Here is a 461,373-nt window from a genome sequence, read left to right as displayed (position 1 = left end):
ATAGATTTCACTGCAACTGCACGGGCTTCAGATAGACGTTGGTTATAACGTGCTGAAGGACCTGTTTTAGAAGCGTGACCTTCAACGCGAGCGGTAGAGTTAGGATACTCACGCATCTTCTCTGCTACTTTAGCGATTTCAGGTTTGTATTGGTTTTTGATAGTTGATTTGTCGTTATCAAAGAATACACGTAGCTCCATTTTTAGCTCATCAGTAATATCTACTGGTACTGGGCAACCGCGCTCATCAACTACTACGTTCATTGGAGTGCCTGGGCATGCATCGATGCTATCAGGTACACCATCACCGTCAGAGTCAAGATCAGACTCAACGACTACTACTGGAGCAGTATCAACTAGTGGCTCTTGCATTGGCGGTACAGCAACAGTAGGTGCTAAGTGGCCACCTAATACAACTTCTAGGCCAGCCAAAGCCATGCCTTCCCACCAGTTGTTATCAAAGTTATGAATCGCACGAGCTTCACCACGTAGGCTTAGTGCGTCATTGATACGATACATAGCACCTAGGCCTAGGTTACCAATAGTGTCTTTTGAACCAGTAATGAAATCACCTGATGCATCTTCAACTTCAATCTTAGAACGACCAGCACCAATCAAGGCATATGGTTTGAAGGCATTATCAGTGTAACCGCTAAATTCTTCAAAGCCGATCAAGAAGTTACCAGAAATCATTTCTTGTTCAGCATCTCTAGTAACAGTGCCAGCAGCATTAACGGCATCAGTATTTGATACACCGTACTCTACTTGAAATTGTGTAGAAGGCGTTAGCTCGATACCTAGCGCTGCACCCGTGTATAGACCATTTTCTTTATAGTAACTGTTCCCATCTGTAGCACCCATGACTTCTAGCTGCTCATCATCAGCGCCTTCGCTGTAGTGATAACCAAGTAATAACGGGCTAATAGTAACACCAGCGTTTGCTGCTAGTGGAGCCGCTGTAATGGCAAATAATGCCAAAGCAATTTTATTTAATTTCATGAACTTCCTCCAAAGGATAATTTTAGTAATGCGTCAAGCAAAACCGCATCTTAAGATGCCCAAAAGCAGACATCATTTACGAATTTGAAATTACAAAGCAAAACCAATTGAGAAGTAGCTTAGCGATTATCAATTCAATTTACAACTTTTTTCGTTAACCAGCTACACATTATTACACGATAATGTCATAACTAAAACACATTAGCCAGCTTAACTTACTGACGACTAACACACTTTACACTCTTTATCTTTTGTGTGTGAGCTCGCAATAGATGATGAAACGAATCCTATCTATTGTTTCAAGATATTTTAATACAAATCGTTAATTTTCTCTATCCTTAAAACTCCTTATTCACGAATTGAAACATTCTTTGATAGTAGACATATATTTGGTTTATATTCACACAACCGAACATTTTTCTGCTAATATCCAATGTATATATAACTTACGCAAATTTAATAGATACTTAAAGTTTTGGCGCAATATTCAGGTTAGTCGATTATTAATGTATAGCCGTACCTCTTGTATAGGTAGCAGTCTCTCATGATTGAATTATATAAAGTATCGTCAAGAAAGCAGACGCATTTTCAAGCACATAATAAATATGGCTTTACCTTGATAGAGCTGATTGTTACTGTTGCTGTGTTAGCTATTATAGTAATGATTGCGACGCCCTATATTCTAGAGCAATTAGCAAGCATGGAAGCAAAACGTATCGAGAGCCAAATTAAAAATACACTAAAGTTAGCGAAAGCTGAAAGCCACATTAGAAGACAAAACTTGTTGCTTTGTCTTTCTAATGACGGCGCCACATGTCATAGAGACAGCTATAAGAGGCTATTATTATTTTTAGATAAAAATGACAATAAACACTTCGACTTAGGAGTTGATGACCTGCTAGAAAAACAGGCTTTAGAACCTAAATATAGCACCTTGTATTTACGGGTAGGAAATAATCGCCATTACACTAAATTCTGGGGCGATAGCGGTAAACCTCGCGGCCATTTCGGACATATTAAGTACTGTCCAACCTCAACCTATAATCATGCCATGTATCAAATCTCATTCAACCAAGGCGGAGGCATTACTTATAAGCCTAATGTAAGCCACCCTACTGATTGTGGACAATAGAAATTACGACATTAAGTGTTTAAACATTTTGACGCATAGCAGACTTCATCATAACAACCGCTTGCTCTAACCCCACAAAAACAGCATCAGCAATAAGAGCGTGTCCGATATTTAGCTCATATATACCATCAATTTGCGCAATAGCGTGGACATTATCACGCGTCAAACCATGACCCGCATTAACCAAAAGCTTGGGATCAGCATGTTGCGCGGTTTGCACAGCTTGCTTAATTCGAGTAAGCTCATCATTCTTTTTAGCGATATTACCTGCTAAACCCGCTTCCGCATAGGCACCAGTATGCAATTCAATTGCATCTGCCCCACAGCTTACCGCTGCCGCAATCTGCTTGTCTTCTGGATCAATAAATAAAGAAACCTTGACACCTACTGCTTGTAATTTACTAACATAATCTGTTAGCCAAGCTACCTGCCCTGCAACGTCAAGTCCGCCTTCGGTAGTCAATTCGGCACGTTTTTCAGGTACTAGACATACCCAATACGGCTTAACTTGACGAGCAATCTCTAGCATCTCAGCCGTTGCTGCTATCTCCAAGTTCATTCTGGTGGTTAGCTGCTCAGCTATCTCATAAACGTCAGCGTCTTGAATGTGTCGGCGGTCTTCACGCAAATGAATGGTGATACCATCAGCTCCAGCTTGCTCACATAGCAGAGCAGCCGCCAAGGGGCTAGGGTAACTGACACCGCGAGCCTGACGTAAGGTCGCTACATGGTCAATATTTACCCCTAACAGAGGCTTTTTTAAGGCATTTTCTGAAGTTTGTGCTAAGTTGGAAGTCTTTACTGTTGCATTAATCATAAAAAAAATCCTTTTATACATATTGAAGTAATTTACTAAAAAATAGTTTATAGAATATTGGATTTTACGCTTAAGTTAAGATTGATAGCGCTGTTGCTGCTGCCAGAGTAAGCGACTTTGTAAAGGCTGATAATCGAGCAAATGGTCAATCAATCGCCGATGCAAACGTGACCATGCATTGAGATTTGAGCTAGATAAACCTTGCTCTGCCATCGATAAAATCTCATTACCTTTAAAAATGTTTTGTGTAACAGCTATATCATCATTATGCACAATTGGCACTAAGCCCACATCAGGTAAAAAACGGTACCAGGTTTCGAGCTCGATAGCTTGATCTAAACTGTCATGTTTTAAGGTTAAAGCAAAGCCCAATTCGTTAAACAAATACGCTTCAAACTGACGCAAACACAAACGCAGCTCATCGGCAGTTAAGGGCTGCTTAAGCTGCTGTAGGCTATTTTGGTAGTGTTGCCATAATATTGGCATGGGATCTTCGGTGGGTAATAGCCGCCACAGTATTTCATTTAAATACAAGGCTGCATACTGATGTTGGCCGCTGATATTTTCATGATGCAGCGTCTGGGCTAGATTAACATTACTGTCTTTTAGTGCTAAAGAATTTTGGGCTATTTGTGCTACTGAATCTTGAATCAAGCTTAATGGCGCGATATTAATCTGCGTGAATGTTTTTAAATCGCGTTTACCGCTGGCAAAAAGTTGCAGGGGCATAAAAAGTGGCGCACCTTTTTTGCCAACACCATGGATGACACCATGTTGCTGAGAAAACAGATAGTATAAGGCGCGCTTTTCTTGGTAGGGGCGCTGATGTAATAAATAACCGACTAACGCTTCATTACGCATGGATTATTACCTCAGCCGTGGTGATATAGAGACATGGCGGTAAACATCTACCCACCATGCTTTTTTAATCGTGCTTAATATCCTAAACTGGTCAAAGCGCGCTCATCATCAGACCAACCGCGTTTCACTTTCACCCACAGTGTTAACATGATTTTTTTATCAAACAGCTGTTCCATATCTTTACGTGCATCCATGCCGACCTGTTTGATACGCTGACCTTTATCACCAATGACAATCGCTTTTTGCCCGCTACGCTCAACATAAATGGTCGCATCGATAAAAGTGACCGCTTTACGCGGACGACCAGTTTTTGGGTCAATATGCGCCGCTTCGTCTTTAAAACCATCAATCTGTACCGTCAAATCGTATGGTACTTCATCGCCGGCACTACGCATGATTTTTTCGCGAATAATTTCACTGGCTAAGAAGCGCTCTGAGCGATCGGTAATCTGCTCGCTATCATAGATAGGGTCGGCGATTGGCAAATGCGAGGCTATCACTTCTTGCAAGCGGTCTAGGTTTTGATTTTTTAAAGCAGAAACAGGAACGATATCAGCGAAATCAAAACTTTCATTAAACGTTTCGATCAGTGGTAACACGCTACCTTTATCTTTTAGCGTATCGGCTTTATTAATCACCAATACTACGGTCAGATTGGTATCGCCAAGCTTTTGTAGGGTCAATAAATCGTCATCACGCCACTGATCTGAATCAACCACAAATAAGACCAAATCAACATCAACCAATGCAGAGACGGCAGCCTTATTCATACGCTCGTTGATAGCGCGTACCTCATTGCGATGAATACCTGGGGTATCAACAAACACCGCTTGCATCTCGTCATTAGATAAAATGCCGTGAATACGGTGACGGGTGGTTTGCGGTTTACGCGAGGTGATAGACAGCTTTTGACCCAATAAATGGTTCATCAAGGTTGATTTACCCACATTCGGGCGACCAACAATCGCCACATAACCGGCTTTAAAACCTTCAGCGACATGGGCATTGTTATTTGATGAAAAAAACTCTTCTATCGTCGTATCATTATCTAACGTCGTATCTTCGGTGTTATCAACCGTTAGCTTAGCATCGTTTAATCTGGCGTTGTTTTTCTGCACGTCATCTTGTACAACGCCATTTTCTTCAGCCATATTTTGGCTTGAACTCATATCTGGGTTTTCGGTCATATTTTTGGCACTATCTTCATTATTTAATGGCAAGTCATGCTGATTGCTCATGGATTAATCCTTGGAGGTTGTCATCAGTTATGCCACTTGTTGGTTTTTTAAAGAAAGGCGACATAAAACTGATCATGTTAAAGGTATGAGTTATTTCAAAAAACGACTCATTGAAATCATTTATTAAAACCATCGAATTTAGCATTAGAGAAAATGGTTTTTAAAAAAATGAGCTTTAAAAAACTAGGCACGTCTTTTTGGCTGTCCTGGCAGTTTATGTAGCTGATTAATCATTAATTCTGCTGCTTTTTGCTCAGCGATACGGCGGCTTTCACCAGACTCGGTAATATCAGGGCAATTATTTATATTAACCTGACAGCGCACCACAAAGATTTGGTGCGGAGCGTTACCACGGGTTTCCATCAGCTCATAATGTGGCAAGTCAAACTGCTTAGATTGCAGCCATTCTTGTAATCGGCTTTTAGCGTCTTTTAGCGCTTTTTGGTCACTGACATTGTCTATGAGATCACCATACCACGATAGCACGCACGCTCGGGTAATATCCATATCTTGACTGTCTAAATAAATAGCGCCTATCAATGACTCTACCGCATCTGCCAAGATGGAAGCACGATTGCGCCCGCCGCCTTTTCGCTCACCAACGCCCAATATCAAATGATTAGACAGCTCTAGGTTTTGCGCAATAATCACAAGCGATTCCTGCCGTACCAATGTTGCCCGCATGCGCGTCAGACGGCCTTCATTTTGCGTCGGATAGCGGTGATACAATGCTTCACCGACGATCATCCCTAATAAAGCGTCGCCCAAAAACTCCAAGCGCTCATAGTTTTTCTTACTATCAAAGGAACGATGGGTAAGCGCCAGTTTAGGCAAGCTTAAATCATTAAACACATAGCCCAACTTGCGCGACAAGATCGCTAACCGTTGAATAAATTCTGCGCTAATAATAAGCGTGTCATCAGACACGCTATTTTTATGGGGATTGGGAACCGCCTGAGGAGACTGCGAAGTTGGTTTCATGCGTGGTCTGTGTGTATCCCTTTTTTTCAGTGGTAAATATAATGAAATACCAGTGTTTTAGAAATTGGTTAGAAAATTAAAAATAACAAAGTACTTTATTACTTTGATTTTAACGCTTTAAGTTTTGATATATAAGCTTTAATAGTTAAGTTATTCAGCAGTAGTAGAGTCAATGTCGCCTTCAAAGCGATTAACGATATCGATATTACCAAAAAAATTATTGGTGGTTTCATACTTTTTATGAATAGCCAATTGACCTGGTTTCTTATCAGTAAAAGTAAACACTTCTTCTGCTTTGGTATCATAATCGGCGTTAATAGACAGCTGCTTATTCACGCGCTCTACAAACTGCTTGGCCGTTTCTTTATTGGCATTGGACTCTTTAAGCTGCGCACTTAAGGTTTTTGTTAATTGATAATCGCCAATTTGCGCCGGTGCAATAGCGACGAGCAATTTAGCAGCCACGCCCAAAACGATAATGATAAAAACGACACTCGTTACACTAGCGCCGCGCTGCGAAGACAAACCAGATAACTGCTGCACCATAAGACCTCTCAAGGGGTAAGTTGCTATAGGTAAACTGCCATATTTAGAAAACTGTCTTGTTAACCACCTTTAATATGATGGTTTTTATTAAACAACCATCATATTAGCACAAACTATTATCGGTACATTATTCTTTAGCACAGCATTATTCTTTAGCGAGCGTTACTCTTTAATGCAGCAATAATATTAATCAATACTACCATTACGCTTAAAGGTTGGTAAGTTAAGACCGGGCGGTTTATGCATCCAAATATAGACCGCTTTACCCGCTAAATTATCATCGGGAACAAAACCCCAAAAACGTCCATCAGCACTACGGTCGCGGTTGTCACCCATTACAAAGTAATGACCTTCTGGCACTTTGATACGCCATTCTGTGCCTTCAGAGCTGACCACTTCTGGCGATTCTTGCTGTAAAAACGGCGCGTACTGCGAGCTATTCATATCCGCTAAATAGCGAACCAAGTGTTTGTTGTCGCCTTGAATCTCTTCAAAGTACTTTGCCTCACTTTCTTCTTGCTGCCCCATTCGTATGGCATTGTCTTCACTCAAGACCTGTCCGGGTGCCACTTGGCCGGCTGGATATAGCTGTGAGGTCAGCTCAGCATCGGCGTCAAAATTGACCGCCTTAGTAGGAACGGGCGTGTCATTAATTGCCAGCGTCCCTTGATTATAACTGACGGTATCACCCGGCAAGCCAATCACGCGCTTAATATAGTAAATACTTGGGTTTTCTGGGTAGCGGAAAACGGCCACATCGCCATGCTCAGGCGCGCCTGTATCAAGCACTTTATTATAAGTCAGCGGCAGACGTACGCCATACGCGTATTTATTGACCGCGATAAAATCACCCGTATACAAGGTTGGCACCATCGACGATGAAGGAATATTAAACGGCTCAATCAAGAACGAGCGCACTATTAACACCACCGCCAACACTGGGAAAAAATCATATGCCCAACGTACCAGTAAGCTTTCTTTACCGCGACCGCGGGTTTTACGCTGTTTGAGCGTCAGCTTCTCTAATAGCCAAATAATACCTAGGCCAATGGTTAATGGCACTAAAATTAAATTAAAATCAAAATCCATACGAATTTGCCTATTAACGAGCTGAAAATCAAACTACGGTTGCAGTAAAGCTGTCTATGCCGAATATTGCTGTGTTTTTATCTTTTAAAAGATAATGAACGTTTAATTATCGACCTGCAAGACGGCCAAGAAGGCTTCTTGTGGAATCTCGACGTTACCCACTTGCTTCATACGTTTTTTACCCGCTTTTTGCTTAGACAGTAGTTTTTTCTTACGCGAGACGTCACCGCCATAACACTTCGCTAGGACATCTTTACGCATGGCTTTAACCGTACTACGACCGATAATTTGACTGCCAATCGCCGCTTGAATCGCCACATCAAACATCTGACGTGGAATCAGCTCTTTCATCTTAGTGACCAGCTGATTACCACGGAAACGTGCTTGATCTTGGTGTACAATCATCGCTAAGGCATCGACTTTATCGCCATTGATGAGGACGTCAACTTTGACCAATTTATCAGCTTGATAGCGCTCGAAATTATAATCGAGCGACGCAAATCCGCGTGACACTGATTTTAGGCGGTCAAAGAAGTCCATGACCACCTCGCCCATCGGAATATCAAAAATCAACTGCACTTGACGACCCATAAAACGCATATCGACTTGGACGCCGCGGCGCTCAATACATAGTGTCATAACGTTACCCAAGTAATCTTGCGGCACTAAAATCTGACAGCGGGCAATTGGCTCACGGAACTCTTCGATATTATTTGGTTCAGGCAATCTTGACGGGTTATCTACGTAAATGACTTCGCCGTTCTTCTTTTCAATCTCATAAATAACCGACGGCGCGGTGGTGATTAAATCCAAGTCATATTCACGCTCTAAACGCTCTTGGATAATCTCCATGTGCAGCATACCTAAGAAGCCACAGCGAAAACCAAAGCCGAGCGCGTCGGAGGTATCAGGCTCAAAGTATAGCGACGCATCATTAATCTGTAGTTTTTGCAGCGCTTCACGGAATTTTTCAAAATCACTAGAATCTACTGGGAACATACCAGAATAAACTTGCGGCGTGATTTGCTTAAATCCAGGAATGCGCTCAACATCAGGCGTACTGGCATGGGTAATCGTATCACCAACAGGCGCACCAGCAATATCCTTGATTCCTGCGATAACAAAGCCTACTTCGCCCGCTTGTAAAATACCTGTGTCTACAGGTTTCGGGGTAAAGACACCAATTGAGCCCACTAAGTGCGCCTCTTTGGTCGACTTAATATACAGCTTATCGCCTTTTTTAATCGTTCCTTCACGCACACGTACTAAAGACACCACGCCCAGATAGTTATCAAACCATGAGTCGATAATCAATGCCTGTAGCGGTGCATCACGGTCGCCCGTTGGCGCAGGAATAAATTCAACCAAGGCTTCTAGCAGTTTATCGACACCAAGACCGGATTTTGCTGAGACGCGCGGCGCATCAACAGCATCAATACCGATAATGTCTTCAATCTCTTGAATCACGCGCTCAGGCTCAACTTGCGGCAAGTCAATTTTATTTAAAACCGCCATCACCTCTAAGCCCTGATCAACGGCGGTATAACAGTTGGCGACCGACTGTGCTTCAACGCCTTGTGCGGCATCAACGACCAATAGCGCGCCTTCGCAAGCCGCTAATGAGCGTGAGACCTCATAAGAGAAATCGACGTGACCGGGGGTATCAATGAAGTTTAGCTGATAACGCTCACCATTAGGATGATCATAAAACAAGGTCACAGACTGAGCTTTAATAGTGATGCCGCGCTCACGCTCAATGTCCATAGAATCAAGAACTTGCGCCTGCATTTCACGATCTTGCAAGGCACCACACATTTGAATAAAACGGTCAGCAAGGGTCGACTTGCCGTGATCAATGTGGGCAATAATAGAAAAGTTACGAATATTGGCTAATGCAGTCACAAAGCGCCTACTAAATAATGGAGGATTGAATAACGGATATACATAGTGTCAGATGGCAACCGTCGAATACATACTTATAGCTCATACTGGCCAATACGCCAAAAGAGACAGATTAAGTACCTACTGTATTGCCGCAATTGAAATGCCCACAGCGCAAATGACTAACTTTTATGACGCGCAGGCATACGAAGGTATTCTAGCAGTTTTCCGCTATAAAGTAAGTTGATTTTGTCAGCAAGCAAAAATCAGGCAAAAAAAAACCAATCATAAGATGATTGGCATTTTATTACTGCTGGTCTTACTAAATATGGTGGCGATGAAGAGACTTGAACTCTTGACCTCACGATTATGAGTCGTGCGCTCTAACCAGCTGAGCTACATCGCCATTTAAGGCTCGGTATAATACCGATAGAGAGGACTGGCGTCAACCCCTAATTAGCATTTTTTGCGAAAAAGACGCATTTCATCCAAATTAACGGTAAATATGCATAATACTAACGATAAAAACGAAAAAGTTGGTAGACCGATAAGCCGGGTTCTGTCGTGGACGATCATTCCTCTAGGCGTATCATCGCTGATACGCTCAAGCAACCTACCCGCATCGAACGCGGGCCGCGCCATATCGATGCCTATTTGGTCTTGCTACGCGTGGAGTTTACCCTGCCGTGAGATGTTGCCATTCACGCGGTGCGCTCTTACCGCACCCTTTCACCCTTACCGATAATGTCTTGCGACACCAAAGGCGGTCTGCTCTCTGCTGCACTTGTCGTCAAGTTACCCTGCCCAGCCGTTAGCTGGCACGCTGCCCTATGTAGCCCGGACTTTCCTCCCCTGCGCATCTGTTGCCAGTGTGCAGCGGCGATCGCCTAGTCTACCAAGCGCGCTAGTATAGCAAAATTAGTATCAGGTGTGGAAAGTGTTTTGCGCTTATTTATTTGTTGCTATAAAACTATTTAAATAAAAGCGTTTAAATAAAATCTGGCGGTAAAGCTAAACTATCATTACCTATAGTGCTATTTGTTTGTTGCGCCATTTGTAACCAATAGCTGTTTGGATAATGGCGCGCTAAGTAGTTTTTTAAATAATCAATCGTACTATTGGCAATCTCATCATCTGTCTGAGCAGCATTATCATGAATATGGTTATAAATCACGCTATGCAGCGTTAAGCCGCGCGCTTTAATCGCCTCTAAACTCAGTAAAGTATGATTTATACTACCAAGCCGCCCTGAGGTTACCAAAATAAGTGGATAGCCTTGCTCAGCAATATAATCTAAGGTTAATAGTTGTTCAGTGATTGGTACCAGTAACCCGCCAGCGCCTTCTAATAGTACCGCGTCGTAGCTTTGTTGCAATTGCTGCGTAGATTTAGTGATGATTTTAAAATCTAAAACAGCATTGGCAAGCTTGACAGATAAATGCGGCGACGCGGGTTTTTCATAACGATACAGACAAGTGGTAAAGTCTAAATCACAAGGCTGCAATGGAATTCCCATTAATTGACGATGAGTGACAATATCATCTGCAATATTCATTTTACCACTAGCTGAATCGATACTAACGCCTGTTTGTACCAGCTTTTGAGTGATGACGCTAATGCCTTGCTGCATCAGCGCTTTCGCCATCATACCTGTGGCATAAGTCTTGCCAATATCGGTATCAATGCCGGATATAAATAGCACACTCATAGCGAAACTCTGTTGGTCGTAGACATTTGACCCAAATAAATAGTGACGACAGTTAGGAGCGCTTGGCACAACGTCACCAGTTCGTCATCGCTAATGACATAAGGCGGCATAATATAGACCAATTTGCCAAAGGGTCTGACCCAAATGCCATTGTCAATCAGCAAAGATTGAAAAACTGGCATATCAACCGCCTCATCTAGCTCAATCACAGCGACCGCGCCCAAACAACGAACATCCGCAACGCCATTTAAATTTGCCGCTGTGGCTAGCTGCTCATCCATGATAGTTTGCATATTTGCCGTACGCGCTTCGATATCATAAGACAAGATTAAATCAATTGATGCACAAGCGACTGCGCAGGCCAACGGATTGCCCATAAAGGTCGGACCATGCATCAGGGTTGGATAGTCGCTTTGGCTAATGGTTTCGGCAACCTCACGGGTACAGAGGGTCGCCGCAAAGGTCATATAGCCGCCTGTTAGCGCCTTGCCAATGGTCATAATATCAGGGCTGATACCCGCATGCTTGCAAGCAAACAGCTTGCCACTACGCCCAAACCCAGTGGCGATTTCATCCGCAATCAGCAGTACGTTATGCTCATCACACAATTGGCGTAGCAACTGCAAATACTCGGGATTATAAAAGCGCATCCCGCCTGCACCTTGAATAACAGGCTCAATGATAAATCCAGCAAGTTGATGGCTGTGTTTAGCAAAAAATGCGGTTAATTCATCACGCTCATTTTGAGCCAGCTCACGCTCAAATCCTAATGGCGGCGCAGTGACGAAATACTGCGTCGGCAATTGTTTACCATACAGGCTATGCATGCCGCCGACTGGGTCACAGACACTCATCGCGTGCCAGGTATCGCCATAATAGCCAGAATGGGTCGAGGCAAATTGGTTTTTATTGGGACATCCGGCTGCAATTTGGTATTGCAGCGCAATTTTTAGCGCTACTTCGACGGCAATGCTGCCGCTATCGGCATAAAATATCGCATCAAGACCATCCGGGACAATGGATAATAATTTTTTGCCTAAATCTATGGCTGGCTGATGGGTTAAGCCGCCAAACATCACATGCGCCATTTTGCCCAATTGTGCAATCATCGCCGTATTGAGCGTTGGGTGATTATAGCCATGAACGCTTGCCCACCATGACGACATGCCGTCAATCAGGCGCATGCCATCGTTAGTAACGATATAAATACCTTCAGCATGGTCGATGACGATATTAGGATAGGTGGGTGGCAAGCTGGCATAAGGATGCCAAAGGTGCTGTTGGTCGAAATCGTTGGTTGAAAGGCTACTCGTTGAGCGGTCAGATCTCTTCATTTTTTATTTGCCAGTAATGCGTTTGTATTTTGCCAATAAATCGCTTTGGGTTTCGACGTGGTTTGGGTCATGCGGGATACAGTCGACAGGACAGATGACCACGCATTGCGGCTCATCAAAATGACCGACACACTCTGTACATAAATCAGGGTCGATGACATAAATATCATCGCCCTCTGAGATGGCTTCATTTGGGCAAGCAGGCTCGCAGACATCACAATTGATGCATTCATCGGTAATTAATAACGCCATAAACTGCTCCTTATTTGCTAGCAGTTGATAATAAATGAGTACGTCCGTGGTTTACGATTACACTTAATATTAAACCACCAGCCCATCATTAAAGATTAACTTAGTAAATATTTCACTAAATGTTAGCTGCTGAGTTTTTTTATAAAAGCTTCTGAGACGCAAGGTGGCACAAATTTCGTCACATCGCCGCCAAGTTTGGCAATTTCACGAATCATAGTCGATGAGATAAACGAGTAATTTTGCGACGGCGTTAAAAATACCGCTTCAAAATTCTCATCAAGCTCGCGATTCATATTGGCTAGCTGAAACTCATATTCAAAGTCTGACATCGCGCGCAGACCACGCAAGACCGCCGTGGCGTTTTTTTCGCGCATAAAATCGACCAGCAAGCCTTCAAAACCAATCACCGACACTTGCGGCAAATCCGTAAATACCGTCTCGACCAAATGTACGCGCTCCTCAAAATCGAACAATGGTTTTTTATGATGACCAGAGGCCACCGCGATGACGACCTCATCGAACAATTTAGCCGCGCGTTTAACCAAGTCGACATGACCGTTGGTAATCGGGTCAAAGGTACCAGGGTATAAAATTTTGGTATGCAATTTTGAAGAAGTAGCAGAAGGGCTCATAACAGGGCTAATATGGTTAATGATAATGACCCATATGCTAGCAAATTTTGCTCAAACTTCCTACTTATCTGCTACATTTGTCCTAACAGCCGATTTACCTTTTAGCCGTGCGCTTTGCTACAATAGTCAGTTCGACTCATCGCTCTTAATAGGTAAAAAAATATCTACATTTAAGGGTTAGAATGAGGAACAGTTAGACCGGGACAATTTATACAAACCATATATAAAAGTCCTTATGGAGAAATTATGTCAAAAAAATCAAAAAAACCTGACAATCAAATCTGTGCTAATAAAAAGGCTCGTCACGAGTATTTTATTGAAGAAACCTTTGAGGCAGGTCTATCGTTACAAGGCTGGGAAGTGAAGGCCATTCGTGCCGGCAAAATGACCATTACCGAAGCATATATTATCTTTCGTAATAATGAGGCATTTTTATTTGGCGCCCATATTCAGCCGCTGCTTTCAAGCTCAACGCACGTCAGCCCTGATAGCATCCGTACCCGTAAGCTGCTGCTCAATCGCCGCGAAATTGAAAAACTCATGGGCGCGGTCAATCAAAAAGGCTATGCGTGCGTACCATTATCTTGCTATTGGAAAAACTCCTTAGTGAAATGCCAAATTGCGCTTGCCGTTGGTAAAAAGCAGCACGACAAACGTAAAACACTCAAAGACCGCGACTGGGAACGTGATAAGCAGCGCGGCTTTAAGCAGCATTTGGATTAAAATTTTCGTAAGATAAATTTTAATCTAACGCAAAAAGGACGATTCAGCATATTGTTGATTCGTCCTTTTTTATGACATTGTTAAGGTAAACTTGTTAATTTAACGAAGCAAATTTTAGACCGTTTGGGCTATTTTGCTCACTTTTGACTCTTTATGAGCGCGGCGTAATTGACAGATACCGTGCGCGATTAGGCAAGCAATTCCGAGCCAAATTAAGCCATAACTATAAATCATCGCTGATTCAAAAGGATTGCCCAAGACAGTGATTGCTAAGATAAATAATAATGCCGGCTCGATATAGCTCATCATACCGTAAACATTGACAGGGAGCATTTGACTGGCATCCACATTGGTTTTCATCGCCAGCACGCTAAGCATGCCAAGTCCTGCCAACATTATGATAAAAAAGCTAGAGCTGCCAACCAATCCTAAACTGCTCGGCGCAACAAATAATAAATAGGCGACGGCAAACGGGGCAAAGATGGTCAAATCCACCAGCAAACCTGTAATCGCGCCGATACCTTGTAGGCGGCGTAAAATATAATAAACAGGATAGCTGCCGCAGACCCAAAGCGTCGCCCAAGAAACACTTTGGGTACGTACAATCTCACTACCGACGCCGACAGCGGCAAAGCCAACCGCCAACCATTGCAGACGGCTCAATTTTTCGCCAAATAGGACGCAACCAAACACCACCATCATCAGTGGAAAGAGAAAATAACCCATCGCGGTTTGCACGCCCTGCCCATTAACTGGTGCCCACATAAACAGCCAAAACTGGCTAAGAAATATCGGCGTTGGCAATAATAACCAAGCCCAATGCTTTACCGTGCGCAGCGCCTTTAATTTATCAACATGCAAACCTAAACGCCCACTAATCAGCAAATACCCTATTAGCGCTGCCCACATCGCTAGCATGCGCCAGATAAAAACTTGCGTACCTGACAATGGCGCCAAAAAACTGCTATAGGCATAAAGCACACCAAATAACAGGTTTGATAATATCGCCAGCGCCACGCCCATTATCAATGTACGCTGCTGCGCACTACCTGCTGTCCAAACAGCAGGCAACGGCAAGCGTGAAACGGTAGCTGTGAGCATATTAATAGAGACATTAGAGGGCGTTAGGTTCGACATAATAAGCACCGTAAATATAGATAGACGTTAGAAGGCTTAGCGATTGTTTTTATTTTGCTTACTCAATTATTCACAAGCTTTGATTGCTAAGCTTTGATTAATAACGTCTATTTTACCAAGGTGCTATGAGATATTATTTCTATATAATAAATTATATGAATAAATTTATCTAATATATTGTTAATAACTGACTATTTTATTAAATTTACATTATTATCGATAATATTTATAATAAAAATCTTAATATTTGTGATTTTCTAGGGAAAAGAGACTGTGAGCCATATTTTAGACGATACCGATAAAGCTATTTTAAATTTGCTACAGAATGATGCGACTTTGCCGTTAAAAACGGTGGCAGAACGTGTACACGTTTCTATCGCTACCGCCCAGCGCCGTATTCAAGCATTAATAGATAGCGGTGTGATTACCAAACAAGTCGCTATCGTTGATCCAAATAAGGTCGGTTACGGACTGACGGCGGTGGTCATGATAGAGATGTCGCGCTCCAATACCTCGATGCAACATCGATTTGAGCGCTTAATGCATGACCAACCGCGAGTAATGAGCTGCTATGAAGTTTCAGGAGATGCGGATTTTATGTTGATGGTCAATGCCAAAAACATGAACGATTATCATGAATTTACCCGTAATTTGCTGACTTACGAGAACAATGTGCGCAGCTTTAAAAGTCAGTTTGTGATGAATTTCACGAAGAGTGGGACAAAGATTTTACTCGATTAATAACAGCTACAAAGCCCATGCAATTTTTATCATCAATAAGAGTGGATAAGCCATCGCTAAAAAAGGTACGATAGCAACGAATGTTTGGCATTAAATGCTAGATAAATTATCAACCGTATAGCAGACAAGGAAGCCTGATGATGAGTAAAAAGATACCGCCTATCGATCCCAATAATAATGCTCAGACCCTATCGAAGTTATTAAACCCAAAAACCTTATTAACAGGCGCATCACTTGCGGCATTGCTTGCTAGCTCAGGCTGCGCCACCAGCTCTTTATTAGAAAGTGACAATCACGTCAGCAGCAAAACTAGCAAGCAAATCTTGTCTGAAGACCAAATTGTCGCTTTTGGTCGTCCTGCAAAGGCATTACCAAAAACGCCCAACGCCACCATGGTCATCGTCGGTGAAAAAAATAGCTATGTGCTGACCCAAGGCGGGACGGAAATGATTGGCTTATTAAGCAATCTGACGCCAAAAAATATCCACGTCGATAACGACATGAGTTTTTATGTGCCCAACAATGATGGCTATTTTCAGGGTGAAATGAAGCTGTCGTATGCCAAGTTAAAAGATGAATTCCAGCGCTCAGACTATCAATTCTTTTTGCAAAATAATGGCCGCGACTGTACTTCAGCCAGCGACCAACGCATCAATGCTCAGCGCTTTTGCTTTAGCGTGCCTGTCAAAGGTGCTATCTATCCGCAAGTGAGTAATTTAAGCTTGATTCAATCTAATTACCGCGCTTTAAGTAAACCTTATACGGTCAGTTTTTATACTCAAAATCATCAACAACAAGTGTCTCGTAGCGGTGCCAATACCGCGCAAAAGCTGGTGTTATTGCCATTTGCCTTAGCCTTTGATGTAGTCACCTTTCCCTTTCAACTATTAGATCAATAAATTTTTTAGTTTAATTCATACATAAACAAAGAAGGGTTGTTAACGTTTATTAATCCTTCTTAGTAAGAGATTATCCCAAACTATCAATAACTTACCTCGCTATTATAAAATCTCTTTTTTACATAATGAAAGCAATTCATGTTAAAATGAGCGCTTTTAAATGAGCCGTTGTTTATAAATAACGATAACGGCTTTTTTAGTGCCACTTTTTTAATTAACAGGTCCGCTCATGTCTGCCGATACCATCGCCCGCACCGCCTTTAAACAAGGCACCAAACCACTTTACGACTACGACAAACATTGGGCGAGCTGCTACGAGCCTGCGCCTTATTTGCCAATGAGCCGCAAAGAAATGGACGATTTGGGCTGGGATGCCTGTGATGTCATCATCATCTCAGGCGATGCCTATGTCGACCACCCAAGCTTTGGCATGGCGATTATCGGCCGTTTATTAGAAGCGCAAGGCTTTCGCGTCGGTATCATTGCCCAGCCAGATTGGAAAAGCAAAGATGCCTTTATGGAGCTTGGTAAACCGGTTTACGCGTATGGCGTGACCGCTGGCAACATGGATAGCATGATTAACCGCTATACCGCCGATCGTAAAATCCGAAGTGATGACGCTTACTCGCCCGGTAACGTGGCTGACAAACGTCCTGACCGCGCCGCGATCGTCTATAGTCAGCGCTGCCGCGAAGCTTATCCTGATGTGCCGATTATTTTGGGCGGTATCGAGGGCAGCTTACGCCGTATCGCCCATTATGATTATTGGTCAGACAAAGTCCGCCGCAGTATCTTGATGGATGCGCGCGCTGATGTCTTGTTATATGGCAATGCTGAGCGTGCCATCGTCGATGTGGTGCATGGTTTATCAAAAGGTTACACCTTTGAACAAATGAGCAGTTTGCGCGGTACGGCGTACTTATTGACCCCGACCCGTCGCCATTGGCAAGCGGGCATGACCGAGGTTGCTAGCAATGATGTCGATACCGTTGGCCGCGTTGATCCCATTATTAATCCGTATGTAATGACTGAAGACGTTGATCAATGCTCAATCGAGCAAGATAAGACTAGCGCCTCACCCGTTGGACAAGCTACGTCAGCAATGACAGGAATCTCAGCCCAATATGCGAAGCAGTATCAAGGCTTTGTCGCCGAACCTGTGACCAATAAAGTCTTAAATGCTGAGCAAGTCGATGAAGACACGCAAGTGGTGCAAATGCGCGGCTTTGATAAACCACAAACCGCACGTAAACATAAACTTAAAATGCCGCCGCGTGAGCAAACGGTCATTCGCCTACCTGATTATGAGCACGTCAAAGCTGACCCAGTGTTGTACGCGCATGCCAACCGTATCTTACACCTTGAAACCAATCCGGGTAACGCGCGTGCCTTGGTGCAGCGTCATAGTAGCGGCGCTGGTAACTCGCATACCTCGATTGACGTTTGGCTCAATCCGCCACCGATTCCGCTCTCAACCGAAGAGATGGATTACGTCTTTGATTTGCCGTACGCGCGTTTGCCGCATCCAAGCTATGGTGATGCACGCATCCCTGCTTATGACATGATTAAATTCTCGGTCAATATTATGCGCGGCTGTTTTGGCGGTTGTACGTTTTGTTCAATCACTGAGCACGAAGGCCGTATTATCCAAAATCGTTCAGAAGAGTCTATCTTGCGTGAAGTCGAAGCGATTCGTGATACGGCGCCAAACTTTACCGGCGTTATCTCTGACCTTGGTGGGCCGACCGCCAATATGTATCGACTCAACTGTAAAGACGAGACGATAGAGAAGAACTGCCGTAAGCCGTCTTGTGTCTATCCTGACGTCTGCGATAACTTGATTACCGATCACAGTAATTTAACCCAGCTATACCGTAAAGCGCGTGATATCAAAGGCGTGAAAAAGATTCTTATCGCCTCAGGTTTGCGTTATGACTTGGCGATTAAAGACCCTGAATACGTCAAAGAATTGGTCAGCCATCATGTTGGCGGTTATCTAAAGATTGCTCCTGAGCACTCTGAAGAAGCGGTGCTGTCAAAAATGATGAAACCTGGCATGGGCAATTACGATAAATTCAAAGCCATGTTTGAGCAGTACAGCCAAGAGGCCGGCAAAGAGCAATATCTGATTCCGTACTTTATCGCCGCTCACCCCGGTACTAGAGACGAGGATATGATGAACCTTGCGCTGTGGCTAAAAAGTCATGGCTACCGTGCTGACCAAGTACAGGCGTTTTATCCTAGCCCGATGGCGACCGCAACCACCATGTATCATACGCATAAAGACCCGCTGCATAAGGTGAGCCGCAGTGAGGGCGATATGGATATCGTCAAGTCTGGCAAGCAGCGTAAACTGCATAAAGCTTTCTTGCGCTATCACGATCCAAAAAACTGGGTCATGCTGCGTAAAGCGCTGCAAGATATGGGACGTGGGGATTTGATTGGTAAAGGTCGCGGCTGCTTAATCCCGCCATTTAACGCCAGTTTAGAAGGTCGCGATGCCGCGCAAGACAGCTATCAATCGGCGCGTAAAAAGAACAGCCGCTTGGGCAATGACTCAGTGAAACGCAGCAATAATAGTCCTAACGCTGCAAAAAACACCTCGGGTAAAAACAGCAAGCGAGTCAGCAAAGGCAACTTCCAAACTCAGCATACTGGCTTACCACCGCGCAAGACTAAGTAATTCCAATAGCGATTAATCATTGCTACTAAATCCGTTAAATATTTTAGTTAAGCTCAAACTAAAGCGCCTATCGGCTCAGCAGTCGATAGGCGCTTTTTTATGTTTTTCACATTAAATATATTAGAATTACTCTAAAATCGATACAGTGCGACTGGGATGAATTTTTCGTAGCCTCTGTGATAACAGCAAGCAAGGAAAATTTATACCAGTCGCAAAAAGCTATAACGTATCGCTTTTATCTTGAACTGACTATACATTGGCTTTTTTGAATAACTGTTTAAGCTTATAGTCAAAATATCCTAAAAACGCGGCGGTATTGCTGATATCAATTTTTTGTAGCCTCTGTCTGCGTAGGCACAGCAAGCAAGAAAAATTTATATCAGCAGTGCTTGATGTATTGATATCATTTTTCATTCACTATAGTTATTTTACAGAAGCTATTAAGGTCAGCGTTACATTAACCAGTGTTTAAGTAACTTAACGAACATGTAACAAACAATTTCTAACATTATCTAGAAAGGCTTTTCGTTAACATAGGCGCTATATGCATAAGGCGCCGTTAAAAAGCGCACGATTAGAAAAAGAATAGTCAAAAAATACCTGCTAGTTTTTACATTTTTGGAGAATGCCATGAATACCCTAACCAAAGTTGCTGTTGCCCTACCTGCTCTAGCGCTACTTAGTGCCTGTGCGACCACCGCACCTACTACGCCAAACAAGACCCCTGCGTCAGAAAGCGTGACCGATGTCGCCTATGACCGTATGGCGCCCGCCCCTTATACCTGTACCGATGACAGCAAAATCTTGGCAAAACAGTCTATCAATAAAAAACAAGTTATGCTAAATGCGACTTTACCTAAAGTAAACTGGGCCGACCAACCTATCATTCTAAATGGCGGCGTCCAAGGTGATACGGCAAGCTATGTCAATGAGTCAAACCCAGAAGTAGTCTATGCTTGGCACATGAAAGAAGACAAAGGTATCCTTGCAATGAAATGGGCAAACGGTAAAGAATATCAAGTAAACTGCCAAGTAGGCAGATAATGATTTTGGTTTAATTGTTCATTGATAATAATAAACCTATCATTGTTAAACCCATAACTATTAAACCTAGCACTATAAAAACAGCCATCGAATGATGGCTGTTTTTTTATGGCTGGAAATTTAAAAGCGTACTCGCTAATGCTTTATTTTATTATGCTAGAGAAGCAACGCGAAAACTGGCAAAATAGCGCTGATAATAACTGTATGATAATCAATAACAAAAGGATACTTCGATGGTTAAGCCCCTCATAAGTATGATGATAATGGCTAGCATAGGCTTGGCGGCACTAACGAGCTGCGATAATAGCGCCAACGATTCTAATGGCACTGCTACATCTTCTGCTGCGCAAACACCTGACGCAGCAGACGTGCATACTATTGACTGGTCACTGGTCGCAAGCGGCGAAAAAGCTGTTGACCCTGCCAATTATGAGTATCCGTTTGCGCTCGATAGCCAAAATGTGCGCGATTATGCGGAGTATTTCGGTGTGGATAATGCCACCGCGCAGCACAATCTGACCGTGAGTATGGCAAGCAATGAAGCGCTCTCAAAAGTACTCGATCAGCTTAGCGAAACCTATACTTCGCACGAGCTAACCGATGATAAAGAGATGAAACTTATTATTCATACCACGTCTGATGTTGCTGCCAGTAGCTATGATTACGTGCTGTCCGATGACTTTGCTAAGGGACTAGTATTACCTATCGTGATTCAGCCGGATAGTAAGAAAGATGAGGTTAAGGGGCATGGAGAGGTGGCGGAGTAGAAAACTTACGCATCGTAAAAGGTGACAACCCATGGAATGAAAAATACTTATAGGACATAGGTTGCCACTGATGCTCGAATGCATTTTTATATTTAAATATCTAGCTTAACTATCGAAATACATTACCTGATACCTCAACTGGTACGTCAACATCTTTTAGAATATGTTCAAAATATCTTTTGTGTTGAAGTGCAGCAGGAGCTATATAAATTTTATCGAGATGGTTTCTTATATTAGGCTCATACTCAACATATAGAAAACTACCGTACTCCATTGTCACCTCAGGCCTATCAATTGAAGTAATATAAATCATCCGACACTCTTGCTCTTCACGAAATGCTGAATGTTTAATGAGATATTTCAAAGGTAGGAGTATCTCGTCTACTAAGACGTTTAACTCTTTCTGCTTCAAGCTACCAATAGCAAACCTTACGTTGTTAATTTCTGCCTCTACTTCTTTATAAGTAGTTTTGAGACTATTATAAGCAATTTCAAATTTATCAGTAACTCCTGCCATATAATCCTGATAAAGACTCCATTCATATTTAGCTTGAGAATACTTTTTACCATTCTTTATTATTGTATTATCACCAAATTCGCGGAAAAATGTTAATCGATTTCGCTGTGCTAAATGAAAATAGTCTGAGGTTGGATCTAAATAAACGCATCTCATCACAGGCTGCTTATTTATTTTTCTACTATTACTTTCATCTTTAGAAGATTCGCTTTTTATGATAGAAAGTTTTTTATGATTTACATCAGAAAGATTCTTAATTACTTTTGGAGCACTATCAACTGATAAATAAGGAAGTCCTTTTATAAGGTTTTCAGACTGAAAAAACTCTTTTTTAAAGACTAAGCTCATTCCAGAAGCTTCTTTGTTATCTTGCTTACCATAAAGTCTGAACTGATTTAAACTATCATGGTTAAAAGTGAAACAGCTTATAAAAGCGTGGAATTCTTCATTGAAATCTAATGCAGTAAAATTATTATCTTTTACACCTTTTAACTTCCTAATAAGTAGTTGACCTTCACTAGGATCATTAACATTATTAATTGTATTTAGTCTGAACAAGCTCGTAGGTGTTTCCTTTCGCTCGTTACCTAATAGCAAGTTGCAAGTATATGTCGATGTGTAATGAGCAAGCTTTCTCTCAAAAGGCTTTTCTTCATCAGCGTACTTATCGAAGTCTAAAGTTAAAATATTAACTATATTTAATAATATGTTTAATAAATTTAGTGAGCTTAGACCAACGCTTTCTGTTTCTGGAAACTTTAGAAGTTCGCAAATTCTTATATAACATTGAGCTTCGTAAGGAAACATCTCTCTTGCTAATTCAAAAGAGTCTTTAGCAGATGTATAATCCATCAAATATTTATCACTGATTAATATTTTCCCTATAGCATATTGTGCTTTACCATATGCTTCTGAATCATATTTATATTCAATGTTACGAAATGCTTTTAAAGCACCATCTACATCACTATTTTTACCTAAAAGGACACCAATGTTAAACTGGGCTTTAGCATAAGCTTCAGCATCATCCATGAGTTCAATAAGTTGTAATTCTACAACTGCAGCTTTATGATACTTAAATTCTATCAAAAAATTTGCAATTTTAAATTGTGCCTTGGCATATGCTTCTAAATCGTCTGGACGTTCAACGTTGCACCATGCTAGTAGCCCACCTTCATAATCCTCATCTTCCATCAAAGCGCTTCCAATTCTTAGTTGAGCTTTGGCATATGCTTCTGGACTATCACGTTTATCAATATTACACCAAGCCAATAACGCATCATCAACTTTATTAATTTTGAATAAATTGCTTCCAATATTGAACTGTGCTCGACAATATAGCTCCGGATCATCTAGGCGACTTATATTTTCCCACGCGGATAAGGCTTCTTTAATATATCCAGCTTCTGCCAAATAAAAACCGATATCGAATTGAGCTTCAATATAAGCATTTATATTGTCGGAACGATTAATGACACTCCATGCGGATATAGCACCCTCGATGTCACTGATTTCAGATAAGACAAAACCAATATAATATTGGGCAGCGGCGTATATTTTTGGATCGTCCGAATGTTTTATACTTTTAAAATAGGTTAACGCTCCCTCTCTATTTCCTTCAGTTTCTATTATTTCACCTATAGTATATTGAGCAGCTGCATATAAAGATGGATCATCTGAACGCTGAATTTCAGAATATATTTTAATAGCATCTTCGTTAAGACTATTATCTAGCAACAACTTTCCAAGTTTGACTTGAGCTACTAAAAACAACTTGAATCCATCTTTCTCACGCGTCACTTGTAGCAGCTCTTCAACCTCTTTCCGAGTCTTATCATCCAAGCCTGTGAGGTCATCAATATTCATACCCTACTCCCCAATCAACGCCAAAAACTCTTCCTCACCCACTATCTTAATGCCCAATTTTTCCGCTTTGGTGAGCTTCGAGCCAGCTTTATCACCTGCCAATAGCGCGGTGGTTTTTGCCGAGATGCTACCGGAGACTTTGGCACCGAGCGCTTGCAGTTTAGCTTTGGCTTCATCGCGTGCCATGCTATCAAGCGCGCCCGTAATGACCCATGTTTGCCCATCGAGCGGCAATCCCTCTGACAGCACTTGCTCAACCTTATCCCAATGCACGCCAGCTTCGCGCAGTGCGGTGATGACTTCGATATTGTGCGGCGCACGGAAAAACTCATGAATAAGCTCGGCGGTAATCGCCCCAACATCAGGCGTTTGTAAGAGCTTATCAATATCTGCTGCCATCAGGGCATCAAGGTCGCCAAATTGCTGCGCCAAATTCTGTGCTGTTGTCTCACCGACGCCGCGAATACCGAGCGCATAAATAAAACGTGCCAGCGTCGTCTGTTTACTGGCTTCGATAGCATTAACGATGTTTTGCACCGACTTTTCGCCTAATTTTTCAAAATTAATCAGCTCGTCCGTATGTTTATGCAACTGATAGATATCGGCGACGGTCTTGACCAAACCGTGCTCAAAAAAGCTAATCAACCAACTTGCGCCTAAGCCATCGATATCCATCGCCCGACGTGAGACAAAGTGAATGAGCGCTTCTTGCTGCTGCGCGGGACAAAACAATCCGCCCGTACAACGTGCCAACGCTTCACCTTCGGGCAATACCACAGGCGAGTCGCAGACAGGACAGGTCGCTGGCAATTTAACCGGTTCTGAATCTGCTGGACGCTGATCTGTCCAAACGCGGGTGACTTTGGGGATGACATCGCCTGCACGGTGCACGCTGACCATATCGCCTGCGCGCACATCCAAGCGCTGAATTTCACCAAAGTTATGCAAGGTGACATTGCTGACAGTGACGCCGCCGACTTTGACTGGCTCTAACTTACCAACAGGGGTGATTTGTCCGGTGCGTCCGACTTGCCATTCGATATCATTTAGACGCGTCATCACCGTTTCGGCAGGGAATTTATACGCCGTTGCCCAGCGCGGCTCACGCGATAAAAAACCAAGCTGCTGCTGCAATGCCAAGTTATTAACCTTGATAACCATGCCATCAATCTCAAACGGCAGCTGACTACGGGTTTCAATCATCGACTCATAATAGGCTTGTACTTCGCGTGGGTTTTTTACCACTCTCACCGCGCTGACGCTAAAACCTATGTCACCAAGCCAAGCCAAGGCGGCTGATTGGGTGTCGATGCTCTCAGGTAGACCTTGATTGACTGAATAACAATAAAAAGCCAGCGGACGACTGGCAGCGATAGCGGGGTCAAGCTGACGTAAACTACCAGCGGCGGCATTACGTGGATTGGCAAAGGTTTTATCGCCCTTTTCTTCTGCTAAGCGATTGAGACGCTCAAAACCAGCTTTTGGCATCAGCACTTCGCCGCGTACTTCTAATAATGGAATCTCGCTTGCAGCAGTAAGCCAAAGTGGTAGATTGCGAATGGTTTTGGCATTTTGAGTAATATCCTCGCCCGTTTGCCCATCACCGCGCGTCACCGCTTGCACAAATTGACCATATTCGTATTTGAGCGATACCGCCAAGCCATCAAGCTTCAGCTCCATCTCATATTCAGGATTTTTCTGCGCGTCATTAAGCCGATCATTGACGCGGCGCATAAAGCCATGCAGCTCGTCATAATCAAAGACATTGCCAAGCGATAGCATGGGTACGTCGTGTTTGACTTGGGTAAAGGCGGACAGCGGCGTATCGCCAACTTGATTGATTGGACTGTCAGGCTGTATTAAATCAGGATACGCTTCTTCAAGCTCCAATAAAGAGCGCCGCAGCTGATCGTATTCACTGTCTTCTAAAATCGGGTTATCAAGCACATAATAAGCATAATTATGCGTTTTTAAAGTATCAATGAGCGTGCGCATTTGAGCAACGATGGCAGCTACATTGTCTGCAGATTGGGTATCAGCAGTATTTTTAGAAACAGCATTTTTAGAAGCAGTCGGTACAATAGAATCAGTCATAGTCGGCGTCTTTTTTTTGCAATTCAAGATGCCGATATGATAACAAGTTTACAGGTTAGTCGGATATGATTTTGTTGAAAACCGATTCTGTAGAGAGCCGCTTCTGTAGAGAACTAGGTTTATAGAAAACTAAATTTATAGACAACTAAATTTATAGAGAATCAGGCGAATGCAATGCTTTGCAATCAAAAATTAAAATTAAAAAAGGCAAATAACGTTAAGCGCTATTTGCCTTTACAATACTTTAGGAATAATTTTAACCGTTTATCTATTCAGATTTTACCCTTCATAATCGCGAACTTGGTTACGCAATTGCTGTTTATATTCTGGGGTAATGGGGTCGTTTTCTTCGTCGAGCATCACGGCGTCCAAATCGCTTGCCATCATATAGGCAATACTCATCATACTATCAAAGCTGCGTAGCGCTTGAGGATGTGGCAGCGATAAAAATAGCACCACGCCATTGTAAGTATTGGTCGCCACGCTATGCGGGTCAAAAGGCGCGATGCCACTATCGGTAATGCCCATCATGCTAAACCACAGCATGCCGGTGCCGTCTTTTTGCTCATAGCGATGGAACATATTCATCGCCCCATAACGCAAACCATATTTATCCACTAACGCCAGCAAATCACGCCCACGAATTACGGCTGCTGGGCGGTCGCGATACTGATGCGGCAAGATGGTGATATTGATATTGTCTTTGGCATTGATTAACGGACCGTTTTGCGCTTCATCAACTGGCTCTGAGAGATGCTGATCGAGTATCGGGCTATTATTATCAAAGCTTGGCTCATCAGCGGTATCAATAACTGGCATCAAACTGTCCGTCGCTGACATAAGACTTGAAAACGCGTCCGGCTCTTGCTCGATATGCATCTGCTCAGCCGCTTCGGTAAACTCGCTGTTGTCTTCTCGCTGCTGCTCTTCTTGCCAGCGGGCAAAATCAACCTCATCTACCACGCCATTATCCTCATTACTATCATGGCGGGCAGCAGTTAGTTGGGCATCGCCATTGCTATGAGATTGGGTCAATGGCGCATCTTCGACCACGGCATTGAGATAACTGCGATCAGGGGTGATGCTGGTTTCGCCTGCGACCGTATCGTCCAAGTCTGGCTGCTCGACGATATTGCGCTCATGACGCGGAATAATGGGTATACCGTTTTTATCATAATTGACCGCGGCAGCCTCAGCAGTTTTGCGCCGTTTAAAGCTGCGAATGACCATAAATAGCCCTGCAAGCACGATAAATGCGGCAATGGCGATCAAGATAAACTGGATAGCGGTCATGAGAAATACATCCTAATATATGACAAAAGGGAGAGTACAAGTGCGAAGAAATGGCAATAGTCTAGCATGGCTAATGCATATCGTCACCATATAGTCAGCGTTTATCATTGGCCTTGAAGCCTTCACTGACTAATTTTCCGACTACTCGCCTGACGTTAAATGCTAGCCCTAACTATACCACCGACAAGCGCTTGCCGTTATTAATTATTTTGCTACTCAGCTGCTCTTAATCAGAAAGGTAGCTTGCTGCCTCATCAAGCGACACACTGACCAAGGTAGAAATCCCCGCGCTCGGCATAGTAACGCCTTTTAACTCATCAGCAATTTGCATCGTCAGCTTATTATGACTGATAAAAATAAACTGCAAATCATCTGCCAACTCATTTATCAAGCTGGTAAAACGGGCGACGTTGGCATCATCAAGCGGTGCATCGACTTCATCGAGCACACAAAATGGTGCCGGATGCTGCTTAAATATCGCAAAAATTAAGCTCAGCGCGGTCAAGGTTTTCTCGCCGCCGGACAGTACCGCAAGGCGACTATTGCGTTTGCCCTTTGGCTGTGCCATTAAGGTCAACCCTGCCCGCCACTGTTCTGACTTTGGCGCATTGGTAGGCATCTCGTCCGTATTAAGCGTTAAGCTCGCTTGCCCGCCACCAAAGACTTTAGCAAATAAATTGACAAGCTCGTTATTGACCGCATCGAGTGTCTGCATAAACAGGGTTTTGGTGGTTTCATCAATCGAGGCAATCGCTTCCGTCAGCGTTTGCATACTGGCAGCAATATCTGCTGTTTGCTGCGCGAGTGGCTCTAAGCGCTCATTAACTTCTGCAAGCTCTGCTACTGCGGCGAGATTGACCGCGCCAATTTTACTTAATTGCTGCTCAAGCTTCGCACGCTCAGACTCTAATTCTGCGATTTTATCTGGGCGGACGCGGCGATCATGAGCGATAAAATCCGCCAATAAATTTGAGACGCTCATTACTTGTTGCTGATGCTGCTGAACTGTGTCCGATTGCGCTTGATATTTATGGCTGACCTTGTAATAAGCCTCTAGCGCTTCTTGGGTATGGCTACTGGCATCATCCAAACGCGCGGCGCTGAGTGCCAATTCTGTCGCGAGATTGGCAAGCTCGCCTTGCTGAATTTGCAAAGTATTTTGTAGTGTATCTAGTTCGGTCTGCTGCTGACTGTATTCCTCTTTAAGCGCTGTTAATGCCGTTTCGCGTGTGGTTAATACTGCCTGCTGCTCATCGCGCGCTTTCTGTGCGCTCTGCAATACTGATTGCAAGGTTGGCAGTTTATTTTGCTGCTGTTCATGACACGTTTTTAGACTCTGCTCGCTTTGTAGCGATTTTTCATGTTGCGTAGTTGCCCGAGCAAGACTACTCGCGCTATGCTCTAAGCGCATCTTGCTCTGCTGAATACGCAGCTGCATTGCTTGCCAAGCGTCATCATCCGCCTGCCGCGCGCGATTTAGCTCACTGCGCTCGGACTGTAATTGCTGACTTAATAAACGCGCATCGGCTATTTGCGGCGTTAGCGCTGCTATCTCACTTTGGATATGCTGCTGCTCATGAGTTAGGGTCTGCTTTTCTTGCTCAAGCTCTTGCTGTTCCTGCTCAAGGGCAACTTTATCAGCATTGAGGCGCTGACTGTCTGCTTGTAGTCGTTCCGCATTGGCGCGCTTGGTGGTCAGCTTTTGCTGGTGTTGGTGTTGATCGCGGATTAATTGCTCAGCTTGCGCGCGCGTTTCTTCTAAGCTGACCGTTAGGGCATCATAGTTGCGTTGATTATTAGCAATCGCCTTTTGCTGCTCTTGTATTTTAGTCTCGAACTCATCAAGTAAATCTTCTAGCGCTTGTAAACGGCTACGCTGCTGTAAACGCTGGCTTAAAAATTGACTATTGCTCTCATTTTGACCATTTTGCGCGCCAGCAAATTTGCTCAAATTAATCGTACCCTGACGACTGATAATCCAGCCATCAGTCGTGAGTAGAATAGCGGATGCTGGCAATGCTTTTAAAGTAACAGCCAAATCTTCTAACGTTTGCTGAGCGTTCGTTTTAGATGGCGCGATATATAGATAACAGTGCTGCCACAACGCTAAATTTGGTGCAGTAATCAGCTCTGATAATGACAAGACTTTATCCGTTAAGTGATTTGGCAAAGCACTGATAAATGATTTTGCGCCTTTATCATTTGTCTGAGCAGGTAGCCATAGACTATGACCATTTTCTAGCTGCGATTTATTCTTTGAATTGTCGTTCTCGTTTTGCGTGGTTTGATAAGTAAATAAATCTGTTAAATCCTGCTCGAGCGCTTGCCATAAGCTATTAGATTTTTGAGAGTCATCATTAATTTTCTCATCATTCAACTGGCTAGCAACCAACACATGACTATCTAACCATAACGCTAACACGCTATCGAGTAGCTCTGCGTGCTGCTGCCCTTTGGCGCTTAACTCAATCTGCGCACGTAAGGTGGTAATGGCCAATTCGTTATAATCCTTGGCTATATCACTTTCTAAAGCAGTTTTTACGTTAGCAAGCTGTTGGGGTTTTGCTGTCGGTTTCGGATGCAATATTTGATGCAGGGTATCGTACTCGCCTGCCAATACCGCATGACGTTTTTCATCCTCACTCAAATCACGCCGTTGAGTGTTTAAGCGTTGCTGTAATTCATGCGCTTGCGGTTGTAGCTCAGATAGGCGCTCATCGATACTGTCTTGTTGGCGCTCAATCTGTTGCAGCTGTTTATTGAGCTCAGTCACTTGCGCATTTAACATCTGCTGTAAATTGCTCGAATTACCTTTCTCACTTACATCAACAATATCAATAGGTGCTAACGACTGTTGTAGCTGCTGCCAGAGATTTTGCCAGTTCTGCTGGCGGCGTTGCCATTTATCATGGTTTTGCTGCTGGCGTTTTTGCGCTTGATTATTAATCGCTTGCTGCTGCTCAAGCGCTCGATTATTATCTTGCAGGCGTGATAGCTGATTTTGCGCGTCATGATAGGCGCGCTGCAACGGTTGTTCATTGCGTTTATGCGTGTCACGTTTCTTTGTTAGATCGCTAAGCTGTGGGCGCAACTCTTCTAGTACATTTTGCTGCTCAGCTTGCTCAGTTTTTAAGCGTTCAATCTCGCTTACCGCTTGCTGACGCTGCTGCTCTAAACTGGTAAGCTGCTGTGCAATTACATTTAATTGTGATTTTGCGTCACTAAGCTCATGCTCTGCTTGTTGATAGCTTAGCTGCTGCTGATAGTGGTTGCTTTGCGCATCGTCTTTTAGCCACTGCTCTTGATTGATATGAGCCGCAAGCTTATCTTGCTTCGCTTTTAGAGTCTCATAACTGGCTTGTAAAACGGCAACTTTATTAGCACTGCGCTCATGGGCGATTTTTTGCTGCTGCTGATGATGCTTTGCTTGATAAAGCTGTTGAATGGCAAGTTGCTGCTTGATATCGGCAAGCGCTAACGCTAACTCTTCGTAACGCTCAGCACTGGCCGCTTGTTTAGATAAGCGTTTTTGTTGGCTGACCAGCTCGCTTTGCATATCGTGCAGACGGGCTAAATTATCCTGCGTCTTCTCAAGTTTCTTTTGCGTCTCTTCACGGCGAGCTTGATAGCGCGAAACCCCAGCGGCCTCTTCGATAAATTCGCGTAGCTGCAGCGGGCTTGATTCAACAATACGCCCAATCATGCCCTGCTCGATGACCGCATAACTACGCGCGCCAAGCCCTGTGCCCAAGAACACATCGACCACATCACGGCGACGGCAGCGCGTACCATTGATAAAGTAGTCTGAGCGTCCCTCTAAATTTACCTGACGGCGGACAGACAGCTCGTGATAGAGATTAAACTCATGGCGAATCCCCGTCTGTTCATCTTGCGTATGCTCAAAGGTCAGCTCGACGCTGGCAACACTTTTGGCCGCTTTATCTTGCGTGCCGGCAAAGATGACATCACTCATCGCCCCGCCGCGTAATTGCTTGGCGGAAGTTTCGCCCAGCACCCAGCGTATGGCATCAATGACGTTGGATTTGCCGCAGCCGTTTGGCCCGACGATGGCGGTGATACCATGACGGAAGGTAAAAGTGGTTGGATTGGCAAAAGATTTAAAGCCTGCCAGCTTGAGAGATTTTAGGCGCATGAAATATCGATAAACTTAGCAAAAACAGGCGGCTATTCTACCGCAAATTGTGACGAGTTTTTAGAGTTTATGAGGGATGCTATAATAGGGCTGAGAATCTACATAATTCATCTAAAAAATAAAAATTAGGGCCATGACAATAACTGAAGACAATGTTGAAAAATATAATCCGCAAGAATTACAACAAAAATATGAAGAATGGTGTGAGCTGCATCGTCAGCAGCTTGAAGCGCAGCAGCAGTTTTTGCGCGCTGAAGCCTTGCAAAACGAGTTGAAAAAGTACTATCTCAACCCGCAATGGATGACAGACCGTGAAGCGGATCTGCCGATTGAGCACTCGGGTCAAGCGCACTCAATCTTTAGTGAAGATGCGCTATGGAGTATGCTCAGCGACCATGATGAGCTAGCCAGAAAGTGGATGCGTTTGGGGCTTGATGCGATTGATAGGAGATAAAGTCTAAATCACCCCAATCCCACTTAACAACAACTGACCGCCTGCGAATAACAGCAGCACGCCGAAAGCGCGTTTCAGCATCAGCGCGGGCAATACATGGGCAAGCTTGGCGCCGACCTTTGCCATCGCAAAGCTAGCGACAGATATGCATAAAAAGCCCGTGATATGCACAAATCCTATCGTACCCTCAGGCAGGTTGACCACGTCTTTACCAAACCAGGCAAAGCCTATCGCACCAGCGACGGCAATGGGCAAACCGCAAGCAGCAGACGTACCGACCGATTGTTTCATCGGCAATCCTGCCCAGTTTAAAAACGGTACGGTCAAACTACCACCGCCAATCCCAAAAATAGACGACGCCAAACCAATCCCTGTCCCTGCCCCAAACTGAATGCCAGTTGACGGTAACGGCTTACCCAATTGTTCTTTATTGGACAAAAACAACATTTTTAAAGCGACCAATAGCGCCCCGACACCGATGATGGCTTGCAAGACTTTTCCATCAATCATATCGGCGATACCGGCACCAACCAAACTGCCAATGACCAAGCCCAGCGCCATTTTGCGCCACACTTCCCAGCGTACGCCGCCGCGCTTATTATGGGCAGTCAGTGAGCTGATAGAGGTCACCACAATTGTCGCCAGTGAGGTGCCAATCGCCAAATGGGTGACCACTTCGGGTGAAAAATGATAGGCGGTAAAAATCCAAACCAATGCGGGTACGATAATCATGCCGCCACCAACGCCAAATAATCCGGCGCTGACACCCGCAAACGCCCCTGCAATCACAAACCACACATATAACATCATCGAATCGGCCTTTTATCCTGCGTCTTTTTTATTAAAATCGTATAATCATCTAATTGTATAGTCACTCGAACATTACCTGCTCAATCGCATTTGCTAAATCATAATCCGACCTTTATGCTGTTTGCTTTGTATTGTTAATGAGCAACAATCGCTCAGTATATCAAAGTTTATCCACGCCAATTTATCCCATCGACGAAACTTATTATGCCGCCATTTAACCCATCATCTGACACTTTGTCTGCCCAACCTTTTGAGTCATTGGAGTCATTGGAGTCATTAGAGCTTGAGCATTTACCTAAGCTTAACCATCGCCACCTTATTAATAGCCCCTCGACCAATAGTGAGCTGATAACAGCGCTGCAACATGGCAGCCTAAATGCAGCCGAGATGCACCTACTAACAGCGGAAACCCAAAGCGCTGGTCGCGGACAACATGGGCGCTCTTGGCAGTCGCCACGCGGCAATGTTTACCTGTCGTTATATCATCCCGTGCACATGCCGATTAGCGGTTTATTGTCGCTGATTATCGGCGTTGAACTGGCAAAAATGCCTGTAATTCAAGTGCTAAACGAACAATTGCGCGCGCAAGGCTTGGCAACAATCGGGGTAAAATGGGCCAATGATTTGGGCTTTTATTCAAAGCAATATCCGCAGCAGCATTCATTTCAAAAACAATCTGAACCTAAATCGAATGACGCTGCTTTAAAGCCGCTTGAATCTACCAAACAAACCCTACCCTTTCATAAGCTTGCTGGCATTTTAATAGAACCCGTAACAAAAGCAGGAAAATTGGTGGGCGTGGTGATGGGCGTGGGTCTAAACGTGCAAGCTACGCCTAAGCTTACGGCGCAAACTTGCGAGGGCATGAGTTATCAAGCGATTAGCTTACGAGATATTTGTGCCATACTTGAGCCAAAAGCGCCGCCTATGCCACTTCCAGACCTAAAAACGCTTTATCAGCAAATGAGTGAAGCTTTAATAGCAGCGATGACCCGCTTTGAGTATTTAGGATTGGAGAAGCCAACCGGGCAGCGTTATTATTTGGACAGTTTTTTGGCGCAGTTTGACGCGATGGATGCATTGGCAGGGCTGCGCTTGCGCGTCACCCAAGACTACAACGGCAATGTCGAGACACTAACTGGTTATGCGTGCGGTCTTGATACACATGGATGTTTGCAATTACGTGAATATAACGGTAAGATTTCTGCGCTTTTTACCGGTCGTATTGATGTAATTGGTGATGCTTAAACCTTTCAGCCTCACCCTTAAAAAACCATACTGAACGAGCACCATATAAAGGGATTTTTATGCTCTGGTTAGATCTTGGCAATACCCGTCTTAAATACTGGCTCACCGATGATATCGGGCAGATAGTTGCGCACGATGCCAAGCAGCATTTGCAAGCGCCTGCCGAACTGCTCATGGGTCTGACCGATCGTTTTGCACGTTATGCGCCGGATTTTATTGGAATTTCCTCGGTATTGGGCGATGACTTAAATGTAAAAGTATCTGAAACCTTGAGCCGCCTAAATATTCCGTTTGAATTTGTCCACGTCGATGCTGAGCATGCCTTGATGAAAAGCGCCTATGATGACGAACAGCTCGGCTGCGATCGCTGGCTACAGATGCTAGGCGCGGTGGATAAGAAAAAACGCCAGTGTGTGATTGGTTGCGGTACAGCGGTGACGATTGATTTGATTGATCACGCTGAGCATTTAGGCGGTTATATTTTCCCCAGCATCTATCTGCAACGTGAGTCGTTATTTTCTGGTACCAAGCAAATTACGATTTCTAATGGCACTTTTGATAGCGTGAGCCCTGGTATCAACACAAAAGACGCCGTCCATCGCGGCATTATGTTGTCCATCGTTGGCGCGATTAATGAAATCAGTAACCGTTATCCAAACTTTGAGCTCATCATGACCGGCGGTGATGCGCATATCATTGCCCAACATATTAATCGTTCGGTGCGTATGCGCGATGATTTATTATTAAATGGTCTGGCCCGTTATTTTGACCATAGTAAACAGACATAGTGTTTTGAGCGTTTGTATAAATAAAAAAAGCAGGCCGTTTTAAGCGACCTGCTTTTTTATTTTTAGTTTATTCGATTTAAAAGCGATGCTAGGTGCTTATGGGATGATTTTTTTGCAGCGTCTGTCACGCCTGCAAACAGCAAGCAAGAAAAAATCAGCCCATGAGCAAGAGTTTAGTATATAAAGAACACTCTATAATTTCTACTTAGTCTCGTTAAATAGCTCACGGCCGATTAGCATCCGACGAATCTCACTGGTACCTGCGCCGATTTCATACAACTTGGCATCACGCCAGTAGCGACCAAGTGGATATTCATTGGTATAGCCGTTACCGCCAAAGATTTGAATGCCCTCACCTGCCATCCACGTGGCTTTTTCGGCACACCATAAAATTACGCTGGCGCAATCTTTACGTACTTCGCGGCTATGACCGGCGCCGCGTTGATCGAGCATATCGAGATTTTTACCGACCGTATATAAGAAGCTGCGTCCCGCTTGCAGGATGGTATACATATCGGCGACTTTACCTTGGATAAGCTGAAATTCACCAATTGCTTGCCCAAACTGTTTGCGATCGTGAATATAAGGAACGACGTTATCCATCACTGCCTGCATGATTCCGATAGGACCTGCGGCGAGTACCGCGCGCTCATAATCTAGACCACTCATCAGCACCTTAACGCCTTCGTTTAAGCCGCCTAAAATATTCTCTTTAGGGACTTCAACATTGTTAAAGGTCATCTCACCAGTATGACTACCGCGCATGCCAAGCTTATCGAGCTTTTGCGCTGTACCAAAACCTTCCATACCTTTTTCAACAATAAATGCGGTCATACCTTTTGCGCCAAGCTCTGGATTGGTCTTGGCATAAACCACCATGACGTCAGCATCTGGGCCATTGGTAATCCACATTTTGCTACCGTTTAACACATAATGTCCGTCCTTTTCTTCGGCTTTAAGCTTCATACTCACTACGTCTGAACCAGCGCCCGGCTCACTCATCGCTAATGCGCCAATGAATTCACCACTAATCAGCTTGGGCAGATATTTTTGCTTTTGTTCCTCTGAGCCATTACGTTTAATTTGGTTGATACACAGGTTAGAATGCGCCCCATAACTTAACGCCACAGAAGCAGAAGCCCGACTAATCTCTTCCATCGCCACCATATGCGCGACGTAGCCCATGTCAGATCCGCTGTACTCTTCAGGAACGGTAATGCCATGCAGACCGAGCTCGCCCATTTTTTGCCATAAATCCATTGGGAACTCATCGCTGCTGTCGATTTCGCTTGCACGCGGGGCAATTTCTTTCGCTGCAAACTGCTGCACCACATCACGTAAGGCGTCGATATCTTCGCCAAGCTGAAAATTTAATCCAGGTAAACTCATAACCGTTCCTTGTATTTTGATGTTTAATTTCTTAAAAATTTAGATCTATTTAAAAAGAGACCATATAGCTGGTACAAATTTATATCGCTTGCTGTGCGACTGCATCACTCCAGAGGCTTCAAAAATGTATACCAGCTATCTATTCATTTATTTCTATTCATTTAGCTTATGACTGGCTTTATTTTTATAGTTAAGACTGACGTTTATTAATCAATGCTCGCGCCACGCTTGAACCATTGCGGCGACCCAAGAATTCACTGATACGCTCGCCAGCCACGACCAATTTATCCAAATCAATGCCCGTACTGATGCCCATACCGTGCAGCATATAGACGACATCTTCGGTGGCGACATTGCCCGTTGCGCCTTTGGCATACGGACAGCCGCCAAGCCCCGCCACTGAGGTATCAAATTCGCTAACGCCCATCTGTAAGGCAGCTAAGGTATTACTAACGGCTTGACCATAAGTATCATGAAAATGTCCTGATAGCATGCTGATATCAGCGTATTCTAAAGCGGCTTGCAGGGCGCGCTGTACTTTTAATGGCGTACCAACCCCAATCGTATCGGCAATACCAATCTGCTCAGCACCAATCTCAACCAAACGCTTGGTCACATAAGCCACTTCGCTAGGAGCAATCTCGCCTTCATAAGGGCAACCGACTGTGCAAGAGATGACGCCGCGTACTTTGATACCCTGCGCTTTTGCCGCAGCGGCAACGGGCGCAAAACGCTCAATGCTTTCGTCAATACTACAATTGATGTTTTTTTGGCTAAAGGTTTCACTGGCTGAGCCAAAAATAACGATTTCATCGGGGCGATGCACAATAGCATTTTCAAAACCGCGCATATTTGGCACCAGTACCGAGTAACAAACATCGGCATGGCGCGCGGGCGCTAATGCTTCGAGTAGCGCGCTATTATCACCCATTTGCGGCACCCATTTTGGCGAAACAAAACTGGTCGCCTCGAGCTTTTTGACACCAGCTGCAATTAAATCGTCGATCAGCGTTTGCTTAACTGCAGTCGGTACCGTCATGGACTCATTTTGCAGGCCATCACGTGGACTAACATCAACGATTCTGACGTGGTCTGGGTACGAATGGCTCATGGTTATTATCCTTTCATTGTTCTTATACTTCAGTTCTTAAGCTTCGCTAGCTTCACTATCGATACGTAGTAGCTCGTCGCCATCGGCAACCAAATCACCCGCGGCAAATAATAACTCTGCTACCACACCATCAGTCGGTGCGGTAATGGTATGTTCGATTTTCATCGCTTCGATAACGGCAAGTGGCTCGCCTTTTTTCACACTATCGCCAACAGCGACTTTAAAGGCAACGACTTGTCCTGGCATTGGAGATTTTAAGCTACCGACCGCCGCAGATTCTTCGCCGACGTGCGCCATGATATCAATAAGCGTAATCTCATCACGACCGCTATCGGTGAATACATAAACCGTTTCATTATTTGTCCAGCTCTGCGCGTTAATACGTACGCCATCTAGCCATAACGTATGATTGTGCGCGTCAGTACTGTCATAGCTAATTTCACTTTCATAGACTTTTTCTGTCTGCGCGGCGACATTAGCATTGCTCTTCTCTTCGGTATTTGCGATTTCTTTTACAATCACTAGGGTAAAGCTGCTGCTATTTTCAGCCCCTTTTTTACTTTCCGCACTATTTGCATTGTGCCAGTTGCTAATACGTGCTTGGTACGCCTGCTCATCATAAACCAAGCTAAACGAGCGCGTATAATCACTATAAGCACGGAAACCAGTCGGCTTACTGAATGGATCGATGTCTGACCCTTGTGCTGCGCCTTCACTAGCAAGCTGCTGCGTAATGGCAGTCACGACCAGCGTCGATAAATCAAGCGGATGCTGATTAAACAGCTCGTCCGCCTCACGCTCGATAAGCGCCGTATCAAGATTGGCTTGGCTAAACGACTCAGTATTAAGGATATAGCGCAAAAATGCCACGTTATTTGGCAAACCAACGATACGCGTTTGAGCGAGTGCGCGGTCGAGTTTCGCCAACGCTTGCTCGCGAGTCGGCGCATGGACGATAAGCTTCGCAATCATCGAATCGTAAAACGGGCTAATCACATCGCCTTCGCGCACGCCATCGTCGATACGTACATCGGTAATGTTAAAGGTACTGTGCTCAGGCTTTTGATAGGTAAATAAAGTACCCGTCGCTGGTAAAAAGCCATTGTCAGGATTTTCAGCGCAGATACGCGCTTCGATAGCATGACCATTTATGGTTAACTCGTCTTGCTTTTTCGGTAACGGCTTACCTGCTGCGACCAACAATTGCCATTCGACCAAATCGACACCCGAAATCGCTTCACTAACTGGATGCTCCACTTGCAGGCGGGTATTCATCTCCATAAAATAGAAATTCATCGCCCCTTCGCGCTGCTCAACGATAAATTCAACCGTACCTGCACCAAAATAATTGACCGCACGCGCCGCTTCGATTGCCGCTGTTCCCATCGCTTCACGCATGGCAGCGTCAACACCGGGTGCTGGAGCTTCCTCTAATACCTTTTGGTGGCGGCGCTGTACCGAGCAATCTCGCTCAAACAAATGCACATAATTGCCATGCATATCGCCAAATACTTGAATTTCGATATGGCGAGGTTTTAGGGCATATTTTTCAATGAGTACTTGGTCGTCACCAAAACTGGTAATCGCTTCACGGCGACAGGAATCTAGTAAGTCAATAAAATCGCTGCTATTTTCTACAATACGCATGCCTTTACCGCCGCCGCCAGCGCTGGCTTTAATTAAGACGGGATAACCGATACTGTCTGCTTGCTGTTGTAAGAATCCTGCATCTTGATTGTCGCCATGGTAACCCGGTATCAAGGGCACGCCAGCCGCTTCCATTAAACGCTTGGACTCAGACTTGCCGCCCATCGCCCGAATCGCGTCGGCAGATGGGCCAATAAACATCAAACCTGCATCCTGACAAGCCTGAGCAAAGTCCGCATTTTCACTTAAAAAACCATAGCCTGGATGGATTGCTTGGGCGCCAACATTGAGGGCAATCGCAATAATCGCATCGCCTTTCAGATAGCTGTCTTTTGGTGCAGAACCACCTAAATAAACCGCTTCATCACAGACAGCAACGTGCTTGGCGCCGCGGTCGGCATCAGAATAAACAGCGACGGTACGAACACCCATACGCTTGGCAGTCGCAGCAACACGGCAAGCAATTTCACCACGGTTGGCGATTAGAATTTTAGAAAACATAACTATCCCTGTAACTTATCGTTTTTATTTATCGGTTTGACTATCGTTTTTTGCTACTAGTCTGTCGTTAACCAATCAGGTTTACGCTTTTGCAAAAAGGCTTGCACGCCTTCTTTTCCTTGCGCTGAGGAGCGAATATCAGCGATACCTTTAACGGTATCAGCAACAAGCTCATCGGTAATCGGTGCACCTGCGACTTCGTGCAATAAACGCTTGCAAGTCTTGACCGCATTGGGGCTATTATTAACCATCTTGGCGCATAAGGCTGCGACTGTGTCGTTAAGCGATTCTTCACTAACGCGCTCATGGATAAAGCCAAGCTGCCGTGCCTTTTTGGCATCAAACACTTCCGCACTTAAGAAATAACGCTGCGATGCTCTAGCACCCAGTGCTTTGGTGACATAAGGGCTAATGGTGGCAGGGGCTAATCCCAGACGTACTTCGCTGAGGCAAAAATTGGCGATCTTAACCGCAATCGCTATATCACAAACCGCAACTAAGCCCATACCACCTGCATAGACATCGCCTTGAATCGCAGCCACCGTTGGCTTTGGACATTCATAAATGGTCTTTAGCATTTGCGCCAGTTTATCGGCATCGGCAAGATTTTCTTCATAGCTATAATCTGCCATCGCCCGCATCCAGTTCAAATCTGCACCAGCGCAAAACGCTTTACCCGCCGCCGCTAGCACAATCACACGGACATTATCATCAGCGCCAAGCGTGGTAAAAACCTCAGTCAGCTCGGCGATCATTTCGTCGTTAAAGGCATTGCGTATCTCAGGACGATTTAACGTCACCGTCGCGACGTGCTGCTCAATATCGACCAATAGGCTTTTATAATTATTCAGATTTTTTTGCATAACCTTCTCTATTTTTATATACGTGAAATGCTTGCCCATATTCCATTTAATGCTACATTCTAAACACACCAAACGTCGTCTCTTCAATCGGTGCGTTATAGGCAGCACTTAGCCCTAATGCTAATACATGACGCGTATCGGCAGGATCAATCACCCCATCATCCCAAAGACGTGCTGTCGCATAATAAGGGTGACCTTGCTCTTCGTACATTTCAAGAATCGGCGCTTTAAATGCTGCTTCGTCCTCGCTACTCCACTCTTCACCTTTACGATCAAAATTATCACGCTTGACGGTTGCCAGTACCGAGGCCGCTTGCTCTCCGCCCATCACCGAGATACGCGCATTTGGCCACATCCATAAAAAACGCGGACTATAAGCGCGGCCACACATGCCGTAGTTACCTGCACCGAATGAGCCGCCGACGATGACGGTGAATTTTGGTACTTTCGCGTTAGCCACTGCCATCACCATCTTGGCACCATGACGCGCAATACCTTCGTTTTCGTATTTACGCCCAACCATAAAGCCGGTGATATTTTGCAAAAACACCAACGGGATTTTACGCTTACAGCACAGCTCGATAAAGTGCGTGCCTTTTTGTGCTGATTCACTAAATAAGATGCCGTTGTTGGCGATAATACCTACTGGTATACCTTCGATATGGGCAAAACCGCAAACCAACGTCGTGCCAAAGCGCGCTTTAAATTCATCAAACTCGCTATCATCGACGATACGAGCGATGATTTCTTTAATATCAAAAGGTTTGCGCTTATCGGTTGGAATGATGCCGTATAACTCTTTGGCATCATAGCGCGGTGGTCGCGGTTTGATTTGATTTGGGATTTGCTTAGCAGGACGGTTTAAGTGGCTAACGATATTACGCGCTATCGATAGCGCATGGGTATCGTTTTGCGCCAGATGATCGACCACGCCTGACAGACGCGTATGCACATCGCCGCCGCCTAAGTCTTCAGCGGTGACCTCTTCACCCGTCGCTGCTTTAACGAGTGGCGGACCACCCAAAAAGATAGTGCCTTGGTCTTTGACAATGATAGACTCATCGCTCATCGCGGGCACATAAGCGCCGCCTGCGGTACAGCTGCCCATAACCACGGCGATTTGCGGAATACCGGCCGCGCTCAGGTTTGCTTGATTAAAAAAGATACGGCCAAAGTCATCTTTATCAGGGAATACTTCATCTTGGTTGGGTAAGTTTGCGCCGCCTGAATCGACCAAATACACGCAAGGTAAGTTGTTTTCTTGGGCGATTTCTTGTGCACGTAAATGCTTTTTGACCGTCATCGGATAGTAAGTGCCGCCTTTTACCGTGGCATCATTACAGACGATCATACACTCAGTGCCGTTGATACGGCCGATACCGGCAATCACGCCCGCCGCTGGAATCTCTTCGCCATACATATCATGCGCTGCCATTGGTGCGACTTCTAAAAATGGCGTACCGACATCGAGCAGGCGCTCAACACGCTCACGAGGTAGCAGCTTGCCACGCGCTAAATGCTTGGCACGCGCGCGCTCTGAACCACCTTGAGCGACTTTACGCAGGTGCACATATAAGTCATCGACTATTTCTTGCATGGCGGCACGGTTTTGCTGAAAATCGGCAGCGTTCGGACTCAATTTACTGGTTATGATAGCGCTCATGATATCCCTTTTTATACTTGTGTTTATTATTCAATAACTTCTTAAAATCTTGACCGATTTTTTGACTACTCTAAACCCAGCTCTGCCTTCATCTGCTCGATAATTTTATACTTTTGGATTTTACCGGTGATGGTCATCGGGTACTCTTCAACAAAGCGATAATAAGTCGGCACTTTATAATGGGCGATATGCTCGCTACAGAATTGGCGCACTTCATCTTCGGTTAAGCAGCCCGGCTCTTTTGATATGATCAAAGCGGCAAGCACTTCTCCATAACGCTTATCTGGGATACCGACAACTTGGACGTCACGAATTTTCGGATGGCGATACAGATAGTTTTCGATCTCAACTGGGTAAATATTTTCACCGCCGCGAATGACCATATCTTTACTACGCCCAACGATTTTGACATAGCCGTCTTCATCCATCGTCGCCAAATCACCGGTATGCATCCAGCCGTCTTGTATCGCTTCACGGGTTTTAAAGCGGCTGCCCCAATAGCCTTTCATCACCGAATAACCACGCGTTAGCAGCTCTCCTGTCTCCCCTAAAGGTACAATCTCGCCCGTTTCGGTATCGACGACTTTGACTTCAAGGGCAGGCTGCACAAGCCCGACCGTTGATACTTGTTTCTCTAATGGCGTATGCTCATTGGTCTGGCAAGAAACCGGACTGGTCTCAGTCATGCCGTAAGCAATGGTCACCTCTTTCATATGCATCTTATCAATGACGCGGCGCATGACCTCAATCGGGCAGCTAGAGCCGGCCATAATGCCAGTCCGCAAGGTCGACAAATCAAATTTATCAAATTCAGGATGGTCAAGCTCGGCGATAAACATCGTCGGTACGCCATGCAAAGCCGTACATTTCTCTTCTTCAACCGCTTGCAAGACGCTTAAAGGCTCAAAACCATCGTTCGGATAAATGATACAACCGCCATGGGTCAAAATCGCTAAGTTGCCAAGCACCATACCAAAGCAATGATATAAAGGCACGGGAATACACAGTCTGTCTTCCTCAGTGAGATTCATGGCCTCACCGATAAAATAGCCGTTATTTAAAATATTGCGGTGGCTTAGGGTCGCACCTTTTGGTGTACCTGTTGTGCCGCTGGTAAATTGCACATTAATCGCGTCGGTGTTTTTAAGCTGGGCTTGGCGCTCGGCGACGCGTGGATCATTGGCATCGCCTTCCGCCATCCAAGCAGAGAACTTCTGCATAAATTTAAACTCTTCATCAGAGTCTGGCTCATCAATCCAAATGATGCGCTCAATGGTTGGAATCTCAACCAAATCCAATTGGGTGTAATCTTTATGATAAATTTCAGGACAAAGCTCACGAATCAGCTGCGCATAATCACTGCTTTTAAAGTGGCGCATCAATACCAAGGCTGAGCAGCCAAGTTTATTTAACGCATATTGCAGCTCAAAGGTACGGTAGGCAGGGTTAATATTGACCAAGATAACGCCGACTTTTGCGGTCGCTAATTGCATCAGCAGCCACTCAGCATTGTTGTGCGACCAGATACCGATGCGATCGCCAATCTCAAGCCCCATTTCAATCATGCTGCTGGCTAATTGATTGACCTGCTGTTGCAGCTCACGATATGTCCAGCGAATATTTTGATGACGGACGACCAGCGCTTCACGCTCAGGATATTTGGAGACAATAGCATCAAAAAAATCGCCGATGGTCGCCTCAATCAGCGGTACATCGGGGCCTTTATCATAGCTTTGAGTAAGCGGCGCATTTGCCGAGCGCGCGCCCATATTTACGGTGGGAATATTATTTAGAATGCTATCGAAGTCAGAAACTTGAGTCATAACGAGTCCTTTCGTTTTACTTTTTACAGCACGCCTGAATGGTGCTAATTTTTCGCTTGTTCCTATTCTTTTTTCCTTGAACAGGTCTTAACAAGCATGAGCTACTATACCGCCTTAAATCGAAGGCTGTCAATCATAGTAATACATTATGTATCATTTAAATTAATTAATAAAAAGCATTACCCAGTAAAAGATAGCATAAAATCACGCGGTTATTATATGCAAAAAAGCCAGTTATGTATTGCTACACAGCTGGCTTTTAATAAGCATTAAGACTAGAATTTAAAGCTAAAAGTTAAATCTGCAATGGTTAAGCATTGATTAAGATTTCACCATTGGCGGTGCTTTAATCGTTACCGTCGCAGTGACGGCATTGCTATTATCAAGCAAATCAATAACCAGCTCGTCATCCGTTTCAGTAGTCACTTGCCAATTACCAGCAGCCTGCGGTACGCCAGTGACCATCACCGAAATGGCTTTATTTTTTAAGCGAATCATCGGCGGCTTATGATCATAACCGCTGTGCTCGTGACCCAAGATATCGTCAGCAATCGTCGCTGCCTGCGCACGTAGTGGCGCGACATAGCGGCAGGCGACGCCGTTGATGGACATACAATCGCCAATCGCATACACATTGGACGCATGGGTACGTAACGTGGTGGCATCGACCACGATACCAGTGCGACGATTGAACTCAACTCCAGCAGCGGTTGGTAACTTATCATCGACCGTCAGACCCGTACTAGCAATCACATGATCAACGATTAATGGCTCTGGCTGCTGCGCCGTATCGCTGTCGGTAGCGGCAACTGGTGTATAGCTGACTTGCAATTTACCATCATCATGACGCGTGACATTGGATACTTGATAACCGCCTAAAAAGTGAATCCCTTGCGATTTTATTGCTTTAGCAATACGCGCGGTCGCTTGTGCCGGTAGCATTTGCGAGAGCGGCGCGTCATTTAAGTCAATCAACGTCACTTCATGACCCGCTTTTAATAAATCCTCAGCAATCTCCGTCCCGACCATACCAGCGCCAACGATAGCAACACGCTGACTGCCCGCTGCCAGCTTTTCTTGCAGCTGCCCAAAACGCTCGATATGATTGACATGCCAAACCAAATCTTCAGGCAGACTTTTTGGAAAAATAGGATGGGCGCCCATTGCCAGCACCAGTTTGTCATAGCTAATAGTGGCGTAATTGGTATACACGGGGTCCGAGCGCAGTGCTGAGATAAGCTGTACCGTTTGGCTAGCAGGGTCGATATCGGTCACTTGCGTATTGGCAAGCAAATTGATATTTGCCGCCTTTGCCGCATCGCTACCGGTCGCCCGTACCAAATCCGCGGCGTTTTTCTGCTGGCTAATTGCCATGGTTAGCATGGGTTTATGATAACGGTCGCCATTATCAGCTGTGATTAAGGTGATGGGAATGTTTTTATCTTTTGCGCGAATGGCATCAATCACGTGCCAGCCTGCCAAGCCTGCACCAATAATAACAATACCTGCCGATTGATTTTCTACACTCATAATGACTCCGAAACACTATTTATTATTTGTTATGAATTTGGAATAGGATTAAAAACTGATGGCGTCTATTGTAGCAGCAAATAGGGAACACTTGTAAGCTGAGAGTAATGAGCAAAAAGTAAAAGACATAAAAAAGCGCCTTTATTAAAGACGCTTTGATAGATACTTAAAACACAGTACTTAGTTTCAATGATTGAGAATTTTTGATAAAAACAGCTGCGCGCGCTCACTTTTTGCGCCTTCAAAAAACTCATCCTTACTACAGTTTTCGACAATATGCCCTTCATCCATAAAAATAATCCGATTGGCCACCTGACTGGCAAAGCCCATTTCATGGGTCACGCACATCATGGTCATGCCATCGCGGGTCAACTCGACCATCACATCGAGCACTTCTTGAATCATCTCTGGGTCAAGTGCGGAAGTTGGCTCGTCAAATAGCATCGCTACCGGATCCATCGCCAAAGCACGCGCAATCGCTACGCGCTGCTGCTGTCCGCCTGATAGCTCGGCGGGGTATTTTGGCGCTTGCGCACTTAAGCCCACACGGTCGAGATAGGCCATGCCTTTTTTCTTAGCCTCATCTTCTTTACGGCCCAACACTTTGATTTGTGCGACCGTTAAGTTATCGATAATAGTCAGATGCGGAAACAACTCAAAATGTTGAAATACCATGCCGACGCTACTACGCAGCTTAGGCAAATTGGTTTTTGCCGCGCCAACTGAGATACCATTGACCATGATCTCGCCCTTTTGAAATGGCTCAAGCCCATTAACGGTTTTAATAAGCGTCGATTTGCCACTGCCCGATGGCCCACAAACCACCACCACATCGCCTTTATGCACGTGAGCAGTACAGTCAGTTAGCACCTGAAAGTCACCGTACCATTTGCTAACGTCAGTCATTTTGATGACTATCTCAGCGCTCGCATGACCATTGTCGGTGACCAGTCCGCCAAATTCATTTATATAGGTGTCAGCATTGTTTATCACTGGCTCATTTATCACTGGCTCATTCATCACTGGCTCCTAACCACTTTTTTCATCATTATTAAATGAAAATCTTAATAGTAAAATACTGCGCCAAATTTAAATTAAAACCTTAAGCGTTTTTGCAATTGCTGTACGCCGATAGAGGCACTTAAGCTGATAATAAAATAAACAGCTCCCGCGCCTAAAATATAAGGCGTCAGTAAGCCCATCAGCTCACCCCGAACGTAAGCGGCGCGGAAAAAATCCGTCAACCCAATAGCAAAAACCAGCGTCGTATCTTGGAATAAAATAATACATTGCTGTAAAATCAGCGGTAGCATTTTGCGAAAAGCTTGCGGCAATATCACCAAACGCATGGTTTGCCCATAAGTCATGCCAAGAGCCTTTGCGGCATTCACTTGCCCGCTACCGATAGATTGGATACCTGCGCGCACCACCTCTGAGAAGTACGCCGCTTCAAACATCATAAAAGCGACCACACACGAGGTAAACGCGGTATCGAGCTGTAAATATTTACCGGCTATCCAAAAATACATCATCGGTACGGCAAAATAAAACCACAGCAATACCAATAGCAACGGCACAGAACGAAAGTAATTGACGTATAATTTGGCAGGAATTTCTAGCGCTTTGATGCCGGACAAACGCATTAGAGCCAATACCGTGCCTAAGCTAATACCGCCTAAGATAGCGAGAAACAATACTTTTAAGGTGGTCAGCATACCGCCCATCAAGCCCGGATACGCCGTTGCAAGTTCGGTCATCATATTCATTTTTGACTCCCTGCAATCAGCCCAGGTACTCGTAATTTACGCTCAATCAGTCCCATAATGGCAATTAACGACAGATTAAAAACCAGATAAATAATGGTCGCATAAGTGTAAATCTCGAGGCTGTTTTGGGTATATTCACTGATGGTTTTGGTTTGGCTAATCAGCTCCATCACCCCGACCAGCGACGCTACCGACGCGTTTTTAAAGCAGTTGGTGAGCTCCGAGCTTAGTGGTGGCAAAATAACACGAAATGCCTGCGGTAGTAGCACTTCTTTATACGCCTGCGGAATCGTAAAGCCGAGCGCGTAAGCAGCATTGATTTGCCCTTCAGGTAAGGATTCGATACCGGTACGCACCTGCTCAACGATACGCGCGGCGGTAAATAATCCTAAGCCAATACTGGCGGACAGCATGGCTGAGGTATTAGGCGATAAGTCTTTATACCACCACTCTTGTAGTGCAGGCGTCAGCCAACCGGGGGCGATATAAAACCAAAAGAATAATTGTACAAGAAGAGGAATATTACGAAAAAATGTCACATAAGCGGTACCAATACTACGCGCCGCTTTATTTGGCAAGGTGCGCATGATGCCCAAAATAGTACCAATCACCATGGCAATCGCCCAAGCGATACTGCCAATCAATAGCAGCCAGCCAAGACCGGTCACCATCCAATGCAGGTAAAGCTCGTTACCGATACCGGTCTGCTCAAAGAGCACACCCCAGTTCCAGCTATAATTCATGATTGTCTCTCCAAGCAGCGATTGAAAAGCTAACGCGCCCGATTGACATTGCTGTCAATCTGAGCGCGTAAGCAAGCTATGTTGAGGGACAATAATTACTGTGCTGTCGCGACTTTTGGCTGAGCGCTATCATGTGGATTGGCAATCAAGGCTTTTAGATTGTCTGACATCTCAAAGTTTAGATTGACGTTTTTTGGCGGAATTGGGTTGGTGAACCACTTATCATAAATGCTATTAATCTCGCCTGAGCTAAAGACATTGGCAAGCGCTTCATCGACCACCGCTTTAAATTCAGGATCGTCTTTACGCATCATACAACCATAAATCTCAAACGATTGCGGCGTACCAACAATCACCCATTCATCTGGATTTTTGGCTTTGGCTTTTTCACCGGCAAGTAGTACATCATCCATCATAAAGGCATCGGCACGGCCGTTTTCTAGCATAAGGAAAGCTTCGCCATGGTCTTTTGCCGAGATGACATTGATGTCCATTTCATTTTTATCATTGTATTCACGAATATAACGCTCTGAGGTCGTACCAGCAGTGGTGACCAAAGTTTTACCTTTTAGGTCTTCAAAATCTTGAATACCTGAGTCTTTTTTGGTCAATAAACGCGTGCCAATTTCAAAGAAACCATTTGAGAAAGCCACTTGTTTTTGGCGCTCTTCGTTATTGGTGGTTGAGCCACATTCAAAATCGACCGTGCCGTTTTGCACCAGTGGAATACGCGTTTGCGAAGTAATCAAGTTATAACGAATTTTTAAATCCGGCATATTAAGCTTTTCTTTTACCGCATCGACCACTTTCATTTCTAAATCGTGCGCATAGCCAATCGGCTGATTTGGGTCATCAGCGATGTAAGAAAAGGGGATAGAAGAGTCTCGGTGACCGACCACGATAGTGCCCGATTCTTTGATTTTTTGTAGCGTACCGTTGGTATTTGCTGCCGCTTCTGTCGTCGCCGTGCCATCTGCTGGCGGCGCTTCGGTGTTGGTTTGATTGCTATTATTACAGCCCGCTAGGCCAAGTGCCATAAAGGCAACCAACGTTAGCGGTTTTGAGATTAAGTAGGTCATGAGATACATCCTTTTATCACATTTATACAAACTAGGAGGGGACTTTGACGGTATTTATGCCATTATTTGACTTTATATAAGCCCTTGGCTGACTTTTCCGTCATGCATCCATGCTGTTGCTTTAGGTTATAACTATGCAACTTAATGTTACTGTACAACAATTTGCGTGATTGGGGTAAACTTTTTTTAATGAGACTGATATTTTGCAGATTTCGTTTAACAATCATTTAAATTACGCCAATAACCAAGCCGCTATGATTGATAAATAATCATTAATCCCCATAAAGCTAACAACTTCTTAATACTAGTTATGACCTATGACCCAAGATACTCAAGTCCCAAATGTCGATCAACAAGCGAGCAGCCACCGCGATAATGACGTACGCCAACGCTTTTTTATCGAAGACTCACCGGTGCGCGGCGATGTGGTGCGCCTATCGCGCAGCTATGCGACGACCATTGCCCAAAAAGCTTATCCTGAAGCCATTAAGCGCTTATTAGGTGAGATGCTGACGGCGGCAAGCTTGTTGATCAGTACCGTTAAAATTAATGGTCGCTTATCGATTCAATTACAATCATCAGATAGTGACAGCTTGCTCAATTGGGCAATGGCAGAATGCGACCAAGACGGTATCATTCGCGCCCTTGCCAGCTGGAAAAATGACACCGACGAGCAAGTGCAAGCGTGGGAAAATATGATCCATGCCAAAGACGCCTTTGCTGAGCTCGGCGCTGCTGGTCAAGGCGTGTTATTTATCAACATCCAGCCTGATGGCGGCGAGCCGTATCAAGGTATCGTTGAGCGTAGCCATGACAACTTAGCTGATTGCTTAGCGCATTATCAAAAACAATCGGCGCAGATTCCAACGCTGATCAATCTGGCATCCGATGGTTTGCAAGCCGGTGGTATCTTGGTGCAAATGCTACCTCGTACCGCAGCCGAGACCTATGAAGTCGAGCAAAACCAAGATGCTGGTATCGATGATGACTTGTGGACACGCTTAAGTGTGCTCACGCGCACGCTAAAAGCAGAAGAGCTGACCACGCTTGATGCCAATGAAATCCTGTACCGTTTGTATAATGAAGAAAAAGTCGTTGCCCCTGAGCCTGTAGCGTTATCGTTTGGCTGCACCTGCTCACGCGAGAAGTGTGAGATGGCCATCGAGCAAATCGGTGAAACCGAAGCGTTAGATATCGTGGACGAACAAGGCGGTACGTTTGAGATGGACTGCGGATTTTGCGGTGAGGTCTACAAATTTGATAAAGACGATGTAGCGGCTATTTTTGCTGAATAGCTTCTTATCTGTTTTCTACCGTCCCTAAAATTTAAAACCCTCAAGTGTCATGCTTGAGGGTTTTTCGTTTTTATAATTTTATTGATAATAACATTCATAGTGTTAACACCTTAAATCTCGACCTCGTAATCTATCGGATAAGAATAGATACGGCTATCAAGCCCATATTTGGCGTCATGCGCGTCGCCTAATCTATTGGCTGATAACCAAGAAATCACTTGCGCAAGCACCCGATCGTTATAAGTTAAATTCATATGATTGACGCCATAAAATATCGCCTTATGACCCTCGGGCACATTCAATGTATGCTCTTCGGTATATTCGCCAAGTGCCGATTCTACCGAAACCAGCCCATCACCGAGTAAGCTTGTGGTCTTAGATTTATAATGCACCTCAACCATAGCTGCCGCGACCAGATAGGTATTTACATGTAAAGGTAAGCGCGTCGGATGGCGAAATTCTGCGGGCAGCACACTGCGCCCTTCAGCTGATTTCCAGTCCGCATCGCGAATACTGCCGTAACGTAAATCAATAATTCCCGCACTACGCAAGTCGCCTAACTTGGCTAATGAGCCTGCAAAAGGCAATTTAGCGATTTTATCTTGAACAAAATGACCAATCTGCTCTAAGCTTGCGCCATGATGTGGCGAGCCTAAAGTAATAAGATTGCCCACGCGTTCGACCCAGCTAAAACCTTGTTCTTTACCATAAAATAGCGCGCTACGACTCAGCAAACCGCCCATGCTATGGCCGATTAAGTCAAGCTGGGTGATATCTGGATTATTCTCCACCAAATCTTGCAAGACTTTAGCAAAGCTACGCCCATTACTGGAGATACGCCGACCGGTATTATAGTTCAAATATAAAACTGTACTGTCTGGCAACTTGTGGGTCAGCATAGCACCGAGATTATTTTCGCCCGCAACTTGCCAGCTTAAATGACTCAAACAAAGCCCATGGCATAGAATAATCACCCGCCCCGATAGTGCGCCACTTTGCACATAATTGTCTTTATCGTATAGCATCATCGACACGGCCAACGGATTGTCATGGGTGACAAGGTGGTCGCCCATCACGCCATTTAGGATATTGACCATACGCCGTAAGTTTAAAGGCAGTGGTTGTATTTTTTTGGGTTTTAAAACCGTGTTATACAAACGTAGCCCTATGGCAATATTGTTGCCGACCAATTGCATCGCTTGACGCACCGTACCATAAATGCGCCCGGTGATACCGCGCTGCCAGTGCTCAAGATTACCATTATTAAACCGCCCCAAAGGACGCAGCAAAATCTCACGGTGGATAGCTTCGACAATATCCGTTACTTCCACGACACCCATAGTAGCAAGCTGCGCCAAGCCTTCAAAAAAATCCACCAAAGAGATTGGTTGATGCGGTTTTATCACACTGTTATCGACATTTTTGGCGATCAGCTCATCGACATAAATATAGTCAAGTTCTGCTAGCGCTTCATAGACATCGTCTTGAAAGTCTGCTTTTGCGCTCAATTCACCATCAGAGGGACGCCGAGTGGTCGCAAATAAATCGTGTATGGTTTCTATAGGTCTTGGATTGGGCATAGTGTTGCTACAGCAAGCGATTAAGGGTAATTGCCATACTAGCCTGTAAATGCCATAAACAGAAGAAAATGATTTAACTATCAGGTATTTTTATGGTTAAAAAAACAGGGAACTATAAAATATCGAAACTTACCCATTAGTAGCTATCGCCTACAACACAAAAACCCTAAAGCCATGACTTAGGATTTTTATGTTTGTTCAGACGTATCATTACTAATGCAAATAGTTAACTAGACAAAGGATTCTGCCAGTATGACGTCACCATCTTCGCGTGTAATCATAACTGTCGCTGAGCGCGGGGTACTACCGCCAGCCACTGCTCCCCATGTATTACCCGGATGCTGAATATTAATAAACAAGGTTTTAAAGTCTGGCGTCATCGTGATACCTGTGACTTCACAGCCCTCCGGACCGACAAAAAATCGTTTGATGTTATCATTGCTAGCAGGCATACCGACTCGGGTTTGTTGCCCTGCTGACGTGGTTTGAATGGCGCCATCGCTTACATTACCTGGTAGCGCTGCCAGTAACATACAGCTGCTGGTATCGGTATAAGCGCCGTCGTCTGTTTGAATCCATAGAACGCCGCGTGGATCGAAGTATAAGCCATCGGGAGAAGAAAAATCATTACTGTCATTTAATTGCGATAAATTTTCTGCTACTAAATCATTCGGTGCAGCAAATAAATAAATGTCCCAGTCAAAACTGGTTGCCGCATGATCACCGCCCGCTTCTGCCCAGCGAATGATATGGCCGTTGTCATTGCCACGCGCTTTGCCGCCAGTATTATAGCTGCGCGGATTGGACGCCGACACTGGCTGATCATCTCGTACACCACGATATTTATTATTGGTCAAAGTCACATACACTTCACCCGTTATCGGGCTGACCGATACCCATTCTGGTCGATCCATTTTGGTTGCACCGACTGCATCTGCTGCCGCGCGAGCAAAGACCAATACCTCATCTTGTCCATGAAAAGGCAACTCGCTGTTCAAAGCATCCAGTCCATTTTGACCATGAATTAACGCTTTCCATTCACCGTGACCATTTTCATTAAAGATAGCAACATAGAGCATGCCCTCATTCAAATACTTGTCACCCGCTTTTAATCCACCACCGATATCAGCATTTGACCAGGTGGCTTTGGAGACGAATTTATAAATATATTCACCGCGAGCATCATCGCCCATATAAAACACCACCGGTTTGCCTTGTTCAACGGGAGCATAAGCACAGTTTTCATGAGCAAAACGTCCCAGTGCCGTGCGCTTTTGGGGCATGGAGTTTTGATCAAAAGGATCAATTTCGGTGATATAACCAAAGGTATTAAAACCATTTCGATAATCGTCAGTAGCGCTAGCACTAGTGGCGGTCATATCCCAGCGTGAAAACTCGTCTACGATCTTGGCATCTTTGGCATCAGGGGTGTGCCAAAGATATTCAAAGCCAGAGAAATTTTCCGTTGCGCCATAGCGCTCGCGACCATAATTTTGTCCTGCGCTCAGCTGACTGGCATCTTGCCCACGGGCAAACACCCCTAAAAAATTCTCTTCGGTGGTTAGATAGGTGCCCCATGGTGATAAGCCTGCGCCGCAATTGTTGTTGATACCACGAGTTTGAAAGCCTGTTGGGTCAAACTTGGTCTTGACCAAATCAGAGCCCGCAACAGGACCTGCTAATTGCGTGGTTGTACTGCTGGTGATACGGCGATTGTATTTTGAATTGGGGACCATTTCATAGCCCATGCCATCGGCGCGGCGCTTCATCTCGACCACCGCTACCCCATGACAATTCACCTCACGGCGTACGTCGCTTGCAAGTCGACGATTTTGAAAGATTGGCGCAGCATTTTTATCTTGGATCACATGGTAACCAAATGGGCTCAGCTCGCTGCTATTGACGTATTCATGATTCATGACCAGTAGTCCATTCTCTGATGCTTTGGCATCATAGGCAGTGCCCTTTTTGCCAAAGAACCACATGCCATCATGGTTATCACCCATACGCCATTCGAATGACTCAGCTGACTGCTCGCGATTGTCTTTCCAATCATCAATGCCAGATATCAGCGGCGTGCCTAAAGGCAGTATTATCTCAGCCTTATAGCCTGCCGCCACGCTCATGGTTTCGGCAGTCGAATGCGCCACTGCGGTAAACTTCAAAGTTTCGGGACGCTTGAGATCACCTTGTGCAGGGATAGCAGCATCATTGCCATTATTTTTGGTAGGAATACTATCGTCATCGTCGCTACAGCCAACTAAAGGTAGCGCTCCAAAAAACGCCGCCGCCGTCAATCCTGTGCCACCTTTTAGGATACTACGCCGATTTAAACGGCGACTAATAATGGTTTGAAAATCAATATTGTTGCTCGGATTAGAATCTTCAACGACTTCATGGGCAAGCGGTTGTTTGTTATTCAATAATGTCATTATCAGTCACCTTGCTGTTAGGCTTGATTGGCATGAGAGAGTTGATTGCAGTCTCGTAATTGCAATCACCAAAATACGAATTATGCCTAATTCTACTGAGTGTTTATGACAGTACGTTGAAAACCAAATGCCGATTTGATAGTTATTTAATGATAAGCTTAGGATAAATGACTATCACCACTGATAAACCAAAAAAATCCCAAGCGTTCACTTGGGATTTTTTTGATAGCGTTAAGCATTAATGCCTTTACAGATTAATAGGTGATAGCTGCGATAAAAACTTATTTAACCTCTGTCTGCCACTGATGAGCGCCTAGTTTTAAAGTCAACACATCGCCCGCATGTAAAGCGCCAACGCCGCTTGGTGTCCCGGTCATAATGACGTCGCCTGCTTGCAAACTAAAAGCGTGACTGATATTAACCAATAACTCATAAACGGGAAATAGCATCAAGGCGCTATCGCCATCTTGCTTGAGTTCGTTATTAATATTCAGCTGGTAATGGACGTTTTTGAAGTCACCAAAGGCATTTGCATCGAGCCAGTCAGCAAGCACACAAGCGCCATCAAAGCACTTGGCGCGCTCCCAAGGATGACCTTTTTCTTTCAGCTCAGTTTGTAGCTCACGCAAGGTCAAATCAAGCCCTAATGTCACGCCACCAATAGCTTGTTTCGCCTCTGCAAGCGTGGCTTTTGATAAGTCTGTTGCCAGCTGAATACAAAGCTCAGCTTCATAGTGGGTTTCGCCAAAGATGGCAGGGTTTGGTCGCTCAACACCCTGATGGATAGATACCACCGAAGAGGCAGGTTTCATAAATAGCATCGGCGCGCTAGGCACTTCATTGCCCAACTCCTCTGCATGCGCCGCATAGTTGCGCCCGACACAGACGACTTTACCGATAGAAGTACGCAGACGTTCGCTATTATCAATGCTGGTATCACTATTGGTATCAGTGGTGCCAGCAGTATCTTTCACATTACCAATAATAGCGTTGGCGATGGACATATGGGGCGATGAGCTCATACTATTTCCTTAAGGCCGATTTTTTAATTTATGACCACTATAGCTTTTTTATTTTGCCGTGCCTACTTTTAAGGAATGGTATTGGTAACCACGTCTGGCGGCACATAGCTGGCGTGACGATTCATACGTTTTTCAAACAATCTAAAGCTAAATAAAATCACCCACGACAGCAGCAGATAAACGACACCGGCCGCAAAGAACAATTCCATCAAGGTATAAGTACGCGCACTAATCGTACGCGCAACGCCGGTGATATCCATCAACGCAATGGTGGATGCCAGCGCGCTTCCCTTTAGCATAAAGATAACTTCGTTACTGTAGGCAGGAATCACAATGCCAAAAGCGCGCGGTAAGGTAATACGCGTCAGCTTCTGCCATTTTGACATGCCAATGGCATCGGCGGCTTCAAGCTCGCCCACAGGAATATTTTGGATTGCACCGCGAATAATCTCTGCCAAATAGGCGCTGGTATTAAGGGTAAAGGCGATGATGGCACACCAATAAGCTTGGCTAAGTACCGGCTCCCATAAGAACGAGTTACGTACCGCTTCGAACTGCCCAAGCCCATAATAAATCAAAAATATCTGTACCAGTAGCGGCGTGCCACGGAAAAAGAAGATATATAAAAATGGTAAAACTTGCACCAGCCAATTTTTGGACAGGCGCAATAATGCCAAAATCAAACCAAAAAACAACCCAATAATACCCGAGAATACAACGAGCTGGACGGTCAATACCGCGCCACCCATTAAATCAGGAATATGGTCAAAAATGACCTGCCAATTCCAATCCATAGTATCTCTCCTCTACCCTATGGTCGATTGACTTTGAGTGGTTTGATGGTGGGTTTGACGGCTGAGCTTTTTAGCATAACGCGCCGCCGGATTGGCACGCCACTCAAGCCACATCATAAAACCGGTAATCAACATGGTCAGACCCAAATAAATAATCGCCGCGGCCATATAAAAGGTAAACGGCTGCTGTGTCGACTGCGCCGCACGCGAGGACTGATACATGATATCTTTTAGACCGACGACCGACACCAAGGCGGTATCTTTGAGCAATACCAAAAACAAATTGCCGAGACCTGGCAGTGCAATCTGCCAGACTTGCGGCAAGGTAATACGATAAAAAGTCTGAAAAGGTCGCATGCCAATCGCTTGCGCCGCTTCTCTTTGCCCTACCGGAATCTCTTGAATGGACATACGAAAAATTTCGGTCGCGTACGCACCAAAGGCAATTGATAACGCCATGACCCCGCCCCAAAACGCGCTAATCTCGATATAGTCGTTATAGCCGAACTTTTTGAGGATACTCATGAGCAATATCGAGCCGCCGTAATAAATAAACAGCACCAATAACAGCTCAGGGATGCCGCGCATCGTGGCAGTATAGACCGTCGCAAGCTTACGCAGCAGCCAGACATTGGACATCTTGGCGGTCGCGCCAAGCAAGCCTAACGCCATACCGATGACCAAACTGGTCAGCGCCAGCTTTATAGTGACGGTAGCGCCGCTTAGTAATAGCGCGCCAAATCCTTGTAAATCAAACACAATTATCCACTCAGTCTCTTTATATTAGCAAGTTGCAAAATATGAGTTAAAAGAATCAGCATCAATAGCTGAGCGCTGCGAATAGTCGTATGACAAACCGCATAGATGGCGGTTTTTTGCGTCATAGAATGACGTGATATCCATACGATTACGGCGGCGGAAATTGACACAGTAGAAATGAGCGCTGATTTTATCATATTCGCTGCCAGCTATGTTAATACTCACGCATAAAAGCGCTGCCTAAATAGATACTTATCAGGATAAATAGCCTATAAATCAGTGATATCTGATAAAAGTTGACCCTTCATAATGCATAAAATTGTGGTGATTCTTTGAGTAAGGAATCATGATAATCATTTTTAAAAAAAATCGATAGAATAATAACCAGATGCGAGTAGGATAAATTTTTCTTGCTTGCCGTGCGCTTTGCACTCCAGAGGCTTCGAAAAATTTATCCCCCTCGCCCTGTATTGGTTGTAAAGTAACCCTATTATTAAAGCAAAAAAGACATCACCCTGATGGTAATGTCTTTTTGCTTTTATGACTTCACGTTTACCGCTAAATAGGGAAAACCGTGATTAATATAACAATGATAATAAGCGCTTATTGCGCTGCATTTTCTACCGTTGGTTCGGTTGATACTGTCTCAGTGTTTGCCACCTTCGCTGGTACGGCAAAATATTTTTGATTGATTTTATCGTACGTACCATTGGATTTTAGATTGGCCAAAGATTTATTGATTTTGGTTTGCAAGGCTTCATCGTTAGGACGCACGGCAATTGCAAAATTATCATTGATATCTATCTCATCGCCTTTTATTGCATAATTGCTGCCTGATGCTGAGCCAAGCCACTCTAGCGCTGGGAGTTTGTCAGATATCATGGCATCAACGCGACCAGAACCCAAATCCAAAAAGGCATTACTCAAGGTATCATAAAGCTTCATATCAGCTTTTGGATAGGCATTTTCTAACCACTGCGAAGAGATGGTCGAGCGCTGGGCGGCAATAGAATGGGCATTGATATCGCTGCTATTGGCAGGATCAAAGCTGCTGTCTTTTTTGGCTAAAAATACCAAGGCATTGCTAAAGTACGGATCGGTAAAAGCCACTTGCTTTGCGCGCTCTGGCGTGACCGACATTGCCGCGACGATGGCATCATATTTACCCGCTTTAAGCCCAGGAATAATACCGTCCCAATCTTGCGCTATGATTTCACAGGTCATCTGCAAATCGTCACAAATAGCATTGGCGATTTCAACATCGAAGCCTCCAAGCGTGCCATCGGCATTGGTATAATTAAAAGGGGCATAAGCGCCTTCGGTGCCGATACGTAGTATATTATCATCGTCGGTCGCCGCGCTATTATTATCAGCCGCTTCTGACGTTTTAGTCGTCTCTGCGCTTGCGCTTTCGTTAGTCTCATTTTGACCATTACTACAGCCCGCTAAAGCCAACAATGCCGCTAGGGCTAGCATCGATTTTGTCTTTAACAAGTGCTTACTGGCGGATGAGGTGGCAGAGGGCGTACTAGGAATAGGGGCTAAAAGAAGATGGTTGCTCATAATCATCCTTGATGTTGTTATTTGACATTATTAATTGGCATTGGTACTTTGGAAAGTATTGTAGATGGCATAAAGCACGCTTTAATTAAAACGTGCTTTATTAAAATCAGCGCTTATCTAATAGATTATGAGAGACAGCTCTATTAATTAGTCGCCGTTTCTGCTTGCTCTTCTTTGGCTATTACTGCATTGGCATCGACATTACCATCATCAACGACCACCACTTCTTTGACACCATCAGTCGCTACTGCTTTTTGCGCCGCCGCTGTTGAGCTGGTACCAAAATAACTGCCTGTGATTTGGTCGTAAGTGCCGTTGTCTTTTAGTTCAGCCAACGCTTTATTAAACTTGGCAACCAATGGATCGCCTTTACGAAAGGCAATACCCATCGCATCATCGCTGGTGCTGATTTCTTGACCTTTGACTTCGTAGTCTTTACCGGCGTCGGTTTTTAGCCAGTCAATACCAGTGACTTTATCAGACATCATGGCGCGCACGCGACCTGAGGTTAGGTCTAGATAAGCGTTGTCTTGAGTGTCATAAAGCTTGATGTCAGAGTCGGCATGTTTTTCTTGTAGATATTGTGACGCAACCGTCGAGCGCTGTGAGGCAACTGGCTGACCTTTTAGGCCATCGACGGTAATATCATCGCCTTTTTTACCAATGAGGATAATGCCAGTATGAAAGTACGGGTCGCTAAATTCTACGACTTCTTTACGCTCAGGGGTGATTGACATACCAGCAATGGCGGCATCAAATTTCTGCGCATTTAGCCCTGGAATGAGGCCGTCCCAATCTTGCGAGATAACTTCACATTCAGCTTTCATTTGCGCACATAAGGCGTCTACCAGCTCAATCTCGTAGCCGATTAATTTGCCATCGGCGTCGGTATAGCTAAAAGGCTTATAGCTTGATTCTGTAGCGATTTTTATATGTAACGGTGCGTCGCTTGTAGCAGCGGCGTCCGTATTTTCTGTAGGCGTTGAGCTATTGTTACAAGCAGCAAGCATCAGCATCGCTGCACTAAGCGGCGCAAGCCATAGCGCTTTTTTGCTCATTGATGAGGTCATTGAAGTGATCATAGAGGTTATTCCTTAATATATTTACCAGCCGTTATTCATCCGCAATGGGTCAGACATTGGTTAATCGGCGCTTATTGAAACCGTCTGTTGACTAATAGCTATCAGTTAAAGACTTCTCGCAAAGCGCATCAAGCAAATTACTGACCGAAGTTTTCTTGCTCAAGACGGGCAAGCTCACCGTTGCTACGGATTTCACTCAGCGCTTTATTAAAGTCGTCTTTGATTGAGTCACCTTTACGGACAGCAATGGCAATATTATCGTCGTTATCAATCTCATCACCCACGATACCAAAACCTTCTGGATTGTCCGCTAACCATGATTTGGCAGAGACTTTTTCAGCAAGTACCGCATCGCTACGACCAGATTTTAGGTCTAAGTAGGCATTGTCATAATTATCATAAAGCTTGACGGTGTTGCCGTCTTTACCTTCATAATTATCTTGTAAATACGCGCCAGGTGTCGTTGAACGCTGGCCACCAAGGGTTAGGTTTTTAATGGATTTGGGGTCAAAGCCGCCTTTGGTATCGGTAAGCCAAACCATGGTATTGGCGAAATACGGCTCGCTGAAATCAACCTTTTCTTGACGCTCTTCAGTGATTGACATACCAGCGATGACGGCGTCGTATTTTTGCGCCAATAGACCTGGAATAATACCGTCCCAATCTTGAGCAACGATTTCACATTTGGCTTGCATTTGCGCACATAAGGCATTGGCGACGTCGATATCGAATCCTGCCAAGCTGCCATCGGCATTGGTATAGTTAAAAGGAGGGTATGCGCCCTCAGTGGCAATACGAATGGTCTTGCCGGCCGTTTCTGCGGCAGGGGCATCAGCGCTGCTATCAGTGGCGTCATTAGCAGACTGACTACAAGCGCCAAGCATAAGCGCGGCGGTGACGGTCATCGATGACCACAAAAGGCGAGAATTCGACATCATACATTCCTTAAATTCTGATGAGGTTTTTGATATAGGGTTCTGATATTTTGTTCTCTGACGTCCCTGCCAGATAAGCAAGTCAATGAACATAAAGACATAGGCAGACGCCAGTTGCGACTGCCTATAAACCCTTTGATAATACCTGACTCAAATATCAAAAACAAACGTTTTGCATACCAACTGTGATTATTCGGTAATAAAAAGACTAAGAAAATTTAGGCCAAGAAAATTACTGAGGGCAACTTTTGTATCACAAGCGTTTTAGGTTTTTTGACATTCAACCAAACACCTGTAAAACATTCGCTTCTAGTTTTGACGATGCGATGCCATAAAGTCTTTAACGCGCTCAGATTTTGGATGGTCGAAAACTTGCTCAGGTGTACCAATCTCTTCGATGATACCTTGATGCAAGAACACCACTTTGCTTGATACCTCACGGGCAAAGCGCATCTCGTGGGTAACAATCAGCATGGTACGCCCCTCTTCGGCAAGCTCACGCATGACCGCAAGTACTTCATTGACCAGTTCGGGGTCAAGGGCCGAGGTTGGCTCATCGAACAATAGCACCTGAGGTTGCATGGCAAGGGCGCGTGCTATCGCCACACGCTGACGCTGACCGCCCGATAAATTCGCAGGATAAGCGTCTTTTTTATCGAGTAAACCCACTTTATCGAGCAGTTTCTCTGCATCGCTAATCGCTTGGTCTTTTTTAATTTTTAAGACCTGCGTTGGTCCTTCGATGATATTTTGCAAAATGGTTTTGTGTGGCCACAAGTTAAAGTTTTGAAACACAAAGCCCACGCGCGCGCGTAAGCTCTCTAATTGCTTGATATCTGCCGCTTGTAATTCGCCTGATTTGGCAGGCTTTAGCATCAGCTCATCATTGCCGATGATGATACGCCCCTGATTGGGTTTTTCGAGCAAGTTAATACAGCGCAGCAAGGTTGACTTACCGGAGCCAGACGAGCCTAAAATAGAGATAACGTCGCCATCATAAGCAGTTAGAGACACCCCTTTTAGCACCGCCAACGAGCCGTAGCTTTTATGGACATCTTGTAAATCTAAGGCGATAGGCCGAGTCGGATTCTTTGCAGTATCAAGCATGGTTTAGCAGACTTCCAATAAATATGAGTGAAAACATGAATAAAAAAATGCGCCATTGTCGCCTATAATGCGATAAAAAGGCAAACCCTGCCCCTTCAGTTAGTAAAGGTCATTAAAAATCATTAGAGTTTGACAGGATAATTCATTGCCGATAAAAAAATACTCAAAACGGCGCTCAGCTTAGATAACTCTAGCTAAGTAGCGCGGTATTCTTTTTAAACAGAATCAACGACAAAATAAGGCCCATAACGCATAGTCAGTTATGGGCCTTATTTTATCATCTTAACGCCGCTAGCGCTGTTTTATCTGCTAAATAGTCAGTCGACGCTTGCAAGCGGCATTTAACAAGCTCAACTAGTAAGTCGAAATGTGCTCTTCGCTTTCAGTTCCATCCAGGACTTCTGCATCATCAGCAGTTGCTACCGCAACATCATCATTCTCGCTAACGGCCATACCATCATTAGCATCGGCACTTGCAACGGCGACATCATCCGTGCTGTTTGCTGCTGCCACGCCGGTAGCGTTATTTTCTACTGGCGTCTGCGCGTCCGCAGTTGGTTCAACATCCATTGGCGCTTCTTCTTTTTTGCCGCAGGCGCTGACGCTTAATGCTGCTGCTACCAAGCCTACTGTGAGCCAGTTTTTATAGGCTTTATTTTTAATAGCCATTTTTTTCTCCATAATGAGTCTTTAGTTTATTAATCTTTATAAAATTCATCACTTTATTGCATCAGCCAATTGCTATATCTCTCATTGATAACGTATGAGATAGCGTGTGAATTGACCGTCTTAGCACCCACTATACTTACGATTGACCACGACTACCTTAGCAGTTGCAGCGCAGTTCTGTTAAAAATACGTAACAGACAGCATACTTTTTTATCTCCCATTGCTTATAGACGCTATAAAAAGTTAAAACCTTAAAATACAACATAAGAAAACTCCGCAGTGCTTGCTAAACGGTCGTTGTTCACAAAATCGACTTTACTATCGTCCTCATCTCCTCTATGTTAAATAGCAGAGCGCCATTAGAGCGCTAAACGATATTTTTTAGATTATTGATGATAAAAGGACGTTAATTTATGACGCAATCGAATACCACAGATGTAACCGCCTATATGCAGACGGTCGGTAAGCAAGCGCGCGCGGCATCACGAGCATTAGCTGCGGCCAATACTGGCGATAAGAATTCGGCGCTGATGGCAATCTATGATGCGTTAAAAAGCGCCAAAGCTGATATTTTAGCAGCCAATAAAATCGATATGGATAAGGGGCAAAAAAACGACTTGGACGCTGCCTTACTCGATCGCCTTGAGCTAAACGATACGCGCTTCGATGGTATGCTACAAGGTTTAAAAGACGTGGCGGCATTGCCCGACCCTATCGGTGAAGTGACCGACATGACTTATCGTCCATCAGGTATTCATTTAGGCAAAATGCGTGTGCCACTCGGGGTAGTCGGGATGATTTATGAGTCGCGTCCCAACGTTACCTTGGAAGCGGCTTCGCTGGCGCTAAAATCTGGTAACGCTATTATCTTGCGCGGTGGTTCTGAAGCCTTTGAGTCCAATCAAGCGATTGCCAAATGTATCTTACAGGGTTTAAAAAAGGTCGGTCTTTCTGAGCATAGCGTACAAGTGTTAGAAACCACTGACCGCGCTGCTGTTGGCGAGCTGATTACCATGACGAACTATGTCGATGTGATCGTACCACGCGGCGGTAAAGGTTTGATTGAACGTATCAGCCGCGATGCCCGCGTCCCTGTGATTAAGCATTTAGATGGTAATTGTCATACCTTTATCGATAGCGATGCCGATGCAGACACGGCGATTAAAGTCAGCGTTAATGCCAAGACCCACCGCTACGGTACCTGTAATACCATGGAGACGCTATTGGTCGATGAATCAATCGCAGCCGAACTATTACCAAAAATTGCTGAAGCCATCGTAACAGCCGATGACGCCATGCAACTGCGCCTCGATGAGAAGTCACAGGCGATTTTAAATGACAATGTTACCCTGCAAGGTCATTTATCGGCAGCCACCAGCGAGGACTGGGACACCGAATATCTTGCGCCTATCTTGGCAGTCAAGGTGGTAACGGGTATCGATGAAGCGATTGAACATATCAACACTCACGGCAGCCACCATACCGACGTCATCATTACCGACAATTACACCAAGTCACAGCGCTTTATCCGCGAAGTCGATTCGGCAAGCGTGATGATTAACGCCTCGAGCCGTTTTGCCGATGGCTTTGAGTACGGACTTGGAGCAGAAATCGGTATCTCAACCGATAAAATCCATGCCCGTGGACCGGTTGGGCTTGAGGGTTTAACCTCGCAAAAATGGATTGTTTACGGTCACGGCGAAACACGCGCCTAGGGCATCATTGCTGCACTATAATTTATTGGCCAATTCGAGTATAATCTTAAATAACGTCAGCTTAATTGCTGGCGTTTTTTTATTATTGATAAATATGCTATATATGGCATATAAAAATTATTTTGCTGAATAGAACCACGCTATAGGAAGCCGTGCCCATGCAAAGTGGCAAAATTAAACACTGGAATGCTGACAAAGGCTATGGCTTTATTGATGTAGACAATCAAAGTGAAGATGTCTTCTTTCATATCAGCAGCGTGCGCTTATCGCGGCCGATAAGCGAGGGTCAACGTGTCTATTTTAACAGTCAGCGTAATGATAAAAACCAATTACGCGCAACCGAAGTCACCTCTAACGAATTAAGTATTTTAGAAACGGCAGACGCAAAAAAACCACTAGCAAATGCAATCAATCATCATGCAAAAAATACGCATAAAAATAACGCTAGCTATCATCGAAAAAACCAGTCAAAAAACAATCAAAGCAAGCCACATAAAAAAAGCGGTTTTTCTACCCTATTGAGTTTTATCGCGCTGTTTGCCATGGCGGTCTACTTCTTTGGCGATTTAACCTCCAGTTTTTTTGCAGACAGCACGCCAGCAACGTCTATAACGCAGACAGCGCCTAAGACCTCTAGCCGTGATACAGCAGCCACAGCAGCTATCACGGGTGACGCGCAAATTGACCAAACACTGGCGCTGATTCAGCAAGGTGGCCCGTTTCCTTATCCAAATAAAGATGGCACCACCTTTTATAATCGCGAAGGCAAATTGCCTGCCCAGTCGCAAGGCTATTATCGCGAATATACCGTGCCGACGCCGGGCGTTACGCATCGCGGCGCACGGCGTATTGTCACCGGCGGTCATCCGCCAACCGTCTATTATTTGACCGTCGACCATTACGATAGCTTTCAGCAATTGCAGGTGAGATGATATGAGCCAAGCGATTTATTATATTAAAAAAAATGACGTTAACCAAAACGCCATTGCCCAAAAAAACGAAGCGCTTATTCATCGCATTCCTAAGCATGCGATTAACATTCCCATTGGCGATGTTTTGAATAAAGAAACGCTGCTAAATAGCTTAGCGACAGCCGCCAATTTTCCCAGCTATTTTGCCCATAATTGGGACAGCGCTTGGGACTGTTTGACCGATAGTGATATCACCGATTTCACGCTTTACTTAAATGCGGTAGAAAAAATCAACAGCGAGGACTTTAATGCCTTTAAGCGCCTGATCGAAGACGCCTATAAAGATTTTGGCAAACCGCAATTATGGATTATTGAGGCGTCAGACGATACCTACGCATAGCAAAACGAGCAGAACCTAAATTCGAGATAAAGCCAGTTTTATTCCGAATTTAGGTGAATTCATATTTACAGAAAGGATGAACTTATGGAAGTAACATTAAACGGATATTACACCCTAATTTTTGCCACATTGGTGCTGTTATTAGGGCGCTTTTTGGTTAAAAAAATTAAGTTTTTGGAAGACTTTAATATCCCAGAACCCGTGGCTGGTGGCTTGATTGCTGCTGTGATTGTTTATGCCCTTAATTTGATTTGGGGTTATAGCTTTAACTTTCACCAAGGACTACAAACAGCGACCATGCTGATGTTCTTTGCCTCTATCGGACTTAGCGCCGACTTTGGACGGCTGAAAGCAGGTGGTACGCCTTTATTAATTTTCACTATCGTCGTTTCGGTCTTTATTATTTTACAAGACGTGGTTGGGGTCGCGATGGCCAGCGTATTGGGACTTGATCCGCTGCTCGGCTTGGTGACTGGCTCTATCGCTCTAACAGGCGGCCATGGTACCGCAGGCGCGTGGGGCGTTGTGTTAGAAGAACAATACAATGTCGTTGGTGCCACCACTCTTGGTATTGCCGTTGCTACCTATGGTTTGGTTGCAGGTGGTCTGGTTGGTGGTCCTGTTGCACGCCGATTGATCAATAAAATGGGACTTAAACCGACCCCTGTTAATCCCAATCAAAGCGACGTTGAAAAGCTTGCTGGCAAGCAGTCGTTATATAGTACCAAACATAGCGAAGATGGCGATCATCGCCATGAAGAGATGTTTGAAAAACCTGATAACATTCGCATAATTACCGCCTCTTCTACGATTGAATCATTGGCTTTGTTTGCAGGGGCGTTGGCGTTTGCAGATATCATGACGCTGGTTGCAGCAGATACCGCGTTTGAGTTGCCTACCTTCGTTTGGGCATTAGCAGGCGGCGTTATCATTCGTAATGCCTTAACCATGGTGTTTAATTTTGATATGTTCGACCGTGCTATCGATGTGATTGGTAATGCGTCATTAAGTCTATTTTTAGCCATGGCGCTGCTATCGCTAAAACTATGGGAGTTAACAGATTTGGCAGGCCCTGTATTGATTATCTTGGTCGTGCAGACTTTAGTCATGATTGGTTATGCTTATTTTGTTACCTTTAGAGTCATGGGTAAAGACTATGATGCCGCTGTTTTGGCAGCTGGACACTCTGGTTTTGGTATGGGCGCCACGCCGACGGCGATTGCCAATATGCAGGCAGTGACTGATCGCTACCTGCCATCACCTAAGGCGTTTTTGATTGTACCAATGGTTGGTGCCTTCTTTGTCGATATCGTTAACGCAACTATCTTGCAGATATTTACCAAGTTACCGTTTTAGTCTTCTATATTATTGTCTTATTAATAAAAAATCGCCTAGCAAAAGTGAACTGACCCCCAAAAGTTGTGTCCAACTTATGGGGGTCAGTTCAAGTTCTAAGAGGTTTTTTTATATCTACTTATAAAACCAATTATTAATCAGAAATTACTGATTTTTAGCATAAACAGGTAGCTCTTTACAGATCGCTTCTACTTTGCCGCGTACTTCAGCAGCAACTTTTTCATCACCGCGGCTATCTAGGACGTCACAAATCCAACCAGCCAATTCGCCCGCTTGTGCTTCATTAAAGCCGCGCGTAGTAATCGCTGGCGTACCGATACGGATACCTGAAGTAACAAATGGCGATTTTGGATCGTTTGGTACGGCGTTTTTATTCACGGTAATGTGCGCATCACCAAGCCATTTATCGGCTTCTTTACCCGTCATTTCTTGCTTGACTAGGCTGATAAGCATCAAGTGATTTTCAGTACCGCCAGAGATGATTTCATAGCCGCGGTCTTGAATCACTTTTGCCATTGCTTTGGCGTTTTTGACCACTTGCTGCTGATAGGTTTTGAAATTATCTTCTAAGGCTTCTTTAAAGCAAACCGCTTTTGCCGCGATGACGTGCATGAGCGGGCCGCCTTGATTGCCTGGGAAGACAGCAGAGTTTAGCTTTTTCGCCAATTCTTCATCACGTGCTAAAATCATACCTGAACGTGGGCCACGCAAGGTTTTGTGCGTGGTAGTCGTGACCACATCGGCAAATGGTACTGGGTTTGGATAAACACCACCTGCGACCAAACCAGCAACGTGTGCCATATCTACTAAAAGGTACGCGCCAACTTCATCAGCGATATCACGGAAACGCTGCCAATCGACCACTTGCGAATAGGCTGAGAAACCAGCAATAATCATCTTAGGCTTGTGCTCTTTTGCCAAACGCTCAACTTCGTCATAATCGATCAGACCAGTTTCTTCAACCAAACCATACTGTACGGCGTTGTAGTTTAGACCTGAGAAGTTAATGTGCGCACCGTGCGTCAAGTGACCACCAGCGTCTAAGCTCATGCCAAGCACGGTGTCATTGGCGTCTAATAATGCTAAGAAAACAGCCGAGTTTGCTTGGCTACCAGAATGCGGCTGAACGTTGACGTATTCTGCGCCAAACAATTCTTTTGCACGGTCGATGGCCAATTGTTCGACCACATCAACGTGCTCACAACCACCATAATAACGCTTACCAGGATAGCCTTCAGCGTATTTATTGGTCAGGTCAGTGCCTTGGGCTTCCATCACTGCTTGTGAGCAGTAGTTTTCTGAAGCGATAAGCTCGATGTGGTTTTCTTGACGCACGCTTTCAGCGGCCATGGCTTCAGCAAGTACTGGATCAAACTCTTTGATAGAAATATCTTTAAACATAGTGATGTCCTAGGTAGTGGCTATCGTTAATGGTGATGCTCATTGAAAAGAGGCGAGTAATAAAAGAAGGTAAAATTGGCAAGCGCAGGCAATTGGCCTGTTAAAAACTTGTCCAAATCAGCAATAAAATCGGTGCGCAGAAGGGCATCGACATCATCGCTATAGCTTAAGTGTAGCATGAAACTTTGTGCGATGAGCGCAAAAAAACCTCACGGAAAGCTGAGAGATTTAAATGGCGTTATTAGAGAAATAAATGCGCAATAAAATAAATGACTTACTGATTTTGTATATCAGCTTTTATTGTAATTATTTAATCACTCTTGGACAAAAAAGCCGCTAAAAAAGTCTCACTAATCAGGATTTTACGCCCGTACCAATCATATAGCGTCTGCCGTTGCCAGCCGTCTGCCGTCTTTTCGATAGAACGTTGATTGGGTAAAGTACGGCGGCGCTTAAACAACACATAGCCAATCGGCGTACTTTTTAGCTGTTGTAAACGGCGAGCGCGCCCCTTCAAACTTACTAGCGGGAAAACGCTTTGGGCTTGTACCCATGGCTGCTCATTATCGCCATATAGCTGCGACTCGCGTACCCACGCCAATAACGGACGGTTTAACGCCGCGCCTTGCAAACCCAATTGCTTTTTTTGCGCTAAGGATAATAACCGATAACCTTCAAAGCTGCGCTCGACGCGTAACGGCTGCCCTGCTTTTACTTCGAGCATGGCCGTCAGCGACCCTTCGGTATTGAGAAAATTGACTAGCTCAGTGGGAGCGGATGATGGAGCAGAACAAGAAAAATGAGGAGTCATAGTTTACAGCTGATAGGAAGTTATTAAATGAGAAGTTGCTAAGCAGGAAGTGATAAATCACATATTAATAAGTGATACCATTAATCAGTACTATCAAACGTCGGCATATTATCAATATTAAAGGGCAATGCTGCAAAGGCTTGCTTGCGATATTGCGCCATATGCATGCGGTCTTTTACACAGAAATTACTAATCGCTGGGATAAAACGCCCATCGTAAATACGGTGCAACGAGTGAGTTTTGGTCGGAACAAAACCACGAATTAATTTGTGCTCACCTTGGGTGCCGGGGTCAAAATACGTCAAACCTTGCTCAATCGCAAACTCGATACCTTGATAATAACACAGCTCAAAGTGCAGGCTATCATACTCAGCGAGCGCGCCCCAATAACGACCATACAGCGTGGCGTTTTGGCTATTGGGTTTATCATAAAAAAACAAACTGCTAGCGATAATTTCACCATTGGCATCAAGCGCTTGCGCCAGCATCAAATGTTCAGGCAGGCTAACCGCTAGTCTTTTAAAAAAATCTAGCGTTAAATAAGGCTGTTGCCCGCGTACCGCGTAGGTCATCACATAACAATGATAAAACGTCTGCCAATCCTCTGCAGTGATAGCAACCCCGCATTTACGCTGGCAAGTGATGCCTTGCTCAGCAACTTTACGCCGCTCAGCACGCACGGTTTTGCGTTTTTTGGCTCTAAAGGTTGCCAAAAATGCCTCGAAGTTGGCAAATTGTTTATTGTTTTGACTGACATTTTTATTTTGCCATAAAAACTGGCAGCCCTGCCGCTCAAGTATCGGTAGCTCAATCGGTTCTGCTGTACCGCTATTTTTTTGATTATTAAGCGCCATTTCTATATCGGTATCAGTCGGCATTGACGCGTTAGCAATAGCCGCCATCTTAGACGTCACAAACAAACCATGCCAGCTAGAGGCCTCTACTTGCTGCGCGATATCATCAACGCCTGCGATAGCTGTCTTTAAAATATCCGTATTTAGCGCCTCACCTTCTGCTAGCCACAGACGCTGTCCCGTTACTGGTGTATAAGGCGCACTGGTCACCAAGCGTGGATAATAATCAAGACCATACTGCGCATAAGCTTGTGCCCACGCATGGTCAAAGACGAACTCGCCTTGATGATGCCCTTTAATAAAAACAGGCATAACGGCAATAGGCTGCCCTATTGGTTCTGAAGTAAGCGCTGACTGCGCAGCATTACTTTTATCATCATTCGCATTATTATCAATAACGCCATCTGTCTCATTTGGCCGATGGATTAAGACATAAATCGGCAACCAACCTGCTTGCTCACCAATTGCGCCTGTATCACTAAGTGCTTGCCAAAACTCAAATGTCATAAAAGGCGTATCTGGCGTTTGCCAACGCGCCATATCCTGCCAGCTATTATCACTGAGTAACGCATATTGTAAATTCATCATCACCACACTATTTTTAGAATTTATTATTAAGCTCATTGGTTTTATCGTTTAGCCTAGCAAATATCAGCGCTTTTGCTGTCACAATTTGCAAAAAACCAGAAGTTATCTAGCGCTAAAATACTTTTATGAAGAAGGGTTATCAACAAAGGCGCATAAAAATGCCCTACGGACAGATTACTAAGTCTTTTATTGATGGAGCGCAGGATTGGGTTTTGCTAGCGTTAGTGTGTTAAAAACAGATAATTTGAAGTATGTAGACTATCTCAACGTCGATAAGCCGATCATTTCAAAAACAAGCTTACAAAAGTAAAAATAGCACTAAAAGCGCGCTAATTACACGCAAAAGATGATATTGAGGGCGAGGACTGGTAGAATAAGGCTATTATTAGCTTAATATAATTCAGATACATAGGGTATGAGCGAAAATAGTATACTTAGTTCAATATACAACATTGACATCATATCAGATTTATAGTGGATCAACTATAATATAGCGTCAGCCATTCGCGCTCAGATCATTGTAAATCATGAGTATTGAGTCGCTGGTTTGCATAACTTTTTAACTACGGTCTTTTGAGTGTGACCTTTTATAATGTTTTATAATCACTCTTTAATAAAGCTAGTGCTTGATCGAGTGCCTGCTTTATAAAGACGAATAAACATAAATGGCTGGCGACGAAACTTTTCTCGCCGTCATACTCGCTCAAGAATGGCGATAAAAGACGACTGATGTATTTGAACCTCGAACCAACCCCGTAGACCATTATGGTATAAGGGCTGTATAAAGCTATTAAATGATACCGCAGCCTTATTAACCTCATTAATGACAACAAGGAATAATCTACTAACATGTCAAAAATTATTTATACAAAAACTGACGAAGCCCCAGCGCTTGCCACCTTATCATTTTTGCCGATTGTAAAAGCATTTGCCCAGACAGCAGGCGTCGATGTTGAAACCAGTGATATCTCGGTCGCGGCGCGTGTGTTGGCTGAATTTCCAGAATACTTAACCGAAGAGCAGCGCGTTCCAAATAACTTAGAAGCGCTTGGCAAATTGACTCAAGATCCAAACGCCAATATCATTAAACTACCAAATATCAGTGCTTCTGTACAGCAGCTAAAAGCGGCTATCAAAGAGCTACAAGGTAAAGGCTACGCGATTCCTGATTTTCCAGACGAGCCAAAAAACGCAGAAGAAGAAGAAATCCGTCGCCGTTATGGCAAAAGTCTAGGCAGCTCGGTCAACCCTGTATTACGTGAAGGTAACTCAGACCGCCGCGCGCCAAAAGCAGTCAAAAACTACGCGCGTAAACATCCGCACTCGATGGGCGAATGGAAACAGTGGTCACAGACTCACGTTTCGCACATGCACAGCGGCGACTTTTATGACGGCGAGCAGTCGATGACCTTGGATAAAGCGCGTACCGTGCGTATGGAGCTTTTGCTCGAAGACGGTACGACTAAGGTATTAAAACCAAAGATTGCCTTACTTGATAAAGAAGTCATCGACTTGATGTTTATGAGCAAAAAAGCGCTGCTTGAGTTCTATGAGCGTGAAATGGAAGATTGCCGCGAAGCCGGTATTTTATTCTCATTACACGTAAAAGCCACGATGATGAAGGTGTCACATCCTATTGTCTTCGGTCACGCGGTGCGCATTTATTATAAAGACGCCTTCCAAAAACATGGCGCGTTATTTGATGAGCTAGGTATCAACGTCAATAACGGTATGGCAAGCTTGTACGAAAAAATCACCGAATTGCCAGCCAGCTTACGTGAAGAGATTGAGCGCGATCTCCATGCCTGCCAAGTACATCGTCCGCGTCTAGCGATGGTTGATTCTTCAAAAGGTATCACCAACTTCCATTCTCCAAGTGACGTGATTGTCGATGCGTCAATGCCCGCGATGATTCGTAACGGCGGTAAAATGTGGGGCGCTGATGGTAAATTATATGACTGTAAAGCGGTCATGCCTGAATCGACTTTTGCGCGTATTTACCAAGAGATGATTAACTTCTGTAAGTGGCATGGTAACTTTGACCCAACCACTATGGGTACGGTGCCAAACGTTGGTTTGATGGCACAAAAAGCAGAAGAATACGGCTCACACGACAAAACCTTTGAATCTAGTGATAACGGTATCGCACGTATCGTCGATATCGACTCAGGCGAAGTCTTACTTGAGCAGCGTGTTGAAAAAGGCGACATCTGGCGCATGTGTCAGACCAAAGATGACCCTATCCAAGACTGGGTTAAGCTTGCAGTACGCCGTGCGCGCGAATCAGATACGCCAGTTATTTTCTGGCTCGACCCATACCGTCCACACGAAAACGAGCTGATTAAAAAGGTTAAAACCTACCTAAAAGATCATGACACCAACGGTCTGCACATCGAAATCATGTCACAAGTTCGCGCCATGCGTTATACCCTAGAGCGCGTTGCCCGTGGTTTAGATACGATTTCTGCGACTGGTAATATTTTGCGTGATTATCTGACTGATTTGTTCCCGATTTTAGAATTGGGCACCAGTGCGAAAATGCTGTCAGTTGTGCCACTAATGAAAGGCGGCGGTTTGTTCGAAACAGGTGCAGGCGGTTCAGCACCGAAGCACGTACAGCAGCTCCTCGAAGAAAACCATCTACGTTGGGATTCTCTCGGTGAGTTCCTAGCCTTGACCGAATCTTTAGAGCATTTGGCGAAAAATGATGATAATGCCAAAGCGAAAGTATTGGCAGACGCCCTTGATAGAGCCACCGAAACACTACTGTTAAATGACAAATCGCCATCACGTAAAACTGGCGAGCTTGATAACCGTGGTAGTCATTTCTATCTGGCAAAATACTGGGCAGAAGAACTGGCTGCTCAAGATGAAAATAGCGAGCTAAAAGCACAGTTTGCGCCGCTGGCCCAAAAACTTGAAGACAATGAAGCCGCTATCGTTGAGCAGCTGAATGAAGTTCAAGGTAAGTCGATGGATCTAAAAGGCTACTACTTAGCTGATGAAGCATTGGCTGAAAAAGCCATGCGCCCAAGTCCGTTATTCAACGAAGCTATTGCTTCATTGTCATAAATGCTTGGTTGCAAATAAAACCAAGCTGGCTGAACAAGTCTTGTTAACGTCAGTTTAAAACAAACGCCCCAATAGTCCTAGGCTATTGGGGCGTTTTTATAGGTTCTGTGCTGCTTAAAGCGTTCAAAGCAAACACCTACACCAATGTCTTATATAAAGCGCCCTACTGCTACGGTTAGATGACGCTAATGTTAAAATTATTTTTGAGCATTTACTGGGCCTAAGACTCAGCATAATACTGAGCGTATGGATGACATCTTATGATACTAGAAAAAATAACAACCGCCAGAGGAACTCTTTTTATTTATATCCTCACTGGCAGTTTATGGTATTTACTGACGCATTTTTTACCAGCCAATAGGTGGCGCGATATATTTACTATCGGCCTTGCCTTCTTATTTTGCGGTATTTTTATGTGGTCGCTTTTTAGCACCTTGCAGCGTATCTATGGCGATGATGGCAATTTATGGAAAGAGCTTGCAATGACAACGCTCAACGTCTTTTTATTTTTACTGACCTTCTCCGCCCTTTATTACGAAGTCGGCATCGTCGACACCACACTCGATGGCAATCCTATTTCGCAAGATTTTTGGGCGTGCTGCTATTATGCCGTCGTCACTTTTACCTCAACAGGCTATGGCGATTTTCGGCCACAAGGCATCACTCGGGTGTTTGCAAGCTTACAGGCGTTAATTGGCTACTTAGTGCTCGGTTTAATGGCTTCAACCAGCTTATCGGTGGTTAAATGGACAGCGAATGGTAGCGGTAAAAGTCGTGGTAAAAATGACAGCTAAACTTATTCTTCAATAATCAGTATAAAAACCATAAGCACAAAAAAACCATCTATAAAAATATAGATGGTTTATTGTTTGCGCTATAAATTATAAAATCACATGCTATAAAGCCCTTACACATCCATATGCTTAATAATGGCTTTGCCAAACTCCGAGCTACTGAGCAAAATGGCATCTGGCATCAAGCGCTCAAAGTCATAAGTGACAGTTTTATTTTTAATCGCGCCTTTGATACCTGCGATAACAAGGTCAGCCGCTTCTATCCAGCCCATATCACGCAGCATCATCTCTGCCGATAGAATCAACGAACCTGGATTGACCTTATCTTGACCAGCATATTTAGGCGCTGTGCCGTGGGTAGCTTCATAAACAGCGATTGAGCCGCCCTTATTGGCACCCGGCGCGATACCGATACCGCCAACTTCAGCAGCAAGCGCATCAGAGATATAATCACCGTTTAAGTTCAAGGTTGCAACGACTGAATACTCAGCAGGGCGCATCAGGATTTGCTGCAGAAAAGCATCAGCTATGACGTCTTTGATAATAATATCATTACCAGTTTTTGGATTTTTCATCGTCATCCAAGGTCCACCATCGAGCAGCTCCGCACCAAAACGTTCAGCGGCAAGCTCATAGCCCCATTCTTTAAACGCGCCTTCGGTAAACTTCATGATATTACCTTTGTGCACGAGAGTGACGCTCGGTAAGTCATTATCGATGGCATGCTGGATAGCTTTACGTACCAAACGCTGCGAGCCTTCTTTTGATACAGGCTTGATGCCGATACCGCAGTCATCTGAGAAGCGGATTTTGGTCACCCCCATCTCTTCCTTTAGGAATTTAATAACTTTTTTGGCGTCATCACTGCCCGCTTTCCACTCGATACCAGCATAAATATCTTCTGAGTTTTCGCGAAAAATCACCATATCAGTCAGCTCTGGGCTATGTACAGGGCTTGGTACACCTTCAAACCAACGTACGGGACGCTGACAGACGTACAGGTCAAGCTCTTGCCGTAGCGCGACGTTTAATGAGCGCATACCGCCGCCAACTGGCGTGGTCAGAGGCCCTTTAATGCTTATGACATACTCGCGCAAAATCTCTAGCGTTTCGGTCGGCATGTATTCGCCATCATAGATTTTAGATGCCTTTTCGCCGCAATAAACTTCCATCCAAACGATCGATTTTTTACCTTTGTAGGCTTTTGCTACGGCGGCATCGACCACTTTAATCATCACCGGCGTGATATCAACACCAATGCCATCACCTTCGATAAAGGGGATAATCGGATGATTAGGGACGTTTAGGGACAAATCAGCGTTGACGGTTATTTTTGCGCCGTCTCTTGGGACGATAACTTTATCATAGGGCATGGGGTCAAACTCCTTTTATACTTATATATTGGTTGCGCCAGTTTCCTTGGCGTTCTGTTATGCTAGCTCAGATATTTTGGCTTTAAAATGGCAGTATGGTAGCGAGTTAAATACCAACCATTTGCGTAAAATGCCGCTAAGCCAATAGGTTTAAAAATATGTTAGATAATCATTTTAAAAATCATATTTTTTGCCATTATTTCTATGACTAAAGCGCCAAAGTTGCGTAAAGCAAAAATGTTGATTTTTATAATCTCTATCAGATTAATGACATTAAAATATCACCATTTACCTTAAATAGTGTACTAACATAAAAGCATGACTGATAATTTTTCTTTTGCATACGTCAGTTTTACCAATCAATATTATAAATACCACAATGCTAACAAGGTTATCTTATAACTTGTTTATGGTTATTAGTAGGCACGCTTAGCCGGGTTATTTTTTAGCAAAAACCCGTTTTTTTACTTTTGCGTAAAATCGTCTTAGACTGCCATGCGCAACATCAATTAGCCATGTTGTAGCAATCAATTTATTTTTGGGAAATGCCATTTTATGTCGACCTCTAGCCTAGTTTTATTCAACAAACCTTACGGCGTCCAAAGCCAATTTCGTGATGACAGCAATAATGACCATACCACTCTATCGCAATATTTCACTGACAAATCGCTGCGCGTTGCCGGCCGACTTGATGCCACCTCAGAAGGCTTGCTGATTTTGACCAGTGACGGACGGGTAAATAAAGCCATTACTCAGCCGCCGTCAGCCAAGAACTTCGCCCAAAACAAGCAAAAACAAGGGAAGACTTATTTGGTACAAGTCGAAGGTTTGGTAAGCGCGGCTCAACTAGAGCAATTGGCGGCGGGAGTACATTTAAAAGACGGCAAAACCTTGCCAGCAGTTGCACGACTGGTCGAGGAAGGCGATTTGCCGATTGACTTATGGCAACGTAATCCGCCCATTCGCGAGCGTAAAAACGTGCCAACGTCATGGCTAATGCTAACTATTTATGAGGGCAAAAATCGCCAAGTCAGACGCATGACCGCCCATGTTGGACTGCCTTGCTTGCGTCTGATTCGTTGGTCGGTGGCAGGATTTGAGCTTGGTTCGCTTGGTGTTGGTGAGTTTGTGCGTATTTACCTAAATAGTGAGCGCTGTCGGCAGTTAGGAATTGTCGATTAGATTAGCGTGGCAAATTAAACCTTATCCGCTTATATGAGCCAATTTTGCTCTGATTTAAATATTACGACTTTTTAAACGGCGTGTCTCGAACGCGTAAGGTTTATTTGTTAAGATGCAAAACTGCGCTGACTTGCCAACCTTGCCGTATTTTCGCGTTTTATATCGGTTTAAATTTGGCCATTATTTATCTTGCTTTCTGTCTTATTCTTCGTTGAGCCTGTTTTCTGTTTTTTTGATAGTAAGGATATATCATGATTGCCTCTCGTCATTTTGCTTTGTTTGCTACCAGTGTGGCTACTACCCTGCTGCTAATCGCCTGCCAGCCAGCAACTGAGGATAATGAGGTAATGCCAATAGAAAAGGCCACTCAAGCCACTAATGAACCATCTGAAACAGCTCCCGAGGTTGCCCATGCTGAGCACGACATGGCTGCCAATGATGAGGCGGTAAACGCTGAAAAAATGTCAGATACGCTGAAAGACTACACTAAAGCTATGACCAGTATGCATAATGAAATGATGGTTGGCATGGGTTATAACGATCCTGATACCGCCTTCGCCAAAGGCATGCTCGGGCATCATCGCGGTGCGGTAGATATGGCAAAAATCGAGCTAAAGTACGGCACTGATGAAACCATGCGTAAACTTGCACAAGACATCATCGACTCGCAGCAGCTTGAGATTGATATTCTTAATAAATGGCTCGCAAGCCATCCTGATGCGCCCAAACCAAAACCCAATACCGAAGCCATGCAAGAAGCGTATGTAAAGGGAACGAATACCATGCATAGCGATATGATGCTCGGTATTGCTGAGCCTGTCGCTGATATGGCATTTGCGCGCGGTATGCTGCCGCATCATATTGGCGCAGTAGACATGGCAAAAGTGCAACTCCAATACGGTACCGATGAAGAAATGCGCAAATTGGCACAAGACATTATCGATGCTCAGCAGCCTGAGATTGAGTTGATACAAAACTGGATTGCGGCAAATAAAGCGCCTGATACCGCGACTATCAATAGTGATGACACCGTTATCAATGATGAAGCAAATGATAAAGAAGCAATCAAAGAAACCACTAAAGCGACAAGTTAAACAGCTATAACGTCTTAACTGTTATTTATAGTACTTTGAATATTAAAAATATAAACCCTTGCTAAGTACGCAGCTTAGCAAGGGTTTTTAATGTCTTCACGCTTTATTATTTATCTATTCACTTTGATGGCGTGCTAGCGCATTTAGCCATGTATTTTCAGTATTGGCGTACACGACAGAGTCCCCATCGCCTTCGCAATCGGTACTAGCCCTTGCTAGACGTAAGCTGACGCTATGTGGAAATGCTTTTTCATTATCGTCATGCGCGTCTTTATCAGCGAAATCAGATTTAGGTAAAACTTTCACCGTCATCAGCTCATCACGGCGGAATAAATGGCATTCCACAGCGCGCGTGGCCTTACTAAGCGTTGCTAATTGCTTGGTGTCTGCTTTAATCCCATCGATTGCAACAATGACGTCATGCGCTGAAATACCCGCCTTAGCGGCAGCGCTGTCACGGTTGACGCGATTAACCTTAAGTCCAAGCGGCGTCTCACTACAACGCATGCCCCACGGTATATTTTTATCGGCAGTCTCTTTAGTGTTGGTATGAATCTTAATACCATTTTCCGCAAGCAGCGTCTCTAGTGGTAGCTCCTCAACGCCATTAACATAACGGCGCTCAAACTCTTCCCAATCTGCTAACGGCATAAACTGCCCGATAACTGCACCCATATCGGCACTACTGATGCCAATACGTTTATTATCCTTTTGCTTTGCTTGGCTATAAAATTCTTTAACCACATCAAACAAACGATAACGCCCAGCACTTTTTGTAAGCAGGGTTAAATCCAAGCATAACGCCACCAACGCGCCTTTGTTGTAATAACTGATACCTGCATTGCCGGTATTTTCATCGTTGCGATACAGCTTAATCCAAGCATCAAAGCTCGACTCGGCGACACTCTGATGCGTGCGCCCCGGTGTTTGATAGTAGCGATTGATTTGCTCAGCCAGTAATTTAAGGTAACTTGCTTTATCAATGACACCTGACGCCTGCAACATAAAATCATCGATATAAGAGGTAAAACCTTCAAACACCCAAAGCAGCGGCGTAAAAGCTTCGCGGCGTAAATCCACCTCTAGCATCACATCTGGACGGACAGTTTTGACCCACCACGCATGAAAATACTCGTGACTGCATAAGCCCAAAAAGCGTTGATAGTCGCTACTTGGTACTTTTGGCTCATCAGCATTGGGCAAATCGCGGCGCGGGGTAATCAAACTTGTCGAGTTGATATGCTCAAGCCCGCCATAATCCTGCCCACTGGTAAAGGTCATAAAGGTGTAATCGTTAAAGGGCGCATCACCAAGCCAATCTAGATAAGTCTGACAGATTTGGGTGACGTCTTGCTGCAAGCGTCCCATGTTAGCGCTATGCTTACCTGAAAGATAAAAATGATGGCTAAGCGTCTGATGGCTATTATCTTGAATGATAAAAACAAAGCTATCTTGTTCGGCTATCTCAAACGGATGATCGATAAGTTCGTGATAGCTGTCTGCTTGTAGAGTATATATTTGCGGTTTATCAATTTGCGCCTGTACTGCCTCAAGTCCACATGCCAAGCGCACAAGACTAGCGTCTTTATCAGCTAAAAATGCAGCTGGCACGATTAAATCAACTTCTACCTCTTGTTGTTCTTGCCCACCAATCGCTAATGCAAGCGAGGTAAAATTGCCATACAAACGCTGCTGATCGACATACGCCGTACGCACCGATAAATCATAACAATACACTTCATAAAGGACGCATATGCGTTGCCCTGCCTGCGCCTCTGGCAACTGCCATGTATTTTTATCGGTTTTTTGCGCGCGGTACGTGTTGATTTGTTTATCGTTAGAAACGACTTGACTGTCTAAAATTTCATAATGTACCGCAGTGATATTACGGGCAAATTCACGCATTAAATAGCTACCCGGAATCCATGTTGGCAACCATAGACTTGGCGCGTCGGTATCAGCGGTAAAGGTCAGCGCGACATCGACCAAATGCTCTAAAAACCGGGCAAAGTCAAATTGATAAGAGATACCTGCACTCTGCTGATTCGAATTATTAATCGGTGAGGCTTGAGAAGATAAATTCATAATCGTTATTATCCTTATGTTTATGACTATGGTATGAGCCATCCTGTAAAAACGCAACTGGCAAACTTTAGCCTCTTACCTTTACCAACCACCAAAACTGAAAAATCATATTTATTTACATTAATTCGCCCAATAATTGCTATTTTTTCGGATTTTAACCTTGAAACCAATGGCAGGCATCGCAATTAAAGATGCTAACTGCTAAAGTTACCCTAATAAACTGATGATAATTAACTAATGACGTGGCTATTTGGCTGGCTGATTGGCTTTTTTAGGTTTATTGCAACCGTATTTAAATTTCAATAACGACATATTTAGGATAATTTATGACTACTATCGCAAAAGACACTGCCGTCAAGTTTAACTACACGCTAAAAGACGACGAAGGCAATATCCTTGACCAGTCTCCAGAAGGTCAACCGCTTGCGTATTTACATGGCCATAGCAACATCATCCCAGGTCTTGAGCAACAACTAGAAGGCAAATCTGCTGGCGAAAGAGTCAATGCCGTTGTAGAGCCTGCTGATGGTTACGGTGAATACCAAGAACAAGCGGTACAACATGTACCACGCGAAAACTTCCAAGGCGTTGATGATATCCAGCCTGGTATGCAGTTTCAGTCAGAAGCTGGCGGTCAAGTGATGCTAGTAACTGTGACTGACGTCAACGATAAAGAAGTGACGGTTGATGCAAACCATCCGTTAGCTGGTAAGCGTTTGACCTTTGATGTAGAAATTCAAGAAGTACGCGCAGCCACTGAAGACGAGCTAAACCACGGCCATATCCATGGCGCTGGTGGCGTTGAGCACTAATTTCTTCTTGAGTTTGGCGTAATATTTTCAGACGATAAGATGCTTAGACGAATAGTTAATTATTAATGAATAGTTATTGGTAATGCTAGGGTCGTCTAGCTATAAAGGTCAGTAGAGCAATCTACTGACCTTTTTTTTGAATAAATTTTAAAGATTACAGACGTAACAAAGCCGCATAACAACAAGTATTATGCGGCTTTTATCACCAACCATCCATGTTAATGTTATCAGATACTTAATCCCGGAGCATCTTATAACGTTCAGGCATCCAGCCTTATCTTCCCTAATCAGCAAACCACCTATCCCTGATGCGACCTTTGCGATACCAATCCCTAGTATCTATGAACCTTTTCGTTCAATCGTGCCGTACAGTTATAATCGCAGATTGGCATGAGGTTAGTAAGAGGTCTAAACGTCAATGCGTGTAAGCATATGCTTACACGCATTGACGTTGCCGATAATGACTGTTCAAGAGTTGCTTTTTTATAGCTTCTCTTCTGGGCTAGCCTGCATCTTTGGATCAGCGCTAAGCATGATATAAGCCGCTTCCTTAATGAAGGCTTCATCCTCAGGTAGCTCAGGACGCTCACTTTCTTTCATCTGACTGCGCTCTTCAAACTTTGCATCCATTGCTGCTTGGTAAGTATTCCAGTTGGCATAAGGACGCTCGCCCGTTGCAATCAGACGTTTATTTTCCGCTTCCAATGAGCGTTTTTCTATCAACTGCATTTTGGCGCGGCGGCTATTGATATCAAGAGGAATCGGTTTTTTCTCATCTTCCATATTACGAATATCATTTAGCGTCGATAGATACACAAAGTGCGGGTTTTGCTGCTGACGGATTTTTGATTGCTGATTTAGCGTTGCTAAGGTATTGGCAGAGAATTTACCTTCAGGCTTATAAGGGGCAGTTTTAATCGTATCCCATGGTAAGGCTTTTTTCTGCGCGCGCTCGCCAAAAGTCGCATCATCGTAGATATTAACCAATTCAATATCAGGGACCACGCCTTTATTTTGCGTACTACCGCCAGTGACGCGGTAGAACTTACGCTGCGTGAGCGTCGCTGTACCCAAAGCCAAGCTGTCTAGCTGGATTTGTGCTGAACCTTTACCAGTTGTGGTGCTACCGACCACCAGCCCGCGACCGTAATCCTGAATCGCAGCAGCAAAGATTTCACTGGCAGAGGCAGACGCTAAATTGGTCAAAACAACCACTTTGCCGTCATAAAGCTGCTCGCCGCCATCGTCATCGCGGTAGACTTGAATATTGCCGCGATTGTCACGAATTTGCACCAATGGGCCGCTTTTAATAAAGAAGCCGAGCATTTTCGCAACTTCATCGAGCGAGCCGCCTGGGTTATTACGTAAATCAACCACTAGACCGTCGATATTTTCTTTATTCAGCGCTTTAAGGGCTTTTTCGGTATCGTCACTGACACTACGGTACTCTTCACCATTGCGGCGCGCGCGATAGTTGAGATAAAAACTTGGTATCTCAAGCACACCGATACGTTTTGGCGTTTTATCGATATTGGGACGCTGTACTTCAACGACGCGCTGTTTTACGCCCGACTCTTCTTGCTGAATAATATCGCGTACTACCGTCACATTACGGGCGCTGGTATCGGGCGTATTTGGTTGACGCACCTTAATGGTCACCGAGGTGCCACGTTTACCGCGAATCAGACCGACGATTTCACGTGTTGACCAGCCAACCACATCAACCATGTTCTCGCCGTCTTTGGCAATACCAATAATCAAATCATTGGGCTTAATCTGCCCCGATTTGGCTGCTGGGCCCCCATCTACCAAAGTGACAATGCGAGTATAATCTGGGTTTTTACGGTCAGGACGGATAGAAACCCCGATGCCTTCTAATTGCAGACTCGATTGAATTTGTAGCTCATTGGCTTGGATTGGCGCATAATAATTACTGTGCGGGTCATAAGTGAGCATTGCCGTATTTAAGATGGTTTCCATGATTTCATCATCTTTTAGACGGGCAAGCTGCTCTTGCTGACGTGATAAACGATTGAGCAAAATCTCACTTGGCGTGCGCTCATCATTACGCAGCAAGTCTTGGCCGCGCGTGATGTCAGGATTGCTTAAAAAGACTTTCTCTTTCGCCTTTTCGTCTTCTTGACCTAGGGTAATGCTCATCAACTGAAACTTCAGCTGGCGTGTCCAATAGTCGCGCTGTTCTTTTTTGGTTTTAAAATGACTGAGCTTTTCGCGGTCAAGGACAATGCTATCTTTACTGGTCAAATCTATCTTTGTTTTCAGCAGTTGTTTTGATAGGGTAAAATATTCATTAGAGCGCTGACGGTAACGCTCAAAAATCGCCACTCCAGCCGATAGGTCGCCACGTTTTAGGCGTGCAGCAAATTCGTCGGCATATTTTTTCTTAAATTCATCGACATCAGATTGCAAAAACAAGGTATGGTTTGGATCGAGACTGTCAATATACATAGACAAAATCTCGCTACCCATGGCGCTATCGAGCGGCTGATTGAGATAATGGCTACGATCCAGCAAAGCGGCTACTTGGCGGGTGGTAACCTGTTGCTCAGGGGTGGCTTTAAAGCCTGCCGTATTGCTATCAGCCACTGCGGTACTGTAGCTTTGAGTAAGGATAAGACCAGCGACGCCCACTGACGCTGCACTAAGTAACCACTGTGCTGGTTGTTTTTTCATCGTATATACCTAATTATTTTAAGTTAAAAGTATGCTGAGTTGTTATTACCAATAAAGGTTATTTAATAGACTATGAGCCAAAAAATGTCGTGATTTTTTACCCTATTATATTTACCATTAAACCATAGGTTACGCTAGCATTAAAAGCAGGCAAATATAGGATAGTTATCTTAGGATAAGGCATTATTTTTATGGTTAAAAATCAATCAATACTAGCACAGCTATAAATACACCACTGTCTCAATCTGTATAAACAATCTTACACGCGGTCTGGCTATTTTTTAGCGCATCCATTGGTGCATTTGGTTATAAGCGTGAATCATCTTGTTTAAACTTATCATTTAAACCTAACTTATTTAAGCCAAGCAAACCGCTATTATGCGTCCCTTGCAATCACTGGCTTAATATAAGGTAAAAGTGAGTAGCGACAAACCATCCGTAACAGAAAGATTATCTATAAGAAAAAACCCTCTCATCTCTAAGCTCTGTCTCGATTTGACTTATAATATAGTGCAAATGAGAAAACAACCTTCTAGCCTGATAAGGATTACGCAATGTACGGCGTTTTAATGATTGATATCGATAGTACCGCACTGACTGCTGAAGATGTCAGTTTAATCAAACAAGCACAAGTAGGCGGGGTGATATTATTTGCCCGCAATGTGGCAGATGCGGCGCAAGTGCGCGCTTTGTGTGACGATATCCGCCAACACAATGCCGATTTATTGATTGGCGTCGACCAAGAAGGCGGTCGCGTTGCCAGATTACGTCAGGGTTTTACGCCATTACCGGCGATGGGCAGGCTCGGCGAATTATTTGACCAAGACCCTAGTCGCGCCTTGAGCCTTGCTTACGATTGTGGTTATTTGATGGCAGCAGAAGTATTGGCGGTCGGCATTGATTTGAGCTTTGCGCCGGTGCTCGATAGAGGCGGTATCAGCCAAGTGATCGGCGATCGCAGTTTTCATCAAAACCCACAAGCCATCATCGCTTTAGCAAGCCAGTTTATGCGCGGTATGAAAGCGGCGGGAATGGCAACCACGGGTAAGCACTTTCCCGGTCATGGAGCCGTCGCGCCTGACTCGCATTTGGCAGAAGCAATCGATACACGTAGTTTAGATGAGATTATCAATTGCGACATGCAGCCGTTTACGCAGACGCTGCCTTGGCTTGATGCTTTAATGCCGGCGCATGTGATTTTCTCACAAGTCGATAATAAACCCGCTGGATTTTCAAAAATTTGGCTCAAAGACATCATTCGCAAACATCTGAATTTTGATGGGGTTTTATTTTCTGACGATTTATCAATGGCTGGTGCGCAAGCTGCCGGTGATGTCAGCGCCCGCGTCAAAGCAGCAATTGAAGCAGGCTGTGATATTGCTCTGGTTTGTAATGACCGCGTTGCTGCTCACGAAGCAGCCAAAGCAGCCCAAGAGCTGCCCTATCCAGACCAAAAGCGTATCAAAGCCATGCGCGGACAAATACCTGTTTGGCAGGGCGACCTTGAATCGACATGTCAGCAGTTTGACTATTGGCACCAAGCAAAGGAAAATATCTTACAGACCTTTTTTGCCAGTCAAACGAAAGCACCTACTGAGTCAAAAGATCCAACTGCTTATAAGTAATTTATTTAACCAAATTGTTTTTATTTCAGTTTTTTTGATGTAATAAAAAACCGCACCTTAAACATAAGATGCGGTCTTTTTAATATTAATACTAGCTATCGATAAACAACTATAAGTCAGTAGAACATTTATTAATTACTGGCTTTTGGGTCTAATGCCGTACCACGACTGGCATCATCAGCATCAGGCATTAGATCATCATTATCACTGTCTAATGGATTTAAGTCTGGGTCAAGGGCACTGTTACTAATCGCCATGCCATCGTTTGCATTTGCTGTCTCATCATAGACCACAAACTCAATACGGCGGTTACGGAAACGACCTTGCTCAGTGGCGTTTTCAGCAATAGGATCGGTCTCACCCATACCTTTAGTCATCAGCTTAGTTGGATCAACGCCTTGCGCGACCAAATAATCCTTCATAGATTGGGCACGCTCTTCTGACAGCTTCATATTGTAAGCAGCATCAGCAGTTTTATCAGTATGACCAATAATCATCAGCTTCATATCTGGTACTTGTTCCATCAGTTTTACAGCGCGGTCTAATAGCGCTTTATTGGCATCAGGAATAACGGCTTTATCTACTTCAAAATTCACCACTTGTAGGCTGAGCGCACGAGCCACATCTTGAGGGTCAGGATTTTGGCCAAGGTTATCCATCGCTGCTTGAGAAGCTGTTAAGCTATTATCAATCTCAGCTTGGGCATCTAATGGCGCTTCTGGCTTGACGGTCATCGCTGGCGTCGCTGCTTGTAAATCTGTAACCAATTTATCTAATGCCGCAGCGTCAGGCGCATTAACGGTAATCGTATCGCCTTTGATTAACATGCTCGCATTCGGTACGTTTTTGACGATAGGTAATATAGACGCAAGCTGAGCGGCAGCAGGCATGTCAATTGAGAAGTTATCATCGACATCCGCACGGCAATTATTGGCTTCATCACCAAATGTCGCTGTCAACGCGTCCATCACGTTGCCTTGTAGCGTCTCGTTACCAACGTTCATACGGCAGGCATATAGTCCACTATTTTCACCAGTCGCAATACGTAGTGAAGCCGGTTCTATATCGGCTGCAACCACTGTTTGTCCGTCATTAGCCGCTTGCTGCTCAGTGGCAACTGGCGTACCGACTGGCTCAGGATTGTCTTGACAACCTCTGAGTAGCGCCCACGCTAATGCGCCTAAGATAATCAAACCGATAATCGGTAGCAGCGCTTTCATAAAGCTGCCTTTTTCTTCTTCTTCACGGCGAATAGGTGCAGTGCTGACCGTATCAGACACATGAGCACCAGCTGGTGCGGCAATCATACCTGCAGGCAGAACGGCGCTTGCCCATGCCGGAATATGGTGCTGATAACTGGCAAGATTGTCATTTAAAAACTGTGGCACGGGCGTGGTTCCGGCCAAGCTTTTGATTTCGTGATACGCTAACGGTGCGGCCATCGCAATCAAACCACGGGCTGCAGTTGCATCAACGTTATGTTTACCCGCAAGCTCACGGGCAATTTGGTCGCGGTGGGCGCCATCGGTCCATACGCGGTCATAAAACCCTTGGTCATCACGGGCGATATTTTCATTAGCAAAACGTGTATAAGTCGTATTGTCTGCTAGACGTGCGGCAAAAATAGCATAAAATTGTTCAAGTAAGTTCTGTTTAGCGGGATTGCGATCATCGCCTAATACTGCAGGGCTAACCGTCCGCGTTAAGTGACTGATAATGTCCATAATGTCATTCCTCAATAATTGTTATTTTGAATAATTCTTTTGTACCAAACTGCATTCTCAAAAAACTGAAAAGTTAATAGTACTGATATTTCTTAATAACGATATTTTTTAATATTAATATTTATATCAGCATTTAATAAACATTAGGTATTAAAAAGCGGCTTAATAAATATCAGCACTATCTACATTCAACTTTTGTCATTATAAAAGTATTAAGGTTGTATTCACAATCGATGGGCTGTTGTGCAATTGCTACGTTAAGTAATGTTTCAGTTGTGACACGTAACTGCGAAGTCTTTACAGTACAAATTACTAACATATCCATTATATCTGGAAATGACTGTCTATCTTTTTAGGCAAAAATAAAAAGGAGGATAGTCAATGATTGATCCTACCCTCCTTTAGCTCATTGTTTGTTAGACGTTTTAAACTATCATCTTGCTTGCGCAGGCTCCGCCACGATAACGCTATTGGCCATATCGTCTACTTCTGATTCTGAAAAAGGTCCCGGTGGTCGCGTTGATGCGGGACGGTCATTGCTTCTAGGTTCATTGCTTCTAGGTTCATTGCTTCTAGGTTCATTGTTTCTAGGCTCGTTAGCTCTAGGCGGATTATTAAAATCATTATTGCGTGCCGGTGCAGGCGTCACGCTATCACCGGTGACGTCATCAGAAGCTTGATAGTCGTTATTGCTATTTGCATTACTGTTATTCATATTATTAGTGCCAACGTACTGGTTATTTATGCTGCTTCCATCTTGGGCAAACTGATTGCTTGCACCGTTCATCGCCATATTATCGGTGTCTATGCCGCTTTCTGCATTATTAGGCAATGGTAGCGGCGCGGTACTATCTACCATTATCGCTGGTGCCAAAGTACGGATATCAGTGGACAATCTTTGTAGCTGCATACCATCCGGCGCTTCTATTGTCATACGGTCATTTTGCAACTGTAGACGGGCGAACGGTGTCGCTCTTAATAATGTCAGGATATTGGGTAGTGCTTCGATAGGCATATTGGCAATATTGTTAGCCACGCCTTCTTGTACCGTAAACTGACACATCCCTGCCTGCTCGCCAAAACTGCTATTGAGCGCTTGTTGGAGGGTGCTTTGTAGCGCGGCGTCACCGACGGAGGCGCTACAGGTATAAAGACTGCCGCTATTATCCACACCAACGATAAGCGTAGCGGGCGTCAACACCTGCGCGGTTGGCTCAGCGACAGGCGCTACCACAGCGGGTGCAGTCACCACTGGCTCTACAGGCGGGACTTCATTAGGCTTAATTAAAAATGCCCATACCAATCCAATCGCTGCGATGGCGGCCAATAATAAAAACACCCGTATTAATAAGTCATTACGTTGGTTGCGGGTTCGTACTTTTTCGCGCTTTAAACTGCTGTTTTCTGCTAAGTGATGCTCAGCAGGATTGGCATGAATGGCACTCACAGCTAGGCTGTTATCGAAGCTTTCACTAGCAAGTTCTGTTGCCACGCTTGGTTGTTTTATCAAGTTCGCAGAAGGGCTTACCACGCTTGCTTCAGTAGCATCTTTATTTAATAAAACAGTTTCTGTCGCCGCATTGACTATGGCGTTTTGATAATCAAACAATTCATCAGGGTTATCTTGTGCGACGGTAATGAGCGGTGCTGCCCATATCGGCAGGTAATGGCGCAGTGAAGGTTGCTCATTTTGTAAAAATGCTGGTAAAAACTGCCCGTTAGCCATGACCTTAAGTTCACGGTAAGCCAGTGGCGCAGCATTCATAATAAGCTTTGTGGTAGTCAGCTTATCAATATGATGGGTCACTGCCAGCTCTTCGATAATGGTTTGACGCGCGCTTGGGGCTTGCCATAATTGCTCAAATAATGGCGTCTCTACTATATTTTCATTGGCAATTGGCTCATCATCACGCAATAACTGCGAGTAAATTTGCGGCAATGCCAAACGCGCCGCCAAAATGGCATAAAACTGCTCTAATAAGCTGACATAAGACACGCTGCCGTGATCAATACGATGGCCATCAATAACCTGTTCATTATTAATTTGGCTACCTAAGACGGCTGGGGTTACTATCTGCTCTAATTGGTCGATGATATTCATAAGTTCCAGCCTTTATCGGCGTTAATTTAAGATATGAGACAGCGATTCTTTTTTGACTTCGGTTTTATACGCTGTAGACTGTAGCACGCCCATAAAAATGCGCGCTTAACAGGTCAGCACTTAGTCGATACTTAGTCAGTACTTAACAAGCTAATATTGGCATATAAATTGCCTATTATTTTTAATCTTTTTTTAAAATTTCAACAAGCGTAAAACTGGATAAATATCACCGATCTATTATTTATTTTTAGTAAATATTTATTCTGTCGTTAAACGTTACGGTCAGTATACGAAGCATTACTTAGTTGCCTGTTACGCTGTTATATTATTCAATATAAACGATTATTAAAGCATAATTTTGTCGTCTATTGGTTTTTTGCCTTAGCATCACTGTTATTACTGTTGGTGTAAGCTTTAGCTATTTTCAGCATCCATATTTAGTTATTTTTTATCCAACTTATTTGGTCTTTAAGCACTACGCTCTATAACACTGCCCCCTATCAGGCTCGGCCTAAGGACTCTCCTTTGTTCAACCACACGACGCTTATTATCATTATTACGGTTATTGTCAGTTTATTGGCGTGGCAAAACAAAACCCTGTTTAATCGACTGATTTTTTATCCGCCGGCGGTGAATAACGGTCAATGGGATCGTTTTGTGACCCACGGCTTTATTCATGCCGATGCGATGCACTTGCTGTTCAATATGTTCACCCTGTATTTTTTTGGCCGGGCTATCGAAGGCTTGTATCAGTCATTTTTATTCGGTTATGGTTTTGTGGTTTTTTATGTGTTGGCTATCGTAATCGCCATGGTGCCAAGCTATCTTAAAAACAAAAAAAGCGCCAGCTATTTAAGCCTTGGTGCTTCAGGTGGGGTTTCAGCGGTGCTATTTGCATTTATTTTACTGGCACCGTGGGAAAAAATTTATCTATTCGCCATTATTCCTATTCCAGCGATAGTGTTTGCCGTCGCTTACGTTGCTTATAGTATTTACGCCGATAAACGCGGTGGCTCCAATATCAATCATATGGCGCATATGTGGGGCGGCGCGTTTGGAGTGATTGCGACCATTATTTTAGAACCTCGCGTCTTGCCGCACTTTTTAAATGCGCTATTGTCTCCTGGGCTGTAGAACATTTAATAAAATCAAGTGGTGAAAGTCGAAGCTTGGTTTATAAATGAATTTTTAGTAGTTAAGCAGTTAGCGATGTTTTTTAGTAATTTTATTTTGAACAAAATATTTAAGAATTTAATAAATAATTATGATTATAGATATTATTGGTGATATTCACGGTTATGCAGACAAATTGATTGGGCTGCTAAAACAGTTAGGCTACGTGCATAATGGCAGTCACTTTGTACCGCCAGTAGGTCATCGGGCGCTATTTATTGGTGACCTGATTGACCGTGGTTCGCAGCAGGTAGCTACTCTTGAAATTGTTTTTGCGATGCTAGATGCAGGCGTGGCCGATGCGGTGATGGGCAATCATGAATACAACGCCTTGGCTTTTGCGATGCTTGACCCAAAGCAGCCCGAGCGCTATTTACGCTCGCATAGCGATGTTCATGTACGCCAACATGAAGCGTTTTTAGCCGAAGTGTCCTTTGGCTCAGAAGCGCATCAATACTGGTTGCAGCGCTTTTATGAGATACCGCTTTGGCTTGAGACCGATTATGCCTGTTTTGTCCACGCTTGCTGGGATGTCGATAGCATGGCGGTATTAAAACCTTTATTAACTACTGATAATTGCCTAACCCCCGAAGCGGTCATTGCCAGCTCACAAAAACATAGCCCCGCCTATGAGGCGCTTGAGCGTGTGTTAAAAGGTGTGGAAACTGCGTTACCTGAAGGTTTGGTTATGGTCGATAAAGACGGTGCAGCGCGCTCACAAGTACGCGTGCGCTGGTGGCTTGATGAGCTAAATAAGCGGCCTATACATGAAATCGCCCGTGCGCCAAAATCGGGCTTGGCGCAGATTCCAAACGATGCCATGGCAGAGAACATTGAATTTGCCCTTAAAACGCACAAACCCGTGTTTGTTGGGCATTATTGGCTCACTGGCAATCCTGAACCATTGAGCAACCAAGTGGTTTGCACCGATTATTCAGCAGCCATAGATAGCGGTTATATGACCTGTTATCAGCTGGATACTGAGCTGCCATTACCATTGAAAGCCAGTAACTTTGTGCAATATCGCCATGATGAAGGCCCATTATAAATCGATAAAACCGCGACATAAAAAACTGCTATTTAGTCAGCTTTGACATTAAACGACAAACTTGGCTTTACGAAGGCAGCAAAACTTTTGTATGATGGTCTTTTTGAGGATATCAAAGCATGAGCACCACCTCCGCTACTGTGAACCCTACTACACAAAACGCTGCTATTGAGCAAAACGGCCCTATTACCTCCCCTGCCGGTCAACCAAAAGTTGGCATTATCATGGGCTCGCAGTCGGATTGGGCGACCATGAGTGCAGCGGCGCAGTTGCTTGCTGACTTTGATATTGCCTTTGAATGTGAAGTGGTGTCAGCCCATCGTACGCCAGATAGATTGTTTGATTATGCCAAAAGCGCGAAAAATAATGGCTTGCAGGTAATTATCGCTGGAGCGGGCGGCGCGGCGCATCTGCCCGGCATGTGTGCCAGTCAAACGCCGCTGCCTGTGTTTGGGGTGCCTGTTAAATCATCCATGCTTAGCGGTTGGGACAGTCTGCTTTCTATCGTACAAATGCCAAAAGGTGTGGCTGTTGGCACCTTAGCCATTGGTACTGCTGGTGCCTATAACGCGGCCCTCCTTGCCATTCAGGTGCTGGCATTGCATGATGAATCGCTTGCCACTAAGCTTGATAACATGCGTCAAGCGCAAACAGAGACCATTCTTGCAAGTCCAACGCCCGGTATTATTAATCAGTAAAGTAAGCAAGATGAGTTAACCTTTTAGCAAAAACCGCTGTTATCAATACTCTTGCTAGTAATATTTTATACTTACCATGCGCTAAACTTGATATTTATAGCCAAATGAGTTTTACTAAAGATAAGGTGCATACGGTGCACCTTTTCCTATTTCTAACCTTAATTTTTAGCTATTCATCCACTAAAAACCCTTATTCACTTTAAATGTAAAGAGCCTGCCATGACTACCGCCAATGCTTATCCTGTTACCCAGACCATCCGTACCATCGGTATTTTAGGCGGCGGTCAGCTTGGTATGATGCTCGCCCAAGCTGCCCTGCCGCTCGGTTATCAGTGCGTGTTTTTAGAAGACAATGCCGACTGCCCTGCCAGCCTTTACGGAAAAGTTTTTTCTAGCGAGCAATTAGATGAGTTTATTGCCGCAGCTGACGTCTTTACTTTAGAGTTTGAAAATACGCCAACGGCGACTGTTGAACAGTTAGCGCATCTATCGAAATCAGGCAGCAAACAAGGTATGTTCCCGCCACCGCTTGCCCTTGATATCGCTCAAGATCGCTTAAAAGAAAAAGGCATGTTTAATGAGCTTGATATCGCCACCGTGCCATTTATGGCGGTCAATTCTGAAGCTGAATTAAAACAAGCTTGCGACGAGCTAGGATTGCCTATTGTGCTCAAGACCAGCCGCGGCGGTTATGATGGTAAGGGTCAATTCGTTATTAAAGAAGACAGCGATATCAAAGCCGCTTGGCATGAGCTAAAAGACGCGGTTAGCGGTAAAGGCTCATTGACACCAACACCTGCGCCCCTAATCGCAGAAGGCTTTATTAACTTTAGCCGTGAAGTGTCTATCATTGCTGTACGCGCGCAAAATGGTCAGGTGCGCTGCTATGATTTGGTCGAAAATCACCATCATCATGGTATCTTAGCCAAAACTCGCGCCCCTGCCGTTGGTACCAGCCATTTATTTCAGCAAGCAACCGATGCCATTAGCACGGTGATGAATCACTTGGGTTATGTCGGTGTGATGGCGCTTGAGCTATTTGTGAGTAAAGATGCTCGCGGTAACGATTATCTGCTAGCCAACGAGATTGCTCCGCGCGTCCATAACTCTGGACACTGGAGTATCGAAGGTGCGATTACCAGTCAATTTGAAAACCATATCCGCGCGGTGGTCAATCTGCCCTTGGGCGATACCGACAACGTCCATCCAGCAATTATGCTCAACGTCTTAGGTCAATATCCTGATATCAGCGCGGTGCTCAATATCGATGGCGCTCATTATCATAGCTACCATAAGGCTGAGCGCGAAGACCGTAAAATTGCCCATATCACATTGATGCCAAATGACGTGGCGGATTTAGAACCTGCGCTAGCAAAACTGGTTGCGGTCTTGCCAAATAAAGTGGGGCTTGATAAAAAACTGGCCCCTACTATTACCGAGAAGCAAACAAGTACGCTAGAGGAAGCAAGCAATACGAAACCTAACAGTATTTCAGAAGATAATGAAAATGAAGTCAAAGGTAGCCAAACAGAGGCATTATTAAAGACCGATAAGGCTGAGAAATAATGCAGATTTGGGTAGATGCCGATTCGGTGCCACTGATTGCCAAAGACTTAATCATCAAAACGGCTGAACGTACCCAAACGATGGCGATATTTGTCGCCAATCAGCCGATTAAATTGCGCAAATCACCACTGCTCGTCATGACCGTGGTACCGTCAGGGTTTGATAAAGCCGATGATTATATCGTCGAGCAAATCCAGCCAGGTGATTTGGCCATTACCAGCGACATTCCTTTGGCCAATGATATTTTAGATAAAGGCGGTATGGTTTTGACCACCCGCGGTGTGGTTTACGATAAAAACAACATCAAGCAAAAGCTTAATATGCGCGATTTTATGGATACCATGCGCGGTACGGGTGTGCTTGAGTTGCAAGAAATGAGCGGGCAGAAACCTTACGGCGACCGCGACAAAAAAGCCTTTGCCGACGGGCTTAATCGCTTGGTGCGTTAATTGGTGCGGTCATTTCTTTTACTTATCAATTTGAAAACCCTACCTTTTAAAACTTCTTAAAAAGTTTCTTATCTCTATAAATATCAACCGTCACAAAGTTCAGTCTTGCAAACCCTATACACTCCATAACCAAACACTATGCAATCAGCACGCTTCATAACGAAGTGTGCTCGTCATTATTGTTACCCTATAGGCAACTTTTAAAACGATCAGTTTTAAACAACTGCTTTTAAATAACAAGTTTTAAAGTAGAGATAACGCATATAAAACTCATATAATAATAGGAATGATAATGAAAATATTAGTGATTGGGGCAAGTGGTCGAGTAGGTTCTGATTTGGTTAAGCAGTTATTAGCGGCTGACCATCAAGTGATTGGCACAACCCGTCAAGATGAAAAATTATTTAGCGATGACAATTATAGTCAGTTAGATTTAGATATTACTGCTGAGAAAGACGTGATTCAACAGCAGATTGAGCAAGATATCGATGCGGTTTATTTTGTTGCTGGTTCCGGTGGGAAAGATGTCTTAGAAGTCGATTTGCATGGTGCGGTCAAGACGATGCAAGCAGTTCAAGATAAAGGTATCAAACGTTATATCATACTAAGTACGGTATTTTCCTTAGATACCAGCAAATGGGATCAGCCTGGTATTGCCGATTTAAAAGAATACTATATCTGTAAGCATTACGCCGATCAGTGGTTGGTTGGAAATAGCACGCTTGATTACACCATTGTACAAGCAGGTGCGCTAAAAGAGCGCGCTGGTACTGGTAAAATCATTGTTAACGATGATAATGCGGGCGAAAACGCTATTGAAGATGTGGCTACAACATTAGCAGCGGTACTTAATGCTGATAATACGATCAAAAAAGTCTTTAGTATGCATAATGGTGAGACCGCCATCGATGCAGCGCTGGCTAAACTTTAGCAAATAAAAGCTATAATAAATAATATGTAGCTTTGAAGCATTGTTAAAAACACAGAAATAAAAAGGCGCATAAACTATCTGGTTTATGCGTTTTTTATTATGAATTATTTAAAAATTAACGGTTACGTTAAATGATATTAAAAAACAACTAAGCTAGGTTACTTGGAAATGGAATGACGTCTTCTAAGCTGCTGGCACCTGTGATGACCATCAGCAACCTATCAATACCGACGGCGATACCGCTACAAGGTATCAAATCATCAGATGCTGCTAATAAATGCTCATCGATTGGCATTTGTGGCAGATTATGCCGCTTGCGCAATTGATTATCACGCTCAAAGCGCGCTCTTAACGCCTGCCCATCTGCTAGCTCATCGTAAGCGTTGGCAATCTCAGTGCCATTAATATACAGCTCAAAACGCTTAGCAACCGTATTACCGTCTTTATCGATAGCCGTTTTCGCCAATGCTGCCGTCGCCGGCGGATATTCTATAATCAACGTCGGCAAATCGTGCCCCAAATTTGGCTCGACGGCATGACTAAACAATAAATCTAGCCAACTTTGGCGAATATCTTCTTCACTATTGCTGGCACCATTTTCTGCACTATTAAAATCAAACCCTGTTAAACCTTTGTCTTCTGCCACCGCTTGTAGCGCGGCAAGACTCGCCGTTAAGGGATGAATACCCACAAAATCCATAAAAGCATCGACGTAACGATAATGACTCAGCACAATCGGATAACCGTAAATCGCCTCCAATAGCTCGCCCAATTCAGTACCCATATCTTCTAGGCTATAGTTCGGCTGATACCACTCAAGCATGGTAAATTCAATATTGTGGCGCACGCCTATCTCATTGTCACGAAATACCGGACAAATCTGGTAAATGGGCATCTGCCAGCTGGCAAGTAGGCGCTTCATGGCAAACTCAGGCGACGTATGCAGATAATAGGTACAAGGTTTGTCTTGATACGTGACCTGCGTGGCGACCGATTGCAAAAAGGTATCGGTATTACCCGCTTGTGAGAGCAACGGCGTCTGCACTTCAAGCACGTGACGACTGGCAAAAAACTGCCGAATAGCATTGATAAATTGCGCCCGCTTTTGTGCCATTGATAGCGTCATGGTTGGCGCATAACTGGGTTTAGAGGAAAGGTTATTTGCTTGGGTCATTACTCTCTACTGTAGTTTTCGAATAAAAAATCAAATAATTAAAATAGGCTTTGAAATGGAGTTTTAATCTTTAAAGCTGGTTGTCTTTTAAAACTGCCATTCGCGGCGTAAATGATAATCTCGGCGCAATTGATCAAAATCAGTGCCACTTATTTGTCCGTTTATTAATTTATCTCGTAGGGCGGCATCATCTGCCATGATGTCATAAAACTTCACCAATCTATCTGGATGCGCCTTTAGCTCAGACCATAAAAATATATTGAGTGGCAGCAATTTATGCATGGTTTGCACAGGGGCCACTGTTAATTTTTCACACAGCGCATCATAAATCATTTGTGTACCGCGGAGCTTACCCTCCAAGGTATAGCCTGCAATATGTGCTGTGGCAATCGCAAGTTTAGATAATAAATTTGCTGCTATCTCAGGCTCATGTTCAAATACATCGAGTACCACTTGGCGTCCAGTACGGGCAATATCTGCCTGCAAATCATCGGCATTAATGACCGGCCCACGCGCGCTATTAATCAACAAAGTATCTGCTGGCATCGCAGCTAATGCTTCTTTATCAATTAAATGACGAGTTGGATAGTCGCTACCAGTAGGATTAGTGGCATGTTTTTTATCGGTCAACGGCACGTGCAAGCTAATCACATGACTTTGGCTCAATACTTGCTCAAAGCTGGCGTTATTAATGGTCGATGCAGGCAGTAGCGGATCGTAACCCAATACTTGCCAGCCTAAATCATGAGCGTACTCCACAAGAGTACTACCAATATTACCCAGTCCGATAATGCCCAAGGTCGCGGGCGGCGTCGATTTCTGCCAATATTGTGGACGTAAATTTAAGATAGCGGTCAATACGTACTGCGCAACCGAATGCTTACTGCAGCCTGCGGCATTGGCAAAGGTAATATTGCGCGCTGCCAAATAGGTTTGATCGACATGGTCAGTACCAATCGTCGCCGAACCAACAAATTGAACGGTATTATTGTTTGCCAATAGCGGCTCGCCAACTGGCGTAACCGAGCGTATCAACAGTACGTCAGGCTGATACTCTGCGAGCAACTGGGCATTGATAGCGCGCCCAGCAACGCTAATAATATTTACTGGTCGTTTATTATTTTGCCCAAGCGTCGACGCATTAAAAAACTCATCAAGGCTAGCGATATTGCTATCAGCAATGATAGTTAGAGGACGCATATGTTCATTATTTGCAGCGCTCGCATGTGGCATTTTTAATTATCCCTATCTCTAAAGGTTTATTATCAATGATTGCTGGATTAGCAAGGTGTATTTTTTATAGGTTGGTTTTAATAGTTTTTAAATTGCTGTTTAAATTAAGCACACGCCCTAATCCGTAGAAACGATATTTTCGTCTTTATTTTGTGCCGTAACTTTAGGGTGCATCTGGGCGTCAACAAGCATATCTTCGTGCTGCGCAAATAAATCATTCTTATGCTGCGATATCCACTCACGCCATACTGCAAGGCCAATTGCCAATACTACAGGACCGATAAACAAGCCGACAAAACCAAACGCCGTCAGACCACCCAACACCCCGATAAAAATAATAATAAAAGGAATTTTGGTCGCGCCGCTGATGACGATAGGACGAATAAGATTATCAACCCAGCTGATAACCAATATGCCCCAAAGCGCCAAGCCAATCCCTTCTACAGTATGACCTTGGCTTAATAACCAAATAGACACCCCGCCCCAAACAAATGGCGTACCAAAGGGAATTAAAGCGATAATAAAAGTAACAATGGTCAGTAGAATAGGACTTGGTGCACCAGCGAAATAATAACCAATACCAGCGAGCAAAGCCTGAGCCAATGCGGTCAAACCAATGCCATACACTACCGCGCGCGTGGTCGTACCGACCGAATCAATATAACCATCGATGCGATTACCAATGATATTGCGTAAGGCTTGGCGGATTTGACGTACCAAACTGGTGCCATCGCGATAAAAGAAAAACAGCGTCATCAGCGCCATCCCCATTTTGGCAAGACCACTGAAAACGACATCGAACGCGACTTTGCCATAATACAGATGCGACTGTACCCACAGGCGAAAAGCCTCTAGCGTGCCTTCTGGGTTTTTATTAATTCTCCACAACACATCTTTGACTTGCTGTCCGATGACGGGTAAGTCCTTGATAGAGTCTGGCACATCCAAATAGCCAACCTTGATGCGATAAATTAAGTTGCTAATTAGGCTTAAAGCTTCTTGCTGCAAGATAAAGACACCAGCAACGAGCGGCAGACCAATCATCAATGTGATGCTGACCGTCATAATAGTGGCGCTAAAGTTTGAGCTAAAGCGAACGCGCTGATGAAAAAAATTATAAATAGGAAAGGTGACGTACGCCAAAATCGCTGCCCACAGTGCCGGTACAATAAAAAACTGTACGACTTGAAAACACAATACAATCAGCACTACCAGCAAAGTAATAGCCAATAAGCGCTGAATAATAAATTCTTTTGTCCAGTTTTCGATCATAGCGTATAAACCAAGAGCGGGCAGCAGACAGTCAATTTGGCGCTGCTGTAACGTTTATAAATAGGTGGATAAAAATTACAGACCGCGTCCATCATTTATATCCCTTAGCGAGTGTGTTGCGTTATAAATTTTACGTTGTAAGCTTTGCGAGATATTCGCTTCATGAATTAGGCGAAATCATTGCGAAAAATAAGTCTAATAATAGCGCTACCGTACCATAGCGCGCTTTTATAAACATGTTATTTGGTTATAAAAAACAGTATTCATCTATAAAAATAATTGTGATTCATAAAATCGCTCTTAACTTGCCATTTCTCTATATTTAGAAGAGTAAGCCCAAACATAATAACGGCTTATTATGCCTCAAAGCCTACCAAATAAATAAGGCTATGTTGTAATCTTTACTTACAATTACCTGCACGCTATCGGCACCAATATTATTAAGTATTAATAGGTACTTTCAAAAATACCTTATTAGAATCATTGCTTTAAAACAATAGTTATTTATTTGCTTTTTAATGACTTCTACGCTGACAACTTGCGCGCTAAATCACTGTGCAGTTCTATTTGTGCAGACAATTGATGTTATACTAAAGGGATTAATTTGCAAATTTAAACGCTGTTAAGCAGGTTTGCTGTTATTGGTTTATAGCAAAATCAGCCCTAGCGTTTTTAACACTATTTCTGAAAACCTTTATTGATTGCCCTATTCTAAGCGGTTTTAAGCACTACCATTTAGAGCAGCGCCGCATATTTTAGTAATACCGATATTCATTGTATTAATGGCTATCCAAGTGCCGCGCTCAGCATAGGCTCACGATTTATGAGCCTTGATATGGGGGCATAAGTGCATACTCATATTTTGCATTACTTTCATAACCTATTTTGCTTTGGTTTTATTTAAAACCCAGCTAGATTCAATACATTTACACAACCTATTGATAGGAACAATAACAATGTCAAAAGACACCACCAAAGATACTGACAATCCCAACTTTAATTCGTCAAACGAGGCCAATACAGGCTCTAAATCGCAAGACAGCGTTACTTTTGCGTTAGCACAATCGCATTTTTTGGTCGGCGATATCACCGCCAATGCTGAAAAAATGCGCGCCCTTGCCCTACAAGCCCGTGAGCAAGGCGCTGATGTCATCATTTTCCCAGAGCTTGCTTTATTAGGCTATCCTCCGCAAGATTTGCTGCTACGTCCTAGCCTATCTGGCCGTGTCAAAAGCGCACTGTCTAGCCTGAGTGATATCGATGATATCGTGATGATCGTGGGCTATCCGCATGTCGATCATCATGGTACCTTTAACTCGGCGGCGATTTTGCATAACGGTCATCAAAAAGGCTTTTATCATAAGCAAATCTTACCAAATTATGGCGTTTTTGATGAGCGTCGTTATTTTGATAAAGGTCGCAATCAAGTCTTATTTGACTATAAAGGCATTACCATTGGTCTGCTAATCTGCGAAGATTTGTGGGAAAAAGGTCCGATTGCTGAGCTTAAAAAACAAGGTGCTGACCTTGTGGCCTGCTTAAATGCCTCACCGTTTGAGATTGAAAAACAAGACAATCGTAAAACCATGCTCGCCAAACGTAGCCGCGAAAATAATCTGCCAATTATTTATCTTAATGCCGTTGGCGGGCAGGATGATTTGGTATTTGACGGCGGCTCTATGGCCATCCAATCTGATGGCAGCGTTGCTCATGAAGCGTCGCGCTTTATGAATCAGCTCATGCTGACGACGTTTGACGTAAAAACCGCAAAATTCGATATGCAAACAAAAGCGCCATTGTCATTAAGCCGCGAGTCGGAGATGTACCAAGCGTTGGTCGTCGGTTTGCGTGATTATGTCAACCTATCCGGCTTTACTGGTATTATTGTTGGCTTGTCAGGCGGTATCGACTCAGCGTTAACCTTATGTATCGCTGTCGATGCGCTGGGTGCTGATAAAGTCTATGCGGTGATGATGCCGTACGAATATACTTCTCAAATCAGTTTAGAGGACGCGCAAGCGCAAGCCCGCCGCTTAAACGTTTCTTATACGGTTTGCCCGATTTTTGACGCCGTTGAAGGCATACGTCATACTTTAGCGCCATTATTTAACAAATCGCCTGCTGATACCACCGAAGAAAATATCCAAGCGCGCGCTCGCGGTGTGGTACTAATGGCCTTGTCTAATAAATTTGGGCATTTAGTCATCACTACGGGTAACAAATCAGAGCTAGCAGTTGGTTATTCGACTTTATACGGCGATATGGCAGGCGGTTTTGACGTACTAAAAGACGTTTATAAAACGCAAGTTTATAAGCTTGCCAGCTATCGCAACCGTTTAGAAGACACGCCAGTTATTCCTGAGCGCGTTATCATACGTCCGCCATCGGCCGAACTACGTCCTGATCAAGAAGACCAAGATAGCTTGCCAGACTATGATGTGCTAGATGGTATTTTGATGTCGTATATCGACGAAGATATGGGCTATCAAGATATTGTCGATAAAGGATTTGATGCCGATTTGGTCGCTAAGGTGATTAAAATGGTTGATAATAGCGAATTCAAACGTGCTCAAGCGCCGATTGGGACTAAAATCAGCCATAAAGCCTTTGGCCGTGAACGCCGTTTTCCTTTAGTCAATAAATGGGCGGTAAAAGGCTAAGCGTCAACGACTAAAGTTGCTATTTCAACCTTTTAGATGTCTCTGTAGTCTGAATATACTACCCTTTAGATAAAGGCTAAAAGGTTGAATAACTTTACGTTTCTATATAATTTGATATAATATAATTAGAATGTTTCATAATAAGCTGGGTACTTACCCAGCTTTTTTAGTTTTTATTGATAAATTTTTCTTTATATAAGACTCTTTGAATAAATAATTAAACCCAGTTCTCTACTTTTCTTTATTTCAACTATTACTTTCAATTTAACTACCCTACCTATCGTTATCCGAGTCCGTCATGAGTTTGCTAACCGCTAGTATCTTTCTTTTATTATTACTGGCTTTAAGTGCCTTTGTTTCTGGGGCAGAAATTGCTATCGCTGCTGGTCGCAAGATTAAGCTGCAAATCATGGCAAAAGAAGGCGAAGTCCGCGCCCTTGATGTGCTGCATATGCAAGAGAATCCTGGTGGATTTATTACGGTAGTGCAAGTCGTGCTTAATGCCGTCGCCATTTCAGCAGGTGCGGTTGGTGAGTCGGCGATTAGCCCGTATTTACAGCTGTTGGTTAAGAATGAAGCGGTGTCATCGGTTATCTCTTTCGTCGTGATTACCAGCTTGTTTTCCCTACTTGCCGATTTGATGCCCAGACGTTTGGCGATGTCTAATGCAGAAGTTTTTGCGGTGCGGCTGGTACGCCCTATGATGGCGCTGACATTTATTTTTAAGCCCGTTATTTGGATCTTTGATGGCGCAGCAAACCTCATTTTTGAGTTTTTTGGTATCTCAACCACGCGCCAAGATGACATGACACCAGAAGACATCTATGCAGTGATGGATGCGGGCGCCGAAGCTGGGGTAATTAAAAAACAAGAACACCATCTGATCGAAAATATTTTTGAGATGCAAGAGCGTACCGTCACCTCAGTCATGAATCCGCGTGAGCATATCGTCTATTTTGATAGTGAAACCAGCACCGAAGAAGTGGTTGAGGTCATGATTGCCCAGCCACATAATAAGTTTTTGGTCTGCGAGGAAGACGATTTAGAGCAAATTATCGGCTATGTAGAGTCGCGCAGCTTTCTAGCTTTGGTACTCAATCAACAAGAAGTCAGCCTAACCGATAAAGCCCTATTAAAACCGGCATTATTTGTACCTGATACCTTGTCTTTGTTTGAAGTCTTGGAGATGTTTAAATCGACCGGCGCCGACTTTGCCGTGATCGTCAATGAATATGGCTTGGTGGTTGGTGTCATTACCCTGCGTGATGTAATGAGTATTGTCATGGGAGAGCTGGTCACAGTTGAGGAGCAGCCTATCGTACAGCGCACCGATAACTCTTGGCTTATCGATGGCATGACGCCCATTGAAGATGTGGTTCGCGCGCTCGATATCGTTAATTTACCGCGCAGTCAAAATTATGAAACCATTAGCGGCTTTATGATGTATATGCTGCGCAAAATTCCTAAGAAAACCGATACCATCGAATACGCCAACTATCGCTTTGAGATTATCGCGACTGACAATCTGAAAATCACCCAGCTACTCGTCACTAAACTGGAAGAAAAAGTTTTGTAAAAGTGGCATTTCGAAGTGCACTTTACGATAAATAACCGTATAAATTTAGAGAGTTTGACCCTCAATTAATGGGTTTAATAAGAATACAGAAATCAGGTACGCGCCCCAAATATCGCCGTGCCGACACGTACCATCGTAGAACCATTGGCAATCGCGGCGCTCATATCATCACTCATGCCCATACTCAGCGTATCCCACTGCTTTAATTCCGGATATTCTCGCTCGATACTATCAAATAACTGCTTAGTACGAGCAAAGGCATCGGTATTGGCTTTTGCGGGAATAATCATCAGCCCGCGCAATTGCAAGCGCTCGTAATCTTTAATCGCGCTTATCAAGTCTGGCAGCTCAGCTGGCAGACATCCTGACTTACTGTCCTCGTTATCAATATTGACTTGTATCAACACATTAAGCGCTGGCAGCTCGGCTGGGCGCTGCTCATGTAAACGTTTGGCGATAATCTCACGCTCAAGCGTTTGCACCCAATCAAAATGCTCAGCAATATCGCGGGTTTTATTACGCTGAATACTGCCAATATAATGCCAAACGATGTGTTCACAGTCTGCCTGTTGTCGTAAAGCTTGTATTTTCTCAATAGCCTCTTGCAAGTAGTTCTCACCAAAATTATACTGCCCTTGCCGCGCTAACGTCGCAATCATCTTAGCAGGTTTGGTTTTAGACACTGCTAATAAAGTAATGTCTTCTTTCTGCCTTTGCCCTTGTACAGACGCTTGCGCCATCTGCTCGCTTACTTGCTGCCAATTTTCAATCAATTTTGCCGCATCAAAATCATCTCCATTATTTTTTTTACTAGCTAAACTCGTAGCGTTAGTTTGTGGTGTAGAGGTAGTGTTCATAAAAAACTCACAGAAATATTAGGGGATTATTTTATTAATTATAAATAGAAGGAGCTATGAAATTAAGCAGTTAAAATTTTGATAAAAAACAGACATAAACTTATATTAACAAAACAAAGTATATTTGAATTATTTTTACATTTTATTCATATAGTAGATGGTTAAATAGCAGCAGGCTTGTTATCATATTGTTACATAGTCTAACTCATGCTACTGAAAAATATATTAATAGTAACAGCAAAGACTACAACTCTTTTAAATAAGCTAAGTTAAATAGTGGCATAGAATCGTAAAGTATCATAATTTTTAAGCGTTTCTTTGTCCATTCTTGTTTGGCTCATTTTTGTCTATCAATAGGGATATTTCACTATGGCTGAAAAGCATCATTTAAACATCGAAGACTTGTTGCGCTTTACCGTTAAGCACAAAGCGTCGGATTTACATATTTCAGCCGGTATGCCAGCGATGATTCGTGTCGATGGTGAGATGACCCGTATTAACATGCCTGAAATGACGCATCAAGTGGTGCATCAGCTTATTTATGACATCATGAATGATAAGCAACGCGCTGACTTTGAAGAGTTTTTTGAGACCGACTTCTCTTTTGAGATTCCAAATCTAGCACGTTTTCGTGTCAACGCCTTTAATCAAAACCGCGGCGCTGGCGCTGTTTTTCGGACCATTCCTTCTAAAGTTCTTACTATGGAAGACTTAGGTATGGGTGACGTCTTTAAACGAGTATCTGACTTTAAACGCGGTGTGGTACTGGTCACAGGTCCAACGGGTTCAGGGAAATCTACCACGCTTGCTGCCATGATCGATTATATCAATGAAACCCGTAAAGAGCATATTTTAACCATTGAAGACCCGATTGAATTTGTCCACGAGTCTAAAAAGAGCTTGATTAACCAACGCGAAGTCCACCGCGATACCTTAGGTTTCGAGCCAGCATTGCGCTCTGCCCTACGTGAAGATCCAGACGTTATCCTCGTTGGTGAGTTACGTGACCTTGAGACCATTCGCTTGGCATTGACCGCCGCTGAAACAGGGCATTTGGTCTTTGGCACCTTGCACACCAGCTCTGCTGCCAAAACCATTGACCGCGTCATTGACGTCTTCCCTGCAGCCGAAAAAGACATGATACGGGCGATGCTCTCAGAGTCGCTACAAGCGGTCATCTCACAAACGCTACTACGTCGGCAAACCGGCGGACGTATTGCTGCTCATGAAATCATGCTGGGCACGCCTGCGATTCGTAACTTGATACGTGAGAATAAAATCGCGCAGATGTACTCTGCTATCCAAACTGGTGCAGGTGAAGGCATGATTACTCTTGATCAAACGCTTAAAAACTTGGTTTCAAAAGGCACAATCAGTAAAGATGTCGCTCGCCCTTATGCCAAACAACCTGAAGCCTTTATTTAGTATGGGTTTACATAGTATTAAAAGTTTTAACATAAATTTTTGTTAAAGTTATAGATAAACGATCATAAGTTTTTACTTAGCTTTATTTATTTTCAACGGTTGTTATTGCCCGCTTTAAAAGTTTATTGCAGCAGTTTTAAACTATATATTCCAAATGTAGGTACGTTATGGACATTGATAAGCTTTTACAATTAATGATTAATAAAAACGGCTCTGACCTTTTTATTACTGCTGATGTCGCGCCGTCCATGAAAATCAATGGCAAAATTTTGCCCGTTGGTAAAACGCCGTTAACCGCTGACCAAACCATGAGATTGGTCAAAGGGGTGATGACCCCAAGCCAGCAAAAAGAGTTTGATGAAACCAACGAGTGTCAATTTGCGATTTCAGATCAAGCGCAGCAAGCGCGCTTTCGGGTCAGTGCCTTTATTCAGCGCGACATGGCGGGGATGATTTTACGGAAAATCGAAAATAAAATCCCCACCGTCGAAGAGCTGCGCCTACCCCCAGCGCTAAAAGAGCTGGCCATGAAAAAGCGCGGTATTATCTTACTCGTTGGCGCGACAGGTACAGGTAAATCAACTACCCTTGCGGCGATGATTGGACATCGTAATCAGAATTCACACGGTCATATTATTACCATCGAAGATCCGATTGAGTTTGTACATAAGCACCGCGGTTGTATCATTACCCAGCGCGAAGTCGGTATCGATACCCATTCTTTTGAGGCAGGTCTTAAAAATACCTTGCGCCAAGCGCCTGATGTGATTTTGATTGGTGAGATTCGTAACCGCGAGGTTATGAGCTACGCGATTCAATACGCTGAAACGGGGCATTTGGTCTTTGCAACTTTACACGCCAATAACGCCAACCAAGCGATTGACCGTATCATTCACTTTTTTGAAACCAGTCGCCATAATCAGTTGTTTATGGATTTGTCCTTGAACTTGCAAGCTATTATTGCTCAGCAATTGATTCCAACGCCTGATGGTAAAGGACGCCGCGCTGCTATTGAGATTTTATTAAACTCACAGCTGGTCAGCGACTATATCCGTAAAGGCGAGGTGCACGAAATCAAAGATGTCATGACGCGCTCACGTGATAGCGGCATGCAAACCTTTGACCAAGCGCTGTTTGATTTATATGAAAATGGTGAAATCACTTATAAAGAAGCCATTCTGCACGCAGACTCCCCTAACGATTTACGCTTAAAGATTAAGTTAAGTGGTAAAAATGGCAACGTCAACCTAGATGAAGGTGCCGATAGTTTATCGTTAGATATCACTTAGTATGGCATGACTTACTCACCTAGAATTTTCCAAAAAAGAGCCCTCATCACATATGAGGGCTTTTTTTGGCGTTTCAGTTAATATTTAGACAGTAATAGACTATAAATTATCAATATCAGATAATCGTTTTCTCAAACGCTTATTTAGCGTTGTCTCTACAGGCTTGATTATCACAAATACCGTACAGCACCAAAGAATGACCAGATAGCTTAAAGCCATGCTCTGCCGCTACTTTGGTCTGCTCTTCTTCAATGGTTTTGTTATGGAACTCGACGATTTTGCCGCAGACATCACAAACCAAATGGTCATGATGCTCTTCTTGAGTAATCTCAAACACTGATAAATTGTTTTCAAAGTTATGGCGCTCAACGATACCGGCTTGCTCAAACTGGGTTAATACGCGGTAAACGGTTGCCAGCCCCACATCTTCGCCTTGATCAATCAGCGCCTTATACACTTCTTCAGCACTCATATGATGCAGCTCTGCACTTTCAAGCAGCTCTAAAATTTTGATACGTGGTAACGTTACCTTTAAACCCGCTTTACGTAAATCTTGATTGGTAAAAGAAGCCATAATATCCCTTCTGACTATGAAAGTCTTAGCAAATGAATTCAAAAAACAGGAGTTAAATAAACATCAATAGTTAATAATAAGTGCTGATAAAATATAAAAATAATAAAAAATGAACGATTATGCAGAGCATTTTTTGCGAAAAATCGCTGCCAAGTGTTTGAATTTAAAATATAAATAATAAAGGCGGTAAAATAGCACTTGGTAAATAATGTCGTAAGTGGTAGGCAATTGCAAGTAAATGACGTATCATTTGTGCAAGATTGCCTGCAAGACCCACATTATCGGTTTTTAGCGGCGCCTAACCCATTTTTTATGAGTCATTTTACCATGATAAAGACCTTTAATTTTCGTTCGTTAAGCTCTGCAAACGCATTACGTAAGATTGCCATGACGACTATGCTCGGTGCTACTGTGGCTATGTCTGGCTGCTCGTTACTGAGTGTCTATAAGATTGACTTGCCCCAAGGCACTGCCATTACCCAAGCGCAAGCGCAAAAAGTGCAAGTGGGTATGAATCAAAATCAGGTGCTTTATATTCTTGGTAGCCCAGCAATCAGAGACACGCTCACGCCAAAACGCTGGGACTACATTTACGACTATAAAGCCGGAACAGAAGGTCGCCGTAAAGGTATCGCCGATGTCAAAAATGCCAGCCAGCATTTGATTGTTTATTTCGATGATAACGGTATAGTGACCCGCATTGAAGGTATCGATAGCCTGCCTGCATCATAAGTCTGATAGAAATTTCTAAAAACTAACCGCGAGATTTATTTTTGCGCTGAGACATGGGATCAGCGCTTAAGCTGCGATATACCTCTACCCGATCAGACGGCTGCAATATATAATTGAGTGGCTGCTTTTGCGCGTATACCCCAACATGCCAGCGCTTAGCCGTTGGCGTCATCGTATTGGCAACCTGCTCGCACCAGCTTGCTAGCTCTTCAAACTGTTTTAGCCAACCTGCCTGAGCCAAGGCCTCATACAAAGTTGTGCCCTGCCTAACTTGAACAGTTTGATAATGCTGACGCGTCGCCTCTTCTGCATACGCCAGAAATACTGTTATCAAATCACTCTGCTCAGCCTGAGTTAGGTTAACGTTAACCTCATCTTTATCAGCTGTACTATGGTTAGCAGCAGTCCTCAGCTTAACCACTGCATCACCCAACCGATTAACGCTAACAGTAATGCCAGCGGCACAATAAGGCGTATCGCCACCCGCCACAAGTTATAAAAAGCTTCATTGCCAAAGTTTAAAGACTTACGCAAGTGGCTAATTTTCATCTGCCAACCAGCAAAGACGGACAATAACAGCACGGCGATACTACTGATAATCACCAAAATACCGACTAGCCAATTGGTCGGTATGGCGACAACTAACAATAGCGCTAGCACAAACGTTAACACCACACTGACTAGCAAACCAAATTTATGCGCCAATTGCTGCGTACTATAATGGAGCAAATAGCTGACCACAAACAGCACCCCAACCCAATAAAGTAACTGCCCAATCGGTGGTAGCGCCATGCCACTGATAAATAAAGCGACCACACCAACCACTAGCTGTAATATCCAAATCGGTAATACCAGCTTGGTTGCGCGATATGCTTGCGCGGCACTATTACGAGTGGTTTGCGCATTGTGATTATCAGCCCTTACCGCCGTGACCGTTTGCTTGCTCACTAGGTGTTGACCAAACCAGTATAAACCTGTACCCGCACCGACGCTCACTAATGCCAAAGCGACGGCGCGCGCCCACTCGCTCAAGCTGACATCGGTCATGGCAAAAGCGATATTTGGCAGACCGTTGGCCACACCCAATAATAAACCGACCAGCATTAAACCTAAGCCAATTGGTAACGGCGCCACGCCTAGTAAGCTTAATAAGACGGCGATAACCATCAATCCTGCAGCAATGGCGAAGCTTGGTATATTAGGTACGCTATTGAGCTCCGTCAAGGCGGCTAAAATGCCGGTGCTTGCTCCCGATATGACAAGCGCAGCAATGAGGATAGAAACCAATGCCGCAAGCCAGCCAAAACTGCGCCAAAAGGTGCTGGCATCGGCTTCGCGTGTAAGCTTTTGCATACCTGCTAACGGTGCTTCAGCACTACGATAAGCCAACGCAATTTCCGCATAAACGACGGGCAGCGAAACCAATACCATCGCCAACAGCCACAGCAACCAAAAGTCAATCTCGCCTATGGATGCAGGCGCAAACCAGCGAAATAACAATAACGGTAGCAGCGCGGCGATAAAGTAAGAAGCATAGCGAATCATCATAATCTAAATCCAAGCGATTCAAAGTGAATAATAGTTAAGGCTATAAAGTACTGATAGACATCTATATTTTCTATGATAGCGTCATATGAAAGCCGCTTAATTCTTATAAGGGTTATCAAAGCTTATGCAAATTATATAAGGACTAATAGTTATAAAAAAACCCCGAAATCGGGGTTTAAGAGCTAAATTATAGCGGCGGCAGCAAATTGTTTCACTTATTATATAATCTCACTAAGCGCGTCAAAGTGCGAGCCGCTACATAGGGAGCAGATTAGTGAATCGCGCTCACATAATCTGACAAGATACGAATATCGCGATCAGATAGTTTGGCCGCAACCATCTGCATCATACCCATCTCGCCTTCTTTTTCCGCATCGTTAACACGTTTTTGCTCGTCGCTATCGATATCATCAACACGACCAGCAGCACGGAAAAGCTTTAGCTGAGTGGCAATATATTCAGCGTGCTGTCCGCCTAAACGCGGAAATGCAGCCCAAACGTTACCCGCCGCATCTGGACCATGACAGCCTGCACAACCGATAACGCCACGGGATTTGTCACCACCTAAAAATAGCTTAGTCGCTTCTTGCGTCGTCGCAGGATTACCAAATGCGACGCCCCAAGGTTTTTGGCTGGCATAATAACCTGCAACGTTGGCTAAATCTTGCTGAGACAAATTGGCAACTTGCGACTGCATGATACCGTTTTTACGGTAGCCTGATTTATAATCGACCAACTGCTTATATAAGTACTTTACGTTTTGACCGCCAAGATTTGGCTGTGCTGGCACAGGACTGACACCATCAACACCATGACAAGCCGCACAAACGGTTTCGGCAATTTGCTTACCTGCATTGACGTCATGTTCAGGAACAATAATAGCAGCTTGTACGCTGAAACTTGCAACACATAAGCTGGCGGCAGCGATTAACTTTTTCATTGATACAAATCCTACTAACTCGACGTAAGCATTATTTAGAGTGATTGCATTATCAAAAGCCGCACCCACTACAAAGATAGCATCTGATCAGCTACGCTATGTATTACGCGGTCTTTATCACAAGCAGCCCGAAAGTACTTACTAATATCAGGGTTTATTTTGGATTATTATAGCAAGACTTTTTACTATTTGCCTACTTAATCGTAGCATTGGTTATTTTTTCTGGCGGTTCGACATTTATTCACTTAATAAAAAAAACAAAAAGCGCGATAGGTTTGTTAACCTAGCGCCCCATATCGTTTATCTCGACAGTTATTTGAGCTTTAAACGCTTGCTTATTACTTGCTCATATACTCGATAAGCTTGCGATAATCCTCATCACTACAGTTTTGGCATAAGCCACCCGCTGGCATTTGAATCATGCCATTTTTGACAGACTTAACCAACGCTGGCATACCTTTTTGTTTGATAAGCTGTTGCCATTTGGCACTATCGCCTTTTTTAATCGCATTGAGTGCGCCACTATCGTGACAGGCGGCACATGAGTTATTATAGGATGTTGCAATATCGGCGGCGCCTGCACTACTGATCGTCGCCATACCAATGATTAAAGCAGCACTACTGGCAGCTAAGAAACGATAGCTTTTGGCAAAAATGTCGGTGATTGAAAACATAAGACACCTCGTATCTTTTTCGTTTGCTTAATCCATGATTTTATTAAGCGTTTATTGTGCAATTGTCATTCACTTTATCTGACTAAATATTGTAACAATATATGTCATATTAATATATATAAATATGGTTTAGCTTTGTTAACAACGTTTATTTAAATAAAAATCGGGGCTCAAACACGATTTTATTTACGGTTATGTTGTCATTAATATGAGGGTAATTGCCTTTATTTCAATAACTAAGCGCTATAATAGTATAGAATAGGCGTTATCCTAAAATGCTCATGTTATTAACGGCCTACTTTTGCCGCTCACCTATTTTTGGCTTTGCTTACTGCCCTATTTTATTCACAAACTTTTCACTACTGTATCTAATTTTTTAAGATTAATGAGTCATTTATGAGTACCCCGTTTAAAGATGTCGCCGCCGAACATGCGGATTTTAATACCAAAGCCCGTCAGCGCATTCAGCAAACTGAATTTATGACGTCCGCGCCGACTTTTCGTCTTTGTCCGCCCGATGTTGGGCTTGAAGTCGCTTTTGCTGGTCGCTCGAACGCGGGAAAGTCGTCCGCTATCAACGCCCTAACCAATCAGCGCCAACTGGCACGTTCGTCTAAAACGCCTGGGCGTACGCAAATGATTAACTTTTTTAGTATCGGCGATACCGATACGCGTTTGGTTGATTTGCCGGGTTATGGTTACGCGGCGGTGCCACTTGAGATGAAAAAAGAATGGCAGGTTGAGCTTGAAGAATATCTGGTATCGCGCTCAAGTCTAGCAGGTTTGGTACTGATGACCGATATCCGTCATCCGCTTAAGTTCTTTGATGAGCAAATGCTACATTGGGCAAAAGATGGCGAGTTACCCGTGCATATTTTGCTCACCAAAGCCGATAAGCTTAAATATGGCGCATCTAAAACTGCCCTGCTTAATACCCGTAAAAGACTTAAGCAGTTGGGTTTAGACTGCACGATACAGTTGTTTTCCGCATTAAGAAAAGAAGGTCTTGATGAGCTGGCAGGCGTCATGGGTAATTGGTATCAATATCAGGCCAAGGAGGATAAAAATGCTGAAGCGTCTGTTATTGAAAACCAAGAAAATAGAATAGAAACTAGCGACCAAAGCGCTGATAAGCAAAAACGTACTGAATAAATTATCGTATTTGATGATTTAGAGGCTTATTTAAAGGCTAACCTGATTTAAAGACCGCCGCTTTTGCAAACGCTAAGCAGAAATTAAGAAGGGTTTATCATTTATAACGATAAACCCTTCTTTTATGGGTATTTTTTGAAAAATCTATTTGTTAAGATTAAATGAGGTTTTGGTTAAGCACTTAATTTATGCACATAACAATGCCACTAATTCTTGCGGCGTGTCCACTTGATAAGTTGGCTGCTCGGCAGCAAGCTCGCTGCTTGACGCTGTGCCATAATTGACCGCAATACTGGTCATGCCCAAACGATTGGCCATTTGTATATCGTAGATACTGTCACCGATAAATACTGCCTGCGAGATTGACTGCTTGGTGTAGTCTAAGATATCGCTCAGCATTTGCGGATCAGGTTTGGAGCCGGATTCATCAGCACAGCGCGTGATGGTAAAATAGTGATGGCTAGCAGAAGCCTCTAATACTCGATCTAGCCCCTTTCTTTTCTTACCAGTAGCGACCGCAAGCTGCTTATCTTGCTGCTTTAACGTCAGGAGCATATTTTCAATAGGCGCAAAAAATGGCGTACGATGGCTATTCGGAATATAGTATTCTGCATAGCTTTGCTGAATGGCGAGCTTTTGCGTATTGCTTGCTTGCGGATATAAAATCTCAATGCCGTGCATTAAACTTAACCCGATAATGTCTTTGACGGCCTGGTCTGTAGTCCTAAAGCCATGCGCCTCGCCCGCTATATGCATCGACTCAACGATTAGGCCAATCGAATCCATCAAGGTGCCATCCCAATCAAAAATGATCAGCGTTTTACCCGCTAAATGATGCTCGGCTGCTAATTCAGAAATATTGGTTGGCGCTGGTTTACTAGCGATAGATGCTGTCATGGGCTAACCCTTTAAAAATAACAAATGGCAAATATGAAAACGTCACAGGTACTTATTTGGCGAATGTATACGCAAATAAGCAACTGTGACGATTGTGTTAAATAGTCATTTCAAAACTGCATTGACTATCAGTCTTTAAACAGCCTTTAAAAAGAAATTTTTAAAACTTATTCAGGCAGCTGCATATCTGCTGGTAACCAATCTTTCATCTCATCTGGTAATGGCGCGGTAATGGTTTCATAGCCAGGAATATCTAAACGCCACGCATGTAAACACAAACGATGTACGCCCGATTTGTCATGCACATTGTATTTATCATCACCTAAAATAGCATGACCGATATGCGCCAAATGTACGCGAATTTGATGGGTGCGACCGGTCAAAGGTTTTGCTTCAAGCAGGCTCACTGGCTGATCGTTCAGCGTAAAGCGGCCATGCACAATGATATCGGTCTGGCTTTCTTTGGCTTGTGGGTCTTGCGCATCTACTTTTACGCGGCGCTCACCGCTAGCCAGCGTATAGCGCAGTAATGGCGCGTCGATACGCTGCTCATTGAGCGCAGGTTGACCTTTCGCTAGGCAAAGATAATGCTTTTGAATGGTTCTATCGACAAGATGCTGCTGGAGCACTTTTAACGCCGAGCGCTTTTTAGAAATCATCAGCAGACCTGAAGTATCTTTATCGATACGATGAATCAGCTCGAGATATTTTTTACCTGTCACTTCGCGCATGGCTTCAATAACGCCAAAATCTAAACCACTACCGCCATGCACAGCAATACCAGCAGGCTTATTAAGTACGATTAGACCCTCATCTTCGTAGACCACTCGCGCCAATAAGCTATTGGCAAATTCAGCGCTGATAATCGGTTTATCACGGGTCGCCAGCTGTACAGGCGCTATACGTACCACGTCTTCACGTTGCAATCTGTCATGCGCTTTACAGCGTTTATTATTAACGCGCACTTCGTCTGAGCGAATCATCTTGTAGATGTGGGATTTTGGCAAACCCTTTAGGCGATTGAGCAAAAAGTTGTCTAAGCGCTGGTCGTGCTGATGGCGCGTGACTTCAAGGTAATTGACCTTTTCAAAGTTACTGATTTCGTCGTCGGCACTTTGCGGGCGCGTTTTACTATTAAAGATAGCGGGCGCTTCGTGGATAGGCTGTTCGGTTGGCATTTTTGAGTTTGTCATTTTTTAGTTAGGTATTTACACAAAGATTTGCTATAGTTTAGCATGTTGAGCGCCAATTAAGCAGAGGCTGCGACAATAATTCCTTGTTGTTACAGACAATATTGCGCCGTTGCTACTACTGGTTAGTCAGGCAATGGCAGTTATAAAGGTTGCCAAACTTGTGCGTTTCATCTGATTTTAAGGGTGTTATATCCCTTGATATACCCTATAATGCCCCATAAATTGTAAGAACAACGCTGATAATTATCTATATATAGGATGTATCAGTACCCAAAATTTTTAGTACAACGTTTTTTAGTAATATAGTTTTTTATCAAGACAAAACACGCTGATATTAAACGACATCGCTTTGATGAATTGGCTAATAACCATTTTATCGCGCGATAACAACATAACATTTACTCACTACCGCCTAACCACGACTTATTTTGATAATTATTTATCACGCATAACTAATTATCAGCCAGTCCTTTAGCGCACAGTTGAGCAAGTATGGGTCGCTTAGAGCCAGAATCGAGCATCATTGATTGATTATCGATAGCTGCCTAAGTATTGGTGGTCAAACAGAGCACGCGAAGTAGGATAGACAAGAGACACCGCGCCGATAAGCCGGTCATTTATTCTGTTTGCCAAGTACGCCCCGCTGATGATTAGAGCAGCGCCACCTAGCTTTGAGTTACCCCAGATATTTTTGACGTGATAGCCAAAAGAACGATAAATAAAGAATGACCAATTGCTTTACCTAAAAGGATAACCGCTGCACGGTACTGTTTTATGCACTAGCACTTACCGATAAAACAGTTCTTTATTAACAGCGCTATGATTGCTAGACCTTGATTGATTAATTGTGACAACACGATGCTTTTTTGGTAATTGTGACCTCTTAAATCTCAGTCCTTATCCATCGCCGCCCTTACAAGGTGTGCGGATTAAACTTGGATAAATGACTGTCAAAAAGACCACAAACCCGCACGTGCCTTAATCGTTAGACCAAGCCTACTCATAATATGATATAGATAGTAGCTTTACACCCTACCTTATCTATACGAACGTTACCGACATTAGCAGGATAAATGGCTAATACATTTTAGGTTAACAGCAGTGACGAAAAGCTCATGTGCTTGCCGATATTTCTGCTTTACGTTCTCCCGCTCATTAACATCTACTCAGGTTAATTTACCCTTAACCGCACTTGCTCCCCTGCCCGAAAGCCTGCCCCGTCGTTGTTATGCGTACTCATAGGATTCAAACATGAAACGCATTTTAATCAACGCTACTCAAAACGAAGAAATTCGCGTTGCCCTTTGTAAAGGTAATCATCTTTACGATTTCGATTTAGAAAACCGTACCCGCGAGCAAAAAAAATCCAACATTTATAAAGGTCACGTTACCCGTGTCGAGCCATCGCTTGAAGCGGTATTTGTCGAATATGGCTCACAGCGTCAAGGCTTTTTGCCGATTCGTGAAATCTCTGCTGAATATCTAAGCGGCAATCCACGCGATGAAAACATCAAAAAATTGATCAAAGAAGGCGATGAGCTTATCGTCCAAGTCGAAAAAGAAGAGCGCGGCAATAAAGGCGCAGCGCTTTCGACTTATGTCTCTTTGGCAGGGCGTTATTTGGTGTTGATGCCAAACAACCCTCGTGGCGGCGGTATTTCGCGTCAAATCTCGGGCAAATTACGCGAAGATATGAAGCGCATGCTCAGCAATCTTGATTTGCCAAAAGGCATGAGTGTCATCATTCGTACTGCTGGTATTGGCAAGACCCAAGAAGACTTGCAACACGATTTAAATCACTTGCTTAATATCTGGCAAGCCATCCAAGAGCAAAATCAAAAATATCCGTCTCCGCGTTTGGTACACCAAGAAGCGGGCGTTGTCACCCGTGCTGTACGTGATTATCTACGCGATGATATTAGCGAGATTTGGATTGATAACGAAAACGCCTACATTGAAGCGGCCGGTTTTATCGATGCCGTGATGCCAAAACAAGCAGAAAAATTGCGCAAATATACCGATTATGAGCCGATGTTTTCGCGCTTTAATATCGAAAAGCAGATTGAAACGGCTTATCAACGTGAAGTTCGCTTGCCATCAGGGGGCTCAATCGTTATTGACCAAACGGAAGCACTAGTTTCTATTGATATCAACTCAGCAAAATCGACCAAAGGCTCAGATGTTGCTGAAACTGCCTATCATACCAATTTAGAAGCAGCCGATGAGATTGCGCGTCAATTGCGCCTGCGTGATATGGGCGGTTTGATTGTCATTGACTTCATTGATATGAATGACAATAAGCACCAAAAAGAAGTGGAAAAACGTCTGGTTGATGCGACCAAATATGACCGCGCGCGTGTACAGTTTGGTGATATTTCTAAATTTGGTTTGATGGAAATGAGCCGTCAGCGTCTGCGTCCATCACTCGAGGAATCAACTGGCTATATCTGCCCGCGCTGTCACGGTAATGGCATGATTCGTGATTTGCGCTCGTTATCACTGTCAATTATGCGTCAAATTGAACAAATCGCCTTAAAAGAACGTCAAGGCGAAGTACAGGCCGAAGTGCCAACCGATATCGCGGCTTTCTTGCTAAATGAGAAACGCGATAGCTTGGTTTATTTGGAGCAAGACAGCGGTACGCGTATCACGATTTTGCCACACGCGCATTTAGAATCGCCAAACTTTAAGCTGCACTTTAATCGTGATGGTTTTGCCCCATCGAGCTATGAGCGTATTACCGATACCCAGCAACAAGAGCACAGCGACCTAGGTTATAACGTCGATTGGCAGACCGCTGATTCAGTGCGCCCTGAGCAGCAGCCGACGCGTCAGCCACGTCAAGCAGCTGATAATAGCAGCAATAAAAACAGTCAAACGACTCCTCGTGCCAACAGTCAGCAGAAAAACACGACCAGTCATAGCAATGACCATCGTAGCAATGCTAATGCTAATGCTAATGCTAATGCTAATGCTAATGCTAATGCTAATGCTAATGCTAATGCTGCTGCACCAGCACGTGCGCCGCAACCACAAACTCAATCACAAACGCAGTCAAAAAACGCGCCAACTGTTGCGACTACCGCGCCGCCAGTCGCTTCGAAAAACAACAACGCGACTGCTGCCCAACCGCAAGCAGTCGCTTGGTTATCGAATTTATTTGCCCAAGCGCCGCAAGCATCGACGACGCCTAAGGTCAGTAGTCGTGATGCTGCCGAAGCCATTGAAGCACTGGTAAATACGGGCGCTCAAAGTCTTGGTTCGTTTGGACAAATAGATAGCAGCGCTTTAGATGCTAACGCTCAAGCCACAGTAGCACCGCAAACGGCAAGCAATCAGCAGAACACTGAGCAACAGCTGAATACTAATCGTCAGCAAGCTGCTAATAGCAATACCGATGATAACAACGACGCTGAAGACAGAAGAAGACGTAAACCGCGTAAATCAAGACCTTCTAAAACGCGTCAAAGAAAAGAGCAGTCAGATGAGTCCAATGGTAATGCTGCTAGCAACAACGTAGACGACAGCCGCTCAACCGGCACTGACGACAAGCAGGCTGATAGTCAAGATAAACGTCAGCATGATAATCGACGCACCAACGACCGTAATCGCAACAACCGTCAAGACAGTGGTCGTAATGGACATGACAATAGCAATAGCGAGCACAATGACGCTGCTAGGAAAGACGCTAATACCACAGATGAGCAAACGCGTGCCAAGCGTAAATCAAATAGCCAGCGCTCCTCACGCGGAAAAATTGAGCGCGGTGAGACGTTAAGTGCGAATAACGAGCACAGCAATAAAGAGACCAGTCATAGCAATGACAAAAATCAGACCAGTACCCGCCGCAACCAAGACCCTAATGAAGTGGTGTTACAGGTCAATGAAGCGGCTACGGAGCTCAAGTCACCCGAAGTTGTGCATTTGTCTTTAGATGACAGCAAATCGGTAACAGCAACGCGCCAAGCGCCTGAAAAGCAAAGCGCTGAGAAAGCTAGCAATGAAGCTGATAAGCAGAAAGCAAGTAAGGAAGACAGCACTCCGGAAAATGCGGATAAGCAGGAAGCCGTTGAGCAAATGACTGACAGTCAAGCTGCTAAAAACAGCCGTGACTCGGTTGATAGTAGTCCAAAAACCAGTACGCAAACTGTGACTGCCGACGCTGCTAAAAGTGACAATCCTGCAAGTGCCGATGCGGTGGTAGCGGCAGCAAAAATGGACGACGCTAAGACAAGCACCACTGAAGACAAAGTACAAAAGTCTGACGCTAACTCTGTAGACGAGCGTAATGTCGAGGCTACACAACCAGCAGCGGATGAGCAATCGACCTCTAAAAGTCGTAGTGCTGTCAAAACTAGCGACAAAGCTGATGATGTAGCACCTACCGAAGCGCAGAAAACTGCTGCTGATGTTGATGCTAATACAGATAATACTGATAGTAGCAATCAAGCAGCGTTTGAGCTTGACCATCAAGCTTTATTTGCCAAGCGTTATGTAACGGCTGAAAAGTTCGGTCAAGCCAGCAATGATCCTCGCGTGGTTCGTCGTCAGCAGGCTCAAGCCTCGACAACTACAGCATCGGATAATCAATCGCCTGTGGTAAATGAGCAACGCGCTGTGAACGTTCCAGCTATCCGCGGCACAGTTGGCGAGTTTATCCGCGCAACCCTACCAGAGGCGCAAGCGCGTTTAGCCGCTGAAGGTGTGATCAATTGCTTTAATGCGGCTATCGCTTTGCACCTAGAGCAAGCTAACGCTGTTAACGAGAAGGTAGATAGTAACAACGAGTCTAAAGTCGAGACTGGCAAAACTGCCAAGCAAGATTTTGACTTCAGTAACTATGGTTATGAGCCTTTAGCAGCGGATTATCTCGCAAGCTTTGAGGCGATGACGCAAGCCGCCAGTCAGTTTGCCGCAGCACAGGGTAAAACAGCCGTTGAGCCGCGCCCTATTAGCAAGCGGGCGAGCAACGACCCACGTGGTCAGCATCCTGACTATCAGGAGCCAGCTGCAACCACAGTCGCCGAAGCGCCTAAAAATAATGCTTTAGCAGCCAACAGCAATGCTGACGTTGACGTTAACATTGACGCTCAGAATATAGATGCGACTGCGCTGGCCAATCAAAGTCAGACAGAAGATGTCAGCGCTGATAGTGAAGAGCTGCTAAAAGTAGAGCAAGCACTAGAAGCAGAGAACGCTGAGCAACCTGAGGTTAATGCTGTAGCAGCGGACAACGTTGAAGTAGCAGATACTGAAGCTAAAGCTGCTGATGCTGAGTCTGATGTCGAGCAAAGCGAAAACGAGCAAGCGTCTGAGTCAACTGAACAGCTATCTGAGCAAGCGACAAAAGAGGAAATTCAGGCGGCGAAGTCAAAAACGACCATCGCCAGTTATAAAAACATGATCGAAAACGTGGCCGAGCAATTACTGCCACAAAAAGGCATGTTTAATTTAACGACGCCAAAAGTGCCAAAAGCGCGGACGCGTAAGCCGAAAGCGGAGCATAAAAAGCCGACGCAAGCGGAAAAATCAGAAACTGATGGCTCAGGTGCTGATGACTCCGATAGCGAAAGCTAATAGCCGTTATAAATGCTCTTTTATAAAATATCAAAGCCCCAAAGTTGTTAGCAACTTTGGGGCTTTTCTATGAATATAGCTTTATAACGATCTTTTAAAGTAGAAATATCCTAAAAAACGCGACGGTATTGCTGATATCAATATTACTTTTCACTCACTATATATCAATGCCACGTTTTGATAATCCTAATCTTCGAAAAACAAACTTAATGGGTAGAAGGCTCGTCTTTATGACGTATCTTATTGATAACCGTAAATAGCGCAACGATAGCAGCGCCAATAATAAAACCGATAACGCCATTTAATAAGGCAGTGGTAAAGCTTTCAAACACCCCAGTCAAATGGGCAATGTCTTCAACTTCATGATGCAAAAAGTTAATACCGTGTACCAAAATACCGCCACCGACTAAAAACATCGCCAAAGTACCAGCGATAGATAAAAACTTCATCAGTTTGGGTGCTGCCGCAAATAAAATCTTACCGACTTTTTGAGTAAAATCGCCATCTTTCTCCATCATATGTAGACCTAAGTCATCAATTTTGACGATGCCCGCGACCAAACCATAAATACCAACAGTAATACCGATGGCTAAAATAGACAGCACCAAACTACGCTGTAGCAAAGTAGCTGTAGCCGTCGCACCAAGCGCAATAACAATAATTTCTGCCGATAAGATAAAATCAGTACGCACCGCCCCTTTGATTTTTTCTTTTTCAAAGGCGACCAAATCAACGTTTTGATCTGCGTTGGCTTGCCGACGGGCATTTTGCTCTTCATCATCTGGCAGGGCATGCGGCCAAAAGCGATGAATGACTTTTTCAGCGCCTTCATAAACCAAAAACAAGCCGCCACACATCAGCAAAAAGGTGATTAAAGGCGGATAAATGGCGCTGATAAGGATGGCTGCTGGTACCAAAATAAGCTTATTAATGAACGAGCCTTTAGCAACCGCCCAAACGACTGGCAGCTCACGATTTGCTGTGACGCCGGTGACCTGCTCGGCATTCAACGCCAAATCATCACCCAATACCCCCGCGGTTTTTTTGGCGGCGACCTTAGTCATGACCGAAACGTCATCGAGTATCACACTGATATCATCAAGTAGGGTTAATAAACTGGCACCAGCCATAGGGTCTCCTTAGAAAGTTAGAAAGAAAAATAATAATAGAAAAATTATTTTAATGAATAATTTAATGTTGATGACAGTAGCCTGCCTACACATAAACCTAGATGAAATAGTGCAAATGTATTTTATATCGGCTTTTTAATGGCTATTTGTAAATAATACATTTGCCGATAATATTTACCGTTAATAAAGTTGACAATGTCAACAAATAGCCTTTGGTGGTTATTTCTAAAAATATGTTAATATAACCAGTATTGCTACTTATCTTTTATTATCAATAAATTGCCCCCTTGTCCTTGAAATATATCGCTCTGACAACAAAATCTAGCGTATACGGGATAAGCGTTCATACACCATCTATGTCCCTGTTTTTATATCTATATCTTGCTTAGGCATCACCGCCTAAAGGAAATATCTATGTTTTTACCTTCTTTCTCTAAAGCCACCCCTGCTCGCGCTATGTTTTCACGCAAGCCTTTATCACGGATGGTGATGGGCGCATTGCTGGTCGTGGTGGCAGCAGGCTGCTCGAATAATGCGGCAGATGCGACCAGCAATACAGGTATCGTCAATAGCGCTAATGCCAAAGTCAGCACCGCACAAGTCGCCGATAATGATGCAGCAGTGGTCAAAGCCTTACAAACAAATCTAAAAGCCTCAGGGATTGAAGAAGAAATCATTTCAGCCGTACCAACGGATATGGACGATATTTACTGGGTAACGGCATCGGGCTTACCATCGTTTTTTACCGATAAATCTGGCAAACATATTATCCAAGGACAAATCATCGCCGTTGGGCAAGAAGCGCCAGTTGATATCAGTGGTGCTTTGGTTGCCAAAACCGCGCAAGAGGCGCTAAAAGCAGTCGACAAAAAAGACATGATTATTTATCCTGCTAAAGGCGAAACCAAGTCTGTCGTGTATTCCTTTACCGATGCCGATTGTCCTTATTGCACCAAGCTCCATGAAGAGATAGATGACATCAATGCGCGTGGTATTGAAGTGCGTTATTTGGCATGGCCGCGCAGCGAAGGCAGTATTCCAAAAATGGAAGCCATCTGGTGTAGCGAAGATCGTATTGCCGCCATGAATCAGGCAAAAATGGGCGCTAACGTCCAAGCTCCTAGCTGTAATAGTCCGGTAAAATCGCAAATCGAGCTTGGTATGGCACTGGGCGTCCGTGGTACCCCCGCTATCTTTACCGAGTCTGGACAACAAATCGGTGGTTATTTACCGGCTGCACAATTGGCACAAACAGCGATTGATGCCAGCTAGTCGTTTGCCCTGATATTATTGACTTTGGCGACAGTGAGTTTGGGTAGACGCCACAAGCGCTTGTCGGTATGATACGATAAAGCGCTTGGCGATATTAGTCGTATATTTTTACACCGTTCTTCCTTATATCAGCACTCTTTATATCAACCCTTTTATATCAGCGTTTTTATGTAAGAGCCTGTATAGAAGCATTCTTATCCAACTCTATAATCTCTTGAGGATACTGTGAGCAAATCCATCAAACTAGCGATACTTGGTCTCGGCACCGTCGGAACGGGCGTGATCAACCTAATCAATGATAATTTAGATGAGTTAAAACGCCGTAGCGGACGCGATATTGTGATTACCGAAGTCGGTACCCGTCGTCAGCGCGATGATATCGACCCTAACATTATTCAAAACAGTGACTTGATGGCAGCCGCTGCCAGTGACAATGTCGATATTGTCATCGAAGTGATTGGCGGTACGACGTTGGCTAAAGACGTGATTATGCATGCCATCAAAAACGGCAAACATGTGGTCACCGCCAATAAAGCGCTGCTCGCTGAACATGGCAATGAGATTTTTGCCTTTGCGGAAGCCCACAACGTACATGTTGCTTATGAAGCAGCAGTGGCAGGCGGTATTCCAATTATTAAAGTCATGCGCGAAGGCCTTGCTGCCAATAAGATTGAGTGGTTAGCGGGTATCATTAATGGTACTGGCAACTTTATCATGACCGAAATGCGTGATAAAGGTCGCCCGTTTGCCGATGTATTGAAAGAGGCGCAAGAGCTTGGCTATGCCGAAGCCGATCCGACTTTTGATGTTGAAGGCATTGATGCTGCTCATAAGCTCGCCCTTCTTGCCTCTATTGCCTTTGGGATTCCGCTACAGTTTGACAAAGTTTACTGTGAAGGTATTACTGGTATTACTTTACAGGACGTCAACTACGCTGAAGAGCTTGGCTATCGCATCAAGCATCTAGGCTTTGCTGTACGCCGTGAAGGCGATGGCTCAGGTGACAATAGTACGGCGGGTATTGAGCTGCGCGTCCATCCGACGCTTATTCCACAAAATGCCCTACTTGCCAACGTTAATGGCGTCAAAAATGCGGTACTGGTCAATTCTCACCCGCTTGGACAAACGCTCTATTGCGGCGATGGCGCCGGTGCCGGTGCAACCGCTTCTGCGGTGATGGCCGATGTGATGGATTTGGTTCGTGTTCTTGGTAGTAAAGATAGCAACAATGAAAGCACGAATGGTCACCATGTGCCACATTTAGCCTTTATTCCAGAACAATTATCAGACACGCCTATCTTACGCGCTGAGCAAATGATTACCGGTTATTATCTGCGTGTACATGCGCATGACAATCCTGGGGTATTGGCTGATATCACGCGCATCTTAAGCGATGCGGGTATCAATATCGATGCCATTTTACAAAAACCCGCCCATAAACTTGGTCAAGTACCGGTAATTATCTTGACGCTGCCTGTGGTTGAAAGTCAGATGAATATTGCCATTGAAAAAATCGAAAAGCTCGATACTATTACTGATAAAGTAGTGCGTATCCGCTTAGATGAGCTGGCGTAATTTATCCAGCGCTTAAGCTGTATGACTCATTAAGCCAGACCGCTATTAGTACCTAAGCGGATGGCTTTAGCTTAACTGTTTTATTTTAATGATTAAAAATAGCACTTTCGTTTCAAAACCTAAAAGGGAAGAAGAATAATGTCAAATGATGCAATTGTAATTTTAAACGGCGCACGTACTCCAATGGGCGGCTTTCAAGGCGCACTTAAAGACATGAGCGCCACAGAATTGGGCGCTGCTGCTATTAAAGCCGCTGTTGAGCGTTCAGGCGTAAGCGTTGATAATATTGATGAAGTCATCATGGGCTGTATCTTGACCGCCGGTCTTGGCCAAGGCCCTGCCCGTCAAGCCATGCGTAAAGCAGGTCTAAATGATGCTACTGGTGCCGTTACCATTAATAAACTTTGTGGTTCAGGTCTAAAAGCGGTCATGCAAGCGCACGACGGTATTAAAGCGGGCAGCTTTAACGTGGCAGTTGCAGGCGGCATGGAATCGATGACCAATGCTCCTTATATTATGCCAGGGTCGCGCGGCGGCTATCGCATGGGACATAAAGAAGTCAAAGACCATATGTTCTTAGACGGTCTAGAAGACGCTGAAACTGGTAAGCTGATGGGTCAATTTGCCCAAGAAATGGCCAATGAAAAAGGCTATACGCGTGAGCAAATGGATGATTTTGCCATTGAGTCGCTTAACCGTGCGTTGACAGCCATTAAAGATGGTCATTTTAAAGATGAAGTTACGCCAGTTACTTTCAAAACTCGTAAAGGCGAGCAAAGCGTCGATACTGATGAGCAGCCAGCCCTTGCCAATGCGGAGCGTATCCCTACCCTACGCCCAGCTTTCGCTAAAGACGGTACGATTACCGCGGCAAACGCCAGCTCAATCTCAGACGGCGCGGCAGCTGTCGTAATGATGAAAGAGTCACAAGCAAAAGAGGAAGGCTTAGATTATCAAGCACGTATCGTAGCCGCTGCTTCTCATTCACGTCATCCAAGCGAATTTACCATTGCTCCAGTTGGCGCGATTGAGAAAGTATTGGACAAAGCAGGCTGGTCAGTTGCTGATGTCGACCTATGGGAAATCAACGAAGCATTTGCCATGGTAACGATGGCTGCGATGGATGAGCTCAACATCGAGCACGCTAAAGTCAACGTCGAAGGCGGCGCTTGTGCCCTTGGCCATCCTGTAGGCTGTTCAGGTGCGCGTATCTTAGTGACGCTTATCAACTCGCTAAAACGTACGGGCGGCAAAAAAGGCGTCGCAACCTTGTGTATCGGTGGTGGTGAAGCGGTTGCCGTGGCGATTGAACTGGCTTAATTTTAAACCGTTTAACCTTTTAACTTCTTAAATTTTAGCGCCTTAAAAAATTTTAAGACTTTAATATTGAGTTAATAGTTCTAAGCGTTAACTGATTTTCTTACTATTTAAAAGCCGCATGGCATTTGGCTATGCGGTTTTTTTACGCTTAAAACTTACAAATCACAGAAATTTGTTTATTGCTGTAAGAAAGCCTTAACTTAAATTTATATAGTGATAGTGAGTTTTACAGCCTATTACACGCAATTACCTCAAGTGCACACTTTGCTACCTTGCTCATATATCTCATTGAAAACTGCACTGTTACGATATGAACAAGTTACTGGAAAGGCTATTTACTAAAGCTATTAATTAGATTGATAACTTAGCTATCCACTAGAGCCGTCTTGGCTTAAGACAACAACTTACCAGTTTCTCAGTAATGCGATTTTTAACGCATTTTACTTTAAAACAATAATTACTAATTTAATTAAATAACATTTACTCATATAAAAGGAAGATAATAATGAGCCAACTAATTCGTTTAAGAGATATCCAAGCGACTCACCGTGACCTTATTGGTGATGACTATTATGACCCAACAGGTAAAACGGCCTATGGCGTCAATGAAGAAAAAATCGGTAAAATTGAAGGCGCTTTAGTAGAAGATACTACCGGTCGCATTCGTTATTTAATCGTTGATGCAGGCGGTTGGTTTAGCTCAAAAGAAGTATTGGTACCAGCAGGTTTAGCACGTATCGTTGGTGATGACGTATTTTTCGATAGCCTAACGCAAGCGCAAGTCGAAGCGATGGAAGTATACGATCACGACTATCAATACAGCTATAAAGAACAGTATGAAAAAGATCGTCAATCATTTGTGGCTGATAGCATTCCAGAAGCTGAGCGTATGGAAATTGCAGACCATGCCTACAATGCCCCAAATACGCTAGAGCTATTAGAAGAGCGCTTGACAGTTAATAAAGATCGTATCGTAGCAGGCTTGGTAAAAGTCGGTAAGCATGTGGTGACTGAAGAGCGTAATATCGACGTCGAGCTAGAAGAGGAGCACGCTAATATCCAGCGTACCAATGTAGACCGCCCAACAGACCGCCGTATCGGTGATATTGATGGCAACCAAACTGTGGAAGTTGAGCTAGAAGCGGAACGTGCCCGCGTTAATAAAGAAACTTATGTCTCTGAAGAAGTAAATGTCGGTAAGACAACTGAGCGTCATACTGAAACCATCGCTGAAACCATCCAACGTGAAGAATTAGATATCGATGGTGATGGTAATGTGGTTGACCGCGAAGGTAACCTTTTTGACCGCGATGATATCACAGCCGAAGATGTCCGGCGCGCTCGTGGTATGTAATACGCCATACTTGCGCACCTTGCATAATTCTTAAGGAAGATTTCTTAGCAATTGATAATAAGAAATAATAATTAGAAAAATAACAGTTAGCTATGCATCGCGCGATAGTAATGAGCAGCTGAGTGACAAGCTCAGTAACTAAGACCAGAGCTTGCCTCTGGTCTTTTTTTATACCTCTTTTTAAGCTGCCTCACCATTTAAGGAGCACTACCATGATTAACGACGACAATAAAGTTAAACCGCAACAAACCAATCAGCAAGCATCTTTGGCAACTGACTCTACTTCGCACTTAGAGCAAATTGCTAATCATAGCGGTGAGAACAAATTGCCTGCGCCAGATTTGTTCGCTACTGATTTATCCGATACTCATCAGCAGCAAACTGTGTCGAGTCGTTCACAAGAAGGCTTAGAAAATAATTTATCTACTAATTTAGCAAACCATCAAACCGATACAGGCAATGGTGGCTATTTAGAATTATTAGAAGAGCGTCCTGTCATTAATAAAGAACGCTTGGATGTTGGCAAAGTGACGGTAACCAAGCACAGACGCACCAAAATCATTGAGGTGCCTATTGAGCTGGTAGAAGAATATATTACCGTGCGTACCGACTATCAAGACGCAGAGAGTCAGGATTTACTATCAGGTGATTATGATGATAAGGACATATTGCGTCATGTTGAGCCGTCGCTAGATAGTAAAGCAGTCGTGACCATCAATGGCAAGCAGGTTGAGATTGGTGACGCGCCGATTGAGATTGTCTTATCGCGTCAGGTAGCGACGATTACCAAAGACACTCATGTGATTCAAGAAATAGAGATTAATAAAACCACGCATACCCATACCGATAGCATTCAAGTAGCGCTCCAACACGAAGAACTAGACGTTAAAGAAGAAGGTTATCTAGCCCATGAGCAACAAAGCAATGCCGCTGATAAAAAATAGCGTTTATAAAAAATAGGCTGATAAAGCATAAAGCGTTTTTGTAAGCAGTCGTAAGACCAAACCAAAAAAAAGCAACGTTAACGTTGCTTTTTTTATGCGAGGTATTTGTTGTTAGACGGCTGTTTCTGCCGTTTTAGTGTCAGACGCTGGTGATGTTTTACATTCATAAGTACTGACGTTTTCTGAATCGGCGCCAGCGGTACGCATCACGCCAGTTTCACGATCTTCATGCGCCACGCGCCACTGGATAAAGCCTTCACCACCGTCAAACGCTGTATCTAGATTGAAAACTTCAGGGTTGGTCGCATCATTGGTTTTGGTCAGAGTTACTGTACCTTGAGCAGTCTCAAGAATCACTTGTTTGTCAGCGTCTTTGTAAGTGGCTTCGACGGCTAGTGCCGGTGAACATGAGTAGCTCATTTGCTTGACGCCAGAATTAACAGACGCTACGGTATCCTCTTCCACATCGCTGACTGGGGCATCTACCACCACATCACTTGGCTCGGCAGGCTCTGCGGACATAGGCACCGATTGCTCTTCACTGATACTGTCTTCTAGACTTGGTTCTGGCTCTTGCTTTTGCTGACAAGCACTGACTGTCATCGCGCCAGCGAGTAGACCAGTAAGAACGACAGAGGTACGTAGTTGTTTTAATAATTCTATATTCATGACACTCTCCAAAAAAATATGTTAAATACTATAGCCTGTCTGTAAATTTACGCCTATGCTGAATTTGTAATTAATCACCACAAAATTGCTGTTACTTTTATATTCTTAATAGTTAGACCATTTGTTAACACAGTCAAAATATTAACAGAGCCAAACTAACTTAAAAACGCTAAAGATTAAAAGGAAAAGATACTGCTAGAATAATTTTTCCTATCGAAATTCTTATGGCTATAAATCTTATAGATATAAAAAAGTCCCTATCTAAATAAGACAGGGACTTTTTATCATAGCTTAACAATGGTTGATTATCAATATTTAGATTTTACCGTGACACTGCTTATACTTTAGGCCTGAACCACAAGGACAGGGTGCGTTACGGCTTATATTCAACCCAGCGTATGGGTCAGGCTCACTGGCATTTTTGCTGCCACTGCCCGCAATAGACCCTGCTGTTACGCCAGCAGCAACGCTACGGTTTTGCGCCGCTGGTCGCTCTACGCCGCCATCCATATTGTCGATATCACTGTGTTCAAACTGCATTTGCATATGCGCGGCATTTTCACGCTGCTGAGCTTCTAACGCTTCTAATTCTTCTTTGGTTGGGATATGGACGCGCGATAAGTCTTGTACGGTTTCAGATTTAATCGCGCCAAGCATCATTTGGAACAACTCAAACGATTCACGCTTATATTCTTGCTCAGGATTTTTTTGCGCATAGCCGCGCAGATGGATACCTTTACGTAGTTGATCCATTTGGGTTAAATGCTCTTTCCAATGCTTATCCAAACTTTGTAGCATAAAATGACGCTCGAGCTGGGCGGCATCTTTTTCGCCCATTTGCTCACGGCGGGCATGATAACGATCCAGTGCCGTTTGGATAATTTTGGCACGTAAACCTTCTTCATCTAGGCGGCGGTCTTCATCAAGCCAATCGTTAATCGGCATTGAAATTTTAAACTCATCTTCAAGCTCGTCTTCTAAGCCGTCGATATTCCACTGATCATCGATAGAGCCTGGCGGGATAAACTGATCAATCATGGCGTTATAAACTTCATGATGCATAACTTCGATGGCCTCCAATAAATCCATCTCTGCCAGCAAATCATCGCGCTGACCATAGATTACTTTACGCTGCTCATTGGCGACGTCATCGTATTTCAATAGGTTTTTACGGGCATCAAAGTCACGACTTTCGACTTTACCTTGCGCATTTTCAATCGATTTTGAAACCATTTTATGCTCGATGGCTTCGTCTTCTTTTAGACCCATCGCCCGCATCATATTGACGACGCGATCACCGGCGAATATACGCATCAAGTCATCTTCAAGCGATAAGAAAAAGCGCGACATCCCAGGGTCACCTTGACGACCGGCTCGACCACGGAGCTGGTTATCGATACGGCGTGATTCATGACGCTCAGAACCAATGATATGTAGGCCGCCAGCCGCAACGACTTGGTCATGCTTGACCTGCCATTCTGCTTTTAGGCGCGCCATCTCTTCCGGACTGACCGCCTCAATGTCTTCTATAAACGACTGCCAGTTACCGCCCAAGATAATATCGGTACCACGACCTGCCATGTTGGTGGCGATGGTCACCGCTTTGGGACTACCTGCCTGAGCGATAATTTCTGCCTCACGCTCATGCTGCTTGGCGTTTAGGACGTTATGCTTGATGCCTTCTTGATCAAGCAGATAAGACAACTCTTCACTGGCTTCAATCGTCGCCGTACCAACCAAGACTGGCGCACCTTTGGCTTGAATCTCTTTAATCTCGCGGATGATACCCTTATATTTCCCTAACTTGGTTAAGAAAATTTGGTCATCCATGTCGATACGGGCAATCGGCTCGTGCGTTGGAATCACGATGACGTCTAAATCATACGTTGATTTAAACTCTGCTGCTTCGGTATCAGCGGTACCGGTCATACCGGATAGTTTGTCATACAGACGGAAGTAGTTCTGGAAAGTCGTCGTCGCAAGGGTTTGGTTCTCTGCTTGAATCTCGACGTTTTCTTTGGCTTCTACCGCTTGGTGCAGACCTTCTGACCAACGGCGACCGGGCATGGTACGACCGGTGTTTTCATCAACGATAATCACTTCGCCGTCGTCAACGATATAATGGACGTTTTTGACAAACACATGATGAGCGCGGATTGCCGCTTGGACGTGAGCAAGTAGCGGCAAACGGCTCGGGCTATAAAGACTTTCGTTTTCGCCAAGCTCGCCCACTTCGATTAAGAAGCGCTCAATTTTCTCGTAGCCTTTTTCGCTGATTTCAATTTGACGATTTTTTTCATCAATCCAAAAATCTTCGTCTTCGTTATTCTTATTGGCTTCTTCATCTTTTGAGCGTTTAAGCCGTGGAATAATGGTATTAATCAGCGCATACATACGTGATGAATCTTCCGCTTGCCCTGAGATAATCAGCGGCGTACGTGCTTCATCGATTAAGATAGAGTCGATTTCATCAATAATACAATAGTTTAGCGGACGCTGTTTTTTCTCAGCGAGGCTAAAGACCATGTTATCGCGCAGATAATCAAAGCCATATTCGTTATTGGTACCGTAGGTGATATCCGCTTGATAAGCGTCGATTTTTTCTTGTGGTGGCTGCTGCGAATAAATAACGCCAACCGTCATACCCAAAAAGCCAAATAATGGGCGGTTTAATTCCGCATCACGCGCCGCCAAATAATCGTTGACCGTCACCAGATGCACGCCTTTGCCACTAATGGCATTGAGATACATCGCCAAGGTACCCATTAAGGTTTTACCCTCACCGGTTTTCATCTCAGCGATTTTGCCTTCGTGCAAGGTGATACCGCCGATGAGCTGCACGTCGTAGTGGCGCATGCCATTGACGCGTAACGAGGCTTCGCGGCAGACGGCAAACGCTTCTGGTAATAAGGCGTCTAAGCTTTCACCGTTTTGGTGTCTTTCTTTAAATTCTGCGGTTTTTTGTTGTAATTGCTCATCAGACAGGGCTTGAATGTCAGCCTCATATGCGTTGATTTTGCTGACCACGCGGCGCATGCGCTTGAGTTCGCGGTCATTTTTGGTGCCAACGACACTGCCTATAATCTTTGATAACATAATTTTTGACCTATGGAAATATTCGATAATTAGTGCGCATTCGCCAAGGCTTTATATAGTGCCGCTTGGTCATTACAATGCTGACAATCATCACTGACTAAATACCTCTAAATAACTTACTGATTAATAACGCACTGATTGTCAAAATACGGATTAACAAAGCACGCAATAATAAGGTACTGACTAATGATGAGTCGCTTAATGAAGTATCGCCCAATTAAGTGTGCCGTCATTATATATGGTTATGACGCCGATGGATACAAGGGCAGCGAGTAGATATTTGCCGACGTAAAAAGGTCGCTGAACGTGTTAAAATAGCGCCTATATCCTTAATTTAACAGCTGTTTCGCGATATCAATAAACGCAAATAACTGCCAACCTGCATCCCTGATTTATTCTAAAAAACAGCCATTGTTTCTAAGCAAACCCATTTAAGCATCATAAGAGATTCTGCATGACCGTAAAACCTTCCGCGAAAAACCCTAACGCTCTAACATTTGATACATCTAAAACCTTAAAATCAGAGCACGTAAAAACTGAGCATTTAAATAACGATCAGTTGCTAATCGGCGACGCTATTTACAATTTGGCCGACCATACGCCAATGATGGTGCAATATCTGACCATGAAAGCCAACTATCCACAAGCGTTATTGCTGTACCGGATGGGTGATTTTTATGAGTTATTTTTTGACGATGCTAAGCGAGCGGCGCAGATACTCGATATCACCCTAACCCGCCGCGGTACCGATAAAGCCGGTAATACTATTGCGATGGCTGGCGTGCCGTTTCATGCAGCTGATAGCTATATGGCGCGCCTGATTGCCGCGGGGCAAACCGTGGTTGTTTGTGAGCAAATTGACGATTCAGTTACTAGCAGCTCGTCCAATACGCCGACGATGGGCGAGAAGCAAAAGAAGGATAAAAGTAAATCGGCGGCTGGTAGCATCATGCGCCGTGAAGTAGTTAAAACCTTGACCGCTGGAACCATTACCGATGATGCCCTAATCGCGCCCAACCACACCCCGACTGTCGTTGCCATTGATATCGAAATTCCTAAATCGAACAGCAAACAACCTTTACAAGCAGCTATTAGCCAAATGGATTTAGCCGCTGGAACCCTAACGACGCAAACACTCAGCGCAAACCATGATGATATTGAAGCTTTACAAGCCCAAATGCTGACGGTGCTGGCACGCTTTGCCCCAAGCGAATGTATTATTAGCGAAGCGCTAAATGATAGTAATGGTAGTAGCGGCGAAGATTGGCTGCTATGGCTACGGCAAAATCTTGACTGCCCTATCATCGAAGTCGCCGCCAATGACTTTCATCGTCAGCATGCCAGCGCAACCCTTTGTCAACAATTTGACGTTCAGCGTCTCGATGGGCTTGGTATTAACGATGCTACGCTTAGCCAGTCTAGCTGTGCGGCATTAATACACTATGCACGGCAGACCCAGCAGCGCCATATACCACAGCTGAATCAACTTATCGTCGAATATAGCGACGATTATTTAATTATTGATGCTAATAGTCAGCAAAACCTTGAGCTCTTTACCCCCGTTAGCAGTAAAGGAACGTCATTAATATCCGTACTCAATCACTGCCAAACTCCGATGGGGCGGCGCTTACTCGTGCAACAAATGAAGCGCCCGCTACGTCAACATGCGCGTATTAATCTGCGTTTAGATGCGATAGCCAGCCTTTTACAGACAGACAATCAAGCTGATGAAAATAAGCAGGTTAATGAAAACTTAGAAAATAATTCATTAGTCAGCAGTTTACGTGAAACCTTAAATACCATTGGTGATATTGAACGTATCAGTAGCCGTATCGGGCTGATGAGTGCCAAGCCGCGTGACTTGCGTAAATTGGCTGATGGTATTGCTAGTAGCACGCAGCTTAATACTCTACTGATAAATGCAGGTATTAGCCATGAGCAGGGAGGACTGTTGCCCATGCTGATGCAGCAATTGCCTGCACAGCTACCTGCCGTACAGTCCGTTGCTGAGCTAATCGAGCGCGCTATTATCGTAGAGCCACCGGCGCATATTCGTGATGGTGGTATGCTTGCAGCAGGCTATGATGCAGAGTTTGATCGCCTTACCCATCTGCATGACAATATCCAAGTAACGTTAGACAAGATGGTAGAGCGTGCGCGTCAAGAGAGTCAATTACCCAGTCTAAAAGTCGGCTTTAATAAAGTTAGCGGCTTTTATTTTGAATTACCCAAAATGCAGGCAAAAAATGCACCGGCGCATTTTATCCGGCGGCAAACCCTGAAAAGCAGTGAGCGCTTTATCACTGACGAGCTAAAAGAAGTTGAAACCGAATATCTAAGTGCGCAAAGCTTAGCATTGACTCGTGAAAAGCAACTGTATAACGAGCTATTGACTATATTAAGTAGCCATTTAGCCGAACTGCAACAGCTTAGTGGGGCTATCGCGCAAATAGATGTGCTTAGTAATTGGGCGCAGCTTGCAATGACTTATAACTGGCAGCGTCCAGTCATGAGTAATGACTCAAAAGAGAATAGTAGCTTAGAAAACAGTAGGTCAAAGAATGACAGCCAAACTAGTATCAATATTAAACAAGGTCGTCATGTGGTTGTTGAAGCAGCGCTAAATCCAGTCAATGCTGACAAAGCCTTTACTGTCTCTAATAAAGGCAGCAATGCGAAACATAGCAGTCATTTCGTTGCTAATGATTGCGCATTAGGCAGTCATACCAATCCTGAAAGACTGTTAATGATTACCGGTCCTAATATGGGCGGTAAATCGACCTATATGCGCCAAACCGCGCTAATTGTTCTACTCGCCCATTGCGGTAGTTTTGTGCCAGCAGCCAGCGCTCATATCGGTGATATCGACCGTATCTTTACTCGTATCGGCTCAGCTGATGACTTAGCCGGTGGCAAATCAACCTTTATGGTAGAAATGATTGAAACCGCTAATATTCTCAATCAAGCAACCAATAAATCGCTGGTGCTGATGGATGAAGTCGGACGCGGAACGGCGACCACTGATGGTTTAGCAATCGCCCATGCTTGCGTCAACCGGCTGGTAGAGATTGGCTGCCTGACATTATTTGCCACTCATTACTTTGAGTTGACAAAATTGGCGCAAAATAACACAGAAAAAAATATAGAAAATAATGCAAGCAATCATGCCGATATTCGCAACGTCCATGTCGCTGCTAGCGAAGTCGATGGTCAGTTATTACTACTGCACCAAATCAAAGATGGCGCGGCAAGCTCTAGCTTTGGATTGCATGTAGCAAAAATGGCGGGAATTCCTACTCAAGTGCTTAATGATGCTAAACGTTATTTAATAGACAATTTAAAACATAAGAATGCGGAAACCATTGATGATAAAAATGAATTAACTAAGTCGTTAAACGATAAACAGCAGCAAAATCATGAGAGTAAAGTAGAAGGTGTAAGTAGCAGTAATACTACTCAAACTCAAAAATCAGGTCATAATCCACAACAAAGTCATTTGTTTAGCTTACAAGACGAGCTAAGCGCGATCAACCCTGATAACCTAACGCCAAAGCAGGCGCATGATTTACTTTATCATCTAAAGGAAATCATTAGTCATTAAAGGGAATTGTCAATTAGTGCTAAAAGCGCTAAAATGTGCCTTATTTTTAATCTATTCTATTTCGCCCAATCCAATAACAGGTAGACAGTACTATGACCTTTGTCGTTACAGAGAACTGCATTCTTTGCAAATACACCGACTGTGTGGAAGTCTGTCCTGTCGACTGCTTTTATGAAGGACCGAACTTCCTCGTCATCGACCCTGATGAGTGCATCGACTGCGCACTATGCGAGCCTGAATGTCCCGCCAATGCCATCTTCTCAGAAGATGAAGTGCCAAAAGGGCAAGAGGTGTTTACCCAACTAAATGAAGAGCTGGCACAAAAATGGCCAAACATCACAGAGATGAAGGGTCAATTGCCAGAAGCTGAAAAGTGGGATGGTGTGGAAGGTAAGATTCAGTATTTAGAGAAGTAGTTAGATATTTAGAATAACTCGATATAATTTTGAGTAAAAAACCACCTAGTAGTGAGATACTGCTAGGTGGTTTTTTGTTGAGATTAAAGTAATGCCAATTACTGACGCAAAATCTTAGAATATATTAGCCCTCTAATGCTGCTAGGAATAAGCCTAATAGGCATTCTTAAAGTTAAATTCTTTACCAGTTGCAAGCAAGAAAAAAAGCCTAATCTATAGAAACTATGCTGCATTTTTATCTCTTGCTTTGCATACTCTAGTCCTCCACGTCTTCGGTACATATCGTTACCAGTGCGTACATAGACTAGTGCTTCATCAATATTTACAAATTTAAAGCCCTTGATCAGCATACGTACCCATAGATCATAATCTTCGTATAAGAGGGCATGTTGGTAATTGCCCGCGTCTAGCACTGCAGACTTTTTAAACATAACCGTCATGTGGTTGATTGGATTACGTGATTTAGCATATTTATCAATTTGACTATGGCTGGTAGGAACTACTTTTTTACGAGTACCTTCCTCATTAGGAAGGTTAGCAAATTCGATAATTTGTCCGCCCATTACATCGACATCAGGATGCTCTTTTATATAAGCAATTTGTTTTTCGAATCTATCTGAGACGCAAATATCATCCGCATCAAAACGAGCGACCCACTCGTATTGGCAATGGTTAATACCCGTCTGTAGCGCTCTCCCTAATCCTACGTTATGTGGCAATCTAACGACATTGATAAGTAACTTACTAGTATAATCTTCTATAATCTCGTTAAGCTCAGCCGTCAATACTCCATCACAGACCAACACAAAATCTGTAGATTTTACTGAATTTGCTTCAATACTTTGTAGCGCATGCTCAAAAAATTTAGCATTGTCATATTGATAGACCGACATGAGTAAGGAAAAATTAATGATAAATCATGCTCCCCGTAACATTCCTAGTTTGATATTTCGTACATTCAACCAATCCTATATCTTTCGATTATATTTTTAGCCATGTCAGCAAAGTAATCTTCGCTATAATTTTCTTTATCAAAGTCTAGGACCCCACTATAGGTGTATTTATAGTAAGCAATGATGTCTTTTAACACTTCTTTACTGTCTAATTCGCCCATAGTTTTTATGGTCTCATATATTTCTGAGAAATTATTTACCTTATATACATTCTTAAATGACTCATAAAATACCCTACCTAGTAGTATGACTGGCTTACCTAATACTTGAGCTTCATAGCCAGCCGTGCTATTTACTGTTATCACACCTTTTGATTTGATTATCAAATTTTTAATATTATTGTCATAATGTATTAGTTTGACTGCTGGGAGTAGCTGTATTTTTTTATAAAAATCAGTAGATTGTACACCTACAGCATTTGCATGGTCTTTGACATAGAGATAAATACCAAATGGTAAATTATTCGATATATTTAAAATATTATTAAACTCGTTAGTATAAGAAGGGGCTAATATTGATGTAGAAGATTCTGGATGATAATGCATCGGATAAATATAAAACTCATCTACCTCTATAGATTTTCTTAACGCCTCAGAAGTTAGATAATACTGTTCCAATGCCTTAACATTGATGTTTCTTTTCATAGAATATCGCAAGCCGTGTAGCATGCTAAATAGAGGACTACTATTCATGTAATCGTATTGATGATTATAACTTCCATGTGCATTGATGGCCTTAGCAAACTTCTTTAAGTTATTAAGGTTAAAGATATCTTTGTAACTGGTTTTGGAAGTTGCATTATCGACCATATAGTCAGGTTGTACAGTTAATATATTTTCTCGATAACGCTCATACCAATCTAGTTCTTCACTATTGATAGGGGTATTATTTCTTAGATTATTTATTAGTTCGACTTCTCTATCAATAATAGAGGTATGTAGCTCGTATCTACCTGGGATTCTAGAGCTTGATAAAGCTATATATTTTCTATCATACTTATTCGCAACTCTGTATGCAGAATACTCAAAACTGTTAGATACGTTTTCATAAAGAACAAAATCAATATTTTTTTCTACAATTATTTGTTCGAAGAACTTGTCCAAACTGTTTTTAGCTTTAATCCAATACTCACTGGTATGCTTAATATTACTATTTTTGGTTATCACTCTATCTATATCAGAAAACAGTGACTCTCCCCAAGTACTCTCGTACAGGCTATCATCGCAGCTATAGTAAGTGTTTTTAAAAAACTCATCGAAATAAAAAGTATCAGAACTTCTATCTATAGCAGCTAATGCATTCATATATATAGTACGCTTTGAGTCAGCCGCGTAATATATATTATGTCCCATGTCCTCAAAAGCTTTAGATAGCTGATAGAAAAATCTTTTATAATTGGTAGCAGGGTTTATTAGTATTAGTATATTCATAATAGGATCTTTTGAAGGTAATAAGCTGTACTATCAAGCATATTTTATAGTGATTAATTAAGTTTAAAATAACGATGAAAATTAAAATTCTATACTGATTGTAAGTTTAGCCAATTTACCAGAGTACTCTAGGGCTACTTAATATTGCTTTAATACTTTCGGATACCACCTTTGCGTTGTTCAATGCGGTATAGCCTTCTACCAGCTCACTATATTCTTCATCTACTACCCCATCCATACACCGACCAATGAGCAGTTCGTATGCGCCTTTCACTTCTACGATATTAGGGTTGGGCACCCTCAGGCACTCTTTTAATGAGATATCACTATATCGATAGCAGCCTGGCAAGGTTTGATACCATGCCTGACCAAAAACCATACATTTTTTCCCAAGTTGCAAGGCTTCCCATCCCGCAGTGCCCGATATCGTAGCAGTCAAATTAGAATGTTCAATTAATGTTGTAGAATTTACATCATAATTAGCTATCTCAACATTATCAAGGACGGCCAAACGTCTAAAAAACAAAGGCTTCCTCTGAAAGCTGTTTTGCTTAGGGTTTTCCTTTGCGACGATAGTGTAGTCGCTAGTCTCAGAGGATAAAATCTCGATCATATTCAATTGATCCTCGTATATACCCCCTAGAGCTGAAGTCGTTAGCTCAGGTTGAAGATGCAAGGGTACATATATGAGCTTCTCACTTGTCAAAAGCTGATTGAGATCATCTTGCTTTAGATGAGTGTCGCTAATTTTTTTGTTGTAAATGATATCATTGAGTCTTAGGTTCGCCTGTCTATAGAAACTTTTAGAGTAAATTCTATCGTTTCCATGCTCCTTAATGCCTTCAACTAACTTATTCAATTTTGTATGATAGCTTCCCAACTTATACATAAGCTGGTGTCGCAGATTACTTTTCTCTGCATCAAGCTTATTATTAACGTCTTTCATATAAAATAAGTTTGGCTTGATATAAGGCACAATGTTGTTAGTTTTACTTACATTAACCGTTTGAAAATCACCAAAATCCTTTATATTCGTCATAGCAAAAAATTTATTAGGATGTAAGCTCTGATAGAAAAGCAAGGTGTTAATCTCTCTCAGCTTGGCGAGACTATAAAGTATATGATCGGCACCTTCGTGAGGTAAATTGGCAAAAAGGATTAAATTTGGATCATGCTTATCTAATAAGTCGTTAAATCGATAATACAGTATAGAAAACTCGTTTCTGACCTCGAAGTAATCTCGCCAGTGCTCTCCGCGTCTTTGTACTAGAAGCAGATACTGTTGAAAATTCTTGTCATAAAAATGTTCATAATTTTGAAGGGCTTTTATACTTTTATGTTTGGTGGTTAATCTACTATCCACTCTCACATAAGACCAATAATTATCAGCTCCCTCGCTAGTACTTATCCAATGACATACCTCATAGTCTTGTTTGAGGTTATCGTAAAGATGCTGACCAAACTCACCAGTGAAACCATATAAAAAAACCCTACGCTTTTCGTTTGTATCCATACCAGTTTCGATCCCTGCTAGATTTTTGGAGTATCAGTGATAGCTTTATTACTTTTAAAGATATTTTTTAGGATACTTTTCTCATCTGTATCTAAATAAAAAATAAAGTTTGCCAAGTATTGAATGGCTACGAGTATAAAGGCTAAGGCTATACTCAAGTAGATACTTGTGGCTATAGCAAGATTGAGGAGTAAGAGCATTATCAATGGCAGGTGAAATAAAGCTATTTTTGTAGAGTCGGTATGTATCTTAGATTGAATGAGTAATTTTGTGTCCAGTATCTTTGGATAGACGATTAGTAAATAGAGCGTAGCGACAAAGGTCGCCCAAAGTAGTCCTATTAGTCCAAATGACTGTATTAATAACAGGCTCAAGATAGCATTAATCATCATACTGATAACCGTATATTTAAACGTTGCTTTGACCTCTTTAATACCAGCTATAACTAAGCTACAAGTACTTAAGATAGGTAACATAAGATAAGTGAGAATGGCGACACGGCTAATATTTGCATACTCAATATACTCTTTACCCACCCATAAGTTTAATAACTCCTCTATATAAAGAGCAAGAAAACAAGAAATAGGTAATATGAGCAGATAGTTATACCTTACTATGTTTTTATAAAGCTTTTTGATACCAGCTATATCTTTTATGGCGTGTTTTTCGACTATTTTAGGAAGTAAAGCGGCATTACTAATCTGTACTACGTGGCTCAAAGGCGCTATCGGTTTAGTGACTACTTCATATACTGTCATCCATAGTGGTGACAGTATTTTTATAATTAATAGTCTATCTATTTGATTATTCACTAAGCCAATAAGGCGATTGATAAATATCAAAAAGCTATAGCTTGCAATTTCTTTTATATTCTCAAAGGTTACCAAATTACCTGCTTTTCTATTTGGTAAATAAAGATATAAATGGATAAATTTTATAATGCTAACGATAGCAATGGTTTCAAACACCATACTCAAATCACCATTTATATATATTAATGCTAATACAAGTATGTTTTGTATAATGTTATAAACGATATTAGCTTGGTAGATAATATCAAACCTAGATAACCCTTGTAAAATGGCCGTACAAGCTGTCATGATAAACTGAAGCCAAAGTATAAAACTGATAAGGGTTAGATAGCGGCTTAGCTCTGTGACAGATACGATATCGGTAGATACGAAGCTGATAACGTACGGTAAAAAATAGTAGAAAATTAAGGTACTAAAGGTGCCTAGCAAGAAAAACAGCAATAAAGAGGTATTAATTATTTTTGCCAGCTCTAGATGATCTTGACTGTTTAAACTAACAAAATATTCGACACCAGTGGCAAAGCCAATATCCAAAAAGCTCAATGCACCTGTCAGAGTGAACATCATTAGAATGATATATAAGCCGAATAAATCTGCACCTAAAAACCGAATACCCAAAGGAATAAAAATAAGACCTATGCTTATAGTGCTTATTTTATCGATAGCCGCATACGAGGTGTTTTTTAATAAGCTAGCGGATAGCATCAAGCTGTACTGCGCTATTTTTAACTATATTTTTAATCACATTTTTCCCCAGAATACTATCGAAATACTTAGGTGCTAGTCCGTAGCCAGGACGTACGCTTCGTATGCAAGTTTTATCTATGATATCACCTGCCTCCATATCTTTTACAAAGTATAGAGAACGGCGGAATTTGACATTGCCTGGCTCGCTTGACTTGAGACCGTAATCGACCTGACCGAGCGTTTGCCATGCGGTCTTGGTGTCTCTACATAGCGATTTTAGCTCGCTCGGCTTTAAAGAGAATCTCTTATTAACATAAAGGCTTCAGCAGCATGAACACCAACGCTATAGCCTCGGTGTTTAGCTAATAGCTCTATGTGATGTAGGCTGCGCGTATGAGGTATCTCTCGCATCTCTTCAAAATAAGCCTCTGAAGCACGAATTTTTGTAGCCAAATAATCAGTAATATCTATAAACACATTAGGTAAAAAAGGCGCTACACTAAGCGACTGCCATTCTGTACTCGAAAGCACTTCAAAAGCATAGATAGTTTTTACACAAAAGCTTGGCTGCGGACGACAAGCTGTCATAACAGCTTTGTGAGTAATTTGATGATCGACATTCAAGTCACCTATATGATGGGTATATATAATCTCTGGCGCTATATTTGAGATAATCAGCTCAACTTCTTTAACAATATCTAGAAGTGCTACGCTATCCATACGATTATCAGGGAATTTCAAATTAGTGAAAGAACTAACACCTAAAATGTCAGCCGCTTGCTGAGCAGCACCTAAGCGTTCATTGGCTTCTTCAGCCACTATTTCACGTGAACCAACACCATCAGTCATAAATAATAAATGTACTTCGTCACCTTCTGCTACGTGCCGAGCGATAGTACCACCACAACCCATCGCTTCATCGTCAGTATGAGCAGCTACTACGAGAATCCTCCTATTCATCCTACATAATCCCACTTCATAGCTGATCCAGCTGCAATATCTTGATTCACTTTCATTCCAAGTAGAATATCTATTTGTTTGGGTGCTAAACCATAGCCTGGCCTTACTATTCTAAGATTGTCTACTGTTAAAATATCTCCCTGCTTCATATCTTTGGCTATATAAAGAGAGCGTCTAAACTTTAAAGATTTTTGCTCTACAGCTGTACCGCCGTAAACAATGTCACCCATACTCAACCATGCACGTTCAGTTTCAGTCACGAGTAGTTTAAACTCGCTAGGTTCTAACGAAAAAGAAGAATCAACACCACCATCACTACGATCTAATGTAAAGTGCTTTTCGATCACTGTTGCGCCAAGTGTAGCGGCGGCACATGCAACACCAATACCTAATGTATGGTCAGAGAGACCAACTTGTAATCCAAACATATCTCTTAAGTGTGGAATAGTAGCTAAGTTCGCATCAGCAGCAGTAGCTGGATAGCTAGAAGTACATTTCAATAGGATTATGTTGTCATTCCCAACTGATTTTGCTGCACTTATCGCGTCTTGAATATCTGTGACACTTGCCATACCTGTAGACATTATTAGCGGTTTGCCTGTTGTAGCAACTTTACGAATTAAAGGAATATCTACCAGCTCAAACGATGCAATTTTATAGCAAGGAGCGTTTAACTCCTCAAGAAGGTCGACAGCTGCAAGCTCAAACGGTGAGCTAAATACTACTAAACCAAGCTCAGCACAACGATTAAATATCGGTTTATGCCATTCCCAAGGAGTAACCGCTTTTTGATATAGTTTATATAGATTTTCACCATGCCATGGGCTAGTTGGATCATCTATAGTAAAGTCTGGAGAGTCTATATTGAGAGTAATACCATCTGGACTTGCTGTCTGAAGTTTTAGTGCATGAGCTCCAGATTTAGCAGCTGCATCTACTAAAGCCATAGCTCGATCTAAGGACTGGTTATGATTACCAGACATCTCAGCGATTATAAATGGAGGAGACTCTGGTCCAACCTCATATCCTGCAATATTTATCATATTTTATTATCAGTAAACATCATTATCAGAAAGTGTAATATTAATATCATCCAAAGTACCTGTAAACTCCATAGTAGCAGGATTGATTAATATCAAGTTATCAGTTACATCTTCATTTTGGAAACCGCATTCTAAAAAGCTATTTTTATGTACTGAGGAATCCCAAATATCCAATCTAGAAAAGTCCTCAGGAACACTGTGAGCTCTTGTAATTAGTTTCTTTATAGCAACTGAGTCAATACCATCTATATCTATAAAGTGTAAATTTCTTTTATCTTTAAAGTACTTGCAAACACAATATGCATTAAGATCACCAGAGTCATCGTATTCAAAGCCATACCAGTAGTCTACATTCGGTTTTTGCTCAAAACGCCAATTAACAAATTGTTTGGTTTTCAAAATAGAAAAATTTCTATTCCTAGAAGACTTTATAGAGCATAGTTCTATAGCTTGTTTTTCTGCACCTGTTAAACTACCTCTTTTAAAAATTGACTCATATTCAGTGTTTTTTTTACGGTTAGCGCTAATGAAATTAATCCTTGGTCTTACATCCCAACCAGTTCTCTTATGACCGGGTAAAGCTAGTCGATTAGGAATTCCATATGCAATAACACCTAGTCCTTTTGATGCAACATCATTGAGAGCCAGCTTTCCTATTTTCACAAATAAATTTTTACCTTGATAATCTGGATGAACAAAAACATTGTTACATAAGAGAGCAATTTCTCTCTTTTTATTATAGATACAATCGAAAGGATACAAACAATATCCTGCAGTTATTTTATCATCATCTGATAGGGCATAAATTATATTTTTATCATTGAATATCCAGTCATATATAGCTCTATCTAACTTTCTATCAAATGCTTTTTCCCATGTGCTTATGAATTTATCTCTTGATAAACTATCTACTCTTATAAGTTTGTATTCACTCATTTATCAAATCTCTTTTTTTCTTACACAGTATTTATTATAAATTTTACGGCATTATAGAATATGAATTTCTATAACTCAGTTAGTATTTATCCAAATTTGAAAATACAACCTGCTTGCTACTATTAATAGTATAGAAAACATATACTATCAGACTGATATCTAATTCGTTTGTGATAAAATTATGATATTACTCATAAAGTAGTCGAGATAAATAATTTGCAATATTTCTGTATTCGCAGTTCTTATTGCATTAGTTATAGGTCATCCTTAGTCAATTGCATAGTAATTAATTTTTCACTACCTTTATCAAAAGACTTGTCCAAAGAGAAACCAAATTTTATATATAGATTTTTTGCTATAGTATTTGACTCAAAAACCTCTAAATTTATCGTTTTGAGTTTAGTGCTTTTCTTAAAGAATGCCAAAGCTGACTCCATTAATATAGAACCAGCTCTATCCACTTTTTTGTAGAGGTTAGCATAGACACCGAATACCGCATTCTGCGTATTATGATCAATATCCGTAAAATAGATAACTCCAACAATGCTCTTTTGATGTTTGACCATAAAGTACTGCTTTTCAGCACTTTCTTGTAGCGATTCAATAAACTTTAAATGACCTTGCTCATCTATAATATCTTGCCCATGCATCTGCGACCTTACTTTTAAATGATTGCGCATCTCAAGAACTTTAAGCTTTTCTTCATAGGACAAACTAGTAAGAGTTAATAACTCTACTTCGCCAAAACTAGGAGTATCTACTATCATAACTAACACCTTCTAATATATTACTAACCACTCTCTCAGCTCCTAACCCATCAGTGATAGATTGAGCACGAATAACTATAGGTAATAGCCAATGCTCTATAGTTGTTATTAGCTGAGTAATTTCACTAATATTTTCAATCAGTTTAATAACATAATCTGCTGCCAAATCTTCTGTGATTTGACGCTGGTTTTCCGCAGTTATCAATTGAATAGTAGGCAATCCTAAGCAACAACGCTCCCAAGTGGTAGCTCCTGCAGCGCCTATAGCTAAATCAGCATTACTCATCAGCTCTGCCATATTACTAACATTGACTTCTACTGTAGTCTTGACTGGCATAATAGCGGCTTGCTGTTGCACAGCTTGTAAATGCGGAGCAGTTGCACCCATAACCACCGTAATAACTACTTGCGAGCTCAGCTTTGTCTTCGCAAGTTGCTCAAGTATTTTACTCGTGTAGTTATCAGGATCAACACCGCCTAGCGTAATTATAATGTGTTTGACTTCCATATCATCTTTACGACGTTTGAGGCTAAAGTCACGCCACATAGCAAACTCAGGTCTCAACAATGCGACCTTACATCCTGCTAAAACTTCACAATTCTCAGGGACTAGATCTTGATATTTCTCAAAAGTTGAACCGTAATTTTGATCTAATAACAAATCAGCTAGGTGCTCTCTATCCCCTAAATCATCGATAACCATAAGTTTTTTATAATAAGGTTTTAATAGCTGTTGCCAAGTTTTATCTAATGCATAGTGATCAACTATTAACCAATCTACCTGTAGTTGCCCTAAAATAGCTAAACAATCTTGCGCATCTTGCTGTTGTGTAGCGCCTAACCAATCAGCATGAAAAAGGGTGTTATCTTCATTAAATAATGCTTTCTCCTTAATGTGATTATTCTCATTAATACCAATCACATAAGCTTGAAAACCTGATTGCTGTATTTTGTCTATTAGATTACCCGTATGGTTACGACATATAAAATAACATTCATTGCCCTGATTTTTGAGCATTTCAGCTAGGGTTAAGCAGCGCATGACATGACCCGTACCGATTTGGAGTGAGGCATCACAACGAAAGACTATGTTCATAGGATTCATCGTACTAATTCAGTCGCTTAAAGCCACTGTGACAGATAGGACCCTTTAATAATCCATCAAGCGGGCGACCTTCTTCACATTCTTTAATCAAAGCAAAAATAGGCTCCAGCTCATCTAGATAGTCATCTACTACGGACTTACTATGCTCGGTACAGACATAAACCATATTGCTTGCCAAGTAGCCTTTAGCGAGCATCTCCTGAGTCATCAAGGTCTTGTAAAATAAGTGGTTTTCACTATCGAACACAAATCCAGTTAATGATGGCAAACCGAAATGATCTATTGCAAGCTCATATTGATTTGCCAAGTCTTGCCAGCGCTTACGTATATTCAATCCTGTCTGAGTGATAATCTCCCAAGACTTCATAGTATTCATGACCTCTAGGGTCTTAAGTGCTGCCACAGATCCGATACGTTCAGTCCAAAAAGTACTGCTTATAAATGTAGATTGTGCTGCCTCCATCACCTCTCTTTTACCTATAGTCGCAGTCACAGCGTAACCATTGCCTAGTGCTTTCCCAAACATTGCCATATCTGGCTCTACACCATACTTCTTATGCAAGCCACCGTTAGTCTCTCTAAAACCGGAGGTACACTCATCGAAAATTAGGACGATACCTTTATCAGTAGCTAGTTCTCTAACTTTATGCAGAAAGTTATCTTCAGGGCCCATGTTACGAACGACTTCCATTTTTATCACCCCGATATCATGCTTGTTGACTAAGTCCTCGAGCTCATCATAATGATTATAATTAAATGGAAATACTGTTCCTGCTAAATTTTTTGGGACTCCTCCGGGACTAAGACCTGGTAATAAATGACCAGCAAGACTTTCATCGCTACTTAAATTAGCTGATAAGTACCAATCGTGCCAACCGTGATAGCCACAGATAGCAACTTTATCTTTACCCGATGCTGCTCGTGCAATTCGAATAGCTACAGCGTTTGCCTCGCCGCCCGTACGAGCGAAACGCACCATATCTGCCCAAGGGTGTAATTCAATCAATTTTTCGGCTAAATAAACTTCTTCTGGCGCATTAAGTGTAGACATATTGCCATTGTCGATGACTGAGCGCACCGCATCATCTACTTCTTCGTTACCATATCCGAGTATATTGGTGCCTATACCCATGATGCACATATCGGTAAACTTATTACCATCCATGTCCCAGACCTGACAGCCCTTAGATTTGCTAAAGTAAGCGGGCCACTGTTCAGGCAAGAACATCTCGGCGCGTTTAGATAGCAACATATTGCCACCTGGTATTACTGTCTTCGCACGTTTCCAAAGCTTTTGACCACTATTCATACTAGTCTACTTATAGTAAATAATTGCTATCTTGGTTGACTGACTTCACTAAACCTTCATTTCTACTAATATGAGCATTCACATTGAATTTATCTTTATCAGTATTTAATAGTGCCAATATATCTTGGTAATGAAAGTTAGGATTTGAAGGATATAACTTATCATATATATAAGTGATTAGCTCAAAGTCCTCTTGTTCATCTACGGTCCAACGCAGATTAGATAAGTCTTCAGCACCTAACAAATTCTCTAACTTAAAATGTCCACTATCGCGTATAAAGGGCGTGACATGTTCTCGTTGTGACGGTAACTTTGCTTTACGCCATGCTTCGCTCAAAGCTTCTTTTTTTATCACTTCAACATCTAAGCCGTCTGGATAGCTAGGTGGATTGGTATTAGAAGTATAATCTGCTCCAGACTCTAAATGATGGGCAATGACTTGATCAATGACTCCAGAATCTATTACTGGGCAATCGCCAGTCAGTCTAACGATATGCTCTCCTTCATAAATCCTAGAACAGTGATAAAACCTATCTAACACATCATCAAGAGACCCACGGAAGCAATGAATGCCACTGTCCAAGCAAAGTTTCTCAATAGCATCATCTTCTGGCTCTATAGATGTCGCTACCACCAGAATGCCAATGAGCTTGGAAGTTTGAATTCTGTTTATTTGCTGAAGCAGCATAGGCTTGCCTTGCAAAGGTAATAAGACTTTGTGAGGTAGTCTACTAGAAGACATTCTCGCCTGTAAAACAGCTATGACTTTCATACTATTACCATGTATTAGGATTGATTAAGCTTGTATCGGTAGATGAAAGGCTCTTTATGTTTAATTGCCCTATCTTCGACTTCATACTATGATAAGCTGTGATAACTTCTCGTATCTGTTCAGTACTGACACACCCTATCACTCCTTTAGCTACTTCTTCATGTTGAAATAAATGACTAAGTGCCAATTCAACTGGAGATAAATGCAAATCATCAGCTTCTTTGTCAAAGAGACATAGTGCTTGATAAGTATGAAAAGAGTGAGGTCTTTGCTCTATTGACACAGCCAACAACCCTTGTAAAAAAATAGATCTGATATGTACTTCTATCTTTTTTTGTACCGCGAGCTCTAAGATACCAGCTTCGATAAACCTATTATCTATAAGATTAGAAGGAATTTGAATAATATCTAGAGGATAGTTAGTAATGACTTCTCTTGCAACATCAGGACTATAAAAAGAGACCCCGACTTTTTTGGTGATTTTCTCACTTTTTAAGCAGTCAAGCTGAGCAAAAATTTCAGCTGCTTGTGGACCTACAGCATCTTGTTCTGTATGTAGCAGTAATCCATAAAAACTATCAATATTTAACTTTTTTAGCGATTCTATAGCCTGCATATGCAGTGATTTAGTTTTCCCTTCTTTATGTAAAATGCCAAATTTACTAATGACATCGAAGCGAGTTAAGTCATATCTCCCTAGCACAGTTTCACTGTTGCCATATCCTACAGCAGTATCTAACACTGAGATCCCTTGCTCAGTCGCAAACTTTAAGATCTCACCCACTTCATTACTATTTACTTGACCCGTCGTGTTAGTAACCCCATAACTCATTCCAAACTGAGCTGTACCTAATGCTAACTTCATGATTTTTTCTCGATATCTCCTTCAAGTTTCGGAAATGCAAACGATACCTCTACTTTTTTTATTACACTTAGGGCACAGTCCTCTTTTGGATTACCTAGGTTTGAGGCACCATTATGAGTTTCTATTTCTTGATAAATAAGTTTGAATTGAGGGTGCCAAGTAAATATTTTATCGAATTGCATCTTATATGATTGGATACCTTGTTTATGATGATAGCCTTGGCTTTGAGGCTGAGAGTAAAAATCATAAATACATATAACCCCATTTGGGTTAAGTGCTTTCATTGCCCCGTGAATCACTTCAACATAGTCTTCAGGGTCGATCAAATATAGAGAATGTCCAAAGATAATACAGTCAAATTTGCTTTCATTATCAACAAAAAAACTTCGGGCGGTATCCACTCTAATTTCATTTTCACTAAACTTGTATCTATCTCTACTATCTAGCACAGCTAAACCACTTGGCTCAACACCCACAATGCTCGCACCTAAGTCAGTCTTAAGCCAAGAGAGGCGATAGCCATTAGCACAGCCTATCTCTAATACTTTTTTACCCTGCATTTCTAGAGGGTAATGCTTTTTTATCGCTAGATAAATTCGATCCTCAGATTTGCTTTTACTAACTAGATTGGATGCGTTTCTCTTATACCACTCATCAGCTTCCGATGATAAAAAGACATCTTCTTGTTTCATAGTGAACCTTTAAGTATTGTTCTCAAATTCTGAATAACATAATCCTGATCTTGGTGTGTCAGAGTCGGATACATAGGTAAACTAATAGCTTCTCTATAGTACTGCTCTGTATGAGGAAAGTCCCCTTCTTTAAATCCAAATTTATCTTTGTAATAGGGCTGGGTATGGACAGGAATATAATGGACATTGACACCAATGCCAGATTTTTTAAGTAGATTAAAGACGTCTAGTCGAGATAACGTAATTTCTAATAGATTTAAGCGGATGACATAGAGGTGCATGCCTGAATAGCTGTCTGCACGTTGCCAAGGTAAAGTGATCGGCAAATCTTGCAGTAGCTTGTGATAACGCTTGGCTAACTCATGACGCCGAGCGACGAAGCTACTTAATCGCTGCATTTGCGAGACGCCAAGAGCCGCTTGTATATCGGTCATGCGGTAGTTCAAGCCTACCGCCACTTGCTCATAATACCAAGGGCCATCTAAAGGTCGCGTCATTAAATGCTCATCACGGGTGATACCATGGCTTCTAAGTAACAACATCTTGTCAGATAGTTCTTTGTCATTTGTAAGAGCCATACCGCCTTCACCTGTCGTAATAATCTTCACAGGATGAAAGCTGAATACGGTGATATCACTGTAGCGACTATTGCCGATAGGCTCGCCTTGATAGCGTGCACCTATCGCATGAGAGGCATCTTCGATAATCTTAAAATTATAGCGCTGAGATAGCGCATGAATAGCTTGCATATCGCATGGCTGACCGCTGAAATGTACAGGTATAACTACTTTAGGTAGCTTACCTGCTTTTTTTGCGGCGACAAGCTTTTTCTCTAGCGCTACGGTACATAGGTTATAAGTGCGCGGGTCAATATCGACAAAATCCACTTGAGCGCCGCAATATAGCCCACAGTTTGCAGAAGCAACGAAGGTATTTGGGGTCGTCCATATCCAATCGCCCTCTTTGAGTCCTAAAGCTAGACAAGCGATATGAAGAGCAGAGGTTGCGCTATTCACAGCGACCGCATAGTTTGCGTTACAAGCCTCCCTAACTGACTGCTCAAATGCAGGTACTTGAGACCCTTGAGTTAAGAAATCAGAACGTAATACATCGATGACCGCATCAATATCACTCTGGTTTATATCTTGGCGTCCATAAGGAATCATAGCTTTCTCACTATCTAAAATTTACCTATCTTCTGCTCGTTTTCTCTTAACCATATGTTTAGCTCTGATGTAGTCATCCATTCTGGATTAGTATCACTAGCATAAGTGAAATTATCGGGCACTTTTTTACCATTTTTGATACGTTCTGGCGTGCGCCACCAGTCATTGATAGCTGGTAAAATCTTAAAATACTTATTATACTCATAGGTATAATAAGCATCCTCACTACCTATCATTTGTTCGTGTAGCTTCTCTCCTGGGCGAATACCAACTATATCGAGCTCAGCGTTGGGTGCTATCGTTTTAGCCAAATCTACAAGCTTAATAGAAGGAATCTTTTTGACATAGATTTCTCCGCCAACCATATCCTCAAAAGCATGCCATACTAGCTCAACACCTTGCTCTAATGAGATCAAGAATCGTGTCATGCGCTCATCCGTTATGGGTAGCACTCCTGAGTCTTTAATACTATTAAAAAATGGTATCACGGAACCGCGAGAACCCATCACATTACCGTATCTAACTACCGCAAACTGAGTACCATGTTCACCAGCGTAAGAGTTCGCTGCTACAAACAACTTATCTGAAGCAAGCTTAGTAGCACCATATAGATTGATAGGGCTACTAGCCTTATCTGTAGATAACGCTACTACGCGCTTAACGCCCTTATCAATACAAGCATCGATTAGATTCATTGCGCCATTAATATTAGTTTTGATACATTCAAAGGGATTGTATTCAGCCGTCGGTACAATTTTGGTTGCAGCAGCATGAATAACATAATCTACGCCATCTAAGGCTCGATATAGTCTGTCCTTATCACGAACATCGCCAATAAAAAAGCGAATACGAGACTCATCAGTAAAGTCCTTCGCCATCTCCCACTGCTTCATCTCATCACGTGAGAATATTATAACTTTTTTCGGATTGTACTGCTCTAGTAGCATAGGTGTCACTGTTTTGCCAAAAGAACCTGTACCACCTGTGATTAGTATTACTTTATCGTCAAACATCCTACCGCGCCCCAAATCCCGTCATCATCGTCTGAATCGTCTTTATGACAATCAATAAATCCAGTGTCATAGAAAAATTCTTAATATAAAAAAAATCATGCTCAAGTTTAATCTTAGTCTCATCTTCATCACTGGCATAGCCATGCATCACTTGCGCCCACCCTGAAATACCGGGTTTTACGATATGGCGATAGCGATAGAAGGGAATGGTTTCATTAAAGCGTTCAACAAAGTCGAGCTGCTCAGGACGAGGACCAATCAAACTCATCTCACCTTTTAGTACATTGATGAACTGCGGTAGCTCATCAAGACGAGTCTGCCTGATAAAGCTACCAAATTTTGTCACTCTCATGTCATCAGTGGTCGCCATTTGAGCACCATTTTGCTCAGCACATGGCAGCATACTACGGAACTTATACATGGTGAACAGTTTACCACCTTGTCCAATGCGCTGCTGCGTAAATAGTACAGTGCTACTGCTATGACGACCTTGCCACTTTAGAGCTATTGCAACCAATAAAGCCAAAGGTATTACGATAGGAGCAGTAATTAATATAGCTAACGTATCCAACAGACGCTTTATAAGCAGATAGCTCTGTGAAGGGAGCAGCGAGCCGAGGTTATTCTCATACAGATGTTTGATAGGGAGACGACCCGTCAGCGACTCGCGCACCTGCAAGACATTATAGACTGGCGTGCCCTGTAGAGCCGTTTCAGCTAATAGCTGCTCCCACTCTGCTGACAACTCCTTGTCTGCGAGGTCTGCTACTACCGCATGAAAAGGCAAACGCTTATGACTAGCAAGCTCAAAACAGGGCGTCAGCTCAACCCAACGCACATCTGTTATATCTAATAAGCTTTGGCAACGACCGATAGGAATATATCCTATAGTCACTTGCGTCACTGCGCGGAGATAGACTTGCGAGATAAAGCAAAAGAGTAGTCCTAGAACGCCACTAAGTACTAGATAATAAACGGAATAAGGCAAACGAAAGATAAAAAGTACTAATCCTACTACTAAACTAACGCCTAATAGAGTTGGCAAAACAGTTACCATGGATTTCTGTCCCGGAAACTGGGTCAGGCGCTCCAACCCTATTAAGCTCAAAATAAGCGCGATACTACTGGCAACGACACTATTGACCTGGGTAATCAGTATATTATCGTCTACGATATAGCTCAAAAACAATAATACCGCTGGTAATAAACAGACAAGCAACCAACCTACTAGGATTCGTATACTTAAGTATTGCCAAATATGTTGCTGCATATCACTTAGATAGCCTTATGAAATAACGGTCATTTATACAGGTCTTTGCTTTAACAAAGTTATGCAGGAGTCATAATATCATTGAAATAACATAATTATTAAATACTAAACATTTTTATCCAAATATATCAAAAGTAAGTATTTATAACTTATTATGCAACATAATTTATTTCTTACGACTAAAGAAAACAGCATATCTAACGGGCGGTATACTATTAAATGGGTTTGCTATACTTGATGGTCGTTCGATATTAAGGCAATAATCGACAAGGTGTACCATTTGGAATATCACACTGTATACGAGCATTCGAAGAAGGCTTGGCAGTAGCTTCAACTACTTGTTGTGTTGCCAACGTCCAGCCCGTCGCATCGGTAATGTACTGACAAGCATTCAAAACTGGGGCTACAGGCAAGGTAGCATCATCTTGATCATTAATCAAAACAAAAACTTGGGTACTATAGGCTCTCGCTTCTAACAGACATGCGTTCGCTTGTGATTTGCTAATAAAAGACTGATAAGTAGGTATGGCAATAGATGCTAAAATTCCTATGATAGCAATTACAATCATTAATTCTAATAGCGTAAAACCCGTTTGAGAGTTATAGCAATGCTTTAATGGTGATGCCATAGTAATCACAGTTTTAGTAGATATTGACTTATCCTATTGCATATCTTATGCCATTGGTGCTGATGAGGATCGAATATAGTGCTTAATAGCAGTTATAGACTGCCATTAAGCCTCAATTAACTACAGATATTAGAGTTTATATCACAATCGGTAGCCATATACCCAAAAACGTGGCGGGGTAAAAGGAACCTCCGATAAAAACACTTCGGTAGTTATCAACAAATCAATGAACCAAAGGCTTACCACAACATAAAATAGCGATGGTAACAAAGTTATTATAAGATTTTTTGGTGTTGAAGGTACTAGACCATCAGAAGTAAACTCGGGGTTTTTCAGTAAAAATACAAATAACCATAGTAGTACCATTTGAGTCACAGGATAGATATGTACGCCCGAAAAAAACATATCCAAGCCAACTGCGGATAAGGCTGCTATAACAAAATAACGACTCCTAGACTGCCAGTTGATACGTTTTAAAATATTTATCCCTATATAAAATAGAAAACAAAACCCTAACAACCCAGTTTCACTTAACACTTGAATGAATAAATTATGAGGATGTGCTGCCAAGTGCTTATAACTATCTAACTGATAAAAACCGCAACCCCATAGCGGTTGTTTTGACCAGCACTGATAGGCATTCATCCATAAATCGTCGCGTAAACTGGTCGTGACTCTCAATATTTGTGAATCCATATCTGAGGATCTGACAGCGTTAAGATTAGCGATATAATTGACTGATAAGTAGACTAGCCAAGACGATATATAGACTAGGATAAGTGGATAACGAACATGACGATAGAACATACTAACTGTGACGATAAATAGAGTATAGGCCAAGATAGCTGAGCGTCCAGCATCGAGTAAAATAGCTAGAAATGCCAAAAATAAAAAAAGCAGATATAAGTAACGATAGCGTTGATTTGTCAAATAGAGCCAAACAGCAAAAATTGAAACCAGTAAAAAATAACTGTCATAGACCCGAATATTCCATGTCAATGGATACCAAATCGCGGCATACTTACCTGTCTGAATATAATCCCATAACGCAAGTGGCAATTGAATAAACATCGTCAAGCTACTGAGTACTAACAGTTTGCTAGCCAACTGACGATATTGCAAAAGACCAAAGCTCTTGTACATTAAATACGCTAGTAACAGCTCAGAAATGACAAAAGCAGGCTGCGTCCAAAATGTACTACCAACTGCGACAAGAGCAAAAAAGAAGAGCTCACCTTTAGCGATCTTATCGCGTTGAAAAAAGCAAGCAATCAAACCAAAGAATAATAATAGGACTATTTGAATAACTCTATATTCATTATAAAACAAATAACCATCCTGCGTCGTAAAACCAAAGATGAAAAGTAAGCTATAAAATATCAGTAATAGCTCTATATTCAACAGAGGTTTGATATAACGGTTAAATGCCAGTTGGTTACTTGATACATCTAATAGCGAGCGAGGACTAGTCATAAGTAGGAAACAACAAAAATATAAGTAATAATGGAGTGGCTTGTTCAATCCGTTGAATAAGACACTGGGTGATTATTATTCTAGTCAAAGCTTTACATGCTTTTCACGTGATAGCTAAGTTAAGCCATTATCTTAACTACTATATTGTCACCACGTTGACGGAGGCGTGGGGCAAGACTTTAAATTGTTATAAAAATTCGTAATTTGATAGCGTAAGCAAGCGTTGTAAACTTTATTCTCTAAACCTTTAAGAGTTGGGTGAGCATTGTAAATAAAGACTAGCGATTGACCCAATTGGCTCGGGTAAAAATGCCATGAGCGCTGCAACCAGTCAAGACCCGCTTCCTTGTGACCAACTTTATATTCATACAATCCTCTGTACTGAGATGATTGCGGCGTTGGCTTATATTCGCTATATCTGAGTAAGGCGGCGACCTGATCGTCGCTGAGACTATCTGCCATGATATCTATATTCTGTACAATTAACTTATCTTCATCTTCTCTAAACAAAGGTAATTTCAAAAACACCGAATAAAAAGCATTCGCTCTAGCGTTATACTGTTCTTCTTCACTAGTAGCGTTTACAGCATATAGACGATAGTTGTTTTGATATATAAACATAAAAAAGCACACCACTGCCAAACTGGCCAAGGATATGATTAGGATGGGTAACTGATATAAAGAGCCCGCATAACGCTTAGGACTCTCAAAGCGCTGATTTGGTATGGTGGTCAAAAACAATACAACTGCCATCAAAAAGAAAGTGTTCCATAACGGATATTCAACCATACTATGTATAGCCGTAATAGTCAGTAAGGCTAGTATAAATACATTTTCAAGTTTCAACGACGTCTTGATAGCAGGTATGAGTGCCCATATCGTGCCTACGACGACGATAAGAGTACCGACAACTCCCATTTCAACTAGCAGCTCACTAATAATATTGTGTGAATGTTCTGGTAGCTTTTCTTGCTGATGTAAGTCTAGAGGCATTATGTCTAGAGCTCTAGAAAATGCCTGAAAAGTAGACTCATTCCATCCTTGGCCAAATATAGGCGCTTGCATAAACCCTAATAGCGCTTTTTTTAATTCATACCCACGCGCAGTATCAGTACCACTTGATAAAACACGCTGAAGCCCTGTCTGAGTAGCAGTATCAAAACTAGAGAGTATAGCAGGCAATAACACTTGCGGAATCAGTATCAGAGCACTAGTAGCGATTAGCCATTTGGACGTCACAGTAAGCTGGCGGTAGCATAGTATCTGCAATAGCGCCATAACTGTCATCGCGATACCAAATAGAACAATGCTTCTAGATCCGACTAATCCCAATACTACAGCCAGTAAAATAGTAAATACTGCGCTTAGGTAATAAAACTTATTGTCTCTAATGCCTCGTATCGACAGATAGCTACCTGCTACGATACCCCAACATAGATAATGTGCCAATAAGTTACGCTGACCCAGCTGACCTTGCATACCATTGTCTGCACTCACGTTAAAGACACCTAATATAGTCACTTCTAAGCCGATCGCCTGCATCACAACCACCACTGCTTGTATGCTAGCACCAATCAGTAAAGACCATGCTATAACACTGATTAACTGTGACCTATCGATGATAGCGTGGATACTCCAAGCCATAGCTGCAAACAGCACAAACAGAATCGCCGCTTTGATATTGCTTTCGTTATAGATGACATCGGCCAATAATGGCTGTAAGAGCCAGTAACCTGCCATCGCAAGTAACACATAGCTAACACGAGGAGCACTAGTACGCAGCGACTTAGTGATGGTCGCCAGTAGTACAACCATTATACATAGTGCGACCACCACAAAGTCTTGGTACAGACTACTATAGACAGCATAGTGCCCCGAGATAGCAAAGGGCACGATTAATAATAGCGTTATACACGCTAGCATAGCGCTAACTGACCAGTGTCTGTTATGATCTATTGGCTTCATGGATAACACCTGAGATGAAATGGACTAATATACAAAGGCAGCTGATAAGTGTAAGGCTTTATCATAGTCAACTAAATAATGCTGCAATGAACAATAAAGCTCGATAAAAAACCCCTCAAATTTGAGGGGTTCTTATATGTTAAACACTACTATCGATCAACTATTTAAAGACAAATTAGGTGCTAACTGAACAAGTCCCTGTAGGCATATCACAAGATATCTCATTAGATGCACCTGGATCTTTAGGCGTGAAGGTAACAGGCGTATTAGATAAAGACTGAGGACTAACATAAGTACCCGGAAAGTCAGTTTCACTAGATGCTGTGCAAGCTGACAATGCTGGGGCAACAACAGCTTCACTAATTGTTGCATTTGTGGTTACAGTACGAACATAACTCGATGCTTCATCTAAACAAGCATTGGTAGCAGACTTGATGGTATAGTTCTGATACGCAGGGATAGCGATCGCAGCCAAGATACCGATAATAGCAACAACGATCATTAGTTCGATTAAGGTAAAACCTTTTTGAGCGTTCATAAGAACTCCTTTAGAGAGGATAAAGATAACGGATATTCGCTCGCGCTATCTCTCGTTATATAATGTATTGGATATAGTGTATTGGTCTTTCGTGCTCTATTAGATGCATATATCATGATTAGATGCATATATCATGCCAATATCATTAACCGCAGTAGGTATATATGCTAAGTGCTCAATACTTATCGTTATTTATTGATACTTTGATGTAAATACTTAACATACTGCTATCTACTGACACTAATTGTTACGCTAAGCATACCTAAAAGTGTCAGTTTATGTCAATGGTGGCTACTCTGGCTCACGATAACTGACAATAATTGTCAGTTGCCAGACTATTTTTTAGTCATTCCACTGACCACCGTTACCGCACATATTGACACTATCTATCATTCGGCATTTAACTCCTAAATGGTTAAGAGTCAGACTGCCATCTTCCATCTGGCCGCCTGATATTGGTTCAGCTGTCAGTGTCCAATTTCTGCCATTTAATGTCGTACCACTAACAGGTTCGACAGTTATATTATACAGCGCTGTCCCATTATTAGGAAAGGTAGTACCTGCACCACTCACCGTATTGCTAAATATCTCACTGAGCGGGATACGATCATAGCGTCTATATGTGATTTTATTGGCTTCTATTCTTGATGCTATCTGCTGCATTTCCGTCATCATATCGACGCGCTTGGTCTTTATGACATAAGACTGATAACTAGGATAGGCAATAGCAGCGATGATACCTAAGATAGCGACAACTATCATAAGTTCAATGAGTGTAAAGCCCTGCATACTATGCTTTACCATGGTTTACTCCCTGCGCCGCAGTTCTGTGCTGTTACCGCCAGTAGCATAATATTGCTGACTGTTGAGGCGCATTTAATACCTTGGCTAGTGAATGCCAGCATAGGACTGTTTGCGACCAAGCTCCCCGCACGTGGCGTGGCAACCATAACCCAACTATTCGCCGGCTGCGCTGTGGACAATGACGTTGCGCTAGGCGTACCGACTGAGTTGACATTCATGATCTGTATCGCATAGTTGTGATTAGCAACAGTGCTACCTCTAGGGACATAGATCGTATTAGCAGTGGTAGACCAACCTTGACGCGGCGTAAAGCCACCATAGGTCAGGGTTTTTGCTCGCCACTGCTCAAGCTCTACGCTCATACCTAACATACTTGACTCGGCCTCACTACGTGCGTTTTTTTGTACGTATTGCCTATATGAAGGTATGGCGATAGCAGAAAGGATACCCAGTATCATTACCACTACCATTAATTCGATCAGGGTAAAACCGTGCTCAGTATGGCGGCTCACTTACCTCTCCTTCCACTGCATCGGATCTATCTGAGAGTCTGTGACAACTTTACAGTTGGTACCAGAACAGTTGACCCCTTCTGTGAGCGGATTGACCTTAAGCTCTACTTTACCAGTACTACAATCCCCACCTGGACAGAAGTTCTCAAGAACCACGACGCTGTTTTTGGTATCCCCCGCGAAGTTACCATCTGAGATAACATTATCTACGATACCGATACCAGCGTTAGATAAATAACGCGTTTTTCGTACTGTCCAATCTCCAGTAAGCGCACCACTTGCATTGACTGCCTTACTTAGACATACCCCATAAGGTAAGCATAACTGCTCTCTTTGAGTACGACCCGTCACCCCAGCAGAACATCTACCCGATGTATCACCAACATTAGGATTGTAAACAGTCGTGAACAGCAGCCCTGCTATAGCATCAGGCTGATTGAACATTTTGAGACCTCTATTATTAGTTGTGATGGTTTGTGTACCTGTGCCACTGGTTTCTGACCACACTGTCAATGGCATATACCAGCCCAATTTAGTATAGGCATCCATTTGCGTTTTGATCGTAGCATCATTACTGAACTGACCAGAGGCATCAGTAGTTAGTGGGACCAAGTTCGCAGGTGTAACGGCGGTTGCTTGTTTCAAAGTCGTGGTCACATCAGCACACTCATTATCTGGCGTATCTTGAACGTCATAACAGAATAAATCTGATCTTGCGATATCGCGATCGATAAAGGTATAGATTCGATCAGCCACTTCACGCTGTGCTCTCACAGGAGAGCTTCTATCACCTGTACCTACAGTCAATAACCCGACGATTCCAGGGTTTTCACCAATTCTAGTGAATGTAACTAATGGTTTCTCATATATTCTCGGTAGTGCGTCAGTGCCAGCAGAGGCAGCGTTGGTACCGCTAGCCGATAAGTCAAGTATCTTAGCGACTCGCTCGACCTTGAAGTTACTAGCATCTTCAGCGCTGTTAATATCTACGCGCCATACACGACCACCTAGGTCAGCAAACACCACCTGATCCGTCAGACCATCATAATTACGATCAAGTACTCGTACTTCGGTCACGATACTGTGATTCATATCGGTTACTTGAGTGAAGTTGGCATTGCCAGCGCCATTGTTATCGCTACTGGTCCACCACAGTAGATCACCATTGCCGATAGTCGTATCAAAGCTGCTCTCATTACTTGCATCAGGATTAGTCGCTGAGGTGCTATCGACTTGTTCTTGACCGACTTGTACCATATACAGACCGTTACCTTGCGCTTTGGTTTTACCATTACAATCTGGAACAGTGTTGGTAGTAATAGCTGTGCCTAACTGGAACTTAGGATCTTCATAGCAGCGATCATAACCACCTGCTAGGAAGTTAACCATGACTCGTTTGCCGCCTTTCATTACATAGCCGACTCCTGGCTTTGCAAAGCTAAGCCCCATTCTCGCATAGGCTTTTTGATCATTGGTATTAGTCGTCGCATCAGCAACAGTATCATTTTTGACACCTTTGGCATTGGCACTACCTTCTATCGCGTAAGTCGAGCCGACTGAATAAATCATCTTCGGGCTACTGATATCTGTCAGATTGAGTCCATAATACATCGACCCACCCATTCGTAATCCACCAAATGCGAGAGACTGTAGCGCCGTGATTTCGGTATCGGTATATTTATAGTTATTAAATACGGTCCAGGGTCCATCGACACCGAATATAGGATGGGTTGTTGAGACTCTATCAGGATCCACGAAGCTTGCGCCTTGTTGCTCTAGGACATGCTTGGGTATAAAGGTAAAGACTTCTTCGCCTGCAGTATTGTTTCCATAATTGGAATCTTTTATTAGATGAAGAGCGCCGTCAAGCGAGCCGTACAGTACATAATCCTCGCGTTTGGTATTGTCAATCGAACCATCCGCTTCTAGCTCTGCTTTTTTGGAAAGAAGTTGTGGCAATGAATGCAATACACCGCCCAATTGCTTCTTATTGCGATCAAAAGCGACGCCAACTGCAGTAGAATCATTCACATTCAGTGCATTGGCAACTGGAAACCCTAAGAAGTTTAAAAGCTGCTGCTTCTGAGGATTGGTGTAGCTAGTCAGTGCATTGAAGCCTACTGGCTTTGCAGTTGCTGTTATCGCGTTTGTGCTGATGTTTTTGAGCGTCCCGCCTTGATTAACGTAGAGCTTGCGGCTATTACTGTTTTCAAAGATATGCTGATAGGTACCGCCAACTTGGGGCTTACCCATATCAGGTCGCCTAGTATCTGCACGACTGGTATTGATAATCGTGTTATACAAGTCAGAAGTATTTAGGGCAAATACGCCATCCTTGCCAGTGAATACTGCTTTATTATCTTTATCTACCAAGGTGCCGTTCTTTACATTATATTTTTTCAGATTACCACGCCATAGTTTTTTTGGCGATAATGGGTCTGGATCAAGTATCGGCAGATAAGCAAACTTACGCGAGGTTGAGACGTTAAGGTCATCTAGAGGCACTGCCATACTACCAGTAGAGATAGGAGGGATAACTGTTGTTAGCCTACCTGTTAAGGACTTGACACTATTTACGATATCTTGTGCACTCTCTGCATAATAAAAACCACCTTGACCTTTAATCCCTAGATTACATAAGTTCTTAGCATTGGTACTGGTTCCCGCATTACAGTCAACAGAGGTTGTTGCATTCTGAATACTGTTATAGACAGAACCAAAGCCAACCGTAGCCGTCTTAATCGATATGCCACTAGGGTTGGCAGTATTCAACAGCTTATCTGAAAAATCAGACATACAGTCCCATCCAGAAACACCACCAGCACTACAGGTTACTGACAGTGCTCCAGTACTTGAACCTACTGGTTTTAAAGCATTATCCATCACTGTTTTGGCAATCTCTTTGCTGGAAGCGTTTGGCTCGCCATCCGTCAGGAAATAAATACCATTGCCAGCACAAGTTTCATTACTCGCAGGTAGGGGTTTATCGTAGAATCTACCATTAGCAGTTTTCGATGTGACTACAGAATATGGGAAGCCACTATATGCATTGTCCGTGATGGTAGTATCGAAAAGTGGATATGGACTAATATTATTACTAGTTATCAGTGGATCATTGGCTGCTACTTCTTTTTTATAAAAGTCAATTTTATTGGAAAAAATCCCAATACCAGTTGATCTATACATAACATGACCATTCAGGTCTAGCTCATTACTATCGAGTCGAGACGACATATCTTGCCAATCGTTGCATCTAATAAAATTATTAGATGGACTTAGCGAGTTTATATCTATACTTTCCCAACCTACACAGATACTATCAGTACGATTGGTATCAGAACTAAAAATACTTCCCTTATCATCTCGATAAGTCTCTTTTTCTAGCTTAAAAGCATTATAAGTAGCTTTATTAGTCGTTGTGCCCATCATGTAGGCGCCGGCTTCCGCGTAGGCCTGAGCTGCAGGCGTACCGCCGCTAGCCCTCAAATTAAGAACAAAGCTATCGATAGTAGACTTATGGGCTGCGTCAAGTTTTTTTGCGGGTACATCGATATGACCATTATCTGTATTACCACTAGACTGTCGAGGATAAGTGCCGATACCTATCTTCACGATACCTTGCAGCTCAGGATCTCTAACCAAATCAGAGACGCCCATCTTGAGGTTATCAATACGGCGATAATACCTTCTACCCCCGCTATTACAATACTTACGTTCATATGGATAATCAGTAGTCGAGCTTTGAGTCTGAATATTATTACTACAAGTATTATTGTTAGCTAAATCAATTATATCCATACTACCGGAAATATCGAGCATCAAGGTAATGACAGGCAGTGCTGCTTGTGGGCCTTTGTATATCTCAAGATCACCATGGCGCTCAAGACTAGCGTAAGCGGCACTACCCAGCATACCTGTTACCACGGCAACCGTTATTGCTTTAAACTGCCATGAAGGGAATTTATTACTCATGTTTGTTTTCATATTGTTTTTCATAATATTCACCTGTATATATGTCAGCTTAAACAACGCACACCGATAGGTTTAGACTTATAAGCTTGCATTTGGGTATTGAAAGGTACATTAAGACTCTCAAGGCAAGCATCAATACTACACTTCACAAATAACTCAGGACGCGTAGCATAATCTGAATTTTCAGACTTCACCTTTTCTTCACACTGATCTTTTAGAGTATCTGTATTTACAGTTTTCAAGCACGCGTTTATTTTTGAAGTAGAAGCGTTTGAAAAGGCTGGAAGTAATGAAGTGGCATATACTTCAAAATCAGCACATTCAAAAGGCGACTGCCCTGTAGCTGATATCTGATCATCAGTCCAAGTCAGATCCCCTTCTTGGCTGTATGGCTCGGCTTCTTTGACATCGCTCTTTGCAAACGTGATCTGCGTAACCGTACGGCTTTCACCTACATAGTCTGCTGAGTCACCAACATTGCAAAATCCATCGTCTTTACCAGAGATATATCCTGTGCCATCTATGGTTTTTTCAGTGAGCTTGGTTGCATTGAAGAACCTATTGGTCTTAGGACGTACACAGAAGACAACCTCTCTGCCAACATACTGTTTGCCTGGTCTGGTGACGTAGCCTCGGACATTATCGACACTTCTGCCTTGACCTATAGAACGGTCTTCTTTTTCTAGCTTATTGAATGCCGCGTCAGTAGATTGAAACGTCAATTTATTGACTTGAGAAGCCGTAGCAAGTTTTAAGTCTGTCGTACTGCGTTGTATCGCTATAGTGCCGATTAAGGTTATTAAGATGAGCACTAGTAAGACAACAATCAATACTGCGCCCGATTCTGAACCTCTGATAAATGTGCTGTTAGAAGTATTAATCATGGCTTACCTCGTGCATTGCGAAGGAGAGTAGTGGTTTCATATACGTTTCTGAGGTACTTGCTACCCCTATTAGCAGCTGGATTAAGCTGCTGATTACGTCTGTCTAATATATTAAAACGCAAACTACTATTTTCCTGCTTAGACACCGTTGGCGTATCCGAACGAATCAGCAATCCAACTTGGACACTCACTATGCGTCGACCTGCTAACGTCGTTGGGTCACTAGGCAAAGGCTGATAGACGAGAGCTAAATTCGTAGGATCAGAAGTAAATTCGTCTTGAGCTGTAGTCCCTAAAAGTACTCTAAAATAATCCACATTTGGTATGACAATAGTGCCATTACCGGTCACATCCGCTAAATCAGATGAGACATCGATACCCGATGTTGTCGCAAGTACCTCATCATAAGTGTAAGTCAATGAAGCACAGGCAAGACCAAGACTGTTTGGCGTTACCGTAGTATCATTGCGGACGAAATAGCGCTCTATAACGTAATCATCTTTATCGATTTCTTCGCCATCACAAGTGAACATACCGTCTTGATATGCTTGATATTGAATAGTAAGTTGATCGCTTTTAGTATTTGTCGTTAAATTACTAGCGCTGTTAGTTGGAGCATTGGCAGATAGTATAGTCGTCGGTAGAGCATTACTACCGTTTTTAAGACCATTTAGATTAGACCCCGTCCATGTTGTTACAGTAGTAGCATTAGGTGGCGTACCCGTCGTTTCCGTTGTACTAACTGGCCTAGTTAAAACGACTCCACCCTGCGGTGTTAGATGATTGAGATAGTAGGCACTCGTTGTATTTGAGTTTGCACCATAGTTGGCTCTACGTAGATGTTGACTGAAATCATCTATTCCAAATATCGTATTATTTTGAATCTCAGAGCCTGCTTTCTGACGATTATTATTTACACTACTCGTATAAAAAATTTGTAATGCAGCAGCAGAGATCAAGAGCCCTAGTACTAAGGCTATCATCAACTCAATGAGGGTGAAGCCATTTTGTGACTTATTAATACAGGAGGAGTAATTTGAGTTATTCATTAAGTCACCTCCATAAACATACAAGTGGCTTTTGGATGATAAGCCCCACCTAATGTAATTGTAGTATCTGCATTAGTAACCTGAGGAGTCAAGCAATCAACATCACCATCACTACCTATAGTTGGTGTAGTACTGCCCCAAGCACTGATAAGACACCATGAATACATAACGTTTGTAGCGTCCTGACCACCAGTACTAGGACAGGCGTGTAGATTTACCGTGAATCCATGATTGCTCATATCTTGCGTATAAATATACGCTTCTGCTGCTGCTAGCTGAGCTGGGGTACATACTGTGGTATCAGAACCATAAAGGCCACAGCTTATAGCGGGCGCACTCGCTGTAGGCGTATTGATAGCTGTCTGATAAGCAGTAATTGCAGTTGGGTTTAATCTAATCTTCTCACCCATGTTACGCATCATGACAAGAGATTGCGTACGTTCAAGGGATTCATCAGTAGCTTTTATGGCTTGACCTTGCATTGCCGTAAAGCCAAGCATAGCAACTGCTAGGATAAGTAGCGACACCATTACCTCTATTAAACCAAAACCTTTTTGCTGTATATTCATTAGCAATTCGTCCCTGAACATTCAAACGCTCTCTTTGTATTCACTCGAACTCTTTGGGTTGTAGCACCTGCTCTTGTATCTCCTATATCGATCACTAGATTAACAGCGGCACCAGTTGGCGTTGTTATGTTGCCTTCTTTACTGATAGTAAAGGTAGTGAGTGTAGCAGGGTTAAATGTTAGTGAGCTATTACTACTTAACGTATAGCTGGTAAGTGTAGTACTATTATCTACTAGAGAAATTGAATTAGTAGTGTCATCGTATCTCCAAATAATAGTGTTTCGATTTACAGCACTTTCCGACTTTGCTCTTGCAATGGAAGTCTGGACGATAGTGGAAGTAGATTTCACTTGATTTTGGGCTAATTGAGCAATTATATTAGGCGCAGCAATACTAATAATAATAGCAAGCACGGCAATCGTTACCATCAGCTCTATCAGGGTAAATCCTGAGCTGCTCATTCGTAATTTTCGTGCTACTTTATTTGCAGATGCTTTCACTCAAATCCCTATTTATAAGAAATACTATCTATCATTAATATAATATTTAGAGTGGTCACGAGTACTCATAAACTATGCTAACTTACTTACAAATTAATCAATATATTCATCTATAGCTATGCAATTTCTATTCCACAAAATTATCTAATTGCTTAGTAACATGTTTAAACTAGCTTTCGTTCTAGCTTTATCTATGTGTAAAACTTTACTTAAATTTTATATTTATAAATATTTGATAAATATAAGAAAGTAGCCAAACCATACTAATAATATAAAGTTAAGATAATATATTAGCAACACAAGAGTAATTTTAATTGAACACGATAAATCTCTACGACTGACTACCATGTGCTAACGCATAGGCAGATAATTGATAACGGCTCGTGCTTTGAGGAGTATGATCTGTTGGTCTAAAAGATTGACCGTATAAGGTACGACCTAACGCTTGCAAGCTAGCACCTGTGGTTGCGACATCATCAAACAGCAGCAAGCGCTTAACGGGCGGCAATTCTCTTAAAGCAAAGGCATTGTCTAAATTAACTAACCGTTCAGCACGACTGAGCCCTTGCTGGCTGACAGTGTTATCGATACGTTCTACGCCTTGCCATAGTGGGATTTGCCAATGCTTAGAAAGCTGCGCGGCTAAAATACTCACCGGATCAAAACCGCGTTTTGTAAGGCGTTGATTGGTCGTCGGCATGGCAACAATGACGCTATTATCGCGATGGCAGCCCTGCGGTCTAGGTAACTGACGCAGGATATGGATCAATAATGGCAGCTTAGTCATATCTTCATGATGTTTAAAAGACCGAATCGCTTGCCGTATTGGGTAATCATAATACGTCGCTGCTTGAATAGAGAGAACAGTACCGGCTGCGATATCAACCTCGAAGGGTTTGGGTAGCCAAGTGGTACTGTTATGACAATGTGAGCAAAGCAAGCCGCTATCAAAACGGTTATTAATGTGCTGGCGTAATTTCGTAAAAAAGGAGTGATTATTAGGCGGAATTGCTGAGGAATGGTTTTGTGGCAGTTGAGATTGCGGTGTACTGCGATAAATACGACATAACTGACAGCGTACGTCTCCATACTCTGCCAGCCATAGTCCGCTTTGATAAGGCGCTAAACGGCGCATCTATCGATACCTATCGGCGCGTTTATCCTAAAAACCTTTCCAGTCATTTAGCACGATACCAAAACCAATCGAAGTATTTTCATGGTTATAATCAATAATAGATTCGCCATAACCTTGGAATAATTGAATATAGCCGTTAACGTTTTTAGATAATGGATAGACATAGTCGATTTGGGCAGCACCCTTGTTGGTACTCGGATTATAACGCAAGGTACCGCTTAGGCTTTGCTGCTCAGGCAAGTCATATAAGAACTTGATATCGCCATAGCCCATGTAATCTTCGATATCTGGATTGTCCTCACTGCTAGAGCTCTCGTTATTGACGCGCGCCCATAGACGCGGTATAACCGACAACTTGCCCCACTCTGCCCCTGCCATGAGATACGCACGATTCCACGAGCGTGATAATGGCTCATCTTGCCCGTTAGAGTGGTGGATTGCACCCGCACCCAACATGCGTAGACGACCACCAAAAGGCAAGTCGGCTGACACTGGCTGAGTCAAAAATATCTCTGGCTGATAGTCGGTCGCGCGAAATGGTCGCGAGTTGTCTTCGTTATACACTTGCCAGTGCGACTCTTGGGTATAACCAAACCATAAATCCGCACTGGTATCGAACAAATCTTCCATGACTTTAGTCTTTAAAGACAGCTGGAACTTTAGCTCAGTGTTGCGCGTGTCATTGGACGTTAACGGCTCGTCTGGTCTAGGTAGAGACGGTGTATTTGGGCCTAAATTGGGATCAAAGGTATAAAATAGCGGTAGTATATAGGTCGGACGGTACGGTCTAGCCGTCCACTTCCCGCGCTCACTGTTTTTATCCAAATCATAAGATAAACTTAGTGGGGTGAATTTTTCGATATCCGTTTGGGTGACACCCACGCTTTCTAATACCTCCGCTTCCCTTTGCGTCAATCCAACCGTATCCAAACTTTCGCCAACACCAGCTTCGTTATTTGCCGCAGTATTACTGTTTGCAGAAATAGTGGTGTTTTCTTCTACTAGGACAACTTGCGGATTACCAGCAAGGGTACTTTGTAGGGTTTTTGCCAAATCAACGGGTTGTTTAGTCGTGGTGTAGCTCGGCGTTTTACCTTGCTCAGCGACTTTATCAAAACAAGCCAAACGCGCACCACTGGTTTGCACTTGTGTACATTCATAAAACAGTCTTGCTTGCTCGGCGACAAACTCCTTACTAATCACCATGTCGCTTTGAGCCGCTGCATTTGGATTGACCACGCGCTTATTAACAACTTTTGCCGCCTCATCAGTATCATACTCAAATGCGATACTCTCTACCGGTAGCTCTTCATAGCTTTGAGTGCCATTAGCGGCGTTGGCTTGTAAGGTAAAACAAGCAAGCGCCGTCCCAACCGCCATGGTTAAATAGCATTTGGACCGCTGACTGTTATTATTTTTGCCTGCTGTGTTAAGCACTAAAGAGGGACGCTGCGGCGTAATAGGAGAAAACATAAGTGTCCTTTATCTAACTGGCATGCGTGCCAGCAGAGTCTATGAGATAATTGATATAACCATTAGCATGATTGCTAAAATAGAGTAAAAACCAAAGAAAACCAATAAATATGGACGTGTCAGGTAGCTATTACTTGTGGTAATGCGCCTTTCGCAATGTTGCTTTATTGTAATGAAAATAAGGGCACTATACTAGCGTTATTGCGAGCAAATACTGATGTAAATAATAAGGTAAGTAGCAAAGTAAGTAGTAATAAATAATGCTAAACCAAGGATTTAGCGTCTATGTTAAAAAGGCTATTTAGTAAGATTGAAAAAGCCAACGTCCTACTATCACAGGAAGTTGGCTTTTTAATGAGTAGAAATGACGTGGAATTTATCTACATTTAAACGATTAGTTTAGCGCGGTTAAGGTTTGCTCAAACGCTGCGCGCCCGATTTCACCCACTTGCTGATTGACCAATTGCCCGTCTTGATAATACAGCAATGCTGGCGGACCAAATAGTTTATAACGCGCTAAGATTGCTTTTGAATCCGCTGTAGTCTCTGTGATATCAAGTCTGACCAATTGCCAATCTTGCATTTGCGCAGGGCGATTATGAAATAAGTTTTTATCCATAATCCGGCACTCAATACACCATTCGGCGGTGACATCGACCAGCACTTTAGGATTGGCGGCGACAATAGCATCTAATTCAGCGAGCGTCGTGACCGTCTTATCGGTTGCATTACTGCTGGCTGGTTGACCAGCAGTCGTCTGCATCACTGGCGCGGCGCTTAATGACGCGAGCGGATGTAAGCTGTCGTCATTACCCAATGCGGCGCCGACGATTAAACACGTCGCCCAAATACCGGCGATTAAGCTTAGCGCTTGGGTCAACATTCGACCTTTACCTAGCCAGCTCCACGCCCACATCGCCACGACCATAAACCATAACGCCCACACTATCAGCATCACAGGCGAGATAAAGACGCGCTCAATTAATAACAACGCCACGGCAAACAGCAGTAAAGCAAAGCCTTGCTTGACCCAATTCATCCACTCGCCTGCTTTGGGCATGATTTTACCTTGGGTCGCGCCGATTAAAATAAGCGGCGCCGATAAACCAAAACCGAGCATAAATAAAGCGGCAAAGCCAAGTAATGGACTTCCAATCGTTGATACAGCAAGCAGCGCCCCAAATAAGGGTGCCGAAACACAAGGCGATACCACGAGTGCTGATAAGAATCCCGCAATTAAACTGCCGCCCGTACTACCAAGTTTGCTATCCCCTGCTTGGCTTAAACCCTGCATTTTACTACTGATGAATCTTGGCAGACGAATGCTAAATACGCCTAACATATAAAGGGCTAATAAGACAAAAACGATGGCAAAGGCAATTAAAATAATCGGATTTTGTAGCCAACCGATAATACCTAATGACTCACCAAATATAGCAATGACCGCACCCAAAATACCATAAGCGATAGCAACACCAATCGCATAACTGGTGGTCAAAATAACACCGCGTTTTACCGTTGGATTGTCTTCACGCGCGACGATATTGGCAACAATCGGTAGCATCGGTAATACGCATGGCGTCAATGCCAAGCCCAATCCTGCCAAAAATAATAACACCAATGCCAACCACGGATGCGAGGCTAAGCCAAAAGGGTCGCTATCAATCGCACTATCGCCAACAACGGTATTGTTTGTTGCAGCAGCATTATTTATGACGGCGTCATTGTTCGCTGCTTCACTTGTAACATTATCGCCTACAGCTTCTTCATCGGCACCAGAGATGGTATTGGTCGCACCAAGCTCTGTATCTAACGCTTCGTCATCTAACAATGCATAATCAATCACCTCGTCATCTGGCGTAGTTTGCTCTGTAGCAATATTATTGGTAACTGTCGCCTCTGTAGAGGCTTGCGCAGTTTCTGCATTGCTATTATTGCTCGCAGAATCTGTAGCAGTGCTACTTGAACTATTGGCTGCCGATTGTGAAGCAGCAGCGATATTGACTGTGGTTTTTATTTTCTCCGGTGGATAACATAGACCCGCTTTGGCACAGCCTTGCCAACCTATTGTCACGGCGGCATTATTTATCACCTTACCATTACTACTCAATATAGTGCTAGCAACCATATTGGCTTGGTCAAAGACCAATACTTGCCCAAAAGTTGGATCGTCGATGGAGACTGGCTTTTGGCTAAAGGTAAAAGGTGCAGCGCTCACGCCAGCAGGCAGCGTTAGCTTAATTTGGTCTCTATAAACATAGTGCTCAGGCGTAATGTCAAAGTTAATGGCTAAGCGCGTGCCATTATTGGTCGGTTTGCTGCTGCTGCTAACTTGAAACGCTTCGTTAACGGGTAAAAATTTCGGTTGGGTCGCGCTTTTATCACTGCTAAATAAATCACCCAATCCTGCCGCTTGCGATGCCACTGGCACGGCCGTCAGCCCAGTCGCTGCTAGCCCTGTCAATAATGAACCAGCGCTTAAAGCGAACGCCAACAGATAAGATTTTTTTGACGGTTTATTTTGCGTTAATGACAGAGACTTTTCTGCGCTCTTAAGGGACATGAAGGGCTACCTATTATTACCAAAATTCGAATTGACCAATTCACTGTCTGTATGGACTTTTCTATTTACATCATTATTTATTTACGAGCTGTGCCAATATTGACCGTGGTTTTAATTTTCTCGGGCGGATAGCATAAACCCGCTTTAGCACAGCCCTGCCAGCCGATGACAACGGGTACATTTTTGGCACCTTTACCATTATTGGTACTCAGGGTGGTGGTAGCGATGATATTTTTTTGCGTAAAAACAGGCACTTTCCCAAAGGTAGGATCATTAATAGAAATTGGCGACTGGCTAAAGCGAAATGGCGTCGCACTGATGCCCTTTGGAAAGCTTAGCGTCAGCTTGTCTTTATAAACGTAATGGCCGGGCGTAATATCAAAGGTAATCGATAACTGCGTGCCTTTAGACGTCGCTTTGGTAATATTATCTACTTTAAAAGCTTTATCGACCGGCAAGAACTTCGATTGTGCTGCATTGTTATTGCCAAACAATTCACCTAGCCCTGCTGCCTGCGCGCTCATTGAAATTGTTGATAAACCTGTCATCAACGAAGTGCTTATAAGCGCCATTGCCAATAGATGAGGTTTTTTAGCAAGGCGTTTATTGATAACTGGGGTGGCTGTTTTGATAAACATAAATAACTACCTTTGATAGCGGGTTTTAAAGGTTACTTTTAACAACTGTTTGTAATGACTTTTAATTAAAAAGGCTAAACGTATATGGTGGCCGTCTGTTTAGCATGGTACTTACTAACATAGTACTTATTTTATGCTTTCATAAAAAATATCAACCAATAAAGCCTTATTGGTTGATATATAGAAATTTTAACGCCGCTTTAATCAGTAAAGTGTTAGAAAACGCTATGTTGCTCAGCGCTAATCACTTTAATCTAATCACTTTAAATCGCAGCTTACAACTGAGCATAAATATCAGCATCTTGCCCTTCGCCGCCTTGCTGCCCATCAGCGCCTAATGAAAATAAATCATAAGGACGACCTTCGCTACCTGGCGCAACATATTGCAACTCGTTTTCCCAACCATCGGTCGGATAGCCACCTTTGATATAACCGCCATCGGGATAGTTTTTGGCGTCAGCAGGCGGTGTGGTTAGGGCTTCTAAACCTTGCACCGTCGTCGGATAACGTGAATTATCAACCTTATACATATCAAGCGCATTGGATACCGTTGCCAGCGCCGTTTCTGTGGTTTTGACGCGCGCTTTATCACTTTGTCCGACCACTTTTGGTACGACTAGACCTGCGAGAATGGCCAAAATCACAATCACTACCATAATCTCAATAAGGGTAAATCCAGACTGGCTATGAGACATTGACGGACGACCTTTCAGAGCAGCAGGCATATTTTTATTCATGTTTTCTGCCTGCAACTTATCGTCATTCCTAGCGTTTTTTGGCATGGTATCTACTTGCATCGTGTCAATTATAGTCATCGCTTTGGTCATCGCTTTTGGTATCAGGTGATATAACTAATGAATATGCTGTTCAGAGCGTTTTAGTGGGTTGGCTTTAGATTAATGAACCCTCAACCGTTTATCACTATAAACCATGCTTTTATTTTTATCCAGCGCTGCAATGGATTGTTATGAATATCTACTTTTATGGATACATGCCGTGAAATGTTGGATAACCGCTATCCTTTATACTAAGCAGTTTATAAGCAAAGCTTTTGACTGGCGCTTACTATAGCCTGATGATTGGCTGCGCTCTAGTAAAAACATACCGTTGTCAACAATCTACAACACTAAGCAAGGCTTAAGAAATTTAGCGGAAGCTTTAGCAAGATAAAGGTAATGGATTTTGAGCCAGCTACAGAGAAATTAACAAAGCTTAAGCGTTTACTAACCTGCCAAATCATTCATATTCACTATCGGTAGCATCACTGCCATGACAATAATCATGACCACCACGCCCATCAATACCAACATGAGCGGCTCAAGTAACGACAGCAAGGTGCTGATAAAGTTGGTCGCTTCGGCTTCTTGCATATTGGCGGCGCGGCTGAGCATATTTTCAAGCTCGCCTGAGTTTTCCCCACTTTTAATCATTTGCACCATCATTGGCGGAAAGTAGGTAGATTTTCCTAACTGACTCGATAAGCTTGAGCCTTCGGTGACTCTATCGGCTGCGGTGATAATGGTTTTTTGAATGTGTAAATTGGTCGTCACCGCCGCCCCTATATGCAGCGCTTCAATCAGCGGTACCCCTGAGCGCACCAATATCGCAAGCGTACTGGCAAAACGCGCCGCATTAAGCCCTTTTGATAAGCGCGCCAGTATTGGTAGTCTAAGTATCATACTGTCTATGGCTAATTTGCCTGTTTGGGTTTGGGCAAAGCGATAAAACAAAAACGCCGCGCCTGCCAATACCAGAAGCATCAACCACCACCACTGGGTAATGATGTTTGATAAGTTCAGGACGATTTGGGTAATCAGCGGTAGCGCTTGCTCCGATTGCTCAAAGACTTTGACAATTTTGGGCACCACAAAGCTCATTAGCCCCATAATGACCCCGACTGCCATCACCATCAGCACAATCGGATAGACCATCGCCCCTTGAATTTTCTTCTGTAGCGCAAAACGGTTTTCGGTGTAATCTGCCAATTGATTAAGGATTAAATCTAAATGACCAGACTTTTCGCCTGCCGCAATGGTGGCAATATAAAGCGGCGGAAAACTGGCGGCTTGTTGCAACGCCCGTGCTAAGCTTAAACCTTCTAGCACATGCGAGCGCACGGCCAGCATTAATGATTTAATATGGGTTTTTGGTGATTGTTTGGCGACGGCAGCCAGCGTTTCCTCTAAAGGAATACCGGCGGCAAGTAAGACCGATAATTGACGAGTCAGTAGGGCTAGTTCATAGGCGGATGGTTTTTTATAGCGGTTTTTACTTTGGCTTCGACGGTCGTTGACGGCGGTGACTTCAACCGGCGTCCATTGTTTGTCACGCAATTGTTGGCGAACTTGCCGCGCAGAATCGCCTTCAAGTAAGCCTTTTTGGACACTGCCATGGTCGTCTAACGCTTTATAATGATAAGCGGGCATAGCAGCAAATATCCTAAGGTGAGCAATTTAACATGCTGATAAACAGAAATCTTATAATAGATTTTAAAGAATAAATGTCTTAAAAAAGCGGCGTAGAATCACTGCTATCTGGCATTAAGCCTTGTAATAATAAAATATCTAGATGCTGTTGTTGCAATTTTTTATCAAAATCATTGACCTCAGCAATCAGCATGCGCTCGATACGCTTGTCACTGGCAAAGACGCTAAGGCGCGCGCAAATAACGGCCAATTGATAAATACGTTTTTTGCAATAACCATCCAAGCCTTGTAGCAACCTCACCATATGCGGCGTCTCAAGACTGGCGTATTCGTAGTCGCTCACGATCTGCGGAGCAAGGGCGGTAACCCCATAACTGATAGACAGATGGGCGCAAAAATAGCAGCTAAATAAGTAACCAACCACGTGTCCAATATAATAAGCGCGGTCATAGGTAAAACTGCTGACGCCAAAGTGCCCAAGCACATAACTGTTTAAGCTGCCTTGATCTACGATAGGTTTATCGTGTTTGAGCTTACCAACGGTAGGGAAACGCAGTGGATTATGACCATCTTGCGTCGTCAGCTGCCAACCAGCGGGCTGCTGCGCCGGCATATGACGGACGATATCTTCGATAATATCATCGACCACGTGCAACTGTTGCCATAAACGCTCTAGCCCATCGGTATCCATCAAACCACGTTTATCAAGCTGCTGCGCCAGTAAATATTGCTGATATTCTGCAAACTGCGTTTTTAGCGTTTGCACCAGATACGTAGGACGAGTAGCGGCGGAGGCCATATATAGCTGGCGTGTGCGCTCATGCTGACGACGATAAAGCGCTAACCGCTGCGTGGCGACATTGGTTTCGCTGCTGTTCGACTCACTGCTGCTAAGAGTATTTAGACTTGCTTGCTCAAAACCTGATTCAACATTTGACTCAGTATTTGATAACGTAAATAACGCGAGCAGCGCCGCTTTATCAAGCGCAGGCGTAATATTGGTTTTTTGCTTATTTTTTGCCGTATGCGGTTTGTTTCTCACTTTACCTTTTACGTCTTTTTTATCAGCGTTGGCTGTCGAAGTAGCGGACGCAGTAGTATGCTGGCTATTTGAAGTCACGGTTGGCTTAGCGGTCGGTTCAGTCATAAAATACCATTAGCTGTAAAAATAAACTTTGCCCAAGTTATCCTAAATGAATAGTCTATTAGCTTTTAAAACCAACTACTTACCGATAGCAGCCAGTAGACAGTGCCATAATATGCGCTAGAATCTCACTATGAAGCTTGGGCAAAACATGACTCTATAGTACCTTAACCTAAGTGCATTGTCAGCTAGCCATCGCCGAAATACTCAGTATCGAAATCAGTGATAAAGGTGGTGATAAGCAATAGCTATGGTAAAAAGCGGGAGTTTTAATTAATAATGAGCATCGAGCAAAAAAGCGCTAAAGCCGATAAATAGCCTGAGCGCTTTTAAAAAGGTATAGCAATTAACAGCTAATTAAGAGAGCGTTTGTTGTTGATACTGCTGCCGATAAGCTTTAGGTGAGATGCCGTAAACACGCTTAAACGCTTGGCTAAAGGTTGAATCCGAGGCATAACCAACCAAACCGCTAATACGGCTAATACTGTTTTGCTGCAAACGCAAATAACGCGCGGCCAAGCGTAAGCGATAATCCATCAAATAGGTCAACGGCGGTATACCAACGACCTCTTTAAAGCGCTGAGCAAAGCTTGAGCGCGACATCCCTGCTACCTCAGCGAGCTTATTAATCGTCCAATTTTCGCTTGGCATCTCATGCATTGCAACCAGCGCTTTGGTCAAAAACGGATCCTTCATCGCTTTTAGCCAATTTTCAGTGGCTTCAGGCAGACTTTCAATATATACCCGCAAGCATTCAATCATCATAATACTTGCCCAATGATTGATCACCGCGGTTTTACCCATGCGCTCGTGCTCAGCCTCTAGCGTCAGTAGCCTAATCTCGACATCAATCACCTCAAACCGGCCATCATCTTCATCATTAACTTCTGGCAGAATCGATGGCAGTACGGACAATAAAGGCCGAATCATCGCCTTATCATACTTACACTCGATTAATATCAATGACGCTTCAGAATCTCCGTCACCCTTCAAATCCAGCGTATGCTCTTTACAGCTCATCAATAACTCATCTAACGGCTGCGCCTCATCACTATGATAATTTAGCGCATAACTCACATGCTGATGCGCGCTTGGAATCATAATCATGTCACCGGCGCGCGTTTCTCGTGGGCCATTGCCGACGTCGATACAAAAACCACCCGACATCACCAAATAAAATAAAATCGTATCTTGCCTAGTGAGTGAATAAGACCAATTGCCCGTCACATTCAATCGATAATACTTCGTTTCGAATAAATGTACATTTTGTAGCAACACGCTTAGTGCGTCCATCCATCACTTCCTCAATCATTGGTAATTAATATAGAAAAATTTAAAAATAGAAACAAAGCACTGATGACTGCAAAATCTTTTAAAATAATGGGGCAAAAAATTTTATTTTTATTTGATAGGCATTTTATTTTGAATAAAATCAAAGCAAAAATATGAATAAGAATATCAAGTAAATGATTTAATGTGATAGCTTAATTGAACAAGGCTTAACAAATGATAGAACATTCGCGAGCCTATCTATCATAAGAAAAGAAGTGAAAAAAGGCTAGCAGATGCTTAGATAATTAAATGCCTAGGAAGTTTATAACTTATTAGAATTAAAACAGCAGGCTAGTTCGCATATCATCATAACTTAAAAAGTATGCATTGATATAAAACAAACAGGCACAAAAAAATGCCAGTAAAGGCAAGCAGTGTTATTTTGATATTTTTGAATTTAATGAGGAAGGAGATGCAGAATAAAATATGGGGCGACTGATGGGACTCGAACCCACGACAACCGAGATCACAACCCGGGGCTCTACCAACTGAGCTACAACCGCCATAACTATTGCCTGATAAGGCAAGATTGACAGGCTAAATGGTGCGCCTGGCAGGATTCGAACCTGCGGCCACCTCCTTAGAAGGGAGATGCTCTATCCAGCTGAGCTACAGGCGCTCTTAGAGGACTTTTATATATTTTGATTGGTTTATCATATCAGAAATAACTAACATAAAAAACTATATCATCATACATAAAAAAAAGCCTGTAAGGCTCTTTAAATAGATGGTCGGAGTGATAGGATTCGAACCTACGACCCTCTGGTCCCAAACCAGATGCGCTACCAAACTGCGCCACACTCCGAAATTCTCTATTATCTCGATAATTCGTTACTTAACTCGTTGTTGGTAATACCGCTAACTTGTTAATGTTCCTCGCTATCGAGGTGCACATATTAAGGGGTAAAGCCGATTGTGTCAACACCTATTTTTGATTATTTTAAAGAATCGTTAAATTCTTTCAAAAATACGCCTTTTTTATAAAAATGACGGTGTCGCAACGTTGGTTTTTTACTAACCTTAATACTAGATTGCCAACAGCGCTTATTATACTACATTCAAATCTGGAAGCAAGCCGCCGTTTATTTTTCCGGTCAGCACATTAAAGGGTATCATCCATAATTTGGCATGATTGGATGGCTTTTTGTAGCTTTTATCATTGTCTGCGTCATTATAAGCTTGTTGCTGGAGCAGGATTGGTTGTCTGCTATCGTCCTGTACCGGATAAACCAGCCAGCCCTGCTCGGCGTGATAAGCCTGCGCGTAACTGCTCAACTGATAGGCGTCGCCCGCACTAATCGCCCCTGCATGCGGTAAATGCTTCCATTTAATATCAATCACATGGCTATAATTGCCTGATTGGGGTGAGCAAGCAGAGGTATGCGTTTCTGATTTTACGTCATCCTCACCCAGCGCTTTAATGTTAGGTCCAGTCTGCAAATGAGCACTTTTATAAATCAATAAATCAGGACGAATGGACAAACACGCCTGCCCTTTTACATCATGTAGCCACACTCGCTGTGCTTGAAACAAAGGCTTATAAGCCAAATCAATTTGCTGAAACTGGGCCGCTATGCGCAGGCTTGTCCATTGCTCGAACGCTTGATTCATATCAATCAATAAACATAGGCGCGGTTGTGCGGCGTTTTGCTTGGCTAATGTTTGCGGCTTAATGCCATTGCCAGTATGAGCGTCACATTGCTGCAAGAGCCAATAAGCCAAGTCTAATAACTGCTGCGCCGCTTGTAATTGCTGCCGAGATAAAGGCTGCAGTGCCAATTGCCTCTTTGCTTGCTGATAAAAAGACTCAAGCCGCTGTAGCTCATAACGACTTAACACTGCTACTTGTCGCCACTGCTGTAATGCGGGCAGTGACATTGATGGCGGAGATAACGGAGTAAGTAAATTCAGCGCGCTTTTAATCAAGCGATTACACAGCATCTCTTGGCTCAGTACACTGCTTTCACAGACAAACTTATGCGGCTGCATGCTGTTATGGCGCAACTGTTCTTTAATCAGCAAGCGACCTTGTAACGCTGCTTGGTTATGGATTTGCGCCTGATAGTGCTTCGTCGGCTGATAATGCGTCAAACGCTGTAAAAACTGCTCAATCAGCCAATCAGATAATGGCATTGCTTTAGTCGTCGGTAGCGCTGCTAACTGATTGCTAAATTGGCCAAAGTTTTTTGTATTAGGAAGCTTATTTTTATCATGACTGCTGCTTAAATCCGCCAGCATATCCTGCACCCATTGCCGCGTTTGATTGATGTCATTGGATTTAGCTAAACCGTATGGCTGTTGCTGATTATGTTTGCTAGACGTTTTTGCTATTAACTTAGGCAATATCTCAAGCGTCATGCCACTAGGCAATAAAATAATACCAATATAATGGCCGACTTTTAGCTGCCATTGTCCTTGCTGACGTTTAATGCTAAAAACGGCAAGCTCTTGCGTTATTAACCAGTGAAAGTCCGCTACGTGGGCAAAATCATAGGCCGTTAAACGTTGATGCTCAAACACCGTAATAACATTAGCATTAAGTGCAGCCGTATTGACGTTATTAGCAATACTCGCACTATTACTATTGCCACTATTAACGTTGTGATTAATATGACTGCCTATCGCTTTGTCATCAGACTGTAATACTCTACTCATCACAAGCTAGCAACCTTGTTAATATAAACGCTGATAGACAAACGGCTTGGCAAACTCAGCTGTATGATTGATTAAATCGGCATTAATTTTATAACTGCTACTACTCATAGACTGCCCGAAAAAAGACTGCTGGTCGGCAAACATTGGGGTTGAATTATTAGGACTGGCTAAGTTATTGGCATTATCAATCAGCGCTTGGCTATCTTGTATAAACTGCGCGCTCAGCGGCTGCTGCTCATCTTGAAAGATATATTGCAGAACAGTGACTTGCCCACCCGCTGCTTGCGCCAATTGCGGAATGATTTGTTCAATAAGTGCCGTTTGCAAGTGCTCAAGACTGTTTACTGACCATAAGAATGCATGACCTAATTGTGCCTCTGCACCAAGGGTTTGCGTAATACGATGATTTAAACCGGTTAAGATTTTCGCCAAATCTATTGTTTCTTCTGACTTAAACGCTTCTGAATTATCAGCTTTTAAGTCTTGATTGAGATAAATAACAGGTAATAATTCCGACTGCGGCGGACAATCAATAAAGCGAAAACGCCGTCGTAATGCCATATCAAGCGGCGCTAATGAGTGGTCTTGGATATTCATGGTGGCATAAATATCAACGTTGGCAGGGACGTTAAAGGTTCGCCCTGAATAGGCCAAATTAACCGTCATCGTATTTGCCATGCCAGCGCGTTTATCGGGTTCAATCAAACTTAATAGCTCGCCAAAGACCCGTGATACGTTAGCACGATTGACCTCATCAATCAGCATCGCATAACGCTGCTCGGGATCATTAGCAGCGCGTTGGCATAATTTCAAAAACGCGCCATCTTGCACGCTATAACTCATTTGAGATGAGCTGTTTTTTGTATGATCGGACGACGCCATCACCGGGCGGATACCTTCGACAAACTCTTCATAACCATAGGCCTGATGAAAGCTGACCATACTAAAGCGCTGCTGACGGAACTCTTGATTTTGGCTGTTATTCTCACGCTGCGCCTGCTGAAATTCCGTTAATTGCTGCGCTAAGTTACTTAACAAATCCATGCTTTCTGGTAGCAGATACCATGCGCCGCTATGGTCTTTATCAAAATAGGCTTGGCTGGCTCGATTTTTATAACTTACCGTTTGTGAGCTCGTAGGCGTATGCATTTTTAGCACAGACCAAGCAGTATTGCTTAAATTTTTATCGCGCGCATTTTGCGCTGCTTTATTGACAAAAAACTCATGATTGACAATTTCTGGTACCTTAACCAAGTCCTGTTTTCTAGACTTAAAATCTAAAAATACTAAACAAACAACGTCACGCCAGCTTAACGGCTGCAAAAGTTGTCTCAATAATTCTTTGTCATTTATCTTTGGTAAGTAGTCAGTATATTGCTGTGCGATTTGGAGCAAGCGATAGGTTTTACCTGTACCAGCAACGCCCGTATAGATAATATTGGTCGGTTTGGAAAAAGACATATTTGGCATGGCCTTATCTAGCGTGGCATTGTCGAACATGAGAAAAACACGGCAAAATAGTTTAGCTGTGCTAAAACCTGACGATTATAACGTGGCTCGCTAAAATTAAGCGACCTAGCAGGCAATAAGCGACAATACAGCCAGCGTCGATATTTCTGCCCTCTAAGATATCGTTACGTTAGTCATATTTTATAAGCGCGGCAGTTCATGTTAATAATAGTAGCGATACGGCACTTAATGTACCATAACTAACATCGTTGCTAAGATAAAAGAATTCGCTAACTTATCAATCATCTCAATATTTTTTATCGCACTGGTAAAACACTGTAAATCCCACTTTAACTTGAGGAATGTTGTATGTCAGGATTATTAAAAAAACTCCCTAGCAAACTAAGTAGCAAACTACCAGTCAAAGTTTCTGACAACACCAAAGTGCCAGCTGCACAACCACACACTACGCTAAAACCCATCAGCAACCAATTTACCAAACTGCTATCTGTCACCAAGTTTCTGCCTGCGGCCGCGCGCGCCAGCATTTTATCAAAAGCCTTTGGTAAAGTGGTGCCGTACGTGGGCACAACAGGTATTTATTATGAAAACGTCGATCCCAATCAAGTGGTGGTCAGCTTAAATAATACCAAAGCGGTGCAAAACCATATTGGCTCGGTTCATGCGGTTGCTATCACCTTACTTGCGGAAACCGCAACAGGGTTTATTTTGGGTTTAAACCTACCCTCTGACCGCGTATTATTGATTAAATCTTACTCGGTGAATTTTTATCGCCCGATTAAAAAAGGTCAAATCGCCGCGGTGGCATCATTATCTGACGAGCAACGCTTGGATATTTTAAATACGCCAAAGGGTGAGATGGTCATACCGTGCGTGATTCATGACCGCGAGTCAGATAGCGACCGTGACCCTATCGTCGTTGAGATGACGTGGGCTTGGATACCCAAATCTGAGCTAGAAGCACGCCGTCAAGGTAAAGCCGCTAAAGCGCTAGAAAACAAGCAAAATGACAATGAAAAAACCAAAGATGAGCAATCTAAGTCTGAGCAAGACGAGAGTGAAGCAAGCAGCAAACACTCAACGCTAGAATTAGAAAGCAATTAATTTTAATTTGTTAAAGAAGCAAACAGCTACCAAAAAATGGATTTAAGAAATATCACAATAACAAGGAGACAAGTATGTCTAGATATATCAATAAACTGACGACTCATTTATCTAAAGTAGTGCTGATTAGCGCCTGTTCATTAGGTTTAGGTTTTGCGGTTACGGCCAATGCCGCGCCAACAACTAATAATGCAACCGTCACCAAATCTAGCCCAGTATTTCTCGGTGATGGCGGCAATTATCCATTTTCAGAAGCGGTACGTGTCGGCGATACGTTATATATGTCAGGACAGATTGGTTTTAAAGACGGTAAATTGGTCAAAGGCGGCGTAAAAGAGGAAGCCAAACAAGCGCTCGATAATATCCATGAAACCTTGTTAAAGTACGGCTATCAAAAATCAGACATCGTCAAATGTATGGCGATGCTGACTGATATGGACGACTTTGATGACTTTAATAAAGTCTATAAAGCAGAGTTGGCTAAGCCTTATCCTGTACGCTCAGCCTTTGGCGTTTCAGAGCTTGCAGCGGGCGCAAGCGTTGAAGTTGAATGTATCGCCGCGAAATAGCAGTACTATTACAAATAAACCAAACTGACTTTTTGATTAGCGGTTACTGAGCCAATTGCACCGACTTTTGACTCAATGACTGTTTTGCTTTATACAATCTTTTTTCTTATACCATCGTTTTTTCATACAATCATAGCGTCATCAGTTAGGGCGCTTTCTTTGGTTACCCGCAGCACTTCTTCTAACGTCGTCCGACCCTCTATGACTTTGCGTAGTCCATCAGCACGTATCGATGGCGTCTGCTGACGGGCGTATTCTTCTAGCTCGTACTCGGCAGTATTACTATGAATCATCCGGCGCAAGGTATCGTCAATCGGTACCACTTCATAAATTGCCGTCCGCCCTTTAAAGCCTGAATTATTACATTTATCACAGCCCACTGGTTTCGGCAAATTAATAATATTCTCTGTTAATTTTTCAGTAGCCGTATTTGTAGCATTTGCCGCAATACCAATTTCAGTAAATAATTTGGCCTGTTCATTATCGGCAGCCTGCCAGCTATGACAATGTGTGCATAACGTCCGTACCAAACGCTGAGCGACGACACCAATCAGCGATGACGATAATAAAAATGGCTCTACGCCCATGTCCTGCAAACGTGTGACCGCACCGATGGCGGTATTGGTATGCAGTGTCGATAATACCAAATGTCCTGTTAAAGACGCTTGCACGGCGATTTCGGCGGTTTGTAAATCGCGAATCTCACCTACCATCACCACGTCTGGATCTTGTCGCAACATGGCACGCAGGCTCTTAGCAAAAGTCATATCAACTTTATTATTCACCTGCGTTTGCCCAATACCATCGAGCTGAAATTCAATCGGATCTTCGGCGGTCAAAATATTGCGGGTTTGGTCATTTAAATCGGTCAATGCCGAATATAGCGTGGTGGTTTTACCTGAACCGGTCGGTCCAGTCACCAAGATAATGCCATGTGGACGATGGATTAAGCGCTTAAGCTCGCTATAGTCATTATCAGATAGACCAAGATACGTCATATTGAGACGACCCGCTTGCTTGTCTAATAAACGCATGACCACGCGCTCACCAAAGCTTGACGGCAGCGTCGATACCCGTACATCGACCTCACGGCCTGCCAGTCTTAAACTGATGCGACCGTCTTGTGGTACACGCTTTTCGGCGATATCCAGTTTGGCCATGACCTTGATACGCGAGACCAGTAACGGCGCCAATTGGCGTTTTGGCGTGATAATTTCTTTTAGCTCTCCATCGACACGAAAGCGTACCACTAGCCGTTTCTCAAAAGTTTCAATATGAATATCTGAGGCATTTAAACGTATCGCTTCAGACAACAGCGCATTAATCAGACGAATAATCGGCGCATCGTCTTGTTGATCCATCAAATCTTCTGTTTCAGGAACGCTATCGGCCAGGCTATCGAGGTCAGGATGGTCTTCAAGCCCAGCGGCAATATGCTGCGACTCGCCCGTATTACCGGCATAGGCGGCATTCATACGTTTTTCGAAATCTTCAATGCTGATATTTTCATAATTTGGTACACCGCGTACGCCTTGCTGCTGTAAAAAACGCACCGCCTCATTAATGGCGGACAATGGCGTAGTTTTGGTCAACACCAAGGTCGGCGGCAACTCCGGATCAATAGCAAGAATGGCCAAAATTTGATGGCGTTTTGCAAAACTGTACGGCAGCTGCAGCATAAAGACGACCTAGTGAGTGGTTAATTTAAAAAAAGAACTTAAAAAACAGCTTATAAAATAACTTTGAAAACAGTCTTGAAAACACAATCTAATACATGCCAAAAAACACTACAATCGTTAAACTGGGTAAAGATTGTCAGTAGGCGCGTATGAGTTTGTTATAATAACATTTTGTTTTAGGCAATTAGCAAGGCTTTGCTTGAATTTATGACTTTGCTTTTAAAGCAGTTATATTATTAGCATTTAACATCGCAAGCCTTTGGCCACATAACGCCTATTTACGTTTTGCCTCTACTACTATTTAATAAAAACTCTCATTAAACACAGTAACAAACTTAATAACCTCGTTAGTCACTTTTGTCAGCCCGCTATTAGGATTATCCTTATGTCACAAGCCGCAAATACTCCTGCCAATGTTCAATCATTTTCACAAAATGCCTTATCGAATGATACCTTTACGGTTGGTAGTCGTACATTCTCTTCTCGATTGTTGGTCGGTACTGGTAAATATAAAGACATGGCTGAGACGGGTGCGGCGATTGGCGCGTCAGAAGCTGAGATTGTCACCGTTGCTATTCGCCGTACCAATATTGGTCAAAATAGCAATGAGCCAAATTTATTAGATGTGATTTCACCGGATAAATATACCATCTTACCCAATACCGCAGGCTGTTTTGATGCCGAAACCGCGATTCGGACGTGTAAGCTTGCTCGCGAGCTATTAGGCGGGCATAATCTGGTGAAGCTAGAAGTATTAGGCGATGAAAAAACCCTTTATCCAAACGTGATGGAAACTCTAAAAGCCGCCAAGGTGCTAATCGATGATGGTTTTGAAGTCATGGTTTATACCTCTGACGACCCCATCGTCGCTCAAGAATTAGAGAGCATGGGCTGTGTGGCGATCATGCCGCTTGGTAGCTTGATTGGTTCTGGTCTTGGTTTGCTTAATCGCCATACCTTAAGCCTTATTATTGAAAATGCTAAAGTACCCGTATTGGTTGATGCTGGCGTCGGTACCGCTTCTGATGCCGCGATTGCGATGGAGCTTGGTTGTGATGGCGTGCTGATGAACTCAGCGATTGCCAATGCACAAAATCCCGTGTTGATGGCGCAGGCCATGAAACATGCTATATGGGCAGGGCGTCAGGCGTTCTTAGCAGGTCGTATGCCGATGCGCAAAATGGCCGCTGCCAGTTCGCCGCAGACCGGCTACTTCTTTCAGTAGTTTTTAGCTTAGATTTTTCAAGTTGAGTCCTGCAGGGCAAACTTTCTAGCTTAAACCTTTAAAAGCACGGCTTAACACATAATGAAATAATAAAAATCCCGTGCGCCATGCTTTTTTATATTAAGATATTTTTGTGACTACTTTTAGGTTTTTAATCGTTTTTGCTATATTTTTTAGTTTTACTATGCTTTACCTTTGCCTAACTGAATACTTATATAATTTATTGCCGTTTTTTATTCATCGTCATAAAAGGATTTATTATGCGACTTCTCACAGCAGTCGACCAGTTGTTCTTACTTCTTGAGTCGCGTAAACAACCCATGCATGTTGGGGGTCTATTTTTATTCGAATTGCCCGAAAATGCGGACAGCAGTTTTGTTTGTCAATTGGTCAAACAAATGCAGCACTCTGAGGTGCCGCCGACCTTTCCTTTTAACCAAGTGCTTGAGCATTTGATATTTTGGAAAAAAGACAAACACTTTGATGTTGAGCATCACTTGCACCATGTAGCGCTACCACAGCCCGCGCGTGTACGCGAGCTTTTGATGTACGTATCAAGAGAGCATGGTCGCCTGTTAGATCGGGCAATGCCGCTATGGGAATGTCATGTTATTGAAGGAATTGAGCCAGAAAGCGAAGGCGCGCCTGAACGTTTTGCCTTATATTTTAAAATCCATCATTCGATCGTTGATGGCATCGCTGCCATGCGCTTGGTCAAAAAATCCTTATCGCAATCGCCAACCGAACCGGTGACGCTACCGATTTGGTCACTGATGGCACGTCATCGTAACCAAGTCGATGCGATTTTGCCGAAAGAGCGTTCGGCGCGGCGCATTATCAAAGAGCAAATATCAACCATTAAACCGGTATTTACAGAATTGCTCGATAACTTAAAAAATTTCGGTGATGACAGTTATGTCAGTACCTTTGCAGCGCCGATGAGTGTGCTTAATAAACGCATTTCAGCCTCGCGGCGCATCGCCGCGCAGTCCTATGAGATACAGCGCTTTAATGATATCGCTGAGCGCTTAAATATCAGTAAAAACGATGTGGTGCTTGCCGTTTGTGCTGGCGCTATTCGCCGTTATCTCCTGTCGATAGATTCGCTACCAAGCAAGCCTTTGATTGCTTTTGTACCCATGTCATTACGTACCGATAATAGTGTGGCGGGCAACCAGTTGTCATTTGTTCTTGCCAATTTGGGCACGCATTTAGACGATCCACTCAGCCGCATCGAGCTGATTCATCGCAGTATGAATAACGGCAAACGCCGCTTCCGCCGTATGAATCAAGCGCAGGTTATCAATTACAGTGTGATTTCTTATGCGTGGGAAGGTATCAATTTGGCAACTGGGCTGTTTCCGAAAAAACAGGCCTTTAACCTGATTATCTCCAACGTCCCTGGGTCAGAAAAGCCGCTATATTGGAACGGCGCGCGTCTGCAATCTTTGTATCCGGCATCGATTGTATTCAATGGACAAGCGATGAATATCACTCTCGCCAGCTATTTGGATAAGATTGAATTTGGCATTACCGCTTGCAGTAAAGCTTTACCGCATGTACAAGATATGCTCGTCCTCATAGAAGAAGAGTTGCAACTATTAGAGCGCACCAGCAAAGAGCTTGAATTTCAAGGCATTACGGTGACAGATAAAAGTAATGACAAGAAAAGCGGCAAAACAAAAAAGCTGGCGCCATAATGGAACCAGCTTTTTCAATGTTAATTTTCTAAATCTTTAATAAGTTAAAACTACAAAATATCGCCCCACGTTGGGACAACGACTTGCATTAACGGTTTTAGTAATTTGACGTTACAAGCAAAGATAGAGCCTGAGGTCATTGAGTTGTGTGCGCCTGTATGGTCAACGACCACGCCGCGTGCTTCGGTCACAATAAGCTCACCAGCAGCAATATCCCACGGCTTAATAGACATCTCAAAATAACCGTCAAAACGACCAGCTGCTACATAGCATAAATCTAGCGCGGCTGAGCCTAAACGGCGAATTTGACCGCCCGCTTCAGAGATTTTTTGTAAGCTTTCAAAGTGCTGCTTGGCATAAGAGATGACTTCACCATTACGTTTACGCTCAAGCGGATGACCAGTGGTAAATAAGCCGCCGTCGATGGTTTTACGCTCGCTCACTTGCATACGGCGATTGTTCAAGCGTGCGCCTTTACCACGGCTAGCCGAGAACATCTCATCACGTACAGGGTCATAGATGACGCCGTGCTGGGTCACGCCTTTATGTTGCACCGCGATAGAAACACAAAACTGCGGTACGCCATGGACGAAGTTTTTAGTACCGTCTAGCGGATCAATAATCCAGCACCAGTCAGCATCTTCGCCGCGACCTTCTTGCATACCAAACTCTTCACCCAAAAACGAGTGATTTGGATAGCTGGCTTTTAGGGTCTCAATCGTCAACTCTTCGCTAAAACGATCAATGCGCGTCACTAAACCATCAAGCCCTTTTGACTCAATATCTAGCTCGATTTTGTGGCGGTTTTGATGCGCATATAAAATCTCTTTACCAACTTTTTCAGCAGCACGCGCTGCGATAACGACCATGGGTTCCATAAATAACCTATTTGCTTGATGAATGAATACTACTTAAAAGATAGGACTGATAAAATGTACGAAAAATAAAAGCCGCTTAAAATCAAATCGGATTAATAACTCATGAAAACCATCGCCGCCTAGCGAACCAAATAAATGATTGCCAGCAGTAGTGCCGCCCAAGTTGTCAAATAATTCACACCTACGGCAAGTAGGCGAGGTTTAAACAAAAATGCTTTATTTTTCAATCCGCTATTTTAGCAATTTTTTTTGAGCGATAGGGTTTTATTTTAGCAATTGCTGCAGCTGGCTCACGACCCCTGCAACATCCAGACCACAATCAGCCATTTGCTCTGCTGGTGAACCATGAGCAATAAAGCGATCAGGAATACCGATATTACAGATTACTGGACGGCTATTTTTAAACGCTATTGATTCGTTAAGTAAATATTCATTTACTGCACTGCCCGCGCCGCCCATAACTGTATGCTCTTCCAAAGTGGCGATATGGGTAACGCCTTGCTTGATTAAGCTGTCAAGCAAGTGCGTATCTAAAGGTTTTACCCAGCGCATATTCACCACATGTACTTGGCAGTTTGAGTTTATATTATCGTTAATCAAGCTTTCTGCCGCTTGCTGAGCCGTCGCCACCATGGTACCAAAGGCTAATAATGCCAACTTATTAGGTGCGTTATCTTGACCTAAAACTGACTCTACTACCGCTTTACCAATGGAAAAAACCTGTGCGGGCTGGGTAATCGTCGCGCCAACGCCAGCCCCGCGCGGATAGCGCACAGCCGTACAGCCTTGATATTCATAGCAAGTATTGAGCAAGTGATAACATTCGTTTTCATCTTTTGGCGCGGCTATCAGCATATTCGGCACGCAGCGTAAAAAGGCAAAGTCGAACACGCCGGCATGAGTAGCACCATCTTCACCGACTAGACCGGCGCGGTCAACAGCAAACATCACATCAAGGTTTTGCAATGCCACGTCATGAATCAGCTGATCGTAGCCACGCTGCAAAAAGGTTGAATAGATGGCGACGATTGGCTTGACACCTTGGGTTGCCATGCCGCCTGCTAACGTTACCGCATGCTGTTCAGCGATGGCTACATCAAAAAAACGATTGGGAAATTGACGGGCAAACTCAATCATGCCCGAGCCTTCTTCCATGGCTGGGGTAATCGCAAGCAATTTCTCGTCAGTAGCAGCTTTATCACATAAGAACTGACCAAAGACTTGCGAGTATTTCAATAGCGGTGTACTCGGTGCTAAGTTAGCGGTTAGCGCTTTCTTCTCGCTATCTTCAGCAGGCAATCTACTGATAGCATGATAGCCAACTGGATCCAATTCAGCAGGCGCAAACCCTTTACCTTTGGTGGTATAGATATGCACCAACACTGGGCCTTTTAATTGCTTGGCAAGCGATAGTACGCGCAGTAGCTCAGGGATATTGTGGCCATCAAACGGACCGAAATAAGTAAAACCAATGGCTTTAAATAGATTGTCTTCTAATTGCGGCACATCGCGCAGCTCGTTATGACGTTTACGGCGGTCGTAGGCTTGCATGTCAGGACGCTGGCATAATATCGGCTCGCCAGCATCAGAGATATCAACCTGATAGCCTGACTCCCACAATGTCGCTAAATGCCGTGAAAAACCACCAATCGAGCAAGATATCGACATGTCGTTGTCGTTTAAAATGACCAGCAAATCCGCATCTTGTTGGACGGCGTCATTCATCGCTTCAAACGCCATGCCGCCGGTCATTGCGCCATCACCTATAATACATGCAACCGTTTGCGCGCGGCCTTGATAGCGTAGCGCCAGGCTCATGCCAAGACCCGCCGAAATAGACGTCGATGAATGCCCAACGCCAAAAGTGTCATAAACCGACTCGACGCGTTCTGGAAAAGCGGTCAAACCATCTTTTGCGCGAATAGTACCAAGCTTTTCACGGCGACCCGTCAACACTTTATGGGCATAGGCCTGATGACCGACGTCCCAAACAATCTGATCTTGGGGCGCATCTAACAGATAATGCAGGGCAATGGTCAACTCAATGACGCCTAAATTGGCCCCGAAATGACCGCCACTTTGACCAGCTGAATAAAGCAGAAAAAGCCGTAGCTCATCCGCCAAGGTAATGAGCTGACTTTCGCTAAACGCTTTTAAATCAATCGGGGCGTCTACCGTATCAAGTAGCGGCGTATGCGGACGCTCACGTGGAATGACTGCATAAGTTTTTTGCAGGTGCGATAGCGATGCAGCAGAATCAATGGCTGACGCAGATGATGACTTAGACTGTGGGGAATGAGGTGACTGCTGCATAAAACGTACGATACCTACCAATCTGCTAACAAGATGCTACCTTAGATACGGGCTATAACTAGCTAGCATCTAGGTGGCGTTAATAATAGTGCGGACATTATAAATCAACAAATGTCATCGACTATAAGTTTATTAATACAGCGCTTAAAATAGCTGTGAATAACGATTTAAAATAAAACAAACTTTCAAAATTTAGAACTTTCAATTTTATAGACATTTTAAAATGAGACTATGTCCTCATATAAAACACTATAGCGCCTGCTAATTTTGCTTTCATATTGAGCGCATATCGGGCGACAGTGACGACATAGTAATGCAAGGGCTAAGACTTGTCACTGTATCCGTCAAAATAGTATGGCATAATAGCATTTATTTTTAATTGTCGCTTTAATCATCGTGCGCCGTCTGTGAACTTTGTGTGTATTTCCACCAAACAGCTTTCGTATGCTATTTTAGTTAGCAGCGCTTATGTCACACCTTTATTATTATAAAACTTTAACCGACCGCTAGCGTCACGATGATCGGCTTATGCAGGACATTAATGTCATATCAATTTATCACCAATGCCAAACTACCGACTCGTCACGGCGAGTTTGATATTCATATCTTTGAAAATGCAGACGGTCAAGAGCATGTGATGCTTACTGTCGGTTTACCTGTGGCCAATCAAACTGAGGTTTTAAATCAGCAGGACACGGCATCAATCGAAGACAGTCAGACGTCAAAAGAAGCGCTCATTCCGCTCATTCGCATTCATTCGGAATGCTTGACGGGTGATGCTTTTAGCTCATTAAAATGTGACTGCGGTCCCCAGCTTAATACCGCGATGCAGGCGATACAAGAAACCGGCTGCGGGGCGATATTATACTTGCGTCAAGAAGGACGCGGCATTGGCTTGACCAATAAAATCCGTGCTTATGCCTTGCAAGATCAAGGGCATGATACGTTAGATGCCAATCTTATGTTGGGATTACCAGCAGATGCGCGCGTTTATGATATGTGCGGGCCAATGCTTGCTCATGTCGGCGTCAATAGCGTGCGCCTGATTACCAATAATCCCGATAAAGTGGCTTACTTAACCGAGCATGGTATTAATGTCGTCGAGCGCGTGCCGTTATTGGTTGGAGTGAACGATATGAATGCTGAGTATCTCGCGACCAAACGCGACCGCATGGGGCATCTGCTCGATAAAGATTTCAATACCGCCTTACACCTTAATAAATAGTAAATAATTAGATATTTTATGACCATACCAAATATAGATAATCATGACAATTTGCCAGAGACGAATTCTGCCGTGACGCCAACCCACAATGACATCACGCGCGTGCGTGAGTTTTTGGTGGATTTGCAAGCGCATATCTGCCAAGCGTTAGAAGCGCAAGAACGCGACGGCAGCAGCAATGATAAGCCGGCAACCTTTGTGCCTGACGATTGGGAACGTCCTGAGGGCGGCGGCGGCCGTTCTTGCGTGCTCGCAGGTGGTGAAGTGATTGAAAAAGCGGGCGTGATGTTTAGCCATATTCATGTGCATAACCTGCCCGCTTCCGCAACTGCGCGGCATCCTGATATCGCTGGCCGTAAAGCGCAAGCGATGGGTGTTTCATTGGTTGTGCATCCTAAAAACCCCAATGTACCAACCAGCCATGCCAACGTGCGTTTGTTCGTTGCTGAAGCCGAGGGCGAAGAGCCTATTTGGTGGTTTGGTGGCGGTTTTGATTTGACGCCGTTTTATCCGGTGCTTGCCGACTGCGTACATTGGCATCAGGTTTGTCACGACCTGTGCGCGCCGTTTGGCGACAGCGTCTATCCTGACTTTAAGCAGTGGTGTGACGAGTACTTCCATCTGCGCCATCGCGATGAGCAGCGCGGTATCGGCGGCCTATTTTATGACGACGTCAATACCGAGAGCCGTGGTTGGGATTTTGAGACTTGCTTTAAATTTATGCAAGCGGTCGGTAATGGTTATCTTGAAGGTATATTGCCAATTTTTGAGCAGCGTAAAAACACCCCTTATACCGAAGCACAACGTGAATTTCAGCTTTATCGCCGCGGACGCTACGTCGAATATAACCTTGTTTATGACCGTGGCACCCTATTTGGGCTACAAAGTAATGGACGCATTGAGTCCATCTTAGTCAGTATGCCGCCGCTTGCCAGTTGGCATTATCGCTTTGAACCTGCCCCCGGGACGCCTGAGTTTGAATTGACCAATTTTTATCTAAAACCGCGTGATTGGTTGACTTTATAGTCGTCATTGGCATAATAAGCCGCAGACAGCGTTTTGGTTCTTGGATAAACAGCCCTATTTGCTCTCTTTAAAATTTCAGAAAAACACTATCAAGGTCAGCGTTACTGCTGACCTTTGTTATTTACTGTTTTTATTTAAGAGTAGCTAAACTGTTAAACAGGGCATTTTGACTTTTAGCTTATAAAACGCGCTTTGGCGAACATTCATAGCTGATTAAAATGCCATTACAAAATGACATTACAAAAAGGTACTTTATTATCCTACTTTATTTTAGCCTGTTGAGGTTTAATTAATAGCAATATGGGTTTAAAGCGTTATAGATTTAAAGTCATGTTGGTTTAACAGGCTATATGGTAAAAGACCAGAACTTAGCTGTCTTTAACATTTAGAACAACCACATAATATTCAATTCATAGTAGCAATATAACAGGTGGCGAGCACGCAAGTGCTTCGGCACCTTTTTATTAGCCACGTATAAAGGAGCAATACAGATGGCACAGGTTTCTAATAATAAATCATTCAAGTCTATCGTCGGCGTAACGTTGATAGCAGCCGCCTTAGGTCTAACAGCTTGTAGTACGCCAGTTGACCCTGACGTCAAAGCGCGTCAAGACACCATGAAAAGCTGGGGCGATGCGATGGGTATCATGGGTGATATGGCTGAAGCGCCAGATACGTTTGATGCCGAAGTCTTTAAAGAACAAGCGGCATTTTTAGCAAAAGACTCTGCCAATCCTTGGAGCCACTTTGAAAACCAAGAAGCCGCAGGTAATGCTACTGAAGCGGTTTGGAGCAATGTTGACGATTTTCGCGCTGAAGCTGATGACTTCCAAAAAGCCACTGCTAACTTAAATGCAGCGGCACAAACGGCAACCAGTGTCGATCAAGTCTTACCTGCGCTTGGACAAGTCGGTGACAGCTGTAAATCATGCCATACCGATTTTAAAGTGAAAAAAGACTAATGAGTATTCGCTTTCAGATACAAAAAAGCCGCTACTGTTAATATAGCGGCTTTTTTATTGGTTAAAGAGTGACTTATTTAACCCATTAAGTCGGCTTGGACGATTTCAATCCAGTAACCGTCAACGTCTTTGATAAAGGCGATATTCTTCATACTGCCGTCTTCTGGACGTTTTTTAAACTCGACGTTGTTTTGATCAAACCAAGCAACCGCTTCGTCAAGACTTGGCACACTAAAGCAGATATGACCAAAGCCTTGTGGTTCACCATTACCATCATGATAACTAAAGTCCGCTTGGGTTTCGGTACCATAGTTATGAGTCAGCTCTAAAATACCGCGCTGACGGAAGGCGAAAATTTCTAAATCGTCACCCGCTGGCAGATTTTCCCGCTCGCTGTCAGTCAACTTGGCTAAAAAATATAAATCAAAACCCATCGCAGGGAATTTTTTTACCGCCAGTAACGTCATGCCTAAAATCCCCGTATAAAAGGCCAACGATTTGGCAGGGTCTTTGACGCGTAGCATGGTGTGGTTAAAAGTATAACCTGCTGTCTGTGCTGAAATCGGCTGCACACCTTCTGCTTTTACGCTGCTCTCAGGCTGAGCGATACCGTCTTTATTAGCCTCTAAATCTGTTGAATCCATCATAATTTTTCCCATATATAAGTGTTTTTAATCTTCAGCTAGCAATCGCGTTAATAGTGGGTACCTTCACAATTCATTCGTCGCCACTATTTTAGTCGTTAAATGATAAGAAATTTAATAGTAAACAACGATTAAGTATCTAAAAAGCGTACTTTTCCAGTCTCTAAATTATACTCAGCGCCAACGACGAGTAGCTGGCCGCTACTGGTTAAGTCTTCTAGGGCGCGCGAACCGTGCTTTAATTGGCTAACCGACATGCGTACATTGGCACGAATAGAACGATCGACCAATTCATCCGCATCGACATCTTGTCCGTTGGCCGTTGCCAGCTCATGTAAGTTATAGACACTTGGGCGAATACGATCGACGATTGATTGTAAATTTGGCGAATAGTTTTGCTCAGGATTGATCAGCGCATCGACGCAAGCGGTCACCGCTCCGCAATGCGAATGCCCAAGCACTACCACCAGTTTGGTGCCAAATTTTTCTGCCGCAAATTCAATCGAACCGATTTGAGATGGCGCAACCACATTACCCGCCACGCGTATGACAAACAAATCGCCCAAACCTTGGTCAAACACAATCTCAACTGGGACACGGGCGTCCGAGCAACCCAAAATAATCGCTAATGGATCTTGATCACTGATCAGCTCAGGACGTTTTTGCATGCAAGGGTCAGTGCTGGTCAGACTTTCTACGTAGCGTACATTACCTTCTTTGAGTAGTGCTAGTGCTTCTTGTCCAGTTTTTGGGCGGTTACTGTTAGGCATAAGGGGTCCTTGTTTATCAAAATGGTTTAAATTATAAATTGCGCTAGCATTCTGTTTTCTACTTTAAGATACAGCTTTCAGCTATGCTTATCTTTTAAGCTTATCTCTTAAACTTAGCCGTTTGCTATTGCAAATATCCTTGTATGTGGCACACATAAAATTATTGTAGCGCAAGCAAGGCAAAAAAATGGTAAAAATTCTTTATTGTAAGATGGCAGCATTGCAAGCCAAAGCATTTCAAGACAAGAAATTTGCAGCCAAGCATTTAGCTCATTATTTTTTTAACAACCTAAACCAACCAATAACGAACTTGCACTGACTTATAACAAGGGTTTGTTATAATACCCAGCAACCAGATTGTATATATAGCCAACGCTTATCGCCAGACTTAACAACATGCAAATTGCTGCCAGTATCTACTATTTTAGTGCTGCTGCGCATTTGGTGTTTTAGGAATCAACCTTATGACCGAAACGAATGTAAACCTGCAAACCGCGCCTTTGTCGCCTAATAGTGACAAGGCGCTGCTGCAACTGACTGGTCTCCAAAAAATTTATGATCAAACCGAAGTGTTAAAGGATATTAACCTTGATATTGAACATGGCGAATTTATCACCTTGCTTGGGCCATCAGGCTGCGGTAAGACGACTTTGCTGCGCTTAATTGCGGGTTTTGAGCAGCCAAATGCAGGGGCGATTTATCTTGATGGCATACAAATGGCAGGCTTGCCAGCGGATAAGCGTCCGGTCAATACTGTGTTTCAGCAATATGCGTTATTTCCACATATGACGGTGGCGCAAAACGTCGCTTATGGGCTTAAACTCAAAAAAGTGCCAAAAGATGAGATACAAACGCGGGTACGTGAGATGCTGGCGATGGTACAACTTGAACACCTTGCCAATCGCCGACCGCAAGATTTATCTGGTGGTCAGCAGCAACGCGTGGCGATTGCGCGCGCGGTGATTAATCGTCCTAAGCTATTATTGCTCGACGAGCCCTTATCGGCGCTCGACCATAAATTGCGTTTGCAAATGCAATCTGAGCTTAAACGTCTACAACGTGAGCTTGGTATTACCTTTGTCTTTGTCACCCACGATCAAGAAGAAGCGCTGTCGATGTCGGATCGCATTGCGGTAATGAAAGACGGCAGATTTCAGCAAATTGGTACGCCCATCGAGATTTATGAAACCCCTGCCAATCTCTTTACCGCCAAATTTATCGGTGAAACCAACTTGTTTAAAGCGGAAGTCAAAGGCGTCTACCCTGAGCAGCCCGATCGTGATGGGCGCGTGACCAATGGCCGTATTGAGGTCGAGGTCTGCGAAGCACAAGCGCAAGAGGGGCCGACGACCTTACGCAATCTGCGCCGCCCTGACTTTGCCAATGACGTGCAAGTTGGTGATATCGTTAACTTACTATTGCGCCCTGAAGATTTACGCATCTATGACCCCAATGATAAAGAACATGGCGGCTTACTGGGGCGGGTGATTGAAAGTAATTATAAAGGCAGTACCTTAGACTCGATTATTGAGCTAACCAACGGCCATATTATTAAAGCCTCGGAATTCTTTGATGAAGATGACCCAAGTTTTGATTATAAGCTTAATGAAGGCGTTAAAGTGTCATGGGTAGATGGCTGGGAATGGGTGTTGCCAGAAGAAGATACGCTTGCTAGCGGCATTGATAACGGGATAAACAATAGCCCTAGTAAATTAGTTGCCCAAAAGGATATCAGCTAATGGCACGTCCTAACGTAGGTAATAAAAAATCAAGTCATAAAAACTTGAGTAATAAAAGCCCTTTTCGTACGGCCACGCTATGGCTAATTTGGGGTTGGCTGCTCATTTTTGCGCTATTGCCAAATATACTGGTGATTGCCGTCAGCTTTTTGACCCGTGATAGCACCGCTTTTATTAGTTTACCGGTCACTCTCGACAGCTACGTGCGCATGATTGACCCGCTTTATTTTGACGTCTTTGTGCATTCATTATGGATGGCGGGTATCACCACAGTCATTTGCTTATTACTTGGCTATCCCTTTGCTTGGTTTGTTTCTCGAGTGGATAAACGCTGGCAGCCACTATTGATGCTTATGCTGATATTGCCATTTTGGACCAACTCTTTGGTGCGCACCTATGCGCTAAAACTATTATTTGCCAGCAATGGTTTGATTAATAAATCCTTATTAACACTTGGTATTATCGATGCGCCCATTGATATTCTATATACCCAAGGCGCGGTTATTGCCGGTTTAACCTATTTGTTATTTCCCTTTATGGTGCTGCCACTGTATGCGGTATTCAGTGATTTGCGTAATGATATGCTGCTTGCCTCGCAAGATTTGGGTGCTTCAAAGCGCCAAACCTTTTGGCACGTGGTATTACCCTTAACCACACCGGGGATTATCTCCGGGGTGCTGTTGGTACTACTACCAGCGATGGGGATGTTTTATGTCGCCGATATCTTGGGCGGCTCACGTAACTTACTCGTTGGTAATATTATCAAAAACCAGTTTTTAGATGCGCGTGATTGGCCGTTTGGTGCCGCCGCTAGTGTGCTATTGACCCTTGCGATGGCGGTATTATTACTCGCTTATCGTGCCAGTAGCCGCCGTATTGGCAAGACTGACTTTAACGAGGTGGCCTAATGTCTGATAGTTCACTGAATAGTACTCCAATTAAAAATAAACGCTCTATCAAATTAGGTAATATTGCCGCCAAAGGCTATCTCAGTCTAATTTATATTTTATTATACCTGCCCATCATTGTTTTGGTAGTGATGTCATTTAATAAATCAAAAATTGGTTATAACTGGGGCGGCTTTAGTTTAAAGTGGTACGAGTCGCTACTGAATAATCAGGCGATGCTTGATGCCTTTTGGCACTCTATTGTTTTAGGCTTGGTTGCGGCTACGGTTTCGACCGTTATCGGTACATTAACGGCGCTTGCGCTACATCGTTATGACTTTCGCGGTAAAGGGCTGCTCAATGGCCTGTTATTTGTGCTGATGATGTCACCTGAAATTGTCCTAGCGATATCGCTATTGGCGCTGTTTTTATTAATCGGCCTGCAGCTTGGTTTTGTCTCGCTATTACTAGCGCACATTACTTTCTGCCTACCGTTTGTCGTTATCACTGTGTTTGCGCGTTTAAGCAGTTTAGACGAGCGTTTGATGGAAGCGGCGCGAGATTTAGGTGCTAGCGAATCAACAATGGTACGTACGGTGTTGATTCCAGTAATTTTTCCTGCGGTGATGGCTGGCTGGTTACTTGCCTTTACCTTATCGCTTGATGATGTGGTGGTATCGACCTTTGTGACCGGTCCTAGCTATGAGATTTTACCGCTCCGTATTTATTCTATGGTGCGCGTGGGACTTAAACCTGAGGTCAACGCGATTGGGACCATTTTATTGGTCGCTTCATTAGTTTTGGTGGTAATCTCGCAATTGCTGCTGCGTCGGCGCTAGTTTTAATTTTTACGGTAAAATAATGGCAATGTAATTTTAGGCAAAAAGTGCCTATGATTTTTCAAAATTATAAACACCTATTTTCCTATTTCTTTAACGTCAGTGGTTAGGTTATTTTATGCTAGAGCTTCGTCATCTTAATACGCTAACTGCGCTGCGAGCCCATGGATCATTGGCCGCTGCTGCCGATGAGCTGCATGTCACCGCCTCTGCGGTCTCGCATCAGTTAAAAGAGTTAGAGAATTACTACGATATTAGCTTGGTCAATCGGCGCACGCGTCCGCTGACCTTTACGCCAGCGGGCAAAACGGTACTGGCGCTGGCAGACAGTATCATGCCGCAGGTCACACGCACCAAAGCCAATTTAAAACGCTTAGCTCATGGTCAAGCGGGTCGATTGCGCTTAGCGTCAGAATGTCATAGCTGCTTTGATTGGCTGATGCCCATTCTCAATCATTATCGCCGCGAATGGTCAGATGTTGAGCTGGATTTTGCCACCGGTTTTGAGCCTGAGCCGCATCATTTACTGCAAGAAGGTGATATCGATTTATTGATTACCACCAGTAATTTACCGATAGAAGGTATCAGTTATCAGCCATTGTTTGAGTACGAGAGCCGTTTGGTGCTGTCGCCGACTCACGACTTGGCTGAGCAACCATTTATTCATGCCCAAGACTTGGTTGCTGAAACCTTGATTGCCTATCCGGTGGAAGCTAAGCGCCTCGATATCATTGCCAATTTTATGACCCCAGAAGCGGTCAGTTTTAAAGCGATTCGTACCACCGAGCTCACGGCGATGCTAATTCAATTGGTGGCAAGTGAACGCGGGGTGGCGGCACTGCCTGATTGGGTGGTAAGCGAGTATGAAAAAAAAGGCTGGGTGGTTTCGCGGCCGCTCGGTAAAGGCGTTTACTGCCAACTTTATGCGGCAACCCGCACCGCAAGCCAAGATATTGCTTATATGCAAGGGTTTGCCAGTTTATTAGAAGGAATTGTAAAACCGGTATAGCTAGTGCTTTTTTAAAAAGTCGTTTAAAAAAAGAGCCGTATTAAACATTAATACAGCTCTTTTTTATTGCTGAGTTTTTATTCTTACAAAACCAACTTAAACAAATAAAAGCCAATTGCGGTTGCTAATAACGTCAGCCCCACATGTAGCCCAATCAACCCTAAGCCCGCCAGTAGTTTGCCATTATGAATAAAGGTAAATACTTCGACGCTAAAGGTGCTAAAAGTCGTCAGTCCGCCCAAAAAACCAGTTATCACAAACAGTCTAATATTGGGAGACAAGCCGCTGCCTACACGTTCAAACCACACCAAGGCAAGCCCTATCAATAGCCCACCTAAGACATTAGCGCCAAGCGTACCAAGCGGTATCCAGTGATGCAGCGGATTAAAACGCGCCAGCCAGCCTCGCAGGCAAGCACCAATAGCAGCACCTAATCCAATTGCAAGCCACTGCATAAGCTATCCTTAAGTAAGATAAAGTTTAATAGGTTAAGTATAAGATAGCATTTATAATAGCGCAGGCAGCTCGGTCATCGGCCAACGTGGGACACAGCTAACAGCCAAATCATCTGCTTGACCGGCTTGCAAACGCTCGTAACCCGCATAAGCAATCATTGCTCCATTATCGGTACATAACGCTGGCGGTGCGTAATGGACGGTCGCATTGATTTTAGCAAGCTCGCGCTCTAACGTCTCACGCAAATGGCTATTGGCACTGACGCCGCCAGCTATCACCAAGCGACTCATCTCGACTTGTTTCAGTGCCTTGACGCATTTTTTCACTAGCGTATCAACTACTGCATGTTGAAAGCTTGCCGCAATATCGGCGCGCACTTTTGGATCGCTGTCGGAGCCATCAGTGTCCTTGATAAGATTATGCACCGCCGTTTTCATACCGCTGAAGGAAAAATCTAAACCGCGATGTAGCATCGGGCGCGGTAAGTCATAGGCATTTTGATTGCCATTTTCTGCCAATTTGGCAATATTTGGTCCACCAGGGTATGGCAGACCAAGCATTTTAGCCGCTTTATCAAAACATTCACCCGCCGCGTCATCGATAGACTCACCAAGGATTTCATATTGCCCGATACCATATGCGGCAATCAGCAAAGTATGACCACCAGAAACCAGTAAGGAGACAAATGGAAACGCTGGCGGATTCGCTCCCATCAAAGGCGCTAACAGGTGTCCTTCCATATGGTGAACGCCAATCGCTGGCACATCCAAGCCATAAGCCAAGCTACGTCCAAATAATGCGCCCGTCATCAGCGCCCCTATAAGTCCCGGCCCTTTGGTATAAGCAATCGCATCAATCTCATTTTTAGTGATATCGCACTGCTCTAGCAATTCGTTAAATAAAGGCACTAGCTTACGAATATGGTCGCGGCTGGCAAGCTCAGGCACTACTCCGCCATAAAGTGCGTGCAGCTCTATCTGTGAATACAGCACTTGCCCAAGCAAGCCTTTATTATTGCTATCTATCTGCTCGCTATCAAAAATCGCCAGACCTGTTTCATCACAGGAGGTCTCTAAACCCAATACTTTCATCTATGTGCCTTTATATTTGCTTTGTAGCATTAATAAAAAACCGCCACTGTTAGCTTACAATGGCGGTCATTCTAGCAAATTTCAATACGTAATATTAGCGAGCGGCAGCAACCATATAATCAACTGCGGCATGAACTTGTGCTTCAGTGACGTCTCCAACCGCTTGCGCAGGCATTTTATTAAAGCCTTTAGCAGAATGCATGTGTAACGTTTCTATGTCTTTGGCAAGGTGCGGTGCCCAAGCTTCTTTATCACCAAATTTCGGTGCGTCAAGCAAACCATTCTCATGGCAAACTTTACACTGCTTTTCGTACAGCTGAGCACCAGCATCAGCCGCCAACACTTCTGGTTCAGCAGCAGCTTCAGGTTCAGCCTCTACGACAGGTACTTCCGTAGGCTCTGCTTCAACCGCAGGCTCAGGGGTGACCACTTCGGTTTCTGTTACAGGCGCTTCAGGTTCTATAGCCACCGTTTCAGTTTCATTGGTAGTAGCTGGCTCTTCAGCCGCTGTATTGTCGCCGCCACTACAAGCGCTCAATGCCAAAAGTGCACTCAAGCTTAGGCTTGTGAGCGCCAATTTAGCAACGGATTTTTTCTTCATTGTATTTTGCTGCATAGTCATAGTTAATCCTTCATCTATAGTTTGTTAATATAAACTTAAATATCTTAGCTGGCATATTAATAGTCATCGCTGGCAATGATGAATCGCTATTATGAAATGAGCATGCGGCTTACTTACTTAATTACTCATAGCTACTAAATACTATTAGTTCGTTGCAGGCTCAGTCGTATCAGTAGTCGTAGCGGCTGCATCGGTATTTGTCGTCGTGGCACTATCAGTAGTAGCCGCTTCTGTATCAGTACTTGTAGTAGCCATATCTCCTGCCGCATCTGTCGCTGCGCCATCTTCTGCTACTGCAGTGTCAGTACCCGTAGCACCCTCTTCTGTCCCTTCTGCCGTGTCAGCAGCAGGCATCGGCGCTGTTTCTGGGAAGTCCATATCTTCTGCTTCAGGTGCGTTTGCACGTGCAAGTTCTGAAGCTTCATCGACTTTATCTTTTGCTAAGACTTCACCTGATTCAGTGCCCGCTTCTTCCTTGTCACTGCTACAAGCACTTAGACTGACGCCCATCGTCAGAAACAATGTCGCCCACAATGCAGTACCAATCGTTGTTTTCTTCATGCCATTTTTCATTCAAAGATCCTCAAAATAATAGCTATAAAAGCCTTGTAACGTCTATCTAGGCATATTTTTAAGCGTCTAGTTTCAATAGCTAAATCTTGAAATTTAAAGCAGCTTAAATATGAGCGACAGACTGAGTATAGGATAGGATACCATAGACTCCATATAAGCCGTTATTGCTAAACAGCTGTTTTGTCCACAATTTATTGATTATTTGTTAAAAGATTATTAAAAATATTAACACTCACGCCTTCAGTTAAATCTTATTATATTTGTACGGTGCAATTAAATTTTATTGTCTATTATTTGACCTCTATTTAAGCCCTTATCTTACATAAATACGCTAAAGCCTTTGACTTTACTGCAGTTTTTGATTAAAATAAGCGCCCTTGTGCTAGTGCGCAAGACTATCCTAGTTTGAGCTGATGCCGATAATCTTGAGATATTACGGCTAAATACTAATACACAGCCAAACTAATGCCCTTATATCTCATCCTAATCAAGGAGATTTCATGCCTGCAGTTAAGGTTAAAGAAAACGAACCAGTTGACATCGCTATCCGTCGTTTCAAACGTGCTTGTGAAAAAGCCGGCGTTCTATCAGACGTACGTAAGCGTGAATTTTATGAAAAACCAACGCAAGTACGCAAGCGCAAAAAAGCCGCTGCTGTAAAGCGTTATAAGAAAAAATTACAACGCGAAACTATTCGTACCACTCGTATGTACTAATCACCAATACGATTAGCTACCTACCAGCGCTACACTAACGCCACTGTTATCGATGAATAACAGTGGCGTTTTTTATGCTACAATTTTTGTTATTGCTGCTGATAAATGCTCAGCAGATTTTTATTTAACACTTACCAAAAACTATTTTACCCATACTTATAAGGAATAATAACAATGAGCCAGCTTAAACAAACGTTATCAGATACCATCAAAACCTCGATGAAAGCGCGTGAGCTTGAGCGCGTCAAAGTACTGCGCAACGTCCAATCGGTGGTCAAGCAGATTGAGATTGATCGCCAAACCGAACTTGACGATGCGCAAGTATTAGAAGTGCTACAAAAGCAGCTCAAGCAGCGTCATGAGTCATTGTCTATCTTTACCGAAAACGGCCGCGATGATTTGGCCAGCAAAGAGCAGTTCGAGATTGATATCATCAATGAGTTTATGCCAAAACAAATGGATGATGCCGAGCTTGCCGCTTTGGTGAATGCTGAAATCAAAGAGCAAGGCGCCACCTCAATGCGCGATATGGGTAGCGTGATGGGCGTGTTAAAAAATAAAACCGCAGGCCGTGCTGACCCTGCATTAATCTCTAAATTGGTAAAAGATGCTCTGCAAGGTTAAGTGAAGTTAAAAAAAGTTATATATTCTTAATCTGCGTATCGACCCAAGCTAGCAAACAACCGCCTAAGGCTTAAAGTCTTTGGCGGTTTTTACCGCTTTGATTTCCGCATTAATACTGGCAAGTAACGGTCGGGCGCTGCTCGCTTGCGCGGTTTTTTGCATTTGCTCGGTCAATTGCTTGGCTTGCGTTAAGGAAGTCAGCGCGCGCTCATAATGTCCGCTCCACAGCTGGTCATGACTGCGATAACGCAGCGCATTGATGGTGGCAATTTTTGCCAGTTGCGGCGACTCGGTAGTTTTGGCGATTTTTTCATTGGCCAATTGCAAGCTTTGCCACGCATAGCGGTCGCTTGGCTGCTGCTCGGTCAGTGGCTTAAGCAGTGCTTGCGCCTTGGCTGGCTGATTGCTATTGGTCAGTGCTTCCGCTAAATAAAGACGCAAGTCGCGGCGTTCAGGATATAAGCGCTGCTGACTCTCAAGCAGTTCAGCCGCTTGTTGCCATTTGTTTTGTTCCGTGAGAATTTGACTTTGGGTTATGGACAATAAGGGTTCCAATACTTGCCGCTGGGCTGCGGGTAGCGCTGACAGCTCGGTATATATCTCATTGGCCTCGCCAAAACGCTGCTGCTCGCCATACCAATACATCAGCGCCAATTTTGCGCCAACGCTATTTTTAGCAGCGGTCGTCAACGCGGTTTCAGAGACATGCTCGCCGGTGCTTTGCGTGCGCCAATAGAGCAAATCAAACAACGCTTGATGGCGCTGCTGCTTGGATAAAGGCAGAGCATCATAACGCTGGGCGCGGCTTTGCGATTCGCTTAAACGCTCATTACTCAAAGGATGCGAGCGCACAAAACTGGGCAGGAATTGATTGGCGGTTTGGTTCAATTGGCTTTTTTGATTCATGGTTGCAAAAAAGCGCGGCATGGCGCGTGGATCGTAACCCGCTTGGTTCATGATTTGCATGCCCACACGGTCGGCATCACGCTCATTACTACGGCTAAAAGCCATGCTGCTATTCATGGTAGCGGTTTGGCTGCCCATCATGACTGCCGCCGCCGCATCGCCATCGACCGCTGAGGCTGCAATCGCTGCCAGCATGCCGCCTATTTGCATCAGCAAGGCTTTTTTGCGCTCATCCGCGCCGCTCTCATAATGGTGCTGGCTAATATGAGCCACCTCGTGAGCAACGACGCTGGCAAGCTCATCCATGCTGCTTGCCGCCAGTATCGTTCCAGTATTGAGCCCGATTACCCCACCGGGCGCTGCAAAAGCATTGATACTAGGATTGTCGATAATAACCAAACCTAGCGGCGCTTGCTGGCGAGCTTGCGCGTTTAGCCGCCACGTCATCTCTTTTATGGTTTCATAAATCCAAGGGTCGTGCTCCATCTTCGCGCGACTATTGATGTTTCTTAATGACCATTCACCAAGCAGTTTATTTTCATATTGCTCAGCAAAGCTTAGCCCCTGCCCGCGCAAATTGGGTAAGTCTAATTCTTCAGCACTTGACGTCTGCCATGAACCGTAAGTAAATGGCGCGACTTGCGTGCCAGCACTATTGGCAGTAGTTGCCAGTGCCAGCAAGGTAGCCGATATACCCACCTTTAGTACAAAAACGCCTGTTAACGTTTTTAGCGTTCTTTTAAACAGCGATTTTTTAAGCAATGCTGGTCTATGAAAATAATACAAGTGCGTATCCTATCCGAGTAATCCTAACGTCTTTTTGACTATACGAGCTTGTTTAGTTAAGGTCAATTGCCGTCTGCATCTGGCTACCAATAACGCTGCCACGCGTCACGCTTGTGCAACATGCTTGTGTAAACTTAAGCGTTATAAAGCGAAGTATTAAATGTAAAGTTTATCCTATCGCCCGGTTGTTATTAGATATGCTGATTGACCAATGATTATGATAACTATATTCAACTGCAATTGAGTAGTGGCAATTTGCTATAATAGTAGGTCGTGGTAAGCGCTTGTTGTCCATGGACTACAAGTGATACTTTCTCAAACATTGATATTTTAAAGGTTTATTTTATGTCTACTGATAACCAATCTGTCATTGTACGAGACTCATATCCTATTTGTTTTGTCGAAACCGTATCTGACGCGCAGCAGCAATCGATAACGCAGCTGCTCGATTTATTGCCAGCAGATACTCTTAACTTAGTAGAAAATCTTAACTCGACGGATAGCGCAGAGCAAAGACAGCCAATCATAATTAAAAATATGGTCGATGGGCGCGGTCTTGCCTGCCCTATGCCGCTATTAAAAACTAAAGTGGCGCTACGAGAAGTAGCGGTTGGTGAATCGCTATATGTCGTTGCCACGGACCCAAACTCACAAGCTGATATCAGCGCTTTTTGTCAGCAGAGCCAGCAAACAGGCACAGCAAATCCCTTATTATTGCTTATCAATCAAGCAACAGCGGCAAGTAGCGACAAAATGCTAGGAACAAAAACCAGTACTGCTGTTGATACAATATATCACTTCATCATTACCAAAACTGATAGCAACTAAGCGGCGCTATCCTTTACAATTATAACTATAAGATTTTTATCTGACTCATTGCTTATCTATTTAACCAAGGTCAAGAATATGGCTAATACTTCTAATAACGCTGCAAATACCCGTAAAAAAGACAGCGCAGCACCTGAAAAAAACGAAGCACGCGATGCGGCCTTGAAAGCCGCTGCGGCGCGTCCGCCTTACGATGCGAGCGCACTTGGCGACACACGTACCCGTGACTTAGTGCCTGCTATGCCAACACATTTATCGGCGCCTGGCGTAAACTTGGGCGCTTATATTAATACCGTGCATCAAATTCCGATTTTGACACCGACTCAAGAGCAAGAACTTGCTCACCGCTATTATGATGAGGGCGATGTTGAAGCGGCGCGTCTGCTGGTTATGTCGCATTTACGCTTTGTGATTCATATTGCCCGTAGCTACTCAGGCTATGGTCTGCCGCAAGCCGATTTAATCCAAGAAGGCAACTTGGGCTTGATGAAAGCGGTTAAACGCTTTGATCCTAATAAAGGCGTGCGTTTGGTATCCTTTGCCGTGCATTGGATTAAGGCTGAGATTCACGAATTCGTCATTCGTAACTGGCGTATTGTCAAAGTTGCTACTACTAAAGCGCACCGTAAATTATTCTTTAACTTACGCAGCCTGAAAAAGACCAACAACCAATTAACGCTCGAAGAAGCCGATGCCATTGCCAACGATTTAAATGTAACACGTAAACAAGTGCTAGAAATGGAGTCACGCTTGACCTCGTATGATGCGTCGTTTGAAGCGCAATCGAGCGATGATGACGATGGTCGCTACGCGCCGCAGCTGTTTTTAGAAGATGGTATCGACCCTGCAGAGATGGTTGAAGAGGATGACTGGGAAGAGAACAACTCATCGGCTCTACTAGCAGCGATGGATACGCTAGATGATCGTTCACGCGATATCGTTGAGCAGCGCTGGCTTTCTGAGCAAAAATCAACCTTACATGAACTAGCAGCGGTTTACTCTATCTCAGCAGAGCGCGTACGCCAAATCGAAAAAAACGCCATGGATAAAATCCGTGAAGCCATGACCATCGATAGCGTTATTTTGCCCGATGATATCCAATAAGCTTTAGTTTGTTAGTTAAAACTTACCTATGATAACAATCCTATTTATAACACGAGTTTTACCATGCTAAATTGGATAAGTATCGCCGCTATTAATATGGCTATCGCCGTCGCCTTGGGCGCGTTTGGCGCTCATGGGCTTAAAAATTCGGTCAGTATCCAGCAGCTTGAATGGTGGCAGACGGCAACTCTATATTGGTTTGTACACGGGTTAGGCTTATTGCTCGTTGGTATTCTTATTCGCCTTAATTATACGACCCAAACCACAGCATGGCTGCTACAAATCGGCGCACTTATTTTTGCGGGCAGTTTATATGCCATGACGCTTGGGGCACCGCGCTGGCTTGGAGCGATTACCCCTATCGGCGGTATGCTGATGATTGCCGGTTGGCTATGGCTTGCGGTCTCGACATTTCGCTTAGGCCATACTGCTTAAGTTGAATAACAAAATGGGTCAATGGATGAGTAACAAAGGATTATTAGCTTTTAGGGAGCACATATTATGAGTAATATTAGTGTTAATGGTAAAAAATTGCAGACCACGCATCAAACCGTCCAAATGGTCGTCAATGAGCTTGGACTTAGTAAAGGCCGCTATGCGGTTGAAATCGATGGTGAACTTATTCCAAAAAGTGAGCTTGATAAAATGCGTATTGTTGAAGGTATGAATATAGAAGTGGTACAAGCAGTTGGTGGTGGTTAAGCGAATATTAGCCCGCTAATTTTTTCATGGATAAAAATTAAGCAATAAAAAAGACCTCTTACGTTGATACGTTGAGGTCTTTTTTATTTGTCGTGCTCTTAACAAATAAAGCAACTTTACGAGCTATCATTCCAATATGATTACTTAGTAAATACGCCAATTATAATAATTATCTTATAGGCTATATTTATCAAACAGTCATAATAATAAAGTCAGCTACTATGTAGATCGGTTGCTGTAGTGAATACTACTTAGAGCAGTGACGAACCCATTACATGGCAGGTGCTGCATCATCAACTGTCAGCTCTTCGTAGCGTTCATCGCGCCCTGGGCCTTGAGTTTTCTTACGATCCTGACGGGTTTTATATTTACGTACTTGTCTATCAAGCTTGTCTGCCATCTCATTAATGGCTTTATACATATCGTCTTCGCAGGCTTGGACGAACATTTCTTGACCTGCAACTCGCATAATCGCTTCGGCTTTATGGGTCTTTTTCCCACCTTCACTTGAGCCGCTATTATCTAGCGATAATTTTACCTGAATACTTTGAATCTGATCGAAATGACGTTCTACTTTTACAAGCTTTTCGCGAACGGCGTTGTCCATGGCTTCGGTAACACTGATATGGTGACCACTGATAGAAACATTCATATTATCGTCCTTTTATTATTGCTTATATTATTACGTACAATCAGCAGTGAGTTAGCTTTATAGCTTTTGTCATGCTGCCTTACCAATAATTCATCCAGTACCTTTCTTATCATAAAGTTTGGCTTGTCATTTTCTATTCGCTAACTGCTTTATTCTTCTACTCCTTTATTAAAATAAAAAATTAAAATACATTTTTATCATTTGTTAAATTAACTAAATCGGCCAAACCAATACTGGGTTTTCGTTGTTGGTATGACTCTAATTTGTCATGAAAACCAAAGAGTAGCAAGCCATCAAATTGTAAGTAAATGTAATAAAAAATGATGTTTCATAAATGTTTCTATATAATCAAAAAATTTTATTTTTTATTTACGTTTGAATTGGCTTAATTCTGGTGGTATGACATTTATAAGTCGTTGAATGACAACATTTAATATTTTCGTTTGCGCTGAGTGGATGATCCGATATTCATTGCTTCACGATATTTGGCTACCGTTCGTCTGGCGATATCGATGCCTTCTGCGAATAAAAAATCTTTTATACGGCTATCAGATAATGGCTTTTTCGGGTCTTCATCTGCGATAAGCTGTTTAATCATGGCGCTGATGGCGGTTGAGGAGATGTCTCCGTCACTACTGCTGACGTGAGATGAGAAAAAATGCTTAAGGGAAAACAACCCTTGGGGCGTCAAAATGGTTTTGCTTGTAGTCAGGCGCGAAACGGTGGATTCGTGCAAATCAACTTCTTCGGCAATCGCTTTTAAAATCAAGGGCTGCATGGCAGTTGCGCCATGTTGCAAAAACTCTTGCTGGTAGCGTACGATACTGGTTGCTACTTTTAAAAGGTTTTGATTGCGCTCTTCGATACTGCGAATAAACAGGCGCGCATCGGTGAGATTTTCGCGCAGATATTGATTGTCAGGACTGTCATCGCCACGTTTGACCAAATTGGCATATTCTTGATTGACCTGCAATTTAGGCAAGGTTTCAGGATTGAGGCGCACTTGCCAGCCATCTATTTGCGCAGTCGTGTCGTTTCCATTTTTGTTATCAGTGGTGTGATTGCTATTGTGGCGGCGAATCGGCGTGACTAATACATCAGGAATATCGTAGCTTTCTGACGGCTGCATATAATCGGGCTGACTGCTTTGAAATAGTAGGCCAGGTGATGGATTTAACGTACGTAACAGGTTAAGCGCGGGGGTAATCTGTTCAGGCGCGAGGCCGGTGAGTTCAGTCAAGGCTTTGATATTATTGCTGACCAAATGCTCACTGGCTGAGAGAAGCGCTTGGGCTTCTTTAAGATATTTTGTATTCGTATCAAGCTTGGACAATTGCAGCGCTAGGCACTCATTGAGGTTGCGTGCGCCAACGCCAAGCGGGTCGCACGATTGGATCATGCGCAGTACCGCCATGACCTCATCGTGCTCGACGCGCTCGTCCCATTGATAAAAGCTGGCGATGGTATCAAAGCTTTGTAACAACTCATCGATATCAAGGCGTATAAAACCCATCTCATCCATAGAATCCATGAGATATTCGGCGATAAGCGTATCTGTTTCGGAGAGGCGCTTAAAGTTCAGCTGCCAGCGTACATGGTCTTGAATGGTGGCGCTGGTACTGCCCTGATAACTATTAAAGTCCTCATTGTTGCCGTTAGCCGAATGAGATGAAAGACTCTCTGAACCTATCGCGGCAGAGGCATAATTACCGCTGTCAAAACCGCTATAATCGTCGCCCTCTACGGTATGGTTGTCGATTGCTTCATCATCAAAACTGGCTTGCTGTAATTTATCTAAGCTATCACTACTATTGTCAGAATAGTCGAAACCATCATCCAAAGAGTGGGTAGATTTAGCAAACGAATCAACGCTAGCATTTCGGTTCCAACTATCTAGCGTTAATGGCTCGCCAAACTCATTGAGCGGCTCACCCTTATGACTGTCGTAACTGTCGAAATTATCATAGTCATCTTCATCCTCTTCCACACGCTCTAGCAAAGGATTGCTATCAAGCTTCGCCTGTACCTCCTGCGCAAGCTCAAGACTAGAGAGCTGCAGCAATTTGATGGCTTGCTGCATTTGCGGGGTTAGCTTTTGCGAGGTATTTAGCGTGGTCGCCAATCCAAACGACATACTCATGGGTGACTGTTTACCTTTCGATCGTGGTGAGATTCTATATGTTATGCTGGTTAAAGCCTGCGCTTATTAACGCTTATCATCACTAATAAGCGCTTTAGCCTATCAGGTCATGAAGATAGCATTTTTTGCTACAATGTTGCTATGATAATTTATATTCTGTTCAGGTAAGCCATTTTTAGCTTTTGTTCACCTTATAAAACTGCAATAGCTTTGCAGGGATGCCGAGCTTTTAAATATAACAGAATAAAAATAACTAAGAGTAAAGCCCTATAAAGCTTAAAAATCGAGAATAATACTATGAATGAGATAAGAAATAACGGACAACTCACCGTTGCTGCTGTACAAATGAACAGTCAGCAAGACATCGAAGCCAATTTAGCCGATATAAGATCTGCTATTAGTGAGGCAAGCAAGCAAGGTGCGCAGTTAGTCGTTTTACCAGAAAACTGCTGTAGCATGGGTCGACAGTTTGCCACTGCCGAGCGTTTTGATGAACTATCCGACGCAATGGCCGAGTATGCACGTGCTTTTGGTATTTATCTATTAGCAGGCTCGCTGCCCTGCCCTTATCGCCCTGATGGCGTCATCGTGCCCGATGGAAGGCTACGTCAAGTCAGTCAGCTATTTGCGCCCGATGGTACGCGTGTGGCACGCTACGACAAAATTCATTTATTTACTGCAACCGTTGCCGATAAAAAAGGCAGCTATAATGAAGCGGCGACTTTTGAGCCTGGCACGCAAACGGTTGTGGTTCCACTCGAAGCAAATGATGCCGTTTATCAGCTCGGTATGATGGTCTGTTTTGATTTACGCTTTCCAGCCTTAGCGCAGCGATTACGGCAGGCGGGCGCAGAGGTGTTAAGTGCGCCATCGGCGTTTACTTATTTAACGGGACAGGCACATTGGTCGCTATTGCTACGCGCGCGGGCATTAGACAGTCAGTGTATGGTGATTGGTGCCGCACAAGGTGGTGAGCATCTTTATAAGAATGGCGATAGTCGGCAAACATGGGGACATAGCACGATTACTGCTTATGACGGCACGATTATCAATAGCTATGAGGATAGTGACTTAAAAAACTCTGCTAATAAAAATTATGCCTTGGTATTAGCAAACTTAGATAAAGCAGGACAAGCGCAAGGACGGCAAAAGATGCCAATCTTTGACTGTCACCGTTTGGCATAAATGTAGGATTAAATGCTTAAGAAATAATCGGAGCTTAATTAATTTCAACGTCATTTTGCGCGTGAGACGCACGCGGATGAGCGCGATCATAAACTTGGGTCAATTTAGCAAAATCAACATGAGTATAAATCTGCGTGGTACTAATGTCGCTATGACCGAGCATTTCTTGTACCGCGCGCAAATCGCCACTGCCAGATAGCATATGCGATGCAAAGCAGTGGCGCAATAAATGTGGATACATATTTTGCGCAATCCCAGCCCGCGTAGCCGCAACTTTGAGTCGCTGCTGCACCGCCCGCGTGGATAAACGTGTACCTAACTTTTCACTGATAAACAACGCATTGTCCATCTGCTCTACCCAAAGATTGCGGTGCGGTAGATAACGTTTAATCGCCTCGGCGGCTTTGACGCCTAAAGGTACTAAGCGCGTTTTGTTGCCCTTACCCGTCACGCGCACGCGCAAATCAGCCAAGTCTATATCGGCCATATCGAGCGCCACCAACTCGCCAACACGCAGACCGCTACTATAAAGCAGTTCGAACATTGCCTTATCACGCAACCACAAGCGCGCCTGCTCTGGCGTATCAGGGATTTCTTGGTCAAGCAATTGCGTCAATAAATCCACATCGGCGATAGACGGCAGCGGTCTAGGGCTGCGCTTAAGCTGATAGCCCGTAGTCGGGTTAATACGCGCTAAACCCTCTTCTATCAACCAGCCATAAAAATGACGGATAGCCGATAGCTCCTGCTGAACGCTCGCCAGTGCCAGCTTATCTTCATCTAGGCGTTGGCTGATATGCTGGGCTAACTGCCGCTTATCACAACGCGTCCATGTCAGACGTTTGCCGCGTAAAAACAGCGCCAATTGATTTAGACCTGCAAAATAAGCCACCAATGTGTGCTCGGAGTGATTGCGTACCGACAGCGTATTTAGCCAACGATGCACTGGCGCTAGCAGTTCACGTAGCGTACTATCTGCTTCGATGGTTGTTGCCAATTCTGCCGATAGCCATGTGTTTGATTTAGTGTTTGATGTAATGTTTGACTGAATATTCGAGCTAGGCGTTGTCGTCATTATCTATTAGCCTTCTGGAGTAGGCTTAATGCCTGCTTGCGCCATTAAGCCATCTGGGCTAAACACCCCTTCATAGACAAACGCCGTTGGCCCAGTCATCATCACAGAATAACCCGGCTGCCATTTGATAATCATGCTGCCGCCATAAAGCTGCGCGCGTATGTCTTCGCCTTCATCAAGCCAACCTTCACGGATACCAACCGCCACGGCTGCACAAGCGCCCGTGCCACACGCTTGGGTTTCACCGACCCCGCGCTCATAAACACGCAGACGGATATGACGCTGATTCATGACCTGCATGAAGCCGACATTGACGCGCTCTGGAAAGGCCGGATGTGATTCGATGGCTTTACCCAAGGTCTCAACATCAGCTTCTAGGACATTATCAACCCTGATGACCGCATGCGGATTGCCCATATTGGCGACATAAAGCTGCACCGGCGTACCATTAACGTTTAGATGATAGGCATTTTGGATTTTGGTCGTCGCTCTTGGGGTAAAGGGAATCTCACTTGGCTCAAATTTGGGCTTACCCATATCAACCTCGACCCAGCCATAACGGTCGGTCGTTAAGGAGATTATCCCGCTTGCCGTCTCAACGCGCAGGCGCTGCTTAAATGACAGTTTACGCGCTTGCACAAAACGGGCAAAACAGCGCGCGCCATTACCGCATTGCTCAACCTCTGTGCCATCGGTATTAAAAATGCGATAACTAAAATCAACATCGGGGCGCATCGGCGGCTCGACGACGAGCAATTGATCAAAGCCGATGCCTAAATGACGATCACCCAACAGCTGTACCAATTCCTTGGTCAACTCTAAGCGTTGGGTCACCAAATCGATGACCATAAAATCATTGCCCAGCCCATGCATTTTTGTAAATTCTATTAGCATATCCTTGTTATCCTATCCTATTTTTATGTATGCCTTATATTAGCACGCTGTCAGATACAATCATAATTATCACCGCTATCAAACGCTAAGTTAAAGCTCTATCACCGAACAAATATTTCTTATCCAAACCTTCATTAAAGCAGGCAATAAAAAACCCATTGTCGTTACCACAATGGGTTTTTTTTAATTAAAAAACTTGTAAGCACTAAATTGGTTAAAAGAGTTATTTATCCTGCCACAACACTTCATTAGCATATAAAGATTCAAGCGTTTCGCGTTTGCGAATCAGTTGATGCTTATCATCGGCTACCATCACTTCGCTAGCACGACCGCGTGAATTGTAATTGCTACTCATGGTAAAGCCATAGGCGCCAGCCCCAGTAATGGCTAAAATATCACCTGTTGCTAATGACAATAAGCGGTCTTTTGCTAAAAAGTCACCGGTTTCACAAATCGCGCCAACGATATCCCACGGCTGTGTGCCATCGCTATCAATGCCTTCTTTAGGTAAAACACTTGGAATCACCGCCATTTCTGCTTGATATAACGCTGGACGTATCAAGTCATTCATTGCCGCATCGACAATGGCAAAATTCTTGTGCTCGGTTGGTTTTAACACATCAACCTTAGTTAAGAGCACACCGGCGTTGGCCACGATACTACGACCCGGCTCGAAGAATACCGTTAAACCAAGCTCGCTTAGTTTGGGTAGTAACGCTTGCGCAAACTCCTCGATAGACACTGGCGTTTCATCGATATAACGCACGCCAAGCCCGCCGCCCAAATCGATATGACGCAGCTTAATGCCTTTAGCTCGCAAGCTATATATCAGCTCAATCACTTTGTCAAGCGCTGCAACAAATGGCGCAACCTCTGTCAACTGCGAGCCGATATGACAGTCGATACCGACGATATCAATATGCGACAACTGTGCCGCTTGTTCATAAACCGCAACGGCATTTTCATGGCTGATGCCAAATTTATTATCTTTTAAACCGGTTGAAATATACGGATGGGTTTTGGCATCGACGTCTGGATTGACCCGCAATGAAATCGGCGCTGTTTTATCAAGCGCTTTTGCCACTTCGTTAATCAGCGCCAATTCACTAATCGACTCAACGTTAAAGCAGCCAATACCTTGGTTAAGGGCATATTCGATTTCGCTATAGGTTTTGCCAACACCTGAAAATACCACGCGCTCAGCTTTCCCGCCCGCTGCCAATACGCGCATCAACTCACCGCGTGAGACAATATCAAATCCTGCCCCTGCTTGCGCCAAGATGCCAAGTACGGCAAGGTTAGAGTTTGCTTTCACCGCATAGCAAATTTGATGCTTTAGGTTAGCAAAGCTTGTGGTATAAGCCTGATAAACGTCTAAAATTGCTTGTTTTGAATAGACATAACACGGCGTACCATAGTGCTTGACCACCTCATCAATACTTACCTGCTCCATGTATAACGCGCCATCGCGATAATCGAGCGCGGGCAAATGGGCGGTTAAGGCTTCAGGATGCACATACAATCCTTGCTCAGTTTTGGTCGTGACTGACTGACTCATAAAGTTGTCTCTAATATAATCAATGTATTAAGGGATTAACGGATTAATGGGTTTAGCAGCTTGAATAGGCTAAGAATCGTTTGAATATTTGGCTTTTAATAAACCAATACTAATAGACAAGCATTAATAATCGTTAGGATCCGTACTTGGCGCCGGCAACTGAAAATCTTCGGCGTTTTGCGCGTTATTTGCATTGTCATTAAGCTTAGTAAAGGCGGCATCTTGCGGATGACTGGTGCTCTCAAGCACAGCCGTATTATCTTTTACCGTTTGGCTACTTGGTTCTGCTAAATACAAATCGCCTTTTTGCCCACAACCTGCCAAGGCAGTTGCCCCGATGACCAGCGTCGCTATGGTTACCTGATAAACAGCAGGTTTGACGTCAACGCTTAAATTAGCGCTGTTAAAATTTGAGGTACGGCGTATAGTAAACATAGAATGGCTAACCTTTCATCTTGCAATGGTTTGCAGGCGATAACAATCACTATCAGCGAAAATAAGGCTGCAGTAGAAAAATAGGACAATTTTTTAATCATAGCATTATTCGATAAAGTTGTGCGCCCCCTGCTGCTGATTGGCGCATAAATTTATAAGAATTAACGACTAACGCTAGGCAAAATGGGATTTTATAAACGCTATCAATAGCTACAGACAGAGAACCACAGACAAACTTACTTACAATTTTATAAAAACAGCTTTTATCCTATTATCTCTGGCAGCGGTTGATGGTATTCGGTGTACACTTGTATAAAACGGCATAATTAAAGCCTTATAGTTATCGTGGTATAAACCTCAAAATATGGTACATTATAGTGAACCCTTGCAGCGGCAATGAAGCGCTAATATGGGTTTTAATAGCCATTAACTGCTGCGAGAATTTTGGGCAATTATGCGCTTTTAAGGTATTTTAAAAACACTGCAAGCCTGAAATGCGAAAAACAATATTAAGAAAAATATTAAAAACAATGCGAAAAGTAAGACTAAAAGCAATGATAAAAATCAGCGATAGGATTGTTGCGTATGGCAGCTGTCTGGCTTACGGCGACAAGAATATGGCTGGTTTTTTTATGTAATCGGTGACTATCGATGTCGAATCACCACCCAAAAAATAACTTCTAAGGATAGAGTATGAGCGCTGGCGTAACCACCAATTTTAATGATAAAGACTCTGAAACATCGAATCTAACCAACCCCACTTTAGTACTAAATTGCGGCTCCTCTTCAATCAAGTACGCGCTGATCAGCGAAGACAATGCTACGCGTATCACAGGTCTGGCAGAAAACTTAGGCCTCGACACTGCTCGTATCAAACACACCACGCTAAATGGCGAAAAGCTAGAAATCGCCATCGCTGGCGGTCGTCATGAACTGGCCTTGAAAAAAATTCTTGAGTTACTTGAGCAATATCACTTTATTGCTGTCGGCCACCGCGTGGTGCATGGCGGCCGCGAGTATTCAGAAGCGGTGCGTGTCGATCAGCATGTGTTAGAAGAAGTCAAACGCTTAAAAGTATTAGCACCGCTCCATAACCCTGCCAATGCGCTCGGTATCGAAGCAGTACAAGCAATTTATCCCGAGATTCCGCAAGTGGTGGTATTTGATACCGCCTTCCACCAAACCATGCCACCTGTTGCCTTTCGTTATCCACTGCCAAAAGTCCTTTATGATGAATATAAAATCCGTCGTTACGGCTTTCATGGTACCTCGCACGCTTATGTATCAGAACGCGCTAGCGAAATCACCAGTGCTAAAGCGCCACATGGTTGGTTGACCGCGCATCTAGGTAATGGCTGCTCGGCAACGGCTGTCTACAATGGTGAAAGTCTCGATACCAGTATGGGTTTGACGCCGCTTGAAGGGCTGATGATGGGCACGCGCAGCGGCGATGTTGACCCAAGCTTGCATATTCACCTCAAGCGCCAACTAGGCATGAGCTTAGAAGAAACCGATAAGATGCTCAATAACGAAAGTGGGCTGCTGGGTATTTCAGGCTTATCCAATGATTTACGTACTATCGAGCAAGCAGCAAATGAAGGTCATCAAGATGCTAAGCTTGCGATTGAGATGTTCTGCTACCGCGTCGCTAAGTACCTTGCCAGCTTAAGCTGTGCGCTACCTGACTTTACCGGCATTGTCTTTACCGGCGGGATTGGGGAAAACTCAGTGACCACACGGACGCGTATTTTAGAGATGATGCCGCATTTTGGTATCAAGGTAGATAGCACTAAAAACGCCAGCTTGGTCGGTGGCAAAGAAGGCAGTTTCCATGCCGACGATAGCAGCATTGAGCTGTGGGTGGTCCCAACCGATGAAGAATGCCGCATTGCCCAAGAAACGCGCGAAGCCTTAGGTTTGTAAGCATCAGATTGCTAAACAAACCATTACTTGTGCCATAAGAAAACAGGGAGCGTTTGTATGGCACAAGGATAAAACGCGCTTAAAAAATAAAATAAATAGTAGGATACATTATGCAAACTTTTTTACTTGTGCCCATCAGTCGCGGTATCGGTGTGACGTCAGCGGCGTTAGGCTTGATTCGCGCCTTTGACTATAACGGTATCAAAGCTGGCTTTATGAAGCCGTTTTTACAAGACGATACCTTAGATAAGCAAAACAGTTTAGACAGCTCAAGCGCGCTGGCAATGCACGCTTTTGGTCTTAATCCACCCAAATCTATCAGCCGTCAGCGCCTTGAGCGTATGCTTGGCGACGACAATCTTGATGATTTGATGGAAGAAGTAGTCGTCAATTATCATACCTTAGGCGACGACTACGATGTGGTGATTTGTGAAGGCTTAGTATCGACGACTGAGACCTCTTATGCGTCGCAAATCAACCGCGCCATTGCCCATGCCTTAGATGCTAAAATCATTTTTGTCAGCACCGCCGATACCAGTAAACCTGCCTATCTGGCTGACAAGCTTGACGTCCACGCTCGTGAATTTGGCGGTATCGCCAGTGAGCGCACGCTTGGTTGTATCTTAATGCGGATGCACGATTTACCAAACGCCCAAAGCACCCTCGAAAATCAGATGGTCGCCCCAGGCGAAGCCATCGTCAATTTAGACGAGGGCTTTATGCAAGAAGTGCAGCGCCTGTCACCGCACTTTAATACCGAAGAGTTTCGCTTAATCGGCGTGGTGCCCTTTAGTGATTCGCTCTCTGTACCGCGTACGTGGGATATCGCCGCTGAGCTCGACGCCACTTGGTTAAACGTCGGTGAGGCAAAATCGCGCCGTATCAACCGCATCAGTTTGACCGCGCGCTCGGTCGCTCGCGTTGATGAAGTCTTTAAACGTGGTACGCTTATCGTTGTGCCGGGTGACCGCGACGACTTACTGTTGGCCGCGGGACTTGCTTGTATCAACGGCATCCCTTTAGCAGGACTGGTATTAACGGGCGGTGTGGTACCAAGCGCAACCGTCGCTGAGCTTTGGCAATCGGCGCTCAAAACCGGCATCCCTATCATGAGTGTCGAAAGCGACAGTTATGAGACCGTACAAAGCCTGATGCATTTGAGCTCTGAGATTCCAAGCGATGATACCGAGCGCGCCGAAGAAGTGGCACGTTATGTCGCCGCGCATTTAGACCTCAACTGGATTAAAGAGTACTTTAGCCAAGAGTATGAGATGCGCCTGTCTCCTTCGGCATTTCGTCATCAAGTGGTCAAAAAAGCGCAAAATGCCAAAAAACGTATCGTGCTCCCAGAAGGCTCAGAGCCACGTACGGTCGAAGCGGCGTGCATTTGCCAAAGTCGCGGTATCGCCAACTGCGTGTTGATTGCCAAGCGTAGTGAGGTCGAGCAAGTAGCGAAAAATCGCGATTTGGTGTTGCCTGAGGGCCTTGAGATTATCGACCCTGATACCCTTGATATGGATAAATATATCAATGCCGTGGTCGAGCGCCGTAAGGGTAAAACCAACGCCGAAGTCGCTGCTGAATACCTCAAAGACACGGTTTATTTAGGTACGACCATGCTCGAAATGGACGAGGTTGACGGTTTGGTTTCTGGGGCGATACACACAACCGCGAATACCGTGCGCCCTGCGTTTCAGCTGATTAAAACCGCGCCGCAGTATTCGCTGGTATCGTCAGTATTCTTTATGCTGCTACCTGAGCAAGTGGTGGTCTATGGTGACTGTGCCATTAATCCTGACCCGAACGCCGAAGAGCTCGCTGAAATCGCCATTCAATCGGCGCAGTCTGCCGCCGCCTTTGGTATCAATCCAAAAGTGGCGATGATTAGCTACTCAACGGGTTCATCTGGTACGGGCGCTGATGTTGAAAAGGTCATTCGTGCAACCGAAATCGTCCGTCAGCGTGCGCCGCACCTCGCCGTCGATGGCCCATTGCAATATGATGCCGCTTCGGTCATGAGCGTCGGTAAACAAAAAGCCCCTGACTCACCGGTTGCCGGACAAGCAAACGTCTTTATCTTCCCTGACCTAAATACCGGTAACACCACCTATAAAGCGGTACAACGTAGCGCCAATGTGGTCAGTGTCGGACCGATGTTGCAAGGCTTGAATAAGCCCGTTAATGACTTATCGCGTGGTGCGTTGGTCGATGATATTATTTATACCATCGCCCTGACCGCCATCCAAGCACATAGCGACGAGATTTAATAGCGGTACCGTTTATAATTTACAGTCATCTTTAATCGCTATACATTTAACCGACTATCATCATGATGGTCGGTTTTTTATGGACTATTCTTGTTAAATCTTTAGGGCTTTAAAACATACGACCTTACTGAGCGCTCTCCAATAATGCTATAGTTCACTTAACGACACTGTCCATTCATAGCGCTTTTTGCTCATTTATTTATGCCTTATTCTAAAGACTATCACCTAACGAAAAACGCCAAACCCGCCATTCGTGCCTATTTGGGCGGCTCATTTGATCCTGTGCATAATGGTCATCTACAAATGGCGCTGTATGTTTATCAAAGTTTATTACCAATAGCAAAGCAACAACAGCGTGAGCTACAGGTGTCATTATTGCCCAATGCGCGGTCGCCTTTTAAAGCAGACAGCACCGACCCTAAGCACCGTCTGGCCATGCTAAAGCTGGCTATAAAAAATACCCCGCTACAAATCAATGAGCTTGAGCTGTGGCAAACGCCGCCGGTCTATACCATTGATAGTGTAAAAACCTTACGCGCGCGCTACCCGCACGATGACCTGATATTTATCATGGGCATGGACAGCGCGCAGAGTTTGGATAAATGGAAAGACGGTTTGACGCTGACCGATCATGTCAATTTATGGGTATTTAATCGGCTTAGCATTGCTGAAAATGACCCTATTATTAATAATAATGATGAAAATACTATTGCACAAGAAAAGCTTATTAATCAAGACTTAGTAACGTCAAACCTTACTGCACTGCAATCTCAGCTTCCCATAGCATTGCAACACTTCATCACTGACTCGGCTACTGACCTTGTCGCGCCAGCTTTAAAATCTTTAACAGCCAGCAGTAACTTGAAAAATGCCGCTCAAGGACGCATTTATATAGACCCGCGCCCTGTGGCAGCGATATCAAGCACCCAAGTACGTCAACAGCTGCGCAAGCAAGGTTCGCAAAACGCAACTTTACAGCCAATAAATGCTATCATTAACCCGACTGTACCCAATTCGTTCGCTAAATGGCTAAATCCTGCCGTTTATCAATATATTATCGACCATCAGCTATATTCTGCTGCTCAATTCCGTTAAAATCGCCTTATACGTTTAACTTTACCTATTTTATCCATGTTGCCGCAAAAACACCTGCCTATTTACCTATTTTTCAAGGGCTCGTGAGCACAAGCAATGTGATGATTTACTATTTTATTTTTAATATTTATGATTGAAGAGAAGACCATTTATGACCAATACCATGACTGAAGAACGCTTAAAAGAATGCTTAGCGGTAGTCGAAAACACGCTTGACGATATGAAAGCAAAAAATATCACTGTTTTAAACGTAGAAAATCTAACGGACGTGATGGAGCGCATCGTCATCGCTGACGGTACTTCAAAACGCCACGTCCGTGCGATGGCAGACAGCGTCGGCGCTGAAGTTAAGCAAGCGGGCTTTATGCCACTTGGCCGTGAAGGCGGTACCGATTCTGACTGGACGCTGATTGATTTGGGCTCTGTTGTCGTGCATATGATGACGCCAGCTGCGCGTGAGTTCTATGACTTAGAAGGCCTATGGTCGTCACCTGATCAATTGGCTGAGCTGGTCGCTGTACCGCGTGAGAAGAAAACCGCAGGTCGCCGTAATAAAAATAAATAATCTTGTTTGTTAACAGCACTGTTTAAAAAAAGACCAGAGTCAACTCTGGTCTTTTTTTGTTTAAAATTTGGTACAGATAAAGGTTAAATCGCTAAAGCCATATAATCACATGCCCGATTAGGCTAAGATAATAGCCATCTTTAACATCTCTAATGAATTAACCACTCGCCTAATAAATCCCTATCGATTAGGATATTCCATGAGCATAGAGCATATAACATCTTCTAGCCAAAAAAATAGTGCTGATTTCAATCAAACCCTGCCGCTACATATCGCCAATTTAACCTGCGTGCGCGCGGGTAAAGCCATGCCGTTTGCCCGTGAGCAGATGAGCGCCATTGATAAAGCGCCGATCGAAGCGCCTGTCGCGGTCAACTTTATGGGATTAACTACCGATGAACAAGCCGACCGGCGTCATCATGGCGGCCCCTTAAAAGCGGTGCATCAATTAGCAACGGCAACTTACGATAAGATTAACGCTGAGTTTGGCTTAAAGGTACGCGTTGGCACGCTTGGTGAAAACCTAACGACTGAAGCGGTAAACGGTCTGCCTGCAATGGATGAGTCGACGGTGTGTATTGGGGATATTTTTCAATACGGTGGGCAATATGGCAATACTGATAATAACAACAGCGTCCAACTTCGCATCGTGCAACCTCGCCGCCCCTGCTACAAAATCAATGACCAAATCGGACAGTTTAAACTGAACAAAGTGCCAAATATCGCCTCTTGGGTGACCAAACAAGGTATCGCTGGCTGGTATTTTCAGGTTGTACGTGATGGTATGATTCACGCTGATTTGCCGGTTTATCTCATCGAACGCCCCTATCCTTTTGCGACGCTAGAAAAGCTATGGCAACTGGCCAATTCAAAAGAGAAATTTGATGCTGAGGTTATCGAGCCGTGGCTGGCGATTGAATGTTTAGAAGAAAGCTGGAAAAAGGTTTTAGCAAAGAAAATTAGGAAGGGTTAGCATTTCATGGCAAAAAATATCTTTTTAGCATGTGCCTTAACGCTGCCTTTAATTGGCTGCGTGACCACTCATAACGCCCAAATAGCGACCAGCGAGCCTTTCGTCATCGATAGCGAAACCTATCAAGCCACGGGCAAAAGCAAGCGTATCAAAACCATTATTTTGCATTATACGGTGAGTAATAATGCCCGCGCTATTAGGCTTTTGACTACTGGTGACGTCAGCGCTCACTATCTGATTTTGGATAATAACGATAATAAAATTTATAACTTAGTGCCCGAGGGCGAACGCGCGTGGCATGCTGGCACGGGCGGTTTTGCTGGTAGAACGATACTCAACGATACCTCTATCGGTATCGAGATTGTCAACCCAGGCATCAAACCTGAATATCGAGACGCCTTAAAAAGCGGTGCGCTCGACTATCATCCTTATGAGCACTATGTCGAATTTAATGAGGTTCAGATTCAAAAAGTAGCGCAGCTGGTACAAGACTTGGCGAAAAGATATAATATCTCAGCAAAGAATATCATCGGTCATGCGGATATGGCACCGTCGCGTAAAATCGATCCTGGTGCTAAATTCCCTTGGGAGCGACTGCATAAGGAGTACGGCATTGGGGCTTGGTATGATGAGTTTGATAAGCAATTCTTTATGAATCAAGACGCGTTTGCCGCGGCAACGATACCTGAGATTAAGCAAGCGTTTCGCGATTATGGTTATCAAATCAATGACACAGACGCGTGGGATAAAGCCAGTCGCGATGTCGTGTATGCCTTTCAATTGCATTTCCGTCCGCAGCAGCCAACGGGCGAGCTGGATTTAGAAACGTATGCGATACTACGTGCACTCAATAAGAAGTATGCTGGTCGTGATGACTTTTATTAATGGATAAAAAAATAGTAGGAGACATAAGCCATGAGCAACTCACAATACAACGAGAAAAATGAGCAAGACGAGCTACAGAAATATCTGGAAGAAAAAGCAAGGCAGGAGCAAGAACAGGAAATAAAAAAAGAACAAGAACATGAGCAGCTGTCGGCTTATGAGGCTTGTGTGTTAAGAGAAAGCGCAAAGATTCATGAGTTGATTGATGAGGCGCAGAAAGGGAAAGCTGATTAGGAAAAAATATGGATAAAGAAATCATCTTTTATGATCTTCGTATGCTAGCGAAAGCAGAAAATGGAGCTTACACTTTAAGTATTTCTGTTGAAAGTGGTTTCGCAGAATATAACGTGATCATAGATATAAATGCTCAAGACTTCAAAATAATCGAGAACGATAAATATAGAGTGGCATTGCTTCAAGCTGCGCTACATAGACCCTTTCAACTTCAAGAAACTACATTAGACAAGAGTGAACAACGATATTACTTAGATAAGATACTTCATGCGAATGAATCTGAGGTCAATACTTTTCTTACAAAGCTAGACCATGGACAAGCTAACGGTGCAATATCTAACATGGTGCGTAAATCAAGTGACAGAGATATAGAAAATCTTCGTAATGGCGACTGGTTTTATTGAAAAGCTCGTAGTGTGCACCTAGCGCACCGATTAAAATTAAAGTTCAGACTAATTTATCATAAAATGGTCATTCAGAGGCGCGTTTTAGCCCCGACTGTAGCGGTATCCTGCTGGGTTGGGCAAGTTGCGGTGGCTAGAGTTTGAGGTGGTGCCGAGGCAACAGCAACATCTCAACTCGTGTCACCGCCTCGCCCATACTGGCAGATACAAGCGGAAGGCGGGATTAGCTCCCACATAAAACCAAATTCCAAACACAAAAAAGGTGAGCCTAAGCCCACCTTTTTTTATGTTTAAAATTAACTCAAACTATCTTAACGCAACCAAGCACGGGCGTTACGGAACATACGCATCCACGCGCCGTCCTCATCCCATGCTTCTGGTTTCCAGCTGTGATTATAGGCACGTAGCGTACGCTCAGGGTGCGGCATCATGATGGTGACGCGACCGTCGGTACTACACAGACCAGTGACACCGCCGACCGAACCGTTTGGATTGAGCGGATAGGTCTCGGTTGGATGACCTTGGCTATCGACGAAGCGCATGGCAAGCTGACCGTGTTTTGCCATACCGTCGATTTCGGTAGTGTTCAGCGTGGCATAGCCTTCACCGTGGGCAACAGCGATTGGTAAAATACTGTCTTGCATACCTTTGAACAGGATAGACTTAGTGCGCTCGACTTTGACGTTAACGGTACGCGCTTCAAAGCGGGCTGATTTATTAGCAATAAATCTTGGAAAGTTTTCAGCACCTGGGATTAAATCTTTTAACTGAGCCATCATCTGACAACCATTACAGACACCTAAGCTAAAGGTATCAGGACGGGCAAAGAAGCGCACAAACTGCATGCGCAATTCATCATGGAACAAGATAGAATTTGCCCAGCCCGAGCCTGCGCCGAGTACGTCACCATAGCTAAAGCCACCACAAGCGACTAAACCGTCGAAGTCGCGTAGATTGATACGACCTTCAAGCAAGTCACTCATATGCACGTCGACCGCTTCAAAACCTGCTTGGGTAAAGCCTGCTGCCATTTCGGTCTGACCGTTGACGCCTTGCTCACGCAGGATAGCGACTCTTGGCTTGCTTTCACGGCTAGCTAAATATGGCTCTTCCACTTTTTGATTGAGGTCAAAGTTTGGTGCAGCGATAAGACCTTGATGGCTAGCATCGCTAATCAAGTCATATTCTTGCTGTACGCACGCTGGGTTATCACGGCGTCGGGCAATTTGATAGCTGACCTGAGTCCACTCTTGTTGCAGCTCAGAACGGCTAAAGCGTAAAGTATCATCGCCCATATGTAGCGGCGTTTGAATGATAAGGCTGTCTTCCTCACAGCTTTGACCGACGAGGCTCAGCATATCGCTGACGTTAAATTCTTCTGCCAATTGCATGAGAGCGGCGACGTTTTCTGGTAAGACTTGAATGACCGCGCCCAGCTCTTCACTGAATAATTGACCGAGTAAATTTTTATCGTCCAATGACAGCTTGATACCTTGGCGACTGGTGAATTGCATCTCTGCAATCGTCGCCAGCAAACCACCATCACCTATATCGTGATAAGCGCTAATAACGCCTTGCGCGTTACCCGCTTGGATAAAGTTAAAGAAATCGATTAAATCGCTTGGCTTTTCAAGGTCAGGACACTCATTGCCCAATTGGCTTGCCGTTTGCGCAAGGATTGAACCGCCAAGGCGCAGTTTACCTTTGGATAAATCAATACGGTAGAAGGCGCTATCACCATTGATTAGCTCAGGTGTTAAGGTTTTTGCCACATCAATAACAGGCGCAAAAGCCGTAATCACAAGACTCATTGGCGAAACCACTGATTTATCTGTGCTGCCGTCTTTATTGCTATCCGTCCAATTAGCACGCATCGATAGCGAGTCTTTACCAACAGGAATCACTATACCGAGTGCTGGGCATAGCTCTTCACCGATCGCATGTACGGCGTCAAACAATGCAGCGTCCTCATTGTCATCGCCGCAGGCTGCCATCCAGTTCGCTGACATAGTGATGTCTGATAACTGGTTAATTCGGGCACCGGCAATATTGGTAATCGCCTCACCGACTGCTAAGCGCGCAGAGGCTTTTGGATTAATCAGCGCAATAGGCGTTCGTTCACCAACGCTCATTGCCTCACCGCTCATTGGCTGACCATCTAGCGCTAATAAACCAGACGCGGTAACGGCGCAATCGGCAACCGGCACTTGATAACGACCGACATATTGATCACGGACTACCATACCCGTGATAGAGCGGTCACCGATGCTAATCAAGAAAGACTTACTGGCAACGGTTGGATGACGTAGCACATCTTTGATAGATTCAGCTAAATTAAAGTCATTGAGCTCAAGCGGTGGCAATTCTTTCTCTTGACGGCTAAAGCTACGCTGCATCTGCGGCGTTCCACCGAGCAGTACTTGCATCGGCATATCGACTGGCTGCTCATCGAGCATCTCATCATCAACGATAAGCTGACGAACTTCCGTCGCTACGCCTAAGATAGCATACGGACAGCGCTCACGGGCACAGATGGCATCAAACTGATCTTTACTCTCTGGGCGAATCGCTAACACATAACGCTCTTGCGCTTCGTTCGACCAGATAGCCATCGGTGACATTCCCGCTTCCAGCGACGGGATTTTACGCAGGTTTAAATGGGCGCCCATATCATGGTCATCGACCAGCTCAGGCATAGCGTTTGACAGACCGCCTGCGCCGACGTCATGAATAGAGACGATGGGGTTACCGTCTTTACTAGCATTGCTGGTATTACTGGCATCAGCGTCATTTCCCGACGCTTCATTTCCAGCTAAGGCCCAGCAGCGATCGATCACTTCCTGACAGCGACGCTCCATCTCGGCGTTATCGCGCTGAACCGATGCAAAGTCCAAGCCTTCATCTAGCTCGCCGCTATCGACAGACGATGCTGCGCCGCCGCCCAAACCGATTTGCATCGCAGGGCCGCCAAGAACGATCAAGAGATCACCTTGTTGAATGGCATTTTTTTCTATTAGGTTACGTTTGATGTTACCGTAACCACCTGCCAGCATGATGGGCTTATGATAGCCGCGCATTTGGCTGCCATCTTTTGCTGCTGAAGTGTCTAATTGGAAACTACGGAAATACCCGCATAGGTTTGGACGACCAAACTCGTTCGAGAAATTGGCTGAGCCAAGTGGTGCTTCGGTCATAATCTCAAGGCTGGTGGCCATACGATCGGGCGTTCCATAGTCCTTTGTGCTTACTTGACCCGACTGCTCCCATTTTTCCGCAAGCTCTGGAATATGCAGATGTGATACATGGAAACCCGTCAGACCGGCTTTTGGCTTACCGCCACGTCCCGTTGCGCCTTCATCACGAATCTCACCGCCCGCACCTGTCGCTGCACCCGCATAAGGCGCAATCGCCGTTGGATGGTTATGGGTTTCAACTTTCATTAAGATATCGATTTCTTCTTTATGAAAGCCATAAGGATGGGCAGAATTTACATCCGTGGCATCAGTCGGCACTGGGTAGTAACGCAGCCCCTTAGCACCAGCCATCACCGCGGCGTTGTCTTTATAAGCCGACAAGATACCTTGTGGATTGGCTTTATAAGTATTTTTAATCATCTGAAACAGGGATTTTGGCTGTACTTCGCCATCGACCGTCCACTGGGCATTAAAGATTTTATGACGGCAATGCTCTGAGTTGGCCTGTGCAAACATCATCAGCTCAACGTCAGTTGGATTACGCTTTAGCTCATTAACGTAGGCATTCATTAGATAGTCGATATCTTCGCTCGACAAGGCAAAACCAAATTCTTTATTGGCATTCTGTAGTGCTGATTGACCTTGACCGATGACGTCGATGCGATTAAGCGACGCTGGCTGTTCATCATCAAACAGCTTATTTACGTCATTTAAATCATAAACTAGGCTTTGGGTCATACGGTCAAATAATAATTGCTCAGCGGCTTTAGATAACTTGTTATTGGTCGCGCTCAATTCACCGTCTGCTTTTGCGTCAATCGTTAGGGTATAAACGATAACGCGCTCGACGCGTTTAATCTCAATTTCACAGTTATTAAAAATATCGGTCGCTTTACTGGCCCACGGCGAAATCGTCCCAAAACGCGGACCGACGATCACTTGTATTTGATTGTCTTCAGGGGCGGCAAGTTGAATATCGGCATGCACCCCAAACAAATCCAGTGCTTTTTTCTGCTCATTACCTACGAGGTCGCGCGATAGCACATAAACCTGCTGAGTATGAATCTGGCTGACATTTAGCTCGGTTTTTTGCTGAAACTGACTGATGAGTTGCTGCGTCTGAAAATCGGTAAGAAACGGTTGTCCGGCGATGGTCATCATAAAGGCATAATCCGTAAGATCAAGGCATCTCTGCCATGCAAAGTAAATGGTCTGCATATTATAACAAGAAGCCCTGTAATAAGCAGGTCAAAACCGATATAAAAAGCTTTTCAAAACAGAAATATTGCTCAGCTGGCGTCACAATTTTTACCTAATTATTGTAAACCTTACAAACACTCACATCGCATTACTGGCAACCTATATAAATAAGAGAGTAATAATCGCTATTCTAGTTGGCAGTTGTGATGAGTTAAGCGCCTCATAACAAGCTAATAAATATAAAGAGCTTTAAAGCTATATCTATAACCTGCTCATAAAAATTATTATAAACGGCGCTGGCTTGTCTAAACTGAATGCTTAATAAGCAACCATGATTTAAACAAAGAACCACTCACTATAATGATAAAAGGACAAACCCAATGAGTAACCAAGAGCATATCGCGAAAATTCAAGAAGTCATCAAAGACGTAAAATTTGCCATGATGAGTACTACCAATAAAAAAGGTGACATTCATGCTTGGCCGATGACCACCAATAAAGCGGATGTCGCTGCCAAAGAGATTTGGTTTATCGGTGACAAAACCTCAGACGTCGTCAAAGACATTCAAGATGATGCCCGAGTTGGTTTGACGTACGCTACCCAAGACGAGAAAAACTATGTTTCTATCAGTGGCAATGCTGAATTATCGACCGACAAAGACAAATTAGATGAGCTATGGTCACCTGTTTATAACGCCTTTTTTGCCGAAGGTAAAGAAGATGAAAATGTCCAATTGATTAAAGTCGTGCCACACGGTGCCGAGTGCTGGATTAGCGGTAGCTCAGTGGTCAATATGTTTAAGATGGCAGCGGCAGCAGTTCAAGAAGGTAAAACCGCTGAAGATATGGGTGAAACCTTTTCGGTAACTTTATAAATTAGTAACTTTATAAAGATGATATAAATTTATCAGTACAAAATACTGATAAATAGTATATAAACGAAAATGCCAGTGGCTGATGCGACTGGCGTTTTTTTATTGCCTAGCTTTAATATTACTTTAAAAACTGATTTTCATTAATGATTATTGATCATTATTTTGGCGGCTTGGCATAACCATTATCTGCTGGAAAAGCTTGTGGTTGTAATGGTCTAGGTTTAGAAGGATCGTAAAGCTCATAAATAACGGTACCAATCACTCCAGTATTAGTGATAGAGCCAGATTCGGTATTGGCAGCATAAGCGTCATCAGGTTTACTAAAAATAAAGCTTGCTACAGCATCTTGGCTCTTGCGAAACCCTTCAATGACCAAGTCATCATTTGGATTCAAAACATAACCGCTATCGTAGCGACTGGCAGTACTGCCATTTAACACGTTCAAACCATCGACACTAGCCACGATTTCATAAGTATTGGCGCTATTATTACGATAAACCAAACGATAAGCTTCACCAGACTGACCTTGCAAATAATAGTTACCAGCATCACGATATAAAGGCAAAGCACCCATATCCGTTGCCACTGAAAAATCAATTTTTCCCGCTACTAGAGAGCGGCTGTTTAGGGCGCGACCTTGATAGCTTTTATCGGCATAATTGACTTGCATCTGCTCGATGGGCTCTTCAGTTACTCGGCGCAAATCCACAGTGGTCACCTGCGAGTTGACGTCATCACCCCATTTGGTACCCAAGCGTTCCGATTCTGCAGTATCTTGAACGGATGGTGCCTGCATGTCTGTCCCTGAGGAACAGCCTGCTAGTAACGTTAGTAATAAAACAGCAGCGCCTGACTGTTTGATATGTAATGCCATGCCTATTTCCTTATTTGAATGACGTCTAGTAATGCTTTTATAAATTCTCTTATGTTTTGTTTACTAATTTGAGTATATCTTAACAGCATAATCAATCACAGTATAAATAATCAAAAACCAAAGCATAAAAAACGCCAGTCGCTTAATGCAACTGGCGTTTTTTATTCAGACTAAACTGACAGTTAAATCAAAAAGAGCTAACCGCTTTGTTTTAAATACGGCCAAGCCGCTCTTAAGTAAATCATCATCGACCATAAGGTCAAAATCACCGCCGCCACCATCAATATATAGCCTATCATTTCAAGCGATTGCCAATTTAACAATAACACAGTGATAGCGATCATCTGAAAAGTGGTTTTGAGTTTGCCGACATACGAGACAGCAACACTGGTGCGATTGCCAAGCTCCGCCATCCACTCACGTAGCGCCGAGACGGCAATTTCACGCGAGATAATCACAATCGCCGCAATCGCCATAATGATATTGGGATGCCATTGCACCAAAATAATCAGTGCGGCTGCGACCATGAGCTTATCAGCGACTGGGTCTAAGAAGCGCCCAAAAGCAGAGACCACGTTAAGCTTACGAGCAAAATAACCATCGAGCCAATCGGTCACCGCGGCGATAATAAACACACCGGTCAACAGCAAATGACGCAGCAAACTGTCGCTAAATTCGCTCATACCTACCCGCGCGATGACATTGTCCGAAATCGCTGGCATGCCAATTCCCATGGCGGGTGGCCAATAAGCAATCGCCACAAACAGCGGAATCATTAAAATACGCGCAATCGTAAGATTGTTGGGTAGGTTAAAGATACTTCTGTCGTTTGGCGTTGGTAGCGGTTTTTGTTCTGGCGTGTGCAGCGGTGTACTCTCGGTCATGACAAACCCAGTTTATAGTGAGCGATAAGAATGTGGCTAGCTTAGCATTTTTCCGCCATGTCGTCATGCTTCTGTGCAGGTCGGTTTTGGCTTTGCTCAATTGCGAGTGTTACTGAGCAAAAAATCCTTAGCAAAATGTTTGTTATGAATATTTTTAGCCAATAATCGGCGGATAATAAACCAAAACGTAATGACATGTAAGCAAGCTAGGTAAATCGGCCAATTTCAGTTATGATGACTGTGTAATAAATACAGTTGTACACTGGAAATTGTAAGCAGATGTGAGAATTTCTTGAAATCATAGATTTCGTCATCATCTTTATATTAACAATAATAAACCTTGATCAATTTACTTGTGGCTCGTTAATCAGTAGTAGCTCGGTCACATGATAAGTTTTCCTCAGCCCACGACACCTCCTTCGTGGGCTCTTTTTTGCCTATAAGTTAATGATTTATATAAATTCAAATTTATTATGATGTAATACGTCTAAGTTTAATTCCTTAAAGCCTTTATTATCTGTCAATTAAACCATCGCTGCCACCGTCTGCGCCGCCATTTGATAGCAGCTTTCGATATTACCTTGTCCGCACCAATCGCCACTAACAATCCATTGCCGCTCATCATCAACCAATACTCCTAACTGCTCTTTATGAGAAGCGGTTACGGTTGCAGCAAAACGCCAACGGTGACAATCAACTTGGCTTGGCGCGCTCTCTGTATTCCAGTTTAGTGCTTGCTTGGCGGCTGCTAGTAACTGCGCTTTTATGGTATTGATATCGTCATCGACGTGCTGCTCTGACCAGTCGTTGCGCGCATGAATGGTCATGCTGGGTAATAGCGCATGATGCTCAGGCTTATGATGTTCAATAAATATTCTATCAATGATAGAATTCTGTACATAAGCCACATCCCACGCCGTGTCCAAACAGCTTAGCGCCTCAGGTACTGGTTGGTTCTCATTCCAACCAAGCATTAAGCTATAGCACGCCTGCATTGTTGGCTCAGTGATTTTTGCGCATTCACTAAAACCGCTATCTGCCATCAGCTCGACGGCTTGACCATTTGGCGCCGTACAAATTACCCAATCAAAATGACCAAGACTGTTGCTATTTTCATCGAATAGCTCAGTTTTATTACTGGTTTTTTCACTGGTTTTGTCGTTAGTTTTATTATTGATGTTGCTATTTGGCGTTTGCTTATATTGAGATAATGGCGCGACGCGGGTGTTAAACTTAATGGTGCTATGCTGCAATTCTTCAGCCAATGCTCGTCCCCAACTGGTCATCTTTGGCGTGCTGATGTAACGCGCTTGCGTACTGCCCCATTGCTCTTTGAGATGAATATCAGCTGTGGGATTATTTTCAGCCATTGCCGTTAAGCTCACTACTTGCGCGCACCATGGCTGTAGCAAACCTGTCTGCAACCACGGCTCAATAAATTGTTGAAAGCTTGCGCTCTTGGCGGTAAAAAACTGCGCTCCAAACGCCCATTGCCAGTTTTTATCAGTAAGGCTATCGCTGCGGTAACGTGTTGCTAGACGCCCGACGCTGCGTGATTTCTCAAAAATAGTGATTTCTGGTATTAAGGATTTGTCATTCATTTGGCTAAAAGCGCGTTCTAATAAGGTGGCTGTAAATAGTCCCGTTAAGCCAGCACCGATAATGGCAATTTTTGGCGCTGATATCGGCGTAGGCTGCAAAGAAGAGTTCGGCATAATGACGGTAAACCTTGTAAATATGGAGAAATACAAAAGTCATTGAAACTTTAAAGCGCGCTAATAGCAATAACCTCTAGGTAAAAAAGCCATACTATTTACGATAGTATGGCTTTTAAAGAAGGGAAAAATTATTTTAATACATATCCAACTATACTCTTTACTCTCCGCGTTCCGCTTTGACCACGTCAATCAGCTCATTGATGACAGCGCTATCGGCAAGGGTCGATAAATCGCCCAATCCAACATACTGCCCTGCGGCAAGATTTCGCAGGATACGGCGCATGATTTTACCAGAGCGCGTTTTGGGTAAGACGTCCACCATATAAATAGCATCCAAGTTAGCAATCGGGCCAATTTCCGCGCGCACATGGCGATTGAGCTCAGATTTTAAAGCATCCGTTGCGGTTTCGCCCGATTTTAGAATAATAAAGGCACAAACCCCCATCCCGCGAATGTCATGCGGCATACCGACAATTGCCGCTTCAGCCGTTGCTGGGTGTGCAACCACCGCACTTTCAATCTCTGCCGTACCCAAGCGATGCCCGGCAACATTGAGCACATCATCCACGCGTCCGGTAATCCAGTAGTGACCGTCTTCGTCACGCTGCGCACCATCACCAGTAAAGTAATAGCCCGGATATTCTGTAAAATAGGTTTTTAAAAAGCGCTCGTGATCGTTATAAATGGTACGCATCTGCCCCGGCCAGCCGCCACTAATCGCAAGGTTACCTTCTGCCGCACCTTCTAAGACATGGCCATCAGCATCGACGACGACCGGCTCGATGCCATATAGCGGATTCATCGCCGCGCCTGGTTTCATATCGACAGTACCCGGTATTGGTGCCAACAAGATACCGCCGGTTTCCGTCTGCCACCACGTATCGACAATCGGACATTTACCGCCGCCAACGACATGATAGTACCAGTCCCACGCTTCTGGATTGATCGGCTCACCAACCGTCCCGAGCAAACGCAAACTTGAGCGATCCGACTCACGGACAAAGGTATCGCCCTCTTTCATCATCGCGCGGATGGCCGTCGGTGCCGTGTATAATATCGTGATTTGGTGTTTATCAATAATATGTCCAATACGCGCCCACGTCGGGTACTCTGGCACACCTTCGAACATGACCGTCGTCGTACCATTGGCGAGCGGCGCATAAGTGGCATAAGTGTGACCGGTCACCCAGCCGACATCGGCGGTACACCAGTAGACATCGTCTTCTTTGACATCGAACACATCGCGAAACGTAGAAAGCGCATAAGTGATATAACCGCCAGTGGTATGCAGCACGCCTTTTGGCTTACCGGTAGAGCCTGAGGTATATAATAAAAACAGCGGATCCTCGGCATTCATGACTTCAGGCTCGCAATGCTTCGATTCGCCATCGACCAAACTGTGATACCAAACATCGCGCCGACCGCTCATCGGCACAGAATTACCCGTACGATGGACGACCACGACATTGGTCACGCTATCGGTGCCATCCATGTCTAACGCACGGTCGACATTGGCTTTGAGCGGCGTGCGTTTATTACCGCGAATACCTTCGTCGGCGGTAATGACCAATTTTGATTGGCTGTCGATAATGCGATTGCCCAAACTCTCGGCAGAAAAACCGCCAAATACCACCGAATGTACCGCCCCGATGCGCGTACACGCCAGCATGGCAACCATCGCTTCTGGTATCATTGGCATATATAAAGTGACGCGATCGCCTTTTTTGACCCCAAGTTTGCGCATGGCATTCCCGAGACGACACACCGCTTCGTGCAGCTCTTTAAATGAGATGATTTTGTGTAGCGATGGATGGTCACCTTCCCAAATAATAGCAGGCTTATAAGGGTGATTTTTGACATGGCGATCAAGGCAGTTGACTGAAATATTAAGCTCACCGTCCTCATACCATTTGATATGAAAATCTTCTAAGTCATAACTGACATCGCTGATTTTGGTGGGTTTTTTTATCCAATCAATCAGCTCGGCACGCTTGGCCCAAAAGGCATCGTTCGCCTCAGGTGACGCGATAGATTGTTGGTATTCTTTTTTGTACTGCTCAGCGCTAGTATTGGCAGCGGCGACAAACTCAGCCGCGATAGGAAATGATTTTTGAGTCATCGTAGTCATCCTTTTTTAATTATTCTGACTTGTAGCGGCTGTCGTTGCGACTATCATTAAACGGCTTGCGTTAAATATGAACGGCAAACGGTGGCCTATACAAGTGATAAGAGTCATCTTCCATAATGTCTGACACTTAAGTTAGTTTGACAAATAAGCCGCGTCGTTGCAAGACGTCGAGCGCAAAACACAACAATTTCGCTGCACAGCTGTATACTTAATCATGGGTAGCGATTTTTATAAGTTGACTGAGCAAAATTATTTAATCCTTGTAACCTGCTATAAAACATGGACAATAGCTACCCTTTATGATTAAGACGCCGCATTCGGCTACTTTTTAGTTTTACGATTTTTTATTTCTATTTTTTTTAAAGCTTAGCGCTTTTTGGAACCTATCATCATGGAAAACCCGCGCAATGCAGCAGCACACAATCACTACGATGTCATCGTCATCGGCGCTGGGGCGTCGGGGTTATATTGTGCGCTGACTGCGGGTCGCCGTGGTCGCCGCGTATTGGTGCTCGACCATGCCAATAAAGCCGGTAAAAAAATCCTGATGTCAGGTGGCGGGCGCTGCAACTTTACCAATTACTTCGTCGAGCCCGAGCACTTTATCGGTAGTAATGCCCATTTTTGTAAATCCGCGCTCAGCCGTTATCCGAGCTGGGAATTCATTACTATGGTTGAGCAGCATAAAATTCCTTACCATGAGCGCGAGCACGGGCAGCTATTTTGTGATGATTCGGCGCAAGATATTTTAACCATGCTCCTTGATGAATGCGCTGCTGTGGGCGTGCAAGTCAAGCTCAATACCCACATCGAACAAGTAAAGACTGATGAGAATAATAAGAGATCTCGCTTTGAATTAATTACCAGTAAAATCCTGAGTAAAAAAGAAAAACAAGAGAGAAAAAATAACGGCAATCAAAGTAAGCTGCCGCAAATAAGCTATCGCTGCGAATCGCTCGTGGTAGCGACGGGCGGCTTATCGATTCCAACGCTAGGCGCGAGCGGTTTTGGTTACGAGCTTGCGCAGCAGTTTGGACATACGCTGGTAGCAACCGATGCCAGCCTTGTACCTTTTACCTTTACCGATAAAACCGGTGAGCTGATTCGCACGCTTGCCGGTATCAGTCTGCCGGTGATTGCCAGTAATGAGCGCATCTCCTTTAAGCTGCCGCTGCTCTTTACCCATCGCGGACTGTCTGGTCCGGCCATGCTGCAACTGTCCAACTATTGGCATCTTGGCGAAACCATCAGCATCAATTTGCTGCCTGATATAGATATGACGGCGCTTTTTCTTGCCCATAAAAAATCACATCCACGCCAGCTTATCCGGACGGTTTTGGCGGACAATACCGACAATGCTTTGCCGAAAAAACTGCTGGCAGCGCTACAAACGCATTTGTGGGATGATATCAAAGACACTGAGCTTGCCAATATTAAAGATGAGCGCTTGATAGAGCTTGGCGCAACGCTGAACGGCTGGCAGCTAAAACCGTCTGGCACTGAAGGCTATCGAACCGCTGAAGTCACACGCGGCGGCATCACAACCGATGAAGTCTCGTCAAAGACCATGCAAAGCAAATATCAAGACGGGCTATATTTCATCGGTGAAGTGCTTGACGTCACCGGTTGGCTTGGCGGCTACAACTTTCAATGGGCGTGGGCCAGTGGTTTTGCTTGCGGCGAAGTGGTTTGATGTTAAGTCATACATACTCTTTAATTTAAAAGCCAGTGATACAAATTTAAAAACACTAAATATTTGACTATTTTGAATATAACCACCATATAAACCCATACATATTTAGAATTACTTAAGAGTAGGTATTTCATTCCTGTTAAAAAATGACGGTGAAATAAATAAGTATTCTTTAATACAGTTAGGTTGACGAGGTATGCAATGCGCGCCATCAAACATATTCATAATAATAAAGCACCGCATTGGGTCGGTGATGGTTTTTATGTCAAAACTTTGTTTAATCATTTAGATAACGAAGCTGATTTTAATTATCAGCATACCGATCCATTTTTATTATTGGACTATGGTCAGCCGACCACCTTTGCGCCAAATCCAAACCATGAGAAGGAGTCGCACGGTATCGGGCAGCATCCGCATAAGGGTTTTGAAACGGTGACGATTGCCTACTCGGGAGAGATTAGCCATGCCGATTCGGCTGGCGGTTGTGGCATCATCAAAGAAGGTGATGTGCAATGGATGACCGCCGGGCGCGGCATTATGCACGAAGAATTCCACTCGCCCGACTTTAGCCGCCGTGGTGGACTTTTTAGCATGGTGCAATTATGGGTCAATTTGCCAAGCGCCCATAAACTGACTGCGCCTAAATATCAAACGCTAAAACGCGCTGATTTGCCTATCGTTGACTTAAGCAATATTGAAAATGGACATGCTATTGGTCAAGCGAGGATTATTGCAGGTAAGTGGCAAAATACGACAGGCGCGGCAAGTACCTTTACGCCAATCAATATGTGGGATATTGCCTTGCATAGCACTGGCTCAACGATGCTGCAAGTGCCAAACAATCATAACATCATGATATTGGTACAAGAAGGCACGCTACTGGTTAATGATAAGTCAGTAAGCGCAGGCAGTCTGATTCAGTTTACAGCGCCGACTGATACTGATATCGCTATTATTGATTCCGCCAATGAACAATCAGCAACGCAGATAAGCGATAGCATTAAGCTAACGTACCCCAAGCTAGCTGATGATAAGCTTTCTGGTGATAAGCCATCGTCAAGCATAGTTAAACTGCTACTATTAAGCGGTGAGCCTATCGGTGAGCCAGTGGTGGGCTATGGTCCGTTTGTCATGAATACCCAAGCGGAATTAAAACAAACGTTTCGTGATTATCAAACGGGTAACTTTGTTAAATAGCTAAACTTCATCTATTAAAAAAGCCACCTTACTGTTATTAGCAAGGTGGCTTTTTATTCATTATCGCTTTATTTTAATCGATAAAGCCAATTTAAAATGGCTATCCGATAATATTTAAGCTTGTTTTAAAAAAGGATAATCGGTATAGCCTTCTGTACCGCCGCCATAAAAGCTTTGCGGATGTTGCTCATTAAGCGGCGCACCTTGGCGGATACGCTCAGCTAAGTCCGGATTGGCAATATAATCACGACCAAAAGCCACCGCATCGATATAGCCATCCTTAATATTCTGCTCGGCTTTTTCAGGGGTATAACCACCCGCAGCAATAATCATTTGCCCAAACGCATCACGAACGCGCTGACGGAATTCGGTGCTATAAGGCGTACCACCTGCCCAATCAGGCTCAGATAGGTGCAAATACATCAACCCACGCTTATTAATTTGCTCAATAAGCCAGATATTTTCGTCTTCATGGTAGCCTGCTTCGACATTATTAAAGGTACCAAGCGGTGAGATGCGAATACCAACATGGTCAGCGTCCCATGCAGCGACACAAGCATCGATAACATCAAGGGTCAAACGCGCACGGTTTTCGCGGCCACCGCCATATTCATCATCACGTTGGTTGGTTTGCTCAACCCAAAACTGATGCAACAGATAACCATGCGCGCCATGAATTTCTACGCCATCAAATCCTGCTTCTTTAGCGTTTTTAGTCGCAAGCCCAAAGTCAGCGATAACTTGCTTTACTTCCTCAAGCGTGGCTGGACGCGGGGTTGTAGATTCAACGCGTATCGGTTGATTATTACTGTCACGCAATGTCGTGCGCACGCCCACATGAACATCAGACGCTGAAATAGGCGCTTTGCCATCAGGCTGGACGCTTTCATGTGAGACCAAACCGGTGTGCCATAGCTGGACGACAATCTTGCCGCCTTTAGCATGGACATTATCGACGATGGTTTTCCACGCCGTCGTCTGATCTTCGGTATGAATACCGGGCGCGCCAGCATAGCCTTTTGCCTGAAAAGACACTTGCGTTGCTTCGGTAATGACCAATCCTGCACCACTACGCTGTGCGTAATATTCACTGGCTAGTGCCGTAGGAACATCGCCCGGCTCGACCGCGCGTAAGCGGGTTAAGGGAGCCATAAAGATGCGATTTTTTAGAGTTTGGGTACCCATTTTTACGGGTTCGAATAAGGTATCGTGTGCCATGAGGAGCCTTGTTTGTTGTTATAAAATAGATTTATAAGAGTTATTGAGCTTTGATAAATAGCCATGCTAGTTGTTAAGACAGCCATTTATCAGCCGAGTTCTTTATAAGGGTAGATACCGCGATTCCAAGTAATACTTACAAACAAAAACACCTACGCAAGTGTATTTCCAACCTTTTAAACGCTATTATTTATGTGACCTTATAAGGGTGTTAAGCTAATAGAGTCATTAATTTTTGCTAAAATTTAGTAATAAAAAAAGCACCTACTTTTAAGTTAGTGATTTTTTCTATTTTCTATCAGCACTAATATGAGTTATTTTTAACAAACAATCTCAGTCAATTTTTAAAAATGATAACCCAATTTCATGCCAAGTGCGTAGCCAGTTCCATCGTCAATATTGGCTACCCGACCATCAACCTTAGTATCGACTGGACCGCCTTCAAACCACATATATTGACCGCCCGCAGAGACACTAAGCTGCTCGGTCAGTTTGTATTGCGCGCTTAACCCCAAGCTTTTGATAGAGTCATAAGGCCCCAATAGACTGAGCGGCGCACCAGTACCGTGGTCATATCCGACACGTACTTCGCCTGAAGCTTTTGGATTAAACTGCTTACCCAATACCACCTCAACCGCGTAACCATCTTTTTTATAGGCGGCCAAAGGCTCTTGTGTCGATAATGTCGCTAAAGGCGGGGCAACATTAAAGTTACTCCAATCTACCCAGCGGGCGTTAACCATACCTAGCAACTTATACTTTTCACTCAGACCGGTTTGGAAATCGAAATTGACCGACTGCGGCATCTTCACTTCAGTCTTGCCTGCTAGGGGTAAGGCAACTTCATCAGTAGCTGGTCCCGGTGTTATCCCGTCACCACCAGCGATAGGCGGCAAAATAACTTGCAGGTTTTCTACCCCAGATACCTGATATTTGGCAGGTGCGCGATAGGTTAATGCGGCACGCAAAGCAATCTCCGGCTTTTCATACGCCATACCGATAACCGGCACTAGCGTATTTTGGTTTTCAAAATCTAACGTATAATAGGTCGGCGCTGTCGCAATAGGTCGGCGCTGTCGCCACAGGATTGATAGCTGCTTCATTGATAGCGCCAAAAGTTGCCGCTTCAGTTGGCGTAATCGTGCCGTTATTTTGTTTATTGACCAAATCATAATAAGCGGTAGTCGTTGGTATACCAAAAAGCGCGCCCGCTTCATCGATTACTTGCGAAACAGCGGTAGTCAAACCGACTGGCTGCGCGCCCTTGATATTGCCTTTTAACGTTTGGTACTCAAGACCACCATATAGCCAGACATTATTGCTAATCTTACCGCCGCCCAAAAGCGTGATGCCAGTTGTCTCTACTCGCGCTTCAGTGGTGCCCATGCGATTGTTAAAATACTCCCTGCTGGGTACTCGGTATCGACGCCAAAGGGTTGTTCGTAAATCACTGCCAAGGCCGTATTGGCTGTCGGGGCGATTTTAATGGCGGCGCTGGGCAAATCAAAGTCATCCATCATGTCACCGATTTTATTACCAGCGGCATCGGTGCCTTCTATTTTTGGATCAACATACGCATAAGATAGCTCAGCATAGTTACTCGGCTCAAAAAAAGGCGCGACCGATTGTTTGCTGTATTCGATGCCAGCGGCATGCGCTGAGCTAATAGCGAGACTTAGCGCCGTCAAAGTACCAGCAGTGAGCAAATAGCGCAAAGAACGAGAAAGGGAAGCAGAATTCGTAAATCCTAAAAAAGGCGTTGAGCATGTGATTGTATTTGCGGAAGAAAAGCGCAGCTATTTGGTGCAGAGCGCCAAGAGAGATCGTGAGTTTATTGATATTTTAGAGCAAGTGGATTTGGCTTATTTTTCCTTTAAGCCCATGCCTGCATTCAATGCGCCATATTTTAGAATAAGAATAGGCGAGCTAGGCTGCACCTCAGCGCAAGGATGCATTGCCACCATATTATGGTTTGAAAAACCGACCCATCTACTAGTCGCAGGTGAAACTGCTAAACTTGAAGGGTTTGATTTTACTTGTCATGACAGCTTTGCAGGTGGTATGACACGCTGTACAAAAAATCTCTGGCGCCTTCCTGTGACAGTGGCACCGGCGGTGAAAAATATCGAGACGTTATCATATCGCTTGCGCCAACCGACCACGCTGAAGTTTTATCATTATCAGCCAGACAAAGCATTAGCAGAAGAAAAAAGGCTGAAAGCGCTGATGCCATTTGCCAAGGCGTTTGACATCATTCCCATTCCCATTCCCATTCCCATTCCCATTCCCATTCCCATTCAACTTATCATGGCAGAAGGTGCTAAATAAGTGGCATTGATTAAAAGGCTATTTATCAATTAGAAAAAAGCAATATCTCAGGATTTCAGCATCTTTTTGATAGACAACTCTAAAGACAAATACGTACCAAATAATATCACCACCGAGCCGATAATCGCTGGCGTGTCCAAAGCTTCACCAAGCAGCAGATAGCCTAAAATAATGGCAAAAATCGGTATGACTAAAGTAATGCTGGTCGCGCGCATCGGACCGATACTTTTAATGAGTTGATTCATAAAAATCAGCGCGATGGCGGTAGAAAAGACGCCGATACAAATCACTGACGTCCAAGCAGTGAGGCTAATGGTTTTGCCATAGGGAAACTCATACACCGCTATCGGCAGCATAATTATACTGGCAATGATGAGCGAGCCTGCGGTAATCGCCACCGGCGAGACATCGTATAAATAGTTTCTGGTGATATTGGCGCCGACCGCATAACCGACACAGGCCAATAATGCATAGCCCATCGGTAATAATGAAGAATCAGAAGCAGCGCTTTGGCTACCAAATAAGCTTTCACTCATTAAAATAATCACGCCCACTACGCCAATAATTAAGCCAAGTATCTGCTTTTTTGACAGCCTGTCTTTAAAAAAGGTGCTGGCGATAAAACCGCTCATCATTGGTACGGAGGCATTGAGCACTGCTAACACGCCAGCATTTACTGAGCGCGCCGAAAAAGCAAATAAGATAAAGGGGATAGCGGCAGAAAACAGTCCGACTAGGGTCAAAACTTTCCAGTTATCACGGATGCCTGCTCTGTTTTTTGGGCTGATTAAGACAAAAACCAGCATCACCAAACCGGCAAATACCACCCGCAAACTGGCAAATGCTAGCGAGCCAAATTCTGGCACGCCGACACGGTAAAAAATAAAGGACAGCGACCACATAAAGGACAATGTCATAAAAATAATGAGGTCGCGGTTGGACATGGGTGGATCCTATCAAGCGTTAGACTAAAAAAACCACGATGATAACTTTTTAAACGCTTGAGAGCTGTTGTCTTTTTATACTGTTTGCAGATTTTTTATAGCTTTACCTTATCCAAAATAAAATCAATATCCTTATCGCCGCGCCCTGATAGATTAACCAAAATCGTCTCATCCGCTGACATATCTTTGGCGATTTTCATCGCATAGGCAATGGCATGTGCTGACTCTAAAGCAGGAATGATACCCTCAAGGCGTGATAGCGCCATAAAGGCTTGTAAACATTCTGCATCAGTCGCCGACTCATAGAATGAGCGACTCAGATTAGAAGTTCATGTCCTCAATACCACGGGCGGCATCGATAAAGTTGAGCATTACACTTGCGATAAGCTCTTCCTTAATGCTGGCAGTACGGGCACCTCAGAGCTATTATTAAAAAGCCAAGCGGAAGGCAAGCTTACTAAGCTAAACGAGCATATTGGCCAGCATTGGGGCCCAAACGGTAACATCATGACGGGGCGCAATTTTGTCCACGCCGCGGGCACCACCCAATCGACCATTCCGGTTAAAGGCATCAATATGTGGGACGGCGATAGAGATGGCTCAAAGTACAAAATCTTTGCCGAACTCGCGCCATTACCGCTAGGGCTTGAGACGTGGACGACGCTATATCTCGCCATCACTGACAATCCAGAACGCGGCAATTATTATTATGATAAGACCACCAAAACCATCAAACTGAATTGGAAACGCGAGCAAAACGAGTACTCGATCAATGCTGCTAAAGAGCTGTTAGATAAGCTCGCCAAAGTAAATGGTGGCTCTACTTCAAGCTTATTATTTACCAAAGGCTTCGGCGATAACTTCTGCTATCACCCGCTTGGCGGTTGTGTGTTAGGCTTGGCGACTGATGAAGTTGGTCGCGTTAAAGGGCACGAAAATATCTACGTGCAAGATGGCGCATTAATCCCCGGTAGCGCTGGGGTCAATCCCTATGTGTTTATCACGGGACTTGCCGAACGTAATATGGATAAGATTTTAAGGGAAGATTTTGGGTAGGTTATTAGTAGTGTAGAATTTGCTAACATAATATACACGTTTCTACTAATAGGAATAAGGCTAATGGTAACTTGTGTGTAGGGTCTGTGCTTGTGAGCAAATTCTAGCTTTCCCCTGAACCTAATTTTTTAATTGCTTTATCAATATTTTGTAATTGCTCATTAGTTTTTATTAAACTTTCTGAAATCTTCTTATCCCAGTTTGAATCAGAAATATCTGTTCCGTGAAATGCTTCAACGAAAAGCTGAGACGAACTCGATGATCTATTAAACCAAGTCATAGAATTAGCTCTTCTGTACTTAGCTTTAACTATAATATTATTACCTCCAATATATTTTTTTAACCCTCCATATTGCCCCCAAGAAATAATAATTTTTTGGTTAGGGGCTAAGAAAGGAATTCCATCTACGATAGGCCCAGATATCATTGTTTTTGGCATGCTCTGAGGTTCTTCTATAGTGAAAGCTTTTTCAGGTAAATCTCTAGACGTTTCAAAACTTATATTTTCTGCTGGCCCTTTACCTATGTTCTCAATAATTAAAATAATAAGTGATGGTCGCTTTTTATCTGTATCTACATAAACAATAACTTCTGGATCGGTTGACGAACGGTAGACCGCATAAGTTATGGCAGCTGAGGCCGTTGCTATTAAAGCTATAAACACAGATATCCAATTTGCCAAATCTATTTGCATGCATAACTCTCCAACTAAGTTAAAACTGTGTTTATTCTAAACATTTTCTTTCCACTCGCTCATTCGTCGTTGAGATATTTCTACAGCACTGTCGGAAAACAGTTCAGGATAGCGAAGTATTACTGCTTCGAAAGCATAGGCTTCCAAGCCCATCTCTAATAATGCGGTATAACCTTTTGTCTCAGATTTACGATCAACGGCGCGCTCGACAGCATTAATTATTCCGTATTTTTGAATCATTGGCCAAGTTCTAGATGCGCGTGTTTTCTTACCATTTTTGGCACTTAGCACCTCTTCATAAGCATAGACTGCTTTTATAGCTTCTTTCTCTGCCGACGTTTCAGCACCATAGTTTTCAGCTTTTAAGTGAATAGCTCGTTCTTTTGCTTGTTTTACCAAATCTTCTCTGCCTGCATTCAAAGCATTTTTAGCAAAAATCTCACATTTCTTAGGAGTGTCTAAGTTTTTTATCCTTTCATCCATAACCAAGTCTCTTCTTATGCATCAGTTAGCTGGTTTGAACCAATGCTATTTGTTACTTAATATCAGTCGTAATCATAACAGAAAGACTAAAAATAAGTTAACTTCTTAAAACCTCAGACTTAAACCGCTCCCATACCACACACCCATTGAATTCCAACCACGCATCGGCAACAATGACAGTATCTATTGATAACATTCAATCTAGAATAATTATTCAAGAAAAAGGATAAGTAATGAAACTGCGCATCTTAAAATCTGCCGTGACCAACCCTTGGTTTAACCTCGCGACCGAGGATTGGATATTTAATACGCTCAATCCCGACTCGCACACGCTATTTTTATGGCGCAATAGCGAGACCGTGGTCATTGGGCGCTCGCAAAACCCATGGGTAGAATGCAAAATCGATAAGATGGAAGCCGATGATGTATTTTTGGCGCGGCGGCAGAGTGGCGGTGGCGCGGTGTTTCATGATTTGGGCAATACCAACTTTACCTTTTTATCACCCAAAGTTGACTACGATCAAGAAGCGAACTTTACCATCATTATTAATGCACTAAAAAAGTTGGGCATAGACGCAGATTTATCGGGGCGTAACGACATGCAAGTCGGTGATAAGAAAATATCAGGCAGCGCCTTTAAACATGCCGCCGATCGCAGCTTTCATCACGGCACGTTACTGGTCAATGCCAATATGCAAAAGCTCGGCGATTATCTCAACCCGCATCCGCTAAAACTAAAAGCCAAAGGTATCAAATCTGTCCGTGCTCGCGTCGCCAACTTGGTTGAGTTTAATGAGTCTATTAACCACGAAACTTTATCCGCTGCGATTATCGAGGCGTTTTGTGAATATTATCGTGACAAAGATTATGGCGACACTACGCCAGTAGAAGAATTGGATGAAGCCAGCCTCGCCAAGCAGCCTAACCTGAACAAATACTATCAGCAAATGGCAGATTGGGACTGGCGTTTTGGTAAGACGCCTGAATTTAGCCATCATATCGAGACGCGATTTGATTGGGGCATTATTGATTTGCACCTTGATGTGAAACAAGCAGTGATACGCGATGTTGTCATTTTCTCTGATGCGCTAAACGTTGAGTTGATTGATTTGTTAAAAGAGACATTGACTGACATTAAATATAATAGACATGAAGTAAAAGCCACGCTTGCTGAATTAAGCAAAGCGCATCCTGATTTGGCAGCGCAAATTGATGATGTCTCTAATTGGTTAATTGGCGAGATGGAAGGTTAGATTTTTGCTTGTTATTTATAGTGAGTAAAGAGTTTCTATTTCTTATTACCGTCAGCATTTTAATCGCCTTTATACTTTGCATGGATTAAGCTTGCTGCCTAAATCACACCCTTAGATAAACTTAAGTTTGATATTTAACGCTCTAGCCATCTATAATGTCAGGCAAATAATAGACTCGAGTTAAGAGTTTACACTTTGGGCATTTAAGCAAGGTAGCACTATGGCAGCCTATATCACCGTCGGCGCAAAGACCTCTCACGGTGGGACGGTCATCTCCGGCTCACCGCGCACCACTCATAACGGCATCCCTGTTGCCCGTAAAGGCGATAAAGTCATCTGTAAAAAGTGTAAAAAGGTCACCACTATTGTTAGTGGTGATGCTTCCTTTATCGTCGATGGTGCGCCTATCGCACGTGGTGGCGATGTCACCAGCTGCGGCGCGAAGCTGATTGCGACTCAGCAAGCGTTTGCAGAGTCTGACTTTGATGTTGGCAGTATTGCGCAGGCAGAACCTTTGGTGTTTCCTAAAACTGATCCAGAAACTGTACTTTCTAACTTTGCAGCTTCTGACAACAAAGATTCTGAAGATGAAATGTCTGATGAGGAGTTAGGGATTTGGGTTGACGTATCTACTGAACAAGCATTGAAAGACGGTGGGCTTTGGGCAGGAGCAGGTACTCCTGAAGAACTAATTTATCAAGAACGTCTTAATTCTCTATGGGTAGATGTCAATGGTGATCGTGCGAAATACCATGAAGGTGTGCAAAAAATTGGAGATGAAGCGGGATTGGTTTTTGATATTATGTCATTTCCGCTAGGTTGGGGTGCTCTATCTGCTAAGACTAGCGTTAAAGCTGGACAGTACGTGATTCGAAAACGAGCGTTAAGTAATAACAATATCTACAGAGACTCTGAAAAAGGTTTCGACTGGACTTCTACTAAGAAAAGATCTCCTAATACAAACCTAGCAGAGCATTGGAGTAAACATAGCAAAGAATTTCCTGAGCTAAAATCTCAAAATGACTACTATCGTCATGCTCAAGAGTTTGTGAGTGACCCTCCGCGTGGAACTTTAAATAAAACAAGAAAGAATGGTGATACGGTTTTATATAATCCGAAAACAAACACATTTGCCGTCAAAACGAAAGATGGTGCACCTCGAACAATTTTTAAGCCTGATGCTTCCACACATCCCCACTCAACTAATTTGGAATATTTTCATGCTCAATAGAGAGTTACACAGTTGTAAAATATGCGGTTACTATGATGAGGATTTCTTGCCATGGGGTCTAGACGGTGAATTCCCATTATATGAAATATGTCCTTGTTGTGAAGCGGAGTCTGGTTATGAGGACTTTACCTTAGAATCCATTATTCATAATCGTAACAAGTGGGTTGAATCTCCAAAATTTAGATCGAATGAGAAATATAGAGAACAATTAGTTAACTACTTGGAATATTTAAAACAGATTAAATAACCTAGTTTTGAAAAATATAATTAAGTATGTAGGAAAATAATCAGTGAAAATAAGAGGTAAAGAGTATAAGTTATCTGATATTTCACTTATTGCTTTCGTTATTATTTTATTTATATGGACTGTAGACTTAGAACCAAATAAAGAGCTTGAAATATACCAACAAGAATTGGTTGAGAAAGAAAGCTGGCTTATATCCGAACTTGATAATATTGCTAAGTTTATGAACTTCAAAGTAAGCGATAATATTCATTCTAATAGGGATGTATGGTACACATCCAGATATGCAAGCCCCGAGTTTGAAAAGAATAGACTATTACATTTACATGGCTTTCTTCTTAAAGAAGGCTGGGTAGATATGACTTATAAAATTGACAGAAATGATTATATAGCTAATACCTCAAGTAGATCTGATAAAACAGCCAAACGTGTCCGTATTCTATGTAAGGATAAAGCTACCATTTTTATGTATATGACTGACATGCAAAATGATTACATTATTGATTTATTTAAAGCTCGTACTTTGGTGGAGCTTAAGTATGATTATAACCTTCCTTGCTACAATTTAGGTCAATAATAGCTTTTGAATTATACATCGTAAAATTAAACTCTTTGAGCTAATACTTAATCAGTTTTCTACTACAAGACTTTGTAACAAACTACCTAGGAGAGCATTAATGCATCTAAAAAAACATAACGTCCTAGCTCAGTCTTTATTACTGACCACGTTATTCTCTGTATTTGATGGCTGCTGCTTGCTCAGCAGAGCCATCAAATACAGAGATACTTTCCAACCAAAATGCACCTGCTGAAATATACGAACTCGTGCTAGCCTACTACGAGGGCGACTCAGTTACTGTAGGTAATGACAAAGCTTTTGAACTGTTTCAAAAAGCTGCTTGATCAAGGGTTACGCTCGTTTAAGTCAATTTACGGATACTTGAATTCTGCCATTTTCGAAAAAAAGATAAAAATATAGCTGAACCAATCAACGCCATAAACATATCAGACTGCGTATCCCAGACATAACCTTGCGTGCCCAAAAAAGCTTCTGCATCGCTGCCAATGGCTAACGCTACCCACCATTCTATCAGCTCATAAAAAGCACTAAACGCCAAACAAACGGACATCACAAAGACCAATAACCAACGCTCATTTTTCACCACATTTAAGCGCAGTAAAATTTCTCTCACAATCCCTGCCGGTACAAACCCCTGAACGAAATGCCCCAATTTATCATAGTGATTGCGCTCCCAACCAAACCAGTTGGCGATAGTATCAAACAGAGGTACTTCAGCATAAGTATAATGACCGCCTATCATTAATACGATGCAGTGCAGCAATATTAAGGAATACGTGAGCCTTGATAGGGTAAATCTTTGATAAGTCGCGGCTAGTATGCTCAAACCAATCAGCGCGGGCGCAACTTCCAAAACCCAAGTGAAATAATCTTTAGGTGCAATACCCGACCAAATCAGCACCGCAAAAAATACCACTAACCAAATGATCTTAAGCGAGCCATCATGCTCTCTATTTTTATTTGAATGATTCATGAAGGTTTTAATATTCCTTGTTAAAAATAGAAACTTTTATCACTATGCTTATTTTTCTGATTATTAATGATGTGTGATGGACTTAGCAAGTTATGCTATTGCTCACTTGCCTTATAAATAAACTCAAATTACTGCTTTAGTGGTAGATTATCCAACATCGTCTTCACCTCAGTCACATATTGACCCAAATCTGGCTCTAAATGAAAACCTTCTACTGGAGTGGGTAAGCCTTTTTGTTTACCTAGCCTGACGATAATCACGTTCTCTTCTGGCAAAACTAATACGCGCTGCCCTAAATGACCAAGCATGGCATAAAACGGAATCGGACTATCCATATCCGTCCATACCGAATGGCCGTAAACTTGCGCTTGCCCGTCTGCGAATGCATCCACGTTTGGCGTAATCATAAAATCAACGTGCGCTTTACTAAGTAATTGCTCGCCTTGCCACTCACCACCATTTAATAATAGCTGTCCAAATTTGGCAAAATCTAATGCGCTGGCATTGAGACAGCAATATACTTTTTCGATGCTCGAAGCACCATCAAGCGACCAATAAGCATCGCCTCGCATGCCGAGAGGTTGCCAAAATTTCTCTTCTAAATAGCTAGAAATAGTATAGCCATGCGGCGCAAGCGCTCGCGATAAAGCTATGCCAAGCATTTGCGTATCGCCTGATGAGTATTCAAACTGGCCGCCACATTCTTCTACAAACTTACGATTGACCATTTGCTTGACCAAGTCATGACCATAATAGGATTCAGCCGTCGGGTTGATGGGAAAGTAATAATCTTCCGTCCAATCATAGCCCGAGGTCATCGCCGAGAAATCTGCTAAGGTACAGTTCTGCGCATATTGATTGTCCGCATATTCAGGTAGCCACTTGGTAATTGGTTCATCAATGCTTGATATATAACCATCTTCTACCGCTTTGAGATACAGCATGGTAGTGACAGTTTTTGCCATAGAAAAGCTATTGGTGTGCGAATCAGCACCATAACCTTGCCAGTAGTTTTCGTACAGCAGTTTGCCGTCTTTGATAATGGCAAAGGCAACGGTTTCATCGGTATCTAAAGCATTTTGCAAAGTCGGCGTGAGTTTGACCTGCTCAAAGTTGGCAACTTTTTCCCATTCGATAGTATCTTTAGCGCGGATAGTGCGATTAACAAAATCGACATAATCGTCAATATTGGCAGTGTTTTCACCTTTAAGATAAGTAAGCTGTAGCCCTCGAAAGATATAAGCGTTACCCGTCACTACTAAGCTCAAGCTGGTAATAATGAGTAGCGCTACAATAGGCAAAACGATCCATTTAAACAGGGTCTTTAACACTACCATTATAAAATCCTTTTTTGATGGCGTGAGTAATGAGTACGATTGAGTATCGCTGATGGGTTAGCGTAGCATTTATAGGTTATTTACGAGTGACAATGCTATATTCATATTCAGCTTTAGAACAATGGTAACAATTTTCGAAATTAAGCATTAAACGATGAGAGTAACATGAAAAAATCAACCGTAATTATTATTACTACTTTAGGTGTTTGTCTACTATCTAATCATGCAAACTCAGCAAGTTTTGATTGTAAAAAAGCCAGCACTTGGGTAGAAAAAACTATTTGCCAAAGTCCTGAGCTTTCTAAGCTCGATGACGCAATGGCGAAGAAATATAGAGCTAATCTCAATGATGGAGCTAACGAAGAAGACAGCGAAAGCTATAAAAACAATGTGATTATAGATCAAAAATTATGGTTAAATTTTCAACGAAATACCTGTAAAGATACTAAGTGCCTTAAACGTGAGTATGAAGAACATATCGGAGAAAAGACAGATTCTAACTGGAACGATGATTTAGATTCTTCTGATTTGCCTAATAAAAATGCGTTTGGAGAATTTTCTAAAAACTTCCAGATTTCAATCTATAATTTAGATGGTCAGCGCAAAAATACTTTGCAAGACGCAACGAATACTTTATCTATTAATAAGGTTGATAATAAACCTCATCTTTCTGTAATTGAAAGTGACTTAGTTTTTAATAACTTACACACCTGTGGAATTGAAGAAAGTATTGCAACATGGTCACGGAACCACTGGGCGATTCATGATAATAGTCAAGATAAAGAAGTTAGGTTAAGGTTGTATCCTGCACTCTATCAAGGTAAAAGTCAGTTACTCTTAAAAGACGTTGATTATCAATTTAGTTCAGGGCGTTGTGGGGTGCGCGGCTATTTTGACGGAATTATATTAGAGCGAGAGTAAATAACTTTGGACTAGAAATATACTCTAAAAGCTTAAAACCTAGAAACAAAAAAACGGCAGGAAATTGCTCCCCTGCCGTCTGCGAATCTTACACTACGACTTTAAATCATCAATTATATCGCTGCCGCAACCTCAGCACCATCACGAATTGCACGTTTAGCATCCAGCTCAGCCGCTAGCTTTGCACCGCCGATTAGATGGTATTGTGCATCTGGTGCATCACCGACATTTGGCATCAGCTCAACCACTGATTCTTGACCGGCACAGACCACGATGCTATCGACACGTAACAGCTGGCTTTGACCTTGATTGTTAGTAATCCAAATACCTTCGTTGGTAATTTTGTCGTACTGCGCACCTGATACTTGGATGACGCCATGCGACTTAACATGAGCACGATGCACCCAGCCCGAGGTTTTATTGAGCCCACTGCCCAAGCGACCTTTAGTACGCTGCATTAAGTACACTTGGCGTACAGGTTTGATGCCTTCAGGTTTAATCAAGCCGCCATCTGCCTGATAGTTAGTATCAGACGTCACGCCCCACTCTTCGCGCCAATCGCTGATTGACTGCGGTTTTGGACGATAGCTTGGGTCTTTTAGCAATTCAGGACCAAGCTCATCTAATGGCTGCCCATGATTGGCGGTTAGATATTCACTAACATCAAAGCCGATACCGCCCGCACCGATGACCGCGACGGTTTCACCAACGGATTTTTCACCAGAGAGCAATTCAGCATAGCTAATGACTTGTGGTAAATCTGCACCTTCTAACTTGCCTTTTAGGCTTCTAGGAACAACGCCAGTTGCGACGATGACATGATGGAACTTGGCCTTCTCGAGCATATCTTTATCGACTTTGGTATTAAGTTTAATCTCAACGCCTAAGTGCTCAAGCTCATTGATATAGTAGCGAATGGTTTCAAAGAACTCTTCTTTACCAGGTATGACTTTGGCATAATTAAACTGCCCGCCCAAGATATCTTTTGCTTCAAATAAAGTGACGTCATGACCACGCAAAGCTGCAACATGAGCGGCTGACATGCCCGCGACACCGCCACCGATGACCGCTACTTTTTTAGGCTTTTTGGTTTTCTTATAAACCAATTCTGTCTCATAGCAGGCTTGTGGGTTGACCAAACAGGTTGAGCGTTTATTTTCAAAAGTATGGTCAAGACAGGCTTGGTTACAGGCGATACAGGTATTGATACGATCGGCTTGACCTTCTTTAGCTTTGTTGACCCAATGCGGATCGGCTAAGAACGGACGCGCCATCTGAATCATATCCGCTTGCCCACTGGCAACGATTTCTTCCGCTGTTTCTGGCATATTGATACGGTTGGCTGCCATCATTGGAATATTAATATGCTTTTTAATTTCAGCAGTGAAATCAACAAACGCCGCGCGTGGTACGCTAGTGACAATGGTCGGTACGCGCGCTTCATGCCAGCCAATTCCAGTATTCATAATGGTCACGCCCGCTTCTTCTAGCGCTTTAGCAACGGTAATGACTTCATCCATGACGTTACCGTCTTTGACCAAATCAATCACTGACAAACGGAATAGGATAATAAAATCTTCACCCGTTGCTTCGCGAACTGCTTTGACCACATCGACCGCAAACTTCATGCGATTTTGGATATCACCGCCGTATTCGTCGGTACGTTTATTGACATGACGCGATAAAAACTGATTGAGCAAGTAACCTTCAGAGCCCATGATTTCAACGCCATCATAACCCGCTTGTTTGGCAAGTTTGGCACAGCGCGCATAGTCTTTAACGGTTTGTTCGATATTTTTGATGCTCATCTTACGCGGTTTAAACGGCGAGATTGGCGATTTAATCGGGCTTGCTGACACGGCAAACGGATGATAACCATAGCGACCACTGTGCAAGATTTGCATGATGATTTTGCTGTCATATTTATGCGCCGCACGGGTGACGCGTTGATGATTAATGACGTCAGCGCGGGTGTTCATGGTGCCGCCAGCAGGGAGCAACCAGCCTTCGCGATTGGGCGATATGCCCCCGGTAATCATCATCGCCACGCCGCCTTTGGCACGTTCGGCAAAATACGCCGCCAGCTTGCCGTAATTATAAAAACGGTCTTCAAGCCCCGTATGCATCGAGCCCATCACCATGCGGTTTTTAAGTGTAGTAAAGCCCAAATCCAGCGGCTCAAATAAATGCGGGTAGTACTCGTTGGTGCTGGCGGTCTCAATGGTATTGGCAGTGCGGCTGGCGGTCATATCATTTTCCTTATGAATGAATTAACAAACTACGTTCTGAAAACAGAAAAGTCACGGGATTTAGCGTTGCTGCTATCGTAACACACCGCTATTATCATCAGCTATGCGGACAAGCGACTGATGAGTGAGCACTATCTTGATACCAATCCTAGACAGTCAGATGTTTACCTCGACTTTATGGCTTTTATTAAGCAAACCTCATAAAACCCGCCCAATTTTTGGGGCGATTGGCTATAATAGCGTGAGCGTTGTCAATATTTAACGTGTTTTATAACGACCGTTTTTATGACAATTGTTTTTATGACAACGGCTTCTATAATAGCCGCTTCGCTAAATCCCTGCACCATCGAATACCCGCAATACGATAAAGGACTATCCCCATGACAGACTTTCACACCGGTCTTGGCAAAAACGCTGCCAATCACCAACCGCTGACCCCTATCGATTTTATTATCCGCAGCGCGCAGGTTTATCCTGACAAGACTGCAATTATCTACGACGACCTAGAGCACAATGAGCTCACGCAGACATGGCAACAGACTTATGATCGCTGTCGTCAATTGGCCGATGGTCTGCGTAAATTGGGTATCGATAAAAATGACACGGTGGCGGTGATGATGCCGAACACGCCAGCGATGGTCGAATGCGCCTTTGGCGTGCCAATGTCAGGCGGCGTGCTTTGTACCCTTAATACCCGACTTGATATCAATGCCCTAACCTTTTGCCTGCAACACTCTGAAGCCAAAGTATTGATTTTAGACAGCGAGTTTGCTGAGCATGCTGAGATTATTGATGAAGCTTTTCCCAACCTCAACGTGATTCATGCGACCGATAAAGCGCTTGATATCGAGCGTTTTGGCAGTATGAGTTATGAAGAGTTAATCGCCAGCTCAGACAATTTGGATAATTGGGAAAAACCGCTCGATGAATGGGATGCCATTGCGCTCAACTATACCTCTGGCACCACTGGTAAGCCCAAGGGCGTGGTCTATCATCATCGCGGTGCCATGCTCAATGCCGTGTCTAATATTTTAGATTGGGATATGCCCAAGCATCCCATGTATCTATGGACGCTGCCACTATTCCATTGTAATGGTTGGTGTTTCCCATGGACCATCGCTGAGCGCGCGGGCGTCAACGTCTGCTTACGTAAAATTGACGCTGATTTGATTTTGCAGCTGATTGCCAAGTATAAAGTCAGCCATTATTGCTCAGCGCCCGTGGTGCACAATATGATTGCCGGCGGTAAGCCTGAGTATAAAGAAGCCATTAACCATGAAGTCAAAGGCTGGGTCGCTGGTGCACCGCCGTCTGAAACTATGCTCGCTGCTATGGAAGCCATGGGCTTTCATATCTCACATGTTTATGGCCTCACCGAAGTTTATGGTCCGGTCACTGTTTGTGCTGAGCAAGAAGAATGGGATGCGCTTGATGTCGCTGCTCGTGCGCAGAAAAAATCTCGTCAAGGAGTGACCTCGCATTTGATGACAGGCTTTGAGCTGTTTAAACAAGGGACCACTGAACCCGTTGCTGCTGATGGCGAAGAGATGGGCGAGCTGGCACTGCGCGGTAACATGGTGATGAAAGGCTATCTTAAAAGCCGAAAAGCCACTGAAGAAGCCTTTGCCGATGGTTGGTTCCGTACCGGTGATTTGGGCGTCAAATACCCTGACGGCTATATCAAAATCATGGATAGGCTTAAAGACATCATCATCTCAGGTGGCGAAAATATCTCTAGTATCGAAGTCGAAAACGTCTTATATAAAATGCCGGAAATCCAAAGCTGTGCGGTCGTTGCCGCGCCGCATGATAAATGGGGCGAAGTGCCCATCGCCTTTATCGAAATTCATGCTGGTAGCACTTTGCAACGCGATCATGTCATGGAGCATTGCAAGCAATATTTGGCTGGATTTAAAGTGCCGAAATATATTATCTTTGCTGAAATTCCGAAAACTAGTACCGGTAAAGTACAGAAGTTTGAGCTACGCCAAGCCGCCAAATCATTGGCGCACGAAACGCCAAAAGTTACGGCTAGCGCTAAATAATAGCTTTTGAAAAACTTGCACTTTGAGCAATTTGCATAAAACAGGGTCAGTCTTATGATTAGGCTGACCCTTTTTTCTTGAACTAAGAACGTAAAACTTATTCTTGTAGACAGTCTGCTATAAAATAAACACAGAGCTACTGGTATTCATTTTGCGCAGCCTCTGTCTGGGTAGGCACAGCAAGCAAGGAAAATGAATACCAGTAGCGCGTTATCATACTTGTACTAATTTTATTTAGGACTGACTATAGCCAAACAACTAATTCAGCTTTGGTTCAAGCCATTGATAAACCAACATACCCATTATCATTGCTGGAATAAAGACATACGCTTGCCATTGTCCTGTCCCAAGTAGCACGATACCCGGTCCTGGGCAGATACCCACAAGTCCCCAACCGATACCAAACATCATCGCGCCGATTAGCAACTTTTTATCAATCACCGTCTTACTTGGCAATAAGATAAAAGTGCCCACCCAGCTGGTCTTTTGCCATTTGGCTAATTGCACACCGATTATCGCTACTATTAAACCGCCGCCCATCACCAGTGCCAAGGAGATATCCCACGCGCCAAAGACGTCCAAAAAGCCTTGTACTTTAGCAGGGTCGGTCATCCCTGATATCAGCAGTCCAAAACCGAATAATAATCCTGCTACTAATCCAATTATATTTTTTAGCATTTTTTCTCACACCTAATGTATTAATCCAAGCGGTTATAAATAACGTGCTGTCTATGCGATTTTTAAATCAAACCCAAAACATGGCGACCGATATAAACGGTTAAGATACCAAACAACATAAAGGTCACTGTCGCCGCCATCGAACGTGGTGACAGTCGCGCATTACCGCAAATACCATGTCCGCTGGTACAGCCTGAACCGAGACGCGTGCCAAAACCAACGAGCAGCCCTGCCGCAATTAATAACGGTATAGAAGCACTTACTTCTATCGCTGGTAACGGCTTGACCAAACGATATAATAACGGCGAGACGATAAGACCGGCGATAAATAAAACCTGCCACATCTCAACGCGCTTGGGTTTTAAGAGGCTTGAGAAAATACCACTAATCCCCGCAATACGGCCAACACCTAACAGCAAAATGGCAGTCGCCACCCCTAGCATCAGTCCGCCTACTAAGGAGATTGGCGTAAATGCCTGCCAGTCTATTTGTATACTCATAATGTTTACCTAAGCCAATTTTATCAAACACAGTTTTAAATTCGTTTTATATAAATACATTATATAATAAAATATAATAAATAGGTAAAAAAATACTGAGATCTGTTTAACAGAACTCAGTATTGTTACCTAACTTATAGTAAAAATTATGCAGGCTGCTCTGCCAATACTTCATCAAGCGCTTTTTCAAAACGTTGTACCGCTCCGTCGACATCGGTCAATTTATCAAGACCAAATAGACCTAAACGGAAAGTTTTAAAGTTCTCAGGCTCGCCTACTTGTAGCGGGACACCAGCGGCGATTTGCATGCCAGCTTCAGCAAAGGCGCTACCTTTATGCATGTCATCACGGTCAGTATAAGCAACGACAACACCCGGTGCTTCAAAACCTTCTGCCGCCACGCTTTCAATGCCTTTGTCCGCCAATACTTTACGAATACGCTTACCAAGCTCCCACTGCGCCTCGCAAAGTTTATCAAAGCCGACTTCCTTAGCTTCATGAACGGTATCGCGGAACTGGCGTAAGCTATCGGTTGGCATGGTTGCATGATAAGCGTGACCGCCATTTTCATAGGCGCGCATGATATTTAACCACTGTTTTAAATCTAAGCTAAAGCTATCAGATTCAGTGCTCTCTACTTTTTGCACAGCCGCGTCGCTGAGCATCACCAGACCTGCGCCCGGCGTGCTGCTCCAGCCTTTTTGCGGCGCGCTAATCAGCACGTCAATACCCAAGTCTTTCATATCAAGCCAGACGCAACCCGAGGCAATACAGTCAATGACCAATAGACCGCCAACGCTATGAACAGCCTCGGCCAATGCTTTGATATAGTCTTCTGACAAAATTATGCCTGATGAGGTTTCAACATGAGGGGCAAAAACGATGGCTGGTTTTGTGTCTTTAATTTTAGCAACCGCTTCATCGATAGCAACTGGAGAAAACGGCTTTGGCGTCTCACCCTCTTCACGATTGGCAGTCAATACTGTAGACGACTTGGCAATTTTGCCCTTGTCTAAAATTTGCGTCCAACGATAGCTAAACCAACCGTTACGGATAATCAGGCAGTCTGCATCATTGGCCAATTGACGCGCCACCGCTTCCATGCCGTAAGTACCAGAACCAGGTACAATCGCCACCGCATCAGCGTTATAGACTGACTTTAGGTTGCTAGACAAGTCATTCATTACTTGCTGAAAGACTTTTGACATGTGGTTTAAGGCGCGGTCAGTATAGACCACCGAATATTCTAATAAGCCGTTTGGATCAATATCTTGACGTAATGCAGTCATAGGACGCTCCTAGTTTATAGTTAGGCAATATAGGTATTGGCAAATTTTAGTGATAACGAGCCAAATACTATGATAGATAGTATTTATCGGGCACTCATATCGAGTAACCATCGAGAGTATGACGCAGAGTTGACGATATAGCGCTTTATCCTAGCGCTATTGCCGTTGACGAGTATGTCGTGTGCGCTTTATTTTTATTTTAAACAGTACTACTATTCTAAACAGTACTACAGACGATAGGCGCGCCATTATCAGACCGTGAATGACAGCCTATTGAAACATCAATACTGAGAATTAATGAAATGAGAAGATATTAAGAGGCAATTGATAAAATTAGACTTTGAAAAAAAAGCCAAAATCAATTAGTTAAAGGATTATTAGAAATAACCGCTGCCACATAACCAAAAATTATCGCCACTTAATACACTCATAACAACTTGATATTAGCACTGATAATGCAGGTTGACAACGCTCAGCTTGCATAAGTTGAAAGCTTAGCTAATTTATGATTTTTGAAGAGAAACCGTTTCAAAAGGAAGAGTTTTAAAAGAAACGGTTTTAAGAGAAATAGTAAGAAAAACAATTAGTGAATTAAAAGGAGTAATGATTACTGACGACGACCACGATGCGCGTCTTGTAATCCCGAGACCACAAAATCTAGCAATTCATTGTCACCTTCGCGTGCCGCTTTGCGCATCAACTTCGAGGGCGCATGGGTCAGCGTCTGGGTTAAACGCCGCGATAGCTCAGTGATAATAGCTTCAGGGCTGGCGTTATCTTGTTGCAGCTTAGCAATGGATTCATGCAGCAGCTTATCGACTTGGTCATGGGTGCGCGCGCGATATTGTTGAATCTCTTTACCAACTTGGCGCACTTGAAAGCGCCGATCCATCTCGACCACCAACTGACTGACCAGCAGCTCAGCATCGACCGCTGCTTGCCGGCGCTGCTCAATATTACCAGCAATCACGTGTTGCAAGTCATCAACAGAATACAAATACACATCGTCGATACGGCTAATGGTAGAGTCGATATCGCGCGGCACCGCCAAGTCAATCATCAGCATCGGCTGATAACGCCGGCTTTTAAGCGCGCGCAAGGTCATGGTCTTATCAATTAATATATCCATACTGCCGCTACAACTACTGACGATATCAGCTTCTGCCAATACTTGCGGCAACTCTTGCAGCGATTTCACTTCTACCATACGCTCGGGTCGACGCAATTCGGCGGCCAACGCTTCGGCGCGCTCAGGATTGCGGTTACAAATAATGACCCGCCCGACCCCAAGCCCAGCGATATGGGTTGCCACCAAGCGATTCATCTCGCCTGCCGCAACAACCAATAACGTGCGATTGGGCAAATCGTCAAATATCTGCGTCACCAATTTGGCTGCAGCATAGCTCAGCGATACTGCTTGAGCGCCGACTTTGGTTTCGTTACGCACGCGTTTGGCAGCAGCAAATACTTGGTCAACAATCCAGCCGAGCTGATTGCTGAGCGCCTTTTGGTCTTGCGCCAAATGCACAGAACGTTTGATTTGACCGAGTATCTGCGGCTCACCCAATATCATCGAGTCAAGACCAGCGGCGACTCGCAGCCAATGAGTCAGCGCATGAGTATCACGGTGCACATACAGGTAAGGATCAATCTCGTCCAAAGGTAACTGTTTAAAATCCGCCAGCCACGCTTTAATTTTTAAGATATGTGCGCTGATTGCCGCGGCAGAAGGCTGAGTACTGACAGCATTATGGCTGGTGATGGCAGTTTGCTGCGCTGCTAAAGCCGCGCCTGATTCTGGCGATGCTAAGACTTGCGGAACCAGCGCATAAATCTCAGTACGGTTGCACGTCGAGACAATCACGCTACCATCGGTGAAGCGCTCTAGCTGCTGAAGGGCAATATTCACATCGTCACCGACAAGCGCCAAGCGCTCTCGCAGAGCGACTGGTGCGGTTTTGTGATTGACCCCAATGACCACTAATCTCATTATTGATAGACCATAAATATAACGTTTACCTGCTAGCCAAACGCTTTTAGAATGTGAAAAAACCTATTCAATCAGCAGTGCTAAAAAACAGTTTTTCACAGACAGCGCTTGCTAAACTGGCTGTGAAAAAACGTCTTTAATTAATACTTGCCAATATAAACGTCTAAAAAGCGCCTATTATATCATTATTGCTGGCTTTATTTAACAAGCAGCGTTGGGCGATGGTATTTGTCTGTATCTGGGCATGGCGACGATAAATCAACTGCTCCAAGGCTTTAAAATAAATGCCAGTGTTATTTGTCTAACTTAAAAACGCTGGTTTACTAGCAGATGTTTAAGCTATCAGATTTTATTGAACGCTACTTAAAGTCATTTATCGTCATTAATTAATCGCCTAAATATTGTTAGTATTTGAGTAACATAGGCGCTATTGTTTATCGCTTTCATCTGCTCTTATAATGGTAATGACGAATACTTATTTAAAATAATGACAATAAAATCCTCCTGTTAGAATGCAAGTGGACTAATGGGGAAATATTGCTCGCTAGATTTTTTGGGTCATCCTTTAGACTGCAACCTATGTATAATGATCAATCTCGCCTCCGCGCCTTATTGCAAGCCACCATAGAGCGCCTATGCCAGCGTTATAAGCTAACCTTGTCGTTGGCCATTTGTCTATGCCTAGGATTACCCGCCCACGCCAAGTATGTCAGCCCGGCGTTGACCGCTCCCATATTAAACACTGATTTGGCCAATTCGCCTACAACTTCACCAGCCAAGAAAAGCGATATCATTGGTCATACTGCTCATGAAATACCTTCTCAACTACCGTCTACTGAGCAGTCTCAGCTAGCAGAAACCGATACTTCTGTAAGCAATCTAGTAGCATTTAGCCCAGCACAATCTGAGCTTGGTGAGCCAAGTTTATACGCGCTGTTGGATGCCGAGTTTGCCGCAGATCGCGATAATAATAAGCGCGCGCTAACTATTTATAAGCAGCAATCTTTTAAACAAGATGCAACTGCGGTATTTGAGCGCGCCCTAAGCTTGTCTTTACGTAATGAAAGCGTTGAGGATTCATTGCGCTTTGCCAAAACTTGGCAAGACCAAAACCCCGACCACGTGCCCGCTTGGTTCTATGTGGCGCATTTGGCCCTGCGTGCGCACGACTATGAATTGGCGGGCGCCACTCTAAACCGCATTTTAAACTATGACCCGCGAGCCGATCTGAGCGAAATACTGATTGGCATTTATCCCAATACCGATGAAGACAAACGCGAGTTGCTTGCCGCTTTGCAACCTATCGATAGCGAGCAAAACGCTTCGCTTTCGGTATTAAAGGCTGGTTTACTGTATCAATTTGATGAGCCTGAGGTCGCTATTGTCCATATCGATCGTGCCCTCGCGCGTCAGCCAGATTATGTGCCTTTTATCACTTTAAAAGCCGACATCTTACGCAAGACCAAGCCATCAGCAGCCGTGCTTGATTATATTAACCAAGCGCGCCTACGTAACCCTGATAGCAAGAGCTTATACTTATATGAGATTCGTTATTTACTCGATTTGCGGCAAAGTGAGCAGGCTTGGCAGCTATTATTTGATGCACACGGGCGCTTTGCTGATGATGACGAAATCACTTTGCTCGCCGCGCTGGTGAGCTTGGACGTTGAAGAATACGCCAGCGCCGACCAGCTGCTTAATATCTTGGCTAAAAATCCGGGTTATCTTGACCAAGCCTATTACTACCTTGGCATCAGTGCCGAGCGCCAGCAACGCTTTGAGCAAGCAAAACACTATCTCAATGGTGTGATGCAAGAGGACTTGGTGTTAGAAGCGCGGCGAAAAGTGGTGTCGTTTGAGCTGCTAAATGACGACGTCGATGCAGCCATTGCTACTTTAGAGAAGCTGCGTAAAAACTTTAGCATCTTCGCGCCTGACAGCTTTGTCATGCAAGCGGATATCTTATGGCAGCAAAATGAGCCCGAGGAAGCGCTACGGTTATTAACGCGCGCCAGCCGCAAATATCCTAATAATGAGATGCTGCTATTTGCCCGCGCCCAGCTGCTTGACGACAAAGACGATTATATCGTCAAACGTACCTTATTGAACCATTTGCAAACGCTCGACCCAACCAACCTTGCTTATCAGCTTAGCTATGCGCAGTTATTGCTCGCCAATGAACGCAGCTCCAAGCAAGGTTTGGCGCTAGCAACGGCTATCATTCAAATCCGTTATGATGACCCGCGCTATGACAATGAGCTGCATTTGCAAGCGTTAAACGTACTCGCCGCCAATGCTTTAGCGAACGAAGATTATCAACAAGTCATCGATTATCTACAAACCCCGTACGACGTCTTTCCAACCCTGCGTTCAGGCACGCTACTGCTGCGCGCTTATCAAGGGCTAGGCGATAATGAAAAAGTTGAGGCGTTGCTTGCTGAGTTACAAGAGCGTTTTTCATTTGGGCAGCGCAACGTCAATGACCGTATACAGCTTTATTAAGCAGCTTTTTGCTCAAAGCTTATTGAATACTCATCATAAAATACGATTAAAAATAAAAACGTTTGCGATAAAAACTACAAGCCAGTTATAAGAAATGAACAGCCATGCATCAGCGCGTAACAAATCATGCTTAAGCTAAGCGTTTATTGTTTTATTTAATCTTTTAAAAAATCTATTACTTTTAAAACTTGTTACTTTTAAAACTTGTCTATTTTTGAGGATATATCATGTCAGTATTAAAAAAAAATCAGCCGAATAAACTGGCGCTATTTAGCGCTTTAACCGCCGCGCTCGTTATCACATCTGGTTGCCAATCATTAAAAACCGCTAATGCTACCAACCAGCCTATCGGCACGGTACAAGGTCAGAAACCTGAACAACCTAAAAAGCTTGAGAACTTTAATATCACGGGCAAAATCGGCGTTACCACACCTAGTAAGGACAATTCAGGAAACCAAGGCGGCAGTGCGTTTTATGCATGGGGACAACAAAATGACCGTTTTGCTATCGAATTGATTGGTGCGCTTGGCATTGGCAAAACCAATATCGAATATAATGGTCAGTCGGCGACTTTAGTCAGTGAAAAAACCGGTACTTTAACCGCTGCTGACCCTGAAACCTTGCTCAAAAAAGCCACAGGCTGGCAGGCGCCGATTTCACAAATGCCGTATTGGATATCGGGTCGCCCCGCGCCTTCAGACAGCGCCCCACAGCTTGATGACCAAAACCGTTTAATTAGCTCGGTCAATGGTGAATGGCAAGCGAACTTTAGTTATAAAGGTAACGATAAATTGCCAAATAAAATCAGTGCCGTGCAGTCACAAGGCAATAAAGTAGTGATGACCATCGACCATCAAAAATAATGGCCTTATGTAGACAGTAGAAAACACTATCTTTACTTACAACTCATAAAGACATTTATTTATGACTGAACGCACCACCGCAACATCAGTTATCACGCGCTTGTCACCGGCCAAGATTAATTTATTTTTGCATATCACTGGTAAGCGCGCTGATGGCTATCATAATCTGCAAACCGTCTTTCGCCTGCTTGACTGGGGCGATTATCTGCATTTTACGTTTGTAGACGATACAGTATTTTCTATTATAGATAAAACCTTCGACGCTACTAAGCTTTGTCATCAGCTGCTAACGCTTGCTGGTGCCGACACCATAACCAGTAGTATCGATGACAATCTGATTTTTAAAGCCGCCCAAGCGTTACTAGCATTTGCTCTTCAAGCTGACAGACTACCTAAGCAGCTGCAATCAGTGCAAATCACCTTGGATAAGCATTTACCAATGGGTGCAGGCTTGGGCGGTGGCTCATCCAATGCCGCAACGACCTTATTAGTCTTAAATGAGATTTGGCAGCTTAACATTACTAAAAATGAGCTGATAAAAATCGCTGCTACTATCGGCGCCGATGTGCCGATATTTATCTTTGGGCAAGATGCCATTGCTATGGGTATTGGCGAGGAGCTGACCGCCATTGATTTGCCCGAGCAAGAGTACTTAGTCTTAACCCCAAACGCCCATGTGAACACGGCCAAGCTGTTCGCCCATCCAAAGCTACAACGAGATATCGCCCCGCTATCGATTGCAACCATTCAAAACCATTCCAATGACTACGTACAACATTTAAATACGCCTTATCAAAACGTCTTTACGCCAGTAGTGACAAGCCTTGCTCCTGCCGTCGATGCAGCGTTACGGTATTTGCAAGGCTTAGAGTTGCAAGCACTCAGCACAGCTCGTATGACCGGCTCTGGTAGCGCCGTGTTCTTGCCATTGGATGCGAGTATTATTGATGATAAAACGCTGTTGGTAAAATGGATTGCGGCTGCGCCTTGTGCGGCGTACGTAGTGGGGAATCTATAAGTTTGGATGCAATCGATAAAATAACTTCCTTGGCTTAAAGGCTATTCATCATGAAAGGCAATTCTTTTACGTTATCAATAAGTATTTTGGCCCTTTCAATAGCCATGACAGCCTGCACCAACAATTCTGATACTCAAAACGTCACGTTACCTGCGCCAAAAGTATCTATCGATAATATGGCCAGTGATAGCAGTATTAACGATTTTAAGAATAAGCCCTATGCCCAGTTTTTTACTTATCCATATAAACATGGTGCGGAAATAGAACCAGCTATGGGCGGCATTTTGGTTATGAAAGACGGCTGTTTTCTTATCCAAAACGATGATAGGCTTAACGTTCCTGTGTTTCCTCATGGCATAACCACTTGGAATGAGGAGACCCAGACTCTGACCGCCAATGGCGTTGATATACCTTTGAACACTGAGCTATTTACTAACGGACCCTTAAGCGGCGGGAAATACGACCCTAGTTACGATTATAATTTCGAGCAACAAGCCAACCCTAAATGCTTGGAAAATAGATATATCGTATTTTTGGGTTCACAGTTTATGGACGCTACAGATTTACCAAATAATTAGCCTATACAAGCTAAAACTGAGGCCAAACCCTACTTATAGCGTATAAATAAAATGAGTATAAAGACCATATATAAATTTTCATTAACTCAACATCGGTTTTATTTTCGACCTATTTATAATAAAAGCCATAAAAAGGCGCAAATGACTTGCAAAATCTAAATATTTATTTATAATAGGTCGCCTCAATAGGGGTATAGCCAAGTTGGTAAGGCATCAGGTTTTGATCCTGACATCCGTTGGTTCGAGTCCAGCTACCCCTGCCATTTTTAAGTGTAAAGCGTTCGATATGTCGTCATTATAAGCCGTTTTTAAATAAACGCTTATTTTATTGACATTGACAACGTTATCCCAGTTTCGGTATAGTTCGCAATGAACACCGTTAGGGAAAAGTTATATTGTAGACGGTTTATCTGTTTATAATATAACGAACAGGTCGTGACGCTATTTTAAGCGTAATTTACTATAAATTACGACTAGATATCGACGTACACAGCCTAGACATTACAGGGGTATAGCCAAGTTGGTAAGGCATCAGGTTTTGATCCTGACATCCGTTGGTTCGAGTCCAGCTACCCCTGCCATTTTTTACTGTAATAGTAGTCATCAATAGTTTTCCATACTCTTTTCTAAATTTGAGCAGTTTGATACTGCTTAGCGGTCGCTGCTTGAGTTAATCAATAGGACTTCTGTCATGCCTTATTTGGCGATTTTTACGGGTAATGCCCACCCAGAATTAGCAAAAACCGTAGCCGATCATCTCCATATACCTCTTGGTAAAGCTGACATCACGCGTTTTTCTGATGGCGAAATTGCCGTGGAAATCAAAGAACACGTACGTGGCAAAGACGTGTTTATCATGCAGCCTACTTGTGCACCGACTAACGACAATTTGATGGAAATCATGATGATGGCCGATGCCTTGCGTCGTTCTAGTGCTGGCCGGATCACTGCTGTCATGCCTTACTTCGGTTATGCCCGTCAAGACCGTCGTCCGCGTTCAGCTCGTGTACCTATCTCGGCCAAAGTCGTCGCTGACATGCTGAACATCGTTAGTATCGATCGCGTCATGACCGTTGATTTGCACTCAGATCAGATTCAGGGCTTCTTTGATATCCCAGTCGATAACATCTACGGTACCCCTGTATTATTGAACGATCTTAAAAAACAAGATTATGACAACATCATGGTGGTTTCACCTGACGTTGGCGGTGTGGTGCGTGCGCGTGCCATGGCTAAGCAATTGGGCGATACAGACATGGCGATTATTGATAAACGCCGTGCCCGTGCCAATGAGTCACAAGTGATGCATATCATCGGTGATGTCCGTGACCGTGATTGCGTCATCGTTGATGATATGGTCGATACCGCAGGTACGTTATGCAAAGCCGCTGAAGCACTAAAAGCAAACGGCGCGCGCCGCGTACTTGCTTATATTACTCACCCTGTCCTATCGGGTAATGCGCTAAAGAACATCAGCGAATCGGAATTGGATGAGATTGTGGTAACTGATACCATTCCATTGTCTGACGCGGCTAAAGCCTGTAGCAAAATCCGTCAAGTAAGTATCGCACCGATGCTGGCTGAAAGCTTACGCCGTATCAATAACGAAGAATCTATCAGCGCCATGTTTGATGCCTAATTAATGCTTAAGATTTTCTTTCGCTAAAAAATATTTTACTAAAAACGCTAAGTTTAATGACTTGGCGTTTTTTTATGTAAGACTGGCGTGCGCTATTTTAGCTAGGTCTTTATTATTGTTAAAGAATCACGTATAATGCGCGCCTGTATTCATCATTCGTTAACCCCTATTATTTTTGGGTATTTTATACTTAGCGACATGATTGATACTTTCTAAAGTATTGATTATCCGGTGATAGACTGGTCGCAAGTCTGTTATTGCTGGTAGATACTTCACATACTCTCTATAGGATTATATCCATGGCTATTGATCATTTTGCAATCAACGCAGTTGACCGCTCTGCTGAACAACAAGGTAAAGGTGCGAGCCGCCGCCTACGTAAGCAGAACCTAGTTCCTGCTATCATTTATGGTGGTGGTGAAGAACCAACTGCTATCTCTATCAAAATCAACGAGCTCGTAAAATCGCTTGAATATGAAGCGTTTTTCTCACAAATTTTGACCATCACTACCGATAAAGGTGATGAGCAACAAGTCGTTATCAAAGACTTGCAGCGCCATCCTGCTAAAGGTTTCCCAATGCATGCAGATTTTCAGCGCATTGTGAAAGGTCAAAAAATCAACATGCACGTGCCACTACATTTTGCAGGCCGTGAAGAAGCGCCAGGTACGAAAGCGGGTGGTATCTTATCTACGCTAGTATCTGATGTTGAAATCGTTTGCCTACCATCACAATTACCTGAATACTTAGAAATCGACGTATCAGGCATGGAAATTGGTGATCTATTCCGTCTATCAGACATCAAATTGCCTGAAGGCGTAATTATCTTTGATCTTGACATGGAAGATGCGCACGACCGTACCGTTGTGAACATGCAGCCACCAACAGTTGAAGAAGTTGACGAAGACGCTGACGAAGTTGATGCAGCTGACGTACCTGCTACTGAGCAAGGTGCTGAGCCTGAAGACAAAGACGCTGAATAATAATCTTTATAACGCTTATATAGCAGCCTTATGGTTGCTCGGTTATAAAAGATTGGTTTAGTCAAAAAATAGCAGGTGATGAATGTCTCCTGCTGTTTTTGTAACTGAGGTTTGAAAAGAAGGTTTGAAAAGTAGGATAAGCACGATCAGTTCATCTTACTTTTCAAACCTTATCTCTTATTTATTAAATTTAAGCAGGGTGTTTTTATGGCCATAAAGCTTATTGTCGGTCTTGGTAATCCTGGTCAGCAGTATATGTTTACGCGTCATAATGCAGGGTTTTGGTTCGTCCATCATTTGGCGCAGCAGTTTAATATTGACCTCGCCCCTGACAAAAAATTCCACGGGGTGACGGGACGCGGGCAAATTCATGGTCACGATGTGCGCCTGCTCATGCCTCTAACCTTTATGAATAAATCTGGTCAATCGGTGGTGCCGATGGTCAATTTTTATGGCATTAACAATAATGAGCTGTTGATTGCCCATGATGAGCTCGATATTCCCGCTGGCAGTATCAAGCTTAAAACCGACGGTGGTCACGGCGGGCATAACGGTCTGCGTGATATCACCCCGCACATTGGCAACGACTTTCATCGCCTGCGTATCGGTATCGGTCATCCGGGTCACAAGTCTAAAGTCAGCGGTCACGTATTATCGAAAGCGGCGCCTGATGAGCAAATGGCTATCGATAGCGCGTTAAGTGCTGCTTTTGACGCCTTACCGTTATTATTAGATGGTGATATTGAAAAAGCGCGCTCGCAGATTAATGGCTTTAAATTACCAGAATAATCTGCCGTTGATGGCAAACATTTAAGTCATTTAAATCGCCAAAGCGTAAATTTAGCCGTGACTTTTAGGCAAATAACTTTTATTCTACTTACCCTGTCCCCATTAAGCTTTTGATTTGGTTCATTTATATCAGTTACCCTAAGGAAGCAACCTATGCTACTTAATATGCTCAAGTGCAAATTACATCGCGCCCGTGTTACCCATGCTGAACTGCACTACGAAGGCTCATGCGGTATCGATGGTGACCTACTAGACCTCGCTGGTCTGCGTGAAAACGAATCTATCGATATCTACAATGTCACCAATGGCAAGCGTTTTCGCACCTATGCGATTCGCGCTGAAGCGGGCTCTGGCATTATCTCGTTAAACGGTGCCGCCGCGCATATGGCAGACCTGGGCGATATCGTCATCATTTGTGCTTATGCCCATTTTGATGAAGTAGAAGCCGCTACCTATCAGCCAAAACTGGTGTATTGCAACGAAGACAATACCGTGAAAGACACTGCCAATATCATTCCGGTACAAGTGGCTTAATTATCCATGACTGCTATTTAAGTGATCAATAAAAAAGCTGAATCTAATTAAGATTCAGCTTTTTTTATGCTATTTATTTATCCTACTTACGGTTTCTAATCACCCGCCATAGCCCTTCATTTTCTGTTTTCGGCATTTTTAAAGTGATGGTATTTGATAGCATGTCTTGTATTGCCAAACCGCGACGATTAAACAGACAAAAGGCATAGTTGAAAACAAAGCCCAAAAAAGCACTGGTCAATAAGATAGCGCGTGAACCACCGATGACACTACCGATGAGTCCAAATATCAGCGGCATCAGGCTCGCCGCCAAGATACGTTTGAACGACTGCCCCCACGTAAGCAGGTGACCATCATTATTGACCGTTTTTAAGCGCCACGTTTGCATACCTAGTGTTTGCCCACCGCGGCGCCAAAATAGCCCGTAGAAGCCCACCAGCGTCAGGATAAACGAAGGGGTCATAATAAAGTTTTGATACCATGTCGGTAGCGATCTGGCTTGCTGTGACTGCGTGCCCGTCTCCATCGTCAATAGCGTACCAATTACTGTCAGCACCGTACCAACCAAAAACAGTAGTGCCAAAATCAACATACCATCATAAAGGATGGCCGCCATACGCGTGCCTGGCTTGGCAATCACTGCCTCTTCGGCAACGGAGTCTTGATGCGCTGAGTTGTTGCGTGGCGATTTTGCTTTAGTAGCAGCTTTTGGTGATGATTTTGACATGATACCAGCCCATAACAAGCGAAAAATAGAGCGCTCATTGTACCGTAATTCAGGCGCTTAGCGTACCTTATGATAAGACAAGACTTTTGGTACAAGGGCAGGAGAATTTGAGTTTAGGAAAAAACATCAATACCAGATTGTACTGCTATAAAAATGACAGACATAAAAAAATCGCCAAATTGTCATAAGACAGGCGATTAATTTAGTTTAGCTTAATGGTTACATGAACAAATAAGCTAGTATGCAAATGGTGCGCTTGGAGAGATTCGAACTCCCGACCCCTTAGTTCGTAGCCAAGTGCTCTATCCAACTGAGCTACAAGCGCGTACTTTGCACATTATCTACTGAATTATTCAAAAACAATTGCAGTAAATTAGGTTGGTTATTATATAGATAATCTCGCTTGTGTCAACTTATTTTTTAATTAAATTCAAATTATTTTTGAATGTTAATCTAAAAAATTATTAACGCTATTTTTGCGTCATTACTCTTTATAACAACTGAATAAATGGCGGTGAAGGAGGGATTCGAACCCTCGATACGCTTACACGTATGGTTCCTTAGCAGGGAACTGGTTTCAGCCACTCACCCACTTCACCGGACGATTTAAGACGCTTATCAAAATATTTTTATAAAAACTATTTCTCTAAACACAGTATCGATGCTAATGATACGTCTTATGCCGTGGGCGAGTATTATAACAAAGCCGAAACGAATTGCAAGCCTTGTCTACAGATTTAATGCCGCTTTTGTCATAATTGTTAATTTAAATGGTTTTATTATTCTCTAGGCATAAGGAATATCTTATTTAGCGGTGAGTTTCAGAATTTTTAGGTTTTATTACTTATAGTCAAAATATTCTAAAAACGCTACGGGATTGCTGATATCAATTGTTTGTAGCCTCTGTCTGCACAGACACAGCAAGCAAGAAAAATTGATATCAGCAGATATATTGATATTACTTTCCACTGATTATATTTAACAAAATCTGCTGGCTATGGCTTTTTGGTCAATGGATAGCTATAGTATTTATCATTCATTATAGGATAAATAAAAGGAAGGGTTATGCGACCGGTAGTACTGTGTTTTTCAGGATTGGATCCGTCAGGTGGTGCTGGGTTACAAGCGGATATTGAGGCAGTCGGTCAAGCAGGTGCCCATGCCGCTATCGCTTGTACGGCGATCACCATTCAAAACTCGCAGCAAGTATTTGGTTTTGAGGCTTGTGCTGCTGATTTGGTAGCAGCGCAGGCGACTACCGTGCTCGATGATTTGCCTGTGCGCGTGGTTAAGTCAGGTATGCTTGGCACCACTGACAATATCGCCATGCTGACGCGTTTATTTGCCGAGCAGGTTATCGCAGCTGAGACGCCATTTGTCCTCGACCCGGTATTGGTTGCCAATAGTGGCGGCAACTTGGGCGATGAGCAAACCTTGGTAACGGCGTTTAGAAAACTACTGCCCTATGCGACGTTAATCACCCCAAATACGCATGAGCTACGGGCTTTAAGCGGCGAGCAAGATTTACATATCGGTGCGCAAAAACTATGCGCCCAAGGCTGTCATGCGGTATTGGTCAAAACTTCACACGACTTTGATAGCGGTGATATCGAGCAATATTTATATATCAAAGGCGAGATGGTGCATAAAAGCGTTTTACCGCGCCTAAAAGGTGAATTTCATGGTTCTGGCTGCTCGTTAGCGAGCTTTATCGCTGGACGTTTGGCGATGGGTGACGCGCTTATCGATGCGGTAAAAGCGGCGGATCATTGGATTACTCAAACCCTGCGCGCTGCTGATGCGCCGCATCCTAATGATGCTAATGCCCAATTGATACCCAATCGTTTTGTAGAATTTTAGAATAACCTATAGATGGTAAATAAAAAAAGGCGCTCTATAAAATATAGAGCGCCTTTTGTATCTTTTATAGAATCGCTAGTTTTTTAAATCTAAGAATTTTATTAAGCCAGCCTAACCCAACATCGACATAAAGCTTGATGCTAAGCCACCGATAAAGATTTCAAGCAGATAAAAGGCAAAAAAGGCAATCATTGGCGATAAATCAATCATGCCCAAATTTGGCGTAATACGACGAAACGGCGCTAAAATTGGCTCAGCCAACATAATAATAATACCAATAATCGGATGCTGAGACTGGGTAAACACCACAATCCAGCTGACAATGATAGAACCGATGACCAGATAGCGGCACATGCGTAAAAAGTCTAATATCAAGCTGATAGTACCAGTAAAAAATAGCGGCACAGGCGCGATACCTTTATGGGTCAATGCCGCCTTGCCAGAGATATCAATCAGGCGAATTAAAAACATCAAGACAATGGCAGCAATACTGATACGACCTTGGCCGACGGTGGGGAAAATACGCCCAAATACATCAACGATATGGGTGGCTTTATAAGCAGGGGCAACCATAGGATTGCTGGCATCCATTCCAGCAAACTGCAGCATAAAACGGATAAACACCAACATCATGGCGAAGGTAGTGACCAAATCAAAAATTTGCAATAACATGTTGTTCATGAAGTGCTACTCAATGTGACATTATTAACGGGTTTTAGGATGACGAATGTCATTATCAGGCATTTTTATGACTTTAAGTTTTTTATGACTTTAAGTTCTTATAATTTTAAATAGGGTATTTCATAAATCATGATACACCCTATTTATAAAGGGTTAATGACAAGTAGCGACTGGCTATTTACTCATCTCTTCACTCAGCGCTTGGCTACGATCGGCGCAAGCTTGCATGGCCTCAACGATTTGACGGCTGATGTCATTGGCCTGCATGGAGTCAATGGCTGCTTGGGTCGTGCCGTTTGGTGAAGTGACTTTACGGCGTAGCTCGCTTGGTGCATCTTCACTACCCAGCGCCATTTTCGCCGCGCCAAGCATGGTTTGCATCGCTAGCGCTGAAGCTTGCTCTTTATCCAATCCTAACGCGACTCCGCCATCGACCATCGCTTCGATAAAGTAAAACATATAAGCGGGCGCTGAGCCTGATACGGCGGTGACCGCATGCATGTGCTCTTCATTATCGACCCACATGACCAGACCTGACGCTTCCATTACCGCAGTTGCCAATTGCTTTTGTTCGGCAGAAATATTATCCGTACCGTACAGACCAGTCGCACCCATTTGAATCATCGCTGGCGTATTTGGCATCGCACGAACAATATTGCTATAGCCGCCTAGCATATTTGATAACAGCGCAGTCGATAATCCTGCTGCCACTGAAATCACCAGCTGCGTGTCTAAAACGTCAGCAAAACCACTGACCACCACTTTCATGACTTGCGGCTTGACTGCCAATACCACGATGTCAGCACCGATAACCGCCGCTTTTGCATCGGCCGTTGGATCGACCGTATTCAATCCTTTAGCAGCCAATTGCTCGCGCGCATCACTGCTCGGATCAGCAACGGTAATCAGACTCGGTTTGACGCCGCAGCTGATAAGTCCACTAATCAAAGCCTGCGCCATATTACCGCCACCGATAAAGCTGATTTTTTTATTATCTAATACTGACATACGTGTCTCCTATTCAAAAAATGCAAAGGCACTCAAACTAACATAATGATAGGTAAAATGACACTCAGTTTACCATACTGCTACTGGCGTCGTTTGATAAATTGAAAGACTCAGTAATGGCGTTGCTGTTTAAGTAATTATCACTATAGAACGCACCATATTTATTATTTAACAGGTTTTATGCAGAGTTAAATGGCTGTTGATAAATGCGACAAGCTGTTTTACATCTACACTAATATTCGCCTGCGCAGCATTCAACGCCCAACTTGCAAAAGGCGATATTAACAAAATAGGCAATTCTATTAGGTACTCACTTTCTAAAAGCCCATTTTCACTACTTTCTTTATTTATCAAAGTCACACTCACCACGATCAAATTCTCACGCAGCCATGATGGAATACCTAAAGTTTGATAGAGCTTTTTACCAGATTGCGGGCGCGATGCCAGTGCGGTTTGTATACGCTGTTGCCTGTCTAATGGTGCCAAGGTTACCTTCACCTTATATTCATAGCTTTTTAATAGCTGCGTTACTTCATTTGGCAAAACTTTTAATTGCCAAGCAAATTTATCCTCATTACGTAAATTAATTGCAACAGGTTGTCTGCCAGTTGCCTGAACATCAGCCTTAATAAGATTAGACTCAGTAAAATTAGATAAGGTTTGAGTCTGCTTGGCAAGCGGCAACTCTAACCACTTGAGCCAATCACTACTTAAACGATAAAGCTGCTGACGATAGCGGCGAATGCTATAGGAATGCTTGCGACCTTGCCAAAAAAGCGCCGTTTGATGGTCATTATCATCACGTTGGCTTAGGCTTAACACATCATCAACGAGCTGTTTGGCTGTCGGTAATGGCTCATCTTGACCAAGCCAATGATGCAATAATTGTCGCTGACGATAAATCGGTAGTTTTTGCAATTTATCTATATTTAGCACGCGCTGGGCAGGCGGCAGCTGTAATGAGGCAACCTCTGTGTGCTGCAAATCCTCGCTTGCTTGGGCATTGATTATTAATTGCGCGTCACTTAATAACTGCGCGCTACGGGCAATATTATCAATAACGTTGGAGTTATAGCTCGCCAATATCGGCATGATGTCTCGACGTAGGCCGCTACGCACATTATCACCAGCATCGTTGGTTGGATCGTCGATATATGGCAGCTTTAAACGCTGAGTATAGGCGCTGATAGTGGCGCGTTTGATAGTCAGCCACGGTCGCCATAATACTATGCGATGTGTGCCCTGCGTTTGAATGCGCCACGGCTGCATACCAGACAAACCATTCACCCCAGCGCCTTGAATCAGACGCATTAAAACCGTTTCCGCTTGGTCATCGGCATGATGAGCTAATAATAAAACGTCATCTTGATTAAGCTGCGCGCGCATCGCATCATAACGAGCTTGCCGTGCGGCTTGTTCATCTCGACCATTGACCTGCGCCTGTAAAATTCGACAGGGTATATTTTGCGCCTTCGCCCAATTAGCAACGTGCTGCGCCCAAGCGCCACTAGCCGCTTGCAGATGATGATTGACATGCAGTAATTGCGGCAAAAATGGCAGTTTACCGTGGCGATAAAGCTGCACACATAGCGCTGCTAATGCCAACGAATCACGCCCCCCGCTACACGCCAGCCAAACTCGCCGACCATGTAGTTGCTCGCCATATTCAGCCAAACTGCTTAACAATGCCTCTGCTAGAACAGTATCAACAGGCAGTTCTGCAATTGTTTCAATGGCGTGTGGAAGAATGGCGCTACTGGTCATAATCGTTCTTATTTACTGAGTGGTTTTATTTACGTATCAATCAATTAAAACATAAACAAGTCGGCACAAAAAAACGCGCCATAAAATGACACGTTTTTATTTTAACATTAAGCGCAAAGCGATGTCGTTAAAAGCTAAGTCTAAGTAACTTAGCAATATACTTTCATATAAATGCTTAGCAAGGCAACATCACTTCTGAGTTAAAGGACTTCAATTTCTCATAACGCAGCTCGCAGCGCTCATCCGCATCCATATCTTTAAGCTCATCTAATTGCTCAACAATTAATGCTTTTAGCGCCGTCATGACTGGCTGCGGCTGAAGATGAGCACCCTCGCCTTCATCGATAACTGCGTCAATTAGGCCCATTTGATAAAGGTTAATGGCATTCAGTTTTAATGCTTCACTGGCATCTTGGGCTTTTTCAGCCGTTTTCCACAGAATAGACGCACAGCCTTCAGGAGAAATGACTGAATAAATACTGTTTTGCAGCATATTTACTTTGTCGCCAACGCCAATTGCCAATGCGCCACCTGAGCCGCCTTCACCAATAATAGTGACGATAACAGGTACTTTAAGGCTAGAGAACACAGCGATACTTTCGGCGATGGCTTGCGCTTGCCCGCGCTCTTCAGCACCAATGCCGGGGTAGGCACCTTGGGTATCGACAAAGGTCATCACCGGAATGTTAAAACGCTCAGCCATTTTGACCAAACGAATGACTTTGCGATAGCCTTCAGGGTTTGCCATGCCAAAATTATGAGCGATACGCTCACGCGTGCTACGACCACGATGCTGACCAACCACCATCACAGGCTGACCATCTAGACGCGCAAGACCACCAAGAATAGCCTTGTCATCTGCATAAGCACGGTCGCCATGTAATTGATCAAATTCGGTAAACAGCTGATTGACATAGTCCATAAATAATGGACGTTTGGCATGCCGTGCAAGCTGAACGCTATCCCAGACGGTACTCATAGACGCTTCCCTTTCGTAATTCTATATAATATGGTGATGGTTAATAATGGCTGTGTTAGGTAATACTGTTATCGACTCTCAAATAATGAAAGTACAGTTGTAAACTCAATAGAAGCTATAGTAGCACATCTTAAATCGCATGGCATTACTGACAACGCCGCTTTTGTTACGTTAATCCGTAGCACCATTATTATAATAGTAACGGCTTCGCATTAAGAATCAGTATTAAGAATCAGTACTAAGAGTCGGCATTAAGAAACAGTATGAGCAATCAGCCCTTATGCCTCAACCATACTTCCATCAACAACACTCAGCTTTACGCCCCATTTAGCAAACTGCTCAATCTCCGTATGCAAGTCTGACAATAAGAAAGTATAGTGCTCACTACTTTCACCAACGGTAATTTGCCAGCGGTTATTGTCAATCACTTTTAAACCCAGTTTTGGTAATTCATGCTCGCTACGGCTATGATGCGCAAGCACCGCCAAACGTAGCAGCAAACACAGATAAACCAGCGAATCGCCACCGATTATACAAGCCTGCTCTAACATATCCGCTTTGAGCTTACGGCGATGATTGAGCATCAGCTGCGCCATGCGTTTTTGATCGACCTGCGAAAAACCTGGAATATCAGAGTATTCAACCAAATAAGCACTGTGCTTATGATAGCCGCTATGCGCAATCGCTAAACCGATTTCATGTAATGACGCCGCGCGTCTAAGTAAATCACCATCTTCTGTACTAAGTCCAAGCTTTTCTTTGACTTGCTCAAATAAACTGCGGCTGGTTTTGACCACTTGTTTGGCTTGTTTTTTATCGCCAGAGTAGCGTTTAATCAGCGCAAGCACACTGCGGTCACGCACATCTTCGCTAGCAAAACGTCCAAGCATATCGTACATGACGCCTTCACGCAGCGCGCCATCTGAATACACCATGGTCTCAATGCCGAGCACTTTCATCACCGCTCGCAATACCGCAACGCCCGCTGGGAAAACCGCTTTACGGTGTTCTTTGACGCCTTCTAATTCAATGTCATCGACGTTGCCAATTTTAAGCAATAATTTTTCTAACTTTTTCACGCCTTTATAGGTGATGCGTTCTTGTTCATCTGCCCAGCCTTTTGACACAAGGACGTTGCGCACCGCTTTAATCGTCCCACTTGAGCCAACCACACTACTCCAGCCGACTTTTTGGTAACGGCCATTAATCGCCAGCACTTCCTTGCGCGCCGCTGAGATGGCATTATTAAAGGCTTCTTTGGTAATCAGGCCGTCCGCAAAATACTTTTGGGTAAAGGCAACACAGCCCATCTGCAAGCTTTCGGTCAATAACGGATCGAACTCTTGACCAATGATAAACTCTGTCGAACCGCCGCCGATATCAATAACCAAACGCTTATCGCTACTGGCATTGGTATGCGAGACGCCCAAATAAATCAAACGTGCCTCTTCACGTCCAGCGATAATCTCAATCGGTTTCGGTAAAATTTTATTGGCCCGAGTAATAAAGTCATTGGCGTTTTTTGCTTGGCGTAAGGCGTTGGTTGCTACCACGCGAATACGCTCGGGCGGCACCGAATCCAAACGCGCCACAAAGCGGCTTAAGCATTCAAGCCCGCGCTTTTCAGCCGCCGCGCCCAAGATATTATTCTCATCGAGTCCGGCAGCGAGCTGCACCTTTTCAGACATAGACACCACTTTTCGCACTTCACCGTGGTCGAGACGCGCAATCGCCAGATGAAAACTGTTGGAGCCGATATCAATAGCGGCCATCATTTCATCTTCAGCAAGTGGTGGATTTTTTAGGTAGTCTTTGGGCATAAGCGAGATTGTTACCGTATTAGATAAAGTGGTATTTAAAAGCTTTCAAGCTTTTAAAATAAAAAATATGAGCAAGTTTTGCCATTAAAGCATTTATGCCAAACGCTGGCAAGTCAGCGGCTACCATCGCTAAACACAGCTTGCAAAAACATTCAAAAATCTAAGAAAACTCGATTAAATACTGGCTAAACAGTGATTAAACCAGAACCTTAAAGTCAGTCTCTAACGCTTGTTTTAATGCAATCGGTTTGCTACATTGAAAATGCGTTAGAATCTCATAATTAGCCGGTATATTGTAATAGATAACAAGCACTTACTTATATTATAAACATTGGTTATATAAGCTCATTACATAAAACAGCCCTCAATTTTGCGATTGAGCATTCATAACTCATTGATGATTTAAAATAACTAATTTGCAAGGAAGCAAAGTCATGAATCAAGCCACTACCCAAACCTCTCAAAACAAAGCTGCCCAAACTAAAAATGCCGATACTCATATTGATAAACAAAGTAATGGCAAGCTTACCAATGTAGCAGACCCAGCCAAGCATCAATTTTATGACTTTTATCTAAATGAGCATCAAAATATGGCTTGCCGCCGTTTGCATTTCGCGGGTAGTAGCTTTGGCTTATTAGGCTTAGCAAAGTCTGTCAAAAATCGCTCAGCCAAACCGCTGCTTAAAGGCATCGCTGCGGGATATGCTTGCGCGTGGGTCGGGCATTTTTTCTTTGAGAAAAACAAACCTGCTACTTTTAAATACCCATTACAAAGTTTTGCTGGTGATATTCGTATGTTCACCGACGTGCTCCGCGGTAATTTGAGCTTAAAAGACCGTAAGTTCGATAAAGTGCGTTAAATTTATTGATAATAAACAGAAACTGGGCCAGTTTAAGACGCTAGCCCAGTTTTTTATGTTGTTATCAAAAATCTATTATTTAGCAGCTATTTAGCGTAAAGACTTACGAAGTATTTTACCTACAGCGGTTTTTGGTAACTCATCGATAAAATCGTAAGCTTGCGGACGCTTATAACCGGTCAAACGCTCTTTGGCAAACGCCGCCAATTCCTCAGCCGTTAAGCTGGAATCTCTTTTAACCACAAACGCTTTTGGCACTTCGCCACTGTGCGCATCTTCAATGCCAACGACAGCCACCTCGAGCACTTTAGGATGTTCCGTCAGCGCCGCTTCCACTTCATTTGGATATACATTGAAACCCGAAACCAAAATCATATCCTTTTTACGATCAATCAATGTCAAAAAGCCATTTTCATCTAACATGCCGATGTCACCGGACTTAAAGTACCCATCATCGGTAAAGGTCTCTGTATTATCCAAACCCCAATAACCCTGCATCACTTGTGGCCCTTTAATACCCACTTCGCCGGGCACGCCAACAGCGCAGGCGGCTCCTTGCTCATCAATGATTTTGATATCCATCATGGCTAAAGGTAATCCGACGCTGCCATTAAAGCTATCTATGCCCGGTGGATTAAAAGAGATAACCGGCGACGTTTCTGACATGCCATAACCCTCATTAATAATCATGCCTGTAGCGCGCTGCCATCGGTCAGATACCGCTTTGATAATCGCGGTGCCGCCACCGATAGATAGTGCCAGCCGACTAAAATCAAGCTCGGTAAACTTTGGATGATGGAGCATGCCGTTAAATAACGTATTGACCGAAGGAATCACATGCGGCTGATGTTGTTCAATGCTATTTACTAAGCCATCGATATCGCGCGGATTGGTGATCAATATATCTTCCCAGCCGCCATAAATACCCAATAAACCACAAACCGTGAAGGAGAAAATATGATAGAGCGGTAAAGGGTTAAGTATCTTGATTTGCTCGCTGCGACCTGCTTCGACAACGCTGCCAAACATTGCATAACACTGGCAAATATTAGCCATCAAATTATAATGAGTAAGCATCGCACCTTTTGGCTTACCCGTTGTGCCGCCCGTATACTGGAGTAACGCCAAGTCTTCGCGCGTGATGGTCGGTGGCTGAAACTGATCTGCATGGTACGCTTGCATAATATGAGCAAAGCTCACATAACGTTCTTGATGAGATTTTGCAACTGTAAGCTCATTTTCACCGTCATTTTCGGTTGAACAATGAATACTGTTAAGGATAGCAATATCATTATCGATAAGCTCAGCACTCGGATTGATAGAACAATGTACGACTAAAGACAGTTGCGCTTTAACCTCATCATCCAATTTATCGAAAGCTGCCGACATACCATCGAGAATCACCAATCCACACGCTTGAGAGTCTGTCAGCTGATGGGCCAACTCATACTGGGTATACATCGGATTGACATTTACCAATACTACCCCTGCGCGCAGACAACCAAGCAGCACCACCGCATATTGCAATATATTTGGCAATTGCACCGCAACACGGTCGCCCTTTTGAATGTTTTGTGCTTGTAAAAAAGCAGCAAAGCGGCGACTTGCAACATCTAACTGAGCAAAATTTAAGGTGGCAGCGCCCATGCTAAAAGCAATAGCGCTACTGTGCTGATCAATTTTTGGTTGTAATAAATCAAGCAGGTTGTCCTTACCGTTTAACACATCCAAATTATTTTCCAAGCCATATTGCTCGTAAGCTCGCTGCCATAATGGCGGAACACGGCTACTTGGCGCATTATTTTCAAAGCTATTATCCATCAAATTGCATCCTTGCTAAAACGTGATTGGTGCTCTCAGAATAGCACAACTTAGTCGTTGTATTATAGGTTCTAGAACAAGGATACTTTTAGGTTATAGATTATTTTCAAGCCTAAAAAACTTCCACCATTTATTAAAAATTCGTTTTATTAATACGCAGGCACAAAAAAACCAGCACGATAATCCTGCTGGTTTTTATGTTGCAGATATAAATTCTAAAGAACATTAAACTTTAAATTTTAGACAAGTAATTTTAACCAAATGAATTACGCTTTTGCCATTTCTGCAAAAATCTCATCAGCGGCTTTAATAGACGCTTCAATGTCATCATCACTATGCTTGATCGACATAAAGCCCGCTTCATAGGCAGATGGCGCAAGATAAATACCGCGCTCTAACATGCCATGGAAGAAAGTATTAAACACATCCATATCGCATTCTGTCACGTCATCAAAGTTTTGCGGTACATTCGTTGCGTCGTCTTTGACAAAGAACATACCAAACATGCCGCCCAATTTATTGGTGCGCATATTGATACCATGCTTGTCCGCCGCCGCTTGGATACCATCAATAAGCTGGTCTACTTTCGCAGATAATTGATCATAAAAACCATCAACGGTTAAGTCTTCAAACATCGCGATACCGGCGCGCATGGCCAGCGGGTTACCTGATAACGTACCCGCTTGATAAACGCCGCCAAGTGGCGCGATACAAGACATCACTTCTTTTTTACCACCGAAAGCACCAACGGGTAAGCCAGCACCGATAATTTTACCAAAGCAGGTCAAATCAGGGTCAATGCCAAAATGCGCTTGCGCGCCGCCAAGTCCGACGCGAAAACCGGTCATGACTTCATCAAAAATCAACACCGCACCATTGGCGGTACATTCTGCACGCAAAGTATCATGGAATTCTTGGGTCGGAATGACCATATTCATGTTGCCGGCGATTGGTTCGACAATCACGCAAGCAATCTCACTACCCCATTTTGCAAAGCATTCTTTAATCGCTTGTGGGTCATTATAAGGAATAGTAATCGTATGCTTGGCAAAGTCCGCTGGCACGCCTTTTGAGGTCGGCTCGCCAATATCTAGCATCCCTGAGCCCGCTTTTACCAGTAAGCTGTCGGAATGACCATGGTAGCAGCCTTCAAATTTGACGATTTTGTCACGCTCAGTAAAGCCACGCGCCAAACGAATCGCGCTCATGGTCGCTTCTGTACCTGAGCTTGTCATGCGAATCATCTCAACACTTGGGACGATGTCGCAAATCTTATCGGCCACGGTGGTTTCAAATGGCGTTGGTGTACCAAAGCTCAAACCATCATCAGCGGCTTTTTTAACCGCATCAATGACTTTTGGATGCGCATGACCCAAAATCATCGGCCCCCAAGAGCCGACATAATCGATATAAGCATTGTCTTCGGTGTCATAAATTTTGCTGCCGTTAGCACGGTGCATAAAAATAGGCGTACCACCAACGCCAGCAAAGGCGCGAACCGGTGAGTTTACGCCGCCAGGAATATGTTTGCGGGCTTGCGCAAAAAGTTGTTCATTTTTAGTGCTCATAATTAGTCTCTACTTATTCTTTTGATGTTATTTTATTAACAATAGCTTAATTAACAATCACTTAATTAACAAAAACTTAAGCTTTTTTAACCACTGACGATTTGAGCTTCATCGGTCCAAAACCATCGAGTTTACAGTCGATATCATGACCATCAGAGGCATCTGGCAACAGACGAATCCCTTTTGCTTTGGTGCCGACTTTGATAATGGTTGATGATCCTTTGACCTTTAAGTCTTTAATCACGGTGACGGTATCGCCATCTTGCAGCTCGTTACCGACCGCATCACGAATGACCGCATCTTGCGCTTCAGCCTGCGCCGCATCGGTTTCAGCCGCGGTCCACTCATGAGCACACATCGGACATACCAGTAACGCACCATCTTCGTACGTATATTCAGCATCGCATTTTGGGCAATTGGGTAAGCTCATAATTTCCTCGTCAGCCGTGATAAATTGGGTGTATTCTAACGCTAACATTGTACCGTAACTCGCCAGCTTTCACCAATCGCTTCGCTTGTAAACACAGAACTGTGACTAATTGATACATTCGCTTATCCCTTAACGCGGACGTTTTTTATCACGTGGTTTTTTGTGGTACTCTGCTGTAACCAAATTTGATTTGATCACCATTTGTCTTTAGGTACTAAAAAGATGGTAAAAACTTAAATAACGACTTTTTCGCATTATTTTAACAGTAAGTTTTATAACGACTTTAATCACTCAGTATTAACCCTAATATCTGAGGCTATAGCGACTCATAAATAGGACAATAATAATGACTCAATCAACATTGCCACAATTTGTTCAACTAACCATTCAAGGTGAAGATGCCGCAAAGTTCTTACAAGGGCAGCTGACCTCTGATGTCACTAAGCTTGGGCTTAGCTATCAAGCAACGGCGCTTAGCAATTTAAAAGGTCGTATCGATTTTGGCCTTTGGATTAAAAAACAAGACGAAAAGCATTTTGATGTAGTCATCAGTGCCGATTGTGCTGAGGCGTTGCAAGCGCACCTTAAAAAGTTTGGCGCCTTTTCAAAATTTGATACCAGTGTACCAACGCCGATTTATCCTTGCGTACTCGATGGAATGCCAACCTTTAGTCATAAAGACGAGCATAATACTATCGATGACACTCAAGCGTGGATGCAGGCGAGTCTTGCAGCGGGTAATTATTGGATAGTCGCGGACACACGAGGCGAGTTTCAGCCGCAAGAGCTGCGCCTACATCAGCGCGGCGGTATGGACTACGATAAAGGCTGCTACCTCGGTCAAGAAGTCATTGCCCGTATTTACTTTAAAGCGGCACCAAAAGCGTTTTTACATTATGTCAGCGGCACAGGCGAGGTGCCAGCCGCAGGTGATAAACTAGAGAAAATTCAGGTGGTCAATGCCATTGCTGATGATGATATAAATGCCAATAGCTTTAAGGCATTGGTTGTTGCCCGCCCAGAGCATTTAGCCTATAGCGAGCTTACGATATTAGATTTACCACCAGCACTACAAGCAGATGTCGCCCGTCAAAAATAACGGGAAAGGTTTGATAGTCTATTTCGCAGTCCAACTCGTATTATAAAAAGTACTTTTACTAAAATGCAGCAGAGCAATTTATGACCCATATTGCGGTACTCGGAGCAGGTGTGGTGGGCGTGACCAGCGCTTGGTATCTTCGGCAAGCAGGCTACGATGTGACCGTCATTGAGCGCGAAACTGCTGCTGGCATGCAAACCTCATTTGCCAATGGTGGGCAGATATCCGTCTCGCACGCAACCCCGTGGGCGAATCCGAGCACGCCGATGAAAGCGCTTAAATGGTTGTTTCGTGAAGATGCACCGCTGCTCTACCGCTTGCGAGCTGATAAAGCGCAGTTGAAATGGGCAATGCAGTTTTTACAAGAATGCCGCGCAGAACAAGCCGATGCCAATTTGGTACAGATGGTGCGTTTGGGCTTGTACTCACGCGAAGCATTGCAGCAGCTGCGTGCTGATATTGGTATTGATTATGAGCAGCAAACGCGCGGTATCATGCATTTTTATACCAACCAAGCGGAATTTGATGCTGCCATCGCGCCAACCGAGCGTATGCAAGAGCTCGGCTGTGAGCGCTATGTGATTGATATTAATAATGCTATTAGCCTTGAGCCTGCGCTTTACCCTATTGCTCATAAGCTCAAAGGCGCCACTTACACCAGCCGTGACGAATCGGGTAATGCGCATTTATTTACCCAGCGTTTGGCGCAGCGCTGCATCGATGCTGGCGTGAAATTTTTATACGATACCGACATTTTGGCGTTAAATACTGACGCCCATTCTGCTCACCCGCACGTGCATAGTATGACCATTCGTCCCAAGGGCGAAAACGCACAGACTTTTAGCGCTGACGATTATGTACTGGCACTTGGCAGCTATAGCGTATCGCTGATGAAGCCACTTAATATTCACCTGCCAATTTTCCCTGCCAAAGGTTACTCGGCTACTTATCAAATCAATCCGCGTGCGCCGCATTTAGCACCTTTCGTTAGTCTCATTGATGATGAGTTTAAGCTGGTAACCTCACGCCTTGGCGATAAATTACGCGTCGCAGGAACGGCAGAGTTTAACGGCTATAATATGGACTTAAATAGCACCCGCTGTGCAGCCATTACCCGTCGCGTACAGCAGTTATTTCCCAAAGGTATCATTGCCAATTCTGTGCAATATTGGACAGGACTGCGCCCAATGACACCATCAAATGTGCCGTTAATAGGACGCGCGCATCATGGTCAAGTCCGTCATGGTAGTGTCAATACAAACGCCAGCTTTGATAATTTATGGCTAAATACCGGTCATGGCACGCTTGGCTGGACCCATGCTTGTGGTTCGGCAAAGGCGATCTGTTTATTGATACAAGGCGAGACACCGCAAGTAGACTTTGATTTTATAGGTTTAGGAACTTAAAATTAAAAACGTAAAGAAGGCACTTTTTTAAGTGCCTTTTTAAATTAAAGACTTTTATTTTAGAGCTATTTTATGCAGCGCTTCCTGATTTAATATCAGCATTAACCTCAGTATCAACAGTTTCCAAATCAACCTCTTCTGGCTCGATTGCTTCTAATTGTACAGGTACGCCATTGACCGCGGCATTACCACTTAGCTGATCGATTAAGGTATCGTCGGTCAAGTCATTAACACTGACACCGGCATGCGCTTGCGCAATCTTTTGCCGCACGCCTTTACGACCATGACCCCAACCATGAGGAATACTGACTACGCCAGGCATTAGCTCATCGGTGACTTCTGCTACGATCGTCACACTACCAACACGCGAGGTCACTTTTACTTCCTGTCCATCCTTAATACCATATTCTTTCGCTGTTTCAGGATGCAGCATCAGCGTACAGCGTGGCTTGCCTTTGACCAAGCGATAGCTATTATGCAGCCATGAATTGTTACTGCGTACATGACGACGACCGATAAGTAAAATCTGTTTGTCATCATAATCCTGCATCATCGTTTGCACGCGCGCTAAATCGGCTTGATAAAAATCGATATTAAGATGAATTTGCTTATCTTTATGCTTTATTGCTTGCGGTAGCATTCTTTTGAGCGTGCCTAAATCCAGTCCATGTGGCTTTTTCTTGAGTTTATTTAGATTCATGCCAGCATAAGGTCCACGTCTCAAGCCTTGATCAAGCAAAAATTTTGGTCCTAAAGTCTTAACCAATCGGCGCTCAATTTTGGTCGTAAGCGGCGCTTTTTTATCGAGGCGTTTTGCTAATTCCAAATAGATTTGCCAATCATGTTTGGCACTTTTTTTCTTAGCAAACAATGCTGGAGAGTATTTAGCGACGTTATGTACGGCAAAATTATTAAAGGTAACGTCATAATGGTCACGCTCTAGCGGCGAGACGGGTGGCAAGATAATATTGGCATGCCGGCTGGTTTCTGTGACAAAGTAATCAATTGCGACCATAAAGTCCAAATTGGCAAAGGCTTTATCTAACTTTTCACCATTTGGCGTACTGAGGACAGGGTTGCCTGCAACGGTCATAAAGCCTTTTAATTGACCCTCGCCTGTTACCAGCATCTCGTCACCCATCGCTACGACAGGATAATCACCATTGAAATCAGGCAAATTACTCACGCGGCTATGACGTTTGCCTAAATAACCTGGGCCGGAGTTATTGACCACATCAAGCGCAGGATTGGGGAACATGAGGCCGCCTACTTCATCCAAACGTCCGGTGACGATATTAATCACCATAATCAAATACTGGCTTAATAAGCCAAATTCCTGCACCGATACGCCCATGCGCCCATAGCAGACGGCGCTTTCGGCTTCGCAAAACTCTTTAACCAGTCGTTTAATCTCATCTGCCGCAATACCGGTAATATCAGCAACTAACTCTGCGCTATAGTCTTTAGCGAAATCTGCCAAGCGCGCAATCTCTGGCGCAAGCGCCGCCGCTCTATTATTAGTCCGTGCTTTGTCCGCGTAACCTTGGTCATAGATTTCATTGAGCATAGCAAGCAAAAATAAAACATCGGTTGCTGGACGGATAAAATGATGCTCGCTTGCAATGTCAGCAGTTTCGGTACGGCGTGGATCAATCACTACTACTTTGCCATTGCGGGCTTTGATGTCTTTGAGCTTTTGGCGCATATTTGGCGCGGTCATAATACTGCCGTTAGATGCCAGCGGATTGCCACCAATGATGAGCATATATTGGGTGCGATTGACGTCAGGCACGGGGATACGCAGCATATGCCCAAACAGGTGCATGCTGACGATATGGTGCGGTAATTGATCGACCGAGGTTGCAGAAAAACGACTGCGGGTCTTGATACTGCTTAATAGATGCTTAATGGTCAGCATGCCGCCCAAATTATGCACGTTAGGATTGCCTAAATAAACACCGAAAGCATTTTGGCCGTGTTTCTCTTGTACTGACTGTATGCCAGCAGCTACTTTATCAAGCGCCTCATCCCAGCTGACTGTTTTCCAACCGTTAGCCGTCCTCTCGATGGGATGACGCAGGCGATCTGGGTCTTCATGTAAATCTTGTAAGGCAGTTGCTTTTGGGCAAATATAACCTTTAGAAAATGGGTCATTTTTATCACCTTTAATCGATAATACCTTTGCTCCATCGTGCTTTATTTCAATACCGCACATCGCCTCGCACAGATTGCAGGTTCTAAAATGTGTTTGCTCATTCGTCTTGGTTTGTTTACTGCTCATGGCCACGCTCCCTGTGATGTTTTACTATCGCTTTCGCTAACTAAATTCCGTTTTATGGTTTGATGGTTTTATGGTATCAATCGATTCGTAAGTCTTAAAAATTTTGCGAGCTCAGCACTAATTTGCTCACTAGCTACTTATTACTTGCTCATTATTGATAAAAAATCCGCCAAAAAGCCCATCAAAGTTTTTGCACAGTATGGCAATGGCTTGCTGCTGTGAATAACGTCCTTGATGACAGCCTAATATCAACTCATGAACTTGCGCGCTCGCACTATCAACGCAGAGATAAACTTCAAACGTCTCAAAAGAACACTTGGCTGACTGCAATCCTTGGATAAATATTTTTGTCCATTCCTCGCGTATGTCGGTAAACAAACTTCCCAAACCTTTATCTTCTACTCGCAAATCAAAGCGCAGACTGTCTTCGAGTAACCGTTGGAACAACCTAATATTTTGAAAGGCGGCTGTAAAAATCAGTGTCAAGCAATGCTGACAGCGCTGATTGAACGCCGCTCTAGACAGCGTTGGATAATCTCCAAGCATATCTGCCCACGCCTTACGCATCGGTGATAAATAATTGTCTTTTAATTGCCTACTCAATTCACTTTGTAGCGTTTCTACGCTGTCAAAATGATTATAAAAACTTGGCTGAGCGATTCCCGCCCCTTTAGCGATTTTGTTCATACTCATGCCGCAAGCGCCTTCCAAGCTATAAAGCTGCAACGCACTTTTTAATAAGGCACGATGGGTTTTGGCTTTTGCCAGCTCACGCTTCGTATCTAATCTTGTCGCGTTTACGGTATTAAGTGGACTCACTGTTATTCTGTCCTAATTGTCTAAGGCTTATGATTTCAGCTATAAGCTTATAGTTATTTAAATAACAAGTCTATAATCAGGGGCGTAAAAGATTAGATTTTCCATTAATAGTTTTAGAATTAGGATTGATAAAGACATAAAAAAGGACAAAGCACTATATAGGTAGAGATTTGGCTGCTGGTTTTCTTTACGTATCGCTCTGACAAAGTACCCTGTCTATTACACAACTATGCCCTCCATAACATAGCAAGAGCAATGACCATAATTAAGCAACACTACAAACATTGCTCATACAGACACGGCGGTCTAACATTTATATATTGGTATCACAAGTTGGCCACGGGCTAGCTGTAAAGTACTTAAAACAGTACGAGATAAATAAGAACAATCATAAATCATAAATAATAACTTGCTCCTAAAGCACTTTACGGTTTATAGCGTTAGAATTTTTAAACTATTTACCGTAAAGTTTTGATAACTAAAATAAGGATTATAATAATGAACGAACATACGCTAAAAGGTGATTGGAAACAGATGAAGGGTACGGTCAAGCAGAAGTGGGCTGACCTAACTGATGATGATTTACTACATATCGAAGGTAGCCGTGATAAGCTCGTGGGTAAAGTCCAAGAGCGTTATGGTCACAGTAAAGATGACGCTGAGCGCGAAGTAGATGCATGGCGCGTTGAAAACAAATACTAATTTGTCTTATAAGAATTTTCTTACATATAGATTTTTATAAGCTATTTATTGAGAAAGGTCACATTGATTTAATGTGGCCTTTTTTATCGTCTATGCTTTTTTATTGTCTATAAGTAACTACTCATCATATTGGCTTATAGATTTTAACGATAAAAATATGAGGTCGTTATCATTTGGGATAACGGGTATGATAAAAGTTTTCTAAGGAATACACGTTCTGAGAAAATCTGAATGGAGAATTCTTAACACCCAGACACGATAAAACCGCATAGCAATTAATTGTTATGCGGTTTTATTGTTAACCATCCTTGTTACCCATCACCACTCTAATCGCTGCATCCTTGCAAGATATTGAGTATATTGTGATAGCCGGGCATCCTGCCCATTTGTTCTGACTACTACTGGCATTAGATGCCTGCAGCACGGGTCATGTGTCCTTATTCCAATTGCCTTTATCATCCTGATGCTAGCGATTGAACTATTATCCTTAATACGGTTAACTCAATCCTTGAGTCACATTCCCTTATGCCGTGTGTGTATAGTGTCAAATTATGCATCACGTGTTAAGTCGCGTAAGCGTCATTGCATGTAAGCATATGCTTACGTCGATTTTAAGATAGCCAATATCTCAATCTAAGTTATTGATAAATTTGAAATAATCTTTACGTATATCTTTAATTGTTTCGTACTCCCTATATTAGTCATTAAAAGTGTTAGCGATATTGAACAAATTTAGAAACGCCCTAGTCACCTAAAGTGTCGAATGTTTACGCAACTATTTGCAAAATTTACAACTTATTAACATCAAAGACATGGAAAGATGATTTTTAAGTCTTACTATGTGTATGTAAGAAAATATTTCAATATTGAGAAACAAATATTGGCTTTGCAGGCTTATAAGCTACCAATCACCTATTGTTAAAAGTATCCCTGTTAAATAATCGTTCCTTATTCACATCATCAGTACTCCAAAGGAGATTTTATTGTGAAAACTCTATCCGCTTTCTCATTTAGGACCGCAATATCTGCTGGTTTAGCGCTGACTTTGTTAGGAACGGTGGCTGGTTGTGCCGTTGTTGATCCAGGTTATGGAAATTACCCAATATATGGTGGTAACAGCGATTACGGCAATGCTGACTATAAACGCGTTAGCCAGACTCTAAGCAATAATCTACGCCGTCAAGGCTATCAAGTCATGGACATCCGCTCTGATAACTATCGTGGCAACCATGCTATTACTGCCATCGCTAGAAAGAACAATCAAACCTACGAGCTTAAATATAGCTATCCAGACTTAAGACTCATCAGCTCAAACAAAAGAGGTTCTTCTAATGTTTGGCAAGATGATAGAAACGATAAAGACCGTTACGACAAAGATGATTATAAAAAAGACAAGTATAAAAATCATGGCAAATATAAAAACAATAAGCGCTATAAAGACGATGATATCGAAAACAGTATCAAACGAGATTCTCGTTACCCAGCGATTAAGCAGCGGGCTGTCAATAAAGTAAAGTCAATGGGCTATAGCGTTAAAGATGTAGAACTCGATGAAAAGAACGGCCGCGGTGTGTTCGAGATTGAAGCCAAACGCGGCTCACAAGAATATGAGATTTTTCTTGACTATCCAAACTTGAATGTGATTAAGATTAAAAAAGACTAATCTTTAAACAGTCCATTTTTATACGTTAGCTTTTCTTATGCAACGTTATTGTGGTAGTGCAACATTAAGATCAGTAATTAAATACCAGTAATCGCCACATTACTGATAAGTAATAGGAATTAATAAGATAATAGGAATATTTATTATGAAGATATTAAGCTTCTCAACTTTAAAAACCGCTTTTTCTGCTGGTATTGTGCTTGCTTTATTGGGCACTACCTTTGGTTGTACCGTCACGCCAAGACATGATGGTCAAAGAGTTTATTACCCAAACGGTCCGTATCAGGGTAACGGCAAGTATAACAATAATGGTCGTTATAATAATGGCGGCCATAAAGTCAATCATGCTCACCACGATAGCAAAAAAGGCAAACATAAGAATAAAAACGGTCATCACAAAAATAAAAACGGTAAGCATAAAAAAGATAATAGCCGCTACAACAATAATGGTCGCTATAATAATAACCATTATCGCTACAAGTAACTTAACCTCTCAACAATTTATAGAAATAGCGCATAGCGCCTAATGGCTAGGCGTTTGGGTTTTTGGGTCTGTGCTCTCGTTATTTGACGACGTTTGACAAAATTTAGCTATTTTAGATGAGTACGATTCAATTAAGAACACGCCTTGTACGTACAGATAAGATTTTGGCATCGTTGATGACTTGATGCCCTTGGTCAAATAAGCCAGCCCTTGGTTTAGTTGACCATTTTTTTATTGTGTCGTTTTTAGCATAGAACCTTGCTTATATAGACGAGCTACCAATACCTTTAATAGCATAGCATGAGAGAATATTATGAAAAAATATACGTTATTAAAAACCACGGCGGCGAGCAGTATGATTGCCGCGTTACTGTCCTTAACGACTGGCTGCGTCACCGCGCCCGGCTACAATGCTTATGGTGACCTTTATGAAGACATTTACAAAGATACTAAAATCTATAAGAAACACAAGAAAACCATCAAGTCTATTGATAAAGAGCTTTATCAGCCTGCTATCGAGCAGCGCGTGGCCAATCAGGTCAGCAATATGGGTTATCGGGTCAAAGACGTCAAATACAAAAAAGGCGACAGTAAAATAAAAGTAAAAGCCCGACGCGGCAGTGAAGACTATAAAATCGAGCTTGGCTATCCGAGCTATAACGTGATTAAAATCAAAAAAGATTGACAACAGGTGTTAAAAGTCTAACACCTCAATCACATCATAAGCAGGCGTCTCATAAGGATGCTCCTGCTTTAATGCCTCGATAACTGCTTTAATACGAGCAGTAGCAACGACCATCTCTACTCGCCACTCATCAACGGTTTCAAGTTTATCTTGCGCCCCAATATTTGGCTGACTGCCTGCCAGTGGCATAAACTGTCCGCTCCCCTGCACTTGCCAGCAGCATTGTTCATAATTGCCAATCTTGCCAGCACCCGCTACAAACAAGGCAGACTTTACTGGTTCTAACGCCGAATCTGGAATAAAAACGGTTAATTTATACATAGATTACTTCCTTTGAGCCTATTTAGAAAAATTACTATCAGCTATAAACTTACTATTTTTTAGACAATGAAGGATGGTCAGTCCAGATATAGCGCAATAACCAATCTTTTGCCTCGCCTGCATAATCAATCCCAATCCGTGGACGCAGTGATATTGGCGGCTGACAGCCATCGTCTTCAATCCAAACCCCTGATGCCGGCGTAATAATTTTGCCATATAATTCACGGTCGATTCGCAAATGTTTGGTCAACTTGCCGGGACCGGCCAATTGTTTCATTTCTTTTAGAGGACTTAATGGCTTATCTGCACTCAGTAATTGCTCGTCAAACAAGCGCTCACTATCCTCTGTGAAAAAGCCTGCCCGTATCAACACCGCTTCTGGTGACTCTGCCGGCCCACTGACCAAATTGAGCATATGATGGATACCATAAGTCAGATAAACGTAAAACACGCCGCCTTGGCTATACATAATCTCAGTACGCACAGTACGAGTACCGGCGTGCGCATGACAGGCGGCATCACCCTCTCCAATGTAGGCTTCAGTTTCTGAGATACGCATACGCAGGATTTTTTGCTTGCCTTCACTATCGGTTAGCTGTCGACATAAAACTTTGCCAATTAAATCTGCCGCTACCACGCAGGTCGGGCGTACAAACCAGCTAGGTTCTAAAACGGAGGGTTGTATATAAGGCAATTTGTATAATGACATCAAAGATAACCTTTTTTATAGCGGCGTTTATATTGACGATATAAATTTAGCATAAAAAACCACTCAAAGCGGCTAAACGTTAGACCTTATTACCTATTGCAACTGTTGCTATACAGACAGTTAACTCATTCTAATAGTAAGCTTAAAACTCGCCAATCAATTTTACAGTTAAAAAACTAAAAACATCCAACACTAAAAAATACAATCAAAAGGATATAACAATGACTAACTCTAATACTAACAATGATAAGCAGCACCATAACGATAGCAATAAAAATGCTAGCGAAAAAGATACGAATAAAAACGCAGCGATGAAAGATAACAGCGACAATAGTGCTTCTCAAAACGACGTAAATCAGGATTCAAAGGACAACGCCTCAAAAGATAACGCCTCAAAAGATAGTCAGTCTAAGACAGACGATAACAGTAAGAACGACAAGCAAAATAGTCAGTCACAGAGTAAAGACAGCAAAGACGATAAGTCATCTAATCAAGACAATACTAATGACAAAAAAGATGATAAAACGTCGGACAAGAACGATAGTAAAGATAGCGATAATGATAAATCGTCTGATAAAAACAATAGCGGTGCCAAAAAAGACGATCAATCAGACGCTAAAAACGACAGTAAAAATGGTGACGATTCTGACAAGAAGGATAAAGATAGTAAAGATGATGACTCTAAATCTAGCGAAGACAAAGAATCTTCTTTAAAGGACACTGCTACCACTAAAGCTAAAGAAGTCGTTGGCACATTAGCAGACAAAGCTGCCGATGCGATGGAAATGGCTGCTAAAAAAATTAAAGAAGCGCGTAAAGACAAATAACATAGCAATCTTTAACATAACGGTTTTTAAAATGCTTATCCCCATAAAAAAACTGAGCGCATGGCTCAGTTTTTTATTTTTTAAATATTTTATATTTCTAGTTTAACGGCACACCGATACGTTTTGCTACTTCTTCATAGCCTTCAATCACATCACCCAATGATTGACGGAAACGGTCTTTATCGAGCTTTTTCTTGGTCGCTTTATCCCAGATACGGCAGCCATCAGGCGAGAACTCATCACCTAGAACGATACGATCATGGAATACGCCAAATTCAAGTTTAAAATCTACCAGTATTAAATCGCCAGCATCAAACAGCTCTTTTAGCACTTCGTTTACTTGGTGACTGAGCTCTTTCATTTTCGCCAATTGAGCCTCGTTCGCCCAACCAAGCGAGATAGAGATGGACTCATTGACCATCGGATCGCCAAGCGCATCGTCTTTATAAAACAGCTCATAAGTAGGCGGCGTTAATGCTTGACCTTCCTCTAAACCTAGGCGACGTACCAAACTGCCCGCAGCAAAATTACGCACCACGCATTCAACCGGAATCATGTCTAAACGCTTGACCAGCACTTCATCGTCTGACAACTGCTTTTCAAAATGGGTTTCGATACCAGCGTCAGCCAGTTTTTGCATGATAAAGGCGTTAAAGCGGTTATTCACCACGCCTTTACGAGCAAGCTGTTCGATACGCTTACCATCGAGTGCGGAGGTATCGTCGCGGAAGTGTAAAATCAGCAGATCATGGTCTTCTGTTTCATAAACAGACTTGGCTTTGCCTTTATAGAGCAGTTGTTGCTTTTGCATGAGGGAGTTCCTGTTCGTTCAAGCTTATGTGGTAAAAACGCGCAGTGACCGCCAAGCGCTTTGTATTAAGGTATAAAATGCTTAACCATAATAAAAGACCAGCGGTATAGATAAGGATGAAAAAGGGGTTTATTCTGCTGCTTGGGTCACGGCAACCGTACGCTGAGGTCTTGGCAGCTGATATTGTTTACCTGACTCATTTTCTAGTTTCAAGGTATTAGCACCGGCATTAGGCGTTGGGTATAACGGCACAAATGGCGCTGTTTCTTGCGCCGCTGGCAATTCTAATGGTGCCAGTTTTTTGCTTTGCTGATACTCAAGGCTACCATTATCGCGCTTACCAAACAGACCTTTGGTCGCTTGGCAGCCGCTCAACACTAACGTACTACCCAAAACCACGGTCATTAGCATCGGGAATATTTTTGCAGGGTTTGATGATACTGTCATCATATTATCTCTCTGAGTTAGCAGTTATTGCTTATTTGGTGCGTATGTAGGCAAAGCGTTTATAGTTTTACTATGTCTAACTTTTTTACTTAATAGTCGAAACCTATAGAGCCACTATAAGCGGTATGTTTATTAAATTTATAAAAACCTAAAGTAAATTTGCACGGATTAGAGCTTCATCAATGGTCGCATGGTGCTTTTCAGCCAACCATACCAACGGCAAACGAATACCGGTATCTATCATGCCCATTTTATGCAGCGCATATTTAACAGGAATAGGGCTTGATTCGATAAATAAGTCACGGTGTAAGTGCTTGACCACGTCATGAACTTTATGAGCGGCATCAAAATCTCCACGCAGGCCAGCGCTAAAAGTCTCACTCATAGCTTTTGGTGCCACGTTAGCCGTCACCGAAATATTGCCTTTACCGCCAAACTGCATCAGCTCAAGAGCAGTACTATCATCACCAGATAGCACCACCATTCTGTCGCCAACGGATCTGATCAGTTGCTCACCGCGTACGGCCGAACCTGTGGCGTCTTTAATAGCAACGATATTGTCAATATCAGCGAGGCGTTCAACGGTCTCTTGGGCGATATCTACAACGGTACGTCCCGGTACGTTATAAAGCATTTGCGGGATTTTTACCGCTTCAGCGATGGCCTTATAATGCTGAAACAAGCCCTCTTGTGGCGGTTTATTATAATAAGGGGCGACCAATAACGCACAATCAGCACCTGCTTCGGCGGCATCTTGGGTTAGCTTAATGGCTTCCATCGTATTGTTGGCGCCAGTGCCTGCAATCACAGGTACGCGACCTTTGACATGCTGAACAAAGTAGCGAATCACATCGCTGTGCTCTTGCATGGACAAAGTCGCTGACTCGCCAGTGGTACCGACAGCGACCAAGCAATGCGTACCTTGCTCAATCTGCCAATCTATGAGGTCTGCCAGACGTTTATAATCGACCGTGCCGTCAGGATGCATGGGCGTTACCAAGGCTACCATTGAGCCTTGTAGTCGGGTTTTAATATCGTCGTATGCTGTGCTCATAACCGTGCCTGTATATCCTAGCTTTTATTAAAGCTATCACATGATAAGTCGTTTGCAAGTGTGCCTATCCGCTCTACAGAGCTGAACGTTTGGTTTGGTAAAATAACGTCAGGGCAAGACCTTGCGTGATGTTCATACTGTGTATTCATTTTACTAACGTGATTAACGCTATTTAGCTGCTGCCACTTGATTGACTGCAAGCCATAAAAACGCCTGCTAGTGTAGCATATTTTGCCTTCATCGCTATCAAACAATTCATGCTTAACACTTCTATAAAGCGAAAAATTAGCAATCTATTATAATGCTAAGCGCGACTCTATTTAGCCTAAAAAATAAGCCTGAAAACTAAATAGTTAGTGTAGTGCAATTGCTTAGTGTAGCGTAACTAGTTAGCAGCGATGAAACCTTTTTAGGTATTTTAACGAATCGTCAACATAGCAATGGTCGGACGATATGTATTACTGTCAATAAAGACAGCCGATTCATAACGCTGCTAATCACGCACGCTATCCTTTGCTATTCAATGCGCAAACCAATGATACCTGGGATGCCCTGACGCACTATCTCAATCGTCACCACGCCTTTTTCGGGCAATGATGCCACGGCGCTAGAAAAATCATTGACCGTTTTAATCGGTTTTTGGTGCAAATTGGTGATAACGTCGCCTGCCAGTATACCCGAGCGCGCCGCGAGTCCCGTCGGCTCAATAGCGGTGACCAGCACGCCGGTCTTATTATCAGCAGCCAGCTCTATTTGCTCCTCTGGCGTTAAATTGCGCAGCGCCAGTCCCAAGCTGATGCCGTTGGCTTGCTGTGCGCCGGTTTGCGATTGCATAGCATTGGAAGCATTACTAAGCTTGCCGGTTATGATAGCTTGTTTACCGTCACGCTGAATCTGAACGCGAAAGATATCGTCAGGCCGCGCTCGATTAATCAGGTTTAATAAATCGGAGGCTTCCATAATTAAGACATCATTGTATTTTAAAATAATATCGCCTGGCTTTAGCCCCGCTTTTTGCGCCGGTGAGTCTGGTGAAACGCGCGTCAATAATGCCCCTTGCGGACGCGCTAAATTATAAGCTTCGGCTAAATTCCGGTCGATATCTTGCGGAAAAATACCCAGATAGGCGCGCGCAACTTCACCGTTATCTTTTAACTGCTCATAAATATCCATCGCCGCATCAATCGGGATAGAGAATGACAGACCCATATAGCCGCCCGTGCCACTAAAAATACGCGAGTTAATACCAATTACTTCACCGCGCTGATTAAATAATGGGCCGCCAGAGTTACCCGGGTTTAATGCCACATCAGTTTGGATAAAGGGTACGCTGGTTTCACGGGAAAAATTGCGCGATTTGGCACTTACAATACCTGCCGATGCTGAATAATCGAAACCAAAGGGCGAGCCAATTGCTAATACCGGCTCCCCTACTTTTAGCGCATTAGAATCACCGATTGGCAAGGCAGGGAATTGGCGCCCCGTGACCTTGAGCACCGCCACGTCTGAGCGCTCATCACTGCCAACCAATTTGGCATCAAGCTCGCTTCTGTCATTGAGCGTCACAGTAATTTTGTCCGCGCCTGCCACCACATGATGATTGGTCAGCATATAACCATCACGGGTGACAAAAAATGCAGTGCCATATGCATGTTCAATCGCAGGCGTCGCTGCTTGGTCAGGAATATGTAAGCGATCACCAAAGAACTTCCGCAATAGCTCCGCCGTTTGGGCTTTAGCAAGCTCTGCCTCGCTGACAGTTTTGGTGACGTTTACTCGCGCGACCGCTGGCGTGACTTGCTGTACCAAGCCCGAAAAATCTGCGGTGGTAACGGCCGCTTGTGCAGTTGGCACGGTCGCGATGTTGATACCTGCCGCCATAGTAGTGGCTACCGCTATGGCCAACGCGCTCTGCTGTAACCAACGGCTCAAATTGGCTGTATTCGCTGTATTCGACGTTTTAGACATATTGTTAGGCATGTTACCCTCCATATAATGGGTCTTTATAATTGTTATAAACGGTTTGAATAGGACCGTTATGAATAATAATTTAGGCGTTTTATTTATATATTATGCTGATAATAGCTCAGTTTACTCATTCGCTAACCTCTAAAGCTAACATTTAAAAATTGATTTTTATATTGGTCTTTGCATTGCTGGCTGAGAGATTTTACCGCTTGCTTTTGTTATCTGCGTTCAGCATAAACTTTGGGAAATGCAAACTTACAAAGAAGAATGCTTGTTAGTTTACCGTCCATTTTCGACTTATGGTATAAAACTTTATCTTTTCTATCATAAAGATAGCCTTATTGCTAACATACCAGCACTACTCCCCTTTAATAAGCGTTCTTAGCTGAGAATCAAGTGGCGCAAAGATTGCTCTAGAATACGTCAAATAAAACCATGTTATGATAACAAGCCAAATAATCTATATGGCAAACAAAAGTTAATTTTCTTAGGTCGTTATTTTAGCAAATTGGCGATCATCAGCTTATTTTTTCATCTTTTGCTTTTTAGATTCTGCTTAGGGATCTAAAAAGCTTTTTTCTTTACGGCGATATCGTACTGATAGCCAACCTCACTTGTGCTTTGATTACTTGTGCTTTGATTACTTGTGCTTTGATTACTTGTGCTTTGATTATAGTGTGGTTGATGCTTTTATTAACAAGCGCTAGATTTAGCGCTCAGCGGTGACAGATATTGCAACACTATATTTAGACGACTTTTGCTGCAGCTTACGCTAGCAGCGCTGGTAGTGCGCCTGAATAGATATAAAATATGACAAGATTATAAAAGGATTAATTTATGGATACCGCCCTATTGTTATCCGGCGTGGTTGGGCTTGGTATTGCCGCCCAATGGTTGGCTTGGTATTTAAAGCAACCGTCCATTTTGTTTTTATTACTGATTGGTATTATTGTTGGCCCGATATTGGGTGCTTTTGACCCAGACTTGGTGCTCGGCGAGCTGATGTTCCCGTTTATCTCATTGGGCGTGGCGATTATTTTATTTGAAGGCTCGCTGACTTTAGAGTTCGATGAGATTAAGCAGCACGGCTCTGTGGTACAGATGCTGGTGTCAGTCGGTGTCCTTATTACCATTGTCATTGTGGCGCTATCGACTTACCTGTTGTTTGATGTCGACCCTTTGATTGCTTTGCTATTTGGTGCGCTGGTTTGTGTGACTGGCCCTACGGTCATTATGCCGTTACTGCGCAGCGTGCGTCCGAATAAAACCATTTCTAACATTTTGAAATGGGAAGGTATCATCATTGACCCTATCGGCGCGATTGCAGTGGTTTTGGTCTATGAATATATCATTTCAGGCGGCGAAGCCAGTAGTATCTTACTGTTTGCCAAAATTGTAGTATTGGCAGTGGCGATGGGCTTAGCGGGCGCGTGGTTATTGGCGTTTTTAATGCGCCGCCATATGATTCCTGAGTTTTTACGTAATGTCTTTACCTTAGCTTTTGTACTGCTCCTGTTTTCTATCTCCAACCATTTAGAGCACGAGTCCGGCTTATTAACGGTCACCGTCCTTGGCGTGGCGCTGGCTAACTGGCCAAAATTCCCGCGGGAGACGATTTTAGAGTTTAATGAATCGCTGACCATTTTATTGGTATCGGTATTATTTATCATTCTTGCGGCTCGCGTTGAGCTTGCAAGCTTATTAAGCGTTGGCTTTGCAGGTTTGGTGCTACTCGCGATTGTGATGTTTGTCGCGCGTCCGTTATCGGTATGGGCATCGTCTATCGGCTCCAATCTAAAAACCAATGAAAAGCTAATGATTAGCTGGATTGGGCCGCGCGGTATCGTTGCCGCCGCTATCTCGTCGCTTTTTGCCATTCGCTTGCAAGAGTATGATATTCAAGGCGTTGAGCTGCTTGTACCTTTGGTTTTCCTCGTTATTATCGGCACAGTAATGATTCAAGGTTTGGGCGCCAAAATGGTTGGTAATTTCTTGGGCGTACGCGAGCCTGAAACCAATGGTATCTTGGTCGTTGGCTCCAACCCTATCGCCTTATTGGTCGCAACATCTTTAAAAGACCAAGGATTTGATGTCATCGTCGCCCACAACAACTACACCAATATTGCCCGCGCGCGTATGAGTGGTCTGCGTACTTACTTTGGCAACCCCATCTCTGACCATGCCGACCATCATTTAGACCTTATCGGTATTGGGCGGCTGTTTGCCATGAGTACTGACAGGGAAATGAATACCTTGTCTGAAATTCATTACCGTCATGAGTTTGGCGAGCGTAAAATCTATCGCCTTAAATTCAGTGATGAAAAAGTCAAAAGCGAGCGCGATGATAAGCAAGGCAACTTCCATTCGCAGTGGTTGTTTGGTAAAGATGTGACTTATGCCAAGCTTGCCAGTATGCTGTCGAAAAAAGCGCGTATCAAAATCACCAACATCACCGACAGCTATAGCTTTGAGCAATATAAGGCCGATAATAAGCAATTCGTGCCGCTTTATACCGTCGATAAAGAAGGTAAGCTACACGTGATTACCGATAATTTCGATGGGGTGGTGCCGCGTGATCGTAAGCTGATTTCATTGGTCGTCGATGATGAAGTGCAGCCAAAAGCGGTCGATGTAACGGCAAAACAAGAGCAGGCACGCGCGGCGGCAGATGCCAGCTTTGAATCCAGCTCGAAAGCGCCTGAAAAGCGTAAAGAAATAGAGCTTACCGATGACAGTAATGACACAACTACGTCAGAGACTGCAGCAACCACTGCTAAAGAAGCCAATGTAGCAGAAGCCTCCGAGTCAGAAAAGGCACAAGACAAACAGGCCAATAGCGTTATTGATACGCCTAATAAAACTCAGGTATCAAGCACGACTGTTAAGAAAGATAACGTGCAAACAACAGAGCCTGATGCTACTGCTGCTAATTCTACTAACGTTACCAATGCTCATAAAACTAAAGGTATCATGTCGGATAATTCGACAGCAACTTCGAAAACCAAAACCTCTAGCAATACCAATGGTAATGGCAGCCCACCAAAAACCAAAAAAGGCGCGCTTGACCCCAATCGTTTACCCGACTCCAGTGGTGACAACCTTGATAGCCTTGATATAAATAAAGACTAGCGCAGTTTTGAAAAACCTTCCCATAAACTATAAAAGCCCCAACTGCTGAGTTGGGGCTTTTTTTGGATAATATAAAGTAGAAATGACAACGTTAAAAAACCTTAGCTTAGCGCAAATTTTTCCTGCACCGCTTGCCAAATACGCTCGCTAACTTCTTCAGCGCTACCTTGAGCATCAATACGCTGGATACGCTCAGGCTGCTCGCTGGCAAGGACGCTAAAACCTTGATGAACTCGAGTAAAAAACTCCGTCGCTTGCTGCTCAAAACGGTCAGCAGCGCTACGTTTATTGGCGCGCGCCATGCCTTCTAATACTGGCAAATCTAGCCACAAGGTCAGCCCTGGTAACTGTTCAACAAATTGCTCAATCAGCATAGCAATTTTAGCGCGTACCGTACTATCGCCATGCGCGCGTCCAAAACCTTGATAGGCAACGGTCGAATCAGTAAAGCGGTCACATATTACCCACGTTCCGCGTTGCAGTGCAGGTAAAATCACTTGCTGTAGATGGTCGCAGCGCGCCGCAAACATGAGTAGCAGCTCGGTATCATCGTTAATTGTGGTATCAGGGTCTAGCAAAATAGCACGTAATTGCTCAGCAAACGGACTACCGCCCGGCTCGCGGGTACGCAGATAGTCGATGCCCTTTACTTGCAAATGGTTGCAAAGTTGCTCGATAGCGGTGGTCTTGCCAACGCCTTCAGTACCTTCAAAGCTAATAAAGCGCCCTTGAATGGACGCTGTATTAGTAGACGCTGTATTAATAGAATGGTTAGACGCGTTTATTTGCGATGATTTTTCTTCTGGCAATGCTGACATGATATGACCTTATGTCATTGATGAGCGTTATGCAGTTATATAAATAGCTATATAACGACATAACGCTCAGTACACGATAGGTTTTTGGAAATATAGACGATTAAATTACGGTGGCGGCGTTTGTGCTTTCTTTTGACGCATGACGCTCAGATACTCTCTGACCGCTTGGTTATGCTCATTTAAGCTATTGGTAAATTTGTGCCCGCCGTTACCGGTCGCCACAAAATATAACGCTTCGCTATCGGCAGGATGCAAGGTTGCTTCAATAGAGGCAGCAGATGGCAGCGCAATTGGCGTAGGCGGTAAACCATCGATTTGATAGGTATTATAAGCCGTCTTTTCATCGATGTCTTTGCGGCGAATATTGCCTTCATAACGGCTACCCATACCATAGATAATGGTCGGATCGGTCTGCAAGCGCATACTTTTATTCAAACGATTATTAAATACCGCCGATACCAAAGGACGCTCTTCTGCCACACTGGTTTCTTTTTCGATAATCGAAGCCATTACCAGCGCTTCATATGGACTGTCATAAGGCAGATCAGGGTCGCGATTTTCCCACGCTTTGGTCAATGCTTGCTGCTGACGCTTATACAAATCGGTCAATACCTGCTTATCGGTGCTGCCTTCGCCATAATAATACGTATCAGGCGCAAACCAGCCTTCAAGATTGTGATTGACGATAGCATCATTACTATTGACCACCGAATCTGGCAAAATGCCAACCAAATCCAACGCCTGCGCGATGCTGGCATTCGTGCTATCCGCCGTCAGTACTTCTTTTTTGATGCCTTTATTATCTCGTAGCGCCTGATATAAATCTTTTGAGGTTTTGCCTTCGATAATCTGTACCTTGACCATCGCCGCTTTTACCCCTTGCCCCAATACTTCTAAGGCTTCAGCAAAAGTAGGGTTTTCTGGTAATTGATAAATACCAGCGTGCAATGGGCCATCGATTTGCGTTTTCATATAAAGCTTGGCAATCGTGGCAGAAAACAGCGGTATTTGCTGCTGCCACTGCGGTAATAGCCCATAATACGTCTGACCCGACTCAATCGTCACCATCTGCTGCGGCTGCTCAATACGGCCAAACAGCGTCTGATACACCATCACCAAAAAGAACGCGGCAATCAGCCCAAGCACCAATAACACCTGATAACCACGCTGCATAAAAAACGAGGGATTATCAGCTTTATAGTGGCGCGGTTTAGTGCCACCGCTAATGAGTGAGATATCTGTCGCCGGTACTTCCTCTGCGCTAACGTCGTCAATGATAGGTTTTTTGTCTGGCGCTGTCGTCTCAACAGGCTGCTCCAGCGCGGCGTCATATTCATTTTTTGGCGATTCATCAGGGCGTTTAGGGGGTATTTCAGGTGTTGGCTTGCTCATGGCAACTCGCGAGGCAGAAGTTTGCTAGAATTTAGCACTGAACTGGACGATTTTCAATGGTATTTGCTTAGCTTATGAATTAACTTGGTGTTTATGCCAAGTTATATGGCTTAATACTCATAACCCATCTGAGAACGAAAATTGATTATGAATCTAAATTTTAATTAAAGTCTTGCTGCAAACTACAAATCTGAACCTTCAAGAATTCGTGTATTAAGTGAGGATTGGGTTGCCAAACACGGTTATTGTCCTAATTGTAGTGCTCAGCCATTGAATGAATTTGCTAATAACCAACCTGTCGCTGATTTTTATTGTTCAAACTGCGATGAAGAATATGAATTAAAAAGTAAGAAAGCAAAATTAAGCAACATTATTAATGATGGCGCTTATGACACTATGATTCATCGAATCAATAGCAAGAACAATCCAAGCTTTTTCTTTTTAACCTATTCACCAGAATACAAAGTTAATAACTTTTTAATCATCCCTAAGCATTTTTTAAACCCGATATGATTGTTAAACGCAAGCCTTTATCCATCACTGCCAAACGTGCCGGTTGGGTTGGCTGCAATATAGACTTGCGCAAAGTGCCCGAATCAGGAAAGGTGTTTTTGGTTAAAAACGAGCAAGTTATACCACGCAATAATGTCACCGAGCACTTTCAAAAAACCTTGTTTTTACGTAAGCAAACTATCGCTTCACGTGGTTGGACACTAGACGTTTGGCAGTGCATCGACAGACTCGACGCCAACTTCTCTCTCAATCAGGTTTATGCGTTTGCCGACCTATTAAAACTTAAACATCCTGAAAACAACCACATTAAAGATAAAATCCGTCAGCAATTACAAGTATTACGTGATAGAGGTATTATTGAATTTATCGGTCGTGGGCATTATTACAAATTATATTAAGCGCTTTTATTATCTTTTACTCACTTCACAAAGGACGATCACTTCTTTTTAAGCACCTTTGCTAAGCTAGCGTATATAAATCCTAAAGAAATTTTGATAAGCAAGTATTGGGAATAGTGATGATAAAAAGTGATAAGACAGTAGAGGAAATCTTTCAGATAGAGATTGTCGAGACGCTAAGTAACCTCGTAAAAATTAGCGCAGAGAACGAGCAAGAAGCACTATTAAAAGCGCAAGATATGTATAAAAAAGAGGAAGTTATTTTATACGCAGATGATTGTATTGATACCAAATTTAATATTCTTTAAATACAGTTAAATCGCTTCAAAACTCACCACTTCACCCGCCAATAACCTCAGACTACTCATGGGCATGATACCGCGTAGCGCATTACAAAAGAATAGCTGGCTTAAATAAGGCAAATCCTCATCTTGTAACGACCTGATGATGACGGGGCTATTGCTAGTCGATAATGTATCGATAATCACTTGCCGCATCACGCCAGCAACGCCCGATTGCGCCATCGACGGCGTATACCATTGACCTTGGGTTAAATAGTTGCTGTTGCTGTTGTTTTGAGAGTGTGGAGGATTGGACGATTTTGCGACTGGCGCTTCTACTAATTGATAAAACACATTACTCATCGTGCCCTCAACCCAGCGCCCGCTCATATCGCGTAGCAGACCTTCAGCGATGCTTGGCTTGATAGTGCCTGCCAATGTCTTAGCTTTGATAGCTTGCAGCTCGCCACTTGCCAGCACATTATCGAGGCGATTTAAGCTTTTAAGTCCAGCAAGCGTTGGCGGCAAACAAGCAATTTGAGAGGATAAGCAAATGGCGCTCGCGGCAGGTTGTAGCGGGATAAATTGCCCATCAGCGAGTGGCAGCGATCGTGCGGTAGTAATGGCCATTGGTGAGGATTTAAGCCAAATCTCGCACGCACTGCCGCCACCAGTATTTGGTGTATAACCATAACCACGGACTTCTTGCTCGGCGCGCGTGATTATAAGTTTTAGCATACCTTGCTGTAATTGCTTGGCATGTGTTTTTAACACCGTTAATAATGAATCGCTGTTCAGCTGAAGTTGCAAAGCTACCGCATGCGAGACAAGGCGCTGCTGATGATAGTCCAACCACAGTATCTGCCCATCGATGACGCCCATAGTGGTAAAAAAACCATCACCGTATGCCAACCCGCGATTGTCTAACGATACCGTGGTCTGTGTAGCATTTGACGGATGCAAACATATCCAGCTATTGGGCGACATTCAGGCCAGCCCCGCTTATTTATCAGCAGTTTGAGCAGCAGATTTATTAATCACTAGCATACAGCTATAAAACTCGCATTTTGCCAGCTCTACTTTTTGACCACCGATGGTTTTATTTTTGGCGATTTGACCGCCGAGCATATCAGCGACCAGCTTGCCGCCTTCATCGCCCATTAATTGACGCGCCAGTTGATAAGCTTTTTTGGCATGGTTTTGACTGATTTCTTTTTCTTTATCAGAGTCGGTTGGATTGGCAAAATACCAGCCAAGCTCGAGGTATTTTTCAGAATCAATCAGGTCCAAATACGGCGCATCATCCTGCATAAAGCGATATTTGGACGCCGGATTACTGGCATAGTCCAAGCTATTTTCGTCGGTGCTGACCACTTTACCAAAGGCTGATTGTATCTTTTTAAGCTCATCGATACTTAAGGAGGTTACTTTGGCAGTGCCCCACGAGGCGATATCGTATTTTACTGGCGTCCCTTGCGCAGCTGTTGCGCCATCAAGATCAGCGTTGGCATTGGGGTTTTCTGCCTTGGAGGTCTCAGCGGCGGTCTGCTCGCTATTATCAGCGCCTGCTTCTTTGGTGGCAGTATCGTTTTCTGTATTGCTATTACAGGCGCTCAAAGACACGCCAACTGCCATTATCGTACTGACCATCAAGGTCTGTAGGCTTTTATTCCACATGGGCAATGTACTCACACTTTTAAAGGGATCCAAAAACGGTATTAACGAGCGGGGTTTGCTGCCGCTGATAACGAAAAATGTCTGTTAAATGTTTATAGTTATACGCCAATCTCAACTTATCGTAGGCTTTTGATTTTTATAGAATTTAAAATTCTAATTGTTTTAACTGAAATTTTAAAAACTAAGTAAACCAATACCTTAGAAAAACAAGTTGAGAGTGGGGTAGTTATATAATTTATTGGTTATAGGCTTTGGTAGCAGTCAAATTGTTAAATATTGCCTTTTAATCATCGTAACACAAGGCCGACTGAAATCTTCATGCTCCCTAGTTTACCCAACTGCTTAACACTTGACTAGCTTTTACCTTACACTTACCGCTCCGGCAGAGTACAGATTTGTTAAAGACCTCACGAGATAAAGGCATGATTTATTTGGCTAATGAGCAGCTCCGTTTTTAGCCCTTTTATTGACTTAGCATAATTGACTTAGCAGAGGTTTGTGAAAGTTAACGTTATCCCCTATGATAAGTAGGATTTATTAAATGACATTGCATAAGATAATTAAACGGCCACTTTCTTATTGATAACTTCTCACCTGTTGATTTTGCCTATATTTCACCCTTTACAAGCAGCGGACCCTTTATGACCCAGCATTTTATCGTTATAGGCAATCCGATTGCCCACAGCAAATCCCCTGAAATCCATACGCAGTTCGCTGTGCAGACAGGCTTAGAGATTAGCTATCAGCGCCAGTATTGCCCTGATGATGTAGCCAGCTTTACTGCGGTGATTGAGGCATTTTTTCAGGGCGGCGGCGTTGGTGCTAATGTGACTGTGCCCTTTAAGCAAGTAGCTTATCAGTGCTGCGCGGCGCGTGGCGGCTTGTCTGAACACGCTAAGGTTGCAGGCGCTGTCAATACTTTGTTGATCAATAAAACGTTGCTAAAAAATGGCACACCGATAGCCGAGGCGATATATGGCGATAATACCGATGGCCAAGGGTTGGTCAATCACATGACAAGTTTAGATTGGCCGCTAAAGGGCGCGCATGTGGCAATAATCGGCGCAGGCGGCGCGGCGCGCGGGGTGATATTGCCATTGATTGAAGCGGGTATCAGCGAGCTTACCCTTGCCAATCGTACATTAAATAAAGCGATAAATTTGGTTACTGAGCTAAGCGCTGCAAGTGAGACGATTGCAAGGCAGCAGATTAAAACCTGTAGCACTGAAACGCTAAGCGGTGAGTTTGATATCATTATCAATGCTACCTCGATTGGGTTATCGGGCGATACACTGCCGCTTAGCGACCAGCTAGACGGCCATTATGCTTACGATATGATGTATGGACGTGAGCTGCCGTTTTTGCAGCATTTTACCAAGCGCGGCGCACAAACGTCAGACGGTTATGGCATGCTTATCGGGCAGGCAGCGTTAAGTTTTGAGCGTTGGACAGAACATAAAGTCGATGTTGCGCAAGTCATCGACAGTTTATAAGTACATTGAATGAACAGCTTAAACCGCGACTAAAAAAGCCATATGAATAGAAATCATACAGCTTTTTATCTGCTAAAAAATTTAGCTAAAACGCGCTAGCAGCCAATTCTCCATCCGGCGCAGCGGCACGCGTAAATCGGTCGAATGCATCACCACCCCGCCGCTTAGCCCCACCACGCAGCCAATCATGGTATCAAACAAACGCGCTAAAATGACCTCTTGATAAGCTTGCTTAGTAAACGGCAACCCACTGCCATATTCGGCGATGAATATCGTCAGCGGTGTGATAAATATCACTGCCAAGCCATAATGGCGGTCGACCAAGGTTTCGATACACAGCATTAAGCCTAAAATCGCCAGCGCCACGCCCCATATCGGCAAACCCCACGCCAGCATCCATCCCGCCAGCCCAACGCCAACCATGGTACCAAGCAAACGATGGATTTGCTTAATCCACATGGTACGCAAATGAATACCTTGGATAATCAAAAAACAGCTGACTGCTGCCCAATAGGGATTTGATAAATTTAAGCTCAGCGCGATGACTAAGGATAGACTGACAAAACCGGCGACAATCACACTCTCCGTAATGGTATCGGGCTCATAACTATAGGTCGGGGTCGGTGTCGCTGGGCGCGTCGCCAATAAAAACAGCGAATATAGCAGCGCCATCACCAAAGCAAAACCACTACCGAGTATCACCAAGCCTGTGGCCGGCATGACATCTTCTAAAGGCAGCGGGATAAATAGCGCAATCGCCCCCGCCATCATCACAAACAAACCTGCGGGCGGCGGTTGACGATAGTAGCGCCCAAAAATTACAATACCAAACGCCATCAAGGTAAATATCGGCAATTTTAATGGCGGAATTTGCTGCGCTATCAGGCCCAGCGCAAAACACAGCGACATGGCAAACCCCCACGCCATCACCGTCACCAAACGAAACGGCAGCTTACCTGCTAACGGTGTATTTAAAATAACCATCGCCCCTAGTGACGCTTTAATACCAGACGGCAGAGCATCAAAGTACGCCCCGACAAATACCGGAAAACTAATGGTAATTGCAGCGATAATCGGCATGTGCCACGGTCGTTTGCTACGGTTTACGGTTAATAAATGGTTAAGCTCACCATCGATGAGTTTTTTTAACCGCCCAACTACTGCCATTAGCCAAAATACGGGCGTCTTTTTCTGCTCTGTTTGGTATGCTAAATTGCGCTTTGGTGCGCTCATAAATTGTGTTCCTTTATTCTGTTTGGGCACGCAACTCATACACTTAACGGTTGTTTTGCGTCTATCCCGCTGTCTATACTGAAACTTATGCTACAACCTATATTAAAACTATGGTTCTTTATAAAGTTGGACTTATTGATGCCTATTTATAAATAAATAACCATTTATATTTATAACTTAAATTTTTATGTTTTTTAATATATTATGAATATTAGTTATCGGTTGTATATTTGTGGCTATAGAAGATTTATACTGACCTCAATGCTACGACAGCTGTTTTTTATCAAGGATGCCTTAACGGTTATCAAAATGGAAAAGCTGTTCTTAATAAACTTAGATGACGACCTGTGATACTGTCTGCCTTTATCCCAGATAATTAAACTCCCGTTTACATGAACCATAGCTCAATTGATGAGCCGACAGTCTATGCTAACGAACTATGCTAATGAAATAATCAAAGAGAGCGACTATGTTAACTTACAAAGCACCTTTGCGTGATATCAAGTTTTTGATAAATGATGTTTTTGACTATCAAACGCATTATAAAAGCCTAGACAATGGCGAAAACGCCGATCCTGAAACCGTCGATATGATTTTGCAAGGCTTTGCTGACTTTGCTGAAAATGTCTTAGCGCCTTTGTACCAGCCAGCGGATGAAGAAGGCTGTCATTTTGAAAATGGTGTGGTCACTACGCCTAAAGGTTTTAAAGAAGCTTATGACCAGTTCGTCGAAGGCGGCTGGCAAGGTATTTCGTACCCTGAAGAGTACGGCGGTATGAACTTACCGATGTCAATCAACCTTATTAAGTCTGAAATGATGGGTACGGCTAACTGGCCTTGGGCGATGTATCCTGGCCTATCAACTGGTTGTATCAACACCTTACTACAGTATGGTACCGACGAGCAAAAAGCGATTTATTTACCTAAATTGGTTGAAGGTACGTGGTCGGGCACCATGTGTTTGACTGAGCCGCAGTGTGGTACTGACTTGGGTCAGGTTAAATCAAAAGCCATCCCGCAAGATGACGGTACTTATAAAATCAGCGGTACCAAGATTTTTATCTCAAGTGGCGAGCATGACTTAACCGACAATATCGTCCATATCGTTTTAGCTCGTCTACCAAATGCGCCAGAAGGCACACGCGGTATCTCATTGTTCATCGTACCAAAATTCTTGCCAAATGCTGAAGGTGAATCTGGCGAGCGTAATGGCGTGGTTTGTGGCTCTATCGAGCACAAAATGGGTATCAGCTCATCGTCAACTTGTGTTTTAAACTTCGATGACGCAGTTGGTTACTTAATTGGTGAGCCAAATAAAGGCTTGAAAGCGATGTTCACCTTTATGAACACTGCTCGTATCGGTACTGGTATTCAAGGTTTGGCGCACACTGAATTGTCTTTCCAAAACGCCCTACCATATGCGAAAGACCGTCGCTCTATGCGCACTTTATCAGGTACTAAAGACCCTGAAAAAGTGGCTGATGCGATTATTCATCATGCCGACGTACGCCGTATGCTATTGACCCAAAAAGCCTTTGCTGAAGGCGGTCGCTCAATGATTTATCACTCAGCGCGCTATGCCGACAAAATGTCTCAAGGCGTTGCCAATGGTGATGACGCTGAGTTTGAAAAATGGGATGACAAATTGGGCTTTTATACGCCTATCCTAAAAGGCTTTTTAACGGAGCTTGGTATTGAAGCGGCCAAACACGGTCAGCAAATCTACGGTGGTCACGGCTATATCAAAGAATGGGGCATGGAGCTTATCGCTCGTGATGCCCGTATTGCGACGATGTACGAAGGTACCACTGGCGTACAGGCGCTTGACTTACTCGGTCGTAAAGTTATCTTGCAGTCTAAAGGTAAAATTATCCGTGATTACACCTCAAGCATTATGAAATGGTGCGGCGAGTATGCGCTTGATAAAGACATGCGTAAATTCGTTTGGGCACTGACCAAACTATGTGCTGAGTGGAACACCTTGACCGTACGCTTGATGCTGATGGCGCGTAAAGACCGTGAAATCATCTCTGCGGCATCAGATGACTTTTTGATGTACTCAGGCTATGTGATGATGGGTTATCACTGGGCGCGCATGGCGGCGGTCGCTTATGACAAGCTTGAAAAAGGCGGCACTGAGTCACCAGAATTCTACAAAGCTAAGATTCAAACTGCAGAGTTTTACTTTGATAAAATCTTACCGCGTACCTCAGGCCATGCTGAAAGTATGGTTGCTCCAAGCGAGAGCATGACGGCAATGGCAATCGATAACTTTGCTTTCCTAGACTAAGATTGCTTCACAATTGAGCAAATAATTAACAAGAAAAGCGCCTGTTCATTAGGCGCTTTTTTATGTTTAATATAAAGTCAGAGAAGATACTAGAACCATAGTTATCAAGTAATAGACATGCAAATAATAGACAGCTGATAAAATATAATTTAATAAGGAAGTAATGATGTTGTCGATTAATAACAGAACCACTTTATCAAGTACACGAGCGCTAAAAACGCTATTATTGAGTGCCGCATTAATCAGCGTTGGCGCCCATAGCGCGATGGCTAAAACCAGCGATACCCCCATCCATTTTGCCAAAGGCGCTATTAGTAGCGTGGTTACGGGTAAATTAAAACCTAACGAACAGGAGCGCTGGTACCGCTTTAATGCCGCCGCTGCGCAATATGCCATCATTAATATTGCGCCGCTTACTGGCACGTCTGAGACCGCCAATGTCGGCGTCCTGCACATGCCAAATGGTAAATATGATGGCACCAAAGGCGGGATTATTTACCAAGGCTGCCTACCCGCAACTGGCGAATATCGCTTACGTATCGCCCGCAATTTGATGGCGACTCACGGTAAAACCGCTGGTTATAAAGCTGAGGTGATGGTACTGCCTAAGTTTGCCAGTAAGTCGCTATGTGCAGATAAATAGCTGGTCTGTCATTTTTATAAATCACTCTTATAAACAATTGAGCCTAGCGTTTAGCTCAGCATTTTTTTATGATAAATCGCGCTGATTTCCTCTACTTCGACACAGATTTGAATGTCGGCGCGTCCCGATTGCTGTGCATTCAAGCTTTCCTCTATAGCAGCTGTTAATAATTCAGCGAGTTGATGGCGTATGACTTCGTCACGGCCGCTCATAATTTTTAGATACGCATAAACAAAGCCGTTGCGCTGCTCGTCATCTTCCACGCCAACCAAAAACGTCTCAATCGGTACGATGCGCGCTTTGATATCGGCAGGTTTACCAAAGTGTCCACTGTCCCACAGCACTTGATTTAATGCTTTTAGAAATGATTCTTCATGAGTAATCGTGACGTTTGGCGTCACTTGAATGGTTAAATGCGGCATGGGTAACATCCTTATTTAAAAATAGCAATTCTACTAATAAGCAGCGCAAACACTATTGAGAGCAAATGACAAAGGCGCAGAATAAACGGCGTGTAAAATTCTTCTTAAATACTAATCATCGATGATATCTACAAAGCGCGCGTTAAGCGTGGTCGCTAATTGCTCAGGTGGCAACTCAATCTCTAGACCTCGGCGACCGCCACTCACATAGATAGTCGCTTGCTGTTGCGCGGCGGCATGGATAAGCGTCGGTAGGCGCTTTTTTTGCCCCAATGGGCTAACGCCACCGAGCACATAACCCGTCGACCGTTCGACCAATTTAGGCTCAGCCATTTGTACTTTTTTACAAGCCAGCATTTTATTGCTCGATAAAGCCTTCGCCACTTTTTTAAAATTTAGGGTTTTATCGACCGGCAAAATCGCTACGGCCAGCGCGCCTGCGTCGGTTGTCACCACCAAGGTTTTAAACACCCGCTCGGCAGTAATGCCCAGTTTTTCTACTGCTTCTAGTCCGAAAGAGGCGGCGGTGCTGTCGTGAGTATATTCATGCAACTTATAATCAAGGCTTTGCTGTTTGGCAAGTTTGATAGCAGGGGTCATAATATTTTGGCTTAGAATAATGAAGTTAAAAGATAAAATTCTACATAGATTTGAATGTAAATATTTTGATTTAATGCCATACAGTATTGCGCGAAATCGCAGGCTTTTCTACCTCTGACTTTAAATAATTTCGCCTTTTAACGGTTGGCTCGTTAAGTATTCTCTGGCATTTAAACCAGTATTCTATGCCGTTATGAGATTAATATTGGCAGTATATACAGACACCATATATCGCTTTGATGGCTTTTATGGCATCATAAGCTCACCACATTTGACTAATTTTGATACTGATTATGATACCGAAGTTCTTAAAAAAACGGATTTTTAAAGCGCCCGTCGCAACTGACCATACAACCTCAACCCCAGAATTCGAGGCTGAGATGCTGCCGGTTGCCTCAACCCTTTATGCCAATGCGCCGATTAACCAGCTCTATCGCAAACTATCGGGTCAGCTGCTTGATGTGGCTGTGAAGCCAAAGCTTTTGGGTGAGTTGCCAGAATTTGACGATGACGACAATATCCTTAGATTTTATGTGCTGCAAGATTATTCGCGCTCCAACAGTATTTTGATTGACCTACAAACACAAGAGCACAATCTGCCACCCGCCTTGGTCGGTGTGCAAGATATTACTCATGATATTAAAGAAAATGCCGCCATTATCTTTTTACATCATCCACATGCCAAAGACAGCCAGTTATCACCTCGCCTATCGCGTCTGGTTGCCGCGGTCTTACAACATCCAGAATTACAAGTGCGCTTGGTACCAGTGTCAATTCTATGGGGACGCGCGCCAGAAAAAGAAGACTCGTTATTTAAACTGTTGACCGCCGATAACTGGGAAGATCCTAGCATCACCAAGCAGTTATTTAATATCGGGGTGATGGGGCGTGATACCTTTGTCCAGTTCCATCCGCCACAAGATTTACGCACCCTTATTCATGACAGCTTAAAAGGCGATGGCGAAGGATTCTCTGTCTTTGATTCTGTTGCTAGCGAAACCAATACCGTACAAAACACCGCGCAAGCTGATACGGCAAATGATGCTAATAAGGTAAATGATATAGCGCCAAGCTTTGCCATGGTTGCGTCAGCCGATGGCAATCGCGAGCTGGTGCGCTCATTACAACAGCAGCTTAATATTTATTTGGACAAACAGCGCGCCAGCATGCTCGGCCCCGACTTATCGGACAGACGTAACTTGGTCGACAAATTGGTTTATTCGCCCGCTATCAAACATGCGATAGAAGCAGAAGCTGAAGAGTCAGGCACCAGTGTTCGTGAAGCGCGCATGGTAGCCAAAGGCTATGCCAATGAGATGGTCAATGACTATTCGCACTCTATCATACGCGGTTTTTATAAATTCTTAACGTGGTTGTGGACGCAGCTATATGATGGCGTCGAAGTCCATCATTTTGAGCGTGTGCGCGAGCTTGCCGCTGACCATGAACTGGTCTATGTACCTTGCCATCGCAGTCATGTTGACTATTTACTACTGTCTTATGTCATCTATAAGCGTGGTCTAAGCATTCCTTATGTCGCTGCTGGTGACAACTTAGACGTGCCAGTATTGGGGCCATTATTACGCGGCGCCGTTGCATTCTATATTCGTCGTAGCTTCCGTGGTAATGCCCTCTATACCGCGGTATTGCGCGAGTATATGCACACCCTTATTACCCGCAATACACCCATTGAATACTTTATCGAAGGCGGTCGCTCACGCTCAGGTCGCCTGCTACCACCAAAGATGGGTATGCTAGCGATGACGGTACATAGCCAGTTACGCCATACCAATAAGCCTGTGGTATTTATTCCGACTTATATTGGTTACGAGCGCATCATGGAAGGCGGTACCTATGTCGGTGAGTTAAAAGGTAAGCCAAAAGAATCTGAATCGCTCATAGGTTTATTAAAAGTTGGCCGTAAGATTGAGCGTATCTTTGGTAATGTGCATTTAAGCTTTGGTACACCGCTGCACCTTAGCGATTTTATGACCAAGTTTGACGTGCCAGCCAATAGCTTGCCTGCCGATCGTACTGATACGCCACTCGATGACAAAACCAGTGCCATGGTCGATAACATCGGCGTAAAAGTCATGCAGCATATCAATAAAGCCGCTGTGGTCACGCCAGTATCACTATTGTCGCTGGTATTGCTCTCAGCACCGAAAGCGGCATTAGATGAAGATATCTGCCGTGAGCAAATCGCCCTCTATCAAGGTCTTGCTCAGCAGTTATCCTATTCAGAAGATACCGTCATCACTAAGATGAGCCCGCAGCAAATCATTGATTATGGTATTAAGCTCAAGCTCATTGAGCGTACGCCGCATATCTTGGGTGACATCATTCAAGTCGCTGGTAAGCAAGCTGCACTACTAAGCTATTTCCGTAATAATATCTTGCATGTCTTTATCCTATTGTCGTTCTTATCTGCCTTGGTTGCTCGTAATGGCCGTATCGAACGCAGTCGTCTAGACAGTATTGCCGAGCAGTTATATCCATTCTTACAAAGTGAGCTGTTCTTATATTATCCAGCACATGGCTTGGCCGAGACGCTCAACAAAAAAATCGACAGCCTACTCTCTCATGGATTGATTGTAGAATTAGGCGATGGTATGTTGAGTGTCCCTGAGACCAATAGTAAATGCTATCAGCAGCTACAAGTACTGGCGACCCCAGTCGAACAAAGCCTTGAGCGTTACTTTATGACCCTTGCCCTACTCGCTCAGCAAGGCTCAGGCAATCTGACCGAAAACGAAGTCGTTGACCTCTGTCATTTGCTTGGTCAGCGTTTATCAGTCCTGTATGCTGACGACATTCCTGACTTCTTTGACCGTGCGCTATTCACCAGCTTTATCGGTGCTTTGATTCGTCTTGATTATCTGCAAAAAGATGAAGAAACTGGCATCTTAACTTTCGATCAGCGTATCGGTAATATTGCCCATCATGCAAAATATGTCCTCAGTCCTGATATGATGCAAATTTTGCAGCAAGTGGCAAGCCTCAACGAAGAAGAAATTGCCCACGCCATTACTGAGATTAGTAATAAAAAGCAGCGTAAGTTTGGCCGTAAGCGCTCATAAAGCAACGTAAAAGCTGAACATAAAAAAGACCTCTAACGGATTAGAGGTCTTTTTTTATATCTAAATTATTGTCCAAAAATACTTATTATAAATAACTATTCTAGGTAGAAATCTTTTTATACTTCATACGCTTCGGACTGGCGTCATCACCCATGGTCTTTTTGCGATAGGTTTCAAACTCAGAATAGTTACCATCGAACCAAACTGGGCCTTCATCTTCGAATGCCAAAATATGAGTCGCGATACGGTCAAGGAACCAGCGATCATGCGACACCACCATCACCGTACCTGGGAATACTTGAATAGCATCCTCTAGCGCACGTAAGGTTTCGATATCCAAATCGTTTGATGGTTCATCAAGGAGCAAGACGTTAGCGCCCTGTTTTAGTGTCTTAGCAAGTTGTAAACGGTTACGCTCACCACCTGATAATTGACCGACATGCTTTTGTTGGTCTGAACCTTTAAAATTAAAGCGGCCGATATAAGCGCGGCTTGGGGTTTCATAGTCGCCTACTTTGATGATATCGAGGCCGTCAGAGACTTCTTCCCAAACAGTCTTTTTGTCATCTAAGTTATCACGTACCTGTCCGACATAAGCGACTTTGACACTTTCACCCAAATCGACTGAGCCGGTATCTGGCGTATCACGTTCGGTAATCATGTTAAATAGCGTGGTTTTACCCGCACCGTTTGGACCGATAATACCGACGATAGCGCCCGCTGGCACATTAAAGCTGAGGTTTTCATACAGCAGACGATCGCCAAACGATTTAGAGATATCGTTGACTTCGATGACTTTATTACCCAAACGAGGACCCGGTGGAATATAAATCTCAGAGGTCTCATTACGCTGCTGGAACTCTTTTGAGTTCAATTCCTCAAAACGCTGCACGCGTGATTTAGACTTGGCTTGCTGACCTTTTTGGTTTTTACGAATCCACTCAAGCTCTTTTTTCAGCGCTTTAGCAAACGATTCTTCTTGTTTATTTTGCTGCTCTAGACGGACGTTCTTTTGCTCGAGCCATTCAGTATAGTTGCCTTCGTACGGATAGCCATGGCCACGGTCAAGCTCCAAAATCCACTGAGCGACGTTATCCAAGAAATAACGGTCATGGGTAATGGCGACGATGGTACCGCTATAGTTCTGTAGGAACTGCTCAAGCCAAGCAACCGATTCAGCGTCCAAATGGTTGGTTGGTTCGTCAAGTAACAGCATATCAGGACGTGACAACAGCAGACGACATAGTGCCACACGGCGTTTTTCACCACCTGATAGTTTGCTAACGTCCGCATCCCATGGCGGTAGACGCAAAGCATCAGCAGCTTTTTCTAGCTGGGTATTTAAATTATGCGCATCCCATGCTTGAATGATGTCTTCCATTTTGCCTTGTTCTTCGGCAAGCTTATCAAAGTCGGCATCAGGTTCAGCATATTCGGCATAAATGGCGTCAAGACGTGACAGTGCATCTAAAGCTTCACGCATACCATCTTCGACGTTGCCGCGGACATCTTTACTGTCATCAAGCTGTGGTTCCTGCGGTAGATAACCAACCTTCGTACCTGCTTGCGCGCGCGCTTCGCCGCTAAAGTCTTTATCCACGCCCGCCATGATACGTAGCAAAGTTGATTTACCTGAACCGTTAATACCTAAAACACCGATTTTGGCGCCAGGAAAAAACGACAGATTGATGTTTTTTAAAATCTCGCGCTTAGGTGGAACAAGTTTTGACACGTTGTTCATCGTGTAGATATATTGAGCCATTAACACTCCGATAGACTGCATAGACGAGACGTGCAAACCAGACTTAGCAATCATGCCAAACGGGCTGCGCCTCAAAAATCAGGGTTATAAATTGTTTACCATTATCGCATTGTGGCGCAACCCCTGCAAGCTAACGGACTGTTTTACCTGTCTTTATATGCCTTTTAACTTTTTTTGCAGGCTTTTTACGCTTAGCTGTCTGTTTTAGTAGCTTTCTCTGCCAAAACCTTTATACAAAATCCTCCCTTACAAACTCTTGTCGCAATGTTTGAATTAAAGTAAGGCTATTAACATTCGCCCTATCTAGCCTTACGGTAAATGACTAGAAAATTCATTTAAAAAAGCTCACAATACCTAGGATAAGATATTAAAAAGTGAATAGATAATGATCACTTAATTAATAATTAGCTAATTAAAAGCTAGAAATAATTATAAATATCGATAATGGAGAATTTCTATGAGTAATAACGACAAACAGAATCTAGATATTGTACACAATGAGCAAGCCAAGCGTTTTGAAACGTCAATCGACGGTCATATGGGTTATATCAGCTATCAAGAACGTGGCGATCAACTGGTATACGACCATACCATCGTGCCACAAGAATTGGGTGGTCGCGGTGTTGGGTCTGCACTGGTTAAGCATGCTTTAAAATATGCGCAGGATAATAACAAAAAAGTGGTGCCACAGTGCTCGTTTGTCGCCTCATATATCGATAAACACCCTGAATATAAAGGGTTGCTTTAAGCTTAATAAAACAAGCCAATGATAGATAAAGCTTTATAGTAGTAACTATATCGTAGTAATTATGCTATAAAAGTCTTATCTTGATTTAAGCGCTAAAACGTACGACTCCCCCCTATTTATCTGACGATAATTATTATATTTTTGCTTGCAATGATGTAATAAAGACCATCAGAGTTAGGTGGGTTTTTTGTCCTATATGCTTTTTGTCATGACATTGGGCAAGAGAAGATATGTAAAGTGAAATAGAAAGCAGCAAACCGATAACCCTCTCTAATAATAATAAAGGATATCACCATGAGTAGTTTATCTAACCAACAAATCGACTTACAATTGGAAGACTTGGCTGGCTGGCGGCGCGACGGCAATAGTATCGTCAAAAGCTATCATTTCAGCGATTTTATTGAAGCGATGAGCTTTATGAATCAAGCCGCTTTTTATGCCGAGGCGCTCGAACATCATCCTGAATGGAGCAATACTTATAACGTTGTTGATGTCCGCCTGACCACGCACGATACGGGTGGTATCACAAGCCTAGATATTCGCCTTGCAAAACGTATGGAACATATTATCCAGCCTAAGACTTTCTAGAACCACATAAGACGTTTGGCACTAAGAGTAATCAAAATAGTCAAATTTTAGCCATAAAAAAAGTCCTCAATCGAGGACTTTTTCTTATTACCAATATGGAAAATTACGACCTAAGCAGTCACTGTTCTCTATTACATACGGCGACTAACAAATGCGACAATGAATAGAATCACAGCAATAGCTAGTAGGATATAAGCAAAGTTTGCCGATAAACCAGCGACACCGCCAAAGCCTAGGAAACTTGCAATCAACGCGATTACCGCAAAAATAATGGCCCAACGAAACATAATATTCTCCTCAAATTATGGTTAGAAATTAGCTATACAGCTAGCAGTTTTGGTTGTTAATAAACTATTTATCAATCAACCGTTTTAGCACTGCACTCTTTTCTTCCTGAAAATCTTCTTTTTGTTTTGATACAACTTATTACTGCGTACGAATATAGATTAGCAATGATTTTCTCTAAAGAACGTTCATTTTGGTAATAATGTCGATAGGTTATGTAAACTTTGTAGCAAATCTTACCATTCTTAAGTTTTTTACTTGGCTTTTCAAGACTTATGTGTAGAGATAGTGAATAGTTACTTAAATTCGCTTATTTTTATGACAAAATCTGCTATAAACCTAAATCTGCTACTTTCTGCAGATTCCATATCTAATGTCAGTTGCATAATGAACAAAAACAGCTATTTAGCAATTTCACAATAATCGCTATTTAATAAGGAAAATAACTATGAATACGGAAACCTCAAACGATACAGCGACATCAAAACAAACATCAACAAATCAAGAGCCTGCAAACCCTAGTGAGAAGCGTCCTTACGCGGTAGTTTTGTACGGTGCGACCAGCTTTGTAGGTCAGATTACAGCGCACTATCTAACAGAATTTTTATCGAATGCTAAAGATAAAAATGGCGAGAATGTCACGTGGGCGATAGCCGGTCGCGATGAAGAAAAGCTCAATGAGCTACAGTCTAATCTTGCCAGCAAAGTCGATATAATCATTGCCGATAGTAACGATGCTGCTAGCCTCGATAAGATGACCAAGCAAGCCCAAGTTATTATCTCAACCGTTGGCCCTTACCTAAAATATGGCGAACCTTTGATTAAATCTTGCGCCAATCATGGTACCGATTATGTCGATCTGACTGGCGAAGCGATATTTATCAAAGATATGATGGATAAATATCAGGACGCCGCCAAGCAAAGCGGCGCGCGTATCGTCAATTCATGCGGCTTTGACTCTATTCCGTCGGATTTGGGCGTATATTTTACCCAGCAGCAAGCACAAGAAAAATTGGGTAGCACTTGCGATGTGATTCATATGCGCGTCAAAGCGGCAAAAGGTGGTCTATCTGGCGGCACAATTGCGTCGATGGCGACAATTTTTGAAGAAGTTGGTCAAGATAAATCACGCCGTAAGCAAGTAGCAAACCCTTATTTGCTCAACGATGACAAAGATGCACCAAACGTGCGCCAAGATAATGTTAGCAAGCCAGAATACGATGGCGAGCATAAACGCTGGCTGGCACCTTTTGTCATGGCCAGCATCAATACCCGTATTGTGCATCGCAGTAACCAGCTGCTTGGTTATGAATATGGTCGTGACTTTAAGTATGACGAAGCGATGTGGATGAAAGACGGCGTAAAAGGTAAATTATCAAGCTACGCGATGAGCGCAGGCTTAATGGGTTTTGCCACCGCCATGATGATTAAACCAAGCCGCGAGCTGTTATCTAAACATGTGCTACCTAAATCTGGCTCAGGCCCTTCTAAAGAGGAGCAAGAAAACGGCTACTTTGATATTCGCTTGTTTGGTGAAACCGCCAACAACGACGCCATTAATACTAAAGTAACTGGAGATAAAGACCCAGGTTACGGCAGCACCTCGCGTATGTTGGCGCAAGCAGCTTTATGTCTCGCGCAAGATATTAGTAAAGACGATGTCGGTGGTGGTTTTTGGACACCTGCTTCAGCGATGGGCGATCGCTTAATTGAACGTTTACAAGAACATTCTGGTCTCAGCTTTGAAGTAGTAGAAGATTAATAGCAACCATAGTTAAGATTAAAACGAGTTAATTCTAACTAAGATAGTAATGACCGTTTCTTGGCAACAAGAGGCGGTTTTTTATTACCTATATTATTTACCTCGTTGATCTTCAATTTTTAGACAAATGTTAATAAACGATAAAAGCGTATTTCTTTGGTAAACGATGTTGCCCCTTTGCCCTTTTTCAATACATTAAGCTACACATTTCCAGACTAATGTCACAGCCATATTGCTATAACTCACGTAGGATTGAACAGGTTATGGCACGGATTTTATAGACCAAGCCTAAGTTCAATGAACCCAAAGAGACATATTAACAATAACTACATTAATAACAACTAAGAGGGAATGACTATGAAATTAAATCTATTAACAGCCGCAGTTTTGACATCCAGTGTCGCCATGTTTGCCAGTACCGCCAACGCCGGTATGACGACTGATAACCATGGCAACGTTGGTTATGACAGCTACGATGAATGTGTCATGGCGGTCAAAGATGGTTCGGCGAAATTTTATACGCCTTATACTTACCAAAAACCAAAGATGCAGGCAGGCGAAGCATCGATTAAAAAGATGCGTTTGTCTGAAGTCATGATTCCTCAAGCCGTGGTCAATAGTAATAATTTACAAGCCAGTGATTATTCAGCCGGTGCTTGTGATTTGGGCGTTGGACAATCAAACGGTCGTTATGGTGTTTCAGGTCCTTTAGTGGGCAAATACGTGCCTATCGCTGCTGATATGCCCGTCAACGTTTATATGGACAAAGCCGGTAATCCGGTACGACTCAGCATGCAGCAGTGCGACAATCACTTTGGTGCTAAATTCCCTACCCCTGTTGTCAGCGACCCTAAAGAAACTGAAGCGCCAGCGCCAGAACCTCAAGTTGCGATCACTGAAGAGCGCAGTATGGAGCCAGTCGTTGTCGAAACTAGCCGCGTTATCCGCCCTGCTAAGTACCGTGTAAAAGAAGTCATCATTGCGCCGGAAGACCAAATTAAACGCGTTAATACCGCAAGTGGTACAGCAATTGCGGTAGAAGATGGAGCTAATCGCGCCGTCATCGTTGGTGAAGAAGCAGATAGCAGCGTCCTTGAAGATACAGAAATCAGTCAAACCTTCCCTGTGATTCGCGTGCCGGACAATAATACCCAGCAACGCGTGGTCAATCCAACAACCGGTAAATATGTGATTGTTGAATAGAATGTTGATAATTGAGTATTAACCATACGGTCTTTAAAATTAGAAAGGAAAGCAAAAAAGACATTTTGCTTTCCTTTTGTCGAGCCTGACAATAACGCTACAATAGTTGCACAAACTCACTTACAAACACCGCTCTGTGAGAGTTTTAATCGATGTGCTACTGAACCCATGCTTATTTAGTTGCTATTCTCCTATTAGATTTTTATCACTGACCCAGTTCAGCTTATAAAACTCTCTAACCAAATCAATCATGATAATCGTTCAATGGTTATCATGATTTTATTTTGTCTATAGGTTTAATGTTAGATATATTAAATATATAAATGCGAAATACTAAATAAATTGGTATAGCAATTTTGTTTTATACAACAATACTCAATATAAGCGTCAAGTTTAAAACCCCTTAAACTGACATTATAAGATTGTAAATTAAGGAATGGATTAATGAAAAAAAGTACTCTATCTTTATCGTTACTTATGGGCGCAGCGCTCACTATCCCAAGTTTGGCTATGGCAGCCCCTACTGATAGCGAAGCAGTAGAAGATGCAGCCACTGCAACCACCCTCGAAGCTGAAGGCACTCCTACAAATGAAGCCGCAACCGATCACTCTAATCCATTTCAGTTAAGCGAAACTCAAACGATCAAAAGAGCACAGGTTAATAATCTTGCTAACAAACAGCCAATGACTACTGAGCTACAATCTGAGCAAGCGACAATTCAAAATACCATGCAAGAAGACATGCAGGCGCAACAAGCCGCAATGCAAAATCCAGAAGCTGCAATGCAGCAACAAGCCATACAAGATGATGAAGCAGCGATGCAACAACAAGATTTGCAGCAAGCTATGCTAGATGAGGAAGCAGCTCTACAAGAAGAAGCATCATTAGAGACTGAAGAAGATGACGAGCCGACGCAAGCGCTATAAAACATAAATAGCAAAACCAATTTTAAAGAGAATCCTCCAATATATTCTCAATAAAAAAGGCAACCATTTGGCTGCCTTTTTTGGTTAATCATTATGACAAATATTATTTTTTAGTTTTAGTAACGCCAGCTTCCTGCAACAGCGCGCCAAGCGTGCCTATTTTATTAGGTGCTTCTTTATTAGATGCTGCTGCTTTCTCCGCTCTAGGTGCTTTACGACGGTTGTTGGCATGATCTTTATCTTGACGATTGCCACGTGGTTTTGACGAACGCTTATCAGCCGCTGGACGACTATCACTTGGACGGTTGCTACGTGGACGATTGGTTTTATTCTCATTACCCGTACCTTCTGTAGTTGACTTCGCAGCTGGGCGTACGGGTTTTTCAGATTCAGGCTTCATACTAAAGCCGATACGGCCGCGTTTTTCGTCGATAGAAATCACACGTACCGAGACGATATCACCGGGCTTAACGCGGTTCATCGGGTCAGCGACGAAATCATTGGCCATCTGTGAGATATGCACAAGACCATCTTGGTGGACGCCGACATCAACGAAGCAACCAAAAGCTGTCACGTTGGTAACAACACCTTCAAGCTGCATGCCCTCGCTTAAGTCTTTAATACTATTGACGTCTTCACGGAAGTTAGCCGTTTTAAACTCAGGGCGCGGATCACGAGCAGGCTTGGCAAGCTCTTCGATGATGGCTTTGACACTGATATTATCATCATTGGCAGCCAGTGCAGTGGTATCGATGCTGTTTAACACGCCATCGTTACCGATAACTTCTGGTAATGCTTTACCGGTTTGCTCAAGTAAGCTGTCAACCAGCGCATAGCTTTCTGGATGCACGCCTGTCGCATCAAGGGGATTGCTACCGCCGTGGACGCGTAAGAAACCTGCCGCTTGCTCAAAGGTTTTTACCCCTAAGCGTGGTACGTTTTTTAATGCTTCACGGCTATCAAAGGCGCCATGCTCTTTACGATAGCTGACGATTTGCTGGGCGACGTTTTTATTCAAACCGGCAATGTGCGCCAAAATAGCAGGACTTGCGGTATTTACATCAACACCAACGGCGTTCACGCTGTCTTGCGTGACTTTATCTAGGCTATCTGCCAACTGGGTTTGATTGACATCATGCTGATATTGACCAACGCCAATCGCTTTTGGGTCAACCTTAACTAGCTCTGATAGCGGATCTTGCAAGCGGCGGGCGATAGAAACCGCACCGCGTACCGAGACATCTAAATTGGCAAGCTCGTCGCTGGCAAGCTCACTCGCCGAATAAACAGAAGCGCCTGACTCATTAACGATTACGGCTTTGGCTTTTAACTCAGCGTTGGCGGCCAAAATCTCTTTAATCATCGCGTCTGTTTCGCGGCTCGCCGTACCGTTGCCGATAGCGACCAAATCAACGCCATAAGTGCTTAATAATTCATCGATGACTTTTTTGGCTTCATCCATCTTATTATCGGGGGCAAACGGATAAACGGTGGCGACGACAGGCTTTTCTTCGCCATCTAGCATGACATGGCCTTGGGTATCCACAATCGCCATTTTAACGCCATGACGGATACCCGGATCAACGCCTAGAATCACCTTACGGCCAGCAGGCGCTGCCATAAGTAAATGCTGTAAATTATTGGCAAATACATCAATGGCATCGGCTTCAGCGGTCAGACGTTTTTCTGTCAATAAACGATGCTCAATATGCGGACGCCATTTTTCTTTCCATAAACTGGTCGCGGCCTCAACTAAAAACTCTTGACGTTCTGCTGGCGCTTTGGCATCAACCTCAAAGTGCTTGACGATTTTTTCGATAAATGGCGCGTCTTCGCCTTCGATTTTAAGACCTAAAACGTTTTCTTGGCGACCGCGAAGCATCGCTAATAGACGATGATTTGGCAAACGCGCCAAGCTTTCACTATGTTCAAAGTAATCTTTGAACTTCTCACCAACTTCGCGTTTTTCTTCACTGGCGACGCTCGATACTATACTCGCCGTTTTCGCAAAGCCACTACGTAAATTATCGAGTAAGTCTAACGCTTGCGTCCATTCATCAACGATGATGGCTTGTACGCCTGCCAATTGCTTGTCGATATCGCTGAAGTCGACTTCAATCTCATTACCACTATCATCGGTAATGCTAGATTGTGCTTGATAGTCGGCAAGCGCCTCTGTCGGTGTAATCTCTTGTGTTAACAGCGCTTGTGCAGCCACATCAAGACCAGCGGCGCGTGCTTTGGCCGCTGGTGAGCGGCGACGCGGACGGTATGGCAAGTAGATGTCTTCAAGCTCAAGTTTCGACGTCGCATTATCAATACGCGTCTGCAGCTCGTCAGTCAAATTACCCTGCGTGCTTAGCAGCTCGGTAATTTTAAGGCGACGGGTTGCCATATCACGCTCATAATTAAGCGACTTCTCTAAAGCTCGCAGCTGCGCATCATCAAGATTCTGCGTCTTTTCTTTACGGTAACGGGCAATAAAGGGAACGGTCGCGCCTTCATCGTAAAGTTTGACAAACGCATTGACTTGAGCAGTCTTAATGCCAAGCGCGCGAGCAAGCTTGTCGTGAATATTCGCGTGTGTGGTTGCATCCAAAACCTGTGCATTTGTCGAGGTTTGAGATGGCGTTAAGGTATCAGTGCTACTCATAGACGTATCAATCGTTGAGAAATGTAGTTTTGCATTATAGCAAAAGCTGCATGAATAAAAATCCTTTTTATCTTTTCGTTATTTATCACCTGTTTTCTGGCAAAAATCGTCTGATATCGCCCGTTCTTGCGCCTTGTTAAACAAACGCATACAGCATTTAGCATTATCGTTGATGCAATTATTACAGCAATCTTATACACTAAAGTCTCAATCGCACAAATATTGCAGTTTACTACTGTACTGAACAATAGTTTTTCATATTTATTGATTTTTAGCAATCGATGGAATGATTCCTAGCTAGCAGCACTAATATTGTTACCTTTATGGATGCTTTTTTGAATTCTATTTTTATTAACAAAGATATTCACCCTTGTATTTTTAATCACAATTTCTACCAATAATAATTTTTATAAGAGGATGACTGTATGACAGATAACAACAGCCCTGACACCTTAAACCAGCGTATTTTGGTCGTTGATGACGATGCCCGCTTGCGCTCTTTATTGCAGCGTTTTCTAGAAGACGATGGTTTTGTCGTTCGTACGGCGCATGATGGCAATCAGATGGACAAATTGATGCAACGTGAGCTGTTCTCATTGGTGGTATTGGATTTGATGCTACCAGGCGAAGACGGTATTAGTATCTGTAAGCGTTTGCGTGAAGACAATGGCGATATACCGATCATCATGCTGACCGCTAAAGGTGGCGATGCCGATCGTATCGCTGGCCTTGAAGCCGGCGCTGATGACTATCTGCCAAAGCCATTTAACCCAAAAGAGCTATTGGCACGTATCAAAGCAGTATTACGTCGTCAAAATCGCGAACTCCCCGGTGCGCCAAGTCATCAGCTTGAAGTGGTTGAGTTTGGACCCTGGACGCTTGATTTATCGACCCGTACCCTGAAACGTGATGGTAATGTGGTGACTTTAACAACCGGTGAATTCTCGGTATTAAAAGCCTTGGTGCAGCATCCGCGTGAGCCATTGACGCGTGATAAGCTAATGAATCTTGCCCGTGGCCGTGAATGGGGCGCGATGGAGCGTTCTATCGATGTGCAAGTATCACGTTTGCGCCGTCTGATTGAGGACAATCCGTCACAGGCGCGTTATATCCAAACCGTTTGGGGCGTCGGCTATGTATTCGTACCCGATGAAGCAGAAGTTGAAGCCGCTAAAAGTGAATAGCTTTAGCATTCAATGTTGATACTATCTAATGCCATAAAAAAGCCCTGCAATTAATGTGCAGGGCTTTTTTATTTTTCTAACTATTGGTTTAACGCTAAATATTTAGTGCATAAATCTAACGTAATTGACTGTCTTTACTACCGCGGCGATTAAATAACTCGGTCGCCTTTGCTTCTTTTTCAAGCTCAGACTGACAGCTAACGCAGTGCTGCACACCCGGTACCGCTATGCGCCGCGCTTCTGGAATGGGATTGCCACACTCATCGCAAAACTCAGCACTTTCACCGGTCGGCAGTGCACGCCGTGCGCGCTCTAACGCATCATTAACGGTCGCATCCATTTGTTCATGCTCTGCCCCATCTCTTGACCAGCCACCTGCCATAATCGTATCCTGTTTTTTATTAATGCTATTTAGGCTTTAATTGATAAAAGTCTTTAATAACAAATAGATGGGGTTATAGAGCTCTTATTTCAATCAATAGACGCTTTTATAAACACCATTAATAGCGATAAAAATAGTAAGCAATAAGATAGCAAATGATGATTAGTCTTTTGGTTGCAGCTCAACCACTTGACCGCGCACGCCGATGCTTTCATCACTCATCAAAAACACATAACCGCCCATAATATCTTCTGGTGTCTTTAGGCTCATCGGATTTTCACCCGGAAAAGCATGAGCACGCATATTGGTACGGGTGCCGCCGGGGTTGATGCAATTGAAGCGTAAATTGGTGGTATTTTGCGTCTCTTGGGTAAATATATCACTCATGCCTTCTACCGCTTGCTTGGACAGTGCATAGGCACCCCAAAACGCGCGCGGATGGGTGCCAACGCTACTAGAAGTAAAGACGATAGAACCATGGGCGGCATCTTTAAGCAGCGGCAGTAGCGCTTGGGTGAGCATAAAGGTAGAGGTAAAGTTGACCTTCATCACTTGAGCAAACATATCGACATCGTACATCTCAAGCGGTGTCAAAGCACCTAGCATGCCAGCGTTGTGCAATACCCCATCGAGCTGTCCGACTTCTTTTGCTATCAAATTCTCTAGCGTTTGCATCTCAGCATAAGTCGCACCTTCGAGATTCATCGGTAGCATGGCAGGTTGCTTGCCGCCAAAGCTTTCGATTTCATCATAAACGTATTCAAGTTTGCTACTGGTACGCCCTAACAATAACACCGTCGCACCATAACGGGCATAGGTCAAGGCGGCAACACGGCCGATACCATCACCAGCACCCGTGACCAAAATTGTTTTACCATCTAAGCAGTTATCAGGCGGTATAAAATTACGAATAGCGTCGTGCGATACAGATGGTACAGAATTTTGCGCAGCTGCTTGATTGGCTTGCTGCGGCGTAGGCGGATTAGTATTGTCACTCATGGCATTACTCACTGCTTATTATTCGATGATTTAATAGGTAGGTTGCTTATTAGCTATCTTGATGAATGGCTTATTTGCTTTATAAGTAGTTATTTTATAAATAGTCAAACTTACCTGAAGCAAGTAAAAGCTTACTCAACTCTTTAGGGGTATCGGTAATGTAGTCAGCACCCCATTTCTTTAAGTTTTTTTGATCTTCAGGCGGGATATAACCATAGGCAGCTAAAATGGTTGTCATACCAGCGGCGTTGCCCGCTTCGATATCGCGTATATGGTCGCCAATATAAAGCACACTTTCAGCCGCGCCGCGCGGGATAGCGAGTTTTTCCAACGCCATATACATCGGCTCTGGATCTGGCTTAGAGCGTGATACATCATCAGGACAGACTAGTACCGAGCAGCGCTCATCTAACTGCATTGTTTCTAGCAAAAGCTCTGCTAAATAGCGCGGCTTATTGGTGACAATTCCCCACGGCACGCCTTTATCCTCTAAGGTGCGCAGTACTTCTTCAAGCTCGCTAAAAACACAACTATCGACGCATATATCGGCTTCATAATCGTCTAAAAACTGCTGACGAAACTCAAGTAACTCTTCTTCACTAACCTCAAGCTGGCCGTTATGACGCAGCATCAAGCGTACCATCGACGAAGCGCCTGCGGAAACTTGCTCACGAATCTCAGCTTCAGGTGGCGCTTGCCAATCATTCTCGCCGCTCATTTTACCAATAATCCGGACGAAATCGGCGGCAGTGTCGATTAACGTCCCATCAAGGTCGAACAAGACAGCTTTTACAAATTGACTCATAACAGGCGCTCTTAATATTAATTTAAAACATGGATTTAAAAAGTGGTTAAAAAGGAATACTCATAAAAAAAATTTACAACAGTGGTTTTTGTACCGCCATCATATAATTGACATCGACGTTTTGCGCCAACCAGTAGCGTTTGGTCAACGGATTATAGTGCAGCCCAATGATATCTTGACGGCTGAAACCCGCATTTAGCGCCATTTTATCCAATTCCGCTGGGGTAATAAATTTGGCGTAATCATGGGTACCGCGATCAAGCAGACGCAATACATACTCAGCGCCAACGATGGCAAATAAGTAGGACTTAGGGTTGCGGTTAATGGTCGAGAGCACGCAAACGCCGCCTGGCGCTAGTAGCTTAAAACACGCCTCAACGATGGCAGTTGGGTCTGGTACATGCTCGAGCATCTCCATACAAGTCACCACATCGAACTGGCCGGCATGGGTTTCAGCCAATTGTTCAATCGGAATGTGCTGATAACGCAAGGTATTATCTAAATTGCTTTGCTCAGCATGCAAGGCCGCCGCTTTGAGATTTTCGGTACCAAGGTCAATACCAGTAACATCAGCGCCGCGTCGCGCCATTGATTCTGACAAGATACCGCCGCCGCAACCGACATCAAGAACTTTTTTACCCGCCAAGCCCAACTCTGCGATTTTACTGCTATCAGCACTCATAAAGCCGTGCTTGACGTTGTCTTCTATCCAATTAAGGCGTAGCGGATTGATTTCGTGTAAGGTGGCAAAGGCGCCGGTTTTATTCCACCACTCGCTCGCCAAATTGTTGAATTTTTCTACTTCGCTGGCATCGACATTAATCGCCGTATTTTGATTGAATTCGTTAGCAGCATTATTACTATTGCTCATATTGTCAGTAGGATTGTTTTGTTGATGATTCACAGGCTGCGCAGAAGGTAAAACTTGGCTCATAGGATTTTTCCTTTATTGGCATTATAGTTATTATCGGGAAGTATGATGCTACGCTCAATATTAGCATGAGAGCAGCAACTTTGTCGTGAGTACATCGTCACCGTTTGTGAAACGCGCAAATTATAGTCTTATGAGTCAGTTATTCTTATATTGAAAAAATTTGGCTTAACGACTTTGGATTGACGATCGGGCTGAAATTCAAGGTATAAAATAAGCGCAAAACCATAAGTAAGATACCTTAAATAATAGCTCACAGCTTTACAACCGTTAGTTAAGAATCGGGTTCACAACTATGGGCATTTTACGCTATTATAGGCAGTAGTCTATAAAAGGGTGATTTAGGTGACGCATTGCCGCTTAAACTTGTGAGACCTCTATACAAATGCGCTAAATGACTGCTGAATCGAACCTTCTGAAACAATTATTCTGAATCTCGACACCTCAAGGAAAAAGTATGAAACGTATCATCGCATTGACTGGTTTGGCTTGTGCTATTGGGTTTGCCAATATGGGCGCACAAGCCGCCAATTATGTCGCAGGAAAAGACTACCGCGTGCTAGACAACCCAGAAAAAATCAGCGGTGATGCTATCATTGTGCGTGAATTCTTTTGGTATGGCTGCCCGCATTGTAACGTCCTCAATCCACATATGGAAAAATGGGCCAAAACCAAAGACAAAGACGTGGCATTTTTCAAAACCCCAGCCGCGCTAAACCCTGTTTGGGAAGCCAGCGCCCGTGGTTTCTACGCCGCGCAATTACTAGGCTATGAAGACAAAACCCATGACGCCCTATTTGATGCTGTGCATAAAGACGGCAAACAGTTATTTGACCAAGCATCACTGAGCAAATGGTACGCATCTAAAGGGGTGAATGAAAAGAAATTCAATAGTCTTTATAACTCATTTGCCGTTGGCACAAAAATTGGTCGCTCACAGGCAGGTGCTAAGCGTTATCAGCTTTCAGGCGTACCAGCAGTAGTCGTCCATGGTAAGTATGTGGTGACTGGTGAAAGCGCCACTGTTCCTAAAGTGGTTGATTATCTCGTTGATAAAGTACGTGCCGAGAAAAAATAATTTAAGATGTGTAAATTATTAAGAAAATGAACGTTTATAAAAATGCAAAAAGCCAATCTTTAACGATTGGCTTTTTTATAGGTCATGGTTTATAAATTAATATAAGCATTATTATTAATTAGCTTTTCAGCTGCGACAATATCGCCACTTCACGAATATAACTGGCCAAATCTTCTTTAGACTCCGCCATCAATTCATCGTCTTGTGTATGTTTGGCATATTCAATCCATAGCAGCAACTGATACAAACTATTACGCTCAGAGGCTTTGTATTGTTTTACAAACTGCTTTAGCGTGCCTTCATCATTGATGTTTAAGCGCTCAATCCAGCTTTCGATTTTAGAAATCTGCTCTTTTGGAAAAAAAGCATCGAACAAGGCTTTAACCAATTCATGGCGGTTTTCTTCACTGATGAGTTTACCGACCCGTTTGGTTTGACGATTGCGCGCATTGGCACTGGTAATATCAGCAAGCGCCATCAGCTCTGCCATAAAGTAATCACTTGCTGGCAGGTTTTTGAGCTGCTTCTTCGATAAGCTGGCAAGCGGTATCGACAATGCTTGTAAGCGCTCATGAGCTTTTTTGAGCTCTGTGCGCGAGACGCGCATATCCTGTTCTGACCAGTCAATCATAAAAGCTTTCCATTTTTCGAGATAGTAAATAATAGATTTTATTGCGTCTTGCTGATTATATTGCTTAAGCATTCATTGTAGCTAATAACCATTAATAATTAGCATTACTAGCCTAGCTTTACCAACGATGTTTTTCGCGGTGCTTAGCGGTAATACTCAAACCTTCGGGCAAGCTCACGGTCAATTTATCTTGCAAATGCTTGGTAATAAATACTGAGCGATGCTTACCACCGGTGCAACCAATCGCAACCGTTACCGTATGGCGATTATTATGTAAAAAATCTGGCAACCAGCGCGTCAGAAATGTAGCGATATCGTCAGTCATCTCTGCCACCTCTGGATAATCAGCAAAAAATTCAGCAACTTCCGCATCCAGACCTGTCGCGGCGCGCAGCTTTGGGTTCCAATGTGGGTTGGGCAAAATGCGCACATCAAAAACAAAATCGGCATCAATTGGGCTGCCATATTTAAAACCAAAGGATAGCAGGTTAATAGCGATTTGATTGTCAGCCCCAACATAATCGCGCAGTCGCTCTTTTAGCTGGTGAATATTAAGCATACTGGTATCAATTTTAAGATCCGCACGCCTAAATATCGGCTGCAAAAGCTGGTTTTCTTTTTCAATCGCCGCTGGTAAATTATCAGTGGTATTTTCTATACCTTTGCTATCTTGCACCATCAAAGGATGAATGCGGCGAGTGGCATTAAAGCGCGCCACCAAGATATCCTCTTGCGCTGTCACATAAATGACGGTGAGCGCCTCTTCGCCATACGTCTGCTTTAACGTATCATGTATTTCAGAAAAATTGGACAAATCGGCGCGAGGGGTGCGAATATCGACCCCAAGGGCGACGCGTTTGATGCCGCTATCACAAACCAGCTTTTGTGCCGCCTCAGGAACCAATGACAAAGGCATATTATCAATACAATAATAACCAAAGTCCTCTAGGATATTGAGTACAGAGGTCTTGCCCGAGCCTGAGCGCCCTGACACCACCAAGATACTTAAACCATCTTTATGTGTCTGTGTCTGCTTGTTATCTGATTTGGCGTGCTCATTATCCTTAGTTGTACTCATGATCCGTCATCCTTATACATTGCGTCTAGCCACTCCCGCGCTCATGACGGCAGTGTTACCGTCACTAGCTGATTGTCTAACAAGCGTGCACGGCCCAACCATGCGGCAACTAAAATCACCAAATCTTGCTGATTTCCAGCGAAAGTTGTCGATTTTCCATCTATCTCAAAAGCATCAAGCTGCGCCGTTTTGACTTCTAAATAATCAATGATAAAACCTGCGGCAGTGATACGCGCGCTAGCCGCTGCTAATAAATGCTCAAGCCCTCGTTCGATATATGCGCCATTCATTAGCTGGTCGGCTAAGCGCTGTAATTCTTGATGAAGCATGGGAGCGATATTGCGCTCAGTTTCAGTTAAATACTGATTGCGCGAAGACAAAGCTAAACCATCAGCCGCTCGTACGATAGGTGCGCCAATGATTTTAATCGGATAACTTAAATCACGCACCAACTGCTGAATAATGGCCAACTGCTGATAGTCTTTTTGCCCAAATACGGCCACTTCCGGCTGGACGATATTAAAGAGCTTTGAGACGACAATGCCAACGCCATCAAAATGACTTGGACGCGATTGGCCACATAACTGGCTGGTGATTGCGCCTGCTCGAACCGACGTTGGCGGTGGTAATACCGGATACATCTCATCAATACTGGGCGCAAATACGTAATCGGCATTAACAGTAGTAAGTTTGGCAACGTCCTCATCTAACGTCCGAGGATAGCTATCAAAGTCTTCACCGACGCCAAATTGGGTAGGATTGACGAAAATACTCACCACCACAATATCGGCATGTTGTTTGGCAAGTTTAACCAACTCAAGATGACCGTCATGCAGATTGCCCATCGTTGGCACTAACGCAATATGCTGCTTGCCCTCTTGCTGACCACGATAAGGGTTTAGAGCGTTACGCAGTGCTGAGATGTGATGATGAATAATTGGCATGGTTACTATGTTTTATCCTGACAGCTTGTTCTACTGATAATGGTCAAATCATTAAATCAAATACGATTTACTTTAATACGGCTAGCTAAATTGGTGCTGCTCAGTGGGAAAACTGCCGTCACGTACCGACTGCTGATACAGCGCAAAAGCCCCTTCAATACTACGCGCGCTATTACGCTCATCAGTTAAAAAGTCATGGACAAAGCGCGGTACGCGGCCGTGCACCATGCCCAGCATGTCATGCATGACAAGGACTTGACCATCAGTAGCAGCACCAGCGCCAATCCCAATAACCGGCACAGCTACGGCTTCTGTAACTGCCTTCGCAAGCTCAGCGGGTACACACTCTAATACCAAAAGCGCTGCACCCGCCTCGACCACTGATTTGGCATCAGTCAGCAGTTTTTCGGCTGCTGCATCACCGCGACCTTGTATTTTATAACCACCAAAGACATTGACAGACTGCGGCGTCAGTCCTAAATGCACACAAGTCGGCGTACCTGCTTGCGCCAAGGTTTTGACCAAATCGCAAAGCTCACTACCGCCTTCAATCTTAATCACGTGCGCGCCCGCCTGCATCAGCTTGCGGCTATTGGCCACCGCATCTGGGAGCGTCACATAACTCATAAACGGCAAATCCGCTAAAATCAACGCATGCTTATTACTACGGGCGATATTGGTTGTATGATAAGCCATATCATCAACGCTGACAGGCAAGGTTGAATCATGACCCTGTACTACCATGCCCAAACTATCACCAATCAAAATCGTATCGATTTGCGCGTTGTCCATCATACGCGCAAACATGGCGTCATAGCAGGTCAGACAGGTGAATTTAACACCGTCTTTTTTAAATTTATTTAAAGTAGATAAGGTTGTCATATGACCCTCAATGCGGTTAACTATTTATAGCTTTTGATATTTTAATAAAATGCACAGCCACTATCCTAGCATCCAACTTATTCATAATTCTACAGAGGCACTAAAGAGGCATTAATTCAGTTTTAATAGCTTTAGCCCCGTCCAATCGTCACTGGACGGATAATCCGTTATTGGTTTGTTTAAAATGATTAACTCTGGCGCCAACTCTCGCAGCGGCAGTAGGACGAAATTGCGCTCATGTAAGCCTGCGTGCGGTATGGTTAATTGCGGCTCTGAGATTTTGATATCCCCATACAATAAAATATCGACATCGAGGCTGCGCTCACCCCAGCGGCGCAAACGGGCGCGTTTGGCTTGTTGTTCTAGCGCTTGGCAAAATGCAAGCAGCTCAAACGCAGTTAAGGTAGTCTCAAAACCTACCACCGCATTGACAAAGTCAGGCTGATCTTGCGGTCCCATCGGCGCCGAAGCGTAGAAAGAAGACACTCGTACCGCTCGTATTTGCTTATTTTCTTGCATAGCTACGATGGCTTGCTGTAAATGCTCTACCGGCGAACCTAGCTCGTTTTCTAGATTGCTGCCTAAACCAACATAACAGGTAACCCAAGTCATACCGTTACTACTTTTATTGTCATTGGCATTGTCATTACTAGCTTCAAAGTGCCTGTTCATAATTCTCACTGTGCTTTAGTACTTTAAAGTCGGTTTGTAAGCTTAAGCGTTGTTAGTGCTTGGCTGACGGCGGCGGCGGCGTTTTGATGGTACCGGCCCTTTTTGCTCATTCATCTTGCTAGCGGCTGTTCGATTCTGAGCTTGAGTAGTCTGTTTCTTAATATTCTGTTTGGTTGTAGCAGGTTTGTTAGAAGCAGCTTTTTTAGCAACAGACGGTGCATCCTCAGCAAATTCTGCCGCAGTTTTAGGGGCTTTTTTCTCATACTTGGCCGTATTTACTACTTGCTCTTTATCGCTAGCTGGTTTTGCCGCTATGTTAAGCAAGTTATCAGCGTTATTTTTACTGTCAGTATTACTATTATCCGCTATCACAGTAGGTTGACGACGACGACGTTTATACGGTATCGGCTCGTTGTTTATGCTGACAAGCGCTGGCGTTTGGGCGACAGTACGCTTAGTATGGACATTAGTATTGGCCGTTGTAGATAAAGCTGACTGGTCAAAATCGGCTTTGCTAGCAGCAGACTTGGTATCGACTGGTTTAGCTTTTGCATGCTGCTGCGCTTGCTTATCAGCGTTAGCAGAGCTGTCAGATTGTCTTGCAACTCCTGCTTTCTTAAATGAAGTGCTTTCAGCTTTTGGGCTTTGCTCCACAGGCGCTTGCTTTGGTTTAGCATTAGATTTTGGCTGATCGTCCGTTGGCAACTGCTTACGTAATGGCGGAACCACTTTTTCATGCTCGATGACAAATAACGGTGCAGGCTTGGCATCGTGGCGCTTATTTGCCGATTGGTTGCCAATATTCGCCAGTGATAACTGCTGCAATTGCGCCAGCTCATTATTATCTTGTGCTGCTTGCTGCTTATCATAGCCCTTATGATGACTATTATTGCTGACACTATGATTACTATTGTTATTAGCCTGCTGAGTAGATTGGCTCGCGGCGCGGCGGCGGCGTGACGGCACGTTTGAAGCATCATCAGCTTGCTTGCTATGGCCGTTACCGCCTACATTATTTTGTTGATTGTTTTCTATGTGATTTACCTTATCATGGTTTGATGTGTTTAAAGCTTGTGGCTTTTGACGATTACGCCCGCGTCCACGCTGCCCTTGTTTATAGGCACCACGACGGATATTCTCATCAAAATCATCAATCGCTTGATCTTGCTGCTGTTCGGTCAAGGTTTGATAGGTTTGCCACCACTCGCCCATGCCATTGGTCGACTCTGAAAGTGGATGTTCGGCATCACCGCACTGCTCACGCAATAGCAAGAAATCAAAACCGGCACGGAAACGAGGATGCTCAGACAATTGAACAATTTGTTTGCTGCGCGGCGCCGCCAATTTTGGCTGCAATATCCAAATATCACGGATAAATTGTTCGGCAAATTTTGGAATGGCGGTCTTGATACGCTGACGGTCGATGACTTTGCCCGCTGCATGCAGTTGCGCGTCGGCAAAAGGCATATTGCGTTTTTTGGCTTTTTCCAATTGATGAAGATAGTTTTCCCACAATAACGCGGCATAAAAGAAGGCAGGATTGATACTTTTACCAGCGGCGATACGTTTGTCGGTATTGATAGCGACTTGTTTGACCAAGGCACTTGGCTCAGCAGGCGGATAAATTACTAAACTGTCAATCGCGCCCGACTCAAACAATAACGGCAGTAGCGGCACTAAATAGCCACCGGTAAACATTTTTTGCGTTTCATCATACAAACGATGCGGAGAAATTTGCTCCAGCAGCGCCCAATTGTCATCATGGAACTGGGCGGCGAGTTCGCTATCAAAATCAAAACCAAGCTTGGCTTTAAAACGCAGGGCACGCAGCAACCTGACCGGATCTTCTTCGATACGCGTCGGTGCATGACCTAAGAGACGAATAACTTTATTATCGATATCTTCAAGCGCGCCGCAAAAATCATGCACCACGCCTTTGAGCGGTTGATAATATAAAGCATTGATAGAAAAGTCACGACGGGCAAAATCTTGCTTAATATCGCCCCAGACATTGTCACGCAAAATCATCCCATCTTGATTAGTATTGGCATTATTGAGCGGTGGACCACGAAAGGTCGCCACTTCGATAAGCTCGCGCCCAGAGTAGACATGCGCCAATTGAAAGCGGCGCCCAATAATACGGCAACGCTTGCCAAAGACATCTTTAATCTCATGAGGTTTGGCATCAGTGACCGCGTCAAAGTCTTTTGGACGCAGGCCTAGCAAGGTATCGCGCACGCCGCCACCGACGATATAAGCATCAAACCCAGCTCGGGTTAGGGTGGCTATCACTTCGGTAATGGAATTGGGTAATTCAGATTTATTCAGTTCTAACTGCTTGGCGGCACGCTCGGCCATGCATCTACTCCTCGCCTTTATTCTTAACCACCCCGACGAACACAGCGTCTATCAGGCGGATGTACCCACTAGTTTAACAAATTTTGACCATGGTGGGTGTGTTATGACATTTACTTACATGCTATTTTGTCAATGTGGGGGTTAAATAATACAAAATAAAGCGCTTAATCTTGTACGCTTAAACGCTGGCGATTTTTCTCAACCGTTTTTGCGCCGATGCCTTTGACTTTCGTTAATTCATCAACCGTTTTAAAACCGCCAAACATCTCGCGATATAAAATAATCGCCTGCGCTTTACTGCTGCCAATACCGTTTAATGCCACCAATTCTGCTTCTGTGGCGCGATTGATATTTATGTTGGTTTGATTCCGCGCTTGGCTTTGTGCTGCTTCTTGCGTCAATAGATATTTATAAGCGCTTTTAGCATTATCAAAACATGGCGCGGCAAGGGCAGGATTAAACGATATAGTAATAACAGAAAGCACACCTACTAAAAAAACGGCGGCATTTTTAAATAAATTAGCATGCTTCCATTTAATAAACCGGCTTTTATTAGTCGCGTTCATGCTGTTTCGCCGCTTCCCATAACGCATCCATCTCATTGATATCGCTATCTTCTAAGCGCTTGCCAGCTGCCACTAACTGCTCTTCAATATAGCCAAAGCGTGATTTAAATTTATGCACACAGGTTAAGGTCGCAGTTTCAGCGTCGAGGTCGAGTTTACGGGCGACATTGACCAAGGCAAACATGCAATCGCCAAGCTCCCTTTCAATCTCTCTGATATTGGTTTTGATTTCAACTTGGGGCTTATCTAAAATCTCGGCCTTTAGCTCGGCAATTTCTTCATCAAGCTTATCAAAAGCGCCGCTGACCCCTTCCCAATCAAACCCCAATTTTGATGCTTGTTTTTGCACTTCCTGCGCTTGCATCAGCGCACTACCTGCCTTGGTATTATCCAAACGACGTTTCGGCTTGCCACGTGCGGCGCGCGCTTGGTCTTCCTCTGCTTTAATCTCATCCCAGCGACCTTTTACCGCAGCGTCGTCTTTTAGCGTTTCGGCTTCAAAGACATGCGGATGGCGGCGAATCAGCTTTTCTTGCAACGTGGTAATCACATCGCTAATATCAAAGCGCCCTTGTTCTGCGTACATCTGACAATGAAAAACCACTTGCAACAATACATCACCAAGCTCGCCCTTGATATCTTCGTCATCATCGCTTTGAACCGCTTCGCCGAGCTCATAGGCTTCTTCAATCGCGTACGGAATGAGGCTATAATTGCTTTGTTTTTTATCCCACGGACAATCTGCGCGCAGCCGTGCCATCAATCCCAATAAATCATCTAACTCGCCAGTTGCCACTGGCACGCCCTGTACAGAGCTGGGAGGCGTAACAGAAGTTAACGTTTGGTTGTCTAAGTCACTCATAAAATACTCTTATATTTTTTATATTTTTTATCATAGAAACGGATAAGTATAAAAATGCTCACATAAAGCACCACTACGGCTTTATGACTCATTTGGTAGTTAGTGTATCATTGAACGCTTATTGACTTATAATCCTGTTATCACTCCCTCATTTTTTACTGCGCACGCACAAGGAAGCTTATTATTATGTCCACTTCTGCGACTACTGGCTATCAGCCAGCAACAGATTTTCACCCTATTAGCATTCAGTCATTTAAAGCGTACGATATCCGCGGCGAGCTTGGTGTCAATCTCGATGAAGCTATCGCCTACCGTATTGGCCGTGCCTTTGCCCAAATTTTATTCGAGCGTTATAGCGCTGCAGATGTCGCCGTTGAACTAAAAGACTTAAAGCCAGCTATCGTCATCGGTAGCGATATCCGCCACTCCAGTGAGCAGTTAAAACAAGCAACCATCAAAGGTATGCTCGATGCGGGTGTCGATGTGATTGATTTGGGTATGACAGGCACAGAAGAGGTCTATTTTGCGACCAGTTATTATCAGGCGTTGGGCGGTATCGAAGTAACGGCTAGCCACAATCCGATTAATTATAATGGCTTAAAATTGGTCAAAGAGTATTCCAAGCCGATTAGCGCCGATGATGGCTTGGCAGAGATTCAAGCGTTGGCAGAAACGGGGCAATTTAGTACGGATAATCAACAAGGTACATTACAATTATTAACGGATAAAAGCGCTTATATCAATCATGTCATGACATTTATTGATGTTGATAAATTAAAACCGCTAAAACTGGTTATCAACTCCGGTAACGGTAGCGCAGGTCCCGTCGTTGATTTATTAATCGACAAGTTAGCACAAGCTGGCGCGCCAATTGAAGTGCTTAAATTGCACCATACGCCTGATGGTAGCTTTCCAAATGGCATTCCCAATCCAATGATTGAGGCCAATCGAACCGCCACTCAACAAGCGGTGCTAGAAAATAAAGCCGACCTTGGCATTGCCTTTGATGGCGATTTTGACCGCTGCTTTTTATTTGATGAATACGGCGAATTTATCGATGGCAGCTATGTCGTTGGCATGCTCGCGCAAGCGTTTTTAAACAAGTATGCGGGCGAGTCAATCGTCTATGATCCGCGAGTGATTTATAATACCGAAGCCGTCATTGATGAGCATAACGGTAAGGCGGTTATTAGTAAGTCTGGGCACTCATTTATCAAACAAGTGATGCGTGATTCTGGTGCGGTGTATGGCGGCGAGATGTCCGCTCACCATTATTTTCGCGATTTTTTCTACTGCGATAGCGGCATGATTCCGTGGCTACTAACCATTGAGTTACTATCGATTACCGGTAAAACCTTATCAGAATTGGTCAGCGGTTATATTGCAGCCTATCCAAGCTCAGGCGAGCTGAATTTTCATTTGACCACTCATGATGCGCCAGCCATTATCAGCGCCATCGAAGAGAAGTTTAGCGCCGACAAGCCAACCAAATCGATGCTCGATGGTTTGAGCTTAAACTTTGGCGAATGGCGTTTTAACTTACGCGCTTCCAATACTGAACCATTAATTCGCTTAAACATCGAAAGTCGCGGTGATAAAGATTTACTACAGACTAAAACCCAAGAAATTCAGCAATGGCTTGCTAGTAAAGGGGCGGTGCCTGCTTAACTTAAGTAATCATAATGCTAAGTAAAGACGTTCTGAACTTATGAGAACAAAAAAGCGCCGGTTAATTTTTATATTAATCGGCGCTTTTATTTAGATTCAGTTCATTAGCTGCTTGTCTGCTACGCTTATTTTACCCTTGTTAAAAAGCTTTATTTGGCGCGACCAATCCCTATATAGTCACCGACCAAATCATCAACCTGCGTTCGCGACAGCGCATTGCGCGCATCGAATATCGGCAGCGCCTGCTCATTAAGCCTAGCAACATCTAGCTTATTTTCTGGCAACCAGCTGATAATAAAAATGGCCTGCGCTTCATTAAGCTTCTGGTACGGACTGGCAATCAATTCCAGTAACGTCTGCTGTCCATAAAGCTCGGCAAGCTCGGTCTGGGCTTTATCACTATACACCAGCGTGCGTATATTATAAGACCAGAGTAGCGCTAACAACGGATGAATCGCCGACTCTGCTGTCCGTCCCGAGCCCGCTTTATAACTGCCGCCCCAAATCATCACGGTTTTATTATCGATAAATCCATCAAAATACTGCCAAAACTTGCGAAATATCAGCTCTTTTTGGTCTTCATTAATATCAATAACTGCCTGTAGTAACGGCATGGCTAGGCTTTTTTCTGTACTGGACTGCTGCAGTTTAATCAACTCTGTCGGTAGTGTATTACCACCAAAGCCCCAGCCTGCTTGCAAGTAGCTACTACCTACGCGCTCATCAAGTCCCATAATGTGACTGACTTGCTGGATATCGACCTGTTGACTATCCGCCAAGCGCGACATCTCGTTCATAAAGCTAACTCGCGTTGCCAGCATCGCCATGATACTACTACGGGCAAACTCTATGGTGGCAATATCTGCCTGATAAAACGCACGTGCTTGCTGCATTAAAGGCTGTAGCATCGTTAAATGATGGCGGCTATTTGGTGTTTTTTCACCCAGCAATAACAATGATGGATTTAGCATTGAGCTGTACGCATCGCCATCCTTTAAGAATACAAATGGCACATAATAAACCCAAGCGCGCTGCAACTGCTTGGACAATGCGTCAACCGCGCCCAGCTGTTTAATGCCACTCATAATAAGCGGTAAGGTTTGCTGATGACTGTGGTTAAAGGCGGTTATCCAGCTGTCTGCTTGCCATACTGAGCGAATGCTGTCTAAAAATAACCAATATAGCGCAACTTGTTTTCTCTCACTATTATCATCCGTCTTTTCATAGTGCTCTAGCAGCTTACTCGCAGTAGTGGGCAAAGCATAGCTGACAATTTGTTGCTGCTGCACGTACATCTGCCATAACGCTTGCACATGATGCTCGAAACCATATTGTTGTAATTGCTGCGTCAATACCTCTTTATCAGTATAAAGATGCACCGTATGACCGAGACTTGCCAGTACCACAGCACTGGTAATCGCCTCGATACTATGACCAACGAGGACGCAAACGCTGGTGTTTTTAGCAGCTTGGTTAAATGAATGTGATGCGGATTGGTCGTTATCTGTCTTGTGTTTATTTATAGCGGCAGCGCTCATAAGATTACCTTTTATATTGCAAAGTTAGCAGCGTGGATAAGTGGATAAGCCAGTCGCATGATGCTACTAGCTACTAGCCATAAGCCTTAAGCCTTAAGCCATTAAGACAACAGCTTAATATGCTGCAATAGCTGATTGGTAGAGGTATCAAATTGCGCATCGCCGCCTTGCTGCATGGCGGTATGTACCGACTCTGCCATTTTCTTGCCCATCTCAACGCCCCATTGATCAAACGGATTGATATCCCAAATGCTGGCCATGACATAAACCTTGTGCTCATAAAGCGCTATCAACTCCCCCAAACTATGCGGGGTCAGCTCATCGATAAGGAGCGTCGTTGACGGCTGATTGCCGCGGTAATATTTGTATTTATCGGTATCAGAAGCCGCTTCAATATCCTTATCAACAATAGCAGCATTACCAAAAGCCAAGACCCGACTCTGCGCCAAACAGTTTGCCAAAGACAATTCATGCTGCTGCTGTAGCGATTCATTTGTCGCATCATCACTATAACGGCGCACGCACGCAATAAAGTCACAAGAGACCTGCTGCGTCCCTTGATGCAGAAGCTGATAAAAAGCATGCTGCGCATTGGAGCCAATCTCGCCCCACAAAATTGGACACGTATCATAATCAAGACGCTCGCCATGCTGCGTCACCGATTTACCATTACTTTCCATCTCAAGCTGGGTCAAGTAGCTTGGCAAATACTCCAAACGTCCATCATAAGGCAGCACGGTATGCGCATTGACTTGTAAAAAGGTACTGTTCCAAACGGCGAGCAAACCTAATAATACTGGCAGATTCTCAGAAAAGTCTGCTTGGGCAAAATGCTTATCCATATTATGGGCGCCGGCTAGCAGCTCTTTAAAACCATTCATGCCAATACGAATAGCGATAGCAAGTCCAATCGCCGACCACAATGAAAAACGGCCGCCAACCCATTCCCACAGCTGCAATTGATGCTCAGGATGAATGCCCCAGGCAGTCATTTTTTCACAATTGGCCGATACGCCGATAAAATGACGGCGCAAGACGCTTTCTTCTGTGCCAGCCCGTAGCTTTGCGGTAGCGAGTAACCATGACAGTGCGGTCTTGGCATTCGATAGCGTATCAACGGTGCCAAAAGATTTGGAGGAGATGATAAATAAAGTGGTTTCAGGATTTAAGTGCTTGAGCAAATTATCAAGCTGCGTGCCATCCATGTTAGAGACAAAATGCACCTCAATAGCAGTATCTGCCCATTCATCAAGCGCGGTGGTCGCCATCAGTGGGCCTAAATCTGAGCCGCCAACGCCAATATTAACCACATCAGTGATTGCTTTACCAGAGAACCCGCGCCACGTGCCGTTGCGTACCCGCTCTGACAATCTTTCTACCTGCGCCAAACTCTCATGTACATCAGCGGCGACATTTTGCGTGCCAACTTGCAGCTGTTCTGTAGCTGGCAAGCGTAGAGCGGTATGCAGCGCTGCTCGCTCTTCACTGGTATTAACCATCGCCCCTTGTAATAAGGCATCGATACGGCCTGACAACTCGCAACTATTCGCCAAATTTAATAAATTTTCTAGCACCGCATCACTAATACACTGCTTGCTATAATCCATATATAGCGCGCCCGCTTGCGTGCTAAAGCGAGACGTCCGCTCATTATCCTGCGCGAACAATGGGGCAAGCGCCCACGGCTGCTCCGCTAACTTGGCTAAATGCTGCCAATACTTAGAGTGGCGGGCACTTTTATAGCCCTTATTATTTATCTCATCCATTAGCTATTTATCATCCCTTAACTGCTGCTCGGCAAAATAGATAAAAGCTTGCATATACGAGCGCATATCGCCCGCATCATAACTATCACCGCGCATGGTCGTTACATTAACGCCATATTTGCTAATCAATGCATCAATGGCATCAGTCAGTTGAATCTCGCCGCCAACCGACGCTCTAGTATTGGCCAGATAATCAAATATATGATTGCTAAATACATAACGACCGACAACGGCCAATTTTGAAGGGGCATCCGCTAAGTTGGGCTTTTCGACAAAACCGGCAACTTTAAAGCTTGCGTTTTTATCAGCCTGCTCGATTTCATGGGCTTGATTAAATGCTTCGTCTAATTGGGCAATACCGTATTTATGCACATCTTCATCAGCTACGTTATTGACCAATATTTGCGAATGCGTGTCTTTGGCAAAGGCTTCAATCATAAACGCCAAATTATCAGTCGTTATGTCGGTGGTAAATGGATCGAGCACCACATCTGGCAGCAGTACAGCAAAGTCATGCTCACCAATGATTGGACGCGCCGCCAATACCGCGTGCCCTAACCCTAGCGGTTTGCCTTGACGTATCATAGATACCGTTACATCCTCGGGTAACCAGTTTAAGCTATCAGCTAACGCGCCTTTACCTTTAGCACGCAATTGATTATCCAATTCAGCATTGATATCAAAGTAGTTTTCGATGGCGCTTTTTTGTGCATGACCGACCAAAACGATATGTTTGATACCAGCAGCAATGGCTTCTTCAACGACATAATGAATAGCGGGGCGATTGCCAAGTGGTAGCAGCTCTTTTGGCACTGATTTCGATAACGGCAGCATACGTGTACCAAAACCTGCGACAGGAATAACAGCGTGAGTAATTTTTTTCATAATTTTTAGACTGTATTTAAGAGTGTGAAATAAGAAACATGCCTAATCAATGCTAAGCGCTATGATAGCCATTCGGGTTTTTACTCTGCCAACGCCACGTATCTTGACACATCTCAGCAATAGATAGTGTCGCCTCCCAACCTAGCAAATCTTTGGCTTTATCGGCGCTGGCATAGCAGCTGGCAATATCTCCTGCGCGCCGAGCAGAAAACTGGTAAGGAATATTTTGGCCTGATACTTCAGAAAAAGCCGTGACCAATTCTAAAACAGACGTTCCTTTACCTGTTCCTAGATTAATGGGTAAAAAACCTATTGAGCTGTATTTATCTCGACCTACTTGTTTTTGTAAGTAGTTAAGCGCTGCTACATGACCTTGGGCAAGATCAGTGACATGGATAAAATCGCGTACCCCCGTCCCATCGACAGTAGAATAGTCATTACCAAAAATACTAAGTTTTCCAAGCTTGCCAACGGCGACTTGCGAAATATAAGGCATTAAATTATTAGGAATATCATTTGGATCTTCGCCAATTTGCCCAGATGGGTGCGCACCTACGGGATTGAAGTACCTAAGTGGAATAAGATTCCAGCCATCATCGGTTGCCGCTAAATCCTCTAAAATATGCTCGACCATCAGTTTGCTCTGACCATAAGGATTGGTGCAAGAACGCTTTGATTCCTCATTGATGGGCAAGGATTCAGGATCTCCATAGACGGTCGCAGAAGATGAAAAAACCAAATTCTTAACATCGGCTTCTCTCATAACTTCCAATAAAGCAATGGTGCCACTGACATTATTATTATAATACAGCAATGGCTTGGCCACCGATTCTCCAACGGCTTTTAGTCCCGCAAAATGAATCACACCAAAGAACTGATGCTCGGCAAAGACCTGTTTGAGTAGATCAGTATCACGGATATCGCCTTTAACAAAGTCGATGGGTTGATCAATGAGCTTGGATACGCGCTCAATGGCCTCGCGGCTACTATTAGACAAATTGTCGTAGACCACAATATCATAGCCTGCTTCGTGTAAAGCTATACAAGTGTGTGAGCCGATATATCCAGCACCACCGGTTACCAATATCTTATTTTTCATAATTGCTACATTTTAATCAAAGGAAAGTTATTTTTAGAATAAAAAAAGACACCCCATTGTAGGAGTGCCTTTGTTTTTTTTCAACGATGTTTTGGTATTAGACTAGCTATTAATACCTAAATTACCAACCGGTAACTTCTTTTAACTTATCACCGATTTTTGATGGATCACGGGTATAAGCAATACCAGCGTCTTCAAAGGCTTTAAATTTCTCTTCAGCAGTACCTTGACCACCGGAGATAATCGCGCCAGCATGGCCCATACGTTTACCAGCAGGTGCAGTCACACCAGCAATATAACCAACCACTGGCTTGGTTACGTGCTCTTTGATATAAGCCGCCGCTTCTTCTTCAGCTGTACCACCAATCTCACCGATTAATACGATGGCTTCGGTTTGTGGATCGTCTTGGAACAGTTTTAGCGCATCGATTTGGTTCATACCTGGGATAGGGTCACCGCCGATACCGATACAAGTAGACTGACCAAAGCCAAGCTTAGTGGTCTGGGCAACCGCTTCATAAGTCAACGTACCAGAGCGTGAAATGATACCCACTTTACCTGGCAAATGGATATGGCCTGGCATGATACCGATTTTGCACTGACCTGGAGTGATAACGCCTGGGCAGTTTGGACCAACCATACGTACATCGCCTGCTTCTTCGATATAACGCTTGGCTTTTAGCATATCGATAGTCGGTACGCCTTCAGTGATTACGACGATCAATTTTACGCCCGCATCGACTGCTTCAACGATAGAATCTAATACAAATGGAGCTGGTACATAGATAACTGAAGCGTCAGCTTGGGTCGCTTCCATGGCTTCTGCCATGGTGTTAAAGACTGGCAAACCTAGGTGCGTTTGACCGCCTTTACCTGGGGTTACGCCGCCAACTACTTTAGTGCCGTACTCAATTGCTTGTTCAGAGTGGAATGTACCGTTCTTACCAGTAAAACCTTGTACCAATACTTTGGTATCTTTATCAATTAATACACTCATTATTTTTTCCTTATTCGGTTGTCTTGCAATAGCAGTTTTCTCGCTCACTTATCGTTAAATGTTAACGATTTATGCTTTTGCTAAAAACTGCCATCACGCTGTGACTATAATGCTTAAGCGTCTGGTTAAGCGAGTTATGAATAAAACAGCGCTTAACCGCACGACTTATATTAAAGGCTTATGCTTTAACCGCATCGACAATTTTTTGCGCCGCATCTGCTAGGCCTTGAGCTGAAATGATTTTCACATCAGATTGCTCTAGTAGCTCAGCACCTTTTTCAGCGTTATTACCTTCTAGACGGACAACGACAGGCACTTTTACGTTCACTTCTTTAACTGCTTCGATAATCGCTTCGGCAATCATGTCACAACGTACGATACCGCCGAAGATGTTGATTAGAACGCCTTCAACACTGCTGTCTTCTAGAATGATTTTGAACGCTTCAACAACGCGATCTTTGGTTGCACCGCCGCCAACGTCCAAGAAGTTAGCAGGTTTGCCGCCGTACAATTTGATGATGTCCATGGTCGCCATCGCAAGACCAGCACCGTTTACCATACAACCGATGTTACCTTCTAGGGCAACATAGTTTAGATCAAATTCAGCGGCTTTAAGCTCGCGCTCGTTTTCTTGCGTTTTATCTTGTAGTGCTGCAATTTTAGGCAGGCGATATAAAGCGTTTGAGTCAATACCGATTTTGCCATCAACACAAACGATTTCGCCATTTTCGCGAACCGCTAATGGATTGATTTCTAATAATGCAAAATCATTGTCAACGAATGCTTGATAAGCGCCGCTCATCAATTTTACAAACTGGTTGATTTGCTTGCCTTCAAGACCCAGTTTAAATGCCACTTCACGTGCTTGGTAAGGCATTAAACCAACTAATGGATCAACGCTTACTTTAAAGATTTTTTCTGGAGTTTCGCTTGCGACTTCTTCGATATCAACGCCGCCTTCGGTTGATGCCATAAAAGTGACGCGACGCGTAGAACGGTCTACAACTGCACCAAGATATAGCTCAGTTTGTACTGGGTACATATCTTCTGCAACCAATACGAAGTTAACTGGTTGGCCTTCTGCGTCAGTCTGGAATGTAACCAGATTGGTACCGATAAGCTCTTCAGCAACTTGCTTTGCTTCTTCGCGAGTTTTAACGAGCTTCACACCGCCCGCTTTACCACGGCCACCAGCATGAACCTGCGCTTTAATAACCGCAATATCAGTAGGCGTCTTATCAAAAGCAGCAGCAGCTTCGTCGCCATTATGGGCGATGATGCCTTCTTGAATGGGCAAACCGTAGCTTTTTAATAGCTCTTTTGCTTGATACTCATGTAAATTCATTGATTGTATCCTTTATTTTTTACAATTAATAAAAAGTGAAAACAAGTGCAAGGCAGAATAACGCTGCCACACTTATGATGGCGGTGACCGTTATCATAATAGTGATAGCGGTCGCACCATCCGGTTAAACTTGATATTGACTCAAATGCTTTTCATTTTAAGCAAGTTAATCTCAAAAACTATTTACGTTTTTTACGCTGTATGGCATGAATCGCACGGCCATCTGCTGATAAAGCGGCTTCATGAACCGCTTCAGAAATGGTTGGATGCGCAAATGTCATCAACTGCAAATCTTCGATACTAGACACAAATTCCATCGCAATCATACCTTGATGGACAATATCGCCCGCACCAGCAGAAATGGCATGCATACCTAACAAACGATCTGTTTTAGCATCAGCAACAACTTTGATAGAGCCTTGTGCTTCACTTTGTGCAAGCGCACGACCGTTAGCTGCTAGGTTAAATGAACCAGTTTTGACTTCATAACCTGCTTCAGTCGCTTCTTGCTCGGTCAAACCAACCCATGCAATTTCTGGATGGGTATAAATGACGTTGATAATGGTGTCATAGTTAACTTGTGCTTTTTCGCCATGAATGCGCTCAACCGCCATCATGCCTTCTTCCATCGCTTTATGCGCAAGCATAGGGCCACGAACCAAGTCACCGATTGCATAAACGCCGTCAAGGTTGGTTTTACACTGGTCATCGACATCGATAAGACCGCGCTCAGTCAACGTGATACCACTGTCTGCGCCCAATAGTTTTTCAGAGTAAGCACGGCGACCGACACAAACAATCAGTTTATCAAAGCTTTCATCCGAGGCTTCGCCTTTTGCTTCGCTGGTCACGACAACCTGGTCGCCTTTCACTTCAGCATTGGTTACTTTGGTATCAACGCGGATATCAAGACCTTGCTTTTTCAGCATTTTACCCGCTTCTTTAGCAATGTCTTTGTCAGCCGCTGCTAGGAAGCTTGGTAGCGCTTCATAGACAACCACTTCTGCGCCCAAGCGGCGCCATACTGAACCTAGCTCAAGACCAATGACGCCTGCGCCAATGACGCCTAAACGCTTTGGTACTTCGGTAAAATCGAGCGCGCCAGTAGAATCAACAATACGGTCGCCATCAGTTTTTGCCACAGGAATATCGATAGGCACCGAACCTGCTGCAAGAATGACGTTTTTGGCGGTAATAGTCGTTTCACTGTCGTCTTCTAGGGCGGTAAATTTAACTTTTTTATCCGCACCTTTACCATCTTCTAATGTGCCCCAGCCTTGTAGCCAGTCAACGCCATTGCCTTTTAGCAATGCCGCCACGCCGCCAGTCAATTGCTTAACAATGGCTTCTTTACGGCCAATCATTTGCTCGATATCGATAGCAACGTCACCGGTGCTGATACCATGTTCAGCAAGGTCATGCTTGGTCGCTTCATAACGATGTGATGAATCAAGTAAGGCTTTTGATGGGATACAACCGACGTTTAAGCAAGTACCACCCAGTGCTGGCTCACCTTTATAAACGCGTTTTTCGATACAAGCCACGCTCATACCCAATTGACCTGCACGAATAGCGGCTTCGTAACCACCAGGACCGCCGCCGATGACGACTAAATCATAATTGTCTTTCATAGTACGTTCCTATTTTTAATTTGGTTCTAATTTATTTCTAAATTTTTTCTGATTTTATGAGGATTTAAATGACTGGTTAGCATACTGAATGATAAATGACACTTTCATTCTGTCGTTAATACACTACAAAAAAAGTCGTATTTATTTGACAATAAACCACAAACACCTCGTCCAAAGTGAAAAAGCTTGTATCAGTGGTTACCGATACAAGCTTAAAAGCTTACAGGTCTAGGAGTAGCATGGTTGGATCTTCGACCAACTCTTTGATAGTAACTAAGAACTGTACCGCTTCTTTGCCGTCAATCATACGGTGATCATATGATAGTGCTAGGTACATCATTGGTAAAATTTCAACTTTACCGTCGACTGCCATTGGGCGGTCGTTGATAGCGTGCATACCTAAGATAGCAGTTTGTGGTGGATTCAAGATAGGCGTTGACATGAGTGAACCAAAGACGCCGCCGTTTGAAATGGTGAACGTACCGCCAGTCATGTCATCAAGACCAAGTTTGCCTTGTTGTGCTTTACCACCAAATTCACGAATCTTAGCTTCAACATCAGACATGCTCATGCGGTCGGTATCACGCAATACAGGAACGACCAAACCACGATCTGAAGATACGGCAACACCGATATCATAGTAGCCGTGATAAACGATGTCATCGCCGTCTAGAGAAGCGTTAACCGCTGGGAAGCGTTTTAGTGCTTCAGTCGCCGCTTTAATAAACAATGACATAAAGCCTAGACGTACGCCATGGCGCTTTTCAAATTGCTCTTTATACTTAGCACGCATATCCATCAACGGTTTCATGTTGACTTCGTTAAACGTGGTTAGCATCGCTGTTTCTTGTGAGGCAGCCAGTAGACGGTTAGCAACTGTTTTACGTAGACGCGTCATTGGTACGCGTTTTTCAGTACGCTCACCGGTTGATTCAGCAACTGGACGACCGCTATCAGATTTGATAGAGCTATCAGCTTTTAGCGTTGGGTTTGCCATGTCGGTTTTGGTTACACGACCACCGCGGCCACTGCCTTCGACGTTTTTAGGATCAACGCCAGATTCTTTCGCCGCTTTTCGTACCGCAGGACTTTGGTCTTTATGATCCGCTTCGTCTTTTTTATCTGTGGCTTGGACTGGCTCACCGCCATCGGTAGCTTGTTTCGGCTGTACTGGCGCTGCTGGTTGGTCTGGGTCAACGGCAGGCTCATCCGCGCTATCGCTACTACCACCAGCAGAACTACCGCTAGCACCAGCTTCAAACTCGGCGATTAGCTCGTCTGACAAAATTGTATCGTCAACTTGCTTAACGATTTTGGTAACCACACCGTTATCAGGTGCAACCACTTCTAATACCACTTTATCAGTTTCAATTTCAGCCAATAAGTCGTCGCGGCTAACTTCTTGACCTTCAGTGACATGCCATTCCACTAGGGTGCCATCGGCAACCGATTCTGGAAAAACGGGGGCTTTAATTTCAGCCATCGATATACTCCTTAGATATTGATATTACTCTTTATTATTAAGTCGTGATAGGCAGTCAATACCATTCTCAATCGTCTTACTTTAATGGTAATAGCGGTACGGACTGTTATCGCCTGATTCGTGTATCTTATATAATCTGTTGCTTAAGCCAACTACTATTTAGATAGCTCATCCACACTAATACCAAGACCACCAGCAATAAGCGCTTGCTGTTGCTGAACATGTAGTTTTGGAGATCCTGTCGCTGGCGCCGCACTAGCAGGACGCGCAACTGGCTCCATGACTTTTGCCTTGGTTGGATGCGGCACAACAATGCGGAACATATGCGGCGCTAAATAGTACCAAGCGCCTTGGTTAAGTGGCTCTTCTTGCGTCCAAACAATCTCAGCTAAGTTACTATATTTTTCAATCTCAGCAATCAAACGCTCTTCTGGTAATGGGTATAGCTGCTCAATACGCACAATCGCTACGTGATCTAAACCTAGTGCACGGCGTTGTTCTAATAAATCATAGTAAACTTTACCGCCGCACAGCACCATACGCGTTACGTTGTCCGGATTTTGCTGATCGATCTCTGGCAATACTGTCTCAAACTTACCGTTCGCCAGCTCTTCAAGAGTTGAAGTTGCCAATTTGTGACGTAGTAAACTCTTCGGTGACATGACGATTAATGGCTTACGAATCGGACGTACCGCTTGACGACGTAGGGCATGATAGATTTGCGCTGGGGTCGTTGGCGTAATCACTTGCATGTTGTCTTCAGCACATAACTGCAAGAAGCGCTCTAGGCGAGCAGATGAATGCTCAGGGCCTTGACCTTCAAAGCCATGTGGTAATAACATGGTTAAACCACAAACGCGCTGCCACTTAGTCTCACCACTTGAGATAAACTGGTCAATCACCACTTGTGCACCGTTCACAAAGTCACCAAACTGTGCTTCCCAAACGATTAGGGCATTCGGCACGGTCGTCGCATAACCATATTCAAAGGCTAGTACCGCTTCTTCTGATAACAATGAGTTATAGGTCGCAAAGCGCGCTTGCGTCTCACTGATATGTGAAAGGGGCACATACATGCTGCCGTCATTGACGTTATAGATTTCACTGTGACGATGCGAAAACGTACCACGGCCCACATCTTCACCAGTAATACGTACCAAGACATTGTCATGGTCAACCAATGATGCATATGCTAGTGTTTCAGCGGCGCCCCAGTTAAGTGGCTCTTCGCCTGTTTGCATGGCTAAACGCTGTTCGACCATTTTTTGTACTTGGCGTTGTAGCTTGTAACCTTCTGGCATTTCTGCCATACGGCGACCATAGCCTTTTAGCACTTCGATATCGACGCTGGTATCCCAATCGTCAACCAAATCATGACCTAAGTAAGGTTTCCAATCAACGAATAATTCTTCGTTAGGTTGACTCACTAGAGAGCTGGCAACGTATTCACCGCGGTCTAATGACTCACGATATTCATCTTCGTACTTTTGAGCTTCACTCTCACTCAACACGCCGGCTTTGATCAGTTGCTGTGCGTAAATAGTGCGAGTGGTTGGTAATTTTTTAATCACCGCATACATGAGTGGCTGAGTCGCTGATGGCTCATCGGCTTCGTTATGACCGTTACGGCGATAGCAGAATAAGTCAATGATAATGTCTTTATCAAACTCATGACGGTAATCTAATGCCAATTGTGCCGCGAAAACCACTGATTCAGGATCGTCACCGTTTACGTGCAAGATAGGTGCGTGCACCATTTTTGCAACATCAGTACAATACTCAGTCGAGCGTGCATCTTCTTGACGGCTAGTGGTAAAACCAACTTGGTTATTGATAACAATATGTACCGTACCGCCAGTGGTGTAAGCGCGGGTTTGTGACATTTGGAAAGTTTCTTGTACCACACCTTGACCTGCAAATGCCGCATCGCCATGAATAACAATCGGTAAGACAGAGTTGCCTGTTTTATTATCCTGTAGTGGTTGGTCATTACGGCGAACTTGACGCGCGCGTACCGAACCTTGCAATACTGGTGCGACAATCTCAAGATGCGATGGATTAAACGCCAATGCCAAATGTGCCTCACCGCCCGGTGTCATTACGTTCGATGAAAAACCATTGTGATATTTAACGTCACCTGAGCCTTTTTCTGGCTGCACTTTACCATCGAACTCATCAAACAAATCGGCAGGGTTTTTACCCAAGATATTAACCAACAAGTTTAAACGACCACGGTGAGCCATACCAATAACCATCTCTTTAGTACCATAACCGCCAGCACGTTGGATGATTTCATTAATAGCAGGAATAAAGCTCTCACCACCTTCTAGACCAAAACGTTTAACACCCGTATATTTACGAGCCAAGTATTTTTCTAGGCCTTCGGCGGCGGTTAAACGCTCAAGGATTGAGAGACGTTTTTCTTTATCAAACTCGATATAACCCAGATTGGTTTCTAGGTATTTTTCCATCCAGCGCTTTTCGGTGCTGGTGGTCACGTGCATATATTCCGTACCGATATAACGGCAGTAGACACGCTCCATGATCTCGATGATTTCACGTAGCGTCGCTTCATCCTTACCAATATTTAAATCATTGGTTGGGAATACGGTATCAAGGTCGGCTTCAGAAAGATTGTGATAGGCAAGGGTTAGATCTTCCACTTCTGCACGTGGATGCAAATCTAACGGGTCAAGCTTAGCGCGGCGATGACCACGGCGGCGATAGGCTGAAATCAGCTGCTGCACGCCCATTTGTTTTGGGTCAGCACAGTTTGAATCGCCAGCTTGTGAGCCAGAGGTGTCAGTATTTACTTTGTTCGCCGTTTGATTGCGCGCAAGCAACAAGAACTGATCTTTAATAGCATTGTGCTTGGCATCATTTGGCGTCTTGTATTGTTCAAAATACGCCTGCCAATCGTTATCAACGCTACTAGGATCATCTAGATATTGCTCATAGAGCGCTTCGATATATTGAGCATTGTCGGCAGCCAGTTCAGTATGATCTAGGCTCGCAGTTTCTTTAGTTATACTATTCATAATAATCGTCTATTTGATAGATAAATGAATGGAATCGTGCTTGTTATTGTGTTGTTCGTTATAGGTTAGCGACATCAATCGTCGCTTTTTACCGTTAAAACTTGTCTTAACATTATCTTTTTATTAACCATATCTATAAGTTACCGCTTCTGGTCAATTAAAAACATCGTACCCAAGCTATGTCGTTATAAAAAAGATAATTGCAATACCACGCTTACTATTAAAATTATTTGTGAACGGTCGGTTTTCTTTAGTGGCTCGTTTGACAACATTAATTTATATATAATGCTTGCAACTATAACCAAATTGTTAATAGCATGGTTTTACTCAAAAAATTTTGTCTTCATTTAGCCTTCTAATTGGCTATTTTCGCTGAAGTGTCTTGCTATGGTAGAAATATAGGCGATATTACGCCAAAGATATAGTGCTGTATAGGGTAACATGACTGCCTATCACGCCATAGTTTGTTTGTTCAATACTAGGTATTTACGAAATGAATATCCACTATCATTTCTCGCAACTAGTTAACTTTTATTTGAACAAATTTAGCTAAATTTATAGCCTGCTTTTTGCATTTCTATAGATTTTGAGCGATATAAACATTTATGGTTAATCACTACCATTAAATGAATCTGCGTGAAAATATACGGTTATAATCAATTATATAGACATGCGCACGATATAGCATGCCCTCTTACATACAAGCAACGTATTGTTAATACAGCCTTACTTTCATTGACTGACGCACCACTGCCCATCAACAATAGCTTTTAAAATATCAGTTTTGTGATGCTAGCTTTATAACTGACAGTTTAATACTGATAACCTTGAATAAAAAACACCACCTAATGAGAGGTGGTGTTTTTTTAACAGCGCTATTATAAAGCTAATTACCAATAAATGGTAGACTAACCTGCTTGATCGATCAGTAAATTGCGCAGATGACCGATGGCTTTGGTTGGATTTAGGCCTTTTGGACATACAGATACGCAGTTCATGATTCCGCGGCAACGGAATAAGCTGAATGGGTCTTCTAAACGTGATAGACGAGCACGGATATCAGTATCGCGGCTGTCAGAAACGAAACGGTTGGCATTCAATAGTGCTGCTGGACCTAAGAACTTATCAGGGTTCCACCAGAATGATGGGCAGCTGGTTGAACAGCACGCACATAAAATACACTCATACAAACCGTTTAATTTTTCACGCTGTTCAGGTGACTGCAAACGCTCGGTTGCTGGCGCTGGCTGGTCATTGATTAAGAACGGATGAACTTTTTCGTATTGCTCATAAAATTGGTTCATGTCGACGACCAAATCACGAACCACTGGCAAACCTGGTAACGGACGAACCGTTACTTTTTCAGGCAAGGTGTTCATGTTAATCAGACAGGCTAGACCATTTTTACCATTTATATTCATGCCATCTGAACCGCAAATGCCTTCACGGCACGAGCGACGGAAAGTAAGGGTTTCGTCTTCTTTCTTCAGGCGTAATAACACGTCAAGCAACATACGATCTGAATCTAATAACTCAATCGTATAAGTTTGCATGCGCGGCGCTGCGTCCACATCAGGATCGTAGCGATAGATTTCGATGGTGCGAGTACCTCGGCTCATAATGCTAAACTCCACACATTGGTGATGCGGGCTAACAAGCGTACAGTCTAAAGACTGCTATTTATCAGCGCTAGTATGACTATTTCATAGCACTGATAAAAGCTTATCGCTGGCGCTCACCTTTTATTAAATAAGGGATAAAACGTTAATTCTATGTATACACAAAACTGTATGCCCAAAACTACAAGGGCTAGAATTAATAAACGCGAACTTTTGGCTCGACATAATCGACCGTCAATGGCACTTTACGCACGGGTTTATAGATAATACGATTGCCTTCAGAATACCATAGGGTATGCTTCATCCAATCATTATCGTTACGGCCGTTTGGTGCGTAATCATCATCTTCTGGGCGATCGTAGTCAGACACACTGTGCGCGCCGCGGCTTTCATGACGGTGGGCAGCAGATATCATCGTTGCTTTTGCCACTTCATACAAGTTTGCTACTTCAAACGCTTCGATACGCGCGGTATTAAAGACCTGTGACTTATCAGCCAAATGAATTTGGTCAATTTTATCAGCAAGCGCTAGAATTTGTTTAACACCTTCGTCCATCATCGCCTGCGTACGGAATACACTGGCATGCTTTTGCATAATGGCGCGAATCTCGTCCGCTACGTCTTGCGCATTGTAGCCTGAAGTTGATTGTTGCAATTTGTCTAAACGACGCACGGTGAAATCAAGTACGTGTGGATCAAGCGGCTTGTAGTTATGGTCAGCATGATGGAATTCATCAACGATATGCTTACCAGCAGCACGACCAAAGACCAATAAATCAAGTAGCGAGTTGGTACCTAAGCGGTTGGCACCATGCACACTAACGCACGCACACTCACCGATTGCATAAAGACCTTTAACGACGTTGCCTTTGGCATATAGACCGTCTTCATCGGTACCCGCTTCTAGATCCGGTACAATCACTTGACCATGAATCGTGGTTGGAATACCACCCATCATATAGTGAATGGTTGGGATAACTGGAATTGGCTCTTTAGTGATGTCAACGTTGGCGAAGTTTTTACCAATCTCGAAAACTGATGGCAGACGCTTCATAATGGTGTCAACACCCAAATGGGTCATATCCATTACGATATGGTCAGCGTTTGGACCACAGCCGCGACCTTCTTTGATTTCTTGGTCCATCGAGCGTGATACCAAGTCACGTGGTGCCAAGTCTTTCACGGTTGGCGCATAACGCTCCATGAACGCTTCACCATCTTTATTACGTAAGATAGCGCCTTCACCGCGGCAACCTTCGGTCAATAGTACGCCGGCACCATGAACGCCCGTTGGGTGGAACTGCCAGAATTCCATATCTTGCAATGGAATACCTGCACGAACCGCCATGCCAATACCGTCACCCGTATTGATATAAGCATTGGTAGAAGCCGCAAAAATACGACCAGCACCGCCTGTCGCTAATACAGTGATTGGTGATTGGAATACCGCTACCGTACCAGTTTCTTGCTCAAGCGCGATAACGCCATTGATGTTACCGGCCTCGTCTTTGATCAAATCAAGGGCGATCCACTCGATAAAGAACTCAGTACCTTGCTGCAAGTTTTTCTGATAAAGCGTATGCAATAGCGCGTGACCCGTACGGTCAGCAGCAGCACAAGCACGTTGTACAGCTTTTTCGCCATAGTTTGAGGTATGACCGCCAAATGGACGCTGATAAATGGTGCCATCTTCGTTACGGTCAAAAGGCATACCCATGTGTTCAAGCTCATATACTACTTTCGGCGCTTCACGGCACATGTACTCAATGGCGTCTTGGTCACCTAACCAATCTGACCCTTTCACGGTATCATAAAAGTGAAAGTGCCAATTGTCATTACTCATGTTACCCAAACTTGCGCCGATACCGCCCTGCGCTGCAACCGTGTGCGAACGGGTTGGGAATACTTTGGTCAAGACTGCAACCTTCATGCCCGCTTCGGCCAAATGCAATGAAGCACGCATACCTGAGCCGCCGCCACCAACGATGACCGCGTCATAGTTCAGGGTTTTAATATTGCTAATGGTATTATCTTGTCTAGTTGCCATTACGGTTTTCCTAATGCCTGTTAATGCTTAGAAGTAAATAAAAAGGCTGATGTCTATGCTGGTTTCTGTCTTATCATGCGGCAACGTCGGCTAATATTTGCGCTCACGCTACTGACAATAATTTCAACCATCAAAATCTGCTATCAATACCTTTTGACCACTTAAATTGCATATCTATCGTTATATTGGGCTTATCTGTTTATTTAACTATCGGTCTAACTGTCATGCAACTGCTTAATAATGCACTGGTATCAGTGATAAGTTAAATTGAGAAATACCCAACGCTATGATTGGCTCTGTCTATTTTGGCTACTAACGGATTTTTTCGTCTAAACGCTTTTAAATCAGTAAGGCTATAAAGGCGGTTAGATTCATCCGTTATTATTCATCGATATATGGCTGCTAATACTACGCTTATAAATAGCCGATGAATAAATATTTACCGGTATGATAAAAAGTTAAACAGCAACAACACCGAAGCCGTTACCCCAAAAAATCATAATGCCCCAAAATAGGAAGACTAAAATAGCGATAATCATCAATGTTTGTAAAAATAAACGCAGTTTAGGCGCGCTTTCACCCATTTTGCCAGAGGTAATATAGTCGGTAAATACCGTCCACATACCGACCCACGCGTGACCAGCCAATGCCAAAATAGCCAACAAGCTGAACAGACGCATCGGTAAACTGGTCATAAAATCAGACCATTCAATGAAGGTTACATTGCCATGGGTTAAGAAAAAGCCCAGCAACACCACACTGTAGACGGCTAGAATGACTGCACTGATACGTTGGACCATCCAATCACGGGTACCTGAGCTTGTTAGACCGGTGGCGCTTTTGATTCCTGAATCATTTTTTATCATTAGAACATCACCCATACAAATGACGCGACAATTAAAATCGCTGCAATCACTAAGCTGACAACAGACGCCATACGCGCCGATTGTAGCTCTTCATTTTGACCATTATCAGCAAATAAATGCTTCACGCCCATCACGAAGTGATAAGCAATGGCGGCGACGAAAATCCACGCTAAAAAGCGAATAAAGACATTGTCAAACACGGTTTCAAAACTCTCAGGCGATGCCAAAGAGTTCTGTAATAACCACAGCATGACTGGGATAAGTAGAAATAAAACAATGCCAGAGATACGATGCAAGATAGAAGCAATTGCAATCGGTGAGCGGTTAACGCTAATCACTTGGCTTAAGGGCAGATTAATAGGTCGGTTGCTTTTCACAGCGGGCATCCTTTTTGCGGTTATACTCCTGTATCAGCTATCAACGCATTATACGAATACTATTTATCAATACTATTCTACAAGCGGCAAGCAACACATGAGATGAATAAAGTAAGGAAGGGCTAGCTGACGTCGTTTCATTTGCGCTAAATATGCAAGGTCGATAAGTCTTATTTATCTGACGTTCAGATAAACTCTATAAATAAAATCTATGCCCGTAGCGACTGTTTATTTAGTTGCTATTTGGGTAGTTTCCATTTATAAAGTGGTTATAGACTTCCCTATCGCTCACTGAAGTGACAATCCCTTTTTATGACAAATCATTCACACCCTTTATGCAAAATAAAGAGGTTACATGGAATTCATAACATGGGATAAATCGATTAACTATTCTATTTTTACGACGTTGCATCAACAAAAAAGATAACGCCATAATATTAGCTGTAGAGTATCATTTTTTATTAAGGCAAACTTCACTGTTGGCTATTTAAAAATAGAACAGTTAACAAGAATATTCAAACGATAAGTCGGGATTTAGTCTATCAACCGAACAGTCAATCATCAAAAAGTCTCAATAAAGCTGGGCTTTACCAATAGTTTTATCAGAGCAGCCTATTCATTTGCGCAAAGCTAGTGCCAGTTAAATCCCTCCAATTATAAAATGACTGCGCCATAATTACAAATTTATCCCCTAAATAGTGGTTATCGGTGATTATTTAACAAAAAGCTAGCTATTAGTAAGACGAATTTATTAGTATTGGTGTATCAGAATCACTTTTTGACCCCAAATAATCTGTCGGCTACTCATACTCTGTCTAACGCATAGTCCATTGGGGCAAATAGTAAAAGCGTTTATTTTGCGATAAAGTCTTAATTTTTATAATGTTAATGAGAATCATTACTTTAGAAGTAAACAGCGGATATGCGGCTAAATTACCAAATAGACATATTTTGATACAAAGTTTACAGTCGTTTAATACGACTAATGCACACCTATTACAGACATTACTGCTAAAAGTCTTTTCAAAACCTCAGTAATTACTGCTAATATAGCCTGCATATTAAATGGGTTAGAATTTTTTGACCGTTTAACAAGTGAAGACGCGAGGGTATGCGTCGATATAATTTTATTCCAACAAGTTAAAAACAATGGAGAGCAGTTTATGGCTGACAACAATGCCAAATTAAGCGTAAATGGTAAAGAATACGAATTTCCTATTATTGAAGGTACTTTAGGGCGTCCAGTTATCGATATTGCTGCTCTACAAGATTCAGGCTTTTGGTCTTATGACCCAGGTTTTAAAGTAACCGCTCCTGTTGAATCTAAGATTACTTACATTGATGGCGGTAAAGGTGAGTTATTACACCGTGGCTACCCTATCGACCAGTTAGCCAACAATGCTGAATACTTAGAAGTGGCGTATGCTCTTATTCATGGTGATCTACCAAATGCTGAGCAAAAAGCAGATTTCTATGAAAAGGTTCGTAAACATACGGGTGTTCATGACCAATTACGTAAATTCTTTGAAGGTTTCCGCCGTGACGCGCATCCAATGGCGATTATGGTTGGTGTCGTTGGTGCTTTATCCGCGTTTTATCACGACAACTTAGACGTCAGCAACGAAGCACACCGTGAAATCACCGCTATCCGTCTAATCGCTAAAATGCCAACGCTTGCAGCGATGAGTTATAAATACTCGCAAGGCGAACCGTTCATGTATCCACGTAATGATTTTAATTACGCAGAAAACTTCTTATACATGATGTTCGCAACCCCTGCTGATGTTGACTACAAAACCAATGACGTGATTACTCGCGCGATGGACAAAATCTTTACTTTGCATGCTGACCACGAGCAAAACGCTTCAACCTCTACGGTACGTCTAGCAGGCTCTACTGGTGCTAACCCTTATGCGTGTATCGCTGCCGGTATCGCTGCCCTTTGGGGTCCATCACATGGCGGCGCTAACGAAGCTGTCCTTGAGATGCTAGATGAGATTGGTTCGGTAGAAAACGTTCCTGAATTTATGGAAAAAGTGAAAAGCCGTGAAGTAAAACTGATGGGCTTTGGTCACCGTGTTTACAAAAACTTTGACCCACGCGCACAAGTCATGAAAGAAACTTGTGACGAAGTATTGGGTGCATTGGGTATCAATGATCCTAAGCTTGAGCTTGCTATGGCACTTGAGAAAATCGCTTTAGAAGACCCGTACTTCGTTGAGCGTAACCTGTATCCAAACGTTGATTTCTACTCGGGCATTATCTTAAAAGCCATCGGTATCCCAACGTCGATGTTTACCGTCATCTTCTCACTGGCGCGTACTTCTGGCTGGATCAGCCATTGGTTAGAAATGCACAGCGCTCCGTTCAAAATCGGTCGCCCACGTCAGTTATATACTGGTGAAACGCATCGCGACTTCATTAAAGTTGAAGACCGCAAATAGTAAGCTGTTATTGGCAGCATAAAAAATCCCGCGACTGAGCGGGATTTTTTTATGGTCTAAATTTAATAACATCATGACTACTTATGCTTTATTGAAATTCTTTTAAGGTCTGCTCATATTTTGCAATTTGCTCATCATAACCTTGGATGGTTTCATTAAATTTTGCCATCAGTCTCTCAAACTCTTGCTGTTGGTCAATTTTCATTTGCTGCATATCCATGACCTGTTGGGCTTCTATTTGCTCCCAAACCTGATGCTGAATAATCAAACGCGCCAGCGCCGGACTTTTTGCACTTAGTCGACCAGCGATTTCTGCATGTTCAAATAACTGCGGCGTCAAGGTGGCAATGTTAATCAAGGTATCAACCTCTTCTGCATTAAGCGGCGTGGTCACAGGTTGATAAAGCGCGTCCATCGCTTGTTGATAGCTTTCTATAATCTGCTCATCTGTTAACATCACAGGTTTGCGCGGCTCAAGACTGATACGCTTAAGCACCGTTAAATCGCGCTCGCCAACCTCGGTACTGGTATTAATATTCGCGTCCGTAGTAGCATTAGCGTCAACTTCAGAGTCATTGCTAACGTCTGACTCACTATTGCTATTGTCCGTATCAGCGGCTGAATTCGTAGCAGTTGATTTTGCTATTTGCTCAGAATCGTTAGTATTTGCAGCTGGATTAGGGGTATTAGACGGCTTAGCATTGTCTACTGACGCAGCAGAGGTATTATCTGGCAACAAATCATTGCCACTGTCTGAGGCATCTGCCGCTTGTAGCGATTCATATTCAGCTTGTAGACGCTGCTGTAAACTTTTCGCTTGCACAAGATACAAGGGTTGAAATTGCTCTATGCGCGCAGCAGCGGAGTCACTTTTACGCATCGGCTGACTGTCCTCTAAGCTAGTTTTCTCTTTGGGTTGACTGCTTTCAGCTACGGGCGCTTCTGCTTGCTGCTGACAGCCGCTTAGCAATAAAATTCCAGTCATGGCGGCTACTAGCAAGGAGGGCGTACGCGGCGACGTCATCGCTTTATTTAGCGACCTTGTATTTATATAGGTATGATGAGTCTCACCATCAGGCTTTACGAGCAAATTTTTAAACATCCGAGTTCTCATCCTTATTAAAAGCAGTGCGCTTATATGCTGAGGCTACTAGCTATTTTATTTTGTCTGTATGTTTAGCAGCTTGTTATTATTATAAAAAGATTCAATCATCATATAAATATTATAGGATAAAAGAAAGATTAAACTTTAAATGTGCCATGAGTTTTATGTTCGTCGCGAGTTTTATTCTAGTCATAACTTTTATCGATTTTTTGTGTCGCTAAAAAAGGAATACAACTTTCAAAACCCTGACAATCGCGACCATGCTGCCGACTGATAAAATAATCTTGTACCATGCGTGCTTGCTGCTCAATACCATAGTTGAAAAAAGGTTTACCTGCGGCAAGTACATAATCATAGCGACGATCAATCATAGCGCCGCGCACAACTTTAAGTCCTTGCTGCAATTGCCAAACGTGGGTCAATTCATGGATAAGCCAGCTTTGCTTACCCAATGATGATTGGCTAAAATCTGTGACCCAGTCGGCTGGGTGGAAATAAATATTACCATTAGGACTGACAGCGTAATTTTTTAGTACCCAGAATGCGGTTTTTAGCTGAACTTGCTCAAGCCGGATACTATCACCAAACACCGAACGAGCCAGTGCTATCTCTCCAGCCGTCAGCTGCCGTGAACGCTGCTTGGTAGCTTTAAGAGGCCTAGCACGAAGAGACTCAGCGCGTTTAAATAAACGCTTGAAAGCAGATAGCGACAGCATAAGTGTCTTACCTTGTATTGGTTGCTGGTTTTATATTTGATAATTCGTTGATAACATGATTGGTCATCACTGATAAACCATTAATAAGGTCGAAATCGCGTAAAACAAAGCCTTTAAGACATAAGCTGTACACTTAGCTGACTTTTATTAACGTAAATCTGCGTTAGCCTAGCTATCTATAGTTACAACAATACAAAAAAACAGTCGTTTAATTGATAATAGAGATTTTTATGCCACCCAATTTTCATGCCGATACGCCCCTTGCTCAGCGCATGCGCCCAAAGACGCTCGACGCTATTATTGGACAAGAGCACCTGTTAGCAGCAGGCGCACCGTTACGGCGCTTGGTTGAGCAAGGGCACCTGCCGTCGATTATTCTGCATGGCGAAGCAGGCATTGGGAAGACCACCATCGCTATGCTATTGGCTGATGCCGTTGGCCGACCTTTTCATGCGTTATCGGCATTAAATACGGGCGTGAAGCAATTACGTGAAGTGCTAGAAACAAAAGACTCGTTAAGTTTTGAATCCCCCGTGGTATTTATTGATGAGATTCACCGTTTTAATAAAGCACAGCAAGATGCGTTACTTGGCGCGGTAGAGTCAGGTGATATTACGTTAATTGGGGCGACGACTGAGAATCCTTCGTTTAGTGTGAATAACGCCCTGCTATCGCGTTGCCAAGTGTATCGTTTAGAGCCGCTGACACCTGAGCAAATCAGCGCCGTATTGCAGCGCGCGCTATTAGAAGACAATATCCTTAAAAACCTAAAAGTTGATTTGCAAGCGCAAGAGACGATTAGCCAATTGGCACACGGTGATGCCAGAAAAGCGCTCAATGTATTAGAGCTTGCCATTCAAACGGCAGATAGCAAACAATCGCCATTAATTATCAATGATGAATTGGTCGCCCGTGTCGCCCAAACGGCGCTGGTACGCTACGATAAAGATGGCGAGCAGCATTACGATATCATCTCGGCCATGATAAAATCTGTACGCGGCTCCGACCCTGATGCGGCGCTATACTGGATGGCACGGATGCTAGTTGGCGGTGAGCCTGCTGATTTTATCGCACGGCGTTTGGTTATTTTAGCCAGTGAAGATATTGGTAATGCCAATCCTAATGCCCTGCTCCTTGCCGATGCCGCACTGCGTAGCGTACAGTCTATCGGCATGCCAGAAGCGCGCATTATCTTGGGGCAAGTGGTGGTTTATCTGGCGACCAGCGCCAAGAGTAACAGCACTTATAAGGCCATCAATGCGGCAATGGCCTTGGCAGAAAAAGACGCCTCGCCTGTACCGCTGCATTTGCGTAATGGCGTGACCAAATTGATGCGCAATCAGGGCTATGGTGAAGGTTATGTATATCCGCACAATTATCCCAATCATTATTATCCGCAAAGCTATCTGCCGAACAATTTAATCGGCACAAGTTTTTATGAATTTGCGGACAATCAGCGCGAGCAGCACAGCAAGCAGTTTATGGACTGGCTAAAAACCCAAGCAGCCAGTAATGAATAACAGCATATTTGCTTGCATCATTGATAATACTTATCGCTATTTTTAAGCGTTTAATAGACATATTGGTAAGATGACGCAGCACAGTAGGGTGAAAAGCGTTAAAATGGCCTCATAATGATATATACAAGTCGATATAGCGCAGCAATTTTATTGCTTATTGCTGTTATTTATATGGCTGTTATTAAGCCACGCCATGCTTTATCACAGCGCTTGATGCCCTCTGCTGCTACAATAGACAAATAATAATTTAACCTTATCATCAAACCCATCTATACATAATAAAATATTGAGACTTCCTATGAGTTTAAATACGATTCCTGAGATTATCGAAGACATTCGTGCTGGCAAAATGGTCATCTTGATGGATGACGAAGATCGCGAAAACGAAGGTGATATCATTATGGCCGCGACCCACGTACGCCCTGATGATATCAACTTTATGATTACCCATGCGCGTGGTTTGGTTTGCTTAACCTTGTCAGAAGCGCGCTGCCAACAGCTGGCATTGCCGCTAATGTCAGACCGCAACGAGGCAAAATTTAGCACCAACTTCACCGTTTCTATTGAGGCGGCTGAAGGCGTGACCACAGGTATTTCTGCCGCTGACCGCGCGCGTACCATTCAAGCAGCAGTGTCTTCTTCAGCAAAACCAGAAGATATCGTCCAACCTGGGCATATTTTCCCGATTATGGCTCAAAATGGTGGCGTCCTGCACCGTGCTGGTCATACCGAAGCAGGTTGTGATTTGGCCCGCCTAGCAGGGTTGGAGCCAGCAGCCGTTATCGTTGAGATCATTAAAGACGATGGCACAATGGCGCGCCGTGATGACCTTGAGATATTTGCCAAAGAGCATGGTCTTAAAATAGGGACGATTGCCGATTTGATTAACTACCGGATTGCCAATGAGCAAACGGTCGAAGAGGTTGAGTCCCATCCGTTTGAGACCGAATACGGTACCTTTACCTTGCATCGCTTCCGCGAGTTTGGTGCAGACGAAACTCATTTAGCCTTGGTAAAAGGTGATGTCAGCGAAGGTATCAGTACCGTTCGTGTACATGGCTTCCATCCTTTACGTGACTTGTTTGCGGCGAAAAACGACACCACTGGTCGTAGCGGCTGGAGCGTACGCTCAGCCCTAGAAGAAATAAACAATTCAGAGCGCGGCGTGTTGGTTTGGATCGGCAATCATCAGCCGATTGACTTGGGAGAGGCGCTGGATAAAGCGGCTGAAAATCAGTCCATGTCTACCATCGCTCAGCAGCCTTATCGTAGTATCGGGGTTGGCGCACAGATTTTGCGTCATTTGGGCGTGCGTGATATGCGCTTACTGTCCTCACCAATGAAGTTTTACGCGCTGTCAGGTTTTGATTTGAACGTAGTAGACTTTGTTCATGCGCCTAAGCAAAAATGAAGCTTAGAAATTAAAAGGCACAGCAACATAAAAAAGGCACGCTAATATCATTTAGCGTGCCTTTTTATTTTTAACGGTATCATTTTAGTGATATTGATACTTAATAGTTTGGCCGACTTTTCAAAGTTTTTAAATTTTTTAAAATTCGGGCGTATGGTTAAATTTTGCCTCTAGTTTCAATAACCGCTCACGCTCCTCATTGCTCCACGGCAATTTATCCTTACCATCACTGTCTAAACGGACGATAACGGCATCAGCGATCGCGACAATCGCCTCTTGAGCACAGCTATAATAGCTATATTCCATCACGATACTGGTATTGCCCAAGCGCTGGCAACGCACGCCTAATAATAACGTATCGGGATAGGTCACCGGGCGTAAATACTGACAGCTTGATTGCGCCAATACTGTCACCATACTGCCATCAAACATACCTAGCGCTTGCAGATAGCCAATCCGTGCTGACTCCGCATAACGATAATAGACCACGTTATTTAGATGATTAAAGGCATCCATTTCGCCCCAATGGATCGGCTGCTGATGAATGATTGGATAATGCGCTAGCTCGCTAGGACGGCTATCATCTACGCCATTGTTATTTGCGTTTGTGTGTTGTTCAAAAGCACTCATCACTGCATTTCTCTTATTTTTTTATAGAATTTCAAAAACGACAATTAACGCTTAGGCTTATCTAAAATTTGCGTGGTCAATAATGGCGTTGGCTGTGGCGCCGTGGCAATCAGGCGATCTAACCAGTCAACAACTTCTGCGATATTATGAGGGGCAGATTTGGTTTGATCTTTATCTTTAGAAGTTGCGTTGCTCGTTGTTTGAGCGTTTTTATTATCGGTAGCGGATTTTGACGCAGACGTATCTACTAAGGTTTGTAGCTGTTTACGTGCTTGCCGCAGATAGCCAACCAGCTGATCTTTTTCACGCATATTGCTTGCTTGACTGGCAAGGTTTAAAGTCATAATCACTTCATGAATGATAAGCTCTTTACGGGTTATGCCGACATCGTTAGCGCTAGCATTAGACGCGTTAGTTGTAAGAGCAGGACGCTGATAACTATGCAAAAACGCTTGGATATTTTGAATGGCTAAGTTTTGTAGCTGCCAAGGACTCGGCTGCGAGCTTCTTGCTTGCAAGCGTTCTATGTCTTTCATCAAACTTTGCTTGATTACCACGGTAAGCGCAGGGGCAACCTCATTACTGCTTTGAGACAGTTGCCAATGCAGACCGCGCAACAACTCAATCGCCGCACTCTCGTTATTATCCGCCAATAATCTATCGGCCGCCTGTATCTGAATGCGCAACAAATCAAGCTGGTTTTGCGCTTGGCTATTAGCAGCGACGCGCGGCTCTGGCAGCGTCTGCTGACTCATCGCAAAGATGCGATCGTCCATCTCATTTAGGCGGCTGACGACTTGCTCATTACTTTGCAAGCGCTCATTTATACTGCGCTCAAAGCGCTGTTGACTAATAAACAACCACAGCAGAGCAGCAATAAGCAATAATATGACCAGCCATTGCAAACGTACCAAAAACATATTTGCTTGCCGGCGCTGCTGAATAGCAGAAGGCTCCTTAGCTAACGAGTCAGAATTCATGGACATAAGGCAGCACCGTTGGTGAATAATTTTTTAAGCAAATATAAAATAAATGGCTTGAGAAAAGGAAGTGTTTTTTAACTGCAACCAACTAGCGGTGTATGGATTGCCGCAACAATGGTTTCGGGCGCCAAATCTTCCACGCGCCAATAACTTAAATCCTGACTAGCAACCATATTGGCTAAGCGCTCACCTAGTACGACATAAGCAAAATCGTTGAGTTGCAGCGGCGCACGGTTTGATTTTTCTGCATTGGCTTTTTGCGCTGCCACCTCTGTAACAATCGCTTGCCAATGCTCAAACGCTGTGCCACTACTGACAATCACGATGGGTCTGGGCTGCTCAGACTTTTGGCTAAGATACTGGGCGTACCATTCTTTATACTGCGCCATAGCATCATTGGGCATTTTGCGCTCATACCAAGCGATGCTATCAATATGGACACCGCGCGCCTGTAAGGTATTGACCAATAAACGCCGCCCGCCAAGCCCGCGCCATACCAACAGCTTATCACCAGCCTGCAGGCTGTCAATTTCTGGCATCGCTAACATACCTTCATTATTAGCAATCAGAGGCTGCAGTACTTGATAATTCGTCGCATCGAGTTTAGCGTCATTTAATACCGCTGCCGTGGCTTCTCCTACCGCTATCAGATGGCTTGGTGCTGTTAAACCTTTAAAACTAACGTCTTTTTGCGCGCTATTATTTACCTCAGCAAATTGAGCTTGGCGCTCATACTCAAGCGCCTGCCAAACGGCTAAGCCAGAAGTTGCCGCGGTCGGACTTACAATAACCAGCGCCTGATAATCACCGGCAAACCATTGGCGCATCAATGCCATGTCTTGCTCGGTCGTTGGCCGCGCCTCTAAGGACAACATCGGTATATCAACCACTGAAAATCCTGCCGCTTGCAAATGATTAGTCAGCGGCGCCGCACGCTCAGCTGGGCGCGTATTGATGACCACTTGCCGCAACGATGCTGGCTTATCAATGGTTTGGTTTGAAGCAGTAGACTCAGAGGATGACCAAGACATAAACATACCGTGACAGAAGTTTTGGAAAATAAGCTTACGCATACAGTCATTGCAGCGACTTTATGCGTAACTGGACAGCGACATTTTATTATTATGCAACTTAAAAGTTATCTTTTAAGCTTTATTTAGACTGATAAATCGCTGATAAAATATCACCCGCACCAATGGCTAGTAGCATCTCGGCCACATCAATACCTAACTGATTGGCTTGCGCTTCTTGTTCGACTTGACTGCCAGTTAAGGTCAAGCGCTTATCAGCTTTGAGTAACTCGCTACCGTCTTCTTGACCGACGCGACCGCGTAGCCATAATACATTACCATTGTCGTTATTACCGTTTTGGCCATTGTTTTTGCTACTGTTATCGTCGTCTGCATCAGCCATTTGTAACACAGCATAAGCGGCAATCGGCACTTGGCAACCGCCTTGTAAATGACGGTTTAACGCACGCTCAGCGATAAGACGGATACGAGCTTTGTCATCGTTTAACGGTGCCAGCAGTTTTAACACTTCGTCATCACCTTCGCGACATTCAATCGCAAGTGCACCTTGGCCAACCGCTGGCAAGCAAACATCAATATCCAACTCACTACGAATGCGCTCGTCATGCTCGATACGCTGTAAACCACTGGTTGCTAAGATAATAGCATCATACTCGCCGGCATCGAGCTTACCTAAACGCGTACCAACGTTGCCGCGCAGGGTCTTGATTTGTAAATCGGGACGATAGGCTTTGATTTGACATTGACGACGCAAGCTTGCGGTACCAACCACTGCTCCCTGTGGTAACTCATCGATATTATGATAAGTATTCGATACAAAGGCATCGGTTGGCGAAGCGCGTTTACAATAAACACCAAGCGTCAAGCCTTCTGGCAATTCCATCGGCACGTCTTTTAAAGAATGTACCGCGATATCTGCCTGCTTATCATATAACGCCTGCTCAAGCTCTTTAACAAACAAACCCTTACCACCAATTTTTGCCAGCGGCGTATCCAAAATCTTATCGCCTTTGGTGACAATTTTTAGCAGGTTAATGGTCAGCTCAGGATACAGCGTCAGTAGGCGGTCACGAATGTGCTCCGCTTGCCATAATGCCAATGGACTTTGGCGGGTGGCGATATTTAAGGTAGTCAAAGCAGGTTGCTGCATGGTGCTCATAAAAGGCCTCAATAGATTCGATATAAAATCGCGTTGCTGAATAACAGTTACTTAACGACAATCGCTCGACAACGGTCGCTCAACAACAAAGGATTCATTATCTTTACAATAATGCGAATGTATAGTCAAAATACCCTAAAAACGCTACGGTATTGCTGATATCAATTTTTCGTAGCCTCTGTCTGCGCAGGCACAGCAAGCAAGAAAAATTGATATCAGCAGTGCGTGATGCATTGATATTACTTTTCTCTCACTATAGTATTCAATATAAACGTTAAATGTCTTTAAACTGAGTGCTACAAAAAAATACCCCTATTTAAGCATAAATAAGGGTTTGATGATATGGCAGGATTATTTCAACAGATTACTGCGCTTGCTGCTTAGTGCATTCTAGGATGGTTTACCTGTAGACAGTTTGCCGCTACATATTCTGAATCTTTTCACGTAAGGCCGGTAGATGGCGGCGGCTGACTGCTAGGGTCTCATCAATACCTTTAAAGTGCAGCTGAAATTGTCCGGCATCAAGTGTTTCTAAAAAATCTAGATATTTAATATTGATAATGGCGTTGCGATGGACGCGAAATAACTTGCCTTCAAATTCTTGCTCAAGCTCTTTTAACGTATCATCAATAAGTACAATGCCGTCTTTGTGGCGTACTTTGACGTACTTTTGATCGGCGGTAAAATAATAGATGTCTTTGAGCTCAATCAGCTCTACACCGCGGTGGGTACGCGCCACGATATGTTCGCGCACTGGGCGCGCGGTTGGATTCTCAAGTTTGCGAATCTCGTTTAATTGCGCCGCATTGAGATTGGTGGCTTTTTTTAACGCCTCTAGTAATTCATCTTTATTGGCAGGTTTTAACAAATAACCGATGGCGTTGGCTTTGAGCGCCGCGATGGCATAATGGTCATACGCCGTGACAAAAATAATGGCGGGTGGATGGTTTAACGTTGCAAGCTCTTGCGCGCACTCCACGCCATCCATCTCTGGCATGCGAATGTCGAGCAATATAATGTCTGGTTGCTCAGATTTTACGGCGATAATGGCCTCTATGCCGGTTTTTGCCTGGGCAACCACTTCATGACCTGACTCTTTGACTATTCTAACCAAACGCTCGCGAGCTAAGGGCTCATCATCACAAACAACAATCCGCATTCAAACTCCTTTATAAGTGCCTACTTATAAATCTTTTAAAGTATTAATAACCTATCAATCTTTAACACTTATCCCTTAGTAAGAATGCAACTCCCTACTTAAGTTATAAACCAACTGCCGCACTTGTGCAAGCCACGAATCTAACTTTGCCGTTTAAATGCTTTAGCCGTGCATAACAGCTTAGACTGTGCAATAAATATGCCACGATAAATGCTTTGTAATAAATGACTGACGCTTACAATTTAGAGAATAGATTTTTAGGGAAAACGTTTTAAAAAGGAAGAAAGAAAGGATTATAAACTGACATCTTGCAGCGGATAGCTAATATTAGTAAGAATTTGTTTATTCGTTATACTGCTTTGAATGTCGGCACTTTGACCAAAATAGGCGCGCAGACGTTGCGCCTGAATCATAAAATCCATATGTTGGCGTAAGTCATGGTTAATCAACAAGGTTTTTTTCGGCAGCTGTACGCTAATAGTAATGTCGACCCGATGCTGCAACCAACTAACTTTAATATCAATATAAATGGTTTCGGTGGTCATCCTAATGACGTTCACCAGCATTTTTTCAATCACGCTTTGTAAGGTTAAAGCGGTAATCACCATGTCATACATGACGTCTTCTTTTGGCAATTGCCAGTTTACTACCAATTTATCTGCCAAGCGGATGGATTCAATGGCCAAATAATGCTCACACAGGGCAATCTCTTCTTCAAAGCTGATCTCACGCGCGCCATTAAAACTGGCACGAAAGAGCGCTGAGACGTGCTGCAATAAAACAGCGGCGCGCTGCGGCTCAGACTCAATCAGCGACATCAAAGTATTGATCGTATTAAAAAAGAAATGCGGCGCTAGGCGAGCTTTTAACACATCATTTTGGGCTCTCAATTTTTGCTCAAATGAGTGCTTTAGTGCATTTAGCTCACGATAACGGCGTAAAAAAAACAGCAAGGCGGCAATGGTAAATCCGGCGGCAATCACCGTATTAAATACAATGATTGAGATAAAGTCCGCCAAGTTATAGTTAAACCAGCCAGCGTTTATCATAATTAGCAAGGCCAACGCGACGGTCACCGCCGTGGCAGTGGTCAAAATGAGTAAAACATACATACTGACGGTCGTTACGCGTAAGCCTTTAAAAACTGGACGTAGATAATCGATGAGATAAAAAGAAGGAATCAAGGCCAAGCTGGTTTGGATAAATCTTGCCATAAACTTGATGATAAACTGCGTTTCATTGACCACACTATGCCGATCGACAATCGCCACAAACAGCGACCAAAAAAAGATTGCCAGCAGCCATTGCCAAGGCTTCATCATCTCCATGAGCTTGGGCATAAAAAACTCTAAGCGCTCCGCTAGTAAGGCAACCTCATCATTTGCTATACTTGAGTTCTTATTCTCTTGACTTGTCTTGTACCGATATGAACGCCAATTCTTCAAATAGTATTAATCCTAATTCAAATAAAAATTCATCTATTTCTGATTCTAGCATAGATGCTTCTATAACCAACACTCCTGCGCCGCAAAGCGCTACAAGTGGTCAAGGTCAGCAGATGTGGGGCGGGCGCTTTAGTGAAGCGACTGATAGCTTCGTTGCCGCCTTTACCGCTTCTGTCGGCTTTGACCAACGCTTTGCTCGTCATGATATCCAAGGCTCAATCGCCCATGCAACTATGCTGAAAGAATGCGGCATTTTAAGTGCTGATGAGGTTGCGACCATTATCGATGGTTTACAGCAAGTGCTGCGCGAGATTGAAGCCGGTGAGTTTAACTGGTCAATTGCGCTTGAAGACGTGCACATGAATGTCGAATCGCGCTTGACGGATATCGTCGGTGCGGTTGGTAAGAAACTACATACTGGCCGTAGCCGTAACGATCAGGTTGCGACCGATATTCGTCTATGGTTGCGTGAAGAAACCGACAATATCATCGCGCTACTGGTACGTTTGCAAAGCGGCTTATTAGATTTAGCCGAACAGCATACCGATACCATCATGCCGGGTTTTACCCATCTGCAAACCGCACAACCTGTGAGCTTTGGTCATCACGTGATGGCGTGGTTTGAGATGCTTTACCGCGATACCGAGCGTCTGGTCGATGCCCGTCGCCGTATCAATCAGATGCCGCTTGGTAGCGCTGCCCTTGCTGGCACGACCTTTCCAATTGATCGTACCATCACAGCCAAATTGCTAGGTTTTGACGGTATTTGCCAAAACTCTTTAGACGCTGTCTCAGACCGTGACTTTGCCATTGAGTTTACCTCAGCAGCTTCTATCTTGATGATGCATATGTCGCGTATGAGCGAAGAGATTATTCTATGGATGTCAGCGCAGTTTAACTTTGTGCAGATACCAGATCGCTTTTGTACTGGCTCATCTATCATGCCACAAAAGAAAAACCCTGACGTGCCAGAGTTAGTACGCGGTAAAGCGGCGCGTGTGTTTGGCCAACTAATGACGCTGCTTAGCCTGATGAAAAGTCAGCCGCTTGCCTATAATAAAGACAACCAAGAAGACAAAGAGCCGCTATTTGATTGCGTCGATACTTTGACGGGTTCGCTACTCGCCTTTGCCGATATGCTGCCGAACATTACCCCAAATAAGGAAAACATGCGCGCCGCCACCATGAAAGGCTATGCAACTGCGACCGATTTGGCAGATTATTTGGTTCGTCGCGGTGTTGCTTTCCGTGATGCCCATGAAGTGGTCGGTCATGCCGTCGCTTTAGGTATTCGCGAGGGCGTTGATTTGAGCGATTTGTCATTGGCGCAGTTACAGCAGTTTAGCGACGCGATTGGCGATGATGTTTTTGACTATCTAACGCTAGAAGGCTCATTGGCCGCTCGTGACCATTTAGGCGGTACCGCGCCAAATCAAGTCAAACAGGCAGTGGTTAATGGACGCGCGCGCCTAAAAGCGTTTGCTTAAAAGCCTTTTTAAAGTTGAAGCTAGCAATAAAACTGTGCTTTAAAACCAGCGCTTTTCTCTAACACCCGCCATTGTGCGGGTGTTTTTTGTCACGCCTAATTTTGCCAGAATTAGATAGATTTGATGTTACCTTCTCTACACCTGATACGCTTTGCTAAATCGTGCAAGCGCGTTATGATAGATGAATACCAATATTCGACACGATAATTTAATACCCCTAATTAATGAGGATTGCCTGATGACTGAGACTTTTAATCCACAAGCCAATACCGTTTTTTGCCGCAAATATAAGCAAGAATTGCCAAAAATGCCGCATCCGCCATTTCCTAATAAAAAAGGTCAAGAGCTACAAGAAACCGTCTCTGACAAAGCTTGGAAAGAATGGCTTGAGCAGCAAACCATGCTGATTAACGAAAACCATCTCAGCATGATGGACCCTGAAGCCAAAAAGTTCTTAACCGAGCAACGCGAGAAGTTTTTGGACAACGAAGACTATGAGCGCGCGCAAGGTTGGACACCAGAAAAATAATACGCACGGTGATTTTATTAATTAAAAAGAATGTCATTAATTGAAAAACTGTCATTGATTAAAAGACAGTGATTACATTAATAACAGCAAGATTGCCTCTCTACTAACAAATAGCAAATGACTAGGCATCATCCCTATAGTTTGTTAGTATGAGACTGATTTACAACACTGACAGACTCGGGGTGCGGTGTATGACAAGCTTAGTTTATAAGGTTGTCATACATTCGCTGAGAGATCACCCGCCGAACCTGATGCGGTTAGTACCGACGCAGGGAAGTCTTAAGACTATGTTTTATATACAAAGGGCGCGCAGAAATGCCTTTTTATTATTGTTCATACTTTATATGCTAGCGTTTTTACGCGGCCATGAAGCAAGCAATAAAAAGCGGCGCCTACCAATCATTTAACATGGCATTAGATTAATTTTCAATGAAAGTTGAATTTAATAATAGTGCACGTGTTTGATTATTGAATTTGTCTATCTTGCATCGTCTTGCCCCGCAGCTACTGGCGGTGTTGCTTTTATTCAATAAACCAACACGCTAGGACAGCATATGAACCTCACACAAAATACTTCAACTCCTATTGTCAAAACTTCTGACAAAAAAGCCGACGCCCTCAAAACGCCTGCTCACCGTACCGCCAATGATGCGCGGTTTGAAGAAGACGCCCGCGACTTACACCGCATCTTACCCGCTTCTAAAAAAGTCTATATCGGGGGCTCACGTCCTGACATTCAAGTACCGATGCGCGAGATCACCCTTGACCCTACCCCCATACAAGGGGCAAGCGAGTCCGAATGGGAACAAAACCCACCATTTTATGTTTATGACACTTCTGGTGTTTACACCGACCCCAATGCCGACATTGATTTGACCCGTGGTTTGCCCAAATTGCGTGAAGGCTGGATAGCTGAGCGCGGTGATACCGAGCAATTAAGTGGCTTATCTAGCTCATACGGACAAGCGCGCGCCCGTGATATCAGTACCACTAATTTAAGATTTGCGCATATCGATAAACCACGTCGTGCCTTAGTAGGAAAGAATGTCACGCAAATGCACTACGCACGTCGCGGCATTATTACTCCTGAAATGGAATATATCGCCATTCGTGAGACGCAAAAACAGCATGAACTGACCGATATGCGCCAACATGACGGCGAGAGCTTCGGTGCCAATACGCCAAAAATCATCACCCCTGAGTTTGTCCGTGATGAAGTTGCCGCAGGCCGCGCCATTATCCCCAATAATATTAATCACCCAGAATCTGAGCCGATGATTATCGGGCGTAACTTCTTGGTGAAAATTAACGCCAATATCGGCAATTCAGCGCTCGGCTCATCTATCGATGAAGAAGTGTCAAAAATGACCTGGGCAACGCGCTGGGGCGCCGATACTATTATGGATTTATCGACAGGCAACCATATCCATGAAACTCGTGAATGGTTGATTCGTAACTCGCCAGTGCCAATTGGTACCGTGCCTATTTATCAAGCCTTAGAGAAAGTCGATGGCGTTGCCGAAGATTTAACTTGGGAGATTTTCCGCGATACCTTGATTGAGCAAGCCGAGCAAGGCGTTGATTACTTTACCATTCACGCCGGTGTACTGCTACGTTATGTACCTCTAACCGCCAATCGCTTGACAGGCATCGTCTCGCGTGGCGGCTCTATCATGGCGCAGTGGTGCCTTGCCCATCATCAAGAAAGCTTTTTATATACCCATTTTGAAGACATCTGCGAGATTATGAAGCAATATGATGTGGCATTTAGTTTAGGCGATGGCTTACGTCCGGGCTGCTTGCAAGATGCCAATGATGAAGCGCAATTTGGTGAGCTACGTACCCTTGGTGAGTTGACGCAGGTTGCATGGAAGCACGATGTGCAGGTGATGATTGAAGGCCCTGGACACGTGGCGATGAACCGTATTAAAGAAAATATGGACTTACAGCTTGAGCTATGTAGCGACGCGCCTTTTTATACTTTAGGGCCATTAACCACTGATATTGCGCCTGGTTATGACCATATCACCAGTGCCATTGGGGCGGCAATGATTGGCTGGTTTGGCACAGCGATGCTCTGTTATGTGACGCCAAAGGAGCACTTAGGTTTGCCCAATAAAAAAGACGTCAAGGACGGTATCATCACTTATAAAATCGCCGCTCATGCTGCCGACCTTGCTAAAGGCCATCCGGGCGCACAAGCACGTGACAATGCCTTGTCCAAAGCGCGTTTTGAGTTCCGCTGGGATGATCAGTTTAATCTGGCGCTCGATCCTGATACGGCGCGTGAATATCATGACGAAACACTGCCAAAAGACGCCCATAAGTCGGCGCACTTTTGCTCAATGTGCGGACCGAAGTTTTGCTCGATGAAAATCACTCAAAACGTGCGCGAGTATGCTAAAGGTTTAGATGCAAAAGAGAATCTAAGCGCAGACGTCATGAGCGCAACTGAGATTGCGCAAGGTATGGCAGAGATGACTGAGAAATATAACAAAGAAGGACGTCAATTGTATAAAGAGGTTTAAGCGATTAACGTTAATGCTTAATTCACAAAAAAGCGCTACTCATAAGTAGCGCTTTTTATTTCAAACTGTTTTATCTTTATAATAGATTAAATCTTTGATGCTTCGTAAATCTCTTTAATAGAAGTATTAATCGTATCAGCAAACTCTGCGTCGCTTTGTTGCTTACTTAAGCCTTCGGTAAAAGCACGCGAGAAGCTCGCAATCATACCGGGATTTTGCTTCAATTTTTCACAGGCGTCATGACGACTATAACCACCTGATAGCGCCACTACTTTTAGCACTTTTGGGTGATCAATCAGCTCTTGATAAAATCCGTCTTCTTCAGGTAAAGTCAGTTTTAGCATCACTTGATGATCATCGTCTAAACGCTCAAGATTGTGCAAAATACTGGTTTTAAGGATGATTTCGCAGTCATGCTTTTTGCTACTGTTGATATCCACTTCTGGCTCAACGATTGGCATAAAACCTTTAGAGAGAATTTGCTTTGCGACATCAAACTGCTGCTGAACGACAAGCTCGATACCATCGACACTTGGCTCATAAATGACTGAGCGCATCTTGGTACCAAATACCGGATAATTTTTTGCCTTATCCAACAACAAATCTAGATTGGGCATCGGACGCATGACCTGTACGCCGTTCATGTGTTCAGCCAAACCCTTATCTACCTTTAAAAACGGTACGATATTTTTATCTTCCCATAGGTAATTGGCGGTCGGTTTGCCATTAACCTCGCGCTCCATGGTATCTTCAAATAAAATCGCGCCGAGCACACGCTCATTATCAAAGGCATCACAAGTCATGATACGCGCGCGCATCTCATGCACCAAATCAAACATCGCCTCGTCATTGTCATAAGCATCGCCGCTGACGCCATAGTTCTCTAATGCTTTTGGCGTGCTGCCACCACTTTGGTCAAGCGCGGCGATAAATCCTGAGCCATTTTTTATATGCTGTAGTTGTTTTTCGTATTCCATTGAATGGGTATCCTATCCTAATTAATAAGGGTCAAACGTTATTATAATAAGTCAATCAGCCCTCAATAGTATGAGCCTGACTGTCAATTACCTTATCATAGGACATGCCACCTGCCTATTGTTGATAAGTTAAAATTTTGCCTATTTCACAGTGGCGAGATTAAAGCAAAAACAATACCGCTACACAGCCAATCGCCAATAATAAACCGACGATATTGATATGATTAAGGCGCTCTTTAAATACGCCTACTCCAATTAAAGTTGCTACTGCAATCACGCCGACGTTCATGCCTGTAAAGACGATACTTGGCGACTCAGACAATACTTGATGGGCGCGTATATAAGCATATATATTGCCCATATTGAGCGCGCCAAGTAATAATCCTGCGCTAAGGGCATTGCTCTGCCAGCGCACGCGAGTGCTAAGCAGGTAAACGAGCAGCAGCAAACCTGCCAGCCCAAAGGTCACAAATAAGGTTAAAGGAAACGCCGCGCCTTGTTTGGCAACTTGTTTGAATAAAATATCAATCACACCATAGCCTAGCCAAACGCCAAACAACCAGAGTGGCGTCTGCTTTGCTTGGCTATTTATAAGCCCATGCTGCGGACGATAAACCAAAGCAGCGAGTGCTAAAAATCCTAACAACAGACCAAATATGCGCGTACCCGTTAATACTTCGCCAAATAATAAAAAAGCAGCAACGATAGGAATGATCAGTGATAAACGCTGGGCGGCATCGGTTGCGACCATCCCGACCGATTCAATCGCCCGCCCAAGAATAACAAACACTGCCGGTAATAACACCCCAAGCGCAATAATGATGCCCCAGGCATTGCCAAGTGCGCCGATACTACTAACATCTGGTTTTAATAACAGCCAAGTTAATAGAAATGCCACGGGATATCCCGCCACGATGGTTTGGCGAATATCAATATTTTTTTGGCGTAATATTTTTAAAAGTACGGAAACAGCGACGCTACAGAGCACCGCTATCGTTAAATACATCATCAACTTTATCCTTGTTAAGTCGCAACTTTGCGCGTTTATTATTTTTATATGAGTAAAAAATACTTATTCATTAGCTGATTTCTCGTTTACTAAAACGTATAAATAAAGGAAAGCAATAAACTAAAAGAAATAATGGAATGTAACAAAATATTTCATCTGCAGCAATCTAATTATTGTGCGCTTGATTGTTCAGCTTACAATTAGCATGCAAGCATGAGGACGAATTTTGTTAAAATAACCAGCAATCCTAATAACAAAAGTAACGATTCACGATAGCGCTTAACGGCGTTTATCTTGGCGTACTGCTATGAATGCTCCCTGACTGCCTATGAATGCTTTATTTCGCTTTTTTGAAACCCGTCTGCCCGCCTTTCCTGAGACGCCTATGCCGCTGCCTTCACCGCGCGATGGTATGCTCAAATTTATGTGGGCGTGTACCAAAGGGCTACGCGGTTGGTTATTGCTATTTATGATTTTGTCCGCTGGTATCGGTATCTACGAAGCGATGCTATTCGCGTGGATTGGCAATATCGTCGACTGGCTTGGCGTCTATACGCCGCAAAATCTATGGGCAGAAAAAGGCGATATGCTGCTTTTGATACTGGCCGTGATGATTTTAAGTCCGCTTTGGATTGCCCTATCGTCATTTATCCATTTTCAAACCTTGCAAGGCGTCTTCCCGATGCAGATGCGCTGGCGTTTTCATCAGCGCATGCTTGGGCAATCGATGCAGTTTTATCAAGACGAGTTCTCTGGACGCGTCTCTGCTAAGGTAATGCAAACAGCATTGGCCGTACGCGATACCGTCATGACTGTCACCGACATGTTTATGTACGTCGCCGTTTATTTTATTACTTCTGGCATTATTTTATTTAATTTAGACAGTTTGTTATTGATTCCATTTATTGTGTGGTTTGTCTTGGTGTGGCTGGCGATGTGGTACTTTATTCCCAAACTTAAACAAACGGCGATTGTACAGGCCGATGCCCGCGCGTTAATGACGGGCCGCATCACTGATGCGTATGCCAATATCATGACGGTCAAGCTGTTTAGCCACTCGCGCCGCGAGCTCGATTATGCCAAAAATGCCATGGGACAGTTTTTGGGTACAGTCCATGCGCAAATGCGCTGGGTCAGCTACCTTGAGGTATCAACCCACTTAATCAGTGTGATTTTGGTCAGTAGTACGGCCGGTATCGGAATTTATTTATGGCAACAAAGCGCTGTTGGTGTTGGCGCAATTGCCGCTGCCACGGCGATGGCGCTGCGATTAAATGGCCTGACGCGCTGGATTATGTGGCAAACTGCTAGCCTGTTTGAGAGTATCGGGACAGTACAAGACGGGATGCGCACCTTATCTGCGCCGCAAACCATCGTCGATAAGCCGAACGCTTCTATCCTTAAAGTCAGCGATGGTCGTATCGTTTTCGACCACGTTGATTTTAGTTATGAAGGCGAAGACGATGCCACAGGTTTAAACAAGCATAAATCAGACAAGCCTCTAGATAACATGAATGAAGATGCTGCTATTCCTGCTGCGGATTCTGCAGCGGGAACTTCATACGCCAAGCTATTAGATAACTTTTACTTAGATATCAAATCGGGCGAGAAAATCGGTCTGGTTGGGCGTTCTGGCGCTGGTAAATCAACTTTGGTTAATCTACTCCTGCGCTTCTTTGATGTTGATAAAGGGAAAATCTATATCGACGGGCAAGCGATTGACGAAGTTACCCAAGAATCGCTGCGTCAGCAAATCGGTATGGTCACCCAAGATACCTCGTTATTGCACCGTACTGTGCGCGAAAATATCGCTTACGGTCGTCCTGACGCAACCGATGAGGAAATCATTACAGCTGCTAAGCAAGCTCAGGCGTGGGACTTTATTAAAGATTTATACGATGACAAAGGCAATACCGGTCTTGATACCCAAGTCGGCGAGCGCGGCGTTAAGCTCTCTGGCGGTCAACGTCAGCGCATCGCTATCTCACGCGTGATGCTAAAAAATGCGCCGATTTTGCTACTGGACGAGGCGACCAGTGCACTTGATTCTGAGATTGAATTTGCCATTACCGAAAGCCTAAACGATATCATGACCGGCAAAACTGTGATTGCAATTGCTCATCGATTATCGACCATTGCCGCGCTAGATAGATTGGTGGTCATGGATAAAGGCCGTATCATCGAGCAAGGCAGTCATGATGAACTACTGGCGTTAAATGGCGTTTATGCGCGTTTATGGCAGCGTCAAAGTGGCGGCTTCTTAGGTGAAGACAGTTAATTGAAAACTAACAATAAAATGTAAGATAACGGTTAAAAAACCGCCACAAGGAAGTGTGATTTTTATGGAAACTTTTACCAAACGTATTAATATCAGTGGCAAGCAAGCGCGCTATTATGATTTAGAGCAGTTGAACCAAGCTGCAAATCAAGCAGACAAACCGAACCACCATAAACGCCCGCCTGCTCATTTTTATGGTGGTAACAGCTTTACTGTTGGTACTTATGCACCATTACTAAATAAGGTCGCAACAGAGTTTGATTTATCGGCACTAGCGCTACGTGGTTATTGGTATGACAAACCGCAAGCGCCGCGTCTGACCCGCGAGCAAGATGCCGATTTACTGATTGAGTTTTTGGAAAAAACTCAAGACGCCCCTATCGTGGGGATCGGGCATTCGCAAGGCGCAACAGCGACCGCCATAGCAGCAGCGAAACGCCCCGATTTATTCTCGCAGTTATATCTTATCGAGCCTGTCACCTTTACTAAAAAACAAGCAACGCTTTATAACTTACTACCGCGCAAGATATTGCTAAGCCGTGAACCTTTTAAAAGCACCCTAACCAAGCAGGTTACATGGGCAAGTATCGATGATTATTATGAGCATTTGCGCGCACAACGGGCTTATAAACGTATCAGTGATGAGCACTTAAAAGTATTTGCTGAGCAAAGTTTGACGGCCAATAATAATGGCAGCTATAGCTTGATGTTTGCCCCCGAGCAAGAGCTTGCCAATTATTTTGGTGCGCCTCATATCGATGCAGCATTAAAAAAACTGCACTGCCCTTACACCTTAATCACCGGCAAACCGACTTTGTTTATCAATGATAAAGTACGCAAACAATGGCAAGGATTTGTTCCCGCAGATAGCATTATCTCTTTGCCAGATTACGGTCATCTTTTGCCAATGGAAGCACCTGAATTGTGCGCGCAAATTATTAATGAACATTATGAGAGCAATAAATAGGCCGAGCGATGTGGAATGTAGGATATACGGAATATGAGCGATGAGCGACCTTTTTGCCCCTGCACCGACCGATAATTTCTTGCCTTATGATGGCAAGGTAAATGATTTAGGAATCGTGATTGACTATCCAAGTGCCCTATATTATGCCTTGTTGACGACGCTGCCTTGGCAATCTGATATCGTCACTTTATTTGGTAAGACCCACGTCACCACTCGGCAAATAGTATGGATGGGCGACAGCGCTGCCAGTTATCAATATTCTGGGCACAGGCGGCAAGCCATTGCATGGACAGACTCGGTGTTTCATGTGAAACATCATATCGAGCGGCAACTATTAAAAATCGGAGTTAATGCCAACTTTAATTCTTGTTTGCTAAATTACTATCCGACTGGCGACGATGGTATGGGGTATCATGCCGATGATGAGAGGGAGCTTGGCGAGCAGCCGATTATCGCCTCTTTGTCACTCGGAGCGACGCGCAAGTTTGTCTTGAAGCATAAAAAAACTCAAGATAAAGTCGAGCTTTATCTTGAGTCCGGTCAGCTTATCGTCATGCATGGTGAGACGCAAAAATATTGGAAGCATACTGTCACTAAGACAAAAACAGTTTTAGAGGGACGTATTAGCTTAACCTTTAGGCAAATGATATTAGGTTAAGCGGGTTTGGCTTAATTTAAGCAACTCTGCCTTAGCTTGCTTTGAGCACAATCTTGCCAAAGGTATCGCCTTTTTCTAGCTCGCGATGGGCAGTAACTACTTCAGATAATGGATAAGTTTGCTGAATTTGTAAAATTAGCGTGCCATCAGCGACATCTTGTAAAACCTTTGCCATATCTTCGCCATTTGGCTTTACCGCGTAGCCGTCGACGCTCAAGTTTTTATTACTACCGGCAGCTTTTAGTTTATCAACCCAAATGGTCGGTAGCACTTTAACGCGACCACCAGATTTGAGTGTGCTCAAAGCACGCACGCCGGCATCGTCACCGACCAAGTCCATCAGTACATCGGCTTGTAAGTCAGGAAAATCTTGGTCTTTGGTATAATCAATCCAACCTGCCAACTTGCTTTTATCTATCAAATCGTCAAGTTTGGCGTATTTTTCTGGTGAGCAAATAAGCGTGACTTTGATATTATCTGACGCTACCTTTTTCAGCAAAAACTGAATCGCTAAATGTCCAACGCCGCCCGCTGGCGCGTTTATCACCACGTGTTCACCGTCTTTAATGTCGGCAAATTCTACAAACTGTAGCGCCGTTTGCCCGATACAAGGCAATGCTCCTGCTTGCTCTAATGTCACCGCCTGTGGTACTTTTGCCAGTAAATCAGCATCGACCGCCACGTATTCAGCGTAGCAGCTGCCATCAAAACTAAGGGCCGCGACGTCATCTCCAATCATAAATTTATCGCTATTACTTTTGACCACTATCCCTGCAACATCAAAGCCTAAAATAGCGGGCTCGCCTTTATCAAAGTTATTTTTTTGAATCGCATCGGCGCCCCAGCCTTTACCTTGACGGGTTTTATAATCGACGGGGTTGATACCAGCGTAAGCGACTTGTATTAATACTTGGTTGTCCTTTAATTCAGGAATAGCCACGCCGTCTTGATATGTCATGACTTCAGGTTCGCCAAACTCGCCTATCTGTACGGCGTGCTGCGTCGTTGGTAGGTGTTTATCAGACATGATTTTTCATCCTTGTATTATTCTAATTTCTCTTTTTTGGTTAGTTTCTTACTTGTTATCCATTAACTGATAACAGCAATTCATAACAATGCTAACTCTGCACTTAGCGGCAAATGATCCGATAGTGTTGACCAAGGCTTACCGGTATGCACCCAGGCGTCTTTTACCCTTAGATTGCGCACATAGATGCGGTCTAGACTGAGCACAGGCAGTTTTGCTGGAAAAGTCGGTAGCAATTTGCCATGACAATGCTTAAAAGCTTCGGTCATCCCTAAGCTTGAAGCGAGCCTGTCACAAGACATTTTTTTCCAATCATTAAAATCACCTGCCAAAATCAGCGGCTGTTCGGCAGCAATCTCATTACGCACATAATTGGAGATGGCTTCGTACTGCTTGATACGGTCGCGCTCAAAGAGGTTTAAATGGGCGCATAATACCACCACTGGCATCTCCCACCCTAGCGGCTGCACTTCACAGTGCAAGACACCGCGCTGCTCAAGTTTATTCACCGTAATATTGACGTTATGTTTTGGGTCTAGCGGAAAGCGACTCAACACCGCATTGCCATGATGACCGTTTTCATACTCTGAGTTTTTGCCATAGCTGTTTTGCAGTTGCAGATATTCACCAAACCATTCGTGCTGTGATTGGTCGGGGTATTCGTTATATTGCATATTGCGCTTGAGGTTTTGCCCCTGCACTTCTTGCAGGCAAAGAATGTCTGAGCCGATGATATCAAGCGCTTGGGCGATACCCTGTATCTTCACTTGGCGATTCATCGGCGACATGCCTTTATGAATGTTGTAGCTGGTTAAAACAAAAGAGGTGGTATTAGTCATAAATTTATCAGTTATAAACTCAATATGGATAGCGTAAGGGTGAACAGCGTTTTATTAAAAACTTATCAAATGACACCGGTCATCAGATAAACATGAACCTAGGTTATTATAAAAAAGAGCATTGATTCATATCGAACCAATGCTCCCATATTATACCTAAGTCGTAACGATGGCTAACTCATTAACGAATAGCAGCTATCAATTAATAGCGCGTTACCAGAGCAATTGGCTGATCTTCACCCATCAGCTCCTGCGGCATGAATACGGCTTTGCCACCGTTATGAATGACGTGTTCGATGATTTCGCCAACCGCATCATCAGTCACGCCTTGGGCAGTCGCATCATCAGCCATGCTTAAAGTCTGCGCCGCTTCATCGATCATAGCCGGTTGCATGTAACCGCGACGAACATATAAAGTCTCGCCAACCCCTTGGAAGGCGCTGCGGTACACTTCTTGTAAATCCGTTTGCAGCATATTGGCACCGCGCGCTTTGTCAATTTCACCCATAGCGGCTTGATGTAATGACGAGCGATAATTTTCAACCGCTTCTTGTACGCTATCAACGATATGCTGCGCGCTGCCTTCTTCCAAATTGGTGGCATTTGAAACGGTAGCAATAATATTATCTGGACGATCACAAACATCTTTATAATAACCGATATTTTTGGTATCCCCAACGATGACTAAAGGCATTTTATGCTCGCCCCATAGCTCTTGTACGCTCTTATCTACTTGGTTAAAGAACTCTTTTAGATAGCTACTCTCGTTATTTGCTGAGCGATCAGAGCCTGCATCACCCGTTGTATATAAACCATTATTTTCTACAGGAAACGGAATATTTTCCATATTGTTTTGTGCATCAGTATCTTGATCAAACTCCTTGACCACACGGTCGTTAGACGCTTCAATCAAGCGCGCCTTATCACGGGTTAATACTACCGTATAATAATGCACGGCGCTGGCCATATCACGCACCAAATCACGCGTTGCAAATCTATCAGAGATGATCACGCGCTCTTTGGTATCAATAGGCATACGGACGATTTGAGCATCGTCAGTGCTAGCAAATATGGCTAAGGTATCTAAGTTATAGTTGTGATTTAGGTCACTGGTTTTATTTTTGATATTTTCTAAAATAGAGGTGGCGGTACTTTTGTCGTACTCGTTATTTAGGCGCTCTTCGACGACTTTTAATTGGTTTTTTAGGGCGATAGGATCCTTTTGATTGTCAGGATGCTCACGGTGGGTTTTGACAAAAATACTGACCGCTGGATTGGCTTTGGTCTCACGTAGACTTTTAAGAGTTGCTTTCATAAATACTGCTCCTTATCTTATTATGATTGGTTGGTATTGCAAAATTGTCTTAGAATTTGAAAATTATTTTTAATAACTGCCTTGTATTTAATTTATTATATTAAGTCCTTGTATTACTAAGATGCTAACAACTTGTCCTCACTCCCTGTAGGGTTAATTTGCAAGTAAATGATGACGCTTTGTAAGTGAAACTTAGCTAACTATCGGTCATATCGATAATTAGCGCCGGGTTATTATCCAATTGGACATTTCTAAAAATCCCATTTGTAAAATGAACACTCTAAAACCAATTATAACGCTGGCTTGTATTTCAACCGCGTCATACCCATCTTTTAGATAACCTTTACTTTAAATTACGTCTTAAACTACGTTTTAAATAACGTTCATAGCACTTTATCTAAATCATAATAACTTATTCATTACTAACAGACCTTGACTAACAGACATTGGATACCTTTCTTTATGAACTCTATTGCTCCAGATTTACACCTTGTTGATTTTTCCAGTACCACACCTGATGCCTTACAAAGCCAGGTCATCAGTGCTATCGATGCTGCCAACCGTTTTTTAGATGAGATGTCGGCAGATAGCAAGCTTAGCGCTGAGCAGGCGTTGGCAGAGGTCATGAGCTTTGACCATATAAACTTGGCGTTGGATCGTAGTTGGGGGATTTTGTCGCATCTTAATAGCGTGATGAGTAGCGATGAGATTCGTCATGTCCATCATGAATTGTTGCCCAAGCTGTCTGCTTATGGCACGCGTGTTGGTCAGCATCAGCCGCTATTTAGTCGCTATCAGACGATCGTCAATGATCAGGCTTTCTTTGCTGCTCTAGAACCTGCGCGGGCGCGAGCGATTGAGCTTGCGCTGCGTAGCTTTGAGCTATCAGGCGTTGCGCTACCCAAAGCTGAACAAGAAACCTTTGCTGCTATTCAAAGTGAATTGTCGACTTTATCAGCGACGTTCTCAGACCATATCTTGGATGCTACTCAGGCGTATGCCTTACCGCTTGAACAAGGCCAATTAGCAGGGTTAACTGAGAGTGGTTTGGCGCTATTAGCGGACGCAGGTGAACAGTATAAAGCGCGTGAGCTTGCCAGCGCTGCGCTCACCCAAGCAGAAATCGATGCTTTGCCGACGCCTTATTATGTTGCCAGCTTAAACATCCCTGTTTACCTTGCTGTCATGACCCACGCCGATGATCGTAATCTGCGTGAAACGCTTTACCGCGCTTATGTGACCCGCGCTTCTGAGTTTGATAAGCATACCAATGCCAAAGGTGAGTCGCTTAATAATGCCGACATCATGAGTCAAATTCTGCAATTACGCGCGCAAAAAGCCAAGTTATTAGGTTTTGATAATTATGCAGAAGTGTCACTGTCGACCAAAATGGCAGATAGCGTAATAGAGGTTGAAACCTTTTTACGCGATTTGGCGGCGCAAGCAACCCCAGCCGCTAAGCAAGACTTAGCTCAGCTACAAAAATATGCGCAGGATTATGGCATTGAGGACTTGCAGCCATGGGACAGCGCTTATATTGCCGAAAAAGTAAAACAGAGCGAATTTAGCTTATCGCAAGAGGAAATACGTCCTTATTTCCCACTACCGAAAGTGATTAGCGGATTATTTACGATCGTTGAGCGCTTATACGGTATCAAGGTACAAGAGCACAGTGAGTCTGTGTCGCGCTGGCACGATGACGTGCGTTTTTATCAATTATTTGACGCCGATGATCACTTGCTTGGTGGCTTTTACTTTGATTTATTTGCTCGTAGCGGCAAACGCGGCGGCGCGTGGATGAGCGGTTTTCAATCACGTTATACCTATACGGAGCAAGACCATCAGCAGCTACCGGTCTGCTTTATGGTCGGCAACTTCACCCCTGCCCTCGATGGTAAACCAAGCCTATTGACTCACGATGAAGTACTCACTTTGTTTCACGAATTCGGTCACGGTTTGCACCATTTACTCACCCAAGTCACCGTTAGTGATGTCGCTGGTGTCAATGGCGTTGAGTGGGACGCGGTCGAATTGCCCAGTCAATTTATGGAAAACTGGGCGTGGGATGCCGAAGGGATTGCTTTAATAAGTAGCCATGTTGAAAGCGGCGAACCCTTGCCAAAAGACAAACTTGCCGCCCTACTAGCGGTCAAAAACTTCCAAAGCGGCATGCAAACCTTACGTCAAATCGAGTTTGCGCTTTTTGATTTATTGATTCATGCGCACACACCAGCCCTTAATTATGAAGGTATCTTGGCGACGCTAAACGCCGTGCGCGATGATATTGCGATTATGCAGACACCGGATTATAACCGTTTTGCTAATGGCTTTAGCCATATCTTTGCTGGGGGTTATGCCGCCGGTTATTACTCATATAAATGGGCGGAGCTTTTATCTGCCGATGCGTTTAGTAAGTTTGAAGAAGAAGGTATTTTTAACCCAACCACAGGAAAAGCCTTCCGTGAGACTATTTTATCAGTCGGTGGTAGTTTCCCTGCTAAGACCAATTTTGAGAACTTCCGAGGTCGCAGCGCCAGTATCGATGCTTTACTACGGCATAGTGGTTTTGACAATACTAAAAATGACGTTGCTAAAGCCAATGTTCAAACGACGCGCGAGGTCATCTAAATGCGCTATCAATCATCAACGCCAAAGCGCCGGTTTTTAGCAGGCGTTCGCTGCCCTAAATGTCAGGCGATGGATGCAGTGATGCAAGTAAATATCGTCACACCCGAACCTGACGAATACATCGAATGTACGCAGTGCGGACATACAGAGCGCCGCCCCGATCCCGATACTATCAGTGCTAAAAACCATTTAGAGGACCAGATCGCGCGTGATGCGATGTCGACTGGTACCAGTGGGACAGTCAAATTCAAGCCATAAGCAATAAAAGCTGTATCGTCAAGTCCTAATGACACTTAGCCTATCTACCAATAGATAGGCTTTTTATTTTGAGTTTGCTATAGTATGCCTACTTATATTTTTGACATAAATCGACCATTGTATGAATAAAAAACAAACACCGCCTTTATCAGTTAAACCATTAAAAAAACAACCAGTGAAACAACGCAATAAATGGTGGCCAATTGTCATACTAGCTGTTTTCTTAATTGGCTACTTGGTTTGGAAAAACAATTCGCTAGACACTGAAAAGGCGCCGATCGAAAGCACAACACCTACTGCCGAGTCTATTGAGCAAAATAACGCTGCGCAAGCAGATACCACCTCATTAGATGATGGTGAACTAACTTTGGATAGCGATAGCTCGATAAGTACAAACAGCCAAATCCCTGATCCCGACGCTATTCTAAATGCGCCCTTGCCGGAAAATAATAGTTTAGCAAAAGAAGAAATAGATCGCTTAGAAGATGAGCGTCAGCGCTTAGCAGAACAAGAGAAGCTGGCAGCGGAACAGTTGGCAATGAATAAGCAGCTGACAGAGATGAAAGAAGAGCAAATCGCCCTCCTGGAGGAGCAAATTGCCCAATTAGAAGCTGCTGAAAGCGCGAAAAACAGAGTAGAATAATATTCATTTCACAAAGGGGCAGATAGATAAATGGCAAGTCTACAACTTACTCACGCCCCTATTTTAAATAGCAGCGCCCAATTGCTGGTATTGCCAGTGAATAACGCCGGTATTCTGTTAGACCCTATCCTTACGCGCAGCAAAAACCTGTACCCGGACAATTACCAACGCTACTTTCGTGCCTGCCGCGAGGGTAGCCTAATGGTTGGTAGCTGTTTGATGCATAAACGCGCACGTGAGCAAGCTGGGCTTGGCGTCAGTAGCAACGGTAGCCAACCAAGTTATATTGCCAACCTCGTGATATCGGATCATCCCTATCATTCACCGAGGGTAAGTTGGCTAAGCGCAGCTCTAGTCGATTTACAACAGCAACTTATCCCGCTTATCCGTTATCAAGGTATACGTAGGATTGCCTTGCTAGCGCGCCCGCTTATTGCTCATTATTCGCAAAAAAATTCTGCTCAAAATGATGGTAGTAACAACGCCGAAGTAGAAAAATTAATTGCTTTAGACTGGCATAGCGATATCTTGCCGCTCATCAACCAGCATTTGCAAGATTTACCAAAGCTGCGTATCGATATCCACCTTCCTAAAGATATCAGCATATAAATCATTTTCTCCCTATCCTCACCTTTTTGAAGACATAAAAAAACCGCCTTGTTTGCTAATATCAGCAACCAAAGCGGTTTTTTTTATCTAACTAATTCAAAAAACGCGAATTAGCTTTGCTCGATACCTTTCATGGTCAGCTTAATACGACCACGGTTATCAACGTCTTGTACCAATACGCTGACGGTTTGACCTTCTTTTAGATAGTCAGAAACATTTTCTACGCGCTCATCGGCGATTTGCGAGATATGTACGAGGCCATCGGTGTTTGGCAAGACGTTAACGAAAGCACCGAAGTCAACGATACGCGCAACCGTACCTTGATAAGTTTTACCAACTTCTACTTCTGCGGTAATGGCTTCAATTTTGCCGATAGCCGCTTTGGTGGCTGCTTTGTTTTCACCAAAAATACGAATCGTACCAGCATCATCGATATCAATAACTGCGCCAGTTTCTTCGGTTAGCTGACGAATCGTTGCGCCACCTTTACCAATCACATCGCGGATTTTTTCTGGGTTGATTTCGATGACCGCATAGTTAGGCGCATGAGCGTTGATTTCTGTACGGCTTGCAGGCAGTACTTTATTCATCGCTTCTAGGATATGAATACGGCCAGCATGGGCTTGCTTAAGCGCTTGCTCCATAATGTCTGGGGTAATACCTTCGATTTTAATATCCATCTGTAGCGCGGTGATACCATCTTTTGTGCCTGCTACTTTAAAGTCCATATCGCCAAGATGATCTTCATCACCTAGGATGTCAGACAATACCGCAAAGCGCTCGCCTTCTTTTACCAGACCCATTGCGATACCCGCAACTGGTGCTTTTAGTGGTACGCCAGCGTCCATCAATGCCAAGCTTGCGCCGCAAACCGAAGCCATTGAAGAGGAACCATTTGATTCGGTGATTTCAGATACTACACGAATCACGTACGGGAAGCGTTCGCTATCTGGCAGCATCGCTTCAACACCGCGGCGCGCTAGGCGACCATGACCGATTTCACGGCGTTTTGGCACACCTTCACGGCCGGTCTCACCAACTGAGAAATGTGGGAAGTTATAATGCAACATGAAATGGTCACGAATCGTACCAGCCAATGAATCAATCATGTTTACATCACGGGTGTTACCAAGCGTGGTGGTTACTAATGCTTGCGTCTCGCCGCGGGTAAATAATGCTGAACCATGGGTATATGGTAATACGCCTACTTGTACATCTAGCGCACGAACGGTTTCAAGATCACGGCCATCGATACGCGGCTTACCTGACAAGATATTGTCACGAACGGTGCGGTATTTTAACTCTTCATAAATTTCTTTTAATTCAGATACCGTATCGTTATACGTTTCTGCTTCGGCGTCACCTGCCAATGCTTCGATGATCGCTTGTTTGATTTCGTCAAGTTTGCTGTAGCGCTCTTGCTTATTGGTAATAGTATAAGCATCAGCCACTTGCTCACCAAACTGCTCTTTCATGCTGGTTTCTAACGCTTGATCGCGAACAGGCGCGGTATATTGCTGCTTAGCGGTACCAACCTCTTCTGCCAATGACGCGATATTATCAATGACGATTTGCTGCTGCTGATGACCGTATAAAACCGCACCTAGCATTTGGTCTTCAGACAATTCTTTCGCTTCTGATTCAACCATCAATACTGCAGATTTGGTACCCGCAACCACCAAGTCAAGGTCGCTGTCTTTAAGCTGCTCAAGCGTTGGGTTAAGGACATATTCGCCATTGATAAAGCCAACACGCGCTGCTGCTACCGGGCCATTAAATGGTGCATCAGAAATAGCCAGCGCTGCTGAAGCACCGATGAGTGCCGCGATATCTGCCGACTGAGTTTTATCAGACGAGACAACCGTTGCCGTAATTTGAATTTCGTTCACATAGCCTTCAGGGAATAGCGGACGAATCGGACGGTCAATCAGACGCGACGTTAAGGTTTCATTTTCGCTGGCACGGCCTTCACGTTTACCATATGCACCTGGAATTTTACCAGCCGCATACATTTTTTCTTGATAGTTGACGGTCAATGGAAAGAAGTTTTGACCTTCTTTAGCATCCGACTTTACTACTGCCGCTACTAGGACAGTCACGCCGCCCATGTGAACCAAAATAGAGTTTGCTTGACGCGCGATACGGCCCGTTTCAATAACGACCTGCTGGTCGCCGTACTGGAATTCACGCTTAATGGTATTAAACATTGTCATATAATTTTCCTAATATTGACTGACGAAAGGGATATCAGCATCATAAAAAGCTGATATCTGTCATTAAAAATTCTTGGTAACTGGTTATTCGTGATTAGCTACTAATTGACGTTAACATAATTGAAAACTGTATCGATTAGAGCAATTTTGTTACCTATTTATTTGATACATTTATTTAAATAACGATTTCACGTTATTTGCTGACTAAAATCTGCTTTGCTGGCCACTGTTTGATGAACAATACTCATAAAGTTAAACCTTATAAATATTTAATCGAGCGCAAGTACTACTCTCAAACTCATAAGGCATTATTTTACAGTGATTTATAGCCATTGACCAATGAAATGCCAAACTGTCTGTTTGCGCATTACCGTTATAAGCATTCCAGTATAAAAAAGTCGGTTAAAATAAGCGACTGCCGCATTAAAGGTGACACTAGAGCACAATACTTTAACGGTCAAACTCATCATATAAGTACGCATAAAAAAACGGCGTGAAACTATTCCACACCGTCTTTAGAAAAAATCTATTTTATCGAGCTTAGCAAGTAAGTACCAAATGGTTGAGCAAAAAATTCAAAATACTGCCATATTAGCGCATAATCTTTTTTGGTCGCCATCGGTAATATTACTACCAAATTAACGACGTAGACCTAATTGGCTAATAAGGGTGGTATAACGACCAAGGTCTTTACCTTTTAAGTAGTCAAGCAGTTTACGGCGCGTGTTAACCATACGGATAAGACCACGACGGCTATGATGGTCTGCTTTGTGCTCTTTAAAATGGTTCTGTAAATCGTTGATACGAGCACTCAATAGTGCTACTTGAACTTCTGGAGAACCAGTGTCATTTTCGCCACGTTGGTATTGAGCAATGATTTGTTCACGATCAGAATTGGTTAGCATAAATCTCTCCGGCAATGCTAAATGTACTAAGATACTTTCAATTTAAAGCATCTAGGCACAATAGAATAAAAAATAAAAAGTTTAACCGTCATTCAGGACAACCCTGCATTACTAGAGTTGACCTAGTGTACGACAAACTTATCAATTAGAACGTTTAGTTAAGAATAAAGCGAAAATTAAACGTGACAGCGATTATAACAAAAAACTGCTGAACTAGCAGCAGTTTTTATAGTAGTTTTACAATTTTTGCAGAGAAAAATTGATTAAGGTCTAAATTTATAAGACTGACGTTTTATCAACTATTTATCATTCTTAACGTCGTCCTGCGTAGCATTACCGCCAAGCTCATTATCTTCAAGAGGAGCCGTCGTTGCTTCCGCTAAACTATCTGGAATATTATCTTCTTTAGGATTGATATCTTTGGCTTGTTGTTTAATTTTTTTCTCTTGCGCGTCCATGTTGCCTTTTGAGTCAGTCATAAATACTCCCAGTTATCATTATTTTTGTATATTTTTACTAACTATTTTATTAATAATCAGCAGATTCAATAAATTACGGAGTTAACTATTTTTCTTCTTTAGCATTTTTTAAATTATCAGCAATACGGTCTGCAGCCGCTTCAGTATCTTGCGTATGATTATCTTCTGTTTGACCCTTTAGGGCAGCAGTTGCTGATTCTGAACGTTGTTGCTCAAGCTTGGTATCGTTCGGATTAGGATTTGACATAATAATTTCCTTTTTTGTAGTTATGATTTTAAAGTTATGGCAATTTCGTAAAGTCAATATAAATACATCGTTAATAAATAGTAGCTGCTTCTTTTAGGTAATCTATAAAATTTAATTGGTTTATTAATCTAAGATAACGCTTTATCAATAGCAGCGACAAAATCGTTAATGTCATCTGGATTACGTGAGGTAATTAAATTACCATCCACTTGCACGCTTTTATCGACGAAATTTGCGCCCGCATTTTCTAAATCGGTCTGTAACGAGTGATAAGCTGTTAAGGTTTTACCTTTAGCAATGCCTGTATTGATTAATACCCAAGGCGCGTGGCAAATGACCGCTAATGGTTTACCTGCATCGTTAATAGCATTAATAATACTGTGCGCTTCTTCGTTACCGCGTATGGTATCGGCATTCACCGTGCCACCTGGCAAAACCAGTGCCTCATAATCAGCAACGTTAGCGTCTTTAGCAAATATATCTGCAGTGAAGGTATCACCCTTATTGACGTCCTGCTGCATGCCTTGGACTTCTTTGTCTTTATTGGTCGTAATGAGGACTGTTTTATAACCTTTATCTTTTAATTGGTTGTTAACTTCTTCATATTCAGCTTGTTCGAAGTTATTATGTAATAAGAAAGCAATGGTTTTCATAATAATCCTTATACTTTAGATTTCAACTTTAGGTATGAGTATTTTTAAAATATATCTTTTATTATTAATCTCAGATACTTTTTATATTAGTTAATGTCTTTTTATTTTTATATATACTGCTTTTTTATAATTCTAATATTTAATAAAACCCCATTTTTATAATTTTTATTTTCTTATAGTTTTTATATCCTTGTCTCGCTTTCCGTAGCTGACTTAACTAAGGTACAAAAAAAGCAGGTTTCACTATAGGTGAAACCTGCAATAAAATGTGATGATATGTGATTAGTGTAAACTCTTAGTAAGCTTTACCTAGTTTCAGTTAAGCTGCTTTGAAAAGGTACATCATAACTGAATCAACTTTTTAGGCTGTAGTCGCCCGTTTAAACTTACCGCTCCTAAACCAATAAACTGCCCTTGCTCATCTATAAGACGAATATCTACGGGTATTTCATGAGGTAATAAGGCTTCACTATCTTCTTTGTCACCGTCATTCTCATAATGCTGTTGTTCGATAGCCGTTGTAATATAGCTTCGTATATCGTCCGTCAGCTGCTCGGTGACATTTAAGCGCTGTCCCATATGAACACGGGCGCACTGCTCTGTGGTTAAGGTAAGCTCCGTATCAAGGGTGATACAAGCATCAACGGGTAATAGGTGGGTTAGGCGACTCTCAAGCGACAACGCTTCTAGATTGGCCAAACCAATCGCATTATCAATCTTAAAACTACCAACCTTTAGGCGCCGTAAAGCGGTGAGATGCCCTAGCGTGCCAAGGGTTTTAGCGATATCTTCTGCCAATACTCGTACGTATGTACCTTTCGAGCAAGTCACTATCAACTGAATTTGTTGCGCATCGATTGCGGTTAAATCAATGGCTTTAATGACAATATCTCTTGCGGGCCGCTCAATCTCAATACCTGCTCGCGCATATTCATACAATTTTCTGCCATCTTTTTTTAGCGCCGAATACATCGGAGGAATTTGCTGCTGTGGCCCTAAAAATTGCTGAGCAATGTTTTCTAATATGGCATGATCAAACTGTGGAATAAGTGCTTCAGCAACAATCTGCCCGTCGGCATCACCCGTATCGGTTTGACTACCCAAAAGAATGGTTGCTTGATAGGTTTTATCGGCATCGAGTTGATAGTGACTAAACTTAGTCGCCTCACCTAAGCAAATGGGCAATAAACCCGTTGCCATCGGATCGAGTGTGCCTGTATGACCAGCTTTTTTACTGTCATGGTTGGGTGATTTAAACAGGTATTTCACCTTTGACACTACTTGTTGCGAGGTCATACCTTGCGGCTTATCCACTAATATTACGCCCGAGACTTTGATTTTCTCAGGCGTTTTAAGCGTTTTTGCAGCGGCTGGCGTAGAGGTGTTAGTAGAGGCGGTCGACATAATAGCTATTACTCGTTAATTTCTTGCTCATCAGACTCGTTTTGCTCAGTTTTGGTCACGGCCTTATTGATAAGATCCATCATATAGTTGCCACGCGCCGTCACTTCATCATAATGAAAGCGTAAACGCGGTGTGGTACGCGTTTTTAGACTGTGGCTTAATTCGGTACGCAAAAAACCCGCCGCTTTATTGAGGACCTTGATGCTGTCTTCATGGCTAGATTTGGTCATCGCATCGTTAAGCTCAGGCTCCATGATGGTGACATAAATATCAGCATAACCCAAGTCTGGGCTAACTTTAACGCTAGAAATAGTGACAAAGCCCGTCAAACGCGGGTCATTGACTTCGTCACGAATAAGGACCGCAAGCTCACGCTGAATCTGATCAGCTAAGCGTTGTAAACGTTGATTCATGTTATTACCTTACTTTAATGTAGCTTATTTTTTATTGATGAGTAGGTTTGCTTAGTAACAAATTTTAGGACTAGCATTTGCTAAAAAAGGCCTAGCAGGGTGTACCTGTTAGGCCTAAGTACAGCTGAATATTAAGAATTGTCAAACGACTGCTTTAGATAGTACGGGCGAACTCTTGGATTTCAAAGACTTCGATTTTATCGCCCGCTTCGACGTCGTAACCACGAACCGCTAGACCACACTCCATACCGGTACGTACTTCATTAACGTCTTCTTTATAACGACGTAATGATTGCAATTGACCCGTAAAGATAACTTGGTCATCACGCAAGACGCGGATAGGTTTGTTGCGATAAATCGTTCCTTCAACCACCATACAACCGGCAGCAGCACCAAACTTACTAGAACGGAATACTTCGCGAACCTCAGCAACACCCAAGATTTTCTCACGATGTTCTGGCGCTAGCATACCACTCATTGCCGCTTTGACATCATCAATCAAGCCATAGATAACGCTGTAGTAGCGAATATCCATTTTAGCAGCGTCTGCTTTACGGCGTGCGGTTGCGTCTGCACGGACGTTAAAGCCTAATAATACCGCTTCGCTAGATTCAGCCAATGTCACATCGGACTCAGAAATTGGACCAACGCCTGAGCTAATCACTCGAACTTTAACTTCATCCGTCGATAACTCATTTAGAGCCGCAAGTAACGCTTCAAGCGAACCACGCACGTCAGTTTTTAAGACAATATTTAAGAATGACACATCGCCTTGTTCCATCTGATCGAACATGCTCTCTAGACGCATGGCGTTCTGACGTTCAAGTTGGCGTTCACGCTCACGGTTGGTTCTGAAATCTGCCACTTCACGGGCTTTTTTCTCGTCGGTTAAGACTAAGAACTCGCTACCAGCAGCAGGTGTTTCAGGTAAACCTAATATCTCTACAGGGATAGACGGACCAGCAGATTTGATTCGTTGACCATTTTCGTCGGTCATGGCACGAACCTTACCGTAATGCTCACCTGCTAATACCAAGTCGCCCTGTTTTAAGGTACCTTTTTTAACTAGGACACTGACAACTGGACCACGACCTTTTTCAAGTCTTGATTCGATAACGACACCTTGGGCAGCACCGTCTAACGGCGCTTCTAGCTCCATCAACTCAGCTTGTAGACTGATAAGCTCTAATAGCTCATCAATACCGTCACCCGTTTTGGCTGAGATACGTGCCATTGGGGTATCGCCGCCCCATTCTTCTGAAACCACTTCTTTAGCAGTGAGTTCATTAAGTACGCGATCAGGATCGGCGCTTGGCTTATCCATTTTGTTAATAGCGACGATAATAGGCGTACCAGCAGCGCGCGCATGATCAATCGCTTCTTCCGTTTGTGGCATCATACCATCATCGGCAGCGACAACGATGACAACGATATCCGTTGCCTGTGCACCGCGTGAACGCATGGCACTAAAGGCGGCGTGACCTGGGGTATCAAGGAAAGTGATAACACCGCGATCGGTTTTCACATGGTAAGCACCGATATGCTGGGTAATACCGCCCGCTTCACCGGTAGCAACTTTCGTTGTGCGGATTTTATCGAGTAATGAGGTTTTACCGTGGTCAACGTGACCCATAATAGTGACAACTGGTGGACGCGTTTGCACGTTACTGCTACGCTCATCTACCGCATCTTGTAGATCGTCTTCGACCTTGGTATCACTAACCGGTACTGGGTTATGACCCATTTCTTCAACAATCAGACTGGCCGTTGCTTGATCAATGGTGTCGGACTCGCGCGCGATTTCACCCATTTTCATGAGCAGTTTGGTCACTTCGCGAGCTTTAACCGCCATACGCTGTGCCAAATCAGAAACCGTAATGTGTTCACTGATCTCAACATCGTAAACGATTTTATCGACTGGTTTTTCAAACTTATGCTGTGAGGCTTGCGTTGAGCGTAAACCGTTTTTACGGTTTTTGATTTCACGCTCGTCCTGATTTTTACGGCGACCACGACCGCGAGCACTGGTGCTACTGGTGCCGCGCTTGATTTCGCGACGTTCTTTTTCAAACGACTCTTCTAGAGCGTCACCGACCAAACCTTCGGCTAATGGCTCATCTTTACGAACTTCAGTTGCAGGCTGATCGGTATATTTACCAGCCATTTTACGCATTTGCTCAAGCGTGCGCTTTTGCGCTTCTTCGGCTTGCGCGCGGCGAGTTTCTGCTTCGATTTCACGCAGACGCGCTTCCTCGACTTCACGAGCTTCGCGAGCTTTACGCTCAGCTGCGGTCTCAACTTTTGGTTTTGTGGCGGCAACTTTTTTCTTCGGCTGCTCTTTCGGTTTAACTTCTACCGCCGCTTTACCGCCTTTTTTCACCACTACTGAGGTTGAGATATCGTCATTCTTATCGTCTGACTTCTTGCTCGAACCTAAGCTTGCACGCATCGCTGCCAACGTAGCCGCTTGACGTTCTTCCGCCTTTTTCTTAGTAGCGGCACGCTCTTCTGCTTCTCTAGTTGCACGCTCTTGTGCTTCAATCATGGCTTGTTCGCGCGCTGCCAATTCTTCCGCCATCTTTTCTGGATCAGGCTTCTCGAACACTTTCTTTTTGCGCACTTCTACATTAACGCTCTTAGATTTACCTGAAGAGCCGGTCACGCGTGCGGTGCTGGTCGTCTTAGATTTCAGGCTAATACGTCGCTTTTCTTGCTGGCCATGACTTTGCTTTAAATACGTCACCAACTTCTCTTGCTCAAGCTCGGTGACTAGGTCATCCTCTGCACGAGCAGGCAGTCCAGCATCTACCAGTTGCTGTTGTACAGCACTTGCGGTTTTGCCTACCATATCTGCCAGTTCTTTGACGGTCTTATCTGCCATTTATTATCACCTACTGTCTATTATTTGCTATATGTTCAATTCAGTTGTTGGCTACAAATGATTGGGTTAAGGCTAGTATTTATAACGCATTTGATTGGAATACGTCATACCAGCCCTTATTATCGATAGCATATCACTAAAAGACAGCGATATGCAGTTACCGCTTATTCATTGAACCAAGATTCCCGAGCTTTCATGATGAGTTTTCCTGCGGTTTCACTATCTAAACCTTCGATATCTTCTAGATCGAAGACGGCTTGTTCTGCCAAGTCATCCACGGTAATGATGTCTTTTTGTGCCATTTTATAAGCCCAACTGACCGTCATTCCTTCAAGATCTTGTAGCTCTTGACTTGGCTCTTTCATGTTTTGTTGTTTGACCAATTCATCGGCAATGACCACTTCTTTGGCTCGCTCTTGAATCATGTCAATCGCTTCGTCGTCTAGGCCTTCGATATCATAGAAAGTTTCGACTGGTACATAAGCGACTTCTTCAATACTGGTAAAACCAATATCAACCAGCGCTTGGGCAAGATCTTTATCGACCTCTAAGCGCTCATAAAATAATTCGATAAAGGCCTTACTTTCGTTTTCTTGACGTTGCTGATACTCTTCCTCTAACATCATATTGAGCTTATAGCCGGTTAATTCAGAGGCTAAACGCACGTTTTGACCTTGTGAGCCAATCGCCCGCGCCAATTGATCATTGGTGCTAAAGATAATATCCGCCGTTTGCGTGTCTTCATCTAAGATGATACTGCTGACGTCCGCTGGTTCTAGCGCACTGATGATAAATTGGGCTGGATCATCTGACCAAACCACCACATCGATACGCTCGCCATCAAGCTCTTGCTGTACCGCTTGGATACGCGTACCACGCATACCAATACAAGCACCAACTGGATCAATACGATGATCGTTGGTTTTAACCGCTATTTTAGCACGCGTGCCCGGCAAGCGCGCGACATTACGAATTTCAATAATTTGTTCAGCAATTTCAGGCACTTCTTTTTGCATCAATGCTGAGAGCATTTCAGGGTGCGTGCGTGATAGTAACAATTGAGCGCCGCGGTTTTCGCGGTTAACATGGTACAAAATGGCATTGATACGAGATTTTGGGCGCAATTGTTCACGAGGTAGCATCTGATCACGTGACAAATAGCCTTCAGCGTTGTCACCTAAATCAATGATATAACCATCGCGCGTTTGTTTTTTAACTTCGCCATACATCATCTCGCCAATACGCGGCTCAAAAGCGTCGGCTACTAAATTGCGCTCTGCTTCACGGATTTTTTGAATGATAACTTGCTTGGCTTGCGTAGCTGCAATACGACCAAATTCAATCGATTCGATCTGCTCTTCTTTGATATCACCAATTGACCATTCGTCTTGGTCAAGATCGGTAATCGCCAGCTGACACGCAGGCATCTCATGGTCTTCATCTGCAACCACTGTCCAATAACGATAAGTATCATAATCGCCCGTCGCACGGTCAATAGCAACCCGTACCGCTACTTCTGGCTGATCGGTATAGACTTTTTTCTTCGTGGATACCACCAAAGCATCTTCGATTGCTTCAAAGATGTCTTCAGGATTTAAGCCCTTTTCATTACTGACAGTTTCTACTACCGTTAAGATTTCACGACTCATGCTATACCTGTCCTATCGTTTTATAATTGACTTAAACTTTATCGTTAATGTGTTGACGTTATATTTTCACCGTAAGCCAAAGGCTGTTTGGAGAGTAAAATATTCATTTATCAAGCTACTGTTTTTAAACTAAGCATCTTCATAAATCAAGTTGGCTTTGTCAATATTGCTTAATGCAATCTCAAACTGCTCACCATCAGTGGCGGTTAGCTTTAAAGAAGTATCATCAATACTGTCTAAAGTACCAGTTGCTTTGCGGCGTTTTTTATCCCCTTCACCAATCGCTTGAATCAAGCGTAAGCTGACGGTTTGACCGACATAATCACGCATTTGCTCATCTGAGAAAAAGGCACGATCAAAACCTGGCGACGATACTTCTAAAATATATTCGCCAGCAATCGGGTCATGAACCTCAAGAATACCGCTCACTTGATGATTTACCGCGGCGCAGTCCTCGATAGTCACTTGCTTATCTTGGGCTTGGTCTTCTGGCAATGCCTCAATATAAATGCGTAACAACGAGCGACGACCTTGTGGCGCAAATTCAATACCCCACAGCGCCACATCACAAGCCGCTACCGCAGGCGCAATAATATTGGTCAGTTCTGTAACTTTTGTCGAAAGCTTCATAATCTATTTATCTTTTCTTATCCACGTAACTATCGTACTAAGCAAACTGTATTCTATATCGTAAAGCTTGTATTGATAGCACTTTGTTGTTTATCGATAACAATATTTATTGTTAATAATTAACTTTTATAAAAACTGGCTGCCGTCAAATTAAGACAATTCGCGCCTTAACTTATAAACCTACATTGTTCTTAACGCTTAAACGCGTCACTATATAAATAAGATGTTTTATAACTCGTGCTTTTATATAAGGATGAGCCTAGAAAACATCAAGCTCAACCAGACAATGCTTTTATTATGTATAAAGCAGAACTATCGGTAAAGGTATGAGAAGTAAAGGATAGTACGCTTAACAAGCATCGCGGCGAATGACGATGGATAACGAATAGCATCGTACTCTATAGAGTTAGAGCTTAGCATAAGTAGGACAGATATCGCGATAACACCGACCATCAGATACAAAAAAACCCACAAACATAATGGTGGGCTAATCGTTACTGACAAATTTAGTGTACAAAACATCAGTATAAAAAGTGGTAGCGGGGGCTGGATTTGAACCAACGACCTTCGGGTTATGAGCCCGACGAGCTACCAGACTGCTCCACCCCGCATCAATCTAGAACGCATATTATAGAGAGGTTTTATAGGGCTGTCAATACTTATTTTAGATAATAATCAAATTAAGCATTAATGACGATGAACCCTGCTTTCTATAATGTTTGAGTACAACAACGTTCAAGTAAAACATCATACACATAAAGCTTGGTGCGATTGGGGGGACTTGAACCCCCACAGCTTGCGCCACCACCCCCTCAAGATGGCGTGTCTACCAATTCCACCACAATCGCATTTTTCTTACTACTCTGTTTTTCAGCTTTAACCTTTTATAACCGATGCATAAGGAAGGCAACGAAAGTTAAAGACGGCTAAAAACAGAGAAGTATTGTAAATCTAACGTCTTAAAATAGCAAGTACTGCCTGCATTAAAAGATAACGGTTAAAATTATCTGTCAAAAAATTAAGACAGACTTTAACGTAAATATAGTTACTGAGGATTTTGTGTCAGCGGGCGTGGCGTTTGCGGCGCTGATACTGGCGCATCTAAACGAAACTGGTCTTCTGCTTGTTTACGTGCATGTACGGCAAGCGTCATACTGGTGATAAAAAATATCACCGTTAATACTGCAGTGGCACGCGTCAAAAAGTTTGCAGTGCCGGCGGCGCCAAACACGGTACCCGATGAACCCGCTCCAAAAGAAGCTCCGGCGTCTGCCCCTTTACCATGCTGTATCAAAATCAAGCCAATCATGGCAATTGCCACGATAATGTGCAGGGCTAATATAAACGTAAACATGGTGGCCTCTTTTGCCGCGTAATGACGACTGATAACGTAAAATAAATCGTAGGATTAAATAATGTAAATAACTGGCGTTTAACGATTGACATCTAATATGGCCAATAACGCCAAACCAGTTGTGTAAATAAAGCAATTATCTAAATAAGGCGCATTGTACACGATTGCAAGGGCACTGTTAAAGCCACTTTTGCCAACTGCGAAAGACATTTTTTGAGCAAAGTCATTGTTCAATATGGATTAAATTGTAATTTTACTGAATACGACTACGCTTTATTGCCGCCAAAAGCCTTAGCAATCGCTAAAAAACTTTCTGCTTTTAGCGATGCGCCGCCAACCAATGCCCCATCAATCATGCTATCAGCAGCAAAACTGTCGGCATTGTCAGCATTGACGCTACCACCATATAAAACCGTTATGTTGTCTAATTCGCCATTGAAGCTCGCAAGGGTTTGCTTAATATGTTGATGCGTCGTACTTACTTCAGCGACGGTTGGTACTTTGCCCGTGCCAATTGCCCAAACTGGCTCATAAGCGATGATTAAACGCTCTGACAAGTCTGTAGCAAGTTCAGGATTTTGCGCAAGTAAATCTTTAATCACCGCTAATTGCGCATCAATGACTGCCAGCGTTTCTTTGGCATCGTACTGCGCTTGGGTTTCGCCAATGCAAAATATGACGCCTAAGTTTTGCGCGAGGGCGTGAGTCATTTTTTGCAATAAGCAATCATGAGATTCTTGATGGTACTGGCGGCGTTCAGAGTGACCTAATATCGTCCATGTTGCGCCAGTATCAGCAACTTGCTGCGCTGAACAATCACCAGTATAAGCGCCAGTACTGGGACTATAGGCGCTTATATCTTGAGCGGCGCTCAGTATTGAACTACCTTTTAGACGCTCACTGACAGCGGTTAAATGAATCAAACTCGGGGCGACCATCAATTGACAGTTATCGATATCCGCCTGCTCTTTTGTGCTAACAGCCGTTAATAAGTCATCTAGTAGCGCCTTGACGTCATGGCTCGTTGCTGGATTCTGCTTCCAATTCCCAATTACCCAAGCTTGCATACCCATTTACCTTATCTTATGTATTGCTGCCAATATGGCTCATATGCGCGCAAGTATAACAAATATTTCCCAAGTGCTATAGTGCGTTGCTATAGTATGAGGTGCTTAGCATTGGAACCGATTTTGCATAAAATTATTTTAAATAAGTATTTGCCACATTGACGTTTTTTGCAGATTAGTCATCTTATACGCTATATAAAATCTTTTAACTCTAAAAAATTCCTATATCATTCTATTTATAAAAAATAAAACCAAGGCAATCAATCAGTTGTTTTTAGAATAAATGTTACTAATCAATGTAACGATTATAAATAAACTACTGGTGTTATATATAGTAGATGCTTTGGTTTTGGTAAAAAATACAGCCCATTTGGTATCACGCATAGAGAGGTCTTAATGTCTATCACAGCCAGTAAGTACGGTGGTTTAGCGCAGCAGTTGATTAGCGAAGGTATCGTCAGCGAAGCACATATGAAAACCGCGCAAACAGAGTCGCAACAGCAGCAAATCGGATTGGTGCCTTATTTGGTTGACAATAAGTTGGCCAATGCTTATCAGGTCGCTCAGATGCTATCACAAGCGTTTGGTGATCCTTTGTTTGATCTTGATGCCCTAAGCTCAGACGTCATTCCAAAAGACTTGGTTGATGAAAAAATCGTACGTAAGTTTAACGCGTTACCACTGTTTAAACGCGGGCAACGCTTATTTGTGGCATTAAGCGATCCCACCCGTATCGATGCCATTGATGCTATTGCTTTTAACTCGCGCCTGTCTATCGAGACTGTTGTTGTTGAAGAAGATAAGCTCAAAAGGCGTATTGAGAATCTATACGCTGATACCATGCAAAGTTTTGATAGCTTTTCTGACAGCGATTTAAATATCGGCTTTAATGAAAGCGAAGAAGATGAAGGCGAAACCAAACTCAGCGACGGCGTTGATGAAGCGCCAGTTGTAAAATTTGTCAATAAAATGTTGGTTGACGCCATTCGTATGGGTGCCTCAGACTTACATTTTGAGCCTTATGAGAAAACCTATCGCGTACGCTTTCGTGTCGATGGCGTCATGCAAAAAATGGCCAGTCCGCCGGTACAGCTTGCGGGTAAAATTGCCGCGCGTCTAAAAGTCATGTCACAGATGGACATCTCTGAGCGCCGTATACCGCAAGATGGCCGTATCAAGCTTAAAATCTCGAAAGATAAAGCCATTGATTTCCGGGTAAACTCCCTACCTACCTTGTTTGGCGAAAAGCTGGTTTTGCGTATTTTGGATCCGTCCTCAGCCATGCTTGGTATTGAAGCTTTAGGCTATGAGCCCGACCAAAAAGAGATGTTTTTAGAAGCCTTACATAAGCCGCAAGGTATGCTGCTGATTACTGGTCCTACTGGTTCAGGTAAAACCGTCTCCCTTTATACGGGTATTAATATTTTAAATACTGGCGAGACCAATATCTCAACGGCAGAAGACCCCGTTGAGATTAATCTTGAAGGTATCAATCAGGTCAACGTTAACCCGAAAGTCGGTTTAACCTTTGCTAATGCGCTTAAATCATTCTTACGTCAAGATCCTGATATCGTCATGGTTGGTGAGATTCGTGACCTTGAAACTGCCGAGATTGCTATCAAAGCAGCGCAAACTGGACATATGGTGCTGTCTACTTTGCATACCAACTCTGCCCCTGAAACTTTAACGCGTCTGCGTAACATGGGTGTTGCCTCTTTTAATATTGCAACTTCCGTGAATTTAGTCATTGCTCAGCGACTAGCTCGGCGCTTATGCAAAAATTGTAAAAAACCCATCAATCTTCCGCGCCAAAGTCTACTTGAGCTTGGTTTTACCGATGCTGATTTAGACAACCCAGACAATGTCATTTATGAACCTATTGGCTGTAATGAATGTCGTGAAGGCTACAAAGGCCGTGTCGGTATTTATGAAGTCATGAAAGTCAGTCCCGATATTTCACGCATTATTATGGAAGATGGTAACGCCATAGATATCAAAGATGCTGCCCTTAAAAACGGCTTTAGAGATTTACGGCGCTCGGGTATTTTAAAGGTGCTACAAGGAGTAACCAGTATTCAAGAAATGATGCGCGTGACTTCTGAATAGCAACCGTTGCAAAATTAAAATTCTAATTCGTGATTTTAAACCTTTATACTTATAAACTAGCAATGTTATCTAACAGATGTACTTAAATATAAAACATATATATACTGGCTTTTCTTATAGAAATGAAGTATGCCGAAATGAGGTATTAAATTTGACATACTTTTATCGGTTTATAACGTCTTTATTAGATGAATTTTGAGGGTATCAACATGGCAAAAGCTAAAACCGACATGCTATTAGACTTTGTCTATGATGGAGTAAACCGGCGCGGACAAAAAGTAAAAGGCGAAACCACCAGTCGTAGCTTGGAGTTGGCGAAAGCCACTTTGCGCAAACAAGGTATCACTGTCAAAGGTATCAAGAAAAAACCCAAGCCTTTATACACTTTTAAAAAGTCTATTAAACCGATTGATATTGCTATTTTTGCCCGGCAGTTGGCCACTATGATGAAAGCTGGCGTGCCGTTAACCCAATCCTTTGAGATTGTTGCTGACTCTCTTGATAACCCGAGCATGAAAGATTTGGTCTTACAAATAAAAGCCGATATCGAAGCGGGCGGCACTTTTGCTTCGGCACTGCGTAAACATCCGCGCTATTTCGATGATCTGTTTTGTTCTCTTGTAGACTCTGGCGAGCAGTCCGGTTCGTTAGAGACCATGCTAGAGCGCGTTGCAACCTATAAAGAAAAAAGTGAGCTGTTAAAAGCCAAAATTAAAAAGGCAATGAAATATCCTATCGCCGTGATTGTCGTTGCTATTATCGTCACTATTATCCTACTGGTTAAAGTTGTTCCTGTATTTGCCGATTTATTTGGTTCATTTGGTGCCGAACTACCGGCGTTTACTCAGATGGTAGTAGGGATGTCAGAATGGATGCAATCTTGGTGGTTTATTTTAATCGTACTGATTGGTGGCGCCGTCATTGGCTTTTCAGAAGCTAAAAAACGCTCTAAGAAGTTTCGCGATTTCTTAGACCGTGCGGTATTAAAAGCGCCCATATTTGGCAACATCGCTTATCAAGCGGTCATCGCTCGCTTTGCGCGCACATTATCGACCACCTTTGCTGCTGGTGTACCCCTCATTGATGCTTTAGATTCTACCGCTGGCGCTGCAAATAACGTAGTCTTTTATAACGCCATTCAGCAAATAAAAAACGATGTTTCAACCGGTCAGCAATTGCAATTTTCGATACGCTCAACAAACTTATTCCCAAGTATGGCGATTCAAATGGTTGGTATCGGGGAAGAATCAGGTAGCTTAGAAGAGATGCTCGATAAAGTTGCGGTCTATTACGAAAACGAAGTCGATAATGCTGTTGATGGTTTGACCAGCTTAATGGAGCCATTAATTATGGCGGTGCTCGGTGTGTTGGTTGGCGGCTTAGTGATTGCCATGTATTTACCAATCTTCCAAATGGGCTCAGTGGTAGGCTAACAGCCACTGCAAGGAAAACGATTTCATGCAATTTATTCAGTTATTACAAGAAAATATGACTCTTGCCTTAGTCGTATTTGGTCTACTTGGTCTTTGTGTTGGCAGCTTTTTAAATGTGGTGATTCATCGGACACCGCTCATGATGGTAGCGGCGTGGCGGCAAGAATGTAGCCAGTTTATGGCTGAGCAAGCAGACATGCCGCCTGAACATACGCAACCACTGGCAAACATCGTCGCTGCTGACCCTTCTATTACATTAAGCACACCGGCTTCACGCTGTCCGCACTGCGCTCATAAAATAAAGTGGTATGAAAACGTCCCTTTAATAAGCTGGCTTATATTACGTGGTCGCTGCTCAGACTGTAAAGCGGCTATCGGACTGCGTTATCCTATTGTAGAGCTGGTGACTGCGCTGCTATCTATGCTGGTCATTTATCAGTTTGGCGTCAGCGCTGTAGGATTATCAGCATTAATTTTAGTCTGGACGCTGGTTGCTTTAACGGGTATTGATTTTGATACTCAGCTATTGCCAGATCGCCTAACCTTTCCATTGGCGGGCTTAGGATTGGCGGTAAATTCGCAAGGTTGGTTTGTCTCACCTACGCAGTCAATCTGGGGACTTTTACTTGGCTTTTTATCTTTGTGGGTCGTGGTAAAAATATTTTATCTCATTACAAAAAAACACGGCATGGGACAAGGCGATTTTAAATTACTGGCCGTATTGGGTGCTTGGCTTGGGCCTACGATGTTGCCGTTAATTATCTTACTGTCGTCACTGCTTGGTTCTATCGTTGGGATTATTCTGATGAAGAAACAAGGGGAAAGCCGCCCTTTTGCCTTTGGTCCTTATATCGCGATTGCCGGTATCATTGCATTATTATACGGCCCAGATATCGTCAATTGGTATCTGGGAATGTACGCTTAAACCCCTATACTGACGCAAGTAGACGCGCAATTTCTCAAAAATGCGCTTTAACCTGCTAGAATGGGCTATTGGTATATTGTAGCCTCCCTCTTCTATCGGTTAAATAAGTCATTACTATGTCAAATTATGCCTCATCCTCATCTTCATCTTATTCCTATCAGCCACAGTCGCCCCAATCCAAAAGTAAGACGTTAGTTGTCGGCTTGACCGGCGGTATCGGCAGCGGCAAGTCGGCGGCAAGCGATTGGTTCGCGCAGCAAGGGATTGATATTATTGATGCAGATGTGATTGCTCATCAAGTGGTCGCTAAAGGCAGCGACACTTTACGCAAAATCAAAAGAAAATTTGGTGATTGGGTATTAAATGCTGACGGTGAAATGGATCGCGCTGCCGTGCGTACTCATGTCTTCACCCATCCTGAAGCCTTAATTGAGCTTGAAGCCATCACCCATCCAGCGATACGCGAAGCGGCAAAATTGCAACTAGCAGCCAGTACGTCACCATATGTTGTGCTCTCAGCACCTTTGCTCATTGAAGGTGCAGAAGCAGGGCTTGCCAACTTATGCCAGCGTATTTTGGTAATGGATGCCACCGAAGAAACTCAGCTTGCGCGTGCCAGCCAGCGCGATGAGCAAAGCGTACAAAAGATTAAAGCCATCATGATTAATCAGCTCAGCCGCGAAGAGCGTAATCGTCATGCAGATGATGTGGTGCTTAACGAAAGCGATCTTGCGGCGTTATATTTACAGCTTGAGCCATTACATCAAAACTATCTTACGCTTGCCCAGCAGCTAAAGTTCGCTGCCGATTAATCTCATAGAGCACCATACCGGTCGCCACACTCACATTTAAGCTTTGCAAGTTACCATGCTCGTTGCCTGACATCGGAATATAAACCAGCTCATCGCAGCTCTCCATTGTCAGGCGGCGCATACCTTCGCCCTCTGATCCCATAATAATCGCGGTTTTGCCCGTCATATCAGCGGCATGTATTGGCTTTGCCCCTGCATTTAATGCGGTGCCAAACACAAAGACGCCAGCATTTTTAATCTTGCTTAACGTACGAGCCAAATTGGTCACACTGACGATAGGCATCATCTCGGCAGCCCCTACCGATACTTTCGCAACGGTTGGCGTCAGGCTTGCCGCATGGTGTTTGGGACAAATAACGGCATCAACGCCCATGGCCACTGCGGTACGTAAACACGCACCAAAGTTATGCGCGTCGGTAATTTGGTCAAGTACCAATAATAGGCACTGCTCACGCTTAGCAATGGTATCCAATAAACCTTCGTCAGCGAACCCTAACGGACGCGCATTAAGCACCACGCCTTGATGTTGCGGGCTGCCGCACAGCTGAGTAAGCTTATCTTTTTGTGTCGGTTGAATACTAATACCATTATCACGTGCTTGCGCCATAATCGCTTGTACGTGGCTGTCGCTCTCACGTCCTTGTTGGACAAATAAACTGAGTCCATCAAGCGGGCGGTATTCGAGTAAGGCTTCAATCGCGTGAATGCCATAAAAATAGCTGGGTTTTGCCATAGGGAATCTACAATATAAAAGTGGTATCGCGTACGGCGATAAAAAATAGGAAGTATAGTCAGTTCTAAATAAAATCAGTACAAATATGATAACGCGCTACTGGTATTCATTTTCCTCGCTTGCTATGCCTACGCAGACAGAGGCTGCGCAAAATGAATGCCAGTAGCTCTATGTTCATTTTGTAGCGGACTGCCTATATAACGATAATTGTAGCAATTAACGCGTGGCGAAACGAAAAATTATTAAAATAATCGCCAAAAAAAAGAAATAAACCTTCGCATAAGGTTTATTTCTTTTAACTTGTTTATTTAAAGGTGGGGCAAGTTGTCTTTTGACACCTTTAATCGTATGATTTTTTAGCCAGCTTAACCTTCTAAATGACAGATATACTGCACGATTTCTTCTGTGCGCAAATTAAAACCACTATTGCCTTCGACCACGAATGACTGTCCTGCGCGGTAGTAACTAAATTCTTCCTCACCGTTTATTTTGACCTCACACTCACCGCTGATGATTTCGATGCGCTCCGAAGTATTGGTGCTAAAGTGATAGTGCTCAACCAAATTGTCGCAAGGCAAAATAACCCCGAGCGTTTTATGGCGACCGTCCTCAAACATAATGGTATGGCTTGAGCAACGACCATCGTAGGATATCGTGGCTTGAGCATTGACTGTTACATTGGTAAATTGCGCCGCTGTCATAGTGGCTTCCTTATCAAATAATTATTGCCAAACTAAAAGACCAAATTGAAAAACTAAATAGCAGAATAACTCATCGCTTAACTGACAGTTCTATTACAACTTTTTGACGATTCACTCTATATTTAGCTCGATATAACTGTTAACCAAATAAAGACTCGCATAGAGAATACACTATGAAAAGTAATGATGAAACGCTTACTTTGTCTAGCATGAACTCACCTCTCGTCTTTTACTAGAAACATCATAGATAGCAGATTGTATGAAAATCTGGTGGTAAGAGTTTATCATTATGTGAGATTATGCTACCACATTATATCTATAAAGTTTGTTACAGCCACTAGGAAAGTTGTGCTTATTGTTAAATGAATACCTAGCTTTGCTTACCTTTAAAATTTGTATTTCCTACCTTTTGCCACCATAATATTTGCCAATTGTCTTTATCTTATTAGCACCATTTACCAAAGCTGTTTTTCTTTATTTATCCTATTGTAGACCTAAAAATCAGCCTAATTGCTGATATTTATTGTCTGCCATGAGAGGCATTGATGCTCGTATCATTAACTTTACAGCAGTTTGCATTGATTGCTCAGCACGAGCTGAGCATGGCTGAAGGCTTCAATGTCATCACCGGTGAGACAGGTGCTGGCAAGTCATTATTACTAGATGCGCTGTCTTTGTGCGTAGGCGAGCGCGCTGATAGTGCCATGGTCAGGCACGGCGCGGCGTATGCTGATATCTATGCGCAGTTTGATGTAGAAAATAATGACGTCGTGGCAGAATGGTTTGCCAAAAACGAGCGCTCTTTAGAAGAACCTGAAGTCTTGATTCGCCGTCAGCTTAGTAATACAGGGCGCTCTAAAGCCTGGTTAAATGGCACGCCGGTCAGCTTAGCGGAATTAAAAAGCTTGGGCGCTTTATTGGTAAACATTCATAGTCAACATGCTCAGCAAGCCTTACTAAAGCCACAATTTGTGGTGCAATGGCTTGACGAGATGGCACAAATCACGCCACTTGCTGTACAAACGGCCAGCAGCTATCAAGCTTATCAGCAGCTCAAACGCCGCGCTGATGATATCGCCAGCCGCGAAGCTCAGCGTCAAGATCGCATTCAATTGCTGCAAAGCCAGCTTGCTGACATTGCGCCGCTACTCGCGGTTGATTATGCAGAAGTTGAAGCGGAGCACGAAGAGCTGTCTAATATCGAAGCGTTGATGACGGAGGCCAGTCACGGTTTACACCTGCTCGATAATGACACCGATGAGCCGGATGTCATGACCTTGCTCGGGCAAGCAATTAAGCTTTGCGACAATCAAATGAGCGTCAGTCAAACCTTTGAGCAGGCGTCCGAACAGTTGCATTTGGCGCAGCAGCAAATCACTGAGGTCACAGGCTTGCTATCGGATTATGCTGAACAGCAATTACCCGACCCTGAACGCTTGCAAACACTCGATAGCTTAATCAGTCTTGGGCACCGCTTGTCGCGTAAGCATGGTCTGCCCGCAAGCGATTTGATTGATGAAGCAAAGCAGTGGCAAGCGCAATTAGAACAATTAGAAAACGAGCCAAGTAGCGATGCGATGGCAGCGCAAATCGAGCAAGCATGGCAAGAGTATTTGTCACTTGCCACTGAGCTTAATAAACAGCGCTCAAAAGCGGCGCCAAAAGTCAGCAAACAGCTCATTGCGCAATTACAACCGCTTGCCCTGCCAAATGCGCGCTGCGAATTTGTCTTTACCAAAAAGACCGACCCTAGCCAGTATAATGGTCAAGGCTGCTATGATATCGATTTGTTGTTTAGCGCCAACGTCGGTATGCCCATGCAGCCGCTACATAAAATTGCCTCAGGTGGTGAGCTATCGCGGATGGCACTGGTGATGCAAGTATTGCAAGCGACCAATGCTAATAATAATGCTGCCAAGCCAATGCTCGTCTTTGATGAAGTCGATGTTGGTATCAGTGGCGGTACGGCGCAAGTGGTTGGTGAGCTGTTACGCTCGCTTGGGCAGACGCAGCAGTTATTGGCCATTACCCACCAAGCACAGGTTGCGGCGCAAGCGCATCAGCATATCTTGGTACAAAAACATCACGACGAGCAAACTGAGAGCGAGTTATTAATTTTGACCGATAGCGCGCAAGTCGATGAGCTGGCCCGTATGTCTGGCGGGGTGACCATCACTGATGTCACCCGTGACCATGCACGTAGCTTATTAAGTGATGTTAAATAATGATTATCGAGTGATGGCTACTAAATAGCTGGCAGGTACATGGTTAGTAGAAAATAACTCGCAAATAATGACCAGTCGAGAGTACAGTCTTTTAGTAAATGACCGCTAAATATTTGCTTTAGTTGATTTTTTACGCCTAAACGCCATATAGTGGTCTATCCTCTTGATAATTTCACCTTTAATATTAGGTTGCGTTTGTTTCTATGTCTAAAGCCAATTTGACCCATCATTTTTTAATCGCGGCGCCCGAGCTGTCAGACCCACGGTTTGAGCAGGCGCTGATTTATATCTGTCGCCATGATAAACATGGGGCGCTTGGTCTGATGGTCAATCGTCCGATAGAGCAAGCGCGCGTCGGCAAACTGCTAGAAGACTTAGGTATCGAAGTGACCGATCCGCAAGTAATGGAAGATATGGCGCTAGAAGGGGGTCCTATGTATCCAGAAGTCGGTTTTGTCTTGCACACCGGTCAACCAGAATGGGCGTCTTCTTTTGCTATCTCAGAAAACGTCTGTATTACTACCAGTCAAGATATCCTAAAACGCATCGCTGCTGGTCAAGGCGTTGGGCATTATCAGCTGTGCTTAGGTCATGCCAGCTGGGGAAAAAAACAGCTCGACCAAGAGCTTGCGAGTGGCGACTGGCTCGTCTGCCCGGCTGATTTAAACTTATTGTTTGATACGCCATTTGCAGAACGCTGGCAAATCGCTGCCGATAAGATTGGCGTTAATTTTGACTATTTGAGCAGCGATATTGGTCATGCCTAGCGTTATATATTAAGTGCTATATACTGAGCAGCATTTGCTTAATGATGACAGAAACAGGAAGTACCCCAAATTATGGTCAATAGTATTCTTGCAGATAGCGCAGACGCTATAACTACTGATAGCGCTACAGAGCCAACAATTAAGCCGCATCTTATTTTGGCACTCGATTATGGCGTTAAAAAGATGGGCATGGCGCTAGGCAACTCTATTACCGAGACGGCGCGCGCCTTTGATATTTTGGCGATGAATAATGGTCAGCCGGATTGGGACAACCTGCTTGGTATTATCAAGGTGTGGGGCGTGGCAAAAGTGGTGGTCGGATTACCATTAAACATGGATGGGAGCAGCTCAATGCTGTCCAAGCGGGCGCACAAATTTGCTCGTCGGTTGGCGCATAGAATTATGGAGCAGCGTTTACCCGTCATTGTCTCTCTCTGTGATGAACGCCTAACCTCGGTAGCGGCGCGTGAGATAGCTTGGGAGAATGGCTGGATTCAAAACGAGCGCGACCCGATTGATGATATCTCCGCCTGTATCTTGATGTCGACGTATTTTTCTGATCCCAGTAGCAGTCTCGCTATCGACGCCATTAAGGCGGATTAACAGTAGAGTAAAGCCATGACTAACCTCCCCCCTCTTTTTTATATCGTCTAACCGACTAAATGACTGATTAATATGACCACTGTCTCAGACCAATCTTTGCAAAACAAGTCGCAACGTGGCTTTGCACCGCTCGCGATTGCACGTATCAAAGGCGCGCAGCGAGCAAACCAGATAGCGATTTATCTTATTTATGCTGCTATCCTCGCCTTTATGGTCTTTGGCACCATTGCTAGTATCAAAGCCTTTCATAACAATCAGCTGCTTTATCAATTGTTCTATAACCTGCCCTACGCTTTGGTGGCGCTCACGATTCCTATTACTATCTATGATGCGCTGGTGATTTATCGTTATCGCTTAAATCAGCCGTCAATGATTGCCATGAGTATTGGTGTATCGACGGTTATATTACTTGGCGGGCTATTATTTGCTGATACTGCTTGGTTAGGTTTGGCATGTTGGCTTGGGGTGGCGTTTTTATTTAAGGTGAGCTTTAAGCGCTTTTTTAACTTTTTAGACGCTGAAGAAACGTCTGAAAATGTTAAAGAAACATAAAACTTCCTGATAAAAATGCCATCACTAATAAAGAACTGAAAACATTCACCATATTTTATTGATTTAAAAAACGACTATGACAACTTCAACATCTGATAGTACCATTCAACATCATTTAGATACCCAAGGGCTGATTTGCCCTGAGCCGGTGATGATGCTACATCGAACCATACGTAATGCCGATGCTGGCGAGGTGATTGAGATACTCGCTACAGATCCTGCGACCACTCGCGATATTCCTAATTTTTGCCGTCATTTGGGGCACGAGCTTGTAAAGCAAGAAACGCTTGCTGAAAATGTGCCTTTAAATGTTGATCCGGATGAAATCACAATTGCGGACGATGATGATGCGCCTATTAACGCCACCCTTTATCGGTATTTGGTCAAGAAAAAGAATGCTTAAAGCACTCATAGCATCAGCGCACTAATAGCATCCAGATATCTTTGCTTTGTACGAAATATATCATTCACAAATTAAAGGTAGATAGCATGTTAGCACCCCAAAAGCAGTATGTGCAGTGGCTCGAAAACAAAGACGGCAGCGAGACGTTACATCACGCACTTTGGGTGTCGGAAAGCAATCATGCGCCACCTGCGCGTATTGTATTGGTCGATGATAAAACGACCGCCGATGAGGCTTATCGCTTGGCTTGCGAAGGCACTTCACTACTGTGGCACGGTGACTTTCATAATGCACGGCAATTGCTACAAGCGCTCAATCGACGCATCGAGCGTACCAATGAGCGCTCTGAGCTACGTAAAATGAAAAAAGCAGCAAATCAATCTGCGAAATCCAATAAAAATGTAGATAAATCTTCAGAGTTATCCAAAGACATTCCTAACTTATTTCATCAGCAGCGCCAATTGCAAGCCCAGCGTGCGCGCATATTAAGCCGTCTGCTACTCGAGCTTGATGCCAATTATGTCAGCCAATTACGCCGCGCCCCTGATATGAGTGCAGCTTGCATAGCTGCTTTTGGTCAGTTGGATAATGAACTAAATGAGTCGTATGTGCTGTCGTTTCGTGACTTACAAGGAGCGCTTGGTGCAGCGCAGTGGCGCGAAAAAGGCGTTCCGATTGATGGTTTAGATTTATCAATATTCCCGCATTATGGTGTCTTTGCCCCAACCCGCCATGAATATGTACAGCTATTACTCGATGCGCCACTGCCAGATACTTGTGATGTTGCTTATGATATCGGTACGGGCACTGGCTTGCTGGCAATTATCTTGGCGCAGCGCGGTGTTCCACAAATAATAGCCACGGATTTGAATCCACGAGCTTTAACCTGCGCCAGCGAAAATTTTACGCGATTAGAATTAGCTAATGTACAGTTGCAACAAGCCGACCTTTATCCAACTGATGCACCACTCGCCAATCTGATTGTCTGTAATCCGCCTTGGTTGCCTGCTAAGCCCAGCTCGCCGTTAGAGTATGCCGTTTATGATGCTAATAGCAAAATGCTGCGTGGTTTTTTGCAGGGGGCGAAAGCTCATTTAGCTGAGCATGGAGAAGTCTGGTTGATTCTGTCGGATTTGGCTGAGCACCTGCAACTGCGCACTCGTGAGGAATTATTAAGCTGGTTTTTTGATAGTGGTCTGAAAGTAAAATACCGCCTTGATACCAAACCTAAGCATGGTCGCAGTCAGGATGAGTCTGATCCGCTATATGCGGCGAGGAGTAGCGAGGTTACTTCTTTATGGTGCTTAGAACCTACCCAATCTTTAATAACTGATAATTAATCATTGAGTAACAAATTATGAGCCGCGACCGCGCCGTCCAACAGCGCCAACCTAAAGCGCTGGCCGTCGATGACGAGCCAACTTATATCACCGAGTTTCGGCAAGCAATGCTTGCCCGCGGGCTTGCAACGCGGACGCGTAATGCTTATGTGCGCGACTTGCGCTCTTGCGAGCTGACCAACCCTATTGCACTGACGAAATGGCAGCCTGAAGACGTGCTGCACTGTTTATCAACCCTTACCATCGAGGGCAAAACGCCGCGCACGCAAGCCCGTATGCTGTCAAGCTTGCGCCAGTTTTATCTTTGGATGATTGCCAGTAATCTGCGCGAAGACAATCCTTGCGAGCGTATCAAAAGCCCCAAATTAGGTCGTCCACTGCCAAAGGATTTGAGCGAGGCCGATGTCGACAATCTCCTCGCCGCGCCTGACACTAGCACCGCACTCGGACTGCGTGATAAAGCCATGTTAGAGGTGCTCTATGCTTGCGGTCTGCGCGTCAGTGAGCTGATTAATCTATCATTAGAACAAGTCAATCTAAACGCTGGTTGGCTACAAATTACCGGTAAAGGCAATAAAACCCGCTTAGTGCCACTCGGCGAATATGCAGCAGAGGCGCTAGAAGATTATCTAACGCATGCTCGTGGCGACTTAATCGCGCATTTAAAATCGGGTAATTGCCAAGCGGTGTTTTTAACCGCGCAAGGTGGCTATATGACACGGCAGAACTTTTGGTATCTATTAAAGAAATACGCCAAAATCGCCAGTATTGATAAAGAATTATCACCGCATACCTTACGTCACGCCTTTGCTACGCATTTATTAAATCATGGTGCGGACTTGCGTAGCGTGCAGTTATTACTGGGGCACAGTGATTTATCAACGACACAGATTTATACCCATGTGGCGACGGCGAGATTGCAGAAGTTGCATGCCGAGCATCATCCGCGCGGTTAAAGTTAAAACTGACTATTTATTGATGATTGTAAAAGGAATATAACGTGTTGCAAGCTCAGCCATCTACTCTGCCTACCCTAACAAAAGGGCAAAATTCTGCCCTCAAAAACCTGACCATCATGGGTTACTTAGAAGGCACGTCTTTTTTATTATTACTTGGTATCGCCATGCCACTAAAATATATGATGGGTATTCCTGAGGCAGTGAAATATATCGGTATGGCGCATGGAGCATTGTTTATCGCCTATATTTTGATGCTGTTGATTGCAACTAGCAAAATAAAATTGCCGCTATGGGCAATGCCTGCAGGTGTGCTCGGCTCATTTTTACCATTTGGTCCGTTTATATTTGATCATTTATTAAAGAAGAGTTTGAGAAAATAGGATTAAAAGCTTTTCGGTATCGGTTGCGCTTAGACTTTTGAAAATAATGATTGACGACAGCAAGACTGTAGAAATTGCATACGGAGCGTCATCCGCGTGGTTAGGGTTTTAAAACTCTCGAAGAAAGTATGGTCAAGCACGCGTAGGCTAGGCTTTTAGCCCAGCTCTATCTATGAAATAGAGAACTTTCTAATAAAATTACATTTATTTAATCAACTAAACACAATCTTAGCTTATCAGCTTAACTCGCTCGTTTGCTGTCTTAAAAGCCCAGCCTACAAACTGCCTATTTTTGGACTCATAATGTTGGGTGTCGCCAGCTCCATCTAACCTACGCTGGCTAATTTAAAATCAGTTATAGCAGTCATCAGTTAAATTATAAAGTAAGTTAGAAAGCTTAATATCAGTAGCAAACATTGCGCTTCCTTCAGAATAACCATATCTAATAAATACAGGGTTATATCCTTTTCGCTTGAAGCTATAGGTTGCATTAGAACCCGTATAACCAAAACTTTCATTACACTTTGACCGGACTTCTTCAACGATACCTCGACCAAAAAGTCTATTCAAACTACTTTTTGAAGTAGGAAACCCGCCATTGCTTATTACTATATATACTGAATTAAAAAAGGTTCTAGTACCTTCAACTCTAATATCCATTGCACCAATATTAGGATTACGGTTGTTACCCAATTGACCTGTACCAATCATGATGTAATCGTGCTTACCGACTTCATAGTAAGGCCAGCTCCAGTCCACGCCTTCGATGTCATCTATACTTTCCCAACCATTTACGTTGTATTCAACATTTTCAGGTATTGCGACTGAACTTATAAAGGAATCAAGTTGTCCTGCAAGCGCAGGAAAAGAACAAGTGGTTGCTAAAACAAAACATAATATTTTATTCATTTTTTACTTCCATTTAACTTTATAGAAAAAGTAGATTAGGTTTTCAACATAGCGAGTTAGTAGATAATCTAGAAAAATAACTTCGTACTATATTACATACAAAATTTCACTCTAGATATGGACTTCAAGTTAATTGCTATAATCTTCTGGGTTAAAAACCCAGCCTACGATTAAAACTCCACTCCTATACACCTGATTTATCCTTAAATTTTGCTATCTTATAATAGTCGCCTTGCGGTGCGGTTTAGCCCTGACTGGAGCGGTTATCCTGTCATGACTGATAGGTTGCAAAGGCTTGGAGGGTCAGGATGTCGCGGTAGCAGCAACCTGACCCGCCTATAGCCGTGCCCTAGCAGGTATGGCAGATAATAGCGGACGGCAGGACCAGCTCCCATCACAATTTTTGCAATAACAACTTCCCATAATACAATTCTAGCAATAGGATGCTGCAAACCTGCCCTTTTCTCGTTACAATAGCCTCAATAAAGTGCATCATGATATGCACGCTGTCCGATTGAGCAGCGCACCCCTTTTACTTATCCAATATCCGAGAATCCCATGAGCCATAGACCCCCTGCTGACCTTTTAAAAAGCGCTGAACACTGGCGTGAAGATATTAACTTTCGCCAAGATGTGCTGGGCAAACCGTTTGACTTCGCGACCACGTGGGGTATTTTTTCACCGCAAAAGCTCGATGATGGCAGCTTGATGCTACTTGATTATGTGGATTTTCAAGCGGATGATGATTCGATCGATTTGGGCTGTGGCTATGGCGTGCTTGGTATGACGGCGGCGCGTGAATGCCCGAATGGTCTGCATACCTTGATTGATAAAGATTTTATGGCGGTAGAATATGCGCGCCGTAATTGCGAGAAAAACGGTCTAAAAAATGTTGATGTGCATTTGTCTAACGGCTTTAATCATGTGGCAAAGGACAAAGACTTTAGCCTTGTGATGTCGAACTTGCCCGCTAAAGTAGGCAAAGAGCAGCATTATCTGTATTTCCTCGATGCCTATGCGCGCATGCGTAAAGGTGGGCGTTTTTATGTAGTGACCATTAATGGCTTACGTCAGTTTATGAAACGCTCGTTTACCGAAGTATTTGGCAATAGCGAAAAGATCAAACAAGGTAAAACCTATACCATTACTATGGCGACCAAAGACTAAGCTTAAGCAACTTAAAAACTGAGCCATAAAAAAGCCCGCTAACACGATGATGTGTTAGCGGGCTTTTTTATGGCTAAATTTTTAGGACTATATTTTTAAAGTTATATTTTTACAATTACATTTTTAAGGTTACATTTGCCGCTTCAACAAATACCCGCCCAATATCGCACTGGCGATAATCGGTAATAGCACCATTAATAACGGCGAAAAACCAGTCGCCAATGAGACAAAGCCAACCAAGTCTTGCACATAACTAAACAGCAAGCCAAATAGCAATGCCACGACGATGCGTAAGCCCAAGCTATGCGTACGTAGTGAGCCAAAGACGAATGAACAGGCAACAATCACTAGCGATAAAATCGATAATGGTGACAGCAGCTTTTGCCAAAAGGCCAACTCATGACTTAACGAGCGCGTGCCTTGCTGGCGCATAAATTGGCGATGCTCATATAATTGAGTCAATGACAAATCTTCGGCCTTACGAGTGAGTAAATACACCGACTCAGGCGCGAAGGGCAAACTCAAGGTATCTGACGGTGCGATAGCTTGGCTACTCTCAAAGCCCTGACCTATCATGAGCTTGGTCATATTATTCAGCTGCCACTCGTAACGATATTGCTCGCTCGGTTTGCTGCTATTAGTATCTATTGCTTCGCGGCCGATATATTTGCCGCCCTCGGCATGAATGGCAGTTTGCAGATTGCCATTATTGTCTAAATGCCAACGTTTAACTTCGCCGATATTGCCTTTCACATCGGCATAATCGATATACAAAATATCGCTGCCATCTGGCTTGGCACTGCCGTCTTTTGCACTCTCAAAGCGTGGCTGTACCGTCCAATAACCGCGTACCGAGGTGACAAGCGAGCTATTGTCTTCATCGTTAATCTCTTGCGCCAACTGATTCGAATACGGTAGGACAAACTGATTAATCACCAATGCCAATAGCACAAAAATCAAGGCCGGCTGCAATACCCAACCGACGATACGATAAACGCTGACGCCAGCGGCGCGCATAACGACCAGCTCGCTTTTATTGGCTAGTAAACCCAAACCAACCACCGCACCAAGTAACGCACCCGTTGGGATAAATTGCTCTAAGAAGTACGGCGAGCGATAAAAAATATATTTAATCGCCTCGCCCATCGTATAGTTATCATCTAACGAATCCAGCTCAGACAAATAAGAAAATACCAGCTGCAATGCCCACAAGCCTATAACCGCGCCGATGATGGCGAGCAAAGCATTAAGCTTGACGTAACGGCTCAGCACCTTTAGATTGGTTGGTTTTGGCGCAAGTTTTAGCTTAGGGCTGGGCGAATTTGGCTTTGATGAATTAGACGATGATGATTTAGAGAATAAAGCGCTCATTAGGATTGTCCTCCTTGTGAGCCATTGCTTTTATGGTCAATATTGCCTTGATGCTCGCTGACGGTTAACAGCTCATCTGGTTTGCGAAAGCGCAAACGATGTTGGACGCGGCTGCCCCAATTCATATAGAGCGCCAATGCCATAAAGCCTAATACCAACCATGCATACGCCCAAACGCTAACACTGCCTTTACTCACCGCATTTTTGAGAGAAATAATACCCAGCGCGCAGCTGACAAATAATAAAATCGATGGGAACAAGCGCAACCAGCGACCTTGACGCGGACGTACTTGCGCCAGTGGCACGGCGAGCATCGGTGCAATAATCATGAGCCAAGGCAATGCCAGACGATAGCCAAGCTCCCCTTGCGCCGCTCGAAGTGCGTTTTCACTATTTACTGCTGTACTGCCCGTTGCGGCTTGCCATAATGGGCCTATCGCTTGGGTTTCGATATTGGCTTCGGTGATGACCTCTTTGGAGGATTCGGTCAAGGTGATACGGTAGCGATCAAAGCCCACTTGGTTGTATTTTAGACTGCCTGCGCCGACTTCATAACGGCGACCTTGGAACAAATCTAGTTGAGTAACGCCGCTACTGCCGGTATCTACTTGCTGAGCGCGTTTGGCAAGGGTAATGGTATCTTTACTGATAGCATTGTTGCTTATAAGCGCGTTTGGCAGCTCTGGGATATTTAATTGCTCAGCGGTTTCTGGGTCGATATTATTATTTACATCAGCGGCCGCGTTTTTCGCCGTACTGCCTTTGGCTTTAGGCTCAGATTGAATCAATATCACATCTTGCAATTGTTTTTTATCATCGCTCAAGCTGCCGACATATAAATGATAATTGCCACTACTGATAAACTGATTGGGACGTATCAAATCAAAAGCACTGGTCAACGCTTGCTGTTGCCACACGCTCTCCGATGAGCGTACGCCCCACGGTTTTCCAACAATAGATAAGGCCGCCTCTCCAACAAATAATGCCAATATCAGCGGCGTCATCAACCGTCCAAGCTTACCACGCGACACGCCGCTGGCATTAATCACCGCCATCTCTTGGTCGACGTATAAGCGCCCGAATACTAGCATGAGTGCGATAAAAAATGCCAATGGCAGGATAAGCTCTAAAAAGTAGGGCAAATTATAACCAATGATGGTAAATAATAAGCTGATGTCCAGATTGCCTTCTGCGGCAATGCCAAAGTAACGGATTAAGCGGCCGCCGAGCATCATCACCACTAAAAACCCCAACACCAAAGCGGTCGTTGAGGCAACTTGTTGAGTCATATAGCGGCGTAATATCACAATAGGCACTCTTTAAAAAAGGTTGGTATGCGCAAAATTTATCGCCGTTTGACTGACGATACTCTATAAATAGTAGCGATAAAGATAACCGTTAATCCTAGCATATTTTGCTCAAAAATGGCTGTGAAATGTGTTGGAAAACATTGTATGCATCTTGCTATAAGCCTTGATTGTTTGGTTCATAATAGCTAAAACTAACAAAGCCTACAGCGTATATAATTTATAAGAATACCTTAATCTAAGCGTGAATCTATTAACTATTTACGCCGTATGTTTGCTTTATACCATTTAGCAAAGTTTGTTTGTCCTTGGTATCCTTTGCCGCGCTTTTTTAGGTTTTGTTGCTAAACTACTGTTTCTGCCAAATTTAAATGGTACAAATATTTTAAATAGCACAAATAAATAGGTAGTCGATTCAAAAAAATATAGAATTGCTATGTTGATAGCGACGCCGCGCTCGCTGCGCACTCGCCTCGCAATATGCTACACTATTGTGCTAGCTGCATAAGCAACGGCATTTAAAAAGTATTATTTTAAAAAGCACGAATACATTAATAAAATACGTCATTTCATAACTCTAATAAGGATAACTATATGAATATTAAATTAACGCAAACCCTGCCAAAAACCCATACACAAAAAATACTTAAAAAAGAAGCCAAAAGTAAAGACGCTGCCTGTCTTGTGGTGCTCATCGATGATAAGAAAAACATCTTAGCTGAAGCGCAATTGAGCGATTATCAAAGCCGTATTGCGCAATTGATGGAAGTATCACATTTTAATGGTAAAGCCTGCGAAACCGTCGCTGATTATGCGCTCGCTGGCGACAAGAAAACCACGAAAGAAAACCCAGTACAGCTATTACTCGTTGGTGTGGGTAATCTTGATAAGCTTGGTCACAGCGTATTGCAAAAAATCGCCAATACCATCTATCAAAGCACGCAAAAACGTGTTGACTCTATCACCGTTGCTTTAGGTGATGCTTTAGAAGAAAATCATTTCAGCCAGTTTGCTTTGAATTTACTCGCAGCAAGCTACCGTTTTGATAAATACAAATCTGAACAAAGCACGCCTGTTTTAACCGACATCTATTTATTGGCTGACGAGTCATTAGAAGCTGCGTTAACATTTGCCGAAGCGGTATTCGCTGGTCAAAGCTTGACCCGTGATGTCGCCAATGAGCCGGGTAACATCTGCTTCCCTGCTTATATGGCTGAACAAGCACAAGAATTGGCCACAACCTATCCTGACCTATTAAAAGTCACCGTATTGGGTGAAGATGAGATGTCAGCGCTTGGCATGGGTTGCTTCTTAGCCGTTGCGCAAGGTTCTGCCAAAGAAGGTAAATTGGTACTCATGGAGTATCGCGGAAAGTCTAACTTTAGCGCTAAAGTCGGCGCTAGCAAAATCGCCAATAGTGGTGCAAAAGTAACAGGCGGTCTAAAAGCCTTGGCGGATAAATTACCGACCAAAGCTGCTAGTAAAAAATCTGACAAAAACAGCGATGTAAAAACTGTCAATGATGATGCGCCTATCGTCTTAGTCGGTAAGGGCGTGACCTTTGATTCAGGCGGTATCTCAATCAAACCTGGTGCGGCGATGGATGAGATGAAATTTGATATGGGCGGTTCAGCATCGGTACTTGGTACGATTAAAGCTTTATGTGAAGCGCGTCTCCCGATCAACGTCGTTGGTGCGCTTGCTTGTGCAGAAAACATGCCATCAGGTGATGCCACGCGCCCAGGCGATATTGTCAAAGCCATGAATGGCAAATCGGTTGAAATCTTAAATACCGATGCCGAAGGTCGTTTGGTGTTAGCCGATACATTATGCTACGTACAGCGCTATAATCCAAAAGCCATTATCGATGTGGCAACGTTGACCGGCGCTTGTGTGGTTGCCTTAGGTCATGTGCGCTCAGCGGTATTTAGTAATGACGAAGACGTGTTGTTTGAATTAGAAAACGCCAGTCATTTGTCGGGCGATTTAATCTGGCATATGCCGTTAGATGATGAGTATCAAGCGCAGCTTGACTCGCCTATCGCTGATATGCAAAACATCGGTGGTAAAGGTGGCGGGGCTATCACAGCCGCCTGTTTCTTATCGCGCTTCGTTGAAGAAGGTCAAGCATGGGCGCATTTGGATATCGCTGGTACGGCATGGAATTCAGGTAAAGACAAAGCAGCAACTGGTCGCCCTGTTCCGCTATTTATGCAATACCTCAAAAACAGCGCAAACAATGCCTAATCCGCTATCAATAATCTATTGGTAAAATACCAATTTATGAAAATGAATTTATGAATATCAGTTTTTATATTTTAAGTGAGAGTAAAGCCCAAGATATCTTGGGCTTTATTTGTCAATTGACCCAAACCGCGCTGAATAAAAGCGCTCAGTCGCTGTTGATTCTCATTGATAAAGATGATGAATTGCTATCGACACTTGATGAGGCGCTATGGTCATATGATGCCGCAAGCTTTATACCGCATCAGCGACTTTTGCACGCTACTATTTCTGAGCCTAAAGATGCTAGCAAATCTGTGCAAGAGAATAACGAGGCATTAGCTCCTGTTTTACTTAGCAGTTATATGCCAGCGGATTTTAAAGGTATTGTCCTAAATACCACCATCCATCCTGTCAATCATTTTATGGCAGCGACCAATAATGCCCAGCCTACTCGGGTGCTTGAGCTGATAAAACCTGACCCTGAGAGTACGCAAGAAGGTCGGCATAAATACAAAGCCTATCAACAATTGGGCTACGAGCTGACCCATTTTAAGGTTTAGCTATAAAATCCCTTTATTTCTCGTCCTAAAAAACACTTCTATTTTTTCACATTGCGCACTTTTACTTCACCTTATGTGTTTAGGTAGGCATGGGTTAAAGGTAGGCGTTTATCTTAAAAAAATGCTACCATCCTTCGATTACTTTTCCGTTCTATTATAAATTTTATATTTATTGACAAAGTCGAGGGTGTATAGATGCGTTCATTGATTGCGATGTACCAGCGTATAGGGCTGGTGCCGCTTATTATTATCGGTTTAATATTAGGCGTTTTGATTGGCTGGCTGGCACCAAATATCGGTGTTGCGCTGGGCCTATTAGGGACGCTATTTGTCGGCGCGCTAAAAGCAGTCGCGCCGATATTGGTCTTTATTTTGGTCATGGCAGCGATTAGCCAACATCGCAGTGGCAATGAGGTGTATGTCAAACCGGTACTGATTATGTATATGTTTGGCACTTTTTTGGCAGCACTGACCGCCGTTGGCGCAAGCTTCTTATTCCCAACCGAGCTGATATTGGTCAATGCCAACATTGAGCAAGTACCCCCTGCTAACCTGCAAGAAGTACTCACCAACTTGCTGATGAATTTGGTTGCCAACCCTGTGCAGGCCATCGCTGATGCCAATTATATTGGTATTTTAGCGTGGGCAATCATCATTGGTTTTGCCCTACGTCAAGCCAGCGATACCGCGCGAGCCGTGGTCAGTGATTTTTCTGATGCAATCTCGCAAGTGGTCAAATGGGTCATTGCGCTAGCGCCATTTGGTATTTTAGGCTTGGTTGCCAATACCGTCGCTGAGACAGGCTTTGCCGCCCTAGCAGGTTATGCGCGCATCTTGATGGTACTGGTCGGTTGTATGTTGTTTATTGCGCTAGTAGTCAACCCTATTATCGTCTTAGTTAAGACGGGTAAAAACCCTTTCCCACTGGTATTTACTTGTCTGCGTGAATCGGGGATTACCGCGTTTTTTACCCGTTCATCAGCCGCCAATATTCCGGTTAATATGAACCTTGCGCGTAAATTGGGTCTACACGAAGACACTTATTCAGTCACCATTCCGCTAGGTGCAACCATCAATATGGCGGGTGCGGCGATTACCATTAACGTCTTAACGCTAGCAGCAGCGCATACACTTGGTATCGAAGTAAGCTTTGCCTCAGCGCTACTACTAAGTTTGGTCGCAACGATTAGTGCTTGCGGCGCTTCTGGTGTGGCTGGTGGTTCTCTACTTTTAATTCCATTAGCTGCGAGCTTATTTAGTATTCCAAACGACATCGCCATGCAAGTGGTGGCAATTGGCTTTATCATCGGGGTGGTACAAGATTCCGCTGAAACTGCCTTAAACTCATCAACAGACGTCTTATTTACCGCTGCCGCTGATCCAAAATATGCGCGTTAGTTGTTAGTTGTTAGTTGTTAGTTATTGACGTTGGTTTTAATGAAAAACTGTCATTTTTAAAGCGGTATTTTTAATAGTATAAAGGGTCTCATTTAGAGACCCTTTTTTATGGATAATAATAAGACGTTGGCTATTTTAAATGCTCGACGTCTACTTCAATCACCGGCATCTGCATATCAAGCTGGCGCTTTAATTGGCGCAGCTGCTCAACCTCATCTAGTAACTCCAGTATCAAACCAATCGCCGGCACGCTGGCTTCAAAGTCACGGCTGAGGCGCGAGGCACGGCGTACGGTTGTCAGCTGATAACCGGTAAATTGCTGACGCTCTGGTACATCATATTCGATAATATTTTCTTCAAGCAATTCGATGACCCATTGGCGCTCTTGCCCACAGGCAGATACGAGCTCATCTAGGCTCAAGATAATGTCGGTAAATTCAGGCGAGTGTTTCATAATGATTATCCTCGTTTGCGCTTTATTTTATCGTATGGTCGTTATCTCTATTACAGGGCGATTATTCATGATTCATCACAGTTAAAAACTGATAGCACCAATCGTTAATAATAGCTGTTAATATCAGACGTTAATACCCGTCGTTAACGGCTGATATTGGTATCAGCAAACGCTTCTTTGAGCTGTTCATACGCCTTTATGGCCGCTTCGCTGCTGACATCAGGATTGACGATATTTAAGGTCAAATATAGATTGCCCGCTTGCTTCGCAGGAATACCTTTACCTTTTAGGCGTAAATTGCTACCTGATTTGCTGTTTTTAGGAATCGTCACTCCAAGCGAGCCGGCGGGAGTATTAACGGTAATTTTTTCACCGAGCGCCGCTTCCCAAGGCGCAATATTAACGGTTTGATAAACATCGGCGCCTTCAATACGGATATTATCAGCGTGACTGATTTTAATCTTTAAAAATAAATCGCCGTTTTTACCACCGCCGATACCAGCTGCCCCTTGTCCTGCTAAGCGGATTTGCTTGCCATCGGTGATGCCTTTAGGAATTTTGATTTTAAGGGTTTTATTTTCATAATCGACATTACCATTCGCCTGACGCACGGGCACATTTAACTTGATGCTATAGTCATCACCGCTATAGACCGAGGCCAAATCCACGGTAATCTCTGCATGTTGGTCTTGACCTTGACTGTCTTGCGCGCCAAAACCGCCGCCAAACTGCTCAAAGCCGCTGCTTTGTGAGCGGCCACCAGTTTGTCCACGCGAACCGCGACCAAAGGCTGAAAAGATATCATCGAAGCGAAAACCGCCATTGCCATAAGCTTGACCTTCACCAAACTGATCTTTGATGTCTTCCCAGCGAAAACCACCTTGGCCGCCAGCGCCCGCAGATTGCCCACCAAAACCGCCAAAGCCACCAGCGCCACCTGCACCGGCAAAAGGGTTGTCTAGCATGGCATCGTATTCTGCGCGCTTGTCTTTATCCCTGAGGGTTTCATAAGCATTGTTGATTTCCGCGATTTTATTATCAGCGTCTGGATCATCACTGACGTCAGGGTGATATTGGCGTACCAGCTTACGATATTTCTTTTTAATCTCAGCATCGCTGGCATCTTTTTTGACGCCCAAAATGTCATAGTAATTTTTCTCTGCCATGTTATTTTTCCTCAATATAAAAGCCTGTGAATAAGACTGCTATGCCAATATAAACGAAACGATGGACCGGTTTGTATGAGAGCGATATAACGCATATAACGTCTGGTCGTTATCATTGTTATTGTCATCTACATATCATCATAACAATAATAAACCGCCAACAATACCAACCCAAACTGTTAGACAAATAAATAGTTACCTTAAGTATAAAGGCTATATTTATAAGTAATAATGGAGATATTGTTAACAAAATTAAAGAGTGGTTAAGAGGATTGAGCAATGGTGAATCATAGATTTGCAGGCATAACAGCGCCCTTTTGACCTTAGTAGTTCTTTTACATACCTGTAAGGGTATAACAAGCTCTTTCTTGTAAAATGCCTTTATTATTTGTACTCGCAGGGAGTATGGATAACATAGGCAAGAGTATCTGTCTATCTCATCAACAAGAAATAGGTATTAAATGTCTTATTTAATCAAGTCTTTAGTCATCACTTTATCGCTGCTGATAAGTACGACCGTTTTTGCCGGCAACACCAGTTATTACGGTAGTAAGTTCCATGGCAAACGTACCGCAAGTGGCAGTATCTTCAATATGAACTCCCTCACCGCCGCGCATAAAACGCTGCCGTTTGGTACGAAGGTACAAGTGACCAACAAAAAGACAAAGCAGAGCGTGATCGTAAAAATTACCGATAGAGGGCCTTATATTAAAGGTCGTATTTTGGATTTATCGAAAGCCGCTGCTGGTCAAATAAACTGCGAACTTTGCACAACTACTATGAAAATACTGTCTTATGGAGATGGTAAATACCGTATGGAATAATGGCATAAAAAAGGGAGAGCTCAGGCTCTCCCTTTTTTTATATCGACGAGTTTTTATAGTCCCTATATTTACAGTCACTATATTAAGCGCTTAAACAATCACGCTGTCACCCTACCTTGACAATTTTTTATTGAAAACGCGCTTCCATTTCTTCTAAATTTGTCATCGCCAGCAACAGCTTTTCTTCATTGTCGCTATGCTGCTGCTGGAGCGCAGTTTGCTCATCTAACAACAGCAATAAATCAGCTTTGCGACTTTCTTCGTACAACTCAGTATTGGCAAGCTTGGTTTCTAAGATGGCCAATTTTTCATCAATTTTAGCCAAAGCTTTTTCTGTATTTTCAATCTCACGGCGTATCGGTGCGGTGAGCTTACGCTGCTCAGCGGCCAATTTGCGCTGCTCTTCTTTGCTAATCAAAGGCTGAGCGGCTTTATTACTTGCAGGTGCAGTTGACGCTTTACTATTTATTTGATCTAATTGGCTGACTGATGGTTTGGTCATTTGACTGTTTGCCAAGCCTACGTCTGTTTCACGTGAAACGGATTTCTTATTGTCTTTTTTGTTCTTTTTCTTACCGGTATTTTTGTCCGAGGCATTTTCTTGTTTGCGTTTCTCCGCTAGCCATTTACCGTAGTCACTGATATCGCCATCGAACTCGTCGATTTGGCCGTCATGCACTAAAAACAGCTCGTCGCAGACGTTGGCAATCAGCTCACGGTCATGCGATACCAGCACCACTGCCCCTTTAAACCCTTGCAGGGCGATGGTCAAAGCCTGACGCATTTGTAAGTCTAAATGGTTGGTTGGCTCATCGAGAACCAGCACGTTTGGACGCTGCCAAACGATTAATGCCAAAGTCAAACGCGCGCGCTCGCCACCAGAGAATAGCTCACTTGCTGTATCGATACGGTCGCCGCGAAAGTCAAAACTACCAAGGAACGAGCGCAGTTCGGCATCAGAGGTTTTACCTGCTAGGCGGCGCAGCATTTGCATCGGTGTCGCTGCGGCGTCTAAAGTATCCATTTGATGCTGATTAAAATAGCCAAGCTTTAAGGTGTCAGAGACGCGATAGCTGCCTGATAAAATACCAATTTCGCCAACCAAGGCTTTAATCAAGGTCGATTTACCCGCGCCATTCATTCCCAACAAACCGAGGCGGGTGTCGGGCGTTACTTGGACGTTGGCATTATGCAAAAGCGGCGTCTCGCTATAGCCGATATCAGCATTGCTCATTTCTATCAGCGGCGAGCTCATATTCGCCGGCTCATAAAAGCGGAACGAGAACGGATTGTCCGCCATCATCGGCGACAGCTCTGCCATGCGCTCAAGCTGCTTGATGCGGCTTTGCGCTTGTTTGGCTTTACTGGCCTTGGCACGGAAACGACGAATAAAGTCGTCCAAATGGGCTTTGGTCGCTTGTTGCTTCTCAAACGCTTGCTGCTGCTGCGCCATACGCTCGTGACGGGTACGGATAAACTGCTGATAATTACCCGTATAAAGGGTGATTTTTTGTTGTTCGACGTGCAAGATATGACCGACGGTGGCGTCCAAAAACGCTTGGTCGTGCGAGATAACAATCACCAAACCGGTATAAGCATTAATCCAGGTCTCAAGCCAAAGGATGGCGTCCAAATCCAAATGGTTGGTTGGCTCATCAAGGAGCATTAAATCGGCGCGGCTCATCAAGGTTTTGGCAAGGTTTAAACGCATACGCCAACCACCCGAGAACCCTTCAACGGGCAACTCATGCTGACTGGTCTTAAAACCAAGACCTGCCATGATTTGGGCCGCTTTGGTCGGCGTACGATAGCCGTCAATTTCATCAAACTGCTGATGCAATACGCCAATCTGATCGTCACTGACACTGCTTAAATCATTTAACGCCGCATTAATCTCATACCACTGCTCATCACCGCTTAGCACATAATCTATCGCCGTCTGTGTGCTCGCCCCGACTTCCTGCGCCATGTGCGCCACCTGCCAGCTATCAGGAATGCTGACTTCGCCTCTATCAAGCGTCACTTCGGTATCGCCGGTGCCCATTTGCGTCAATAATAAGGCAAACAAGGTGGATTTACCGGTGCCGTTATTGCCCGTTAGGCCAACTTTGTGGCCCGGATGGAGCTGAAAGCTTGCCCCTGCAAACAACTCACGACCATCACGGCGAACGCCAACGTCTTTAAATTCGATCATATAATTTCTTCATCTCAACAATAATATAAAACTTAAGGCAATAAAAACATACGTCTGGCATGTTTACAGGCGGCTATTATTTCAAACGCTTGGCGCATAGGCAAACGATTAAATAACTATTTTAAATTCAACCCTTTATACGGCTAAAAACCACTTGCGATCATAATGGCATGCGAACGATTAAAAGTTTTGGCATTTAAAACCGCTATTTGGCATGTAAAACTACTATATAGTTGCAAACGCTACTGTCACCCTTGACAAATCAATCAGCACCCCAATTATGTTATACTAGTAAAACACTATTGACATCATGCAGTTAGGTGTTCGAAATTGAGCCTTTGGAATTAAGTAGCAGCCGTATTGCTATTCACCAAATCGCCATGCCACAATATTTCAATGCTAAGTTATATTGCTAAAATGTTACATTACTAAATGCCTTAACAAATATAAAAAATATTACCGTAGCCTAGGCGTTATCAGCCGCTACTTATCAGTCGCCCTATCCAGTATAAATAGACGACCTCGCAGAAATAAAAAACAAATCATTTGATTTTAGCAACTGAGGTAGATATGAACGAATCAGCCAATCAATTTAATCCAAGCACAAGTCAACCAGTCGACCCAACCGCCTTAAACTTGACCGACAGCGCGGCAAAAAAAGTACGTCGCCTACGTGAAGAAGAAGGTGACAGCAATCTGATGCTGCGTGTCTATGTGACGGGCGGCGGCTGTTCAGGTTTCTCTTATGGCTTTAACTTTGCCAATGAGCTCAATGAAGATGATGCCAATTTTGATAATGACGATGTAACCTTAGTCGTCGATTCGCTAAGCTATCAGTATTTGCAAGGCTCGACCGTCGACTATACCGAGGGCTTAGAGGGCGCACGCTTTATTGTCACCAACCCAAATGCCACCACGACTTGCGGCTGCGGTTCATCGTTCTCACTTTAAGTAAGTCGAGATAATAGTTTCGTTATAGAAGTAGCCTAGTCAAGCAATACAGTCCTTTTGGATAAAACTTAGTATACAATCGTAAACTGAAAAAGTCGTTTTTGACCGATAGTCTGGTAAAAAGCGGCTTTAGTCGGTTTGCGATTGTTTTTTTATGGGAATGTGCTTAAATACCGCCTTCTTTTGAGTAGCTAGTCTAATCAATCTGTTGTATGAGTGAGCGCTTAACCTGTTTGTAAAGCTTATGCTTGCGAGCCTTTTATTAAAAGATTGTTGTGAGAAGATTTTTTATTAAAGGATTTTGCTCATAAAGAATAATCACTAAAAAATAATCCTATCTCTATCCCAAATTATTAAGGCATACCCTCATGGCGAAGTTATCACTTGACGCATTAAATGACATCGACGGCTTTATCGCCGCCGCCCTAGTAGACAGCGAATCTGGTCTTGCAATGGCCACGCTTGGTTCTGGTATTGACCTTGAGCTAGCAGCGGCTGGCAACACCGAAGTACTACGCTCTAAGCGCAAAGTAGCAGCAGCGCTAAATTTAGATGAGAACATCGAAGACATTCTTATCACTTTGAGCAAGCAGTATCACTTGCTACGTCCATTGGTACGTAATGACAACTTGTTTTTATACCTTGTACTTGACCGTCAAAAATCAAACCTTGCCATGGCGCGTCATATTCTAAAAGGTTTTGAGACTGAACTAGAATTTTCGTAAACCTGTTTATATTAAGTAATGAGTTATCTAAAGCATCTACCTGATAAGTAGATGTTTTTTTATTTTTTAGGTATTTACTTTAAGTCAATAGATTTGGTTAATAACCGCGTGGAGCAGCCACCTTTACAAGTCAAATAACCGCTATTTGAGCGCCAGTGAAGCTTACTGTATTTGTAATTGTACGTGGTTTTTGGGGCGGCTTTGGGCTAAACTGACGTGATTCTATAACCCATTTTTGCGGTTGCACAGCGATTGCGTGGCAACCGACCATAACTAATAACAACAGATGACTATTATGAGTAATTTTGCGAGCAGCTTTGTCGATTTTAAAATTCCAAACTGGTTTGATAGCAAGCATTTAAGCGGCATGCTGCGCGGTATCGAAAAAGAAGGGCTGCGGGTTAAACCTGATGGCTACTTGGCACAAACCCCACATCCAGCCAAGCTTGGCTCCAAGCTCACCCATCCATTTATCACCACCGATTACTCTGAAAGTCTGCTCGAACTTATTACTGACCCAAAGACTTCTCCAAAAGAAACGTTAACGATGCTGCGCCAATTGCATTTATTGGTTTATCAAGGTATGCCTGAAGGCGAGCTGATGTGGCCATTGTCAATGCCGTGTATGCTGTCATCAAAAGATGAAGATATTCCGCTAGCAGACTATGGCAGCTCTAATACGGGTAAGCTAAAAACCCTCTACCGTAGTGGACTTGGTATCCGTTATGGTCGCCGAATGCAGACGATTGCTGGTTTACATTATAACCTGTCATTTGGCGATGATTTATTTGCCGCATGGCAAGCGCAAACGCCAAACGCGCAAGATTTGACCCTGACAGAATTTAAAAATGACAAGTATCTGGGATTGATTCGTAACTTTAAACGTCTGACCAGTTTGGTACTGTACTTATTAGGGGCAAGCCCTAGCGTTTGTCCGTGCTTTGTGTCAGGTATCGACCATGATCTTGAGCTGCTCAATGACTCAACCTACTATAGACCGACGGCGACCAGCCTACGTATGGGCAAGCTTGGCTATACCAACAGCGTGCAAGAACATCTCGATATTCGTTATAATAATTTGCCCGAGTATATCAAAGGACTGCGCCGTGCGATTCAGACCCCGCATGCAAGCTTTGAGAAACTTGGCTTAGACGATGCCGACGGTAATCCGATACAAATCAATGACCATATTCTACAAATAGAAAATGAATACTATAGTCCGATTCGCCCCAAACAAATCGCGATGAGTGGCGAGAGCCCAACCGAAGCGCTTGAGCGCCGCGGTATCGCTTACGTTGAGTTTCGTGCTATCGACCTTGACCCTTATAGCGATATTGGCATTCGTTTATCTAGCGCCTGCTTTTTAGAAGTGATGGCATTATACTGCCTGCTCAGTGATTCGCCAGAGCTCATGCCAGCAGAAGAAGAAGCGTTGGCGGTTAATGTCGAGCGCGTGGTCAACGAAGGTCGCCGCGAAAACTTGCAAATCATTAATAATGGTGATGAGCAAACCCTTGAAAGCTGGATGCTTATGCACTTAAGCCGTATGCAGCCATTGGCAGAGCTGCTTGACGCGCATTATGGGGGTAATGAATATCGGACAGCGGTTGCCTTGATGCAAGGTAAAGCGGGGCATCCTGAGTCAACCATCTCAGCACAAGTGAACTCGGATAGTGAACGTTTGGGTAGCTTGTGGCAGCTTGGCTTTACTTTGGCGCAGCAGCATCGTGAGTCGATATTACAGCAGACGTTGAGCCCAAACACCCAAGCCAAATATGAAGTACTTGCCGAAAAATCTATCTTGCAGCAGGCAGAGCTTGAAGCTGCCGAAACCGAAGATTTTATGGAATTTTTACAACAGTACCGTTAATGGTTGATTAATTTGACCTTTTAACAGTCTACTTTTTGTTAGTTTTATCCTATATCAATGAGCACTTTATAAGAGTATTCGCCCCATGCGACAGCTGACCACTTACCGTAATCTACAAGTGTTTTTAGTAATCATGGCCGTGATCGGCATGAGCTTTGCGCTATTTTTCTTACAGCGTTATATGGGGTTTTCGCCTTGTCCGCTATGTATCTTTCAGCGCATCGGTCTGATGATTATGGGCGGCTTTGCTTTGATTGCCGCTATATTTGACCCAAAATCAAAAATCGTCCGCTTACTATTGTGGCTTGGCAGTTTGGCAGGTATTGGCTGGGCAGCAGTAGTTGCCGGTCGGCACGTATGGCTACAGCATTTGCCCGCCGACCAAGTGCCCTCATGTGGACCCGGCTTAGATTATTGGCTTGACACCCTACCGATGCAGCAAGTATTAAAAGAAGTATTTGCCGGCTCTGGTGAATGCGCGTCTATTGAGTGGACGTTTATGGGTTTGAGTATCCCTGAGCAATCTTTGATTTTATTTAGCATTTTGATATTGGTACATGTATTAATTTTATGGCGTATCGTGCGCCCTGCCCGCTAACCTGCTTCTACTACCCTTATGAGTAGCCAATAACCGTCCTGCACAATGCATGGACGGTTATTTTTTTGGCTCATATTTCAGGCGTTTTTAGCACGGTTAAAGCCATAGGGTTTAATTAACGACACGCTCTAGTCACTTTTACACTTTGATATATCCAAGGTGTTTATTTACCCTAATGGAATAACGGTAGTCTTAATTGCACTTTAAACGTATATAGCTAGTGTTTGCAAAGCCTCAGCGCGAGATTTGTTATCAAAACCATGAGGTTTATCACATAATTTAACGAAGTTAGGGTCGCAAGCGCTGCCTGTTGGCGCTAAGATTGTCCCTTACAATTTCTTTAACTTTTACCAAGACTTTAATTAGTTATCCTACTGACAAGGCTTAAACCCACTATTAAAAAATGTTTTTTGGTAACATTATGATTACTATCTTACCCTATTCCTCCGCTGCAATTACCGCTATGAGACGCTGTACGCGCTCCTTGCTAGCGCTGCCGCTCTGTTTGCTACTCACGAGCTGTGATAGCGCCTCATCTTCTACGACTGCCAATAACACAACAACGCAAGGTGCTCAGACTACTAATACGGTGGCACTTGCTGACTTGCAGGATATTGATGTTCAAAACAATCTGACCGACGCTGCAGTGAATGAGACAAATAATGCAGAAGGCCAATCACTGATAGCAGCGGCAAACTCAAGTGATAACAGTCGCCGCGCGCCGATGATTTCGGCCGCCAATAGCGACAGCAGCTTGCAAGCCACTTTGATGGGCGATTATGGCGGTGTGGTACCGTGCGCTTCTTGCGATAATATCGAGATTACCTTAAATTTGTTCGCTGATGGCTCTGTACTAAAAACCAGTGTTTTTAATGATGCAGCGCCGACCGTTCCGCCTTTGTTAGAATCAGGGGTTTATCGCCAAGATGACGATAAAATCACCATCGTTTATGAGAGAAAAAACATCGAAACCTATAAAATCAGTGACAACCACTTGATTATGATGGACGCTGATGCCAATCTTAACGATGACTACACCCTTTCTCGTAAATAAATAACTGCCTACCTCAGCCAAATTGAGAGTCCACACAACGCCTACCGACTAGGCGTTTTTTATTGGTCATCTTATGGTGTTTACTTTACAATGAGGCTTTGATTATTGAGCTACCTACCGAACTGCCAGCTCAATAATCACCGTTGGCTGACATTCAAGCTCAATCTCCTTTTTTCAAGCGTGTACGGAACGTCTATGCATATTCATATTCTTGGTATTTGCGGTACTTTTATGGGCTCGCTGGCGTTACTGGCGCGCAGCCTTGGGCATACAGTCACAGGCTCAGACGCCAATGTCTATCCGCCGATGTCCACCCAACTTGAAAATGCGGGCGTGACCATTGCCGAAGGTTATTTGGTCGAACATTTGCAGCCAGCGCCTGATTTGGTAGTGGTTGGGAACGCTATGAAGCGTGGCATGGATGTTATCGAATATATGCTCGATAGCGGTCTGCGCTACACCTCAGGGCCGCAGTTCTTATCCGAGCAAGTGCTGCAATCGCGCCATGTCATTGCCGTGGCAGGTACGCATGGTAAAACCACCACGACCACCATGCTGGCGTGGATATTACATTATGCCGGTATTGATACAGGATTTTTGATTGGCGGCGTGCCCTTGGTTAATACTAGTGATGAACACCTGCAACAAGTCTTTGCCCATAGCAGCTATTTGGGTGCTAAAAAAGTCGCTGATGGCAGTGGAGGAAAAACCGGCTACTTCGTTATTGAGGCCGATGAATACGATTCAGCGTTTTTTGATAAACGCTCAAAGTTCGTCCATTATCGCCCGCGTACCGCTATTTTAAACAATCTTGAATTTGACCATGCCGATATCTTCGCTGACCTAAACGCCATCCAAACCCAGTTTCACCATATGGTGCGCATGATTCCAAGTAGCGGCAAAATCATCATGCCAGCGGCGACCATTAGCTTAGAGGAGACTTTAGCAAAAGGTGTTTGGACGCCAGTTTGGCGGACGGCGGTTATTGATAAACAGTCAGTTGATTATAAAAAAGACGAGCAGAATTTACAGCACACTAACGACTGGCAAGCCGAACTTATCAGCGCTGATGGCGGTCAATTTAGCGTCAGCTTTGCAGGGAACGATGAGCATACAGCGATCGTCGATTGGTCGATGAGCGGTATTCATAACGTCAATAATGCGCTAGTTGCGGTTGCCGCCGCTTATAATGTTGGTGTCGATATTAAAACCGCCTGCGCAGCATTATCCGCTTTCGCTGGTATCAAACGTCGTATGGAGCTGATTGGCGATGTCAACGACATCTTGGTATTTGATGATTTCGCCCATCATCCGACCGCTATTACGACTACCTTAGATGGCGCTAAAAAGAAACTGGCAGACAGACGGATTTGGGCGATTATCGAGCCGCGCAGCAACACCATGAAAATGGGCATTCACCAAGACAGCTTGGCTGAATCCGCCGCCCTCGCCGACCATACTTTATGGTATGAACCAACCGGACTTGAATGGGGCCTAAAAGACGTCGTTGATAATGCCAAAGCTAACAAGCCCAATATCGCAAGCCAGCAAGTATTGTCTAGTACCGAGGCGATTATTAGGTATATTATTAATAACGCTCAAGCGGGCGATGCGATTGTCATTATGTCGAATGGCGGCTTTGAAGGGATTCACCAGCGTCTATTGACCGCGCTGCGCAATAAATAAATCTCCACTTATATAGCAAGCGTATTAAAGACTGATTGTTTCTAAAAGCATAGTTCGTTAAACGAGCTATGCTTTTTTTATAGCTAGTTTCCTTCCTATAGATAGCTCCTTCAACGTTTATAAGTCCATATAATTATTTGAATAATTTACACATGATAGTAATCAACACTTTGTTACGTTAGCGACTTTACTACCTTTTTAACCTGCCGTTTACCTATTTCATCTGCTTGATAGCAAATATGGCTTTTTTCTCACATAGCCCGTACACAGATAACATTTCGTCGTTACTTTTTATAGTGGCTAATGATTACAATGAGTTCATCAAATAAGTAACAGATTATAAATAACCATATAAATTAAAAACATTAGGAGAATAACAATGAGCTTTATTTGGATGATTATCGTAGGTTTGGTCGCAGGTTTATTGGCACGCGCTATTAAACCGGGCAACGACCCGATGGGTTGGATTATGACCATCGTATTGGGTATCGTTGGTGCGATGCTTGGTGGTTTTGTCGCAGGTTTAATCGGTATCAATGCTGATGGCGGCTTTACCGGACTTATCTTCTCAGTAATCGGTGCGATTATCTTACTGTTTATCTATGAGATGATTATGAACAAACGCCGCGTATAACAAGCGCAAGCCATTACTCGTATTAAATTAGAGCATATGAAAAAGGTCTTACCCAGGGTAAGACCTTTTTTAATGACTGCATTTTCTATCTGAATTATTAATAGTCAGTTTTTCTTATGTTATTCCTTAAGCATAAAACACCTTATGTATTGATATGCATTACTTTTGCCCCCATTTATCTTATAATATCAGACCTATTTTATCTTTATCATTGAGGTGAGCCTTATGGCGTTACTCCCTATTTTAAGCTATCCTGACCCGCGCTTACGCACGATTGCTAAGCCTGTCAAGGAAGTTACGGCTGAAATCAAAACCTTAATCGCCGATATGATTGAGACGATGTATGATGCCCAAGGTATTGGTTTGGCGGCAAGCCAAGTCGACCGTCATATTCAGCTTATCGTCATGGATTTATCGGAAGATAAAGACAGCCCAAGGGTATTTATCAACCCGAAAGTCACGCCATTGGTAGAAGAAAAGCAGCCGTACGAAGAGGGCTGTTTGTCGGTGCCTGAAGTCTATGATAAGGTTGAACGTCCAACCAAAGTACGTATCGAGGCCTTGGATGAAAATGGCAATAAAATTGATGAAGAAGTCGAAGGCTTACTTGCCGTCTGTATCCAACATGAAATGGATCATTTAAATGGCGTCATCTTCGTCGATTATTTATCGCGTCTTAAACAAACGCGGGCGCGTGATAAAGTGCGTAAAGTCCTTAAAATACGCGAAAAACAGGGCGAGCAAATCGCGGATAAACAGCCACAAACGACCAACTCTTAATACATTTATATTTTAAGCCACGTTTGTTGTCCTATCATTATCGTTAAAAATAATGACTTTATGATGATAAGATTGGCTTTTATATTCTAACATTTTTATTCTCTGCTATTTTTATTCTCCGACATTCACTGTCTTCATTAAAGGTTTCCCCACCATGACCATGATCAAAATTGACCAATATTTTGACCCTGCCGGCTGGCAGAAATTTACCAAAGCTGCCGAAGGTCGCGAAACCCCGTTTTTGGTGGTCGACTTAAGCCGCATTAAAACAAAATATGCGGAAATGGTTGGGTTTTTTCCAAAGGCAAAAATCCATTATGCTATGAAGGCAAGCCCTGCGGTTGAAGTCATTAACTTATTGGCTGAGCTTGGGTCAAACTTTGACTGTGCGTCTATCTATGAGCTGGATCGGGTGCTTGATTGCGGCGTTGAGCCATCGCGTATCTCTTATGGCAACACCATTAAAAAAGCGCAGCATGTCAAATATGCCTTTGAAAAAGGTATTGATTTGTATGCAACCGATTCTGAAGCGGATTTAAAAAATATCGCTAAGCACGCGCCTGGTTCAAAAGTATTTGTGCGTATCTTAGTACAAGGCTCTGCAACCGCTGAATGGCCGCTATCACGTAAATTTGGTTGCCATCCAAATATGGCAATTGACCTGTTGATTCAAGCGCGCGAATTGGGCTTGGTGCCGTATGGTATCTCGTTCCACGTCGGTAGCCAGCAAAAAGACGTGGCTGCTTGGGATGATGCGCTCGCCAAGGTCAAATATATGTTCGACTGGATGAAAAATGAGGAAGGTATTAAGCTGCAAATGATTAATTTGGGCGGCGGCTTTCCGGCAAACTATATCAGCGAAGTCAATCCGGTCAAAGTCTATGCAGAAGAGATTACCAGTTATTTGACTGATGACTACAATGAAGATGAGATGCCAGAGATTATCCTTGAGCCTGGTCGTTCATTGGTTGGCGGCTCGGGTGTCTTGGTCAGCGATGTGGTGCTGATTTCGCGTAAATCAGATACGGATTTGACCCGCTGGGTATATACCGATGTGGGCTTATTCCAAGGCTTAATCGAGACTCTAGGCGAAGCGATCAAGTATCCTGTCTATACGCCTAAAATGGAAACCTCAACCAGCGAAGGCACGGTTGTATTGGCAGGGCCAACGTGTGACTCAACCGACATCATGTATGAAGAAGCGGGTTATCAGTTGCCAGAAGAGCTAGAGATTGGCGATAAAATCTTTTGGTTAACCACGGGTGCTTATACCAACTCGTATTCGTCGGTCGAGTTCAATGGTTTTCCGCCATTAGAGGTGGTTTATATTGATTAATTTTTAACCAATTAATATCAATAACAGTAACAGTAACAAAGCGCGGTACTGCTTATCACAGTGCCGCGCTTTGTTATTTTTGCTTCGCGACAACATTAATAATCAGCTACTGTACCAATAATGAAATAGGTACGCTATTACTGCTATTTAACGTCCTATTACTGGCATAACCTGAGCTTTGGCTTTGATTGTTTTGTGAGATTTGTCCAATATTGACCCACTGCCCACGTGGGACGACAATGGTGCTATTCAATATTTGCCCTTGCACGCTATTATTATAGCCATAGCGATTATAAGAAGGATTAGCGCGCACGAGCTGTTCTTCTACTTGGGATAATGTTACTTCGACCTGCCCGTTCGGTAGTAGCCTTGGCATCACCGTAATCCCTTGCGTCGTCGGCAATAATACTTGCTGCTGAATAATAATTTGCCCCGCTAGACGTTTATAGGTCGGATAGCTATTGGCAATATAGCTTTGGTTTAATGAGTAAAGCATGCCGGTGCTGATGCTTGCTGCACTGCCAGACAAGGTTTGTACTTGATATAAATTATTACTTTGTTGTTGGCTATTACTTTGGTTGATTACGCCAGTACCTTGAATACCGTGATTACTAATAACAACCCGACCTTGCTGGATATTACCTTGGGATTGCCGACTATTACCGACACGCACAGCAACGGTCAACGCCTGCGGTTGACCGTCAATCTGACTAAGTAACTGCTGTACTTTTTGATAATTAGCAGCCGTGGTATGTAATACGAGCTTATCTTGATAAGTCGACACCGTACCGCCATCGCGACTGCTACTTAACTCTTGACGCACCGCTGGTAATAAGCGCTCGCCACCATAGGTATGAATCACATAAGTTTGATAAGCGGCCGCTTGTACGACGATTGGCAATACCGTTAAACTTAAGGTAAATGCTATCAGACACGTATAACTTATGATTTTGGTAGCTTTTATCATAGCCAGCGTACGACTAAAATAGGCTATTAGATGTTCGCTAAACTTATTCATGTCTGACTCCTAGCAGTCATTCTGCTTTATCAATCAATAACCGCTACCAAACCATCAATGAGAAACCTTAATATTTTAGGCTTTAGTCATTTAAGCCTAAAACATCCTGCATGTTATATTGTCCAACTTCTTGCTTAATCACCCAAGTTGCCGCACGTACCGCACCAGCGGCAAAGGTCATGCGCGCTCGGGCACGATGGGTAATTTCAACCACTTCACCATCGGCGATAAACATTACGGTATGATCACCGATGATTTCACCGCCGCGTATCGCATGAATGCCAATACTACCAGCTTCGCGCTCACCTGTTTGCCCTTCGCGGCCATAAATGGCAACGTCTTTTAAGTTCTGTCCGCGCGCTTCTGCAACCGCCTCTGCCATCATATAAGCCGTGCCCGATGGTGCGTCGATTTTGTGTTTATGATGGGCTTCGATAACTTCTACATCGGCATCATTGCCAAAGGCTTTTGCGGCCATAGCGAGCAGCTTTAAGGACAAATTAACGCCCGTTGAATAATTACCCGCATAGACGATAGCGATTTGCTTACTGGCTTCTTTTAATACTTGCTCTTGTTGCTCATTAAAACCTGTGGTGCCAATCACCATCGCAACTTTATTCGCAGCGCAGATTTGCATATTTTGTTCGGTAGCATCAGGCAAGCTAAAATCAATCAGCACATCAATGTCATTAATAACGGCTTTTAAATCATCGACAATCTGTACCTCTAGGCGACCAATCGCTGCAACTTCGCCAGCATCGGCGCCGACAAGGCTTGAGCCTTGACGCTCAATCGCGGCATTTAGCGTGGTTTGTGGGTTGTCCTGTACGGCTTCAATTAACATACGTCCCATACGTCCGCCAGCACCGATGACACCAACGTTAATAGTTTGCTCTTCTGTTTGTTGACTCATATCTTGTCCTAAATGTTTTATTTTCGATAGATTGGTTATTAAATTTATGAGGATAAGTTTAGCAAATATAATGGTTAAATGGTTTTTTATAGCATCACCAAAAAGGCCTATTGTTTCACGTGAAACAATAGGCCTTATAATGACTTAAACAGTAGGGCTTAGCTATCAATCAAACAAATCACCAATCTTTTTAAAGAATGACTTTTTATGGGGTGACTGCTGATGCTTGCTGTCACCATCAAGCGTATCTTGGAATTGACGTAACAAGTCTTTTTGCTCGCGCGTTAGATTCACTGGCGTCTCGATGACCACACGGCAAATCAAATCGCCTTTCATCGTCGTACGTACTGGCGTCACGCCTTTACCGCGCACACGCAGCAATTTGCCACTTTGCGTCCCTTCAGCGACCTTGATTTTGACTTTACCATCTAAGGTTGGGATTTCTACTTCTTTACCGAGTGCCGCATCAGTAATGCTCACTGGCACGTCCATATAGAGGTCAGCGCCTTGACGGTTAAAGACGTCGTGCGGTTTCACACGTACTTCAACGTATAAGTCACCGTTTTGTACGCCAGCGCCGCCCGCTTCGCCTTCACCTGCTAGGCGGACACGGTCACCATCGTCAACGCCCGCTGGGATAGACACTTCAAGCGTGCGCGATTTATCTTTTACGCCGCTGCCATGACAGTCAGAGCAAGGGTTTTTAATCTGTTTACCAGAGCCGCCACACTGCGGACACGTCTGCTGCACGGCAAAAAAGCCTTGCTGCATACGCACTTGACCTTGACCATGACACATCTGACAAGTGACCACATCAGAAGCGTCTTTTGCGCCTTTACCATCGCAGGTATCGCACGGCGCAGGTGCCGTAAAGCTGATTTCTTTTTTACAGCCGCGTACTGCTTCTTCTAAGGTTAACTCAATGACATAACGTAAGTCTGAACCGCGGCGTGAACGGCTACCGCCGCCGCGTGATTGACCAAAAATGTCGCCAAAGTTGCCAAAAATGTCGCCAAAGATATCTTGGAAATTGCCACCGCCGCCAAAACCGCCACCGCCCATGCCGTTTTCAAACGCTGCGTGTCCCATGCGATCATAAGCTGAGCGCTTGTCTTCATCGCTCAATACTTCATACGCCATCGACGCTTCTTTAAATTTGTCTTCAGCATCAGGATCATCAGAATTGCGGTCAGGATGGTATTTCATGGCCAGCTTGCGGTAGGCTCGCTTAATTTCCTTGCTGTCAGCGGTCTTACTGACACCTAATACTTCATAAAAATCGCGCTTACTCATGGGCTCTCCTATCGTCTTTACAGTCCACCGATCGGCCGATTCATCAACCCAAGTTAATCTTCACCTTTGCACTGCACGCACCTACTTACAGGTTTCACATGAAACGTGGTGAATAGGTAGCAAAAAGAGGATAACTTATGAATCTTACGAGCGAATACGGCGGGATGCTGCTTAGCCAAATCAATTATTAAAAGTTTGCGCTATTTATGGAGATGATGGCGGGATTTATCAAGCACTGAGGCGTCTAAATTATAAATTATGAGGCTGTAGATGCCCTAAAAAAGGATTTATTAAGAATTGCACAAAGGTTTCCATACCTTTATAAGGCGTAGGCGTGCTAATATTTAGCGCGATATTGATATATATATAAATACTGTTTTTAATTTTTTAACCATTAGGTTTGCGCTAAGGTCGTATTTTTATGAAAAAGCTGATTGTTTTGTTGATTGTCATTGCCGTCGCTATCTATGGCGGTTCGCCTTATTACAGCGCTTATCAGCTTAAAAATGCCTACGATGCCAAAGATGGTGCAACGATCGCAGCGGCGATTGATTATGAGCAGGTGCGACCCAGTATTCAAAATCAGCTGACCAGCCAATTTGCAGTGACCATGACCAAATATCCATTGGTCGCCGAACTTGGCGGCGCGCCATTAACCGAAGCGGCCAACGGCTTTATTATCCAAGCGGTCGATGGCGCTATTACCGCGCAAAATATTGAAAAACTGATTAACACCCAAGGTCAAGCCAATACCGCGACCAAGGAGCTTGCCGCAGCATGGGCGATAGCCAGTAATCAAGTTGATTTAAAAAACCTGATTCAAAATCTAATCATTCAGCGCGGTGACGTCAATGCCGTAGTCAAAAACCAGATGCAGCAAATCATGCAAAAACAAGCGGCCGAGCTTGAGCAACAAGCGGCGCAAGGTACGGATAGTGACAAGCCAAAACTGGCTTATTGCGGGATTAACTGCTTTACCATTAGCGGTCAGGTGAAAGGTTATCCGCTGACTATTGAGATGCAGCGCGAAGGTTTGATAAATTGGAAAATCGTTGATATTGTTTTACCGCAATAGCTGTTACTACAATAGCTGTCACTGAGATAGACTGATAAAATCGATCATTAAGCACCATTAAAAACTGCCCTATGGACATCGCTCATAGGGCAGTTTTTAATGGTTACTTTCTATGTTATAGATTTTTTAATAATCAGAGCTATTAATAAACAAACTTCTTAATCATTTATTCTACACCCAAGAACTCTAAAAACTCTGGGGTCTCAAAGCTGGCTTGATAAAGGACACCGTCTTCGCGGTAAATAGCCGGCGTTGCCATGACCGCAAGCCCTGCTGATTTTTCACGGTTAGGCGTTACATAATCGGCTTTACAGCTGGCTGGTGCCGGCGTCATTTTACCTTGTAGCATTGCTTTATCAAAAGCTGTGCGGCGGCTGTCCTCACTGCCCTGACACCAGATAGCGCGCATTTGCTCAGGCGACTCTTCATAGATTGGATAACCGATGGTTTTTACCGTCACGCCTTTGGCATTGAGCATGGGTAGCTGCTGATGGAGACGGCGACAATAAGGACAATTGACGTCATTAGCGACATAAATAACCGCTTTCTCAGGGCTAGTCGCAGGATAAGTAATCAGTTGGCTGTGGTCTAAGGTTGCAAATACCGACTGATTTTTAAGGCGCTCAAAGTTGCTATCAAGCCCGATAAACTGACCGTTTTCAATCACTGATATCTCACCATCGGTGATATATTGCCCATCGTCTGATAATAGAAATGGCATACCTTCTAGCGTCGCACCCCAAATGACTCCCGGCACGGCGGTATAAAAGAACGGCGTTTTAGTACTCATGTTTTTAAGCGCGCCCATATTTGCCAATAGGTCAGATTTTAGGCTGGCACTGACGGGCTTGCCCACTTGCAAGCTGCTGCTACGCGCTGGTGTTTCTGTGACGACGCGTTTGCTTGGATTCTTTTGTAGCTCGCCTTGGATGACATATTTGCCTTCTTTGGTGATATGCAGCGGCGGCTGGCCTACCAAATTCACTTGATACATATTGGGTAATTTAGAGGGCATAATAGAAGTGATTTGCGTTTTGATACCAGCTTGGCTCAGCAGTTGGCGTAATTGACTATCGACAGCTTTGCTCACACTGCTAGTCGCTTGCGTACTTTGTATACTCGCACTATTCTGCGGCGCTTGGTTGACATTATTTTTGATAGTGTCAGTGGCGCTTTGCTGCGCACAAGCGGTGGTGGTCAATAATATGACACTGATTAAGCTGGCGGATTTTAACAGAGAGAATTTCACAGAAGACTGTCCTATTGATTTTTAATAGCAATACTTTAAAAATGCTCATTATTAATAAAGCTGACTATATTATGTAAAAATATAGATTAAAAAAAAGATAGGCAGACTTTAGCACAAGGGCAGTTTTTGCAAAGGTATTAGGGCTTAATTTTGCAAAACTGCTACTTAGCTTTAAGAGATAGGCAACACAGACAGTAGCCAGGGAATATAACGGTAAACAGTGGACATTAAAAAAGCAGCGCACTTTTTCATGGCTGCTTTTTTTGCAGAAAATTTTGATGACTGTTTAAGATGCAGCAGAGCCTAATTTTAGAATTTAGCCACTTCTTCCGGCGTTAAGAAACGACTGTCGCCTTTATCCAAACCGTCTAAGGTGATATGACCAATACTAGCGCGATGCAGCTCGGTGACTCGATTACCAAAATAGCCCATCATACGTTTTACTTGATGGTATTTACCTTGCTCCAAGGTCAAGCGTGCATGGGTTTCGTCGATAAACTCAAGGGTAGCAGGCTTGGTTTCTTCGTGGTCGCCTTCTAAGAGGATACCTTCAGCCACTTCTTTGACGGCATTGGCTTGCGCGTCGCTGTCCATGGGACTTGCTAATGTGAGCTCGTATATTTTGGCATGCTCATGTTTAGGGCTGGTCACACGGTGTAACCAGCTGCCATCGTCACTGATAAGTAGGGCGCCCGTGGTATCGACATCGAGGCGTCCTGCAATACGCAAGCTGCCAAGCTCAGGTACAGCGATTAGCTCGGTGACGATAGGATATTCTTTGGCTTTTAAAGAGCATTCAAAACCTTCAGGTTTATGAAGCAAGATATAGCGATTGCCAGTCGCAACCGACAATGGCTCGCCTGCCCACATCACTTCATCATTGACGATATCGACGTGTAACCCCGGGTCTTTGACCACAGTATCATTTACCGTCACTTCACCGGCGTGCAGAATCTTTTTTGATTCTTTGCGCGACAGCTCAGTGGCTTTACTTATAAATTTATCTAGACGCATACGCTTGACTACCATTCGTTTTATACTACCAACTTCGTATTAAAAGCCAACCATACAAGCACGGCTCTCGCGCTTGTCCGCTGTCTTAAACAGTGAGAAGTGGTACTATAATAAAAAATTAAATGAACACTGCGCCCAATACGGCAGGCAGTGAAAGTTAAGTAAGTTTACCATATCCAACTTAGACCTGATGAAATATGAGTTATCAAACGCTAAAACATGCGGTCAGCGCGCGCTTAGACATTAAAAAGTCTGAGTTTATTGCCTACGCCTATCCTGTGACCTCGCGCGAGCAAGCAATGTTTCACGTGGAACAGCTACGCGTAAAGTATGCCGATGCGCGTCACCACTGTTGGGCGTATATCATTGGCGACCCTAATAACACCACCAGCGCAGGCTTTGACGACGATGGCGAGCCTAATGGCACCGCAGGACGACCGATATTAAACGTCTTACAGCATAAATCTATCGGCAATGTGATTATCATCGTCGTGCGTTATTTTGGCGGTATCAAACTCGGTGCAGGCGGTCTCACCCGCGCCTATGCAGGTTCTGCGCAGGCGGCCGTCGATGAAATGGTACTGCTCCCGTACGTGCCGATGGCGCAAGTGCAAATAATCGCTGAGTTTGCCACCGAAGCACAGTGCCGCTACGTGGTTGAGGACTTGGGCGGGCATATTGATGATGTGACTTATAGTAAGCAAGTGACCTTGACCGTAACGCTTGCTGAAGCAGATATCGATCACTTAAAAGAGCGGCTGGCGATGGATGGGCGTGTCTTAGAGTCGCCATAATTGATAAGTATGTATGTAGAGCCATTTTTCTTAGTTCTTCTTAGTGGTAGTTCTAGATGAATTGCTTTGAGTGACCATACGTTCACTGAGCGTTCACTGAAAAGCATTGGTTTTAGCAACCGCCGTCGGTATGATAAGGCATTGATTGTTAAAGACGATTTTAACGATATTTTTAACGTCCATTAAATAAGAAACCTTTATGCCAACATCGAAACCACATAAAACCTTTACCCCCGCCCCTTTTAAACCGCCATTTTGGTTAAGCAATCCACATCTACAAAGCATTTTACCCAAATTTTTTGCCCCTAAAACGCCAACTTATCGCCGCGTGGTCGAAAAAGACTCGCTGGATGAAAGTGATATTGCCTATGACTTTTATGATGCTCATCCTATAGACGCGCAGTCTATAAACTCAGCAGAAAATGGCGAAATTGAGCAAACCCCATTAATCGTATTGTTTCACGGTATGGAAGGCAGTAGCGACAGTCATTATGCGCGCGCGTTGGCCTATCAGATGCATGCGCAAGGCTGGCACTTCGTCGTCGCCCACTTTCGTAGCTGCGGCGGTATTCCGGCGAGCGGTCGCGTCTTTTATAACGCCGGTGACACCGGCGAGCTGCATCATATGCTTGAGAACTTGCGCAAAAACTTTGCCCATATCTATGCGGTAGGTGTGTCCTTAGGCGGCAATGCACTGGCAAAATATATGGGCGAATATGGCGACAAAGCGCTATGTGACGGCGCAGCGGTGATTTCAGCGCCTGTCGATATGTCGTCGGCGGCGCTTAGTATGCACAGCTTTTTGAGTCACCGTATTTATACGCCGTATCTGCTGAATCCCATTATCAAAAAAGCCTTGGCGAATGACATCACCAAAGATGAGATTGACTCTATCAAAGCCGTCAATCGTATCAGTGACTTTGATGATATCTTTACCGCTCCGCGTCATGGCTACCGCTCTAATAACCATTATTATCACGCTTCATCGGCGCTGCCTTATTTGATAAAAGTAACCAAACCTTTATTATTAATCAGCGCTAAAGACGACCCTTTCCTTGGGTTTACTGCCACGCCAAACGACGTCTCCGATACTGTCACACTTTTAGAAACTGAGCATGGCGGGCACGTGGGCTTTATTCGTTATAACGTCGATAAAGACAAATCGACGCATCTTTATAAACAATCAAGATTTGATATCAACTGGTTGCCCGAAACGGTCAGCGCTTATTTTAAGTCTATTGGCGTGCCGTTTAACCATTGATAATGACATTTGCCACTCTGCCAAACTTTACTTTTTTTACTTAACCTCCACCTCTTTGAGATTGCGCCATGTATCCATTTATTCGTTATACCAGCACCATCGCTCGCGCCGCACTACAAGTAAAAAAGGGCAATACCTTAACGTTTAAAGATACCAGCGAGATTAGCTTTCGCTGTCGTCTGACCGATATTGATAATTTCTTGGAGATGAATATCAACTGGTTGCCCGAAACGGTCAGCGCTTATTTTAAGTCTATTGGCGTGCCGTTTAACCATTGATAATGACATTTGCCACTCTGCCAAACTTTACTTTTTTTACTTAACCTCCACCTCTTTGAGATTGCGCCATGTATCCATTTATTCGTTATACCAGCACCATCGCTCGCGCCGCACTACAAGTAAAAAAGGGCAATACCTTAACGTTTAAAGATACCAGCGAGATTAGCTTTCGCTGTCGTCTGACCGATATTGATAATTTCTTGGAGATGAATAATGGCCGCGTCCTGACCCTCTTTGATATGGGACGTACCGATTTTGCGGTACGGAGCGGCCTTGGTACACAGCTCTTAAAGCAGCGTTGGGGTTTGGTGGTCGCTGGCAGTACCATCCAATATCGCAAACGCATTCGCGCCTTTGATAAAGTCACCATGAAAACTCGTATCGTCGGCTTCGATGAGCGCTGGATCTATATCGAGCAGTCGATGTGGGTCAAAGGCAAGCCTTGCTCCTCTGCTCTACTGCGCACCGGCGTCACCGAAGGCGGCAAAGTGATCGAAACCTCGCGTGTCTTAGCGGCGTTAGATCAAGCAGATTGGGAGCTACCGCCGAGCGGCTATGTGGCAGAATGGATTATCAGTGATGCCGACCGTCCGTGGCCGCCAGTGGGTTAGGATACGATTGTTCGATAAGCGCCTTACGGTCATCAGTGGTGATGACGTGGTTGGGTTATTGATGAATACCAAAGGGTTTTTGCAGTTGAATTAAGCAGTGAGTAAGTTTAAAGAAATGGGTCAGTTTTTTCGGTCATCGCCTTGATGATTTAAAAAGCTGACCTTTTTTTATCAATTAGTGAGTACTAATCTTAAAAAACATTGGTTTCATAATAAAAATCCACTACTTTTATTGCATAACTAAATACACATTCTCTAACACGCGTATCCCTCAGCTTTGTTAAAGTAAGTCATGCAAATTTTCTCATAACATAACAAGGACGCCCGTCATGACCTTACTAAATACCTTTGATTTAACCTACCCTATCGTACAAGCACCGATGGCAGGAGCAACCACGCCTGAGCTGGCAGCGACAGTAAGTAATTTTGGTGGACTGGGGTCATTGGGAGGCGGAACGACGGCGCCAACGGTTTTAAATGAGCACATTAATATCCTTAGATCGCTCACCGACCGCCCTTTTATGATCAATCTAATGGTGTTATCTGAGCATGATTCTACTACTTTGGATAGCAAAATCCCTACTTGGTTAAACGAGTATTATAAAAAAAACAACATAGACATGGCGTTACCTGAACGTCCCGCATTTAATTTTTCTGAGCAGCTACAAGTGCTGTATGACAATCCAGTGCCTGTCGCTAGCTTCACCTTTGGTATTATCAGCGCCGAGCAGGTGCAGGGCTTAAAGGATTTGGGCACACGCGTCATCGGTACTGCCAATCATCCGTTGGAAGCGAAAGCATGGGCAGATATTGGTGTCGATGCGGTCTGTATTCAGGGCTCAGAAGCTGGCGGTCATCGCGGTGGTTGGTTGCCACAAAGCGCAAACGATCCATTGGGTTTACTGACGCTGATTAGTCAAACGCGTGCTTGCACCGATATTCCTTTGATTGCAGCGGGCGGTATTATGACGGGGCAAGCGATTAAAGCGGTGCAAACGGCTGGTGCTGAGCTGGCGCAAATAGGCACGGCGTTTTTGACTACCGATACTTGCGGTATTAATGATACGTATAAACAAGCGCTACTTGATGCCAGTCTGGGTAAGCGCAGTTCGGAGACGCGATTAACGCGGCTGTTTTCAGGTAAGCAAGCACGCGGATTGTTAAATGACTATTTGCGCGATTTTGGTCAATTTGAGAGCGCGCATGAGTTACCGCCTTACCCACAATTAAATGCCATGACCAAAAACTTGCGTGCTCATGCAAAAAATAACCTCAATGCTGAACATCAGTCTTTATGGGCAGGACAAGGGGTCGCGTTGGTCAGACAAGAAAGTACGCTTGAATTGCTCGAGCGACTTGTCAAAGATTTATAATCTTAAACGACTTCATTAAAACCTTATAGACAATAAAAGAAACATCAGAGCATCTGGTGTTTCTTTTATTGTCTATAAGATAAATACTTTTAACCAATCCCTAACGCTGTGCGTCTACTATACTTCTAAACGCTTTGTAATCGTCTGCCGTTTGTTCTACCGCCTCGATCATCGGTACATGACCAATCTCTGGCATCATAATGACCTGCGCTTGCGGGATGATTTTTTTTATGAGATTGACCGTTTCAGGTTTGATGATCTGATCTTTATCACCCCAAACGACGAGCGTCGGAATGTTATATTGGGCGATGATTTTGGCGCGCTCTTCGACATTATCGGTGACGATTTGCTCCAATATTTTGGCGTCCAGCTCTTTATTTTTGATACGTTCTTGGGCAAACACCGCTTTGACCGATTTTGGCAAATATGGCGGCTTATACATGACAAAATCATACATTTTGTAGAAATCTTCATTGCTATTAATCAACAGCGGATTGTTCTCTAACGTCGCGCCTTCTAACGATTTAGGAATACCAGCTGACCAAAAACCTGCGCTATCGACGAGCCATAAACTTTTGACGTCTTGAGGATATTTTGCTGCGTAAGCTACACTGATAGCGCCGCCCATCGAGTTGCCGCCGATATGAATATTGGACGCCAACCCTTTGGCTTGCAGCAACTCATGCAAGCGCGTCGCTTGCGCCTCCGAGCGATAATCAGCACTCACGGGTTTGCTCGACTCACCAAAACCAAGCAAATCAGGAATGATGAGATGATAACCTTCTAACTGACGCGCGATACGGGTAAAGTTGTCTTTATTACCGCCAAAGCCATGAATGAGTAATAACGGCTCGCCAGCGACATTGCCGTTTTCGGCATAGACCATCTTATCGCCAGAGGCCAATGTCAGCGCTTTGATTTCTAAATCAGATTTGTTACGCTCATATTGGATAATCTTTTGCGTGGTATTGACCGCTAATTGATTGGGCGCGGTGGTACAACCGACCATAGAAAGACTAAAAACCGCGGCAAGGCACAGGCGTTTTAAGAGCATCGAAACATCCTTGTTATAGTTGGTAGATAGAGATAAAAAAGTTAAAATCGCAATCTTAGCATAAGAGTATTAATAACTAGCTTACTGGGTCAACAACTTATCACTATTTATCATCGTTTAATTTTAATACTACTATCACCTATCAATACATTATATAAAAAAACGTTACCAGTCTAACCAAGATAGCACAGACAAGGTCATCTATAATGAGGGTTTTTATGTCATAAAATATAGCCAATTTGGATGGCGCAAAAGGATAAACATTGAGTAAGACAACTACCTCCACTGCTAAAAGCCGTGACCTCACCCAAGGGTCGATTGCCAAAACCATGCTGCTATTTGCCTTGCCAACCCTTGGCTCATCAGCCTTGCAGTCGTTGAACGGCTCGATTAATGCCGTCTGGGTAGGTCGGTTTTTAGGGGAAGAAGCGCTGGCGGCGACGGCAAACGGCAATATATTGATGTTTATTCTCATCTCCTTCGTTTTCGGTTTTGGTATGGCGGCGACTATTTTGATTGGTCAAGCTATGGGGCGCCGTAACGACACGACGGTGAAAAGAACCATGGGCACGGCGCTGGGTAGTATTATTCCTATCAGTATATTGGTGTCGGCAATCGGCTGGATATTTGCGCCGTTGCTACTTGAGCTGCTTGGGACACCAGCAAGTGCGGTAGAGCTTGCGCTGACCTATCTGCGGATGATTTTTGTAGCGATGCCTGTCACTTTAACTTTTACGCTAATCATGATGGCGCTGCGCGGAACGGGCGACTCTACCACGCCGCTTTGGTTTATCATTATTTCGGTGATTATCGACCTGATTTTGACGCCGGTGCTGATTTTGGGTATCGGCCCCTTCCCTAAATGGGGTATCTTTGGCTCGGCTTTTGCAACTGCTGTCGCCAACGCGCTGGCGCTGATTGGCATGATTGTCACTATGTATTTGCGTGGTTCTGTGCTGACACTTAAGTTACCCGAGCTGCGTTTTTTACGCGCAGACCGAGATATCCTAAAGTCGATGTTTTCAAAGGGTCTGCCGATGGGGCTGCAGATGATTGTTATCTCATCAGCAGCGCTCACAATGCTGTCGCTCATTAACCGCGAGGGCGTACAGACAACGGCCGCTTATAGCGCGACGCAGCAGCTTTGGACCTATGTGCAGATGCCAGCGATGGCGCTCAGTGCAGCGGCCAGTGCCATGGTCGCACAAAATATCGGTGCCAATCAATGGAACCGTGTGGCGGGTATCACGCGCTGGGGGCTTATCTTTAACGTGATATTGACGGGCGCTATGATTGGGGTATTAAGCATTTTTGATGAGACTATTTTGGAGCTATTCCTTGGTAGTGACAGCGCCGCCGTGCCGATTGGGCGCCATATTCAGTTGATGGCGACATGGGGCTTTATCTTTTTTGGCATTGCGCAAGTTTTCTTTGGCACCATGCGTGCCAACGGTTATGTGGTTTGGCCGCTTATCGTCATGGTGATTTCGATGTATCCTGTGCGCCTTGGCTTTGCGTTCGGGCTTTATCCATTCCTTGGAGCCGATGCGCTTTGGCTATCGTTTCCAGCTGGCATGGTAGCAACGGCGGTGATGGGCGCGGGATTATATCTATACGGCGGCTGGCGCAAAGGTAAAAATATGCCAGCCGAAGAAGCAGCGCAAAGGTCGGAGGAGTTTCGCGCTCATACCGGTACCAGCGCCTCGTTTCGTGATATTTTACCGACTACGGTGTGGAAGCTCTCGCCTTTACGCCGTATTACAAGGCTGCGTCGTCGACTACAAAAACGCCTGCAAAAACACCGTATGAGAAGAAAACATAAACGTTCCTCGCGCGGTTTATAGGTAGTCAATGCAATGGGTTTAAGTTCAACCGTTTTAAAATTAACTATTTTAAAATCACTAACCTTAAAACCAAGAACTTAATAAAAAATCCACTGCTGCTGCTGCATGAATTGCAGTGGTATCAAATACGGAAATGGGGCTGTCTGCTTGCTGAATCAGCAGTCCAATTTCGGTACAGCCCAAAATGACGCCCTTTGCGCCTTTATCTGCTAAATTTTTAGTCACTTGCTGATAATACTGACGTGAGCTATCAAGTAGCTGACCTTGACACAGCTCCTCATAAATAATGCGATGTACCTCTGCCCGTGCGCCTGTCTCTGGTATCAACACTTGCAAACCTGCATCTATCAAACGCTGTTTATAAAAATTCTCTGTCATGGTGAACTGCGTGCCAAGTAGCGCAACTTTGGTTAGCCCTTGCTGCTTAATCGCCGCAGCGGTGACATCAGCAATATGAATAATCGGTAAGTTGGTAGCGGCTTGAACGTCATCGACGACTTTATGCATGGTATTAGTCGCGATAAGCAAACCTTGCGCGCCAGCCGCTTGCAGACGTTTGCCGCTATTGGCCAATACTTTACCCATTTCATCCCATGCGCCTTGTGCTTGCAGCGCCTCAATCGGTGCAAAGTCCACGCTATGAATCAGTAAATCTGCTGAATGTAAATTGCCAAGTCTAGCTTTGATACCTTCATTTATCAGTCGATAATAGCTTTCGGTACTCTCCCAACTCATGCCGCCGATGATGCCAAGCGTTCTTTGTTTACATGAGTTTTTGGATAAATATTTTTCTACGTTCTGCGCTAAATTAATTTAATTGGCAGACATTTTTATCCTTATAGAGTTGTTTTGGACAGTGCTAAGTTTACTTCATCAGCATGAATGGCGACAAATTATTAAAACTGAATGATAACAATATAATAAGGCGAACTTGATGATTGATAATAACCATTTTACCTCGCCGTCATCACGCGTTATCATAGTCGCCGCTAAGCATGAGCAATGCTTTGTCTCATCTTCTCTCATCGCAAAATATCACGTTTACAGCAGCAGTGAAACGTGGCTCTCATCAAGCAGGACAACAGAATATTATGGCAAACTTCCCGACCGTCAGAATACGCACGCGGCGCAAATACTATCGGCTGATTTTCACCTTTTTAATGGCGCTGATGATGTCGACGATTATCTCGACGGCCCTGCTACTGATCAATGTAGGATTTGTCGAAGGCTTTTTTATCACGCTGTTTAATTCGTGGAAATATGCCTTTATGGTCGCTTGGCCGAGCGCCTATATTTGCGCCTATTTAATCCAAGAGCACCTGCTGAGTAGGATTGAGTTTTATTAAAACCTTTATAAAAGTTAGTAAACCATAAAATTTAGTAACTTATAAACTTTAGTACATTATGCCAGCGTAAAAACAGCTAAGATAGCCTAAAACTGTTTTTTAATCAGAGGCGACTATGAGCCACGCACGGCGTACTATCGAGCAGTTACTGCAGCAAGATATTCTCCCTCTTAAAAATACCGAGGCGGCAGCAACGCACCTAGAAGTCTATCCTAGCAAACGCACCTGGCTGATATTTTTTGATAAAGCGCTGCTGATTATTGGCACGGTGGCGCTGGTACTATCCCTTGTGTTCTTTATCGCCTATAACTGGCAAAGCTTGGGCAAAATAGGTAAATTCGCCTTGGTTGAAGGGGCGCTGGTGATTACCATCGCGCTTTATGTCGCACTGTCTTTTAGGCGACAATTTCAACTGATTCGGCAGTTATTGTTGCTTATCGCTAGTATTATTACCGGTAGCTTATTGGCGCTATTTGGGCAGATCTATCAAACAGGCGCTGATACTTGGCAGCTTTTCTTTGCTTGGGCGATACTGATTACACCTTGGGTCGTTATCGCCCGTTTCCCTGCGCTCTGGCTGCTTTGGTTAGGGCTAATCAATGCATTTTTGCTACTCTATTTAGATGTCGCAAATCTACAATTTATTAAATATAGCCTGCAAAACATCTCTCAAGTAGCCATCCTTGCGCTATTTAATTTTATTGCCTTTTATAGTTGGCTGATTGGTTTCGATAATAAAACTTCTTCTTCTATTCCCTATCTGTTTCATCGCATTAACGTTAAAAAATCCACTGCTCAAATAAACAGCGCTCAAACCAATTCCAGCTTGCATTGGAGCACTTATGTCGTCGGTTTCTTAAGCACGTTTTTTATGACGTATCTGGCGATTGTCACGGTCTTTGATAATGGCAATATCTGGGCAACGCTTATCGCTATCATAGTGTGGTTAGGTTGGTGCGGCTTTATGTTTTGGCAATTTTATCAGCGCCGTCTTGATTTACTGATGCTGACTTACTTGTCTTCTTCTATCATTACTGTGGTGATGTTTTGGGTCGGTAAATGGCTGTTGGATGGTTTTGACGCGGGTGGGTTTTTGATATTAGCCTTGCTACTTATTGGCATGAGCTCGTCGGCAGTTATGTGGCTACGTAAAATTGCCCGTATCAAGAAAGTTGACACTGCTCCTCATACTGTAATCAAGGGGAACAGCGATGAACAATGAGATGAGCAATGAGATGAATAATAATAATATCAACCATAACGAACAAAATCGTGACCTTTTGCTATTGCAACAGCAGGGATTGATCGACGCGCAAAATGTCAGTGATAAGCTTTTAAATAGTGCAGCATCTGAAGCGCACAGCCCGTGGTTTATCAGCTTACTTTTTGGTATGAGTGGTCTTTTAGCCAGTCTATTTTTTATAGGGTTTTTGACCTTATTATTAGATAACACCGGTTTGCTGGATAGTACGCTAGCGGTATTTATTACTGGCGGCATATTAAGCGTTATTGGCGGGTTTCTATTTTATAACGCCCGTATACGCCATAGCCCTTTTTGGAATAGCTTAGCCTTTGCGATTACGCTAGCAGGTCAAGGTTATATTGCCTATGCTTTACTGGCCAGTGAGATTACAGAGCCACTCAATATAGGGCTATTGCTCCTTGTGCAACTGTTGATGACTGTTGCTATACCCAATTTTATCTATCGTTTATTGAGCGCAACCTTAGCCTTAAGCTGCCTGTTTTACTTATTAAATTATTATCATTTATCTGAAATAAGCTTAGGATTATTGGCATTAATCACTAGCGTGACTCATTTACAACGCTATAGGCTTGCTGCTTTTATCCCGACCAAATGGCGAATGAACGCTCTAGAAATTACCAATGCTATTGGCTATGCGAGCGCCTATGTTTTGCTCAGTGTTTCCGTCTATTTTATCGCTGCTGAATATGGCAATAGCTTTGATAGCCTTGATAGTTACGGTGAAGCCTTTAGCTATAACTACTACCTAGCCCAAGGGCTATTAACGCTTGCCAGCCTTTATGCCGCTTATCTCATTTTAAAGCGCTATCAGGTCAAATTGCGATCAACAGCAGGACTGCTCATTAGCGCTGCGATTGTACTACTTGGGATCATGTCTATTTATGTCTCAGGCTTATTGGCCACCAGTTTGATTATTATCATTGCTACTGCTAATAGCCAACGCGTGCTGTTAGGACTGGGCGTTATCGCCTCGGTCGGTTATATCTTTTGGTATTACTATCAGCTCGATACGTCTTTATTGGTCAAGTCTGCCTCTATGCTGGTCATCGGTATCGCACTACTTCTGCTGCGCTGGCTGCTTATCAAAGGCTATTTTGCGCAGATAAAATCAAGCGCTAACGATCATCAGGAGCGGCTGTCATGAATGATAAAATTTTGACCAAGCGCTTGCTTAAAGCCACATCAAAGACCCATTGGCTACAAAAACCGGCAGTCACGATTATTATTGGCCTTCTTGGATTGGCGCTCGTATTGGTGGTGATGACGAGGAATATTATTAAATATGAAGCCCATCTTACGACTGGCGATACGGTATTATTAGCGCTTGCACCCGTTGATCCACGCGGCTTTATGCAGGGCGACTATATGACGCTTAGCTATGCGCTAGAGCGTGACGTATTTGCCGCCTTAAATAAAGACCCCGGTAGCTATCCTATTAACGAACAAGGCTATGTCATTGTCGCTTTAGACCAACATAATGTCGGACAGTTTAAGCGCTTAGCGGCTAATCAGCCTAGAAATCTAGCCTCTAATGAGATGGCGCTTCACTACCGTATCCGTAACGGCGTAATGCAGCTTGCGACCAATGCTTTTTTCTTCCAAGAAGGTGATGGCGAAGCATTTGAGGCAGCAGAATATGGGCTATTTCGGATTAATGATAAAGGGGAGCCGCTACTGACCAATTTAGTAGATGACGATTTTAAGGTTATTAGTCCAGAGCAGGCACATGCAGAACAAATAACCACAGAACAAACTGCTAATGATTAATGAAACCAACTAAATGCTGCTCACTTAACGCTGACTACTTTGCTTTACCAAAGTAATATTGCGATAAGCAAGCTGGGTTTGCTACTGTTGATGGCTACAAATTTATTCGCTTGTCAAAAACATTTGAAAAAAACGTAACAATTAAAAAAAGGATTTATTATGCGTAGTGCAACTTATGATCATTTTGGCAAACCAACTGAAGTATTAAGCCTCGGCGACCGTCCTATCCCCGAGCCAAAAGCCAATGAAGTGCGCGTCAAAACCATTCTCGCCTCCATCCATAACCATGACCTGCTTACCATTCGCGGTCAGTATGGCTTTAAACCTGAAATGCCGGCTATCGGTGGTAGCGAAGCGTTAGGTATTATTGATGCCGTTGGTAGTGAAGTTAAAGACTTAAAAGTCGGGCAACGCGTGGCGGCTGCCAGTGTACAAGCAACGTGGGCAGAGTATTTTGTCGCATCAGCGGATATGGTGTTTCCTATCCCTGATAGTTTAGAAGATGAAATGGCCGCGCAGCTGATTGCCATGCCGCTGAGTGCGTTGATGCTATTAGAGTTCTTAGAAGTAGAAAGCGGTCAATGGGTTATTCATAATGCCGCCAACGGTGCCGTTGGTAAATCGCTTGCCATGCTAGCGGCGGCGCGCGGCGTCAAAACCATTAATCTGGTAAGAAGTGACGATGCCATAAAAGAGTTAGATACTCTCGGTATCAAAAACAATATCAACACCTCAGATGATGACTGGAAAGAGCAAGTCAAAGCGATCGTCGGTAATGATAAAATCAGTGCGGCGGTGGATTCGGTCGGCGGTGAAAATAGTGGCGATTTGTTATCGTTACTCGGTCATGGTGGCACCTTCGCCGCCTTTGGGGCGATGTCGGGCAGACCTATGGTCATCAATCCTACCCATATGATTTTCAAGCAAGCGGTGATGAAAGGCTTTTGGGGCAGTAAGCTCAGTCAAGAGATGAGTGTGGAGAATAAGCAGCGCCTAGTGAATGAGCTGATCGATAGAGCGGTAGACGGACAATTAAAACTGCCTGTAGAAGCGGTATTTGATTTGGCCGACATCGTAAAAGCGGTCGATGGCAAATTGCAGTCAGGCAAAAAAGGTAAGGTACTGCTAAAACCTTGAATTATTATTCATTTATTATTTAGCTAACCTTCGTTTTATGGACAATGGCAGCGTTCTTTATTAAGAGCGCTGCCATTTTTTATGGCGACTTTTTCTAACCTATCTCTTATAGCCTACTGCGCAATATCTTGATAAATAGCAACAACGTTCCTTTACCAAAGTCAGGTTGCAGCTCGCAAGACCCGCTTGTTAAGGTTGATGAGCAATTATCTAGCGCAACTTATAACGAATTTGGCAAACCTTCAGAAGTACTGAGTATCACCGACAGCCCTACCCCAGAACCCAAAAACAACGAAGTCTGTATCAAAACCATCCTGTCCTCTATTCACAATCACGACATCGTGACCATAAAAGGCGAATACGGTCATAAACCTGTTTTGCCTGCCACTGGTGGCTCTGAGGCGGTTGGTACGATTGATGCGTTAGGTAAAGAAGTCAAAGGTTTTGAACAAGGTCAGCGCGTAGTCGTGTCTGGCGTATCAGGCACTTGGGCGGAATATTTTGTTGCTCCGGCAAAAAGCCTTATCCCTATTCCAGACGCCATCGATGATGAAATGGCCGCCCAGTTAATTGCCATGCCGATGAGTGCGTTGCTGTTGATTGAATTTTTAAATATTAAGCCCGGTCAATGGCTTATCCAAAACGCCGCCAATGGGGCGGTCGGTGAATCGATGGCGATGCTCGCGCCTGAGCGTCATATCAATACGATCAACTTGGTGCGCAGTAAAGAGTCAGAACAAGAGCTTATCGAGCTTGGTATCACTGACAATAACGTCGTGACCGATGATGACGACTGGAAAGAGCAAGTACAAAAAATCGTTGGTGACGCCAAAATAAGCGGCGCGGTCGATGCGGTCGGCGGCAAATCAGGCGGCGAGCTGCTGTCCCTACTCGGTAAGCATGGCGCAATGGCATCATTGGGGTCGGTATCTGGCGAACCACTGATGCTAAACCCAAGCAATCTTATTTTCAATTTGACTAAAGTTAAAGGCTTTTGGGCAAGCGATTTGATGCAAGAAATCAGCGCCGATGATAAACAGCGTTTAATTAAAGAGCTGATTGAGCGTGCCTCAAGCGGTATCCTAAAATTACCTACTGGCGGCATCTATAATTTAGACGATATTCAAAAAGCGGTTTCAGAAGACGTCCAATCGGAGAAAAAAGGTAAGATATTGATTGAGCCTTAAGCTGCTTGTGCAAAGAGCATTTACTATAAAAGCAATAAAAAAGGATTCAGACAATGTCGAATAACAAAACCTTTAAAGCCTTAGTGGTTCACGAAACCAGCAACGGTGAATTTGAAAAAAGTATTGAGCAGCGCAGTGCCAGTGACTTTCCTGAAAATGATTTATTAATCGAAGTCCATTATTCATCATTAAATTTCAAAGACGCGATGTCAGCATCCGGCAATAAAAGAATTACCAAACAATACCCGCACACACCCGGTATTGATGCCGCAGGCGTGGTGGTAAGCGATAAGTCTGGCACATTTTCCGAAGGCCAAGAAGTCGTGGTCTTTGGCTATGATTTGGGCATGGATACCGATGGTGGCCTCGCTCAGATGATATCTATCCCTGCCGATTGGGCGGTCGAATGCCCGTCATCGCTCACACTAAAAGAAGCGATGATCTATGGTACGGGCGGTTT

The 461,373-nt window shown here is 43.8% G+C and carries 389 protein-coding genes, 10 tRNA genes, 1 other RNA gene, 3 pseudogenes and 1 riboswitch (2 of these 404 only partly in view); of the genes and pseudogenes, 166 read left to right on the top strand and 237 right to left on the bottom strand.

Features of this window, described 5'->3' with window-relative positions:
- Positions 1-998: the 5' portion of an OmpA family protein gene (locus JMX70_RS06185; RefSeq protein WP_201590471.1), read on the bottom strand. Its footprint begins 181 nt before the window's first position; only the first 998 of its 1,179 coding nucleotides appear in the window; its start codon is at positions 996-998; the stop codon falls past the left edge of the window.
- Positions 999-1,542: 544 nt separating this feature from the next.
- Between JMX70_RS06185 and JMX70_RS06180 the strand changes: the two genes are divergently transcribed.
- Complete coding sequence (locus JMX70_RS06180; protein WP_201590468.1) at positions 1,543-2,130, top strand: pilus assembly FimT family protein; 588 nt, start codon at positions 1,543-1,545, stop codon at positions 2,128-2,130.
- Between the two features lie 19 nt (positions 2,131-2,149).
- On the opposite strand, the gene JMX70_RS06175 is transcribed toward JMX70_RS06180, so the two are convergent.
- The 13 genes from JMX70_RS06175 to coaD all read right to left on the bottom strand — a co-directional run bounded on the left by JMX70_RS06175 (position 2,150) and on the right by coaD (position 13,469).
- On the bottom strand, positions 2,150-2,947 hold the full coding sequence (locus tag JMX70_RS06175; protein WP_201590465.1) for a pyridoxine 5'-phosphate synthase: 798 nt from the start codon (positions 2,945-2,947) through the stop codon (positions 2,150-2,152).
- Positions 2,948-3,022: 75 nt separating this feature from the next.
- Positions 3,023-3,808, bottom strand: a complete 786-nt coding sequence (gene recO / locus JMX70_RS06170; RefSeq protein ID WP_201590463.1) for a DNA repair protein RecO — start codon at positions 3,806-3,808, stop codon at positions 3,023-3,025.
- A gap of 74 nt (positions 3,809-3,882) precedes the next feature.
- Entirely contained in the window at positions 3,883-5,046 is a 1,164-nt protein-coding gene (gene era / locus JMX70_RS06165) for a GTPase Era (RefSeq protein ID WP_227671178.1), read from the bottom strand.
- Positions 5,047-5,229: 183 nt separating this feature from the next.
- Positions 5,230-6,027, bottom strand: a complete 798-nt coding sequence (gene rnc / locus JMX70_RS06160) for a ribonuclease III (protein ID WP_201590461.1) — start codon at positions 6,025-6,027, stop codon at positions 5,230-5,232.
- Between the two features lie 150 nt (positions 6,028-6,177).
- Entirely contained in the window at positions 6,178-6,573 is a 396-nt protein-coding gene (locus JMX70_RS06155; RefSeq protein WP_201590459.1) for a DUF4845 domain-containing protein, read from the bottom strand.
- Between the two features lie 186 nt (positions 6,574-6,759).
- On the bottom strand, positions 6,760-7,662 hold the full coding sequence (lepB, locus tag JMX70_RS06150) for a signal peptidase I (protein ID WP_201590457.1): 903 nt from the start codon (positions 7,660-7,662) through the stop codon (positions 6,760-6,762).
- A 102-nt stretch (positions 7,663-7,764) separates the two neighbouring features.
- Positions 7,765-9,564, bottom strand: coding sequence for a translation elongation factor 4 (gene lepA / locus JMX70_RS06145; protein WP_068405877.1), 1,800 nt, complete (start codon positions 9,562-9,564; stop codon positions 7,765-7,767).
- A gap of 308 nt (positions 9,565-9,872) precedes the next feature.
- A tRNA-Met gene (locus JMX70_RS06140) sits at positions 9,873-9,949 on the bottom strand.
- Positions 9,950-10,075: 126 nt separating this feature from the next.
- Positions 10,076-10,442: RNase P RNA component class A (gene rnpB, locus JMX70_RS06135), an RNA gene on the bottom strand.
- Between the two features lie 89 nt (positions 10,443-10,531).
- Positions 10,532-11,251: a dethiobiotin synthase gene (gene bioD / locus JMX70_RS06130; RefSeq protein WP_201590455.1), complete on the bottom strand. Its 720-nt coding sequence runs from the start codon at positions 11,249-11,251 to the stop codon at positions 10,532-10,534.
- The gene (bioA, locus tag JMX70_RS06125) at positions 11,248-12,585 is read right to left on the bottom strand and encodes an adenosylmethionine--8-amino-7-oxononanoate transaminase (RefSeq protein ID WP_201590453.1); all 1,338 of its coding nucleotides are present in this window, start codon (positions 12,583-12,585) and stop codon (positions 11,248-11,250) included. The genes bioD and bioA overlap by 4 nt, the downstream gene beginning before the upstream one ends.
- Before the next feature lie 3 nt (positions 12,586-12,588).
- Positions 12,589-12,837: a YfhL family 4Fe-4S dicluster ferredoxin gene (locus JMX70_RS06120; RefSeq protein WP_068405886.1), complete on the bottom strand. Its 249-nt coding sequence runs from the start codon at positions 12,835-12,837 to the stop codon at positions 12,589-12,591.
- A 122-nt stretch (positions 12,838-12,959) separates the two neighbouring features.
- Entirely contained in the window at positions 12,960-13,469 is a 510-nt protein-coding gene (coaD, locus tag JMX70_RS06115; protein ID WP_201590451.1) for a pantetheine-phosphate adenylyltransferase, read from the bottom strand.
- 246 nt (positions 13,470-13,715) lie between these two features.
- Here coaD and smpB point away from each other — a divergent pair, with 246 nt between their 5' ends.
- A complete protein-coding gene (smpB, locus tag JMX70_RS06110) occupies positions 13,716-14,192 on the top strand; it encodes an SsrA-binding protein SmpB (protein ID WP_068405891.1) in 477 nt (158 codons plus the stop codon).
- A gap of 114 nt (positions 14,193-14,306) precedes the next feature.
- On the opposite strand, the gene rarD is transcribed toward smpB, so the two are convergent.
- Positions 14,307-15,329 (bottom strand): EamA family transporter RarD, encoded by a 1,023-nt coding sequence (rarD, locus tag JMX70_RS06105; protein WP_201590449.1) that lies wholly within the window; start codon positions 15,327-15,329, stop codon positions 14,307-14,309.
- 273 nt (positions 15,330-15,602) lie between these two features.
- Between rarD and JMX70_RS06100 the strand changes: the two genes are divergently transcribed.
- The 5 genes from JMX70_RS06100 (at position 15,603) to JMX70_RS06080 (ending at position 21,463) form a co-directional block, all read left to right on the top strand.
- Complete coding sequence (locus JMX70_RS06100; RefSeq protein ID WP_193031075.1) at positions 15,603-16,070, top strand: Lrp/AsnC family transcriptional regulator; 468 nt, start codon at positions 15,603-15,605, stop codon at positions 16,068-16,070.
- Between the two features lie 140 nt (positions 16,071-16,210).
- Positions 16,211-16,969, top strand: a complete 759-nt coding sequence (locus JMX70_RS06095; protein ID WP_207161655.1) for a YidX family protein — start codon at positions 16,211-16,213, stop codon at positions 16,967-16,969.
- A 229-nt stretch (positions 16,970-17,198) separates the two neighbouring features.
- Entirely contained in the window at positions 17,199-19,652 is a 2,454-nt protein-coding gene (locus JMX70_RS06090) for a YgiQ family radical SAM protein (protein WP_201590446.1), read from the top strand.
- 630 nt (positions 19,653-20,282) lie between these two features.
- On the top strand, positions 20,283-20,696 hold the full coding sequence (locus JMX70_RS06085; RefSeq protein ID WP_201590443.1) for a hypothetical protein: 414 nt from the start codon (positions 20,283-20,285) through the stop codon (positions 20,694-20,696).
- A gap of 233 nt (positions 20,697-20,929) precedes the next feature.
- Positions 20,930-21,463: a hypothetical protein gene (locus JMX70_RS06080; protein WP_201590440.1), complete on the top strand. Its 534-nt coding sequence runs from the start codon at positions 20,930-20,932 to the stop codon at positions 21,461-21,463.
- A 109-nt stretch (positions 21,464-21,572) separates the two neighbouring features.
- On the opposite strand, the gene JMX70_RS06075 is transcribed toward JMX70_RS06080, so the two are convergent.
- The 4 genes from JMX70_RS06075 to JMX70_RS06060 all read right to left on the bottom strand — a co-directional run bounded on the left by JMX70_RS06075 (position 21,573) and on the right by JMX70_RS06060 (position 31,386).
- Positions 21,573-23,846: a tetratricopeptide repeat protein gene (locus JMX70_RS06075; protein WP_201590437.1), complete on the bottom strand. Its 2,274-nt coding sequence runs from the start codon at positions 23,844-23,846 to the stop codon at positions 21,573-21,575.
- A gap of 3 nt (positions 23,847-23,849) precedes the next feature.
- On the bottom strand, positions 23,850-25,940 hold the full coding sequence (gene ligA, locus JMX70_RS06070; RefSeq protein WP_201590434.1) for an NAD-dependent DNA ligase LigA: 2,091 nt from the start codon (positions 25,938-25,940) through the stop codon (positions 23,850-23,852).
- A gap of 279 nt (positions 25,941-26,219) precedes the next feature.
- The gene (locus JMX70_RS06065) at positions 26,220-27,233 is read right to left on the bottom strand and encodes a cell division protein ZipA (RefSeq protein WP_201590431.1); all 1,014 of its coding nucleotides are present in this window, start codon (positions 27,231-27,233) and stop codon (positions 26,220-26,222) included.
- Between the two features lie 226 nt (positions 27,234-27,459).
- A complete protein-coding gene (locus JMX70_RS06060) occupies positions 27,460-31,386 on the bottom strand; it encodes an AAA family ATPase (protein WP_201590429.1) in 3,927 nt (1,308 codons plus the stop codon).
- Between the two features lie 133 nt (positions 31,387-31,519).
- Between JMX70_RS06060 and JMX70_RS06055 the strand changes: the two genes are divergently transcribed.
- Positions 31,520-31,840: a DUF4298 domain-containing protein gene (locus JMX70_RS06055; protein ID WP_201590427.1), complete on the top strand. Its 321-nt coding sequence runs from the start codon at positions 31,520-31,522 to the stop codon at positions 31,838-31,840.
- A gap of 3 nt (positions 31,841-31,843) precedes the next feature.
- On the opposite strand, the gene JMX70_RS06050 is transcribed toward JMX70_RS06055, so the two are convergent.
- Positions 31,844-32,647: a sulfite exporter TauE/SafE family protein gene (locus tag JMX70_RS06050; RefSeq protein ID WP_201590627.1), complete on the bottom strand. Its 804-nt coding sequence runs from the start codon at positions 32,645-32,647 to the stop codon at positions 31,844-31,846.
- A 207-nt stretch (positions 32,648-32,854) separates the two neighbouring features.
- Here JMX70_RS06050 and JMX70_RS06045 point away from each other — a divergent pair, with 207 nt between their 5' ends.
- Positions 32,855-33,898, top strand: a complete 1,044-nt coding sequence (locus tag JMX70_RS06045) for a biotin--[acetyl-CoA-carboxylase] ligase (protein ID WP_201590425.1) — start codon at positions 32,855-32,857, stop codon at positions 33,896-33,898.
- Positions 33,899-33,957: 59 nt separating this feature from the next.
- Complete coding sequence (locus JMX70_RS06040) at positions 33,958-34,686, top strand: pantothenate kinase (protein ID WP_191691494.1); 729 nt, start codon at positions 33,958-33,960, stop codon at positions 34,684-34,686.
- A 201-nt stretch (positions 34,687-34,887) separates the two neighbouring features.
- On the opposite strand, the gene JMX70_RS06035 is transcribed toward JMX70_RS06040, so the two are convergent.
- The 11 genes from JMX70_RS06035 to JMX70_RS05985 form a co-directional block, all read right to left on the bottom strand.
- Positions 34,888-36,075, bottom strand: coding sequence for an isovaleryl-CoA dehydrogenase (locus tag JMX70_RS06035; RefSeq protein ID WP_201590423.1), 1,188 nt, complete (start codon positions 36,073-36,075; stop codon positions 34,888-34,890).
- 190 nt (positions 36,076-36,265) lie between these two features.
- Entirely contained in the window at positions 36,266-37,186 is a 921-nt protein-coding gene (locus JMX70_RS06030) for a hydroxymethylglutaryl-CoA lyase (protein ID WP_201590421.1), read from the bottom strand.
- Between the two features lie 36 nt (positions 37,187-37,222).
- The gene (locus JMX70_RS06025) at positions 37,223-39,334 is read right to left on the bottom strand and encodes an acetyl/propionyl/methylcrotonyl-CoA carboxylase subunit alpha (RefSeq protein WP_201590418.1); all 2,112 of its coding nucleotides are present in this window, start codon (positions 39,332-39,334) and stop codon (positions 37,223-37,225) included.
- Positions 39,335-39,390: 56 nt separating this feature from the next.
- The gene (locus tag JMX70_RS06020) at positions 39,391-40,197 is read right to left on the bottom strand and encodes an enoyl-CoA hydratase/isomerase family protein (RefSeq protein ID WP_201590416.1); all 807 of its coding nucleotides are present in this window, start codon (positions 40,195-40,197) and stop codon (positions 39,391-39,393) included.
- A 52-nt stretch (positions 40,198-40,249) separates the two neighbouring features.
- Complete coding sequence (locus JMX70_RS06015) at positions 40,250-41,860, bottom strand: carboxyl transferase domain-containing protein (RefSeq protein WP_201590414.1); 1,611 nt, start codon at positions 41,858-41,860, stop codon at positions 40,250-40,252.
- 65 nt (positions 41,861-41,925) lie between these two features.
- Positions 41,926-43,683: an AMP-binding protein gene (locus JMX70_RS06010; protein WP_201590412.1), complete on the bottom strand. Its 1,758-nt coding sequence runs from the start codon at positions 43,681-43,683 to the stop codon at positions 41,926-41,928.
- Positions 43,684-44,004: 321 nt separating this feature from the next.
- Entirely contained in the window at positions 44,005-45,213 is a 1,209-nt protein-coding gene (locus JMX70_RS06005; RefSeq protein WP_201590410.1) for an FAD-dependent oxidoreductase, read from the bottom strand.
- A gap of 186 nt (positions 45,214-45,399) precedes the next feature.
- Entirely contained in the window at positions 45,400-46,119 is a 720-nt protein-coding gene (locus JMX70_RS06000; RefSeq protein ID WP_201590625.1) for an amino acid ABC transporter ATP-binding protein, read from the bottom strand.
- A 188-nt stretch (positions 46,120-46,307) separates the two neighbouring features.
- A complete protein-coding gene (locus tag JMX70_RS05995) occupies positions 46,308-46,979 on the bottom strand; it encodes an ABC transporter permease subunit (protein WP_068405974.1) in 672 nt (223 codons plus the stop codon).
- Positions 46,976-47,722, bottom strand: coding sequence for an amino acid ABC transporter permease (locus tag JMX70_RS05990; RefSeq protein ID WP_193031106.1), 747 nt, complete (start codon positions 47,720-47,722; stop codon positions 46,976-46,978). Before JMX70_RS05990 ends, JMX70_RS05995 begins: the two co-directional genes overlap by 4 nt.
- 95 nt (positions 47,723-47,817) lie before the next feature.
- Positions 47,818-48,801, bottom strand: a complete 984-nt coding sequence (locus JMX70_RS05985) for a glutamate/aspartate ABC transporter substrate-binding protein (protein WP_193031108.1) — start codon at positions 48,799-48,801, stop codon at positions 47,818-47,820.
- Positions 48,802-49,118: 317 nt separating this feature from the next.
- On the opposite strand from JMX70_RS05985, the gene hslO reads away from it, so the two are divergent.
- On the top strand, positions 49,119-50,096 hold the full coding sequence (gene hslO / locus JMX70_RS05980; protein ID WP_193031110.1) for an Hsp33 family molecular chaperone HslO: 978 nt from the start codon (positions 49,119-49,121) through the stop codon (positions 50,094-50,096).
- A 110-nt stretch (positions 50,097-50,206) separates the two neighbouring features.
- Here the strand turns inward: hslO and JMX70_RS05975 are convergent, their stop codons facing one another.
- From JMX70_RS05975 to JMX70_RS05930, 10 genes are all read right to left on the bottom strand, one after another.
- Positions 50,207-51,676 carry a PGAP1-like alpha/beta domain-containing protein gene (locus tag JMX70_RS05975; RefSeq protein ID WP_193031112.1) on the bottom strand — a complete coding sequence of 490 codons (1,470 nt, stop codon included), beginning with the start codon at positions 51,674-51,676 and terminating at the stop codon, positions 50,207-50,209.
- Between the two features lie 230 nt (positions 51,677-51,906).
- Positions 51,907-54,108, bottom strand: coding sequence for a PhoX family protein (locus tag JMX70_RS05970; protein WP_193031114.1), 2,202 nt, complete (start codon positions 54,106-54,108; stop codon positions 51,907-51,909).
- A 281-nt stretch (positions 54,109-54,389) separates the two neighbouring features.
- Positions 54,390-55,019, bottom strand: coding sequence for a fumarylacetoacetate hydrolase family protein (locus JMX70_RS05965; RefSeq protein ID WP_369958255.1), 630 nt, complete (start codon positions 55,017-55,019; stop codon positions 54,390-54,392).
- Positions 55,020-55,198: 179 nt separating this feature from the next.
- The gene (locus tag JMX70_RS05960) at positions 55,199-55,924 is read right to left on the bottom strand and encodes an ABC transporter permease (RefSeq protein WP_193031118.1); all 726 of its coding nucleotides are present in this window, start codon (positions 55,922-55,924) and stop codon (positions 55,199-55,201) included.
- A gap of 12 nt (positions 55,925-55,936) precedes the next feature.
- The gene (locus tag JMX70_RS05955; protein ID WP_068405995.1) at positions 55,937-56,683 is read right to left on the bottom strand and encodes an ABC transporter permease; all 747 of its coding nucleotides are present in this window, start codon (positions 56,681-56,683) and stop codon (positions 55,937-55,939) included.
- Positions 56,684-57,286: 603 nt separating this feature from the next.
- Positions 57,287-58,246 carry an ABC transporter substrate-binding protein gene (locus tag JMX70_RS05950; protein ID WP_201590408.1) on the bottom strand — a complete coding sequence of 320 codons (960 nt, stop codon included), beginning with the start codon at positions 58,244-58,246 and terminating at the stop codon, positions 57,287-57,289.
- A gap of 143 nt (positions 58,247-58,389) precedes the next feature.
- Positions 58,390-59,328: a transporter substrate-binding domain-containing protein gene (locus JMX70_RS05945; protein ID WP_200662561.1), complete on the bottom strand. Its 939-nt coding sequence runs from the start codon at positions 59,326-59,328 to the stop codon at positions 58,390-58,392.
- A gap of 137 nt (positions 59,329-59,465) precedes the next feature.
- Positions 59,466-60,263, bottom strand: a complete 798-nt coding sequence (locus tag JMX70_RS05940; protein WP_369957937.1) for a transporter substrate-binding domain-containing protein — start codon at positions 60,261-60,263, stop codon at positions 59,466-59,468.
- 309 nt (positions 60,264-60,572) lie between these two features.
- Positions 60,573-61,370, bottom strand: coding sequence for an ABC transporter ATP-binding protein (locus tag JMX70_RS05935; RefSeq protein WP_068406004.1), 798 nt, complete (start codon positions 61,368-61,370; stop codon positions 60,573-60,575).
- 354 nt (positions 61,371-61,724) lie between these two features.
- Complete coding sequence (locus JMX70_RS05930) at positions 61,725-62,039, bottom strand: hypothetical protein (protein WP_201590406.1); 315 nt, start codon at positions 62,037-62,039, stop codon at positions 61,725-61,727.
- A gap of 413 nt (positions 62,040-62,452) precedes the next feature.
- Between JMX70_RS05930 and JMX70_RS05925 the strand changes: the two genes are divergently transcribed.
- The 4 genes from JMX70_RS05925 to gltS all read left to right on the top strand — a co-directional run bounded on the left by JMX70_RS05925 (position 62,453) and on the right by gltS (position 66,421).
- Positions 62,453-63,754 carry a glutamate-5-semialdehyde dehydrogenase gene (locus JMX70_RS05925; protein WP_201590404.1) on the top strand — a complete coding sequence of 434 codons (1,302 nt, stop codon included), beginning with the start codon at positions 62,453-62,455 and terminating at the stop codon, positions 63,752-63,754.
- A 152-nt stretch (positions 63,755-63,906) separates the two neighbouring features.
- The gene (locus JMX70_RS12590; RefSeq protein ID WP_406947865.1) at positions 63,907-64,686 is read left to right on the top strand and encodes a ribonuclease domain-containing protein; all 780 of its coding nucleotides are present in this window, start codon (positions 63,907-63,909) and stop codon (positions 64,684-64,686) included.
- Position 64,687: 1 nt separating this feature from the next.
- Entirely contained in the window at positions 64,688-65,065 is a 378-nt protein-coding gene (locus JMX70_RS05915) for a barstar family protein (RefSeq protein ID WP_201590392.1), read from the top strand.
- 84 nt (positions 65,066-65,149) lie between these two features.
- Positions 65,150-66,421 (top strand): sodium/glutamate symporter, encoded by a 1,272-nt coding sequence (gltS, locus tag JMX70_RS05910; RefSeq protein ID WP_201590390.1) that lies wholly within the window; start codon positions 65,150-65,152, stop codon positions 66,419-66,421.
- A 144-nt stretch (positions 66,422-66,565) separates the two neighbouring features.
- Here gltS and glyA read toward each other — a convergent pair whose 3' ends face one another.
- The 4 genes from glyA to JMX70_RS05890 all read right to left on the bottom strand — a co-directional run bounded on the left by glyA (position 66,566) and on the right by JMX70_RS05890 (position 70,072).
- Positions 66,566-67,822, bottom strand: a complete 1,257-nt coding sequence (gene glyA, locus JMX70_RS05905; RefSeq protein ID WP_201590388.1) for a serine hydroxymethyltransferase — start codon at positions 67,820-67,822, stop codon at positions 66,566-66,568.
- A 26-nt stretch (positions 67,823-67,848) separates the two neighbouring features.
- Positions 67,849-68,001, bottom strand: coding sequence for a hypothetical protein (locus JMX70_RS05900; RefSeq protein WP_180952507.1), 153 nt, complete (start codon positions 67,999-68,001; stop codon positions 67,849-67,851).
- A gap of 131 nt (positions 68,002-68,132) precedes the next feature.
- Positions 68,133-68,633, bottom strand: a complete 501-nt coding sequence (locus tag JMX70_RS05895) for a chorismate--pyruvate lyase family protein (RefSeq protein WP_201590387.1) — start codon at positions 68,631-68,633, stop codon at positions 68,133-68,135.
- Positions 68,634-68,713: 80 nt separating this feature from the next.
- Positions 68,714-70,072, bottom strand: coding sequence for a GNAT family N-acetyltransferase (locus JMX70_RS05890; RefSeq protein WP_201590622.1), 1,359 nt, complete (start codon positions 70,070-70,072; stop codon positions 68,714-68,716).
- An 852-nt stretch (positions 70,073-70,924) separates the two neighbouring features.
- Between JMX70_RS05890 and JMX70_RS05885 the strand changes: the two genes are divergently transcribed.
- Positions 70,925-73,147 (top strand): NADP-dependent isocitrate dehydrogenase, encoded by a 2,223-nt coding sequence (locus JMX70_RS05885; RefSeq protein ID WP_201590386.1) that lies wholly within the window; start codon positions 70,925-70,927, stop codon positions 73,145-73,147.
- A gap of 413 nt (positions 73,148-73,560) precedes the next feature.
- Positions 73,561-73,941 carry a potassium channel family protein gene (locus tag JMX70_RS05880; RefSeq protein ID WP_201590384.1) on the top strand — a complete coding sequence of 127 codons (381 nt, stop codon included), beginning with the start codon at positions 73,561-73,563 and terminating at the stop codon, positions 73,939-73,941.
- 113 nt (positions 73,942-74,054) lie between these two features.
- Here the strand turns inward: JMX70_RS05880 and icd are convergent, their stop codons facing one another.
- On the bottom strand, positions 74,055-75,314 hold the full coding sequence (gene icd, locus JMX70_RS05875) for an NADP-dependent isocitrate dehydrogenase (RefSeq protein WP_144297428.1): 1,260 nt from the start codon (positions 75,312-75,314) through the stop codon (positions 74,055-74,057).
- A 555-nt stretch (positions 75,315-75,869) separates the two neighbouring features.
- Between icd and JMX70_RS05870 the strand changes: the two genes are divergently transcribed.
- Positions 75,870-76,496, top strand: a complete 627-nt coding sequence (locus tag JMX70_RS05870) for a pseudouridine synthase (RefSeq protein WP_201590382.1) — start codon at positions 75,870-75,872, stop codon at positions 76,494-76,496.
- A gap of 251 nt (positions 76,497-76,747) precedes the next feature.
- Positions 76,748-77,590, top strand: coding sequence for a CopM family metallochaperone (copM, locus tag JMX70_RS05865; RefSeq protein ID WP_201590380.1), 843 nt, complete (start codon positions 76,748-76,750; stop codon positions 77,588-77,590).
- A 114-nt stretch (positions 77,591-77,704) separates the two neighbouring features.
- Here the strand turns inward: copM and JMX70_RS05860 are convergent, their stop codons facing one another.
- Complete coding sequence (locus JMX70_RS05860; protein WP_201590378.1) at positions 77,705-79,675, bottom strand: M61 family metallopeptidase; 1,971 nt, start codon at positions 79,673-79,675, stop codon at positions 77,705-77,707.
- A 33-nt stretch (positions 79,676-79,708) separates the two neighbouring features.
- Between JMX70_RS05860 and JMX70_RS05855 the strand changes: the two genes are divergently transcribed.
- Both JMX70_RS05855 and JMX70_RS05850 read left to right on the top strand, forming a co-directional pair.
- Complete coding sequence (locus JMX70_RS05855; RefSeq protein WP_201590376.1) at positions 79,709-79,864, top strand: hypothetical protein; 156 nt, start codon at positions 79,709-79,711, stop codon at positions 79,862-79,864.
- A gap of 137 nt (positions 79,865-80,001) precedes the next feature.
- Entirely contained in the window at positions 80,002-80,487 is a 486-nt protein-coding gene (locus JMX70_RS05850) for an FKBP-type peptidyl-prolyl cis-trans isomerase (protein WP_068407618.1), read from the top strand.
- A gap of 483 nt (positions 80,488-80,970) precedes the next feature.
- Here the strand turns inward: JMX70_RS05850 and JMX70_RS05845 are convergent, their stop codons facing one another.
- Entirely contained in the window at positions 80,971-83,181 is a 2,211-nt protein-coding gene (locus tag JMX70_RS05845) for a carboxy terminal-processing peptidase (protein WP_200662549.1), read from the bottom strand.
- A gap of 554 nt (positions 83,182-83,735) precedes the next feature.
- On the opposite strand from JMX70_RS05845, the gene nagZ reads away from it, so the two are divergent.
- Positions 83,736-84,806: a beta-N-acetylhexosaminidase gene (gene nagZ, locus JMX70_RS05840; RefSeq protein WP_201590373.1), complete on the top strand. Its 1,071-nt coding sequence runs from the start codon at positions 83,736-83,738 to the stop codon at positions 84,804-84,806.
- 131 nt (positions 84,807-84,937) lie between these two features.
- On the opposite strand, the gene JMX70_RS05835 is transcribed toward nagZ, so the two are convergent.
- Both JMX70_RS05835 and JMX70_RS05830 read right to left on the bottom strand, forming a co-directional pair.
- Entirely contained in the window at positions 84,938-86,530 is a 1,593-nt protein-coding gene (locus tag JMX70_RS05835; RefSeq protein ID WP_201590370.1) for an OmpA family protein, read from the bottom strand.
- A 433-nt stretch (positions 86,531-86,963) separates the two neighbouring features.
- A complete protein-coding gene (locus tag JMX70_RS05830; RefSeq protein WP_201590367.1) occupies positions 86,964-88,631 on the bottom strand; it encodes a hypothetical protein in 1,668 nt (555 codons plus the stop codon).
- 525 nt (positions 88,632-89,156) lie between these two features.
- Between JMX70_RS05830 and JMX70_RS05825 the strand changes: the two genes are divergently transcribed.
- The 6 genes from JMX70_RS05825 (at position 89,157) to JMX70_RS05800 (ending at position 94,496) form a co-directional block, all read left to right on the top strand.
- Complete coding sequence (locus JMX70_RS05825; protein WP_144297420.1) at positions 89,157-89,765, top strand: rhomboid family intramembrane serine protease; 609 nt, start codon at positions 89,157-89,159, stop codon at positions 89,763-89,765.
- A 130-nt stretch (positions 89,766-89,895) separates the two neighbouring features.
- Positions 89,896-90,852, top strand: coding sequence for a metallophosphoesterase (locus JMX70_RS05820; protein ID WP_201590364.1), 957 nt, complete (start codon positions 89,896-89,898; stop codon positions 90,850-90,852).
- Between the two features lie 119 nt (positions 90,853-90,971).
- Positions 90,972-91,550, top strand: coding sequence for a 5-(carboxyamino)imidazole ribonucleotide mutase (gene purE, locus JMX70_RS05815; RefSeq protein ID WP_144297418.1), 579 nt, complete (start codon positions 90,972-90,974; stop codon positions 91,548-91,550).
- A 219-nt stretch (positions 91,551-91,769) separates the two neighbouring features.
- Positions 91,770-93,116, top strand: a complete 1,347-nt coding sequence (locus JMX70_RS05810) for a 5-(carboxyamino)imidazole ribonucleotide synthase (protein WP_201590361.1) — start codon at positions 91,770-91,772, stop codon at positions 93,114-93,116.
- Complete coding sequence (locus tag JMX70_RS05805; protein WP_144297416.1) at positions 93,116-93,565, top strand: YaiI/YqxD family protein; 450 nt, start codon at positions 93,116-93,118, stop codon at positions 93,563-93,565. Before JMX70_RS05810 ends, JMX70_RS05805 begins: the two co-directional genes overlap by 1 nt.
- Before the next feature lie 292 nt (positions 93,566-93,857).
- Positions 93,858-94,496 carry an NAD(P)H-binding protein gene (locus tag JMX70_RS05800; RefSeq protein ID WP_201590359.1) on the top strand — a complete coding sequence of 213 codons (639 nt, stop codon included), beginning with the start codon at positions 93,858-93,860 and terminating at the stop codon, positions 94,494-94,496.
- 148 nt (positions 94,497-94,644) lie between these two features.
- On the opposite strand, the gene epmA is transcribed toward JMX70_RS05800, so the two are convergent.
- The 3 genes from epmA to JMX70_RS05785 form a co-directional block, all read right to left on the bottom strand.
- Positions 94,645-95,670 carry an EF-P lysine aminoacylase EpmA gene (gene epmA / locus JMX70_RS05795; protein ID WP_201590356.1) on the bottom strand — a complete coding sequence of 342 codons (1,026 nt, stop codon included), beginning with the start codon at positions 95,668-95,670 and terminating at the stop codon, positions 94,645-94,647.
- Between the two features lie 87 nt (positions 95,671-95,757).
- Entirely contained in the window at positions 95,758-96,870 is a 1,113-nt protein-coding gene (locus JMX70_RS05790) for a 4-phosphoerythronate dehydrogenase (RefSeq protein WP_201590619.1), read from the bottom strand.
- 150 nt (positions 96,871-97,020) lie between these two features.
- Complete coding sequence (locus JMX70_RS05785) at positions 97,021-98,175, bottom strand: AI-2E family transporter (RefSeq protein WP_227671177.1); 1,155 nt, start codon at positions 98,173-98,175, stop codon at positions 97,021-97,023.
- Between the two features lie 956 nt (positions 98,176-99,131).
- On the opposite strand from JMX70_RS05785, the gene JMX70_RS05780 reads away from it, so the two are divergent.
- Positions 99,132-100,835: an NAD+ synthase gene (locus JMX70_RS05780; RefSeq protein ID WP_191691894.1), complete on the top strand. Its 1,704-nt coding sequence runs from the start codon at positions 99,132-99,134 to the stop codon at positions 100,833-100,835.
- A 298-nt stretch (positions 100,836-101,133) separates the two neighbouring features.
- Complete coding sequence (locus JMX70_RS05775) at positions 101,134-102,411, top strand: hemolysin family protein (RefSeq protein ID WP_201590354.1); 1,278 nt, start codon at positions 101,134-101,136, stop codon at positions 102,409-102,411.
- Positions 102,412-102,503: 92 nt separating this feature from the next.
- Here the strand turns inward: JMX70_RS05775 and JMX70_RS05770 are convergent, their stop codons facing one another.
- Complete coding sequence (locus JMX70_RS05770) at positions 102,504-103,268, bottom strand: YggS family pyridoxal phosphate-dependent enzyme (protein ID WP_201590352.1); 765 nt, start codon at positions 103,266-103,268, stop codon at positions 102,504-102,506.
- A gap of 369 nt (positions 103,269-103,637) precedes the next feature.
- Between JMX70_RS05770 and JMX70_RS05765 the strand changes: the two genes are divergently transcribed.
- Positions 103,638-104,693, top strand: a complete 1,056-nt coding sequence (locus JMX70_RS05765) for a type IV pilus twitching motility protein PilT (RefSeq protein WP_200662539.1) — start codon at positions 103,638-103,640, stop codon at positions 104,691-104,693.
- A 167-nt stretch (positions 104,694-104,860) separates the two neighbouring features.
- Positions 104,861-105,982, top strand: coding sequence for a PilT/PilU family type 4a pilus ATPase (locus JMX70_RS05760; RefSeq protein ID WP_201590350.1), 1,122 nt, complete (start codon positions 104,861-104,863; stop codon positions 105,980-105,982).
- A gap of 139 nt (positions 105,983-106,121) precedes the next feature.
- Here JMX70_RS05760 and fur read toward each other — a convergent pair whose 3' ends face one another.
- Positions 106,122-106,556, bottom strand: a complete 435-nt coding sequence (fur, locus tag JMX70_RS05755; RefSeq protein WP_068406404.1) for a ferric iron uptake transcriptional regulator — start codon at positions 106,554-106,556, stop codon at positions 106,122-106,124.
- A gap of 312 nt (positions 106,557-106,868) precedes the next feature.
- On the opposite strand from fur, the gene JMX70_RS05750 reads away from it, so the two are divergent.
- Complete coding sequence (locus JMX70_RS05750; RefSeq protein WP_201590615.1) at positions 106,869-107,288, top strand: outer membrane protein assembly factor BamE; 420 nt, start codon at positions 106,869-106,871, stop codon at positions 107,286-107,288.
- Between the two features lie 22 nt (positions 107,289-107,310).
- Here the strand turns inward: JMX70_RS05750 and JMX70_RS05745 are convergent, their stop codons facing one another.
- From JMX70_RS05745 to JMX70_RS05730, 4 genes are all read right to left on the bottom strand, one after another.
- Positions 107,311-107,709, bottom strand: a complete 399-nt coding sequence (locus JMX70_RS05745) for an RnfH family protein (protein WP_227514961.1) — start codon at positions 107,707-107,709, stop codon at positions 107,311-107,313.
- Positions 107,697-108,836: a hypothetical protein gene (locus JMX70_RS05740; RefSeq protein WP_201590348.1), complete on the bottom strand. Its 1,140-nt coding sequence runs from the start codon at positions 108,834-108,836 to the stop codon at positions 107,697-107,699. Before JMX70_RS05740 ends, JMX70_RS05745 begins: the two co-directional genes overlap by 13 nt.
- Before the next feature lie 271 nt (positions 108,837-109,107).
- A complete protein-coding gene (locus JMX70_RS05735) occupies positions 109,108-109,776 on the bottom strand; it encodes a c-type cytochrome (RefSeq protein WP_144297406.1) in 669 nt (222 codons plus the stop codon).
- A gap of 338 nt (positions 109,777-110,114) precedes the next feature.
- The gene (locus JMX70_RS05730; protein WP_201590346.1) at positions 110,115-110,450 is read right to left on the bottom strand and encodes a c-type cytochrome; all 336 of its coding nucleotides are present in this window, start codon (positions 110,448-110,450) and stop codon (positions 110,115-110,117) included.
- Between the two features lie 396 nt (positions 110,451-110,846).
- Here JMX70_RS05730 and yihA point away from each other — a divergent pair, with 396 nt between their 5' ends.
- The gene (gene yihA, locus JMX70_RS05725) at positions 110,847-111,602 is read left to right on the top strand and encodes a ribosome biogenesis GTP-binding protein YihA/YsxC (protein WP_227671176.1); all 756 of its coding nucleotides are present in this window, start codon (positions 110,847-110,849) and stop codon (positions 111,600-111,602) included.
- A 186-nt stretch (positions 111,603-111,788) separates the two neighbouring features.
- Here yihA and JMX70_RS05720 read toward each other — a convergent pair whose 3' ends face one another.
- Entirely contained in the window at positions 111,789-112,499 is a 711-nt protein-coding gene (locus JMX70_RS05720; protein WP_201590344.1) for an HAD-IA family hydrolase, read from the bottom strand.
- 167 nt (positions 112,500-112,666) lie between these two features.
- The gene (locus JMX70_RS05715; RefSeq protein WP_223808566.1) at positions 112,667-113,692 is read right to left on the bottom strand and encodes an RluA family pseudouridine synthase; all 1,026 of its coding nucleotides are present in this window, start codon (positions 113,690-113,692) and stop codon (positions 112,667-112,669) included.
- A gap of 1,251 nt (positions 113,693-114,943) precedes the next feature.
- Between JMX70_RS05715 and JMX70_RS05710 the strand changes: the two genes are divergently transcribed.
- A complete protein-coding gene (locus tag JMX70_RS05710) occupies positions 114,944-119,269 on the top strand; it encodes an Rne/Rng family ribonuclease (protein ID WP_201590342.1) in 4,326 nt (1,441 codons plus the stop codon).
- A gap of 206 nt (positions 119,270-119,475) precedes the next feature.
- Here JMX70_RS05710 and JMX70_RS05705 read toward each other — a convergent pair whose 3' ends face one another.
- Positions 119,476-120,399, bottom strand: a complete 924-nt coding sequence (locus tag JMX70_RS05705; RefSeq protein ID WP_201590339.1) for a DUF808 domain-containing protein — start codon at positions 120,397-120,399, stop codon at positions 119,476-119,478.
- 414 nt (positions 120,400-120,813) lie between these two features.
- Here JMX70_RS05705 and JMX70_RS05700 point away from each other — a divergent pair, with 414 nt between their 5' ends.
- From JMX70_RS05700 to JMX70_RS05680, 5 genes are all read left to right on the top strand, one after another.
- Positions 120,814-121,671: a DsbC family protein gene (locus JMX70_RS05700; protein WP_201590336.1), complete on the top strand. Its 858-nt coding sequence runs from the start codon at positions 120,814-120,816 to the stop codon at positions 121,669-121,671.
- Positions 121,672-121,896: 225 nt separating this feature from the next.
- The gene (locus tag JMX70_RS05695; RefSeq protein WP_201590333.1) at positions 121,897-123,246 is read left to right on the top strand and encodes a homoserine dehydrogenase; all 1,350 of its coding nucleotides are present in this window, start codon (positions 121,897-121,899) and stop codon (positions 123,244-123,246) included.
- 138 nt (positions 123,247-123,384) lie between these two features.
- Positions 123,385-124,566 carry a thiolase family protein gene (locus JMX70_RS05690; RefSeq protein WP_201590330.1) on the top strand — a complete coding sequence of 394 codons (1,182 nt, stop codon included), beginning with the start codon at positions 123,385-123,387 and terminating at the stop codon, positions 124,564-124,566.
- A gap of 505 nt (positions 124,567-125,071) precedes the next feature.
- The gene (locus JMX70_RS05685) at positions 125,072-125,920 is read left to right on the top strand and encodes a DUF2382 domain-containing protein (RefSeq protein WP_201590327.1); all 849 of its coding nucleotides are present in this window, start codon (positions 125,072-125,074) and stop codon (positions 125,918-125,920) included.
- A gap of 212 nt (positions 125,921-126,132) precedes the next feature.
- Complete coding sequence (locus JMX70_RS05680; protein WP_201590325.1) at positions 126,133-126,864, top strand: YsnF/AvaK domain-containing protein; 732 nt, start codon at positions 126,133-126,135, stop codon at positions 126,862-126,864.
- A 111-nt stretch (positions 126,865-126,975) separates the two neighbouring features.
- On the opposite strand, the gene JMX70_RS05675 is transcribed toward JMX70_RS05680, so the two are convergent.
- Both JMX70_RS05675 and secA read right to left on the bottom strand, forming a co-directional pair.
- Positions 126,976-127,533, bottom strand: a complete 558-nt coding sequence (locus tag JMX70_RS05675) for a hypothetical protein (RefSeq protein ID WP_201590322.1) — start codon at positions 127,531-127,533, stop codon at positions 126,976-126,978.
- A 315-nt stretch (positions 127,534-127,848) separates the two neighbouring features.
- Positions 127,849-130,629: a preprotein translocase subunit SecA gene (secA, locus tag JMX70_RS05670; RefSeq protein ID WP_201590320.1), complete on the bottom strand. Its 2,781-nt coding sequence runs from the start codon at positions 130,627-130,629 to the stop codon at positions 127,849-127,851.
- Between the two features lie 604 nt (positions 130,630-131,233).
- On the opposite strand from secA, the gene mutS reads away from it, so the two are divergent.
- Together mutS and fdxA are read left to right on the top strand one after the other, a co-directional pair.
- Positions 131,234-134,230, top strand: a complete 2,997-nt coding sequence (mutS, locus tag JMX70_RS05665; protein WP_406947868.1) for a DNA mismatch repair protein MutS — start codon at positions 131,234-131,236, stop codon at positions 134,228-134,230.
- A gap of 92 nt (positions 134,231-134,322) precedes the next feature.
- On the top strand, positions 134,323-134,646 hold the full coding sequence (fdxA, locus tag JMX70_RS05660) for a ferredoxin FdxA (protein ID WP_149492489.1): 324 nt from the start codon (positions 134,323-134,325) through the stop codon (positions 134,644-134,646).
- A gap of 98 nt (positions 134,647-134,744) precedes the next feature.
- Here the strand turns inward: fdxA and JMX70_RS05655 are convergent, their stop codons facing one another.
- The 41 genes and pseudogenes from JMX70_RS05655 to JMX70_RS05455 all read right to left on the bottom strand — a co-directional run bounded on the left by JMX70_RS05655 (position 134,745) and on the right by JMX70_RS05455 (position 179,661).
- The gene (locus JMX70_RS05655) at positions 134,745-135,539 is read right to left on the bottom strand and encodes a glycosyltransferase (protein ID WP_227671175.1); all 795 of its coding nucleotides are present in this window, start codon (positions 135,537-135,539) and stop codon (positions 134,745-134,747) included.
- Between the two features lie 65 nt (positions 135,540-135,604).
- The gene (locus tag JMX70_RS05650; RefSeq protein ID WP_201590316.1) at positions 135,605-137,029 is read right to left on the bottom strand and encodes a capsular polysaccharide export protein, LipB/KpsS family; all 1,425 of its coding nucleotides are present in this window, start codon (positions 137,027-137,029) and stop codon (positions 135,605-135,607) included.
- 115 nt (positions 137,030-137,144) lie between these two features.
- Positions 137,145-138,542: a capsular polysaccharide export protein, LipB/KpsS family gene (locus JMX70_RS05645; protein ID WP_201590314.1), complete on the bottom strand. Its 1,398-nt coding sequence runs from the start codon at positions 138,540-138,542 to the stop codon at positions 137,145-137,147.
- 17 nt (positions 138,543-138,559) lie between these two features.
- The gene (locus tag JMX70_RS05640; RefSeq protein ID WP_227671184.1) at positions 138,560-140,059 is read right to left on the bottom strand and encodes a lipopolysaccharide biosynthesis protein; all 1,500 of its coding nucleotides are present in this window, start codon (positions 140,057-140,059) and stop codon (positions 138,560-138,562) included.
- A pseudogene (locus tag JMX70_RS05635) lies at positions 140,046-140,342 on the bottom strand (SAF domain-containing protein); the annotation flags it as partial. The gene JMX70_RS05640 and the pseudogene JMX70_RS05635, both read right to left, overlap by 14 nt.
- Complete coding sequence (locus JMX70_RS05630) at positions 140,333-141,001, bottom strand: PIG-L deacetylase family protein (RefSeq protein ID WP_201590309.1); 669 nt, start codon at positions 140,999-141,001, stop codon at positions 140,333-140,335. The gene JMX70_RS05630 and the pseudogene JMX70_RS05635, both read right to left, overlap by 10 nt.
- Positions 140,998-142,044: a pseudaminic acid synthase gene (gene pseI / locus JMX70_RS05625; RefSeq protein WP_201590307.1), complete on the bottom strand. Its 1,047-nt coding sequence runs from the start codon at positions 142,042-142,044 to the stop codon at positions 140,998-141,000. Before pseI ends, JMX70_RS05630 begins: the two co-directional genes overlap by 4 nt.
- A 9-nt stretch (positions 142,045-142,053) precedes the next feature.
- Positions 142,054-142,980 carry a GNAT family N-acetyltransferase gene (locus JMX70_RS05620; RefSeq protein ID WP_201590305.1) on the bottom strand — a complete coding sequence of 309 codons (927 nt, stop codon included), beginning with the start codon at positions 142,978-142,980 and terminating at the stop codon, positions 142,054-142,056.
- A 254-nt stretch (positions 142,981-143,234) separates the two neighbouring features.
- Positions 143,235-143,747, bottom strand: a complete 513-nt coding sequence (gene pseH / locus JMX70_RS05615; RefSeq protein ID WP_201590303.1) for a UDP-4-amino-4,6-dideoxy-N-acetyl-beta-L-altrosamine N-acetyltransferase — start codon at positions 143,745-143,747, stop codon at positions 143,235-143,237.
- Positions 143,728-144,843 (bottom strand): UDP-2,4-diacetamido-2,4,6-trideoxy-beta-L-altropyranose hydrolase, encoded by a 1,116-nt coding sequence (gene pseG, locus JMX70_RS05610; protein WP_227671174.1) that lies wholly within the window; start codon positions 144,841-144,843, stop codon positions 143,728-143,730. Before pseG ends, pseH begins: the two co-directional genes overlap by 20 nt.
- Positions 144,844-144,856: 13 nt before the next feature.
- Positions 144,857-146,104, bottom strand: coding sequence for an aminotransferase class III-fold pyridoxal phosphate-dependent enzyme (locus JMX70_RS05605; RefSeq protein ID WP_201590299.1), 1,248 nt, complete (start codon positions 146,102-146,104; stop codon positions 144,857-144,859).
- Between the two features lie 67 nt (positions 146,105-146,171).
- Positions 146,172-146,933, bottom strand: coding sequence for a cytidylyltransferase domain-containing protein (locus JMX70_RS05600; RefSeq protein ID WP_201590297.1), 762 nt, complete (start codon positions 146,931-146,933; stop codon positions 146,172-146,174).
- Between the two features lie 4 nt (positions 146,934-146,937).
- Positions 146,938-147,798: an aldo/keto reductase gene (locus JMX70_RS05595; protein ID WP_201590289.1), complete on the bottom strand. Its 861-nt coding sequence runs from the start codon at positions 147,796-147,798 to the stop codon at positions 146,938-146,940.
- Positions 147,795-148,490, bottom strand: coding sequence for a class I SAM-dependent methyltransferase (locus JMX70_RS05590; RefSeq protein ID WP_201590286.1), 696 nt, complete (start codon positions 148,488-148,490; stop codon positions 147,795-147,797). The genes JMX70_RS05595 and JMX70_RS05590 overlap by 4 nt, the downstream gene beginning before the upstream one ends.
- The gene (pseC, locus tag JMX70_RS05585; protein ID WP_201590283.1) at positions 148,487-149,656 is read right to left on the bottom strand and encodes a UDP-4-amino-4,6-dideoxy-N-acetyl-beta-L-altrosamine transaminase; all 1,170 of its coding nucleotides are present in this window, start codon (positions 149,654-149,656) and stop codon (positions 148,487-148,489) included. Before pseC ends, JMX70_RS05590 begins: the two co-directional genes overlap by 4 nt.
- Before the next feature lie 14 nt (positions 149,657-149,670).
- A complete protein-coding gene (gene pseB, locus JMX70_RS05580; RefSeq protein ID WP_201590280.1) occupies positions 149,671-150,669 on the bottom strand; it encodes a UDP-N-acetylglucosamine 4,6-dehydratase (inverting) in 999 nt (332 codons plus the stop codon).
- 1 nt (position 150,670) lies between these two features.
- Positions 150,671-151,939, bottom strand: coding sequence for a sugar transferase (locus JMX70_RS05575; RefSeq protein ID WP_201590277.1), 1,269 nt, complete (start codon positions 151,937-151,939; stop codon positions 150,671-150,673).
- A gap of 251 nt (positions 151,940-152,190) precedes the next feature.
- Positions 152,191-152,568 carry a pilin gene (locus JMX70_RS12640; protein ID WP_201590274.1) on the bottom strand — a complete coding sequence of 126 codons (378 nt, stop codon included), beginning with the start codon at positions 152,566-152,568 and terminating at the stop codon, positions 152,191-152,193.
- Positions 152,569-152,709: 141 nt separating this feature from the next.
- The gene (locus tag JMX70_RS05565; RefSeq protein ID WP_201590271.1) at positions 152,710-154,041 is read right to left on the bottom strand and encodes an O-antigen ligase family protein; all 1,332 of its coding nucleotides are present in this window, start codon (positions 154,039-154,041) and stop codon (positions 152,710-152,712) included.
- A 147-nt stretch (positions 154,042-154,188) separates the two neighbouring features.
- Positions 154,189-156,006: a PglL family O-oligosaccharyltransferase gene (locus JMX70_RS05560; RefSeq protein WP_201590268.1), complete on the bottom strand. Its 1,818-nt coding sequence runs from the start codon at positions 156,004-156,006 to the stop codon at positions 154,189-154,191.
- Positions 156,007-156,181: 175 nt separating this feature from the next.
- Positions 156,182-156,544 carry a prepilin-type N-terminal cleavage/methylation domain-containing protein gene (locus JMX70_RS12635; RefSeq protein ID WP_201590265.1) on the bottom strand — a complete coding sequence of 121 codons (363 nt, stop codon included), beginning with the start codon at positions 156,542-156,544 and terminating at the stop codon, positions 156,182-156,184.
- Positions 156,545-156,886: 342 nt separating this feature from the next.
- Positions 156,887-157,348 (bottom strand): type IV pilin protein, encoded by a 462-nt coding sequence (locus tag JMX70_RS05550; RefSeq protein ID WP_201590262.1) that lies wholly within the window; start codon positions 157,346-157,348, stop codon positions 156,887-156,889.
- A complete protein-coding gene (locus tag JMX70_RS05545; protein WP_320158249.1) occupies positions 157,342-157,860 on the bottom strand; it encodes a type IV pilin protein in 519 nt (172 codons plus the stop codon). The genes JMX70_RS05550 and JMX70_RS05545 overlap by 7 nt, the downstream gene beginning before the upstream one ends.
- The gene (locus tag JMX70_RS05540; protein WP_201590260.1) at positions 157,861-161,856 is read right to left on the bottom strand and encodes a pilus assembly protein; all 3,996 of its coding nucleotides are present in this window, start codon (positions 161,854-161,856) and stop codon (positions 157,861-157,863) included.
- Positions 161,857-161,876: 20 nt separating this feature from the next.
- A complete protein-coding gene (locus JMX70_RS05535; protein ID WP_201590257.1) occupies positions 161,877-162,716 on the bottom strand; it encodes a PilX N-terminal domain-containing pilus assembly protein in 840 nt (279 codons plus the stop codon).
- A complete protein-coding gene (locus JMX70_RS05530; RefSeq protein WP_201590254.1) occupies positions 162,713-163,765 on the bottom strand; it encodes a PilW family protein in 1,053 nt (350 codons plus the stop codon). The genes JMX70_RS05535 and JMX70_RS05530 overlap by 4 nt, the downstream gene beginning before the upstream one ends.
- The gene (gene pilV, locus JMX70_RS05525; RefSeq protein ID WP_201590251.1) at positions 163,765-164,334 is read right to left on the bottom strand and encodes a type IV pilus modification protein PilV; all 570 of its coding nucleotides are present in this window, start codon (positions 164,332-164,334) and stop codon (positions 163,765-163,767) included. The genes JMX70_RS05530 and pilV overlap by 1 nt, the downstream gene beginning before the upstream one ends.
- The gene (locus JMX70_RS12460) at positions 164,334-164,834 is read right to left on the bottom strand and encodes a pilus assembly FimT family protein (RefSeq protein WP_227671173.1); all 501 of its coding nucleotides are present in this window, start codon (positions 164,832-164,834) and stop codon (positions 164,334-164,336) included. Before JMX70_RS12460 ends, pilV begins: the two co-directional genes overlap by 1 nt.
- Before the next feature lie 331 nt (positions 164,835-165,165).
- Positions 165,166-165,969: a ComF family protein gene (locus JMX70_RS05515; protein ID WP_201590248.1), complete on the bottom strand. Its 804-nt coding sequence runs from the start codon at positions 165,967-165,969 to the stop codon at positions 165,166-165,168.
- Between the two features lie 27 nt (positions 165,970-165,996).
- Positions 165,997-167,442 carry a phospholipase A gene (locus JMX70_RS05510; RefSeq protein ID WP_201590245.1) on the bottom strand — a complete coding sequence of 482 codons (1,446 nt, stop codon included), beginning with the start codon at positions 167,440-167,442 and terminating at the stop codon, positions 165,997-165,999.
- 394 nt (positions 167,443-167,836) lie between these two features.
- On the bottom strand, positions 167,837-170,005 hold the full coding sequence (locus JMX70_RS05505; protein ID WP_201590242.1) for a cytochrome c biogenesis protein CcdA: 2,169 nt from the start codon (positions 170,003-170,005) through the stop codon (positions 167,837-167,839).
- Positions 170,006-170,082: 77 nt separating this feature from the next.
- Complete coding sequence (locus JMX70_RS05500) at positions 170,083-170,643, bottom strand: protein-disulfide reductase DsbD domain-containing protein (protein ID WP_201590239.1); 561 nt, start codon at positions 170,641-170,643, stop codon at positions 170,083-170,085.
- A gap of 275 nt (positions 170,644-170,918) precedes the next feature.
- Positions 170,919-171,380, bottom strand: a complete 462-nt coding sequence (gspG, locus tag JMX70_RS05495) for a type II secretion system major pseudopilin GspG (RefSeq protein ID WP_320158250.1) — start codon at positions 171,378-171,380, stop codon at positions 170,919-170,921.
- Between the two features lie 486 nt (positions 171,381-171,866).
- Positions 171,867-173,069 (bottom strand): type II secretion system inner membrane protein GspF, encoded by a 1,203-nt coding sequence (gene gspF, locus JMX70_RS05490; protein WP_201590236.1) that lies wholly within the window; start codon positions 173,067-173,069, stop codon positions 171,867-171,869.
- A gap of 79 nt (positions 173,070-173,148) precedes the next feature.
- A complete protein-coding gene (locus JMX70_RS05485) occupies positions 173,149-174,216 on the bottom strand; it encodes a hypothetical protein (RefSeq protein ID WP_201590233.1) in 1,068 nt (355 codons plus the stop codon).
- A 354-nt stretch (positions 174,217-174,570) separates the two neighbouring features.
- A complete protein-coding gene (locus JMX70_RS05480; protein ID WP_201590230.1) occupies positions 174,571-175,506 on the bottom strand; it encodes an AraC family transcriptional regulator in 936 nt (311 codons plus the stop codon).
- 466 nt (positions 175,507-175,972) lie between these two features.
- Positions 175,973-176,048: transfer RNA gene (locus JMX70_RS05475), tRNA-His, on the bottom strand.
- 39 nt (positions 176,049-176,087) lie between these two features.
- Positions 176,088-176,164, bottom strand: a tRNA-Arg gene (locus JMX70_RS05470).
- Between the two features lie 109 nt (positions 176,165-176,273).
- Positions 176,274-176,350, bottom strand: a tRNA-Pro gene (locus JMX70_RS05465).
- A 242-nt stretch (positions 176,351-176,592) separates the two neighbouring features.
- Positions 176,593-178,200 carry an McrC family protein gene (locus tag JMX70_RS05460; protein WP_201590227.1) on the bottom strand — a complete coding sequence of 536 codons (1,608 nt, stop codon included), beginning with the start codon at positions 178,198-178,200 and terminating at the stop codon, positions 176,593-176,595.
- An 18-nt stretch (positions 178,201-178,218) separates the two neighbouring features.
- Positions 178,219-179,661: an McrB family protein gene (locus tag JMX70_RS05455; protein ID WP_227671172.1), complete on the bottom strand. Its 1,443-nt coding sequence runs from the start codon at positions 179,659-179,661 to the stop codon at positions 178,219-178,221.
- A gap of 357 nt (positions 179,662-180,018) precedes the next feature.
- On the opposite strand from JMX70_RS05455, the gene JMX70_RS05450 reads away from it, so the two are divergent.
- A complete protein-coding gene (locus JMX70_RS05450; protein ID WP_201590223.1) occupies positions 180,019-180,774 on the top strand; it encodes a DUF4442 domain-containing protein in 756 nt (251 codons plus the stop codon).
- 74 nt (positions 180,775-180,848) lie between these two features.
- Positions 180,849-181,343 carry a RidA family protein gene (locus tag JMX70_RS05445; RefSeq protein ID WP_201590221.1) on the top strand — a complete coding sequence of 165 codons (495 nt, stop codon included), beginning with the start codon at positions 180,849-180,851 and terminating at the stop codon, positions 181,341-181,343.
- A 122-nt stretch (positions 181,344-181,465) separates the two neighbouring features.
- On the opposite strand, the gene gspE is transcribed toward JMX70_RS05445, so the two are convergent.
- Positions 181,466-183,022 carry a type II secretion system ATPase GspE gene (gene gspE, locus JMX70_RS05440; protein WP_201590219.1) on the bottom strand — a complete coding sequence of 519 codons (1,557 nt, stop codon included), beginning with the start codon at positions 183,020-183,022 and terminating at the stop codon, positions 181,466-181,468.
- Positions 183,023-183,407: 385 nt separating this feature from the next.
- On the opposite strand from gspE, the gene JMX70_RS05435 reads away from it, so the two are divergent.
- Both JMX70_RS05435 and JMX70_RS05430 read left to right on the top strand, forming a co-directional pair.
- Positions 183,408-184,247, top strand: a complete 840-nt coding sequence (locus JMX70_RS05435) for a thiazole synthase (RefSeq protein ID WP_193030068.1) — start codon at positions 183,408-183,410, stop codon at positions 184,245-184,247.
- Positions 184,248-184,507: 260 nt separating this feature from the next.
- Positions 184,508-185,947 (top strand): WS/DGAT/MGAT family O-acyltransferase, encoded by a 1,440-nt coding sequence (locus JMX70_RS05430; RefSeq protein WP_068406332.1) that lies wholly within the window; start codon positions 184,508-184,510, stop codon positions 185,945-185,947.
- Positions 185,948-185,997: 50 nt separating this feature from the next.
- Here the strand turns inward: JMX70_RS05430 and JMX70_RS05425 are convergent, their stop codons facing one another.
- Positions 185,998-186,825, bottom strand: coding sequence for an inositol monophosphatase family protein (locus JMX70_RS05425; protein ID WP_068406329.1), 828 nt, complete (start codon positions 186,823-186,825; stop codon positions 185,998-186,000).
- Between the two features lie 264 nt (positions 186,826-187,089).
- Positions 187,090-189,138, bottom strand: coding sequence for a 1-deoxy-D-xylulose-5-phosphate synthase (dxs, locus tag JMX70_RS05420; RefSeq protein WP_201590217.1), 2,049 nt, complete (start codon positions 189,136-189,138; stop codon positions 187,090-187,092).
- A 541-nt stretch (positions 189,139-189,679) separates the two neighbouring features.
- On the opposite strand from dxs, the gene ribA reads away from it, so the two are divergent.
- From ribA to JMX70_RS05405, 3 genes are all read left to right on the top strand, one after another.
- Positions 189,680-190,363, top strand: coding sequence for a GTP cyclohydrolase II (gene ribA / locus JMX70_RS05415; RefSeq protein ID WP_201590215.1), 684 nt, complete (start codon positions 189,680-189,682; stop codon positions 190,361-190,363).
- An 18-nt stretch (positions 190,364-190,381) separates the two neighbouring features.
- Positions 190,382-191,389 carry an oxygen-dependent coproporphyrinogen oxidase gene (gene hemF, locus JMX70_RS05410; RefSeq protein ID WP_201590213.1) on the top strand — a complete coding sequence of 336 codons (1,008 nt, stop codon included), beginning with the start codon at positions 190,382-190,384 and terminating at the stop codon, positions 191,387-191,389.
- A 491-nt stretch (positions 191,390-191,880) separates the two neighbouring features.
- Positions 191,881-192,351: a c-type cytochrome gene (locus JMX70_RS05405; protein WP_201590211.1), complete on the top strand. Its 471-nt coding sequence runs from the start codon at positions 191,881-191,883 to the stop codon at positions 192,349-192,351.
- Between the two features lie 77 nt (positions 192,352-192,428).
- Here JMX70_RS05405 and gloA read toward each other — a convergent pair whose 3' ends face one another.
- Both gloA and JMX70_RS05395 read right to left on the bottom strand, forming a co-directional pair.
- Complete coding sequence (gene gloA / locus JMX70_RS05400; RefSeq protein ID WP_201590603.1) at positions 192,429-192,995, bottom strand: lactoylglutathione lyase; 567 nt, start codon at positions 192,993-192,995, stop codon at positions 192,429-192,431.
- Between the two features lie 131 nt (positions 192,996-193,126).
- Complete coding sequence (locus JMX70_RS05395; protein ID WP_068406318.1) at positions 193,127-193,765, bottom strand: carbonic anhydrase; 639 nt, start codon at positions 193,763-193,765, stop codon at positions 193,127-193,129.
- A gap of 464 nt (positions 193,766-194,229) precedes the next feature.
- On the opposite strand from JMX70_RS05395, the gene potA reads away from it, so the two are divergent.
- The 4 genes from potA (at position 194,230) to JMX70_RS05375 (ending at position 198,239) form a co-directional block, all read left to right on the top strand.
- Entirely contained in the window at positions 194,230-195,504 is a 1,275-nt protein-coding gene (gene potA / locus JMX70_RS05390; RefSeq protein ID WP_227671171.1) for a spermidine/putrescine ABC transporter ATP-binding protein PotA, read from the top strand.
- Complete coding sequence (gene potB / locus JMX70_RS05385) at positions 195,504-196,412, top strand: spermidine/putrescine ABC transporter permease PotB (protein WP_198328838.1); 909 nt, start codon at positions 195,504-195,506, stop codon at positions 196,410-196,412. Before potA ends, potB begins: the two co-directional genes overlap by 1 nt.
- Positions 196,412-197,230 (top strand): spermidine/putrescine ABC transporter permease PotC, encoded by an 819-nt coding sequence (gene potC / locus JMX70_RS05380; RefSeq protein WP_144297837.1) that lies wholly within the window; start codon positions 196,412-196,414, stop codon positions 197,228-197,230. The genes potB and potC overlap by 1 nt, the downstream gene beginning before the upstream one ends.
- Positions 197,231-197,348: 118 nt before the next feature.
- Complete coding sequence (locus JMX70_RS05375) at positions 197,349-198,239, top strand: LysR family transcriptional regulator (protein ID WP_200662499.1); 891 nt, start codon at positions 197,349-197,351, stop codon at positions 198,237-198,239.
- 83 nt (positions 198,240-198,322) lie between these two features.
- Here the strand turns inward: JMX70_RS05375 and JMX70_RS05370 are convergent, their stop codons facing one another.
- The 4 genes from JMX70_RS05370 to JMX70_RS05355 all read right to left on the bottom strand — a co-directional run bounded on the left by JMX70_RS05370 (position 198,323) and on the right by JMX70_RS05355 (position 200,981).
- Positions 198,323-198,694 (bottom strand): CrcB family protein, encoded by a 372-nt coding sequence (locus tag JMX70_RS05370; protein ID WP_201590209.1) that lies wholly within the window; start codon positions 198,692-198,694, stop codon positions 198,323-198,325.
- 51 nt (positions 198,695-198,745) lie between these two features.
- Entirely contained in the window at positions 198,746-199,786 is a 1,041-nt protein-coding gene (gene tsaD / locus JMX70_RS05365) for a tRNA (adenosine(37)-N6)-threonylcarbamoyltransferase complex transferase subunit TsaD (protein ID WP_144297840.1), read from the bottom strand.
- A gap of 94 nt (positions 199,787-199,880) precedes the next feature.
- A complete protein-coding gene (locus JMX70_RS05360; RefSeq protein ID WP_068406307.1) occupies positions 199,881-200,408 on the bottom strand; it encodes a c-type cytochrome in 528 nt (175 codons plus the stop codon).
- Positions 200,409-200,552: 144 nt separating this feature from the next.
- A complete protein-coding gene (locus JMX70_RS05355; protein WP_225211566.1) occupies positions 200,553-200,981 on the bottom strand; it encodes a hypothetical protein in 429 nt (142 codons plus the stop codon).
- 500 nt (positions 200,982-201,481) lie between these two features.
- Here JMX70_RS05355 and rpsU point away from each other — a divergent pair, with 500 nt between their 5' ends.
- Both rpsU and JMX70_RS05345 read left to right on the top strand, forming a co-directional pair.
- Complete coding sequence (gene rpsU / locus JMX70_RS05350) at positions 201,482-201,697, top strand: 30S ribosomal protein S21 (RefSeq protein ID WP_010195908.1); 216 nt, start codon at positions 201,482-201,484, stop codon at positions 201,695-201,697.
- 174 nt (positions 201,698-201,871) lie between these two features.
- Complete coding sequence (locus tag JMX70_RS05345) at positions 201,872-202,321, top strand: GatB/YqeY domain-containing protein (protein WP_068406303.1); 450 nt, start codon at positions 201,872-201,874, stop codon at positions 202,319-202,321.
- Positions 202,322-202,384: 63 nt separating this feature from the next.
- Here the strand turns inward: JMX70_RS05345 and JMX70_RS05340 are convergent, their stop codons facing one another.
- Positions 202,385-203,926: a M48 family metallopeptidase gene (locus JMX70_RS05340; protein WP_227514957.1), complete on the bottom strand. Its 1,542-nt coding sequence runs from the start codon at positions 203,924-203,926 to the stop codon at positions 202,385-202,387.
- Positions 203,927-204,358: 432 nt separating this feature from the next.
- Here JMX70_RS05340 and JMX70_RS05335 point away from each other — a divergent pair, with 432 nt between their 5' ends.
- The 4 genes from JMX70_RS05335 (at position 204,359) to thiS (ending at position 206,647) form a co-directional block, all read left to right on the top strand.
- Positions 204,359-204,841: a sulfurtransferase TusA family protein gene (locus JMX70_RS05335; protein WP_068406298.1), complete on the top strand. Its 483-nt coding sequence runs from the start codon at positions 204,359-204,361 to the stop codon at positions 204,839-204,841.
- Positions 204,842-205,081: 240 nt separating this feature from the next.
- A complete protein-coding gene (rpoH, locus tag JMX70_RS05330; RefSeq protein ID WP_197488882.1) occupies positions 205,082-205,945 on the top strand; it encodes an RNA polymerase sigma factor RpoH in 864 nt (287 codons plus the stop codon).
- A gap of 63 nt (positions 205,946-206,008) precedes the next feature.
- Positions 206,009-206,380 carry a DUF423 domain-containing protein gene (locus tag JMX70_RS05325; protein ID WP_068406292.1) on the top strand — a complete coding sequence of 124 codons (372 nt, stop codon included), beginning with the start codon at positions 206,009-206,011 and terminating at the stop codon, positions 206,378-206,380.
- Positions 206,381-206,446: 66 nt separating this feature from the next.
- Entirely contained in the window at positions 206,447-206,647 is a 201-nt protein-coding gene (gene thiS / locus JMX70_RS05320) for a sulfur carrier protein ThiS (RefSeq protein WP_102077024.1), read from the top strand.
- Between the two features lie 271 nt (positions 206,648-206,918).
- Here the strand turns inward: thiS and hpf are convergent, their stop codons facing one another.
- Together hpf and JMX70_RS05310 are read right to left on the bottom strand one after the other, a co-directional pair.
- On the bottom strand, positions 206,919-207,299 hold the full coding sequence (hpf, locus tag JMX70_RS05315; RefSeq protein WP_102077023.1) for a ribosome hibernation-promoting factor, HPF/YfiA family: 381 nt from the start codon (positions 207,297-207,299) through the stop codon (positions 206,919-206,921).
- Between the two features lie 430 nt (positions 207,300-207,729).
- A complete protein-coding gene (locus JMX70_RS05310; RefSeq protein ID WP_201590207.1) occupies positions 207,730-209,439 on the bottom strand; it encodes an RNA polymerase factor sigma-54 in 1,710 nt (569 codons plus the stop codon).
- A 297-nt stretch (positions 209,440-209,736) separates the two neighbouring features.
- Between JMX70_RS05310 and JMX70_RS05305 the strand changes: the two genes are divergently transcribed.
- Complete coding sequence (locus JMX70_RS05305; RefSeq protein ID WP_201590205.1) at positions 209,737-210,624, top strand: carbon-nitrogen hydrolase family protein; 888 nt, start codon at positions 209,737-209,739, stop codon at positions 210,622-210,624.
- A 34-nt stretch (positions 210,625-210,658) separates the two neighbouring features.
- Here the strand turns inward: JMX70_RS05305 and JMX70_RS05300 are convergent, their stop codons facing one another.
- The 4 genes from JMX70_RS05300 to lptM all read right to left on the bottom strand — a co-directional run bounded on the left by JMX70_RS05300 (position 210,659) and on the right by lptM (position 214,586).
- Positions 210,659-211,699: a tyrosine recombinase XerC gene (locus JMX70_RS05300; RefSeq protein ID WP_201590203.1), complete on the bottom strand. Its 1,041-nt coding sequence runs from the start codon at positions 211,697-211,699 to the stop codon at positions 210,659-210,661.
- Between the two features lie 6 nt (positions 211,700-211,705).
- Positions 211,706-212,593: a diaminopimelate epimerase gene (dapF, locus tag JMX70_RS05295; protein WP_144297846.1), complete on the bottom strand. Its 888-nt coding sequence runs from the start codon at positions 212,591-212,593 to the stop codon at positions 211,706-211,708.
- A 223-nt stretch (positions 212,594-212,816) separates the two neighbouring features.
- A complete protein-coding gene (gene lysA / locus JMX70_RS05290; RefSeq protein WP_201590201.1) occupies positions 212,817-214,151 on the bottom strand; it encodes a diaminopimelate decarboxylase in 1,335 nt (444 codons plus the stop codon).
- A gap of 123 nt (positions 214,152-214,274) precedes the next feature.
- Positions 214,275-214,586: an LPS translocon maturation chaperone LptM gene (gene lptM / locus JMX70_RS05285; RefSeq protein ID WP_200662491.1), complete on the bottom strand. Its 312-nt coding sequence runs from the start codon at positions 214,584-214,586 to the stop codon at positions 214,275-214,277.
- Positions 214,587-215,279: 693 nt separating this feature from the next.
- Here lptM and JMX70_RS05280 point away from each other — a divergent pair.
- The 8 genes from JMX70_RS05280 to JMX70_RS05245 all read left to right on the top strand — a co-directional run bounded on the left by JMX70_RS05280 (position 215,280) and on the right by JMX70_RS05245 (position 222,932).
- Positions 215,280-216,509, top strand: a complete 1,230-nt coding sequence (locus tag JMX70_RS05280) for an acetate/propionate family kinase (RefSeq protein WP_144297849.1) — start codon at positions 215,280-215,282, stop codon at positions 216,507-216,509.
- A 110-nt stretch (positions 216,510-216,619) separates the two neighbouring features.
- On the top strand, positions 216,620-218,776 hold the full coding sequence (gene pta / locus JMX70_RS05275) for a phosphate acetyltransferase (protein ID WP_201590199.1): 2,157 nt from the start codon (positions 216,620-216,622) through the stop codon (positions 218,774-218,776).
- Positions 218,777-218,977: 201 nt separating this feature from the next.
- The gene (locus tag JMX70_RS05270; RefSeq protein ID WP_201590196.1) at positions 218,978-219,871 is read left to right on the top strand and encodes a nicotinate-nicotinamide nucleotide adenylyltransferase; all 894 of its coding nucleotides are present in this window, start codon (positions 218,978-218,980) and stop codon (positions 219,869-219,871) included.
- A gap of 151 nt (positions 219,872-220,022) precedes the next feature.
- Positions 220,023-220,436, top strand: coding sequence for a ribosome silencing factor (gene rsfS, locus JMX70_RS05265; RefSeq protein ID WP_068406254.1), 414 nt, complete (start codon positions 220,023-220,025; stop codon positions 220,434-220,436).
- 199 nt (positions 220,437-220,635) lie between these two features.
- Entirely contained in the window at positions 220,636-221,409 is a 774-nt protein-coding gene (locus JMX70_RS05260; protein ID WP_201590193.1) for an MOSC domain-containing protein, read from the top strand.
- 6 nt (positions 221,410-221,415) lie between these two features.
- A complete protein-coding gene (locus JMX70_RS05255) occupies positions 221,416-222,294 on the top strand; it encodes an N-acetylmuramoyl-L-alanine amidase (RefSeq protein ID WP_201590190.1) in 879 nt (292 codons plus the stop codon).
- A gap of 30 nt (positions 222,295-222,324) precedes the next feature.
- On the top strand, positions 222,325-222,528 hold the full coding sequence (locus JMX70_RS05250; protein WP_201590187.1) for a hypothetical protein: 204 nt from the start codon (positions 222,325-222,327) through the stop codon (positions 222,526-222,528).
- Between the two features lie 8 nt (positions 222,529-222,536).
- Positions 222,537-222,932 carry a hypothetical protein gene (locus JMX70_RS05245; protein ID WP_144297857.1) on the top strand — a complete coding sequence of 132 codons (396 nt, stop codon included), beginning with the start codon at positions 222,537-222,539 and terminating at the stop codon, positions 222,930-222,932.
- 311 nt (positions 222,933-223,243) lie between these two features.
- Here the strand turns inward: JMX70_RS05245 and purL are convergent, their stop codons facing one another.
- The gene (gene purL / locus JMX70_RS05240; RefSeq protein ID WP_201590184.1) at positions 223,244-227,287 is read right to left on the bottom strand and encodes a phosphoribosylformylglycinamidine synthase; all 4,044 of its coding nucleotides are present in this window, start codon (positions 227,285-227,287) and stop codon (positions 223,244-223,246) included.
- A gap of 419 nt (positions 227,288-227,706) precedes the next feature.
- On the opposite strand from purL, the gene JMX70_RS05235 reads away from it, so the two are divergent.
- A complete protein-coding gene (locus JMX70_RS05235) occupies positions 227,707-228,201 on the top strand; it encodes a pyridoxamine 5'-phosphate oxidase family protein (RefSeq protein ID WP_201590182.1) in 495 nt (164 codons plus the stop codon).
- A gap of 157 nt (positions 228,202-228,358) precedes the next feature.
- Here the strand turns inward: JMX70_RS05235 and JMX70_RS05230 are convergent, their stop codons facing one another.
- The 4 genes from JMX70_RS05230 to acs all read right to left on the bottom strand — a co-directional run bounded on the left by JMX70_RS05230 (position 228,359) and on the right by acs (position 233,796).
- The gene (locus JMX70_RS05230; protein WP_201590181.1) at positions 228,359-229,075 is read right to left on the bottom strand and encodes a hypothetical protein; all 717 of its coding nucleotides are present in this window, start codon (positions 229,073-229,075) and stop codon (positions 228,359-228,361) included.
- A 197-nt stretch (positions 229,076-229,272) separates the two neighbouring features.
- Positions 229,273-229,959, bottom strand: a complete 687-nt coding sequence (pgsA, locus tag JMX70_RS05225; protein WP_068404644.1) for a CDP-diacylglycerol--glycerol-3-phosphate 3-phosphatidyltransferase — start codon at positions 229,957-229,959, stop codon at positions 229,273-229,275.
- Positions 229,960-230,483: 524 nt separating this feature from the next.
- Entirely contained in the window at positions 230,484-231,674 is a 1,191-nt protein-coding gene (locus JMX70_RS05220; RefSeq protein ID WP_201590180.1) for an NAD(P)/FAD-dependent oxidoreductase, read from the bottom strand.
- Between the two features lie 160 nt (positions 231,675-231,834).
- Entirely contained in the window at positions 231,835-233,796 is a 1,962-nt protein-coding gene (gene acs / locus JMX70_RS05215; RefSeq protein WP_201590179.1) for an acetate--CoA ligase, read from the bottom strand.
- A 400-nt stretch (positions 233,797-234,196) separates the two neighbouring features.
- Between acs and JMX70_RS05210 the strand changes: the two genes are divergently transcribed.
- Together JMX70_RS05210 and JMX70_RS05205 are read left to right on the top strand one after the other, a co-directional pair.
- Positions 234,197-235,498, top strand: coding sequence for a BaiN/RdsA family NAD(P)/FAD-dependent oxidoreductase (locus JMX70_RS05210; RefSeq protein WP_201590178.1), 1,302 nt, complete (start codon positions 234,197-234,199; stop codon positions 235,496-235,498).
- Positions 235,499-235,699: 201 nt separating this feature from the next.
- The gene (locus JMX70_RS05205; protein ID WP_201590177.1) at positions 235,700-236,695 is read left to right on the top strand and encodes a pirin family protein; all 996 of its coding nucleotides are present in this window, start codon (positions 235,700-235,702) and stop codon (positions 236,693-236,695) included.
- A gap of 114 nt (positions 236,696-236,809) precedes the next feature.
- Here the strand turns inward: JMX70_RS05205 and nemA are convergent, their stop codons facing one another.
- The 4 genes from nemA to JMX70_RS05185 all read right to left on the bottom strand — a co-directional run bounded on the left by nemA (position 236,810) and on the right by JMX70_RS05185 (position 239,601).
- Positions 236,810-237,913, bottom strand: coding sequence for an alkene reductase (gene nemA / locus JMX70_RS05200; RefSeq protein WP_201590174.1), 1,104 nt, complete (start codon positions 237,911-237,913; stop codon positions 236,810-236,812).
- Positions 237,914-238,257: 344 nt separating this feature from the next.
- Complete coding sequence (locus tag JMX70_RS05195) at positions 238,258-239,016, bottom strand: outer membrane protein transport protein (protein WP_201590171.1); 759 nt, start codon at positions 239,014-239,016, stop codon at positions 238,258-238,260.
- Positions 238,940-239,299, bottom strand: a complete 360-nt coding sequence (locus tag JMX70_RS05190; RefSeq protein WP_201590168.1) for a hypothetical protein — start codon at positions 239,297-239,299, stop codon at positions 238,940-238,942. Before JMX70_RS05190 ends, JMX70_RS05195 begins: the two co-directional genes overlap by 77 nt.
- The gene (locus JMX70_RS05185; RefSeq protein ID WP_201590165.1) at positions 239,275-239,601 is read right to left on the bottom strand and encodes a hypothetical protein; all 327 of its coding nucleotides are present in this window, start codon (positions 239,599-239,601) and stop codon (positions 239,275-239,277) included. Before JMX70_RS05185 ends, JMX70_RS05190 begins: the two co-directional genes overlap by 25 nt.
- A 79-nt stretch (positions 239,602-239,680) precedes the next feature.
- On the opposite strand from JMX70_RS05185, the gene JMX70_RS05180 reads away from it, so the two are divergent.
- Positions 239,681-240,241 carry a hypothetical protein gene (locus JMX70_RS05180; RefSeq protein WP_201590163.1) on the top strand — a complete coding sequence of 187 codons (561 nt, stop codon included), beginning with the start codon at positions 239,681-239,683 and terminating at the stop codon, positions 240,239-240,241.
- 47 nt (positions 240,242-240,288) lie between these two features.
- Here JMX70_RS05180 and JMX70_RS05175 read toward each other — a convergent pair whose 3' ends face one another.
- Positions 240,289-241,185, bottom strand: a complete 897-nt coding sequence (locus JMX70_RS05175; RefSeq protein WP_201590161.1) for a DMT family transporter — start codon at positions 241,183-241,185, stop codon at positions 240,289-240,291.
- Positions 241,186-241,280: 95 nt separating this feature from the next.
- Positions 241,281-241,505, bottom strand: a pseudogene (locus tag JMX70_RS05170) (tryptophan synthase subunit beta); the annotation flags it as partial.
- Positions 241,506-241,692: 187 nt separating this feature from the next.
- On the opposite strand from JMX70_RS05170, the gene JMX70_RS05165 reads away from it, so the two are divergent.
- Positions 241,693-242,241: a GMC oxidoreductase gene (locus tag JMX70_RS05165; protein ID WP_227671170.1), complete on the top strand. Its 549-nt coding sequence runs from the start codon at positions 241,693-241,695 to the stop codon at positions 242,239-242,241.
- A 103-nt stretch (positions 242,242-242,344) separates the two neighbouring features.
- Here JMX70_RS05165 and JMX70_RS05160 read toward each other — a convergent pair whose 3' ends face one another.
- Positions 242,345-242,935 (bottom strand): hypothetical protein, encoded by a 591-nt coding sequence (locus JMX70_RS05160; protein WP_198329201.1) that lies wholly within the window; start codon positions 242,933-242,935, stop codon positions 242,345-242,347.
- 36 nt (positions 242,936-242,971) lie between these two features.
- Complete coding sequence (locus JMX70_RS05155) at positions 242,972-243,418, bottom strand: hypothetical protein (RefSeq protein ID WP_191690162.1); 447 nt, start codon at positions 243,416-243,418, stop codon at positions 242,972-242,974.
- A 233-nt stretch (positions 243,419-243,651) separates the two neighbouring features.
- Between JMX70_RS05155 and JMX70_RS05150 the strand changes: the two genes are divergently transcribed.
- The 3 genes from JMX70_RS05150 (at position 243,652) to JMX70_RS05140 (ending at position 246,723) form a co-directional block, all read left to right on the top strand.
- Complete coding sequence (locus tag JMX70_RS05150) at positions 243,652-244,671, top strand: lipoate--protein ligase (protein ID WP_201590159.1); 1,020 nt, start codon at positions 243,652-243,654, stop codon at positions 244,669-244,671.
- 220 nt (positions 244,672-244,891) lie between these two features.
- Entirely contained in the window at positions 244,892-245,902 is a 1,011-nt protein-coding gene (locus tag JMX70_RS05145; protein WP_201590157.1) for a PAAR domain-containing protein, read from the top strand.
- Positions 245,903-246,192: 290 nt separating this feature from the next.
- Entirely contained in the window at positions 246,193-246,723 is a 531-nt protein-coding gene (locus JMX70_RS05140; protein ID WP_201590155.1) for a hypothetical protein, read from the top strand.
- A gap of 343 nt (positions 246,724-247,066) precedes the next feature.
- On the opposite strand, the gene JMX70_RS05135 is transcribed toward JMX70_RS05140, so the two are convergent.
- Together JMX70_RS05135 and JMX70_RS05130 are read right to left on the bottom strand one after the other, a co-directional pair.
- On the bottom strand, positions 247,067-247,699 hold the full coding sequence (locus tag JMX70_RS05135; RefSeq protein WP_201590153.1) for a DUF2238 domain-containing protein: 633 nt from the start codon (positions 247,697-247,699) through the stop codon (positions 247,067-247,069).
- Positions 247,700-247,827: 128 nt separating this feature from the next.
- Positions 247,828-249,036 carry a serine hydrolase domain-containing protein gene (locus JMX70_RS05130; RefSeq protein WP_201590151.1) on the bottom strand — a complete coding sequence of 403 codons (1,209 nt, stop codon included), beginning with the start codon at positions 249,034-249,036 and terminating at the stop codon, positions 247,828-247,830.
- 165 nt (positions 249,037-249,201) lie between these two features.
- Here JMX70_RS05130 and JMX70_RS05125 point away from each other — a divergent pair, with 165 nt between their 5' ends.
- A complete protein-coding gene (locus JMX70_RS05125) occupies positions 249,202-249,957 on the top strand; it encodes a lysozyme inhibitor LprI family protein (protein ID WP_201590148.1) in 756 nt (251 codons plus the stop codon).
- Between the two features lie 113 nt (positions 249,958-250,070).
- Here JMX70_RS05125 and JMX70_RS05120 read toward each other — a convergent pair whose 3' ends face one another.
- Positions 250,071-252,206, bottom strand: a complete 2,136-nt coding sequence (locus tag JMX70_RS05120) for an NADPH-dependent 2,4-dienoyl-CoA reductase (protein WP_201590145.1) — start codon at positions 252,204-252,206, stop codon at positions 250,071-250,073.
- A 380-nt stretch (positions 252,207-252,586) separates the two neighbouring features.
- On the opposite strand from JMX70_RS05120, the gene JMX70_RS05115 reads away from it, so the two are divergent.
- Entirely contained in the window at positions 252,587-254,251 is a 1,665-nt protein-coding gene (locus JMX70_RS05115; RefSeq protein WP_201590144.1) for an AMP-binding protein, read from the top strand.
- Between the two features lie 258 nt (positions 254,252-254,509).
- On the opposite strand, the gene JMX70_RS05110 is transcribed toward JMX70_RS05115, so the two are convergent.
- The 4 genes from JMX70_RS05110 to hemA form a co-directional block, all read right to left on the bottom strand.
- On the bottom strand, positions 254,510-254,929 hold the full coding sequence (locus JMX70_RS05110; RefSeq protein ID WP_144296760.1) for a DUF6691 family protein: 420 nt from the start codon (positions 254,927-254,929) through the stop codon (positions 254,510-254,512).
- Between the two features lie 62 nt (positions 254,930-254,991).
- The gene (locus tag JMX70_RS05105) at positions 254,992-255,429 is read right to left on the bottom strand and encodes a YeeE/YedE family protein (RefSeq protein ID WP_201590142.1); all 438 of its coding nucleotides are present in this window, start codon (positions 255,427-255,429) and stop codon (positions 254,992-254,994) included.
- Between the two features lie 146 nt (positions 255,430-255,575).
- A complete protein-coding gene (locus JMX70_RS05100) occupies positions 255,576-256,718 on the bottom strand; it encodes an aminotransferase class V-fold PLP-dependent enzyme (RefSeq protein ID WP_201590140.1) in 1,143 nt (380 codons plus the stop codon).
- Positions 256,719-257,325: 607 nt separating this feature from the next.
- Positions 257,326-258,708, bottom strand: coding sequence for a glutamyl-tRNA reductase (hemA, locus tag JMX70_RS05095; protein WP_201590138.1), 1,383 nt, complete (start codon positions 258,706-258,708; stop codon positions 257,326-257,328).
- A gap of 579 nt (positions 258,709-259,287) precedes the next feature.
- On the opposite strand from hemA, the gene JMX70_RS05090 reads away from it, so the two are divergent.
- From JMX70_RS05090 to panD, 10 genes are all read left to right on the top strand, one after another.
- Positions 259,288-261,210: a tetratricopeptide repeat protein gene (locus JMX70_RS05090; protein WP_201590136.1), complete on the top strand. Its 1,923-nt coding sequence runs from the start codon at positions 259,288-259,290 to the stop codon at positions 261,208-261,210.
- Between the two features lie 227 nt (positions 261,211-261,437).
- The gene (gene lolB / locus JMX70_RS05085) at positions 261,438-262,073 is read left to right on the top strand and encodes a lipoprotein insertase outer membrane protein LolB (protein WP_200663126.1); all 636 of its coding nucleotides are present in this window, start codon (positions 261,438-261,440) and stop codon (positions 262,071-262,073) included.
- A 61-nt stretch (positions 262,074-262,134) separates the two neighbouring features.
- The gene (gene ispE / locus JMX70_RS05080) at positions 262,135-263,091 is read left to right on the top strand and encodes a 4-(cytidine 5'-diphospho)-2-C-methyl-D-erythritol kinase (RefSeq protein ID WP_201590134.1); all 957 of its coding nucleotides are present in this window, start codon (positions 262,135-262,137) and stop codon (positions 263,089-263,091) included.
- 50 nt (positions 263,092-263,141) lie between these two features.
- The gene (locus tag JMX70_RS05075; protein ID WP_201590131.1) at positions 263,142-263,669 is read left to right on the top strand and encodes a hypothetical protein; all 528 of its coding nucleotides are present in this window, start codon (positions 263,142-263,144) and stop codon (positions 263,667-263,669) included.
- A 187-nt stretch (positions 263,670-263,856) separates the two neighbouring features.
- A tRNA-Gln gene (locus tag JMX70_RS05070) sits at positions 263,857-263,932 on the top strand.
- A gap of 242 nt (positions 263,933-264,174) precedes the next feature.
- Positions 264,175-264,250, top strand: a tRNA-Gln gene (locus JMX70_RS05065).
- Between the two features lie 110 nt (positions 264,251-264,360).
- Complete coding sequence (locus JMX70_RS05060; RefSeq protein WP_183619610.1) at positions 264,361-265,308, top strand: ribose-phosphate pyrophosphokinase; 948 nt, start codon at positions 264,361-264,363, stop codon at positions 265,306-265,308.
- Positions 265,309-265,607: 299 nt separating this feature from the next.
- The gene (locus JMX70_RS05055) at positions 265,608-266,291 is read left to right on the top strand and encodes a 50S ribosomal protein L25/general stress protein Ctc (protein WP_068404709.1); all 684 of its coding nucleotides are present in this window, start codon (positions 265,608-265,610) and stop codon (positions 266,289-266,291) included.
- Between the two features lie 207 nt (positions 266,292-266,498).
- Complete coding sequence (pth, locus tag JMX70_RS05050) at positions 266,499-267,080, top strand: aminoacyl-tRNA hydrolase (protein WP_201590129.1); 582 nt, start codon at positions 266,499-266,501, stop codon at positions 267,078-267,080.
- Between the two features lie 153 nt (positions 267,081-267,233).
- Entirely contained in the window at positions 267,234-267,614 is a 381-nt protein-coding gene (gene panD / locus JMX70_RS05045; protein ID WP_045443274.1) for an aspartate 1-decarboxylase, read from the top strand.
- A gap of 82 nt (positions 267,615-267,696) precedes the next feature.
- Here panD and JMX70_RS05040 read toward each other — a convergent pair whose 3' ends face one another.
- The 3 genes from JMX70_RS05040 to JMX70_RS05030 form a co-directional block, all read right to left on the bottom strand.
- A complete protein-coding gene (locus JMX70_RS05040) occupies positions 267,697-268,341 on the bottom strand; it encodes an RDD family protein (protein WP_201590127.1) in 645 nt (214 codons plus the stop codon).
- Between the two features lie 248 nt (positions 268,342-268,589).
- Positions 268,590-268,666, bottom strand: a tRNA-Arg gene (locus JMX70_RS05035).
- 184 nt (positions 268,667-268,850) lie between these two features.
- Positions 268,851-268,940, bottom strand: a tRNA-Ser gene (locus JMX70_RS05030).
- 466 nt (positions 268,941-269,406) lie between these two features.
- Here JMX70_RS05030 and JMX70_RS05025 point away from each other — a divergent pair.
- On the top strand, positions 269,407-270,201 hold the full coding sequence (locus tag JMX70_RS05025; protein ID WP_201590125.1) for a hydroxymethylpyrimidine/phosphomethylpyrimidine kinase: 795 nt from the start codon (positions 269,407-269,409) through the stop codon (positions 270,199-270,201).
- A gap of 111 nt (positions 270,202-270,312) precedes the next feature.
- On the opposite strand, the gene JMX70_RS05020 is transcribed toward JMX70_RS05025, so the two are convergent.
- The 5 genes from JMX70_RS05020 to ppx all read right to left on the bottom strand — a co-directional run bounded on the left by JMX70_RS05020 (position 270,313) and on the right by ppx (position 276,453).
- Positions 270,313-270,882: a YggT family protein gene (locus JMX70_RS05020; protein ID WP_201590123.1), complete on the bottom strand. Its 570-nt coding sequence runs from the start codon at positions 270,880-270,882 to the stop codon at positions 270,313-270,315.
- A gap of 174 nt (positions 270,883-271,056) precedes the next feature.
- Positions 271,057-271,890, bottom strand: coding sequence for a pyrroline-5-carboxylate reductase (gene proC, locus JMX70_RS05015; protein WP_201590121.1), 834 nt, complete (start codon positions 271,888-271,890; stop codon positions 271,057-271,059).
- Between the two features lie 168 nt (positions 271,891-272,058).
- Positions 272,059-273,654, bottom strand: a complete 1,596-nt coding sequence (tilS, locus tag JMX70_RS05010) for a tRNA lysidine(34) synthetase TilS (protein WP_201590119.1) — start codon at positions 273,652-273,654, stop codon at positions 272,059-272,061.
- A 175-nt stretch (positions 273,655-273,829) separates the two neighbouring features.
- Complete coding sequence (locus tag JMX70_RS05005; RefSeq protein ID WP_201590118.1) at positions 273,830-274,633, bottom strand: acetyl-CoA carboxylase carboxyltransferase subunit alpha; 804 nt, start codon at positions 274,631-274,633, stop codon at positions 273,830-273,832.
- Positions 274,634-274,911: 278 nt separating this feature from the next.
- The gene (gene ppx, locus JMX70_RS05000) at positions 274,912-276,453 is read right to left on the bottom strand and encodes an exopolyphosphatase (protein ID WP_201590116.1); all 1,542 of its coding nucleotides are present in this window, start codon (positions 276,451-276,453) and stop codon (positions 274,912-274,914) included.
- A 434-nt stretch (positions 276,454-276,887) separates the two neighbouring features.
- Between ppx and JMX70_RS04995 the strand changes: the two genes are divergently transcribed.
- Positions 276,888-277,313, top strand: coding sequence for a DUF962 domain-containing protein (locus JMX70_RS04995; RefSeq protein WP_201590113.1), 426 nt, complete (start codon positions 276,888-276,890; stop codon positions 277,311-277,313).
- 90 nt (positions 277,314-277,403) lie between these two features.
- Here the strand turns inward: JMX70_RS04995 and JMX70_RS04990 are convergent, their stop codons facing one another.
- The 3 genes from JMX70_RS04990 to JMX70_RS04980 form a co-directional block, all read right to left on the bottom strand.
- Positions 277,404-279,134: an AMP-binding protein gene (locus JMX70_RS04990; RefSeq protein ID WP_068405801.1), complete on the bottom strand. Its 1,731-nt coding sequence runs from the start codon at positions 279,132-279,134 to the stop codon at positions 277,404-277,406.
- Between the two features lie 266 nt (positions 279,135-279,400).
- A complete protein-coding gene (gene hemL / locus JMX70_RS04985) occupies positions 279,401-280,702 on the bottom strand; it encodes a glutamate-1-semialdehyde 2,1-aminomutase (RefSeq protein ID WP_201590110.1) in 1,302 nt (433 codons plus the stop codon).
- Between the two features lie 76 nt (positions 280,703-280,778).
- Entirely contained in the window at positions 280,779-281,132 is a 354-nt protein-coding gene (locus JMX70_RS04980; RefSeq protein ID WP_068405853.1) for a zinc ribbon domain-containing protein YjdM, read from the bottom strand.
- 346 nt (positions 281,133-281,478) lie between these two features.
- Here JMX70_RS04980 and ygfZ point away from each other — a divergent pair, with 346 nt between their 5' ends.
- Together ygfZ and JMX70_RS04970 are read left to right on the top strand one after the other, a co-directional pair.
- Positions 281,479-282,231, top strand: a complete 753-nt coding sequence (ygfZ, locus tag JMX70_RS04975) for a CAF17-like 4Fe-4S cluster assembly/insertion protein YgfZ (protein WP_201590107.1) — start codon at positions 281,479-281,481, stop codon at positions 282,229-282,231.
- 80 nt (positions 282,232-282,311) lie between these two features.
- Complete coding sequence (locus tag JMX70_RS04970) at positions 282,312-283,637, top strand: D-amino acid dehydrogenase (protein ID WP_201590105.1); 1,326 nt, start codon at positions 282,312-282,314, stop codon at positions 283,635-283,637.
- A 70-nt stretch (positions 283,638-283,707) separates the two neighbouring features.
- On the opposite strand, the gene JMX70_RS04965 is transcribed toward JMX70_RS04970, so the two are convergent.
- Positions 283,708-285,918, bottom strand: a complete 2,211-nt coding sequence (locus JMX70_RS04965; protein WP_201590101.1) for a molybdopterin oxidoreductase family protein — start codon at positions 285,916-285,918, stop codon at positions 283,708-283,710.
- Between the two features lie 129 nt (positions 285,919-286,047).
- Positions 286,048-286,737, bottom strand: coding sequence for a TetR/AcrR family transcriptional regulator (locus JMX70_RS04960; protein ID WP_201590098.1), 690 nt, complete (start codon positions 286,735-286,737; stop codon positions 286,048-286,050).
- Between the two features lie 498 nt (positions 286,738-287,235).
- Here JMX70_RS04960 and JMX70_RS04955 point away from each other — a divergent pair, with 498 nt between their 5' ends.
- From JMX70_RS04955 to JMX70_RS04940, 4 genes are all read left to right on the top strand, one after another.
- Positions 287,236-287,439: a CsbD family protein gene (locus tag JMX70_RS04955; protein ID WP_068405819.1), complete on the top strand. Its 204-nt coding sequence runs from the start codon at positions 287,236-287,238 to the stop codon at positions 287,437-287,439.
- Between the two features lie 985 nt (positions 287,440-288,424).
- Positions 288,425-289,102 (top strand): PepSY domain-containing protein, encoded by a 678-nt coding sequence (locus JMX70_RS04950; RefSeq protein WP_201590095.1) that lies wholly within the window; start codon positions 288,425-288,427, stop codon positions 289,100-289,102.
- 145 nt (positions 289,103-289,247) lie between these two features.
- Positions 289,248-289,586: a hypothetical protein gene (locus JMX70_RS04945; RefSeq protein ID WP_191692287.1), complete on the top strand. Its 339-nt coding sequence runs from the start codon at positions 289,248-289,250 to the stop codon at positions 289,584-289,586.
- A 313-nt stretch (positions 289,587-289,899) separates the two neighbouring features.
- Positions 289,900-290,271: a hypothetical protein gene (locus JMX70_RS04940; protein ID WP_201590093.1), complete on the top strand. Its 372-nt coding sequence runs from the start codon at positions 289,900-289,902 to the stop codon at positions 290,269-290,271.
- A 9-nt stretch (positions 290,272-290,280) separates the two neighbouring features.
- On the opposite strand, the gene cutA is transcribed toward JMX70_RS04940, so the two are convergent.
- Both cutA and JMX70_RS04930 read right to left on the bottom strand, forming a co-directional pair.
- Positions 290,281-290,592, bottom strand: a complete 312-nt coding sequence (cutA, locus tag JMX70_RS04935) for a divalent cation tolerance protein CutA (RefSeq protein WP_201590091.1) — start codon at positions 290,590-290,592, stop codon at positions 290,281-290,283.
- Between the two features lie 52 nt (positions 290,593-290,644).
- Positions 290,645-291,301, bottom strand: a complete 657-nt coding sequence (locus JMX70_RS04930; protein WP_201590089.1) for a DNA-3-methyladenine glycosylase — start codon at positions 291,299-291,301, stop codon at positions 290,645-290,647.
- 221 nt (positions 291,302-291,522) lie between these two features.
- On the opposite strand from JMX70_RS04930, the gene JMX70_RS04925 reads away from it, so the two are divergent.
- On the top strand, positions 291,523-292,128 hold the full coding sequence (locus tag JMX70_RS04925) for a hypothetical protein (RefSeq protein ID WP_201590088.1): 606 nt from the start codon (positions 291,523-291,525) through the stop codon (positions 292,126-292,128).
- Between the two features lie 97 nt (positions 292,129-292,225).
- Here JMX70_RS04925 and purC read toward each other — a convergent pair whose 3' ends face one another.
- The 4 genes from purC to JMX70_RS04905 form a co-directional block, all read right to left on the bottom strand.
- On the bottom strand, positions 292,226-292,939 hold the full coding sequence (gene purC, locus JMX70_RS04920) for a phosphoribosylaminoimidazolesuccinocarboxamide synthase (protein WP_144296786.1): 714 nt from the start codon (positions 292,937-292,939) through the stop codon (positions 292,226-292,228).
- A gap of 129 nt (positions 292,940-293,068) precedes the next feature.
- A complete protein-coding gene (locus JMX70_RS04915; RefSeq protein ID WP_225211718.1) occupies positions 293,069-293,389 on the bottom strand; it encodes a hypothetical protein in 321 nt (106 codons plus the stop codon).
- A gap of 145 nt (positions 293,390-293,534) precedes the next feature.
- The gene (dapA, locus tag JMX70_RS04910) at positions 293,535-294,440 is read right to left on the bottom strand and encodes a 4-hydroxy-tetrahydrodipicolinate synthase (protein ID WP_068405840.1); all 906 of its coding nucleotides are present in this window, start codon (positions 294,438-294,440) and stop codon (positions 293,535-293,537) included.
- A gap of 516 nt (positions 294,441-294,956) precedes the next feature.
- Complete coding sequence (locus JMX70_RS04905; RefSeq protein WP_201590086.1) at positions 294,957-296,420, bottom strand: Do family serine endopeptidase; 1,464 nt, start codon at positions 296,418-296,420, stop codon at positions 294,957-294,959.
- An 825-nt stretch (positions 296,421-297,245) separates the two neighbouring features.
- Between JMX70_RS04905 and JMX70_RS04900 the strand changes: the two genes are divergently transcribed.
- The gene (locus JMX70_RS04900; RefSeq protein WP_201590083.1) at positions 297,246-299,537 is read left to right on the top strand and encodes a cation:proton antiporter; all 2,292 of its coding nucleotides are present in this window, start codon (positions 297,246-297,248) and stop codon (positions 299,535-299,537) included.
- Between the two features lie 101 nt (positions 299,538-299,638).
- Here the strand turns inward: JMX70_RS04900 and tmk are convergent, their stop codons facing one another.
- Positions 299,639-300,271 (bottom strand): dTMP kinase, encoded by a 633-nt coding sequence (gene tmk, locus JMX70_RS04895; RefSeq protein ID WP_227671182.1) that lies wholly within the window; start codon positions 300,269-300,271, stop codon positions 299,639-299,641.
- Between the two features lie 189 nt (positions 300,272-300,460).
- Positions 300,461-301,747: an endolytic transglycosylase MltG gene (gene mltG, locus JMX70_RS04890; protein WP_201590077.1), complete on the bottom strand. Its 1,287-nt coding sequence runs from the start codon at positions 301,745-301,747 to the stop codon at positions 300,461-300,463.
- A gap of 204 nt (positions 301,748-301,951) precedes the next feature.
- Between mltG and JMX70_RS12580 the strand changes: the two are divergent.
- From JMX70_RS12580 to JMX70_RS04880, 3 genes and pseudogenes are all read left to right on the top strand, one after another.
- Positions 301,952-302,373: pseudogene (locus tag JMX70_RS12580) on the top strand (DpnI domain-containing protein); the annotation flags it as partial.
- Entirely contained in the window at positions 302,353-302,658 is a 306-nt protein-coding gene (locus JMX70_RS12575; protein WP_264753697.1) for a hypothetical protein, read from the top strand. The pseudogene JMX70_RS12580 and the gene JMX70_RS12575, both read left to right, overlap by 21 nt.
- Before the next feature lie 119 nt (positions 302,659-302,777).
- Positions 302,778-302,966 (top strand): DpnD/PcfM family protein, encoded by a 189-nt coding sequence (locus JMX70_RS04880; RefSeq protein ID WP_227671169.1) that lies wholly within the window; start codon positions 302,778-302,780, stop codon positions 302,964-302,966.
- Between the two features lie 6 nt (positions 302,967-302,972).
- On the opposite strand, the gene JMX70_RS04875 is transcribed toward JMX70_RS04880, so the two are convergent.
- Together JMX70_RS04875 and JMX70_RS04870 are read right to left on the bottom strand one after the other, a co-directional pair.
- Complete coding sequence (locus JMX70_RS04875; RefSeq protein ID WP_201590074.1) at positions 302,973-303,926, bottom strand: aminotransferase class IV; 954 nt, start codon at positions 303,924-303,926, stop codon at positions 302,973-302,975.
- Positions 303,927-303,941: 15 nt separating this feature from the next.
- Positions 303,942-304,631 carry a hypothetical protein gene (locus tag JMX70_RS04870; RefSeq protein WP_320158248.1) on the bottom strand — a complete coding sequence of 230 codons (690 nt, stop codon included), beginning with the start codon at positions 304,629-304,631 and terminating at the stop codon, positions 303,942-303,944.
- 626 nt (positions 304,632-305,257) lie between these two features.
- On the opposite strand from JMX70_RS04870, the gene aroE reads away from it, so the two are divergent.
- On the top strand, positions 305,258-306,109 hold the full coding sequence (gene aroE, locus JMX70_RS04865) for a shikimate dehydrogenase (RefSeq protein ID WP_201590072.1): 852 nt from the start codon (positions 305,258-305,260) through the stop codon (positions 306,107-306,109).
- An 81-nt stretch (positions 306,110-306,190) separates the two neighbouring features.
- Here the strand turns inward: aroE and JMX70_RS04860 are convergent, their stop codons facing one another.
- On the bottom strand, positions 306,191-307,342 hold the full coding sequence (locus JMX70_RS04860) for an FUSC family protein (protein ID WP_201590070.1): 1,152 nt from the start codon (positions 307,340-307,342) through the stop codon (positions 306,191-306,193).
- Positions 307,343-307,811: 469 nt separating this feature from the next.
- Between JMX70_RS04860 and JMX70_RS04855 the strand changes: the two genes are divergently transcribed.
- Together JMX70_RS04855 and JMX70_RS04850 are read left to right on the top strand one after the other, a co-directional pair.
- A complete protein-coding gene (locus JMX70_RS04855; RefSeq protein ID WP_191692273.1) occupies positions 307,812-309,632 on the top strand; it encodes an acyl-CoA dehydrogenase C-terminal domain-containing protein in 1,821 nt (606 codons plus the stop codon).
- A gap of 166 nt (positions 309,633-309,798) precedes the next feature.
- Positions 309,799-310,275, top strand: coding sequence for a hypothetical protein (locus tag JMX70_RS04850; RefSeq protein WP_201590068.1), 477 nt, complete (start codon positions 309,799-309,801; stop codon positions 310,273-310,275).
- A gap of 50 nt (positions 310,276-310,325) precedes the next feature.
- On the opposite strand, the gene JMX70_RS04845 is transcribed toward JMX70_RS04850, so the two are convergent.
- Entirely contained in the window at positions 310,326-310,697 is a 372-nt protein-coding gene (locus JMX70_RS04845; RefSeq protein ID WP_144296798.1) for a 5-carboxymethyl-2-hydroxymuconate Delta-isomerase, read from the bottom strand.
- A 111-nt stretch (positions 310,698-310,808) separates the two neighbouring features.
- Positions 310,809-311,297: a Cys-tRNA(Pro) deacylase gene (gene ybaK, locus JMX70_RS04840; protein ID WP_144296799.1), complete on the bottom strand. Its 489-nt coding sequence runs from the start codon at positions 311,295-311,297 to the stop codon at positions 310,809-310,811.
- 293 nt (positions 311,298-311,590) lie between these two features.
- Between ybaK and plsB the strand changes: the two genes are divergently transcribed.
- Positions 311,591-314,377 carry a glycerol-3-phosphate 1-O-acyltransferase PlsB gene (gene plsB / locus JMX70_RS04835; RefSeq protein WP_201590066.1) on the top strand — a complete coding sequence of 929 codons (2,787 nt, stop codon included), beginning with the start codon at positions 311,591-311,593 and terminating at the stop codon, positions 314,375-314,377.
- A 100-nt stretch (positions 314,378-314,477) separates the two neighbouring features.
- On the opposite strand, the gene ettA is transcribed toward plsB, so the two are convergent.
- Positions 314,478-316,139 carry an energy-dependent translational throttle protein EttA gene (gene ettA / locus JMX70_RS04830; RefSeq protein ID WP_144296801.1) on the bottom strand — a complete coding sequence of 554 codons (1,662 nt, stop codon included), beginning with the start codon at positions 316,137-316,139 and terminating at the stop codon, positions 314,478-314,480.
- A 457-nt stretch (positions 316,140-316,596) separates the two neighbouring features.
- Here ettA and JMX70_RS04825 point away from each other — a divergent pair, with 457 nt between their 5' ends.
- Both JMX70_RS04825 and JMX70_RS04820 read left to right on the top strand, forming a co-directional pair.
- A complete protein-coding gene (locus JMX70_RS04825; protein WP_201590064.1) occupies positions 316,597-316,887 on the top strand; it encodes a GNAT family N-acetyltransferase in 291 nt (96 codons plus the stop codon).
- A gap of 294 nt (positions 316,888-317,181) precedes the next feature.
- Positions 317,182-317,475 (top strand): 4a-hydroxytetrahydrobiopterin dehydratase, encoded by a 294-nt coding sequence (locus tag JMX70_RS04820; protein ID WP_068407727.1) that lies wholly within the window; start codon positions 317,182-317,184, stop codon positions 317,473-317,475.
- Positions 317,476-317,606: 131 nt separating this feature from the next.
- Here JMX70_RS04820 and JMX70_RS04815 read toward each other — a convergent pair whose 3' ends face one another.
- Positions 317,607-317,762, bottom strand: a complete 156-nt coding sequence (locus tag JMX70_RS04815; RefSeq protein ID WP_068407724.1) for a DUF1328 domain-containing protein — start codon at positions 317,760-317,762, stop codon at positions 317,607-317,609.
- A 446-nt stretch (positions 317,763-318,208) separates the two neighbouring features.
- Between JMX70_RS04815 and JMX70_RS04810 the strand changes: the two genes are divergently transcribed.
- From JMX70_RS04810 to JMX70_RS04800, 3 genes are all read left to right on the top strand, one after another.
- Entirely contained in the window at positions 318,209-319,522 is a 1,314-nt protein-coding gene (locus tag JMX70_RS04810) for a saccharopine dehydrogenase family protein (protein WP_201590062.1), read from the top strand.
- A 357-nt stretch (positions 319,523-319,879) separates the two neighbouring features.
- Positions 319,880-320,725: a hypothetical protein gene (locus JMX70_RS04805; RefSeq protein WP_201590060.1), complete on the top strand. Its 846-nt coding sequence runs from the start codon at positions 319,880-319,882 to the stop codon at positions 320,723-320,725.
- Between the two features lie 444 nt (positions 320,726-321,169).
- Positions 321,170-321,652, top strand: coding sequence for a hypothetical protein (locus JMX70_RS04800; protein WP_144296805.1), 483 nt, complete (start codon positions 321,170-321,172; stop codon positions 321,650-321,652).
- Positions 321,653-321,755: 103 nt separating this feature from the next.
- Here the strand turns inward: JMX70_RS04800 and JMX70_RS04795 are convergent, their stop codons facing one another.
- Positions 321,756-324,305, bottom strand: coding sequence for a Tex family protein (locus JMX70_RS04795; protein ID WP_201590057.1), 2,550 nt, complete (start codon positions 324,303-324,305; stop codon positions 321,756-321,758).
- Positions 324,306-324,730: 425 nt separating this feature from the next.
- Here JMX70_RS04795 and ompR point away from each other — a divergent pair, with 425 nt between their 5' ends.
- The gene (gene ompR / locus JMX70_RS04790; protein WP_068407795.1) at positions 324,731-325,489 is read left to right on the top strand and encodes an osmolarity response regulator transcription factor OmpR; all 759 of its coding nucleotides are present in this window, start codon (positions 324,731-324,733) and stop codon (positions 325,487-325,489) included.
- Positions 325,490-325,604: 115 nt separating this feature from the next.
- Here the strand turns inward: ompR and JMX70_RS04785 are convergent, their stop codons facing one another.
- The 4 genes from JMX70_RS04785 to ubiG all read right to left on the bottom strand — a co-directional run bounded on the left by JMX70_RS04785 (position 325,605) and on the right by ubiG (position 328,609).
- On the bottom strand, positions 325,605-325,871 hold the full coding sequence (locus JMX70_RS04785) for a DksA/TraR family C4-type zinc finger protein (protein WP_102077773.1): 267 nt from the start codon (positions 325,869-325,871) through the stop codon (positions 325,605-325,607).
- Between the two features lie 162 nt (positions 325,872-326,033).
- A complete protein-coding gene (locus tag JMX70_RS04780; RefSeq protein WP_227671168.1) occupies positions 326,034-326,870 on the bottom strand; it encodes a YciK family oxidoreductase in 837 nt (278 codons plus the stop codon).
- Positions 326,871-326,964: 94 nt separating this feature from the next.
- A complete protein-coding gene (locus JMX70_RS04775; protein ID WP_201590054.1) occupies positions 326,965-327,675 on the bottom strand; it encodes an HAD family hydrolase in 711 nt (236 codons plus the stop codon).
- A 73-nt stretch (positions 327,676-327,748) separates the two neighbouring features.
- Positions 327,749-328,609 carry a bifunctional 2-polyprenyl-6-hydroxyphenol methylase/3-demethylubiquinol 3-O-methyltransferase UbiG gene (gene ubiG, locus JMX70_RS04770; RefSeq protein ID WP_201590052.1) on the bottom strand — a complete coding sequence of 287 codons (861 nt, stop codon included), beginning with the start codon at positions 328,607-328,609 and terminating at the stop codon, positions 327,749-327,751.
- Between the two features lie 454 nt (positions 328,610-329,063).
- Here ubiG and JMX70_RS04765 point away from each other — a divergent pair, with 454 nt between their 5' ends.
- Entirely contained in the window at positions 329,064-329,684 is a 621-nt protein-coding gene (locus JMX70_RS04765) for a thiol:disulfide interchange protein DsbA/DsbL (RefSeq protein WP_068407799.1), read from the top strand.
- A gap of 118 nt (positions 329,685-329,802) precedes the next feature.
- Here the strand turns inward: JMX70_RS04765 and yjgA are convergent, their stop codons facing one another.
- From yjgA to mazG, 8 genes are all read right to left on the bottom strand, one after another.
- A complete protein-coding gene (yjgA, locus tag JMX70_RS04760) occupies positions 329,803-330,315 on the bottom strand; it encodes a ribosome biogenesis factor YjgA (protein WP_068407800.1) in 513 nt (170 codons plus the stop codon).
- Positions 330,316-330,433: 118 nt separating this feature from the next.
- Positions 330,434-331,393 carry an RNase adapter RapZ gene (gene rapZ, locus JMX70_RS04755; protein ID WP_201590049.1) on the bottom strand — a complete coding sequence of 320 codons (960 nt, stop codon included), beginning with the start codon at positions 331,391-331,393 and terminating at the stop codon, positions 330,434-330,436.
- A 41-nt stretch (positions 331,394-331,434) separates the two neighbouring features.
- Positions 331,435-332,337, bottom strand: a complete 903-nt coding sequence (panC, locus tag JMX70_RS04750; RefSeq protein WP_201590046.1) for a pantoate--beta-alanine ligase — start codon at positions 332,335-332,337, stop codon at positions 331,435-331,437.
- 81 nt (positions 332,338-332,418) lie between these two features.
- On the bottom strand, positions 332,419-333,219 hold the full coding sequence (panB, locus tag JMX70_RS04745; RefSeq protein ID WP_201590043.1) for a 3-methyl-2-oxobutanoate hydroxymethyltransferase: 801 nt from the start codon (positions 333,217-333,219) through the stop codon (positions 332,419-332,421).
- A 111-nt stretch (positions 333,220-333,330) separates the two neighbouring features.
- Positions 333,331-333,831, bottom strand: coding sequence for a 2-amino-4-hydroxy-6-hydroxymethyldihydropteridine diphosphokinase (gene folK, locus JMX70_RS04740; RefSeq protein ID WP_406947867.1), 501 nt, complete (start codon positions 333,829-333,831; stop codon positions 333,331-333,333).
- A 102-nt stretch (positions 333,832-333,933) separates the two neighbouring features.
- Positions 333,934-336,249 (bottom strand): polynucleotide adenylyltransferase PcnB, encoded by a 2,316-nt coding sequence (pcnB, locus tag JMX70_RS04735; RefSeq protein ID WP_201590037.1) that lies wholly within the window; start codon positions 336,247-336,249, stop codon positions 333,934-333,936.
- Between the two features lie 164 nt (positions 336,250-336,413).
- A complete protein-coding gene (locus JMX70_RS04730; RefSeq protein ID WP_201590034.1) occupies positions 336,414-336,815 on the bottom strand; it encodes a ComEA family DNA-binding protein in 402 nt (133 codons plus the stop codon).
- Positions 336,802-337,677, bottom strand: a complete 876-nt coding sequence (mazG, locus tag JMX70_RS04725; protein ID WP_201590031.1) for a nucleoside triphosphate pyrophosphohydrolase — start codon at positions 337,675-337,677, stop codon at positions 336,802-336,804. The genes JMX70_RS04730 and mazG overlap by 14 nt, the downstream gene beginning before the upstream one ends.
- Before the next feature lie 186 nt (positions 337,678-337,863).
- Between mazG and JMX70_RS04720 the strand changes: the two genes are divergently transcribed.
- Positions 337,864-339,345: a phosphohexomutase domain-containing protein gene (locus JMX70_RS04720; RefSeq protein ID WP_227671167.1), complete on the top strand. Its 1,482-nt coding sequence runs from the start codon at positions 337,864-337,866 to the stop codon at positions 339,343-339,345.
- 149 nt (positions 339,346-339,494) lie between these two features.
- On the opposite strand, the gene JMX70_RS04715 is transcribed toward JMX70_RS04720, so the two are convergent.
- The 13 genes from JMX70_RS04715 to sdhC all read right to left on the bottom strand — a co-directional run bounded on the left by JMX70_RS04715 (position 339,495) and on the right by sdhC (position 358,045).
- Complete coding sequence (locus tag JMX70_RS04715; RefSeq protein WP_201590028.1) at positions 339,495-340,883, bottom strand: UDP-glucose/GDP-mannose dehydrogenase family protein; 1,389 nt, start codon at positions 340,881-340,883, stop codon at positions 339,495-339,497.
- A 101-nt stretch (positions 340,884-340,984) separates the two neighbouring features.
- Positions 340,985-342,649, bottom strand: coding sequence for a glucose-6-phosphate isomerase (gene pgi, locus JMX70_RS04710; RefSeq protein WP_201590026.1), 1,665 nt, complete (start codon positions 342,647-342,649; stop codon positions 340,985-340,987).
- A 3-nt stretch (positions 342,650-342,652) separates the two neighbouring features.
- A complete protein-coding gene (locus JMX70_RS04705; protein ID WP_201590024.1) occupies positions 342,653-343,534 on the bottom strand; it encodes a UTP--glucose-1-phosphate uridylyltransferase in 882 nt (293 codons plus the stop codon).
- 52 nt (positions 343,535-343,586) lie between these two features.
- The gene (galE, locus tag JMX70_RS04700; RefSeq protein WP_201590022.1) at positions 343,587-344,633 is read right to left on the bottom strand and encodes a UDP-glucose 4-epimerase GalE; all 1,047 of its coding nucleotides are present in this window, start codon (positions 344,631-344,633) and stop codon (positions 343,587-343,589) included.
- Between the two features lie 121 nt (positions 344,634-344,754).
- Entirely contained in the window at positions 344,755-345,630 is an 876-nt protein-coding gene (sucD, locus tag JMX70_RS04695) for a succinate--CoA ligase subunit alpha (protein WP_068407825.1), read from the bottom strand.
- 178 nt (positions 345,631-345,808) lie between these two features.
- Positions 345,809-346,975 carry an ADP-forming succinate--CoA ligase subunit beta gene (gene sucC, locus JMX70_RS04690; RefSeq protein ID WP_068407827.1) on the bottom strand — a complete coding sequence of 389 codons (1,167 nt, stop codon included), beginning with the start codon at positions 346,973-346,975 and terminating at the stop codon, positions 345,809-345,811.
- 179 nt (positions 346,976-347,154) lie between these two features.
- A complete protein-coding gene (lpdA, locus tag JMX70_RS04685; RefSeq protein ID WP_201590020.1) occupies positions 347,155-348,606 on the bottom strand; it encodes a dihydrolipoyl dehydrogenase in 1,452 nt (483 codons plus the stop codon).
- Between the two features lie 220 nt (positions 348,607-348,826).
- The gene (gene odhB / locus JMX70_RS04680) at positions 348,827-350,089 is read right to left on the bottom strand and encodes a 2-oxoglutarate dehydrogenase complex dihydrolipoyllysine-residue succinyltransferase (protein WP_068407829.1); all 1,263 of its coding nucleotides are present in this window, start codon (positions 350,087-350,089) and stop codon (positions 348,827-348,829) included.
- Positions 350,090-350,244: 155 nt separating this feature from the next.
- Complete coding sequence (locus tag JMX70_RS04675) at positions 350,245-353,127, bottom strand: 2-oxoglutarate dehydrogenase E1 component (protein WP_201589993.1); 2,883 nt, start codon at positions 353,125-353,127, stop codon at positions 350,245-350,247.
- 908 nt (positions 353,128-354,035) lie between these two features.
- Positions 354,036-354,746, bottom strand: a complete 711-nt coding sequence (locus JMX70_RS04670) for a succinate dehydrogenase iron-sulfur subunit (protein ID WP_144296830.1) — start codon at positions 354,744-354,746, stop codon at positions 354,036-354,038.
- Between the two features lie 196 nt (positions 354,747-354,942).
- A complete protein-coding gene (gene sdhA / locus JMX70_RS04665; protein WP_201589991.1) occupies positions 354,943-356,793 on the bottom strand; it encodes a succinate dehydrogenase flavoprotein subunit in 1,851 nt (616 codons plus the stop codon).
- Between the two features lie 458 nt (positions 356,794-357,251).
- Complete coding sequence (gene sdhD / locus JMX70_RS04660) at positions 357,252-357,656, bottom strand: succinate dehydrogenase, hydrophobic membrane anchor protein (protein WP_102077800.1); 405 nt, start codon at positions 357,654-357,656, stop codon at positions 357,252-357,254.
- A gap of 2 nt (positions 357,657-357,658) precedes the next feature.
- Positions 357,659-358,045 (bottom strand): succinate dehydrogenase, cytochrome b556 subunit, encoded by a 387-nt coding sequence (gene sdhC, locus JMX70_RS04655; RefSeq protein WP_082894375.1) that lies wholly within the window; start codon positions 358,043-358,045, stop codon positions 357,659-357,661.
- A gap of 1,154 nt (positions 358,046-359,199) precedes the next feature.
- On the opposite strand from sdhC, the gene gltA reads away from it, so the two are divergent.
- Complete coding sequence (gene gltA, locus JMX70_RS04650) at positions 359,200-360,480, top strand: citrate synthase (protein ID WP_200663064.1); 1,281 nt, start codon at positions 359,200-359,202, stop codon at positions 360,478-360,480.
- Between the two features lie 88 nt (positions 360,481-360,568).
- Here gltA and JMX70_RS04645 read toward each other — a convergent pair whose 3' ends face one another.
- The gene (locus JMX70_RS04645) at positions 360,569-361,582 is read right to left on the bottom strand and encodes an MSCRAMM family adhesin SdrC (RefSeq protein ID WP_227671166.1); all 1,014 of its coding nucleotides are present in this window, start codon (positions 361,580-361,582) and stop codon (positions 360,569-360,571) included.
- 188 nt (positions 361,583-361,770) lie between these two features.
- Positions 361,771-362,298 (bottom strand): type IV secretion protein Rhs, encoded by a 528-nt coding sequence (locus tag JMX70_RS04640; RefSeq protein ID WP_406947866.1) that lies wholly within the window; start codon positions 362,296-362,298, stop codon positions 361,771-361,773.
- Between the two features lie 233 nt (positions 362,299-362,531).
- On the opposite strand from JMX70_RS04640, the gene JMX70_RS04635 reads away from it, so the two are divergent.
- Both JMX70_RS04635 and ribBA read left to right on the top strand, forming a co-directional pair.
- On the top strand, positions 362,532-363,821 hold the full coding sequence (locus tag JMX70_RS04635) for a replication-associated recombination protein A (RefSeq protein ID WP_201589987.1): 1,290 nt from the start codon (positions 362,532-362,534) through the stop codon (positions 363,819-363,821).
- A 298-nt stretch (positions 363,822-364,119) separates the two neighbouring features.
- Positions 364,120-365,232, top strand: a complete 1,113-nt coding sequence (gene ribBA / locus JMX70_RS04630; protein ID WP_200663061.1) for a bifunctional 3,4-dihydroxy-2-butanone-4-phosphate synthase/GTP cyclohydrolase II — start codon at positions 364,120-364,122, stop codon at positions 365,230-365,232.
- A gap of 138 nt (positions 365,233-365,370) precedes the next feature.
- On the opposite strand, the gene JMX70_RS04625 is transcribed toward ribBA, so the two are convergent.
- From JMX70_RS04625 to JMX70_RS04600, 6 genes are all read right to left on the bottom strand, one after another.
- On the bottom strand, positions 365,371-365,862 hold the full coding sequence (locus tag JMX70_RS04625; RefSeq protein WP_144296835.1) for an acyl-CoA thioesterase: 492 nt from the start codon (positions 365,860-365,862) through the stop codon (positions 365,371-365,373).
- A 44-nt stretch (positions 365,863-365,906) separates the two neighbouring features.
- A complete protein-coding gene (locus tag JMX70_RS04620) occupies positions 365,907-366,848 on the bottom strand; it encodes a hypothetical protein (protein WP_201589985.1) in 942 nt (313 codons plus the stop codon).
- A 71-nt stretch (positions 366,849-366,919) separates the two neighbouring features.
- Positions 366,920-367,876, bottom strand: coding sequence for a uroporphyrinogen-III synthase (locus JMX70_RS04615; protein WP_201589983.1), 957 nt, complete (start codon positions 367,874-367,876; stop codon positions 366,920-366,922).
- 121 nt (positions 367,877-367,997) lie between these two features.
- Positions 367,998-369,035: a hydroxymethylbilane synthase gene (gene hemC, locus JMX70_RS04610; protein WP_201589981.1), complete on the bottom strand. Its 1,038-nt coding sequence runs from the start codon at positions 369,033-369,035 to the stop codon at positions 367,998-368,000.
- Positions 369,036-369,456: 421 nt separating this feature from the next.
- The gene (locus JMX70_RS04605) at positions 369,457-370,194 is read right to left on the bottom strand and encodes a LytR/AlgR family response regulator transcription factor (protein ID WP_068407854.1); all 738 of its coding nucleotides are present in this window, start codon (positions 370,192-370,194) and stop codon (positions 369,457-369,459) included.
- A gap of 293 nt (positions 370,195-370,487) precedes the next feature.
- Positions 370,488-371,534 carry a sensor histidine kinase gene (locus tag JMX70_RS04600; protein WP_227671165.1) on the bottom strand — a complete coding sequence of 349 codons (1,047 nt, stop codon included), beginning with the start codon at positions 371,532-371,534 and terminating at the stop codon, positions 370,488-370,490.
- Between the two features lie 218 nt (positions 371,535-371,752).
- On the opposite strand from JMX70_RS04600, the gene argH reads away from it, so the two are divergent.
- From argH to thiC, 3 genes are all read left to right on the top strand, one after another.
- Complete coding sequence (argH, locus tag JMX70_RS04595) at positions 371,753-373,126, top strand: argininosuccinate lyase (RefSeq protein ID WP_201590591.1); 1,374 nt, start codon at positions 371,753-371,755, stop codon at positions 373,124-373,126.
- A gap of 238 nt (positions 373,127-373,364) precedes the next feature.
- Positions 373,365-373,655 carry an oxidative damage protection protein gene (locus tag JMX70_RS04590; RefSeq protein ID WP_068407860.1) on the top strand — a complete coding sequence of 97 codons (291 nt, stop codon included), beginning with the start codon at positions 373,365-373,367 and terminating at the stop codon, positions 373,653-373,655.
- 168 nt (positions 373,656-373,823) lie between these two features.
- Positions 373,824-373,947, top strand: a riboswitch (TPP riboswitch).
- 262 nt (positions 373,948-374,209) lie between these two features.
- Complete coding sequence (thiC, locus tag JMX70_RS04585; protein WP_227671164.1) at positions 374,210-376,183, top strand: phosphomethylpyrimidine synthase ThiC; 1,974 nt, start codon at positions 374,210-374,212, stop codon at positions 376,181-376,183.
- Positions 376,184-376,269: 86 nt separating this feature from the next.
- Here thiC and JMX70_RS04580 read toward each other — a convergent pair whose 3' ends face one another.
- Positions 376,270-377,160 carry a fructose bisphosphate aldolase gene (locus tag JMX70_RS04580; protein WP_201589977.1) on the bottom strand — a complete coding sequence of 297 codons (891 nt, stop codon included), beginning with the start codon at positions 377,158-377,160 and terminating at the stop codon, positions 376,270-376,272.
- A 160-nt stretch (positions 377,161-377,320) separates the two neighbouring features.
- Positions 377,321-378,169, bottom strand: coding sequence for an EamA/RhaT family transporter (locus JMX70_RS04575; protein WP_201589974.1), 849 nt, complete (start codon positions 378,167-378,169; stop codon positions 377,321-377,323).
- Between the two features lie 328 nt (positions 378,170-378,497).
- Between JMX70_RS04575 and JMX70_RS04570 the strand changes: the two genes are divergently transcribed.
- The 3 genes from JMX70_RS04570 (at position 378,498) to JMX70_RS04560 (ending at position 382,072) form a co-directional block, all read left to right on the top strand.
- Positions 378,498-380,447: an ABC transporter ATP-binding protein gene (locus JMX70_RS04570; RefSeq protein WP_201589971.1), complete on the top strand. Its 1,950-nt coding sequence runs from the start codon at positions 378,498-378,500 to the stop codon at positions 380,445-380,447.
- A 64-nt stretch (positions 380,448-380,511) separates the two neighbouring features.
- Positions 380,512-381,414: an alpha/beta fold hydrolase gene (locus JMX70_RS04565; RefSeq protein ID WP_201589968.1), complete on the top strand. Its 903-nt coding sequence runs from the start codon at positions 380,512-380,514 to the stop codon at positions 381,412-381,414.
- A gap of 40 nt (positions 381,415-381,454) precedes the next feature.
- Entirely contained in the window at positions 381,455-382,072 is a 618-nt protein-coding gene (locus JMX70_RS04560) for an alpha-ketoglutarate-dependent dioxygenase AlkB family protein (protein ID WP_201589965.1), read from the top strand.
- A gap of 31 nt (positions 382,073-382,103) precedes the next feature.
- Here the strand turns inward: JMX70_RS04560 and JMX70_RS04555 are convergent, their stop codons facing one another.
- The 3 genes from JMX70_RS04555 to JMX70_RS04545 all read right to left on the bottom strand — a co-directional run bounded on the left by JMX70_RS04555 (position 382,104) and on the right by JMX70_RS04545 (position 385,253).
- A complete protein-coding gene (locus tag JMX70_RS04555; RefSeq protein WP_191691278.1) occupies positions 382,104-383,099 on the bottom strand; it encodes an NADP-dependent oxidoreductase in 996 nt (331 codons plus the stop codon).
- An 80-nt stretch (positions 383,100-383,179) separates the two neighbouring features.
- Positions 383,180-383,938: an endonuclease/exonuclease/phosphatase family protein gene (locus JMX70_RS04550; RefSeq protein WP_144296847.1), complete on the bottom strand. Its 759-nt coding sequence runs from the start codon at positions 383,936-383,938 to the stop codon at positions 383,180-383,182.
- A 202-nt stretch (positions 383,939-384,140) separates the two neighbouring features.
- A complete protein-coding gene (locus tag JMX70_RS04545) occupies positions 384,141-385,253 on the bottom strand; it encodes an AOC03_06830 family ribosome hibernation factor (protein WP_200663047.1) in 1,113 nt (370 codons plus the stop codon).
- Between the two features lie 462 nt (positions 385,254-385,715).
- On the opposite strand from JMX70_RS04545, the gene JMX70_RS04540 reads away from it, so the two are divergent.
- From JMX70_RS04540 to JMX70_RS04525, 4 genes are all read left to right on the top strand, one after another.
- Positions 385,716-387,881 carry a M3 family metallopeptidase gene (locus tag JMX70_RS04540; RefSeq protein ID WP_201589963.1) on the top strand — a complete coding sequence of 722 codons (2,166 nt, stop codon included), beginning with the start codon at positions 385,716-385,718 and terminating at the stop codon, positions 387,879-387,881.
- Positions 387,882-388,139: a YheV family putative zinc ribbon protein gene (locus JMX70_RS04535; RefSeq protein ID WP_144296850.1), complete on the top strand. Its 258-nt coding sequence runs from the start codon at positions 387,882-387,884 to the stop codon at positions 388,137-388,139.
- 121 nt (positions 388,140-388,260) lie between these two features.
- Positions 388,261-388,782: a hypothetical protein gene (locus JMX70_RS04530; RefSeq protein WP_201589961.1), complete on the top strand. Its 522-nt coding sequence runs from the start codon at positions 388,261-388,263 to the stop codon at positions 388,780-388,782.
- A gap of 30 nt (positions 388,783-388,812) precedes the next feature.
- Positions 388,813-389,391, top strand: a complete 579-nt coding sequence (locus JMX70_RS04525; protein ID WP_201589959.1) for a macro domain-containing protein — start codon at positions 388,813-388,815, stop codon at positions 389,389-389,391.
- Positions 389,392-389,501: 110 nt separating this feature from the next.
- On the opposite strand, the gene pnp is transcribed toward JMX70_RS04525, so the two are convergent.
- From pnp to tpiA, 14 genes are all read right to left on the bottom strand, one after another.
- Positions 389,502-391,604, bottom strand: a complete 2,103-nt coding sequence (gene pnp, locus JMX70_RS04520) for a polyribonucleotide nucleotidyltransferase (RefSeq protein ID WP_201589957.1) — start codon at positions 391,602-391,604, stop codon at positions 389,502-389,504.
- 638 nt (positions 391,605-392,242) lie between these two features.
- Positions 392,243-392,509 (bottom strand): 30S ribosomal protein S15, encoded by a 267-nt coding sequence (rpsO, locus tag JMX70_RS04515; protein WP_068407892.1) that lies wholly within the window; start codon positions 392,507-392,509, stop codon positions 392,243-392,245.
- Between the two features lie 299 nt (positions 392,510-392,808).
- Entirely contained in the window at positions 392,809-392,988 is a 180-nt protein-coding gene (locus JMX70_RS04510; RefSeq protein ID WP_201589955.1) for a hypothetical protein, read from the bottom strand.
- Positions 392,989-393,073: 85 nt separating this feature from the next.
- On the bottom strand, positions 393,074-393,235 hold the full coding sequence (locus JMX70_RS04505) for a hypothetical protein (RefSeq protein ID WP_156508534.1): 162 nt from the start codon (positions 393,233-393,235) through the stop codon (positions 393,074-393,076).
- 128 nt (positions 393,236-393,363) lie between these two features.
- Positions 393,364-393,888 (bottom strand): type 1 glutamine amidotransferase domain-containing protein, encoded by a 525-nt coding sequence (locus JMX70_RS04500; RefSeq protein ID WP_068407895.1) that lies wholly within the window; start codon positions 393,886-393,888, stop codon positions 393,364-393,366.
- 342 nt (positions 393,889-394,230) lie between these two features.
- Positions 394,231-395,292: a tRNA pseudouridine(55) synthase TruB gene (gene truB / locus JMX70_RS04495; RefSeq protein ID WP_201589954.1), complete on the bottom strand. Its 1,062-nt coding sequence runs from the start codon at positions 395,290-395,292 to the stop codon at positions 394,231-394,233.
- Positions 395,293-395,300: 8 nt separating this feature from the next.
- Positions 395,301-395,705, bottom strand: coding sequence for a ribosome-binding factor A (locus tag JMX70_RS04490; RefSeq protein ID WP_068407899.1), 405 nt, complete (start codon positions 395,703-395,705; stop codon positions 395,301-395,303).
- Between the two features lie 154 nt (positions 395,706-395,859).
- Positions 395,860-398,586 carry a translation initiation factor IF-2 gene (gene infB, locus JMX70_RS04485; RefSeq protein WP_200663038.1) on the bottom strand — a complete coding sequence of 909 codons (2,727 nt, stop codon included), beginning with the start codon at positions 398,584-398,586 and terminating at the stop codon, positions 395,860-395,862.
- Positions 398,587-398,750: 164 nt separating this feature from the next.
- Positions 398,751-400,235, bottom strand: coding sequence for a transcription termination factor NusA (gene nusA, locus JMX70_RS04480; RefSeq protein WP_068407903.1), 1,485 nt, complete (start codon positions 400,233-400,235; stop codon positions 398,751-398,753).
- Between the two features lie 129 nt (positions 400,236-400,364).
- Entirely contained in the window at positions 400,365-400,865 is a 501-nt protein-coding gene (gene rimP, locus JMX70_RS04475; protein WP_068407904.1) for a ribosome maturation factor RimP, read from the bottom strand.
- Positions 400,866-401,399: 534 nt separating this feature from the next.
- Positions 401,400-401,476 (bottom strand) — tRNA-Met (locus JMX70_RS04470).
- Positions 401,477-401,628: 152 nt separating this feature from the next.
- Positions 401,629-401,713 (bottom strand) — tRNA-Leu (locus JMX70_RS04465).
- 197 nt (positions 401,714-401,910) lie between these two features.
- Positions 401,911-402,219 carry a preprotein translocase subunit SecG gene (gene secG / locus JMX70_RS04460; RefSeq protein ID WP_025652589.1) on the bottom strand — a complete coding sequence of 103 codons (309 nt, stop codon included), beginning with the start codon at positions 402,217-402,219 and terminating at the stop codon, positions 401,911-401,913.
- A 266-nt stretch (positions 402,220-402,485) separates the two neighbouring features.
- Positions 402,486-403,286 carry a triose-phosphate isomerase gene (gene tpiA, locus JMX70_RS04455; RefSeq protein WP_191691256.1) on the bottom strand — a complete coding sequence of 267 codons (801 nt, stop codon included), beginning with the start codon at positions 403,284-403,286 and terminating at the stop codon, positions 402,486-402,488.
- 396 nt (positions 403,287-403,682) lie between these two features.
- Between tpiA and pilB the strand changes: the two genes are divergently transcribed.
- The 4 genes from pilB (at position 403,683) to coaE (ending at position 408,562) form a co-directional block, all read left to right on the top strand.
- The gene (gene pilB, locus JMX70_RS04450) at positions 403,683-405,392 is read left to right on the top strand and encodes a type IV-A pilus assembly ATPase PilB (RefSeq protein WP_201589951.1); all 1,710 of its coding nucleotides are present in this window, start codon (positions 403,683-403,685) and stop codon (positions 405,390-405,392) included.
- A gap of 209 nt (positions 405,393-405,601) precedes the next feature.
- The gene (locus JMX70_RS04445; RefSeq protein WP_200663034.1) at positions 405,602-406,825 is read left to right on the top strand and encodes a type II secretion system F family protein; all 1,224 of its coding nucleotides are present in this window, start codon (positions 405,602-405,604) and stop codon (positions 406,823-406,825) included.
- A gap of 25 nt (positions 406,826-406,850) precedes the next feature.
- Positions 406,851-407,750 carry a prepilin peptidase gene (locus JMX70_RS04440; protein WP_201589948.1) on the top strand — a complete coding sequence of 300 codons (900 nt, stop codon included), beginning with the start codon at positions 406,851-406,853 and terminating at the stop codon, positions 407,748-407,750.
- Between the two features lie 116 nt (positions 407,751-407,866).
- Positions 407,867-408,562: a dephospho-CoA kinase gene (gene coaE, locus JMX70_RS04435; protein WP_201589946.1), complete on the top strand. Its 696-nt coding sequence runs from the start codon at positions 407,867-407,869 to the stop codon at positions 408,560-408,562.
- Here coaE and rlmB read toward each other — a convergent pair.
- Positions 408,525-409,295 (bottom strand): 23S rRNA (guanosine(2251)-2'-O)-methyltransferase RlmB, encoded by a 771-nt coding sequence (gene rlmB / locus JMX70_RS04430; protein ID WP_191691752.1) that lies wholly within the window; start codon positions 409,293-409,295, stop codon positions 408,525-408,527. The genes coaE and rlmB overlap by 38 nt on opposite strands.
- Before the next feature lie 365 nt (positions 409,296-409,660).
- Complete coding sequence (gene ppnP, locus JMX70_RS04425; protein WP_068407914.1) at positions 409,661-409,996, bottom strand: pyrimidine/purine nucleoside phosphorylase; 336 nt, start codon at positions 409,994-409,996, stop codon at positions 409,661-409,663.
- 545 nt (positions 409,997-410,541) lie between these two features.
- Between ppnP and recN the strand changes: the two genes are divergently transcribed.
- The 8 genes from recN to JMX70_RS04385 all read left to right on the top strand — a co-directional run bounded on the left by recN (position 410,542) and on the right by JMX70_RS04385 (position 417,225).
- Positions 410,542-412,221, top strand: coding sequence for a DNA repair protein RecN (recN, locus tag JMX70_RS04420; RefSeq protein ID WP_201589944.1), 1,680 nt, complete (start codon positions 410,542-410,544; stop codon positions 412,219-412,221).
- A 203-nt stretch (positions 412,222-412,424) separates the two neighbouring features.
- Positions 412,425-412,988, top strand: coding sequence for a YqgE/AlgH family protein (locus JMX70_RS04415; protein ID WP_144296863.1), 564 nt, complete (start codon positions 412,425-412,427; stop codon positions 412,986-412,988).
- Between the two features lie 72 nt (positions 412,989-413,060).
- Entirely contained in the window at positions 413,061-413,591 is a 531-nt protein-coding gene (ruvX, locus tag JMX70_RS04410) for a Holliday junction resolvase RuvX (RefSeq protein WP_201589942.1), read from the top strand.
- A 72-nt stretch (positions 413,592-413,663) separates the two neighbouring features.
- Entirely contained in the window at positions 413,664-414,143 is a 480-nt protein-coding gene (locus JMX70_RS04405; protein WP_201589940.1) for a hypothetical protein, read from the top strand.
- Positions 414,144-414,219: 76 nt separating this feature from the next.
- Complete coding sequence (tusA, locus tag JMX70_RS04400; RefSeq protein ID WP_191691758.1) at positions 414,220-414,546, top strand: sulfurtransferase TusA; 327 nt, start codon at positions 414,220-414,222, stop codon at positions 414,544-414,546.
- An 86-nt stretch (positions 414,547-414,632) separates the two neighbouring features.
- Positions 414,633-415,886, top strand: a complete 1,254-nt coding sequence (locus JMX70_RS04395) for a methyltransferase (protein WP_191691759.1) — start codon at positions 414,633-414,635, stop codon at positions 415,884-415,886.
- Between the two features lie 17 nt (positions 415,887-415,903).
- Entirely contained in the window at positions 415,904-416,842 is a 939-nt protein-coding gene (xerD, locus tag JMX70_RS04390; RefSeq protein ID WP_201589938.1) for a site-specific tyrosine recombinase XerD, read from the top strand.
- Positions 416,843-416,886: 44 nt separating this feature from the next.
- Positions 416,887-417,225 (top strand): DUF3817 domain-containing protein, encoded by a 339-nt coding sequence (locus tag JMX70_RS04385; RefSeq protein ID WP_201589936.1) that lies wholly within the window; start codon positions 416,887-416,889, stop codon positions 417,223-417,225.
- A gap of 351 nt (positions 417,226-417,576) precedes the next feature.
- Here the strand turns inward: JMX70_RS04385 and JMX70_RS04380 are convergent, their stop codons facing one another.
- The gene (locus tag JMX70_RS04380) at positions 417,577-418,134 is read right to left on the bottom strand and encodes a hypothetical protein (RefSeq protein ID WP_201589933.1); all 558 of its coding nucleotides are present in this window, start codon (positions 418,132-418,134) and stop codon (positions 417,577-417,579) included.
- Positions 418,135-418,692: 558 nt separating this feature from the next.
- On the opposite strand from JMX70_RS04380, the gene JMX70_RS04375 reads away from it, so the two are divergent.
- Entirely contained in the window at positions 418,693-419,301 is a 609-nt protein-coding gene (locus JMX70_RS04375; RefSeq protein WP_201589930.1) for a class I SAM-dependent methyltransferase, read from the top strand.
- 129 nt (positions 419,302-419,430) lie between these two features.
- On the opposite strand, the gene lptG is transcribed toward JMX70_RS04375, so the two are convergent.
- Both lptG and JMX70_RS04365 read right to left on the bottom strand, forming a co-directional pair.
- Positions 419,431-420,672 carry an LPS export ABC transporter permease LptG gene (lptG, locus tag JMX70_RS04370; RefSeq protein WP_201589927.1) on the bottom strand — a complete coding sequence of 414 codons (1,242 nt, stop codon included), beginning with the start codon at positions 420,670-420,672 and terminating at the stop codon, positions 419,431-419,433.
- On the bottom strand, positions 420,672-421,961 hold the full coding sequence (locus JMX70_RS04365) for an LPS export ABC transporter permease LptF (RefSeq protein ID WP_200663022.1): 1,290 nt from the start codon (positions 421,959-421,961) through the stop codon (positions 420,672-420,674). The genes lptG and JMX70_RS04365 overlap by 1 nt, the downstream gene beginning before the upstream one ends.
- Positions 421,962-422,573: 612 nt before the next feature.
- On the opposite strand from JMX70_RS04365, the gene JMX70_RS04360 reads away from it, so the two are divergent.
- The 3 genes from JMX70_RS04360 (at position 422,574) to sstT (ending at position 426,163) form a co-directional block, all read left to right on the top strand.
- Positions 422,574-424,226 carry a leucyl aminopeptidase gene (locus JMX70_RS04360; protein ID WP_201589924.1) on the top strand — a complete coding sequence of 551 codons (1,653 nt, stop codon included), beginning with the start codon at positions 422,574-422,576 and terminating at the stop codon, positions 424,224-424,226.
- A 50-nt stretch (positions 424,227-424,276) separates the two neighbouring features.
- On the top strand, positions 424,277-424,765 hold the full coding sequence (locus tag JMX70_RS04355; RefSeq protein ID WP_201589921.1) for a DNA polymerase III subunit chi: 489 nt from the start codon (positions 424,277-424,279) through the stop codon (positions 424,763-424,765).
- Between the two features lie 195 nt (positions 424,766-424,960).
- Positions 424,961-426,163: a serine/threonine transporter SstT gene (gene sstT, locus JMX70_RS04350; protein WP_068407337.1), complete on the top strand. Its 1,203-nt coding sequence runs from the start codon at positions 424,961-424,963 to the stop codon at positions 426,161-426,163.
- Positions 426,164-426,293: 130 nt separating this feature from the next.
- Here the strand turns inward: sstT and JMX70_RS04345 are convergent, their stop codons facing one another.
- Both JMX70_RS04345 and JMX70_RS04340 read right to left on the bottom strand, forming a co-directional pair.
- Entirely contained in the window at positions 426,294-426,617 is a 324-nt protein-coding gene (locus JMX70_RS04345; protein WP_144297316.1) for a chaperone modulator CbpM, read from the bottom strand.
- Between the two features lie 143 nt (positions 426,618-426,760).
- Positions 426,761-427,783, bottom strand: coding sequence for a DnaJ C-terminal domain-containing protein (locus JMX70_RS04340; RefSeq protein ID WP_201589919.1), 1,023 nt, complete (start codon positions 427,781-427,783; stop codon positions 426,761-426,763).
- A 461-nt stretch (positions 427,784-428,244) separates the two neighbouring features.
- Between JMX70_RS04340 and JMX70_RS04335 the strand changes: the two genes are divergently transcribed.
- On the top strand, positions 428,245-428,607 hold the full coding sequence (locus JMX70_RS04335) for a septal ring lytic transglycosylase RlpA family protein (RefSeq protein ID WP_201589916.1): 363 nt from the start codon (positions 428,245-428,247) through the stop codon (positions 428,605-428,607).
- 127 nt (positions 428,608-428,734) lie between these two features.
- On the opposite strand, the gene JMX70_RS04330 is transcribed toward JMX70_RS04335, so the two are convergent.
- The gene (locus tag JMX70_RS04330) at positions 428,735-430,801 is read right to left on the bottom strand and encodes an ATP-binding cassette domain-containing protein (RefSeq protein WP_201589914.1); all 2,067 of its coding nucleotides are present in this window, start codon (positions 430,799-430,801) and stop codon (positions 428,735-428,737) included.
- A gap of 570 nt (positions 430,802-431,371) precedes the next feature.
- Here JMX70_RS04330 and erpA point away from each other — a divergent pair.
- The 9 genes from erpA to JMX70_RS04285 all read left to right on the top strand — a co-directional run bounded on the left by erpA (position 431,372) and on the right by JMX70_RS04285 (position 440,435).
- Positions 431,372-431,752, top strand: coding sequence for an iron-sulfur cluster insertion protein ErpA (gene erpA, locus JMX70_RS04325; protein ID WP_068407319.1), 381 nt, complete (start codon positions 431,372-431,374; stop codon positions 431,750-431,752).
- Positions 431,753-432,120: 368 nt separating this feature from the next.
- A complete protein-coding gene (locus JMX70_RS04320; RefSeq protein ID WP_201589912.1) occupies positions 432,121-432,477 on the top strand; it encodes a roadblock/LC7 domain-containing protein in 357 nt (118 codons plus the stop codon).
- Positions 432,478-432,772: 295 nt separating this feature from the next.
- Positions 432,773-434,347 (top strand): glutamate--cysteine ligase, encoded by a 1,575-nt coding sequence (gshA, locus tag JMX70_RS04315; RefSeq protein ID WP_201589910.1) that lies wholly within the window; start codon positions 432,773-432,775, stop codon positions 434,345-434,347.
- Positions 434,348-434,432: 85 nt separating this feature from the next.
- Positions 434,433-434,945: a disulfide bond formation protein B gene (locus tag JMX70_RS04310; RefSeq protein ID WP_201589908.1), complete on the top strand. Its 513-nt coding sequence runs from the start codon at positions 434,433-434,435 to the stop codon at positions 434,943-434,945.
- Between the two features lie 421 nt (positions 434,946-435,366).
- Positions 435,367-435,999 (top strand): copper resistance protein NlpE N-terminal domain-containing protein, encoded by a 633-nt coding sequence (locus JMX70_RS04305; protein WP_201589906.1) that lies wholly within the window; start codon positions 435,367-435,369, stop codon positions 435,997-435,999.
- Between the two features lie 195 nt (positions 436,000-436,194).
- Positions 436,195-437,685: a UDP-N-acetylmuramate:L-alanyl-gamma-D-glutamyl-meso-diaminopimelate ligase gene (gene mpl / locus JMX70_RS04300; RefSeq protein WP_201589904.1), complete on the top strand. Its 1,491-nt coding sequence runs from the start codon at positions 436,195-436,197 to the stop codon at positions 437,683-437,685.
- Between the two features lie 379 nt (positions 437,686-438,064).
- Entirely contained in the window at positions 438,065-438,319 is a 255-nt protein-coding gene (locus tag JMX70_RS04295) for a GlsB/YeaQ/YmgE family stress response membrane protein (RefSeq protein ID WP_068408390.1), read from the top strand.
- 225 nt (positions 438,320-438,544) lie between these two features.
- On the top strand, positions 438,545-439,099 hold the full coding sequence (def, locus tag JMX70_RS04290; protein ID WP_068408392.1) for a peptide deformylase: 555 nt from the start codon (positions 438,545-438,547) through the stop codon (positions 439,097-439,099).
- A gap of 160 nt (positions 439,100-439,259) precedes the next feature.
- Positions 439,260-440,435 (top strand): type III PLP-dependent enzyme, encoded by a 1,176-nt coding sequence (locus JMX70_RS04285; RefSeq protein WP_201590587.1) that lies wholly within the window; start codon positions 439,260-439,262, stop codon positions 440,433-440,435.
- A 106-nt stretch (positions 440,436-440,541) separates the two neighbouring features.
- Here the strand turns inward: JMX70_RS04285 and JMX70_RS04280 are convergent, their stop codons facing one another.
- The 3 genes from JMX70_RS04280 to dnaJ all read right to left on the bottom strand — a co-directional run bounded on the left by JMX70_RS04280 (position 440,542) and on the right by dnaJ (position 443,659).
- Entirely contained in the window at positions 440,542-441,453 is a 912-nt protein-coding gene (locus JMX70_RS04280; RefSeq protein ID WP_201589901.1) for a hypothetical protein, read from the bottom strand.
- 82 nt (positions 441,454-441,535) lie between these two features.
- Entirely contained in the window at positions 441,536-442,366 is an 831-nt protein-coding gene (dapB, locus tag JMX70_RS04275) for a 4-hydroxy-tetrahydrodipicolinate reductase (RefSeq protein ID WP_144297327.1), read from the bottom strand.
- A 165-nt stretch (positions 442,367-442,531) separates the two neighbouring features.
- Positions 442,532-443,659: a molecular chaperone DnaJ gene (gene dnaJ, locus JMX70_RS04270; RefSeq protein WP_201589898.1), complete on the bottom strand. Its 1,128-nt coding sequence runs from the start codon at positions 443,657-443,659 to the stop codon at positions 442,532-442,534.
- 421 nt (positions 443,660-444,080) lie between these two features.
- Between dnaJ and JMX70_RS04265 the strand changes: the two genes are divergently transcribed.
- Positions 444,081-444,734 (top strand): DUF2939 domain-containing protein, encoded by a 654-nt coding sequence (locus JMX70_RS04265; protein WP_201589895.1) that lies wholly within the window; start codon positions 444,081-444,083, stop codon positions 444,732-444,734.
- A 166-nt stretch (positions 444,735-444,900) separates the two neighbouring features.
- Here JMX70_RS04265 and JMX70_RS04260 read toward each other — a convergent pair whose 3' ends face one another.
- Together JMX70_RS04260 and JMX70_RS04255 are read right to left on the bottom strand one after the other, a co-directional pair.
- Entirely contained in the window at positions 444,901-445,983 is a 1,083-nt protein-coding gene (locus JMX70_RS04260) for a disulfide isomerase DsbC N-terminal domain-containing protein (protein ID WP_201589892.1), read from the bottom strand.
- A 309-nt stretch (positions 445,984-446,292) separates the two neighbouring features.
- Positions 446,293-446,997: a pseudouridine synthase gene (locus JMX70_RS04255; RefSeq protein WP_201589889.1), complete on the bottom strand. Its 705-nt coding sequence runs from the start codon at positions 446,995-446,997 to the stop codon at positions 446,293-446,295.
- 197 nt (positions 446,998-447,194) lie between these two features.
- On the opposite strand from JMX70_RS04255, the gene JMX70_RS04250 reads away from it, so the two are divergent.
- The 5 genes from JMX70_RS04250 to JMX70_RS04230 all read left to right on the top strand — a co-directional run bounded on the left by JMX70_RS04250 (position 447,195) and on the right by JMX70_RS04230 (position 451,314).
- Complete coding sequence (locus JMX70_RS04250; RefSeq protein WP_191691791.1) at positions 447,195-447,791, top strand: YigZ family protein; 597 nt, start codon at positions 447,195-447,197, stop codon at positions 447,789-447,791.
- 199 nt (positions 447,792-447,990) lie between these two features.
- Positions 447,991-449,052 carry a YheT family hydrolase gene (locus JMX70_RS04245; protein WP_201589886.1) on the top strand — a complete coding sequence of 354 codons (1,062 nt, stop codon included), beginning with the start codon at positions 447,991-447,993 and terminating at the stop codon, positions 449,050-449,052.
- 68 nt (positions 449,053-449,120) lie between these two features.
- A complete protein-coding gene (locus tag JMX70_RS04240) occupies positions 449,121-449,330 on the top strand; it encodes a hypothetical protein (protein WP_227671163.1) in 210 nt (69 codons plus the stop codon).
- A gap of 68 nt (positions 449,331-449,398) precedes the next feature.
- Positions 449,399-449,941, top strand: coding sequence for an acyl-CoA thioesterase (locus JMX70_RS04235; RefSeq protein ID WP_201589883.1), 543 nt, complete (start codon positions 449,399-449,401; stop codon positions 449,939-449,941).
- Positions 449,942-450,270: 329 nt separating this feature from the next.
- On the top strand, positions 450,271-451,314 hold the full coding sequence (locus JMX70_RS04230; protein ID WP_201589880.1) for an NAD(P)H-dependent flavin oxidoreductase: 1,044 nt from the start codon (positions 450,271-450,273) through the stop codon (positions 451,312-451,314).
- Between the two features lie 100 nt (positions 451,315-451,414).
- On the opposite strand, the gene JMX70_RS04225 is transcribed toward JMX70_RS04230, so the two are convergent.
- Complete coding sequence (locus JMX70_RS04225; RefSeq protein ID WP_201589877.1) at positions 451,415-452,368, bottom strand: alpha/beta hydrolase; 954 nt, start codon at positions 452,366-452,368, stop codon at positions 451,415-451,417.
- 263 nt (positions 452,369-452,631) lie between these two features.
- Between JMX70_RS04225 and JMX70_RS04220 the strand changes: the two genes are divergently transcribed.
- Positions 452,632-454,212, top strand: coding sequence for an MATE family efflux transporter (locus JMX70_RS04220; protein WP_201589874.1), 1,581 nt, complete (start codon positions 452,632-452,634; stop codon positions 454,210-454,212).
- Between the two features lie 63 nt (positions 454,213-454,275).
- Here the strand turns inward: JMX70_RS04220 and JMX70_RS04215 are convergent, their stop codons facing one another.
- On the bottom strand, positions 454,276-455,025 hold the full coding sequence (locus JMX70_RS04215; protein ID WP_265089127.1) for an aspartate/glutamate racemase family protein: 750 nt from the start codon (positions 455,023-455,025) through the stop codon (positions 454,276-454,278).
- A 278-nt stretch (positions 455,026-455,303) separates the two neighbouring features.
- On the opposite strand from JMX70_RS04215, the gene JMX70_RS04210 reads away from it, so the two are divergent.
- The 7 genes from JMX70_RS04210 to JMX70_RS04180 form a co-directional block, all read left to right on the top strand.
- On the top strand, positions 455,304-455,558 hold the full coding sequence (locus JMX70_RS04210; RefSeq protein WP_068405768.1) for a DUF2798 domain-containing protein: 255 nt from the start codon (positions 455,304-455,306) through the stop codon (positions 455,556-455,558).
- A gap of 115 nt (positions 455,559-455,673) precedes the next feature.
- Positions 455,674-456,780, top strand: a complete 1,107-nt coding sequence (locus JMX70_RS04205; protein ID WP_201589869.1) for a DUF2157 domain-containing protein — start codon at positions 455,674-455,676, stop codon at positions 456,778-456,780.
- Complete coding sequence (locus JMX70_RS04200) at positions 456,770-457,966, top strand: DUF4401 domain-containing protein (protein WP_201589867.1); 1,197 nt, start codon at positions 456,770-456,772, stop codon at positions 457,964-457,966. The genes JMX70_RS04205 and JMX70_RS04200 overlap by 11 nt, the downstream gene beginning before the upstream one ends.
- Positions 457,963-458,589 (top strand): GDYXXLXY domain-containing protein, encoded by a 627-nt coding sequence (locus tag JMX70_RS04195; RefSeq protein ID WP_201589865.1) that lies wholly within the window; start codon positions 457,963-457,965, stop codon positions 458,587-458,589. Before JMX70_RS04200 ends, JMX70_RS04195 begins: the two co-directional genes overlap by 4 nt.
- A gap of 159 nt (positions 458,590-458,748) precedes the next feature.
- Entirely contained in the window at positions 458,749-459,726 is a 978-nt protein-coding gene (locus JMX70_RS04190; protein ID WP_193030373.1) for a zinc-binding dehydrogenase, read from the top strand.
- Between the two features lie 251 nt (positions 459,727-459,977).
- A complete protein-coding gene (locus JMX70_RS04185; RefSeq protein WP_227671180.1) occupies positions 459,978-460,913 on the top strand; it encodes a zinc-binding dehydrogenase in 936 nt (311 codons plus the stop codon).
- A 53-nt stretch (positions 460,914-460,966) separates the two neighbouring features.
- Positions 460,967-461,373: the 5' end (the start) of a YhdH/YhfP family quinone oxidoreductase gene (locus JMX70_RS04180; RefSeq protein WP_201589863.1), read on the top strand. It continues 598 nt past the right edge of the window; the window shows 407 of its 1,005 coding nt (coding positions 1-407); it begins with the start codon at positions 460,967-460,969; its stop codon lies beyond the right edge, outside the window.

This window comes from Psychrobacter pulmonis, assembly GCF_904846465.1.
GTDB lineage: Bacteria > Pseudomonadota > Gammaproteobacteria > Pseudomonadales > Moraxellaceae > Psychrobacter > Psychrobacter faecalis.
This window is presented reverse-complemented; position numbering and strand designations above follow the sequence as displayed.

Coding starts and splice junctions, on each gene's coding strand:
- nemA (WP_201590174.1), bottom strand. CDS start 237,913: ATGGCACACGATACCTTATTCGAACCCGTAAAAATGGGTACCCAAACT.
- JMX70_RS04335 (WP_201589916.1), top strand. CDS start 428,245: ATGTCTTATTTAATCAAGTCTTTAGTCATCACTTTATCGCTGCTGATA.
- JMX70_RS04535 (WP_144296850.1), top strand. CDS start 387,882: ATGCGCTATCAATCATCAACGCCAAAGCGCCGGTTTTTAGCAGGCGTT.
- JMX70_RS04525 (WP_201589959.1), top strand. CDS start 388,813: ATGGCAAGTCTACAACTTACTCACGCCCCTATTTTAAATAGCAGCGCC.
- JMX70_RS04925 (WP_201590088.1), top strand. CDS start 291,523: ATGACTAACTCTAATACTAACAATGATAAGCAGCACCATAACGATAGC.
- JMX70_RS04405 (WP_201589940.1), top strand. CDS start 413,664: ATGACCACTGTCTCAGACCAATCTTTGCAAAACAAGTCGCAACGTGGC.
- pseC (WP_201590283.1), bottom strand. CDS start 149,656: ATGATTCCTTATGGACGCCAAGATATAAACCAGAGTGATATTGATGCG.
- hemC (WP_201589981.1), bottom strand. CDS start 369,035: ATGAGCACCATGCAGCAACCTGCTTTGACTACCTTAAATATCGCCACC.
- JMX70_RS05540 (WP_201590260.1), bottom strand. CDS start 161,856: ATGAAAAACAATATGAAAACAAACATGAGTAATAAATTCCCTTCATGG.
- purC (WP_144296786.1), bottom strand. CDS start 292,939: ATGCAAAAGCAACAACTGCTCTATAAAGGCAAAGCCAAGTCTGTTTAT.
- JMX70_RS05940 (WP_369957937.1), bottom strand. CDS start 60,263: ATGTCGAATTCTCGCCTTTTGTGGTCATCGATGACCGTCACCGCCGCG.
- JMX70_RS05810 (WP_201590361.1), top strand. CDS start 91,770: ATGACTACCGCCAATGCTTATCCTGTTACCCAGACCATCCGTACCATC.
- JMX70_RS04355 (WP_201589921.1), top strand. CDS start 424,277: ATGAATATCAGTTTTTATATTTTAAGTGAGAGTAAAGCCCAAGATATC.
- odhB (WP_068407829.1), bottom strand. CDS start 350,089: ATGGCTGAAATTAAAGCCCCCGTTTTTCCAGAATCGGTTGCCGATGGC.
- JMX70_RS04800 (WP_144296805.1), top strand. CDS start 321,170: ATGAAAAAAAGTACTCTATCTTTATCGTTACTTATGGGCGCAGCGCTC.
- JMX70_RS05590 (WP_201590286.1), bottom strand. CDS start 148,490: ATGAAACAAGAAGATGTCTTTTTATCATCGGAAGCTGATGAGTGGTAT.
- JMX70_RS04720 (WP_227671167.1), top strand. CDS start 337,864: ATGTCCACTTCTGCGACTACTGGCTATCAGCCAGCAACAGATTTTCAC.
- pseH (WP_201590303.1), bottom strand. CDS start 143,747: ATGATAGTAGATACTCCTAGTTTTGGCGAAGTAGAGTTATTAACTCTT.
- ppx (WP_201590116.1), bottom strand. CDS start 276,453: ATGCCCAAAGACTACCTAAAAAATCCACCACTTGCTGAAGATGAAATG.
- JMX70_RS05845 (WP_200662549.1), bottom strand. CDS start 83,181: ATGAAAAAACAACCAGCACAGTGGTTACTTAGTGCAGCGTCAGTGGGC.
- JMX70_RS04500 (WP_068407895.1), bottom strand. CDS start 393,888: ATGAAAACCATTGCTTTCTTATTACATAATAACTTCGAACAAGCTGAA.
- coaD (WP_201590451.1), bottom strand. CDS start 13,469: ATGAGCCCTTCTGCTACTTCTTCAAAATTGCATACCAAAATTTTATAC.
- JMX70_RS05685 (WP_201590327.1), top strand. CDS start 125,072: ATGAGCCAACTAATTCGTTTAAGAGATATCCAAGCGACTCACCGTGAC.
- JMX70_RS06080 (WP_201590440.1), top strand. CDS start 20,930: ATGGTTAAGCCCCTCATAAGTATGATGATAATGGCTAGCATAGGCTTG.
- pcnB (WP_201590037.1), bottom strand. CDS start 336,249: ATGGCCGAGCGTGCCGCCAAGCAGTTAGAACTGAATAAATCTGAATTA.
- JMX70_RS05855 (WP_201590376.1), top strand. CDS start 79,709: ATGAGCCATCCTGTAAAAACGCAACTGGCAAACTTTAGCCTCTTACCT.
- JMX70_RS04845 (WP_144296798.1), bottom strand. CDS start 310,697: ATGCCGCATTTAACCATTCAAGTGACGCCAAACGTCACGATTACTCAT.
- potA (WP_227671171.1), top strand. CDS start 194,230: ATGACCGAAACGAATGTAAACCTGCAAACCGCGCCTTTGTCGCCTAAT.
- JMX70_RS04940 (WP_201590093.1), top strand. CDS start 289,900: ATGAAAAAATATACGTTATTAAAAACCACGGCGGCGAGCAGTATGATT.
- rpoH (WP_197488882.1), top strand. CDS start 205,082: ATGCCAACACATTTATCGGCGCCTGGCGTAAACTTGGGCGCTTATATT.
- pseI (WP_201590307.1), bottom strand. CDS start 142,044: ATGATAAATATTGCAGGATATGAGGTTGGACCAGAGTCTCCTCCATTT.
- gspG (WP_320158250.1), bottom strand. CDS start 171,380: ATGAATAAAAATATGCCTGCTGCTCTGAAAGGTCGTCCGTCAATGTCT.
- nusA (WP_068407903.1), bottom strand. CDS start 400,235: ATGAGTCGTGAAATCTTAACGGTAGTAGAAACTGTCAGTAATGAAAAG.
- rapZ (WP_201590049.1), bottom strand. CDS start 331,393: ATGAGTACAACTAAGGATAATGAGCACGCCAAATCAGATAACAAGCAG.
- JMX70_RS05040 (WP_201590127.1), bottom strand. CDS start 268,341: ATGTCAAAATCATCACCAAAAGCTGCTACTAAAGCAAAATCGCCACGC.
- JMX70_RS05260 (WP_201590193.1), top strand. CDS start 220,636: ATGAGCATAGAGCATATAACATCTTCTAGCCAAAAAAATAGTGCTGAT.
- JMX70_RS05435 (WP_193030068.1), top strand. CDS start 183,408: ATGTCACAAGCCGCAAATACTCCTGCCAATGTTCAATCATTTTCACAA.
- sdhA (WP_201589991.1), bottom strand. CDS start 356,793: ATGGCAACTAGACAAGATAATACCATTAGCAATATTAAAACCCTGAAC.
- JMX70_RS05560 (WP_201590268.1), bottom strand. CDS start 156,006: ATGAAGCCAATAGATCATAACAGACACTGGTCAGTTAGCGCTATGCTA.
- proC (WP_201590121.1), bottom strand. CDS start 271,890: ATGTCAGTATTAGATAATAAAAAAATCAGCTTTATCGGTGGCGGTAAT.
- JMX70_RS05370 (WP_201590209.1), bottom strand. CDS start 198,694: ATGCAGTGGCTTGCAATTGGATTAGGTGCTGCTATTGGTGCTTGCCTG.
- hslO (WP_193031110.1), top strand. CDS start 49,119: ATGACCCAAGATACTCAAGTCCCAAATGTCGATCAACAAGCGAGCAGC.
- JMX70_RS05995 (WP_068405974.1), bottom strand. CDS start 46,979: ATGAATATGATGACCGAACTTGCAACGGCGTATCCGGGCTTGATGGGC.
- rlmB (WP_191691752.1), bottom strand. CDS start 409,295: ATGGCAAAACCCAGCTATTTTTATGGCATTCACGCGATTGAAGCCTTA.
- JMX70_RS04285 (WP_201590587.1), top strand. CDS start 439,260: ATGATCAAAATTGACCAATATTTTGACCCTGCCGGCTGGCAGAAATTT.
- sstT (WP_068407337.1), top strand. CDS start 424,961: ATGCGTTCATTGATTGCGATGTACCAGCGTATAGGGCTGGTGCCGCTT.
- dxs (WP_201590217.1), bottom strand. CDS start 189,138: ATGCAGCAGTCACCTCATTCCCCACAGTCTAAGTCATCATCTGCGTCA.
- JMX70_RS06095 (WP_207161655.1), top strand. CDS start 16,211: ATGAGTAAAAAGATACCGCCTATCGATCCCAATAATAATGCTCAGACC.
- bioA (WP_201590453.1), bottom strand. CDS start 12,585: ATGAAGAGATCTGACCGCTCAACGAGTAGCCTTTCAACCAACGATTTC.
- JMX70_RS05740 (WP_201590348.1), bottom strand. CDS start 108,836: ATGATGATTCGCTATGCTTCTTACTTTATCGCCGCGCTGCTACCGTTA.
- JMX70_RS05535 (WP_201590257.1), bottom strand. CDS start 162,716: ATGATTAATACTTCTAACAGCACATTTATCAGAGGTTCAGAATCGGGC.
- JMX70_RS06015 (WP_201590414.1), bottom strand. CDS start 41,860: ATGAGCGCTATCATAACCAGTAAATTGAGTCCGAACGCTGCCGATTTT.
- JMX70_RS05105 (WP_201590142.1), bottom strand. CDS start 255,429: ATGAGTATACAAATAGACTGGCAGGCATTTACGCCAATCTCCTTAGTA.
- panD (WP_045443274.1), top strand. CDS start 267,234: ATGCTACTTAATATGCTCAAGTGCAAATTACATCGCGCCCGTGTTACC.
- pta (WP_201590199.1), top strand. CDS start 216,620: ATGCAAACTTTTTTACTTGTGCCCATCAGTCGCGGTATCGGTGTGACG.
- ubiG (WP_201590052.1), bottom strand. CDS start 328,609: ATGAGCCAAGTTTTACCTTCTGCGCAGCCTGTGAATCATCAACAAAAC.
- lptG (WP_201589927.1), bottom strand. CDS start 420,672: ATGAGCGCTTTATTCTCTAAATCATCATCGTCTAATTCATCAAAGCCA.
- JMX70_RS05950 (WP_201590408.1), bottom strand. CDS start 58,246: ATGAGCAACCATCTTCTTTTAGCCCCTATTCCTAGTACGCCCTCTGCC.
- potC (WP_144297837.1), top strand. CDS start 196,412: ATGTCTGATAGTTCACTGAATAGTACTCCAATTAAAAATAAACGCTCT.
- yihA (WP_227671176.1), top strand. CDS start 110,847: ATGAGTACCCCGTTTAAAGATGTCGCCGCCGAACATGCGGATTTTAAT.
- JMX70_RS05730 (WP_201590346.1), bottom strand. CDS start 110,450: ATGTTTTCAATCACCGACATTTTTGCCAAAAGCTATCGTTTCTTAGCT.
- JMX70_RS05075 (WP_201590131.1), top strand. CDS start 263,142: ATGAAAGGCAATTCTTTTACGTTATCAATAAGTATTTTGGCCCTTTCA.
- JMX70_RS05850 (WP_068407618.1), top strand. CDS start 80,002: ATGACTACTATCGCAAAAGACACTGCCGTCAAGTTTAACTACACGCTA.
- JMX70_RS04540 (WP_201589963.1), top strand. CDS start 385,716: ATGAACTCTATTGCTCCAGATTTACACCTTGTTGATTTTTCCAGTACC.
- tilS (WP_201590119.1), bottom strand. CDS start 273,654: ATGACCAGTAGCGCCATTCTTCCACACGCCATTGAAACAATTGCAGAA.
- dapB (WP_144297327.1), bottom strand. CDS start 442,366: ATGAGTCAACAAACAGAAGAGCAAACTATTAACGTTGGTGTCATCGGT.
- JMX70_RS05645 (WP_201590314.1), bottom strand. CDS start 138,542: ATGGATACAAACGAAAAGCGTAGGGTTTTTTTATATGGTTTCACTGGT.
- JMX70_RS04900 (WP_201590083.1), top strand. CDS start 297,246: ATGGATACCGCCCTATTGTTATCCGGCGTGGTTGGGCTTGGTATTGCC.
- JMX70_RS05485 (WP_201590233.1), bottom strand. CDS start 174,216: ATGACTGAACCGACCGCTAAGCCAACCGTGACTTCAAATAGCCAGCAT.
- JMX70_RS04645 (WP_227671166.1), bottom strand. CDS start 361,582: ATGTTTAAAAATTTGCTCGTAAAGCCTGATGGTGAGACTCATCATACC.
- JMX70_RS05210 (WP_201590178.1), top strand. CDS start 234,197: ATGGAAAACCCGCGCAATGCAGCAGCACACAATCACTACGATGTCATC.
- gltA (WP_200663064.1), top strand. CDS start 359,200: ATGGCTGACAACAATGCCAAATTAAGCGTAAATGGTAAAGAATACGAA.
- gspF (WP_201590236.1), bottom strand. CDS start 173,069: ATGCCCGCTTATCATTATAAAGCGTTAGACGACCATGGCAGTGTCCAA.
- fdxA (WP_149492489.1), top strand. CDS start 134,323: ATGACCTTTGTCGTTACAGAGAACTGCATTCTTTGCAAATACACCGAC.
- sdhC (WP_082894375.1), bottom strand. CDS start 358,045: ATGCCCGCTGTGAAAAGCAACCGACCTATTAATCTGCCCTTAAGCCAA.
- JMX70_RS05960 (WP_193031118.1), bottom strand. CDS start 55,924: ATGGATTGGAATTGGCAGGTCATTTTTGACCATATTCCTGATTTAATG.
- JMX70_RS05885 (WP_201590386.1), top strand. CDS start 70,925: ATGTCAAAAATTATTTATACAAAAACTGACGAAGCCCCAGCGCTTGCC.
- pnp (WP_201589957.1), bottom strand. CDS start 391,604: ATGACAATGTTTAATACCATTAAGCGTGAATTCCAGTACGGCGACCAG.
- JMX70_RS04195 (WP_201589865.1), top strand. CDS start 457,963: ATGAATGATAAAATTTTGACCAAGCGCTTGCTTAAAGCCACATCAAAG.
- JMX70_RS04345 (WP_144297316.1), bottom strand. CDS start 426,617: ATGAAACACTCGCCTGAATTTACCGACATTATCTTGAGCCTAGATGAG.
- JMX70_RS04860 (WP_201590070.1), bottom strand. CDS start 307,342: ATGAGCGCACCAAAGCGCAATTTAGCATACCAAACAGAGCAGAAAAAG.
- JMX70_RS05880 (WP_201590384.1), top strand. CDS start 73,561: ATGTGGTCGCTTTTTAGCACCTTGCAGCGTATCTATGGCGATGATGGC.
- JMX70_RS05100 (WP_201590140.1), bottom strand. CDS start 256,718: ATGACTGCATTACGTCAAGATATTGATCCAAACGGCTTATTAGAATAT.
- JMX70_RS05090 (WP_201590136.1), top strand. CDS start 259,288: ATGTATAATGATCAATCTCGCCTCCGCGCCTTATTGCAAGCCACCATA.
- JMX70_RS04310 (WP_201589908.1), top strand. CDS start 434,433: ATGCGACAGCTGACCACTTACCGTAATCTACAAGTGTTTTTAGTAATC.
- JMX70_RS04675 (WP_201589993.1), bottom strand. CDS start 353,127: ATGAATAGTATAACTAAAGAAACTGCGAGCCTAGATCATACTGAACTG.
- JMX70_RS05125 (WP_201590148.1), top strand. CDS start 249,202: ATGAAAAAATCAACCGTAATTATTATTACTACTTTAGGTGTTTGTCTA.
- dapF (WP_144297846.1), bottom strand. CDS start 212,593: ATGCTAATAGAATTTACAAAAATGCATGGGCTGGGCAATGATTTTATG.
- JMX70_RS05220 (WP_201590180.1), bottom strand. CDS start 231,674: ATGCCGAACTCTTCTTTGCAGCCTACGCCGATATCAGCGCCAAAAATT.
- truB (WP_201589954.1), bottom strand. CDS start 395,292: ATGTCGACCGCCTCTACTAACACCTCTACGCCAGCCGCTGCAAAAACG.
- rsfS (WP_068406254.1), top strand. CDS start 220,023: ATGACCAATACCATGACTGAAGAACGCTTAAAAGAATGCTTAGCGGTA.
- JMX70_RS04605 (WP_068407854.1), bottom strand. CDS start 370,194: ATGCGGATTGTTGTTTGTGATGATGAGCCCTTAGCTCGCGAGCGTTTG.
- ribA (WP_201590215.1), top strand. CDS start 189,680: ATGTCATATCAATTTATCACCAATGCCAAACTACCGACTCGTCACGGC.
- JMX70_RS06025 (WP_201590418.1), bottom strand. CDS start 39,334: ATGTTTTCTAAAATTCTAATCGCCAACCGTGGTGAAATTGCTTGCCGT.
- panB (WP_201590043.1), bottom strand. CDS start 333,219: ATGACAACCTTATCTACTTTAAATAAATTTAAAAAAGACGGTGTTAAA.
- tsaD (WP_144297840.1), bottom strand. CDS start 199,786: ATGAAAGTATTGGGTTTAGAGACCTCCTGTGATGAAACAGGTCTGGCG.
- JMX70_RS04395 (WP_191691759.1), top strand. CDS start 414,633: ATGTTAGCACCCCAAAAGCAGTATGTGCAGTGGCTCGAAAACAAAGAC.
- JMX70_RS05195 (WP_201590171.1), bottom strand. CDS start 239,016: ATGAAGCAGCTATCAATCCTGTGGCGACAGCGCCGACCTATTGCGACA.
- icd (WP_144297428.1), bottom strand. CDS start 75,314: ATGCCCTATGATAAAGTTATCGTCCCAAGAGACGGCGCAAAAATAACC.
- pseG (WP_227671174.1), bottom strand. CDS start 144,843: ATGAACATAGTCTTTCGTTGTGATGCCTCACTCCAAATCGGTACGGGT.
- JMX70_RS05805 (WP_144297416.1), top strand. CDS start 93,116: ATGCAGATTTGGGTAGATGCCGATTCGGTGCCACTGATTGCCAAAGAC.
- JMX70_RS04570 (WP_201589971.1), top strand. CDS start 378,498: ATGAATGCTTTATTTCGCTTTTTTGAAACCCGTCTGCCCGCCTTTCCT.
- JMX70_RS05900 (WP_180952507.1), bottom strand. CDS start 68,001: ATGCTACACTTAAGCTATAGCGATGATGTCGATGCCCTTCTGCGCACC.
- JMX70_RS04560 (WP_201589965.1), top strand. CDS start 381,455: ATGAGCGACCTTTTTGCCCCTGCACCGACCGATAATTTCTTGCCTTAT.
- recO (WP_201590463.1), bottom strand. CDS start 3,808: ATGCGTAATGAAGCGTTAGTCGGTTATTTATTACATCAGCGCCCCTAC.
- JMX70_RS05160 (WP_198329201.1), bottom strand. CDS start 242,935: ATGCAAATAGATTTGGCAAATTGGATATCTGTGTTTATAGCTTTAATA.
- JMX70_RS05245 (WP_144297857.1), top strand. CDS start 222,537: ATGGATAAAGAAATCATCTTTTATGATCTTCGTATGCTAGCGAAAGCA.
- JMX70_RS05205 (WP_201590177.1), top strand. CDS start 235,700: ATGCGCGCCATCAAACATATTCATAATAATAAAGCACCGCATTGGGTC.
- JMX70_RS05925 (WP_201590404.1), top strand. CDS start 62,453: ATGACGCAATCGAATACCACAGATGTAACCGCCTATATGCAGACGGTC.
- infB (WP_200663038.1), bottom strand. CDS start 398,586: ATGGCAGATAAGACCGTCAAAGAACTGGCAGATATGGTAGGCAAAACC.
- JMX70_RS04715 (WP_201590028.1), bottom strand. CDS start 340,883: ATGAGCGCTGCCGCTATAAATAAACACAAGACAGATAACGACCAATCC.
- ppnP (WP_068407914.1), bottom strand. CDS start 409,996: ATGACAGCGGCGCAATTTACCAATGTAACAGTCAATGCTCAAGCCACG.
- erpA (WP_068407319.1), top strand. CDS start 431,372: ATGAACGAATCAGCCAATCAATTTAATCCAAGCACAAGTCAACCAGTC.
- JMX70_RS04365 (WP_200663022.1), bottom strand. CDS start 421,961: ATGACTCAACAAGTTGCCTCAACGACCGCTTTGGTGTTGGGGTTTTTA.
- panC (WP_201590046.1), bottom strand. CDS start 332,337: ATGCCAATTATTCATCATCACATCTCAGCACTGCGTAACGCTCTAAAC.
- JMX70_RS06180 (WP_201590468.1), top strand. CDS start 1,543: ATGATTGAATTATATAAAGTATCGTCAAGAAAGCAGACGCATTTTCAA.
- JMX70_RS05720 (WP_201590344.1), bottom strand. CDS start 112,499: ATGACAGCATCTATCGCTAGTAAACCAGCGCCAACCAATATTTCTGAA.
- JMX70_RS06000 (WP_201590625.1), bottom strand. CDS start 46,119: ATGACTGACGTTAGCAAATGGTACGGTGACTTTCAGGTGCTAACTGAC.
- JMX70_RS05505 (WP_201590242.1), bottom strand. CDS start 170,005: ATGTCCCTTAAGAGCGCAGAAAAGTCTCTGTCATTAACGCAAAATAAA.
- JMX70_RS04805 (WP_201590060.1), top strand. CDS start 319,880: ATGAAATTAAATCTATTAACAGCCGCAGTTTTGACATCCAGTGTCGCC.
- JMX70_RS12640 (WP_201590274.1), bottom strand. CDS start 152,568: ATGGCATCACCATTAAAGCATTGCTATAACTCTCAAACGGGTTTTACG.
- tpiA (WP_191691256.1), bottom strand. CDS start 403,286: ATGCAAGCTTGGGTAATTGGGAATTGGAAGCAGAATCCAGCAACGAGC.
- hpf (WP_102077023.1), bottom strand. CDS start 207,299: ATGAATGTTTCTATCAGTGGTCACCATATCAGTGTTACCGAAGCCATG.
- JMX70_RS04360 (WP_201589924.1), top strand. CDS start 422,574: ATGAATATTAAATTAACGCAAACCCTGCCAAAAACCCATACACAAAAA.
- ispE (WP_201590134.1), top strand. CDS start 262,135: ATGACTGAACGCACCACCGCAACATCAGTTATCACGCGCTTGTCACCG.
- JMX70_RS06010 (WP_201590412.1), bottom strand. CDS start 43,683: ATGACTCAAGTTTCTGACTTCGATAGCATTCTAAATAATATTCCCACC.
- JMX70_RS04440 (WP_201589948.1), top strand. CDS start 406,851: ATGCAATTTATTCAGTTATTACAAGAAAATATGACTCTTGCCTTAGTC.
- JMX70_RS05675 (WP_201590322.1), bottom strand. CDS start 127,533: ATGAATATAGAATTATTAAAACAACTACGTACCTCTGTCGTTCTTACT.
- JMX70_RS05975 (WP_193031112.1), bottom strand. CDS start 51,676: ATGCCCAATCCAAGACCTATAGAAACCATACACGATTTATTTGCGACC.
- lptM (WP_200662491.1), bottom strand. CDS start 214,586: ATGTTTACTATACGCCGTACCTCAAATTTTAACAGCGCTAATTTAAGC.
- hemA (WP_201590138.1), bottom strand. CDS start 258,708: ATGAGATTAGTGGTCATTGGGGTCAATCACAAAACCGCACCAGTCGCT.
- JMX70_RS05935 (WP_068406004.1), bottom strand. CDS start 61,370: ATGCTTGATACTGCAAAGAATCCGACTCGGCCTATCGCCTTAGATTTA.
- JMX70_RS05550 (WP_201590262.1), bottom strand. CDS start 157,348: ATGGTAAAGCATAGTATGCAGGGCTTTACACTCATTGAACTTATGATA.
- JMX70_RS05430 (WP_068406332.1), top strand. CDS start 184,508: ATGCGACTTCTCACAGCAGTCGACCAGTTGTTCTTACTTCTTGAGTCG.
- smpB (WP_068405891.1), top strand. CDS start 13,716: ATGTCAAAAAAATCAAAAAAACCTGACAATCAAATCTGTGCTAATAAA.
- pilB (WP_201589951.1), top strand. CDS start 403,683: ATGTCTATCACAGCCAGTAAGTACGGTGGTTTAGCGCAGCAGTTGATT.
- JMX70_RS05250 (WP_201590187.1), top strand. CDS start 222,325: ATGAGCAACTCACAATACAACGAGAAAAATGAGCAAGACGAGCTACAG.
- JMX70_RS04820 (WP_068407727.1), top strand. CDS start 317,182: ATGAGTAGTTTATCTAACCAACAAATCGACTTACAATTGGAAGACTTG.
- JMX70_RS04905 (WP_201590086.1), bottom strand. CDS start 296,420: ATGCCTAACAATATGTCTAAAACGTCGAATACAGCGAATACAGCCAAT.
- JMX70_RS05575 (WP_201590277.1), bottom strand. CDS start 151,939: ATGCAGCAACATATTTGGCAATACTTAAGTATACGAATCCTAGTAGGT.
- gshA (WP_201589910.1), top strand. CDS start 432,773: ATGAGTAATTTTGCGAGCAGCTTTGTCGATTTTAAAATTCCAAACTGG.
- JMX70_RS04615 (WP_201589983.1), bottom strand. CDS start 367,876: ATGTCTTGGTCATCCTCTGAGTCTACTGCTTCAAACCAAACCATTGAT.
- JMX70_RS04190 (WP_193030373.1), top strand. CDS start 458,749: ATGCGTAGTGCAACTTATGATCATTTTGGCAAACCAACTGAAGTATTA.
- sucC (WP_068407827.1), bottom strand. CDS start 346,975: ATGAATTTACATGAGTATCAAGCAAAAGAGCTATTAAAAAGCTACGGT.
- JMX70_RS05650 (WP_201590316.1), bottom strand. CDS start 137,029: ATGAATATACTAATACTAATAAACCCTGCTACCAATTATAAAAGATTT.
- JMX70_RS05565 (WP_201590271.1), bottom strand. CDS start 154,041: ATGACTAGTCCTCGCTCGCTATTAGATGTATCAAGTAACCAACTGGCA.
- JMX70_RS05025 (WP_201590125.1), top strand. CDS start 269,407: ATGCGACCGGTAGTACTGTGTTTTTCAGGATTGGATCCGTCAGGTGGT.
- folK (WP_406947867.1), bottom strand. CDS start 333,831: ATGACTTGGGTTACCTGTTATGTTGGTTTAGGCAGCAATCTAGAAAAC.
- JMX70_RS04915 (WP_225211718.1), bottom strand. CDS start 293,389: ATGATGACAGTATCATCAAACCCTGCAAAAATATTCCCGATGCTAATG.
- JMX70_RS04250 (WP_191691791.1), top strand. CDS start 447,195: ATGAGTTATCAAACGCTAAAACATGCGGTCAGCGCGCGCTTAGACATT.
- JMX70_RS04855 (WP_191692273.1), top strand. CDS start 307,812: ATGTTAACTTACAAAGCACCTTTGCGTGATATCAAGTTTTTGATAAAT.
- JMX70_RS06090 (WP_201590446.1), top strand. CDS start 17,199: ATGTCTGCCGATACCATCGCCCGCACCGCCTTTAAACAAGGCACCAAA.
- tusA (WP_191691758.1), top strand. CDS start 414,220: ATGACAACTTCAACATCTGATAGTACCATTCAACATCATTTAGATACC.
- JMX70_RS05710 (WP_201590342.1), top strand. CDS start 114,944: ATGAAACGCATTTTAATCAACGCTACTCAAAACGAAGAAATTCGCGTT.
- JMX70_RS05325 (WP_068406292.1), top strand. CDS start 206,009: ATGCTAAATTGGATAAGTATCGCCGCTATTAATATGGCTATCGCCGTC.
- secA (WP_201590320.1), bottom strand. CDS start 130,629: ATGTTATCAAAGATTATAGGCAGTGTCGTTGGCACCAAAAATGACCGC.
- JMX70_RS05985 (WP_193031108.1), bottom strand. CDS start 48,801: ATGACCTACTTAATCTCAAAACCGCTAACGTTGGTTGCCTTTATGGCA.
- JMX70_RS06120 (WP_068405886.1), bottom strand. CDS start 12,837: ATGGCGTTATTAATTACCGATGAATGCATCAATTGTGATGTCTGCGAG.
- secG (WP_025652589.1), bottom strand. CDS start 402,219: ATGTTTACGTTTATATTAGCCCTGCACATTATCGTGGCAATTGCCATG.
- JMX70_RS04565 (WP_201589968.1), top strand. CDS start 380,512: ATGGAAACTTTTACCAAACGTATTAATATCAGTGGCAAGCAAGCGCGC.
- JMX70_RS05355 (WP_225211566.1), bottom strand. CDS start 200,981: ATGAAAAATGGCATGAAGAAAACAACGATTGGTACTGCATTGTGGGCG.
- JMX70_RS05005 (WP_201590118.1), bottom strand. CDS start 274,633: ATGAGTACCGTCTGGGATAGCGTTCAGCTTGCACGGCATGCCAAACGT.
- JMX70_RS04620 (WP_201589985.1), bottom strand. CDS start 366,848: ATGTCCATGAATTCTGACTCGTTAGCTAAGGAGCCTTCTGCTATTCAG.
- JMX70_RS05305 (WP_201590205.1), top strand. CDS start 209,737: ATGAATGAGATAAGAAATAACGGACAACTCACCGTTGCTGCTGTACAA.
- JMX70_RS04575 (WP_201589974.1), bottom strand. CDS start 378,169: ATGATGTATTTAACGATAGCGGTGCTCTGTAGCGTCGCTGTTTCCGTA.
- JMX70_RS05680 (WP_201590325.1), top strand. CDS start 126,133: ATGATTAACGACGACAATAAAGTTAAACCGCAACAAACCAATCAGCAA.
- JMX70_RS04785 (WP_102077773.1), bottom strand. CDS start 325,871: ATGGCAGGTGGCTGGTCAAGAGATGGGGCAGAGCATGAACAAATGGAT.
- JMX70_RS05990 (WP_193031106.1), bottom strand. CDS start 47,722: ATGAATTATAGCTGGAACTGGGGTGTGCTCTTTGAGCAGACCGGTATC.
- JMX70_RS05405 (WP_201590211.1), top strand. CDS start 191,881: ATGGCACAGGTTTCTAATAATAAATCATTCAAGTCTATCGTCGGCGTA.
- JMX70_RS05110 (WP_144296760.1), bottom strand. CDS start 254,929: ATGCTAAAAAATATAATTGGATTAGTAGCAGGATTATTATTCGGTTTT.
- rpsU (WP_010195908.1), top strand. CDS start 201,482: ATGCCTGCAGTTAAGGTTAAAGAAAACGAACCAGTTGACATCGCTATC.
- JMX70_RS04825 (WP_201590064.1), top strand. CDS start 316,597: ATGAGTAATAACGACAAACAGAATCTAGATATTGTACACAATGAGCAA.
- JMX70_RS04880 (WP_227671169.1), top strand. CDS start 302,778: ATGATAAAAAGTGATAAGACAGTAGAGGAAATCTTTCAGATAGAGATT.
- JMX70_RS06075 (WP_201590437.1), bottom strand. CDS start 23,846: ATGAATATTGATGACCTCACAGGCTTGGATGATAAGACTCGGAAAGAG.
- JMX70_RS05860 (WP_201590378.1), bottom strand. CDS start 79,675: ATGAATTTATCTTCTCAAGCCTCACCGATTAATAATTCGAATCAGCAG.
- JMX70_RS05700 (WP_201590336.1), top strand. CDS start 120,814: ATGTTTTTACCTTCTTTCTCTAAAGCCACCCCTGCTCGCGCTATGTTT.
- thiS (WP_102077024.1), top strand. CDS start 206,447: ATGAGTAATATTAGTGTTAATGGTAAAAAATTGCAGACCACGCATCAA.
- JMX70_RS06035 (WP_201590423.1), bottom strand. CDS start 36,075: ATGAGTTTACCTGGATTAAATTTTCAGCTTGGCGAAGATATCGACGCC.
- ruvX (WP_201589942.1), top strand. CDS start 413,061: ATGGTCAATAGTATTCTTGCAGATAGCGCAGACGCTATAACTACTGAT.
- recN (WP_201589944.1), top strand. CDS start 410,542: ATGCTCGTATCATTAACTTTACAGCAGTTTGCATTGATTGCTCAGCAC.
- gloA (WP_201590603.1), bottom strand. CDS start 192,995: ATGGATTCAACAGATTTAGAGGCTAATAAAGACGGTATCGCTCAGCCT.
- JMX70_RS05280 (WP_144297849.1), top strand. CDS start 215,280: ATGAGCGCTGGCGTAACCACCAATTTTAATGATAAAGACTCTGAAACA.
- JMX70_RS06175 (WP_201590465.1), bottom strand. CDS start 2,947: ATGATTAATGCAACAGTAAAGACTTCCAACTTAGCACAAACTTCAGAA.
- JMX70_RS04530 (WP_201589961.1), top strand. CDS start 388,261: ATGAATAAAAAACAAACACCGCCTTTATCAGTTAAACCATTAAAAAAA.
- JMX70_RS04545 (WP_200663047.1), bottom strand. CDS start 385,253: ATGAAAGCAACTCTTAAAAGTCTACGTGAGACCAAAGCCAATCCAGCG.
- pgsA (WP_068404644.1), bottom strand. CDS start 229,959: ATGACCGAGAGTACACCGCTGCACACGCCAGAACAAAAACCGCTACCA.
- JMX70_RS04240 (WP_227671163.1), top strand. CDS start 449,121: ATGTATCCATTTATTCGTTATACCAGCACCATCGCTCGCGCCGCACTA.
- JMX70_RS05530 (WP_201590254.1), bottom strand. CDS start 163,765: ATGAATAACTCAAATTACTCCTCCTGTATTAATAAGTCACAAAATGGC.
- JMX70_RS04875 (WP_201590074.1), bottom strand. CDS start 303,926: ATGTCGCCCAATAGCTGGATATGTTTGCATCCGTCAAATGCTACACAG.
- JMX70_RS04980 (WP_068405853.1), bottom strand. CDS start 281,132: ATGAGCTTACCCAATTGCCCAAAATGCGATGCTGAATATACGTACGAA.
- JMX70_RS05800 (WP_201590359.1), top strand. CDS start 93,858: ATGAAAATATTAGTGATTGGGGCAAGTGGTCGAGTAGGTTCTGATTTG.
- hemL (WP_201590110.1), bottom strand. CDS start 280,702: ATGAGCACTAAAAATGAACAACTTTTTGCGCAAGCCCGCAAACATATT.
- aroE (WP_201590072.1), top strand. CDS start 305,258: ATGACCCAGCATTTTATCGTTATAGGCAATCCGATTGCCCACAGCAAA.
- JMX70_RS04330 (WP_201589914.1), bottom strand. CDS start 430,801: ATGATCGAATTTAAAGACGTTGGCGTTCGCCGTGATGGTCGTGAGTTG.
- JMX70_RS05735 (WP_144297406.1), bottom strand. CDS start 109,776: ATGAAAAAGTTAATCGCTGCCGCCAGCTTATGTGTTGCAAGTTTCAGC.
- JMX70_RS04415 (WP_144296863.1), top strand. CDS start 412,425: ATGTCTAAAGCCAATTTGACCCATCATTTTTTAATCGCGGCGCCCGAG.
- JMX70_RS04320 (WP_201589912.1), top strand. CDS start 432,121: ATGGCGAAGTTATCACTTGACGCATTAAATGACATCGACGGCTTTATC.
- lpdA (WP_201590020.1), bottom strand. CDS start 348,606: ATGAAAGACAATTATGATTTAGTCGTCATCGGCGGCGGTCCTGGTGGT.
- JMX70_RS05750 (WP_201590615.1), top strand. CDS start 106,869: ATGAGTCATTTTACCATGATAAAGACCTTTAATTTTCGTTCGTTAAGC.
- mutS (WP_406947868.1), top strand. CDS start 131,234: ATGATGGTGCAATATCTGACCATGAAAGCCAACTATCCACAAGCGTTA.
- JMX70_RS05705 (WP_201590339.1), bottom strand. CDS start 120,399: ATGGCTGGTGCCAGTTTATTAACCCTACTTGATGATATCAGTGTGATA.
- rpsO (WP_068407892.1), bottom strand. CDS start 392,509: ATGCTAACCAATTCTGATCGTGAACAAATCATTGCTCAATACCAACGT.
- dnaJ (WP_201589898.1), bottom strand. CDS start 443,659: ATGAGTAAGCGCGATTTTTATGAAGTATTAGGTGTCAGTAAGACCGCT.
- JMX70_RS04510 (WP_201589955.1), bottom strand. CDS start 392,988: ATGACTGACTCAAAAGGCAACATGGACGCGCAAGAGAAAAAAATTAAA.
- JMX70_RS05270 (WP_201590196.1), top strand. CDS start 218,978: ATGCCTTATTCTAAAGACTATCACCTAACGAAAAACGCCAAACCCGCC.
- pseB (WP_201590280.1), bottom strand. CDS start 150,669: ATGTTTGACGATAAAGTAATACTAATCACAGGTGGTACAGGTTCTTTT.
- JMX70_RS04295 (WP_068408390.1), top strand. CDS start 438,065: ATGAGCTTTATTTGGATGATTATCGTAGGTTTGGTCGCAGGTTTATTG.
- JMX70_RS04555 (WP_191691278.1), bottom strand. CDS start 383,099: ATGTCTGATAAACACCTACCAACGACGCAGCACGCCGTACAGATAGGC.
- JMX70_RS05120 (WP_201590145.1), bottom strand. CDS start 252,206: ATGACCGCCAGCCGCACTGCCAATACCATTGAGACCGCCAGCACCAAC.
- JMX70_RS05945 (WP_200662561.1), bottom strand. CDS start 59,328: ATGATCACTTCAATGACCTCATCAATGAGCAAAAAAGCGCTATGGCTT.
- JMX70_RS04375 (WP_201589930.1), top strand. CDS start 418,693: ATGAGCCATAGACCCCCTGCTGACCTTTTAAAAAGCGCTGAACACTGG.
- JMX70_RS05150 (WP_201590159.1), top strand. CDS start 243,652: ATGAAACTGCGCATCTTAAAATCTGCCGTGACCAACCCTTGGTTTAAC.
- JMX70_RS05835 (WP_201590370.1), bottom strand. CDS start 86,530: ATGGACATTATCAGTCACTTAACGCGGACGGTTAGCCCTGCAGTATTA.
- JMX70_RS04815 (WP_068407724.1), bottom strand. CDS start 317,762: ATGTTTCGTTGGGCCATTATTTTTGCGGTAATCGCGTTGATTGCAAGT.
- lepB (WP_201590457.1), bottom strand. CDS start 7,662: ATGGATTTTGATTTTAATTTAATTTTAGTGCCATTAACCATTGGCCTA.
- JMX70_RS05425 (WP_068406329.1), bottom strand. CDS start 186,825: ATGGAACCCATGGTCGTTATCGCAGCGCGTGCTGCTGAAAAAGTTGGT.
- JMX70_RS05785 (WP_227671177.1), bottom strand. CDS start 98,175: ATGATCGAAAACTGGACAAAAGAATTTATTATTCAGCGCTTATTGGCT.
- nagZ (WP_201590373.1), top strand. CDS start 83,736: ATGTACGGCGTTTTAATGATTGATATCGATAGTACCGCACTGACTGCT.
- JMX70_RS04235 (WP_201589883.1), top strand. CDS start 449,399: ATGTATCCATTTATTCGTTATACCAGCACCATCGCTCGCGCCGCACTA.
- JMX70_RS05360 (WP_068406307.1), bottom strand. CDS start 200,408: ATGACTATGCAGCAAAATACAATGAAGAAAAAATCCGTTGCTAAATTG.
- lysA (WP_201590201.1), bottom strand. CDS start 214,151: ATGAGTCAGTCAGTCACGACCAAAACTGAGCAAGGATTGTATGTGCAT.
- JMX70_RS05890 (WP_201590622.1), bottom strand. CDS start 70,072: ATGAATTTACAATATGCGTTACTCAGTGATAATAGCTGGCAGGATATG.
- xerD (WP_201589938.1), top strand. CDS start 415,904: ATGAGCCGCGACCGCGCCGTCCAACAGCGCCAACCTAAAGCGCTGGCC.
- JMX70_RS04205 (WP_201589869.1), top strand. CDS start 455,674: ATGAGCCACGCACGGCGTACTATCGAGCAGTTACTGCAGCAAGATATT.
- JMX70_RS05395 (WP_068406318.1), bottom strand. CDS start 193,765: ATGCCTAACAGTAACCGCCCAAAAACTGGACAAGAAGCACTAGCACTA.
- JMX70_RS05175 (WP_201590161.1), bottom strand. CDS start 241,185: ATGTCCAACCGCGACCTCATTATTTTTATGACATTGTCCTTTATGTGG.
- JMX70_RS05235 (WP_201590182.1), top strand. CDS start 227,707: ATGAGTAACCAAGAGCATATCGCGAAAATTCAAGAAGTCATCAAAGAC.
- JMX70_RS04635 (WP_201589987.1), top strand. CDS start 362,532: ATGCCACCCAATTTTCATGCCGATACGCCCCTTGCTCAGCGCATGCGC.
- JMX70_RS05870 (WP_201590382.1), top strand. CDS start 75,870: ATGTCGACCTCTAGCCTAGTTTTATTCAACAAACCTTACGGCGTCCAA.
- JMX70_RS05310 (WP_201590207.1), bottom strand. CDS start 209,439: ATGAGTATGTCGTTTGGATTGGCGACCACGCTAAATACCTCGCAAAAG.
- JMX70_RS05595 (WP_201590289.1), bottom strand. CDS start 147,798: ATGAAGTTAGCATTAGGTACAGCTCAGTTTGGAATGAGTTATGGGGTT.
- ettA (WP_144296801.1), bottom strand. CDS start 316,139: ATGGCTCAATATATCTACACGATGAACAACGTGTCAAAACTTGTTCCA.
- sucD (WP_068407825.1), bottom strand. CDS start 345,630: ATGAGTGTATTAATTGATAAAGATACCAAAGTATTGGTACAAGGTTTT.
- JMX70_RS05630 (WP_201590309.1), bottom strand. CDS start 141,001: ATGAATAGGAGGATTCTCGTAGTAGCTGCTCATACTGACGATGAAGCG.
- mazG (WP_201590031.1), bottom strand. CDS start 337,677: ATGAGTGACTTAGACAACCAAACGTTAACTTCTGTTACGCCTCCCAGC.
- JMX70_RS04245 (WP_201589886.1), top strand. CDS start 447,991: ATGCCAACATCGAAACCACATAAAACCTTTACCCCCGCCCCTTTTAAA.
- gspE (WP_201590219.1), bottom strand. CDS start 183,022: ATGCTGCAGCTGCCGTACAGTTTTGCAAAACGCCATCAAATTTTGGCC.
- epmA (WP_201590356.1), bottom strand. CDS start 95,670: ATGACCCAAGCAAATAACCTTTCCTCTAAACCCAGTTATGCGCCAACC.
- JMX70_RS04445 (WP_200663034.1), top strand. CDS start 405,602: ATGGCAAAAGCTAAAACCGACATGCTATTAGACTTTGTCTATGATGGA.
- JMX70_RS04850 (WP_201590068.1), top strand. CDS start 309,799: ATGTTGTCGATTAATAACAGAACCACTTTATCAAGTACACGAGCGCTA.
- JMX70_RS04380 (WP_201589933.1), bottom strand. CDS start 418,134: ATGAATAAAATATTATGTTTTGTTTTAGCAACCACTTGTTCTTTTCCT.
- thiC (WP_227671164.1), top strand. CDS start 374,210: ATGAACCTCACACAAAATACTTCAACTCCTATTGTCAAAACTTCTGAC.
- JMX70_RS06065 (WP_201590431.1), bottom strand. CDS start 27,233: ATGACCGCTATCCAGTTTATCTTGATCGCCATTGCCGCATTTATCGTG.
- glyA (WP_201590388.1), bottom strand. CDS start 67,822: ATGTTTAAAGATATTTCTATCAAAGAGTTTGATCCAGTACTTGCTGAA.
- JMX70_RS05500 (WP_201590239.1), bottom strand. CDS start 170,643: ATGTTTATCAAAACAGCCACCCCAGTTATCAATAAACGCCTTGCTAAA.
- JMX70_RS05115 (WP_201590144.1), top strand. CDS start 252,587: ATGACAGACTTTCACACCGGTCTTGGCAAAAACGCTGCCAATCACCAA.
- JMX70_RS04990 (WP_068405801.1), bottom strand. CDS start 279,134: ATGGATAATAGCTTTGAAAATAATGCGCCAAGTAGCCGTGTTCCGCCA.
- JMX70_RS05190 (WP_201590168.1), bottom strand. CDS start 239,299: ATGGGCACCACTGAAGCGCGAGTAGAGACAACTGGCATCACGCTTTTG.
- rimP (WP_068407904.1), bottom strand. CDS start 400,865: ATGAAGCTTTCGACAAAAGTTACAGAACTGACCAATATTATTGCGCCT.
- JMX70_RS04995 (WP_201590113.1), top strand. CDS start 276,888: ATGAATCAAGCCACTACCCAAACCTCTCAAAACAAAGCTGCCCAAACT.
- JMX70_RS05895 (WP_201590387.1), bottom strand. CDS start 68,633: ATGACTCCTCATTTTTCTTGTTCTGCTCCATCATCCGCTCCCACTGAG.
- JMX70_RS05335 (WP_068406298.1), top strand. CDS start 204,359: ATGTCTACTGATAACCAATCTGTCATTGTACGAGACTCATATCCTATT.
- ribBA (WP_200663061.1), top strand. CDS start 364,120: ATGAGTTTAAATACGATTCCTGAGATTATCGAAGACATTCGTGCTGGC.
- JMX70_RS06060 (WP_201590429.1), bottom strand. CDS start 31,386: ATGCGCCTAAAATCTCTCAAGCTGGCAGGCTTTAAATCTTTTGCCAAT.
- JMX70_RS04280 (WP_201589901.1), bottom strand. CDS start 441,453: ATGAATAAGTTTAGCGAACATCTAATAGCCTATTTTAGTCGTACGCTG.
- JMX70_RS04305 (WP_201589906.1), top strand. CDS start 435,367: ATGATTACTATCTTACCCTATTCCTCCGCTGCAATTACCGCTATGAGA.
- JMX70_RS04230 (WP_201589880.1), top strand. CDS start 450,271: ATGACCTTACTAAATACCTTTGATTTAACCTACCCTATCGTACAAGCA.
- JMX70_RS05450 (WP_201590223.1), top strand. CDS start 180,019: ATGTCAGGATTATTAAAAAAACTCCCTAGCAAACTAAGTAGCAAACTA.
- JMX70_RS06155 (WP_201590459.1), bottom strand. CDS start 6,573: ATGGTGCAGCAGTTATCTGGTTTGTCTTCGCAGCGCGGCGCTAGTGTA.
- JMX70_RS05375 (WP_200662499.1), top strand. CDS start 197,349: ATGCTAGAGCTTCGTCATCTTAATACGCTAACTGCGCTGCGAGCCCAT.
- JMX70_RS05655 (WP_227671175.1), bottom strand. CDS start 135,539: ATGTCGGTCTATCAATATGACAATGCTAAATTTTTTGAGCATGCGCTA.
- JMX70_RS05480 (WP_201590230.1), bottom strand. CDS start 175,506: ATGGACGCACTAAGCGTGTTGCTACAAAATGTACATTTATTCGAAACG.
- JMX70_RS06030 (WP_201590421.1), bottom strand. CDS start 37,186: ATGAGCCATTCGTACCCAGACCACGTCAGAATCGTTGATGTTAGTCCA.
- JMX70_RS05915 (WP_201590392.1), top strand. CDS start 64,688: ATGAGCCAAGCGATTTATTATATTAAAAAAAATGACGTTAACCAAAAC.
- purL (WP_201590184.1), bottom strand. CDS start 227,287: ATGATGACCATCGCCGGACAACCGTTTCTTACCGATTTTCAGACGCAG.
- JMX70_RS04730 (WP_201590034.1), bottom strand. CDS start 336,815: ATGAACGCGACTAATAAAAGCCGGTTTATTAAATGGAAGCATGCTAAT.
- JMX70_RS06020 (WP_201590416.1), bottom strand. CDS start 40,197: ATGCAAAAAAATCTGAATAATTATAAAAGCCTATTGGTCGATATTGAG.
- mpl (WP_201589904.1), top strand. CDS start 436,195: ATGCATATTCATATTCTTGGTATTTGCGGTACTTTTATGGGCTCGCTG.
- JMX70_RS06005 (WP_201590410.1), bottom strand. CDS start 45,213: ATGAGTGTAGAAAATCAATCGGCAGGTATTGTTATTATTGGTGCAGGC.
- JMX70_RS05460 (WP_201590227.1), bottom strand. CDS start 178,200: ATGAGTAGAGTATTACAGTCTGATGACAAAGCGATAGGCAGTCATATT.
- JMX70_RS05165 (WP_227671170.1), top strand. CDS start 241,693: ATGACGGGGCGCAATTTTGTCCACGCCGCGGGCACCACCCAATCGACC.
- JMX70_RS06055 (WP_201590427.1), top strand. CDS start 31,520: ATGACAATAACTGAAGACAATGTTGAAAAATATAATCCGCAAGAATTA.
- rarD (WP_201590449.1), bottom strand. CDS start 15,329: ATGTCGAACCTAACGCCCTCTAATGTCTCTATTAATATGCTCACAGCT.
- fur (WP_068406404.1), bottom strand. CDS start 106,556: ATGGCTTCTTTTACCAATCAAGATTTACGTAAAGCGGGTTTAAAGGTA.
- hemF (WP_201590213.1), top strand. CDS start 190,382: ATGACCATACCAAATATAGATAATCATGACAATTTGCCAGAGACGAAT.
- era (WP_227671178.1), bottom strand. CDS start 5,046: ATGAGCAATCAGCATGACTTGCCATTAAATAATGAAGATAGTGCCAAA.
- JMX70_RS04930 (WP_201590089.1), bottom strand. CDS start 291,301: ATGTCATTATACAAATTGCCTTATATACAACCCTCCGTTTTAGAACCT.
- JMX70_RS05930 (WP_201590406.1), bottom strand. CDS start 62,039: ATGGCTATTAAAAATAAAGCCTATAAAAACTGGCTCACAGTAGGCTTG.
- JMX70_RS04590 (WP_068407860.1), top strand. CDS start 373,365: ATGACTGAGACTTTTAATCCACAAGCCAATACCGTTTTTTGCCGCAAA.
- JMX70_RS04200 (WP_201589867.1), top strand. CDS start 456,770: ATGAACAATGAGATGAGCAATGAGATGAATAATAATAATATCAACCAT.
- ligA (WP_201590434.1), bottom strand. CDS start 25,940: ATGACTGATTCTATTGTACCGACTGCTTCTAAAAATGCTGTTTCTAAA.
- JMX70_RS05605 (WP_201590299.1), bottom strand. CDS start 146,104: ATGTTGCTATCTAAACGCGCCGAGATGTTCTTGCCTGAACAGTGGCCC.
- JMX70_RS05135 (WP_201590153.1), bottom strand. CDS start 247,699: ATGAATCATTCAAATAAAAATAGAGAGCATGATGGCTCGCTTAAGATC.
- JMX70_RS04765 (WP_068407799.1), top strand. CDS start 329,064: ATGAAACGTATCATCGCATTGACTGGTTTGGCTTGTGCTATTGGGTTT.
- JMX70_RS04795 (WP_201590057.1), bottom strand. CDS start 324,305: ATGAGTAGCACTGATACCTTAACGCCATCTCAAACCTCGACAAATGCA.
- JMX70_RS04670 (WP_144296830.1), bottom strand. CDS start 354,746: ATGAGCCGAGGTACTCGCACCATCGAAATCTATCGCTACGATCCTGAT.
- JMX70_RS05455 (WP_227671172.1), bottom strand. CDS start 179,661: ATGTCTTTTTCCAAACCGACCAATATTATCTATACGGGCGTTGCTGGT.
- JMX70_RS05715 (WP_223808566.1), bottom strand. CDS start 113,692: ATGACAAACTCAAAAATGCCAACCGAACAGCCTATCCACGAAGCGCCC.
- potB (WP_198328838.1), top strand. CDS start 195,504: ATGGCACGTCCTAACGTAGGTAATAAAAAATCAAGTCATAAAAACTTG.
- JMX70_RS05790 (WP_201590619.1), bottom strand. CDS start 96,870: ATGCGTCCTCTAACTATCATTGCTGATAGCAATATCGCTAGCCTTGAT.
- JMX70_RS05255 (WP_201590190.1), top strand. CDS start 221,416: ATGGCAAAAAATATCTTTTTAGCATGTGCCTTAACGCTGCCTTTAATT.
- dapA (WP_068405840.1), bottom strand. CDS start 294,440: ATGAGCACAGCATACGACGATATTAAAACCCGACTACAAGGCTCAATG.
- JMX70_RS04505 (WP_156508534.1), bottom strand. CDS start 393,235: ATGTCAAATCCTAATCCGAACGATACCAAGCTTGAGCAACAACGTTCA.
- JMX70_RS04625 (WP_144296835.1), bottom strand. CDS start 365,862: ATGAGTGCTTTTGAACAACACACAAACGCAAATAACAATGGCGTAGAT.
- argH (WP_201590591.1), top strand. CDS start 371,753: ATGTGGGGCGGGCGCTTTAGTGAAGCGACTGATAGCTTCGTTGCCGCC.
- JMX70_RS04780 (WP_227671168.1), bottom strand. CDS start 326,870: ATGAGTGACAATACTAATCCGCCTACGCCGCAGCAAGCCAATCAAGCA.
- JMX70_RS05020 (WP_201590123.1), bottom strand. CDS start 270,882: ATGAACAACATGTTATTGCAAATTTTTGATTTGGTCACTACCTTCGCC.
- JMX70_RS05515 (WP_201590248.1), bottom strand. CDS start 165,969: ATGCGCCGTTTAGCGCCTTATCAAAGCGGACTATGGCTGGCAGAGTAT.
- JMX70_RS05620 (WP_201590305.1), bottom strand. CDS start 142,980: ATGAGTGAATACAAACTTATAAGAGTAGATAGTTTATCAAGAGATAAA.
- galE (WP_201590022.1), bottom strand. CDS start 344,633: ATGAAAAATAAGATATTGGTAACCGGTGGTGCTGGATATATCGGCTCA.
- JMX70_RS06050 (WP_201590627.1), bottom strand. CDS start 32,647: ATGTTATATGTGTGGTTTGTGATTGCAGGGGCGTTTGCGGGTGTCAGC.
- JMX70_RS04225 (WP_201589877.1), bottom strand. CDS start 452,368: ATGCTCTTAAAACGCCTGTGCCTTGCCGCGGTTTTTAGTCTTTCTATG.
- JMX70_RS04965 (WP_201590101.1), bottom strand. CDS start 285,918: ATGAGCAGTAAACAAACCAAGACGAATGAGCAAACACATTTTAGAACC.
- JMX70_RS05765 (WP_200662539.1), top strand. CDS start 103,638: ATGGCTGAAAAGCATCATTTAAACATCGAAGACTTGTTGCGCTTTACC.
- JMX70_RS04775 (WP_201590054.1), bottom strand. CDS start 327,675: ATGAGTCAATTTGTAAAAGCTGTCTTGTTCGACCTTGATGGGACGTTA.
- JMX70_RS04955 (WP_068405819.1), top strand. CDS start 287,236: ATGAACGAACATACGCTAAAAGGTGATTGGAAACAGATGAAGGGTACG.
- lolB (WP_200663126.1), top strand. CDS start 261,438: ATGTCAGTATTAAAAAAAAATCAGCCGAATAAACTGGCGCTATTTAGC.
- def (WP_068408392.1), top strand. CDS start 438,545: ATGGCGTTACTCCCTATTTTAAGCTATCCTGACCCGCGCTTACGCACG.
- JMX70_RS04705 (WP_201590024.1), bottom strand. CDS start 343,534: ATGAAAAAAATTACTCACGCTGTTATTCCTGTCGCAGGTTTTGGTACA.
- JMX70_RS05510 (WP_201590245.1), bottom strand. CDS start 167,442: ATGTTTTCTCCTATTACGCCGCAGCGTCCCTCTTTAGTGCTTAACACA.
- JMX70_RS04210 (WP_068405768.1), top strand. CDS start 455,304: ATGGCAAACTTCCCGACCGTCAGAATACGCACGCGGCGCAAATACTAT.
- ompR (WP_068407795.1), top strand. CDS start 324,731: ATGACAGATAACAACAGCCCTGACACCTTAAACCAGCGTATTTTGGTC.
- cutA (WP_201590091.1), bottom strand. CDS start 290,592: ATGTATAAATTAACCGTTTTTATTCCAGATTCGGCGTTAGAACCAGTA.
- acs (WP_201590179.1), bottom strand. CDS start 233,796: ATGACTCAAAAATCATTTCCTATCGCGGCTGAGTTTGTCGCCGCTGCC.
- pilV (WP_201590251.1), bottom strand. CDS start 164,334: ATGAATATACAGCAAAAAGGTTTTGGTTTAATAGAGGTAATGGTGTCG.
- JMX70_RS06085 (WP_201590443.1), top strand. CDS start 20,283: ATGAATACCCTAACCAAAGTTGCTGTTGCCCTACCTGCTCTAGCGCTA.
- JMX70_RS12635 (WP_201590265.1), bottom strand. CDS start 156,544: ATGAACGCTCAAAAAGGTTTTACCTTAATCGAACTAATGATCGTTGTT.
- JMX70_RS05970 (WP_193031114.1), bottom strand. CDS start 54,108: ATGACATTATTGAATAACAAACAACCGCTTGCCCATGAAGTCGTTGAA.
- coaE (WP_201589946.1), top strand. CDS start 407,867: ATGTCAAATTATGCCTCATCCTCATCTTCATCTTATTCCTATCAGCCA.
- JMX70_RS04945 (WP_191692287.1), top strand. CDS start 289,248: ATGAAGATATTAAGCTTCTCAACTTTAAAAACCGCTTTTTCTGCTGGT.
- JMX70_RS04810 (WP_201590062.1), top strand. CDS start 318,209: ATGAATACGGAAACCTCAAACGATACAGCGACATCAAAACAAACATCA.
- JMX70_RS04340 (WP_201589919.1), bottom strand. CDS start 427,783: ATGGCAGAGAAAAATTACTATGACATTTTGGGCGTCAAAAAAGATGCC.
- JMX70_RS05760 (WP_201590350.1), top strand. CDS start 104,861: ATGGACATTGATAAGCTTTTACAATTAATGATTAATAAAAACGGCTCT.
- JMX70_RS04490 (WP_068407899.1), bottom strand. CDS start 395,705: ATGAATCAACGTTTACAACGCTTAGCTGATCAGATTCAGCGTGAGCTT.
- JMX70_RS04255 (WP_201589889.1), bottom strand. CDS start 446,997: ATGCGTCTAGATAAATTTATAAGTAAAGCCACTGAGCTGTCGCGCAAA.
- JMX70_RS06040 (WP_191691494.1), top strand. CDS start 33,958: ATGCTCTGGTTAGATCTTGGCAATACCCGTCTTAAATACTGGCTCACC.
- JMX70_RS04970 (WP_201590105.1), top strand. CDS start 282,312: ATGACCCATATTGCGGTACTCGGAGCAGGTGTGGTGGGCGTGACCAGC.
- JMX70_RS04265 (WP_201589895.1), top strand. CDS start 444,081: ATGAAAAAGCTGATTGTTTTGTTGATTGTCATTGCCGTCGCTATCTAT.
- JMX70_RS05155 (WP_191690162.1), bottom strand. CDS start 243,418: ATGGATGAAAGGATAAAAAACTTAGACACTCCTAAGAAATGTGAGATT.
- JMX70_RS05300 (WP_201590203.1), bottom strand. CDS start 211,699: ATGACGACAACGCCTAGCTCGAATATTCAGTCAAACATTACATCAAAC.
- bioD (WP_201590455.1), bottom strand. CDS start 11,251: ATGAGTGTGCTATTTATATCCGGCATTGATACCGATATTGGCAAGACT.
- gltS (WP_201590390.1), top strand. CDS start 65,150: ATGGAAGTAACATTAAACGGATATTACACCCTAATTTTTGCCACATTG.
- JMX70_RS05600 (WP_201590297.1), bottom strand. CDS start 146,933: ATGAAAGTCATAGCTGTTTTACAGGCGAGAATGTCTTCTAGTAGACTA.
- JMX70_RS05055 (WP_068404709.1), top strand. CDS start 265,608: ATGGCTATTGATCATTTTGCAATCAACGCAGTTGACCGCTCTGCTGAA.
- pth (WP_201590129.1), top strand. CDS start 266,499: ATGGCCATAAAGCTTATTGTCGGTCTTGGTAATCCTGGTCAGCAGTAT.
- JMX70_RS04600 (WP_227671165.1), bottom strand. CDS start 371,534: ATGCCCAAGCTCATGGAGATGATGAAGCCTTGGCAATGGCTGCTGGCA.
- JMX70_RS05780 (WP_191691894.1), top strand. CDS start 99,132: ATGTCAAAAGACACCACCAAAGATACTGACAATCCCAACTTTAATTCG.
- ygfZ (WP_201590107.1), top strand. CDS start 281,479: ATGACTCAATCAACATTGCCACAATTTGTTCAACTAACCATTCAAGGT.
- JMX70_RS06045 (WP_201590425.1), top strand. CDS start 32,855: ATGCCGCCATTTAACCCATCATCTGACACTTTGTCTGCCCAACCTTTT.
- yjgA (WP_068407800.1), bottom strand. CDS start 330,315: ATGATTGACTGGTCAGAACAGGATATGCGCGTCTCGCGCACAGAGCTC.
- JMX70_RS05640 (WP_227671184.1), bottom strand. CDS start 140,059: ATGCTATCCGCTAGCTTATTAAAAAACACCTCGTATGCGGCTATCGAT.
- JMX70_RS05130 (WP_201590151.1), bottom strand. CDS start 249,036: ATGGTAGTGTTAAAGACCCTGTTTAAATGGATCGTTTTGCCTATTGTA.
- pgi (WP_201590026.1), bottom strand. CDS start 342,649: ATGGATGAGATAAATAATAAGGGCTATAAAAGTGCCCGCCACTCTAAG.
- JMX70_RS05775 (WP_201590354.1), top strand. CDS start 101,134: ATGAGTTTGCTAACCGCTAGTATCTTTCTTTTATTATTACTGGCTTTA.
- JMX70_RS05445 (WP_201590221.1), top strand. CDS start 180,849: ATGTCTAGATATATCAATAAACTGACGACTCATTTATCTAAAGTAGTG.
- JMX70_RS05770 (WP_201590352.1), bottom strand. CDS start 103,268: ATGAACACTACCTCTACACCACAAACTAACGCTACGAGTTTAGCTAGT.
- JMX70_RS04550 (WP_144296847.1), bottom strand. CDS start 383,938: ATGACTAATACCACCTCTTTTGTTTTAACCAGCTACAACATTCATAAA.
- JMX70_RS04580 (WP_201589977.1), bottom strand. CDS start 377,160: ATGGAATACGAAAAACAACTACAGCATATAAAAAATGGCTCAGGATTT.
- rnc (WP_201590461.1), bottom strand. CDS start 6,027: ATGAAACCAACTTCGCAGTCTCCTCAGGCGGTTCCCAATCCCCATAAA.
- purE (WP_144297418.1), top strand. CDS start 90,972: ATGAGCACCACCTCCGCTACTGTGAACCCTACTACACAAAACGCTGCT.
- JMX70_RS05830 (WP_201590367.1), bottom strand. CDS start 88,631: ATGAATATCATCGACCAATTAGAGCAGATAGTAACCCCAGCCGTCTTA.
- JMX70_RS05060 (WP_183619610.1), top strand. CDS start 264,361: ATGCCTTATTTGGCGATTTTTACGGGTAATGCCCACCCAGAATTAGCA.
- plsB (WP_201590066.1), top strand. CDS start 311,591: ATGATACCGAAGTTCTTAAAAAAACGGATTTTTAAAGCGCCCGTCGCA.
- JMX70_RS05690 (WP_201590330.1), top strand. CDS start 123,385: ATGTCAAATGATGCAATTGTAATTTTAAACGGCGCACGTACTCCAATG.
- JMX70_RS05345 (WP_068406303.1), top strand. CDS start 201,872: ATGAGCCAGCTTAAACAAACGTTATCAGATACCATCAAAACCTCGATG.
- JMX70_RS05230 (WP_201590181.1), bottom strand. CDS start 229,075: ATGGCATTACATATCAAACAGTCAGGCGCTGCTGTTTTATTACTAACG.
- copM (WP_201590380.1), top strand. CDS start 76,748: ATGATTGCCTCTCGTCATTTTGCTTTGTTTGCTACCAGTGTGGCTACT.
- ybaK (WP_144296799.1), bottom strand. CDS start 311,297: ATGACCCCTGCTATCAAACTTGCCAAACAGCAAAGCCTTGATTATAAG.
- mltG (WP_201590077.1), bottom strand. CDS start 301,747: ATGAGCAAGCCAACACCTGAAATACCCCCTAAACGCCCTGATGAATCG.
- JMX70_RS05145 (WP_201590157.1), top strand. CDS start 244,892: ATGGCAGCCTATATCACCGTCGGCGCAAAGACCTCTCACGGTGGGACG.
- JMX70_RS05820 (WP_201590364.1), top strand. CDS start 89,896: ATGATTATAGATATTATTGGTGATATTCACGGTTATGCAGACAAATTG.